383 protein-coding genes, 3 tRNA genes, 10 pseudogenes and 1 CRISPR repeat array (1 of these 397 only partly in view) are annotated in these 461,373 nt (G+C 70.1%); of the genes and pseudogenes, 147 read left to right on the top strand and 249 right to left on the bottom strand.

The genetic code is table 11. The annotated features are described in order from the left end of the window. The first annotated feature begins 55 nt into the window (after positions 1–55). Positions 56–2,341 (top strand): HelD family protein, encoded by a 2,286-nt coding sequence (locus tag HNR07_RS03910; protein ID WP_184362024.1) that lies wholly within the window; start codon positions 56–58, stop codon positions 2,339–2,341. Between the two features lie 88 nt (positions 2,342–2,429). Here the strand turns inward: HNR07_RS03910 and HNR07_RS03905 are convergent, their stop codons facing one another. The 5 genes from HNR07_RS03905 to HNR07_RS03885 all read right to left on the bottom strand — a co-directional run bounded on the left by HNR07_RS03905 (position 2,430) and on the right by HNR07_RS03885 (position 9,664). Beyond that, positions 2,430–3,329, bottom strand: a complete 900-nt coding sequence (locus HNR07_RS03905; protein ID WP_184362021.1) for a transposase — start codon at positions 3,327–3,329, stop codon at positions 2,430–2,432. A gap of 309 nt (positions 3,330–3,638) precedes the next feature. Beyond that, on the bottom strand, positions 3,639–5,006 hold the full coding sequence (locus tag HNR07_RS03900; protein WP_184362018.1) for a DUF6884 domain-containing protein: 1,368 nt from the start codon (positions 5,004–5,006) through the stop codon (positions 3,639–3,641). Between the two features lie 64 nt (positions 5,007–5,070). Next, positions 5,071–6,330, bottom strand: a complete 1,260-nt coding sequence (locus HNR07_RS03895; protein ID WP_184362016.1) for an McrC family protein — start codon at positions 6,328–6,330, stop codon at positions 5,071–5,073. Positions 6,331–6,338: 8 nt separating this feature from the next. Then, entirely contained in the window at positions 6,339–8,603 is a 2,265-nt protein-coding gene (locus HNR07_RS03890) for an AAA family ATPase (RefSeq protein WP_184362013.1), read from the bottom strand. Between the two features lie 227 nt (positions 8,604–8,830). Then, positions 8,831–9,664, bottom strand: a complete 834-nt coding sequence (locus tag HNR07_RS03885) for a hypothetical protein (RefSeq protein WP_184362010.1) — start codon at positions 9,662–9,664, stop codon at positions 8,831–8,833. Positions 9,665–9,945: 281 nt separating this feature from the next. Between HNR07_RS03885 and HNR07_RS03880 the strand changes: the two genes are divergently transcribed. Then, positions 9,946–11,046 (top strand): hypothetical protein, encoded by a 1,101-nt coding sequence (locus HNR07_RS03880; protein ID WP_184362007.1) that lies wholly within the window; start codon positions 9,946–9,948, stop codon positions 11,044–11,046. A gap of 10 nt (positions 11,047–11,056) precedes the next feature. Here HNR07_RS03880 and HNR07_RS36030 read toward each other — a convergent pair. After that, positions 11,057–11,179: pseudogene (locus tag HNR07_RS36030) on the bottom strand (DUF1028 domain-containing protein); the annotation flags it as partial. A gap of 162 nt (positions 11,180–11,341) precedes the next feature. On the opposite strand from HNR07_RS36030, the gene HNR07_RS03875 reads away from it, so the two are divergent. Beyond that, positions 11,342–12,028, top strand: coding sequence for an HNH endonuclease family protein (locus HNR07_RS03875; protein ID WP_184362004.1), 687 nt, complete (start codon positions 11,342–11,344; stop codon positions 12,026–12,028). Positions 12,029–12,094: 66 nt separating this feature from the next. Here the strand turns inward: HNR07_RS03875 and HNR07_RS03870 are convergent, their stop codons facing one another. From HNR07_RS03870 to HNR07_RS34645, 6 genes and pseudogenes are all read right to left on the bottom strand, one after another. Further along, positions 12,095–13,141 (bottom strand): PDDEXK family nuclease, encoded by a 1,047-nt coding sequence (locus HNR07_RS03870; RefSeq protein ID WP_184362001.1) that lies wholly within the window; start codon positions 13,139–13,141, stop codon positions 12,095–12,097. 139 nt (positions 13,142–13,280) lie between these two features. Continuing rightward, the gene (gene idi / locus HNR07_RS03865; protein WP_184361998.1) at positions 13,281–13,883 is read right to left on the bottom strand and encodes an isopentenyl-diphosphate Delta-isomerase; all 603 of its coding nucleotides are present in this window, start codon (positions 13,881–13,883) and stop codon (positions 13,281–13,283) included. A gap of 149 nt (positions 13,884–14,032) precedes the next feature. Continuing rightward, the gene (locus HNR07_RS03860; RefSeq protein ID WP_184361995.1) at positions 14,033–14,905 is read right to left on the bottom strand and encodes a geranyl diphosphate 2-C-methyltransferase; all 873 of its coding nucleotides are present in this window, start codon (positions 14,903–14,905) and stop codon (positions 14,033–14,035) included. Between the two features lie 114 nt (positions 14,906–15,019). Next, entirely contained in the window at positions 15,020–16,411 is a 1,392-nt protein-coding gene (locus HNR07_RS03855) for a family 2 encapsulin nanocompartment cargo protein terpene cyclase (protein ID WP_184361992.1), read from the bottom strand. 35 nt (positions 16,412–16,446) lie between these two features. Continuing rightward, positions 16,447–17,850 carry a family 2B encapsulin nanocompartment shell protein gene (locus tag HNR07_RS03850; RefSeq protein ID WP_184361989.1) on the bottom strand — a complete coding sequence of 468 codons (1,404 nt, stop codon included), beginning with the start codon at positions 17,848–17,850 and terminating at the stop codon, positions 16,447–16,449. 659 nt (positions 17,851–18,509) lie between these two features. Then, a pseudogene (locus HNR07_RS34645) lies at positions 18,510–18,752 on the bottom strand (PLP-dependent cysteine synthase family protein); the annotation flags it as partial. A gap of 201 nt (positions 18,753–18,953) precedes the next feature. On the opposite strand from HNR07_RS34645, the gene HNR07_RS03845 reads away from it, so the two are divergent. Beyond that, positions 18,954–19,772, top strand: a complete 819-nt coding sequence (locus HNR07_RS03845; RefSeq protein WP_184371416.1) for a metallophosphoesterase family protein — start codon at positions 18,954–18,956, stop codon at positions 19,770–19,772. Positions 19,773–19,902: 130 nt separating this feature from the next. Here the strand turns inward: HNR07_RS03845 and HNR07_RS03840 are convergent, their stop codons facing one another. The 3 genes from HNR07_RS03840 to HNR07_RS03830 are packed head-to-tail and all read right to left on the bottom strand — an operon-like array spanning position 19,903 to position 22,806. Further along, the gene (locus HNR07_RS03840) at positions 19,903–21,399 is read right to left on the bottom strand and encodes a cryptochrome/photolyase family protein (RefSeq protein ID WP_184361986.1); all 1,497 of its coding nucleotides are present in this window, start codon (positions 21,397–21,399) and stop codon (positions 19,903–19,905) included. A gap of 7 nt (positions 21,400–21,406) precedes the next feature. Beyond that, positions 21,407–21,877, bottom strand: a complete 471-nt coding sequence (locus HNR07_RS03835) for a hypothetical protein (protein ID WP_184361983.1) — start codon at positions 21,875–21,877, stop codon at positions 21,407–21,409. A 47-nt stretch (positions 21,878–21,924) separates the two neighbouring features. Further along, a complete protein-coding gene (locus HNR07_RS03830; RefSeq protein WP_246420065.1) occupies positions 21,925–22,806 on the bottom strand; it encodes an oxygenase MpaB family protein in 882 nt (293 codons plus the stop codon). Between the two features lie 200 nt (positions 22,807–23,006). Here HNR07_RS03830 and HNR07_RS03825 point away from each other — a divergent pair, with 200 nt between their 5' ends. The 3 genes from HNR07_RS03825 to HNR07_RS03815 all read left to right on the top strand — a co-directional run bounded on the left by HNR07_RS03825 (position 23,007) and on the right by HNR07_RS03815 (position 25,101). Next, positions 23,007–23,708 carry an SDR family NAD(P)-dependent oxidoreductase gene (locus HNR07_RS03825; protein WP_184361980.1) on the top strand — a complete coding sequence of 234 codons (702 nt, stop codon included), beginning with the start codon at positions 23,007–23,009 and terminating at the stop codon, positions 23,706–23,708. Between the two features lie 248 nt (positions 23,709–23,956). Continuing rightward, entirely contained in the window at positions 23,957–24,466 is a 510-nt protein-coding gene (locus HNR07_RS03820; protein WP_184361977.1) for a TspO/MBR family protein, read from the top strand. Between the two features lie 173 nt (positions 24,467–24,639). Continuing rightward, positions 24,640–25,101 carry a hypothetical protein gene (locus HNR07_RS03815; RefSeq protein ID WP_184361974.1) on the top strand — a complete coding sequence of 154 codons (462 nt, stop codon included), beginning with the start codon at positions 24,640–24,642 and terminating at the stop codon, positions 25,099–25,101. 405 nt (positions 25,102–25,506) lie between these two features. Here HNR07_RS03815 and HNR07_RS03810 read toward each other — a convergent pair whose 3' ends face one another. The 3 genes from HNR07_RS03810 to HNR07_RS03800 all read right to left on the bottom strand — a co-directional run bounded on the left by HNR07_RS03810 (position 25,507) and on the right by HNR07_RS03800 (position 28,815). Beyond that, positions 25,507–26,319 (bottom strand): alpha/beta fold hydrolase, encoded by an 813-nt coding sequence (locus HNR07_RS03810; RefSeq protein ID WP_184361971.1) that lies wholly within the window; start codon positions 26,317–26,319, stop codon positions 25,507–25,509. A gap of 173 nt (positions 26,320–26,492) precedes the next feature. Continuing rightward, positions 26,493–28,088, bottom strand: a complete 1,596-nt coding sequence (locus tag HNR07_RS03805; RefSeq protein WP_184361968.1) for an HD domain-containing phosphohydrolase — start codon at positions 28,086–28,088, stop codon at positions 26,493–26,495. 199 nt (positions 28,089–28,287) lie between these two features. Further along, entirely contained in the window at positions 28,288–28,815 is a 528-nt protein-coding gene (locus HNR07_RS03800; protein WP_184361965.1) for a hypothetical protein, read from the bottom strand. A gap of 285 nt (positions 28,816–29,100) precedes the next feature. Between HNR07_RS03800 and HNR07_RS03795 the strand changes: the two genes are divergently transcribed. Together HNR07_RS03795 and HNR07_RS03790 are read left to right on the top strand one after the other, a co-directional pair. Then, positions 29,101–30,372, top strand: a complete 1,272-nt coding sequence (locus HNR07_RS03795) for a cation:proton antiporter domain-containing protein (protein ID WP_184361962.1) — start codon at positions 29,101–29,103, stop codon at positions 30,370–30,372. Between the two features lie 280 nt (positions 30,373–30,652). Next, a complete protein-coding gene (locus HNR07_RS03790; RefSeq protein WP_184361960.1) occupies positions 30,653–31,030 on the top strand; it encodes a DUF1330 domain-containing protein in 378 nt (125 codons plus the stop codon). Positions 31,031–31,098: 68 nt separating this feature from the next. Here the strand turns inward: HNR07_RS03790 and HNR07_RS03785 are convergent, their stop codons facing one another. The 3 genes from HNR07_RS03785 to HNR07_RS03775 form a co-directional block, all read right to left on the bottom strand. Continuing rightward, positions 31,099–32,157 (bottom strand): SEC-C metal-binding domain-containing protein, encoded by a 1,059-nt coding sequence (locus HNR07_RS03785; protein ID WP_246420063.1) that lies wholly within the window; start codon positions 32,155–32,157, stop codon positions 31,099–31,101. An 88-nt stretch (positions 32,158–32,245) separates the two neighbouring features. Next, positions 32,246–32,662 (bottom strand): DUF7168 domain-containing protein, encoded by a 417-nt coding sequence (locus HNR07_RS03780; protein WP_425572578.1) that lies wholly within the window; start codon positions 32,660–32,662, stop codon positions 32,246–32,248. A 24-nt stretch (positions 32,663–32,686) separates the two neighbouring features. Then, complete coding sequence (locus HNR07_RS03775) at positions 32,687–32,869, bottom strand: hypothetical protein (RefSeq protein WP_184361956.1); 183 nt, start codon at positions 32,867–32,869, stop codon at positions 32,687–32,689. A 431-nt stretch (positions 32,870–33,300) separates the two neighbouring features. Between HNR07_RS03775 and HNR07_RS03770 the strand changes: the two genes are divergently transcribed. Continuing rightward, positions 33,301–33,951: a hypothetical protein gene (locus HNR07_RS03770; RefSeq protein WP_184361954.1), complete on the top strand. Its 651-nt coding sequence runs from the start codon at positions 33,301–33,303 to the stop codon at positions 33,949–33,951. Between the two features lie 102 nt (positions 33,952–34,053). Here HNR07_RS03770 and HNR07_RS03765 read toward each other — a convergent pair whose 3' ends face one another. The 3 genes from HNR07_RS03765 to HNR07_RS03755 form a co-directional block, all read right to left on the bottom strand. Further along, positions 34,054–36,789 carry a HelD family protein gene (locus tag HNR07_RS03765; RefSeq protein ID WP_184361952.1) on the bottom strand — a complete coding sequence of 912 codons (2,736 nt, stop codon included), beginning with the start codon at positions 36,787–36,789 and terminating at the stop codon, positions 34,054–34,056. A gap of 757 nt (positions 36,790–37,546) precedes the next feature. Then, on the bottom strand, positions 37,547–38,095 hold the full coding sequence (locus HNR07_RS03760; RefSeq protein WP_184361950.1) for a hypothetical protein: 549 nt from the start codon (positions 38,093–38,095) through the stop codon (positions 37,547–37,549). A 439-nt stretch (positions 38,096–38,534) separates the two neighbouring features. Then, positions 38,535–40,703: a WD40 repeat domain-containing protein gene (locus HNR07_RS03755; RefSeq protein ID WP_184361948.1), complete on the bottom strand. Its 2,169-nt coding sequence runs from the start codon at positions 40,701–40,703 to the stop codon at positions 38,535–38,537. Positions 40,704–41,413: 710 nt separating this feature from the next. On the opposite strand from HNR07_RS03755, the gene HNR07_RS35425 reads away from it, so the two are divergent. Continuing rightward, positions 41,414–41,944: a TauD/TfdA family dioxygenase gene (locus HNR07_RS35425; RefSeq protein WP_184361946.1), complete on the top strand. Its 531-nt coding sequence runs from the start codon at positions 41,414–41,416 to the stop codon at positions 41,942–41,944. A 61-nt stretch (positions 41,945–42,005) separates the two neighbouring features. Here the strand turns inward: HNR07_RS35425 and HNR07_RS03745 are convergent. The 7 genes and pseudogenes from HNR07_RS03745 to HNR07_RS03715 form a co-directional block, all read right to left on the bottom strand. Then, positions 42,006–42,512, bottom strand: a pseudogene (locus tag HNR07_RS03745) (glutamate--tRNA ligase); the annotation flags it as partial. 97 nt (positions 42,513–42,609) lie between these two features. Next, the gene (locus HNR07_RS03740) at positions 42,610–44,442 is read right to left on the bottom strand and encodes a hypothetical protein (protein WP_184361942.1); all 1,833 of its coding nucleotides are present in this window, start codon (positions 44,440–44,442) and stop codon (positions 42,610–42,612) included. A 136-nt stretch (positions 44,443–44,578) separates the two neighbouring features. Beyond that, positions 44,579–45,379 (bottom strand): DISARM system phospholipase D-like protein DrmC, encoded by an 801-nt coding sequence (gene drmC, locus HNR07_RS03735; protein WP_184361938.1) that lies wholly within the window; start codon positions 45,377–45,379, stop codon positions 44,579–44,581. Continuing rightward, positions 45,376–47,250: a DUF1998 domain-containing protein gene (gene drmB, locus HNR07_RS03730; RefSeq protein ID WP_184361935.1), complete on the bottom strand. Its 1,875-nt coding sequence runs from the start codon at positions 47,248–47,250 to the stop codon at positions 45,376–45,378. The genes drmC and drmB (HNR07_RS03730) overlap by 4 nt, the downstream gene beginning before the upstream one ends. Next, a complete protein-coding gene (gene drmA / locus HNR07_RS03725) occupies positions 47,250–50,930 on the bottom strand; it encodes a DISARM system helicase DrmA (RefSeq protein ID WP_184361931.1) in 3,681 nt (1,226 codons plus the stop codon). Before drmA ends, drmB (HNR07_RS03730) begins: the two co-directional genes overlap by 1 nt. A 230-nt stretch (positions 50,931–51,160) precedes the next feature. Further along, entirely contained in the window at positions 51,161–51,511 is a 351-nt protein-coding gene (locus HNR07_RS03720; protein ID WP_184361928.1) for a hypothetical protein, read from the bottom strand. 105 nt (positions 51,512–51,616) lie between these two features. Continuing rightward, the gene (locus HNR07_RS03715) at positions 51,617–52,162 is read right to left on the bottom strand and encodes an ATP-binding protein (RefSeq protein ID WP_184361925.1); all 546 of its coding nucleotides are present in this window, start codon (positions 52,160–52,162) and stop codon (positions 51,617–51,619) included. A gap of 224 nt (positions 52,163–52,386) precedes the next feature. Between HNR07_RS03715 and HNR07_RS03710 the strand changes: the two genes are divergently transcribed. Beyond that, positions 52,387–53,250: a helix-turn-helix domain-containing protein gene (locus tag HNR07_RS03710; protein ID WP_184361922.1), complete on the top strand. Its 864-nt coding sequence runs from the start codon at positions 52,387–52,389 to the stop codon at positions 53,248–53,250. Then, positions 53,247–53,477, top strand: coding sequence for a DUF397 domain-containing protein (locus HNR07_RS03705; protein WP_184361919.1), 231 nt, complete (start codon positions 53,247–53,249; stop codon positions 53,475–53,477). The genes HNR07_RS03710 and HNR07_RS03705 overlap by 4 nt, the downstream gene beginning before the upstream one ends. A 55-nt stretch (positions 53,478–53,532) precedes the next feature. On the opposite strand, the gene HNR07_RS03700 is transcribed toward HNR07_RS03705, so the two are convergent. From HNR07_RS03700 to HNR07_RS03690, 3 genes are all read right to left on the bottom strand, one after another. After that, complete coding sequence (locus tag HNR07_RS03700) at positions 53,533–54,225, bottom strand: type IIL restriction-modification enzyme MmeI (RefSeq protein ID WP_221318699.1); 693 nt, start codon at positions 54,223–54,225, stop codon at positions 53,533–53,535. A 51-nt stretch (positions 54,226–54,276) separates the two neighbouring features. Next, positions 54,277–55,086, bottom strand: coding sequence for a transposase family protein (locus tag HNR07_RS03695; protein WP_184371353.1), 810 nt, complete (start codon positions 55,084–55,086; stop codon positions 54,277–54,279). Positions 55,087–55,238: 152 nt separating this feature from the next. Continuing rightward, positions 55,239–58,604 carry an Eco57I restriction-modification methylase domain-containing protein gene (locus HNR07_RS03690; protein ID WP_246420061.1) on the bottom strand — a complete coding sequence of 1,122 codons (3,366 nt, stop codon included), beginning with the start codon at positions 58,602–58,604 and terminating at the stop codon, positions 55,239–55,241. A gap of 198 nt (positions 58,605–58,802) precedes the next feature. On the opposite strand from HNR07_RS03690, the gene HNR07_RS03685 reads away from it, so the two are divergent. Then, positions 58,803–60,011, top strand: coding sequence for a hypothetical protein (locus HNR07_RS03685; protein ID WP_184361913.1), 1,209 nt, complete (start codon positions 58,803–58,805; stop codon positions 60,009–60,011). 82 nt (positions 60,012–60,093) lie between these two features. On the opposite strand, the gene HNR07_RS03680 is transcribed toward HNR07_RS03685, so the two are convergent. From HNR07_RS03680 to drmD, 3 genes are all read right to left on the bottom strand, one after another. Further along, entirely contained in the window at positions 60,094–60,633 is a 540-nt protein-coding gene (locus tag HNR07_RS03680) for a hypothetical protein (RefSeq protein WP_184361911.1), read from the bottom strand. Between the two features lie 4 nt (positions 60,634–60,637). Then, positions 60,638–61,726 (bottom strand): helix-turn-helix domain-containing protein, encoded by a 1,089-nt coding sequence (locus tag HNR07_RS03675; protein ID WP_246420058.1) that lies wholly within the window; start codon positions 61,724–61,726, stop codon positions 60,638–60,640. 74 nt (positions 61,727–61,800) lie between these two features. Continuing rightward, the gene (gene drmD / locus HNR07_RS03670) at positions 61,801–65,046 is read right to left on the bottom strand and encodes a DISARM system SNF2-like helicase DrmD (protein ID WP_184361905.1); all 3,246 of its coding nucleotides are present in this window, start codon (positions 65,044–65,046) and stop codon (positions 61,801–61,803) included. A gap of 332 nt (positions 65,047–65,378) precedes the next feature. On the opposite strand from drmD, the gene HNR07_RS03665 reads away from it, so the two are divergent. The 7 genes and pseudogenes from HNR07_RS03665 to HNR07_RS03635 form a co-directional block, all read left to right on the top strand. Continuing rightward, positions 65,379–66,494 carry an ISAs1 family transposase gene (locus HNR07_RS03665; protein ID WP_246420055.1) on the top strand — a complete coding sequence of 372 codons (1,116 nt, stop codon included), beginning with the start codon at positions 65,379–65,381 and terminating at the stop codon, positions 66,492–66,494. Positions 66,495–66,559: 65 nt separating this feature from the next. After that, a complete protein-coding gene (locus tag HNR07_RS03660; RefSeq protein ID WP_184361903.1) occupies positions 66,560–67,303 on the top strand; it encodes a hypothetical protein in 744 nt (247 codons plus the stop codon). Between the two features lie 117 nt (positions 67,304–67,420). Then, positions 67,421–67,813, top strand: a pseudogene (locus tag HNR07_RS03655) (UvrD-helicase domain-containing protein); the annotation flags it as partial. Between the two features lie 146 nt (positions 67,814–67,959). After that, positions 67,960–69,063, top strand: coding sequence for an ISAs1 family transposase (locus tag HNR07_RS03650; protein ID WP_184361900.1), 1,104 nt, complete (start codon positions 67,960–67,962; stop codon positions 69,061–69,063). Positions 69,064–69,104: 41 nt separating this feature from the next. After that, positions 69,105–70,853 (top strand): UvrD-helicase domain-containing protein, encoded by a 1,749-nt coding sequence (locus HNR07_RS03645; RefSeq protein ID WP_312893570.1) that lies wholly within the window; start codon positions 69,105–69,107, stop codon positions 70,851–70,853. 61 nt (positions 70,854–70,914) lie between these two features. Continuing rightward, a complete protein-coding gene (locus HNR07_RS03640; protein ID WP_184361897.1) occupies positions 70,915–73,371 on the top strand; it encodes a DUF262 domain-containing protein in 2,457 nt (818 codons plus the stop codon). Between the two features lie 224 nt (positions 73,372–73,595). Further along, a pseudogene (locus tag HNR07_RS03635) lies at positions 73,596–73,895 on the top strand (HIT family protein); the annotation flags it as partial. Positions 73,896–74,165: 270 nt separating this feature from the next. Here HNR07_RS03635 and HNR07_RS35815 read toward each other — a convergent pair. After that, on the bottom strand, positions 74,166–75,503 hold the full coding sequence (locus tag HNR07_RS35815; protein WP_221318698.1) for a sigma-70 family RNA polymerase sigma factor: 1,338 nt from the start codon (positions 75,501–75,503) through the stop codon (positions 74,166–74,168). A 351-nt stretch (positions 75,504–75,854) separates the two neighbouring features. Here HNR07_RS35815 and HNR07_RS03625 point away from each other — a divergent pair, with 351 nt between their 5' ends. The 3 genes from HNR07_RS03625 to HNR07_RS03615 are packed head-to-tail and all read left to right on the top strand — an operon-like array spanning position 75,855 to position 82,029. Then, the gene (locus HNR07_RS03625) at positions 75,855–79,055 is read left to right on the top strand and encodes a helicase-related protein (protein WP_184361891.1); all 3,201 of its coding nucleotides are present in this window, start codon (positions 75,855–75,857) and stop codon (positions 79,053–79,055) included. Next, complete coding sequence (gene drmB / locus HNR07_RS03620) at positions 79,052–80,917, top strand: DUF1998 domain-containing protein (RefSeq protein ID WP_184361888.1); 1,866 nt, start codon at positions 79,052–79,054, stop codon at positions 80,915–80,917. The genes HNR07_RS03625 and drmB (HNR07_RS03620) overlap by 4 nt, the downstream gene beginning before the upstream one ends. Then, on the top strand, positions 80,914–82,029 hold the full coding sequence (locus tag HNR07_RS03615; protein ID WP_184361885.1) for an AAA family ATPase: 1,116 nt from the start codon (positions 80,914–80,916) through the stop codon (positions 82,027–82,029). The genes drmB (HNR07_RS03620) and HNR07_RS03615 overlap by 4 nt, the downstream gene beginning before the upstream one ends. Positions 82,030–82,451: 422 nt before the next feature. Here the strand turns inward: HNR07_RS03615 and HNR07_RS03610 are convergent, their stop codons facing one another. The 5 genes from HNR07_RS03610 to HNR07_RS03590 all read right to left on the bottom strand — a co-directional run bounded on the left by HNR07_RS03610 (position 82,452) and on the right by HNR07_RS03590 (position 86,218). Beyond that, positions 82,452–83,519: a hypothetical protein gene (locus HNR07_RS03610; RefSeq protein ID WP_184361882.1), complete on the bottom strand. Its 1,068-nt coding sequence runs from the start codon at positions 83,517–83,519 to the stop codon at positions 82,452–82,454. Continuing rightward, positions 83,516–84,130, bottom strand: a complete 615-nt coding sequence (locus HNR07_RS03605; protein ID WP_312893569.1) for an ATP-binding cassette domain-containing protein — start codon at positions 84,128–84,130, stop codon at positions 83,516–83,518. The genes HNR07_RS03610 and HNR07_RS03605 overlap by 4 nt, the downstream gene beginning before the upstream one ends. Next, positions 84,127–85,176 (bottom strand): peptidoglycan-binding domain-containing protein, encoded by a 1,050-nt coding sequence (locus HNR07_RS03600; protein WP_184361879.1) that lies wholly within the window; start codon positions 85,174–85,176, stop codon positions 84,127–84,129. The genes HNR07_RS03605 and HNR07_RS03600 overlap by 4 nt, the downstream gene beginning before the upstream one ends. An 11-nt stretch (positions 85,177–85,187) precedes the next feature. After that, a complete protein-coding gene (locus HNR07_RS03595; protein ID WP_184361876.1) occupies positions 85,188–85,823 on the bottom strand; it encodes a hypothetical protein in 636 nt (211 codons plus the stop codon). Positions 85,824–85,888: 65 nt separating this feature from the next. After that, positions 85,889–86,218, bottom strand: coding sequence for a hypothetical protein (locus tag HNR07_RS03590; protein ID WP_184361873.1), 330 nt, complete (start codon positions 86,216–86,218; stop codon positions 85,889–85,891). Positions 86,219–87,448: 1,230 nt separating this feature from the next. On the opposite strand from HNR07_RS03590, the gene HNR07_RS03585 reads away from it, so the two are divergent. Next, on the top strand, positions 87,449–88,867 hold the full coding sequence (locus HNR07_RS03585; protein ID WP_184361870.1) for a GntP family permease: 1,419 nt from the start codon (positions 87,449–87,451) through the stop codon (positions 88,865–88,867). Between the two features lie 146 nt (positions 88,868–89,013). Here the strand turns inward: HNR07_RS03585 and HNR07_RS03580 are convergent, their stop codons facing one another. Next, complete coding sequence (locus HNR07_RS03580) at positions 89,014–89,340, bottom strand: SEC-C metal-binding domain-containing protein (protein ID WP_312894057.1); 327 nt, start codon at positions 89,338–89,340, stop codon at positions 89,014–89,016. 1,271 nt (positions 89,341–90,611) lie between these two features. On the opposite strand from HNR07_RS03580, the gene HNR07_RS03575 reads away from it, so the two are divergent. The 8 genes from HNR07_RS03575 (at position 90,612) to HNR07_RS03540 (ending at position 106,618) form a co-directional block, all read left to right on the top strand. Further along, positions 90,612–92,438 carry a SpoIIE family protein phosphatase gene (locus HNR07_RS03575; RefSeq protein WP_184361867.1) on the top strand — a complete coding sequence of 609 codons (1,827 nt, stop codon included), beginning with the start codon at positions 90,612–90,614 and terminating at the stop codon, positions 92,436–92,438. Positions 92,439–92,538: 100 nt separating this feature from the next. Next, positions 92,539–94,161 (top strand): SWIM zinc finger family protein, encoded by a 1,623-nt coding sequence (locus HNR07_RS03570; RefSeq protein ID WP_184361864.1) that lies wholly within the window; start codon positions 92,539–92,541, stop codon positions 94,159–94,161. A gap of 128 nt (positions 94,162–94,289) precedes the next feature. Then, positions 94,290–96,416 carry a plasmid pRiA4b ORF-3 family protein gene (locus tag HNR07_RS03565; protein ID WP_184361861.1) on the top strand — a complete coding sequence of 709 codons (2,127 nt, stop codon included), beginning with the start codon at positions 94,290–94,292 and terminating at the stop codon, positions 96,414–96,416. Positions 96,417–97,258: 842 nt separating this feature from the next. After that, complete coding sequence (locus HNR07_RS03560; RefSeq protein ID WP_221318697.1) at positions 97,259–98,854, top strand: TIGR02677 family protein; 1,596 nt, start codon at positions 97,259–97,261, stop codon at positions 98,852–98,854. After that, positions 98,851–100,182, top strand: a complete 1,332-nt coding sequence (locus HNR07_RS03555; protein WP_312893568.1) for a TIGR02678 family protein — start codon at positions 98,851–98,853, stop codon at positions 100,180–100,182. Before HNR07_RS03560 ends, HNR07_RS03555 begins: the two co-directional genes overlap by 4 nt. Further along, positions 100,179–104,285 (top strand): TIGR02680 family protein, encoded by a 4,107-nt coding sequence (locus HNR07_RS03550; protein ID WP_184361858.1) that lies wholly within the window; start codon positions 100,179–100,181, stop codon positions 104,283–104,285. Before HNR07_RS03555 ends, HNR07_RS03550 begins: the two co-directional genes overlap by 4 nt. A 6-nt stretch (positions 104,286–104,291) precedes the next feature. After that, positions 104,292–105,533, top strand: coding sequence for a TIGR02679 family protein (locus HNR07_RS03545; RefSeq protein ID WP_312893566.1), 1,242 nt, complete (start codon positions 104,292–104,294; stop codon positions 105,531–105,533). 749 nt (positions 105,534–106,282) lie between these two features. Next, on the top strand, positions 106,283–106,618 hold the full coding sequence (locus HNR07_RS03540) for a hypothetical protein (protein ID WP_184361855.1): 336 nt from the start codon (positions 106,283–106,285) through the stop codon (positions 106,616–106,618). A 25-nt stretch (positions 106,619–106,643) separates the two neighbouring features. Here the strand turns inward: HNR07_RS03540 and HNR07_RS03535 are convergent, their stop codons facing one another. The 9 genes and pseudogenes from HNR07_RS03535 to HNR07_RS03495 form a co-directional block, all read right to left on the bottom strand. Continuing rightward, positions 106,644–107,984: a DUF5685 family protein gene (locus tag HNR07_RS03535; RefSeq protein WP_184361852.1), complete on the bottom strand. Its 1,341-nt coding sequence runs from the start codon at positions 107,982–107,984 to the stop codon at positions 106,644–106,646. Between the two features lie 141 nt (positions 107,985–108,125). Continuing rightward, positions 108,126–108,884, bottom strand: coding sequence for an SEC-C metal-binding domain-containing protein (locus tag HNR07_RS03530; RefSeq protein WP_184361849.1), 759 nt, complete (start codon positions 108,882–108,884; stop codon positions 108,126–108,128). 37 nt (positions 108,885–108,921) lie between these two features. Beyond that, entirely contained in the window at positions 108,922–111,045 is a 2,124-nt protein-coding gene (locus HNR07_RS35420; RefSeq protein ID WP_281386359.1) for a hypothetical protein, read from the bottom strand. 178 nt (positions 111,046–111,223) lie between these two features. Continuing rightward, on the bottom strand, positions 111,224–112,195 hold the full coding sequence (locus HNR07_RS03520) for an aldo/keto reductase (RefSeq protein ID WP_184361847.1): 972 nt from the start codon (positions 112,193–112,195) through the stop codon (positions 111,224–111,226). A 104-nt stretch (positions 112,196–112,299) separates the two neighbouring features. Next, positions 112,300–112,665: pseudogene (locus tag HNR07_RS03515) on the bottom strand (MerR family transcriptional regulator); the annotation flags it as partial. A 66-nt stretch (positions 112,666–112,731) separates the two neighbouring features. After that, complete coding sequence (locus HNR07_RS03510) at positions 112,732–113,406, bottom strand: TetR/AcrR family transcriptional regulator (RefSeq protein ID WP_184361842.1); 675 nt, start codon at positions 113,404–113,406, stop codon at positions 112,732–112,734. Positions 113,407–113,449: 43 nt separating this feature from the next. Further along, positions 113,450–114,256, bottom strand: coding sequence for a hypothetical protein (locus HNR07_RS03505; protein WP_184361840.1), 807 nt, complete (start codon positions 114,254–114,256; stop codon positions 113,450–113,452). Positions 114,257–114,335: 79 nt separating this feature from the next. Continuing rightward, positions 114,336–114,857 (bottom strand): HAD domain-containing protein, encoded by a 522-nt coding sequence (locus HNR07_RS03500; RefSeq protein WP_312893563.1) that lies wholly within the window; start codon positions 114,855–114,857, stop codon positions 114,336–114,338. Positions 114,858–114,920: 63 nt separating this feature from the next. Beyond that, positions 114,921–115,571 (bottom strand): hypothetical protein, encoded by a 651-nt coding sequence (locus HNR07_RS03495; RefSeq protein ID WP_184361836.1) that lies wholly within the window; start codon positions 115,569–115,571, stop codon positions 114,921–114,923. A gap of 73 nt (positions 115,572–115,644) precedes the next feature. On the opposite strand from HNR07_RS03495, the gene HNR07_RS03490 reads away from it, so the two are divergent. The 7 genes from HNR07_RS03490 (at position 115,645) to HNR07_RS35805 (ending at position 123,718) form a co-directional block, all read left to right on the top strand. Continuing rightward, positions 115,645–116,151: a hypothetical protein gene (locus tag HNR07_RS03490; protein ID WP_246420048.1), complete on the top strand. Its 507-nt coding sequence runs from the start codon at positions 115,645–115,647 to the stop codon at positions 116,149–116,151. Then, on the top strand, positions 116,148–116,567 hold the full coding sequence (locus HNR07_RS03485) for a hypothetical protein (RefSeq protein ID WP_184361834.1): 420 nt from the start codon (positions 116,148–116,150) through the stop codon (positions 116,565–116,567). Before HNR07_RS03490 ends, HNR07_RS03485 begins: the two co-directional genes overlap by 4 nt. A 484-nt stretch (positions 116,568–117,051) precedes the next feature. Next, entirely contained in the window at positions 117,052–118,779 is a 1,728-nt protein-coding gene (locus tag HNR07_RS03480; RefSeq protein WP_184361832.1) for an ABC transporter family substrate-binding protein, read from the top strand. A gap of 149 nt (positions 118,780–118,928) precedes the next feature. Then, positions 118,929–120,440 carry an ABC transporter permease gene (locus tag HNR07_RS03475; RefSeq protein ID WP_184361830.1) on the top strand — a complete coding sequence of 504 codons (1,512 nt, stop codon included), beginning with the start codon at positions 118,929–118,931 and terminating at the stop codon, positions 120,438–120,440. A gap of 16 nt (positions 120,441–120,456) precedes the next feature. Beyond that, entirely contained in the window at positions 120,457–121,494 is a 1,038-nt protein-coding gene (locus HNR07_RS03470; protein WP_184361827.1) for an ABC transporter permease, read from the top strand. After that, complete coding sequence (locus HNR07_RS35810; RefSeq protein WP_221318695.1) at positions 121,494–122,708, top strand: ABC transporter ATP-binding protein; 1,215 nt, start codon at positions 121,494–121,496, stop codon at positions 122,706–122,708. The genes HNR07_RS03470 and HNR07_RS35810 overlap by 1 nt, the downstream gene beginning before the upstream one ends. After that, positions 122,705–123,718 (top strand): ABC transporter ATP-binding protein, encoded by a 1,014-nt coding sequence (locus HNR07_RS35805; RefSeq protein WP_184361824.1) that lies wholly within the window; start codon positions 122,705–122,707, stop codon positions 123,716–123,718. The genes HNR07_RS35810 and HNR07_RS35805 overlap by 4 nt, the downstream gene beginning before the upstream one ends. Before the next feature lie 100 nt (positions 123,719–123,818). Here HNR07_RS35805 and HNR07_RS03455 read toward each other — a convergent pair whose 3' ends face one another. Then, a complete protein-coding gene (locus HNR07_RS03455) occupies positions 123,819–124,793 on the bottom strand; it encodes a hypothetical protein (protein WP_184361821.1) in 975 nt (324 codons plus the stop codon). Between the two features lie 265 nt (positions 124,794–125,058). Continuing rightward, the gene (locus tag HNR07_RS03450; protein ID WP_184361818.1) at positions 125,059–126,288 is read right to left on the bottom strand and encodes an acyl-CoA dehydrogenase family protein; all 1,230 of its coding nucleotides are present in this window, start codon (positions 126,286–126,288) and stop codon (positions 125,059–125,061) included. Between the two features lie 187 nt (positions 126,289–126,475). Here HNR07_RS03450 and HNR07_RS03445 point away from each other — a divergent pair, with 187 nt between their 5' ends. The 3 genes from HNR07_RS03445 (at position 126,476) to HNR07_RS03435 (ending at position 128,992) form a co-directional block, all read left to right on the top strand. Beyond that, complete coding sequence (locus tag HNR07_RS03445; protein WP_184361815.1) at positions 126,476–127,117, top strand: TetR/AcrR family transcriptional regulator; 642 nt, start codon at positions 126,476–126,478, stop codon at positions 127,115–127,117. Between the two features lie 61 nt (positions 127,118–127,178). Continuing rightward, positions 127,179–128,339, top strand: a complete 1,161-nt coding sequence (locus HNR07_RS03440; RefSeq protein ID WP_184361812.1) for an alpha-hydroxy-acid oxidizing protein — start codon at positions 127,179–127,181, stop codon at positions 128,337–128,339. Positions 128,340–128,431: 92 nt separating this feature from the next. Then, a complete protein-coding gene (locus HNR07_RS03435; protein ID WP_184361809.1) occupies positions 128,432–128,992 on the top strand; it encodes a hypothetical protein in 561 nt (186 codons plus the stop codon). Between the two features lie 109 nt (positions 128,993–129,101). On the opposite strand, the gene HNR07_RS03430 is transcribed toward HNR07_RS03435, so the two are convergent. Then, on the bottom strand, positions 129,102–130,556 hold the full coding sequence (locus tag HNR07_RS03430; protein WP_184361807.1) for a helix-turn-helix domain-containing protein: 1,455 nt from the start codon (positions 130,554–130,556) through the stop codon (positions 129,102–129,104). Positions 130,557–130,774: 218 nt separating this feature from the next. On the opposite strand from HNR07_RS03430, the gene aceA reads away from it, so the two are divergent. From aceA to HNR07_RS03415, 3 genes are all read left to right on the top strand, one after another. Next, positions 130,775–132,073 (top strand): isocitrate lyase, encoded by a 1,299-nt coding sequence (gene aceA, locus HNR07_RS03425; protein ID WP_184361804.1) that lies wholly within the window; start codon positions 130,775–130,777, stop codon positions 132,071–132,073. Between the two features lie 532 nt (positions 132,074–132,605). Next, positions 132,606–132,815, top strand: coding sequence for a hypothetical protein (locus tag HNR07_RS03420; RefSeq protein WP_184361801.1), 210 nt, complete (start codon positions 132,606–132,608; stop codon positions 132,813–132,815). A gap of 87 nt (positions 132,816–132,902) precedes the next feature. Next, positions 132,903–133,769: a CPBP family intramembrane glutamic endopeptidase gene (locus tag HNR07_RS03415; RefSeq protein WP_184361798.1), complete on the top strand. Its 867-nt coding sequence runs from the start codon at positions 132,903–132,905 to the stop codon at positions 133,767–133,769. Positions 133,770–133,825: 56 nt separating this feature from the next. Here the strand turns inward: HNR07_RS03415 and HNR07_RS03410 are convergent, their stop codons facing one another. Then, positions 133,826–135,094, bottom strand: coding sequence for a CynX/NimT family MFS transporter (locus HNR07_RS03410; RefSeq protein ID WP_246420047.1), 1,269 nt, complete (start codon positions 135,092–135,094; stop codon positions 133,826–133,828). 168 nt (positions 135,095–135,262) lie between these two features. On the opposite strand from HNR07_RS03410, the gene HNR07_RS03405 reads away from it, so the two are divergent. Further along, on the top strand, positions 135,263–135,964 hold the full coding sequence (locus tag HNR07_RS03405) for a FadR/GntR family transcriptional regulator (RefSeq protein ID WP_017582965.1): 702 nt from the start codon (positions 135,263–135,265) through the stop codon (positions 135,962–135,964). A 121-nt stretch (positions 135,965–136,085) separates the two neighbouring features. Here HNR07_RS03405 and HNR07_RS03400 read toward each other — a convergent pair whose 3' ends face one another. The 3 genes from HNR07_RS03400 to HNR07_RS03390 all read right to left on the bottom strand — a co-directional run bounded on the left by HNR07_RS03400 (position 136,086) and on the right by HNR07_RS03390 (position 138,902). Then, positions 136,086–136,829 carry an RraA family protein gene (locus HNR07_RS03400; protein WP_184371377.1) on the bottom strand — a complete coding sequence of 248 codons (744 nt, stop codon included), beginning with the start codon at positions 136,827–136,829 and terminating at the stop codon, positions 136,086–136,088. 174 nt (positions 136,830–137,003) lie between these two features. Next, positions 137,004–137,897 carry a dihydropteroate synthase gene (folP, locus tag HNR07_RS03395; protein ID WP_184361795.1) on the bottom strand — a complete coding sequence of 298 codons (894 nt, stop codon included), beginning with the start codon at positions 137,895–137,897 and terminating at the stop codon, positions 137,004–137,006. A 96-nt stretch (positions 137,898–137,993) separates the two neighbouring features. Next, positions 137,994–138,902 carry an Lrp/AsnC family transcriptional regulator gene (locus tag HNR07_RS03390; protein WP_184361793.1) on the bottom strand — a complete coding sequence of 303 codons (909 nt, stop codon included), beginning with the start codon at positions 138,900–138,902 and terminating at the stop codon, positions 137,994–137,996. 505 nt (positions 138,903–139,407) lie between these two features. Between HNR07_RS03390 and HNR07_RS03385 the strand changes: the two genes are divergently transcribed. From HNR07_RS03385 to HNR07_RS03375, 3 genes are all read left to right on the top strand, one after another. Then, the gene (locus HNR07_RS03385) at positions 139,408–140,976 is read left to right on the top strand and encodes an LCP family protein (protein WP_184361791.1); all 1,569 of its coding nucleotides are present in this window, start codon (positions 139,408–139,410) and stop codon (positions 140,974–140,976) included. A 126-nt stretch (positions 140,977–141,102) separates the two neighbouring features. Then, positions 141,103–141,894 (top strand): cell wall anchor protein, encoded by a 792-nt coding sequence (locus HNR07_RS03380; protein WP_184361789.1) that lies wholly within the window; start codon positions 141,103–141,105, stop codon positions 141,892–141,894. Positions 141,895–142,074: 180 nt separating this feature from the next. Then, positions 142,075–142,869 (top strand): hypothetical protein, encoded by a 795-nt coding sequence (locus HNR07_RS03375; RefSeq protein ID WP_184361787.1) that lies wholly within the window; start codon positions 142,075–142,077, stop codon positions 142,867–142,869. A 125-nt stretch (positions 142,870–142,994) separates the two neighbouring features. On the opposite strand, the gene HNR07_RS03370 is transcribed toward HNR07_RS03375, so the two are convergent. After that, a complete protein-coding gene (locus tag HNR07_RS03370) occupies positions 142,995–143,204 on the bottom strand; it encodes a dodecin (protein WP_017582972.1) in 210 nt (69 codons plus the stop codon). A 463-nt stretch (positions 143,205–143,667) separates the two neighbouring features. Between HNR07_RS03370 and HNR07_RS03365 the strand changes: the two genes are divergently transcribed. Both HNR07_RS03365 and HNR07_RS03360 read left to right on the top strand, forming a co-directional pair. Continuing rightward, entirely contained in the window at positions 143,668–144,477 is an 810-nt protein-coding gene (locus tag HNR07_RS03365; protein ID WP_184371353.1) for a transposase family protein, read from the top strand. Positions 144,478–144,730: 253 nt separating this feature from the next. Next, a complete protein-coding gene (locus HNR07_RS03360) occupies positions 144,731–144,943 on the top strand; it encodes a hypothetical protein (RefSeq protein WP_017582973.1) in 213 nt (70 codons plus the stop codon). Positions 144,944–145,088: 145 nt separating this feature from the next. Here the strand turns inward: HNR07_RS03360 and HNR07_RS03355 are convergent, their stop codons facing one another. The 4 genes from HNR07_RS03355 to moaA form a co-directional block, all read right to left on the bottom strand. After that, the gene (locus HNR07_RS03355; RefSeq protein ID WP_184361785.1) at positions 145,089–145,334 is read right to left on the bottom strand and encodes a hypothetical protein; all 246 of its coding nucleotides are present in this window, start codon (positions 145,332–145,334) and stop codon (positions 145,089–145,091) included. 344 nt (positions 145,335–145,678) lie between these two features. Next, the gene (gene mobA, locus HNR07_RS03350) at positions 145,679–146,269 is read right to left on the bottom strand and encodes a molybdenum cofactor guanylyltransferase (RefSeq protein WP_376769900.1); all 591 of its coding nucleotides are present in this window, start codon (positions 146,267–146,269) and stop codon (positions 145,679–145,681) included. A gap of 40 nt (positions 146,270–146,309) precedes the next feature. After that, positions 146,310–147,497, bottom strand: a complete 1,188-nt coding sequence (locus tag HNR07_RS03345; protein ID WP_184361781.1) for an RtcB family protein — start codon at positions 147,495–147,497, stop codon at positions 146,310–146,312. Between the two features lie 149 nt (positions 147,498–147,646). Beyond that, entirely contained in the window at positions 147,647–148,654 is a 1,008-nt protein-coding gene (moaA, locus tag HNR07_RS03340; RefSeq protein ID WP_184371374.1) for a GTP 3',8-cyclase MoaA, read from the bottom strand. A gap of 310 nt (positions 148,655–148,964) precedes the next feature. Between moaA and HNR07_RS03335 the strand changes: the two genes are divergently transcribed. Further along, positions 148,965–149,786 carry an alpha/beta hydrolase gene (locus HNR07_RS03335; protein ID WP_184361779.1) on the top strand — a complete coding sequence of 274 codons (822 nt, stop codon included), beginning with the start codon at positions 148,965–148,967 and terminating at the stop codon, positions 149,784–149,786. 121 nt (positions 149,787–149,907) lie between these two features. On the opposite strand, the gene yczR is transcribed toward HNR07_RS03335, so the two are convergent. Further along, entirely contained in the window at positions 149,908–151,368 is a 1,461-nt protein-coding gene (gene yczR, locus HNR07_RS03330) for a MocR-like transcription factor YczR (protein ID WP_184361777.1), read from the bottom strand. Between the two features lie 174 nt (positions 151,369–151,542). Here yczR and yczE point away from each other — a divergent pair, with 174 nt between their 5' ends. The 5 genes from yczE to HNR07_RS03305 all read left to right on the top strand — a co-directional run bounded on the left by yczE (position 151,543) and on the right by HNR07_RS03305 (position 158,797). Then, positions 151,543–152,223, top strand: coding sequence for a membrane protein YczE (gene yczE / locus HNR07_RS03325; protein ID WP_184361776.1), 681 nt, complete (start codon positions 151,543–151,545; stop codon positions 152,221–152,223). A gap of 418 nt (positions 152,224–152,641) precedes the next feature. Then, complete coding sequence (locus HNR07_RS03320; protein ID WP_246420693.1) at positions 152,642–154,447, top strand: glycoside hydrolase family 15 protein; 1,806 nt, start codon at positions 152,642–152,644, stop codon at positions 154,445–154,447. A gap of 101 nt (positions 154,448–154,548) precedes the next feature. Continuing rightward, complete coding sequence (locus HNR07_RS03315) at positions 154,549–154,716, top strand: helix-turn-helix domain-containing protein (RefSeq protein ID WP_184361775.1); 168 nt, start codon at positions 154,549–154,551, stop codon at positions 154,714–154,716. Between the two features lie 63 nt (positions 154,717–154,779). Further along, on the top strand, positions 154,780–155,454 hold the full coding sequence (locus tag HNR07_RS03310; RefSeq protein WP_184361774.1) for a uracil-DNA glycosylase: 675 nt from the start codon (positions 154,780–154,782) through the stop codon (positions 155,452–155,454). Between the two features lie 115 nt (positions 155,455–155,569). Then, positions 155,570–158,797 (top strand): NACHT domain-containing protein, encoded by a 3,228-nt coding sequence (locus HNR07_RS03305; RefSeq protein WP_184361773.1) that lies wholly within the window; start codon positions 155,570–155,572, stop codon positions 158,795–158,797. On the opposite strand, the gene HNR07_RS03300 is transcribed toward HNR07_RS03305, so the two are convergent. Then, a complete protein-coding gene (locus tag HNR07_RS03300; RefSeq protein WP_184361772.1) occupies positions 158,783–159,136 on the bottom strand; it encodes a hypothetical protein in 354 nt (117 codons plus the stop codon). The genes HNR07_RS03305 and HNR07_RS03300 overlap by 15 nt on opposite strands. Positions 159,137–159,193: 57 nt before the next feature. Beyond that, positions 159,194–159,991 carry an SIR2 family NAD-dependent protein deacylase gene (locus HNR07_RS03295; protein WP_184361771.1) on the bottom strand — a complete coding sequence of 266 codons (798 nt, stop codon included), beginning with the start codon at positions 159,989–159,991 and terminating at the stop codon, positions 159,194–159,196. A 166-nt stretch (positions 159,992–160,157) separates the two neighbouring features. Between HNR07_RS03295 and HNR07_RS03290 the strand changes: the two genes are divergently transcribed. Beyond that, a complete protein-coding gene (locus HNR07_RS03290) occupies positions 160,158–161,042 on the top strand; it encodes a sulfotransferase family protein (RefSeq protein ID WP_184361770.1) in 885 nt (294 codons plus the stop codon). A 6-nt stretch (positions 161,043–161,048) separates the two neighbouring features. Here the strand turns inward: HNR07_RS03290 and HNR07_RS03285 are convergent, their stop codons facing one another. Beyond that, positions 161,049–161,639: a TetR/AcrR family transcriptional regulator gene (locus HNR07_RS03285; RefSeq protein WP_184361767.1), complete on the bottom strand. Its 591-nt coding sequence runs from the start codon at positions 161,637–161,639 to the stop codon at positions 161,049–161,051. A gap of 92 nt (positions 161,640–161,731) precedes the next feature. Between HNR07_RS03285 and HNR07_RS03280 the strand changes: the two genes are divergently transcribed. Continuing rightward, entirely contained in the window at positions 161,732–162,655 is a 924-nt protein-coding gene (locus HNR07_RS03280) for a DMT family transporter (RefSeq protein ID WP_184361764.1), read from the top strand. A gap of 16 nt (positions 162,656–162,671) precedes the next feature. On the opposite strand, the gene HNR07_RS03275 is transcribed toward HNR07_RS03280, so the two are convergent. Further along, positions 162,672–163,205 (bottom strand): RidA family protein, encoded by a 534-nt coding sequence (locus HNR07_RS03275; protein ID WP_184361761.1) that lies wholly within the window; start codon positions 163,203–163,205, stop codon positions 162,672–162,674. A gap of 82 nt (positions 163,206–163,287) precedes the next feature. On the opposite strand from HNR07_RS03275, the gene HNR07_RS03270 reads away from it, so the two are divergent. Then, positions 163,288–163,443: a hypothetical protein gene (locus HNR07_RS03270; RefSeq protein WP_184361758.1), complete on the top strand. Its 156-nt coding sequence runs from the start codon at positions 163,288–163,290 to the stop codon at positions 163,441–163,443. 38 nt (positions 163,444–163,481) lie between these two features. Here the strand turns inward: HNR07_RS03270 and HNR07_RS03265 are convergent, their stop codons facing one another. Continuing rightward, the gene (locus HNR07_RS03265; RefSeq protein WP_184371368.1) at positions 163,482–164,312 is read right to left on the bottom strand and encodes an aldo/keto reductase; all 831 of its coding nucleotides are present in this window, start codon (positions 164,310–164,312) and stop codon (positions 163,482–163,484) included. 308 nt (positions 164,313–164,620) lie between these two features. Here HNR07_RS03265 and HNR07_RS03260 point away from each other — a divergent pair, with 308 nt between their 5' ends. Continuing rightward, positions 164,621–165,811, top strand: coding sequence for a PucR family transcriptional regulator (locus HNR07_RS03260; protein WP_184361755.1), 1,191 nt, complete (start codon positions 164,621–164,623; stop codon positions 165,809–165,811). A gap of 48 nt (positions 165,812–165,859) precedes the next feature. Here the strand turns inward: HNR07_RS03260 and HNR07_RS03255 are convergent, their stop codons facing one another. Continuing rightward, positions 165,860–166,819: an IS481 family transposase gene (locus HNR07_RS03255; RefSeq protein WP_184361752.1), complete on the bottom strand. Its 960-nt coding sequence runs from the start codon at positions 166,817–166,819 to the stop codon at positions 165,860–165,862. Positions 166,820–166,993: 174 nt separating this feature from the next. Between HNR07_RS03255 and HNR07_RS03250 the strand changes: the two genes are divergently transcribed. From HNR07_RS03250 to HNR07_RS03240, 3 genes are all read left to right on the top strand, one after another. After that, on the top strand, positions 166,994–168,199 hold the full coding sequence (locus HNR07_RS03250; protein ID WP_184361749.1) for a cytochrome P450 family protein: 1,206 nt from the start codon (positions 166,994–166,996) through the stop codon (positions 168,197–168,199). Between the two features lie 144 nt (positions 168,200–168,343). Continuing rightward, positions 168,344–168,940, top strand: a complete 597-nt coding sequence (locus HNR07_RS03245) for a Dps family protein (protein ID WP_184361746.1) — start codon at positions 168,344–168,346, stop codon at positions 168,938–168,940. Positions 168,941–169,203: 263 nt separating this feature from the next. Continuing rightward, the gene (locus HNR07_RS03240; RefSeq protein WP_184361743.1) at positions 169,204–170,364 is read left to right on the top strand and encodes an iron-containing alcohol dehydrogenase; all 1,161 of its coding nucleotides are present in this window, start codon (positions 169,204–169,206) and stop codon (positions 170,362–170,364) included. Positions 170,365–170,528: 164 nt separating this feature from the next. On the opposite strand, the gene HNR07_RS03235 is transcribed toward HNR07_RS03240, so the two are convergent. The 8 genes from HNR07_RS03235 to HNR07_RS03200 form a co-directional block, all read right to left on the bottom strand. After that, positions 170,529–171,401, bottom strand: a complete 873-nt coding sequence (locus HNR07_RS03235; RefSeq protein ID WP_184361740.1) for an ABC transporter permease — start codon at positions 171,399–171,401, stop codon at positions 170,529–170,531. Continuing rightward, a complete protein-coding gene (locus HNR07_RS03230) occupies positions 171,394–172,170 on the bottom strand; it encodes an ABC transporter ATP-binding protein (RefSeq protein ID WP_184361737.1) in 777 nt (258 codons plus the stop codon). The genes HNR07_RS03235 and HNR07_RS03230 overlap by 8 nt, the downstream gene beginning before the upstream one ends. 7 nt (positions 172,171–172,177) lie before the next feature. After that, the gene (locus HNR07_RS03225) at positions 172,178–173,224 is read right to left on the bottom strand and encodes an ABC transporter substrate-binding protein (protein ID WP_184361735.1); all 1,047 of its coding nucleotides are present in this window, start codon (positions 173,222–173,224) and stop codon (positions 172,178–172,180) included. A gap of 295 nt (positions 173,225–173,519) precedes the next feature. Beyond that, positions 173,520–174,578 carry an ABC transporter substrate-binding protein gene (locus tag HNR07_RS03220; protein WP_184361732.1) on the bottom strand — a complete coding sequence of 353 codons (1,059 nt, stop codon included), beginning with the start codon at positions 174,576–174,578 and terminating at the stop codon, positions 173,520–173,522. 214 nt (positions 174,579–174,792) lie between these two features. Beyond that, on the bottom strand, positions 174,793–175,659 hold the full coding sequence (locus HNR07_RS03215; RefSeq protein ID WP_184361729.1) for a MetQ/NlpA family ABC transporter substrate-binding protein: 867 nt from the start codon (positions 175,657–175,659) through the stop codon (positions 174,793–174,795). Positions 175,660–175,894: 235 nt separating this feature from the next. Then, on the bottom strand, positions 175,895–176,281 hold the full coding sequence (locus HNR07_RS03210; RefSeq protein ID WP_184361726.1) for a rhodanese-like domain-containing protein: 387 nt from the start codon (positions 176,279–176,281) through the stop codon (positions 175,895–175,897). Next, positions 176,278–176,820 carry a cysteine dioxygenase gene (locus HNR07_RS03205; RefSeq protein ID WP_184361723.1) on the bottom strand — a complete coding sequence of 181 codons (543 nt, stop codon included), beginning with the start codon at positions 176,818–176,820 and terminating at the stop codon, positions 176,278–176,280. Before HNR07_RS03205 ends, HNR07_RS03210 begins: the two co-directional genes overlap by 4 nt. Positions 176,821–177,162: 342 nt before the next feature. After that, positions 177,163–177,606 (bottom strand): hypothetical protein, encoded by a 444-nt coding sequence (locus HNR07_RS03200; RefSeq protein WP_184361720.1) that lies wholly within the window; start codon positions 177,604–177,606, stop codon positions 177,163–177,165. Positions 177,607–177,763: 157 nt separating this feature from the next. Here HNR07_RS03200 and xylB point away from each other — a divergent pair, with 157 nt between their 5' ends. Then, positions 177,764–179,155: a xylulokinase gene (xylB, locus tag HNR07_RS03195; protein WP_184361717.1), complete on the top strand. Its 1,392-nt coding sequence runs from the start codon at positions 177,764–177,766 to the stop codon at positions 179,153–179,155. A 443-nt stretch (positions 179,156–179,598) separates the two neighbouring features. Here xylB and HNR07_RS03190 read toward each other — a convergent pair whose 3' ends face one another. Continuing rightward, on the bottom strand, positions 179,599–179,742 hold the full coding sequence (locus HNR07_RS03190) for a hypothetical protein (protein ID WP_184361714.1): 144 nt from the start codon (positions 179,740–179,742) through the stop codon (positions 179,599–179,601). A 24-nt stretch (positions 179,743–179,766) separates the two neighbouring features. Further along, positions 179,767–180,174 (bottom strand): DnaJ family domain-containing protein, encoded by a 408-nt coding sequence (locus tag HNR07_RS03185; RefSeq protein WP_184361711.1) that lies wholly within the window; start codon positions 180,172–180,174, stop codon positions 179,767–179,769. A 152-nt stretch (positions 180,175–180,326) separates the two neighbouring features. Here HNR07_RS03185 and HNR07_RS03180 point away from each other — a divergent pair, with 152 nt between their 5' ends. After that, positions 180,327–181,274, top strand: coding sequence for an aldo/keto reductase (locus HNR07_RS03180; protein ID WP_184361708.1), 948 nt, complete (start codon positions 180,327–180,329; stop codon positions 181,272–181,274). Positions 181,275–181,336: 62 nt separating this feature from the next. On the opposite strand, the gene HNR07_RS03175 is transcribed toward HNR07_RS03180, so the two are convergent. Together HNR07_RS03175 and HNR07_RS03170 are read right to left on the bottom strand one after the other, a co-directional pair. After that, complete coding sequence (locus tag HNR07_RS03175; RefSeq protein ID WP_184361705.1) at positions 181,337–182,095, bottom strand: methyltransferase domain-containing protein; 759 nt, start codon at positions 182,093–182,095, stop codon at positions 181,337–181,339. Between the two features lie 31 nt (positions 182,096–182,126). Continuing rightward, entirely contained in the window at positions 182,127–185,486 is a 3,360-nt protein-coding gene (locus HNR07_RS03170) for an AfsR/SARP family transcriptional regulator (protein WP_184361704.1), read from the bottom strand. 106 nt (positions 185,487–185,592) lie between these two features. On the opposite strand from HNR07_RS03170, the gene HNR07_RS03165 reads away from it, so the two are divergent. From HNR07_RS03165 to HNR07_RS03155, 3 genes are all read left to right on the top strand, one after another. Further along, positions 185,593–186,186: an NADPH-dependent FMN reductase gene (locus HNR07_RS03165; protein ID WP_184361701.1), complete on the top strand. Its 594-nt coding sequence runs from the start codon at positions 185,593–185,595 to the stop codon at positions 186,184–186,186. 50 nt (positions 186,187–186,236) lie between these two features. Continuing rightward, on the top strand, positions 186,237–187,847 hold the full coding sequence (locus tag HNR07_RS03160; protein ID WP_246420046.1) for an MFS transporter: 1,611 nt from the start codon (positions 186,237–186,239) through the stop codon (positions 187,845–187,847). A gap of 84 nt (positions 187,848–187,931) precedes the next feature. Then, positions 187,932–190,466, top strand: coding sequence for an ATP-dependent Clp protease ATP-binding subunit (locus HNR07_RS03155; protein ID WP_246420045.1), 2,535 nt, complete (start codon positions 187,932–187,934; stop codon positions 190,464–190,466). A gap of 170 nt (positions 190,467–190,636) precedes the next feature. On the opposite strand, the gene HNR07_RS03150 is transcribed toward HNR07_RS03155, so the two are convergent. Next, a complete protein-coding gene (locus tag HNR07_RS03150) occupies positions 190,637–192,052 on the bottom strand; it encodes an LCP family protein (RefSeq protein WP_184361698.1) in 1,416 nt (471 codons plus the stop codon). Between the two features lie 279 nt (positions 192,053–192,331). After that, positions 192,332–193,033 carry a hypothetical protein gene (locus HNR07_RS03145; protein WP_184361695.1) on the bottom strand — a complete coding sequence of 234 codons (702 nt, stop codon included), beginning with the start codon at positions 193,031–193,033 and terminating at the stop codon, positions 192,332–192,334. Positions 193,034–193,225: 192 nt separating this feature from the next. On the opposite strand from HNR07_RS03145, the gene HNR07_RS03140 reads away from it, so the two are divergent. Both HNR07_RS03140 and HNR07_RS03135 read left to right on the top strand, forming a co-directional pair. Then, positions 193,226–193,891 carry a response regulator transcription factor gene (locus HNR07_RS03140; protein WP_184371362.1) on the top strand — a complete coding sequence of 222 codons (666 nt, stop codon included), beginning with the start codon at positions 193,226–193,228 and terminating at the stop codon, positions 193,889–193,891. An 18-nt stretch (positions 193,892–193,909) separates the two neighbouring features. Then, a complete protein-coding gene (locus HNR07_RS03135) occupies positions 193,910–195,283 on the top strand; it encodes a sensor histidine kinase (RefSeq protein ID WP_184361693.1) in 1,374 nt (457 codons plus the stop codon). An 81-nt stretch (positions 195,284–195,364) separates the two neighbouring features. Here the strand turns inward: HNR07_RS03135 and HNR07_RS03130 are convergent, their stop codons facing one another. From HNR07_RS03130 to HNR07_RS03110, 5 genes are all read right to left on the bottom strand, one after another. Beyond that, positions 195,365–196,492, bottom strand: a complete 1,128-nt coding sequence (locus HNR07_RS03130) for a glycoside hydrolase family 5 protein (RefSeq protein WP_184361690.1) — start codon at positions 196,490–196,492, stop codon at positions 195,365–195,367. A gap of 259 nt (positions 196,493–196,751) precedes the next feature. Next, positions 196,752–196,937, bottom strand: coding sequence for a hypothetical protein (locus tag HNR07_RS03125; RefSeq protein ID WP_184361687.1), 186 nt, complete (start codon positions 196,935–196,937; stop codon positions 196,752–196,754). A 141-nt stretch (positions 196,938–197,078) separates the two neighbouring features. After that, positions 197,079–198,242 carry an SDR family NAD(P)-dependent oxidoreductase gene (locus HNR07_RS03120; protein WP_184361684.1) on the bottom strand — a complete coding sequence of 388 codons (1,164 nt, stop codon included), beginning with the start codon at positions 198,240–198,242 and terminating at the stop codon, positions 197,079–197,081. A gap of 320 nt (positions 198,243–198,562) precedes the next feature. Then, the gene (locus HNR07_RS03115; RefSeq protein WP_184361682.1) at positions 198,563–200,503 is read right to left on the bottom strand and encodes a hypothetical protein; all 1,941 of its coding nucleotides are present in this window, start codon (positions 200,501–200,503) and stop codon (positions 198,563–198,565) included. Between the two features lie 66 nt (positions 200,504–200,569). After that, the gene (locus HNR07_RS03110; protein ID WP_184361679.1) at positions 200,570–202,459 is read right to left on the bottom strand and encodes a hypothetical protein; all 1,890 of its coding nucleotides are present in this window, start codon (positions 202,457–202,459) and stop codon (positions 200,570–200,572) included. Positions 202,460–202,643: 184 nt separating this feature from the next. Between HNR07_RS03110 and HNR07_RS03105 the strand changes: the two genes are divergently transcribed. Then, positions 202,644–202,949, top strand: coding sequence for a DUF6506 family protein (locus HNR07_RS03105; protein ID WP_184361676.1), 306 nt, complete (start codon positions 202,644–202,646; stop codon positions 202,947–202,949). On the opposite strand, the gene HNR07_RS03100 is transcribed toward HNR07_RS03105, so the two are convergent. After that, entirely contained in the window at positions 202,946–203,407 is a 462-nt protein-coding gene (locus HNR07_RS03100; RefSeq protein ID WP_184361673.1) for a PPOX class F420-dependent oxidoreductase, read from the bottom strand. The genes HNR07_RS03105 and HNR07_RS03100 overlap by 4 nt on opposite strands. Positions 203,408–203,503: 96 nt before the next feature. Then, positions 203,504–204,328 carry an endo alpha-1,4 polygalactosaminidase gene (locus tag HNR07_RS03095; RefSeq protein ID WP_376769899.1) on the bottom strand — a complete coding sequence of 275 codons (825 nt, stop codon included), beginning with the start codon at positions 204,326–204,328 and terminating at the stop codon, positions 203,504–203,506. Positions 204,329–204,606: 278 nt separating this feature from the next. Here HNR07_RS03095 and HNR07_RS35410 point away from each other — a divergent pair, with 278 nt between their 5' ends. The 5 genes from HNR07_RS35410 (at position 204,607) to HNR07_RS03060 (ending at position 209,558) form a co-directional block, all read left to right on the top strand. Further along, complete coding sequence (locus HNR07_RS35410) at positions 204,607–205,338, top strand: potassium channel family protein (protein ID WP_281386357.1); 732 nt, start codon at positions 204,607–204,609, stop codon at positions 205,336–205,338. Positions 205,339–205,603: 265 nt separating this feature from the next. After that, a complete protein-coding gene (locus HNR07_RS34620; RefSeq protein WP_246420043.1) occupies positions 205,604–207,409 on the top strand; it encodes an ATP-grasp domain-containing protein in 1,806 nt (601 codons plus the stop codon). Between the two features lie 185 nt (positions 207,410–207,594). Continuing rightward, positions 207,595–207,891 (top strand): hypothetical protein, encoded by a 297-nt coding sequence (locus tag HNR07_RS03070; protein WP_184361661.1) that lies wholly within the window; start codon positions 207,595–207,597, stop codon positions 207,889–207,891. Positions 207,892–207,975: 84 nt separating this feature from the next. Next, a complete protein-coding gene (locus HNR07_RS03065) occupies positions 207,976–209,187 on the top strand; it encodes a D-arabinono-1,4-lactone oxidase (protein ID WP_184361658.1) in 1,212 nt (403 codons plus the stop codon). Continuing rightward, positions 209,184–209,558 (top strand): sensory rhodopsin transducer, encoded by a 375-nt coding sequence (locus HNR07_RS03060; protein ID WP_184361655.1) that lies wholly within the window; start codon positions 209,184–209,186, stop codon positions 209,556–209,558. The genes HNR07_RS03065 and HNR07_RS03060 overlap by 4 nt, the downstream gene beginning before the upstream one ends. Positions 209,559–209,681: 123 nt before the next feature. Here HNR07_RS03060 and HNR07_RS03055 read toward each other — a convergent pair whose 3' ends face one another. The 3 genes from HNR07_RS03055 to HNR07_RS03045 form a co-directional block, all read right to left on the bottom strand. Continuing rightward, positions 209,682–209,849 (bottom strand): hypothetical protein, encoded by a 168-nt coding sequence (locus HNR07_RS03055; RefSeq protein ID WP_184361652.1) that lies wholly within the window; start codon positions 209,847–209,849, stop codon positions 209,682–209,684. 265 nt (positions 209,850–210,114) lie between these two features. Then, on the bottom strand, positions 210,115–210,291 hold the full coding sequence (locus HNR07_RS03050) for a DUF397 domain-containing protein (protein ID WP_184361649.1): 177 nt from the start codon (positions 210,289–210,291) through the stop codon (positions 210,115–210,117). After that, positions 210,288–211,124, bottom strand: a complete 837-nt coding sequence (locus HNR07_RS03045; RefSeq protein WP_246420041.1) for a helix-turn-helix domain-containing protein — start codon at positions 211,122–211,124, stop codon at positions 210,288–210,290. Before HNR07_RS03045 ends, HNR07_RS03050 begins: the two co-directional genes overlap by 4 nt. Before the next feature lie 273 nt (positions 211,125–211,397). Here HNR07_RS03045 and HNR07_RS03040 point away from each other — a divergent pair, with 273 nt between their 5' ends. From HNR07_RS03040 to ltrA (HNR07_RS03020), 5 genes are all read left to right on the top strand, one after another. Then, a complete protein-coding gene (locus tag HNR07_RS03040; protein WP_184361646.1) occupies positions 211,398–211,868 on the top strand; it encodes an ATP-binding protein in 471 nt (156 codons plus the stop codon). A gap of 73 nt (positions 211,869–211,941) precedes the next feature. Next, positions 211,942–212,175 carry a hypothetical protein gene (locus HNR07_RS03035; RefSeq protein ID WP_184361643.1) on the top strand — a complete coding sequence of 78 codons (234 nt, stop codon included), beginning with the start codon at positions 211,942–211,944 and terminating at the stop codon, positions 212,173–212,175. A 107-nt stretch (positions 212,176–212,282) separates the two neighbouring features. Beyond that, on the top strand, positions 212,283–212,597 hold the full coding sequence (locus tag HNR07_RS03030; protein WP_184361640.1) for a hypothetical protein: 315 nt from the start codon (positions 212,283–212,285) through the stop codon (positions 212,595–212,597). Positions 212,598–212,646: 49 nt separating this feature from the next. Then, a CRISPR array of direct repeats spans positions 212,647–212,919; the repeat unit is 29 nt; unit sequence GGGTCCATCCCCGCGTGCGCGGGGAGCAG. A gap of 164 nt (positions 212,920–213,083) precedes the next feature. Further along, on the top strand, positions 213,084–213,893 hold the full coding sequence (locus HNR07_RS03025) for a transposase family protein (protein WP_184371353.1): 810 nt from the start codon (positions 213,084–213,086) through the stop codon (positions 213,891–213,893). 636 nt (positions 213,894–214,529) lie between these two features. After that, complete coding sequence (gene ltrA / locus HNR07_RS03020) at positions 214,530–215,999, top strand: group II intron reverse transcriptase/maturase (protein ID WP_221318691.1); 1,470 nt, start codon at positions 214,530–214,532, stop codon at positions 215,997–215,999. Between the two features lie 432 nt (positions 216,000–216,431). Here the strand turns inward: ltrA (HNR07_RS03020) and cas2e are convergent, their stop codons facing one another. From cas2e to HNR07_RS02970, 10 genes are all read right to left on the bottom strand, one after another. Continuing rightward, positions 216,432–216,776 carry a type I-E CRISPR-associated endoribonuclease Cas2e gene (cas2e, locus tag HNR07_RS03015; protein ID WP_184361637.1) on the bottom strand — a complete coding sequence of 115 codons (345 nt, stop codon included), beginning with the start codon at positions 216,774–216,776 and terminating at the stop codon, positions 216,432–216,434. Beyond that, positions 216,773–217,708 (bottom strand): type I-E CRISPR-associated endonuclease Cas1e, encoded by a 936-nt coding sequence (gene cas1e / locus HNR07_RS03010; protein WP_184361633.1) that lies wholly within the window; start codon positions 217,706–217,708, stop codon positions 216,773–216,775. Before cas1e ends, cas2e begins: the two co-directional genes overlap by 4 nt. Beyond that, positions 217,708–218,502, bottom strand: a complete 795-nt coding sequence (gene cas6e, locus HNR07_RS03005; RefSeq protein ID WP_184361630.1) for a type I-E CRISPR-associated protein Cas6/Cse3/CasE — start codon at positions 218,500–218,502, stop codon at positions 217,708–217,710. Before cas6e ends, cas1e begins: the two co-directional genes overlap by 1 nt. Continuing rightward, on the bottom strand, positions 218,502–219,221 hold the full coding sequence (gene cas5e, locus HNR07_RS03000; protein WP_184371346.1) for a type I-E CRISPR-associated protein Cas5/CasD: 720 nt from the start codon (positions 219,219–219,221) through the stop codon (positions 218,502–218,504). The genes cas6e and cas5e overlap by 1 nt, the downstream gene beginning before the upstream one ends. Before the next feature lie 59 nt (positions 219,222–219,280). Then, complete coding sequence (gene cas7e / locus HNR07_RS02995; protein ID WP_184361627.1) at positions 219,281–220,516, bottom strand: type I-E CRISPR-associated protein Cas7/Cse4/CasC; 1,236 nt, start codon at positions 220,514–220,516, stop codon at positions 219,281–219,283. Positions 220,517–220,633: 117 nt separating this feature from the next. Further along, positions 220,634–221,281, bottom strand: a complete 648-nt coding sequence (casB, locus tag HNR07_RS02990) for a type I-E CRISPR-associated protein Cse2/CasB (protein WP_184361625.1) — start codon at positions 221,279–221,281, stop codon at positions 220,634–220,636. Next, on the bottom strand, positions 221,278–223,059 hold the full coding sequence (gene casA / locus HNR07_RS02985) for a type I-E CRISPR-associated protein Cse1/CasA (RefSeq protein WP_376769898.1): 1,782 nt from the start codon (positions 223,057–223,059) through the stop codon (positions 221,278–221,280). The genes casB and casA overlap by 4 nt, the downstream gene beginning before the upstream one ends. A gap of 13 nt (positions 223,060–223,072) precedes the next feature. Beyond that, the gene (cas3, locus tag HNR07_RS02980; protein ID WP_376769897.1) at positions 223,073–225,982 is read right to left on the bottom strand and encodes a CRISPR-associated helicase Cas3'; all 2,910 of its coding nucleotides are present in this window, start codon (positions 225,980–225,982) and stop codon (positions 223,073–223,075) included. A gap of 560 nt (positions 225,983–226,542) precedes the next feature. Further along, positions 226,543–227,718 carry a UDP-N-acetylglucosamine--N-acetylmuramyl-(pentapeptide) pyrophosphoryl-undecaprenol N-acetylglucosamine transferase gene (locus tag HNR07_RS02975; RefSeq protein WP_184361618.1) on the bottom strand — a complete coding sequence of 392 codons (1,176 nt, stop codon included), beginning with the start codon at positions 227,716–227,718 and terminating at the stop codon, positions 226,543–226,545. 605 nt (positions 227,719–228,323) lie between these two features. Next, positions 228,324–228,974, bottom strand: a complete 651-nt coding sequence (locus HNR07_RS02970) for a TetR/AcrR family transcriptional regulator (protein WP_184361615.1) — start codon at positions 228,972–228,974, stop codon at positions 228,324–228,326. A gap of 165 nt (positions 228,975–229,139) precedes the next feature. Between HNR07_RS02970 and HNR07_RS02965 the strand changes: the two genes are divergently transcribed. Both HNR07_RS02965 and HNR07_RS02960 read left to right on the top strand, forming a co-directional pair. Continuing rightward, on the top strand, positions 229,140–229,508 hold the full coding sequence (locus tag HNR07_RS02965) for a VOC family protein (protein ID WP_184361612.1): 369 nt from the start codon (positions 229,140–229,142) through the stop codon (positions 229,506–229,508). A 5-nt stretch (positions 229,509–229,513) separates the two neighbouring features. After that, positions 229,514–230,422 (top strand): alpha/beta fold hydrolase, encoded by a 909-nt coding sequence (locus tag HNR07_RS02960; protein ID WP_184361610.1) that lies wholly within the window; start codon positions 229,514–229,516, stop codon positions 230,420–230,422. Between the two features lie 44 nt (positions 230,423–230,466). Here HNR07_RS02960 and HNR07_RS02955 read toward each other — a convergent pair whose 3' ends face one another. Continuing rightward, positions 230,467–231,693 carry an FAD-dependent oxidoreductase gene (locus HNR07_RS02955; RefSeq protein WP_184361607.1) on the bottom strand — a complete coding sequence of 409 codons (1,227 nt, stop codon included), beginning with the start codon at positions 231,691–231,693 and terminating at the stop codon, positions 230,467–230,469. A gap of 70 nt (positions 231,694–231,763) precedes the next feature. Between HNR07_RS02955 and HNR07_RS02950 the strand changes: the two genes are divergently transcribed. Further along, entirely contained in the window at positions 231,764–232,435 is a 672-nt protein-coding gene (locus HNR07_RS02950; protein ID WP_184361604.1) for a PadR family transcriptional regulator, read from the top strand. 13 nt (positions 232,436–232,448) lie between these two features. On the opposite strand, the gene HNR07_RS02945 is transcribed toward HNR07_RS02950, so the two are convergent. From HNR07_RS02945 to HNR07_RS02920, 6 genes and pseudogenes are all read right to left on the bottom strand, one after another. Continuing rightward, positions 232,449–234,125, bottom strand: a complete 1,677-nt coding sequence (locus HNR07_RS02945) for an FAD-binding oxidoreductase (RefSeq protein WP_184361601.1) — start codon at positions 234,123–234,125, stop codon at positions 232,449–232,451. 152 nt (positions 234,126–234,277) lie between these two features. Next, positions 234,278–235,285: a sigma-70 family RNA polymerase sigma factor gene (locus tag HNR07_RS02940; RefSeq protein ID WP_184361598.1), complete on the bottom strand. Its 1,008-nt coding sequence runs from the start codon at positions 235,283–235,285 to the stop codon at positions 234,278–234,280. Positions 235,286–235,516: 231 nt separating this feature from the next. Further along, entirely contained in the window at positions 235,517–235,915 is a 399-nt protein-coding gene (locus tag HNR07_RS02935; RefSeq protein ID WP_184361595.1) for a VOC family protein, read from the bottom strand. 197 nt (positions 235,916–236,112) lie between these two features. Continuing rightward, positions 236,113–237,627 (bottom strand): annotated as a pseudogene (locus tag HNR07_RS02930) (MFS transporter); the annotation flags it as partial. A 244-nt stretch (positions 237,628–237,871) separates the two neighbouring features. Further along, the gene (locus tag HNR07_RS02925; protein ID WP_184361589.1) at positions 237,872–239,122 is read right to left on the bottom strand and encodes an MFS transporter; all 1,251 of its coding nucleotides are present in this window, start codon (positions 239,120–239,122) and stop codon (positions 237,872–237,874) included. Positions 239,123–239,168: 46 nt separating this feature from the next. Next, positions 239,169–239,552, bottom strand: coding sequence for a VOC family protein (locus HNR07_RS02920; RefSeq protein ID WP_184361586.1), 384 nt, complete (start codon positions 239,550–239,552; stop codon positions 239,169–239,171). A 267-nt stretch (positions 239,553–239,819) separates the two neighbouring features. Between HNR07_RS02920 and HNR07_RS02915 the strand changes: the two genes are divergently transcribed. Continuing rightward, positions 239,820–240,869, top strand: a complete 1,050-nt coding sequence (locus HNR07_RS02915) for an NAD(P)-dependent alcohol dehydrogenase (protein WP_184361583.1) — start codon at positions 239,820–239,822, stop codon at positions 240,867–240,869. A gap of 67 nt (positions 240,870–240,936) precedes the next feature. Here HNR07_RS02915 and HNR07_RS02910 read toward each other — a convergent pair whose 3' ends face one another. Then, entirely contained in the window at positions 240,937–241,494 is a 558-nt protein-coding gene (locus HNR07_RS02910) for a CGNR zinc finger domain-containing protein (RefSeq protein WP_184361580.1), read from the bottom strand. Between the two features lie 196 nt (positions 241,495–241,690). Here HNR07_RS02910 and HNR07_RS02905 point away from each other — a divergent pair, with 196 nt between their 5' ends. The 3 genes from HNR07_RS02905 (at position 241,691) to HNR07_RS02895 (ending at position 244,009) form a co-directional block, all read left to right on the top strand. Continuing rightward, a complete protein-coding gene (locus HNR07_RS02905) occupies positions 241,691–242,143 on the top strand; it encodes a VOC family protein (RefSeq protein WP_184361577.1) in 453 nt (150 codons plus the stop codon). 47 nt (positions 242,144–242,190) lie between these two features. After that, entirely contained in the window at positions 242,191–243,120 is a 930-nt protein-coding gene (locus HNR07_RS02900) for a pyridoxamine 5'-phosphate oxidase family protein (protein WP_184361574.1), read from the top strand. 103 nt (positions 243,121–243,223) lie between these two features. Further along, positions 243,224–244,009 (top strand): SDR family oxidoreductase, encoded by a 786-nt coding sequence (locus HNR07_RS02895; protein WP_184361571.1) that lies wholly within the window; start codon positions 243,224–243,226, stop codon positions 244,007–244,009. An 89-nt stretch (positions 244,010–244,098) separates the two neighbouring features. Here the strand turns inward: HNR07_RS02895 and HNR07_RS02890 are convergent, their stop codons facing one another. Then, on the bottom strand, positions 244,099–244,995 hold the full coding sequence (locus tag HNR07_RS02890; RefSeq protein WP_184361568.1) for a VOC family protein: 897 nt from the start codon (positions 244,993–244,995) through the stop codon (positions 244,099–244,101). A gap of 50 nt (positions 244,996–245,045) precedes the next feature. After that, positions 245,046–245,705, bottom strand: a complete 660-nt coding sequence (locus tag HNR07_RS02885) for a class II aldolase/adducin family protein (RefSeq protein WP_184361565.1) — start codon at positions 245,703–245,705, stop codon at positions 245,046–245,048. 167 nt (positions 245,706–245,872) lie between these two features. Between HNR07_RS02885 and HNR07_RS02880 the strand changes: the two genes are divergently transcribed. The 5 genes from HNR07_RS02880 (at position 245,873) to HNR07_RS02860 (ending at position 250,424) form a co-directional block, all read left to right on the top strand. Then, the gene (locus HNR07_RS02880) at positions 245,873–246,610 is read left to right on the top strand and encodes a FadR/GntR family transcriptional regulator (RefSeq protein ID WP_184361563.1); all 738 of its coding nucleotides are present in this window, start codon (positions 245,873–245,875) and stop codon (positions 246,608–246,610) included. Positions 246,611–246,815: 205 nt separating this feature from the next. Continuing rightward, positions 246,816–247,613 (top strand): ABC transporter permease, encoded by a 798-nt coding sequence (locus HNR07_RS02875; RefSeq protein ID WP_312893554.1) that lies wholly within the window; start codon positions 246,816–246,818, stop codon positions 247,611–247,613. Then, positions 247,610–248,509, top strand: coding sequence for an ABC transporter permease (locus HNR07_RS02870; protein WP_184361557.1), 900 nt, complete (start codon positions 247,610–247,612; stop codon positions 248,507–248,509). Before HNR07_RS02875 ends, HNR07_RS02870 begins: the two co-directional genes overlap by 4 nt. 10 nt (positions 248,510–248,519) lie before the next feature. Then, positions 248,520–249,326 (top strand): ABC transporter ATP-binding protein, encoded by an 807-nt coding sequence (locus HNR07_RS02865; RefSeq protein ID WP_246420038.1) that lies wholly within the window; start codon positions 248,520–248,522, stop codon positions 249,324–249,326. Positions 249,327–249,440: 114 nt separating this feature from the next. Beyond that, positions 249,441–250,424, top strand: a complete 984-nt coding sequence (locus tag HNR07_RS02860; protein WP_184361554.1) for an ABC transporter substrate-binding protein — start codon at positions 249,441–249,443, stop codon at positions 250,422–250,424. A gap of 132 nt (positions 250,425–250,556) precedes the next feature. Here HNR07_RS02860 and HNR07_RS02855 read toward each other — a convergent pair whose 3' ends face one another. The 11 genes from HNR07_RS02855 to HNR07_RS02805 all read right to left on the bottom strand — a co-directional run bounded on the left by HNR07_RS02855 (position 250,557) and on the right by HNR07_RS02805 (position 264,183). Beyond that, entirely contained in the window at positions 250,557–251,369 is an 813-nt protein-coding gene (locus HNR07_RS02855) for a DUF1295 domain-containing protein (RefSeq protein ID WP_184361551.1), read from the bottom strand. Beyond that, positions 251,366–252,709 (bottom strand): SAM-dependent methyltransferase, encoded by a 1,344-nt coding sequence (locus HNR07_RS02850; protein WP_184361548.1) that lies wholly within the window; start codon positions 252,707–252,709, stop codon positions 251,366–251,368. Before HNR07_RS02850 ends, HNR07_RS02855 begins: the two co-directional genes overlap by 4 nt. Then, positions 252,706–253,965: an SAM-dependent methyltransferase gene (locus HNR07_RS02845; RefSeq protein WP_184361545.1), complete on the bottom strand. Its 1,260-nt coding sequence runs from the start codon at positions 253,963–253,965 to the stop codon at positions 252,706–252,708. The genes HNR07_RS02850 and HNR07_RS02845 overlap by 4 nt, the downstream gene beginning before the upstream one ends. Positions 253,966–253,999: 34 nt before the next feature. Next, on the bottom strand, positions 254,000–254,806 hold the full coding sequence (locus tag HNR07_RS02840; RefSeq protein ID WP_184361542.1) for a DUF1365 domain-containing protein: 807 nt from the start codon (positions 254,804–254,806) through the stop codon (positions 254,000–254,002). Beyond that, complete coding sequence (locus HNR07_RS02835; protein WP_184361539.1) at positions 254,803–256,137, bottom strand: NAD(P)/FAD-dependent oxidoreductase; 1,335 nt, start codon at positions 256,135–256,137, stop codon at positions 254,803–254,805. The genes HNR07_RS02840 and HNR07_RS02835 overlap by 4 nt, the downstream gene beginning before the upstream one ends. Positions 256,138–256,324: 187 nt before the next feature. Continuing rightward, entirely contained in the window at positions 256,325–258,265 is a 1,941-nt protein-coding gene (locus HNR07_RS02830; protein WP_184361536.1) for an outer membrane protein assembly factor BamB family protein, read from the bottom strand. 129 nt (positions 258,266–258,394) lie between these two features. Continuing rightward, on the bottom strand, positions 258,395–260,446 hold the full coding sequence (locus HNR07_RS02825) for a hypothetical protein (RefSeq protein ID WP_184361533.1): 2,052 nt from the start codon (positions 260,444–260,446) through the stop codon (positions 258,395–258,397). A 161-nt stretch (positions 260,447–260,607) separates the two neighbouring features. Next, complete coding sequence (locus HNR07_RS02820; protein WP_184361532.1) at positions 260,608–260,949, bottom strand: hypothetical protein; 342 nt, start codon at positions 260,947–260,949, stop codon at positions 260,608–260,610. A 144-nt stretch (positions 260,950–261,093) separates the two neighbouring features. Continuing rightward, on the bottom strand, positions 261,094–262,701 hold the full coding sequence (locus HNR07_RS02815; protein WP_184361529.1) for an FAD-dependent oxidoreductase: 1,608 nt from the start codon (positions 262,699–262,701) through the stop codon (positions 261,094–261,096). Beyond that, positions 262,698–263,654, bottom strand: coding sequence for an FAD:protein FMN transferase (locus HNR07_RS02810; protein ID WP_312893553.1), 957 nt, complete (start codon positions 263,652–263,654; stop codon positions 262,698–262,700). The genes HNR07_RS02815 and HNR07_RS02810 overlap by 4 nt, the downstream gene beginning before the upstream one ends. Continuing rightward, positions 263,578–264,183 (bottom strand): FMN-binding protein, encoded by a 606-nt coding sequence (locus tag HNR07_RS02805; RefSeq protein ID WP_184361526.1) that lies wholly within the window; start codon positions 264,181–264,183, stop codon positions 263,578–263,580. Before HNR07_RS02805 ends, HNR07_RS02810 begins: the two co-directional genes overlap by 77 nt. Positions 264,184–264,760: 577 nt before the next feature. On the opposite strand from HNR07_RS02805, the gene HNR07_RS02800 reads away from it, so the two are divergent. Next, a complete protein-coding gene (locus tag HNR07_RS02800) occupies positions 264,761–266,233 on the top strand; it encodes a bifunctional phosphatase PAP2/diacylglycerol kinase family protein (protein WP_184361523.1) in 1,473 nt (490 codons plus the stop codon). Positions 266,234–266,301: 68 nt separating this feature from the next. Here HNR07_RS02800 and HNR07_RS02795 read toward each other — a convergent pair whose 3' ends face one another. Continuing rightward, positions 266,302–267,276 carry a phosphotransferase gene (locus tag HNR07_RS02795; RefSeq protein WP_184361520.1) on the bottom strand — a complete coding sequence of 325 codons (975 nt, stop codon included), beginning with the start codon at positions 267,274–267,276 and terminating at the stop codon, positions 266,302–266,304. Between the two features lie 239 nt (positions 267,277–267,515). On the opposite strand from HNR07_RS02795, the gene HNR07_RS02790 reads away from it, so the two are divergent. Further along, positions 267,516–268,358, top strand: coding sequence for an alpha/beta fold hydrolase (locus tag HNR07_RS02790; RefSeq protein ID WP_184361517.1), 843 nt, complete (start codon positions 267,516–267,518; stop codon positions 268,356–268,358). A 152-nt stretch (positions 268,359–268,510) separates the two neighbouring features. Here the strand turns inward: HNR07_RS02790 and HNR07_RS02785 are convergent, their stop codons facing one another. After that, the gene (locus HNR07_RS02785; protein WP_184361514.1) at positions 268,511–269,251 is read right to left on the bottom strand and encodes a maleylpyruvate isomerase family mycothiol-dependent enzyme; all 741 of its coding nucleotides are present in this window, start codon (positions 269,249–269,251) and stop codon (positions 268,511–268,513) included. A 300-nt stretch (positions 269,252–269,551) separates the two neighbouring features. Here HNR07_RS02785 and HNR07_RS02780 point away from each other — a divergent pair, with 300 nt between their 5' ends. Then, complete coding sequence (locus HNR07_RS02780; RefSeq protein WP_184361511.1) at positions 269,552–270,493, top strand: MBL fold metallo-hydrolase; 942 nt, start codon at positions 269,552–269,554, stop codon at positions 270,491–270,493. Between the two features lie 275 nt (positions 270,494–270,768). Beyond that, entirely contained in the window at positions 270,769–272,214 is a 1,446-nt protein-coding gene (locus tag HNR07_RS02775; RefSeq protein WP_184361508.1) for a WGR domain-containing protein, read from the top strand. Positions 272,215–272,282: 68 nt separating this feature from the next. On the opposite strand, the gene HNR07_RS02770 is transcribed toward HNR07_RS02775, so the two are convergent. Next, on the bottom strand, positions 272,283–272,813 hold the full coding sequence (locus tag HNR07_RS02770; RefSeq protein WP_312893551.1) for a stealth conserved region 3 domain-containing protein: 531 nt from the start codon (positions 272,811–272,813) through the stop codon (positions 272,283–272,285). Between the two features lie 174 nt (positions 272,814–272,987). Continuing rightward, positions 272,988–273,773, bottom strand: coding sequence for a class I SAM-dependent methyltransferase (locus HNR07_RS02765; protein WP_184361505.1), 786 nt, complete (start codon positions 273,771–273,773; stop codon positions 272,988–272,990). Between the two features lie 335 nt (positions 273,774–274,108). Between HNR07_RS02765 and HNR07_RS02760 the strand changes: the two genes are divergently transcribed. From HNR07_RS02760 to HNR07_RS02730, 7 genes are all read left to right on the top strand, one after another. Then, positions 274,109–274,720, top strand: coding sequence for a hypothetical protein (locus HNR07_RS02760; protein WP_312893550.1), 612 nt, complete (start codon positions 274,109–274,111; stop codon positions 274,718–274,720). Next, positions 274,717–275,868, top strand: a complete 1,152-nt coding sequence (locus HNR07_RS02755) for a PrsW family intramembrane metalloprotease (protein ID WP_184361502.1) — start codon at positions 274,717–274,719, stop codon at positions 275,866–275,868. Before HNR07_RS02760 ends, HNR07_RS02755 begins: the two co-directional genes overlap by 4 nt. Positions 275,869–276,004: 136 nt before the next feature. Beyond that, a complete protein-coding gene (locus HNR07_RS02750) occupies positions 276,005–276,481 on the top strand; it encodes a GNAT family N-acetyltransferase (RefSeq protein ID WP_184361499.1) in 477 nt (158 codons plus the stop codon). 234 nt (positions 276,482–276,715) lie between these two features. Next, a complete protein-coding gene (locus tag HNR07_RS02745) occupies positions 276,716–277,957 on the top strand; it encodes a helix-turn-helix domain-containing protein (RefSeq protein WP_184361496.1) in 1,242 nt (413 codons plus the stop codon). Positions 277,958–278,120: 163 nt separating this feature from the next. After that, complete coding sequence (locus HNR07_RS02740; RefSeq protein WP_184361493.1) at positions 278,121–278,558, top strand: hypothetical protein; 438 nt, start codon at positions 278,121–278,123, stop codon at positions 278,556–278,558. A gap of 172 nt (positions 278,559–278,730) precedes the next feature. Then, positions 278,731–279,285 (top strand): TOPRIM nucleotidyl transferase/hydrolase domain-containing protein, encoded by a 555-nt coding sequence (locus HNR07_RS02735; RefSeq protein WP_312893549.1) that lies wholly within the window; start codon positions 278,731–278,733, stop codon positions 279,283–279,285. Positions 279,286–279,400: 115 nt separating this feature from the next. Further along, a complete protein-coding gene (locus tag HNR07_RS02730) occupies positions 279,401–280,351 on the top strand; it encodes an FkbM family methyltransferase (RefSeq protein WP_184361490.1) in 951 nt (316 codons plus the stop codon). Between the two features lie 62 nt (positions 280,352–280,413). On the opposite strand, the gene HNR07_RS02725 is transcribed toward HNR07_RS02730, so the two are convergent. Further along, positions 280,414–282,168 carry a PQQ-binding-like beta-propeller repeat protein gene (locus HNR07_RS02725; protein WP_184361487.1) on the bottom strand — a complete coding sequence of 585 codons (1,755 nt, stop codon included), beginning with the start codon at positions 282,166–282,168 and terminating at the stop codon, positions 280,414–280,416. A 227-nt stretch (positions 282,169–282,395) separates the two neighbouring features. Between HNR07_RS02725 and HNR07_RS02720 the strand changes: the two genes are divergently transcribed. Further along, positions 282,396–282,887, top strand: coding sequence for an SRPBCC family protein (locus tag HNR07_RS02720; protein WP_184361484.1), 492 nt, complete (start codon positions 282,396–282,398; stop codon positions 282,885–282,887). Between the two features lie 13 nt (positions 282,888–282,900). On the opposite strand, the gene HNR07_RS02715 is transcribed toward HNR07_RS02720, so the two are convergent. After that, complete coding sequence (locus HNR07_RS02715) at positions 282,901–283,551, bottom strand: TetR/AcrR family transcriptional regulator (RefSeq protein WP_184361481.1); 651 nt, start codon at positions 283,549–283,551, stop codon at positions 282,901–282,903. 85 nt (positions 283,552–283,636) lie between these two features. Here HNR07_RS02715 and HNR07_RS02710 point away from each other — a divergent pair, with 85 nt between their 5' ends. Then, positions 283,637–284,584, top strand: coding sequence for an NAD(P)-dependent alcohol dehydrogenase (locus HNR07_RS02710; RefSeq protein ID WP_184361479.1), 948 nt, complete (start codon positions 283,637–283,639; stop codon positions 284,582–284,584). A gap of 292 nt (positions 284,585–284,876) precedes the next feature. Here HNR07_RS02710 and HNR07_RS02705 read toward each other — a convergent pair. The 8 genes and pseudogenes from HNR07_RS02705 to HNR07_RS02670 all read right to left on the bottom strand — a co-directional run bounded on the left by HNR07_RS02705 (position 284,877) and on the right by HNR07_RS02670 (position 294,019). Beyond that, positions 284,877–284,950: transfer RNA gene (locus HNR07_RS02705), tRNA-Pro, on the bottom strand. 99 nt (positions 284,951–285,049) lie between these two features. Beyond that, positions 285,050–286,834 (bottom strand): PQQ-binding-like beta-propeller repeat protein, encoded by a 1,785-nt coding sequence (locus tag HNR07_RS02700; RefSeq protein ID WP_184361476.1) that lies wholly within the window; start codon positions 286,832–286,834, stop codon positions 285,050–285,052. Then, positions 286,834–288,666 (bottom strand): PQQ-binding-like beta-propeller repeat protein, encoded by a 1,833-nt coding sequence (locus tag HNR07_RS02695; protein WP_184361473.1) that lies wholly within the window; start codon positions 288,664–288,666, stop codon positions 286,834–286,836. Before HNR07_RS02695 ends, HNR07_RS02700 begins: the two co-directional genes overlap by 1 nt. A 320-nt stretch (positions 288,667–288,986) precedes the next feature. Beyond that, on the bottom strand, positions 288,987–289,691 hold the full coding sequence (locus tag HNR07_RS02690) for a gamma-glutamyl-gamma-aminobutyrate hydrolase family protein (RefSeq protein ID WP_184361470.1): 705 nt from the start codon (positions 289,689–289,691) through the stop codon (positions 288,987–288,989). Between the two features lie 56 nt (positions 289,692–289,747). Beyond that, positions 289,748–290,512: a 3-oxoacyl-ACP reductase gene (locus HNR07_RS02685; RefSeq protein ID WP_184361467.1), complete on the bottom strand. Its 765-nt coding sequence runs from the start codon at positions 290,510–290,512 to the stop codon at positions 289,748–289,750. 29 nt (positions 290,513–290,541) lie between these two features. Next, positions 290,542–291,960, bottom strand: a complete 1,419-nt coding sequence (locus HNR07_RS02680) for an aldehyde dehydrogenase family protein (RefSeq protein ID WP_312893548.1) — start codon at positions 291,958–291,960, stop codon at positions 290,542–290,544. A gap of 29 nt (positions 291,961–291,989) precedes the next feature. After that, positions 291,990–292,661 (bottom strand): annotated as a pseudogene (locus tag HNR07_RS02675) (glutamine synthetase family protein); the annotation flags it as partial. 32 nt (positions 292,662–292,693) lie between these two features. Further along, positions 292,694–294,019: an RNA-guided endonuclease InsQ/TnpB family protein gene (locus HNR07_RS02670; protein WP_221318690.1), complete on the bottom strand. Its 1,326-nt coding sequence runs from the start codon at positions 294,017–294,019 to the stop codon at positions 292,694–292,696. 23 nt (positions 294,020–294,042) lie between these two features. Here HNR07_RS02670 and tnpA point away from each other — a divergent pair, with 23 nt between their 5' ends. After that, on the top strand, positions 294,043–294,471 hold the full coding sequence (gene tnpA, locus HNR07_RS02665; RefSeq protein WP_184361461.1) for an IS200/IS605 family transposase: 429 nt from the start codon (positions 294,043–294,045) through the stop codon (positions 294,469–294,471). Positions 294,472–294,539: 68 nt separating this feature from the next. On the opposite strand, the pseudogene HNR07_RS02660 reads toward tnpA, so the two are convergent. Then, positions 294,540–295,001, bottom strand: a pseudogene (locus HNR07_RS02660) (glutamine synthetase); the annotation flags it as partial. Between the two features lie 158 nt (positions 295,002–295,159). Here HNR07_RS02660 and HNR07_RS02655 point away from each other — a divergent pair. Next, positions 295,160–295,954, top strand: a complete 795-nt coding sequence (locus HNR07_RS02655) for a FadR/GntR family transcriptional regulator (RefSeq protein ID WP_246420033.1) — start codon at positions 295,160–295,162, stop codon at positions 295,952–295,954. A 341-nt stretch (positions 295,955–296,295) separates the two neighbouring features. Continuing rightward, positions 296,296–298,059, top strand: a complete 1,764-nt coding sequence (locus HNR07_RS02650) for a TIGR03767 family metallophosphoesterase (RefSeq protein WP_184361458.1) — start codon at positions 296,296–296,298, stop codon at positions 298,057–298,059. 24 nt (positions 298,060–298,083) lie between these two features. On the opposite strand, the gene HNR07_RS02645 is transcribed toward HNR07_RS02650, so the two are convergent. Continuing rightward, entirely contained in the window at positions 298,084–298,989 is a 906-nt protein-coding gene (locus HNR07_RS02645) for an EamA family transporter (protein WP_246420028.1), read from the bottom strand. 114 nt (positions 298,990–299,103) lie between these two features. Here HNR07_RS02645 and HNR07_RS02640 point away from each other — a divergent pair, with 114 nt between their 5' ends. Continuing rightward, positions 299,104–300,003 (top strand): LysR family transcriptional regulator, encoded by a 900-nt coding sequence (locus HNR07_RS02640; RefSeq protein WP_184361451.1) that lies wholly within the window; start codon positions 299,104–299,106, stop codon positions 300,001–300,003. Between the two features lie 25 nt (positions 300,004–300,028). Here HNR07_RS02640 and HNR07_RS02635 read toward each other — a convergent pair whose 3' ends face one another. The 3 genes from HNR07_RS02635 to HNR07_RS02625 form a co-directional block, all read right to left on the bottom strand. Further along, positions 300,029–301,093, bottom strand: a complete 1,065-nt coding sequence (locus tag HNR07_RS02635; protein ID WP_184361448.1) for a glutathione S-transferase family protein — start codon at positions 301,091–301,093, stop codon at positions 300,029–300,031. 216 nt (positions 301,094–301,309) lie between these two features. Beyond that, the gene (locus HNR07_RS02630) at positions 301,310–302,464 is read right to left on the bottom strand and encodes a class I SAM-dependent methyltransferase (protein WP_312893547.1); all 1,155 of its coding nucleotides are present in this window, start codon (positions 302,462–302,464) and stop codon (positions 301,310–301,312) included. A 66-nt stretch (positions 302,465–302,530) separates the two neighbouring features. Then, on the bottom strand, positions 302,531–303,010 hold the full coding sequence (locus tag HNR07_RS02625) for a cupin domain-containing protein (protein ID WP_184361446.1): 480 nt from the start codon (positions 303,008–303,010) through the stop codon (positions 302,531–302,533). A 180-nt stretch (positions 303,011–303,190) separates the two neighbouring features. On the opposite strand from HNR07_RS02625, the gene HNR07_RS02620 reads away from it, so the two are divergent. Beyond that, positions 303,191–304,174, top strand: coding sequence for an ArsR/SmtB family transcription factor (locus HNR07_RS02620; protein ID WP_184361443.1), 984 nt, complete (start codon positions 303,191–303,193; stop codon positions 304,172–304,174). A gap of 13 nt (positions 304,175–304,187) precedes the next feature. Here HNR07_RS02620 and HNR07_RS02615 read toward each other — a convergent pair whose 3' ends face one another. The 3 genes from HNR07_RS02615 to HNR07_RS02605 form a co-directional block, all read right to left on the bottom strand. Beyond that, positions 304,188–305,327 (bottom strand): NAD(P)-binding domain-containing protein, encoded by a 1,140-nt coding sequence (locus HNR07_RS02615; protein WP_184361440.1) that lies wholly within the window; start codon positions 305,325–305,327, stop codon positions 304,188–304,190. A gap of 141 nt (positions 305,328–305,468) precedes the next feature. Beyond that, a complete protein-coding gene (locus HNR07_RS35800) occupies positions 305,469–307,478 on the bottom strand; it encodes a prolyl oligopeptidase family serine peptidase (RefSeq protein ID WP_184361437.1) in 2,010 nt (669 codons plus the stop codon). A gap of 179 nt (positions 307,479–307,657) precedes the next feature. Then, positions 307,658–308,089: a VOC family protein gene (locus HNR07_RS02605; protein ID WP_184361435.1), complete on the bottom strand. Its 432-nt coding sequence runs from the start codon at positions 308,087–308,089 to the stop codon at positions 307,658–307,660. Between the two features lie 79 nt (positions 308,090–308,168). On the opposite strand from HNR07_RS02605, the gene HNR07_RS02600 reads away from it, so the two are divergent. The 3 genes from HNR07_RS02600 to HNR07_RS02590 all read left to right on the top strand — a co-directional run bounded on the left by HNR07_RS02600 (position 308,169) and on the right by HNR07_RS02590 (position 311,716). Continuing rightward, on the top strand, positions 308,169–308,873 hold the full coding sequence (locus HNR07_RS02600; RefSeq protein WP_184361432.1) for a GntR family transcriptional regulator: 705 nt from the start codon (positions 308,169–308,171) through the stop codon (positions 308,871–308,873). Positions 308,874–309,030: 157 nt separating this feature from the next. Further along, positions 309,031–310,230, top strand: coding sequence for a cation:proton antiporter (locus HNR07_RS02595; RefSeq protein WP_184361428.1), 1,200 nt, complete (start codon positions 309,031–309,033; stop codon positions 310,228–310,230). A 418-nt stretch (positions 310,231–310,648) separates the two neighbouring features. Then, positions 310,649–311,716, top strand: coding sequence for a DUF2157 domain-containing protein (locus tag HNR07_RS02590; protein ID WP_184361425.1), 1,068 nt, complete (start codon positions 310,649–310,651; stop codon positions 311,714–311,716). A 106-nt stretch (positions 311,717–311,822) separates the two neighbouring features. On the opposite strand, the gene HNR07_RS02585 is transcribed toward HNR07_RS02590, so the two are convergent. Next, positions 311,823–311,896: transfer RNA gene (locus tag HNR07_RS02585), tRNA-Pro, on the bottom strand. A gap of 188 nt (positions 311,897–312,084) precedes the next feature. Here HNR07_RS02585 and HNR07_RS02580 point away from each other — a divergent pair. Together HNR07_RS02580 and HNR07_RS02575 are read left to right on the top strand one after the other, a co-directional pair. Further along, positions 312,085–313,035 carry a helix-turn-helix domain-containing protein gene (locus HNR07_RS02580; RefSeq protein WP_184361421.1) on the top strand — a complete coding sequence of 317 codons (951 nt, stop codon included), beginning with the start codon at positions 312,085–312,087 and terminating at the stop codon, positions 313,033–313,035. Positions 313,036–313,067: 32 nt separating this feature from the next. Continuing rightward, positions 313,068–313,628 carry a dihydrofolate reductase family protein gene (locus HNR07_RS02575; RefSeq protein ID WP_184361418.1) on the top strand — a complete coding sequence of 187 codons (561 nt, stop codon included), beginning with the start codon at positions 313,068–313,070 and terminating at the stop codon, positions 313,626–313,628. Positions 313,629–313,693: 65 nt separating this feature from the next. Here HNR07_RS02575 and HNR07_RS02570 read toward each other — a convergent pair whose 3' ends face one another. Continuing rightward, positions 313,694–314,191 carry a DUF523 domain-containing protein gene (locus tag HNR07_RS02570; RefSeq protein WP_184361415.1) on the bottom strand — a complete coding sequence of 166 codons (498 nt, stop codon included), beginning with the start codon at positions 314,189–314,191 and terminating at the stop codon, positions 313,694–313,696. 98 nt (positions 314,192–314,289) lie between these two features. On the opposite strand from HNR07_RS02570, the gene HNR07_RS02565 reads away from it, so the two are divergent. After that, a complete protein-coding gene (locus HNR07_RS02565) occupies positions 314,290–315,744 on the top strand; it encodes an MFS transporter (RefSeq protein WP_184361412.1) in 1,455 nt (484 codons plus the stop codon). 82 nt (positions 315,745–315,826) lie between these two features. On the opposite strand, the gene HNR07_RS02560 is transcribed toward HNR07_RS02565, so the two are convergent. Then, on the bottom strand, positions 315,827–316,327 hold the full coding sequence (locus tag HNR07_RS02560) for a MarR family winged helix-turn-helix transcriptional regulator (RefSeq protein ID WP_184361409.1): 501 nt from the start codon (positions 316,325–316,327) through the stop codon (positions 315,827–315,829). Between the two features lie 288 nt (positions 316,328–316,615). Here HNR07_RS02560 and HNR07_RS02555 point away from each other — a divergent pair, with 288 nt between their 5' ends. After that, positions 316,616–316,825 (top strand): hypothetical protein, encoded by a 210-nt coding sequence (locus HNR07_RS02555; RefSeq protein ID WP_184361406.1) that lies wholly within the window; start codon positions 316,616–316,618, stop codon positions 316,823–316,825. 200 nt (positions 316,826–317,025) lie between these two features. Here the strand turns inward: HNR07_RS02555 and der are convergent, their stop codons facing one another. The 16 genes and pseudogenes from der to HNR07_RS35790 all read right to left on the bottom strand — a co-directional run. Next, a complete protein-coding gene (gene der, locus HNR07_RS02550) occupies positions 317,026–318,465 on the bottom strand; it encodes a ribosome biogenesis GTPase Der (protein WP_184371319.1) in 1,440 nt (479 codons plus the stop codon). 270 nt (positions 318,466–318,735) lie between these two features. Further along, complete coding sequence (cmk, locus tag HNR07_RS02545; RefSeq protein ID WP_184361403.1) at positions 318,736–319,434, bottom strand: (d)CMP kinase; 699 nt, start codon at positions 319,432–319,434, stop codon at positions 318,736–318,738. A gap of 158 nt (positions 319,435–319,592) precedes the next feature. Beyond that, positions 319,593–320,765, bottom strand: coding sequence for a prephenate dehydrogenase (locus HNR07_RS02540; RefSeq protein WP_184361400.1), 1,173 nt, complete (start codon positions 320,763–320,765; stop codon positions 319,593–319,595). Positions 320,766–320,864: 99 nt separating this feature from the next. Continuing rightward, on the bottom strand, positions 320,865–321,983 hold the full coding sequence (locus HNR07_RS02535; protein ID WP_184361398.1) for a hypothetical protein: 1,119 nt from the start codon (positions 321,981–321,983) through the stop codon (positions 320,865–320,867). After that, positions 321,980–323,152: a nucleotide disphospho-sugar-binding domain-containing protein gene (locus tag HNR07_RS35795; RefSeq protein ID WP_184361395.1), complete on the bottom strand. Its 1,173-nt coding sequence runs from the start codon at positions 323,150–323,152 to the stop codon at positions 321,980–321,982. Before HNR07_RS35795 ends, HNR07_RS02535 begins: the two co-directional genes overlap by 4 nt. After that, a complete protein-coding gene (locus HNR07_RS02525; protein ID WP_184361392.1) occupies positions 323,149–324,411 on the bottom strand; it encodes an MFS transporter in 1,263 nt (420 codons plus the stop codon). Before HNR07_RS02525 ends, HNR07_RS35795 begins: the two co-directional genes overlap by 4 nt. Beyond that, positions 324,408–325,136 carry a flavodoxin family protein gene (locus tag HNR07_RS02520; protein ID WP_184361389.1) on the bottom strand — a complete coding sequence of 243 codons (729 nt, stop codon included), beginning with the start codon at positions 325,134–325,136 and terminating at the stop codon, positions 324,408–324,410. The genes HNR07_RS02525 and HNR07_RS02520 overlap by 4 nt, the downstream gene beginning before the upstream one ends. Continuing rightward, positions 325,133–325,705, bottom strand: a complete 573-nt coding sequence (locus HNR07_RS02515; RefSeq protein ID WP_184361386.1) for an anthranilate synthase component II — start codon at positions 325,703–325,705, stop codon at positions 325,133–325,135. Before HNR07_RS02515 ends, HNR07_RS02520 begins: the two co-directional genes overlap by 4 nt. Next, entirely contained in the window at positions 325,702–327,228 is a 1,527-nt protein-coding gene (locus HNR07_RS02510) for an anthranilate synthase component I family protein (protein WP_184361383.1), read from the bottom strand. The genes HNR07_RS02515 and HNR07_RS02510 overlap by 4 nt, the downstream gene beginning before the upstream one ends. Before the next feature lie 386 nt (positions 327,229–327,614). Further along, complete coding sequence (aroH, locus tag HNR07_RS02505; RefSeq protein WP_184361380.1) at positions 327,615–327,977, bottom strand: chorismate mutase; 363 nt, start codon at positions 327,975–327,977, stop codon at positions 327,615–327,617. A gap of 120 nt (positions 327,978–328,097) precedes the next feature. After that, positions 328,098–330,005: a pseudouridine synthase gene (locus HNR07_RS02500; RefSeq protein ID WP_184361378.1), complete on the bottom strand. Its 1,908-nt coding sequence runs from the start codon at positions 330,003–330,005 to the stop codon at positions 328,098–328,100. Next, on the bottom strand, positions 329,992–330,582 hold the full coding sequence (gene scpB / locus HNR07_RS02495; RefSeq protein WP_184361375.1) for an SMC-Scp complex subunit ScpB: 591 nt from the start codon (positions 330,580–330,582) through the stop codon (positions 329,992–329,994). The genes HNR07_RS02500 and scpB overlap by 14 nt, the downstream gene beginning before the upstream one ends. Beyond that, a complete protein-coding gene (locus HNR07_RS02490; RefSeq protein WP_017579886.1) occupies positions 330,579–331,433 on the bottom strand; it encodes a segregation and condensation protein A in 855 nt (284 codons plus the stop codon). The genes scpB and HNR07_RS02490 overlap by 4 nt, the downstream gene beginning before the upstream one ends. A gap of 782 nt (positions 331,434–332,215) precedes the next feature. Then, positions 332,216–332,386 (bottom strand): DUF397 domain-containing protein, encoded by a 171-nt coding sequence (locus tag HNR07_RS02485; protein ID WP_184361372.1) that lies wholly within the window; start codon positions 332,384–332,386, stop codon positions 332,216–332,218. Further along, a complete protein-coding gene (locus HNR07_RS35400; RefSeq protein WP_312894055.1) occupies positions 332,376–332,870 on the bottom strand; it encodes a Scr1 family TA system antitoxin-like transcriptional regulator in 495 nt (164 codons plus the stop codon). Before HNR07_RS35400 ends, HNR07_RS02485 begins: the two co-directional genes overlap by 11 nt. Positions 332,871–332,960: 90 nt before the next feature. After that, positions 332,961–333,134 (bottom strand): annotated as a pseudogene (locus HNR07_RS35790) (helix-turn-helix domain-containing protein); the annotation flags it as partial. 255 nt (positions 333,135–333,389) lie between these two features. Here HNR07_RS35790 and HNR07_RS02475 point away from each other — a divergent pair. Further along, the gene (locus tag HNR07_RS02475; RefSeq protein ID WP_184361366.1) at positions 333,390–333,530 is read left to right on the top strand and encodes a hypothetical protein; all 141 of its coding nucleotides are present in this window, start codon (positions 333,390–333,392) and stop codon (positions 333,528–333,530) included. A gap of 309 nt (positions 333,531–333,839) precedes the next feature. On the opposite strand, the gene HNR07_RS02470 is transcribed toward HNR07_RS02475, so the two are convergent. From HNR07_RS02470 to uvrB, 9 genes are all read right to left on the bottom strand, one after another. Continuing rightward, the gene (locus HNR07_RS02470; protein WP_184361364.1) at positions 333,840–334,241 is read right to left on the bottom strand and encodes a hypothetical protein; all 402 of its coding nucleotides are present in this window, start codon (positions 334,239–334,241) and stop codon (positions 333,840–333,842) included. Continuing rightward, positions 334,238–335,197, bottom strand: coding sequence for a ParA family protein (locus HNR07_RS02465; protein WP_184361361.1), 960 nt, complete (start codon positions 335,195–335,197; stop codon positions 334,238–334,240). Before HNR07_RS02465 ends, HNR07_RS02470 begins: the two co-directional genes overlap by 4 nt. 291 nt (positions 335,198–335,488) lie before the next feature. Beyond that, the gene (locus tag HNR07_RS02460; RefSeq protein WP_184371316.1) at positions 335,489–336,505 is read right to left on the bottom strand and encodes a site-specific tyrosine recombinase XerD; all 1,017 of its coding nucleotides are present in this window, start codon (positions 336,503–336,505) and stop codon (positions 335,489–335,491) included. Positions 336,506–336,572: 67 nt separating this feature from the next. Next, positions 336,573–337,241, bottom strand: a complete 669-nt coding sequence (locus tag HNR07_RS02455) for an NUDIX domain-containing protein (protein WP_184361358.1) — start codon at positions 337,239–337,241, stop codon at positions 336,573–336,575. 45 nt (positions 337,242–337,286) lie between these two features. Continuing rightward, the gene (locus HNR07_RS02450; RefSeq protein WP_184361355.1) at positions 337,287–338,942 is read right to left on the bottom strand and encodes a CTP synthase; all 1,656 of its coding nucleotides are present in this window, start codon (positions 338,940–338,942) and stop codon (positions 337,287–337,289) included. Positions 338,943–339,304: 362 nt separating this feature from the next. After that, positions 339,305–340,228, bottom strand: coding sequence for a hydroxymethylglutaryl-CoA lyase (locus HNR07_RS02445; protein WP_184361352.1), 924 nt, complete (start codon positions 340,226–340,228; stop codon positions 339,305–339,307). A 154-nt stretch (positions 340,229–340,382) separates the two neighbouring features. Then, on the bottom strand, positions 340,383–341,378 hold the full coding sequence (locus HNR07_RS02440) for a GNAT family N-acetyltransferase (RefSeq protein WP_017579875.1): 996 nt from the start codon (positions 341,376–341,378) through the stop codon (positions 340,383–340,385). Between the two features lie 342 nt (positions 341,379–341,720). Continuing rightward, on the bottom strand, positions 341,721–342,164 hold the full coding sequence (locus tag HNR07_RS02435; protein WP_376769896.1) for a DUF3060 domain-containing protein: 444 nt from the start codon (positions 342,162–342,164) through the stop codon (positions 341,721–341,723). Positions 342,165–342,358: 194 nt separating this feature from the next. Further along, entirely contained in the window at positions 342,359–344,452 is a 2,094-nt protein-coding gene (uvrB, locus tag HNR07_RS02430; RefSeq protein ID WP_184361349.1) for an excinuclease ABC subunit UvrB, read from the bottom strand. A 139-nt stretch (positions 344,453–344,591) separates the two neighbouring features. Between uvrB and HNR07_RS02425 the strand changes: the two genes are divergently transcribed. Continuing rightward, complete coding sequence (locus HNR07_RS02425) at positions 344,592–345,719, top strand: hypothetical protein (RefSeq protein WP_184361346.1); 1,128 nt, start codon at positions 344,592–344,594, stop codon at positions 345,717–345,719. A gap of 265 nt (positions 345,720–345,984) precedes the next feature. On the opposite strand, the gene coaE is transcribed toward HNR07_RS02425, so the two are convergent. The 6 genes from coaE to polA all read right to left on the bottom strand — a co-directional run bounded on the left by coaE (position 345,985) and on the right by polA (position 354,753). Continuing rightward, positions 345,985–346,587 (bottom strand): dephospho-CoA kinase, encoded by a 603-nt coding sequence (gene coaE / locus HNR07_RS02420; protein WP_184361342.1) that lies wholly within the window; start codon positions 346,585–346,587, stop codon positions 345,985–345,987. 49 nt (positions 346,588–346,636) lie between these two features. Next, positions 346,637–347,134: a GNAT family N-acetyltransferase gene (locus HNR07_RS02415; protein WP_184361339.1), complete on the bottom strand. Its 498-nt coding sequence runs from the start codon at positions 347,132–347,134 to the stop codon at positions 346,637–346,639. A 400-nt stretch (positions 347,135–347,534) separates the two neighbouring features. Beyond that, on the bottom strand, positions 347,535–348,782 hold the full coding sequence (gene ltrA / locus HNR07_RS02410) for a group II intron reverse transcriptase/maturase (protein WP_184361336.1): 1,248 nt from the start codon (positions 348,780–348,782) through the stop codon (positions 347,535–347,537). Positions 348,783–349,454: 672 nt separating this feature from the next. Continuing rightward, complete coding sequence (gene rpsA / locus HNR07_RS02405; RefSeq protein WP_184361332.1) at positions 349,455–350,957, bottom strand: 30S ribosomal protein S1; 1,503 nt, start codon at positions 350,955–350,957, stop codon at positions 349,455–349,457. A 556-nt stretch (positions 350,958–351,513) separates the two neighbouring features. After that, on the bottom strand, positions 351,514–351,957 hold the full coding sequence (gene arfB, locus HNR07_RS02400; protein WP_184361329.1) for an alternative ribosome rescue aminoacyl-tRNA hydrolase ArfB: 444 nt from the start codon (positions 351,955–351,957) through the stop codon (positions 351,514–351,516). A gap of 33 nt (positions 351,958–351,990) precedes the next feature. Then, complete coding sequence (polA, locus tag HNR07_RS02395; protein WP_184361326.1) at positions 351,991–354,753, bottom strand: DNA polymerase I; 2,763 nt, start codon at positions 354,751–354,753, stop codon at positions 351,991–351,993. Positions 354,754–354,904: 151 nt separating this feature from the next. Here polA and HNR07_RS02390 point away from each other — a divergent pair, with 151 nt between their 5' ends. The 4 genes from HNR07_RS02390 (at position 354,905) to HNR07_RS02375 (ending at position 360,133) form a co-directional block, all read left to right on the top strand. Continuing rightward, the gene (locus HNR07_RS02390; protein ID WP_184360963.1) at positions 354,905–356,338 is read left to right on the top strand and encodes an NF041680 family putative transposase; all 1,434 of its coding nucleotides are present in this window, start codon (positions 354,905–354,907) and stop codon (positions 356,336–356,338) included. 116 nt (positions 356,339–356,454) lie between these two features. Beyond that, on the top strand, positions 356,455–356,880 hold the full coding sequence (locus HNR07_RS02385; RefSeq protein WP_184361323.1) for a PaaI family thioesterase: 426 nt from the start codon (positions 356,455–356,457) through the stop codon (positions 356,878–356,880). Between the two features lie 474 nt (positions 356,881–357,354). Beyond that, positions 357,355–358,620 (top strand): ABC transporter substrate-binding protein, encoded by a 1,266-nt coding sequence (locus tag HNR07_RS02380; protein WP_184361320.1) that lies wholly within the window; start codon positions 357,355–357,357, stop codon positions 358,618–358,620. A 280-nt stretch (positions 358,621–358,900) separates the two neighbouring features. Further along, complete coding sequence (locus tag HNR07_RS02375) at positions 358,901–360,133, top strand: ABC transporter substrate-binding protein (RefSeq protein WP_184361317.1); 1,233 nt, start codon at positions 358,901–358,903, stop codon at positions 360,131–360,133. A 114-nt stretch (positions 360,134–360,247) separates the two neighbouring features. Here the strand turns inward: HNR07_RS02375 and HNR07_RS02370 are convergent, their stop codons facing one another. From HNR07_RS02370 to HNR07_RS02350, 5 genes are all read right to left on the bottom strand, one after another. Then, positions 360,248–361,108, bottom strand: coding sequence for an ABC transporter ATP-binding protein (locus HNR07_RS02370; RefSeq protein WP_184361314.1), 861 nt, complete (start codon positions 361,106–361,108; stop codon positions 360,248–360,250). Beyond that, a complete protein-coding gene (locus HNR07_RS02365; RefSeq protein WP_184361312.1) occupies positions 361,101–361,982 on the bottom strand; it encodes an ABC transporter ATP-binding protein in 882 nt (293 codons plus the stop codon). Before HNR07_RS02365 ends, HNR07_RS02370 begins: the two co-directional genes overlap by 8 nt. After that, entirely contained in the window at positions 361,972–362,964 is a 993-nt protein-coding gene (locus tag HNR07_RS02360; protein ID WP_017579860.1) for a branched-chain amino acid ABC transporter permease, read from the bottom strand. Before HNR07_RS02360 ends, HNR07_RS02365 begins: the two co-directional genes overlap by 11 nt. Before the next feature lie 12 nt (positions 362,965–362,976). Continuing rightward, entirely contained in the window at positions 362,977–364,533 is a 1,557-nt protein-coding gene (locus HNR07_RS02355; protein WP_184361310.1) for a branched-chain amino acid ABC transporter permease, read from the bottom strand. 327 nt (positions 364,534–364,860) lie between these two features. Then, on the bottom strand, positions 364,861–365,430 hold the full coding sequence (locus HNR07_RS02350) for an ANTAR domain-containing response regulator (protein WP_017579858.1): 570 nt from the start codon (positions 365,428–365,430) through the stop codon (positions 364,861–364,863). Between the two features lie 153 nt (positions 365,431–365,583). Between HNR07_RS02350 and HNR07_RS02345 the strand changes: the two genes are divergently transcribed. Together HNR07_RS02345 and HNR07_RS02340 are read left to right on the top strand one after the other, a co-directional pair. Then, positions 365,584–365,659: transfer RNA gene (locus HNR07_RS02345), tRNA-Leu, on the top strand. Between the two features lie 83 nt (positions 365,660–365,742). Beyond that, on the top strand, positions 365,743–366,543 hold the full coding sequence (locus HNR07_RS02340; RefSeq protein WP_017579857.1) for an LAGLIDADG family homing endonuclease: 801 nt from the start codon (positions 365,743–365,745) through the stop codon (positions 366,541–366,543). 1 nt (position 366,544) lies between these two features. On the opposite strand, the gene HNR07_RS02335 is transcribed toward HNR07_RS02340, so the two are convergent. Both HNR07_RS02335 and HNR07_RS02330 read right to left on the bottom strand, forming a co-directional pair. Next, entirely contained in the window at positions 366,545–367,432 is an 888-nt protein-coding gene (locus tag HNR07_RS02335; RefSeq protein WP_184361307.1) for a serine hydrolase, read from the bottom strand. Beyond that, on the bottom strand, positions 367,429–368,295 hold the full coding sequence (locus HNR07_RS02330; protein ID WP_184361304.1) for a LysR family transcriptional regulator: 867 nt from the start codon (positions 368,293–368,295) through the stop codon (positions 367,429–367,431). Before HNR07_RS02330 ends, HNR07_RS02335 begins: the two co-directional genes overlap by 4 nt. A 127-nt stretch (positions 368,296–368,422) precedes the next feature. Between HNR07_RS02330 and bla the strand changes: the two genes are divergently transcribed. Both bla and HNR07_RS02320 read left to right on the top strand, forming a co-directional pair. Further along, positions 368,423–369,331 (top strand): class A beta-lactamase, encoded by a 909-nt coding sequence (gene bla, locus HNR07_RS02325; RefSeq protein WP_376769970.1) that lies wholly within the window; start codon positions 368,423–368,425, stop codon positions 369,329–369,331. 257 nt (positions 369,332–369,588) lie between these two features. Then, positions 369,589–370,560 carry a DUF1266 domain-containing protein gene (locus HNR07_RS02320; RefSeq protein ID WP_184361301.1) on the top strand — a complete coding sequence of 324 codons (972 nt, stop codon included), beginning with the start codon at positions 369,589–369,591 and terminating at the stop codon, positions 370,558–370,560. Positions 370,561–370,818: 258 nt separating this feature from the next. On the opposite strand, the gene pyk is transcribed toward HNR07_RS02320, so the two are convergent. Then, the gene (gene pyk / locus HNR07_RS02315; RefSeq protein ID WP_184361298.1) at positions 370,819–372,252 is read right to left on the bottom strand and encodes a pyruvate kinase; all 1,434 of its coding nucleotides are present in this window, start codon (positions 372,250–372,252) and stop codon (positions 370,819–370,821) included. Between the two features lie 156 nt (positions 372,253–372,408). On the opposite strand from pyk, the gene HNR07_RS02310 reads away from it, so the two are divergent. After that, on the top strand, positions 372,409–373,128 hold the full coding sequence (locus HNR07_RS02310; RefSeq protein ID WP_184371310.1) for a maleylpyruvate isomerase N-terminal domain-containing protein: 720 nt from the start codon (positions 372,409–372,411) through the stop codon (positions 373,126–373,128). Positions 373,129–373,156: 28 nt separating this feature from the next. Here the strand turns inward: HNR07_RS02310 and HNR07_RS02305 are convergent, their stop codons facing one another. The 4 genes from HNR07_RS02305 to gltB all read right to left on the bottom strand — a co-directional run bounded on the left by HNR07_RS02305 (position 373,157) and on the right by gltB (position 380,623). Further along, positions 373,157–374,050 carry a prenyltransferase gene (locus HNR07_RS02305; protein WP_184371307.1) on the bottom strand — a complete coding sequence of 298 codons (894 nt, stop codon included), beginning with the start codon at positions 374,048–374,050 and terminating at the stop codon, positions 373,157–373,159. 72 nt (positions 374,051–374,122) lie between these two features. Beyond that, positions 374,123–374,500, bottom strand: a complete 378-nt coding sequence (locus tag HNR07_RS02300) for a DUF2784 domain-containing protein (RefSeq protein ID WP_184361295.1) — start codon at positions 374,498–374,500, stop codon at positions 374,123–374,125. 84 nt (positions 374,501–374,584) lie between these two features. After that, on the bottom strand, positions 374,585–376,039 hold the full coding sequence (locus tag HNR07_RS02295; protein ID WP_184361292.1) for a glutamate synthase subunit beta: 1,455 nt from the start codon (positions 376,037–376,039) through the stop codon (positions 374,585–374,587). A gap of 27 nt (positions 376,040–376,066) precedes the next feature. Beyond that, on the bottom strand, positions 376,067–380,623 hold the full coding sequence (gene gltB / locus HNR07_RS02290) for a glutamate synthase large subunit (RefSeq protein ID WP_184361289.1): 4,557 nt from the start codon (positions 380,621–380,623) through the stop codon (positions 376,067–376,069). A 590-nt stretch (positions 380,624–381,213) separates the two neighbouring features. Between gltB and HNR07_RS02285 the strand changes: the two genes are divergently transcribed. Further along, positions 381,214–383,082, top strand: a complete 1,869-nt coding sequence (locus HNR07_RS02285; protein WP_184361286.1) for a bis-aminopropyl spermidine synthase family protein — start codon at positions 381,214–381,216, stop codon at positions 383,080–383,082. A gap of 146 nt (positions 383,083–383,228) precedes the next feature. Here the strand turns inward: HNR07_RS02285 and HNR07_RS02280 are convergent, their stop codons facing one another. From HNR07_RS02280 to hisI, 15 genes are all read right to left on the bottom strand, one after another. Next, positions 383,229–384,068, bottom strand: coding sequence for a hypothetical protein (locus tag HNR07_RS02280; protein WP_184371304.1), 840 nt, complete (start codon positions 384,066–384,068; stop codon positions 383,229–383,231). Between the two features lie 439 nt (positions 384,069–384,507). Beyond that, a complete protein-coding gene (locus HNR07_RS02275) occupies positions 384,508–385,692 on the bottom strand; it encodes a hypothetical protein (RefSeq protein WP_184361281.1) in 1,185 nt (394 codons plus the stop codon). Between the two features lie 105 nt (positions 385,693–385,797). After that, positions 385,798–386,916, bottom strand: a complete 1,119-nt coding sequence (lgt, locus tag HNR07_RS02270; RefSeq protein WP_184361278.1) for a prolipoprotein diacylglyceryl transferase — start codon at positions 386,914–386,916, stop codon at positions 385,798–385,800. Positions 386,917–386,971: 55 nt separating this feature from the next. Continuing rightward, entirely contained in the window at positions 386,972–387,955 is a 984-nt protein-coding gene (locus tag HNR07_RS02265) for a DsbA family protein (RefSeq protein WP_184361275.1), read from the bottom strand. 77 nt (positions 387,956–388,032) lie between these two features. After that, positions 388,033–388,542 (bottom strand): MauE/DoxX family redox-associated membrane protein, encoded by a 510-nt coding sequence (locus tag HNR07_RS02260; protein ID WP_184361273.1) that lies wholly within the window; start codon positions 388,540–388,542, stop codon positions 388,033–388,035. A 370-nt stretch (positions 388,543–388,912) separates the two neighbouring features. Then, positions 388,913–389,725, bottom strand: coding sequence for a tryptophan synthase subunit alpha (gene trpA / locus HNR07_RS02255; RefSeq protein WP_184361270.1), 813 nt, complete (start codon positions 389,723–389,725; stop codon positions 388,913–388,915). Then, entirely contained in the window at positions 389,725–390,942 is a 1,218-nt protein-coding gene (gene trpB, locus HNR07_RS02250) for a tryptophan synthase subunit beta (RefSeq protein WP_184361267.1), read from the bottom strand. Before trpB ends, trpA begins: the two co-directional genes overlap by 1 nt. 262 nt (positions 390,943–391,204) lie before the next feature. Then, on the bottom strand, positions 391,205–392,011 hold the full coding sequence (trpC, locus tag HNR07_RS02245) for an indole-3-glycerol phosphate synthase TrpC (protein WP_017579839.1): 807 nt from the start codon (positions 392,009–392,011) through the stop codon (positions 391,205–391,207). A 199-nt stretch (positions 392,012–392,210) separates the two neighbouring features. Beyond that, positions 392,211–392,792: a DUF2752 domain-containing protein gene (locus tag HNR07_RS02240; protein WP_184361264.1), complete on the bottom strand. Its 582-nt coding sequence runs from the start codon at positions 392,790–392,792 to the stop codon at positions 392,211–392,213. A gap of 78 nt (positions 392,793–392,870) precedes the next feature. After that, on the bottom strand, positions 392,871–393,395 hold the full coding sequence (locus HNR07_RS02235) for a CD225/dispanin family protein (RefSeq protein ID WP_184361261.1): 525 nt from the start codon (positions 393,393–393,395) through the stop codon (positions 392,871–392,873). Positions 393,396–393,546: 151 nt separating this feature from the next. Then, positions 393,547–394,020, bottom strand: a complete 474-nt coding sequence (locus HNR07_RS02230; protein WP_246420666.1) for a DUF2752 domain-containing protein — start codon at positions 394,018–394,020, stop codon at positions 393,547–393,549. Between the two features lie 156 nt (positions 394,021–394,176). Then, entirely contained in the window at positions 394,177–394,599 is a 423-nt protein-coding gene (locus HNR07_RS02225) for a CD225/dispanin family protein (RefSeq protein WP_184361256.1), read from the bottom strand. A gap of 273 nt (positions 394,600–394,872) precedes the next feature. Next, positions 394,873–395,154 (bottom strand): HGxxPAAW family protein, encoded by a 282-nt coding sequence (locus HNR07_RS02220; RefSeq protein WP_184361253.1) that lies wholly within the window; start codon positions 395,152–395,154, stop codon positions 394,873–394,875. Then, positions 395,154–395,822 carry a Trp biosynthesis-associated membrane protein gene (locus tag HNR07_RS02215; protein ID WP_184371298.1) on the bottom strand — a complete coding sequence of 223 codons (669 nt, stop codon included), beginning with the start codon at positions 395,820–395,822 and terminating at the stop codon, positions 395,154–395,156. The genes HNR07_RS02220 and HNR07_RS02215 overlap by 1 nt, the downstream gene beginning before the upstream one ends. Positions 395,823–395,935: 113 nt before the next feature. Further along, positions 395,936–396,280, bottom strand: coding sequence for a phosphoribosyl-AMP cyclohydrolase (gene hisI / locus HNR07_RS02210; protein WP_184361249.1), 345 nt, complete (start codon positions 396,278–396,280; stop codon positions 395,936–395,938). A gap of 118 nt (positions 396,281–396,398) precedes the next feature. Here hisI and HNR07_RS02205 point away from each other — a divergent pair, with 118 nt between their 5' ends. Further along, complete coding sequence (locus tag HNR07_RS02205) at positions 396,399–397,397, top strand: sugar isomerase (protein ID WP_184361247.1); 999 nt, start codon at positions 396,399–396,401, stop codon at positions 397,395–397,397. Between the two features lie 139 nt (positions 397,398–397,536). On the opposite strand, the gene HNR07_RS02200 is transcribed toward HNR07_RS02205, so the two are convergent. From HNR07_RS02200 to hisD, 10 genes are all read right to left on the bottom strand, one after another. Then, entirely contained in the window at positions 397,537–399,387 is a 1,851-nt protein-coding gene (locus tag HNR07_RS02200) for an ABC transporter ATP-binding protein (protein ID WP_184361244.1), read from the bottom strand. Then, positions 399,384–401,432: an ABC transporter ATP-binding protein gene (locus HNR07_RS02195; protein WP_184361241.1), complete on the bottom strand. Its 2,049-nt coding sequence runs from the start codon at positions 401,430–401,432 to the stop codon at positions 399,384–399,386. Before HNR07_RS02195 ends, HNR07_RS02200 begins: the two co-directional genes overlap by 4 nt. A gap of 403 nt (positions 401,433–401,835) precedes the next feature. Beyond that, positions 401,836–402,609 carry an imidazole glycerol phosphate synthase subunit HisF gene (hisF, locus tag HNR07_RS02190; RefSeq protein WP_184361238.1) on the bottom strand — a complete coding sequence of 258 codons (774 nt, stop codon included), beginning with the start codon at positions 402,607–402,609 and terminating at the stop codon, positions 401,836–401,838. After that, complete coding sequence (gene priA, locus HNR07_RS02185) at positions 402,606–403,364, bottom strand: bifunctional 1-(5-phosphoribosyl)-5-((5-phosphoribosylamino)methylideneamino)imidazole-4-carboxamide isomerase/phosphoribosylanthranilate isomerase PriA (RefSeq protein ID WP_184361235.1); 759 nt, start codon at positions 403,362–403,364, stop codon at positions 402,606–402,608. The genes hisF and priA overlap by 4 nt, the downstream gene beginning before the upstream one ends. Positions 403,365–403,393: 29 nt before the next feature. Then, positions 403,394–404,674, bottom strand: coding sequence for an RNA-guided endonuclease IscB (iscB, locus tag HNR07_RS02180; protein WP_246420025.1), 1,281 nt, complete (start codon positions 404,672–404,674; stop codon positions 403,394–403,396). Positions 404,675–405,123: 449 nt separating this feature from the next. Beyond that, positions 405,124–405,774 (bottom strand): imidazole glycerol phosphate synthase subunit HisH, encoded by a 651-nt coding sequence (hisH, locus tag HNR07_RS02175; RefSeq protein WP_184361232.1) that lies wholly within the window; start codon positions 405,772–405,774, stop codon positions 405,124–405,126. Positions 405,775–405,850: 76 nt separating this feature from the next. Continuing rightward, the gene (locus HNR07_RS02170; RefSeq protein ID WP_184361229.1) at positions 405,851–406,012 is read right to left on the bottom strand and encodes a hypothetical protein; all 162 of its coding nucleotides are present in this window, start codon (positions 406,010–406,012) and stop codon (positions 405,851–405,853) included. Continuing rightward, a complete protein-coding gene (hisB, locus tag HNR07_RS02165; RefSeq protein ID WP_184361226.1) occupies positions 406,013–406,606 on the bottom strand; it encodes an imidazoleglycerol-phosphate dehydratase HisB in 594 nt (197 codons plus the stop codon). It abuts the gene before it with no gap. An 85-nt stretch (positions 406,607–406,691) separates the two neighbouring features. After that, positions 406,692–407,774 (bottom strand): histidinol-phosphate transaminase, encoded by a 1,083-nt coding sequence (locus HNR07_RS02160; protein ID WP_184361223.1) that lies wholly within the window; start codon positions 407,772–407,774, stop codon positions 406,692–406,694. Between the two features lie 124 nt (positions 407,775–407,898). After that, positions 407,899–409,206, bottom strand: coding sequence for a histidinol dehydrogenase (gene hisD / locus HNR07_RS02155; protein ID WP_184361220.1), 1,308 nt, complete (start codon positions 409,204–409,206; stop codon positions 407,899–407,901). A gap of 261 nt (positions 409,207–409,467) precedes the next feature. On the opposite strand from hisD, the gene HNR07_RS02150 reads away from it, so the two are divergent. The 4 genes from HNR07_RS02150 to HNR07_RS02135 all read left to right on the top strand — a co-directional run bounded on the left by HNR07_RS02150 (position 409,468) and on the right by HNR07_RS02135 (position 413,594). After that, a complete protein-coding gene (locus HNR07_RS02150) occupies positions 409,468–410,028 on the top strand; it encodes a ferritin (RefSeq protein WP_184361216.1) in 561 nt (186 codons plus the stop codon). Between the two features lie 140 nt (positions 410,029–410,168). After that, entirely contained in the window at positions 410,169–410,951 is a 783-nt protein-coding gene (locus HNR07_RS02145) for an LON peptidase substrate-binding domain-containing protein (RefSeq protein WP_184361214.1), read from the top strand. Between the two features lie 146 nt (positions 410,952–411,097). After that, entirely contained in the window at positions 411,098–411,580 is a 483-nt protein-coding gene (gene ybaK / locus HNR07_RS02140) for a Cys-tRNA(Pro) deacylase (RefSeq protein WP_221318682.1), read from the top strand. A 145-nt stretch (positions 411,581–411,725) separates the two neighbouring features. After that, complete coding sequence (locus HNR07_RS02135; RefSeq protein ID WP_184361211.1) at positions 411,726–413,594, top strand: AMP-dependent synthetase/ligase; 1,869 nt, start codon at positions 411,726–411,728, stop codon at positions 413,592–413,594. A 9-nt stretch (positions 413,595–413,603) separates the two neighbouring features. Here the strand turns inward: HNR07_RS02135 and HNR07_RS02130 are convergent, their stop codons facing one another. Further along, positions 413,604–414,347, bottom strand: a complete 744-nt coding sequence (locus HNR07_RS02130; RefSeq protein ID WP_184361208.1) for a hypothetical protein — start codon at positions 414,345–414,347, stop codon at positions 413,604–413,606. A gap of 79 nt (positions 414,348–414,426) precedes the next feature. Here HNR07_RS02130 and HNR07_RS02125 point away from each other — a divergent pair, with 79 nt between their 5' ends. Beyond that, positions 414,427–414,960, top strand: a complete 534-nt coding sequence (locus tag HNR07_RS02125) for a DinB family protein (protein ID WP_184361205.1) — start codon at positions 414,427–414,429, stop codon at positions 414,958–414,960. A gap of 148 nt (positions 414,961–415,108) precedes the next feature. Here HNR07_RS02125 and HNR07_RS02120 read toward each other — a convergent pair whose 3' ends face one another. The 3 genes from HNR07_RS02120 to HNR07_RS02110 form a co-directional block, all read right to left on the bottom strand. Beyond that, a complete protein-coding gene (locus HNR07_RS02120) occupies positions 415,109–415,978 on the bottom strand; it encodes a PadR family transcriptional regulator (RefSeq protein WP_184361202.1) in 870 nt (289 codons plus the stop codon). Positions 415,979–416,170: 192 nt separating this feature from the next. Next, positions 416,171–419,731, bottom strand: a complete 3,561-nt coding sequence (dnaE, locus tag HNR07_RS02115; protein WP_184361199.1) for a DNA polymerase III subunit alpha — start codon at positions 419,729–419,731, stop codon at positions 416,171–416,173. 942 nt (positions 419,732–420,673) lie between these two features. Next, a complete protein-coding gene (locus tag HNR07_RS02110; protein ID WP_184361196.1) occupies positions 420,674–421,549 on the bottom strand; it encodes a hypothetical protein in 876 nt (291 codons plus the stop codon). 136 nt (positions 421,550–421,685) lie between these two features. On the opposite strand from HNR07_RS02110, the gene HNR07_RS02105 reads away from it, so the two are divergent. Continuing rightward, complete coding sequence (locus HNR07_RS02105; protein ID WP_312893540.1) at positions 421,686–422,948, top strand: endonuclease/exonuclease/phosphatase family protein; 1,263 nt, start codon at positions 421,686–421,688, stop codon at positions 422,946–422,948. A gap of 5 nt (positions 422,949–422,953) precedes the next feature. Here the strand turns inward: HNR07_RS02105 and HNR07_RS02100 are convergent, their stop codons facing one another. From HNR07_RS02100 to HNR07_RS02090, 3 genes are all read right to left on the bottom strand, one after another. Continuing rightward, positions 422,954–423,295: a chorismate mutase gene (locus tag HNR07_RS02100; RefSeq protein WP_376769895.1), complete on the bottom strand. Its 342-nt coding sequence runs from the start codon at positions 423,293–423,295 to the stop codon at positions 422,954–422,956. 302 nt (positions 423,296–423,597) lie between these two features. After that, complete coding sequence (locus HNR07_RS02095; protein WP_184361193.1) at positions 423,598–424,260, bottom strand: PaaI family thioesterase; 663 nt, start codon at positions 424,258–424,260, stop codon at positions 423,598–423,600. Positions 424,261–424,455: 195 nt separating this feature from the next. Further along, complete coding sequence (locus HNR07_RS02090; RefSeq protein ID WP_184361190.1) at positions 424,456–424,893, bottom strand: GNAT family N-acetyltransferase; 438 nt, start codon at positions 424,891–424,893, stop codon at positions 424,456–424,458. Between the two features lie 66 nt (positions 424,894–424,959). On the opposite strand from HNR07_RS02090, the gene HNR07_RS02085 reads away from it, so the two are divergent. The 4 genes from HNR07_RS02085 to HNR07_RS02070 all read left to right on the top strand — a co-directional run bounded on the left by HNR07_RS02085 (position 424,960) and on the right by HNR07_RS02070 (position 428,308). Continuing rightward, positions 424,960–425,832, top strand: a complete 873-nt coding sequence (locus tag HNR07_RS02085) for an AraC family transcriptional regulator (RefSeq protein ID WP_184361187.1) — start codon at positions 424,960–424,962, stop codon at positions 425,830–425,832. A gap of 81 nt (positions 425,833–425,913) precedes the next feature. Then, positions 425,914–427,158, top strand: a complete 1,245-nt coding sequence (locus tag HNR07_RS02080) for a GNAT family N-acetyltransferase (protein ID WP_184361184.1) — start codon at positions 425,914–425,916, stop codon at positions 427,156–427,158. Between the two features lie 92 nt (positions 427,159–427,250). Then, positions 427,251–427,997: an AzlC family ABC transporter permease gene (locus HNR07_RS02075; RefSeq protein ID WP_312893538.1), complete on the top strand. Its 747-nt coding sequence runs from the start codon at positions 427,251–427,253 to the stop codon at positions 427,995–427,997. Beyond that, positions 427,994–428,308 (top strand): AzlD domain-containing protein, encoded by a 315-nt coding sequence (locus tag HNR07_RS02070; protein WP_184361181.1) that lies wholly within the window; start codon positions 427,994–427,996, stop codon positions 428,306–428,308. The genes HNR07_RS02075 and HNR07_RS02070 overlap by 4 nt, the downstream gene beginning before the upstream one ends. A 63-nt stretch (positions 428,309–428,371) precedes the next feature. Here the strand turns inward: HNR07_RS02070 and HNR07_RS02065 are convergent, their stop codons facing one another. Both HNR07_RS02065 and tdh read right to left on the bottom strand, forming a co-directional pair. After that, a complete protein-coding gene (locus tag HNR07_RS02065) occupies positions 428,372–429,550 on the bottom strand; it encodes a glycine C-acetyltransferase (RefSeq protein ID WP_184371279.1) in 1,179 nt (392 codons plus the stop codon). Positions 429,551–429,619: 69 nt separating this feature from the next. Then, positions 429,620–430,672, bottom strand: a complete 1,053-nt coding sequence (gene tdh, locus HNR07_RS02060) for an L-threonine 3-dehydrogenase (RefSeq protein ID WP_184361177.1) — start codon at positions 430,670–430,672, stop codon at positions 429,620–429,622. A gap of 86 nt (positions 430,673–430,758) precedes the next feature. Here tdh and HNR07_RS02055 point away from each other — a divergent pair, with 86 nt between their 5' ends. Beyond that, entirely contained in the window at positions 430,759–431,727 is a 969-nt protein-coding gene (locus tag HNR07_RS02055; protein WP_184361174.1) for a LysR family transcriptional regulator, read from the top strand. Between the two features lie 159 nt (positions 431,728–431,886). Further along, complete coding sequence (locus tag HNR07_RS02050) at positions 431,887–433,569, top strand: thiamine pyrophosphate-dependent enzyme (protein WP_184361171.1); 1,683 nt, start codon at positions 431,887–431,889, stop codon at positions 433,567–433,569. A gap of 148 nt (positions 433,570–433,717) precedes the next feature. Here the strand turns inward: HNR07_RS02050 and HNR07_RS02045 are convergent, their stop codons facing one another. Continuing rightward, on the bottom strand, positions 433,718–434,623 hold the full coding sequence (locus HNR07_RS02045; protein WP_184361169.1) for a LysR family transcriptional regulator: 906 nt from the start codon (positions 434,621–434,623) through the stop codon (positions 433,718–433,720). 73 nt (positions 434,624–434,696) lie between these two features. On the opposite strand from HNR07_RS02045, the gene HNR07_RS02040 reads away from it, so the two are divergent. Next, positions 434,697–435,716: a DMT family transporter gene (locus tag HNR07_RS02040; protein ID WP_184361166.1), complete on the top strand. Its 1,020-nt coding sequence runs from the start codon at positions 434,697–434,699 to the stop codon at positions 435,714–435,716. A gap of 26 nt (positions 435,717–435,742) precedes the next feature. On the opposite strand, the gene HNR07_RS02035 is transcribed toward HNR07_RS02040, so the two are convergent. The 4 genes from HNR07_RS02035 to HNR07_RS02020 form a co-directional block, all read right to left on the bottom strand. Further along, a complete protein-coding gene (locus tag HNR07_RS02035) occupies positions 435,743–436,669 on the bottom strand; it encodes an RluA family pseudouridine synthase (RefSeq protein WP_184361163.1) in 927 nt (308 codons plus the stop codon). After that, positions 436,666–437,316, bottom strand: a complete 651-nt coding sequence (gene lspA / locus HNR07_RS02030; protein WP_184361160.1) for a signal peptidase II — start codon at positions 437,314–437,316, stop codon at positions 436,666–436,668. The genes HNR07_RS02035 and lspA overlap by 4 nt, the downstream gene beginning before the upstream one ends. Before the next feature lie 29 nt (positions 437,317–437,345). Further along, positions 437,346–437,756, bottom strand: coding sequence for a TraR/DksA family transcriptional regulator (locus tag HNR07_RS02025; protein ID WP_184361157.1), 411 nt, complete (start codon positions 437,754–437,756; stop codon positions 437,346–437,348). A gap of 216 nt (positions 437,757–437,972) precedes the next feature. Beyond that, the gene (locus HNR07_RS02020) at positions 437,973–438,233 is read right to left on the bottom strand and encodes a divalent-cation tolerance protein CutA (RefSeq protein WP_017579795.1); all 261 of its coding nucleotides are present in this window, start codon (positions 438,231–438,233) and stop codon (positions 437,973–437,975) included. Between the two features lie 376 nt (positions 438,234–438,609). Between HNR07_RS02020 and ileS the strand changes: the two genes are divergently transcribed. Continuing rightward, a complete protein-coding gene (gene ileS / locus HNR07_RS02015) occupies positions 438,610–441,810 on the top strand; it encodes an isoleucine--tRNA ligase (protein ID WP_184371275.1) in 3,201 nt (1,066 codons plus the stop codon). A gap of 1,518 nt (positions 441,811–443,328) precedes the next feature. On the opposite strand, the gene HNR07_RS02010 is transcribed toward ileS, so the two are convergent. From HNR07_RS02010 to HNR07_RS01940, 15 genes are all read right to left on the bottom strand, one after another. After that, positions 443,329–444,675 carry a hypothetical protein gene (locus HNR07_RS02010; protein ID WP_184361154.1) on the bottom strand — a complete coding sequence of 449 codons (1,347 nt, stop codon included), beginning with the start codon at positions 444,673–444,675 and terminating at the stop codon, positions 443,329–443,331. A gap of 75 nt (positions 444,676–444,750) precedes the next feature. After that, positions 444,751–445,644, bottom strand: a complete 894-nt coding sequence (locus HNR07_RS02005; RefSeq protein ID WP_184361151.1) for a DivIVA domain-containing protein — start codon at positions 445,642–445,644, stop codon at positions 444,751–444,753. 127 nt (positions 445,645–445,771) lie between these two features. Then, positions 445,772–446,071 (bottom strand): YggT family protein, encoded by a 300-nt coding sequence (locus HNR07_RS02000; RefSeq protein WP_017579792.1) that lies wholly within the window; start codon positions 446,069–446,071, stop codon positions 445,772–445,774. Between the two features lie 39 nt (positions 446,072–446,110). Further along, positions 446,111–446,638: a cell division protein SepF gene (locus HNR07_RS01995; RefSeq protein ID WP_017579791.1), complete on the bottom strand. Its 528-nt coding sequence runs from the start codon at positions 446,636–446,638 to the stop codon at positions 446,111–446,113. 135 nt (positions 446,639–446,773) lie between these two features. Further along, positions 446,774–447,502, bottom strand: a complete 729-nt coding sequence (locus HNR07_RS01990) for a YggS family pyridoxal phosphate-dependent enzyme (protein ID WP_184361147.1) — start codon at positions 447,500–447,502, stop codon at positions 446,774–446,776. Between the two features lie 136 nt (positions 447,503–447,638). Beyond that, entirely contained in the window at positions 447,639–448,358 is a 720-nt protein-coding gene (gene pgeF, locus HNR07_RS01985; protein WP_184361144.1) for a peptidoglycan editing factor PgeF, read from the bottom strand. 134 nt (positions 448,359–448,492) lie between these two features. Further along, a complete protein-coding gene (gene ftsZ, locus HNR07_RS01980; RefSeq protein WP_184361141.1) occupies positions 448,493–449,986 on the bottom strand; it encodes a cell division protein FtsZ in 1,494 nt (497 codons plus the stop codon). Positions 449,987–451,256: 1,270 nt separating this feature from the next. After that, entirely contained in the window at positions 451,257–452,924 is a 1,668-nt protein-coding gene (locus HNR07_RS01975) for an IS4 family transposase (protein WP_184361138.1), read from the bottom strand. Positions 452,925–453,069: 145 nt separating this feature from the next. Continuing rightward, positions 453,070–453,837, bottom strand: coding sequence for a cell division protein FtsQ/DivIB (locus HNR07_RS01970; RefSeq protein ID WP_184361135.1), 768 nt, complete (start codon positions 453,835–453,837; stop codon positions 453,070–453,072). 25 nt (positions 453,838–453,862) lie between these two features. Then, positions 453,863–455,326 (bottom strand): UDP-N-acetylmuramate--L-alanine ligase, encoded by a 1,464-nt coding sequence (murC, locus tag HNR07_RS01965; RefSeq protein WP_184361132.1) that lies wholly within the window; start codon positions 455,324–455,326, stop codon positions 453,863–453,865. Then, complete coding sequence (gene murG / locus HNR07_RS01960) at positions 455,323–456,483, bottom strand: undecaprenyldiphospho-muramoylpentapeptide beta-N-acetylglucosaminyltransferase (RefSeq protein WP_184361129.1); 1,161 nt, start codon at positions 456,481–456,483, stop codon at positions 455,323–455,325. Before murG ends, murC begins: the two co-directional genes overlap by 4 nt. Then, on the bottom strand, positions 456,480–457,922 hold the full coding sequence (gene ftsW / locus HNR07_RS01955) for a putative lipid II flippase FtsW (RefSeq protein ID WP_184361126.1): 1,443 nt from the start codon (positions 457,920–457,922) through the stop codon (positions 456,480–456,482). Before ftsW ends, murG begins: the two co-directional genes overlap by 4 nt. Positions 457,923–458,300: 378 nt before the next feature. Then, positions 458,301–459,767: a UDP-N-acetylmuramoyl-L-alanine--D-glutamate ligase gene (gene murD / locus HNR07_RS01950; protein WP_184361123.1), complete on the bottom strand. Its 1,467-nt coding sequence runs from the start codon at positions 459,765–459,767 to the stop codon at positions 458,301–458,303. Between the two features lie 4 nt (positions 459,768–459,771). Further along, on the bottom strand, positions 459,772–460,845 hold the full coding sequence (gene mraY, locus HNR07_RS01945) for a phospho-N-acetylmuramoyl-pentapeptide-transferase (protein WP_184361120.1): 1,074 nt from the start codon (positions 460,843–460,845) through the stop codon (positions 459,772–459,774). After that, a protein-coding gene (locus tag HNR07_RS01940) for a UDP-N-acetylmuramoyl-tripeptide--D-alanyl-D-alanine ligase (RefSeq protein ID WP_184361117.1) crosses the window boundary here: on the bottom strand, positions 460,842–461,373 show its end. Its footprint extends 917 nt past the window's final position; 532 of the gene's 1,449 nt are visible here — the last part of the coding sequence; its start codon lies off the right edge, out of view; the stop codon is at positions 460,842–460,844. The genes mraY and HNR07_RS01940 overlap by 4 nt, the downstream gene beginning before the upstream one ends.

Genomic DNA, 461,373 nt, shown 5'->3' with positions numbered 1-461,373 from the left:
CCTGCACAAAACAAAAGCTATCAATAAACTTCTCAGCCGCAAGGATAGCAACCAGATGGATTCCTGTCAATCCGACAGCTCGGCCCCCTCGCCCGAGGAGGCCGCGATCGCGGTCGAGCAGGCGCGCGTCAGCGTCATGTACGAGCGCCTGGACACCCTGCGAGCGCAGACCGAACAGCGACTCATCGACGCCCACCTGCAGGAACGCAGCGGTTACGCCGCCATCGTGGAACGCGAGACCCGCTCCTACGAGCACGCCCGGCGCCGGGCCCAGCTCAGCTCGGTCGAGGAGGGCCTGTGCTTCGGCAGGATCGACATCTCCTACGGCCCCGATGACACCGAGGCCCGTTACGTGGGCCGCATCGGACTGCGTGACACCGAACACGACACCATCCTCGTGGACTGGCGCGCCCCGGCCGCCCGCCCCTTCTACGCGGCCACCCCCAGCGACCCGGAGGGGATCACCCGCCGACGCCACCTGAGGGTGCGCAGCAGGCGGGTCTTCGGCCTGGACGACGAGGTCTTCGACGCTGACGGCCTCTCCGAGGGCGACCGCCGCCAGCTGGTCGGCGAGGCCGCGCTGCTGGCCTCCCTGCACCGCGGCCGCACCGGACGCATGGCCGACATCGTCGCCACCATCCAGGCCGAGCAGGACCGGGTCATCCGCGCCCAGCTGGCCGGGGTGCTGGTCGTCCAGGGCGGCCCGGGCACCGGCAAGACCGTCGCCGCCCTGCACCGCGCCGCCTACCTGCTCTACACGCACCGCCGGATCCTGGAGCGCCGCGGCGTCCTGGTCGTGGGCCCCAACCCGGCGTTCCTGCGCTACGTCGGCAACGTGCTGCCCTCCCTCGGCGAGACCGACGTGGTGATGCGCACGGTCGGCGAGCTCTTCCCCGGTGTGGAGGCCACCGCCCGCGATCGGCACGCGACCGCCGTGCTCAAGGGGTCCCCGCGCATGGTCGACTTCGTGGGCGCCGCCGTCCGGGACCGGCAGCGCTCGCCCCTGAGGGCCTTGGGCGAGGCGGACCTGCGCGTGGAGACCGACGCGGGGACGCTGGTCGTGCCCGCCGACGTGTGCGCGCACGTGCTGGAGACCACCCGCAACCTGAAGCTGCCGCACAACACCGCGCGCAAGTACCTGGTGAACACGCTGCTCACCGAACTCGCCCGGGCCGAGTCCCAGCTGCTCGGCCGCCCCGCCACCGAGGAGGACCTCCCGCACACGGGCGCGCGGCTCTGGCACGAGGCCCCCGTGCAGCAGGCCCTCGACGCCCTGTGGCCCGACCTGACCCCGCAGCGGGTGCTGCGCGACCTGTACGCCGACCCCGAGGCCCTGGCCCTGGTCGGTGCCGAGGCCGGAGTCGCGGAGGCCGGATCCATGGCCCGCCACCCGGAAGCGCCCTGGACCGTGGAGGACGTGCCGCTGCTGGACGAGGTGGCCGAGCTCCTCGGCCAGGACGACAGCCTCCTGCGCGCGCGGCAGCGCCAGCTGGACACCGAACGGGAGGAGGAGGTCCGCTACGCCCAGGGCGTGCTGGACTTCACCGGCCTGACCGAGGACCCGGCGGAGGGACTGGACGCGGTCACCCTCGCCGCCCGCCACCGCGACTCGGGGCCGAACCTGACCACCGCCGACCGGGCGGGGGCGGACCGCACCTGGTCCTACGGGCACGTGATCGTGGACGAGGCCCAGGAACTGTCCCCGATGGCCTGGCGCGCCGTGATGCGCCGGGTCCCGACCCGCTCCCTGACCGTCGTCGGCGACGTCGCCCAGACCGGCAGCGCCGCCGGGACCAGCTCCTGGCAGGGGTCGCTGGAGGAGTACGCCCCCGGCAAGGTGCACGTGGAGCACCTGCGGGTGAACTACCGGACCCCGGCGCCGATCATGGCCGTGGCCGCCGACGTCCTACGCGAGGCCGCGCCCGGCCAACAGATTCCCGAATCCGTACGCGAGGAGGGCGAGCCGCCCCGCGCGGTGCGGCTGACCGGCCTGGGCGGCCTGCCCGCGCTGGTCGACGAGGAGCGCGCGGCGGTGGGCGAGGGCCGGATCGCGGTGGTCACCTCTGACGCCTCGCTGTCCGAAACCTCGGCCGCACTCCCCGGGGCGGGCCGCCCCGGAACGGGTACGGACGACGAGCTGGGCGACACCGTCGTAGTGCTGACCGCGACGGAGTCCAAGGGGCTGGAGTTCGACTCGGTGATCGTGGTCCGCCCCGAGGAGCTGCTGGCCCAGCCTCGCGGGGCCAACGACCTGTACGTGGCCCTCACCCGTGCGACCAAACGCCTCACCGTGGCGCACGAGGCCGACCTGCCCGGCCTCCTCAAGCGGTTGGAGGGCTGATCCCGGGTGGGCTGACTCGCTCAGGCGCCTGTCAGCCCGCCCCGTCCGGCCGGTCGCCTAGATCGTTGATGGGGGTTTGGTGTCCTGGTCAGTGGTCGTAGGCGATCAGGGACCGCTTGACCGGGGCACCGATCAACCAGTTGTGCCAGATCGCGGCGTTGAGCGCGCAAATCCTCTGACAGGTGCGCGCCCACAACCCTTCCGTGGTGCGGGCCGCGTGACGCTCCAACCCCAGCTGGTTCTTCAACGTCCAGATCACCGCCTCAACGCGTTGGCGCAGCCAGGAGGGGAACACCTTCACGTCGGGTTCGGGCTCATCCTCGCGGATCGGGCGGATGAGTAGATAACCCAGCTCAGCCGCATCAGCCTCGATCTTGGCTCCGGCGAAGCCCTTGTCACACACGATCGGGGCCGGCCCGGGAGCGCAGGCCTGAACGTGCAGCAGGTGCAGGGCCTGAGCACGCTCGTCCAGCTCTTTGGGATGAGCCAGGCTGAACGCGCACACCGCTCCCTCGGTGGTGGTGATGAGCATGAGCTTGGCGCCCCAGTAGAAGGCGTGGTGGGAGACGTCGCGTCCGTATCCGGCGATCTCGCCCAGCATGGAGCGGTTGACCGTGGTGCGCGAAGCACCGCAGCGCAGTGGGGTTCCGTCCATCAACCGCAGCCGCTCCCACCAGGTAGGCACGGCCCTGGCCAACCACATCGCTGCGGTGAACAGGGCCGGTGCCAGATCGCGCAGGTGGCGGTTGTACTCGGACTGGCCGGGCAGGCGGGGGAAGAGGTGGCCGATCCGGGCCGGTGCGGCGCGCATCCAGTGGCGCTCTGAGTCATGGCGCAGCAGGACTTGGGCGATGGCCACGCACACGAGTTCTGGGTCGGTGAGCAGCCTTTTGGGGCCGCGTTTGCGGGGTTGTTCACGCGAAGGCAGGACGTGGTCGTCCAGATGGACGTAGAGTGCGGTCAGAAGGGCGTCAAGGTTGGTCGTCACACACCGATCCTTGACGCCCTTCGTCATGGGCGCAGGAGTTCCAGAAAACTCCCATCAACGATCTAGAAGGGCGGTAGGCCCCTCGGCCCCGGCCCTCCTCCGCCCCCGCTGCCCCGGCCGGCCACCGGGGACTTCGTCACCAACGCCATGTGGACGGCCTGCCCGGCTGCTACGCGCTGGTCTGGCTCGACGCCGAGCCCACACACGACGGCACGGACTTCGAGTTCGTCGACGCCCTGCCCCCGGCCCAGAGAACGGGACCGGACCTCTCGCGCGCCCAGGGGCAGTGCCGAGGTCCGAACCGGTCCGTCAGCCCGAGCGCCAGGCCTTGCGCAGTTCACCGAGCCGCCGTCGGACAGAGGTACTCTCCACGTGACGCAGGTTCAGCGGCGGGTCCATCGCGGCGACGACCATGCCTTCCAGCTCCGCCAGGCCGTCCCGGTCCGGGGCCGCCACGGCCACCACCGAGAGGTGGCGCTCCATCCACTCGGACAGCGCCGCCTCGTCCCCGCGCGTGGCACCGAGGCGTTCGACGAGCACCGCGGCCAGGCTCAGCCTGAAAGTGGAGAAGTCGGCGCGCCCGCCCAGGTGCATGCCCACCAGGCGCCCGAACAGGGTGTTGTCGGACCGCGCACCGCTGCGCTGACGCGTGGCACCGGCCTGGCCGACGTAGACGACCCCCGGTTCGATCCGCGCCCCGAGCCCGGAGCCGAGGTCCCCGGCACCGGCCGCGTCGACCCACCAGCTGTACATTCCCGGCACGGACAACCCCTGCTTCCGGGTCCGCAGGAGTTCGGGGGTCAGCGCTCCCCTTCGATCGGAGAGCCCCGCGACCATGTCCGCGGTTGCGACGGACACGGGCGAACCGTCAGCCGTGCCGTCAGGTCGGCGGGAGGCGTCGCCCCCGTCGCCCGCCTGCGCGCGGCGCTGCTTGTACCAGGCCAACGTGCGCCCCAGGGGATACGCCGCGAGCGGGACACGGAGCAGGGCCCCGTGCTCCCTGAGCGGCCCTCGCAGGGCCTCGACGTAGTCTCCACCCGCGTGCACCTCCACGACCGCCCCGCCCAGTTCCCGCTCCTCGGCCAGCCGGGCGACGACGAAACTCCCCCAGGCCCTCCGGTAGGAGACCGAGCAGCCGCCCAGGTACAGGTCGTACGGGGCGATCTCCTCCTCGGGGCGGACCAGGCCCCAGCGCGCGCTCAGGACGTACCAGGGCGCACCCGAACGTTCCGCGTAACCACGGCGTCCGTCGAACAAAGCGCCCTGATACAGGTCGCGGGCGGGCAGGGCGGTGCTCCTCTTTCCCTTGACGCAGCCGACGAGCACCAGGTCGGGCCGCCGGGAGGCCCCGTCAACGGCCTCCTCCCCCGGTTCGCGCGGCTCGGCCCGTTCGTCCTGCCCGCTCGGTTCGCCGGGGTCGCTCCGCCTGCTCGGGTCGCCCGGCCCTCCCGGCTCACCGACCGCCAGCCGGTACACACCCGTCCCGACCCGCTCCAGCAGCCGCCGCCCGCGGCCCCGCGCACGGGCGGCCTCGGACAACTGGGTGCGCACGGTCCCTGCGGCCACGTCCGGATAGTGCTCTGCGAACCACTCCACCAGGGTCCCGGCGGTGAAGGGCCCCCTGTTCGCACGCGCGTACTCCGCGATCAGCTCCCGTACCGACGGCCGTTGTCCCATTCGTCCACCCTTCTCTTCCGTTTTCACGTGTTGGCGCCGACAGGAGCCGTCGCCGCGCGGCCCCTCAACCCGCGACGGCGTCGGCCAGGGCACGGAACCGGTTCTCCAGGTCCGCCACGGAGCCCGACGGGTCCAGGACATGGACGTGCACGGAGATCGGAGCCCCGAGCACGGAGTGCGTGTCCGCCTGCCCGGCCTGCCCGGCTCCGCCCGCGTAGACCAGATGTGCGCGCTCCGCACCGAGGGCGGTGCAGTAGGACACCATCTGGTAGAGGTCGGTCGTGGACGGCAGCCCGCCCTTGAGGTCCTTGTACTTGGCATCCACCACACAGCGGATGCCGTCCCGGTCCCGCACCACCAGGTCCGGCCTGATCCGTACCCGGCCCGCCTCGTCCAGACGGTGGTGCGCCTCCTGGGTGGAGCAGCGCAGTCCGTGCGCGGCCAGCCCCGATCCGAGGGCGACGCTCAGGAAGTCCTCGAAGACCCGCGCCATGTCGACCATGAGCCCCGGGAGCTCCCGTGCCTCTGCCCCGGGGGCCCCGTCCCCGTTGCCGTCCCTGTCCCGGTCCCCGGATCCGTGCTCGGCCCCCGACCCGCCGAGCACGGTCTCGGCCAGGCGGAGCGCGGGCGCGTAGCGCTCGTTGAGCCGGTTGCGGGTCCAGGCGGGCAGCGGCCCCGGCCGGAGTTCGGCCACCGCGCCCAACCGGGCCGCCTGGTGGTGCAGGTTGCGTGCCGTCCGCCGCTGGACCCCCGGGAGCGCGATCAGGGCGCGGATCGCGGCGAGCAGGATGCGGTTCTCCGGGACGTCCGGGGTGAAGTCGTCGTAGGCGACCGCGAGCGGGATGGGCGCCCCGAACCCGCGGCGCATCTGCTCACGGACACGGATGCGTCCGCGGACGACGTTGAGTTCGTCCTCCCGCTCCCGGTAGCCGTGCAGTACCCCGGCGCCCAGGACCCGGGAGGCGACCTGCGCGAACACCTCCGCGAAAGCGGGGACGAGGTCGTGGGACACCTCTGCGGGCAGTGCCTCCGCTTGCCAGGGGCGGGGCCCCGAGCCGAACCCGAGGAGGTACATCAGGCGGTCGACCGCGACCTTGGGCCGGATGCGCAGCTCGACCGCGCCCTCGCCGGAGCCCAGCCGGACCGCGCCCACCCGCTGCCGGGCCGAGAGCCGCCACCGGCCCGGGGCACCTCCGGGCTCCACCCGCACCAGATGGGCGGCGCGGGTCAGGGTGGCGACCTGGGGCGGGGTGAGCACCAACGATGCCCCCGGCCCGGTCTCGGCCAGATCGATCCGCCTCGGGTTGATCACTCCGGCGGGCACTCCGCGGATCATTCCGGGTTTTCCGGCCGGGAGGCGGGGGCCGACCCCAGCGCTGATCGCAGCGCCGCCAGGCCGAAGACCTCCTCCACCTCGATCCCGCGGCCATAGTGCTGGTCCTCCAGCAGGGGGAGGATCTCCGTCTGCCAGATCCGCTCCAGCACGGCCGGGTCGGCGACGTCGGGGTTCATCAGGTACGACGGGCCGATGGCCTGGTCGGGGTCGCCGATGAGCCGGTTGAGCTCGCGCAGCAGCAGGTCCGCTTCCACGGGCAGCCCCCGTTCCCGGAGCCAGGACTTCAACAGCTCGTCCACCGGCGGCTGGTCCGGGCTCAGCCGCAGGAAGGCGAACCGGCGGCGCATGGCCGCGTCCACCAGCGCCACCGACCGGTCGACGGTGTTCATCGTGCCGATCACGAACAGGTTCCCGGGCAGCGAGAAGGTCTCGTCCTCCCCCGCGTACTGGAGGGTGATCTCCTCCTGCCGGTACTCCAGGAGGAAGTAGAGCTCACCGAAGACCTTCGGGAGGTTGGCCCGGTTGATCTCGTCGATCACCAGGACGTGCGGCTGGGAGGGGTTCTGCCTGGCCCGGTCCGCCATCCGGGCGATGGGCCCGTCCACGAGGTCGAAGCCCATGGTCCCGTCACGCTTCTGCCGGGGCCGGAACCCCTGCACGAAGTCCTCGTAGGAGTAGGAGGGATGGAACTGCACCAGGGAGACCGCACCGGGGTTGGCGGCGGGATCGGCGACGTGGTCGGCGATGGCCCGGGCGAGGTGGGTCTTGCCCGTGCCCGGCGGGCCGAACAGGATGAGCTGCTTCTTGTTCTGGAGGAGCTCCACGGTCTCCTGGAGCCACTTCTTGGGGAAGTGGAGCCTGTGGACGAGTTCCTCGGTGACCGGGCGGAAGCGCACCTCGCCGGTGGCGTCCACCGCCAGGACGTCCTCCGTCACCTGCTCGCCCAGGCCCGCAGCCTCCGCGAACTCGGCTACGTAGCGGGTGATGTCGCTGACCGTACGCGCGCTTCCCAAGGTGTTCTGCGTCTTCTCCGAGAAGTCGTGGCGGTGCGGGGTCGACGTCGGGCGGGCCCAGGCCACGTCCCGGCGCCGTGCCCGGTCCCGCCCGTCAGCGGCGTCGTAGTAGGGGTCGCTGCTCACGGTCCCGACGTGGACCCCGTGGTCCGGGTCGACGGTGACGACGAGGTCTCCCGGGGACATCCGGTCGAGGAACGCCGTGATCTGTGAGCGCTGCTGGATGTTGGAGTTGGCGGTGGCGTCCGGATACGCCTCGGCCAGCAGCCGGTCGATCTCCTCGTGCGGGGTGCCCGGGGCGATCTCGCCGAGCTCGCGGTAGGACAGGGAGCAGAACCCCCGTTCCAGCCATTCGGGAACGAGATTGGCCCCGCCCACGTTGGCGCCCCGCACCAGCCAGCCGCGCTGGGTGACCTCGGTGTCGGCGGGTCGCCACCGCCCGGCCCAGGGTTCGGCGTAGAAGTCGACCCGTGCGCCGCCGCCCTGCTGGAGTTCGGCCTGCTGGAGTTCGGCGCGGATGGCCGCGAGGTCCCGGTCCTCGTCCGCGCTCCCGCCACCGATCAGGTCGGCGAAGGCCGCAACGATCTGGCGCTTGTGGTCGAGGTTGGCGATCGCTTCGAAGGTCTCGGGGAAGGCCAGCCAGAGCAGGAGGTGGTACTGGGCCCGGGCGCGCTCGCCGCCGCCCCTGTCGGGCATCACCTTCCGGGCGGTCTCCCGGAACGCCCAGGGGTCGGACAGCAGGGCCTCCCGTTCCCGCGGTTCCGTGTCGAGCAGGGCGCCGACCAGCCGGATGAGGAAGGCGAACTGGGCCCAGCGCAGGTTGAGGAAGGCCATACCGCCCAGGACGACGCCCTCCATCGCCGCGTCGAACCGTTCGGGCAGTTCCACGTCCCGGTCTTGCAGGGAGAGCACTTCGGCGATGATCTCCCGTTTGCGGCCGATCCCGATGGTGGAGCCGGCCAGCGGGAGCATGTTCAGGTACAGCAGTTCGGCGGCCAGGACCACCGCCTCGGCGGAGACCCCGCGCAGTTGCTTCCTGAGCTTGGTCAGGAAGTCGTCACTGGAGGTGTCCGGCTGCTCCACGAACCCGCGGACCAGCTCCCCGACCACCTCCGGGGTCCAGGACTCGAGTTCGGGGGCGAAGGCCGAGCGCCCGGTGACCGCCGACCCGCGCAGGATGGCCCCCGCGGCCTCCGCGCAGCGCGTTCCCGCCGCTCCCCCGTGCACACCACTGCCGTCCGCCGCCATCAGCCCGCCTCTCCCGTACCCGTTCCGACCGGCCGAAGGATACGCCGTTCGGGTCCGAGCGAGAAAACGGGACCGGAACCGTGAGGCCCGTCGCCTGCTGGTGGAGAGTCCGCTCCTGCCCGTTTCACCGCAGCGGAGGGCTGCCGCGCCGCCGCCGGGGAAGGCCGGGCGCCGTCCCGGGGGGCGCGGCGCGCCTCGGGCAGGCCCTGGAGTTCGGCGCGAGTCGGTCAGGTGTCCTTGACCGCCCCGCAGCTGTCCGGGGCCTCGGTGTTCTCCATCTCGTAGGGGTCCTCGCGCAGACCTCTGGGCCGTTCCCCCCTGGGCTGCTCGTCCTCGTAGAGGGGGGTGAAGGTGTACTCCTCCAGGCAGTGCACCGGGGCCACGAAGCGCGCCCACATGGGCGCCGCCTCCAGTTCCTGCCCGCCCGCCTCGTAGAAGCCGACCTCGCCGAAGTGCGAGGTGACCAGCCGGGTCGAGACCGGGTGGCCGCCGGGCCGGGCGACGGGGTGGACGATGGTGTACTCGGTGACCACCGAGAGGTAGTCCCAGCCCTGGTCGTCCCGGGCCGCCTCCGCGCGCATCCAGCCGTCCACCCTGACCTCGTCACCGATGGGTTCGGCGGTGCCGGGGGTGAGGTTGAAGGGCAGGTGGCGGCTGTTGAGCTCGAAGTCCTCGTTGCCGAGGTTGTCCAGGTACCACTCCAGGGCCTGGCCGGTGAGCAGTCCGGTGAGCTCGCTGTTGTCCTCGTCGAAGACCGCGTCCTGGTTCAGGTAGACGGCCTCCAGCAACTCCTGGGTGTGCGCGTAGGACCACTCGACCTGTTCCCGGGTGAAGGATCCGACGGCCTCGGCCTCCGGGACGGGGAACCCTTCGCCGTAGTCCTCGGCGGGGCTGCCCGCGAACGGGTCGTCCCGGTCCACCCGGTCCGCGGGGTTCAGCTGGCTGACGGACTCCAGGTCCGGCACGGACCGGTCCAGGAAGTCCTGGACCGGGGCGCATCCGACGAGGATCGGGCAGAGAAGAGCCGCCATCCAGGGGACGGCGGTGAAGCGTGGGGGCATGACGGTAACTTTCGTTCTTTTCGTGACGAATGAGAACTTAATTCGCTCATCCGCATTTCCCGTGCTCAGGAACGCCACACTTGCGTCACGATCCGCCGAGGCGCCCCCTGGTCGGCGTGACGGCGTGCGGGACAGCCGCAGCGGCGGGCACGACACCACCCGCCGAAGGCTCACAGCCCTCCTCCTGTGTCGCGGCACAGAACCGCAATGATCCGGAGAACCCAGCCCTCACCCCGGTGCAAACCTCGCCTCAAAGCCAAAGCGGGATCAAGGTTGGTGCGATGACAGCGAACCCGGAAGACTCTGCCGAGGGCGGAGACGAGGTGTCCGAGAAGACCGTCCTGGCCGGCCCCGTATTCGACCCCGACCTCCCCGAAGAGGTCGTCGAGAAGCTGACAGCCTCCCCCGGGAAGCTGCTGGCACCGGACAAGACCCCCAAACGCACCCGGCCCGCGGAAGCCGACGACCACGTCGCGCTGTTCATCGGCCTCACGGTCGTGTCGGTGGTGATCGCCGGCATCGCACTGCTCCTGGCCCAGTTCGTGCTGCCCCTGGTCATCGGTGTCCTGGCGCTCGCCGCCCTGCTGGTCGTCCTTTCAGCCTTCGCCGTCAGCGGGTGCCTGCTCGGAATCTTCTCTCTCGTAGCGGTCGGCGGTCTGGCCGTGTTCGCCCAGTGGCTGGGGCCGGACGGGACGTCCATCGCGATCATCGTCACGGTCGCCGTGCTCGGGCTCCTCGTCGGCATCACGGGAGTCGCCAGTGACAGCAAACCGTCCCGAGCCGGTGACGCCAGGCCGTCCCACCTGGCCGCCAAGTACCACGGGCACTACGTTCGGCCCGAGGACCTGGACAAGGACAGCCAGCGACTGCTGTTGCGGGTGCAGCGGGCCCGCACCTACGTCGCCGAGTCCTCCGGGGAGCTCGGTGACTCCTTCGACGCGGTCCAGCCCGGCCTCATCCTGCGCGACCAGGAATGGCACCTGGCCCGGATCCTGCGCGAGCAGTCCCGGTTGGAGAAGGACCTGAGGAAACGCGCCGGGAAGGCGATGTCCCAGGCCGTCCTGGATTCGATGCAGCCCCAGTTCGACGCCGTCAACGCCACCCGGTCGGCCGTTCAGCGACGGGTGAGCACCATCGAGGAGTACCGGGACAAGGTCAGCAGGGCGATCAGGGCCCAACGCGAGTGGGAACAGGTGGAGGCCAACGTCGCCCGACACGCGGAGTACGGCGACCTGGTCGCCCAGGCGAGCGCCGGGCTGGGCGACGTCACCCGCCTGACCGCCGCCGTGGACCTGGAGGCGATCAAGCAGGTCCGGGACGCGAGCGTGCGTGAGGCCCTCGACGCCGGACAGTGGCTCTCCGAGGCTTCATCCCTGAACTGAGCCGCCCGGTTCAGGGGCCGTCGGTGTCGAGCAACCGCTCGAAGGACCCCCGCGGGTTCGCGCGGGCGGGCAGTGCCGCCGCGAACGGTGACAGCTCCCGCCGCGCGACCCCGTGGACCCGGCGGAGCTCGGCCCCCGCGTACCCCCCGCCCAGCAGGTGACCGCTCCACGGGCGGGTCCGTCACCGGGGCGCCACCCGAAGACAGCGGGAATTTAACGCAGGGGGACTGGTCGGACGCCTCGAAAACGATCATGGTGTGGATGTCCGACCTGTCACTTCCTCCCCCCAGGAGACATGTTGCCCGCATCCCCCGCTCCCTCCCCCGTCACCGGTGTGCGCCGAACGGTGCTCGGCTCCCTGGCCGTGTTCGCCGCCGCCGTCCTCATCGCCGTCCTAGGGTGGGCCGCCCCGGCCCTGGCCCACCACATCCTTCCCCCCGGCATCCCCTCCACCTCCGTCGCACAGACCCAGCTGAACGGTCTGACGGTCCGCGCCAAGAACAACGGTTCGGGCTACGACCGCAGCCTCTTCCCGCACTGGGTGGTGGTCAGCAGCCCCTGTGACGCCCGCCAGTTCGTCCTGCGCCGCGACGGCCACACCGTCCAGGTCGACGGGAACTGCCGGCCGACGTCGGGCCGCTGGTCCAGCGAGTACGACGGCGTGTGGACCGGCAATGCCTCCGAGTTCGACATCGACCACATGGTGCCGCTGTACGACGCCTGGCGGTCGGGTGCCAACACCTGGTCCACCGACCGGCGCCGCGCCTTCGCCAACGACGTCTCCTCACCCCAGTTGTGGGCGGTGACGGCGAGCAGCAACCGCTCCAAGGGCGACCGAGACCCGTCCGCGTGGATGCCCCCGCGCACCGCGATCCACTGCGACTACGTCAAGGCCTGGGTCAACGTGAAGCACCGATACGACCTTTCGGTGACCAGCACCGAGAAGTCCTCCATCCAGAACACCATCAACACCCGCTGCTGACAGAGCCGGTGACTCCCCGGGCCGTGCGGAGACCCACCCGCGCGGCCCGGCGGGCACTATGACCGCTCACACCGCCCGGAAGGCCGGTCCGCCGTTCCCGGGCGCCAGCGCGGCCAGCGCTCGCAGGACGTCCTCGGTGTCGGTCCCCCACTGGTTGCTGAGCACCCACACCCGGTCACCGTCGGCCAGCGGGTCCTCGTGGAACCACCGGCTGCGCTGCTCCCGGCTGAGCCCGTGCCGCTCGGCGAAGGCCTCCCAGAGCTCCTGACCGGGTTCGGGCACCGCGACGGACCTGAACTTGCCCTCCCCCACCGCGCCGCGGACACGCTCCGGGTCCGCCCCCGCGGCGTGCACGGCCCCGACCATGGCCAGCACCGCTCTGCGTTTGTTCAGCGGGCCTTCGCTCCGCCCCTCGAACTCGATGAGGTAGCGGGTCCGGTCGCGGCCCGAGGCGGTACGCACCGCGTCGCTGTGCTGACGGGCCTGGATCAGGAAGTCCTCGGCCTCGGGCAGCGGGATGATGTGCTGCACGTCCAGGAGCACGCTGTCCCCGTGCCGGTAGGGCGACAGGCGCACGCAGCGGATGTCGGTGCCGTACACCTCGTTGAGCCAGAGCACGGCGGTGGTGACCTCCTGGCCGAAGTCGGCGGAGACGAGGATGACGCGCACGTCGCGTCCGATGACCGGTTCCTCGTCACCCTCGTCCTCCCACCACTCCAGGAGTTCGGCGCGGGCCCGCTCGACCGTGAACTCGCCCCCGTCGACGGCGCGGCGGTGCCGGGCCAGGGCGGCGCACAGGTCGTCGAAGGGCATTCCGGCGACCATCGCCGCGTACCGCAGAGCCTGGAGTTCCATGTGGCCGCCGTCGGCGGTGCGTTTGAGCTCGACGACCACCAGGCACAGTTGACGGTCGACGCACAGCAGGTCGATCCGGCGCCGGGAGCCCTCGAAGCGGTCGAACTCCTCGGCGACGACCTTCAGGTCATCACCCAGCACCCCGATGTGGTCGTGGACAGCGGCCTGCAGGTCCCGGCGCTCCCAGACTCCGGCCTCGGCGAACGTCGTCTCCGGCACCGGAGCCAGGCCGCCGGACAAACCGAGTTCGTACAACATTGTCGCCCCCGAAGGTCACCAGGATCCTGGTATCGCCAAGGATGCCACGGCTGGGCCCGAGGGGCGAGGAAGGGCAGTTCAGAGCCGAACCGAACCGGGCCGGGGCGGGGTCAGGGCCGGGGCCGTGGTTTCGGGTCCGCTACCAGTCGGCTGAGTCGGCCAGTTCGCGCAGGGCGGGGCGGACGGCGTCGAGGACCGTGGGGAACCACACGGAGAACTGGGCCTCTGTCCGCAGTCGCTCCAGCTCGGCGGAGTCGACGAAGGCCGTCTGCGCCACCTCCTCGGGATCGGGTCGGGGCTCGGCCCGAACCACCCCGGCGAACAGGTGGTTGTACTCACGCTCCACCAGCCCGGACACGGGGTCCGTGTGGTGGTAGCGCACCGTTCCGGCCGCGCGCATCAGTTCCGGGGCCAGCCCCAGTTCCTCACCCGTGCGCCGGGCCGCCGCCGCGAAGGGCGGTTCGCCCGGGAGGGGGTGGCCGCAGCAGGTGTTCGACCACAGGCCGGGCGAGTGGTACTTGCTCAGGGCGCGGCGCTGCAGCAGCAGACGCCCCCGGTCGTCGAGCAGGAAGACCGAGAAGGCCCGGTGCAGCCGACCCGGCGCCTGGTGCGCGGACAGCTTCTCGGCGGTTCCGGTCGTCGTTCCGGCCTCGTCGACCAGTTCCAGCAGGATCTGTTCGCGCTCACCCGGCACAGTCTCGTTCACGGGGCCGGGGCCCCCGGTATCGGTGTCGGTGGTCATCGGCACCTTTCGTGTTCGACGGTTTGGCGACTTTCCGACCCGGGACCGGGATGCCCGCCCCGCGCGGAGGCGGGCACCCGCGTGTCTTCCTCGGGAAACCGGCGCCCGGGTCGTGAGGCGGCCGGAGTCCCGGGCCGGGAAAGGCGGGATCAGACCCGGTCGGCGGCGATGAGCAGGTAGTGGAAGCTGCCCTCCTTGTAGGCGGTCAGGAACGGGTCCTCGACCCCGGTCGCCACCTGCGACCGCGCCCGCAGCTCCCAGTACGGGATGGTCGCGGCGGTGAGGTCGACGACGTTGATCGGAACGAGGTTGTTGGCTGCCATCGCCCGGAAGTACTCGCTCCGGGAGTGGATGTTGCAGGTGTAGTGCTCGTCGATCTGGCTGACCGCCTTGGACCGGCCGCCGGTGACGTCGTTGTAGCAACCGGTGATGGTGACGTAGCGGCCTCCGTACTCCAGGAGGCGGGCGTGCTCGCGGAAGAGGTCGAACAGGTCCACGTACATCGTGGACTCGTTGTTCCAGACGGCGCGCATCGAACCCGTCTCGAAGCCGGTGTCCAGCATGTTCCGGAAGTGGAACCGCACCTTGTCGTCCACGCCGCGTTCCCGGGCCTGGTCGTTGGCGAAGTCGACCTGCTTCTGGGAGATGCTCACCCCGTCGACGTGGCAGCCGAACCGGGCGTTGGCCATGAAGCTGGTGCCGCCGCGGCCGGAACCGGTGTCCTGGATCCGGTCGCTGGGCGTGATGTTCCCGAGGTGGTCCAGCAGCACGTCCGCCTGCGCGGTCTCCAGGCGGTGCATCTCCTCGATGATGCGCTGTTCGCGGGTCTCCTCGGGCCCTTCGAGGACGGACGGATCGTAGTCGCCGATCCCGTAGTGGTGGTGGAACAGGCCGTCGACCTCACCGAGGCGGATGTTGACGGGGTCCTGCTCCTCGTTCCAGTAGTCCGCCACCGACCGCTGGTAGTCGGTGCGCAGGACCGGGGCCGGCGCCTGGTTCTGAGAGGGCATGGTCGCGGTCATCGCGTGTGGCTCCTTGTCGTGGTGGTGTATTCGGTCGGTTCGGGGCACGCCGAACCGGGGCGGGGCCGCGTGGGCCCGCGCCGGGGGACCTCGGGTGTACGGACCGGCCTCCGGTCAGCTCGCGCCGGTTCCGGTGCCGTGGTAGCGGCCGCTGCTGGCGTGCCACTCGCGGCTGCCTCCGGTCCACGCCCACACTCCGGCGAGGAAGCGGCGCAGTTCCGGTGAGCCGGTGAGCGCGAGCGCGGCCGCCTCCGCCTCGTAGGTGTGCATCAGTTCGTCGTGCAGGAGCACGGTGCGCTCGATCGCCTCCCGCTCGGAGCAGCCCTCCTCCGTGGCGATCAGCCTGGGCACGCTGAAGTCGGAGGGGTCCTCCTTGGCCATGGAGTAGAGGTCGTTGACGATCACGGTCGCCGACCCCGCCATCGTGAACACCCGGCGGACCCGGGGGTCGGCGAACTCCTCCTGGGGGAGCTCGTATCCGGCCAGCGTGTCGATCAGCGCCATGCACGGGACGAAGCTGTTCTCGTGCCGGTGCATGAGGAACTCCCACATGGGAGGCCGCTGCCCCGTGGCGGCCCAGACAGCCTCCTGGTTGTAGGCCACGAACATGATGCCCAGTTCGTGCCGGAGCCGTCGCACCTGGGCGTGGGAGCCGAATCTGGCCAGGTTGTCCAGGCTGGAGCGCAGGGCGACCATCACCGGGTCCGCGCGCACCACCTCTTCCAACTGGGGTGCGTACTTCAGCGGCAGGTGCGCCTGGTCGATCACCGAGTGGGCGATCGCCAGCCGCTGGCCGAGCAGTTCCGGCCGGGCCTCCTCCACCTCACCGTCCACGTAGTGGTCGTCCACGGACCATTCGGCGAGGGCGCACTTGGCCGCCGCCAACAACCTGTCGGGGTCGCTGGTCTCGGGGTGGGCGAGCATGATGAGGCGGCCGAAGCCCGCTGAGCGGACCCTGTCGAGCTGGCCGGGGTAGACGCCGACCTCGGCGGCCCACTCGACCAACCGGTCGTCGACCTCCTCCCCCAGGGCCGGGTCGTCCCGGACCGCGGGAGGGCAGTACAGGACGGGAACCGGTGAGCCCACGTCCCCCGGTGCCGGGCCGGAGCCGGTGTACCCGGGCCCGGACGGTGCGGTCGGGATCCTCGGCACGGCCCGGGCGCTGCTGGAGGCGCGGGCGGCCGGGGCAGTCCCTGTGACGGCCCCGTTGGCCCGAGGCGCCTCGGGCAGCAGCACCCTCGCCGCGGACGTGCCGATCCCGGTGGGCCCGGGGGGCAGCAGGGGCGCGGCCGCCGGTGGGGCGGGCGGGACCGGCGCGGGCGGGACCGGCGCGGACTGGCCCGAGGCGGTCGGTCCGGGCGCGGCCGGGCTGTGGGGGGACGATCCGTCCGGTGCCGCGAGCAGGTCGGACTTACCGGGACGGTGCGGATCGCGGAGCAGGGCGGCCACCAGTTCCGCCGTCCTGTGCCCCGCGGTGGACGCGGACATCCGGGACATCAGTGACACCGTCTCAGACCTCCTTCCCTGACGGTGCCGGGCCCTCAGGCACGGGGACGGACCTCGACGTTCTCCAGGACGCCGAGCGCGTCCGGTACCAGGACCGCGGCGGAGAAGTAGGTGCTCACCAGGTAGGAGATGAGCGCTTGGCCGTCGATCCCCATGAAGCGGGCGTTGAGTCCGGGCTCGACCTCGTCGGGCAGCCCCGTCTGGTGCAGGCCGATGACGCCCTCGTTGTCCTCTCCGGTGCGCACGGCGATGATGGACGAGGTGTGGTGCTCCGAGACCGGGATCTTGCCGCAGGGCAGGATCGGGATCCCGCGCCAGGCGGGCAGGTGGTGGCCGTTGACGTCCGCGGTGCCGAGGTTCAGTCCGAGCTTGTTGCACTCCTTGCCGAAGGCCGCGATGGCGCGCGGGTGGGCGAACATGAACTGGGTGCCGCGCCGCATGCTGATCAGGTCGTCGAGGTCGTCGGGGGTGGGCGGGCCGGAGTGGGTCTGGATGCGCTGTTTGAAGTCGGCGTTGTGCAGCAGGCCGAACTCGCGGTTGTTGACCAGTTCGTACTCCTGGCGCTCGCGCAGGGCCTCCACGGTCAGCCGCAGCTGCTGCTCGGTCTGGTTCATCGGCTTGTTGTAGAGGTCGGCCACCCGGGTGTGTACGCGCAGCACGGTCTGGGCCACGCTCAGCTCGTACTCGCGGGGCTTGAGCTCGTAGTCCACGAAGGTGCCGGGCAGCTCGACCTCGCCGGAGTGACCCGAGGACAGGGCGATCTCGGCCTCGCCGTGCTTGTTCTGGCGCTGGCCGGGCACGGAAAGGTACCGCTGGACGTGCGCCTGCAGGCTCGGCGAGTCGTCCAGGATCGCGATGAACTCCTGACGCGGCAGCTCCAGCAGGGTGCCCGCGGTGGCCGCCTTGACGGTGAACTCCCAGTCGGGTTCGGTGTCGAGGAGGTAGCGCTCACCGAACTGGTCGCCGTCAGCCAGCGTGCCGAGCCTGTTGGTCTCGCCGTAGGCCCCGTTGCTCGTCTTGTGCACCCGGCCGTGCGCGATCAGGTAGAGGTGGTCCGCGGAGGTCCCCTCCTGCGCCAGGACCTCCCCGGGCTCGAACTCCCGCTGGACGAAGCGTCCGGCCAGGGCCTCCAGGACCTCGATGTCGTCGTAGTCGCGCAGTACGGCCAGCTCACCCAGTTCCCGGGGGATGACGCGCACCTGGGAGCCGGTCTGCACGAAGTCGATCCGGCCGTCGCCGATGGTGTAGGTCAGGCGGCGGTTGACCCGGTAGGCGCCGCCGTCGGTCTGAACCCACGGCAGCGTCTTCAGCAGCCAGCGGGAGCTCTTGCCCTGCATCTGCGGAGCGGACTTGGTGGTGGTGGCCAGGTTCCGAGCGGCCGCGGTCGCCAGGCTCTTCTGCTGGCTGGTGCTTACTTCGGGCGCTGAATCGATCGACATCGGCGGTGTCTCTCCTCGTGCTGTTCGTACCCGTGCTCCGCGGAGGCCGCGGTGAACGGATCGAGAGGGTCAAGGGGATGGAATGCGGGGTAGCCCGACCCGCTCCGACGCCTTCCGGACCGAGCCCCGCAAACCGCGGATCACTCTACGAGAAACAGCAAGACAAGAGAACAGGAACAACCTTTTCAGACAGCAGAAGGACCACCCACGCAAATCCGATAACCGAATCAGACCATCGACACAAATAGCCAGCTCAATTCAGATCAAATCAACAAGAAAACCCTATGAACAGCACGAATGTCGACCATGCACCCCGACAAAACCCCAATACAGCAGCAATGCGACAAATAATCCAACTCATCCCATAGTTCACCAGAAAGCCGACCGGAGACCCGATGATTCGAGGTTCTGAGTCAACCGAACACGCTATGTTTCGGTCACTCCAGTGAATGATTCAAAATGCGCATACCAGCCATTCCACTCCTCGTTTTTCCACGAGGAACCTGATGCCAGAGCCTGAGGCCCCGGTTCCGGATCAGCAGGACAGCACGTCCGTGTCGGCGGCCCCGAGAGCTGGCACCAGGCGCACCCGGAGGAGGGACCGGCCGTCGTCGGCGGGGACCTCCCGGCCCGGCGATCCCCAGGACCCTCGCGAGAGGCGCCCGCGCCATACGGTGCTTCAGGCTGCCGGAAGCGGTGGACGGACTCGTCCACGACGTAGAGGTCGGCGCCCCACTCCTGAGGGGCGGGAACCGGAAGACGTGCGCGTCCACCGAACGCGTGGCGTCGGCGGGCGGCAGTCGGACCGCCTCCTTCACCCATGCCCGCTTGCGGCCGTCGCAGTTGTCGGTGATCCGTGTGGTGACGGTCGCCGTGCCCTGTGGGCTCTGTGCCGCGGTCATGGGGCGGGGCTACCCGGATCCTGTGCCGGGGGACACGTCGGGGAGAGCGAACCACTGACCGGTGCCGGGGTCGCGCCTTCCTTTCGTGGAAAGATCCCTGTCGGCGCGGGCGGTTTCGGCTTCGCCGCCTCACACGATCAGGCGGGACCGCGACCGGATAGTGTGGCCGCGATCCGGCGTCGACACGGAAGGGCGGTGGCCGTGGGCCTGTTCGCCATCAGCGACCTGCACGTCAGGTACGAGGCCAACCGCGCCTTCACCGAGGCGTTGGTGCCGTCCTCGGACGAGGACTGGCTGCTCGTGGCCGGGGACGTGGCCGATACCGCCGACGAGGTGCTCGAAACCATGGGGGCGCTGGCCTCCCGGTTCGCCACCGTGGTGTGGGTTCCGGGCAACCACGACCTGTGGACGCTGCCCGCGGATCCCGTCCGGCTGCGTGGCGAGGAACGGTACCTGTACCTGGTCGAGGGCCTGCGCTCGCTGGGCGTGCACACCCCCGAGGACCCCTACCCCGTGTGGGAGGGCGCCGACGGCCCGGTGACGGTGGTTCCCCTGTTCATCGGCTACGACCACACCTTCCGACCGGAGGGCGCCCGCACCAAGGCCCAGGCCCTGGCCGCGGCGCACGCCAGCGGCGTGGTGTGCACCGACGAGTACCTGCTGCACCCCGACCCGCACCCGGGGCGGGATGCCTGGTGCCGCGCGCGGCTGGCGTACACACGCGCCCGGCTGGACTCGCTGTCCCCGGATATGACCACGGTGCTCGTCAACCACTACCCGCTGGTGCGCGAACCCACCCGGGTGCTGCGCCACCCCGAGTTCGCCCAGTGGTGCGGCACCGAGGAGACCGCCGACTGGCACCTGCGCTACCGGGCCCGCGCGGTCGTCTACGGCCATCTGCACATCCCCCGCACCATCAGCGTCGACGGGGTCCCGCACACCGAGGTCTCACTGGGCTATCCGCGCGAGTGGGAGCCCCGCCCCGAGCCGCCGGGGGGTCCGCGGCTGGTGCTGTCGTAGGAGCGGGGACCGGTCTCGGGAGATCGCGGATGGTGCCGTAGGCACGGCCGGGGTCCGGCTGTCCGGGGTCGACGGAGCACGGCCCCACTGCTTCCCGGTCACTCGCAGGAACCGCCTCCGGGTCGGCGCGCTACCCCTGCCTGTACCGCTCCTGCTCGATGACGGCATCCAGGTCTGGCAACCGGCGCATCCCGGCGAGAGGCTGCCTCATCCGGTGGTTGTCGGCTAGTTCGGCCTCGTTGCGCTTCATCCACGCCCAGTACCCGGCGGTGAAGGGGCAGGCCCGCGGTCCCAGCCGTACCTTCGGGTCGAACGCGCAGGAGCCGCAGTGGTCGCTCATCCGGTTGATGTAGGCGCCGCCCGAGGTGTAGGGCTTGGTGGCGACGATCCCGCCGTCCGCGTACTGGCTCATCCCGATCACGTTGGTGGCCATCACCCAGGGGAAGCCGTCGACGAAGGAGGCTGCGAACCACTCACTGAGCTCGTCGGGGCGAAACCCCCGCTGCAGGGCATGGCTGCCCAGCACCATCAGCCGTTCGATGTGGTGGGCGTAGCCCCGGTCACGGACACCGCCCATGGCCTTCCTCAGGCACTGCGCCCGGATCTGGCCGGGGTCCAGTTCGCGCCACCAGGCGGGAAGCGCTGCGCGAGCCCGGAGCCGGTTGCCGCGCGCGTAGTCCGGGCCCAGGTGCCAGTACAGGTGCCAGGTCCACTCCCGCCAGCCCAGGACCTGGCGGACGAATCCCTCGGTGGCCGCGAGCGGCGCCCTGCCCTGCCGGTAGCGGAGCTCAGCGGCCTCGACGACCGCCAGCGGGTCCAGCAGCCCCAGGTTCAGCGGTACCGACAGCAGGGAGTGCGACATACTCCAGTCGGCTCCCAGCATCGCGTCCTGATGGGTGCCGAACGTCGGGAGCCGTTCGTCGAGGAAACGGCGCAGCGCGCGTTGGGCCTCAGCTTGGCCGACCGCGAACAGGCGCGGGCCGTCGCGCCCCACCACCTTGCTTCCGCTCTCCTGGCAGAGCAGGTCGAGGTCGTGCCTGACCTGGTCGTCGACGCCGTTCTCGCGGGGATGCCAGGGAGGGGGAACGCCGAGTGTGACGGCGCCTCTGGGCGGGCCCTGGCGGTTGTCCTTGTCGAAGTTCCACCGGCCGCCGGTCGGCTCACCGTCCGGTTCCATCAGGATCTGGAACCGGCGGCGCTGGTCCCGGTAGAAGTCCTCCATCCGAAAGCCCGACCGCGCGTCCGCCCACCGGGCGAAGTCGGAGCGCCCGAGCGCGAACCCGGGTGAGGGCAGGACGTCACCGACCATCCCTTCGGCGCGCAGGCGTTCGACCAGGGCCAGGGCGGCGTGTGAGCCGGGCTCGTGCACGTCCACCCGGCGGCCGAACCGGCGCAGGCCCTCTCGGTAGGTCGCGGCCCGGACCAACGTGACCCGGTCGCCCAGATCGTCGGCGAGCCCGCGCATGGCCGCCAGGACCAGGTGCAGCTTCTGCCGGTGGTAGGCGCGCCGGCGCAGGGCCAGTTCGGACTCGATCAGCAGGATCGGCCGGTCGGGGGCACCGCCGGCGCTGTGGAAGTGCCTGCCGAGTTGGTCGCCGAACAGCCACAGTGGCCGCTGTCGGTCCATGAAGAGCTCATTTCCGTCGGTTTCCGGAAGGGTCGGCAGGGTCGGGGCGACGTCGCGCGCCCAGGGCGCTGAGCGCGCACAGCAGGCCGAACCCGCCGGCGACCAGGAGTGCGGCGGTGCGGTCGGCGTCGGTGGGCAGGGCGGTGCCCATGATGAGGGCGTCCCCGAGGTCGGAGGCGACCCGGATCGCGATGGCGGTGAGCAGGGGCCAGCCCGCAGGCACGAACACCATGGCCAGGCCGCAGGCCAGATCCCGCACCAGCATGGTGCGGGTGAGCAGTGCCAGGTCCGGATCGACGCCGTCCTGCGAGAGGCCGATCGCCCCGGTCATCACCGCGGGGTCGATCAGGACGAGGAGGGCGTAGCCGACGGTGACCGCCCCCATGACGCGGGGGAAGGCGCGCAGGAGCGCCCTGCCGGTTCGGGCCGGAGAGACCGCGGAGCCGCCCGATCGGAAGCGCTCGTGTTCGCAGGCCACAGGGGTCCCGTCCGTTCTTCTGGTCGGCGGCGCGTGCCGAAGCGGTCTCAGTGGTCCGGGGTGTCCGGTGCCATGGCCCACCGGATGCCGCGCACCGCGACACCCGCGGCCAGCGGACCGATGAGGGCGCCGGGGCCGGAGGGCTCGGGCAGGCCGAGCTCGCGGCGCGCCCACGGCGGGAGCCCCCGCACCGCCCCGGCGGCGAGCGCCGCGTAGGCCGGTCGGGCGACCGGCGGCAGGGGCGGGTCGCGCAGCAGGAACCGGGCGGTCTCACGGGCCTGCGGAGTCGCCCTCAGCTCGCGCCGGTAGGCGGCCAGGCGTTGGCGGAGTTCAGCGGTGCTCCTCGGCGGTGCGATGACGCCCAGGGCCTCGGCGATCCGGGCGGTGTCGGCGACGTAGGCGTCGCAGCCGGACCGGTCCAGGGGCCGCGCACCGTAGCGCTGGTGGCACGACAGGAAGCTCTCGACCTCGGCGACGTGCACCCAGCCCAGGAGGTGGGGGTCGTCGGCGCGGTACTCACGCCCGTCAGGGGCGGTGCCGCGCACGGTGGCGTGAACGCGGCGGACCCGCTCCACCGCGTTCGAGGCGTCGGTGTCGGTGCCGTAGGTGGTCACGGCCAGGAAGGTGCTGGTGCGCTGCAGCCGGCCCCACGGGTCGCCCCGGTACCCCGAGTGGGCGGCGACCGCGGCCATCGCCAGCGGGTGCAGGGATTGCAGCAGCAGTGCGCGTACACCGCCGACGAACATCGCCGCGTCGCCGTGCACGCGCCGGATCGGGCGTTCGGGCCCGAACCAGCGCGGTCCCGGCGCCCCGTGGATACGGGCGCGGTTGGCGAGTCCCTGGGACCCGGCCACACGGGCGAACAACCACGCGCCCGCGCGCGCCCGCGGCGACCGCGGGGCGGTTCGGGTGACGACGGGATCACTCATGACACCAGTATGGGGCAGGCCCCGCCGCCGCGTCGGGCTGATCGGGCAACGAGGGTCCGGTCCGTTCGGCAGGGGCCACCGGCGGGGTGAGCGGCGAAGGTGACCGGCTACGCGCCGGTGCCCCAGCCCCTGGGGGCGGTCGGTGCCGCCGGGGCGTGTCGGAGGGTGGCCCGGGCACGTGATGCGGAAATACTGGCCGCATGGAGATCGAGGGCTCGCGTGTACTCGTGGCCGGAGCCACGGGTGTACTCGGAGGACACATCAGCCGGGCGCTGAGCGCCGACGGCGCCCGGCTCGTGCTCGCCGGACGCGACGAGGACGCACTGGAGGCCCTGGCGTCCGAGACCGGCGCCGCCACCCTGGTCTTCGACGCCCTGGACAGCGAGAGCTGCGCGGCGGTCGTCGCCCGAGCGGCCGGGGAACTCGGTGGACTCGACGCGCTGATCGTCGCCTTCGGCGTCGTGGCCTTCGGTCCCGAGGCCGACACCGAGGACTGGGTGACGGAGCACGTGTTCCAGGTCAACGCGCTGGCCCCGATGACTATGCTGCGCGCGGCGCTGAAGGAACTGGAGCCGGGCGGATCGGTGGCGGTGATCACGGCCGTGACCGCGGATTACCCGACCGCGGGCATGGCCACCTACTCGGCCAGCAAGTCCGCCCTGTCCGCGTGGTTGCAGGCCTCCCGCGCGGAGTACCGCCGCAAGAAGGTGTCCGTCCTGGACATCCGGGCCCCGCACATGGACACCGGCCTCGCGCACCGGGCCGTGGCCGGTGCGCCGCCGGCGAGGCTGCCGGAGCCGTTCTCCGTGGACGCGTTGGTCGAGGCGCTGATGAGCGCACTGCGGTCCGGTGCAAGGCGGTTGGCGTTCGATCCGCAGGAGCGCGAGCTCCGGGTCAGGTAGTCGGCCGCTCCGGCCCGGGCCCGCTCCCCGCGGGCGCAGCAGGGCGCTGGGCGTGTCGGCCGCGGCCCGGGGCGGACTCGGCAGAGGTGCTCCGAACGCGCCCAGCGATGGTTCGTACCGACTTGGCAGAAATAGCACGTTTTCCAAGAAGCTCGGTTATAGAGTAAAGTTGCCGAACAGCTGGCGCGTCCTCCCACGGGCCCCGGCCCCGCCTGAGAAGTGCCCGCACACCGTCGACAGGAGATGCCATGACCACAAGGACCGCACCCGGCCGCTCCTCGCTCGGGGCCTCACTGATCGCGGCCGCGGTGTTCGCCGCCGCCGTCACCGCGGCCGCGCTCATCGGCGTGCTCTCCAGCCCCGGCACCGCCGGAGACTACGCTGCTCTGCAACAGCCCCCCTGGGCGCCGCCCTCCTGGCTCTTCGGACCCGTGTGGACCGTTCTCTACGCGATGATCGCGCTCTCCGGCTGGCTGGTCTGGCGCGAACGCGGCTGGCGGGGCGCTCGGACCGAACTGTCCCTGTTCGCCGTGCAACTGGTGTTGAACGCGGCGTGGACGCCGCTGTTCTTCGCCGCCGGACTCCGCGGCACCGCGCTGGTCGACATCGTGCTGCTGGTGGTGACGCTGTCGGCGACCATCGTCCTGTTCTCCCGCGTCTCCCGCTGGGCCGCGGCCCTGCTGGTGCCCTACTGGGCCTGGACGGTGTTCGCGACCGCGCTCAACTTCTCCATCTGGCAGCTCAACACCGGCGGCTGAACCGCCCCGGCGCCCGCGCCGGGGAAACCGCAGGACAGGGGAAAGAGCGAAATCCCGCCGTCGCGCACCACCCAACCGCGCCGCCGTGGGAACCTGGTCACCAGTAGCGCGCGGCCCGGCCGCGCTCACCGGCAATCCAGGAAAACGGGGGCACCGGGCAACCGGGGGCGACGATGGCTTCGGAGACACAGGACACGCGATCCACGGCACTGGCGGCGATCGAGGACTTCCTCACCGGCAGGTTGGAGAACACCCAGAACCTCTCACGCGCGGCGCGGGCCGACGGCCGGGCGGCCGACGTTCCCGGCCAGGAACTGGAAGCGCTGCGCGCACGCGAACTGGCGGCCTGGCAGGAAGAGGGTTTCCTCAGCCACCTCAACGCGGCCGCGATCGTCGAGGAGTACTACGGACGCCGGGTCGCACAGGCCCGGCGGGAGCTGCGGCGCGAACGCCCCGCCCGCAAGGAACGCTACGCCAGGGCCCGCGACGCCTACCGCCGGATCACGGCCGAACGCCAGGCCGTCCACCTCTGGCTGCTGGACCAGGGCTGGGACACCAACCTGAACAACGCGGTCACCGAGGAGGCGGACGGTGTCGCGGGCCACTACCTGAACGGGGAGTACCGCCGCCCCTGACGGGCCGGGGCTCGCCGCCTCCCCGTTCCGAAGCCGCCCGCTCCGGCGCCTGCGGGTCAGTGCGGCGCGCTGCCGCCAGGGCCGAGACGGGCAGCGCCAGAGCGCCGCAGGTGTCGGTGAACGGCCCCAGGAGCCTGTCGGGTTCGGCGCGGATCCGTTCGCGCGTGGCCCGCATCCCGGCCCTGGTGCGGGGCCGGGATGCGGGCCGTGCCCGACATGGCGCCCTCCCAGGGGCCGTCCTTGCCCGTCAGCCGCTGGGTGAACTCCACCGCGGTGGCCTCGGCGTCCCGCAGGCCCGCCGAACCGAACAGGACTGCCAGGCGGTCCGAGGCGCTGTGGTGGAAGAAGTCCGGCCCCGGAGGCGCGTTCGGGCCGGGCCGTCGACGGTCATGATTCCCGCACCCCCTACCGCTGGTCGAGGAACGCGGTGACCGCACGGGCGAACAGCTCCGGAGCGGTGTCCATGGCCACGTGCCGCTGTCCGGGCAGGACATGCACACGGGAGCCGCGCAGCGCGCGGGCCAGCATCCGGGCGTCCTCCCGCACCGGCGCGGGGCTGTCCCCGCCCAGTAGGAGGAGGACGGGGCAGGTCACCGCGCGCAGGCGTGCGGGGTCGAAGCGGTAGGCGTCGGCCGCCCGCAGCTCCCGGGCGATGGTGGGCGCCGCCGCGACCCGGTCCCGCCAGGCGGGCAGCGCGCGGAGTAGGTCCAGTTCGCGCTCCGGCATGCCCACGACCGTACGGAAGAAGTAGGCGACCGCCTCGGCGTTGTGTCCCCGGGCGAGCAGGGAGTCGAGTTCGGAGACGACCTCGGCGGGGATCCGCCCCGCGGCGTTGAGCGGCGGCTCGTAGAGGACGACGCGGCGCAGGCACGAAGTCAGCCCCAGGGCGCCCAGGACGCACAGGGCCCCGTAGGAGTGGCCCAGCACGTCGACCCCGCCGCCGCCCTCCCGGGCGAGGGCGTCGACGAGGGCGGCCACGTCCTCGTACTCGCGCTCGATCGTGTAGTGGGCGCCGTCCGTGCTGAGGCCGCGACCGCGCCGGTCGACGGCGTGGACCCGGTGGCCGCGCTCCAGCAGCGGCAGGACCGGAGTCCAGCGGCGGCGGTCGGCGGTGCCGCCGTGCACGAGGACCAGGGGCCGTCCGGAGCCGGTGGACGTGAAGCCGATGACGGTGCCGTCGGGTGAGGCGGCGCTGTGGAGTGTGGTCGGGATCGTCATGGTGATCGCCTCGCCGGTGGTCCGGGGGCGGAGGGTGTCCGCCGCTGTGACTCCAGCGTGCGCCGCGGTGGGGCGATGACACATCGGTAGTTCTACCCAGTGGTCCCGCCGGTGGGCGGACCGCCGTGGGCGCGGTTGCGCGGACCGCGCGCGGGTACGGGAGTTCGTTCACCTCAGGGGGCGGGGGCCAGCACCGGGTGGCGCATGGCGAACATGGCGGCCGAGGCGCGGGTGGAGACGCCGATCTTGGTGTAGACGTCCTGCACGTGGTGTTCGGCGGTGCGCGGTGAGACGTCCAGGCGCCGGGCGATCTGCCGGTTGGTGAGCCCTTCGCACAACAGGCGCAGGACCTGGACCTGGCGGTCGGTGAGACCGGCGGGCCAGGCGGGGGCGGGGCGGGGGTCGGGGCCGCCTCCCCTTCCGGAGCAGGCGAGGACGGCTCGGACGGCCTCGGGGTCCAGGGCACCGGCGCGGGCGTGCTCGAACAGCAGTGCGGCGGCCTGGTCCGGGCCCAGCGCGGGGCGGTGCGGCCGGGCCGACCGCAGCGCCGCGAACTCGTCGGCGGCGGCCAGCACACGCGCCGCCATGGGAAGCCGCTCCGCGCTCAGGCCCCGGTGGTAGCCGCTCGCGTCGCAGCGCTCGTGGTGGGCGCCGGCCAGCGCGGCGATCCCGCTCAACGGCGGACAGCGGCGCAGGACGCGCTCGCTGTAGTAGGCGTGCAGCCGTACCTGTTCGAGCTCGGTCTCCCGCAGCGGCCCGGGCCGGTCCCAGACCCCGGAGGCGATGCCCGCCCGACCGAGGTCGTGGGTGTGCCCGGCGGCGCGCAGCCGCCCGTCCCCGGCCTCGGTCAGGCCCAGACGGGTCCCGGCGCCGTGGGCCAGCTCCGCCACCGCCGCCGAGTGCCCGTGCAGGTAGGGGGTCTTCAGGTCCACCATGTCACCGAAGGCGGCGACCGCCTCCGCCAGCCCCGCCGTGGTCAGCCGACGCACCGGGCGGGGTTCGGCCTCCAGCAGGGCGGGCCCGGGGTCGGCCGCGGCGGCCTCCTCCAACAGGTGGGGCCCGTAGCTGTGGAAGTCCGCGACCAGGTCGGGGTCCAGGAGGCTGCCCGACCGGCGGTCGAGGGCCGCCAAGGCGGCCTCACCGCCGCCCAGGCCGTGGAAGAGCACGGCCGTGGTGGCCACGTGCGTCACCCGGGTGACGATCGAGACGTCCTCCCCGGCGAGCCCGACGGGGCCTCCCCCGCCGTTCCACCACTCGAAGGTCTGGCTGAGGGCGTCGGCGACCCCCGGCCCCAGGCCGAGCCGGTCGGCCATCTGCGCGGCGACCTCGCAGTTGGCGCGGCGGCCCGGCCCTTCCATCACGGGCCCGGCGCGGAGGGTGGCGGCGGCCAGGCGCACACGTCGCGCGAGTCCCTCCCCCTCCCACAGGCCCGGCAGGAACGTGGCGAGGATGTCGCGCGCGTCGGAGAAGTCGGTCCTGGCCCCGGCCGCGTTGACCCGCCGGTCGTCGCCGCCCAGCAGCAGGGCTGCCTCGTGGGCGAAGGCCGTGCAGCCCACATGGCGCAGCAGGGCGGTGTGGTGGATGTCGGCGACGGTAGCGGAACCGAGGTCCAGGTCCCGGGCGAAGGCCGCGGCCACCAGCCCCGAGCGCAGCGACTCCCCGGGGCGGTGGGCCATGCCCAGGTCGATGACCAGGGTGAGCCCGCACAGCAGGTCCGTCAGGCGCACGTCCGATCCGGGTTCACCCTGCCACTGCGCGTCGGCCCCCATCGGACCACCCCCGCTTCCCCTCGCACCGTCGTCCCTACCCGCGGGGCACGTGGTGGACCCGCGGTCACGGTGCTGTAGCCGCTCGAAGGCCCGCACGGCCCGCACCAGCGGGTGGGCAGGAGAGCCGTTCGCCGATCCGGAGGCCGATGCGCGCCCCGGTCGGAACGAACGCGCCCACGTGCAGCCTCCCGGCGCTGGCTCATGCGTTCCGGCCGTGCTCGGTGACGCGCCACAGACCGGCTACGGCATCTCGATCCACCAGTCGTGCGCGGGTCAGGTCGGCCAGTACGGGGATCAGCCGCTCGGCGGGCAGGCCGGTGAGTTCCGTCGCGGCGGAGGTGGTCAGGGCCTGCTCCGGTGCCCCGGCCAGCAGCCGCAGGACACGGCCGTGCTCGGGTGTGGCGGGGGCACGGGCGGGCCTGTCCTGCTCGGTGGGCCCGGAGTAGAAGGGGGCCTGGGTACCCTCCGGATCAGCCTCGTTGTAGAGCACGAAGGGGACGCGCGGGTCCGTCGGCGGCGGCGGAACCCTCGTGAGGGGGTTCCTGGCTACCCGGCGCCACCTGAGCACGGCGAGCGCTCCCATGAGCGTGGTCAGCACGAAGAGGAAGGCGAACCAGCCCAGGCTGGGGGTCGTGGAACCGGCGCCCATCACGTCGAGGCCGGGGAAGAGGACAGCGAGGGAGGTGATCCCGGCGGCGAAGGCGGGGACGGCGTATCGGGCTTTCATCCGCACCATTGTCCGGGAGGGGTTCGCCGTGCGGCAGGGGACCGGCAAGGGAGTTCCCGGGGCCGGGGACGTCAAGAGCCGGGACGCCAGGGGCAGGTCGCCCCGCGCGGCGGTGTTCGCGCTGACCGCCGCCGAACTGCCGCAGAACCGGGAATCCCCTGCCGCGCCTGAGCGTCAGCACCGCTCCCGTGCCCCCGCGTGGCACGATCGGAACCGACACCGCGGGGCGCGGGAGCGTCGTTCCGCCCCGGCCGGGGACACGTACGCGGGGAAAGGCGGAGCACGGTGACCGACCTCCTCGTCCTGGCGGCGCTGTTCCTGGGCTACGCGCTGATCTCCGGACGCACCCAGGGAACCTGGTTGACGGCCCCGATGGTGTTCACCACCGCGGGGCTGGCCCTGGGGGCGGGCGGCCTGGGACTGCTGACCGGCACGGTGACCGGTGAGGCCATGAGACTGCTCACCGAGGCCACACTGGTGCTGGTGCTGTTCACCGACGCGGTCCGCGTCGACCTGGGCGCCCTGCGCCGCGAGTTCCGGCTGCCGTTGCGGCTGTTGGGCGTGGGCATGCCGCTCGGGATCGGTCTCGGAACGGCCCTCGCCTACGGTGTGCTCCCGGGGCTGGGGATCGCGGGGGCGGCCCTGCTCGCCGCCGTACTGGTACCGACCGACGCCGCGCTGGGTTCGGCCATGGTCGCCGACCGTCGCCTGCCCGTGCGTATCCGGCAGACCCTCAACGTGGAGAGCGGCCTCAACGACGGCATCGCCCTGCCCTCGGTCGTCATCCTGTCCGCGCTGGCGGTGGGCTCGGGGGGCATGAGCGATTCCGCCTCATGGGCGGGCTTCGCCGCGCAGCAGATCGGCCTGGGCCTGCTGGTGGGTGTGGCGGCGGGCGGAGCCGGCGGCTGGCTGCTCACCCGCGTGGACGGGGCGGGGTGGGTCAACGCCACCCATAGGCGCCTGTACCCGCTCGCCCTGGCGGTGCTGACCTACACCGGGGCAGAAGCCGTGGCGGGCAACGGCTTCCTCGCGGCCTTCGCCGCCGGGCTCGCGTTCGGTATGTCGGCTGGAGACCACCGGCACTTCGTGCACCAGTTCGCCGAGCGCGAGGGCGAGCTGCTGAGCATGGTCACCTTCACCCTCTTCGGCGCGCTGGTCATCGGCCCAAGGCTGGGAGAGGTCGACTGGCACGTCGTGGCGTACGCGGTGCTCAGCCTCACCGTCGTGCGCCCTTTCGCCGTGGCCCTGGCGAGCCTGGGCGCGGGCCTGCGAACGGAGACGGTGCTCTTCCTGGGCTGGTTCGGCCCGCGCGGGCTCGCCTCCATCCTCTTCGCGCTGATGGTGGCCGAGCAGGGTGGGGGCGGGGTGAGCGAGCAGGTCCTGCTCGTGGCCGGTGTGACCGTGCTGATCAGCGTCTACGCGCACGGGATCACCGCGGCGCCGTGGACGCGCGCCTTCGCCCGCCGCGCGGGCGGCTACCATCCCTCGGCCCCCGAACACCAGGACATGACCGAACACCACCACCGCTGGCACGGTCCGCGCCACCACCCGGAGTGATGAGGGGCAAGAGTGGTCCGGATCCGGGCGCCGGGCCCTCAGGCGACGAAGAGGGCGGTGTCGGCGGAGGACGGAAACAGGGCGGTCGGTCCGGGCGGGCGGTGGTTCGGGCTGGCGGCGGTTCGGAAAACGAGGGGGTTCTCGTGGTTCGGGCAACGCAAACAGCACCCCCGAAAGATACCGACCGGACGGTTTGTCATAATGGGCGCCCACCGGGCTCCCCGGCGCCCCGATGCGGACGGGGTCCGGCCACGCCCTCCCCCACGGCAAGGAGCCACCCATGGCAGTCGACCCCACCGGACCCGACCTCGCGAGAATGCTGAACGAGGGGCCCGACGGACCCTTCGTCATGCTCAACCTGCTGCGCTTCGCCCCCGGCGGCCGCGCCTCGTACCAGGAGTACTCCCGGCGGGCGGGGCGCCTGCTGGGCAAATACGGCGCCGAACTGCTCTACGCGGGCGACGGAGCCACCCCCCTGGTCGCCGAGGAGGGCCAGGACTGGGACGCGGTACTACTCGTGCGCTACCCAAGCCGGGAGGCCTTCAGCCGCATGGTCGCCGACCCCGAGTACCAGGAGATCACCCACCTGCGCTCCCAGGCCCTGAGCGAGGCCGTGCTCCAGCCCACCGACCCCTGGGTCCCGCGCCGCAAGTCCTGAGCAGGCCGGAAGAGGGCGCCGCGGACACGGTGCGCGGCGCCGGGGAGGGCTTCGCACCCGTGCCTGCCTCAGGTGCGGGCCGGGGAACCACAGCACTTCTTGTACTTGCGGCCCGAACCGCACCAGCACGCCTCGTTGCGCCCCGGCGGCCAGGCCAGCAGACGCGGGGAACCGTCGGGGATCTCGGAGTGTGCCCAGGCCCGGTGGGTGTCCGCGTCAGCGGGGTCCAGGTCCCGGGCCGCCGCGAAGTCCGCCATCTCGTCGGCACCGAACAGGACCGTGTGGAAGGACGCCCCGAAGCTCGCCTCGGATGAGTCCCGCAGGACCTGTTCGGCCGCCCTGAAGTAGCGGTCCGGCCCCTGCGCGGCGGTGTCATCGGTGAGCAGGCCCCGCGAGCGCGCCCTGTCGAAGTCGCCGCGCCGGACGAGAACCTGGATCCCCCTGAGGCGGCCGGGCGGTGGGACGGCTCCTCCGCGCCGGCCCGGCAGGTCCTCGCCCGGTTCCTCGAAGTCCTCGCCCCAGTCCAGGTCCGTGTTCTCCCGAAGCAGACGCTTGGCCACCGCCAGGCCCACTTCGTCGTGCTCGTCCATGGCCAGCCCCAGTTTGCCGCGAAGCCGGGCACGGATGACCAGGGGGCGCATCATGCCCGTGTCGGCGTCGACGAGCGCGTCGGCGGGTTCGACCAGCAGCTCACGGGAGGCGATATTGGCGCAGCGCAGCGCCCGCTCCAGGTCTCCCGCCTCCATCAGGCCCTCGGCGAGAAGGTCGGCGGTCCCCGGTTCCAGGCCGCCGGGCCGCAGGAGTTCCCCGAGTATCCGCTCCGACTCCCGCACCGCGTCGGCTCCACCGTCCTCGCGCAGCAGCCACAGGATCTCGATCGAGGCGAGCTGTCCGTCCTCGGGCACGGGAGGGTGCTCCCGGAGTGCTCGCAGGAGTTCCCTCGCCTGGTCCGGCCGCCCGGAACGGTCGAGTTGGTAAGCGGTCTCCAGAAGGATCGTCCCGGCCTCCTCCGGGTCCTCCTCCAGCTCGCGCACGACCCCGCGGGGAAGGTCGAGTCCCTCAAGGGCCTTCGACAACCCGGGCGGGATCGGCTCGGGTAGCGCTGGTCGCGCAGAGATCTCGTCCATGGTGCGAAACTATCCCCTCGCTCCGGGCCACGCCCGGTGTTCACCCGAACTGCCACACCGGACCAGCGCCGAACGGCGCACCACCGGTTCAGGGCTCGATGCGCTGACCGGTGTGCAGTGCGGCGCTGTCCGCCGACGCCCGCCCGGCCCGCCAGCCCCAGACGTTGTTCGAGTGGTTCAGCCGCACCGACCCCAGCTCGGGGAAGGCCTCAGTGACCGCCTCCTCCACCTGGCGCTCCTTCGAGGCCAGCACCGGCAGCAGGTCGGTTCCGTCCCGTGCGTACTCGTGCACGGCCCGGTCCTGTTCGGTGTGCGCCGACTCGTTGAGGCGTTCACCGATCCGGGCGGCGAAGGCGGACAGGAAGGAACTCCGGAACGAGCGCGTCCTGGACCGGGCCCGCGCGTCCCGGGTGGAAACGGCGCGCCGCATCGCCCGCATCGCCTGGACCAGCAACGAGGTGAAGAGCATCTCCACGGCGTCGACGTGCTCGGCCTGGCCCATCACCGTGCACGACCCCAGGTGGTTGTGTCAGGCCGACCGGCACCCGTTGGCTTCGGCGACCACGTTCAACAGGACGGCCTCGTGTTGCCCGTAGGGGGCGTCCAGCGGCCGACGGCGCCCGCCGACCTCGGACTCGGTAGCCGTCTCAACGGCCAGGACGGCCACCAGCTCGGGCTCCGGTTCGTCCGCGCCCTGGTGGAGGCCGCGCACGGCCTGGCCGACCAGGGAGAGGACGAGTTCGTCCCGGCGGGGGCCACGGCCCGGCGAAGGCTCCGCTCGCGGTGTTCGAGGCCAGGTGACGCCGCTGCTCGCGCGTCTTCTTCTGCTTGGCCCGGCGACGCTCCCGGGTGGCCTTAGCCAAAGGCAATCCCTTCGTGGCCGCGGGTTCGGGGGTGCTCGACCTCCATGCTCACAGAATCGGCGCGCTCCCGCAGAGGCCTGTGGAAAACCGGCACTCCTGGCTGGTCCGCGGGTCAGGGCACTCCGGCAGCACGAATGCACCACGAATGCACCAGCGCGCAAAGCTTCCCTCTGAAAACCGTCACGGATGATCCCGAAACCGCTGTTCGGGCTCATCCTGGTGGGGAGGCCCCGGCACCCTGGCCAGCAGGAAGGACCGGGTCGGAGACGGATGTGACACCATGCGCGGCACGACCGAAGACACCCGCCGCGACCGCGGGGCCGCCCTGTGCCTGCCCGCCCTGGCAGCCCTGGTCCTCCCCCTGCTCGGAGCGGCGGCACCCGCCGCACCCGGCTCCGACGAGACCCTGTCCTACGACGGGGTCGGCGACACCGTCCTCCGAGTGGACGTGCACGAGGAACCGCGGGTGGCCACCTTCAGCCACAACGGCTCCTCCAACTTCGCCGTGTGGGCCGTGGGCTCCCAGGGGGAGAACCAGGACCTGCTCGTCAACACCATCGGCCCCTACGAGGGAACGGTTCTGTACAACGACCTGGTCGGCGAGGAACTGGCCGCCCTGGACATCAGCGCGGACGGCGCGTGGGAGGTGGCCCTGGAGCCCCTCGACGAAGCCGACACCTGGCCCGAGGATGACGACGAGGCTTCAGGAGACGGCGACGACGTCCTCGTCCTCGAGTGGGAACCCGACGGGCTCACCATCCTCGACCTCAGCCACAGCGGCGACAGCAACTTCGCCATCTGGGCGTACACGGACGGCGACCGGGACCTGATCGTCAACACCATCGGCCCCTACGAGGGCCAGGCGCGCCTGTCTGCGGGCTCGGCCCTGCTCGCCATCACCTCCGAAGGCGACTGGACGCTGACCCGTTGAGCCCCTTTCCGGATTCGGGCACAGGTGTGCCTGCGGCCTCCGCTCGCAGGCCAAGGACCGGACCGGCACCGCCCACCACGTCCTCCGAGACGGGAGTGCGTTTCAGTGCAGGACCCGAAACACGTCGGGCCCCGCCCAGCGTCGCCCCGCACGCCAGATGACGAGGATCCCGAACATCTCACGCACGGCCTCCACCGCCCCTGCCTGTTCGGGGGCCTTCGGCAGCACCAGGCAGACGGTGTCCGCCTCCGTACCGTGAACGTGGGCGACCTCCTTGGCCCGCAGAGCACCCTGTCTCATGCCCTCATAGGTGTGGCCGTCCTCTCCGAGAACATGGAACAGGCGGTCTCCGTCCGGCCCGGTGCAGAGCGCGTCCACCAGGCCGTCATGTTCCGGGGCGTGTCCGCGTCCGTGGAGTTCGAGCATCAGAGCGCACCACAGGCGTTGTCGGAGCTCGCTGCCACGTTCGTGCTCGACGCCCCGCTCGATGAGCGATCGCAGTCCGTCCAGGCCCGAGGGCGCCCCGAAGCCCTCCCCCTCCCCGGCCCCGCGCCGCTCCGGCTCGCCCCGTTCCGGTTCCCCTGGTCTCGCCACCACCTCGGAGAACTCGGCCGTTGACGCCCTACTGGTCTCCGCGGATGGGCCCCGCTCCGACTCGCCCCCGACCAGTTCGGCCGGCAGCGGCCGGGCGTGGATGACCGACAGCGACTGGGTGGAGCGGGTCAGCGCCACGTAGAGGCTCCCCAGCCCGTTCTGGTCGTCGCCGACGATCGCGGCGGGCTCGACGACCACGACGTGGTCGAACTCCAGTCCGTTGACCTCCGGGACGTTCAGCACCCTCACCAGTCGAGCGTTCCTGCCCCTGGCGGCCACGGCCTCCGCGACCTCCTCGGCCCCCACGAAGATGCCCGCGTCCTCGGGGATGATGACGGCGATGGAGCGCTGATCGCCCGTAACGGCCTCCAGTTCCCACAGGCGCCGTTCCAGCTCTTCCAACAGCAGTTCCGGCGCCGTGTGCCGCAGGGTCAGCGCGTCCGCGCCATGCGCACGGATCGAACGGGGAACCTCGACCCCCGGGGCGTGGCGACGTGCGATGGGGGCGGCGAATTCCATGATCTGGCGGGGTACGCGGTACCCGACCAGGAGTTCGGCGGTGTGCCACTGGCCCGCCCCCAGCGAACGCGCGAAGTCCCCCCAGGTGGCGTACTTGTGCGGGCCCGTCGCCTGGGCGAGGTCACCGAGGACGGTCATGGACCCGTCGGGGCACCGCTGGGCCAGCGAGCGGGCCTGCATGGGGGTGAGGTCCTGGGCCTCGTCCAGAACGATGTGCCGGTAGCGGCGGGGCCGCTCACCCCGGACGAGGAAGCGCAGTTCCTCCAAGCAGACCCGGTCCTCCTGCGACCACACCACCTTGGTACGGGGTTTGTTCAGCAGGTGTCGCTGCTCCTCCTCGCTGAAGAGGTCCCGGGCGGCCTTCGCCAGGACGGCCCGATCGCCGAACAGACGACGCAGGATCCGTTCCTCATCGGTCAGCGGCCACAGCGCCTTCAGCAGGGCATCGACACGGGGGTGCCGCTCAGCCCAGGCGCGGAGGCGGCTGTCGACGACGGTCTCCTCACGGAGTCCCCGGTCCGGTCCTTCGCAATGGGGCCCCTCCTTGCCCCGGTCCTCGCGCTCCTGCTTGCTCAAGGAGCGGATCACGCGGGCGGACAGGCCGGTGACCAGGGATTTGTGGAACTCGTCGCGCTGGTAGCGCAAAGATCCGGGGCGGGCGAGGGCCACCTCCAAGGAGCGTTGGAGGTCGGCCTGCTCGACCCCGGCGCTCATACCGCCTCCGCTGATGGTGAAGGCGCCGTACTCGACGAAGTCCTCCAACCGCTCCGGGCGAACGACGTCCTCGACGGCCCGCCGGAGCAACTCGGCCATCCGCAGGTCGGACTTGACCCTGGCCCGCGGGCCGGTGTCGTGGGGCGCGGCCCCCGTACCCCAGATCCGGGAGAGCTCCATGGTGCGCACGCCCCGGCTGCCCAGCGACGGCAGTACGGTACTGACGAAATCCAGGAAGTCCTGGTGCGGACCGACAACGAGGACGTCCTGGGCCCGCCACCCCCTGTTGTCCAACAACCAGGTGACCCGGTGCAGGCCCACCGCTGTCTTACCGGTTCCCGGGCCGCCCTGCACCATCAGGGCACCGGGGCGGTCGTCGGCGACCAGGTCGAGCTGTTCGCGCTGGATGGTCTCGACGATGTCGCGCATACGCCCGTCACGGGCCAGGTCGAGCTCCCGGGCGAGGAAGGGGTCGAGGGCTTCCGGAGTGTCGGCGGGAACGGACGAGGCCGACGCGTCCAGGGAGCTCCGTCCGGCCAGGGAGACGGAGGGGCGCGCACGATGGATCTCGTCGTGGAAGCCCCGGACGTGCTGCCGTTCACAGTGCAGAACGCGCCGCAGCCGCACGTCACCGGGGTCACTCTGTCTGGCCTGCCTCCACCGGACGGCGGCTTCGGAGGTCCATGAGATGACGACGCGTTCCCTTTCCTCGTCAACCACGTTCCGGCGCCCGACGTAGAAGCTCTCCGCCGCCCCGGCGTCATCGGCCGACACGTCCACGCGCATGAACACCAAGGGCTTGTCAGCGAGGTCGTCGTAGGCTTCCAGCCTCTCCTGGTGCTCGCGGCGCAGTTCGGCGCTGTCCTTGGCGTTGGCGCCGCCCGGGTCGAGGACCATCTTCGCCGTAGCGGCTCTCATGCGCTCCAGGCACGAGTAGGCGTGGTCGACCGCCTCCTGTTCCTCGGCGATGACGGCCTCGCGGGAGTGCTCCCCCTGCGTCGGCGCACTCATGCGATACCCGATTGCACTAGGAACGGCCCCGGATCGGCGGGCCAGGACACGCGCCGGTGGCCTCGGACCTTGGTACGGGCCGCGAGCGGTTCGTGGACGGTGCCGTAGCCCCTCCGGGCGCAGCCCCTCCGGAGGCGCCTCGGACCCCCGGTACCGATGGTGTCGACGGCTTCGTACCTGTCGGCGATCCGCTCCGGTGTGGCGTGCACCGAACCCCTTTCCGCCTCGCGTGCGCAGCCGTCGCCCGTCCCGGTCACGCGGTTTCTGCGCTCTTTGGGGGCGATCCTACGAGGGCGCGGGATCGAGCCAGCGGCTGATAGTCCCTAATCGGACACCCGGTGACCGGTACCGGCCAGGAGGGGCTCCCCTGAGCCTCCCGGCGGTCGGAAAGAGGTGGAACCGACCCGTGCGAACGACTCCTGTCCGGCTAGCTCACTTCGGCCCTAAGGACAACCGGCACGGCTTGGTGGATCTGGTGCGCCACGCCCCATGCGCTCAGGCCGGACCATCGACCGCCCTACCGAAAGTGCCGCAGAAGCAGTTTCCACCTGGGCCGACTTTCCCGCCCGACGCCCCACCTGTTTGATCCGGTGGTGGGGTTCGTGACGGCAGGGTCCTCACCGCTCTCGGCCATACAGAGGGCAGGGCCCTGCCCTGCGCGTGTACACCGGAGTCCTCCCCGTAGCGCCCATCACGCGATGTGGTCGAACGCGAGCGGGGCGGGACCAGGCGCGGCGGTGTGACCGCGGCCATGCCGTCAGGAACGGTCGGCCCAGAGCCACTCGGGGTTGACGTCAACGGTGAGGTGATCGCGCAGGGCTCCTCCCAGCAACGGCCTCAGACAGCTCCGGGCGACGCGGGGGTGGCTTCCCGGGTCGGGGCAGATGAGAACCGCGAGGATGCGCGACTGCAGGACCAGAACTCTCAAGTCAGTCCCCAGGAGCAGCTGTAATCCCTTCCAGAGGAACACCAGCGCCTCCTGGGCGAGCCTTCTGCGCACCGGGCCCCAGTCAGCGACGTCCTCGTGCTCCAACACCGCGTCCGCGACCTCGCGGGGGACCCTGCCCGTCAGCTCGGCGCCCCGATCCAAGGCGTTGACGATCTCAACGAGCAGGTCACACCAGAAGTGCCCCGCCAGCGCGCGACCGTACTCGGTGAAGGCCGGATCCTTCTCGGCCCGCTCCCGTGCGAACTCGCGCAACCTGCCGTGAAACACGTCCTCCTTGACCAGGCGACCGAGTTCGTCGATCCGCTCCACGGCCTGCTTGTCGTCCGCCAGCCAGGCAACGACGGAGGCGACGGCCACGCCGCCGCCGGCCTGCCGCAGGTACGTGGTCGGTGTCCGCCGCCCGTTCTGTTGGAACCGACGCCGTTGCTCCCACCAGACCCGTTCGGCGGGCTCGCGCAGTTCCCTGATCCCTTCTGCGCCCCTACGAGCCCTCTCCAGGTGTCCGGACCATCCGTGATCACTTCCTCCGCAGGTGGAACAGACACACCTGGGCCTGGTGGCCTCCTCACACCTCTTGCTGTGCTCCACACGACCTCCGGGGAAGGGACGGCTCCGGGCTGGAAGGGCCGAAGCCACCTTCTCCCGGGGAGGCCGCCAGCAGGTACCCCGGCGGTGGTCACTCTCCTGTGGCCGCGACGACACGACTCCCTTGCCCGGCGGCGCGCGTTGCCGGGCAGGTCCTCCGCGAGTCGGAGGGGCGGGGACGGGGAAGCCGTCCGGACGCCCCGGGAACCCGCTACCGGCGGGCGACGCCGCCGACCACGTCGAACACCCGGACTCCGGCGTTTCCGGTCACGGCCACGGCGCCCTCATCGGGGGAGAACACCACCTGGCCCAGGGCCCCGGACACCCTCACCCTGCTGAGGGGCTCCAGGGTGTGGGCGTCGTGCAGGGCGACCACGCCGTCGCGGCCGCACCAGACCACGTGGTCCCTGCCGACGGCCAGGTCGTTCGGGTCGTCTGTCCTCTCGCCCCGTCTGAGGTCCGCCGTGGACCTCGAGCACGCACGTTGCTCGCCCGTTACAACGTCCCACAGAGTCAGAACGGACTCCTGCACCCAGTCGCCGTCCCGTTCGAAGGTGACGGTGCGCTGCTGCACGGTGACGAGCCGGTCGCCTCCAGGGTTGAAACGGACCAAGACCCATCGCCCCTCAGGCTTGGAACCGCTGAGCTGACGACTGCCTCCCCTGAGCAGGTCGAAGATCCTGATGGGCGCCAGGCCGCCCGCGAGCGCGTACAGCCCTCTCCCCGGGCTGACCGCGTCCGGGGCGTGGTGGCCGTACATGCTGGTGTACGGGTCGTAGTCCTGCCCCTCGTGGCGGGCGGCCTCGATCAGCTCCCGTGTTTCCTCGGTGCCGTCGTGGGGAAAAGGGCACTCGTCCCCAGCCGCTTCGGCGTTTCGCGGATCTCGCGCGTCGGCCACGTACCACCGACGACCGGACCACAACGCCACGTGCGCGCCATCAGGACTCCAGACGGGAGAGGTGAGACGGGGCAAGAGGCTCCCCGGGCTGTCGTCCTCCCCCGGCCGCGGAACCCACAGGCGTACTCCGGCCGATCCAGCGGTGGCGATCACCTCCCCTCCAGGGGACCAGGACAGTGCCGTGGTCTCCTCCGGAGCGCACTCGATCCGGCCGCGTGGGGTGAGGGTGCCGTCGCCCCCCACGTCCCACAGGACGATCCGGGACCACCCTTGTTCCTGGGACTGGAGTTCAGCGAGAACACCGCCGTCAGGGGACCACTCCACCGCCCTCGTGCGCGGCTCGCCGAGTCCGTGTTCTGAGCGCCACAGGACCTTTCCGGACCCGGGGTCGCACACGGACGTCCCGTTTCTTGAGGTCACACAGGCGAGTTCGCCTTCGGGGTGCCAGCGCACCCCGGACGTGAGATACCACGGTACGCCCCTCGCCCATGAGTGGAACCCGGGGTCGTGAGTGGGGTCGGACCATGTCACCAGGACACTGTCCGGCACAGAAGGGTTGCCCCCTGGAACCGGATCACGCCCCTTGGCCAGCGCGATCAGGCCTGCCGTGCCATGCCAGTGCAGGCCGAGGATCTGCCGAACCGCCGCACCCGGAATGAGCCACGGGAGCTCCTCCCCTCCGTCCACTGACCACAGACGCACCCCGATGTCCTCGCCGACGGCGAGGACCCTGCCGTCCGGTGACCAGGTGATGACCGGGCGGTCGCCGTACCAGAACTGCGGTGCCGTGGGAGTGGCGGCATGCTCCTCCCAGGTCTCGGTGTCGTAGACGAGCAGAGTACGCACGGTTTCGACTCGGTTCTCCCAACCGTGGATGTCGTCGGCACTGTGCTCGCCCACGTCGCGAAATCGGTCGCTCTTACCGAGGACCGCGAGTCGGCGCCCGTCGGGACTCCACAGCACCGCGTCCAACGCGGCGCCCGGGATGCGCAGGCGGCGGTGCTCCTCCCCGGTACGGCTGTCCCAGATCATCACGGTGGCGTCGTAGGAGCCGACCGCGGCCAGGTACGTCCCGTCGGGTGACCAGTCGACCGATACCGCGGGAGCCTTCTGGCCGGTGAGAACACGGAGCAGCCGCCCGTCGACCGGTGCCACGTCGGGTCCCCGGCCGGACAGTCGTACTGGGGGCAGTGACTCCTCCACACCGGTCAGCCATGCCGCCGCTCGCGACTCGAAGGCGAGGATACGGTGCAGGGTGCAGGCGACCTCATCCCGGTTCCGGGAGTGTGTGAGCAGCCGGGCACGTGTGAGCAGGAGCCTGCGCAGTGCTCCGGGCCCGGTCGACGGATCGGCTGAGCCGGGTACGTGCTCGGCCAGCTCCACACCCACCCGCTCCGGACCGCGGGCGTACAGGCGGTCGACCAGATTGGCGCAGTCCCGAATGTGGGTGGAGTAGTCACGAGGGGGTCGAGTTTCGCTCACATCCGGTCACGCTAACGGCGCATGCTACCGATGAGCCAGATGTGACCGCTTCCGGACAGCCACCTGACCGTTTCGGCGCTGTTCTGCGGAACCCAGTCGTCATCCGCACGGACGGGCCGCGCTCAGGACGTTGATCTCCGGCGATCGGCTGAGGTCTCTCCCTTCTCTCTTCGTCTCAGTCAGCCTGTGGCGCCGTATCAACGAGAGAGCGAACCGGCCGTTGTTCGATGCCGGGTGAGGTCGTGCAAGCGTGCCAAGGCATCGGCCAGAACTTCTTCGAGCTCGGGTTTGGCGGTGCTCCGCACCACGCGCTGAATCTGGTGCGGCAATCGAAGACGTGTGGCAAGGCACAACGCCTCGCTGTACAAAGTCTGCGCACTGGTGAGGTCCCCGACCTCGGACAGCGCGTCGGCGAAGGTGACGGCTTCGATAGCCGCCCCGTTGAGGCTCCGTTGCCTCTCCCGCCCCTGGACGTGTCCGGGCCAGTTCCGCTGCCGCAGATGCGCGCCCGGTTCCCAGCAGCCCTCGCACACGCACTTCGCGCAGGGAGAAGGGGGTGAAGAGGATTCCGCTCGGCCCCGCAGCATCCATGAGAAGATCAGCGGTAGCTACGGTAGTGAAGCCAGCAGGCGCGCACCCGGTCCCGGGCAGCTCGCGCCTTGACAGATTGTCACTGGCCTCATCACCCGGCATTCGTGAAGCTGAGCGGTGTGCACAAGACGACACCTCCCCTGCCCATCGACACCGACACTCCCTTCGAACGGCACCGAGTCGACCCGCGCAGAACCGACCTCCACCCACATCTGGTATCCGCCCTACGTGATCGGGATCTGGCAACGTTCAGCGAGATCCCCAGCAACCCCGGCTTCGCCGACTTGGTGCGTGATCTGGCCGTCCTCTACCCGCACCCGGACAGCGGCCCCGACGGCCTGACCCTGCTGCACGCGCGGGACGGGAGCCCCGGGGCCGGCCAACTCGGATTCACCGACTCCGAACTCCTCCCGCACACGGAGCGGTCGTGCCTACCGAGACCACCACACCTCCTCATGCTCATGTGCCTGACTCCAGCGCACCACGGAGGCGAGAGCGTCCTCATCGACGGGCGGGCCGTGGCCGAGGAGTTGTCCCTGGCCTTCCCGGAGACGTGGAGTGCGCTGTCCGCGCCCCGGACCGCTCACCAACACCGAACCGACGGCCATCCCGTTCAGCACCGCCGCACGCAGCCCATGGTCGTTCCTTGAGATCCGTCACCGCTAGAAATCATGCCCGTGCGGTTGACGGCCTCATGGCTGGCTTTGGCCGTCAGGCGTTGATCCGCTCCAGCGTGCGCTCCCTGCCCAGCAACTCCAGCGATTCGGAAAGCGGCAGCCCCGACCGTACGGCCGGTCACCGCGACCTGGACCGGAGCCTTGCCGAGCTTGAGCCCTTGGGCGGCCCCGGCCTGCTCAAGGGCTCCCTTGAGGGCTTCGGCCTCCCAGTCCAGGGACTCATCCGAGTAGGTGGCGATTGCGGCGGTGAGCATCCCCGAACCGATGCCGGGCTTCATAGCCTTGGCCCAGCTCTTCTCATCGAAGACCGGCGAGTCCAGGAACAGGAAGTCCACGTTGGGCAGGATCTCGCTGAGCACCGCCACCCGGCTCTACGCCAGCGGAACGATCTGCGCGAACGCATCCGCGCCGAACTCCTCCGGCCGCTACGGCACCCCTCACCCTCCAGATAGGGGGCGCAGCACTTGACGAACTCGTCCACGTCCAGGGCGTGGACCTAGTCGCCGTTGAAGGCCCGCAGCTTCTTCTCGTCATGAACTGCCCGGCAACAAGATCGAGATCGGCGAGGCCCCGAGGCATACCTGGCCTGGGAGATTCAGGAGGCCCCGCCTGTCAGACTTGAGTGAGGAGGAGCATTGTCACTCAGCGCCGCCCTCAGCTACGGGGCCCTCCTCCGGCCCACGGCGAACGAGGGCTTCCACCAGCAAACCCACGACCACCCTTCCGGAAGGTAGTGCGTTTGGACGGGCTCCGATCAGTTCCCTGTACAGACCGGCTGCGAGCACCATCGCCAGGACGGATTCTCGCTCCTTGAGGTAGGTGCCGAGTTGGAGCAGGTGCATTTCCAGTGCTCCCGCGGCCACTTGAAGGGTGGAGTGGCTGGGGTGGTCCGTATCCCAGACGAGCGAAATGTCCTCGCGCACGGTCTGAAACGCCACGGCGAAATCCTGCGACGACCACGACTCGGGCGCGTCCGCCAACCGACGGGCCTGGAGTTCGACGGAAGGGAATTCCTTCTCCTCCAGTTCCGGATGGACGAGCTCGGGCTCTGGTTCCCTCGCCGGGGATACCGGTCCTGGTTCGGGGACCTCATTCCGAACAGGGACGGTCCGCGCGGGCCGCATCTCCCTGATCTGCGCCAGACCGGTCTCCATCGGGTGCATGTCCAAGACCGTGTGGAACAGGGTCCGAGTCATGGCCGATAGCGGGAACTTGACTTCTTCCCTGAAAACCTTCGCGTATTTGGTGTCGTCCCGGACCATCACCTGGACGATATCCTCGAAGTTCTTGAGCCCGTACTCGGTCATGTTCACCATAGGGGCGCGAGGGGTTCGTCGGGCAGCGGCGGCAGCGTTCCGGGTCGCGGCCCAGCAGGCGAAGTAGAGCTGTCCAAGACATCGAACCCGGGCGAGCTTGTCCGCCGCCTCCCGCAGCCGGGGCCGTTTCTCCTCCGGAATTGCGGGCAGGTTGTGCTCCTTCAACTTGTAGTCGAAGTAGCGCACGGCTTCCTTGGCGATCACCTCGGCGAGAAGCCCTTCCAGGGCGGCGAAGCGCCGATGGTCCTTGAAGACCCGTGCCAGACGGCGCAGGAGTCGCGTACCCGCTGACTCCACCGCCGCCCGAACATCATCACCGTACGGTACGTAGAACCGGGTCGTCAGCGGATAGTAGGAGCCTTTCAGCTCAGGTGTGGGAAGGTCGTCCAGGTCTCCCCCGGCTGCAGCTACGGCATCGCCGAAGGCAGTGATCCTCCACAGCTGTGAGCTCACCGCGGTCGACGGGTGGACGTGAAGCACCCCGTGGCGGCGCAAGGCCTCCATCACGTCCGCGTCTTCACCGCCGGGTGAGAGCACGGACAGCTCCGGATGGTCCCTGATGTTGATGATCCCGCCCTCGGTGGCGTTGCGCACCACGGTGAGCGCGGCGAGCTCCCATCGAACATCGAGCTCCGGGAAGTCCTCTTCTGGGTGATGGTGAAGAGCGAACTCTTTTCCCAGAACTTCCCGATGCGCCTTGATCCAATGCTCCTCTGCGTCGGCGTAGGCCTCGTTCAGCGATTGTTTTTCTCGCCGCCGTTCGGCCCGGCGAAGAGCTGCGGCATCAGGGTTCCGGTATTCTTCCGCTTCCTCGATCAGGGTGGGATGACAGTTCACACAGACCACCCTGGTGTCACCGGAGAGGATCTGGTTCAACGCGGTCCGGTTCGGCAGGGAGAACTCTTCCTCGCACGAGGGGCAAAAATACCCTTTGACCACGGCCCTGCTCGCTGCGGCCGCCAGGAGATGGTGTCGGCCGCCCCAGCCGTTGGTGTCGATCTCTCGCACGGGCGTCCGCCATAGAGGGTAGACGCCCGCTTCGTCCAGGCCACGAAGATCCCAGTACCGGCGAGCGATATCCACCAAGTGCGAAGGAGCACCGTCGAGAAACTGGACATCAAGACCGAAATCCTGACCGGCAGGAGAGTTGCTCATTTGATCCTTAGGGGGTGAAATCTGGATAGCCATAACAGAATGCCCTGTTTGGCCACCCGGCAAGTCCGAGAATCAGGAAAATCTCAGATTCGCCCCTGTCGAGGAATCACGTCCGGGGAGACGGAAGAGGATCGGGTCAGACGCGTTCCAGGGAGCCGTCTGGTGCCATGAGGGACCGGAAGTGACTCACCAGTCGCTTGACCTGGGTCGGGTCGCGGACCAGGACCCCCACTTCGATGTTGTGGTGCAGGGCGTGCCCGGTGAGGTTGGCGCTGCCCACCAACGCCTTGCTGGTGTCAGCGGCGACCAGTTTGGCGTGCATGGACGCCGACCCGTTCGCGCCGCGGCGTTCCTCGGGCCACCGCCACAGCCGGACCCGATCGGTCATGTGCGAGAAGGGGGCTTCGAACGCCTTCAGCGCCCCGGTCTTCTCCTCCAGCAGTACGTCCACCACCACCCCGCGTTCGGCCACCACGGTGAGCTCCTCCACCATGCGGGTCGAGGGGTGGTGGGCGTAGCTCACCACCAGCAGCCGCTTGCGTGCCGAGCGGATCACCTCTTCGAGGGCGGCTCCAGTGGTGCGTGCGGCGCTCTTGTACAGGGCGGAGCCGCCGGAGGGGCCGCTCGCCACGACGCTGGAACGGCGCTGGTCAGCCCTCTCCGCGGCGGCGGCCGCGCCGAGCAGGGCCAAGCCCAGGGCGTCGCCGCTCAAGTGAGGGCGGAGATCCCAGAGCCGGGCCAGTCGGGCGGCGTGGTGACCCATGCCCGCCACCGGATGGGCGTCGAGCAGAACGCGTTCAGCCTGCCCGGGACCAGCGCACTCCACCAGGACGCCGGCCCATCGCCGGACGGCGGTGGGGTTGAGCCGTCCCGCGAGCTCGGCCAGATCCTGGGCCCAGCGTTCACGTTCCGCCGCGTTCCCGGGGTCCGCGCTCATCGGAAGTACCCGAGCCCGGCGGGCAGGTCCTGGGAGATGGTGTCGACCAGCAGGGCGCGGTCCAGGTAGTGGTTGTTGCGCTCGCAGGAGGTCTCGGAGGCGAACAGGCACACGTGGCAGGCGGCCCCGTGCAGGCGGTCGTGGTCGTCGGGGGCGTGTTCGGCGCACAGGGGGTCGGAGCTGCACAGCCGGGCGGCGTCCAGGGCGTGGTCGATGAGCAGCCCCAGCCGGTCCGGGTCGGTACCGAGGGCGACAAGGCCACCGAGGGTGCCCTCGCTGTCGGGGGCGGCGGTGTAGAGCAGGATGCCCGCCATCCGGTCGGATCCGCCGCGCGCGTACACCTTCTCGGCGATCCCGGAAGCGCTGTACCCGGCCTCCAGGGAGAGTTCGCGGATGAGGCAGTGGGCGAGCGAGTGCAACAGCACGTAGCGCATCCCCGGCCAGTCCGCGGGCGGCAGGCTCCGGGCCTGGCGCCAGCGTTCGTGGCCGCCGGCGAGCTGCTTCTCCCGTTCCCTGACGGCCGGGGACGCCTCCCACGCGGCCAGGGGTTCCTCGGCGAAGCGCAGGAAGATGCCCTCGCCCCGCTGCTCGGCGCAGGGCACCCACTCGGGGGGCTTGGCCGACAGCGGGGCGATGCGCTTGTCGTCGGTGGTGACCACGTCGAACTCGGGGGCGTCCACCCGGGTGAAGCCGTACAGGGCGCTGACCACGCGCAGGCGGGGTACCAGCACCACCTCCGCCAGGCGCTCCCGGTGGTTCCTCGCGACCCGGCCCACCCGTTTGGTGGTGAAGTCGGGAAGGTCCATGTCCTTGGGCTGGGTGAAGGCCTCCCACTCGGGTCCGGCCAGGTCCACCTCCTCGTCCTCGCTCGGCGCTGCCGTGTCGCCGGGCTCCGGGTCAGCGGCCTGGGCCTGGATCTCGTCCCATACCGCGTCGAAGCCGAACTCGTCGAGGTCGGCCCAGAAGACCAGCTGCCGGACGGTGTGTTCCGCGATCTCCTTCGGCAGAGTCGCCATCGCCTTCAACGTGTTCATGTGCCCGGCGACCGCGTCCTTGAGCGCGGTGTCGCCCTGCGGCAGGCTGAACACCCGCATCTGCGTGGGGAACCAGCTGTTGGTGGCGCCCAGCACCATGGTGCGGGGCTCCTGGTCGCATGGCTCGAACGCGGCCAGGTGGGGGTGGCGGCCCCGGCAGCGGGGCAGGTTCACGGCGTTCTCGGGGCCGAAGGCCTCACCCATGGAGCGCCCGCCCCTCTGGTTCGGGTCGTCGTCGCAGCCCTCGCAGATCACCAGGACGTTGGCGGCCTCACCCGTGGTGCCCTGCTCGACCAGTTTGAGGGTGTGCTCCCCCGTTTCCGGGACCAGGCCGCGGTGGGCGAAGTACACCCAGGGGAAGTCGTCGAGGTGCCCGGCCTCGCAGGCCATGACGAAGCGGGCGGGGACGGCGGCGGGGCGTTTGTTGCCCTCGCCGCGGCAGCCGTGCACGTACCGGGTCCGGTCCGGGCTGTAGGGGGTGGAGATCAGGTCGAAGGCTCCCGAGTCCGCGGAGGACAGGCGGTGGCATTTGGTGCAGCGCAACCACCGGGGAAAGGCGGACACGGGCACACCGATCTTGGCCCACTCGTCGAACACGTTGGCGGTGGAGGGCACCCAGGGCGGGCTGCACAGCTCCTTGACCTGGGGGCCGAGTTTGCGGCGGACCGCGTCCAGGAGCCGGTCCTCCTGCAGGGGGGCGGCGTGGGCGCTCTTCCAGGCGTCCAGTCCGCGCACCACCACGGACAGGTTCGGCAGGTCGACGAGGGCGCCGATACCGAAGGTGTGCAGGAGCTGGCTGGTGCGCAGCTCACCGACGCGGATGGGATCGCTGTTCATCACCGGGCCCCGTTCTGGTCGTCTCCGGCACCGCTCTGGGCCTGGAATGGGTGCTGGGCGTCCTCGCCCAGGCCGTCCTGGGGATCGAGGACCAGGCGGATCCCCGGTTCCACCTCGCGCAGGGAGGTGGGACAGGTGGTGGCGGTCCAGCGGCCGTCCTCGGGGTGCCGGATCAGCCCTACGTCCTCCTTCTTGCTCCTGGTGTAGCCCAGGGTGAAGCTCTCCAGGGTCTGCAGACCGCGTTTGTCGTTCCACAGGTCGAAGCGGCGATCGACCTCCTCGTCGATCGCGCGGACCGCGGCCTTGTCCCCGGTGACGTCACGGGCCCGCCGTTTGACCTCGGCCGCCAAGTGGTCGGCGGTGCGCCCGGTGCGGTCGAAGTGACCGGCTCCGGCGTTCGGGTTGAGCAGCGGGTCGTAGCCGCGAACCATGGCGATGAGCAGCCCGGTCAGACCCCGGTCGATGGCTCGCGCCGCGAAGGGTGTGACCGACAGCGCCTCCACGTGCCGGTACAGGTTCGCGTGGAAGTGGGAGAACTGTTCGTAGTGCGACAGGTCCCGCGGGCGCGCCCAGTTGTAGACCGTGAAGACGATGCCCGGGTGCCTACGACCGACGCGGCTGGTGGCCTGGATGTACTCGGCGGTGGACTTGGGCTGCCCGTTGACGACCATCGCGCCCAGCCGGGAGACGTCCACGCCCACGGCGATCATGTTGGTGGCCAGCAGCACGTCCAGCGGCTGCGACCCCTTCGCCTCCTGCTTGCCCTTTCCGCCGCCCTTCTTGGCCGCGCTGCTCTGGGCGGCCTGTTCGACGGCGTCGGGGAAGGCCACCCCTAGACGGTCGAGGATGTAGGGGATGTCGTCGGAGTTGCGCCGGGAGGTGAGCTCCTCCGTCCGGTAGGGGTGGAGGTAACGCTTGGCTAGGCCGCGCTGATCGGCGCGGGTCAGCCGAGTGGTGACGTCGTCGTCGACCAGGCGGCGCATCCCCCCGAGGTCACGCAGGCTGTTGAAGTAACCGACCAGGGTCATGTAGGGGTCGGTGATCTCGTTGTCGCCGTACTTCAGGTGCAGCTTCTGGGCCGCGGCGAGGACGGCGACGTAGACCCGGATCTGGGTGGACTTGATCCGCACCCCGTGAGCGCACAGCCCCACGTAACGGCGGCCGTCGGCGGTGTGGTCGGCGCCCTGTCCCGGCGCCAGGGCGTCATGGGCGTCGACGGGGCGCTGCCGGGAGAAGAACGTGTCCGAGGCGTCCAAACCCTGGGGCGGGAAGATCCGGGTCTCGCCGCGGGCGAAGAGCATGCCGATCTGTTCCTTGGCCCGGCGCACCGTCGCCGTGGAGGCGATGACCTTGGGCCGAACCTTGTAGCGGGTCCTGCTCCCCGGCGCCGTGTAGTCCCAGGTGGCGAGCAGGTCCACGGCGGTTTCGTACAGCCCCACCAAAGAGCCGAGCGGGCCGGTGATCAGGTGCAGCTCGTCCTGGACGATCAGGTCGGGCGGCCGGACGGCGGCCGCGGGCCCGACCTTGGCTGGTGGGAGGTTGACCCCCTTGGGCACGGCAGTGTGCGTCAGGGAGCCTTCGCATACCTTGTCGTGCATCTGACCGGCCAGATAACCGTGCCGGGTGCAGTACCGGGAGGCCCGGCCGAACAGGCTCTGGGCCTCCCCCTTCCAGGTGAGCTGGGCGAACTTGTCCACGGTGGCGATGACGAGCGAGGGGACGAGACGGTAGATCTCCTCGTCCACCACCAGCACCGGCAGCCCCTCACCGCCACTGAGGTAGTCACCGAAGGGGCAGTCCAGATCGGGGCAGACGATCCGGGTACGCCGGGCCCTGCTCTCGGTCTCGATGTGCTTGCCGGGCTCGATGGTCGATCCGCACCAGGGGCAGCTGGTGAGCTGGTGCGGGGAGCCCTGGCCGCTACCGCCCCGGTTGGCCCGCTTCTCCCGTACCCACTCCTGGGCGCCGTCGAAGGTGTTGGGGGTGACGCGGCCGCCCACCCACAGGCCCAACCGGAACGGCACCGTGCCCCAGAGGTCCTCGTCCTGGCGGCGTTCCACCTCGCAGGCGCAGATGAGCGCGGCGGCCCGCTGGAACTGCTGGATGGTGAGCAGGCGGAGGGTGTAGCGCATCAGGACGGCCACCCCGGTGTCGGAGTGCGGGGCGCTGCCGCCGTGGGCGGTGCCCACGTGCTGGAGGCGGCGGATGGCCAGGGTGTAGGCGGTCAGGCCTAGGTAGGCCTCGGTCTTGCCGCCACCGGTGGGGAACCACAGCAGGTCCGCGACGCGCCTGCCGCCGGGGCCGTTGCCGGAGCGCTCGGGGTGGGCGGGGTCGGTCAGGGAGGGCAGGTTCAGCAGCAGGAACGCCAACTGGAAGGGGCGCCAGCTCCGGTTCTTCGGGATGTCCGCCTCGTGCACCCGGGTGGCGGTGGAGACCTTGCCGTCCCCCTGGGCGGCGATGCTCTGCACCCGCTGACGGTGCATGGCCCGATTGGCGAACCGGAAGGCGGCACGGGCGTCGGGGTCGGTGTCGAGCAGGTCGATGGCGGCGGCGATCCGGTTCGCGGCGTGTTCGGCCTCGTCCATGTTGGCCTTGGCCTGGCGGCGGAAGTCGGTGCCGTCGTGTCGCAGCCGCGCCTCGGGGGCGTCGATGCGTTCCCGCTGCCGCTTGATCCAGGACCGGTAGCCGTCGACCAGCGGTTCCAGGGCGGTGCGGACATCGACAGCCCTTTCGCCCTCCTCACCCAGGAGCTTCATATCGACCACGAGGTCGGCCAGCTCGGGCAGGTCCTCGTCCTTGTCGGCGCTGGGGACGTCGGTGTGCCGCAGCTCGTAACCGGGGGCGGCGTTGGTGGTGACCCTGACCGCGCGCATCGGGTCGTCCGCCGCGGTCCGAACATCCACCGCGACGCTGTGACCGACCGCGAACTGGGCGTGGAACCGGTGGGTCATCGCCAGGTTGCGCTGCTCGTCGCGGTCCCGCTGGTCACCGCCGGAGAAGTTCTCCGGCCGCGGCACGAACACGGGGGCGGCGCCGTCGGCCGCGGTCAAGGAGAGTTCGGCCTGGAAGAGCCACAGGTGCTGTTCCTTGCTCTTGCCCTGCTGGGCGTTGACGAGGAAGACGGTGACCAGTCGGCGGCCGTCGTAGGTGCGGACCCGCCCGCGCAGGACCGCCCCGGGCTGTTCGGGGTCGAGTTCGATCGGTCCCAAGTGGCCGTCCTTCTCCGGCAGGATGAGGGGCACCTCGGCGGTGTGCGGGAAGCGGCGGTAGAACCGGGCGCGGCCTTCGGGTGCGTTCACCTTCTCGTAGTGCGCCCAGGAGGCGCGGGCGTGCAGCTCGGTGGTGTCGGGCTCGACGCAGACGGTGAAGCCGTGGGCGCTGCAGAACATGCTGGCCGCGGCGGGCACGTCCGCCCCGGGGTCCGCGCTGTCGGCCTCCCCGATCCCCGCGGAGTCCTCGATACCGGATTCGGCGAGGGTGTCCAGCTCACCGGGTTCGATGACCGCGCCGTTGGGGGCGAGTCTGCCCAGGATGTAGCGGTCGGTCACCCGCTCGGAGGTGGGGAACTCCTCGTGTTCGTCACCCCCGATGGGGCCGTGGAGGTCACGGATGACGAGGTCTTCGAGTTCAGCGCGGATCTCGCGCGGTGTGGGGGCGCGCAGCACCGTGTGGTCGGCCATGCACACAGGCTAGAGGAGCCCGGTGACAGGCGAACGGGAGAGTTGGGACTTGGTACCGCCCGGTGGGGTGCTCATATCCCGGATGATCTTGCTACCAGGGGCGAGTTCGGCGCCGAAGTAGCTTCTGGTAGCAAGATCACGCCCACCTCAGGGGCTCCGGTCCCGGCGTGGTTGGCGGAAGCGCTGGGAACGGAGCCCCGGTGTGAGCCTCTGCGGCTCAGACCTGCGGGTCAGAGACGGGGATGGTTGACCTGGGTGTGCGCCCACAGGTGGGCGAGCAGGTCGTCCCAGTCCTTCGCCTCGTACAGGCAGTTGCGGGAGGCCACCCAGAACGACTGCGTGCTCTCCCCGAACCACACGATCTGGTGCGGGTGGCGGGCCTGGAGCCGGGCGGCCTTGTGGTGTTCGAGGGCGAACTCGGCGCGGTGCCCGCCCAGGCGGGGCAGAGTCTGGGCCCGGCAGGAGCGACAGGTGCGGTGGGCGCAGGAGGCACAGGCCGGGCCCGGCACGGCCGGGGGCCGGTAGGGGTTGTTCGGGCGAGAGTCCAGCGGACGGCGGGACTCGGGGATAGGATGCGACATCGATCCTGCTTTCTTACTTCTGCAACGGTGGAATTCAGGGTTTGCGGGGCTCAGGAGACGTTGCCGCGTCTTCCTGAGCCCTCTCTCATGTGCGAAGCATTCGGGTCAGAGCTGCGACCAGGGGTTGTCGTCCAGGTCCCGCGCGAGGAAGAACCAGACGGTGCGGAGCTCGGGCAGCCCGTTGTCGCCCCAGGCGGTCGCGAGGGCATCAATCATCGCGAGCCCGCGCCCGGCCTCGACCTCCGGGTTCAGCCCGTTCGGGTCCGGCGAGAACTGACCAGCGCGGATCGAAGCCGTGCTGCCCTGGTCCCGGCAAGTCAGGTGCATCCCCTGGGCGGAGCGTCGGACCTGGAGGTCGTAGAAGCCCCCGGGCAGCCCCGACCGGGAGTGCCGGATGGCGTTCCCGGCCAGCTCGGACCCCAGGAGGGTGAAGAGGTACCGGTAGTCGTCGGAGCAGTCGGCCACGCAGGTGTCCAGGAAGAGCCGGGTCAGCGGCATCAGCTCCGGGAGGCCAGGGAAGCTGTAGTCACGCTGCCGGAAGTGGGGGCGGTCGGTCCGCCCGGAGAAGTAGTGGGAGTGGTAGGGCTGAATGAAGCTGGTCATCGGCACGGTGACCTCGCTCCGGACCACCTCGGGGGCGGATACGGGCATGACGAACACACTCCTTGGCGCAAGAAGACATAAAAGGTGTGAAAACGGACGCCCGTTGGAAGATTCATGATCCCCGTGACGCACAGAACGGGCCAGGCATAGCCTGACCAGCGAGCACCTTCAGCAACTCACCGGTCACCAACTACAATCATCACAGTAACTAGCAATCGTAGAGTTTTCAAGCAGAATTTTCTACGAATGCTTTCCTCCACTAAGGTGCACGTATGACCGATTCCAGCAGCCCCACGCTCCGCCTGCGGCGCCTCGCAACCATGCTTCGCCGAGCCAGGGAAGAGGCTGGCTACACAGCCACCCAGGTCGGCAATAAGTTCAAATGGAGCGCCGGAAAAGTCACCAAAATGGAGACAACCGAGACCAAACGCATAAAAGCGGACGATCTCGACAAACTCATGGACCTGTACGAGATCACGGGGGCAGAACAGCGGGCATCCATGCATGCCCTTGCCAAGGACGCGCGGCAACGGGGCTGGTGGTCCAAGTACAAGGAAGTCTTCACAGACCGGGCCTTGCCAGACTTCGAGGCGGAGGCATCGATGATCCGAACCTACGAAGCACAGATGGTCCCGGGCCTCCTTCAAACTCCTACCTATGCGGAGGCCTTGCTCCTGGGAGGGCGCTTCGGCAACCCTGAGATCATCAAGAAGAAGGCCGAAGCTCGCATGGTGCGCCGGGAGATCCTGACCCGCATCAACCCCGCCCGTTTCCGAGCCATCATCGACGAAGGCGCACTGCGCAGGGCCATCGGAGGCCCCGAGGTGCTCAAGGAACAACTCGCCTACCTGCACTACATGGCACAGCTACCCAATGTGGACATCCAGGTCCTGACCAGCGACACCGGTTCGCATGCCGGTCTATGCGCGCCGTTCACCATCCTGGACTTCCCCGACCCACTCGACCTTCCGATCGTGTACATCGACACCGCGTCTAACGGGCTCTTCCTGGAGGAACCCGAAGACGTTGAGGCACACAGTGCTATCTTCGGTGACATCCAGGGATCTGCCCTGAGCACCGTGCGATCTGCTGATCTCATCATCGACATCATGAAGTCCCTAGAGAGCCCCTCATGAACAGCGCCCTTGAGTTCCGGAAGAGTAGCTACAGCGGACATGCACAGAACTGCGTGGAGGTCGCTCAGATCCCGACGAGCTTCCGCAGCGGCGCTGGCGAGAGCTGCGTCGAGGCTGGCCCCCTCCTCGGCGGCGCAGCCATCCGGGACTCAAAGCACCCCGGCGCGGGTCACCTTCCCTTCCCTAAGAGCGAGTGGGCATCCTTCCTCACCACCGCGCTCAAGTAACCCAAACCCTCGAAGCCTGGCCCGGGAGGCACACCCCGCGCCAGGCTTCGGCATCTCAGAAGAGAGTGCCCTCCGGAGGGAACAGGCCGTCCTGCATCACCGGTGGAGCTGCCTTCTTCGCCTCGGCCCTTTTTCGGGACTTCCTCTTCGGCGGCCAGATCCCCTTGCGCTCTTCTTCCTTGTGCCGTTCGAAGTTCAGCTGGAGCAGCCGGTCCAAGATCTCAACACGGACCGCTTCACTCACTGTCAGACGCACACCCTTAGGTGTCTCGTGGAAACCAAGCCCCAGTTCAAGGTCTGTCCAACCATAGGCTTCTTTGACAGTCTCATCAATCTGGCCGTTAATTCTCCGAAGTTGGAGGATTTCAGATTCCTCGCAATCAGGATCATGCACCTTTCCATACAAGGGAGTTAGACCCAGCTGGTTTTTCTGCATGACATTCCGACGAAAATCATTAAGCTGCCCCCCAAGTTCCTCCATTCGGCTCGTCACCGAAGGCATCGGAAAGGTCTCAAAACACTTCGACGGCGTATACTGAAGATCCGACGTGCGCGTAGATGAATACTTGCGAGCCCAAACGCCATGGATAACTGAAGACAACAGCGCCAGCCTACTGTTTTCCCCGGTAGCAAATACTACAATTTTCTCATTGAAAACCTGACCAGTCCGCACGAACAACGGAACGCCCGTGTCACTCACACGCGCAATCACCAGGACTCGACCTAGACCAGAAATTGCCTCCATCATCGCAGGCCGCTTTTCTCCGCACTGCCACCAGTGAGGTTTTCTCAGCGAAGATCATTTCCACTGCCTGTTGAGGACAAGAGCCGCACGGGCGATGTCTCCGATCCGGCTCGGGCTAAGCGTGACGTACTTCAGCGTCCGCCAGCGCTCCTTGAGTTCGGCGGCGGTGCGCTCACCGAGCGCACGCACGTGCCGCAACAGCGCGTTATACATCCGTGTGTCCACGTGCAGAGCCCCTTCGCCCTGGCCCGTAGGGCGCTTGATGGGGGTGTGCACGCCGATACCGGCGCCTTGGTAGCCCTTGTCAGCCAGGGTGGGCAGGCCCTCGGCCGCTGCCTTGTACAGGGCGGGCAGGGCGTGGAGGCGGGCGGCGGTGATGTCGGGGGTGGATCCGGGCTCGACTGCGGAGACCCACAGCGGGGTGCCGTCCGGTGCGGATAGGAACTGGATGTTGCCGCCGAAGGCCTTGTGTTTTTGGCTGAACCACAGGTCGTTGCCGTTCTCGCGGACGCCCGCGAGGCGGTCGGAGGCGATCAGCGTGCCGTCCAAGACTACGCGCGCTATCCCTTCGTTGTGGCAATTGGCCAAGACTTCGTGCAGGTCGGGGGCCTGGCCGGCGAGGACGTCGATGCCTTCGTGTAGGTAGCGGTAGCTGGTGGCCTGGGAGATTCCGGCGTCACGGGCCAGGCAGTGCACACAGCCGCGCTCACGGAACCAGCGCAGCACCAGCACCGCTTGGCGGAACGGCCCGAGTGCCCGTGAGCCCTTCGGAGTGGCGATGCTTCGGCGGTGGGCGGCCAGGTGTCGGGCGAGGAACTCGACGATGTGGCGTGGGACGTCGAGGGTGGCAGAATAGGTGACCAACGTGAAGCCTCTGGTGGTTACGGACATGATCTTGTGGTGAGACCTGTCCTACCAGGGGCTTTACGTCTGCTCGCATCCAGGTGCCACTCGTCCGGCCCGGCGGGGATCCGAAAATCACCCTGCTCCGCAGAGATCATTTCGCTGAGAAAACCTCAGTAGTCCCGGTAAATTTTCCGGTTGTTTTGCATTCTGACAGGTTTTACGTCCCGTTCCACAATTTCAAACGGCTCCAAGTACTCCCTGGCCTCTTCCTCGGACATGGCTCCGAAGTTGATGACCCACCGACTCGGTGAACAGTCGGGCCTGGAGTTGAGGTCTTTTCCGATCAGGTACGGGAAAACCACCTCCTGGTTCTTCGGGTTCTTCTGAATCAGCTCCTTAGCCTGATCTGGATCCAGAATAAACCCCTCACCCAGCACATTAGATCCTTGGAATGACTGCCCCGCGTTGGCGACCAAACGCCATGGGTTACCTGTCACCCGCGACTGCGGGTCAAGTGACGGCGTGATCCCCGGAACCCGCGCATCGCTCAGGACAGCCTGCTCCCGCTCTCCGCCGTGGCCTGCCCACACCAACGACACGTGAACGTTCGCGCTGCCCGGCCACTTCTGGCTCTTCACCGCCCGGTAGACCTGCCAGCCCTTCTGGTCCACCACCTGGTCGAGTCCGACCTCACGTGTGTCACCCTGCGCGATGGTGTTGGTCGCGATGATCCCGGTACGCCCCTTGGGTGCAAGGGCCAGATTCCGCAGTAGGAAGTACGAGCACAGGTCCGCGCTCCCGCGCTTCCCGTTGGCGATGTCTACCACCAGGTACTCGCGAACATCCCGCCCAATGTTTCCGGTCAGTCTCTGCCCACCGATGAACGGCGGATTCCCCACCACCGCATCGAACCCGCCATCCCCCATCACCTCGGGGAACTCGATGGCCCAGTGCATCGGTTTGATCGGATGCTCCCTGTCCCCCTGCAACCAGTCACGGATCTTGGAGCGCGTCGCCTCTTCCTTATAGAAGTCGTACGTGCTCTCGTCCAACAACTCCAGGAACTCATCCGACAGGAACGTCAGCAGCCGGTTGTACGCGTCCTGCCAGTTGTACTTCTTGTCCTCCGCGTCCTGGAGTTTCTTCTCGTAATCCTCCAGGTCGAGCTCCGCGTACCGCTCAGCAGCCAACGCCGCCGCGACCACACCGTCACACGCCAGCCGCAATTGCGTGAGACGCGCATTGGCCTCCGCATTCAGCTTCGCCTTCTGACGCACTTCCTCCGGGTCGTTCACCGGGGGCAGGGATTCGATCTCCCGTCTCAGCTCAGTGACCTCGCCCAGCACACGGTCGATGTACTCACCCACGTCACCGGAGAGCCGAGCGTTGATGCTCCGCCCTTCCTCAGGGTCCGTGTGGAAGTACTTCACCTGCCGCTCGTTCACCAACCCGACCAGCGAGTCCCCGCTCTTCAGCGCGTGGTCGAGGAAGCTGAACGGCTTGTCTCTGGCCAGGGTCTCCAACCACATCGACAGCTTGGCCAGCTCCACCGCCATGTCGTCACGGTCCACGCCATAGATGCATGACGCCGCCACCCGACGCTTGGCGTACAGCCGCACGTCTTCGAGTTCAACGGAGCTCTCACCCTCACCAGGATCTTCGCCGTCCCGGCGGAGCTCCTCCGGAAGCCCGTCCCGTTGCCAGGCCTCGACCACCCGCTCCCCCAGGTACCGGGTCGCCGCTACCAGGAACGCCCCGCTTCCCGCCGCGGGGTCAACCACCTTCAGCTTCAGCAGCTCGTCCGCGGGCTTGACCCGCCACTCCCCCTCCGATGCGCCCTCAGCCGGTCCCGGCTGGTACACCAGCGGTTCCAGGGTGTACCGCACCACCTTCTCCGCCAGCTCACGCGGGGTGTAGTGCGTCCCGGTCTTCCTACGCTCCCCCACCCGGGTGAAGACCACCGACCGGTCCGGGAACACCGTCGGGTCTTCTCGCAGGTCGGTCCGGAGGAGCCCCCAGAACGGCAGGGTCCGCTCGGTCAGCTCCGCGTCGCTGTCCCAGGCCGAGTGCAGCCTCGACCGTTCCTCCGGCCCAGGCTCGGCCGCCAGCATTTTCTTGAGCTGGGTCCGCGTCGCCTTGGTCTCCTCCTGCAACCAGTCGAGGAAGGCCTCCTCGCCCTCGGAGTAGGCCTCCTCCACCTTCGCCAGCGGCAGTTCCGGCTCCGCCTTGCCCTGCAGCCCCACGTACGGACCGCTGGTCTTACGTACGGAGAACTCCAGCAGCCCCTCGTACACGTGGCCGATGTCCTCCACCCCCAGACCCTTGTAGGAGATCCGGGTCGGGGTGCCCTTCTTGGTCTTGGGCTTCAACATGACCAGCGCGTCGAGGATCTCGAACACCACCCGGTCAGCGACGGCGAAACCCTCCAGCCACTCATACGTCTGCGGGTCGAAGAGCGACCCCCCGTACGGCGGCAGCCTCAGGTCCGGGTGCTCGGAACCCCGGTGGATCCCGTTGAACAGGGCGAGCAGCCGGGGCCAGGCGGCGGCCCTGCGGTCCACGACCTCCTCACCCAGCTGGTCCCGGTCAGCGGTGAGCTGGTCGTGCAGGCGGCTGACCGAGTAGTGGTCGGCGTACAGGTCGTCGGTCGGCAGCAGCCGCTGTTCCTCCGCGTACAGCAGGAACACCAGCCGCATGAGGACGGTCAAGGCGCCCTTGTAGATCTCCCGCTCGCCCACGTGCTCCAGGAACCGGCCGCTGGACTCCCGGTCCAAGCGGGCGATCTCGGCGACGAGCAGCTCCACGGCCCGCAAGACCTGGTTGCCCAGGTCCTCGGTGAGGTCGCTCTGCTTGTCGAAGGTGCGCTCGAACAGCGCCGCCGCCGCGTTGGTGAGCTCTCCGCCCTTGTCCCGGGCGGGCAGCCGCACCCGCTGGCTCTCCAGCAGTGCCGCGAACGCCTGAAGCAGCAGGGGTTCCTCGCCCCACAGATCGGCGTCGAAGACCCCCACCGAGGTGGGTTTTCCGGGCAGCGCGTGCACCAGCGCCCAGTACTGGCCGTCGGTCACCAGCGCCAACGGCACCCCCGACTCACGGCAGCGGGCCGCGGCGGTCTCCACCGGAGAGGGGCGGCCGCCCTGGGAGCGGGCGGGTTCGGTTCCCAGGGGAAGCCGGTAGAAGTGCAGGCGTTCCTCCCGCCCCTTCGGCCCGGGGCCGAAGAGCGCGAACTCGGGTGCCACCCGCGCACCCTCCACCGCCGACTGCGCGCGTTGCCCCTCGTCCCAGCCGAGGAGTTCACCGAGCACCAGCTCGATCCACGCGGGCACCAGCGCGCCGGTGCGTTCCCGGTCGAGTTCGTGCCACCCCTGCCGCAGGGTCCGGCGCACCTCGGTGGCCACCGCGGGCAGGCCGTCGGGGAAGGCCTCTAGAAGGACCTCCGCGGAGAGGAAGGGCCCGTCGGGTGCGAGGAGTCCCAGCCACTCGGTGTGCTGTTCGGCAGGGTGGATCGAGGGCGCGCGACGTCGGCGAGGTCCAGGCATGCCTTGAGGTTATCGGCCATCGAAGGCCCAGCCACAGCCCTCGCTGTACTGGTGCGGGCCCTCCCGTCACGGCCTCGGTAGCTGGCTGACCAGGTGGCCACCGACCACGCCCGGTATCCAGGAGAGCGAATCGGCCGGACCCGGCCAACCGGACCTCTGCCCCTACCTGGATTCACGGCGTTCTGTTAGTCCTTCTGCATGACGTACGATCACCGGATGGTGCAGACCGCCACTCTGGGCGGTCGCCTCTCCTACGACCCCGTCTTCCTCCCCATGGAGCGGCACCTGGCCCTGGAGTTCAAGGACCGCGACCCGGAGGCCACCTTCTGGTGTGGTGAGCTGCTCGGCGGCTGCGGCGGCCAACTGGGGGTCAAGATCTACTGGGAGAAGGTCGCGCACTTCGCGCACCACTCCAGTACCAACCAGTGCACCCGGCAGTTCGGCGGGATCGACAGCGCGGATCACCTCTTCGCTGGCAAGCACGTCAACCGCTGGCTCAGCGCCAACGGCCTGACTCAGCGAGAACCACGCTTCGAAGGGGACTTCGACACCGGCGGCACCTGCCACCGGCTCACCCTGCCCGCCATCGGTGAAGAGCCGACGATCCTCTTCGAGTTCACCAAACACGTGAACCCCGGTGTTCAACGTCTGCTCTCCCAGGGGCTCGACCGGCCACAGGCCTGGTTCGTGCAGAACAACTCCGAGCTGGTCCAGCGCCTCACCCGCACCGACGGGCACGCCCTCCGATTCCGTATGCGGACCGAAGGGTTCGAGAGAAGGGTCGACGTCGGAACCACCTCCCCTGACGGCCAGACCTGGTGGCGACCGATCGAGGAATGCTCCTTGGAGATAGAGCACAGGTCGTCCCCGCCTCCGATGGCGCTCCCCAAACCCGTGGTTGCCCCTGCCCCGATGCCGAATCCACGAGCTCGTGGTAGGTCGAGAGAGCCCGGGCAGATCCTCCCCCACCCCCGCATCGAGCGCCTGCGCACCGCCCTGAAACAAGGAGACTGGAAGGAAGCACGCCAGTCCAGTGACCGCCTCCTGTGGCTCCTGAAGGGAGCCAAGGACATCGGAATCACTCACTATCGCGGGGAAGCCGAGGAGCTGCTGGAAATCAGCAGGAAGGCCCTGCGACACCTGATGCCCAGGGCCACACTGACCGTGCACTCACAGGAGCGGGTGACCGCACCGAGCACTACTCCGGTGCCCGCCCCCAGGCAGAGCCAGCCGACGCCGAAGACCGCCGGGATCCCGACCCAGCCAAGGCGATCCAAGAACAAGAAGCAGAACCGGCGCAGGGGCTCGACCTCAGCGGTGCCCGCGCAGCGTTCCGAGCTCGCCACCAAGGTGGACGAGAACGCTCTGCTCAAACTCCAGGAGCGGTTCAACAACCAGCGCCAGTGAGGTGGGGGTCACCAGCTTGTTAGGCTCAGCGCTCGCGCTGAGCCTAACAAGCTGGTGAGACACTTTCCTCCTGGATCTCCCCCTACCCCAGGAGGTTCTCCCGCCTGGCCCAGGCTTCGAAACCTCCCCTGGCGAAGGGCAGCCGCATACCGGACTCCAGCAGGGTGTCCGCCAGGGAGGAAGCGCCAGGCAGGGTGAGGTCACCCCGTACGCAGGCATCGGCAATCAATCGCATGGTCCCGCAGACGACCAGCCCATAACGCTTAGCGACCTTGCGAGCGTCCCTGTCATCGATCACCAAGGTGCCGCCCTGGAGATCGGCGTAGGCGCACAGCATGGTCTCACCGATGTTGTGATCGTCCTTGAGTGACATCCGAGTGCTCCAGGTACCGAATCTGCGCAGGAACTCCAGGGAGTCCGTCGGCACCGTGCGGACCCAGGGCGCAAGCACCACCACAGCGTGCGCGTCGGGATCATTGCGCCGCACCTCGTCGAGTACCGACTGCGTGGTCAGGCAGTCGTGGCCTCTGACCAGGTCACCAAGCACGTCCAGGCGATCGGCCTTGGCTGCGTGCAGCAGCGGGGAAGCGTCGAACAGGAAGGGCTCGTCGAAAGGGGTCAACCCGTCAGTCCTCGCTGAGGTCTCGGAGTTCGATCTGTCCGCGCATCATCTCCACCGCGCGCGCGGGTGTGATCGCATACTCTCGCAAGGCTGCGACGACCGCAGACGAATACCTCGGAGAGACTCGGATCGAGGCCAGGTCGGGCTGCGGTTTCCAACCCACCGCTTCCCTGAACTCGATCTCCGTGGGTACGCGCCCCCGGAGCTTACGCAGCTCACCACCGTCCAACGTGCCAGAGCGCCGAAGCTGCGCGATCGCGAGGCTCCACGACACCCGGTACTCAGCGGCCAGTCTCACCAGAGCGTGTCGGCGGCTCTCTTCGTCAGGTGCCGCCAACACCTGGTCCAGCTGACCGCTCGGCAGCAGGAGCTCCGCAGCGAAGACCTCCACCGCACGCTCCCGCTCTTCGCGTGGGGTGTGCACGCCGAGATCGTTGGAGTACTCGTCGCCCAACACCATGTGACCCAGCTCGTGAGCGGCGGTGCTACGCCGCCGACCGGGTTCCTGATCCAGGCGGATAACCGCGACCGCGACATCTCCGTCCACGAGCGAGGCACCGTCCGATGTCAGCGGAGCCACCGCCAGGAACTGGCCAGCGCTCTCACAGACATCAGCCACTGACTCGATGGGAGCGTCTCCCAAACCGAGACGGGTCCGAATCCAGCGGGCCGCATCCCGGGCCGAGTCGAGGTCTGTGACCCTGTGCGGGTAGAGCGCCAAGGGACGCGGGGTCAGCGTGCCCAGGTCAATGAGCTGGCGTACGTCCCTCAGCCACTGGGCGAGTTCGGCTTCGTTCCGGTAGGCGCCACGCGCAGCGGTGCTTTCACTGAGCTCCTCCGCTTCGGTGGTGGCTGCCCGGCGCGACACCACTTCTGGGGTGGGTGAGAGGAAGTGCGTGACCGGGTAGTCGAGCACCCTGGCGATGGCGGTCAACTCCATCGCGTCGACGCGCCGGGCCCCCTTCTCCAACTTGGAGATCATGCTGCGTTCCAGGCCGACCCGGTCAGCCAGATCCTGCTGGGACAGACCCATGGAGGCGCGGCTGTCCCGCACGCGCTCGCCGATGCTCTCCCAACTCAGCTGATCCATCATGTGTGCGATCATCGCACAGCTAGCCTAGATCAAGCTGATATACCCATATGTAAATTTGGCTAAATTTACAGTGCCTACCCCTTCACCGAAGCCGGGACCAGGAAGGTGACCGCCACCGGGAACCAGCGCGCCCGACGGTCGGCGTAGCGGTGGCGCAGGGCCGCCTGCTCCTCAACCTTGCGTTCGGGCAACTCTTCCAGACGGGCCCGCAACGCCTCGCGGTCCTGCCGGAGCTGCTCCTTCTCACGAGGCTCGAAGAGGCTGGTCTGCTCCCAGCGCGGGGTGTCGTCCAGAGCCGCCTTGATCCCCGCCGCCAGCTCGTCCAGCACCAGGCCGATCGCATCGACCTCCTCCTCGCACTTGCGGTCCAGGTCCCGCTGGACCGCCCTGAACCGCTGATTGGCGCGCTGGTGCAGAGCTCCGCCGACCGCCTTGTCCAAGGAAGGCCACAGGTCGACCAACCGCTCCCGGACCGGCTCGGGGGCCAGGCGTTCGGTGGCGACCTCCATCCAGCGGTCGATGTCCTCCTCCTTGGCCCGTACGAACGCGCCCTGCTCGATCCGGCCACCGGCGAGCAGCACCTCCTCGTGCAGCCGGGTGCCCTCCGCGCCGGTGATCACCACTCGGCCGTGCGCCACGACCGCCGGCACCCGCAGCACATCGGATTCCACCACCCGCGCGGTGACCCGGCTCAGCTTCGACCCCTGGGACCACAGCTCCTCCCGAAGCAGGGTCAGGCACAGGTCCACCAGGCGGTGCTTGAGGTGCAGCAGTACCAGGTCGTTGCGGCCCACCACGGCGTCCGGATCAAAGGTCACCAGCCGCTCGGCCCCGGTGACCGGATGCGCCAGACCGCCGTTGCGCGCGCTCGCCCACGCCCCGGCCAGCTCCGGAAGGCGGAAGCACCTGGCGGTGACGCCCTCGGGCGGGTCGGCGTCGATGAGGTCTTTGCGGTGGGCCAGGTCCAGTCCGACGCGGACCACCCGCTCCAGGGTGTCGGGGGTCAGGTCGAGACGGTCACGGCTCCCGACCAGCGCGGCTGCCAGTTCCTCCACCCGGCGGTTCAGCTCCCGCTGAGTGCTGAGCCGGGCCACCCCCGCCCGGGAAGCGATCTCGCTGTCGGTCTCGGCCCACTCCGCCCGCCTGCCCAGCATCTTCTGTTCGACCTGGAGGGCGATGACGTCACCGGCGCTACCAAGGTCCTCACGGATGCGGTCCACCTTCTCCACCGCGATGCGCAGGAAACCGAGTTCGTCCTCCAACGAACCCGGTTCGGCGGCCTCCCACCCCTTGGGCACGAAGTGGGTGACCTCCACCTGGTCCGCCTTCTGGCCGTGCCGGTCCACGCGGCCGTTGCGCTGTTCGAGGCGGTTGGGGTTCCAGGGGATCTCCCAGTGCAGGATCCGGTGGCAGTACCGCTGGAGGTTGATGCCCTCACTGGCGGAGTCGGTGGCCACGAGGATGCGGACCTTGTCGAGGTCGGGGCGGTCGGTGAAGACGTTCTTGACCCGCTCGCGCTCCTCCGGGTCCTGGCCGCCGTACAGCTGGGCCAGCCGCTCCCCGCCCTTGCCGCCGTACCCGGCGGCGATGAGCCGCTCGCGCAACCAGCGCTGGGTGTCGCGGTACTCGGTGAAGATGATGACCCGCTCGTCGGTCCAGTCCGCCTGGTCTCCCGGTCCGAGCGGCTCTCCGTCGACGCCCGGGTGGAAGAGGATCGGATCCAGCCAGGACTTCAGGGCCGCAAAGCGGGAGTCCGAACGGCCCTGGGCCTTCTCCGCCCAGGAGCGCAGGCCGGTGAGCAGTCCGCGTTCGTGTTCGGTGAGTCCGGGGGCGCCACGGCTCACCGTGCCGAACACCTCCGCCTCGGTCTCCTGGTACTCCTCCTCGTGTTCGGAGGTGGCCGCCAGGCGCTCCTGGAGTACCGGCAGGACCTCCTGGGCCGGAGCCTGCTCGGCGGCGCTGGAGGCCTCGTCCGCAGCACCCTTGGCGTCCATGGTGGCCAGGTGGGTGGTGACGGTCCTGGCGAAGGCCTGCGGTGAGGAGAACAGGCGCTTCTTCAGCAGGGTGGTGACGAAGTCGACCGTGTGGCGACCTCCCTTGCCCACCCGGTCGCGGCGGCTGTCGGCGTATTCCACCAGGGTGCGGTGCGCTTCGCGCTCAGCCTCGGAGTAGTCCACTTCTGCGTAGCCGAGCACCCGTGCGGGGAAGCGCGCCGTGCCGTCCCAGCGCTTGGGCAGGTCTCGCTTGAGTCGGCGGACCATGGCACGGTCGAGCTGTTCGTCGGAAGGCTTGACCCCGCGGGCGAAGCGCTGGTCGTCCAGCAGTTCCAGGAGGGCGGAGAACGACTCGGGGTAGCCGTTGTGCGGGGTGGCCGACAGGAACAGCCGGTGTTCGCAGTGCGGCGCCAGCTCCCGGATCGCCTTGGTGCGCAACGAGTCGACCGCGTACCTACCGCTGCCCGCGGGGGCCACGTTGTGCGCCTCGTCCACCACCAGCAGGTCGATGGTGCGCGGGTAGCGGGGGCTGGCGGGCAGGATCTCGCGGAGCATCCGCCGGGGACGCTCACGCTTGAGCCAGTCGATGCTGACGATCAGGCGGGGGTAGTGCGTCCAGGGGTTGGCGTACAGACCGCGTTCGCGGCGCAGTCGGCGAACCAGGTCGGCGTCGACCACCCGGAAGTCCAGGCCGAACTTGTCGCGCATCTCGTCGTGCCACTGGGTGGTCAGCCCGGCCGGACACACGATGAGCATGGTCCGGGCCCGGTGGCGCAGCTGGAGTTCCTGCATGACCAGCCCGGCCTCGATGGTCTTACCGAGGCCGACGTCATCGGCGATGAGCAGGTTGGTCCGGGGCATCGACAGAGCCCGCACGACCGGTTCGAGCTGGTAGTCCTCGATCTCGATCCCCGAGCGGAAGGGGGCCTGGAGAGAGGTGCTGTCCGCCGAGGTGATGGCGCCCCAGCGGACGGCGTGCAGGAAGGCGTCCAAGCGGACGGGGTCGTCGAAGCCCAGCGCGGGAGCGGGCAGGTCTCTGCCCTCGTGGATCCGGGTACCCACCTCCAGCTCCCAGAGGACCTCGATCCGGTCAGTGGAGACATCGTCGCCGATGCTCACCAGGGACACCATGTGCTGGGGCCTGCCGGTGACCCGGGTGGGGTCACTGGAGACGATCCGGGAGGCGCGCACGTCGGATACCACCCACTGGCGGTTGCGGACGGTGACCAGCTGCCCGGTGCTGGGTGCCGGTGTGCCGCTCTCGCCGATCGCTTCCTCGGAATGGGGACCGAGGACCTCGATGTCCGCCGCGCTTTGGGGAGTCATGCGTGCGCCGCCCTTCGTCGTGTGTGCCTCCGTCATACCAGGGGCCGGTGTCAGCGGTGACGCCTACGGTGTCGATGGCCCTCGTGTGCAGGGACGTAGACCATCCGAACAGCGATGACGGAGGATGCTTTGTTGGAGACAGCCAATTCCACGATCACCTTGGCGAAGGAGTGGCGGAAGGGTGGTGACCCAGGGCTGTTTCAAAGTCGGGTTCGTGACCCATCAGCGCTGATCACAGCCTCGTAGCGATCCGGTCGAAGCCCGCACCAACGAGCAACGGAGCCCGCTAGAAGATCAGGGACTTCCACATCTCTGACTTCCAAAGGACTCCGTTGCGCCCCCAGTCTGCCATGCCCGCCACCGGCCCCGTCGACCTTCTCGGCAAGCTCGCCCGCCTCGCCGACCCCCGCTCGCCGCGGGGCCGCCGCCACAGCATGGCCAGCGTCCTGTTCTGCGCCCTGTGCGCGATGCTCGCCGGAGCCCGCCACCTACGGGCGATCGGCCAGTGGGCCGACGCCGCACCGCAACACACCCTGGCCCGCCTGGGGTGCCGGATCTCCTGTCCGGCCTTGGGGGTGCGTACCGCTCCGTCCCCGGCGACCATCCGCCGGGTCCTGCTCGCCTTGGACCCCGAGGCCCTGGCCGCCCTGGCCCGGCCCGATGTCCTTGAGGTGGTGGCGGTGGACGGTAAGACCCTGCGCGGATCGGCCACCCCCGCCGAGGCGGCGGTGCACCTGCTCGCCGCCCTGACCCCGGACCGGCGCCTGGTCGCGCAGGTGCGGGTGCCGGCGGGCACCAGCGAGATCGACGCCCTGGCCGTGTTGCTGGACGGTGTAGACCTGACCGGCGTCGTGGTCACCGCCGATGCCCTGCACACCCAGACCGACACCGCCACTCACCTGGTCGAGAAGCTGCACGCCGACTACGTATTGACCGTCAAACGCAACCAGAAGACGTTGTTCTCCCAGGTCAAAGCACTGCCCTGGGCTCAGGCTCCCACGCTGGCCACCACCCGCGAGCGCGGCCACGGGCGCGCTGAGACCCGCACCGTCAAGGCCATCGACCTCGCTGGAAGGACGGATTTCCCGCACGCGGTCCAGGCGGTGCGCCTTCGCCGCCACGTCAAAGATCTGCGTACCGGGAAGGTGTCGTGGACCTTGGCTTATGCGGTGACCTCGCTGGAGGTGGAGCGGGCGGACGCGGCCCGGATCGGCGCTCTGGTGCGTGGACATTGGGGCATCGAGGCCTGGCACCACGTCAAGGACGTGTCGCTGGGCGAGGACGGCTGCAAGGTCCGCTGCGGGCACGCCCCCGACAACCTGGCCGTGCTGCGAGCTCTCGCCCTGGGGTTCTTGGGCCGGTTGGGGCAGGACACCGTGCCCGACGCGATCCGGTGGGTGTCGTATGAGGCGTTCATCCGCCCGCTGGACGTGATCGGTCTTCGCTGACCAGCACGAACATCACCGCTCACCGAGAATGAAACAGCCCTGGTGGTGACCTGCCTTATCGGGCGATGGCGACAGTGGCCTCAATCTTGGTCCTGGGGTCTCTTTACCACCAGGAACGCCCATCCGACCTGCTGTCAGAGTTCTTCACCTGGCTCGGAATGGAAGCGGTGGGACAGTGGTTCGGACCGGAGGCACCACCGTTCATCGCCAACGGGTCACCTGCGGCTCAGCAAATACTCTCGGGTGCCCTCACTGCCCTGTTGGTGTGGATGGTATTAGCACCGACCAGCCGCGAAATTTATGAGAACGCACCTGCCGGAAGTCATTCCTGGCGTATGCTGACAAGCCGAGCTCCGGCAACCTTCTGGATGATCCTTCTACTAGCAGCTCAACAAGGGGTCGACTCGGAATTCCTCCGGAACGTTCGCGGAGCAATTAGTGAATTTATCCTGGGATCGCTAACTTTTATTTTCGTAATCACCTTGGCGATTTTCGTCTTGCGCTTGGTTCTCCCGAGTGATCCCAGTGGCCGCAACCACCGACCCTCGTTCGCTCTGCCAAAATGCGTTGCTGTCGCGACGATTTCAACGGCATTCACAGTCCCACTAGCCGCTATCGGCGCCCCGATCCTCGCCATCATGTGGCTGTTCGAATGTGAATCCCAGTACTTCAAGGACGCACGTAAGGAGCGGATCCGCCAAGAGGTCGAGAACACCCCCGCACCGACCGGAGCAGTCGGCAACCCCCTCCCCCGAACCCATAACTTTCCGCAGCCGCCGCACCCTGATGGGACGCTCAAGATGCGGTGACAGATCGGTACCGGGTACCGGAAAGCCCGCCCCCTCCAGGGTTTCGGTCCCTATGCTGAGGGGGCAGGCCCCTCCCCTGGACGCCCCTCCTCCGCCCCCTGTCCCGGAAAGGCTCCCGTGCCCCAGCTCGCGATCGCCAAGGACTTCCTCACCACCTACGCGGCACTGGACAAGAAGCTGCGCAAGGCCGTCGACGAGGCCCTGGACAAGTTCGCCGACACCTACTTCGCCGGCGGCCACCTGGAGAAGATCACCGACAGCCGGGACCCCCGTTGGCGAACGCTCCGGATCAACCAGGGCTACCGAGGCGTTGTGCTCGCACCCGATTCCGGAGACGTGTTCCTCCTGGTGACCGTGCTCGCGCACACGGAGGCCTACCGGTACATCCGCAACCGGCGCCCCTCCGTCAACCAGGCGCTCGGGGTCCTGGAGTTCCGGGACGAGACCGCGCTGGACACGATGAGCACCGCACTCGCCCCGGTGGCCGCGGCTTCGGCCGACACCCTGTTCGGGGCAGGGCTGTTGCAAAGTCGGGGATGAGTAGCGTTATCACTGATCACAAGCCTGCAGCGATCCAGTAGAAGACCCCACACACAACAACGGAGCCCTGGTAGAAGGTCAGGAACTCTCACACCCCTGGCCTCACAAGGACTCCGTTGCGCCCCCAGTCTGCCACGCCCTCTCCCGCCCTGTCCGCGCCCACCGGAGAAGAAGCCGATCCTCGCGATCGGCGGGGCCGCCGCCACCGCCTGGGCTGCATCATCTTGATCTGCCTGTGCGCCGTGCTCTGCGGAGCCCGCTCCCTGACCGCGATCGGCCAGTGGGCGCATAACGCACCCCAACACACCCTGGCCCGCTTGGGAGCCCGCATCACCCGCCCCGAACTCGGAGTGCGCACCGCCCCCTCTGCGGCCACGATCCGCAGGGTGCTGACCAGCCTGGACCCCGCCGCGCTGAACCGCATGAGCACCGCCGCCGACCTGGCCGTGCTCATCATCGACGGCAAAAGCGTGCGAGGCTCGCGCACCCGCCGCTCCCAGGCCGTGCACCTACTGGCCGCGATGACCCCCACCGGACAGGTGGCCGCTCAGATCCGGGTGGCGGACAAGACCAGCGAGATCCCCGCTCTCCAGGACGTCCTGGCCGGGATGGACATCGAAGGCACTGTGATCTCCGCTGATGCGCTGCACACCCAGACCGATACCGCCCAGCACCTGGTCAAGGAACGCAAGGCCCACTACCTACTCACCGTCAAACGCAACCAGCCAACCTTGTTCAACCAGGTCAAAGCACTTCCGTGGAGGCAAGCGCCCGCCCTGTTCACCGAAGCCTCGCGTGGGCACGGGCGCCAGGAGAGGCGCACGGTCAAGGTGCTCACCGCTCCCCGGATCGCTTTTCCCTACGCCTGCCAGGTGGTGCGGGTGCACCGGTGGGTCAAGGAGGTGGCCACTGGCCGGGTGCGGCGCACCTACGCCTATGTGATCACGAGTTTGTCCGCAGAGCAGGCCGGTGCTGCCCGGTTGGCGGGCCTGGTGCGGGGTCATTGGCGGATCGAGGCGCTGCATCATGTGCGGGACGTGAGCTTTGGCGAGGACGCCTCCAGGGTGCGGTGCGGGAACGGCCCACAGAACATGGCGATGCTGCGCAACCTGACGATTCCGCTGCTGACGGAGCTGGGGATGACCAGCATCCCCGAAGCGATCCGTTGGGTGTCCTACGAGACCTTCACTCGCCCTCTAGAGCTACTCCAGATCCCCTGAACAGGGGCAACGAATCCCTCACCCGACTTTGCAACAGCCCTGTGTTCGGGGAGGTCCCGGACAAGCACTTCATCCAGCTGGGAATCGACGCGGACACCATCCGAATCGCCCGACTGCTCCCCGACGAGAACCACCTGGACGCGCTGGCGATCATGATGCCCAAGGCCCAGCACGACGCTCTTACCGCGTTGGCCTCGGGAATGTCCCCGGACGAGGTGTGGGCCCTGCTCAGCCGTGAGCTCGTCGAGGAGGTCAGCGCGCAGGATGTCGACCCCGACGACCTGGCCTCGGCGATCAGGCGCAGCCCCGACCAGGCGGTGTTCGTGGAGGGCCCCGAGGAACTGCGGGAACTGCTGGAGCACCCGTTCGACGTGTGGCGGACCTTCCTGCACCCGCGTCAGGAGCGCATCGCCCGCCGGGACTGGTTCGCGGGGCCGGTCATGGTCACCGGTGGCGCGGGTACCGGTAAGACGGTGACCGCTCTGCACCGGGTGGCGCACCTGGCCGAGCGGTATGCCCCGGACGGGCAGCAGCTCGCCCTGGACACCGGTGAGGTCACACCCGCACAGCCCATCCTGCTCACCACGTTCACCACGACTCTGGACGCGGCGCTGCGCGCGCAGCTCGAACTACTGGTGCGCGACGATGACCGTCGGAAACTGGTCGACGTGCGCAACCTGGACAAGGTCGCGCACCAGGTAGTGCGTCAGGTGTACGGCAAGCTCGAATTCCCGAACTCGCGTGAGCTGACCGCGCTGTGGGACCGGCACGCCGGGGGTTCGGACGTGTCCGGCAGGTTCCTGCTGGAGGAGTGGGAACACGTGATCCTCGCGCAGGACCTTCGCACCGAACGTGACTACCTGAAGGCCCGACGGCACGGGCGGGGACGCTCCGGGCGGATGGGCCCCGAGCAGAAGCGTCGGGTGTGGTTGGCGGTTCTGGCCGCTACCGAGGAGATGCGCGCCAACGGGCAGTGGACGTTCACCTGGTTGGCCTCGGAGGCCGCCGACATCCTCAACCGCACCGGGAAACGCCCCTACCGGCATGTCGTGGTGGACGAGTCCCAGGACCTGCACCCGGCCAAGTGGCGATTGGTACGTGCGTTGGCTCCCGAGGGCAGGGATGACCTCTTCGTCGCGGGCGATCCGCACCAGCGCATCTACGACCACCGCGTGTCCATGGCGGCGGTCGGGATCAACGTGCGCGGCCGGAGCCACCGTCTGACCGTGAGCTACCGCAGCACCCAGGAGATTCTCTCCTGGGCGGTCCGGGTCCTTGGCACCGCACCGGTGGAGGGGTTCGACGGAGTGCGTTCCCACCTGACCGACTACACCTCGCCCCTGCACGGACGGACGCCGACCGTGCACGCCCACCCCACGGAGCAGGCGGAACTGGACGCGCTCACCCAGGTGGTCTCCGGGTGGCTCACCTCCGACGTCGAACCCGGCACGATCGCGGTCGCGGCCCGTACCGAGGCCCTGGTCAAGGAGATCAGATCCGCTCTGGCCGCCGAAGGCATCGATACCTGCGGTCTGGCTCAGGATTCCGGGGTCAGGGTGGGCACGATGCACTCGATGAAGGGCCTGGAGTTCCGGTGTGTGGCGGTGGTCGGTGCGGGGGCCGCCTACCTACCCCTGGAGTCCAGGGTCACGGACCTCTCCGAGGACCCGCTCGCCCACGCCCACGACCTGCAACGCGAGCGGAATCTGCTGTTCGTCGCCTGTACCCGGGCCCGGGACACGCTGTACGTGTCGTACTCCGGTGACCCCAGCCCCTTCCTACCGAAGTAGACCCGGTCCTTCCACCCGACTCAGCCACGCTCACTGACCGCCCGTCCGAGATTGCGGAGATATGCAGGCCAACGAAACCACCTTCCGGAACATGGTCGAGGGAACCAAGCAGTTCCAGGTGCCGCTGTACCAACGCCCCTACTCCTGGGGGCGGGACGAGCTCGAACGGCTCTGGAGCGACCTCACCGAACAGGTCGAACGTGACGAGGATCCGCTTACCAGCCGTTCCGCCGGGCACTTCCTGGGTTCGGTGGTGTTGGCGCCCGGGTCGTCCTCGGCGAGCACGCTGACCCGTTGGCTGGTCATCGACGGCCAGCAACGGCTCACCTCGCTCTCCATCGCGCTCGCGGCCATCCGCGACCGGCTGCGCGAGGTGGAGGAACTTGAGGAGGGTGACCCCAGCGGCGCGGACCGGATCAATGACGTCTACCTGGTGAACAAGTACAACAAGGGTCCCGACAAGTACCGGCTCGCGCCTACTCAGGCTGACCGGTCCTCCTTCGCCGCCATCGTCAACGGGCGGCCTGACGCGGGCGGCGACGACAGGGTCGGGTTCGCCTACAACTTCTTCTCCCGCAAGGTCAAGCACTACGGCGAGCGGGAACTCCTCCAGATCGAGGAGATCATCGGGCACCGCCTCAGCCTGGTGGACATCCAGGCGGAGGCGGGCGACAACGTGTTCCGGATCTTCGAGTCCCTGAACAACACCGGCAAGGGCCTCAGCCAGACCGACCTGCTGCGCAACTACGTCTTCATGCTCCTACCGGACACCGGCCAGGAGGTGTACGACGAGGTCTGGCTTCCCATGCAGGAGGAGCTGGGGCCGGAGACCCTGGAGACCCTGGCCTGGCTCGACCTGGTCCTGCGCGGGGACGAGCGGGCAAAACAGAGCGAGGTGTACCACGGGCAGAAGGAGCGCCTGGAGAAGGTGTCCCAGGTCGGCGGTGAAAGTGCCCTGCGCGGCGAGGTGGAACACCTGTGGCGGCTGGGACAACTGTTGCAGCGGGTCCTGGACCCCGTCTTCGAGAGCGACCCGGATCTGGCCGAGGTTCTGGAGCGGCTGGAGTCCTGGGGGAACAAGATCTACCGCCCGCTGGCGCTGCACCTGATGGTGCTCCGCGACCAGGGGCACACCGACACTGACGAACTCATCCGGGCGTTGGGGTACGTGGAGAGCTTCCTGGTCCGTCGCATGATCGCCGGGGTGCCGACTCAGGGCCTCAACAGGATCTTCATGTCCTCTCCCAAGGAGATCCAACCTGGTGGCTCGATCGCGGACTCCGTGCACCGCTACCTGTCCGATCCGCGCCGGCGGTGGCCATCCGATCGGGCGCTGCGCGAAGCCGTGGCCCAGCGCAACTTCTACTGGTCAGGCCAGGCCCTGCAGCGCACCTTCGTGCTGCGCAGGTTGGAGGAGGGCTTCGGTTCCCCCGAGCCGGTGGACTTCGGCAAGGCCAAGGTGAGCATCGAGCACGTCATGCCGCAGAGCATGACCGAGGAATGGTACGAGGTCCTACGCAAGCAGACCGACCCGGACGAGACCGAGATCGAACTGCACGGGCGCCTGCTCCACACTCTGGGCAATCTGACCCTGACCGCGCAGAACTCGAAACTGTCCAACCACATGTTCGAGCGCAAACAGAAGATTTTCCAGTCCAGTGGACTGAGCATGAACCGGCAGATCGCCGATGCTCCCAGTTGGGGAAGGCCGGAGATCGAGGCACGGGCGAATCTGCTCGCCGACCACGCCTGCGCTCTGTGGCCCGCACCGGCAGCCTCCGACGCGCAGACGCCGGAGGAGATCGGTGAGGATCTGGCTCAGCAGCTCGAACACGCGCTGGTGATGCTGGCGGCCGGTCGCTGGACGACGCACCGTGAACTCGCGGTGCTCGTCGGGGCCAAGACCGCGACGGTGTCCCGGCACTTGCACGCCAACCCGGGCATCGGGCACGGGGACCGGGTCTTCCCCGATACCAGAGCCGCGGAGGAGGCGGGGTCAGGACATGAGGGGTTCGTGCCAGCCGCCGCGCTGGCCGAACTGGTCGGGCTCGAGGTGGACGAGTTCGTCGAACGGGAACGACAGTTCCACGCGCTTCTCCTGGAGAACCAGCGGCCCGTGGTCGTGCGAGCGACTCAGGCCCTGATCGACGAGTGGACCGCCGCCGGCGGTGACCTGGTCTGGGGGAGCGGCGCCGACACCAGCTGTTTCCTCCTCACCTGGGACGAGAGCGTGAACGCCGACTGGCGGTGGGCCATCGTGCTCTACCCGGTGTCGGGACGCGCTGAGGTGGTCTTCCAACACATGGCGCGCCGTCCTCCTTTCGACGACGTGGCTCTGCGCAGGGAGCTGCTGCACAAGTTCAACGCGGTTCCCGGAATCGACCTGCCCGAGGACTCACTGAACCGGCGGCCGAGTTTCCCGCTCGATGTCCTCGTTGACGATGGCAGGCAGCGGGTACACCAGGTGCTGTTGTGGTTCCGTGGGCACTGCGAGGACTGGCTGGAGCAACAGATGTGACTCTGGGGCGGGGTTGGTGCGCACGCGCGGGTGCAGCCAACGGGCTCAAGAGCACGTACCCGGAGGGTGCACACTCCCAGCGGAACGCGGGGCAACACAGCACACCCGGCACGAAACGACTCCAAGGAACACGTTGAACACCACCGCACGCGTCTGAGTGTGCCTTCTGCCGAATCGTGCCGGGTGAAGCACCCGCACACCGCATCTGAAAGGACGGAACGCACCTGGCATTCCTGTCGGTCTTCCCAACACCGGGGGCTTCTCCGTCGTCATCCCCATGGCCCACCGCACCAGCTACGTCGTGCTCCTGGTCCCACCGGAGTACACCGCCCTGCACCTGGCCGCTCCCGGGGTCGCCCGCCTGCTGGACGCGGCCTTCCCCGACGTGGCGCGCACCGGGATCATGTACGGGGGGCTACGGTGTCGACCACGCGCACGCCAAACTCTTCCCGATGCACGGAACCGCGGGAAACGCGGGCGAGAACTGGCGCGAGGCCCTGGAAGCCATGGAGGACTTTCCCGACCCCAGAGCCGAACACATACGCGAGCCGCTCACCAGTCGTCTGGACGGCACACACTCCGGCTGACCTCCGGATACCCGCTTCGTCCATGGCTGGTTCTCACACGGTTTCCGGCCCCAGGCCACGAGAGGCTTCCCCAGGGCCGTCCACCGCTTCGCGGTCGTTGCGATACGCCTCCGGTCGGTACTCGCCAGCGGCGCGAGTTCACCTACCAAGGCCTCCAACGGAACCGACAGATAGTACGCCGGGCCCGCCATCACGGGGCAGGCCTGCTCAGTCGGTCATCTCGGTACTGCGGGGCCGCCTCTTCCTCCTTCGCTTCTTCTTTCCCTTGGCGGCCGGGGGCGCGGGGTCCGCGGTGGACACTGTTGCCCGTACATGTGTCTCACGCAGGGTTTCCAGGGCCTTCTTCTCGATCTGCCGGATCCGTTCACGGGTCACCCCGAAGTGCTCCCCGATGGTGTCGAGGGTCTGCCTGTCCCCCGTGGTCCACCCCATGCGCCGTTCGATGACCTCACGTTCCCGGTCAGTTGCCAGACAGGAGAGCATCCCTCTGACCTCCCTACGGTGCTCCTCCTCCAACACCTGGGCCTCCGGTGAGGGCAGAGCGCGGCTCACGTCCTCTCCCACCAGGGTGAGCAGCGTGGTGTCCCCCCGTACCTCGCGGTCCAGGGAGTCGGTTCGGTAGGTGAGGCGGCGAACCTGTTCCACCTCGTCCACCGTCAGGCCGCTGTGCACCGCGACCTCCGCCGCACCGGCACGCCTGCCTCGGATGTTGAGTGCGCGTTCGGCGGCCCCGACCTTGACTACCTTCTCGTGAAAGTGCACCGGAAGTCGGATCAGCGCTCCTTCATCGGCGATCGCTCGGGTGATGGCCTGACGGATCCACCAGATGGCGTAGGTGGAGAACTTGAGACCGCGACCGCCGTCGAACTTGACGGCCGCGTGCATCAGGCCCCTCATACCGTGCTGGAACAGGTCCTCCCTTTCGACCCCACGGCCCTCGAACTTGAGTGCGAGACCGTAGACGAGCCTCTGGTTGTGCAGCACCATCGCGTCGAAGGCCCGACGGCGTTCGTCTGAGGGCTCCAGGGCCGCGAGGTCAGCCTCCGCCAAGGGGGAACCCAGCGGTCGGTCACCCCTCATCAGAGCCGCCAGGCCCACCTCCGCCTGCGCGTCGAGGAGGTCCTTCTCCGGGCGCTTGTTCCAGCGGTCCCGCTCCAGAACCTTCCGGGCCGTATCGACCGCCTTACCCAGGCTCGAATTCTTCGGAGTCGCACTATCCGGAGGGAATTCGACCTGCACCTCGGAAACACCCGAGACCGCCGCTCCCTCCCGCGCAGGCACCTCTTCCGAGGCCAGTTCGGACTCTGGCTCCTCCGCCTCGGAAAAACTCGAACGCCCGATCGATACACCGATTCCTCGCAGACCTTTCGAGAACTCCTCGATTTCGTTCTCTTCGAGCCCGGAGATGCGGACGACGCCGTCGAACGCCACTGGGGAGATCGTTCCCGCATTGGCGTAGCGCCGCGCCATACGCACGATCGCGGACACCCGAGGGCTCAACTCCGACTGCCGCCGCAGCACGGCCGATGCTCGCTCATCAGCCACAGATTCGGGACTTTCGGCCCTGGACGGCTTCGTCTGGCCACCCAGGGTCAGCCCCAGCCCCGGAAGCGCGGCCTCGATCCGACCTCGGGCCACGTCCCCGATTCCCAGATCTCCGCACATGCGTTCGAATTCGTCGAAATCAATCCGTCCGTCGACGGCCCCGGAGCGCATTCTCCTGAGGACAACTTTCGCCAGACCATGCCGACCGGAATCCGACTCTGGTGAAGAGGATAGGTTCGCCATGGTGCAGATAATGTCAGCTGCCGCTGACAAAATGTCTTCACGTACCAGGAAGGAACGGGTCACCGACAGACCACTGCCGCAGTGGTCCCCGATCAGAACAGGTCATGGATGTCCGATCGCTCCACCCCGCAGGATGAGACCGCGGCCCGCCAGCTGCTCGTGTCCGCTCTGCGGCGACAACTCGTCGGTCCCGCGGAGGGTGCGCACGAGGTGCTCTCCGTACCGCCGGATCGCCGCTACCTGATGGGCACGCTGTACCCGCAGGAAGCCGACCTGCACTCACGCCTTCTGGCCGCGGGAGAGGAGGCCGACAGCGACGGAGCCGAGCCCGCCAACGAGGAGAACGTCTTCGCGGACGACCCGACCTCCGATGCCAACGCCTGGCTGCCCTCCTCGCTGGGTTTGTCCCTGTTCACTGACGCGCCCAGCCTGAGCGTCGTCTGCCGCGGCTCCAGATATGTCACCGAACGGGCTGCGGGGACGCGCAACTGGAGCCGCCTTCCCTTGCCGGACGAAACCGTCAGGGCCTTCGAGAGCGCCGACATCCCCGTCCTCGAGGGTCATGCCCTCCTTCGTGTGCGCCGCCGGAACTACGCTGGCGCGTCACTGGTCACGATCGCCCTGGTCAACGCAGCCGTCGCGGAACCGCTGGACTCCGCTGAGGCAACCGGCCGGCCGGCCCGCACCGACTGGGACCGGATGCTCTTCCAGGCATCGTTCAGCGTCGAGCCGCTCGGTGGGACGTTTCTGGAGTATCCGAACGTCCTTCTCACCAGCCGCGACCCAGAGGAAGAGGAACTGCGACTGCAGTACCGGCACGTGCGGACCTTCAGCATCGGCCACGGTTGCGCAGTCGAGGAGCAACGCTCGGACCCCACCGCGGAGAACGGCCCTCCCGACCGGATCAGCACCGAGGTCATGCCGACCGAGGAGGTCCTGAGAGTCCGGCACTCCGGCAGGACTGACACCCGTGCGCTGAAGCTGTCCTTCCTGAGTGACTCCTCCGTTCCCGCTCCGGAACTCGCCAGTGAGCTGTCCGACTTCATCCGCGGCTACCGGAACTGGTACGAGGAACGTGTAAAGGAGGCCGCCGCCCAGGTACCCCCGTGGGGCAGGGAGGCTGCCGCACGCATCCTGGAACGCATCAGCACGGCCATCGACCGGATGGAAGCCGGGACACGCCTGATGTGCGCGGACCCCGTCGCGCTGACGGCCTTCCGATTCGCCAACCAGGCGATGGCCCTACAGATCCGCCACAGCTCCAAGGATCTGGCTGGCGCGCCGCGGACCCGCCACGATCCCCTGCCCCAGGACACCGGCCCCGAGGGCACTTACTCGTGGCGTCCCTTCCAACTCGGATTCTTCCTGCTCTGTGCCAGCGGCCTGGTCGACCCCGCCCACCCCGACCGAGAGGTCGCGGACGTCATCTGGTTTCCCACCGGCGGCGGTAAGACCGAGGCCTACCTCCTGCTCTCCTGCTTCGAGATGATCATGCGGAGGCTGCGACACGGCCCCCGCGGCGGCGGAACCGCAGTGCTCAGCCGCTACACGCTCAGCCTGCTCACGACACAGCAGTTCCAGCGGGCGGCCACCACCGTGTGCGCTCTTGAGTATCTGAGGCAATCCGCTGAGGGACAGCCCGCCCCTGGAGCGAACCTCGGCACCGAACCGTTCTCCATCGGCCTGTGGGTGGGTGAAGCCACCACTCCCAACACCTATGACCGAGCCCACGAGCTCGCCCGACAGCAGCGGGAGGCGGCCCAGCCGACTGACGCCTTCGTCCTGGACCGCTGCCCCTGGTGCGGTACCCGGATCATGCCCGCGAACAAGTCCTCGGACCACGGCGACTACGGTGTGCGGACTTCGCCGAGCTCGTTCTCGTTCTACTGCCCACGCGACGACTGCCGCTTCCACGAGGAACTGCCCGTACGGGTGGTCGACACACACCTGTACGATCGCCCGCCCTCCTTCCTCCTCGGCACCGTGGACAAGTTCGCCCGTCTGGCCTGGGAGCCCAGAGCCGGCCTGTTGTTCGGCAAAGTCGGACAGCTGAGGCCCTCACTGGTGATCCAGGACGAGTTGCACCTGCTCACCGGCCCGCTGGGCACCACGGTCGGGCTGTACGAGTCCGCGATCCTACAGCTGTGCTCCTGGAGCGGGGTGGCACCCAAGGTGGTGGCGTCCACAGCGACGATCCGCCGGTCCGGCGAACAGGTCCGCCGGATGTACGGCCGAGACGTCCAACTGTTCCCTCCCCCCGGGCTGGACGCCCGCCACTCCTACTTCGCCGAACCCGACGAGGACTCCCCGGGGCGCCTCTACGCGGGTGTCATGGCTCAGGGGCACACCGCCGGCCGTGCCACCGTCGCCACCGCGGCCGCTCTCCTGCACGAATCGGCCAGGCTCCCCGAGCAACACCGGGATGACTACTGGACACTGGTCGCCTACCACCACAGCCTCCGCGAACTCGGCCGAACCCTGACCGCGGCCAGGGACGACATCCCCGCCCAGCTCATGGGCATGGGAGGGGACGGCCAGGGGACCCGGGAGCTCACGGAACCGTCGGTCCAGGAGCTCACCAGCAACCTGGACCGGGAGGAGCAGCCGCGTCTGTTGGCGCGCCTGGACGAGGGCTGGCCCTCTGCCTCCGCGGTCTCCTTCCTCGCCTGCACCAACATGCTCTCCGTCGGCGTTGACATCGACCGCCTGGCCCTCATGCTGATGCTCGGCCAACCCAAGGCCGCCGCCGAGTACATCCAGGCGACCAGCCGGGTGGGCCGCGACGTCGTCCCCGGGTTGATCGTGTCGTTCTTCAACACCACCAAGCCGCGGGACCGCTCGCACTACGAAACCTTCGAAGTGTTCCATCGTTCGCTCTACCGACACGTGGAACCCTCGAGTGTCACCCCGTGGTCGATCCCTTCACGCAAGCGCGCCCTGCACGCCGCCCTGGTCATTCTCGTCCGACACGGTCACGGATGGAGCGCCGAGGATGGTGCGTCGCTGATTCTGGACCGCCCGGAGGTCGTGTCCGACGCCGTCGCGAGGATCGTCTCCTGGGTGGAGCGAGCAGATCCCGTTGCGGCCCCCGAAGCCGCCGCGGAGCTGAAGGAGCTCGTTGACGACTGGAACGACGCGGCCGCAGCGGCCCGGCAGGCCAGGGCGAAACTCTACTGGAGCGGTCAAGGCCGCTCGACACGTCACGTCCTGAAGAACTTCGACCGCAGGAACGGCCTGTGGGAGACACTGCACTCGGTTCGTTCCGTGGACCGCGAGTGCCAGATCACCGTGAAGGGGGCCCGCCCATGAACCGGAAACTGCGCGTCCGCCAGGCCCAGACCATCGTGCCGTTCGGAGTCGGGGCGATCGTGGAGACCCGAGGCGAGTCGTTCGTGGCCGCCGACATCTCCCACTGGCCGTCCTCCAGTCCCTGGGTCGACTCCCCCAGGCTCGCGGAACGGCTGAAGGTGACAGGTTTTCGGAGCCTTCCCCCGGCCGCCAATGACTTCTTCGACTCCCCCGACGGCGACGGGGCTCCCTGCGTCCGCTTCCCCTCCTGGCTCTTCTGCGCCTCCTGCCGCCGGATGAAGCGGTGGGCCACCGCTGACGAGCAACCGGGTTCCGCACCGTTGTGCCCGGCCTGCCCCACACCGCAGGTACTCGTACCGATGCGGTTCGTCCAGGTGTGCCCGGCCGGGCACATGGACGATGTCGACTGGTGGTGGTGGGCGCACAGCCGGTCCGGCACTGCCAGCTGCGAGCGCTCCCAGAACCGGCTGTCCTTCCTGGTGGACCGCTCGTCCATCGGTTTGGAGGCCCTGTCCATCGTCTGCCGCGCCTGTGAAACCACACGGGATCTGCTCCAACTCCTGGACCGCGGCCGCGCCCGCTGCACCGGACGCCACCCCTGGCAGGACCGCGGACAGGTGGGCACCTGCACGGAGCAGGCCCGTGTCGTCCAGCGCAACGCGGGCAACGTCTACTACCCGGTCACTATCTCGGCACTGGACATCCCCAGCTCCGGCGGCTCGGAGCCAGACGAAGTGGACCCCCGGACCGCCTCCCTCATCCGAGAGGATCCGCTGTGGCCGGGCCTGTGCCGTCTCCAGGACTCGGCGCGGGCGCAGGCGGTCACCGGGATGATCTGCGAAGCCAACGAAGGCGTCACCCCTGAGGATGTGGCGGCCCTGCTGCGTCTGGAGACGGGCACGGACACCCCCGCGCCGAAGCCCGCTCCGGCCGAGGACACCCCACCGGCCGCAGACCTGAGCTGGGAGGAATGGTCAGCGCTGAACACTTCCACCGCCGTAAGTCAGCGCAACTTCTCGGTGCGGCCCGTCAGCGCGGTTCCTCCAGAGGGAGACTCTGAGGCCGGACAGCTGCTCTGGAAACGCATAGAACGGGTCGTGGTCGCTGACCGGCTGCGCGAGGTGCGTTCCCTCCGCGGCTTCCACCGGGTGCAGCCCTCCCTCCAAGGCATGGTGGGGGCGGACGTGTCAGGGCGCCGCACCTGGCTTCCCGCGATAGAGGTCTTCGGCGAAGGGGTGTTCCTGTCCTTCAACGAGCAGGAGATCGCTCGCTGGGAGTCACACGCCGGGGTACGGGAGCGTGTACGCGATCTGGAACAGGACCTGGACGCCGCATTCCAGAGGGACCGGCTCCATGGAACGGTCGGGGACCGTTTGTTGCCCCGCCTGCCACTCCTGCACACGTTCTCCCACCTCCTCATCCGGCAGCTCTCCTTCGAGAGCGGTTACGGCATCTCCTCCCTGTGCGAGCGAGTGTACGCACGCCCCGGCCAGGACCGGCACCAGGCCGGGCTCCTGGTCTACACGGCCGCCGGTGACGCGGAGGGAACGCTGGGCGGACTCGCCCAGCAGGGCACCTCCGAGCGGTTGGCGGAGACCCTGCTCAGACTCCTGGAATCCGGAGCCTGGTGTTCGGCCGACCCCCTGTGCGCCGAACACGGGGCCCGAGGATTCGCCAACCTCAACCGGGCCGCCTGTCATGCCTGCGCGCTACTCCCCGAAACCAGCTGCGAAACGGGAAACGCCCTCCTGGACCGGATACTGATCACTGGCGGCCCGGGGGTTCCCGGGTTCTTCGAACCGGTCATCGAATCCGCCCGTGACCAGGCGGCGCGCATCGCCCGCGGTAAGGAGTTCCCATGAACGCCGCTGTCAACGGCTCCCTCCGGGTACTGCGGTATCTGGACCTGTCCGAGGAGCAACAGCGGGTACTGGACGCACTTCCCTTCGACGGCAACCACCTGGTGTGCGGCCCAGCGGGATCAGGCAAGAGCGTGCTCGCGGCGCACCGGGCGGTGATGCTCGCCCTCACCGGTACGCCCTCGACCCTGCTCTGCCGATCCAACCTGCTGCGCCAGCACGTAGAACCGGCAGCCACAGAGCTGAGGCCGCAGACCCGGGTGGCGACCGTCCACAGCTGGGTGGGGAGCTGGTACGCGCACGCAGTGGGCGGTCGTCCCCCCACAAGGACTCCCGGCGGGTTCGACATCGACTGGACGGCGTTGCTCACCGAAGCCGTGGGAGCCGCGGAACCCTCCACTCCCGAGGCACTGGTGATCGACGAGGGACAGGATCTTCCTGTGGAGTTCTACCGCTTGTGTCGACTGGCGGGAGCCCGGGTGACCGTGCTGGCCGACGAGCACCAGACCATCACAGAATCCAGGAGTACAACCGCCGAGATCAGGAACATCCTGGCCGCGGAGGAGGTCGGCCTGTCGGAGAACCACCGCACCACACGACCGATCGCTGAATTGGCCGAGCACTTCCGTCTGGGCGGGCCCCCGCCCGTCCTACCGCAGCGCGAGGGGCCGACCCCGCTTGTGGCCAGGTACCGGGCGTTCGCTGAACTCACGACCGAGCTGCGTGCGCATGTCCGTCACCACCCGGAGCGCAGTATCGGCGTGGTCGTCCGGTTCCGTGAACTCCAGATGCGGCTGTTGGAGGCCTTCGAACGGGCCGGTGTTCCCGTCCAGGCCTATGTCGGTAGCGGGCAGGGCCGGTACCGGAACATCGACGCCAGTCGGCCCGGTGTACACCTGGTCACTCGTGCCAGTGTCAAGGGGTTGGAGTTCGACACCGTTTTCGTCCCCGACTGCCATCGCGACACCGCTGACCCAAGCGACCCGGACCAGCGGATGATGTATTACGTCCTGTGCACCAGAGCCCGCCACGAGCTGCGGTTGGGGTTCGCGGGTGACCGCCCTCCCCCGCACCTGGACGGGATCCCCCTCGACCTGTACCAGCCGCAGCCCTGAGGGATCGGTTCGCGGAGTACCTGGATCGGCTGGAACTCGCTCATGAGCAGCTCTCACCGTGGCTCGCGGTCCTTCCCCGCCGCAGGTGTCCGCCCGAACGGTCCGGCAACTGAACGGCCAGGGCAGGGGTGGGTTCGGAGCCCGCCCCGGCAGGCCACTAACCCGGTCCCGTGCCGACGGCGACCGGACAGGGCAGCGGAGCCGTCGAGGGCGACCAGTTCACCGGCGCGCCGTCCGAGCGCCTAGGCGCAGTCGAACAGGTCGTCGTCCAGCGGCACGGAGGATCGCTGTCCATCACCGGGGCGACGATCCCCTGCGGGGACGACGACGCGCCACGAGGCACTGTTCCGTGCGCTACGCCTCGGGTCCCCTGCCCTTGGCTGCGTGTCCGGCTTCAACGCCTCTGGCACTGCCGGAAGCGCTCACCGGTCCTTGAAGTACCGGAACAGATGGTCCTCCCGCACCAGGGCCAGGGCCAGGGCCGCACCGGCCAGGCACCCCGGTACCGTGGCCAGGAGCCCCGGCCCGACCACCACCAGGACCTCACCGGGTTCGCCCGGGTGTCCCAGGTGGGAGGCGAGGACGAGCGCGCATCCGGCCAGCACCAGTCCTGCCGCTGACCACGCGCCGGTCTCCAGGAGGGTCGTCGCCAGCTGGGATCGGCGGGACTGCCCCACGTGCAGGGCGCTCGCGAACTCCAGCCGGCGCAGCCGGACCGCGACGAAGCCCAGAAGCAGCCCCGCAAGGACAGTCGAGGGGGCGGCGAAGCGCGTGATGCGGCCGTCGAATCCGGCGGCGCCGTCGAAGGTCTCGCCGAGGCTCGCGTTGAGCTGGCCGGTCGTGAGTGCCGTGTCCTCCGGGGAGTCGGCCGCCACGGCGAAGAGCAGGAGCTCCTGTGTACTCTCCGAGGTCGGCCATACCCGGGCCCAGCACTCGTCGAAGGGTTCGGTGTCCGCTGAGGGGACCAGGGCCGCGTAACCGGGGCGTACGTCCCGGCCGTCGTCGGGGTAGGGGAAGGTTCCCGCGATTGTGAGCGTCCCCTCCGCTGTGCTGAGGTTCTGGCCGGGGACGGCCTCCAGTGTCCGTGCGGTCTCCTCGGAGAGCCACACGCCCTCCGCCGTCACCGCGTCCACTCCGAGGACGTCCGCGAACCCCGGGGTCACCGTGTAGGCCGGGAGAGGGTTGTCGGGCATCGCGTCCAACCGGAGCGCGGGGTGTTCACGCAACGCGCCCGCGCCGCCCACCCCTTCCACACCGGCGAGTGCGTCGCAGGACGCGCCGGTCACACCCGATTCGGCGCTGAGTACCCGCACGGAGGCCCCCGAGGCCACGAACTCGGCGGCACGCTGTTCCAGTGCGACGATGTTGCGGGCGTCCGCTACCGCCAGCGCCCCGCACACGGCAGCCAGGCCCAGAGCGAACACCGCGGCGCGGCTGGTGCCGGTGGCGAGGTTGCGCCAGGCCTCGGACAGGATCGCGGACGGCCTCACCCGTAGTCTCCCAAGTCGACGATGCGGGTACACGCTCTTCGGGTGCCCGGGTCGTGGGTGGCCACGACCACGATGGCGCCTTGCGCGGCCACCCGGCCGAGTGTGGTGTTAACGCTCCGGGCGGTGCGCAGGTCGAGTTGCGCGGTGGGCTCGTCGACCAGGATCAGGTCCGGATCCGAGCACAGTGCGCGGGCCAGCATCAGCCGTTGGGCCTCACCGCCGGACAGCTCGCGGTAGGGGCGCGAGGCGAGCCCGCCCAGGTGGAAGTCGGTCATGGTGGCCAGGGCCCGTTCCTGCGCGCCCTCGCGGTCGTAGCCGCGGGCCAGGAGCGGCAGGACGACGTGGTCCAGCGCCGTGCGTCCCGGGACGCCATGCGGGTTCTGGAAGATCCAGCCCGTGCGTTCCACTCCCTCGAAGCGCACGGTGCCCTCCACGGGCGGGGTCCATCCGGCGAGGACGGACATCAGGGTGGACTTTCCGCATCCGGAGGGGCCGCACAGCCCGGTGACCTCCCCCGGCCGCAGGTCCAGGTCCAGGCCTGAGTAGAGCCAGGGCGTCCCGGGGAACCGGTGGGCGAGGCCTGTGGCGAGTACCCGGGCTCCACCGGTCACGATCGGGTGCCCTGACAGGTCCCCGCCTGCGCTCCCTTGAGGTCCACGCGGCCGGGCAGTGTCGTCGGGTCCCCGCCTCCGGCCGGGACGACCAGGGCCGAGCCGATGGTGGAGCCGACGATGTCGACCGCGTGGGTTCGTCCTTCGGACACCAGGCATCCGGTGCCTTCACTGCCTCCGGAGACCGCTCCGGGAGGGACTCTGAGGACCTCCACGGGTTCGGCGAGGGCGAGGCTGCCCATGGCCCGGGTGCCTTCTCCGTCACGGGCGGCGCGGGCCTCCGCGGTGTCGGACAGCTCCCGGAGGAAGTCCGGGTCGTCGCCGCGTCCGTCCGCGTCGAACGGGCCGGTGACCCCGCCGACCGTCAGCACGCGTGCGCCGTCCACGCGCGCGGTGGGCGGGGAGGTGACGGTCACCTCCGCCAAGGTGCCGGGGACCGTCGCGAAGGAGGATCCCGGGCCCACTGTCGTGCCGATCGGCGCGTGGCACTCCCCCACGGCGACCTCCGCGGCGGGTATCCACAAGGTGCCCGCCAACGGCATCCGGCCGTCCGGGCGGGGCAGCCCGCCGTCCCGTTGGAAGGCGCGCACGGCGGTGGCGGTTCCTTCGCCGTAGGTTCCGTCCTCGGCCGTGTCGTGGCCGAGCCGGGCGAGCTCGCTCTGTAGCGCGGCCACGTCCGGACCGCGAGCGCCCGGTGCCAGGTCGCGGTAGGGGGGAGCCGAGGTCGCCAGGGCCAGGACCGGTTCGCCGTCGATTTCGGCGACGGCCTCACCGGAGGCCAGTGAGGCTCCTGCGGAGCATTCGGTGGACGTGACCCTGCCGCCGCGGCCCAGCTCCAGGTCGAGGTCGGGGCCTGTCACCAGGTCCACCTCCACGCTGCGCTCGTCGGAAAAGCGTTCCACGGACGAGGGAGCGGAGTCCGCGCTCTGCCCGGGTGAGAGGTTGGCGGGCGGTTCCGCGGGGCGAAGCAGGAAGCCCGTGGTGCCTGCGGCAGCAACCAGCACCAGGACCGTCAACGAAGCGCCTCCGCTCAGGTGGAACCGCATTCTTCCCCTTCTCACTTGTGCGCGGAGATCGCGAAGCCGGAACTGTAGAAGCAGTCGTCCACGGCCTCGTCCGCGAGGTCGAAGGGGGCGCTGCGCATGCCGTCCTCCATGTCGCGGTCGAAGTCGGACGTGGAGTAGTCGGCCTGCGCGTACCCCTGCTCGTAGAGGCACTGGATGACCGCGGCCCTGGGGTCCGCCAGCAGGTGCGGGTTGCCGACCTGCAGGGCGTACATCGACTCGATCCGCATGATGGTCCCGTCGGCGCACTCGGCGTTGGCGTCCATGGCCGCGGCCGTGGAGTCCTCACTGTCACCGGCTCCGGTCTCCACGAGCCGGTAGAGACCGCTGGGCATCTTTCGGTACGTCTCCTGGAGGCCGGCGGCCTCGGCGCATTCCTGGTACCGGTCGAAGGCCTCTTCGTAGTCCTGTCGGGTCAGGCCACCGTTGGCTATGGCGCGGTCGAGGGTTTCGCGCTCGAAGTCGGTGGTGGAACGTTCCCTTGCCTCCTCGAGGAGTTCGGTGCGGGTCTCGTCCATGGTTCCGGCCGCCCGTGCGGCCTCGGTCAGCCCTTCCTGCGGCTCCGTTGCTCCGCAGCCGACCAACACGAAAACCGTGAGTAGGGCGCTGGCTCCGGCTTTCCTGCGCATGGGGTTTCCTTCCGGGGGCCGCGGCTGCCTGAGGGCGGTTCCCCGGGGCAGCCGCGGCGGAGGGGTCAGCGGAACGAGTAGTCCGCGTAGCGGGGGGTCGCTCCGCGGCTGCTGGAGGCGTAGGCGACGGTGCTCGTCCGATGCCAACCGGTGGATTCGGAAGCGCTCCCATGATAGGCCCAGGAACGGCCTTCAGCTGCGCAACCGCCGGTGGACGTACTGGCTCTGGCATAAGAGACGGTGACGTCCCGGGTACCGCGGACGCACGCCTGGGCGGGGTCCGCCGCGGCCAGGTCCACGAGGCCGAAGGAGGCCGCTGCGGTCAGGGCGAACAGCCCGGCCAGGACCGGCCGACGCGACTTTCTCCGTAAGGAGACTTCTTGCGATCCGGTCATTGTCATCACTCTTCCGCTGGGGGGGGTGATTCGGAACCGTTTCTACACGGCTGAGGATCTCGGAGTCAACTCGTTGAAGCAACACCACAACCCGGCCCAGGACTTCCCGGAAGCGCGGCTGCACCCTCCAACTGAAAGCCCGCATGCATACGAATAAAGCCGCAGGTCTTCGTCATGATCGAACGCATTTTTCAACAGCATGAGCACTGCGGCACCTCAGGGCACGACCGAAAAACCCAGCTGGTCAACAGCGTTTTCCGAGGCCGCACAGGAGACCCGGACCTGCCACCATCGGATTTTGACGAACGGGCTGATCATCGAAAAAGGGAAGCCACCGGTTCGACCTGGGGACATAGGAGTTCACCACCCCCAGGTGAGCACGCAGGCCACCGAGCCGGAGGACGGGAACCCCTACTGGCGCGAAGGAAACTGCCCAGCGACCCTCCGTCGACAGAGGCACTTGGAGACCCAGCGGTTGACTCCGCAGCACAGCTCCATTCCATTCACCCGGAGGATGACGCGCCCCGATCGACGAGTCAAGCCAAAGCCCCCGACTCTCTCCTCCTGCGCGAGTGGTCACGATCTTCTCGTATTCATCGAGGGCAAGAATCCGTCGTTCTCACATGAACAACCCCTGATGGACTTGACCTGCGTTTTTGATACGACGCCATGACACCACCCCTCCTCTGCACCGAAACCACCCCGAACACTGGTACACCCATAGCGATACAGAAAAACGATAAGCACAACCGCGCTTATCTGACGGGGGACCTTGGCCTCATCGAAAATGTCCTTCGACTGGAGAAGATCGAATACCGAGGCGACGGGTGTACCCGTGTCGCCGGAGCAGGCCGGGCAGGGTGCTGGGGAAGACAGGAGAACGGGGACAGAACGCACGGGGAAGGTCCACAGTCGCCGGCGCCCCTGGGTACTGGCCGGAGCGGTGCGGCCGGTGATCCCCGCCCCAGCTGAGCCCTTTACCGCAACTGACGTCGCTATTTCAACCCCCAGGCACACCACAGGTTCGTGTGGTTTACCCCACTGTCCACCATTTCCCCTGGTGTCCCCTCGGCGCGAGGATAACCGGTGTGTTCGACCGCCTGACCGGCGGCGACGATCCCACCGACACGGCACACCCCCATGCCGCCGGACGACCGCACCGGGACTCTCAGACAGAGCCGTCCCCCGCCCAGAGCCCGGCAGGCGCTGCCCCGACCCCCGAGGAGTCCCATGGCCCTGGGAATCATAGGCATCATCACGTCCTTGCTCCTGCTCATCACCCTCGCCTACCGCGGTGTCCCCGTCATCCTCGCCGCTCCCCTGGCCTCGGTGGTCGCGGTGGTCTTCTCCGGGGCCCCGATCCTGGCCTCCTACACCGAGATCTTCATGCCGGCGATGGCCGCCTTCGTCGGCAGCTGGTTCCCGGTGTTCCTGTTCGGTGCGATCTTCGGCGTCCTGATGACCGTCACCGGCTACGCGGAGAGCATCGCCCGCACGGTGACGAAGCTGGTGGGCTCGCGGAGCGCGATCGCGGCGACGATCGTCACCTCGGCCCTGATGACCTACGGAGGCATCAGCCTCTTCGTCGTGGCCTTCGTGATGTATCCGCTGGCCCGCGAGCTGTTCCGGGTCGCCGACATCCCCCGCCGGCTTATCCCCGCGACCATCGCGCTGGGCATCTTCACCTTCACGATGACCGCGCTGCCCGGCAGCCCGCAGGTGCAGAACATCATCCCGGGACAGTTCTTCGGCACCGGTTCGTTCGCCGCCCCGGGCATCGGACTGCTGGGCGGCGCCCTCATCTTCGGCCTCGGCCTGCTGTGGCTCGAGTACCGGCGCACCGCGCTGATCCGCAAGGGTGAGAGCTTCGACAGCGCCGAGAGCGCGCGCTCGGCCAACGGGTCCACCGATGCCGGTACCGGGGACCAGCAGGTCAACACGCTCGAACCGGCGAACCGCCTCGTCCCCTTCCTACCGCTGCTCACGGTCTTCGCCGTGAACTTCGCGTGCACCCTGCTCATCTTCCCGGCCCTCGACTGGTCCTACCTCGCGGAGGAGAAGTTCGGCGGGGTCGCCTTCGAGCAGCGCATGGGTCTGTGGGCCGTGCTGTTGGGGATCATCGCGGCGATCCTCGTCCTGGTCGCCCTCAACTTCCGTAACTTCGCCACGTTGTGGGCCGGGTCCGTCGACGGCGCCAAGCGGTCCATGTTCCCGATCTTCAGCACCGCCTCCGAGGTGGGCTACGGCGCGGTCGTCGCCTCGGTCGCCGCCTTCGCCGTCGTGCGCGACTCGGTGTTCGGCCTCGGCCTCGGCGCTCTGTGGACCTCGGTCTTCTCCGTGTCCATCACCGCAGGTCTCACCGGCTCCTCCTCGGGCGGTATGACGATCGCGCTCAACGCCCTCGGCGAGGACCTGCGGGCCATGGCCGAGCAGGAGGGTGTCGCCACGGAGGCGATGCACCGGCTCACTGCCATGGCCGCGGGCGGGCTCGACACGCTGCCGCACTCCGGTGCCGTGGTCACCCTGCTCATCGTCTGCGGGCTCACCCACCGGCAGTCCTACAAGGACCTCGGTGTCGTGACCCTGGCCATCCCGGTCCTCGTGGTCATCGCACTCGTGAGCCTGGTCTCCGTCGTCGGGTCGTTCTGAGCGGCGTGCGGCTGTGGAACCGGCACTGGCACCCGCCGGTGTCCGGGGCGGTGCGGACCTGGTCCGTACCGCCCCTTTCCCGTGCTCACAGCTTCGGTGCGGGCCGCCTCAGCAGGCCGCCCCTCCTCGCGGGTACCCGGTAGGGCTCAGCGCGCGTTCGCAGACCCGCAGCACTTCTTGTACTTGCGGCCCGACGCGCACCAGCACCGCTGGTTGCGTTCGGGCGGCCAGGGGCACAGCCGCGGGTCGTCGGGCGCGAGGGTGTGGCTCCGCTCAGCGCGGAGTTCGCGGTCCGAGGGGTCCCCGCCCCTCTCGCGTGCGAACTCCCGCATCTCCTCGACCGAGAACAGCACCGTGTACCAGTCCAGGTCCGGGTCCTCACGCGAGGACTCGCGCATCACCCGCTCCCCCGCCCGGAAGTACGCGTCCGCGCCCTCGGCCGCCGACTCCCCGTCCAGCAGTCCGCTCTCCACCGCCAAGGCGAAGTCCTCCCTGGAGCAGAGGACCTGACGCCCCTGCTGGCGTGCGGGCTGAACCGGGTGAGGTCCCAGCCCGGCCGTCCGCCTCGGCGCTCCCCTGCTGGAGTAGGGACTTCAGCTTCTCCGAAGCCGCGTACTGGCGGTCATCGATCTCCGGTGCGTGGGCCATCAGCGCGTCGAGAACCCGCACCGCCCGTTCCGGGTGTTCGACGGCCCCGGACGTGCTGGCCTCTTCCAGGAGGATCTCACCCGCCGATTCCGGGTACCGGCCCAGTTCTTCGAGGACGTGCTCCGGCAGCCCGATCGGTGTCACAGCGGCCACCAGGCCCCACCTGTCGGGTCCACCTGGTGGTCGGGGGACAGAGTGTTGTGCGCCATGCCGAAACGGTAGCCAAGGTTCGCCCGTACTCGGGCACGAATCGGCTTACCAGCCCGGTCGTCCGGGAGTTCTTCGGCGGATGCTCGCGTGCCCTTCCCGATCGGACCTTCCCGCGTCCGCCGTCCGGTTCCGGACAGATGCTTGGCGGCGTGATACCCGAAGCTGGTTGAGCCTTGCGCCGCCGTGTGGCCAGACTTGAAGGATCCGGACCCGGTCAGGGGGCGTCATGCGCGGGGTTGTGGTGGGGGCAGCGGCAGCGGCACTCGTGGCGTGCGGCTGCGGGGTGGTGGAGGTCGGGCCCGGCTCCGCCTCTGAGAGGCCCGAAGAAACCGCGCAGGACGACGAAGGGCCGGGGGCAGCCCGACGAGGGGCCGGTGGAGTTCACGGTCAAGCTGACCGCGATGGATCCCTTCGTGCTGGCCTGGGAGTGCGACCGCAGGTACCTCTGAGTCCAAGGCCCCCGCTGGAAGCTGACGGACGGTTCGGACCGGACCCTGGACGCCGGAGAGGTCGACGCCTCACAGCTCTGCCGACCTGGGCTACCCGGCAACCGTCCTGCCTGCTCGCTCTTGTGAAGCGCCCCGGTGCGGCGCCGGCCGCTCCGCCGGTGACATGCCATTGATGGCGCGATACCCCCTTTTGGGCAGTGCCGGGCACCAGACTGTACTCCGTTGACCTGGCCCGTTCGCGGAGGGTGCCGGTGTGTACGCACCCCGTCCGAACGGGTATTGCGAGCCGACACGGCGCGACCGTGAACGGGGCCGGGAACGGCAACGGGATCGAAGTCAGCGTCGGCGGGGGCCGCCCTCGCCTGCCGGGACGACCGGCCGCCGCGTCCGGCCCCGCGCGCCGCGGGCCCCATCGGCGAAAGGACCGGAGGTAAAGGATGAGCGACATCGGCCGACCCTGGGAGACCGACATGCTGCGCGCGGTGTTCGACAGCGTGGGCGCGGGGATGCTCGTGCTCGACTCCTCGGGCCTCATCACCGCCTCCAACCCCTACGCGCGGCAGATCGTCGACCGCCCCGGTGAGCAGTTGCTGGGTGCGGACATGCACGACCTGCTGCACCGCGACGAGGACGGGAACGAGATCGCGCGCCGGGAGTGCCCCATCATGGGCGTGCTCGACAGCGGTGAGCACTCCGAGGGGAGCGAGGAGTTCTACCTCCGGGGGGACGGCACGCTCGTACCCATCATCTGGGCGGCCTCCCCGCTCCAGCACGGGGGCGCCTTCGAGGGCGCCGTCGTGGTCTTCCACGACTTCAAGAAGCACCGGGACGCCAACGAGCAGACCGCCGCGCACCTGGCGGCCCTGGAGGAGCTCACCACCCGGCTGAGCATGGTGGCGGAGGTCTCCACGCTGCTCATCTCCTCCCTGCACATCGGTGAGACGCTGGACGGGCTGGTCCGGCTGCTGGTGCCGGAACTCGGCGACTGGGCGGTGGTCGACCTGCTCCCCGAGGACGGGACGGAGGGGGACCTGAAGCGTGTCGCCGTGCACTCCCGCGGTGACCGCGGCGGCGCGGAGTCGTTGAAGGGTCCGCTGCCGCCGCTGCCGCATGCCTCTCGTGCGGCGCTGGCCCGTGCCCTGTACAACAACGAACCCGTGCTGCTCGACGCGAGCGCCCAGGACGGCGAGCCGGACGAACCGATCGCCCGCGCACACCGGCAACTGTTCGAGCACTTGGGGGAGGGCTCCGCGATGGTGGTGCCGCTGTACACGCGCCGACAGGTGTTCGGCGCGCTGACGGTGGCCCGCCGCGGGCAGCAGACCTCCTACACCGACGCCGAGATCATGGTGCTGACCGACATCGCACGGCGCGCCGGTCTGGTGATCGAGAGCACCCGGCTCTTCGAGCAGCGCCTCGACATGGCCGAGACCCTGCAGCGCCAGCTCCTGACCCCGCTGCCGCAGGTCGACCACCTGTGGTTCGCGGCCCGCTACCAGCCCGCGCAGCAGGCCTCCGAGGTCGGCGGGGACTGGTACGACGCCTTCCTCCTCGCTGACGGCGTCACGACCATGGTCATCGGGGACGTGGTGGGCCACGACCTCCAGGCCGCCGCGCACATGGCCGAGGTCCGCAACATGCTGCGGGCACTGGCCTGGGACCGCCAGGAGCCCCCGAGCGAGATCATGCGGCGGTTGGACGGGGTGATGACCCACACCAGCGACGCTCCGATGGCGACCGTCGTCTTCGCCCGCATCGAGGGCCCCGACGGCGGTCCCTGGCACCTGCACTGGGTCAACGCCGGGCATCCTCCGCCGCTGCTCGTCACGGCCGGCGGCGAGGCCCGCTACCTGGAGGACGGGCACGGCCCCCTGCTCGGTATGAACTCCGCCCTGCACCTGGGCCTGGAGTGGCCCGACGCCCGGGAGGAGCTGCCCGAGCGGTCCACCCTGCTGTTCTACACCGACGGTCTGGTCGAGAGCCGTGACCGGCACCTGGACACGGGGTTGGAGGAGCTGCGCCGCCACGCCGCTGACCTGGTCGAACACGAGTTGGAGGACTTCCTGGACGGGCTCCTGGCCCGTATCGACCCCAAGGGGGACGACGTCGCCCTGCTCGCCCTGCGCATCCCGCCGGCGGGCGCGGGCGCGGACGAGGACCCGGCGGCGCCCCAGCGCGCGCACAGCCCCGCCGTGCCCGAGCGCGGCGCTCCCGGTTCCCGGGTGGAGGGCTCTCCGGTGCGGGACACCTCCGACCCGGTGTAGCGCCCCGGCGGGGCGGCTCCGTCGATCTCTTCAGCCCCTGACGCGTGTGCGGGGGCGGAACCGGCCGCGAGCACAGGGGCGTTCCCGGTTCAATGGACCCATGCCCTCCTACACGCGTGAAGACCTCGTCCACATGGCCGGTGCGAAGTCCTACCACCGGGGCGTCGACTACGTCTCCCAGGTGAGCGGGGTGACCTTCGACGGCAGGACGGTGCGCGGCACCGTCGCCGGTACGCACACCTACTTGGTGGAGCTGACCCCCACTCGCCGGGGGATGGAGTGGGACTGCGACTGCCCGTGGGCCGAGGAGGGCAACTTCTGCAAGCACTGCGTGGCCCTGGGATTGGTGTACCTGTACGACTCCGAGCACGCGGTCGAAGTACCGACGGCCCCGGGCCTGCGCTGCTACCTGAGCTCGCTCGGTACCGATGAGCTCGTGGACCTGGTCCTGGCGGCGGCCGACGACGATCCCGGGTTCCGGCGGCGGCTGGAGACGAGCGCGGAACTGGCGGGCGGACTCCCCGGGGGTGCCGGAGCGCGCGCCCGGGTGGAGCGGGCCCTGCGCATCGACGGCTTCGTGGAGTACCGGCAGGCGCGGGAGTACGCGGGGACGGTCCACCGGGTGGTCGGGGAGCTGGAAGGCCTCCTGGAACGGGGGGAGGCGGCTGCGGCCGAGGAGCTGGCGCGGCACGCGATCACGGCCCTGAGCGGGCAGGCGGGCATGGTCGACGACTCGGCCGGACACGTGGGCGGAGCGGCGGCCGAGCTGGTGGAGGTGCACGTGGAGGCCTGCGCGGCCGCGCGGCCGGACGCCTCGGAACTGACGGGATGGCTGCTCGGACTACAGGTGAAGGGGTCGGGTCTTCCGGAGCTGCTGTTGGATCACTACGCGGAGGCTCTGGGCGAGGCGGGCCTGGAGGCCTACGGTGAGCGACTCTTCGCGGACGGTTTCTCCGCGAGCGAGTGGACGATGCGCTTCCTGAGGTCGGAGTACGCCCGGCTCACCGGCGACACCGACCTCCTAGTGCGGGTGTACGGCCAGGGTGAGCGCGTGTACTACGCGGGGATCGTCGAGGCCCTGCAGGGGGCGGGTCGGGCCGAGGAGGCCCTTGAGTGGGCCTTCAAGGGGCTGCGCGAACCGGGGAGGCCGGATCAGCGGCTCCTCGACCACCTCACACGCGCCCTGAGGGAGCAGGGCCGCGCGGAGGAGCTCCAGGCGGTGCGCTGGGAGGCCTTCGAGCGTTCCCCCGGGCTCACCGCCTACCGGGCCCTGCGCGAGGACACCCCGCAGAGCGGTTGGCCCGCGGTGCGGGAGCAGGCCCTGACGCTGCTGCGCCGCGCCGCGGCTCGGCGGCCCGGCCCCCACTTCCCCTGCCCGCTGGTGGAGGTGCTGCTGGACGAGGGCGACGGGGAGCAGGTGTGGGCGGCGGCCGCCGAGCACGGTTGCGACGCGGGCCAATGGCTGCGGGTGGCCGCCCTGCGGGAGGAGACACACCCCGAGGACGCGATCGGGGTGTACGCGCCGATGGTGCAGACGAAGCTCCGGCCGGCCAGTACCGGCCTGTACCCGAAGGCCGCCGAACTGGCCCGGCGGGTGTACGACCTGTACGGACGTTCGGGCCGAGAAGACCAGGCCCGGTCGTTCCTGGTGGAGTTGCGGACCGAACACCGGCGCAAGCGGCGTTTCCTGGCCGAACTCGACCGGGTGGGGCTGGGCGGGTGAGCTCCGGCGGTCACGGTTTCCCTCACAGGTGCCACTCACGGGTGCCCCTCCTCGGCCGAAGCGCTGCGAGACGGCCTGCAAAGCGGTAGGAGTGGTACCCGTACAAGAACGGGTAACGAGGAACAGTGATGACCCAGAAGTCTCCCGAGAACCGGGTGTACCGGTTGAGGATCGTGTTGGAGGGGACCGAGCCGCCGGTGTGGCGGCTGGTGGAGGTGCCCGCCGATCTCAGGCTGAGCCACCTGCACCTGGTCATCCAGGTCGTGATGGACTGGGAGCATGCGCACCCGCACGCCTTCGAGTTCGGTAAGCGGCGCTACAGCGAGGCAGACGGGTCCGGCACCGGTGACCTGGACGAGTTCGAGGCCAGCATCGGTGAGGTGCTGAGCCGCGAGGGGTCCAGGGGTGTCTACACCTATGACTTCGGGGACGACTGGCGGCACCTGATCGTGGTGGAGGCGACCGGGGAGGCCGAACCCGACACGTTCTATCCGCGGGTGCTGGACGGTCACGGCGGCGGGCCGCCGGAGGACTGCGGCGGCGTGTACGCGTTCGAGCAGCTGCGCCGTTTGCGCGACCACCCCGAGGAGCTCGGGCGCGGCGACCACAGTGTCGCCGAAGAACAGCTCATGTGGGTGGAATCGCTCGAACCCGACGAGCTGGACCTGGAGCTGATCCAGGACGGGCTGCGGGAGATGTTCGGCGGAACGGCTCCGGGCGAGGAGGACGAGGAACCGTCCCCGGCCCGGCCGGTGGCCCTGCCGCCGGAGGAGGAGCTGGCCGCCGCGGCCCTGCAGACCTCTCCCCTGCGCGAACTGCTGGCGCTGGCCCGGTGGGTCTCGCCCGACAACAAGCTGACCGGGACCGGGGTGCCCCGGCCCGACGACGTCCGTGCGGCGGTCGGGGAGCTCGACCTGTGGCCGCACGCCTCCGAGGCGGAGGCCGAGGAGCGTGCTGAGCGGGTGCGGAAGTTGCGTTCCGCCAGGGGTCTACCGGAGTTCCTGGACCTTTGGGACAGTGCCGTGGATCTGGGGCTGGTCGAGGTCAGGTCCGGAAGGGCGTACACCTGCGCCGAGCTCCTGGGGTCGGGGCCGGACCCGGGCAGGGTTCTGGAGTGGTGGACGGAACTGTTCGAACCCACCGTCGAAGGGTCCTTCGGGGTCGGCGGGAGTAGTTCGGGCGGGGCCGACCACCTCTTCAGCGACCTCGAACTGATCTACCTGGCCCTGCGTATGCTCTATGAGGCCCCCGACGAGTTCGAGGCCGACCTGGCCGAACTGGTGCGCACGATGGCGGCAGCTGTCGAAGGGGACTTCGGGGAGCTCGACGTCGCCGGGGCCCCTGCCGCTGCTGAGGATTTCGGGGACACCGGAGCCGCGGCGGACCACGCCGCCGAATACGACAGTGTCCTGGGCGAGTTCACCCTTCCGCCGCTGTACCGGATGATGCACGAGGCCGCGGAGGCCGGCGCTGTGCGGTTGGTCGACGCCACCTCCGCCGAGGTTCGCGAGGCGGTGCTGGAACAGAACCCGTTCGGACTGAGCGGCCAAAGCGACCAGCCGGGCCCGGCCATCGACTGCTTGGCCGTGCTCACCCCGTTGGGCCGCTATGGGGTACGCCAGATCCTGCTCCGTTCCGCTGTCCCCGCTCCGCTCACCGAGGAGGTGGCCGCTGCAGACGCCGCCGAACTCCTCGACCTGCTGAGCACGACTCCTCCGGAACTGCACTCGACCGTGACCGTCCCCTGGCTGGCCGCGCGCACACCGCAGGAGGCGGTGCGGGAGATCGCCGAAGCCGCCGCGGACCCCACCGAATTCGGGCCCCTGCGCCGCGTCCTCGGTTCCGGTGTTCTGGGCTCGGCCGGGGAGGAGGTCGTACCGGAGCTGCGCGCCCTACTGGGTTCGGACCGGCGCACGGTGACCGCTCTGGCCGCCGGTGCGCTGCTTTCGCGTCCGGAACTCCCGGAGGAGGAGGCCGAGGCGCTCAACGACGAGTACGGCCTCTGGCTGGCGGTCGACCGGATGTCGGGACCGCTGGAGCTGGGTGAGGAGGGCTTCGTCGACCTGCTCGGGCTGGCCACCGAGGAGGGGTCGGGGGCGATCGGGCAGTTGCTGGCCGATCGCGCCGATCAGCTGTGGAAGGTCGACCACCCGGCGACCACCGAGGTCCTGGAGGCGCTGGGTCGGCTGCACCCCGACAAGAAGGCGGCGAAGACGGCCCGGCGTGCCGCGCACAAGGCCCGTAGCCAGGGGTGATGACGGGGTTCAGGGGGTTTCCCCGCCCCGGTGAGGTCAGGTGTGCTCCGTGCCGCCGGGACCGCGCCTGAGCCGTTCGTACATCGGGGCCAGGCCGGAGGCGACGGCCGGTGTGGCGCCCTCCCAGCGGGAGAGCGGGTCGAAGGGGCGGGGGCGGGCGAGCGGTGTGAGGTCGCCCGCCCGTCCAGAAGTCGGCGGTGCTCTCGGACAGCGGTGTGACCTCGACGGCCAGTTCGCCTGCGGGGCCGCTGGGCACCGTCGCTTCCAGGGCGTCGAGGACCTCCTCCTCGGTCCGGCCCAGCCAGGCGAACAGCAGGAGGGGGTGCTCGTCGAGCAGGGACGCCCAGGCGAACATGACGGCGGGGCCGGCGGTCGCCTGGCTGTGTCGGGCGCGGCGGAGCAGGACCAGAGCGCCCGGTCCGGCCAGGTCGAGGGTGGGCACCAGCCAGGGACGGACGGTCACCTGGTCGGTCGGGTACCGCGGTGCATCGGCCATGGCGGGGAAGTACGGCGGCGGAACCGGGTGGCGGGGTACTCCGGGAAGGTTCAGGACCTCCTGGTCCGGCTCGGCGGACCCCGGGCCGGGCAGGCCCAACGCCTCGGCCAGGCCTTCCGGTCCCAGTGCGTAGGGGTGGGGGCGGATCCGTTTCCGGGAAGGGGTCGAGGCGGGCAGATCGGAGTCGATCGCCCAGAGCCGGAGACGGTCCGATTCCCAATACGCTTCGATGAAACGCACACGCTCATTGTCCAGGCCGGGCACGGTACAGGTGACGCTTTCGGCTGATTCGGCGGACGGCCTTCCCCACGCCCTGGGTAGTTTGGGGCCCAGGGTCCGACGACGCATGGGAGGCACCGGGGTGCAGGGTTTCGAGCGGCTTCCGGCGCGGGTCTTCGACTTCACCTCCGGCAGCAGGCGCGACCTGTACTTCGCGATCCTGCACGTGTTCAACGACGCCAACGAGCGGTTGGAGACGGCGTTGTTGCTGGAGCAGGTCCACGGCCGACTGCCGGGGACCGGGTACACCGATCCGGTGGACGAGGACGAGGTGGAGGCGGCACTGCGCCACCTGGAATCCCTCGACCTGCTGGAGTCCTCCCAGAGCTACACGGCGTCCTACGCCACCGCCGCCGAGTTCGAGCGCAAGAACGTGCAGTACACGCTGACCGCGCGGGGAGAGGCCGAGTTCGCCGGGGTCCGCGTCGTCCTGGAGCGCCTGAAGGAGAAGGGCGCGCTGCAGACCGCCGTGTTGGACGCCGTCGGCGACCGGTTGGCCGCTCTCGACACGCTGATGAGTGCTGACGACCCGGCTCAGGACAGCCGGGTCTTCACCACCCTCCAGGAGTTGGAGGGGCATCTGGACTCGCTGCGCGACAACACCAAGCGCTTCAACAACGAACTCCAGCGGCTGCTGCGCGCCGACGGCGCCGACCTGGACACCTTCCACGAGGTCAAGAAGGCCACCGTGGGGTACTTGGACGCGTTCGTCGACAACCTGGAGGAACGCGCCCGTACCATCGCCGACGCGTTGGCCAGGGTGGAGGAGCACGGCACGGCCCGCCTGTTGGAGCGTGCCCTGAACGGGGCCAACCTGCCGCCGAGCGCGGACGAACGGGTCCGTGCGGACTGGTTGGACGGTCGGCGCGCGAAGTGGTCGGGGCTGCGGCTGTGGTTCGCGCCCGCGGAGGACGGCCAGGAGGGTGTGCGGCGGTTGCACGAGGTGGCGCGCCGGGCGATCGGCGCTCTGCTGGAGACGTTGGAGCGCATCACCGAATCGAGGCGCCGCGCCTCCAGCACCGCCGAGGACCTGCGGACGGCCGCCCGGTGGTTCGCGGGGGCCGCCTCGGAGGAGGAGCTGCCCCTGCTGTGGTCAGCGCTGACCGGCCTCTCCCCTGCTCGGCACGCGGTGCTGGGGCACGAGGACGGCGAGCTGATCGAGCCGGGCACGGCGTGGGCCGACGCGGACCCGGTACCCGTCTCCCCGAACCTGCGTTCGTCGGGGCGGTCGGGTCGGGTCGCCCGCACGGCCCGGGTGCGCGACGTGCGTGCGACGGAGCGGCGCCGCCGGGAACGGGCCCTGGCCCAGCGGGCGCAGACGGAGCGGGCCCGACAGCTGTTGGCCACGGACGGCCCGATGCGGCTGTCCTCGTTCGGGATGTTGGAACACGACCTGTTCGAGCACCTGCTGTCCCTGCTCGGCCAGGCCCTGGCCGAACCGGTCGCGAGTGACGGTACGCGTCGCGCCCTGACCTTCGACGGGAGGATGGAGATCGTCCTGTACCCGCCGCCGGACGGCCGGGTGGCGACGCTGCGGACACCGCGCGGGGAGTTCACCGGACCCGACCACGTGGTGTCGATCAGTGTGCCGGGCCCGGCCCGCGCCGGGGACGCTCCCCCGCCCCGCGGATCCTTTGGTGTCGCAGAAGGAGGTGCGGCGTGAGCACCCTGCCCCGGGCCCGCACGGCCAACCGCAGGGTGACCGAGACCAGGGACGACATGGCCCAGGGCATCCGGTCGATGCTCGCTTCCCCGCTGCTGACCCGGGACGCCGACGAGGAGGCGTTCACCCTGGTGCGGCGCAAGCGCACGGAGCTGACCAGGTGGTTCGACTTCTTCTGCGGTTGGACGCTCACCGTGGAACCCCGGCACGGGTACGCGCGGTTGGCCAAGGTGCGAGCGGGCGGCTCCTACCTGGCCTCGCCGCGTCCGGCGCTGCGGGTGCGCGGGACGAGGTCGGCCTTCGACCGGCGGCGCTACACGCTCTTCTGTCTGGCCGCGGCGGAGCTGACCGTGCTGAACCGGACGACGGTCGGGCTGCTCGCCCAGCGGGTGGCGCACACGTGCGCGGCGGAGGAGGGCATCGCCGACTTCGACTCCTCGTCCCGGGCGGAACGGTCGGCGCTGGTGGACGCGTTGCTGCTGTTGGAGAGCTACGGGGCCATTACCGCGGTGGACGGCGCCACGGAGTCCTACCTGGCGGGAGCGGACGCCCTGGTCCTCTACCGATCCGACAGCGCGCGGCTGGCCCGGCTGCTCAGCGCACCGGTTCCGCCGTCCCGCCTGGGCGGGGCGCATGCGGACCTGGCCGCCCTCCTGGTCGAGGAGAGGTACGGTGTCACGGCCGAGTCGGGCATCCCCGGTGAGACGGATACGTCCGGTGAGGCCGGGGCTTCCGGGGAAGAGGGGGCGCCCGAACACGCGGGGCCCACCCGCAACCAGCGCACCCTGTGGGCCCGACACTCGCTGATGCGCCGCCTGTTGGACGACCCGGTGGTCTACACGGCGGACCTGAGCACGGCCGAGGCGGAGTACGCGTCGAGCCTGACCGGCCGCAAGATGATCCGGCGTGCCGCCGAGGAAGCGGGTTTCCGTCTGGAGGAGCGGGCCGAGGGCTATCTGCTGGTCGACGCCGACGGGCGGGCCACCGACGACCGGTTCCCCGGTGAGGGGCACGTGAAGCAGACCTCCCTGCTGTTGCTCGACGTGCTCCTGGCCGCCCCCGGTTCGGTGTCCCTGGCCGCGCTGAGCGACGAGGTGGAAGGGCTTTTGGAGCGCAGGCCTTCGTGGGCCAAGTCCTTCCGGGGCGAGGGCGGTGCGGCCCGGCTCGCCCGGGGAGCCCTGGAGGTGCTGGTCGGTCACGGCCTGGTCCGGGCCGATCCCGGCGGGCCCGCCGGGTCCTGCGGCCCGCCCGGCACGGTGGGCTACCGTGCCCTGCCCGCCGCCCACCGCTACGCCGTCGACCGTTCCGACTTCGGAGAGGAAGCATGACCGACACCGGCACGGAGGACCTGATGGAGCGCTCGGGGGAACGCTGGAGGCCCAGCCGTGCGGGCATCCTCAACGTCTGGCGCTACTACCGCGAGGTCCTGACCTTCCACCAGGGACGGCTGTTGCTGCGCGGACGCAACGGAACCGGCAAGTCCAAGGCCCTGGAACTACTGCTGCCCTTCCTGCTGGACGCGAGCCTGCGCCCCAACCGTTTGTCGACGTTCGGCGGCAACGAACGCGTCATGCACTGGAACATGATCGGGCACGGCTACCCGGGCGCCACCCGGGTGGGGTACGTGTGGTTGGAGTTCGAGCGGCCAGGACCCTCCGGGAGCGAGTTCCTCACCCTGGGGGCACGGCTCCAGGCCACCAGGGACGTCTCCTCGGTCAAGGCCACCTACTTCACCGCGGCCGCGCGCGTCGGTGACTCACTGTCCCTGCTCACCCCCGAGGAGCAGCCGCTCACCGTCAAACAGCTCAAGGAGGCGGTCGAGGAGCGGGGGGTCGGAACCGTGTACCCGGGGCCGGAGGAATACCGGTCCGCGGTGCGTTCGCTCCTGTACCCGAAACTGGACCAGGCCCGCTACGACGCCCTCATCACCGCCCTGCTGCAGCTTCGCACGCCCAAGCTCTCCGAACGCCTGGACCCCGGGCTGCTGTCGTCCCTGTTGTCCAGCGCGCTGCCGCCCCTGGGGCGCGGGGAGCTCGCCGATATCGCGGGCGGGTTCGAGCGCCTGGACCGGCACAGGGTGGAACTGCAGGCCCTGACCAAGGAGGTCGAAGCGGCCAAGGCCCTCGCCGACCGGCAGCGCCTCTACGCCTCCCGGGTGCTGCGGGGCGCGGCCGCGGACCTGATCTCCGCCACCACCGACGCGGACCGGTGCGGCCGCGCCGCGGGGGAGGCCGAACGTGCGGCTTCGCGGGCGATGGAGGACCTGGAGCGGCTCGCCCTTCGGGAGTCGGAACTGGAGGAAGGGGAGCGTTCGGACTCCAGCGAACTCCAGGGGCTCCGGGAGAGCGAGGCCTACCGGGCCGGGGCGGGCATCGCGCTCCTGCGTGAGCAGGCCGGGCAGGCCGAAGCGGAGGCGGAGCGGAAGGAGGCCGAGGCCGGTCGGCGCCGTGCGTCGGCGGTCCGGTCACAGAGCCAGGCCCGGGAACTGACCGAACGGACCGCGCGGGCCGACCGCGGTGTGGCGGCCGCTCGTTCCGTGGTGGAACGTGCGGCCGAACGCGCTGATCTGGCGGGGTTGTTCGGTGAGGCGATCGTCTCCTTGGAAGGTGCCGGCGCGGAGGGGGTGGGGTCTGCCCGTCGGCTGCTGCGTGCCACCGCCGAGAACCGGAGAGCGCAGATCGGCGACGTCCTCACGGCCCTGGACGTGTACCACGACCGGCTGCGACGCCGGGAGGAGCTGGAGTCGGACCTGGGTGAGCTGGCGGAGGAACTCGCCGACGCCGAAGCCCTGGGCGACAAGTCCGCGGCCGAACACGAGGCGCGCTTGGCGGACCTGCACGAAGCACTGGCCGTGTGGGCACGCGGTCTGTCCGAACTGTCCCTGGACGACACCGAAGCGCTGGCCGATCAGGTCGATCCGGACAGCGGGGCCGGACCGCACACCGCGGTAGCCGCGGCCCGGCAGAGGGCGGGCGAGACCCTGGCGGCCCTGCGTCAGGGGATTCGTCAGCGCGCACAGGACATCGCCGCCGAGCGCTCCCGAGTGGCGGCGGAGATCACCGAGTGGGAGTCGCAGAAGGAGGTGGCGCCCCCGGCCCCGCGAACCCGAACGGGCGACCGGTCAGAGCTCCGGGGTGCTCCGATGTGGCGTCTGGTGGCCTTCGCCGACAGCATCCCCGATGCGGAACGGGCCGGGGTGGAGGCGGCCCTGGAGGCGTCGGGGCTGCTGGACGCGTGGGTACTGCCCGACGGGTCGGTGCCCGCGGCCGGGGTGGTCGGTGACACCGTCGCGACCGCCGCCGCGCGGCCGGTCCGGGGCCCCAGCCTGTTGGACGTGCTGACGGTGGAGGAGGACGCCGCGGTCCCCGCCGAACACGTCCGTACCCTGCTGGCGGGGATCGCCTACACGGGGTCGGGACAGACCCCTTCCGCGCTCGCGTCCGGCCCGGAGCCGGGCTCCGGGCGGTCCGCTCCGGTGGCGGTCGGAGGGGACGGCCACTGGCGGATGGGCCCCCTGCACGGTCACTGGTCCAAACCCGAACCCGCCTACATCGGTGCCCGCGCACGGGAACGGGCCCGAGCACGGGCCGTCGCCGAACTCAGCGATCGGCTGCGTGCGCTCGACACGGACCTGACCGGGGCCGAGGCCGAGCTGGAAACCCTGGCGGAGAGGCGTCAGCGGCTGGACGCCGAAGCGGAATCCCTGCCCTCCGACACGGTGACGCGCGCCTCGGCGCAGGAAGCACGTTCGGCCCAGGAACGGATCGCCGACCGGCACCGCGGCCTCGAGCGACAGCGTCAACGCCTGAACGCCCACCTCCCGGTCCTGTCCGCGGCCGAACAGGACCTGCGCACGGTGGCGGCGCGGCACCGGCTGCCCGCCGAGAGGGAGGCCCTGGAGAGCGCCCGCGCCGCCCTCGCGACCCTGGGCCAGGCCGTGGAGGACTGGTTGGACGGGCAGGTGGAGCTGTCCGGGCTCGTGGAACGCCGGGACCGGGCCGTGGACCTCGCCCAAGAGGAGGAACAGGAGGCCGCGGAGACCGCCGAAGCGGCCTCCCGAGCCCAGGCCAACGCACGTGACCTGAGGCAGCGACTGGCCGCGATGGACTCCACGGTGGGGGTGGAGCACCGCAGGGTCCAGGAGCGCGTGGCCGCCGTGGAGAGGCGGTTGAGCGCACTCAGCCGTGAACTGTCTTCGCTGCGCGCGGATCGGCTCACGTTGCGGGGGCGTCACGGGGAACTGCTCGGTGAGGTGCGCGGCCTGCGGGAGAGGCATGAGGCGGCGGTCGCCGCGCGCGACGCCGCCGCCGACCGTTTCCGCTCCCTGTTCGGGACCCCTCTTCACGAGGACTCCGGCTTGGACGCGAGCCTGCCCCCGGATCCCACCGTACGGGACACCCTGGAAACGGCGCGTGCGGTGGCGGCCACCTCGGAGCGCGCCGACCACTCTCCCGAGCGGATCAGCGGTGCGCGCGCCAAGGTCGCCGAGGCCGTGCACGCCGTCCGCGACACCCTGGCCGCGCGCACCTACCTGGAGTTGACCAACGAGGGAGAGATTCAGGAGGTCAGCGCACTCCTTGACGGGGTACGTGTGGGTGCGTGCGGGTTGCACGACGCGTTGGTCGGCGAACGCCGGGTGCGGTCCACGGACCTGACCGATGAGGAGCGTGCCCTGTTCGACCGGGTGCTGACCGGTGACACGCGCAGGCACCTGGCCGACCGGCTCCGGCGGGCCAATGGCTTGGTCGAGGGGATGAACGATCGGTTGTCCCGGGTGCGTACCGCCTCCCGGATCTCGGTGCGCCTGCGCTGGGACGTCGCTCCGGACGCACCGGCGGGCACCGAGCGCGCCCGGGGTCTGCTCCAACGCGATCCCCGCAACCTCGGCGACGATGAACGCGAGGCCCTGCACGGGTTCTTCCGGGAACGCATCGACGACGCTCGCGCGGATGACTCCGCGTCCAGTTGGGAGGAGCACCTGAGCCAGGTCCTGGACTACACCGCCTGGCACCGGTTCACCGTCGAGCTGGACAAGGACGACGGTGCGGGCTGGCAGCAGCTGACCCGGCGGGCGCACGGAAGGCTTTCGGGCGGGGAGAAGGCGATCGCGCTGCACCTGCCGCTGTTCGCCGCGGTGGCGGCGCACTACACCACCGACGCTCAGGCTCCGCGGTTCATCCTGCTGGACGAGGTGTTCGTGGGTGTGGACGCCGCCAACCGGGGGCAGATCTTCGCCCTGCTGGTCGACCTCGACCTGGACATGGTGCTGACCAGCGACCACGAGTGGTGTACCTACGCCGAGCTGGACGGGATCGCCGTCCACCAACTCATCCCTGGCGAGGCGGACGAGGCGGATGACGCGGTGACCACGGCCCGGTGGGTGTGGACGGGCAGAGCCCTGGAGGTGGACGAGGCGGACGAGGCGGAGTAGGCGGACGTGAGTTCTGACGTACCGAATCATCTGGCCGAGGAGGCCCTCTCCCCGTTGTGGAACGCGGTGCACGACCGGCTCTCCTCGGGTGCCACCGTACGCTCGGTGACCGTGCGGAACCTGGACGAGGTGTCCCAGGCGGCCCTGGCCGACCTGTTGGGGCTCGCCTCCTACCCGGGCCCGAAGATGAGCGTGCGCCTGGACCGGCTGGACGCGGCACTCGCCCCGCTGGGCGTCGACTCCCGAACCGTGGCCCGTGCGCTGGTCGGGCCGATCGACGACCGGGCGGCGCATCGGGCGCGGGCGGCCGAGGACCGCGAGAGGCTGTGGGCCTGGCTGTCCTCCCACCCGCTCGTCTCGGCGCAGCCCGCGCTGGCGCGGTGGGTGGATCTGGTCCGCGCCGACCGGGTGCCGCGAGGTGACACGGAAGGGCTGCGGCGCCGTTTGGAGCAGGCCCTCGCGGTGCTCGCCGCCCTCCCGCTGGCGGACGGGCGACCGTTGCCGACGCTGGCCGCCGAGGCGACCGGGGACCCGCACGCCCTGGACGGCACCAGGGCGCTGCCCGGTCTGGTCCTGCGGGCGTTGGCCGTCCTGCGCGATGTCGACGCCCCCTCGAACGCACAGGAGCGGCGTGCGCTGTGGGGCGATTTCGGGGTGGACTGCGATTCCCATTCCACCTCCGTCCTGGTCCTGGGGTTGCGCCCGGGTGGCGCGGGTCCGCTTGCCTCGACCCTTCGGATGTGGGCCGACACCGGGCGGGCGGCCGTCGCCACCCTGGACCAGATATCCGCTGTGTCCGACAGCGCTGAGCTGGCACAGCCCTCCCCGGTGGTGTTCGTGGTGGAGAACCCGTCGGTCCTCGCCCGCGCCCAACGGGCTCTGGGACCGGACTGCCCGCCCCTGGTCTGCGTGTCGGGGTGGCCGAACAGCGCGGCGATCGCCCTGCTGCGCACGCTCTCCGAAGGCGGGGCCGAGCTCCGCTACCACGGGGACTTCGACGGGGAGGGGCTGCGGATCGCCGCCCACCTCATGGCCGTGGCTGGTGTGACTCCCTGGCGGATGGGGGCCGACGACTACCTGGCCGCGCTGTCCCGGGTCCAGGAGGCTCCGGCACCCGGGCGGGTCACCCCCGCGCCGTGGGACCCGGACCTGGCCGACACCATCACCGCCGAGGGGGTAGCGGTCCACGAGGAGAGGGTCGCCGACACCCTGGTGGCCGACCTCCGGGCCGCGGCCGCGAAGCCCTGAGCGCGGGGGGCAGCCGTCGTCGGCCGGGACTGACGCGGACGGCCTGGGTAACTCGGCAGGCACGGCTGGCCCGTGAACCGCGAGTGGTCCAGGGAGCAGCGCGGGGAGGGGACCCACGTGGGAAGGCCACGGTGCCGCCCCGCGCCTCGGGGTCCGGGGAGAGGGGACCGGACTGGCTTTCCGACACGCTCCGGTCCTGGCCCGCATCGCGGTGCACGGGTGGTGGTTTCCGGAGGAAGCCGGGTTGTCCACAGGCTCTCCGCGGGGATTTCGGATCTGGTTCAGGATGGGAGCAGCCGCCTCCCTTCTGTCTGAGAGAGTCGCGATGATTGCCGCTACACGCCGCCCGGCTCCCCCCGTGGAAGAGGGAGAGGGGAGCAGACAGGTGTCCCCCGGCAGATAGACCTTCCCTCTTGGAGAGAGCCGGTCTCGACATCACTCCGAGTCGGGACGGGAGCAGGACCGGAGCTGCCCGGGACCCCGATCAGAGGGTCGGCCCCAGGCAGGTGTGGCGAGGACAAGGCCCATCACGTGCGGGGGCAGGATCCCTGAGGCCGCGTGTCGGGTGAGGGGTGTCACCTTCGGTTGGGCTCGGGGACCTCTCATCAGGCGGGATGCGGCTCTGCGCTGGAAAACAGAGGTGTTTTGGAGGCTTGGGTAGTGGGCTCCCGGGGAAGGTTTATTTTTTTCGTGGCGCGTTAGGCACGAAAAGTTGCCCAATCGTCACTGAGTGGGTGCACTGTAGGAGAATGAAGCGCTGCGATTTCTGTGAACTCCCCATCGGCGAGGGCTGTGCCTGTGCGCTGCCCCGTGACTACATCGGTAACTGCGGGACGGGGACTCCGTTCTCGACCGTGCGGCTGCACCCGGCCGGTGACGCGATCCTCATCTCCCTGCGGGGTGTGGCCCACCGGCTCGGCTGCTCGTACCATTCCGACTCGGAGGTCAAGGCCCCCACGTGGGGTTGGGTCAACTATCCGGCCCCGCAGTTGTGGCGGCGGATCAGTGAGAGCTCTCCCCTCAAGGCCACCGGGGGCAACACCAAGCGCGCGGCCACCCGTCGGTGCCGGAGCTGCGACCGCTGACCCCGGGAGGGGTTCGGCGGCCGGATCAGCCGCAGCAACAGCAGTCGCATTCGCAGTCACACTTCTTGCAGACCTTGCAGCAGTTGACCGCGTCGCAGCAGCTGCCGCAGGCCTCACCCACGCACTCGCAGGCGTCACACCAGGAGTCCCGGGGTTCGCCCGACCACGGGCCGGGGTGGGGGTCGCGGCAGCAGAACTGACAGGTGCCGCACATGAACAGGGCCGTGGCGCAGCCCGCGAGGATCCCGCGGCTGTGCGGGGGTTCGGTGAGCTCGGGTGTGCCGCACACGCAGGCGGTGCAGCAGCCCCGCTTACCGGAGGTGTGAGCGGGCCCGGAACCGTCCGAACCGTGGCCGCCTGAACCACGGCCGTCGTGGCCGTGCCCGCTGTGACCGTGCCCCGGGCCGTGGTGCTCGGGGCCGTGGTGCTCGGGGCCGCCGTGGTCGGGGCCGTGCTGGTGGCCGCCGCTGAGCGGGTGTCCGGGACTCAGCGGGTCGCCTCCGGCGGGGTGGCCGCCATGGGCGAAGGCGCGGGCCACGGCGCGGCGCAGTTCCTGGACCAGGAGGACGCGGACCAGGCGGTCGTCGGTGAACGCCACCTCACCCAAAGCCAGTTCGACGCCGAGAACGGCGTCGTCGCAGAGTTCGCGGGCCCGGCTGACGGGCGTGCCGGTGGCGGTGAGCGGGTTCCAGGCGTGGTTGGCCAGGTCCTCCTCACGGTCCTCCACGGCGTCCAGCAGGTGGGCCACCCGGCCGAACAGGCGGCCCGCCTCCTGGAGCGGGGCGGCGTTGGCCGGGACGCCCGCGAGGACGGCGGTGTGCGCGAAGGCCTCGCCGGTGGCCTCCTCGGTCGGGCGGGTCACGGTGAGCACGTCCGTGCCCTCCCCCGCGGCGAGTTCGGCTTCGCGCTGACGGTCGACCACGGCGGTCAGCGCACCTGCCTCGAAGCCGAGACCGCTGCTCGCCTTCCGCGCGCCGCGCTGCCAGCGGGCGGCCACCCGGCCGGCGACGGCACGGACCCCGGGGCGGGCGTAGAGGCCGTCACCGTCCTCGATGTGGTCGGTGATCTTGGCGGAGGCCAGCATCAGGGAGACCGCCGCGGCCAGGTGCGCCCCGGAGCCGTCGGCGGCCTCGGCGCCGCGCATACCGCGCAGAGGGCAGCGTCCGGCCGTGCGTTTGCCCGCCTGGGCCTCGGACTGGGCGGCGGTCAGGACCGACACCACGAGACCGTCGTAGTTGGTGGCGACCCTGGAGGCCTGGCCGTGGTCGTCACGCAGTGCCAGGCACAGCCCGCACATGTGGGACATCCACTCACGGGCCAGGTCCTCGGACAGGCTGTGCCTGCAGGGCCGCAGGATTCCGAACACGAGCCGACACCTCTTCTCCCGGTGCGCCTGTCGCGCACTGACGCGGGATGTGACTCCTTTGCCTCGGGTTTGGTTCCGGCCGATTCCGGCCGGACGGGCGGCGGTCATGCACGGGGCCGTCGGCCACGGCGACGGCTCAGTTCAGCGGGCCAGTGGGGAGCCGCAGCACTTCTTGGACTTGCGGCCCGAACCGCAGGAGCAGGGCTCGTTGCGTCCGGGCGGGGGCGGGGTGGAGCGCTCTCCGGGGCCGGTCCGGGCGGGGATCTCACCGGGGAAGGCCCGCTGCGGGGCGCTGCCGTTGGGGCCGCCGCCCTGGAGGTCGGCGAGGTTCTCCAGCGGGGGCAGGTAGGCGTCGGTGGAGCGGGTCGCCAGGTCGTGTGCGTCCGGGGTCATGCCGAGCAGTTCACGCATGCGGGCGCGGCCCAGCAGCGGCATCAGGCCGAGGCGGTTGAGCTCGGCGACGGTCTCCGGGGGTTCGGCGAGGATGCCCCGGCAGACGACGTTGTAGCAGTGCAGGGCCTTGTCGTAGGCGCCCTGCCCGGCGAGGTCCTCGGCTAGGAGGAGGGCCACGCCCCGTTCGAGCCCGGGGCGCATGAGCTCCTCCAGCAGCGCGTCCGATTCCTCGGTCCGGCCTTCGGCGCGCAGCATCGCGGCGAGCTGGTTGGTGGCGAACTGGCGGTGCCCCGGCTGCGGGGCGTGCTCGCGCAGGGCCTCGGCGAGCGTGCGCGCGGCGCCGACGTCCCGCTCGCGGAGGGCGTCCACCGCGTCCAGGAGGATCTCACCCGCCTCCTCGGGGAAGGAGGTCAGGTCCCTCAGGTGCTGCTTGGGCAGGTCCAGGCCGCGGACGGCGTCCCACAACGGCTGCGGAACCGCAGCGGGGGCCGGGGAAATGTCGGTCATCCTCCCAGGTTAGAACGTGCGTGGTGGGTGCTGCCCGTCACAGGGGCCACCAGCTGGCGGAGGTGAGGGGGCTGGTGAGGAGGGCCAGGAGGCCGAGGGTGTCCAGCCCGGTGCTGGCACCGATCTGCAGGCCGGCGGCGAAGACCACGGCGAGCAGCACCAGGAGCAGGAGGACCCGGGGCCAGCGGCGTCTGTGCTCGGGGGTGTCGGAGGTGGCTTCGGAGTCGATCCAGGACTGGTCCAAGCGAGCGATCTCCCTGCGTAGTTCCTGGACCTCAGTGTGGTAGTGATCGCGCTCGTCGCGGACCCGTTGGAGTTCGGAGCGTTCGGCCCGCACCGCCGCTCGGGCGTCGACGACGTCGGTGTAGGCCCCTTCGGGGCCTCGTTTGTAGTGCCACCGCTCCAGGCGGGAGAGCGGGAGGTCGACGTACTGGGTGGGCCAGTTGTCGTCGGAGTCCTCGGTGAACTGGTCGGTGTCGGGTTCGGTCTCGGCGGCGTAGTCGGGGGGTTCGGTCTCGGCGGCGGCCAGTACCGCGAGGGGCGGGGCGTCGGCGGGGGTGCGGGTCTCGGGGACGGGGGCGTCGGCAGGGGTGCGGGTCTCGGGGACGGGGGCGGGTGCGGGGGGTTCCCCCTCGGGCGCTTCCGGGGGTGTGGAGGCGGAGACGGTCCGGGCCTCACCCGGTTCAGGGGGCGGCGGCGGGTCGAGGGGCTGCCCGGCCCCGGGGTCGGTGACGGGCTCCTCCGGCGGCTCCGCTTCCGGGGACGGGCGTCTGCCCACCCCCAGGAAGGTGTGCGGCCGCCCGCCCAGCGAGCCCGCCCAGGTCTCCTGTTCGGAGGTGTCCTGGGCCCCCTCCTCAGCGAAGGGGTCCGGGGCCTCCGCCAACTCGTACTCGGTCCCGCTCCGGCCCGTCTGGGGCTCGGGGTCCGGGGCGGTGTCACGGCCCGCCCCGGGCCTGGGGGGCTCCGCGGTCTCCGAGGCCTCCTGAGCACCTCCAGGTTCCTTGTACCCAGGACTCTGTGCCTGCCCGGGCGTCTGCGGCTCAGCAGGCTCACGGGAGGAGTGGGGCTCAGGGGTTTCCTGGGGCGGGTGGAGGGCAGGGAGCGCTGCGGCTCCGGGGGGTGCTGTGGGTTCGGCGGTATCCGCGGTTTCGAGGGTTTCCTCTTGGCCGCGGGGTTGGGGGGCGGCTCTGGGGCGGGGGTCGAACCAGTCGCGCAGGAGGGCCCGGCGATCGGTGAAGTCGATGGTTTCCGGGACGCCCCGGGCGCGCAGGTGGTCGCCGAGGGCGCCACCCCCCTCTTCGCGGAGGACGGTGACCAGGCCGTCGGCGATCTTGAGGTGGTCGCTCGGCGCAGGGGTCAGGAAGGGGGAGGCCGGGGTTGCGGTGGGCGGGCCGAAGGCCAGGTGGGGGCCGTCTTCGAGGCCGAGGACGGGGTCGTAGGTGGAGAAGGACCAGTTCCAGCCCTCGGCGGGCAGGGCCGCGCGGGGGGTGAGGATGTCGTGCAGGATCCGGTGCATCCCCCACAGGAACCGCAGCTGGGTGGCCTGCCACAGGTCGGCGCGGTCGGGGTCCAGGGTGATGTGGACGGGTTGGTCGGGGTTTTCGAGGGCCCGCGCCACGGCTCCGATGAGGATCGGTTCGCTGTCGATCCGGGTTTCGGCGGCGCGGCGGTCCCGGGTACGCAGGGCGCCGGGGGCGCAGGTGTGTTCCCAGGGTTCGGGGGCGGGCAGGGTGCGCATGGCGGCCCAGCCGGGGGCCGGCGGCCTGGCCGGGGCAGGGCGGGTATGGGGGTTCTCGTGCAGGGCGAGGATCCGGGAGAAGGTGAGTCCCCGGGTGGGGCCGACGATCGCCCAGGCGTGGGCCTGGCGGACGTCGCCCGGCCAGCGGTAGACGAGGGCGCTCTGGCCGTCCGGGTAGTGGCGGGCCCAGAGGGTCTCGGGGTAGGCGGCCGGGTCGGTGTCGGGCAGTGCCGAGCGGTAGTCCGCGGTGAGGGCGGGGATCAGCCGGTCGCGCCAGGAGCGCAGGACCGGCTCGTCGCGCTGCGGGAGGGAGGTGGCCGCGGGCCCGGGGCCGATGCGGCCGAGGAGGGTGGGCTCGGCCCAGGCGAAGTGGATCTGGTGGAAGGCACCGGAGTCCGCTTCCAACGATGTGCTCTCGGGCAAGTGGCCCCTCCCACTGGTTCACGGATGCGCTGGTGCGCGCGACCTCGGGTGGCCGCGTCTCCCTAGGGAAGGTATCCGCCCGAAGCGACAGGAAACCGCGAAAGCGGGGTTATGCGGGCGTTTGTGAGCTTTGCGAAGTATGGACGCGCCCGGGGGCGAGGGGCGGTGCGGGAAGGGGTCAGTGCGCGGCGGTGAGCCGGGAGTGCTGTTCGGCGGTGAGGGTCAGGTCGGTGGCCTCCAGCGCCTCGTCCAGCTGGGCGAGGCTGCTCACCCCGACCAACGGGACCACCCTGGGCTCGTGGTCCATCAGCCAGGCGAGGACGACCTGGTTGCGGGTGGCGCCGGCCTCGGCGGCCACCTCGTCCAGGGCCGCCAGGCGCGCCGCGGTGCCCGGGTGGTCGTAGGCGTACTCCAGGGGCCGGTCGGGCCGGATGTACGCACCGGTCAGCAGGGGCGTGTAGGCGACCAGTGCGTGCTCGCGGCCCGCGGCCTCCTCGGCGCGGACGAAGTCCAGGAGCTCGGGGGTGACGTGCATGTGGCCCGAGGACTCCAGGGCCGCGTCGTGGCGGGGCTGCAGGTAGCTGTACCGGTACTGGAGCACGCGCGGGCGCGGCCAGCCGTTGGCCTCGGCGGCGGCACGGGCCCGCTCCAACCGCCAGGTGCGGTGGTTGCTCATCCCGAGTTCCCGGACCTCGCCCCGGGCGACCAGTTCGGCGAAGGCCCCGATCGTCTCCTCGATCGGCGTCCGGGGGTCCTCTCGGTGGGCGTAGAGCAGGTCCAGGGTGTCCACGCCCAGGCGTGCGCGGCTGCGTTCGGCGGCGGTGGCCACGGCCTTGGCCGAGAGCCCCTCCTGGGCCTCCAACCCGGCCCCGGGAACGGTGGGCTGGGCGCCGAGCTTGGTGGCGACGACGACCTCGTCGGTGACCCCGCGCTCGCGCCGCCAGCCGCCGAGGAAGGTCTCGCTCTCGTGCCCCTGGCCGCCCTCCACCCAGAACTGGTAGCAGTCGGCGGTGTCGACGAAGGTGCCCCCGGCCTCGACGAAGCGGTCGAGCAGCGCGGCGGAGGTGGCGGCGTCGGTCGTGCTGCCGAACTGCATCGCGCCCAGGCACAGGGCGCTGACGGTGCGGCCCTGGATGGTCGTGTAGCGCATCAGGAGTTTTCCTTCCCGGTGGCCGCGACAGCCGTCACCTCGGGGGCGGAAGCGGTGCCGGAGGTGGTGCCCGTGGGAGCGGACCGCTCGGCGAGGCCGGGGTTGTCGGCGAGTACCCCGAGGTAGTAGTCGATCTTGTGCTGGATCGTGTCCTGGCGCTCGCGCAGCTCGGCGATGCGCGTGTTGAGGTGGTGCTGGTGGCTCTGCAGTACGTCCAGGCGGTCCGGGATGGTGTGGTCGCCGTCGCGGACCAGCTCGGCGAAGTCCCGGAGCCGGGCGATGGGCATGTCGGTGTCGCGCAGGCAGCGGACCAGGTGGAGGAGGTCGACGTCGTCGGTGCGGTAGCGGCGGTGCCCGCTGGGGGCGCGGTCCACCCGCCGGAGCAGGCCCGCCTTCTCGTAGTAGCGCAGGGTGTCCAGGGTGAGGCCGAAGCGTTCGGCGACCTCACCCGGCGTGTAGTAGTCCTTCATGCGCCAAGCATGCGACCTGGAGTGCACTCCAGGTCAAGCCCGAAGTCAGATCGGGCGCTGATCCGGTCAGGTCCCGCTGCCGCGGATGGCGCCGACCACGGCGGAGGTGAGGTCGTCGATGATCTCCGCCTCGCTCACCTCCGGGTGCTCCAGCCACCACTCCCCCGCGGCCTGCACCATGCCCACGATGGCGTGCGCGGCGATCTGCGCGCGCAACCGGCCCCTGATCCGGCGTTCGCTGATCAGCAGGTCGGCGAGTTCCTCCCCCAGGCGGCGCACCATGAGCCCGAGGTCGCTGCGGGTGCGCACGTCCTCGGAGGTGGCCCGGTCCATGAGGAAGCGGTACAGGTTGAGGTTGCGCGAGATGATCGACAGGTACGCGCCGACCGTGGCGCGGGCCCGCACCTCGAATTCGGTGTGCTGGTACAGCTCGGCGCGGATGACCTCGATGAGCGGGTCCACGTGGCGCTTGGCCAGCGCCTGGTAGAGGCCGCTCTTGTCACCGAAGTGCCGGTAGAGGATCGGTTTGCTGATCCCCGCCTCGGTGGCGATGGCGAGCATGGAGGCGTCGGGGCCGTCGCGCTGGATCACCCGGTCGGCGGCGTCCAGGATGGTCCGCCGCCGTTCGGGGTCGCGTCCGCGCCCGCTCCGTCCCCGCCGGGGCGCCGGGGTCTGGGCGGCGGGCTCGGCGGAGGCGCCGTCGTCGTTCGGCGCGGTCTGCTGTGTGTTTTCGAAGGCCACAAGGGTTCACCGTACTGGAGGGGCAGGCAGGTCGGTCCGCTCCTCAGCGGCGGATCGCGATCCAGGTCGCCCGGGCCAGCGCGAGCAGGCGGCCGTCCTGGTCGTAGAGGGCGCTGCCGGTGTGCACCTTGCGGCCGTCGACCGCCTCCAGGTGACCCATGACGACCTGGGTGGAGCCGACCGGCGGGGCAGCGAGGACCTGGGCGGTCATCCGGCCCAGGACGATCGGACGGCCGGAGATGTCACTCGACCAGCCGCCGGGGCAGTCGAGCGCGGCCCAGACCTGGGCGAGGGCGGCCGTGCCGTCGCCGCCGTCCACCGCCGGGAGCACGTCCCAGGCGCAGGCGACGGTGTTGCCGACCCCGTCGGGGCCCTGCCCGGGGCGGACCGATCCCGGGAACAGCAACAGGCCGTCGCCCTCGGCGCGCTCGGGGCCGCAGCTGTAGCAGCGCGGGAAGGGGTGCCGCTCCAGGCCCGCGTAGAGCTTGCGGGCGGCCTCAGCCTCGCCGACGCCGACCGGGCCGCCGGGGATCACCGCGGCACCGGATGCGGCGTCGGTGCCGAGGGAGTCGGTGATCACGGCTTCGGCTACCAGGCGGGCGGAGTCCTCGGCGGCGGGGTCGGTCAGCCGGAAGCCCTCCTCCGGGGTGCCCGCCACCGTCAGCGGCCGGTCCAGTGGCGGCGGGGTGCGCAAAGTGACCTGGACGGCCGGACCGCCCGGGGCGGTGAGCCGCCCGGCGAGCAGTCCCGCGCTGTAGCCGCCGTTGCCGGATCCGTCGGGGCCGTTGAAGGCCCCCGGGATGAGGAGGGTGGTGGCGCCGTTGCCCGACCCCTCAAGTCCTGGTGTCATGGGTCACAGGGTAGTGGGAGTGGCCTGAGTGGTTTCGCCCGCCCCGGCCCGTTGACCCGAGCCGCTCCCCGGCGGAGCGTCAGCGGGGGAAGTCGACGGCGGCCAGGGCCGGGGGCCAGTCGGCGAGCAGGTCGAAGTCCTTCTCCCACAGCCCGACCGCGGGGTCGATCCGGTGCGGGAGGACGTCGGCGATGTGGTTGCGGGCCAGCCACACCCGGTCCCGTTCGGTGATCCCGTCGTCGATCCATGCGAACGGGCGGCCCTGGGCGTACTCGGCGAGGACCGGCGTCTTGAAGAACAGCCCGTGGCGGGCGTCGAGCACCCCGGGGAGCTTGACCACGGGGAGCTCGGGCAGGCCCAGGACCGGACCGATCATCGTGTTGGCCTCGTCCTCCCAGGTGGTGGCCCACACCAGCTCGTAGGGCAGGGCGAGTAGTTCCTCGCCGTGGTCCGGGTTGAGCCACACGTCCAGGGGCCGGGCCGGGGATTCCCAGCCGGTGGGGCGCATGCGGTGGACGGTGTAGCCCTCCAGGTCCGAGGGCCCGGCGCGGAACGGGTTCAGGGGGCCGTCGACGTCGATGAACAACAAGGGGTGGGGCACAGCGGGTCCTCCTCCGGGGGTGGGCCCCACAGACTAGGACGCCCTCGGGCAGCGGTCCACGGACTACCCCCCTCGATGCTTCGTAGCCGGAGCCGGTTCGAGGCGACCCAGCCGCTTGAGGACTCGGGCGAACACGGGCGCGGACAACGGTCCGCCGCGCCGAACCCACTCCTCGCCAAGCGCCCGGAAAGCCCTCTCGCGTGCCCAGTGGCCGCGGTGTGCCCCGACCGCGAGAATGTCCGTCCCCGCCCCGTCCAGGGCCCGGGCGAGCGCGCGCACCAGTTCCGGTTGGCCGGGTTCCGGTCGGACCGAGCGAATCCGCAGCATCGCCCCGATCAGCAACTGGGCTGCGGCCCCGGCTTCAGGGCCCAGCCTGCCCACGACCGGCTTGCCCACGACCGGCTTGCCCTCGACCAGGTCTGCCAGGGTGAACCCTCGTTCCCGCGCACGTTCTGTCATCCACGCGCGGCGGTCCGGCCCGAGGGCGGCCATCCAGGCCAGGGCGGCCCGGGCCCTGCCTTCTCGGGACCTGACGGTGGGGGCCACCGCGGCTCGAAAGAGCGTCAGGGTGTTGTTGTCCCACACGTCCGCGTTCCTGCGCAGGGCGGGGTAGTCGCAGGGGCTTTCGGCTGCCTCGGCGATCTGGGCCACGGAGCCGTCCAGGAGGGAGCCCAGGGCCTGGAGGGCTCCGGAGTGTGCGGGGGATCGGGTCATCCGTCAAAGGGTAGACAACCGGCCCCGCCGGAGGATGGGCTGTCGAGTGCCGCGCCGAACCACACCGGGCACCATGGCATCGGCACAGGTGATGTCCCCCAACCGGAAGGTGTTCATGGATCAGTCCGGGTTCGAGTGGATCGGCCCCGGCGGGCCGATCGCGCGGGCCGTCTGTCGCCCGCAGTTGAAGTGGTTGCTGGAGCTGTTGGGCGAGGATGAGAGCGCGATGGCGGTGGCCTACGAGGAGGGCGAGACCGAAGAGGGCAACTCCTACCTGCACCTGTTGACCGGGGAACGGTTCTTCAGTGCGCTCAACACGCACCCCGGCAACGAGGTGCGTTCGTGGGAGCTGGCGGAGATCGAGTCGGTGGAGGTGACCAGGAAGCGTTTCGCGTTGGCGGCCGAGCTCACCCTTACCGCCCGGGAGACCTCGTGGGCGGGCCGTACCCACACACTGCGGTTCTCTCGGGGCCGCAAGGACGCCGACCGCTTCGCCGGGCTCCTGGAGTCCCTGCGTTCCCCGTCTCCCCTCGATTCCACCGGCGAGATCGCCGACAAGCCCACCGACGGAGCATCGTGACCGCTGATCCCAAGTCCGTGTCCTGGGTGAACCCGCCGTCCCGGTGGGTGGCCGGGCCGCATCACGCGCAGTCGTTGGACTGGTTGGAGCAGGCCGTTCATCCCGGGGAGGAGCGGGTCGCCGGGCTGTTCACCCACCCCAAGGGGACGGGGATGCTCGTGGCGCTGACCGACCGGCGCCTGTTCGTGCTCACCACCCTGGCCACCCCGCCGAACATGACGTGGGTGTGGCGGTGGGAGGAGCTCGTGTCGGTGCGGTTGCGCAAGGGGGTCGTGCAGCGGCCGCAGGTGGTGGTCGAACCGGTCACGCCGAGCCGTCCCCGTCTGCCCTCGTTGACCGTGGCCGCCTCCCGGCAGCAGGTGGAGAGGTTCGTCGGGATCGCTCAGGGGCTGGTGGAGGTCCACCCGGGCGACTGATCCGCGCTTCGGGCAGGGCCACGGAGCATGTCACGGAACCCGCGGCGAAAACCGTCACGGAAAGTAACCGGCCTTCGTGTTTTTAGGGCGCCCTTCATTCTTGCGCTTCTCTTGCCGGATTCTTTCGGCGGAGTTAAGACATGAGCCCCACCTGGCCTCCCACCAGAACAGAAAATGGTAAACGTCGATTACCTCCTAACATCCACTCATGGGATGTTAGGAAGTCGACTCCGGGGAACCGATAGCAGCGGCACCACCTGTCACTCTGCCAGCAACGGGGCCAACCCGAGGCCCCACGACCCCAAGAGTCGATCTGTCACGTTTTCGACCTCTTAGTTCTAATTTTGACTAGGTTTAGGCACCAAATGCGTCTCAGGTGTGCAACACCCCCCAATGACCTATTGCCCAAACATTGAGCAATGCCCAGAATCCGTTCTATTCCGTACCACGGACAAAATCCCCTGACCGGTAGAGGAAACCCTCTGTGACTAAGACCAGAACCATCACCAAGGCCACAGCCGTGGTCGCCGCGGGAGCGCTCGTGCTCTCCGCGTGCTCCAGCAACGGCGGTGACGGCGATGCGGGCAGCGCCGGCGACAGCACCACCATCACCCTGGCCTGGGACCAGGAGTACGACAGCTACAACAACACCACCGCCGGAGCCAACTCCAGCAAGAACGCCATCGTCAACCACGGTGTGACCAGCGGTTTCTGGTACTTCGGCGAAGGCGGGGCGGTCACCGCCAACCCCGAGTTCGGCAGCTACGAGCTGGTCTCCGAGGACCCGCAGATCGTCGAGTACTCGATCAACCCGGACGCCGTCTGGTCCGACGGCGAGCCGATCGAATGCGCCGACATGATGCTGTGGTGGGCGCAGCAGACCGGCAGGTACGACTTCTCCGTCATCGGTTCCGGCGGTATCGAGGACACCGTCATGCCCGACTGCGAACTCGGCGACAAGGACTTCACCCTCGAGTACGAGGTGCCCTACGCCGACTGGGCCAGCAACGGCCCCAGCCACGGCAACACCACCCTGATGCCCGCGCACGTGGTGGCGGAGCAGGGCGGCCTGACCACCGAGGAACTGGTCGAGGCCATCCGCGAGGAGGACACCGACGCGCTCGCCGACGCGGCCGAGTTCTTCAACGAGGGCTGGACCATCAGCGGTGCGCTGCCCGACGAGGAGCTCATCCCCTCCTCCGGCCCCTACAAGCTCGCCAACTACGACGCAGGCCAGTCACTGACCCTGGAGCCGAACGAGAACTGGTGGGGTGAGGAGCCGGCCACCGACAACATCGTCGTGCGCTGGATCGCCTCCGACGAGCAGACCCAGGCGCTGGAGAACCTCGAGATCAACATCATGCGGCCGCAGCCCTCGGTCGACCTGATCAACCAGCTCGACGGCCTCGCCGGGGTCGAGTACGAGGTCTACGACGAGTACATCTACGAGCACCTCGACTTCAACTTCGACTCCAGCCCCTTCGAGGACTACGAGCTGCGCGAGGCCTTCGCGCACTGCGTGCCCCGGCAGCTGATCGTGGACAACCTGATCAAGCCGGTCCAGCCCGACGCCGAGACCATGGACGTGCGCAACATCTCGCCGTTCGACCCGGGCTACGACGAGGCCGTCGCGGCCAGCGGCGGCGACCAGTGGGCCGAGGTGGACCTGGACCGCTCCAGCGAGATCCTCGAAGAGGCCGACGCGGTCGGCCAGGAGGTGCGCCTGGGCTTCATCGGCGGCAACCCCCGCCGCCTGCAGACCGCCGAGCTGATCAAGGACTCCTGTGACGAGGCCGGCTTCGACGTGCAGATCAACGCCGAGGACACCTTCTTCGACACCGACGGCGGCCTGTCGCAGAACACCTACGACGTCGCCATGTTCGCCTGGTCCGGTTCGGCCGAGGTGAGCGGTTGGAACTCCACCTACCGCACGCCTTCCGAGTGCACCGCCGACGGCAAGGGCAACAACAACGGCTGCTACTCCAACGACGAGATGGACGAGCTGCTCAGCGACCTGCTGCAGGAGTTCGACACCGACGCCCAGCTGGAGATCATCAACGAGATCGAGACGATCCTGTGGGACGACCTGGTGACCATCCCGCTCTTCAGCCACCCGGGCACCGCCGCCTGGAGTGACAACCTGGAGAACGTGGTCCCCAACCCCGCGCAGACCGACATCGTCTGGAACATGTGGGAGTGGACGGCCCAGTAGGCCGCACCACCCCGTTCACGTAGAACCGACCGCGCTGACCGGTGGGACCCACCGGTCAGCCAGCTCCGACCAGGGACCGGAGGCGAACACGTCCTCCGGTCCCTTCGTCTGCGCGTGAACGTTCCCCCGAACCTCAGGAGTCAGCGCTCGTGCTCGTCTTCATCGCACGAAGACTGGTCGTCTCCCTCTTCGTGCTCTTCGCAGCAAGCTTCGTGATGTTCGTACTCGCGGCCAACGTCGGCGACCCCCTGGCTGACCTCAGGGAACTCCCGGAGGACGCCCAGGAGTCCGCGATGGCCGAGCGGATCGAACGCATGCACCTCGACCTACCCGTCTACGCCCGCTACTTCCTGTGGCTGGGCGCGGCCCTCACCGGCGACCTGGGCACCAACCGCCAGGGGCAGGACGTCAACATCCTGCTCGCGGACGCGATCTCGGCCACCATGCAGCTCGTGGTGGCGGCGACCGTCCTGGCGATCGTCATCGGTATCGCCATCGGCATCATCTCGGCGCTGCGCCAGTACAGCGGCTTCGACCACACCGTCACCTTCGGCGCGTTCGTCGCCTTCTCCCTGCCCATCTTCTGGGTCGGCGTACTGCTCAAGCAGTACGGCGCGATCGAGTTCAACAACTGGCTGGCACAACCCGTCATCCCGCCCCTGGTCATCGGGGTGGTCGCGCTGCTGGCCGGCTTGGCCTGGAGCTCGCTGATGGTGGGCGACCGGCGAACCCGGCTGATCGCCTTCGCCGGGGCCACCGCCGTCACCGCGGCTCTGCTGGCGTTCATCTCACTCACCCGGTGGTTCGCCGACCCCGGGCTGGGTCCGGTCACGGTCGCGATCAGCGCCCTGGGAGCCGCGGTCGGCTTCTCCGTGCTGATCTCCGGCCCCAAACCGAACCGGCCGATGTACGCGGCGCTGACCGCGGCGGGGGTCGGTACGGTCATGTACTTCGTGCTCTCACCGGTGCTGGACGCACCCGACCTGGCGACCATCGCGGGGCTGGCCCTGACGACGGTGGTCGTGTGCGTGGCGATCGGCTACGGCGTCGGCGGCGTACTGCACCGGCGCAACGCGATCGCGACGGCGGTGTGGACGGGCCTGTTCACCGGCGGCGTGATCTTCGTGGACCGCATGCTCCAGTCGTTCGCCTCCTACAGCAGCTCGGTGCAGGGCCGCCCCATCTCCACCGTCGGGGCGAGCACCCCCAACTACGAGGGCACCTTCTGGGAACTGTCACTGGACTCGGCCGGCCACCTGGCGCTGCCGACCATGGCGCTGATCCTGGTCTCGCTGGCCACCTACACCCGGTACAGCCGCGCCAGCATGCTGGAGGTGATGAACCAGGACTACGTGCGCACGGCGCGCGCCAAGGGGCTGCCCGAACGCACGGTCATGACCCGGCACGCCTTCCGTAACGGGCTCATCCCCATCACCACCCTGGCCGCCTACGACTTCGGCACCGTGATCGGCGGCGCCGTGGTCACCGAGACGGTCTTCGGCTGGCGGGCCATGGGCCACCTGCTGATCACCGGGCTGAACGAGGCGGACCCGACCCCGGTGATGGCGTTCTTCGTGGTCGCGAGCGGCGCGATCGTCATCTTCAACATGATCGCCGACATCACCTACGCCTACCTCGACCCGCGGATCCGGCTGTCGTGACGGAGGGAGAATCACCATGAGCTCAAACGAGAACACTCCGTCCGGGGCGACCGGCCCCGAACACGAGAACGATCCGAACCGGATCGGGACCGCTGATCCCGCGGCCTCCGACGCGGCCCAGGGCATGAACATCGCCGCCCGCACCCAGTGGCAGCTGGTCCGGGCCCGCTTCTTCCGACACCGGGCCGCCCTGGTCGGCATGTTCCTGCTGATCAGCGTCATCCTGCTGGCCTTCACCTCGATCGGCTACGGCCCCGTCCCGGGCTGGTGGGACAAGTCGCCCACCGCGACCGGGCCGCTCAGCGACGGCGGCAACCCCACCCTCAGCCTGGTCCCGCAGTTCCTCGGCGGCTCCGGCCTGGCCCTGGGCGAACACCCCTTCGGCCAGGACAACGTCGGCAAGGACTACTTCGCGCTGACCATGCAGGGCACCCAGGTGTCCCTGATCATCGCCTTCGTGGTGGGGATCGTGGCCACCGTCGTGGGTACGGTGCTCGGCGCCTGCGCGGGGTACTTCCGCGGCTGGACCGAGAGCGTCCTGATGCGGGTCACCGACGTCCTCATCGCGATCCCGCTGCTGGCCATCGCCGCGGCGGCGGCCAAGATCGCCGGTCAGGCGGGCATCCTCTACCTCGGGATAGTCCTGGGCCTGGTCACCTGGACCCAGACGGCCCGCCTGGTGCGCAGCTCCGTGCTCTCGCTGCGCGAGAAGGAGTTCGTCGAGGCCGCCAGATCCGTGGGCACCTCCTCGGCCCGCATCATCTTCAAGCACATCCTGCCGAACACGGTGGGGGTGATCATCGTCAGCGTCACCCTGGCCATCGCGGCGGCGGTGCTGCTGGAGTCCGCGCTGTCCTTCCTGGGGATGGGGGTGCAACCGCCCGACACCTCGCTGGGACGGCTCATCACCGACTACCGGAGCGCGATGAGCACCCGGCCCTGGCTCTTCTACTGGCCCGGGCTGTTCATCATCCTGATCGCGCTCTCGGTGAACTTCATCGGCGACGGCCTGCGTGACGCCTTCGACCCACGACAGAACAGGGTGCGTGACTGATGACGCAATCCCCCAACATCCCACCGCCCTCGGCCGCGGCGCCGGGGCAGGGCCTCGACGGCGCCGCCGCGGTCACCGCAGCCACCGGCGAGGTGCACACCGCCAAGACCCTCGAGGACACCAAGGGCCCCACCGAGAAGGAGATCCTGCGCGTCGAGAACCTGACCGTGGAGTTCCCCACCGACGACGGTGTGGTCAGGGCCGTGCGCGACGTCTCCTACTCCCTGCGCGAGCGCGAGGTGCTCAGCATCGTCGGGGAGTCGGGTTCGGGCAAGTCGGTCTCGTCCATGGCGCTGCTGGGGCTGCTCCCGCGCAGCGCCCGGGTGAGCGGCAAGGTCCTCTACCGGGGCCAGGACCTGCTGGCCATGCGCCAGAAGGACCTGCGGTCCCTGCGCGGACGCAAGATCTCGATGATCTTCCAGGACCCGATGACCGCCCTGAACCCGGTGCACACCGTCGGGGACCAGTTGGCCGAGGCGGTGCTGGCGCACGAGCTGGTCCCGCCCAAGCACGCACTCGAACGCGCCCGGGAGATGCTCGACCTGGTGGGTATCCCCCAGGCGGGGCAGCGGCTGCGCAGCTATCCGCACGAGTTCTCCGGCGGTATGCGCCAGCGGGTCATGATCGCGATGGCGATCATCAACAACCCCGACGTGATCATCGCCGACGAACCCACCACGGCGCTGGACGTCACCGTGCAGGCACAGATCCTGGAGAAGCTGTTGGAGGTCAAGGACGCGGTCAACTCCGCGATCCTGCTGATCACCCACGACCTGGGCGTGGTCGCTGGGCTGGCCCACCGGGTCCTGGTGATGTACGCGGGCCGGCCGGTGGAGATCGGCGCGACCGACGACGTGTTCTACCGGACCCGGATGCCCTACACCGCCGGGCTGCTCGGGTCGATCCCGTCGATGACCTCCGCGCACGGGGAGCGGCTGCGCCCCATCAAGGGGACCCCGCCCTCGCTGATCAACCTGCCCGAGGGGTGTCCGTTCTCGCCGCGGTGTCCGCTGGCCGACGACACCTGCCGCTCCGCCGAGCCGCCGCTGGCCCCGGCCAACGGCGCGTCCCGCGGCGCGGAAGGAACAGAGGTCATCGAGACCGCGGACGGTGTGCGGATCGGCGAGCACCTGGCCGCCTGTCACCACTGGGAGCGGTTGGCCGCGGCCGAGGACCCCACGGCGTTCTTCCGGAACGGAGGGATCACCCCATGACGACGCCACAGCAAGAGCTGGACCGGCAGACCGACCCCGCGGCCCCGCTGTTGGAGGTCGAGGATCTGGAGGTGCGGTTCCCCGTGCACGGCGCCGGTTTCCTGCGCCGGGTGGTGGGGCACGTGCACGCCGTCAGCGGGGTGTCCCTGCGGCTGTCGGAGCGGGAGACCCTGGGCGTGGTCGGGGAGTCGGGCTGCGGAAAGTCCACCACCGGCCGGGCCATCCTGCAGTTGGTCAAGCCCACTGCGGGTTCGGTGCGTTTCCAGGGCCAGGAACTCACCAAGGCGTCCTCGTCGGCGATGCAGAAGGTGCGGCGGGAGGCGGGCATGGTCTTCCAGGACCCGTACGCCTCGCTCAACCCCAAGCTCCCGGTGAACGACATCATCGCCGAGCCCCTCAAGGTCCACAAGCGCTGGCGCGACGGCGGCCCGGAGCGGGTGGCAGAGCTGCTGCGGCTGGTGGGGCTGAGCCCCGAGCACGGCAACCGGTACCCGCACGAGTTCTCCGGCGGGCAGCGCCAGCGGGTGGGTATCGCCCGGGCGCTGGCGCTGGAGCCGCGCATGCTGGTGCTGGACGAGCCGGTCTCGGCGCTGGACGTGTCGGTCCAGGCGGGGGTGGTCAACCTCCTGGCGGAGCTCCAGGAGCGGTTGGGGCTGTCCTACGTCTTCATCGCGCACGACCTGTCGGTGGTGCGGCACATCTCCGACCGGGTGGCCGTCATGTACCTGGGCCGGGTGATGGAGACCGGTACCCGGGAGGACGTCTACGAGCGGGCGTCGCACCCCTACACCCAGGCCCTGCTGTCGGCCGCGCCGTGGGCGGACCCGCGTCAGGAGCGTTCGCGTGAGCGCATCGTCCTGACCGGTGACGTCCCGAGCCCGGTCAACCCGCCCAGCGGCTGCCGGTTCCGGACGCGGTGCTGGAAGGCGCAGGACCTGTGCGCGCAAGAGGCCCCGCAGCTCGTCGACCGCGGCGCCGGGCATCCGGTGGCCTGCCACTTCCCCGGGTAGGTCCGCCCGGCCCCGGAGACGAAGGAGGGCGGGTGCGCGGGGCTCTCCCCCGCGTACCCGCCCTTCGTCCTGCCGTCCGACCGGCCCCGCTGGTCCCGGCCTACCAGCCGAGGACGGTCCGGGCGGCGGCCAGCTCCGCGTCCAACTGTTCCCTGCGTTCCTCGAGTTCGGCGCGGTGCTCCTCCACCATGGCCTCCTGGGCCCGGGTCTCGGCGGCGACGAAGGCGTCCAGGTAGCCGGAGGTGTCCGCGCACTCGGCGCTGAGCACGGCGTCCCCGCCCTCGCCCATCACCTCGGATGCGCCGCCGGGGCCCACGGTGTACCCGGACAGGCCCGCGCACTCCTTCCACGCCTCGTTGGCGGCCTCCACTGCGGGGTCCTCCATTCCAGCGGAGTAGGACTCGCCGAGCAGGTCGTCGACCCGGCTGTGCAGTCCGGGAGTGTCCGGCATGGGTTCGCCCTCCGTTGCCGACCAGTAGCCGTCCTCGCCCGGAGGCGGGGAATCCGGGTTGATGCCCAGGTTGGCCTGGTGCTTGCAGCCGCCTTCTGGCGCAGGGTCCCCGGAGGGGGTCTCGATCTCGCCGCCGGTGTGGGAGAAGCCCGTGTACGCGTCAGCGGCCGCCTCCTCCTGGGAGGCGTCGGCGACCGTCCAGGGGTTGCCGGTGTCGTCGCCCTCCGGGATCCCGAAGCCGTACTCCTCTGCGAGGTCCGTGCTGGCCACGCCGTAGCGGCGGTAGGAGTGGTGCGGGCCGAAGTGGGTCAGCAGCTCCTCGAGGGAGTCCGTCTCCCAGCTGACCGAGGCCTCGAAACCGAGTTCGTCGAGGCAATCCACCGTCAGGACGTCCTGGGCCCGGCGGATGGTCCACTGCTCGTACTCGTCGAGGTTGTAGTCGTACAGCGGGAGGTGCAGCCGCTCGGTGAGTTCGGGGTCGGTGGGCGCGTAGGGGTCCCCGGGCTCCTCGAAGCCCGCGGCCTCCACCTCCGCCGAACCCTGCTCGGTGTCGGGGTCCGCGGCCGGTTCCTCCGCTTGGGCGGTACAGGCGGTGAGGGCGATGGCCAGGGCCGCCGCGTACACGGCTCTTCGGGATCCGGGCAGGGGTGACGAAGGAAGCGGTAACCGCACTGAGCTCTCCATGGGGGGTGGGGGCGGAGGGGCGAGAACACACTGACTGTGCCGGACGAGCGCGGGTGCCGGCGTTCGTGATCCTAGCCCGGCCGGGCCCCGCGATCGCTCCGGCCCCTCGGATCCCGCCCCCTGAAACCCGCGGCCCCACCGGCCCGGGGCGGGCACGTCGGAGCCGTCTTCCCCGTCGTGCCCGCCCCGGGCGTGCTCGTGTGCGTTACCGGATCGGCAGGCCGGTGACGGTGCGGCCGATGATGAGCTTCTGGATCTCGCTGGCGCCCTCGAAGATCGTGAAGATGGTGGCGTCGCGGTGCCAGCGCTCCACGGGGTACTCGCGGGTGTAGCCGTTGCCGCCCAGGATGCGCAGGGCGTTCTGGGTGACGAAGGTGGCGGTCTCGGAGGCGTAGAGCTTGCTCATGGAGCCTTCGGCGTTGTCGAAGTCCTTGCCGTTGCGGGCCATCCAGGCGGCGCGCCAGACCAGCAGGCGGGCGGCGTCGATGCGGGTGGCCATGTCGGCGAGCAGGAAGGCCACGCCCTGGTTGTCGCCGATCGGCTTGCCGAACTGCTCGCGCTGGACCGAGTAGTCGCGGGCGTACTCGTAGGCGGCGCGGGCACAGCCCACGGCCATGACGCCCACGCTCGGGCGGGAGGCCTCGAAGGTCTTCATCGCGGCCTGGCCCTTGGAGCGCTTGCCCTCGCGGGCGCGGGCCAGGCGCTCGTCGAGCTTGTCTTTGCCGCCCAGGAGACAGGAGCCCGGGACGCGCACGTCGTCCAGGACGACCTCGGCGGTGTGCGAGGCGCGGATGCCGTGCTTGAGGAACTTCTGGCCCTGGGACAGGCCGGGGGTGTTCGGCGGGATGATGAAGGACGCCTGGCCCCGGGAGCCGAACTCGGGCTCCACGCTGGCCACCACCACGTGTACGTCGGCGATACCGCCGTTGGTGGCCCAGGTCTTGACGCCGTTGATGACCCACTCGTCCTTGGCCTGGTCGTAGACGGCGCGGGTCTTGATGGCGGAGACGTCGGAACCGGCGCCCGGCTCGGAGGAGCAGAACGCGCCCAGCTTGACGTCGTCGGCGCTGCCGAACATCTGCGGTACCCACTCGAAGAGCTGTTCCTGGGTGCCGTTGGAGGCGACGGAGACGGCGGCCAGGCCGGTGCCGGTGATGGCCAGGGCGATGCCCGGGTCACCCCAGTAGAGCTCCTCGAAGGCGACGGGGATGCCGAGACCGGTGGGCTCCAGCCACTGGTTGGCGAAGAAGTCGAGCGAGTAGAGCCCGATCTTGGCGGCCTCCTGGATGATCGGCCAGGGGGTCTCCTCCCGCTCGTCCCACTCGGCGGCGGCGGGGCGGATGACGTCGGCGGCGAACCCGTGGGCCCAGTCCCGGACGTCGCGAACATCCTCGCTCAGTTCCAGGCTGAAGGCGGGCGCGGTGGCCTCACTCATGCGCTTACATCCTTTGTTGGACCCTCCGGGGGGGAGGGACGATCAATACGTGTTACCAACGGTAACACCCTGGTCCGTCAGGCACAACATTTTCCGGGACAGCCCTTCGCCCCTGCCGTCCGCCCCCTGACGACAAGCACCGGCCAACGGCCCCCGGGACCGCGCTCCACTGCTCTAGCGTGGGCGCATGAGTGAACCACGCGTCGAACTGGTCCGGCCCTGGCGGGGGATGTCGCCGCACGAGCGGCAGGAGGCCCGCAGGCGACGACTGCTCGACGCCGGGCTGGAGGTCTTCGGCACCGACGGGTTCCGAGCCGCGACGGTCGGCCGGATCTGCCGGGAGGCCGGGCTGACCAACCGGTACTTCTACGAGCACTTCGCCGACCGCGAGGCTTGCCTGCGCGCGGTCTACGACGCTTTGGTCACCGAGGCGCAGCGGCGGCTGGCCGAGGCGATCCGCGCCCCCGAGACGGAGCTGGAGGAGCGGGTGAGCGCCGCCGTGGACGCGTATGTGGGCTTCTCGCTGGAGGACCCGCGGCGGCCGCGGGTGATCGCGGTGGAGAGCGTGGGGGTCAGCCCTTCGATGGAGGAGCGGCGCCGCGCGGTGCGGCACGAGATCGCGGCCCTGTTCGCCGCCGAGTACGAGCGGGACGTGCGGGCGGGTTCGGCGGTGGACCGGCCCTTCGGCAAGCAGGCGCTGGCTCTGGTGGGCGCCGCCAACGAGCTGGTCGTCGACTGGGTACTGGGCGACCGCTCGCGAACGCCGCAGGAACTGTCGGCGGACATCGCCGGGGTGTTCGTGCCGGTGCTGCGCTCGCGCAGATCTTGACACGCTCGTGTGTCAACTCAGATGATGCGGGTCACACCCACCCCCTCATCCGGAGGCGTCCATGGCTTCGCGTTACGGCGACTACCAGCTGGAGATCTACCTCAACGGCCTCACCGGCGTCGTCCCCTCCCACCCCATGACCTACGCCGAGCTGGAACGGCGGGCCGCCGAATCCCTGCCGCCGTGGATCTGGTCCTACGTCGCGGGCGGAGCGGGCGACGAGCACACCCAGGACGCCAACGCCACCGCCTTCCGGCGCTGGGGCCTGTACCCCCGCATGTTCGTGGGCGCCGCCGAACGCGACACCGGCGTCGACCTGTGCGGCGTTCGACTGCCCTCGCCGCTGATGATGGCTCCGGTCGGGGTGGTGGGCCTGTGCTCGCAGGACCGGCACGGCGACCTGGCCACGGCCGATGCGGCGGCGCGGACCGGCGTGCCGATGATCGCCTCAACCCTGTCCCAGGACCCCATGGAGGAGGTCGCCGCGCGGTTCGGCGACACCCCCGGTTTCTTCCAGCTGTACACACCCACCGACCGCGAGCTCGCGGCCAGCCTGGTCCGGCGCGCCGAGGCAGCCGGGTTCAAGGGGATCGTGGTCACCCTGGACACCTGGGTCACCGGCTGGCGGCCGCGCGACCTGGCCACCGCGAACTTCCCCCAGCTGCGCGGGCACTGCCTGGCCAACTACACCTGTGACCCCGTCTTCCAGGAACGCGTGGGTAGGGACGCCGCCCCCGAGGCCGTGGTGGCGCACTGGGCCGGGATCTTCGGAAACCCGCTGACCTGGGACGATCTCCCGTGGCTGCGTTCGCTGACGGAGCTGCCGCTGATCGTCAAGGGCGTCTGCCACCCCGACGACGCCCGCCGCGCCGCCGACGGGGGCGTGGACGGCATCTACGTCTCCAACCACGGCGGCCGCCAGGCCAACGGCGGGATCCCGGCACTGGAGTGTCTGCCGGACGTGGCCGCCGCCACCGACCTGCCGATCATCTTCGACTCGGGGGTGCGGTCGGGTTCGGACGCGGTCAAGGCCCTGGCGCTGGGCGCGACGACGGTCGCGATCGGCCGCCCCTACGTCTACGGCCTGGCCCTGGGCGGGGTGGAGGGCCTCGTGCACGTCCTGCGGACGATGCTGGCCGAGGCCGACCTGCTGATGGCGGTGGACGGCTACCCGTCGCTGTCCGACCTCACCCCGGCGGCGCTCAAGGACCTGCGGGCCTGAGCACCGGAGCCTCCGAAGCCGGGATCCGGCCCGCCTCCCGGTCCACCGTGTGTCCCCGGGGCCGGGTCGGCGGGTGGAGCTAGCCTGGGCTGGTGGAAGTACTCACCCTGGTGTTCTCCCTGGTCGCGGCGACCGCGGGCATCGTCCTGTGGCGGTTGGAGTGGCTGAAGACCCCGCAGCAGGTCTGGCGGGTGCGCCGCCACCTGGTCCCCCCGGTGCCGGTCAGCGAGAGCGGACCGGCCCAGCCGGGACGGGTGGACGTGCGAGTGCATCCCGACGGCCGCGACACGGTGTACAGCGTGGTGTGCACGCTGCGGGGCGCGTCGGTGGTCGGCGGACGGCGGCCCAGGACCCGCCGCAACCGGTGCTCCCCGGACTCCGAACCGCTGCACCTGGCGCTCGTCCTGCCCCAGCCCGATCCGGCCGACCTGTGGGTGGAGGTCACCTGGGTGACCTTCCGGCCGAGTCTGCACCACGGGGAGCGGATCAACGTGCACACCGGCGAGTTCCTGCGCTGGCGCTGGTCCTGGTGGTCGCTGCGGTTGGGCCGGCGCCCGGGTGAGGGGTGGAGCAGCGTGCGCCCGTACCGGACCAGGGGCCGCTGGATCCATCACTCCGCGCGGCCGATGGCGCTGATCCCCGACCAGGCGTGAGGGGGTTCGGGCCAGACCCGGTTCAAACGTGACGAAGGGCCGGCGCGCGGGCGCCGGCCCTTCGGCGTCATCGCGGTGCGGGAAACGTCGGGGCACTGCCGTTCGCGGGTCACTCCCCGCCGTGGTTCTCCAGACTGTGCTTCTCCAGGAACGTGTACACGTCGTGCTCGTCCACGCCGGGGAAGGTCCCGGAGGGCAGGGCGGAGAGCACGTGGGAGTGGGCGCGGGCCGAGGGCCACACGTTCCCCTCCCAGCGGGAGGCCAACTCGGCGGGCGGGCGCACGCAGCACTCGCCGTTGGGGCAGTTGGACTTGGTGCGGTTGGTGGTCTCCCGGCCTCGGAACCAGCGGGACTCCTTGTAGGGCACGCCCAGGGTGATCGCGAAGTTGCGCTCCCGGCTGGGGTCCACGTGTGCCACGCACCAGTGGGTGCCGTTGGGCTTGTCCGTGTACTGGTAGTAGATCGAGTACCGGTCCGGTGACTGGAAGACCTGGCGGCCCGACCACTGGCGGCACATCCGCTGGCCCTCGATCGCGCCGGTGTCGTCGGTGGGGAAGACCAGCCCGTCGTTCTCGTAGGCCTTGTAGATGATGCCGGTCTCGTCGTTGCGGATGAAGTGGCAGACCAGGTCCAGGTGGCGGTGGGCCAGGTTGGTGAACCGGTGCGCGGCCATCTCGTAGGAGACGGAGTAGACGTCGCGCAGGTCCTCCACGGACAGGTCGCGGGCCTTCTTGGCCTCCTGGAGGTAGGTGACCGCGGTGCTCTCGGGGATGAGGACGGCCGCCGCGAAGTAGTTGGCCTCCACCCGCTGGCGCAGGAAGTCGCCGAAGTCCTTGGGCTGGTCGTGGCCGAGGATCACGTGGCCCAGGGTCTGGAGCAGGATCGTGCGCGGGCTGTGCATGCCCAGCGTGGTCTCCCGCTTGAGGTAGATGCGCCGGTTGACGTGGTCGGTCAGGGAGCGCACCGAGCGGGGCAGGTCCTGCACGTACTTCAGGGAGAACCCGTGGTGGGTGGCGATCGCGAGGATCTGGCCCTGGGAGAGGGGGCCCGCGGTGTAGTTGACCGCTTCCAGGGTCTCGGTGGCCGCGGACTCGATGTTCTCGAAGTAGTTGCCGCGCTCGCGCATCTGGCGGCGCAGGTCGGCGTTGGCCCGCCGGGCCTCCTCCGGAGTGGCGGTCGGCTTGGCGTGGCGCCGCTTGAGCTCGTCGTACAGGCCCACGATGTGTTCGAGGACGTCGTTGGGCACCCGCTTGCCCACCTTCAGGTGCGGGAGGTTGAGGCCCTGGTAGAGGGAGTCGCGCTGGGCCTCCTCCACCGAGATCTCCAGCTGCGCGCGGCGGCTCGGCGGCTGTTTCGACAGAAGTTCCTCGATGGAGACCCCGAGGGCGGAAGCCAAGGACGTGAGCAAGGAGAGCTTGGGTTCACGTTTTCCGTTCTCCAGCAGGGAGAGCTGCGAGGGCGCCCTCCCCACGCGTTCACCCAGGTCAGACAGGGTCATCCCGCGCGCCTTGCGGAGATGACGGAGCCGCTGACCAAAGGTGACGAGATCCAGGTCACCCGTCAAAGACGGTATTTCTTCAGCACCAAAGTACGCCATGGCTTCATCCTACGGAAAGAAACGACGATCTTCACCCGATTTCGAGTGGAAAACCCTTGGATCTTGCCTAAGAATCATAGTTACCGGCGGGGAACTTACCGCTCAGGGCTCACCCCCCTGGCCCTGGAAGGCCTCCCTCGACCGGTGTGAACACCTTGGGGACTACACGTAAGGCGGGAACGAACATGAGCACCAGCGCTCGACGTCAGGAAGCCAGCGCCGCACTCCAGCGCGACTGGGAGACCAACCCCCGGTGGGCCGGTATCGAGCGGACCTACTCCGCTGACGACGTCGTCAAGCTGCGTGGTTCGGTCACCGAGGAGCACACTCTGGCCCGCCGCGGCGCCGAGCGCCTGTGGGACCTGCTCCACACCGAGGACTACGTCAACAGCCTCGGCGCCCTGACCGGTAACCAGGCGGTGCAGCAGGTCCGCGCCGGCCTCAAGGCCATCTACCTCTCGGGGTGGCAGGTCGCGGCCGACGCCAACCTCTCCGGCAGCACCTACCCGGACCAGAGCCTCTACCCGGCCAACTCGGTCCCGGCCGTCGTCCGCCGCATCAACAACGCGCTCCTGCGCGCCGACCAGATCACCTGGTCCGAGGGTGACGACAGCGCCCCCGAGTGGCTGGCCCCGATCGTGGCCGACGCCGAGGCCGGCTTCGGTGGCGTCCTGAACGCCTACGAGCTCATGAAGGGCATGATCGCCTCGGGCGCCGCGGGCGTCCACTGGGAGGACCAGCTCGCCTCCGAGAAGAAGTGCGGCCACCTGGGCGGCAAGGTCCTCATCCCGACCAGCCAGCACGTCAAGACCCTGAACGCCGCCCGCCTCGCCGCGGACGTCGCCGGTGTCCCCTCCCTGGTCATCGCGCGGACCGACGCTCAGGCCGCGACCCTGATCACCAGCGACATCGACGAGCGCGACCAGGCCTTCACCACCGGTGAGCGCACCGCCGAGGGCTTCTACCGCTTCCGCAACGGCGTCGAGGCCTGCGTGGCCCGCGGCCTGGCCTACGCCCCGCACTCCGACCTGCTCTGGATGGAGACCGCGACGCCGGACCTCGAGGTCGCCCGCGACTTCGCCGAACGCATCAAGGCCGAGTACCCGGACCAGATGCTGGCCTACAACTGCTCGCCCTCCTTCAACTGGAAGCGTCACCTCGACGACGCCACCATCGCGAAGTTCCAGCGCGAGCTGGGCCACATGGGCTACAAGTTCCAGTTCATCACCCTGGCCGGCTTCCACTCGCTCAACCACTCGATGTTCAACCTGGCCAAGGGTTACGCCGAGAACGGCATGACGTCCTACGTCGAGCTCCAGGAGGCCGAGTTCGCGTCCGAGGCCGACGGCTACACCGCCACCCGCCACCAGCGCGAGGTCGGCACCGGCTACTTCGACGCGATCAGCACGACCATCGCCCCCGAGGCCAGCACCACTGCCCTCACCGGCTCCACCGAAGAAGACCAGTTCTCAGCGGCTCACTGACCCTGGTCTTCGTTCCCACAGAGGTCGTCCCACCCCGCTTTCGTGGCTGGGGCGGGGCGGGACGACCTCTCCCCCCTAGCCGTCGGCCATGCGCGGTCCGTGTCACACGCGCATGGCCGACGGCTTCTCCGCTTCTTCTCGGTTCCTTCTCCGCACATGAGGCGGAGCCCGCATGCGATTTGCCCCGTGTGCGGGCTTTTGCATTCGCGTCTCATTACATGGGTTAATACACAGACTCCCCGCTGCCTTAACACGCCGATCTCGCGTTGATAAAAGCCTTCCGGGCAACCAGGCGACCAAGGCTTCCCAGATCACAGGGGTTAAACAGGGTTTACTGGCCAGATTCGGCCAGACACGGACACCCGACCCCCTGTTCACATCAGCAAAACACCAATATGGTGTCTCATGCATGGGTCACAGAACAATAACGCCCGACTCGCTCCATCCTTTACCGGGTGGGTACAGCGAGACGGCCTACAGGCGTCCCGTCGGGCGGACCCGTAGCCAACATCCCCGATCACATGGAGTCACTGTGAAGCTCGAGGACATCAGCAAGGAAGCGCTCTCCACCACCCGTCGCGTCCTCGCCGGAGGAGCGATCGCCGCGGCCGCCGTGTTCGGTGTCGCCGCCTGTGAGGACACGGGCGTCGACCCGGGCGTCGAGGACCCGGCCGAGCCTGGCATGGAGAACGGCATCGACGACGGCCTCGACGACGGCATGGACGGCGAGGGCGACGAGTAACCCGTAGACCCCGAGGCCGGGGCGGTGGCCGCGTACCACCGCCCCGGCCGGCGTGTTTTCGTGTGCGGTTGCGCGTAGATTCGACGGGTGACCGACAGAATCCAGCAGAACCCGCGCGAGTCGGGCCCCTCCCCCGCCGAAAGCCCCGTCAAAGGCACAGCAGAGGGCACGCGCGCGAAAACCACCACCGTCCCGGACCTTCTCCCCGGCCGCACCCTGCTGCGCTGGGAGATCCTGTGCGTGCTCGCCCTCTCCCTGGGCGCCGCCGCGGTGTCGGCGACCATCTCCTTCCTCGGCGTGCTCACCGCGCCCGAGTCCATGGCCGACCAGACCGCCAGCCTCATCCGGTCCCGAGCAGAGGACCGCCCCTGGCTCGACCTGTCCTTCCAGCTGTACGCGGTGGTCTTCGCGCTCGCCCCGGTCGCGCTGGTGGTCTACCTGCTGCATCGGAGCGGGGAGTCCGCGCGGACCATCGGGTTCGACGCGAAGCGGCCCGGTTTCGACGCCTGGACGGGAGCGGGTCTGGCCGCGCTGATCGGCGCGGGCGGGCTGGTCGTGTACGTGGTCTCCTGGCAGCTGGGCCTGACCCGTACCATCGTGCCGAGCACGCTGGACGGCAACTGGTGGGACACTCTGGTCCTGGTGCTCCAGGCGTTGAAGAACGGTCTCCTGGAGGAGGTGATCGTGGTCGGCTACCTGCTGCACCGGTTGGGGCAGCTGGGGTGGTCGCCGTGGAAGGCGGTGCTGGCCAGTTCGGTGCTGCGCGCCTTCTACCACCTGTACCAGGGCGTGGGGATGTTCTTCGGCAACCTGGTCATGGGATTGGTGTTCGGCTGGTTCTACGTGCGCTACGGCCGGGTGATGCCGCTGGTGGTGGCGCACACGGTGATCGACATCGTGGCGTTCGTGGGCGCGGTGTACCTCCTCGGCCGGGTCGACTGGCTGCCCGTCTGAGGCGTCCGGTGAAGGAGCCGGCCGGGCGCCTCGCCGCCCCGGTGCTTCTGAAGCGTTCAGGCGCGGCTGGCGGCCTTCGCCGCTATGGCGTCCTCCAGATAGCGGGGACGGCCGAGCAGGAGCCCCACGACGAGGTTCAGGAGTACCAGCCCCATCACCATGGCCATCGGGGCGTGCCAGCCCTCGCTGAGCTCGTGCAGCAGCCCGAACAGGAACGGTCCGGCCCCGCCGAGCAGGTAGCCCAGGCTCTGGCTGGAGGCGGACATCGCCGCGGTGCCCTCGGCGGTGCGGGTGCGCACCGCGAAGATGGTGAGCGCCATGACGAAGCTGCCCAGGCCGATGCCGACGAGGGTGGTCCACACCCAGGTGCCGTCGAGCGGGGCGATCCACAGGCCGGTGAAGCCGACCAGGTAGGCGGCGACGAAGAGCAGGACGAAGGGCCGCTGGTCGCGCACGCGGACGATGAGCGAGGGCAGGATCAGCGACATCGGGATGCCCAGGGCGGTGAGGTAGGCCAGCATCACCCCGGCGGACTGGGCGTCCAGACCCTGGTCGCGCAGCATCTGCGCGAACCAGCCGAACATGATGTAGGCGATGGAGGACTGGGTGCCGAAGTACAGGACGCCCTGCCAGCCGATCCCGGTGCCCAGCACCTGGCGCGCGCTCAGCGCCTCGCGGGCGTCGCCGGGGGCGGGTTCGTGGCGCAGGGCCAACAGCCACGGCAGGGCGGCGACCAGGCCGAAGAGGGCATAGGAGCCCAGGGCGATCCGCCACTCGCCGGTGGCCTGCTCCAGCGGCACGGTGGCGGCGGCCGCGATCGCGGTCCCCACGGCCAGCCCGGTGGTATAGACCGTGGTCATCAGACCCACGCGGTGGGGGAAGTGCTGCTTCACCAGAGCCGGGAGGATGACATTACCGATCGCGCCACCGGAGAGTGCCACGACGCTCAGAGCAAGGAACAGCCAGGGCTCGGAGGCCAGGGCGCGGGCGATCAGGCCGACGGTGAGGGCGGTCAGCGCGTAGACGAGCAGGTGGTGTGAGCCCAGTCGGCGGCTGAGCGCGGGGGTGAGCCCGCCGAAGACCGCGAAGCACAGGACCGGCAGGGTGGTGAGCATTCCGGCACCCACCGCGGTCATGCCCAACCCCTGGGTGACCTCGCCCAGGACCGGCCCCACGCTGGTGATCGCGGTGCGCAGGTTCAGCGCCGCCAGGGCGATGGCCGCAGCGATGAGGACAAGGGCCCCGCGCGAGGGGACCGCGGCCCGTACGGGCCCGGTCAGGGAGGGGTTCTGCGGGGTTTTCTTTCGCGTGGGGGTTGCGCTCATAGGACTTGACTCACATATTCGTAGGATGACCCTATGTACTTCATGAGGATAACGCATTGCCGTTCAGGGCCTATTCCGGTCCGCAACTGGTCTAAGCTCCGGCCTTAACCGATCCGTACCTGTGCGCTGGCCCTGTCATCCGGCGACCCGCCCCTAGGAGGTATACGCGTGCCCCTCGCCTCGACACGCCGGACCGGTCTCGTCGACCAGGTCATCAGTCAGTTAAGAGCCCAGATCGACTCGGGTGAGTGGGGCGTGGGCGACCGCATCCCCACCGAGTCGGAGCTCTCCGACCAGCTCGAGGTCGGCCGTAACACCGTCCGCGAGGCCGTACGAGCCCTGGCCCACGCGGGCCTGCTGGAGATCCGTCAGGGGGCGGGCACCTTCGTCCGCGCCTCCAGCGAACTCGGCGGGGCCCTGCGCCGCCGCCTGGAGCGCTCCCGCCTACGGGAGAACCTCGAGGTCCGCCGCGCCCTGGAGGTCGAGGCCGCGCGCCTGGCCGCGCTGCGCCACAGCGAGGAGGACATGGCCGACATCGACCGCGCCATGGCCCTGCGCGAGGAGGCCTGGCGGACCAAGGACATGGGCGCGTTCGTGGAGGCCGACTTCACGTTCCACCGCTCGGTGGTCAACGCCACCCACAACACGCTGCTCATCGACCTCTACGACGACATCGCCCAGGTCGTCTACGCCAGCATCGCGCACACCGCGTACGAGCAGAGCGACGAGGCCTCCGAGCAGCCCTCCTCCGCCACCGACGGGATCGACCACAGCGGGCTGACCGAGGCCATCCGGGAGGCGGACCCGGTTCTCGCCGCCCGTGAGGCCACCTGCTACATCGACGAGCTGCTCTCCCTCACCGAGGAGTGAGCGCCCGCGTCAGGCGCCCGCGGTGAGCGCCTGACACCGTGTTCGTCTGAAACACACGGACGGGCCCGGAACCATCCCCTGGTTCCGGGCCCGTCCGCTCTGGTATCCGCCTCCAGAGGGGTCAGTCGCCGCCGTAGACGTCGCCCACGGCGGAGCGCGGACCCAGTCTCGGGCGGGGGTGTCCCTCCGCCGCGCGGCCCTCGCGGCGGGCGTTCAACGAGCGCGGCCGACCGCACCGCCCGGCCTGGTCGGCGCCGCCGTCCCAGCCAGTCACCCTGGAGGGGTCCAGGCCCAGCAGGTCCAAGGTGCTCTCCCCGGCGCAGACCGCGTCGATGATCTCCCGCTCGCGGCTGACGTTCTCCATGGTCTCGGCGATGATCGCGCTCACCTGCCCCCGGGGCAGGCAGACCACGCCGTCGTCGTCGGCCACGATCCAGTCGCCCCGGCGCACCGGCAGCGGGGCGGGACCGCTCGCGTCCATGTTGATCTGCTGGCCCACGGAGCCGCCCGCGTCGTGCCCGGCCTCGCGGACGGCCACCCCGGCGCCGAAGACCGGGAGCTCGCAGTGGGCGATGGCGGCGATGTCGCGTACGCAGCCGTCCAGGATGATCCCGGCCACGCCCTTGGTGCGCGCCGCCACCGCGAGGATCTCGTCCACGTAGCCGTACTCGGGCTCGCCGGAGACGTCCACCACCAGGGCGGACCCCGGCGGGGCCTGGGCCACGGCGACGTGCAGCGCCAGGTTGTCCCCCGGCGAGCAGCGGACGGGGAAGGCGGTCGCGGCGAACGCGGCCCCCGGCCAGACGGAGAAGAGGTGAGTCCCGAACGGACGCCCTCCGCAGCGGGCCAGTGCCACCGTTCCCACAGCCGTCAACGTCTTCGCAAGCGCCACGTCAGCCTCCATTACACCCGCGCCCGGTGCGGCCGGCTCGAACCGGCCCCCTCTATACTCGCCGGTAACTTAAGCGTGACGCAAGCCATATCAGCCCGAAACACGTAAAAACTGCTACCGATGGTTACACAGGAACTCGAAACAGACTCAGCCGACCGCCGCCACCGCGTCAAGGGCGGCTCGGGCAGCGGCGACGTCGTGCACGCGAAAGACCCGGGCCCCCTCACGGGCGGAGACGGCCAGGGTGGCCAGAGTCCCGTCACCGCGCTCGGTGACCCCGGCCCGGAGGGTCTCCCCCACGAAGTCCTTGTTGGAGACCGCCACCAGCACCGGCCAGCCGGTGGCCGACAGCTCGCCGAGGCGGCGCGTGAGTTCGAGTGAGTGGTAGGTGTTCTTGCCGAAGTCGTGGGTGGGGTCGATCATCACCCCGTCCGGGCGCACCCCCACCGACACCGCGCGTTCGGCCAGGGCGCACACACCGGACACGACATCGGCCACCACGTCGTCGTAGCGGACGCGGTGGGGGTCGGTGCGCGGGGCCAGTCCACCGCTGTGGCTGCACACCAGCCCGGTGCCGTACTCCGCGGCCACCCGGGCCAGGTCCGGCTCGGCACCGGCCCAGGTGTCGTTGATCATGTCCGCCCCGGCCACGGCGACGGCGCGGCCCACCTCGGCCCGCCAGGTGTCCACCGAGATCACCACCCCGGGGTAGCGGTCGCGCAGCTCGCGCACGAACGGCACCGTGCGACGGATCTCCTCGGCCTCGTCCACGTGGGCGCCGTAACCGGCCTTGACCCCGCCGACGTCGATGATGTCCACCCCCGCCGCCACGGCGTGGTCGGCCGAGGCCAGCGCGGCCTCCAGGGCGTAGGTGGCACCCCGGTCGTAGAAGGAGTCCGGGGTCCGGTTGATCACCCCCATCACCGCGTATCGGCGGCCCGCGAACGTCTGCCCGCGCAGCCTCAGTGTTCCCGCCGGGGGTCGTGTGTCCGCCAGGGGCCGTTTTCCTGCCTCGTCCGGCACAACCGGTTCCGTCACCATGGCTCCATCCTGGGGCATCACGAAGAGCCCGGGGCAGGGGGCCGGGCGACCGGCCCCCTGCCCCGGGTTCGGACGGGCACCTCAGGTAGGTACCTCTCAGGCGGGCACCCAACCGGCGGAGCGTTCACCGCCCCGGCGCTCCTTGCGCACCTGGAGGTAGTCCCACGTCTCCACGTGGGCCACCCCCGCCGTTCCCCGGATCCGCTCCAGGGCCTCCACCAGCTGGCAGCGATCCGGAGCGGTCAGGGTGCCGATCACGTCGTAACGACCGAAACCGCTGGCCAGGAACGAGATCCGGCCCATGTTGGCCATGGCGGTCCCCAGCGCGTCGGCGTCACCGCGACAGCGCAGGCCGAAGCCCAGCTGCTCGTTGGCGCCCACCGCCGAGGGCTCCACCAGCGCGGTCACGTGGACCACGCCCGAGTTGAGCAGCCGCACCACCCGTGAACGGGCCGCGGCCTGTGAGAGCCCGACCTGGCGGGCCAGGTCGGCGTACGAGGCGCGTCCGTCCTTGAGTAGTTTGCGCACCAGACGCCAGTCCAGCGCGTCCAACTCGATGTCGCGTAGTTCACGCACACTGCTGTGGGCGTCCTTGTACACGGCGTTGGCGCGGAAGACCTCCGCGCCGTCCACGCCCGGCAGTGAGCGCAGCTCGGTGAGCTCCTTGGTGAGAGCCGCGTCGTCGGCCACCCGGACCTGCGCGATGGCCGGGAACCTCCCGGCCGACTGCGCCGCGAAGGTCACGGCCTCGCGTTCCCCCAGCGCTTCCAGCAGCGGACCGACCGGGCCGCTGACGCGGAACGACACGTGGCCGAGGACCTCCATGCCCACCACACCGGCGTGCAACACTCCGACGATTCTGATCGCCCCCGACTGCACGAGCTGGCGCACCCTGGCGCGTACCGCAGTCCGGGACAGGCCCACTCCGTCGGCCAGGGCCTGGAACGTCGCTCTGCCGTCCCCCTGCAACGCCCGCATGAGCGCGGCGTCAACCGCATCGAGCACGATGGTTGCCTTTCGTTCCCATGACGCCGTCCTTACCCCCGGACGACGCCCCCTCCTCCGGGCAGATCATCGCAGTTGTGGCGCCTCTTCACTACCGATCGCGAAAGAAATCGGTTGATTCACCCCTTTGACCGGCCCGGGAGCGTCGTTCAATGCCCCAACCGAACCCTCTCGACCACATAACAGACTTGTATAGAACACCCCTGATGAGGTGACCACTGTGCACACAACCCCCGCAAAGCGCCACACTGATCTCACGGACCCGTGCGAGGCCTGCCGGGGCTACCCCCGGCGCACCGCGAGGGGGCGGCTCCACGCCCCACGGGTGCCGACGCGGGCACCGGGAGATCCGGAACCCCGGGAACCAACGGGTCGTTCCCCTACGTGTACCTGGGAAAGGGCACGACGGCAGGAGAAGTGACCGCCACCCGGCGACCGTGGCGAGTACACAGGAGTACCAGGACGGAGCAGTCGTCATCGCCCCGCGGCTTGAGAGGAATCGCTGGTGGCAGCGGAGGACGAGCGGCCGGAGAAGGCGCCCGCGCGCCCGGGCACGGGAGGGGCGCTGCTGTGGACCGCCGCGTCTCTTCCCCTCCCAGGTGCAGCGCACCTGCGCATGGGGCGCAGGGGTGCCGGGATGGTGATCCTCGGCGCCTACTTGCTGGGTATCGCGGCCCTGGCCCTCTGGCTGGTCCGGCTCGGCGCGCACGAGGCGGGCGCCGCGACGGTACTGACCGGGATGGCCGTGCAGGACCGCTGGTTGCTCGGCGCGATGGGCGCCGTGTTCGTGGTCGCGGTGCTGTGGCTGACCGTGATCGTGCACTCGTGGGCAATCACCCGGCCCGAGGGCGCGAAGTTCGGCCAGCGGCTCCTGGGCGGCGTCGTGGTCCTGCTCCTGTGCGCGACCGTGGGCGCCCCGGCGGCCTGGGCCCTGCACGGCGGGTACACGGCCTACGAGACGCTGGGCTCGGTCTTCGACGCCCCCGAGCGCGACGACCTGCCGCCGCACGACGCCGCCGACCCCTGGAACGGCGCGGACCGGGTCAACGTGATGCTGATCGGCTCGGACGCGGCGGACGAGCGGTACGGGGTGCGCACCGACACCATGATGGTGGCCAGTCTGGACACCGAGACCGGTGACGCGGTGCTGGTGGGCCTGCCCCGCAACCTGGAGAACATCCAGTTCCCCGAGGGCAGCGAGCTCGCCGAGCGCTACCCGGAGCCGTACGGGTTCAACCTGCTGCTCAACGACCTCTACCAGGCGGTCGCCGACGACCCCGACGAGCTGGCGCTCAACCCGCTCTCCTCCGACCCGGCCGCCGACACCCTCAAGAAGGTGGTCGGGTACAACATCGGCCTGGACGTCGAGTACTACGCGATGGTCGACATGATGGGCTTCCGCGACCTGATCGACGCCGTGGGCGGCGTGCGGGTACGCATCGAGGAGCCCATCCCGTACGGGGTGCACGGCGGAGTCCTGGAGCCCGGCTACCAGCTCCTGGACGGCCACGAGGCGCTCTGGTACGGCCGTTCGCGGATCGGCTCGGACGACTACGGGCGGATGGGCCGCCAGGGCTGCCTGGTCAAGTACGTGGCGGAGCAGGTCGACCCGACCACCGTGCTGACCAGCTACCGGCAGTTGGCCGGGGCCACCAAGCGGACGCTGAGCACCGACATCCCGCAGACGAAGGTGCCGGCCTTCATCGAGCTGGCCGACCTGCTGACCGACCACGGCGACATGAGCGCGCTCCAGCTGTCCCCGCCGCAGGTGTCCACCGGCAACCCGGACTGGGACGAGATCAAGGAACTGGTCCGGGAGGCGATCGGAGCCAGCGAGGAACAGGGCGACGACCTGTCCTCGGAGCCCTCCCCCTCGGCTTCCGGTGACGGCGCCGAGGAGGGCGTCGAGGGCCCTGAGCAGATCCAGGACCCGACCCTCGAGGAATGGCAGGAGTGGGAGGATGACGAGCGGACCGAGTGGCAGCGCTACACCGGTCTGGACGAGCCCTCCCCCGCCGACCCGGGCCGCCAGGTCGGCTCGGAGGCCACCGACCTCAACGCCATCTGCCCCTAGCCCCCGCCCCTCCGGAAATGACACCCCCTGGGGGTTCCGGCAAACCCCGGAGCCCCCGGGTGGCCGGTGTCGGTCAGCTGGCCACCGACCGTTGTCACCCCCGATCGGGCGTGTGACGCTGGCGCGGTGACCACAGCACAGCTCTGGACTCTCGTCGCCTTGGGCGCCTTCCACGGGCTACACCCCGGCATGGGGTGGTTGCTCGCCGTCAGCAGGGGGTTGCAGGAGGGCGGTCGCCGCCAGGTCCTGCGGGCCCTGCCCGCGATCGCCGTGGGGCACGCGGCCAGTGTCGCCGTGGCGGCGGTGGTGATCACCGTCACGGGTTCGGCCACGGCCTCGGTCCTGTTCCCGGTGCTCGGCGCAGGCGTGATCGTCCTGGTGGGGCTGGTGATGCTGCTGTCGCGGCGGCACTTCCACTGGCGCGAGGTGCGACTGCCCCTGTGGCAGCTGACCGCCTGGTCCTTCCTGATGTCCTCGGCACACGGCGCCGGGTTGATGCTGATGCCGGTCCTGGCCGGTCAGCTCCACCACACGCACGTGGACGGCGGCGGACACGGGGGGCATGCGACAGAAAGCCGGGGAACGGAGGCCGAGACCGTGGCCGCGGCGGAGGGGCCCTGGGCGGGCGGTGCGGATCCGGGTGAGACAGTCGGCGGGACCGGTGGGGCCGCGCAGGCCGGAGAGGCCGGAGAGGCCGCTTGGAGCCTGTGGGACGCCACGGTGCTCGGGCTCGCCGCCACCGGGGTGCACACCCTGGCCATGCTGGCGGCCGCCGCAGTGGCGGCGCTGATCGCCTACGACTTCCTCGGAGTGCACGCGCTGCGCTGGAAGGGCGTGACCATGGACCGGATCTGGGCGCTGACACTGGTCCTGGGCGGGGTCTTCGTCCTCTGGTCGGTGCTGTGGCCGACCCTGTGACCGGCCCCACCCCGTGTTTCGTTTACGGTTTCCGAGTTGATTCCGGTCACAGTCGGGAATGGGAGCCGTGTCCGATGTGTCCCATAGACGGAGCATCCCGCAGGGAGCCGTGAAGACACTGGCGCCCGGGACGTCGACGGCGGCGCGGCCGCCCGTCCCCGGCGTGGAGGGGCAGAGTCCATGACACACAGATCCACCGGGTCCGCCATGGCGCACCGCCGATGGCACGGGCTCATCCTGTCCGTGGCGATCCTGGCCGTCCTGGCCACGGTCGGCGTGTTGGGCACCCGATGGGTGGTGGAGAACCAGGAGCGGATCTTCCCCGTCTCCGCACCGTGGGGGCCCGAGTGCTCGGTGTGGACCGGCGAGGAACAGATCAAGCTCGACCGCGACCAGGCTCAGCGGGCCAGTACCGCCGCGGCCGTGATCAACCAGGGGGACAGCGCCCCCGTCGAGCAGCCCGATGTCGACGACATCCCCGACGAGGTCATGGACGCCCTCGTCAACGGCCCCGAGGACGACGCGGGACCGTCCATGAGCTGCCGCTACTCGGGTGAGGATGTCGAGTTCGAGGAGGAACTGCCCTCGGGCATGACCCCGCGCACCGAGGCCATGAAGGCGGGCATCGAGGCACACTTCGCCGACACCAGCATCGGCGGGTACGTGCCCGGCGGCTACGACAGCGGCCACGGTGAGGGTTCGGCGCACTACGAGGGCCGCGCGCTCGACATCTTCTACCGGCCGGTCAACGAGGACAACCGCCGTGAGGGATGGCTGCTCGCGCACTGGCTGATCGCGCACGCCCCCGAGTACAAGATCGACGTCATCATCTTCGACGACAAGATCTGGAGCACGCGGTACCCGTCGATGGGCTGGCGCCACTACGACGCCGACCCGGACAACGAGATCCTGCGCCACCTGGACCACGTCCACGTGGACGTGCTGCGCGGAACAGACCCCAGCGCCGACGCCTGAGGGCCCGGCCCCGGGGCCGGGCACCAGGATTCATCCCGGCGGCGACGGGCCCGGACCACCGCTGGAACTCAGGCGGTGGCCCGGGCCCTGCTCGTGTGCCCTGGCGGGCGGCGGTGGGCGGACGGTCAGTCGTCCAGGCGGAAGCCGACCTTGAGCCCCACCTGGAAGTGGGCGACGGCGCCGTCCTCGATGTGCCCGCGGACCTGGGTGACCTCGAACCAGTCGAGCCCGCGCAACGTGGCCGAGGCCCGCTGGATGCCGTTGCGGATGGCCTGGTCGACACCCTCGGTCGAGGTACCGACGATCTCCGTGACGCGGTAGGTGTGGTCGGTCATGGTTGACCCCCTGCTGAGTCGGTGGTGGTGCGGCCGGGCCAAACCCGGTCCCGTACCCTGCCTCCCCGCAATCCCCGCCCGCCACACGGGCACCCTGATTTCCTCCGCGCACCTTTCCGGAGAACGGATCCGAGCACTTTGCCGATTCTTTCCGAGGACTTTGGCCCCGGCTGAGGCTCGCTTGACCCCAGGGGCGGGTGTTGCGGGGATCGAATAATGAGACGAAGGGGAAGCGGGAGTGCCAGATAAGTCCTGACCTGGGACTTAGGGCCCTCTCCCGCGGGACTCTCCCGAGACAACGTCGTAACTGAGGTTTTCTCAGCGAAATGATCTCTGCGGAGCAGGGTGATTTTCGGATCCCCGCCGGGCCGGACGAGTGGCACCTGGATGCGAGCAGACGTAAAGCCCCTGGTAGGACAGGTCTCACCACAAGATCATGTCCGTAACCACCAGAGGCTTCACGTTGGTCACCTATTCTGCCACCCTCGACGTCCCACGCCACATCGTCGAGTTCCTCGCCCGACACCTGGCCGCCCACCGCCGAAGCATCGCCACTCCGAAGGGCTCACGGGCACTCGGGCCGTTCCGCCAAGCGGTGCTGGTGCTGCGCTGGTTCCGTGAGCGCGGCTGTGTGCACTGCCTGGCCCGTGACGCCGGAATCTCCCAGGCCACCAGCTACCGCTACCTACACGAAGGCATCGACGTCCTCGCCGGCCAGGCCCCCGACCTGCACGAAGTCTTGGCCAATTGCCACAACGAAGGGATAGCGCGCGTAGTCTTGGACGGCACGCTGATCGCCTCCGACCGCCTCGCGGGCGTCCGCGAGAACGGCAACGACCTGTGGTTCAGCCAAAAACACAAGGCCTTCGGCGGCAACATCCAGTTCCTATCCGCACCGGACGGCACCCCGCTGTGGGTCTCCGCAGTCGAGCCCGGATCCACCCCCGACATCACCGCCGCCCGCCTCCACGCCCTGCCCGCCCTGTACAAGGCAGCGGCCGAGGGCCTGCCCACCCTGGCTGACAAGGGCTACCAAGGCGCCGGTATCGGCGTGCACACCCCCATCAAGCGCCCTACGGGCCAGGGCGAAGGGGCTCTGCACGTGGACACACGGATGTATAACGCGCTGTTGCGGCACGTGCGTGCGCTCGGTGAGCGCACCGCCGCCGAACTCAAGGAGCGCTGGCGGACGCTGAAGTACGTCACGCTTAGCCCGAGCCGGATCGGAGACATCGCCCGTGCGGCTCTTGTCCTCAACAGGCAGTGGAAATGATCTTCGCTGAGAAAACCTCACTGACTCTTGACGTACCCCGGGGGGCAGCGGTGTACATTAGGTCCTAGCGCTTCGGTCCCCCGTCGAAGCGCGGGACGATGTTTCGAGCCCCCGTCGAAACATCGCTGCGACGCCGGGTGGTTTGCCCCCGTAACCACCCGGCGTCGCCTTTTGTCCGCACCCGGTCGGCGTGAATACCCGTCCGTGGCCGGGGCTTGACCACCGAATCCGCTTTGTCTCCTGGGGATCTGCATTGGGTAATACCGCACCGGACGCACACTGCTCACGCAAGAGCTGCAAGGCGCCCGCCGAGTGGGCCCTGGTATGGAACAATCCCAAGCTGCACACCCCCGACCGCCGCAAGGTATGGGTGGCCTGCGACGAGCACCGCGACTATCTCGCCAACTTCCTGGACCTGCGCGGCTTCCTGCGCGAGACCGTCCCCATGGCCGAGTTCGAGGGCTAGCTCCGGGGCGCTGCCAGCCCGCGCCCGAACCCCTCACCCCGGGGAGACCGCGCGGACCAGTTCACGCACCCGGCCGTGACCGCACTCCCCCGCCGCCACTCCTTCGGGCCCCGGATGCGCCGCGCCCGCTCCAGGAGCAGCCCCGTCAGAGTGGGGCCTCGCCTTCACCGCTCCCGCGCGCCGTGAGCCCGGACACCACCGGACGCACCAGGTTCCGCAGCCAGCCGATCAGGGACAGCGGGTGGCCGGCGAGCTGTTCCAGCACGGTGGCGAGCACGGCCACCAGTTCCTCAGTGCCCGCCCCTTCCCGTGCCCGCGCGTGGAAGAGGGCGTCGGTGAGCCGGGCAGCCTCCGCCAGGTGCTGGGGATCGCGACCTGTTCCGTGATTCATCGACGAACACCTACTTCTGTCATCACAGACCACCCGCGTGCAGGACCGCCAGGCCAGGGCCCGCGGCCTGGGTCCTCCCGCCTGGGGAGAAGCGGCAGAAGAGGCGGGTCGAGCGGGGGTTCGAGCCCGTCCCGGACACGTGGTCCAGGCGTTCGTGTTCGCCCTGGACCCCGGCGGCCGAACCGCACCACAGCCCAGCTCGCACCGCGGGGCCGCTCGGGCGGCCGGCGGACAACTCACAGGAGGCCACAGCACCGGCCTGGCAGGCGCGGCCGCCGCCTTCACGGACCCTACGGGCACAAATGTTCGGGATGCTGATGTTCGGCTACAGAATCAGCAACGGTTCACCCCGGCCGGTCCAGGGCCCGGCGGACGCGTTCCAGGACCTCGGGGGTGTCCACGTCGAAGTCGGCGGGGGCGTCGGCAAGCGGCACGTGGACGGGCTTCAGCGGGCCGAGCAACCGGTAGAGCGAGCGTCCCGTGTAATCGGCCAGCGCGGCGCGCAGGGCCTCGGTGTGCCAGATCCCGGTGAGCCACTGCTCCCGGCCGCCGGCGTCCACGAAGACGGCGCCCGCCGAACCCGCGTCCGCGCCTTCCCCGGCAGCCCCGGCCAGTGCGGCGAGGTGGCCCGGGTTGAGGTGGGGCAGGTCGGCGGCGAGCAGGGCCACCCAGGCGGCGCTCACTTGGGACAACCCAGCGCGCAGGGCCGGGACGGGGCCGTCCCCGGGCGGGTCCTCGCGGACGTAGCGGGCCCGGGGGCTCTCACGTTCGGGGCCGACCACCGTCACGCCCGCGTTCGGGTCGTGAGCGCGAACAGTGGCGACCACGTGTTCCAGCAGGGTGCGTCCGGCGACGGTCAGGCCGGGTTTGTCGGCGCCGCCCATGCGGGTCGCCGCCCCTCCGGCCAGCACCACGGCGTGCAGGTTCTCCATCACCCCAGCATGCACCCGTGTCCCGGCGTGCGCCCACACCGGCTCAGCCCTTGACGCACACCACCTGGCGCAGGTGGGCGACCACCTCGACCAGGTCGGTCTGGGCCTCGATCACCGACTCCAGGTCCTTGTAGGCGGCCGGGATCTCGTCCACCACGCCCCGGTCCTTGCGGCACTCCACACCCTTGGTCTGCTCGATCAGGTCGGCCTCCGTGAAGGTCTTGCGGGCCTTGTTCCGGCTCATCCGGCGTCCGGCGCCGTGCGAGGCGGAGTTGAAGGAGGCCGGGTTGCCCAGGCCCTTCACGATGTAGGTCCCGGTGGCCATGCTGCCCGGAATCACACCGAAGTCCCCTGAACCGGCACGGATCGCCCCCTTGCGGGTGACGAGCACGTCCACGCCGTCGTAGGTCTCCTCCGCCACGTAGTTGTGATGGCAGGAGATGCGCTGTTCGAACGTGGTCCCGGGGATCCGGTTGGCCAGGACCTGGCAGGCCAGGCCCATCATGACGTCACGGTTGCGGCGGGCGTAGTCCTGCGCCCAGAACAAGTCGCGGCGGTAGGCGTCCATCTCCGGGGTCCCGGTCAGGAACACGGCGAGGTCGCGGTCGGGCAGGTCCTGGTTGTGCGGCAGCGCCTGCGCCTGGGAGATGTGGTGGTCGGCCAGCTCCTTGCCGATGTTGCGGGAGCCGGAGTGCAGGACCAGCCAGACGGCTCCGTCGTCATCCAGGCACACCTCCAGGAAGTGGTTGCCGCCGCCCAGGGTGCCCATCTGGCGACGGGCGCGCTCGTGGCGGGGGCGCACGGCGGAGGCGAGGTCGTCGAAACCGCCCCAGAAACCGTCCCAGCCGGTGCCCTTCAGGCCGGGGATCCGGGCGGGGTCGACGGGGGTGTCATGGGAGTTGAAGCCGACCGGGATCGCCGCTTCCAGGGCCGAGCGCAGGGGGCCGAGGTCGTCGGGAAGTCGTTCGGCGCTCAGGCCGGTGCGGACCGCGGTCATCCCGCAACCGATGTCGACGCCCACGGCCGCCGGGCTGACGGCGTCGCGCATGGCGATCACCGAGCCGACCGTGGCGCCCTTGCCGTAGTGGACGTCGGGCATGACGGCCAGCCCGTGCGTCCAGGGCATCCGGGTGACGTTGCGGAGCTGGTCCATGGCGGCGGACTCGACCTGCGCCGGGTCGGCCCACATGCGGATGGGAACGCGCTCGCCGGGTACTTCGGTGTAGGACATGGGGCCACCTCCCGTTTCTGTTCGAGCCCCGGGGCACCGACGTGTTCTGTGCCCCGGAACATCAAGTCAGAGGGGCCCGGGGGGAGGCAACCGGTTTATTGCGGTTCGGCGTGTTCGCGCGCGAGCGCGGCGGGGTCCGGAGCGCGGGGTCAGCCGCCGATCGCGGACATCGGGCGGGCCGGTTGGAGGAAGCTCGGGTCGTTGATGCCGTGGCCGGGGAGCTTGGCCATGACCGCGGCCCGCCAGCGGTCGGCGATCTCGTCGTCGGTGGCACCCTCGCGCAGGGGCGTGCGCAGGTCGGACTCCTCCCGGGCGAAGAGGCAGTTGCGGATCTGGCCGTCGGCGGTGAGCCGGACCCGGTCGCAGGCCCCGCAGAACGGGCGGGTGACCGAGCCGATGACGCCCACGGTGGCGGGCTCGCCGTTGGGGAAGCACTGACCGCGCAGACGGAAGAGCTCCGCGGGCGCGCTGCCGCGGGTTTCGGTGTCGGCGGGGTCGAGGTCGAACTCGGCCTCCAGCCGTGTGAGGATCTCGTCGGCGGTGATCATGGTGTCGCGGCGCCAGCCGTGCTGGGCGTCCAGGGGCATCTGTTCGATGAAGCGGAGCTCGTAGCCGTGCTCCACGCAGAAGCGGAGGAGGTCGGCGGCCTCGTGATCGTTGACGTCGCGCATGAGCACGGCGTTGACCTTGACCGGGGTGAGTCCGGCGCGTGCGGCGGCGGCCATCCCCTCCAGGACGTCGTCGAGTCGGCGGCGCCGGGCGAGCTTCTCGAACACGACGGGGTCGAGGGTGTCCAGGGAGACGTTGACCCGGTCCAGTCCGGCCTCGGCCAGGGCGGGTGCCATCCGGGCGAGCCCGATCCCGTTGGTGGTCAGCGCGGTGTGCGGGCGGGGCGTGAGGGCGGTGCTTCCGGCGACGAGGCCCGGCAGACCCCGACGCAGCAGGGGTTCTCCGCCGGTGAAGCGGATCTCCTCGATGCCGAGCCGCGTGGTCCCGATGCGGATCAGGCGCAGGAGTTCGTCGTCGGTGAGCAGCTCCGCCTTGGGGAGCCACTCCAACCCTTCCGGGGGCATGCAGTAGGTACATCTGAGGTTGCAGCGGTCGGTGAGCGACACGCGCAGGTCTGTTGCCACGCGGCCATAGGAGTCGGCCAGCACGGACGTCACCCTCTCCAGTCTGAGATTGCCGAGCAGGAAGTACACGAAATTGCACCCACCCGAGGGATACCCATCCTTAAGCGTAGAAGATCCAGTTTCACGGTGTGTAGCCCTAATCACACCTTTTGGCATATTTCGTTGGCACACACGAGAGTTGGCTGCCCAGTCTGGCCTTTGACCCAAGGCAGCGGCGTCGATCGTTACACAGGCGATGCCCTCCGGCCCCCGGGCCCGGTGTTCTAGGGTGACCACTCCGGCGGCGACCATCCGATCGTCGCAGACGGAAGCGGCAGCGAGGAGGCAGGACACGGTGATCAGCACACGTGAGTGGGGTCTGGCCGGCGGGCCGGACGGGTCCGGGAGACTGGCGGCACGGGCCTGGGCGCCCGCCGAGGGCGAACCGACCTGGCTGGCCGTGCTCGTGCACGGCTACGGCGAACACCTGGGCCGCTACGAGCAGGTCGCCCGGGACCTGTGCGCCGCCGGAGCGGTGGTCTACGGGGCCGACCACCGCGGCCACGGCGGGTCCTCCGGGGAGCGGGTCCTGATCGACGACTACGCCGGGGTGGTCGAGGACGTGCACCGTGTCCTCACCCAGGCGCGCACCGCCTACCGCAGCCTGCCGCTGGTCCTGATCGGCCATTCCATGGGCGGCATGATCGCCACCCGATACGCCCAGGTGTACCCGGGCTCGGTGCAGGCGCTGGTGCTGTCCGGGCCGGTCCTGGGCCGATGGACCGCGGCCGAACGGCTCGCCGCGGCCGAGGTGATCCCCGACGCCCCCATCGACCCCGCCACCCTCTCCCGGGACCCGGCGGTCGGCGAGGCCTACGAGGCCGACGAGCTGGTCTGGCACGGCCCCTTCAAGCGGACCACGGTCAACGCCCTGCTCACCGAGCTGGAGCGGGGCAACAGCGCGGGCAGTCTGGGCTCCCTCCCCCTGCTGTGGGTACACGGGCACGAGGACCAGCTGGTTCCGGTGTCCGACACGAAGGTCGGCATCGAGGCGGTGGCGGGCGAGGACGTCACCGCGCGGATCTTCCCCGGCGCCCGGCACGAGGTCTTCAACGAGACCAACCGCGACGAGGTGCTCGGCGAGGTGATCCGCTTCGCCCACCGCTTCTCCCTCTGACCCCGGGCCTCCCCCGATTTCGCGTGCTCTTGCTACCAGGAGCGCTGAGCCGCTGAAACCCGAGGCGCCGAACGTGCTCCTGGTAGCAAGAAGCGTCACGGGGGAAGTGGCGGGGTGCCGTTCAGACGTAGAGCTGGCCGCGCGGTTGGGTGGGGTGGGCCAGGGTCTCGGCGTAGGCCGCGGCCAACCGCTCCACCGCGTCGGCCAGCACGTCCGGCGGCCGGGTGTAGGCCAGGCGCAGGTACCGCTCCAGGGTCCCGTCCGCGCCGAACAGCGGTCCGGCCGCGGGGTGCACGCCGTGCCGGATCGCGACCTCGGCCAGTGACGTGGCGACCGGGTACGGCAGGGCCGCCCACAGCACCAGGCCGCCACCGGGCGTACTGGGCCGCCAGTCCGGCAGGCGCTCGCGCAGCGCGACCAGGAGCGCGTCGCGGTTGCGGCGCAGCTGACGGCTGCGTTCGGCGCGGATCCGCAGCACGTCGGCGAGCAGGTGGGTGGCGGTGAGCTGGTCGTGCACCGAACCGGCAAGGTCGAAGCGCTGGCGGATCGCCATGATCCGGGTGACCATCGGCGGGGTGGCGCGCACCCATCCCACCCGCAGCCCGCCCCAGAACAGCTTGGCCACCGAACCCACGGTCAGTACCCGCCCGTCGGTGTCGTGCGCGGCCACCGGGGCGGGCAGGTCACCAGAGTCGATGGCTAGCTCGGCGCCGGACTCGTCGATGATGAGGTGGGTCCCGGCGCGCCGGGCCTCCCGGACCAGGATCCGGCGTTCGTCGTCGTCCATGAGCGCGCCGGTGGGGTTCTGGAAGTCCGGGATCATGTAGGCCGCGGAGGGTCTGCGCTGGCGGAAGGCGTCCACCAGGTACTCCATGTCCCAGCCCTGCGGGGTCACTCCGGTGGTGCGGATGCGGGCGCCGTTGCGGCGGGCCGCGTCCAGGCCGTGCGGGTAGGTGGGCGTCTCCATCAGAACCTCGTCGCCCTCCTGCACCAACAGGTCCATGGCCAGGGTGACGCCCTGCTGGGCGCCGCTGGTGACGAAGATCTGCTCCGGGGTGGTGGGCAGACCCCGCTCGACATAGCGTCGGGCGATGGCGTGGCGGAGTTCGGGCAGGCCGTAGGGGTAGTAGCCGATCCCGCCCACGTGCGCGGCCAGTTGCTCCGAGGCGTGGAAGGAGGCGTCGCGCAGCCCGTCGACGGCCGGGGGCGCGGCCACGCCGAGGTCGATCTGTTCGGCGGCGGGCACGAACGGGGCGGGCCCGCGGGTAGCGGAGTCGGGCAGGACCGTCCAGCTGCCCGCGCCCTGCCGACTGTCCAGGAAACTGTTGTCGCGCAGCCAGGCGTAGGCGGCGGTGACGGTGTTGCGGCTCACCCCCAGGGCGGTGGCCAGATCGCGTTCGGCCGGGAGCCGGGTGTGGGTGGGGACGCGGCCGTCCAGGACCAGCCCGCTGACGGCACGGGCGATCGCCAGGTAGTAGGGGCGTTCGACCGGGGCCTCACCGATCAGCCGGGCGAGCAGCCGACCGTTGATCCGCCGGGTTCCGCCGCCGGTTCCGGGACGGTCGGTGCGCTGTCTCACCATGGATCTTCACCTCGTCGGGGGGCAAATCAGGCCAGTTGGTGGGATTGGCTCTTCAATCCCGGCCCTGTTTGAGCCACGATACCGAGGTGGCCCCCTCGATGGTTGGTCATCCAATCACCCCACCTTTAACTTCACCGGCCTGGGAACCGGTACGCCCGAAAGCAGAGGTCGAACGTGTCCGAACAGCCCCGGAGCCTGGGCTTACGCCTGATCCGCCAGTTGCTGATCACCCCGGTACTACCGCGCCCCCGACTGCGTCGCCTCGCCCAGCTCTACCTCGGCCTGTACATGTTCGGTCTCAGCGGGGCCCTGCTCATCCGCTCCGACCTGGGCGCGATGCCCTGGGACGTGCTGCACCAGGGCCTGTCCCTGCAGACCGGACTGTCGATCGGCACGTGGAGCGTGATCGTCGGCGCCCTGCTGATGCTGCTGTGGATCCCGCTGCGCCAGAAGGCCGGGCTGGGCACGCTGAGCAACGTGGTCATGGTCGGCGTGTCCGTCGACGTGTCCCTGTGGCTGCTGCCCGCGACCGACTCCCTCCCCCTGCGCGTCCTCCTGCTGGTCTCGGGCGTACTGGTCTGCGGGATCGCGAGCGGCTGCTACATCGGGGTCGGGCTGGGCCCGGGGCCGCGGGACGGACTGATGACCGGACTGGCCGCGCGCGGCCTCTCGATCCGGCTGGCCCGCACCCTCATCGAGGTGACCGTGGCGCTGTCCGGCTTCCTCCTCGGCGGGACCGTGGGCGTGGGGACCGTGGTATTCATGGTGGCGATCGGACCGCTGGCACAGGTGTTCCTCCCGATGATGCGGATGCCCGAGGAAACGCCGGCAAACCCTACTCCGTCGGGCCGTTAGCACTTCGGTTCGCCGTCTCGTCATCGTCGGTTGATCACCGCGTCATAACTTCTCCCCGCAGAAAGCCACCCATTCCCTGACATACCTCGCGCACGTCCAGATGCACGTGCATTCGTGGGTAGCCAGGCCAGCTCAGAGCATGGAAGATAGGACCGCGGTAAACGGCACAGGGCCGGGTTCGGACACTTTCCATGACCGTCCTTTACGCCTGCCCTCACCTGGGCACATACCCGGATATGAGGCAGCGGCGGGCGGTCTGGGGGAGACAGGGTCCGAACGGCGCCCCGACCTGGAGGCGGGTCGGGCGACAGACCCCGACGGGGCGCGCACACGGGCGTGCGCGCGGCGGTTCGCGAAGAAGCGAAGCACCCCGTGGCAACGGGGCGACTCGCGCCATCGCAGAAACAATGACGACGTGTTGGGGGTGAGCCGCGTGCCCGGCTGGATTGAAGACTACGCAATGATCGGCGACATGCAGACCGCCGCGCTGGTCGGGCGGGACGGTTCCATCGACTGGGCGTGTCTTCCCGACTTCGACTCCTCTGCCTGTTTCGCCGCCCTCCTCGGCGACGACCAGAACGGCAGCTGGTGCCTGCGCCCCGCTGACGGCGAGCCGCGGGCCGACCGACGCCACTACCGGGGCGAGACCCTCATCCTCGAGCAGGAGTGGGACACCGAGACCGGCTCCGTTCGGGTCATCGACTTCATGCCCCCGCGCGGCGGGGCCCCGCACATCGTGCGGATCGTGGAGGGGCTGCGCGGGACCGTGCGGATGAGCACCTCCATGCGCATCCGCTTCGACTACGGCCACGTGGTGCCGTGGGTGCACCGGTCCGGGACCGAGCTGGTGGCCATCGCCGGACCCGACGCCATCTGGCTGAGCAGCCCCATCTTCCTCCAGGGCCACAACTTCACCCACGACGCCACCTTCGCCGTCACCGAGGGCCAGCGCGTGCCGTTCGTGATGACCTGGCACCCCTCCCAGGTGGAGGAGTCCGACCACCTGGACGCGGAGAAGGCCCTCTCCCGCACCGAACGCTTCTGGGAGAAGTGGGTGGACCAGTGCACCTACGACGGCCCCTACCGCGAAGCGGTGGTGCGCTCCCTCATCACCCTCAAGGGCCTCACCTACCGGCCCACCGGCGGGATCGTGGCCGCGCCGACCACCTCGCTGCCCGAGGAGATCGGCGGGGTCCGCAACTGGGACTACCGCTACTGCTGGCTGCGCGACGCCACCATCACCCTCGAAGCGCTGATCCGCTCCGGGTACACCGACGAGGCCCGGGACTGGCGCGAGTGGCTGGTGCGCTCCGTGGCCGGGGAACCCCAGCTGATGCAGATCATGTACGGCATCCGGGGCGAGCGCCGCCTCACCGAGTGGGAGGCCGAGTGGCTGCCCGGCTACGAGGACTCCAGCCCGGTCCGGATCGGCAACGCCGCGGTGGGCCAGTACCAGCTCGACGTGTACGGCGAGGTCATGGACGTGCTGCACCTGGCCCGGCGCTCGGGCATCCGGGGCGGCGACTACCTGTGGGGTCTCCAGCGCTCACTGGTCAACTACCTCGAGTGGTGCTGGGACGAGCCCGACGAAGGACTGTGGGAGGTGCGCGGCCCCCGACAGCACTTCGTCCACTCCAAGGTCATGGCGTGGGTGGCCGCCGACCGCGCGGTGCGCAGCATCGAGGAGTTCGGCAAGGAGGGCCCCATCGAACGGTGGAAGGCCCTGCGCGACACCATCCACGCCGAGGTGTGCGAGTACGGCTACGACCCCCAGCGCAACACCTTCACCCAGTACTACGGCAGCAAGGAGCTGGACGCGGCCCTGCTGCTCATTCCCGAGGTCGGCTTCCTCCCCTACGACGACCCGCGCGTGGTCGGCACCATCGAGGCGGTCCGCGAGGACCTCATGGTGGACGGCTTCGTCCTGCGTTACCGCACGGACCTGGAGAACTCCGCCGACCAGCTGCCCGGCGACGAGGGCGCCTTCCTGGCGTGCAGCTTCTGGATGGCCAACGCGCTGCTGTCCATCGGCCGCCAGGACGAGGCGAAGGAGCTGTTCGAGCGGCTGCTGGCCCTGCGCAACGACGTCGGGCTGCTCGCCGAGGAGTGGGATCCCGGGGCGGGCCGCCAGGTGGGCAACTTCCCGCAGGCCTTCAGTCACGTCCCGCTGGTGACCACGGCCCTCAACCTCGCCGACCGCCAGGGCGGCTGGCGCGCGGAGTAGCGCGAAGGACACGGAGCGGTCCGAAGGACTGAGAGGGACGCCCCCGTGGCGGTGCGCGGGGGCGTTCGCCGCCACCGTCGGATCAGGTTCGTATCCTGACCGTGGCCGAGGTGGCCGCCATCACGCGGGTCTCGAAGATGACCGCCTACCGCATGGCGCACTCAGGCGTTCTGCCCGCCATGCGGATCGGCCGTTGCCACCGGGTTCCCGAACAGGCCGTCCGTGACTACCTGCGTGAGGCCTTCGCCGAACTTCGGGCATCAAGGTGAGACCGTCGCCTCGATCGTCCGGAGCGGTACTGGTTGTCGCTGTCTGGCACTAGTGTTCTGGCCATGCCGAACAGGGACCTGAACGAGATCATGGACAGCGGCTGGGCGAAGGCGCTGGAGCCGGTCGCCCCGCAGATCGCCGCTATGGGTGACTTCCTCCGCCAGGAGGTCGCCGAGGGACGCACCTACCTGCCCGCCGGGGACAACGTGCTGCGCGCCTTCCAACAGCCCTTCGAGGACGTGCGCGTGCTTATCGTGGGCCAGGACCCCTACCCGACCCCCGGCAACGCGGTGGGCCTGAGCTTCTCGGTGGCTCCGGAGGTGCGGCTGCCCGCGAGCCTGCGCAACATCTACAAGGAGATGGGTGAGGACCTGGGCGTTCCTATGCCCTCCAACGGCGACCTCACTCCGTGGACGGAGCAGGGCGTGCTGCTGCTCAACAGGGTGTTGACGGTGGCCCCCGGCAACCCCGGCTCGCACCGGGGCAAGGGTTGGGAGGTCGTCACCGAACAGGCCATCCGCGCCCTGGCCGAGCGCGGCAAGCCGCTGGTGGCCATCCTCTGGGGGCGCGACGCCCGCAACCTGCGCCCGATGATGCCGGGCATCCCCTGCGTGGAGTCCGCCCACCCGAGCCCCCTCTCCGCCCGCAACGGCTTCTTCGGGTCCAAGCCCTTCAGCCGGACCAACCAGATGCTGACCGAACAGGGCGCCGAACCGGTGAACTGGCAGCTGCCGTAAGAGGACACAACCCCTAGAACCGCTCCTGCCCCGCGGACTCGGCGTCTCCCCTGATGCCGGGTCCGATCGCCTTCCCACCCCCCTGGCACCCCGAACGCGGAAGAGGCCCGAACCGATGGCGAAACGGCTCACCTACAGCGACGCCCTGAAGATCCTCGGCAAGAACGACTCTGAGGTCCTGGACCTCGCGGAGAAGGTCGCCGACGGCGGCCTGGGGTTGGTGGGGGTCCCCGACGTGTTCGGGGTCCGGGGCGCCCTGGTGAGCAGGGGCCGCAAGGCGCTGGAGGGCTTGGGCGGCAAGCTCCGGGGCCAGAGCAGGCTGTCCAGGACGGAGAAGATCGAGGCCGCGTACAAGGTCCTGGTGGTCACGACATTCTTCGAAGCGGTCGAAGAGTCGCTGCGTGTCCAGGAGGCGCCCTTCACCCTGGCGGACTTGGAGGTCACCACCGAGGAGCAGTTCGCGGTCCTCGGTGAACACCTGGACTCGGTCAGCTACATGTCGCCCACTTTCAGGGTGAACCAACCCGAGCCGACCGAGGCAGCAGCCGAGTTCCTCTTCTTCCGCCTGAACGACGCCTTCGTCGAGTTCACCTTGGGGCTGGAGGTGGCGGAGCGGCACGGGCTCACCCCTGAAAAGCACTCACTCCTGGGCAAGCTCTACGATTTCGTCCCTCCGCTCGCCCGCAGGGGTCTCGACGCCGCGCTTGTACGGCTCGGAGCGCAGGTCCCCGAGTTCGGCCTGTGGATGCACGTCCAGGAGCATTCGAGGACACGGCGAGAGATCGGAACCGGCCTGACCGGTCTGCACGAAAGGCTCTCGCAGTTCGCTTCGGGGCGCTCGGTCTCACGCCGCAGGCGGGAGCTCACCGCCGCCTACCAGTCGGTCCTGAACCGACCGATACTGCGCTCGAACGATGCCACCGCCGGGCTCGCCCCGCCGACACTGCGGGAGGCGTACGTTCCCCCGCGCGGCCGGGTCGCCTACGTGGACGGTTCCCACGACTCCCCCTCCCGCGCCGACTGGTGGGAGCCCAGACCGGTCCAGAACGACCTGCAACCTTTCACCGCCGCCCTGCTCACCCATCCCGTCGCCACCCGCAAACCAGTGGTGCTCCTCGGCCACCCCGGTGCGGGCAAGTCCAAGTTCACCGAGATGCTCGCGGCGAGACTGCCTCCTGAGGACTTCCTGCCGATCCGGGTGGAACTGCGGGCGGTCAGCCCGAACGCGCCGCTGCACGCCCAGATCGAGGAGGGTCTGGCAGCCGACCTGCACACCTGTGTGTCCTGGCGGGAACTGTCCGACGACACCGAAGGTGCACTGCCGGTGATCATCCTGGACGGCTTCGACGAACTGCTCCAGGCGACCGGAGTGGACCGCTCCGACTACCTGGAGCGGGTCCAGGAATTCCAGGAAAGACAAGAGGGCATGGGCGAACCGGTAGCGGTGATCGTCACCAGCCGGACCCTCGTAGCTGACCGGACACGGTTCCCCACCGGAACCACCGTCATCCGCTTGGAACCCTTCGATGACGGCCAGATCGAGCAGATGCTCCAGGTGTGGAACCGGGCCAACGCCGGTGCCTTCCGGGCCTCCGGACTGAGCCCGCTCACCCAGGAGGTGGTGCTACGCTACCGCGACCTGGCCGAGCAGCCCCTGTTGCTGATCATGTTGTTGGTCTACGACGCTCACGACAACGCGCTGCTCACGGCCTCGGGCACGCTCTCGCTCGGAGAACTGTACGAGCGGCTGTTGAAGATGTTCGCCCGACGTGAAGTGGAAAAACACCGGCCTTACCTGGGCGGGAGAGATCTGGAGCGAGCGGCCGAGGACGAACTGCGCCGCCTCGAGGTGGCCGCGATGGCGATGTTCGCCCGGGGCCGTCAGAGCGTGCGCGCCGAGGAGCTGGACAAGGACCTGGCCGTCCTGATGCCCGAAGCGGCCCAGGCTCCGGACGACGCCGACCTGCACGGCCAGATCGCCCCCGCCCATCAGGTGCTGGGCCGCTTCTTCTTCGTCCACCAGGCGCGCTCCAGGTCTACCGACGGGACCGACAGCGCCTTCGAGTTCCTGCACGCCACCTTCGGCGAGTACCTGGTGGCCCGCATGGTGGTCGCGGCCCTGGAGGAGCTGGCCGAGGACCGCGCCCGGGCCTCCCGCCGCCGGAGCAGGGCTCTGCAGCTGGACGACGGCGAGCTCTACGCACTGGCTTCCTTCGCCGCCTACGCGGGTCGGGACAAGGTGGTGGCCTTTGTGGAGGAGTTGCTGACCCGGCGTCTGAAGGAGGAGCCGGATCTGCGCGCGGAGTTCCGGGAGCTACTGCTGGAGCTCTTCCGGGAAGCGCCCTTCCCCGCGCCCAATCGTTCCTTCGCCGAGTACGAACCCGAAAGGCTGCCGGTTACCTCGCGCGAGGCCCGGTACACGGCGAACCTGGTCACTCTGCTGGTGCTGGTGAGCGAAGAACCCATCCCCCTGGAAAGCCTGTACCCCGAAGGCGGCGACCCGTGGCACTCCTGGCGGCGGACGGTGTCGTTGTGGCGGGCACTGCCCGCGTCCCAGTGGTTCGGGATCCTCGACTTGGCACGGATGCGCCACATCGGTTACTGGGAGGGTGAGCGGCCCTACAGTGCGCTGAGCCGCGAACGGCAGGAGCCCGTGAACCTCGGTGAGTGCGTCGGCTTCGAGCTCCGTGCGGACTCCCCCGGTGCCCCGGCAACCCTCAACCCCTACACAGTGGAGGTCTCCTACGGGACGGTGGCCTCCCGCCTGCTCCGGTCCACCGCGATGCGCGCCAACGGGACGGCCTCCCGGCTGGCCACGATCCTGACCCCGTACCTGCGCTACGTCTCAGAGGACCTGGGCACCTGGTACGCGGACGAGGACGGCAGCGCCTGGGTGGAGGCTCATGAGGTGCTCCGGCTCCGCCTGGAACCGGTCGGCGAGCTCGACGACGCGCGGGTGGCCGAACGCCTCCAGAGCTACAAGCGCCTGTTGGCCCCCACATCCCTGGGCCGGATCGAACTGCTCATCCTACGCCAGGCGGCGGAGGACCTGCGGCTGTGGCCCGCCCGGCTCGTCGGCAGGACTCTCCTGGAGAAGGAGGTGGTGGGTTTCCTCAACCGCTGCACGGACGTCATCAGTGCTCCGTATGCTTCCGTGCGCGCTCTGCTGGACCAGCTGCGCCCTCACCTCGAGCACGGGGACCAGTCCCTGCTCTTGCGCTGGGAAGAGCGAGGCCTCCTCAAGGCGGACGATCCGTCCGCCTCACTCACGCGGGTCGCCCCCTCGGTGCCCTTCCGCCCGGGCAAACCACCCAAGCCTCCCTCGGGTTCAGCCGGCCCCTGATCCGCGCGTGCAGGGGCTGCCCGCTTGCGCCCCGAACCCAGGCGGTTTCAGTTCCGCTCCGTTGGCGGCGCGCAACCAGCGGCCCAGCCCGAAGAAGCGGATCAGGCCGCCGCTGGAGCCGACCGCGCTCCGGGCGTGCGTCCTGTGCACGCCATGAGCGGCCCCGGCCCGCGCGAGCCGGTCGGGTCCGGGGTGAGCGGCATGCTCGGACCGCCGAGTCAGGAGCTCCATCTCGACCCGCTTCGCTGCGACGGCGGTGAGCGGCCAGCGGGAGGTGTGGGAGGCGTGGTCGGAGCCCGAGCCCAACCACATCGGCCTCGGACCGACGCCCTCCAGCACCGCGACACGCGGCCCGGTCCTCGCCGGGCCTGGCGCCCCGCCCGGAAGAGGGCCCGCCTACCCGGCCAGAGCCCTCTTGACCAGGGCGGGGACCACATCACCGATGGGGTCGTGCAGGACCGCGCTGGCGTAGTCGTCGTAGGGGGTGGGTTCGGCGTTGACGATCAGCAGGGAGGCGCGGGACATCATGGCGACGTCGCACAGGCCCGCGACCGGGTGGACCGTGAGGGACGTGCCGATGGCCACGAAGGCGTCGCACTCGCGGGCGGCCTGGGCGGCGCGTTCGATGACCTCGGGGTCCAGGCGCTGACCGAAGGAGATGGTGTCGGACTTCTGGATGCCCCCGCAGACCACGCAGCGGGGGTCGGACTCCTCGTCCAGGCGGGCGAGGACGGCGGCGCTCGGGGTCCGCAGGCCACAGGACATGCACATGACACGGAGCATGGTGCCGTGGACCTCGACGACCTCGTCCTCGGGGACCCCGGCGCGCTGGTGGAGGCCGTCGATGTTCTGGGTGATGAGCACGTGCAGGCGTCCGGAGGAGGCCAGGTCGGCCAGGGCGCGGTGGGCGGCGTTGGGTTCGGCCTCCCAGACCTGGTGGGCGCGGCGGGCCAGCCAGGTCTGGCGGCGCACGTCGACGTCGCCCATGTAGCTGTCGATGTCCGACATCGCCTGGGCGTTGGGGTTGGTGGTCCACAGTCCGTGGGGGCCACGGAAGTCCGGGATGCCGGAGTCCGTTGACACTCCGGCCCCGGTCAGAACGGTGATGCGTCGCGCGGACGCCAGCAGCTCGGCAGCCTGTTCGAACCCCTCCGGGTCGGCGAACGGCGCGGTGTCGTCGGTCATCGAGGCCATACCCCATTCTTACAGCGCCTTTGCACGACTTTCCCCGGCCTTGGTCCCAGGTGGCCCTTTCTGGAGCGTTGGGGGCCTTAACCTCGGGGAACGCATGGGGCGGGTGGCCGCAAGGCCCGGCCGATGCACACGAGAAGGGCAAAGGGTGCAAAAATACGACACAATCATGAAGCAGCCCTCCTACATCCTCGTGGTCAACGGGACCAAGGTCCAGCGCCCGGTGTTCGTGCTCGGCGCTCCCCATTCCGGGGTTCCGGTGATCGCCCGCGCCCTGTCCCGTGCCCCCGGCTTCCATCTGGGCGCGGGGTCCCAGGGCGTGCTCAACGCCGTCTACGCCGTGGCCAGGCGGCCCTCCTTGGCGTTGGAGAAGGTCTCGGGCACCGCGAGCCTTCTTCGTGAGGCCTACGCCGAGATATGGCACCTCACCCCTCTGACCTGCCCCAAGTGCTCCGCTCAGGGCCTGCGGGTGCCCGCCAGCGCTTCTGCTGAACCATGCGAGCACAGCGCCGACGCGCGCCGCTACGGTGACGCCAGCCCCGACCTGCTGTACTCGGCGAGCGCCCTGCACGCCGCGTTCCCCGACGCGCTGTTCGTCCAGATCATCCGGGACGGCCGTGACGTGGTCGCGGACATGATGGAGGACGAGCGGTCGCTGGCCTGGCTCAAGCCCAGTTTCATGAAGCTGGAGCACGAGTTCCCGAACCACTTCTTCGGCCTGGCGGAGGAGTCGGACCTGGACGACTTCACCGACGGCTCGGTGGCCACCAAGTGCGCGATGCGTTGGCGGGGCGCGGTGCGCATGTCCGCCCGGCTGCGCCAGGAGATCGGCCCGGAGCAGCTGCTGACTCTGCGTTACGAGGACGTGCACGGCCAGGAGGTCGAGACCGCCGAGCGGCTGCTGAAGTTCACCGGCGCCCGGGTTTCGGCCAGTGAGCTGCTGACGGACCGTTCCTGGGGTGTGGGTTCGTGGAAGGAGCGGCTGGGCCGCCAGGACCACGGTGACGTGCACGAGGTCGCCCGCAACGAACTTTCGCGGCTGGGCTACCTGTGACCGTCGCTATCCCGGGACCCCGTGCGCGGCCATCAGCGTCCGGGCGGCCTCGCGGGCGGTGTGAGCGGCGTCGGCCACCCCGCTGACGTTGCGGGCGACCACGGCTCCCTCGTGCAGCATGCTGAGCACGTCGGCCAGCGGCTCGGGTTCGGCGGCACCGGCCTCGCGGGCGAGGCCGGTGTAGAGCTCCCGCAGCCACAGTTTCTGTTCCCGGGCGACGGCCCGGCCGGGGTGTTCGGGGTCGGAGAGTTCCGCGTAGGCGTTGACCATCGCGCAGCCGCGCTCGTTCTCCTGGTCCATCCACTCCCCCAGGGCGTCGAAGGTGGCGAGGAGCCGGTCGCGGGCCGCGGCCCGCGGGTCCAGGCGGTCCCCGAGGAAGTCGCGCCAGCGGGTGTCCCGGGCGCGCAGGTAGGCGACGACGAGCCGCTGCTTGGAGCCGAAGCGGTCGTAGATGGTCTTCTTGGTGACCCCGGCCCGTTCGGCGACCAGTTCCATACCCACGGTGTTGATGCCCCGCGTGTAGAAGAGATCAGTGGCCACGTCCAGGACGCGGCGCGCGGCGGGGGTGAGCGGCTGTCCGGCTGTGGCTCTGCCCATACTGTGCTCCTTCTACCGGGCTCCTACTGCTGAGCTCCTGCGGTCGGCGACTACATTGTGAGTATACCGACCGGTGTGTTTACCTCACTCCCATGGACACTCTGACACCTTCTTCCCGAGCCCTCCACGCCCCCGAACGCTTCTCCCGGGTCCGGCGGGCGGTCCCGTTCCTGCTCGCGGCGGGCCTGGTGGTGATGTGGAGCTCGGGGTTCGTCGGCGCCGAGCTGGGCACCGGGTACGCCCCGGCGACCACCCTGCTGGCCTGGCGGTTCCTGATCGTGGGCGGCCTGCTGGTGGCCTGGTGCCTGTGTCGGGGCATGCGAATGGGCGGGCGCGACCTGGCGCTGCACGCGGGGATCGGGGCGCTGGCCCAGGCCGGGTACCTGTACGGGGTGGTGGCCGCGGCCGAGGCCGGGGTGGCGGCGGGCACGAGCGCCCTGGTGGCCGCCCTTCAGCCCGTGGTGGCCGCGGCGCTGGCCCTCCCCCTGCTGGGTGAACGGGTGCGCGGACGCCAGATCCTCGGACTGGCGGTGGGTTTGGCCGGGGTGGGCCTGGTGGTGGGCTCGGACCTGCTGCGTCCGGCGGCCGCCCCGTGGTGGGCGTACGCGCTGCCGTTCGGCGCGATGCTCTCGCTGGTGGCGGCCACCCTGGTGGAGCGCAGAGCCCGGCCGGGCGGGAGTCTGCTGGAGGCCCTCGCCGTCCAGTGCGGGGTGAGCGCGGTGCTGTTCACCGCCCTGGCCGGAGCGACCGGGACCCTCGCCCCGCCCGCCGATCCCGGGTTCTGGGGCGCGGTGGCGTGGGTGGTCGTGCTGTCCACCCTGGGCGGGTACGGGCTTTACTGGGCCAACCTCGCGCGCACCAGCGTGGCCCGCGTGTCGGCACTGCTCTACCTGACCCCGCCGACCACACTCGTGTGGACCTGGCTGATGTTCGGGGCCCCGGTGAGCGCGGGTGCCCTGGCCGGGATGGGTGTGTGCGTGCTCGCGGTGTGGCTGGTGCGCTCCCCCGCTCGGTGAGGGCTCGGCCCCGGCTTCAGGCCCGGGTCTGCTCGGGGACCTCCCCGGGCTCCCCGGTACCGGAGGCGTCGGCGAAGGCCTCGTCGACCTCCTCCACCAGCTCGCGGGGAGCGCCCTCCTCGAGCTCCGCGCTGTCGCGCACGTCCGGGACCACCGCCGCGCACTCCAATTCCACCAGGGCGGCGGGCTCCAGCAGTTCGGTGACCCCCACGACCGACATCGGCGGATAGTAGCGACCCATGTGACGGCGGTAGACCGAGCCGAGGGTCTTGAGGTTGACCCGGTAGACGCTGACCGACGTGGTGTAGACGCGCATGCTCACCACGTGCACGGGTTCGGCCCCGGCCGCTCGCAGCGCCTCGACCATGTTGGCCAGGGCCTGGTCGAACTGCTGCACCACCGAGTCCCCGGTCAGAACGCCGTCGGAGCGGCGCGCGTTCTGCCCGCCCACGTACACGGCGCGGCCAGGGGTGACCACGAGGGCGTGCGAGTAGCCCACCGGGTCGGAGAGGGTGAGCGGGTTGATGATCTCGTGCGGTGTCCGGTCCATCGGCAGCCCTTCCGTGTCACTCCGCGCGCGCCCGGGCGCTCCCCCGTGAACGCGGTGCCGGGCATGCGGCTACGATGAGCGCATGATCTCTTTCGTGTTGTCCGTCCTGGCCCTGACCGCTGTGGTCGGGCTCTTCATCGCGATGTTCGTCGCCGGTGGCGTCTACGTCGCCCGGGTGCGCCGCAACGGCATCGACGCCACTCTGGCGGGCGCCCGTAGGATCCGCGAACTGCGCTAGTCCCCCGCGGCCCCGGTCCGCCTGTCGGGCCGGGCGGTTCAGTCGCCGTCGAAGCTGTCCGGGTTCGGGCCGAACCGGTGGTCCTCGTTGAGCGCGCTGATCCGGTCGACCTCATCCTCCGAGAGTTTGAAGTCGAAGACCTCGAAGTTGGATCGGATGCGCTCGGGCGTCACCGACTTGGGGATGACCACGTTGCCCAGCTGGATGTGCCAGCGCAGCAGGATCTGCGCTGGGGTGCGTTCGTGTTCCCGGGCCAGCTCGATGATCAGCGGGTGACCGAGCAGTGCGCCTTGGCCCAGAGGGCTCCACGCCTCGGTGGCGATGTTGTGCTCGGAGCCGAAGGTGCGCAGCTCCTCCTGCGTGAGCAGCGGGTGCAGCTCGATCTGGTTGATCATGGGAGCGATCCCACCCTCCTCCATGACCCGCTCCAGGTGCGGGCGCTGGAAGTTGCACACGCCGATGGCGCGCGCCCGGCCCTCCGCGTAGAGGCGTTCCAACGCCTTCCAGGTGGGGACGTAGAGGTCGCGCTGGGGCAGCGGCCAGTGGATGAGGTAGAGGTCCACCATGTCCAGGCCCAGGCGTTCCAGGCTGGCGTCGAAGGCCCGCAGGGCGGCGTCATAACCCTGGTCGGAGTTGGCGAGCTTGGTGGTGACGAAGACTTCCTCACGCTGGAGCCCCGACCGGCGCAGTCCCTCCCCCACCCCTTCCTCGTTGCCGTAGGCGGCGGCGGTGTCGATACTGCGGTATCCCGCCGCCAGGGCGTGCTGGACCGCCTCCACCACGGCGTCGTCGGGCACCTGCCACACACCGAGACCCAGCTGCGGAATCCGCAGCCCGTTGTTCAGCGTGATGCCGGGAACCGTCATCATCCTCATCCCCCGTATTCCCCGTCCGGCCTGACCGGCTGCGCGGCCCGGCCGGTGTGAGCGGCGCGCCCGGCCCGCCGTCGCTCGGTGTTGGGTTCGTGCTCTCCCGGGCCTTTGTGCGCATACTGCCATGTCATCGGGGGTCGGGGCCTGAGGCTGCGCCGCAGTTGTGCGCGCTTTTTACCCGGATGGCCGGTCCCGGACAGGGGGTGGACAGGGAACGCACGGACACGGGGGCGACGGGCGGCCGCGCGCGCAGGCGGCGCGGGACCGGACGATAGGCTGCCCGGCGCCGGAGAGCGGAGGAGCGCATGGGGCACGAGGAGCGGGTTCAGGTCAGCTCCGAGCTGGAGCGGGACCGAACGGGGCTGGTGGACCGGATCGTCGCCGAGGTCTACGCCGAGGTGCCCGCCTACCGGGCGCTGCACGGCTCCCAACTGGCGGAGGTCCGGGCGATCACCGGTTGGCTGGTCACCCGGTCAATGGAGCTGTGGGTGCGCGACACCGCGCGTCTGCCGCCCGGGGACGTGGAACGGCTGCGCGGGATCGGGCGGGCCCGAGCGGCGGACGGACGATCGATCGGCGCCGTGGTCCGGGCGCACCGGGTCGGTTCGGCCGCGGCGGTGCGGATCCTGCGCGAACAGGCGGGGGACCGGCTCGACGCCGCCGACGTGTTCGCTCTGAGCGAACTGTGGCTGGCCTCCATCGACCAGATCTCCGAGAGTCTGACGACCGGTCACGCCGAGGCCGCCGAACAGCTGGACGCGGACCGCGAACGCGCCCGGCGCGCGCTGCTCGACGACCTGCTCATCGGCCGCCAGGCCTCCCAGGGCGCCATCCGGGACCGGGCGCGAACCCTGGGCACCACCCCGCCCGACCCGGCCGTGCTGGTGGTCGCCGAACCGGCGCGCGACCCGGCCGAGCGGGGCCGGACCCTGGCGGAGGGCGTCACGGTCTCGGTCGGGATGGAGCTGCTGGCCGAGGCGGCGACCGCCAGCTCGGACCCGATGGTGACCACGCGCTCGGGGCGGGTGGTGGTGCTCACCGGGGCGGATGACGCCGAGCGCGTCACCGGTGCCGTGGTGGAACGGGGCTGGCACGGCTGTGTCCTGGAACCGCGCGGGCTGACCGACCTGTCCGCCGCCTACCGGCTGGCCGACGGGGCCCTGGAGGCCGCTCCCCCGCACGCCCTCGGGCCCGACGGCCTGCTGCGGGAGGCCGACGCCTGTGTGATAGCTCTGCTCAACGGGGGCGCGGTCGCCCCGGCGACCGTGCGCCGAGCGGTGCTCGGGCCGTTGTTGGCGCGCGACAACCGGCACCTGCTGGAGACCCTGCGCGTCTACTTCCGCGAGGGCGTGGCGACCACGGCGGCGGACTCGCTGCACGTCCACGCCCAGACCCTGCGCTACCGGCTGCGCCGGGTCCGCGAGCTCACCGGCCACGACCCGCACCGCCCCTGGCCCCGGTTCGTCCTGGAGACCGCCTGCGCTATTGCGCCCTGAGCAAGCACAGCGCCACCGCGCCCTGAGCAAGCACAGCGCCACCGTGCCCTAACTGTACTGACCTGAGAGGTTAGGAACACGAGAAGCGGGAGGGCCGCCAACGGCGGTGTGGAACCGGTGGTGATTGTACTCGTGCAACCACCCACCGAACGCCTCCCGCTTCTCGGTCTCTGATCGATAGGGGCGGGCGTAGGCCCATTCGTCGACCAGGGTGCGGTTGAACCGCTCGACCTTGCCGTTGGTCTGAGGCCGGTAAGGGCGGGTGCGTTTGTGCTTGATCCCGGCCTTGACCAGGGCGTCGCGCCACAGGTGGGACTTGTAGCAGGACCCGTTATCGGTCAGTACCCGCTCCACGGTGATCCCGACCGAGGCGAAGTAGGAGTTGGCTCGTTCCCAGAACCCGACAGCGGTCTCCTTTTTCTCGTCGGCCAGGATCTCGGTGTAGGCCAGCCGCGAGTGATCGTCCACGGCGTTGTGGAGGAAGGCATAGCCAACGTTGGCGCGGTTCTTGCGGCCTTGGGGCCGCCCCAGCGTCTTGTGGCCGCCGCCGTCGGGGATGTTGCCGAGCTTCTTGATGTCCACGTGCACGAGTTCACCGGGCCGCTCGCGTTCGTAGCGGCGCACGGTGCGGCCGGTGGCGCGGTCCAGGTGGGACAGGCGGGCGCACTTGTAGCGGGTCAGGACGCGGTGCACGGTCGAGGCGCACATGCCCAGGTGCCCGGCGATGCGGGCTGGTCCCCAGCGTTTGAGGCAGCGCAGTTTGATGACGCGGCGCTCACGGTGGGTGGGGGTACGCCGGGGTGAGTGGTGCGGGCGGCTGGAGGCATCGACCATGCCCGCCTCGCCATGGGCGCGGTAGCGGTCGGCCCAGCGTTTGGTGGTGCTCACGCTGGCCTGGAAGCGTTCCGCGGCCCTACGCAGTGTCCAGCCGTCTTCGACCACGCAGCGGGCCAACTCCAGGCGTCCGGCGGGTGTGAGACGGGCGTTGGCATGGGTAGTGTGGGCCACGGAGGGCCTCCTGACCTACTTCAGGTGTTGATCTAGACAATCCACACCTATGTCGGAGGCCCTCTCTTGCTGTCAAATCACTGCCGGGCCGTACTCAACCTCTGTGGTCAGTACACCTAACGGGTCCAGGCGGGTAGGAAGGGTTCGGACCACCCCCCTTCGGAGAGGCCGAACATGACCGACACCGCGCCCGCCCTGTACGGACCCGAGTTCGAGGCGGACCCGCACCCCGCCTACAGATGGCTCCGCGAACACGACCCCGTCCACCGGGTGGACCTGCCCGGCGGGGCCTGGGCCTGGCTGGTGACCCGTTACGGCGACGCCCGGGAGGTCCTGGCCGACCCGAACATGCTCAAGGACCCGTCCCGGGGCGAGGAGACCTGGTACAAGGCGGGGTTGGGGCTGCCCTTCGACCACCGGCCCACCCTGGTCCGGAGCATGGTGAACGTGGACGCGCCCGACCACAGCCGGTTGCGCAAGGTGGTTTCGGGCGCCTTCACGCCCCGGCGGGTCCGGACGCTCCAGGCCAGCGCGGAGCGGATCACCGACGAGCTCCTGGCGGCGGTGGAGCGGGCCGAGGCCCCGGACCTGGTACGCGATCTGGCCTATCCGCTGCCCATCGCGATCATCTGCGACATCCTCGGGGTGCCCGAGGCGGACCGGCCCGAGTTCCACCGGCAGGCGGCGGTGATCGATTCCGCCTCCCTGGACGAGTTCGAGGCGATCGGCGCGGCCACGGACTGGTTCGACTCCTACCTGGGCGGCCTGGTGGACGCACGGCTGGCGGAGCCCTCGGACGACCTCCTGGGTGACCTGGTGGAGTCCCACCGCTCGGGCGGGCTGTCCCGGGACGAGGTGACCTCGACGGCCTTCCTGCTGTTGGTGGCCGGGCACGAGACGACGGTCGCGCTGATCGGCAACATGCTGCTGACCCTGCTGCGCCACCCCGAGCAGATGGCGCGGATCCGCGCGGACCACGGCCTCCTCGGTCCGGCCATCGAGGAGTCACTGCGGCTGGAGAGCCCCCTGCAGAACGCGACCTGGCGGTTCCCCGCGGAGCCGACCACCGTGGGCGGGGTGCGTCTGGAGGCGGGCGAGCCGGTGCTGGTGTCGCTGCTGGCCGCCGGACGCGACCCGGAGCAGTACCCGGACCCGGACGTCTTCGATCCCGCCCGCAAGGCCTCGCACCTGTCCTTCGGCCACGGAGCGCACTTCTGTGTGGGTGCCCAGCTGGCCCGGGTGGAGGCGCGGGTGGCGATCGCCGCGGTCCTGGACCGGCTGCCGGGGCTGCGCCTGGCGACGGACGAAGCCGAGCTGCGGTGGTGGCCGAGCATGATCATGCACGGGCTGTTCGCTCTGCCGGTCGACTTCGACAGGTAGGAGCGGTCAGGAGAACGGCAGGCCTGCTGAATCCTTGCCCCGGCATGGCGTGCGTTTTCACTTCCGGCAACGGTCGGTGGCCAAGACTGGCGGGCGGGGCGATTTCGCCTCGCGCAGTACACCGACCCGGAGGGGGAACCAGCAGTGACCACCGCCGACCAGCGTTCGAGCCAGACACCCAGACCCCGCAGCAGCCAGCCCTGGCTCCACCAGCGGGGTGAGGAGATCCAGCAGTTCGGGACCGTCCGCCAGATCCCCGTGGGCCTGTCCTACGACGCGCGGATGTACTCGTGTCAGCGGCTCAACCAGGTGTTGTGCGATCTCCGGATCCTGCACGACATGTACAAGAAGCACCACTGGCTGATGCGCGGGCACACCTTCTACCAACTGCACCTGCTCATGGACAAGCACGCCGAGGAGCAGACGGCGCTCATCGACACCGTCGCCGAGCGCATCCAGACCCTGGGCGGTGTGGCGGTCGGCGACCCCAGGCACGTCGCGGAGATCACCAACATCCCGCGGCCGCCGAACGGGGTCGAGGAGGTCCCGGCGATGCTCTCCCGCCTGCTGGAGGCGCACGAGACCATCCTGGAGGACGCCCACGACGCCGCCGCGCGCGTGCAGGAGATGGGCGACGACGGCAGTAACGACGTGCTCGTCTCGGACGTGATCCGCACCAACGAACTCCAGGCCTGGTTCGTGGCCGAACACCTGGTGGACACACCGCTCGTGCGCAGCTGAGCAGCGAAGCGGGTGAGGGCCGGGCCACCCGCCCGGCCCTTCGTCGTGCCCGGAAGCGTCCGGATGCCTCCAGATGCGTCCGGACTCGTGTCCGGATTCGTGACCGCCACGGTTACCGGTCAGTCACGAAAACCCACTTTCCCCTTCTCCTGAGGCTTCGGCGGGCGGAACGGGGTAGGTAGAGCGGCGTTGAGCCGCGGCCCGCCGTTGATCCCGGGCGGGCCGCCGGTGCCCGTACTCCCGTCCCCCTCGGAGGTACCGACGTGACCGCTACCATCGCCCTGCCCCATGTCATTCGCGTGGGTGCGGGGGCCTCGGCCGAACTGGCCGGGACCCTGGACTCCCTCGGCCTGTCCCGACCACTGGTGGTGACCGACCCCTTCATCGCCGGACGGCCCTTCTTCCAGGAACTCCTGCACCGGCTGGAGAAGGCCGGGCTCTCCCCCGGGGTGTTCGCCGAGACCGTCCCCGATCCCACGACCACGGTGGTGGAGGCGGGGCTGCGGGCCCTGCGTGAAGGCGGTTTCGACTCGCTGGTCGCGGTGGGCGGCGGCAGCCCGATCGACACCGCCAAGGCCGTGGCACTGCTGGGCGCGCACGGCGGCCGGATGCGTGATTACAAGGCGCCCGTGGTCACGGACTCCCCCGCCCTGCCGGTGGTGGCGGTGCCGACCACCGCGGGCAGCGGCTCGGAATGCACCCGGTACAGCATCATCACCGACGTCGAGACCGGGGAGAAGATGCTCTGCGCCGGGTTGGCCCTGCTGCCCCGGGCCGCGCTGGTGGACTTCGAGCTCACCCTGGGCATGCCGCGGCGGTTGACCGCGGACACCGGGGTGGACGCCCTCACCCACGCCATCGAGGCCTACGTGAGCGCCAAAGCCAACCCGGTCGCCGACGGGCTGGCCCGCGAGGCGATGCGCACGATCTTCACGCACCTGCGCGCCGTGTACGCCGACCCCGGGGACCGTGCGGCGCGCGAGGCCCTCATGGTGGGCGCGACCCAGGCCGGGATGGCCTTCTCCAATTCCAGTGTCGCCCTGGTACACGGGATGAGCAGACCGGTCGGCGCACATTTCAAAGTCACGCACGGGCTGTCCAACGCCATGCTGCTGCCGACCATCACGGAGTTCTCGGTGCCCTCGGCTCCCGAGCGCTACGCCGAGTGCGCCCGGGCGATGGGGCTGGCCGCCTCCGGCAGTACGGACGGGGAAGCCACCGGGGCGCTGGTGTGGGAGCTGCGCCTGCTCAACCAGGAGCTGGAGGTGCCCACTCCGCGCGAGTACGGGATCGGAGCGGAGCGCTGGTGGGAGCTGGCCCCGCTGATGGCGGAGCAGGCCCTGGCCTCGGGTTCGCCCGCCAACAACCCACGGGTACCCACGGCCGAGGAGATCGTGGAGCTCTACCACGCCGTGTACGGCTGAGGCCCCCGCACACGCCACCTCGACGAACTGCCGCTGCGGTTCCTGCTCGGCGGCCTGGTCGTGCCGACCGGAGTCGCCTACCTGGTGGGCCTGGTGGCCTGAGGAACGGCGGAGGCCGCGCGTCCCCGGGAACACGCGGCCTCTGACACCCGTCCTGGTCGGAACTACTTGGTGATGCCCCAGCGGCGGCGCAGGGAGCGGTCCGCCCAGTTGAAGAAGACGTCGATCATGATGCCGATGACCAGCACGATGATGATGTAGCTGAGCAGGCGCTCGGCGTCGTTGAGCTGGCGCGCCTGGCTCAGCGCCCAACCGATCGAGTTCTGCTGGTTGATGATCACCAGCAGCTCGCCGGCCATCAGGGAACGCCAGGCGAACGCCCAGCCCTGCTTGAGGCCGGTGACGAACATCGGCAGCGCCGCCGGGATGATCAGCAGCGTGTAGCGCTGGACACCGCGCAGGCCCATGACCTGGCCGGCGCGCAGCAGTGACGGCGACACGTAGTCGATGCCCGAGGTCAGGCCGCCCGCGATGGAGGGGGCGGCGCCCAGGATGATCACGAACATGATCGCCGACTCGCTGATGCCGTACAGCAGCATCGCGAACGGGAACCACACGATCGAGGGCATGGTCTGCAGGCCGGTGATCAGCGAACCGATCGCCGCGCGCAGCGGCTTGAACTGCGACACCGCCAGACCGACCACGACACCCACGGCCAGGGCCAGCGCGAAACCGATGAAGGCCCGGCGCATGGTGACCTGGACAGCCGTCCAGAACTCGGGGGTGGTGATCTCGTTGAACAGGGTGGGCAGCACCCGGTCCGGTCCCGGGAACACGAACTCCGTGCGCCAGCCGGACCACACCACGGCCTGCCAGGCGAACAGGACGATGGCCACGGCGACCAGTTTGGGCCAGGTGGCGGCCCAGATACCGCGGGCCACCTCGCCCGCGCTGCGCTCGTCGACGCCCCGCTTGGGTTGGAGTTCGAGGGCGTCGAGCCCCTGGACCTGGCGGTCCCGCACGTCGGACTCAGGCATGACGGGAGACCTCCTCACGCAGTCGGTCGGTGATGGCGGCGGCCTGTTCGGCGATCTGGCCGGAGTCGATCCGGCGGGGGCGCTCGCCCTGCACGGTGAACTCCTTGATGACCCGCCCCGGACGGCTGGACAGCAGAACGACCCGGTCGCCCAAACGCACCGCCTCACGCACGTTGTGGGTGACGAAGACGACGGTCAGCGACTTCTCCCGCCAGATCCGCTCCAGCTCGTCGTGCAGGATGTCGCGGGTCATGGCGTCCAGGGCACCGAAGGGCTCGTCCATGAGCAGGACGTCGGCGTCCTGGGCCAGGGCGCGGGCCAGGGCCACCCGCTGGCGCATGCCACCGGAGAGCTCGTGCGGGCGCTTGCGTTCGAAGCCGGTCAGGCGCACCAGGTCCAGGAGTTCGAGCACGCGCTGCCTGCGCTCGGCCTTGGGCACCTTGTTGACCTTCATGGGCACCTCGATGTTGGCGCCCACGGTCAGCCACGGGAAGAGCGAGGCCTCCTGGAACATCATGGCCACGCGGTGGTCGCCGACGTCCACGGCCCCGGTGGTGGGCTGCTCCAGTCCGGCGATGAGGGAGAGCAGGGTGCTCTTGCCGCACCCGGAGGCGCCGACGATGGCCAGGAACTCACCAGTGCCGACGCTGATCGACATGCCGTCGATGGCGGTCACGGCGCCCCGACCCCGACCGAACACCTTGGAGATGTCATCGATCTCCACGGCCTTCGTGTCGGTGAGGGGCTTGCTCTCGGTGATGGTGGTCATGTGGCTCCTACCCTTCCAACCCGGCGACCGGCTCGTGTCCGGCCTGGGCCAGGACGTCGTTGAGCGGGTCGAGGGCGTAGATTCCATCGAGGTCGACCGGGTCCAGCAACCCGATGGCCTCGGCTTGCTCGGCCTTGATGAGCAGTGACTCCGCCACCGGGTCCACGGTGAACAGCACGTTGTCGAAGGCGGCGGCGGTGAGCTCCGGGTCGAGCCCGCCTCCGGTGATCTCCTCCAGGTGGACCCGGGACGCCTCAGCGGCCTCTTCCGGGTTGTCGTTCATCCAACCGACGGTCTCGACATGGCCGCGGAGCAGGTTCTCGACCACCTCTGGTTCACGTTCCAGGAAGTCGGCGTTGACGATGAGGAGCGTGGTGACGTACTGGCCGCCGGTGCGCTCCCACACCTCCCGCTCGTCGACGAGCAGGTGGGCGTCGTCCTCGGCCAGGAGGCGGCTGAGGTGGGGCTCGGGGAGCCAGGCTCCGTCGATCTCACCGGCTCTGAAGGCGTTGACGATCTCCGGATTCTCCTGCGGGACGATCGACAGGTCCCCTCCGCCGGCGGTGTCGACCTCCCATCCCCGGTCCAGGGCGAACCAGCGCAGCACCACGTCCTGGGTTCCGCCCAGCATCGGCGTGGAGAGCGTCTTTCCGGGAAGGTCGTCGACGGTTCTGATGTCGTCTCGGGCCACGAGGCCCGCGCCCTGGGTCGCCGCCCCGGCGATGACGTGCAGGGCTTCCCCCCTCGACTGCGCCCAACCGTTGATGGCGGGGTTGGGGCCGACGAAGGCCGCGTCGATCTCGCCGGAGAAAACGGCGTTGATGGCGTCGGGGCCCGCGTTGAAGGTCTGGGTGGCCAGCTCGACCTCGCCCAGGGCCTCGTCTAGGGTCCCGTTCTCCACACCCACCAGCGCCGGCGCGTGGGTGATGTTCGGGAAATAGCCCAGGGTCAGGACGGAAGAGTCGTCGGCTCCCGCACCCACGCATCCGGTGGCGGCCAGCCCGAGCGCCATAGCGGCCGCAGCGGCTCGCAGCGGGGTGGCGGAAACACGCATTCAGGGGTCCTTTTCTGGGTCTCTGCGGAGGGACGAGCAAAACTCTACTTAAGAAGTAGGTTTTGTGGAAGCACCGCCCCGGGGTTTCCGGGGCGGTGACCTGCCCGCATCCCCGCGCCCACCACCCGGGGTGAGTCTCAACCCGCGGGAAACCGCAGTTCAGAACGGGATTCCACCCCTGGAGTCGAGGCCGAACGATCACCCTGCGCAGCCACGAATCGGATTCTCCACCTGCGGGAACCCGCCGATGGTGATCCAGATAACACCTGGTGGCGAGTGGTGGGATGCCCCGGGGCTAGAGCCCGGCGACCTCGTCGCGACCCTCCTCGCCGAGCAGCTTGTTGAGAAGGTCGAGGGCGTAGATGCCCTCCAGGTCCACCGGATCGAGCAGCCCGACCGCCTCGGCGTGCTCCGCGCCACCCTGGAGCGAGGGCGCGATCGGGTCGAAGGTGAAGACCGCGTTGCCGAAGGCCGAAGCGACCACTTCGGGGCTCGGGCCGCTGCCGGAGACCGACTCCAGGTGGGAGATGGAGATCTCCTGCGCCTTCTCGGAGTTCTCGTTGATCCAGTCGACGGTCTCGATGTGACCGCGCAGCAGGTCCTCCACCACGTCGGGGTGGTTCTCCAGGAAGTCGGCGTTGACGATGAGGTGCGTGGTGACGAACTCGCCGCCGGTCCGCGGCCACAGGTCGGGCTCGTCGACGAGCAGCTCACCGTCGAGCTCCACCAGCAGACGGCTCAGGTGGGGCTCGGGGACCCACGCGCCGTCGATCTCGCCGAGCTCGAAGGCGTTGATGATGTCGGAGTTCTCCTGCGGGATGATCGACAGGTCGCCGCCGCCCTCGGTGTTGACCTCCCAGCCCTGCTCCCGGGCGAACCAGCGCAGCGCCACGTCCTGGGTGTTGCCCAGCTGCGGTGTGGACAGGGTGGCTCCGGGCAGGTCCTCGATGCCCTCGATCTCGGGCTTGACCACCAGGCCGGCGCCGCGGGAGGTGGATCCGGCGATGATGCGCAGGGCGCTGCCACCGGACTGCGACCAACCGTTGATGGCCGGGCTGGGGCCGATGAAGGTCGCGTCGACCTCACCCGCGAACAGGGCGTTGATGGCGTCGGGACCCGCGTTGAAGGTCTGGGTGGCCAGCTCGACCTCGCCCAGGGCCTCGTCGAAGGTGCCGTTCTCCACGCCGACCAGCGCGGGTGCGTGAGTGATGTTCGGGAAGTAGCCGAGAGTCAGGGTGTCGACGCTGGAGCCGCCTCCACCCCCGTCGCCACCGGACCCTCCGCAGGCGGTCGCGACCAACCCGATCGCCAGTACCGCGGCGGCGGTCGAAAGCACAGGCGCACGCATGCTCATGGGGGTCCTTTTCGTGTGACCAGAGGGCCGGACAGAGTAAATCCTACTTAACAAGTAGGATTTGTGGAAGTCGGTTCGCGCAGGCTTGACGTGACTCAGCACACACAGCAGGCGCGGCCACGAAGAGCCCTGAACGCACGAAAGGGCGGCGGAGCCGGGGGAGGCTCCACCGCCCCGCAGGGGGTGGGAGGGGCGTCTCAGCGCCCGCGGACGGCTATTCCGAGATCTCACCGTCGGCGTCAACCGCCAGGACGACGCCGTCCCAGGTCTGCTGGATGTACTCCAGGACCCGCTCGTCGTGGAGCAGCTCGGCCAGCAGCTGGACGCGCTCGTCGTCGGCGCCCTCGTCCAGGGCGACCAGGCCGTTGGCGTACTTGTGGACGTAGTCCTCGCCCTCGGGCTCCCAGGCCAGGACGTTGGCGTCCTCGGTGACCTGGGCCTCGATGGCGTAGTTGCCGTTGATGACCGCGGCGTCGACGTCGGAGAGCGAACGCGGGAGCTGCGCCGCCTCCAGCGGGGTGACGGTCAGGTCGTTCGGGTTGTCGACGATGTCGCCCTCGGTGGCGGTCTCACCGGCGTCGGGGTCCACGGTGATCAGACCCTCGGCCTCCAGGATGGACAGCGCCCGGTTGAGGTTGGCCGGGTCGTTGGGGACCGCGATCTTGGCACCCGTGGGAAGGTCGCCGGCGCTCTCGTAGGTCTCGGAGTACAGCCCCAGCCGCTCGATGTGCACGTCGGTGACATAGGTCAGTTCCGCGTCGGGACCGTTCTCGACCCACTCGTTCAGGAACGAGCGGTGCTGGAAGTAGTTGGCGTCCAGGTCGCCGTCGACGAGCGCGGCGTTGGGCGTGTTGTAGTCGGCGATCTCCTGGATCTCCAACTCCAGCCCGGCTTCTTCGGCGAGGTTCTCCTCGATGAAGGCGAGGATGTCGCCGTGCGGCACCGGGCTGACACCGACCCGGAGCGGACCTTCGCCCTCCCCCGCGTCGGCGGACCCGGAGGCCTGCTCGCTGGGGGCACCGCAGGCGGCGAGGGCCAGGGTCAGGGCGGCCGCGCCGATGAGGGTCGAGGTCGTGCGCATGGTGCGCCCCTTCGTGATCTTGGGATGGAGGATCGCGGGGGGCGAGCGACGCCGACGCGGACGCCGGAGCCGGGGCCCGGACCTCCTGGTGGGAGGCCGGCGGGCTGGCCAGATCTTATCCCACCTTTTTGGTAGGAAAATGTCCTGGGGGCCCTCATGGGGAGTGGCCTCGGCCACAGCACCGGAAGAGGCACCGGAACCGGCCCAGGCCGACGGGGGCAGGGGCGGTGGCGGGTCAGGAAACCGGCTCGACCACGGGCAGTCCGGCCGCGCGCCAGGCCCTGAAGCCGCCGACCAGGTCGGTGGCGCGGGACAACCCCAGCTCCTGGAGCTGCACGGCGGCCAGGCTGGAGGCATAACCCTCGTTGCAGAACAGCACGATGTGCCGGTTCGCCGAGTCGGCCTCGGGCACCCGGTCCGGACTGGTGGGGTCGAGCCGCCACTCCAGGACGTTGCGGTCGATGACCAGCGCCCCGGGGATCTCCCCTTCGGCGGCGCGGTTGACGATCGGCCGGGTGTCCACCAGCAGCGCGCCCTCGCTCTGGGCGCTCAGGGCCTCGGCCGGGGTGAGGCGCCGCAGGCGGGCTCTCTTGCTGTCGAGCACGCGCTCGATGAAGCTCATCGGGCCGCCCCCTCGGCGGCGGGAACCGACTCCAGCACGGGGACGTCGGGCTCGGGGTCGGTGGTGAGGATACTGCCGGTGCGGCGCAGCGCGCTGTCTCCGGTGACCTCGTAGTAGTGCATGGCCGTCAGCGGCGGCGAGTAGGCGTGCACGCTCACGGCCGGACGGTCCGACGTGTTGATGACGTCGTGCACGTGGCCGAGCGGGAAGCGGCCTCCCTCATGCTCGGCGAGGGTGCGTTCGCGCAGCCCCCCGCCCCAGTAGTGCTCGACCAGCTCACCGGTGACGACGCTCAGGGCGCCGAGGGAGCCCGCGTGATCGTGCAGCCGGGTCGACTGGTCGGGTGTCCAGGAGATGAGCCAGACGTCGGTGCAGTCATCGGCGTGCAGCCGGACGGACCAGCGGTTCTCGGCGTCGAAGCGGATCTCGTGGAGCCCCTGGCGGACTTCCTCGGCGACCTTGGCGGTCAGCTCGGACAGGCGGTCCAGGGTGAGCGGCGTGGGCGCGGCGGCGGGCACGGCGGTGTCGTTGGCGGTCATGGGCTTTCTGGCTTCCCTCCGGGCGGTGTCAGTGTTCGCGCTGGCAAGGGATCACCGACAGCGCTCGTCGAAGGTGGCCCGCCGCCACCAGGACAGGTGTGATGATGCGCCGTCTACCATGCACGCCAGTAAACCATATTCCCTACAGGTTTAGTTGGTAGAGGTGGATTGGCAATCGTCACACCCTCACCCGTGCGCCCCGGGAGCGCTTCCGCTGACCGCCAGGACTCCGGCGGCGCGGTCGCCCGCCTCCAAACCCCGCGGCCGCCGGACCCGACTCCTGACCCCTCACCCGCAGACAAGGATGCCCTGACAGCCTCCAGCGGCTCCCTTCACATGCGATCAGAACGATGTGCCCGCATCCCGGGAGCGGGCGAGCAGAGCCCTGACACGGTCGACGAGGCCCCCGAGCGCGGTGCGCAGCCGACCCGCCCGGGAGACCCGGCGCAGACCGGGGCTGACCGCCACCGGGGCCGGCCCGGCGAGCGGCGCGGTGACAGTGAGGCCGTGCGCGGTGCGGCGCAGGGAGGGTCCTCCGATCGGCTCCGACAAGGCGATCCGGCACAGGACCGCACGGTCGGTGCTCCGCAGCAGCACCAGGGCGTCCGACTCATGGAGGACAAGGACCCGCCGGGGGTCGACCCCCGGGGCGAGCTCGACGTCGACCACCAGGCTTCCCCCGCTGCGGCCGCTGTCCACCCGGACCACGGGGTCGACGGCGAGCTGATCCCACAGGGCCTCCTCGAAACCGGGATGGACACCCTCGAAGACGTCCGTCACGCGCATCGGACCACTCCCCCTTGCCTTGAGTTCAACTGACTCAATTTTATTGACGCCCTCTGGCGAGGGCAAGAGGGATTCGTTGGTGGACAGGGGGCTGTGATCGTCATCACCGGGGGTGCGAGAATGGGCCCCGCCCGACCCCCAGCAATACGGAGCAGACATGGCCCTGGTCGCCGGTATCGACAGTTCCACCCAGTCCTGCAAGATCGTGGTCTGTGACGCCACCACCGGAAAGGTGGTGCGCGAGGGCCGCGCACCGCACCCCGACGGAACCGAGACCGACCCCGCGCACTGGTGGTCGGCCCTGACCACCGCCTCCTCCGGCCTGCTCGACGATGTCTCCGCCGTATCCGTGGCCGGTCAGCAGCACGGCATGGTGGTGATCGACGAGGACGGCGAGGTGGTCCGGCCCGCACTGCTGTGGAACGACGCCCGCTCCGCCGGGGCCGCACACGACCTGGTGCGTGAACTCGGCGGACCCCAGCCCTGGGCCAACGCCGTGGGCAACGTGCCCGTGGCCAGCCTGACCGTCAGCAAGCTCCGCTGGCTCGCCGAGAACGAACCCCACAACGCCGCTCGAGCACGCGGGGTCATGCTCCCGCACGACTGGCTGACCTGGCGGCTGGGCGGTGCCCGCGGCGAACCCACCACCGACCGCGGCGACGCCTCCGGAACCGGCTACTGGTCACCCGCCGACGGCCACTACCGCCCCGACCTGATGATCCAGGCCTTCGGCCGCGAACTCGACGTCCCCCGTGTGGCCGCGCCGGCCGAAGCCGTGGGCCTCACCCCCGAGGGCGCCGTCATCGCCCCCGGCACCGGCGACAACATGGGCGCCGCTCTCGGCCTGGGTCTGCGCCCCGGCGACGCCGTTCTCTCCCTGGGCACCAGCGGCACCGTGTTCGCCGTGCACGACCGGGCCGCACAGGACCCCACCGGCACCATCTCCGGCTTCGCCGACGCCACCGGCGGCTTCCTGCCGCTGGTGTGCACCCTGAACGCCGCGCGCGTGCTCAGCGCCACCGCCGCCATGCTCGGCACCGGCCTGTCCGGGCTGGACACGCTCGCGCTGAGCGCCGAACCCGGAGCGGGCGGACTGGTCCTCCTTCCCTACCTGGACGGGGAGCGCACCCCCGAACTACCGCACGCCTCAGGTTCCCTGCACGGCCTGCGCCGCGACAACATGAGCCCGGAGAACCTCGCCCGCGCCGCCGTGGAGGGCATGCTGTGCGGGCTGGCCGACGGGCTGGCGGCCCTGACCGAAAGCGGGGTGCCGGTCGAACGCGTACTGCTCGTCGGCGGCGGCGCCCGTTCGGCCGCGGTGCGCGCCGTGGCCCCGATCGTGCTGGGCACCCCCACCGTGGTGCCGCCCGCGGCCGAGTACGTGGCCATCGGCGCCGCCCGCCAGGCCGCCTGGACCCTGGCCGAAACCGCTGAACCTCCCGCTTGGACGCTGGGTGCCCCCGAGGAGGAGTCCGCCCCCGCCACCGACGTCGGCGCCGGGGTTCGCGAACGCTACGCCGAGTACCGCCGCACCGCCCACGGCGTGTAGCCGACGGACTGGGGCCCGGACGATGATGGATGCTGTCGGCGAATCCGCAGCGTCGGGGCCCGAAGAAGCGGAGAGCCTGACATCGGAAGGCTGACATGGAGAGGCTTCTCTGTGTCAGGCTCGGGCTCGGGTAGGGCGCGTCCGGGGTGGGGTCTGTGTGGGGTCTGCGGTTTGGGTTGGGGCACCCCCGTCTCCCGATAGCCGCCAACCGCCGTCGCAGCGAAGCGGGTCAAGGTGGAGCGCCGCATGACCCGGCGAAGACCTTGACGCGCGCAGCGGAGACGGCAACCATCAAGCGGCGGGAAACGGGGGAACCCAGCCCGAACCGCAACCAGAACCTCAGGCCCCAGGCCGCCCACAGACCCCACCCAAGCCCCACACCGGAATTAACCAACAGCATCGATGATGAACTGGGCCCCTGCTCGTCGAGCCCGGCTCCCCGACTAGTCCACGGCACCGTTTCCGGTCCGGGCCCGCGCGGAGACCGGGCGGAAGGACAGCAGGGCCGGGGTGAGCCAGCACAGGGCGGCCAGGAGCATCAGCCCCACCGAGGACAGGACCGTGGAGGCGGGCGCGCCCGCCTCCACGCCCGTACCGCGGCCAGCCCGGGTTCAGTCGGAGCTCTCGGGTCCCTGCCATTTCTCACGGACGAACTCGTCCACGTCGTAGGGCATCAGGTTGAGCGGCGGCCCGGGGACGACGCTCGCGTTCATATCCCGAATTTTCTTGTTGAGCCCGTCCAAGAGCTCGCGTACCCGCTTTTCGGTCCTGGCGGTACGCGCCTCGACCAGGGTGTCCTGTGCTTCCCGGCGCAGCTTGAGGGTGGGCGGAAGCAGCGACACGTTCTCGCTCTTCAGCTTCCTCTTGATCCACCAGTCCTCGTCGTAGGGCTTGTCGATGTCGGGGATCGGCTTGCCCGCGCCGGGGAGGTCGTCGAACTCCCCTCGTTCCCGGGCCTCTCTGACCTGGGCGTCGATCCATGACTCGAAGCTCGCGCCGGGTGGTTTGCGCTCTGTCATCGAACAGCCTCCTGGGGTTGGGGACTCTGCTCCCATGATGCGGCACGCCCCCGGAAAACGCGCGTGCCCCCGCACCTGACTGCCCTAGCGTGGAACCCGAACCAACAACCCCGCATCACCCCCACAGCGGCGACACACGGAGAACGGTGAGCATGAACCACGCCCCCACACGCCGGCTCGGTACCTCCGACCTCGAGGTCTCCCCGTTGAACCTGGGCGGCAACGTCTTCGGGTGGACGGCGGACAAGGCCACCTCCTTCGCGATCCTGGACGCCTTCCGCGCCGGCGGCGGCAACTTCGTGGACACCGCGGACTCCTACTCGGCCTGGGCCGAGGGGCACACCGGCGGCGAGTCCGAGCACGTGATCGGCGCCTGGCTGGCCGAACGCGGCCACGACGACATGGTGATCGCCACCAAGGTCAGCCAGCACCCGGACTTCAGGGGGCTGTCCGCCAGCAATATCAAGGCGGCCGCCGAAGCCTCCCTGAAACGGCTCGGGTTGGAGGCCATCGACCTCTACTACGCCCACTTCGACGACCCCGAGACCCCGCTGGCCGAGAGCGCCGAGGCCTTCTCCGCGCTGGTCGACCAGGGCAAGGTCCGGTACGTGGGCCTGTCCAACCACAGCCCGGACCGCATCCGTGCATGGCTGGAGCTGTGCGACCAGAACGGGTGGCATCGCCCGGTGTGCGTGCAGCCGCAGTACAACCTGGTCGAGCGCGGTATCGAGCAGGACCTGGTGCCACTGGCCCAGGCGGAGAACCTCGCGCTCCTGCCCTACTTCGGGCTGGCCCGCGGCTTCCTGACCGGCAAGTACCGCCCGGGCGCCGACAACGACACGAGCCCCCGTTCGGGCAAGGCACGTGCCTATCTGGACGACCCGCGCGGACCTCGGGTGCTGGCGGTCCTGGACGGGATCGCTGCCGAGCGCTCCGCGCAGCTGTCCACGGTCGCCCTGGCCTGGCTGGTCGAGCGCCCCGGGGTGACCTCGGTGCTCTCCAGCGCCCGAAACCTGGACCAGCTGGAGGGGCTCCTGGCCCTGAACGACCTGCGCCTGACCGCCGAGGAGACCGCCCGCCTCGACGAGGCCTCGGCCTGATCCCCGCGATCAGCTGACAGGTCGTGGTGGTGAGCGCAGACCGCCCCTGATCCCCCCCGGGCTCAGGGGCGGTCTGCGCTCACCACCACGAACGGCAACCCGACGAACAACCGCCCCTCGGCCGCGCGCTGCCGCTGTTCGGCCAGCCATCCCCGAACCCGGTCCTCGGCGACCGTCCCCGCCTTGTTCACCCGGGCCGCGAGCTGGACCAGGAAGGGCAGGACCTCGTCACCGGTGAACAAGAACAGCGCGCCCTCCACCTCGACCCCGGTGAACCCGGCCGCGCGCAGCAGTTCGGGCTGGCGGCGCGGGGCACTCGAGTGGGTGATGGCGTCGGCACTGGCGTGCACGATCTCCCGGGTCAGGGGCGGGTCCTCGGACTCGATCATGAAGGCGTCCCAGTCCTGCCCCACGAGAACGATGCGCCCGCCCGGGGCCAGGACTCGGTGCGCCTCCCCCAGCGCGCGCTCCGGGTTCGGGACAGCGTGGAACAACCGCTCCGCCCGGTAGGCGCGGGCGATCCCGTCCGGCAGCGGCAGCGCCTCGGCGTCCGCCAGGACGAACTCCCCCTCGGGGTGGCGCTGGCAGGCGGCGTCAAGCATGCGCTCGTCCAGGTCGAGACCGATCGCGCGCGCCCCGTCCCCGTCGATCTCGGCGACGGACAACCCCGCCCCGCAGCCCACGTCCAGGACCGTGTCACCGGGTTCGTACCGCAGGAGACCGCGCACCCGGTCGCGCAGTTCCCGAGCCCGGGGCCGCTGATCGAAGCCGTCGAGCCGGGCGAGCAGCTCGTTCACGTCATATCGCGCGGGTGTGGTCATAGGGCATCCTCCCGCTTGTCCCGCTCGCCCATCAACCCGTGGAAGATCTGTCCAGGTCGGGGGGCGGGTCCCCGCCCGCGAACAGCGGCTCCGGACCACTGGTGTACCCGGCGGTGAACTGCTTCCCGAAACCGGCCTCGCCCAGCCGCGCGCGAACGCGCTCCGTGATCCGGTCCACGTCGCCGCGTTCGGCCTTCGGCAACGGCACTCCCACCGACTCCCGGGCCGCCGCGGCCGCGCCCAGCAGGCGGGCGGCGGCCTCGTCCTGGCCGCTGAGTGAGCGCGCCCCGGCGATCCCCTCCAGGCCGAGAGCCACCGCTCGGGCGTCCCCGGTCCCCCGGGCCGCGGTGAGCCCTTGGGTGTGCAGTTCGAACGAGAGGTCGGCGTCGCCGCGCAGCTCGGCGACGAAACCGAGTTCGGCCAACGCCAGCGCGGCCCCGGGCAGCCAGTCGACCCGCACCGCCCAGTCCGCCATCTCCCGGATGTAGGCCTCGGCCTCGTGGAGACGGCCCTGGCGGCGCGCGGACAAGCCGAGCCCCATCCGCGCGTACTGCGTGTTGGCGATGTCCCCCTGGCCGCGGAGCATCTCCAGGGCCCTGCCGTGCAAGGCGTCCGCGCGTTCGAAGTCCCCTTCCAGCAGGGCGATCCGGCCGAGCCCGGCCACCGCTCCCGAGGCCTCCACCCACAATTCCAGCCGCTCGGCGGCGGCCAGGGCGGACTCGCGCAGCCGGGTGGCGGCCGGGTAGTCACCCCGGACCTCGGCGAGCACGGCGAGGGTGATCCGGGCGAACATCCTCCCCCAGGCGTCCCCGAGTTCCTCGAACAGGTCGAGTGCCTCCTGCGCCTGCTGCCCCGAGCGTCGCAGTTCGCCGCGCCCCAGGGTGTGCGAGGACTGCGCCACCAGGGACGCGGCCAGCCCCCACGTGTCCGCACGGGTACGGAAGGTCGCCTGTGCCTGGTTCACGAGGTCCTCGCTGAGCTCCTGGTCGCCCCGGCTCTGCAGCACGATCCCGAGCATCAGCGCCGAACGCGCGCGTTCGAGTGGGACGTCCTCCCCTGCCGGGCCCACCACCCTGTCGAAGTTCCCGAGCACAGCGCGGGCCCTGGCCGCGTGGTCGTCCTCGGAGCCGGTGAGGATCGCGAACGCCAGAGCCGCCCCCTCAGTGGCCACCGACAGCAGGGACGGCTCCGCGGGGGCGTCGATCTCCCGGGCCCGGGCCAGGAACCGGTTCCCCTCCCGGTACCGTCCGCGCAGGTACCAGTACCAGCCCTGCGCTCCGGCCAACCGCAGGGCCGGTTCGGCGGCTCCGCGGGCGACGTAGGTGTCCAGTGCGGCGCGCAGGTTGGCCGCCTCAGCGTCCAGGCGCCGCAGGCCCTGCTCCTGTTCGACGCCGAAGAGGGTGTCCCGCGCGCGTTCGGCGAGTCCGGTGTAGTGCAGGGCGTGCCGGTACTCGACATCCTCCGCTTCCCCGGCCTCGTGCAGGCGCTGGCAGGCGTACTCGGCGATGGACTCCAGCAGGTGGAGGCGGCGATCTCCGCGCGGGTCATCGGCGGCGACCACGAGGGAGCGGTCCACGAGCCGGGTGAGCAGGTCCAGGACCTCCTCCGGGGCCAGTTCCTCCTCGGTCCCGCCCGAACACACTTCTTCGGCGGCCTCCGGGGTCCACCCTCCGCTGAACACGGCCAGGCGCCGCAGCAGGATCCGTTCGTCCCGGTCCAGCAAGTCCCAGCTCCAGTCGATGATCGCGCGCAGGGTGCGCTGGCGCAGCGGGAGGTGGCGCTGGGCGGTGGCCAGGAGACGGAAGCGGTCGTCCAGACGGCACAGGACCCCGCTGAGGCCGAGGGTCCGCACGCGGGTCGCGGCGAGTTCGAGGGCGAGGGGGATGCCGTCCAGGCGGCGGGTGAGCAGGGCGATGTCGGCGGCGTTGTCGTCGCTGAGAGCGAAGCCGGGTGCGGAGGCGGCGGCCCGGGCGGCGAAGAGCCGGACGGCGCTCGACCGGCGGATCAGCTCGGGGGCGGCGTCCGCTGGCGGGACCGGCAGCGGGCCGACCGCGTGGAGGGTCTCGCCGGGAACGCCGAGGGGTTCGCGGCTGGTGGCCAGGACCCGGAGTCCGGGCAGCCGGGCCAGGAGAGCACCGACCAGCTCCGCGACCGGATCGATGACGTGCTCGCAGTTGTCGAGCACCAGGAGGACCTCCTGGCCTTCCAGTGCGTCCACCAGGCGTTCGAGGGGCGCGCGGCCGCCGCGGTCACGGACACCGAGAGCGTGGGCGAGGGTCTCGGCGGGGTCGGAGACCGGGGACGAGGCGGGCTCGCCGGGCTGGGTGCGCTGGGCCGCGAACTCCACCATGCGGGCACCGTCGGCAGGGACCGTGTCGAGTTCGTGGGCCAGGGCGGTGGCCAGGCGCGTCTTGCCGACCCCGCCGAAGCCGGTGAGCGTCACCAGGCGCGCGGCCTCCAGCAGCGAGCGGACCCGCCGCATGTCTTCCTCCCTGCCGAGGAGTTCGGTGAGCGGCAGGGGTATCCGTGGCCCTAGCGAGGGGCCGGGATCGGGTCGGTGTAGGGGACCCGATCCCGGACTGGCACCGGAGCGGGGTCCGCGGGCGGCCGGGGAGGCCTTGGCCGGCTCGGAGTGGCGCTCCCGCAGGGGTTCCTGGCGCAGGATCCGGCCGTGGAGTCCGGCGGCCTCGGGGCCGGGGTCGATGCCCAGTTCCCCGCGCAGGCGTTCGGCCAGGGCCGTGTACGCCGCCAGGGCGTCGGCCTGGCGGCCGTCCTCGTACAGGGCGCGCATGTGCGCGGCGACCAGGCGCTCGCGCAGCGGGTGCGCGGTGATGAGTTCGCGCAGCACGTCGGTGACCTGCCGGTATTCGCCGAGGTCGAGCCGGGCGAAGGCGTGTTCCTCCACCGCGGCCAACCGCTCCTCCTCCAGCCGGGTGCGGGCGGGTCGGCTGAACCCCTCGTCGGCGAGGTCGGCGAGTGCGGGACCGCGCCACAGGTCAAGGGCTTCGGCGAGCAGGTCGGCGCGGGTGCGCGTTCGCTCCTCGGTGCGGGCGGACGCCACCAGGTCATGGAAGCGTCCGGCGTCGACGGCCTCGGCGGGGACGTCGAGCAGGTAGCCGGGCGCACGGAACCGCACCAGATCCCGAGCGCCGGGCTCGGCCTCCTCCAGGGCACGGCGCAGCGCCCACACCTTGCGCTGCAGGGCGCGTTCGGGACTGCGCGGGTGTGCGTCGGCGCCCCATACGTCCTCCACCAGGCGGTCCGCGGAGACCGGGTGTCCGCGGTGCAGGACGAGGTCGGCGAGGAGGGCGCGGACCTTGCGCTCGGGGATGGCGACTTCGGCGCCGCCGGTGGTCCAGACGGCGACCGGTCCGAGCACACCGAAACGCATGCCCTCACCGTACCGAGTGCGGACCGAGTGCGATCCGGGGGCGGGCCGAGTGCGGTGGGTCCGAGTGTGGGGTCAGCAAGGAACACCGAGGCCCGAGAGAAGGAGCGTGGCACCCGTGCACAGCGAAGACCCCGTCCGGCTGTCCCTGATCATCGGCAGTACCCGTGAGGGCAGGTTCGGCCCCACCGTAGCCCGTTGGTTCCTCCGGTTGGCCCGTGAGCACCAAGGCGTGGAAGTCGACGTGATCGACCTCGCCGACACCGAACTGCCCGACCGCATCGTCGAGGAGTCTCCACTGCCCGCGCAAGTCGCGGAACTGGCGCCCCGGCTGGCCGAAGCCGACGCCTTCGTGGTCATCACACCCGAGTACAACCGCAGCTTCCCCGCCCCGCTCAAGACCGCGATCGACTGGTTCCACGAGGAGTGGGCCGCCAAGCCGGTCGGGTTCGTGTCCTACGGCGGGGTCTCCGGCGGCATGCACGCCGTCCAGCACCTGCGTTCGGTCTTCGCCGAGCTCCGGGCCACCTCGATCCGGGAGAACGTCTGCTTCCCCAACTACTGGGACGGGTTCGACGCGGACGGCGGCTGGCCCAAGGACGCCAGGGGCAGCGCCGAGGCCGCGGGCGGCCTGCTCGACGAACTCACCTGGTGGGCGCGCGCCCTGCGCACCCACCGCGGTGCCGAGCCCCTGCCCTCCTGAGCAGGCGCCCGACCGGTCCCCGCACCCCCGAGACCTCCGGAAAGGCCACCATGACCACACACGTACCCACCGTCCAGCGCGCGAGCGCGCGCACCTGGGTCGCGTTGGCGATCATGACGCTGCCCGTCTTCATGATGGCCAACGACGTATCCGTCCTCTTCCTGGCGCTCCCCGCGATCAGCGCGGACCTGCAGCCGCAGGCCACGCAGTCCTTGTGGATCCTGCACGTCGGTGAGCTGCTCGGCGCGGGGCTCGTACTGACGATGGGCCGGCTCGGTGACCGGGTGGGGCGGCGGCGCCTGCTGCTCATCGGTCTGGCCGCCTACGCGGTGGCCTCCACGATGGCCGCGTTCTCGCCCAACCCCGAAACCCTCATCGTGGCGCGGGCCCTGATCGGAGTTTCCGTGGCCACCATCTCCCCGTCCACGTTCTCGCTGCTGCGGCAGATGTTCCCCGACCCCAAGCAGTTCTCCCTGGCCGTGGCGATGAACCTCAGCATGTTCTCGGTGGGCATGGCGCTGGGTCCGCCGCTGGGCGGGCTGCTGCTCACCTACTTCTGGTGGGGCTCGCTGTTCCTGGTCAACGTCCCGGTGGCGCTGTTCGCGCTGCTCATCCTGCCGTTCCTGCTGCCCGAGTACCGGGACCCGGGCGCGGGCCGGCTCGATCCGCGCAGCGTGCTGCTCTCCACCGTCGCGCTGGTGCTCGTGGTGTACGGACTCCAGGAACTGGCCGCGCAGGGTGCGCGGCCGTCGCTGCTGGCCGCGGTCGTGGTGGGTGCGCTGCTGCTGTGGTTGTTCGTGCGCAGGCAGCGGCGGTTGGCCGATCCCCTGTTGGACCTGGGGATGTTCGCCCGGCCGGTGTTCGCCGTGGCGGTGTCGCTGAGCTTCTTGATGCTGCTCGCGGCGTCCGGGGCCGACCTCTTCCTGGTGCAGTTCCTCCAGTCCGCGCTGGGCCTGTCCCCGGGTGTGGTGGGGCTGCTGCTGATCCTGCCCGCGGCAGCGTCCTTCGTGAGCACGATGCTCACCCCGGTGCTGATCCGGTTCATGGGTTCGGGGGCGGTGGTCGGGTCCGGGATGCTGCTGGCCGCTGGCGGTCTGATGGTCGTGTTGTTCGCGGCCGGGAGCGGCACCGTGTGGGCGCTGATGCTGGGGAGCACGCTGGTGTCCGTGGGCGGTGGTCCGGTGATGACGCTCGGCAGCCAGCTGGCGCTGTCCAGTGTGCCGATGGAGCGGACCGGGTCGGCTTCGGCCGTGGGCGACGTGAGCAGCGGGCTGGGGCAGACCCTGGGGCTGGCGCTCATCGGCAGTCTGGGATTGGCCGTGTACCGGATCAGCCTGAGCGGTTCCCTCCCCGAGGGCGTGTCCTCGGCTCAGGGGGACGTGGCCGGGGACAGCATCGGTGGGGCGGTCGCGGTCTCCGAGCAGGTGGGCGGTTCGACCGGGGCGGCGCTGCGCGAGGCGGCCGGGTCGGCCTTCGGCCTGGGACTGCAGGTGAGCGCCGGAGCCGGGGCGGTGATGCTGACCGTGGCGGCGGTGGTGGTGCCGGTGTTGTTGCGGGGGCACCGAGCCGACCGGCCGGAGGAGAGCCAGCCGGGGAGGGGTTCGGCAAGCGCCCCTGAAAGCGCTAGCCTGCACGAGCACGGGTCAGGTGATACCGCCTGATTCGGGTGTATTCACTTAGGGTAATTGGATGAATCTGATAGGTCATCACGCCTGTCCAGCCAAATGCACGGGGGACGACACCACATGAGCACCGACTTTCCCGAAGGTCCCGGCGGTCCGGGCGGGCCCGGCGGCCCGAGCGGCCACGGGGGCGAGCCCGGCTCCTTCGACGAGTTCCTGGCGCGGTTCCTCGGCGGGTCCCGCGGCCCCGTCCGCCGCGTCGACCTGTCCAAGCTGATGAGCCCCGAGGCCCGCCAGGTCGCCGACACCGCCGTCCGGCGCACCCTGGAGAGCGGCGGGGCCGACGTCGACTCCGTCCACCTGCTCTGGTCCCTGCTGCGCTATCCGCCCGTCCGCGATCTCCTGGCCCGCACCGACACCGACCTCGCGCCGCTGGAGGACGTGGTCGGCCAGGCCGTCGCCCAGGCCCCGCGATCGGTGCGCGGCGGCGCGGCCCGGCTCACTCCCGCCGCCAAGCGCACCTTCCTCGACGCCCTCCAGATCGCCCGCGCCACCGGCAGCTCCAGCATCACGCCCGAGCACCTGCTGTTCGCGCTGGCGGTCAACCCCGACGCCCCGGTCGGCCAGCTGCTGCGCGACTCCGGGCTCACCCCGCAGGCGCTCCAGAAGGCCGCCGGTCCGGCGCCCGCCGGGGAGCAGGCCGAGGCGGAGCCGTCCGACACCCCTCAGCTGGACGAGTTCGGCACCGACATGACCGCGCTCGCCCGGGAGGGGCGCCTGGACCCGGTGGTCGGCCGCGAGGAGGAGGTCGAGCAGTGCATCGAGGTGCTGGCCCGGCGGCGCAAGAACAACCCGGTGCTCATCGGTGACCCGGGGGTGGGAAAGACCGCGATCGTGGAGGGCATCGCCCAACGCATCTTCGACGACGACGTCCCCGAGACCCTGCGCGGGCGCCGCCTGGTCCAGCTGGACCTGTCCGGGATCGTGGCGGGCACCCGCTACCGGGGCGACTTCGAGGAAAGGCTGAACGCGATCGTGGACGAGATCCGCGCGCAGTCGGACCACCTGCTCATCTTCATCGACGAGATCCACACCCTGGTCGGGGCGGGCGCCGCCGAGGGGTCCACCAGCGCCGGGAACATGCTCAAGCCCGCGCTGGCCCGCGGTGAGCTGCACATCATCGGCGCGACCACCGTGGACGAGTACCGCAAGAACATCGAGAAGGACGCCGCCCTGGAACGCCGGTTCCAGCCGATCCAGGTACCCGAGCCCTCGGTGGCTGACACCGTCGACATCCTGCGCGGCCTGCGGGACCGCTACGAGGCCCACCACCAGGTGCGGTTCAGCGACGAGAGCCTGGTGGCGGCGGCCGAGCTGTCCGACCGCTACGTCACCGACCGCTTCCTGCCGGACAAGGCCATCGACCTCATCGACCAGGCCGGGGCGCGGGTGCGGCTGCGGCTGAAGACCTCCAGCTCGACCCTGCGCGAGCTGGAGAAGAAGTGCAGGGACCTGGAGGAGCGCAAGGAGAAGGCGGTCCAGGAGGAGGACTACGAGAAGGCCTCCGCGCTGCGCGACGAGATCAACGCGGCCAAGGGCAGCATGCACCAGGCGCGCGGCACCGGTTCGGCGGTGCCCGAGGTGGGTCCGGCCGACATCGCCGAGGTGGTCTCGCGCAGCACCGGCATCCCGGTGACCCAGCTGACCCAGGAGGAGCGGGAGCGGCTGGTCAACCTGGAGGAGGTCCTGCACGACCGGGTGATCGGCCAGGACGAGGCGGTCACCGCGGTCTCCGAGGCGATCCGCCGCAACCGCGCGGGGCTGGGCGATCCGGACCGGCCGGTGGGCAGCTTCCTGTTCCTGGGGCCGACCGGTGTGGGCAAGACGGAGCTGGCCCGGGCGCTGGCCGAGGCGCTGTTCGGTTCCGAGGACGCGATGGTCCGGATCGACATGAGCGAGTTCCAGGAACGGCACACCTCCAGCCGCCTGACCGGTGCGCCTCCCGGGTTCGTGGGGTACGAGGAGGCCGGTCAGCTCACCGAGGCCGTGCGGCGGCACCCGTACTCGGTGCTCCTGCTCGACGAGATCGAGAAGGCCCACCCGGACGTGTTCAACATGCTGCTGCAGCTGCTGGACGACGGTCGGCTGACCGACGGTCAGGGCCGGACCGTGGACTTCCGGAACACCGTGGTCATCATGACGAGCAATCTGGGTTCGGAGGCGATCACCGGCGGCGGCCCGATGGGGTTCAGCGCCGACGGGCAGATGGATCCGGACACCGAGCGCCGTGTGATGCGCCGGTTGAAGGAGGAGTTCCGCCCGGAGTTCGTCAACCGCATCGACGAGGTCATCGTCTTCACCCAGCTGGACGAGGCGGAGATCGGTCAGATCACCCGGTTGATGCTGGAGCGGACCGAGCAGCGCCTGCGCGCCCAGGACATCAAGGTGCGGTTCACCGACGAGGCGGTCCAGTGGCTGGCCCAGCACGGCTATCAGCCGGAGTTCGGTGCCCGCCCGCTGGCCCGGACCATCCAGCGCAACGTGGGCAACCGGCTGTCGCGGATGGTCCTGGACCGCCAGGTGGTCTCCGGCGACCACGTGGTGGTGGACGTCAACGGGGAGGACGAACTCACCATCGCCACGGTGCCCTCCTTCTAGGCGGGGATCGCTTCTGGGCAGACGCCGACCGGCCGGGGACCCTCGTTTCGTTCGGGGATCCCCGGCCCGCCGTGGTCAGTTCGCGATCACGGCGACGGGCCAGCGTGGCCGGGCGGCGGGGCGCTCTCTCCCGGCGGACCCGTCCTCGGCACGTGTGCGGTCATCCCGCGTCAGCAGGCGCTCCGCGGACCGGCTTCGGCGGTGACTCCGCCGAGGTCCTCGGTGATGGACAGCTCCCCCTCGGAGGAGGACGGGGAGCCGGTGCCGAAACCGTTCCAGTCGGCCCCGGCGACCAGTTCGAGGGTCTGCTCCAGGCCCTCGACCTCCTCGGTCACGGCGTTGCTCAGCTCACCGGCGAGCAGTTCGGCCGCGGCCTCCCCTCCCGGACCGTGGTAGACCGTGGTCGCCTCGGGAACCCGCAGTTCGGCGTTGCCCGTGCCGGTGACCGTGTAGCCCTCATCGACCAGAACCGCCTGGATCTCCAACGCGAGACCATCGATCCCGGTGTTGTTCAACACCTCGACCGAGACGTCGGCGGGGTCGACAGCCACATCCTCGGGCTCTTGGCCGGTAACGTCGTCCCCCTCTCCCCCCGTGAGGTCCACGCCGTTGTTGATCGCCCCGAACAGCTCCGAGGCCGCGGGTTCGCTCAGGATGATGCGGTTCTCGTTGTCCGGGTGGACGCCGTTGGGGACGGTGACGAACTGGACCCGGTCAAGGTCGACCTCGCGCATGGAGATCGCGATGTCGGCCATGGTGTCGACGGTGAGGTCGTCGTCGGTGGTGATGGAGTCGGTGACCGCGCCGAGGAAGTTGGTGATGGTGATGGGGCTGGTCATCACGTCGCTGCTGAGCACCTCGCGCAGCATCGCGCCCATGAACTCCTGCTGGCGGTCGATCCGGGACAGGTCGCTGCCGTCGCCCTGGGCGTAGCGCGAGCGCACGAACCCCAGCGAGTCCTCACCGTCCAGGGTCTGCAGCCCGGCGTCCAGCTTCAGGTGCGCCTTGACGTCGTCGATCGGCTCGGGGATGCACATCTCCACGCCGCCGATGGCGTCCACCATGTCCTTGAACCCGGCGAAGTCCATCACGACGAAGTGGTCCAGGTGCACCCCGGTGACCTGCTCGACGACCTTCCACTGGCAGCCCACCCCGCCGAAGTTCATCGCGGAGTTGATCATGCCGTGCTGAGCCGACATGCCCTCGTACCCCTCCACCGCCTCGCAGTCGGGCAGGTCGACCATCAGGTCGCGGGGCAGGTTCACCAGGGTGGCGGCGCCGTTGTCCACGTTGATGCTCGCGATGAGCATCGTGTCGGGCCGCTCACCCTCGGCGTCGCCGTAACCCTCGTTCTCCCCCGAGCGCACGTCCGAGCCGATGATCAGGAGGTTCATCACCCCCTCAACGCTCGTGGGCCGGTCCCACTCGTCGGTGTCCACCTGGGCGGTCGTGATGTTACCGATCAAGCCCTGGTACCAGCCGTAACCGCCCAGACTCGCGACGATGACCAGGGCGGTGGCCACACAGGCGGCCCGCTGCCCGATGGACAGCCGGGAGGACGGCCGAAGGGATGGCGAACGTGGCAACGTCGGACTCCGTACTTCTCGTTCCAAGCGGACCCGGTCAGCGTGCCAGGGCTTTCTGAGCCGTTCCTGAAACAAGCTGAAGGGGGCTTTCAGGTTCGGAAAGAGCGGTTCGCGGAGGGTGAGAGCGCACGGAACACAGGACAGCCGCGAAGCGAACCGGGACAGCGGAGCAACCCGGGACAGAGCTGTCCGGGAACGGAGCGGCGGATCCCGGCAAGGGGGCACCGTGTCCCGGGATACGCCGGGAACACCACCTCGTGCCCCCGGGGGCGGACCCCGTCAGTAGTTCGGGCGCACGTCCGCGACCGCGCCGGAGAGGTCGAGGATCACGTGGTACTCCTGCCCGTCCCCGCCGCGTACCCGGACCTCCCACCCCTGCCAGCCGTCCTCGTCGACACGATCGGCGCCGGTGGCCTCAGCCCCTTCACCGACCGCCTCCTCAGCGGCGGTGGCGGCCTCCTCCTGGTCGGCCTCGTACGAGGAACCGGTGCCCTCCCAGGGGGCGGGGCCCCCGTCGGTGTCCCGGAAGGCCAGTCCGTTGACGGTGAACACCCCGGCGGCGTCGCGTGCGGGATCCTCGTCGGGGTCGTGGCGCACGCCCAGCGTGACCTCGGTGCCCTCCAGAGCGCGCAGCTCCACCAAGAGCGCGGCCGCGGTGCCGTCACCGTCGAAGTCCTCCAGTACCGGATCGGTGAGCAGCCACGCCCGGGGGCCGAAGTCGACCCCCACTCCCCCGACGTACCAGTCCTCGGGCCCGTCACCGGAGCGCAGTTCACCGGTCAGCTGTTCGAGGCCGTCCACCGGCCGGGAGGTCCCGTCCCCGACCGGGGAACGGAGCGTGGGCGCGCTCGTGAAACCATCGAGGCGGATCGTGTCCACCGCCAGGTCCGGTTCCCTGAGGAAGAGGTACCCGCTCACGCCCAGAACCGTCAGGGCAGCCGCAACGCAGGTGACGAGGGGCGTCCTGCGGCGTCGCATCATCGGTTCCTTCGGCGGTGGATGGTCGGGCGGGCTTGACGGGCGGGCGGAGTGGGCGGGCGGATCTCATTGTCCATCAGCCTCATGATGGGAACCTGAATCCAACCTGAAGACCGCCTTCAGGTCGTCTTCATCACGGGCTCAGCATTCACCGGCATGCTGGAGCGGAGCAAGGAAACAGGAGGGCACGGCGCGGTGGCGATTCTGGTGGTGGAGGACGAGGAGGGCATCGTCTCCTTCGTCCGGCGTGGTCTGGAGAACGCCGGATACCGGGTAGTGGTCTCCGCGGACGGCGTCGACGGGCTGGTCATGGCCCTGTCCGACGACGTCGACCTGGTAGTCCTGGACCTGGGTCTGCCGGGCCTGTCGGGTGAGGAGGTCCTGCGGCGGCTCCGGCTGCGCCGCCCCTCCGTCCCGGTGATCGTACTCACCGCCAAGGACGCGGTCGACGACCGGATCGCCAACCTCGACGCCGGGGCCGACGACTACATGGTCAAACCGTTCAGTGTGCGCGAGCTCCTGGCCAGGATCAGGGCCCGGCTGCGGACCAGCGGGCATGAGCGCGGCGACACCCTGAGCGCCGGTGGCCTCACCCTGGACCTGAGCGGGCACACCGCTTTCGTGGACGGCGCCACCATCGCCCTGTCCGCGCGGGAGTTCGCCCTGCTGTCGGTCCTGCTGAACCACCCCGGCCAGGTGTTCTCCCAGGCCCAACTGCTCGACCTGGTGTGGGGTTACGACTTCGACGGCGCCTCCAACGTCGTCGAGGTCTACGTCAGCCAGCTGCGCCGCAAACTCGGCGCGGAGCGCATCCAGACCGTGCGCGGGGTCGGCTACCGGCTGAGCGGCAGTGACCAGTGAGGGCCAGGTGAGCGGCAGATGAGTCTCTCCCGGCGTCTGGTCCTGCGGGCACTGGTGGTGATGGTGCTGGTGGTCGGCGGCATCATCGCCCTGACCCACGCGCTGGTCCTGGTTTCCGGACGCAACGACGTCGACAACCTGCTGCGCCAGGAGTCCGCGCTGTTGAGTGAGGCGCTGGGCGACCAGATGCCCGTCGTCGCGGGGCTGGACGGCATGGTCTCGGGTCCCGAGGCCGAGCGCGCCGCACGCCAGGTGCTGGCGATCCGCCCCAGCGGGGCCAGGCACGTGTCGTTGGTGCACGTCAACGGGGTCCGGCTGCAGAGCACCGGCGGTCCCGCCAAGGTCGCGGCGCTGATGCGCGGTGACGACGCGCCCGAGGCGGCCCCCGGGGTCGCGCGCACCGTGGACACCGGTATCGGCAGGGTCCGGGTGCTGGACACCCCCGTCACCGACGCGACCGACGCGAAGATCGCCGTCATCACCGTGGCCGCGCCGTTGGACGCGGTACATGAGACGGCCGCCACGGTCCTGCTGGTCACCGCCCTGGCCGGAGGGCTCGGCGTCGGGGTCGGCGGCGGCGCACTGTGGCTGGTGGTGCGGCGCACCCTGGCACCGGTGCGGGAGGTGTCGGCGGCGGCCAAGGAGATCTCCCCGGCCGACCTGACCACGCGGGTGCCCGTCCCCGGCACCCGCGACGAGATCGCGGAGCTGTCCACCGAGATCAACCGGATGCTCACCCGGATCGAGGCGGCGGACACCGAACGGCGCCGTTATCTGGCGGCGATCTCCCACGAGGTACGCACCCCGCTCGCGGTGGCCGAGGGGCACCTGGAGCTGTTGGGCGGGCCGGAGGCGGAGATCGTACACGCCGAGCTCGAACGGTTGCGGCGGGTTCTGGAGGACCTCATGGCGGTGGCGCGCGGGGGTGACGGGGTCGACGCCGACCGCGGTCCGGTGTTCCTGCCGGACCTGTTCGACGCCGTCCGGGACCGGGTCCGACCGCTGGCCTTCGCCCCGGCCGTGGTTTTTCACGAGGCTTCTCCGCAGGTCGTGCTCGGGGACCAGGCCAGGTTGGAGCAGTGCCTGATGAACCTGATCTCCAACGCGATCGACCACAACCCGCCGCGGGTCCGCGTCGAGGTGCGCGTCGAGGTCCGCAGGGACACGGTGGCCCTGGTCGTCGCGGACGACGGCACCGGGATCGACCCCGAGCTGCTGCCCCGCGTGTTCGAGCCGTTCGTGACCACGCGCTCCGACCAGGCGGGCGGATTGGTCGGACTGGGGCTGTCGATCGTGCGGTCCCTGGTGAGGGCGCAGGGCGGCAGTGTGGACGTCGAGAGCGGGGCCGGGGGGACGGTGGTCCGTGTGGTGCTGCCCGTCGCCAAGGCCTGAGGGGGCGTGCGGCGGGGCCTGGGGATCGGCGGGGCCGGTGAACCGGGGCAGGTGAACACTGCGCGGCCCCGCCGACCGGGATCAGGAGTCGGCGCGGTTGACGCCGCTGGTGCGGATCTGGTCGCGGATCCACTCCCCGGCGGGCTTGAGCGCGTCGGTGCCCGCGAAGGGGCCGCCCGCGGCGCAGGTTCCGGGCTCGAAGACCGCGCCGGAGCGGTGGTCGTCCGAGTAGTTCCAGTTCACCCAGCTGATCTGCTCCTGGGCCATGAAGTCGAGGTAGGCCTGGGCGGAGGCGAAGTCGTTCTCGCCGTCGCCGGTGTGCTCCTGGGTACCGAACTCGGTCACGAACAGGGGCAGTTCCCGGGCGGCCTGCCGGAAGACGTCGAAGTGGGGCCCGTCGTGCGAGGCCGCGTAGAAGTGGTAGACGTACATGATGTTGTCCGCGTCGACCGGGTCGGCGACGATCTCGGAGTGGTCCGAGCCCTCGGACACGCCCAGCGAGGACCAGGCGCGGGTGCCGACCAGCACGACCGCTTCGGGGTCCTGCTCGCGGATCACCGGGATGACCTGCTCGGAGTAGCTCTTGACCGCGTTCCAGGAGACCCCGTTGGGTTCGTTGGCGATCTCGTAGAGGAGGTTGTCCTTGCCTGAGTGCACCTCGGCGATCTCGGCGAAGAAGTCCAGCGCGAGGTCGGTGTTGTGGTTCGGGTCGCCGGGCGTGAGCATGTGCCAGTCCACGATCACGTAGAGGCCGCGCCGGGTGGCCTCCTCGATGAGTTCGTGCACCCGGTCGGTGAAGCCGCGCGGGTCGGTCTCGTAGCCGCCCTCCTGGATGTACAGGGACACCCGGAGGACGTCGGCGTTCCAGTCGTCGGCGAGGGCGTCGAGCGAGGCGTCGGTGAGGCAGTGGTCGAACCACTGGAGTCCGTGCGAGCTCATTCCGGTGAGCTGGACCGGCTGGCCGTTCTCGTCGCAGAGTTTGAGGCCGCACACCTGGAGCTGGCCGTGCGCGTCCACGGCGCTCGGGGCGGCCTCGCCGGAGACGGGGTCGGCCTGGGCGGTCGGGGTCCGCTCGGCCGGGTCCCCGGTGAGCAGTGCGGCCCCGAGTAGGAGCGCTCCCATGCCCGCGAGGCCGAGGGTGCGAAAGGGTCTTCTCCGGGTGGGGCCGTTGGTGGGCGGTGCTTCGGGGGTGGTGCGGTGACGCGCCAAGGAGAACCTCCAGCGGGGTGCGGACCGGGCTGCGCGCGGGGGTTCGCGCGCTCCGGATCCGGAAGGAGTGTTTCCTGACCGAAGCTAGATTCCGGTTGCCCAGACGTCAAGGAGGGTAACCGAAAGTGATCACACTGGCCCGCGTCGCCTCCTGCCGCCCCGTGGGGCACACCAGTATCCGGCGTGCCCCACGAATGGCCGCCTCGGACACTGCTCAGGGCGTGCTGAGCCAGGCGGGCTCGGGCGCGCCCAGGCGGGTTCAGGCGGGCTCGGGCTGGGGTTCGGGCCCCGGCGGTTCCGGGAGCGGTTCGGGAACCGGCTCCGGTACCGGGTCCGGGCTCGGCTCCGGCGGCACCGGTTCGGGCGGCATCGGCGCGGGCGGGAACGGGTCCGGCGGCATGGGATCGGGTTGACGCAGGGTCCGGTCCGGGTTGAGTGCGCTCATGCGGGCTTCCTCCTCTCGGTGCGGTGTTCCTCGGTTATCCCCTGTGGAGACCGGGTGTTCCCGGTCGATCCAAGCTCTGTGTCGGTTCCGGGTCCCCGCCAGTGCCGCACGGCTGGTCGCCGCACCGCTCTTGGGTCCGGGTCACTTCTCCTCGGTTCCCTGTCCCTGTTCGTCCTGCGGCTTGGAATGCTGGTTCATTCGCTTGCCCGCTCGCTCGTTGAGGACGGAGACGGCGTCCACCAGACGGCCCAACCTGCTTTGGCCCGCCTCCGCGCCCAGGCGTTCCTCCACCCGGGCCGGGGCGTCGGGCAGCAACCAGCCGACCAGCCGCATCGCCTCCTGAGTGAGCCCGGGCGCGATCCCCCGGGCGACCAGACCGGCCCGGGCCGCCGGTGTGATCACGAGGAAGCTCTTTCGCCCGGCCGTGGCGTGCACGATGTGGCGGGCGGCGCGTTCGGCGCTCACGCTCAGCAGGGGGAGCCCGGCGAGCAGCGCGAACCACGCGTACTCGCGTTCGGGGTCGCCGCTGAAGGCCACTCCGCGGTGCGAGCCGGTGCGCATCAGCCCGGGCACGACGGTGGTGACGCGCACCCCGGTGCCCGCGGTCTCGGCGGCCATGCCCTCGGAGAGCGCCGCCCAGGCGTGCTTGGCGGTGGAGTAGGGCAGCAGGTGCGGCACCGAGAGGTAGGCGCCGATCGAGGTGATGTTGACGATGACGCCCCGGGTGTCCCGCAACCGGTCCACGGCGGCTCGGGAGAGGTGGAACGGGCCCCAGAACATGATGTCCATGGCCTGCCGGAAGTGGTCGTCGGTGTGGGCCTCCTGCGGACCGACCCGCATGATCCCGGCGGAGTTGACCACCACGTCGAGCCGGCCGAAGTGCTTCTCCGCCTCGTCGAGCAGGGACTCGATCTGTCCGGGGTCGGTGACGTCGCAGACCACCCCGTGGGCGTCCACGCCCCGACCGGTGAGTTCGGCGACCGCCCGGTCCAGGCCCTCCTGCCCGCGAGCGCAGACCACCACGGAGGCCCCGGAGGCGCCGAACTCCCGGGCCAGCTGCAGGCCCAGCCCGCGGGAGCTGCCGGTGATCAGCACGACCTTTCCGGCCATGAGCCCGGAGCGGCGGCGTTCGGACAGCGCGGAGGCACCGACCCCGAGGGCGGCTCCGGCCGCGCCCCAGGCGAGGAGTTCGAGGTTGCGCTTGTACGCGGGGACCGGTTCGGGTGCGGGCGCGTACCTGCGGCGGAGCCGGGACCACGCCCAGCGGGCCCCGACCATCGCGAGGGGCGCCTTCCAGCCGGTCACCGAGGACCCCCCGCGCTTTCGCGGACGGCGGGTGTGTGCTGGGTCTGTGGCATGTGTGCCCCTGTTCGTCGAATACTTGTGCCTGCGGGGGGGATGTGGGTGCTCCGGTACCCGGCACACCGGAGCCGAAAACGACAGCTGGGAAGTCATGGCGAAACCCGGGCGTCCGCGTTGGGGTGCGGGTCGCGGTACGGCAAGTGACACGAACGCCCGAGCTGGGATTCGGTGGAGTCCTGAGGGCTCCGGGGCAAGGCCGGGTCGGGGCACCAGCCTATGGGGGTCGGTATGGAGTTCGGTGACGCCGCCCGCGAGCCTTGGGGTCAGGGCACCAGAGCGAAGGGTTCCGTGGCCTGACCCGGCGTGCTTCCCACGCTCAGTGCTAGCACCAGTGCGCCGGGGACGGGGATCAGAGGGCTACTCACCTCCAGGGAGGGTCTGCTGCCCCGCCCTTCCTCGGGTGGGACCAGCAGATCGGAGCCGAAGTCGATCCGGCGCAGGTCCTCCTCGGTGACGGTCGCCTCCCGCAGGGGAGTGACCACCACGCTGGAGGTGCCTCGCTCCCCCGCTTCAAGACTGCCGGGGCGGGTGATGTCGGTGTGCGTGAGCGCATCGTTCAGTACCGCACCCCGGATCCTGTCCGCGGGAAGCCACGAGTCCGGCAGGACCGTGCTCTCGAGAACGTTCCCCTCCGCGTCAGTACGGTGCACCCGAAGCGGGTCCCCGGATTCGGAATCGGAGTGTTCGGCGATGAGGGCGCCCTCGCTGTCAGCGTGCAGGTAGACACCCTTCCCCGCATGCCCGAACGGATGCAGTCCGACCAGGTCCGCGGGGACCACGTCCAGGTCCTGCCCGGTGCGCACGTCAAAGGCGCGATCAGCTACCAGGAACACGGGGGCGGCACCTGGGCGGGGGGCACCACCGGGCCACAGGACCGGCGGGGTCTCCTCCTCGTGGGTATCCCATTCGCGGCGCCAGTTCTCCTCCCCTGTCGCCGCGTCCAACGCCACCAGGGACACCGTTCCGGATTCCTGGGCGGCATCGACCCGATCCCCCCAGCTCCTGGAGTCCTCGTCTGTGAGGTCCTCGGCGGCGGGCTGATCGGCGCACATCTCACCAAGGATGATCTGATCTTCGTACGGGAGGACAGCGGTATCCCCGCTTACGCAAAGCCGTTCCCGGTTCGCCGCTCCGAACGGGCGCTCCCAACGCTGCTCGTAGTCGGTTCCCACCACGTAGAGCGTTCTCTTGTGTCCGTACACGTAGTTTCCGGCGTCGGTGTGCAGCAGGCGGGCGTCCGACCAGGTGCCGGCGTTCCATGGAACTTCCTCGGGGAAGGGGACGTCCTCAACGATCTGCCCCGTCGCGGTGTCCAGCGTCAGGTGGCTCCACTCCACGTCGTCTCCCCTTCGGAACGTGACCGACGCCAGGCCGCCCTGACCGCTGAGAACACCCCTCGTCCAGTCGAGAGGACTGTACGAGTACCGGGCCCGGTGGGTCCACAACTCATCGCCGGTCCGCCCGTCCAGGGCGATCAGTCCGTCCCTCAACACCACCACGGGGCCATGGCTGCCCGCGTCCACCCGAACGACCTCGGTGTTCTCCGGTGCCGTCCAGGTCCAGCCGACCTCACTGACATCGGTCGGAACCGGTGCGGGCTCGCCAGGTGCCTCGGACAGGAAGGTGTGGGTGACCGGCCGGTACTCGGAGAGGGGCGTAACCAGCCCGGCGACCAGAACCACGACCAGCGCCCCAGCGGGAGCCCCCACCCACCAAAGGCCGCGCGGCTTCCCCCTCGGCCCGAGCAACACGCCCAAGGAGAGGACCGTGCCGAGTGCGACCAGGACCGCGACACCCCACAGGGCGATCGCCTGCTCGGAGGCGGTGAAGTCGCGCGGGGAGGCGAGTGGAGGAAGGGAATCCGTCGGCAGGGCCACGAAGACGAACACCACCGCGGTGACCACCAGGAACACCGGGAACAGAAGGTGCTTCCGCGACCGTGAGCGTGGCTGTGCCGGGTCGGGGTCGGTGCCCTGTCCCCGCAGATGGCGCACCAGCACGATCCCGAAGACGCCCAGGACCATGACCGAAGCACCCCACCTCGGGTTGACCGCGCTGTCGGTCCCCGGCCCCTCACCGCCCAGGCCCCACCACGCCCAGCCGACGAAGACCACCGTGGCGGCCAGTACGCCGCCCCCTGCCCAGCCGAGGGTCCCGGTCAGCCACCGGACGGCCCTCGCGCGATCGGGCTTGGCTTTCGACATCAGGGGGTACCGCTTTCAGCTTCGATCGAGTGCTGGCGCGAGGTCGGGGCAGCCGACGAAACCGGGTCAGGGCACCAGGCCGTGGACGGGAGCGGGGACCTCGGATTCTTCGGGGCCCTCGATGTAGGAGACAACCGCACCCGGGACCGCGAGGAGTCGATGCACTGCCGTTCCGGACAGTTGCCCCGCCTCAGCCGAAAGCCGCTCACCGTCAAAACCGATCCATTCGAGGTCGCCCTCGGTGACCGGTTCCCCAGCGCCGAGCGGAGCAGCCATCAGCGCCCGCATACCCTCGCTGTTCTCCTCTCCGTCAGCATCCAACCGCCAGGTCTGGGTGGAGAGCAGGGCATCAGCCAACGCATGCGCATGGTCTCGCTCCCAGACTTCCGAGATGTCGGATGTCCAGAATGCGCGCTGCACCTGATTGCTGATCTCGACGGTTCGGACGATACTGCCACCAGAGTCCGTGCTCAGCAGCAAGTGGGTCTCCGAGCTTCGGTACCGTCTGAGCACCACGGCCCCTTCGCTGTCTGCGGCGATCAGGTCGTCCGCGCCCCATCCCGGATCGTCCGGCTCTCCCGGAAGGGCGTCCACCGGGTCCCCGGTCTCCAGATCGAACAGGCCGCCCTCAATCGCGGCCACAGGGCGCGCGCCTTCGGTTCGGGCGGGGTGAACCTCGGCGCCGTCAAACCCGTAGACCCTCTCGGGTACATCTTCGTGACGCCACAGTTCCTCACCCGTGGTGGTGTCCAGAACGGTCAGGGTCCGCACCGCGTCATCGGGTACCTCCAGGCCGGAAAGGACATGATGCCTCTCGTCCGCGTCCCCCTCGGGGAGGTGGTCCTCGTCCAGGCACACGTGGGTCAGCAGTAGGCGGTCTCCATGGCCTTGAAGTTCCCTGTCCCGTGGCCCCAGGCACCAACGCCCCGGGCCGTCATCCGCGAACGGGACCTCCCAGAGGGGTTCGTCGGAGTCGATCGTCCGGGCGACCACGAATGGCTGCCCGTCCTTGGAGTCGCGAGCCACCCGTGCCCCCGGGGTCAGGTGACCTTTTCCCCCGAGCCCGTCCTCGCCGGGTTCGGGCATGGACGTTTCCCGCACCACCTCTCCGGTGGCGGTGTTCAGGATCAGCAGTGTCCCAGTCTCGGTTTCGACGCTCTCCTGGTGGTGGAAGTAGGCACGGTCCTCATGCCCGGCGAAGAAACCGGTCTCCACTCGGCGGGCGTAAGGACGGCGGTAGGACCACAGTTCCTCACCGGTGGCCCCGTCCAGAGCCACGAAGCCGTCCCGGTACTGGATGACGGGGCCCAGGGCACCGCGTCCGACCCCGATGACGGTGTGCTCGGGCTGCCAGCTCCATCCCACCTGGCTGACCTCAGCAGGCACAGGCGGGGGCTCACTGCCAGCCGCGGCGGTGGAGTGCTCCACCGTCAACGCGGTGTTGAGAACGGGGGTCAGGACCGCGATCAGCGCAACGACCAGCACACCCGAGCCCAGCCCAGCCAGCGCGCGCTTCCACTGGCGGACCGGCAGGCCCTCGGAGGCTCCGACCAGCAGGGCCAGGCCCAAAGCGATCGAACAGACCCCGACCCACAATTCGACGAACGTGTCCGGGTACAGCGGCACGCGCTCGTTGTCGACAGCGGGAACCAGATGCTGCTCTGGGAAAGCCCAAACCACCAGCGCCACTCCGGCCAGGGCACCCGCGATCCGGGCCAGGGTCTGACCACGAGAGGGCAGTCTCCCGGGATCATGAACAGGGTTCACGGTCGACCGCAAGAGCACGTAGCCACCCGCGACCAGAGCGAGTATCAGGACGAGGAGCAGCGCCCCGCCAAGCTCTTCGGGCATCCGATTGCTCGGCACGTCCCGGAACCCGGCACCAATCAGGTATACGCCCCAGGCCATGACGAAGATCCCGGCCCAGCCGAACACCCCTCCGGGCCGCCCGCCCACACCCGCACCCCTTGTCCTGTTGTGTCGCTGTTGTCACCGTGTGCGAGACGCATCCTAGGACTGCGGTGCGGTGGAGGTGACGGCGGGTGCGGACCCGCGCCGACTCTTCCCGGTACGGCCTGTTGACCTCAACCACGCTCGAGGTCCTACGCTGGCGCCTCCGCAACCCCACCAGGAGGACGACGTGAGCGCGAGTTGGGCCTATTTGTACCTGCACCCCGAGACCGACCCCGACACCGACCGGACCGTCCTCGACCGAGGCAGCATCCGTACCACGCTGGTCGCCGTTCCGAGCGCTGACCGGGCACCCGAGGTGGCCGCCGCGCTCGCCTCGGAGGGGGCCACGCTCATCGAACTGTGCGGCGGCTTCTCCTTGGAGGCCGCAGCCGCGGTCCGGGCGGCCCTGCCCTCGAAGGTGGCGGTCGGCCACGTCACCGTGTCCGTGGATTCGGTACACGCCGCCGCGGCCTTCGGTGACTCGGTCGGCTAGACCCTGTCAGCGGGGAAACCACCCGTAGCCACAGGTCCCCACTTCCGCGGAGTCACCCGGACAAGCGCCTTGCCCTGTCGCCGCATCGCCTCGCGGTACTCGTCCCAGTCCGGGTGTTCTCCCGCGATCACCCGAAAGTACTCCACCAACGGTTCCACGGCGGCCTCTCCGTCCAGGACCTCGGCGGAACCGTCGACCTGCACCCAGGGCCCCTCGAAGTCGTCGGAGAGGACGACCACACTGACCCGCGCGTCCCTACGGGCGTTGCGCGCCTTCGCCCGCTCCGGATAGGTCGAAACCACGATCCGCCCCTGCCCGTCGACCCCACAGGTCACCGGAGAGGCCTGCGGACTCCCGTCAGCGCGCCGGGTCAGGAGCAGGGCCTTGTGCCGGGGCCGCACGAACTCCAGCAACCCGTCAAGGTCGACCTCGGTGTTGGTGGCGATGTTCGGTGCCATGTGCCCGCTTCCCAGGAGACGTTTCGCTGCGGCGACAGGTTATCCGGCCCCGGTCCTCCAGGAAACCCTGTTCACCCGCTGGACGGGCAAGCGGCGTCAGCAGGTGTCGTGGAGGTATCCGGGCTCGTCGGAGGCCACCAGTCCGGGGTCCCGCAAGACCGTTCTGCTCGGCGTGGAGACGTGGGCGCACACCGCGCCGAGGGCGAGACCGGCCTCCTCCAGTTCCGCCGGATACTCCACGGCGAGTACGTTGTCCGGCCCGTAGACGTCGGTGTAGAGCGCACACTCCGCCCACGCCGCGCAGGACTCGGTGACGGCGAAGTCGAATCCGGCCTCCCGCCTGCCGCGTTCGGCCTCCTCCGCCGTGTTCTTCTGGGCGGCGGCGAGCCCGTGCCGGTGGGCGAGGGCGACCAGCCGGGCGGCCAGCGCCAGGTTGTCATCGGCGGTCAGACGCCCGCCGGAGCGCAGGTAGGAGTCGAGGTTGTCGAACTCCACCGCGTCGAAGCCCGCGTCGGCGCAGCGGTCGACGGTGGCGGCGAGGACCTGCGAGATCCTCTCCCGGCCCTCAGCGGTGGAGGTGTCCAGCAGCACCTCGTCCGGCCAGCCGGGGTCCGTGATCGGTTCGCCGTCCTCGTCGCGCAGCAACAGTTCGGGGGTCTCCTCCGACCAGCGGCCGAGGTCCCCGGGCTGGGTCTGGAAGCCGTTGACGTAACACACCGAGTAAAGTCCCGGGGCGGGCTCGGCCGCGGAGTCGCGCACCACGGTCGTGACGCCTGCGGGCGGCGGGTAGGCCCCGCCCAGCTGGTAGTCGAATCCGCCCTCGGGGAGAAGCCCCTCCGGGGTGTCGGTACCGACCGCGCAGCCCGAGAGGAGCGCCGTCAGCAGCGCGCCTGCGGCGGCAATCCCGACCCGAAAACCCACGACGGCCTCCCGTTGCTCAGCGGCAGGGCAGGCCACGCCTGCCCGGAACCCCGTACCCAAGGGAACCAGAGGTTCGGCGCGGACCCTGCGCGGGTGCTCTGTCTCGCGGGCTCCACCAGGCCCCGGGCGACTCGACGCGGTCACCGCCTCCCCTCTGGGCCAGGGCCGCCGCCGGATAAGCTCACAGCGTTCCGTAGAGTGCCTGCGACCTGCAAAGACCTCCAGTAGCGATTCCTCCCCCAGGCCATGCGGCCGCGCCGAGGATGGGAGCTCCCCTCATGACCACCACTGAAGAATCCGAGCACGGCGAGCGCGTCACCCGATGGGAGCGGCGCCTCGAGGTCCCGATGCTGCTCCTCGCGAGCGCGTTCCTGGTCGCCTATGCCTGGCCGGTGATCGAATCGGACCTGGGGCAGACCTGGGAAGCCCGTCTGCAGATCCTGTCCTGGTCCGTGTGGGCCGTGTTCGCGTTCGACTTCCTGGTGCGGCTCTGGTTGGCGGAGAACCGCCTCCTCTACGCGGCACGGCGATGGTACGACGTGGTACTGGTGCTCCTCCCCATGTTCCGCACGCTCCGGCTGCTGCGCCTGCTCGCCCTCATCCGCATGCTGAACCGGTCGATGGCCGGTGCGCTGGCCGGGCGGATCTCCGCGTACGTCGCGGTGACCGCGGCCCTGACGGTGTTCGTGGGAGCCATCACCGTGCTCGACGCCGAACAGCAGGCTCCCGGAGCCAACATCACCGAGTTCGGGGACGCTCTGTGGTGGGCCATGGCGACCGTGACGACCGTGGGTTACGGCGACTACTACCCGGTCACCGGCGAGGTACCCGGTCACCGGCGAGGGCCGACTGGTCGCGGTGGGACTGATGGTCATCGGCATCGCCCTGGTCGGCGTGGTCACCGCGGCGGTGGCGTCCTGGTTCGTCCGAAGCGCTCAGGAGAGCTCAGAAACCGCGAGGAAGGCCGCGAAGTCCGAGGACACGGCGGAGCCGGCCCCAGGTTCCGATGACGGGGGCGCCGGGAGCGGGGAGCTTCAGCGGCCCTGAGGCACCCGGCTCCCAGGCCCCCGGTTCCCCACCGGAGCACCTTCTCCCCCAGCAGGCCGACGGCTGCCTTTCGGGTCCTCCTCAGCCGGAGTGCCCCGGACGCAGACCTGTACCCGTCGCACTCCGGGGCGCCCGATTAGGAACGGCCCTCCCGGGTAGTCGCATGAAATGTAGGCAGTTCCCATCCCCCTTCGCTTAAGGCTCACGAGGGACGGATGGTGCGACACCATGAGAAACGTTTTCGTCGTCGTCCTGGACGAAAGGAACCACGAAGTACTGAAGGCGACCCCGAGCGGACGGACCCGTCGGTTCCACCAGCTACTGGACATCGACGAACTCCAGAGCGGTGAGATCGACGTCGAGGACAAGCTCGCCCAAGCAAGGGCCCTCCTGGACTCCTTCGACGGCAGCATCGACGCCATCGTCGGTTACCGGGACTTCCCGGTCGCCCTCCCCGTGTCGCTCCTGTGCACCGAACGCGGGCTCACCTCAGCGGCCCTGGAAGCCGTGCTCAAATGCGAGCACAAGTTCTGGGGCAGGACCGTCCAGAGCGAGGTCACCGACGCGCATCCGCCCTTCGACCTCGTCGACCTCGACTCCCCCGACCCCTCACACCGGCTCCGGTACCCCCTGTGGATGAAGCCGGTCAAGTCCGCCTCCTCCGAACTCGCCTTCCGCATCGACGACGACCAGGGCTTCCAGGAGGCGGTGGCCAGCCTGCGCGAGGGCGTCGACCGGGTCGGAAGGCCCTTCGAGCAGATCCCGCGACGCCTCGCCCCGCCTCCAGCGATCATCCAGGCGGGGCCGCGCCACTGCCTGGCCGAGGAGGCGCTCCGCGGAGTGCAGGCCGCCGTGGAGGGATACGCCCACCGGGGCCGAGCCGTCGTCTACGCGGTGCTGGACTCGGTCGACTACCCCGGCAGCCCGTCCTCCCTGGGCCACCAGTACCCCTCCGGCCCGCCCGAAGCGGTCCAGAACCGGATCCGGGACATCGCCGTCCGGCTCATCGAACACCACGGGCTCGACAACTCGACCTTCAGCGTCGAGTTCTTCTACGACCCCGTGGAGGACGACGTCGAAAACCCGGAGATCAACCCCCCGGCACTCCCAGACCCACGCCGAGCTTTTCGAACTGGTAGGCGGGTTCGCCAACCACGAGCGCATGCTCAGGCTCGGCCTCGGCGAGAGCCCGCTCGACCCCGGAGGCGCCGCCGGCGAGTTCTCGGTCGCGGCGGAGTGGAACTACCGCAGGTTCGAGGACGGGGCCCTCACCCGCGTCAGACTAAGGCTCAGCGCGAGCAAGGCCGTGGCGATGGTCACCGCCCGGCTTTGCGACGTGTCGCCCGAGTGCAGCGCCACACGCGTGACCTACGTGCTGCTCAACCTGACCCACCGGGGCAGGGGGACGAGAGGCGGAGCGCGCTGGTACCCGGCGAGTCCTACGACGTGGAACTGGCCATGAACCGTGTCGAGCAGATCTTCCCGCGGGGGCATCGGATCCGCCTGCCCCTGTTCACCTCCCACTGGCCGCTGGCCTGGCCGCCTCCCCGCCCCGCCGACGGTGCGGCCCGAGGCCAGCAGCCTGGTCCTGCCGGTCCGCCCGGTACCCGAGGGCGGGCCCCCGGTACCCGGCCCTTCGGCGAACCGGAGGCGACACCGGAGATCGCGACCGCACGCAAGGTCCCGGGCGACCACAGCTGGTCGGCCCACCGGTGCGTGGCGGGCGACCACTCTTCCCTGGAGATCGTGAAGGACGGGGGCATCCTCCACTTCGAGGACATGGACCTCGACGTGGGCCGCAGCGCCTACGAGAGCTACGGGGTCACGGGGGACGACTTCACGTCCGACCGGGGCCGGACCAGCTGGACGATGCGCTTGACCCGGGGCGAGTGGGCCACCCGCACCGAGACTCACACCTCCCTGACCTGTAACGAGACCGGGTTCCGTGCCTACGCGACACTCGACGCCTGCAAGGGACAGGAACGTGTCTGCTCACGGCAATGGACCGAGAGCATCCCCCGTGACCACATGTGAACCACCGGGAGGAGTCCGTATACACCGACGACCGGTAACAGAAGCGCGGCACAGGCCTTTGACGGACGTTGCGGCTCCCGGCTCGACGGGGATCGCCCACCGCCCCTCGGGGGAAGGCCCGTCGGCGGTGACCGGCGAGCCGGCACGGCCGTGCGGCGCCCTCAGGCAAACGAGAGGAGACACCGATGGAATGGCCCACCCTCGGCTGGTTGATCGCGACCCTGACGGCCATCGCCGTCCCGATCATCGTGATCTTCATCGTCCTGTGGATCATCCGCAGGGAGACGATCCGCAAACAGGAGGCCGTGCGCTCGCCGGAGTACTGGAAGGAGCAGCCCGACGGACGCAGGTATCCGACCGGTTGGCACCAGAGTCCCGGAGGCGGAAGCTCCGACTGGAGCCGCCGAGGCTACAACGAACCGCCGCCCAGGGTGGACGGCAAGCCCCAGGCGGAGAACGAGGAGCCCGAGGACGGGCGGTAAGAGGAGTGGAAACGCCCGGGAACGGCGGATGACGCGATCGCCGGGGCCTGCGTGGACAGGACCGCGACGATGAGGGGACGTGTGATGGCAGAGGGTTTTCGCAACTGGTCCGGCAGTATCGAGTTCACGCCACGCAAGCTTGTCGAACCCGAAGACGAGGAGATGGTGCGGCGGCTCGTCGCTGAGACCGCCGAGCGGGGCCAGACCCTGCGGCCCGTGGGGCGGGGGCACTCCTCCATGCCCCTGGCGCAGACGGGACAGGTGCTGATGTCCCTGGACCGGATGAGGGGGGTCGTCTCCCACTCCAGGGAGCGGATGGAGGCCGAAGTGCTCCCCGGAACCCGTATCCGGGAGCTGGGGCAGGAACTGTACGAGCTCGGCCTGGCTACCGAGAACCTCGGCGACGTCGACTTCCAGTCACTCGCCGGAGCGGTGGGCACCGGGACCCACGGCACCGGAAAGAACTTCGGCAACCTGTCCACCCAGGTCACCGGAGTACGCATGGTCACGGCCGACGGAGGAGTCGTCGACTGGCACCAGGACACCGACCCCGACCTCATGCGCTCGGCGCGAGTCTCCCTGGGAGCGCTGGGGGTGTTCACCCGCATCCGGCTCAGGCTGGAACCCGCACACGACCTGCACCGGCTCTCCTGGTGCGCGGGCACCGAAGACGTCCTGGAACACCTGGACGAACTGGTCGAACGCAACAGGATGTTCGACTTCTACTGGTATCCCAGGCGTGATGAGACCCAGGTCCGCACCCTGAACGAGCCCGGCAGGGAACCCGACCTGGACCTGCCCACCCGAGGGCTGTACGAGGAGGACCTCGGGCCCATCCACGAGGTACTACCCAAAGATCAGGAGCAGCGTTACGAGGAGATGGAGTACCTGCTTCCCGCCGAAGCGGGCCCGGCGTGCTTCCGGGAGGTACGGGACCGGATCATGCGCCGCCACCGGCAGCGTGTGGGCTGGCGGGTGCTGTACCGCACGATCGCCGGAGACAGGACCCACCTCAGCCCCAGTTTCGGACGCGACAGCGTCAGTATCGCGTTGCTGCACAACGCGTCCCTGCCCTACGAGGACTACTTCTTCGACATCGAGCAGATCTTCCTCGCCTACGGAGGGCGGCCCCACTGGGGGAAGAAGCACAGTCTCCACGCCGAACGGCTGCGTCCCCTCTACCCGGAGTGGGACCGCTTCGCCCGGGATCGTCGTCTCCTGGACCCGCAGGGCGTTTTCCTCAACGAGCACCTACGGGACCTGTTGGTGACCGAGGAAGAAGAGAGGAACTCATGAGAGAGATCGGAAGCCACGAGTTCGCTCTCGCCGCAGGAGCGGTACCCGAGCGATCCCACGGAGCAGAACCGGAGTTCACCAGCCACGATCTGCTGTGCGTACTCAACGCCGCCGACCAGACGGCGAACCTGGAGTTGACCGTCTACCACACAGACCGCGACCCGGTCGGCCCCTACCCGATCCGGGTGGAGGCCCGCCGGGTGCGCCACGTACGGATGAACGACCTGATCGAACCGGAGGCGGTGCCCCTGGGGGTTCCCTACGGGTGTGTGCTGCGCTCGGACGTGGCGGTGGTGGCGCAGATGCTCCGTCAGGACACGCGGGACAGCGGCCGGGGTGCGCCGGGCATCACCTGCCTGCCGTTCGTCTGAGCTACGGGAGTGGCCCCGGGGCTCCAGTGGTGGCCCAGAGCACCGGAGAGGTCTCGCCTCGGGGCCGCCGGTAGCCGCCACCACCGGTGCCCGGTAGGAGCGGCGGGCCGCCGTGACCGGCGGTCACTCCTGCTGGAAGTCCTCCAGGCGGGCGTGCTCCCGCGCCATCTTGTCCTGCAGCTCGGCTTCGAACCCACCGCAGGTGTCCGGGCCCCGGGGGGGGGCGTCGCTGTGGTCCTTGTTGACGACCTGGTCCGGTTCCATGGTCTTGGGCCTGGATTCCTCTGGCATGGTCGTGTCCGTCCCCCTTCCGGTGGGGTTCCTGGTAGGGCGCCTACTCGACCTTGTCGCAGTCACACACTCCGGCTGCCGAAGGAACCCCACGTCAGCGGGCTCGCGGGAAAGCGAAGGGAGTGGAGAGCGGGAGCCTGGCGCTACGATCCATCCCCGCGTGCGCGGGGAGCAGGAGGATGTTGTTTTCCTCAGCCCACATAAGCAGGGGTCCATCCCCGCGTGCGCGGGGTTCACAGTTAACTACTTACAACAACGCAATCCGTTATCCGCGCGTGACCGTCTTGATCAACGCGCTCCACTCGGTGGCAGGTACATCCAAATGCCCCAGGTTCCTGTTCTGGGTGTCTCGGATGCCAGTCGCGAGACCTTCCGCGACCTCAACACAGCTACCGCTACCACTGCTGTAGCTGGCCTTGTGCCACTGGCGTTCGTCGTTCATGTACTGCCGTCCAATTCCTTCAGCATTCGGAGACTGACCGCTTCGGAATGAGCCTCACCTTGGAGGAGCCCGAAGGAGGTCAGGCACTCCCGATACCGGTCAGGGTCGTTGATCAGTGTTTCCCCGGTCATGTACTCCGCTGAAGCCACGGAAGCCTTGCCAGTGAAGGTGTACAGCCTGAAAGGTCCTCCGCTGCCGTAGTGGCGCCCGGTATCCCGAGGGATGATCTGCACCCGTACCTTAGCGGCCTCAACATCACCGATCAGACGTCGCCACTGGTCACGAAGCAGTCTCATGCCTCGACCGCCCAACTGCTGGTGCAGAACCGCTTCGGCAACCAGAAGGATCACCAATGGGCGCGGATCCCTGTCAAGCACCCGTTGTCGATCCATTCGTGCTTGCACCATGGGTTCGATGCGGCGTGAACTCATGCCAGGGAAGCTGTCCTCGAACACTGAACGGGCATACTCTTCGGTCTGAACCAGCCCAGGGATCAGCAGCGGTTGATACTCGCGAAGCTCCAGAGCGGCAGCCTCCAAGTCAGGAAGCTCCACGAACCTCATCGGGGCTGCAACCTGCCGCTTAGCTTTCTCCCACGCATCGATCACACGGCCGTCTGCATCCACTGCACGGTCAAGGCCTCCCATGAACTTCTCCGGGGGAGGCTTCGCACCTGTCTCCCAGTTCGAGTAGTAGCCAGACGAGATGTCCAGTGCCTTGCAGATTTCGTGCTGCTTCTTGCCAGCAGCTTCGCGGCAGGACCTCAGGGTGCGCCCGAAGGCCAACCACGCAGGGTCTTTCTTCCTGACAGCCATCCACTTCACCCACGCCATGCCAAGAATTTTCTGAGTTCACCAGAAAGTAAATCACGTGGTGAACTTTCTCGCCACCAATCCAGCATGAATGCCGTTTGGCGAACGCTCTTGAACTCGGAAGATTACCCATGAACCCTGGAAGCATGACTCGCCTGGGTGAACACAAGTGAAAACTTCACTCATGCAACATGGTCAGACAAAAAGGAAGAAGAGGGCATAAAAATGCCCCGGAGGCCGAAGTCAGCGACCACCGGGGCTTGCCACACCCCGAACAGACCGAGGTGAAGACGCATGAATGGTACCCAGCAACGCCCACCAGCACCACAGGACCGCTACCCGCGCAGGCTCAGGCTCGAACACCCCACCCAGCACGGCATCCTGCTCGACCACACCCGTGACTACCGCCCCCTGACCAACTGGTGCCGCAGTGCCCTCCCCTCCCACGGAGCGCGCCTGGCCAAGGTCGCCCGCCTACTGATCGAGAACTCACACCAGCACAGCCGCTCCGGACTCCCCGGCGGCACCGTCCGCGTCGTCCTGGACCAGAGCCGCCACCTGCTCCCCCACCTGTTCGTCACCGACCAGGGCCCGCTGGAAGCCAACACCATCGACTACCCGCGACTGAACGCGCGCGACCCCCGATCCGGGCTGGCCGTCGTCGAAAAGCTCTCCGTCTACTGGGACTTCTCCTGGGACTGGGACGGCCACCGCATCAAGAGCACCACCATGCAGGTCGTCTTCGACCTCACCGCGGACCGGTAACGGCCTCCTGCAGGGGCCGGACACAACCGAACCCGGGTCCGGCCCCGACCAACCAACCCACGCAAGGACACCCGTGAACACCGAAGACGACCAGTCCCCACCGCACACCCGCCAAGAGCGAGCCGACACCAAATTCGACACCCTCTCAGAAATCCTGCGCGAGGCCCGAAGCCCCGAGATCGACCCCCGCAGGTCACTGATCGCCGCTGACGAGGCCTTCTCCCGCCTGCACGCCTGGATCTCCCGGGGAGGTCTCCTCCCCCAACCCTGGCACCGGCACGACTGCCCCGGCTCCTCCGACAACTGAACCCGCCCCGGGGGCAGCGGAAAAAGGCCTGAGAAAGCGCTGGCACGCTTCCCAGGCCCCACAACAATCCCGAATTCCAACATTCGCAAAGCGAGAAAGCAGGATTAATGAATCACCCTACGCCCACACCCCGACCCCCGCACAGGCCTTCCCAGAACCCACCAGGTCCGGCCTGCAACTCCTGCGCGCACCGCACCTGCCGCGCCCTGCGCGCCCACAACCTGCCCCTCATCGGCGGCCACCGCACCGAATTCGCAAAGGAACACCTGAACGCCGCCGCCCTGCAGGCCCTCAACCCCCACCTCCTCATCTGGTGGGGCGAACACTCACAGTCCTACTGGGTCGCCGACGCCCAGGGCCTGACCCAGGCCACCAACCCCGGCCACCTGCTCTCCCTCCTGGCCCCCTGCCCAACCCACTAAAACCCAGCAAACAAGGACCGGTCAGAGCGGGGGCTTTCCCCGCTCTGATTACCCCATCCCCGCGTGCGCGGGGAGCAGGGGGACAGGTCATACCCCAGATCCATCAGCTCGGGTCCATCCCCGCGTGCGCGGGGAGCAGTCCTCGGCGACCTCGGCGGGAGCCTGGCCCCGGGGTCCATCCCCGCGTGCGCGGGGAGCAGGAGGACACCGACGACCTGGTGCGGCTGTCCGTGGGTCCATCCCCGCGTGCGCGGGGAGCAGCGGTTCGGAGCGCGGCGAGGTGGTCGTAGGCGGGGTCCATCCCCGCGTGCGCGGGGAGCAGTAGGCCCACTGAGGTTTTCTCAGCGAAATGATCTCTGCGGAGCAGGGTGATTTTCGGATCCCCGCCGGGCCGGACGAGTGGCACCTGGATGCGAGCAGACGTAAAGCCCCTGGTAGGACAGGTCTCACCACAAGATCATGTCCGTAACCACCAGAGGCTTCACGTTGGTCACCTATTCTGCCACCCTCGACGTCCCACGCCACATCGTCGAGTTCCTCGCCCGACACCTGGCCGCCCACCGCCGAAGCATCGCCACTCCGAAGGGCTCACGGGCACTCGGGCCGTTCCGCCAAGCGGTGCTGGTGCTGCGCTGGTTCCGTGAGCGCGGCTGTGTGCACTGCCTGGCCCGTGACGCCGGAATCTCCCAGGCCACCAGCTACCGCTACCTACACGAAGGCATCGACGTCCTCGCCGGCCAGGCCCCCGACCTGCACGAAGTCTTGGCCAATTGCCACAACGAAGGGATAGCGCGCGTAGTCTTGGACGGCACGCTGATCGCCTCCGACCGCCTCGCGGGCGTCCGCGAGAACGGCAACGACCTGTGGTTCAGCCAAAAACACAAGGCCTTCGGCGGCAACATCCAGTTCCTATCCGCACCGGACGGCACCCCGCTGTGGGTCTCCGCAGTCGAGCCCGGATCCACCCCCGACATCACCGCCGCCCGCCTCCACGCCCTGCCCGCCCTGTACAAGGCAGCGGCCGAGGGCCTGCCCACCCTGGCTGACAAGGGCTACCAAGGCGCCGGTATCGGCGTGCACACCCCCATCAAGCGCCCTACGGGCCAGGGCGAAGGGGCTCTGCACGTGGACACACGGATGTATAACGCGCTGTTGCGGCACGTGCGTGCGCTCGGTGAGCGCACCGCCGCCGAACTCAAGGAGCGCTGGCGGACGCTGAAGTACGTCACGCTTAGCCCGAGCCGGATCGGAGACATCGCCCGTGCGGCTCTTGTCCTCAACAGGCAGTGGAAATGATCTTCGCTGAGAAAACCTCACGTGCGCCACGAGGCGCTGTTCAAACACATATCCGAGTGGAGGTGAAAGCAACTCCGCCGCCTTCTCGTCGTAGCGAGAAGGTGAAGCAAGGGGCAGTCTGAAGCGGAGATCGCCGCCAAGGACGGGAAGCAGCCCTGACAATGCCTGGATGGCCCAGTACTACCGGATGGGTCATGCCGCGGTTAGCGAGATGGGACGGTATACGAAAGGAACCGGTGCCATAAAACCCCCTAATTTTTCGCCAGCTCTAACCCGGTGGATCCGGGCTGGAAAGCAGTGCGCATCCACCAACGGAGAGGACCATAGTTCTCTCTCGTGGTGGAAAACTCCCGAGCCGGTATGTGAGATCTGGCAGGGAGGCCCTGGTGAAGGTCTACGGCGTAACCAGGGCGATACTGCGGGGGTAAAGCCGGGTACCTCGCCCGTCGATCGGAGAACAGCGAACGTGGGAACCACCGGTCCTCACTCCCTTCCCTTCTCGATGCCATCGAGAAAGGAAAGGATAGGTGCGATGCTCACCGAAGAAGGCCAGTGGGGCGGAGACGCCGTAGTAGTCCGAGACCGGGAAAGCCGGTCACATGGCGAAGGGCGGCAGCGATTCCAAGGAGAACACAGGTGAATGCAAGATCCGAAGACGCACCGGTGAACACCGGAGCTTCGATCGTATGGCCGGATTCCGATACCGCCTACTTTCGGGTACGGAAGATGCAGACCAAACTCCATCAATGGGCGAAGGAGGATTCTTCACGCAGGTTCGATGACGTATTCAACCTGGTCTATGATCCGGCGTTCCTGGTCGATGCGTTCGAACGCACCGCCCGGAACAAAGGTGCCAGGACAGCAGGAGTCGACGGGGTCACCGTGCACATGGTCCGATCCCGTATCGGAAGGGATGCGTTCCTCCAACAGGTGCGCGACCTGCTCAAAAGCGGGGAATTCCGACCCAGTGAAGTACGTCGGGTGGCGATCCCCAAAGCGGGCGGGAAGCTGCGCAAGCTGGGGATCCCCACCGTGATCGACAGAGTGGTTCAGGCATCACTGAAAGCGGTGCTGGAACCGGTCTTCGAGGCGGACTTCCTTCCCTGCTCCTATGGTTTTCGGCCCAACCGGCGCGCTCAGGACGCGATCGCCGAGATCCACAGCCTCGCCTCACCGGTGAAGAACCACCACTGGGTTCTGGAAGCCGACATCAAAGCGTGCTTCGACGAGATCGATCACACCTCTTTGATGGATAGGGTGAGAGGACGGGTCAAGGACAAGCGGACCAACGCGCTGGTGAAATCGTTCTTGAAATCCGGCGTGATGACACAGTCCGGGAATCGAGAGGAGACCATCACCGGGACGCCGCAAGGCGGAATCCTGTCACCGTTGCTGGCCAACATCGCGTTGTCAGCACTGGACGAATACATCGCAGCGCAATGGGAAACCAGTGCATACCGTAGACGTGTTCGTCGCCAGAAGGGAATCGGTAACTGGAAACTGGTTCGTTACGCTGATGACTTCGTCATCATGGTGCAAGGGAGCCGTGACCGGGCCGAGGTCTTGAAAGAAGAGGTGAGCCAGGTACTGACCCCGTTAGGGCTGCGCTTGGCCGAGGAGAAAACCGGGGTTGTCCATATCGACCAGGGGTTCGATTTCCTCGGGTTTCATATTCGCCGCAGGGTGAAGAGAGGGACCCGACGTCGGTACGTCTACACCATCCCGTCTAAGAAATCCGTTCAGGCGATCAAGGACGGGGTGCGGCGGGCAACGAACAGACCCACCCGGAACACGGCCACCGAACGCAAGATCGCGGAGGTGGACACGATGGTTCGGGGGTGGGCGAACTACTTCCGTCATGGTGTGTCCAAGAAGATGTTCTCCACTGTGGATTCCTTTTCCTGGTGGAGGTTGTCTTCTTGGATCCGCCGCAAGCACTCCAATATTGGTCTGCGTGAGTTGAGGCGGCGGTTCACCGATCGTGGGTGGCGGCTCGCCTATCAGGGATCTGTTTTCCGTGGCGCATCCAACGTCACGGTGTCCCGGTATCGGTTCAGGGGGTATTCGATTCCCACCCCGTGGACCACACGACCTGCAACCTGTTGAGGAACCGTGGAGAGCCCGTTGCGTTGAAAGGCGCACGGCGGGTTCGGAGGGCGGGCCGTGGAAACCTGTCGTGAGTGATCACGGTAAGGCGCCACGGTCCGACCCTACTCGGCCATGTCGAACGGTTCGCCGGGTCCATCCCCGCGTGCGCGGGGAGCAGGGAGGTGACCGGGATGGTCACGGGGCGGACAAGGGTCCATCCCCGCGTGCGCGGGGAGCAGATTCGTCTCCCGTTGCGGGGTCGGTGGTGCCCGGGTCCATCCCCGCGTGCGCGGGGAGCAGTCTCGGCGGGCCATGTGCTCGGGCAGGCGTTCGGGTCCATCCCCGCGTGCGCGGGGAGCAGCTCGTTGACCTGGATCTTTATTCGGTGGAGAGCTTCAAATCTGCAAGTTGTTGCGACTTGGACATTGGGAACACAGCTCGCAAATACTCTCACTTGGCGAAGCGGCGGCGTTTCGAGGCCTTGCTCCAGCCCTTCTTAGTGGGAGCGGCAACCTGCTCCTGGTTCTTGGGGCGTTCGATAAGCGTCATCCCCTCGTGGTCCACCGGCCTCCACTTGTGTTCGAAGGTCTCGAAGGCGAAACCCTGCTCGTTGTTGGTCGTGTGCACGAGAAGCGCCCTGCCGTTGCCCGCGTACTCCTGAACTTCGTCCCACAGCACCTGCCGCACCCGGGCCGAGGGCTTGCCGATGAACACCGTCGGTGCTATCTGTAGCAGCCACCTGGTGAGCAGGCCGCGCAAGCCTGACGGGCAGTTCGTGAGGATGATGACGGTCACCAGATCACCCCCAGGTTCCGCCCGGACTCGATGTCGGGTCCGCGGTCGGTCTGAAGGCCGACCCGGTCCGTCTCTTCCACGTCCACACCTCCGGGCAACAGCAGCTCCTTGATGTCGTCCACACACCGGTCGAGCAGGCCGCGCTCATGGATGCGGTCACGCAGGACCCTTCGGGTTCTGGCTCCCACTTCTTCTTCGCTCTCAGCCGCCACGTCGAAGGCCACCGGGATGGCCACTTCGACCTTGTACAGATCAGCCACGTCCAGTACGAAGGACTGCTCGTGTCCTGAGTGCACGAACCCCAGTCCCGGGGAGCATCCGAGTGCGGCGACCACGGACTGTGCCACCCCGTAGAAGCACTGCGCGGCCGCGGTGACGGCCTGGTTCGGTGGATCACCCGCTTCGAAGTTTCCCGGAACGAACCTCCGGCCCCTCCATTCCACACCGGTTCGGGCAGCGTGCTCCCGATAGCAGGCCTTGACGCGGTCCCCTTCGAGGCCGAGCAGTTCCCTGCGGCTCCGCCCCTCGACAACCTCCCCGGGGAACCGCTTCAGGTACATCGCCCGCGCGACCTCCAGCCTGGTCCGCTTATTCGCCCAAGCCCTGGCCTGCGCTTCCACCAGCGTGGCGGAGCGGGTCAGGGCCCGACCACCGGAGTAGTAACGCACCCCGTGCTCACCGACCCACACCACACCGGCACCGCTGTCACCCAGCAGCGCCATCGCCTGGTGGGTGACCCTGGTACCCGGTCCAAGTAGCAGGGCCCCGATCGTCGCGGACGGGATGTGCCGCACGCCCTCCCCGTCCTCGGCGGTGATGGCGTTGTCCTCCCGGTGGATCACACAGCGTTCGAGATAGACGAACGAACTCCGGTCGCCCACCCTGGTCAACTGGCTCGGACTCAGCGCGCCCCTCTTCCCTGCCGTGGCCATCAGGACACCGGCGCCAGGGTCATCAACCCGCAGCCGTACGCCTTGGCTCGGCCGATACCCGAACTCAGGGCTCGGCGCAGAGCGTCGGGATCAGTGACGGTCAGCCTGCCGTCGAAGGTCGCGGTGACCACCGGCACCCGCATCCGCTTGCCCTTGCGCCCGGGCCGGGGGTCGGGCTTGTCGAAACCCGCGCTATTGCGGTCGTGCACCAGCAGCTCGTAGCCGTCCACCTCGGGCATGGCCGGGTCCGGGTTCCTGCCGCGCAGCACCTCGAAACCGCACTGCTCCTGCTTCTTGAGCAGCCATCTCGCCTGGTGGCGGGGGGTGACGTGGGCGGTCGGCTTGGTTTCCTCGCCGTCCTTGCGCCGGATGCTGTGTACGGGGTTGGCCGTCAGCCGAAACGCCCAGGTCTGCCCGGTCTCAAGGCGGGACAGGAACCCGGCGTAGTCATGGGTCTGCCATCCCGAATCCGCTTCGGCCTGGGGCCAGCCCGCCTGCTCGACCAGGTGGGTGAGTTCGGGGCGGTCCGGGCTCACGACGTACAGGAACACCTCCGCCTTGGCGTTGCGGTCCACCCGCCACAGCACCCGCGGCTTCCCGGGTCCTGCACCACTGGTGCCGTTTTCGGCCCCGTTGACCGCGAGGAGACCGGTCAGGGGGTCATTGGATGGAGAAGTACTGGGCAGCAGGTCGGGGAAGCCGCCCATCACGGCGGCGTGCAGGGCCTGCGATGATGACAGCAGCTTGCGCGCGCCGGGCCGATGAGTGTTGAAACGGAATCGGGTGAGGTGCATCAGCGGTCTCCGAACGCGGAGAAGGGGTCATGGTCAGGCGCCGTGGTGCGGCGGGTCTGCGGGTTCGGGACGTCGACGGAGTCCGAGCTCACGGCCCGCAGTCCGTACCGTCGATGCCGAGGGTCGAAGCTGAGCGGAAGGTCACGCAGGGAGTCGGCCCGTTGGTCCCCGGGCTCCGCGTCCAGCAGCGTGGTGAGCGCGATCTTCGAACCTTCCCGCCAGCCCCGCCGTCGCTGGTACCAGCCGGAAGCCTGCCACGGCTGGTCCCGCAGCACGGTCTCCAGCGGCTCCGCCACCGGTCCGCCCAGGTCAACGGGGCGAGAAGGCGGACAGGAGCGTCGTCCGAGGTAGGGCAGGAAGGCCGGGGCGCGCACCGCGTCGTGCAGTCGCCCGATCAGCTCGGGATCGCCCTCCACCGCCGCCACGAACACCGCGTCGGAGAGGTAGAAACGCTCGGACACCGGCATGGACGCCCCCGTGACCATGTGGTGCGCGGTCTGGTAGTCGCGCACCCGGGTTCCGGGTTGGTCCACGCGCACCCCGAACCGCAACGCGACCAGGTCGGTCAAGTCAGCGGTCCGGTCCCGGCCCAGAGCGGCGGCGAGCAGCCCGATCACCCCGCTCTTGGTGGGGGCGTTCTCCGTACTGCGGCGAGCGAAGCGGGAGGCCGAACCCCATGCCTGCAGCGGGCCGGCCAGGAGCAGTGGCAGGGTGAGCACGTCGGCGGAACCAGGGGCGGTGTCGGCGCCCGAGGCGGCCAGGCCCGGAGCGGCCCCGCTCACTTCGGGTCCTGCCGCTGGGCCACGGCGGCACCGACCTGCTCGACCAGTTCGGGCAGGGTGACGTCAGCGCCCAGACCGGAGAGCTTGGCGGTCCGCTCCCCCACCCGCACCACCCAGGTGTCGACGTCCTCGGCCGCCCCGAACGCCCGCTCCACCTGCGGCACATAGTCCGCCAGCCGGGCACTGGCCTGGGCGACGTGTCCGGCCGCGGCCTCCACCGGGTCCTCGAAGGCACCCACGAAACTGATCGGGCGCGAGTTGCGCAGCTTCACGATCACGGCGTCCGGCAGCGTGTGGTTGCCGAAGGTGTTGATCTTGCCGGTGGGCAGCGACTCCACGAATCCACGGACGAACGCCTCCACCGCTCGGCGCAGCGGTTCGGTGACGGGCTCGTCCTCGCGCAGCCCCTCCCCCAGGTTCTTCCGAAGCAGGTCGACGTCCACGGCGGCATACCGGTAGAGGGTGGCGGAGTTGAACTCGACGGTGCCGATCATGCCCGCCCCGGTCTCCTCCTCCGGGTTCCGGTCGTCGACCGCCGTGTAGTAGTCCGACTCGTTCTCCTCCTCCGGGTTCCGGTCGTCGACCGCCGTGTAGTAGTCCGACTCGTTCTCCACCGCGTGCACGCTGATGGCGTGCGCGACCTGCGCGGCGGCGTCCACGTTGATGTCCGCGCCGTCGGCGACCATCCGGCCGAACAGCACGATGTCGACGGAATGGCGGGTGTCCGCGATGGACTTGGCGCGCGCCTTGTTGTCCTTCTCCTTGAGGAAGGCCTTGATGTCCTCCTTGCCTTCCACGGCCAGTTCGGCGAGCCCGTCGCGCTGGCGGGCGCTGAGGAACATCAGGTAAGCGGACTCGGGGGCGGGCGCCGGGTCCCCGTTCTTCTTGGCGGCGTCGACCTTGCGCTTGGGCGGTTCGATCTTGGAACCGGTCGCCGTCTGCACCGTCTCCGCGGCCAGGGCGAGCGCCTCGGCCTCCTCGATACCGGTGTCCAGCTCCCGGATACGAGCGGCGATGAGCTCGGCCACGCGCTTGGTGCGGGTGCCCAGGTCCTGGGGGTCGACCAGGGCGTCGAAGGCGAGCCGGGTCGCGCGCTTCCAGGCCTGGCTGGAGACCCTGGAGCGGCGCGCACCGCCGTAGACGGCGGTCTTGGGCGCACCCGTGTCGTCCCGGTTGAGGTTGCTGGGCGGCACGGTCTGCAACACGTGCACGTCGAGAATGGTGCGGCTCATGGGGGTGTCCTCGGTTTCGTCGGTTCGTTGCGTGTGCGGCGCCGAAGCGCGGTTGGTGCGGGTTCTCGGGGTCCGGACCCCGAGGTCCGCGGGGTTAGCGAAGTTGCGGGGAGCAGGTCACTCGGCGGGATCCCCCTCAGTTCCGTCTTGGCCTTCCGCCAGCTGCTCCCTGCTCGGTCGGTACGCATGGAAGCCGCGCCCCCAGGAGCGGCGCACCCGTTCGGCGCCGGACCGGGTGCGAGCGTCGTAGAGCTGGTCGGCGAGCAGTCCGTAGTCAAGCTGGACGTCCTTGTCCCGCAGAAGACTGACGATCCCCCTCAACCTGTCGATCCGTGTCTCGGAACTGCCCGCCGTCTGGGCCTGGACGAACCGCTTGCGCAGGGGTTCATCGATGTCCCCGGACGGCATCAGTCGACGCACGGCACCACCCAGGTCCCTCCCACGCTTGTGCATGCCCTTGTCCCGTTTGGACTGCTGATGGAGCGCGTAGAGCGTGAGTGCCTCGTGGACGGCGTCCTCGGCATCCGAGATCCGGGGATCGTCCAGGGGGAACCGCTCGTAGAACTGGTGGCCGATGGTCAACCCGGCCAACTCGGGTGCGGCTTCAACGGTCTTGCCCGCGCCACGACGCAGTTTGGCCAGGGTCGCCACCGCGTCAGAGTGGTCCTGGAGGTAACCGGCCTGGAGTTGGCGAATCCGCTCGTCCACCGCCTCACCGACCTCCTTGAGTTCGTGGACGTAGCCGGTGCGGCTCGCTGTGGTCACTGGTCTTCCTCCGTGCTGTCGTCGGAACCCGAGTCGATGTTGGTCAGGGGCAGGCACCTGCGCAGGGCCCTGCGGAAACGCAGGTCGACGCTGGAGGTGTTGAGCCAGAACGAGCCGCTCTTGGAGTCGAGAACCCGCCCTTCCCAGGAGGCCTCGCTCGCGGAGTCGATGAGCTCGTCGCCGAGGCGGGAAACGGTGTCCCGAACGATCAGCTGCCATCGACGGCGCTGTTCGGTCGGGTCGAGCGGATCGTCCAAGGGGCGGTCAGCACCGGTAGCCGCGTCCTGGGAGGGGGCCAGTTCGCGCAGCCAGGTACGGAAGAGACCGTCCAGGTCCCCGAAACCCCGGTCCCGAGCGGTGGCCCGCGGCCCCTCACCGTCGGCGCCCGCTGCCTGGGCCAGGCCGGTGGCCAGGTCGCCCAGGGCGGTGACCGCGTCCTCGGCGTCGTTGACCGCGCCGACGGCGGCCTGTGCCAGCTCCTGGTTGTCCTGGTGGAGCAGGACCACGGGCATGGCCACCGTGTCGTCGACGATCTCGTCGATGACGGACTGCTGGGTGCCGTAGACCGCTCCGACCAACCGGGCCCGGAGCAGGTAGCCGCGGGGCAGGTATCTGGCGACGGTGAGAGCGGCGATCCAGTCAAGGACGCGGGGGCGTACGTACTCGGCCGCTTCCTCGCGCTGTTCGCGTCCCCGAGTCTCTCCCGTGACCAGGGCTCCCAGGCCTCGCCAGGCCGCGCGGGCCGGGTCGTGCTCCCGAGGCAGGTAGACCATGGCCTCGCGGAGCTTCTTCTCCTGGGCGGGGCTGCGGCGCCAGGTGGACATGGGTTCGCGCAGGTGCATGTTGCGTGGGGGAAGCGGGTCGCCGTAGGCCAACAGCACCCCGTGCACGCCTTCGCCGTCATGGTGCAGACGCAACCGCCGCGTCTGCCAGGTGTACAGGTCGCGCAGCCCGTGTGGGCGGGAGGCAGCCGGTGCCCCTTCCAACGGAGCGGAAGTGGCGGGCGGGTGCACCCAGGCGGGCCGGTCCCGGCCCGGTTCGGTGTCGGTGTGCAGGTTGGGGGTGTCGAAGGCGATCAGGTTGAGCAGGAGTGTCTGCTGAAGGTTGTCGCCCTCCGCGTACACACCGCCCAGGTTGCCCGCCCAGCCGACCCCCTGCGGGTAGCCCTTGCCTCCCTTCACCCGAGGGTCGCCCTCGGCTCCTGACTTGATACCGGAGGGGTCGTAGGCGTGGGTGTGCACCACCCAGCGGGCGGCTTCGGCGTAACCGAGCCGCTCGGCACCGAGCGCACGCATCGTGAAGAAGCGGGCTCCGTTGGGAACATCGGCGACCATCTTGTCCAGCGGCAGGTAGTCGCCCTTCTTGGTGCGCAGGTCCGCGACCTGGAGGAAGGGTGTGAGCGGGTGGAGAAGGTCGAAGCGTTCCCGGTGGGAGTCGAGATAGCCGCGCAGGGTCTCCAGCGGCAGACCGTCGTCCCAGAGTTCGGCCCAGTCCTCGATCTCCTGGGGTCCGTCGATGGCATCGTGCAGGATCGCCAGGAGCAGGCGTAGGAGGGCGAAGTCCTGAGTGGGCACGTCACCGACCAGCCGACGTACCTCCTCGGCCTGTCCGAAGACCTCGATCAGGGACAGTTCCGCCTCGGTGCCATCGGTACGCAGGACCGGGATCCACGGGCTCTGGGTCAGATCGAAACCGAGCGGAGGCTCGGATGCGGTCCCGGATGCGGACGTGGACGTGGACGGGGATACGGACGTGGACGCTGATGCGGGTGTCGCCACCGCTGTAGGCGCCTCATTCGGCACGGGTGACCTCCAGGCCGTCGGATTCGGTGTAGTGCAGCTTGTATCCGGCCAGTTCGGCGCGGTTGTCCTCGTCCAGGAAGAGCACGAGCTCTCCGGCGATCCAGTGGGCGTCCTTGGTCTGCCAGGCCTCGACCAGGTCGGTCTCCAGCTCGGCGATGGTGCGGTCGATCATCAGGCCGGTGACCGTGAACTGGTAGGGCAGACGCAGGCCGCTGGCGGCGAGGGCTCGTGCGGCTGCGGCTGCGGGTGCGGATTCGGTGGGCAGGGACAGGCCGCCGCGCTCTTCTGTCAGCCACGGCACCGTGGTCAGCGAGCCGTCGGCGGTTCGCCTGGCCACCAGGACCTCCAGGCTCTCGCCGGTGTCGCGGACCTGGGCTTTACCGCTCTGGCTGTCATCGGCCTCGCCGACCCCGGCGTCCACCCAACCGATGACCGCACGGCCGTCGCGAGCCGCCGGATCGAGGAGGAAGGTACGGGCTCGGGTGGCCTTGTCGGCCTGCTCGGCCTCCTGCGCGGTGCGCGCCTCGGTGAGGGCCTGTTCCCAGTCGGGCGGCGCGATCCCGGTCATGGTTTCGGCTGTGCGGTAGGCGGCCTGGACCAGTGGGCTGATGTGATCGGGTAGCCGGAGCGTGCGTTCGCTGTCGGTCCGCGCTTCGAGGTGGGGGCGGAGCACGGCGAGCGATCGTAGCAGCGGGTATTCGCCGTAGACGGTCCGCGAGCCGCGTACCGGCCGGGGCGGGGTCTCGGTCCAGTCCACCCCGGTGACCAGACAGTGAGCGGCGCGAAGCCGGGGCGGGCGCTCGCTCTGCTCCGGTCCCCGCGGGTGGCGGTGCAGGCGCCCCATGCGCTGAAGCACCAGATCGACCGGGGCGAGGTCGGTGATCAACAGGTCGAAGTCCACGTCCAGGGACTGTTCCACGACCTGGCTGGCGACCACGATGTGCCGGTCGGGGCGCTTTCCGCCGAGATGAGCGACCTTCGCCGGTGGGCCGTACTCACGCAGGAGTTGCTCGTCCCGGGCGGCCCGGTCCAGGTCCAGGAAGCGCGAGTGAGCGACGGTCACGAGCTCTTCGCCGAAGTGTTCCCTCAGGTGGGCAGCGGTCTCGTGGACGCGTGCGACGGTGTTGCGGATCACCAGGGCGCAGCCGCCATCCGCCAACTCCCGCTCCAGCCTGGTGGTGAGGGCGGCGAGGTCGTCGTCGAGAGGTTCGATGAGGGCGTCGGTGGCCCGACCGGAAGCTTCCGGGGTGTACAGGCGCGGTGCGGCGCCGGGTTCGGCGATGGTGATCAGCGGGTAGGCGCTGGCCTGACCGATCTCCTCGTACGTCTGCTCCGCGGGTCCCCGCCCCCTGGCCCCCGTGTACGCCTGGGCGAGTTCGCGCCGACGCCCCGCGGGCAGGGTGGCGGACAGGATGACGACGGGGACGCCGTACCTTCCGAGCCAGGCCAGGGCACGGTCCAGGTAGGTGTTCATGTAGGTGTCGTAGGCGTGGGCCTCGTCGATGACGACGACCTTGCCCGCCATCGCCAGGTGGCGCAGAGCCAGGTGCCTGCTCTTGAGGCTGGCGAACAGAAGCTGGTCGATGGTCCCGACCGAGAAGGAGGCCAGCATGCCCTTCTTGCGACCGCGCAGCCAGCGGTGCGCGACCAGAGCGGCACCGCCGGGCGCGCCCTCGCAGTCGCGATCGGTGTCCGTGGCCAGGCGAGGGCCGCCGCCGAGGTAGCTGGAAAACTCCTTGTTCAGATGGGCCTTGGAGTGGGCAAGGAAAATGGACGCGGCTTCCCCGGGCATCCCGGGGAGCCGGTCGAGCCAGTGGGTGAACCGAGCGAACATGGCGTTACTGGTGGCCATCGTGGGAAGGGCGACGAAACAACCGCCCGCTCCGGTACGCGCGGCGAGGATCTCGGCCGCCGCCAGGGCGGCCTCGGTCTTCCCCTCGCCCATGGGGGCTTCGATGATCATCAGCCCGGCACCGGCCATGTTCCGCGCCGCTTCGACAGCCTGCTCCTGGACCGGGCGGATGACGGCGCCCGCGGGGAGGTCGAACCGCTCGGCGAAGAGCTCGGCGGGCGTTCCTCCGGGCTCGTGGGGCTCCCACTGCCGAGGCAAGTCCAGCAGCCGCCAGGCCTCCTCGCTCCGCTCGGGATCGTTGCTGCGCTCGCCCGGAAAATAGGGGAAGTAGTCGGCGTTACTGGCGATCCAGTCGGCGGTGATGACCAGGGCCGTGAGCAGGACCTGCGCGGTCTGCGGAAGCTTGATCGCGCGCCACTCCGAGAGGCGCTCGTCAACCCCGGTGGCCCTTGCGGCCATGTCCAGAAGCTCGACCTGAACACGTTTCCAGACGTCCGCGCTGCCCGGAGTGCGCAGGAGCGCGGGACGGTTCTCCGCGTCCACGATGGCGGTATTGCTGGGAGGGAGGCCGTGGTGGCCTCCAGCGATCACCGCGAATTGGTTGGTGTCCCGTTCGCGCCAAGCGTGGCGCTCAACCAACCACTCCCCCAGGATGATCTGCCCCGCGAGCCCGTGCGGGGCGAGCCGCCGATCGGCCATCTGCTTCTGCAGGGGCATGTCGAGGCCGTGCGCGCGCATGTCGTCCGCGAGGTGTTCGACCTGGCAGGCGAAGGCGGGGGTGGCCTTACCGATGTCATGCGTGGCCGCGAGCCAGACCGCAAGCCGCCGAGTATCCGCGCTGCCATCGGGTAGCGCCGCACCGATGACGTCCCGAACCTGCCGGGGAAGCCATTCGTCCCAGAGCCTGCCCGCGACAAATGCGCTGTCAGCCATGTGCCGGTAGAGCGGAAGCCAGCCGTCGGAGTCGTAGTCGTGCTTGGCCCACACAGAGCGAGCCACCTCAGAAAGGGAGTCCTTCCAGGGCCAGGGAGGGGGTCCGGAGTCCATGCTGCCCATCTAAATGGGTCCCACCGACATTCCAGACCAAGAATCGACCTCTCACCAGACCTGATGTGGCCAAAGCGAATTCACCATTTACCCAACTAAAGCAACACCCCTGTGGTACGGAGTCCCCGAGCAGAGACAGGCCATTCGGGTTCGCGTTCGTACCTCTACTTGGGGGTCTATCCCTACGTGCGGCGCGGGGAGCAGCTCATCGAGGACGCCTGGCTTACCGACGGCGGGGGTCCATCCCCGCGTGCGCGGGGAGCAGACCATGTCGCCCTTGGGGCCCTTGCGGGTGAGGGGTCCATCCCCGCGTGCGCGGGGAGCAGCGACCGACCCGCCCGAGTCGACACCCAGGTCGAGGTCCATCCCCGCGTGCGCGGGGAGCAGACTTTTTGACCTGGTGTCTTACCAGTGGCAAGGGTTTATTTTTCCAACTTCCTGAGAGTTGGACACTGGTGATTTCCTTCGCAAAAAGTCTAAATGTGCGATCTTACGTGAAGGGCGATTCTATTTGGAGGGGGCAAGCGGGGCCATCCCTATCGAGGATGGCCCCACTGGGGTCAGCCTGCGGCAGTGAGGAGGACGTCCACCAGGCGTTCGGCGGCGTCAGGGCGGCCGTGGGACTTTGCCTGGGCGGCGATGGCTTCGCGAGTGGCCGGGTCCGACAGCAAGGGCTCGACCGCCGCTTGCAGGTTGGCCGGGCTGACTTCGCCCAGGAGGGCGACCGCGGCACCGGACTCCTGGAGGTGGCGGGCGTTGTGGGCCTGCTCGTTGCCTGCTGAGGAGGCCAGGGGGATGAACACGGCGGCCTTGCCCAGGGCAGTGAGCTCGGCGATGGTGCCGGCGCCGCTGCGGGAGATCACGACGTCCGCGAGCGCGAGCACGTCGGGGAGCTCGGAGCCGACGAAGGCGGTGAGGTGGTAGCGCTCGGCGAGGCCGGGCGGCAGGCTCTGGGCGCTCTCGCGCAGGCTCTCGACGTTGTTGGCACCGCACTGGTGGACCACGTTGGCGCGAGCGAGCAGCCACGGGAGGATGTCGCGGACGTTGGTGTTGATCTGCGCCGAACCCTGCGCGCCGCCGGTCACGTAGACGGTGGGCAACTCCGGATTGTGGCCATCGAAGCCGAGGCCCTTGGCGCCCAGCTCCGCCTGACCGGTGAGGACCTCGGGGCGGACGGGGTTACCGGTCACCACGGCGTCGTCCTGGGAGCCCTCGGGCAGCAGCCCCAGGGAGGACTCGGCGGACACCGCGATCTGCGCTCCTGCGCGGGCGAGCACCTTGTTGGCCAGGCCGAGGCGGACGGTCTGCTCGTGGACCACGAGGGGACGTCGGCACATGCGGGCGGCGAGTCCGACGGGAACAGCGACGTAGCCGCCGGTGGCCAGGACGACGTCCGGCGCGAACTCGGAGACCAGCCTGCGCGCCTGCAGGACCCCGCGGGGGACGTTGGCCATGTCCTTGACGTTGGCCGGGGAGACCAGCTTGATCGGGTTCTTGGAGCGGCGGATCTTGCCGGTGGCGACGTCGGCGAAGTCGATCCCGTTGGCCTCGGAGACACGGGACTCCAGGCTGTCCGCCGCGCCCACCCACAGCACCTCCAGGGTGTTGCCGGTCGACTCCAACCGGGACCGCAGTGCGTTGCCGGCGGTCAGCGCGGGGTAGGTGTGGCCGCCCGTTCCCCCTCCGGTCACGATGAGGCGCAGGTCCCGGGGCGAGCGGTCGTTGGTGCTGTTCACACGTTTCCCATCTGGCTGCCCGCGGGTGCTTTCCGCGGGTGGGAGTAATGGTCAGGACGAGGGCCGTGGAGTGGCGGGGGGATCACGGCCCATGAGCACGGTAGCCGCGTTCGGGAGCCGTTTGTGCCAGTGGAGGGGGCGAATCGGGGCAAAACCGAGCCAGGTCCTGGTCACACGCTGGCCCTTCTACCGGAGTGGCTGGTGGCCGAGGGCCCGCAGGAGTGTGTGGTGTGTCGGGCGCGGGAGGTCTGGGCCTCGCATGCTTCCCGGGTCGGGGAGGGTGTGGCCGATCGCGAGGACCACCGAGGCCAGCCGGGCCGTGGGGAGCGTGCCGTCGAACCCGCCGCTGCTGTCTGCGCGCGATCACCCCTGCGAGCCGTTCGGTGGTCGGCCGGTGCCGGGTGGTGTCCTCGGCTGCGGCCGCAACGTTCTGCCGAAGCAGGTGGGGGTGGCGGCGGGAGCACCCCTGACGGGTATCCGCGTGAGGCCCGTTCGCTGGCTCGGATGGAGAAACCCGCCGAGGACTCCCCGAATTCAGGCGGCGCGGCGGCGGGTGAGCGGGAACCTGAGGTCACCGAGGTCCGCGCGGCGGTCGAGGCGGCTGGTTACGAGCTCGGGCCCCTGAGCGGGGGCCCGCCATAGGCGGCGAGGAAGACCCGCACGCTCTCGACCGTATGCGCGCGGAGCTCCTCCGGCCCGGGGATGCCCTGGTCGCCGAGAAGCATCGCCCGGTTGACGGGTTCGGACATGACCAGCCAGTTGAACCGGGACGCCGCGGCCCGGGTGTCCGCCACGGACAGGCGCCCCTGCGCGGCCAGGCGGTCGAAGATACCCTCCAGGTTGTCGATCGCCCGCTGGGGGCCGTTCCGGTAGAGGGTCTCGGCGAGTTCGGGGAATCGGGCCACCTCACCGATGACCATGCGGCGCAGCCGCATCAGGCGCGGGGTCAGCACCACGGTGAGCTGGCGGTAGGCGTAGTCGCAGAGGTAGTCGGCGAGGTCCCCCTCAGGGGCGGGGTCGGGGTCGTCGACGTGCACGAGGTCACCCGCTGCGCTCGTCATGTGGCTGACGATCTCGACGAACAGGTTCTCCTTGCTGCCGAAGTGCTTGTACACGGTCTGCTTGGACACCTCCGAGCGCGCCGCGATCTCGTCCATGTTGGTGCCCAGGTAGCCACCGTGCAGGAAGACCTCCTCCGCCGCCTCCAGGATCGCGCGCCGTTTGCGCGCCGAACGGCCCTCGACAGGCTGGTTCACGACTCGTCCACCCTCACTGCTGCGTTGTGCCCCGCTGTTGGTTGACCTTTGCGTACTGTACCGTCTAGTTTGATTCCATTAGAGTACTGGACAGTCCAGTTTGATTCTGAACCATGCGGACAGCGTGCCGCGAGCACGAGCCCGCGCGAGTCCCAGGAGCCGGTCATGCACCTCCAGTTCGCCGAACTCCCCGTGTCCGACCAGGACCGGGCGAAGGCCTTCTACACCGGGAAACTCGGCTGCCGTGTGGTCGCCGACGCATCCATGGGCGGGGAGTGGAGGTGGATCGAGCTCGGCTTCGAGGGCTCCGACACCGCCCTGCACTTCGTTCCCCGCGAGAACGACGCCCCCTCCCCCGGCCCCGTCCTGGTGCTGGTCGAGGACGACGTCCGGGGCACCGTCGAGGCCCTGCGCGCCAAGGACGTGGAGATCGTCACCGAACCCGAGGAGGCCTCGTACATGCCGGGGGTCACCGTGGCCGAGTTCCGGGACAGCGAGGGCAACCGCATGGTGCTCAGCGAGAGGCTGGGGTGAGTGCCGTGAACTCGTACCGCGCCGAAGACCGCACCGTCAAAAACCACTCCCCCGACGAACGCTCGCTCCGGGTCCCCGGGGCCCGCATCCACCACGAGGTCCGGGGCTCGGGACCACTGCTACTCCTGATCCCGGGCGGCCCGCAGGACGCCGGTGTCCTCGCCGAACTGGCCCGACGCCTGGCCGACCGGTACACCACCGTCGCCTACGACCCCCGGGGCAACTCGCGCAGCCTTCAGGACGGCACCACCGGGGGCCGGGCGGACGAGGACCAACGGCTCGACGTGCACGCCGACGACGCCGCGCACCTGATCCGCTCACTCGGCGGCGGCCCCGCTGACGTGTTCGGTACCAGCGGCGGCGCCCAGATCGCGCTCGCGCTGGCGGCCCGCAACCCCGAACTGGTGCGCGCGGTCGTGGCCCACGAGCCCCCGTGCGTGATGCTGCTCGACGACCCCTCGGAGGCCCTCGCCCACGACAGGGTGATCCACGAGACCTACCTGAAGGAGGGTGTGGAGGCCGGGATCGCCCTGTTCCTGGGTCTCAACGACCTGGACGGCACCGAACCGGACGGCACCGAACCGGGTGAGGGGGACGGTGCTCCCCCACAGATGAGCGAGGAGGACGCCGCGACCTTCGAGCGGGTCAGCGGGAATTTCGACTACTTCCTCGCGCACGGGATGCTTCCGCTGTCGCTGTACCGACCGGACGTGGACGCCCTGCGCCGGAACGGGACCCGGGTGGCGGTAGGCCTGGGCGAGGGCTCGGGGGGACGGGACATCCACGCCATGGGATCGGCCCTGGCCGGGGAGCTCGGCGTCGAGCCGGTCACCTTCCCGGGTGACCACCTGGGATACGAGACCGAGCCCGAGGCCTTCACCGAAACCCTGCACCGTGCGCTCACCAGCGCCTGAGGGGGTCCCGACGGCGCCCGCGAGTGCATCGATGGCCCCGGATCTCACCTTGGCGACGGTGCTGCGACTCGCTGTTCGAAGTCGATCCGGTGGTCGTTGATCCAGGCGTGGCTGGCGAAGCGGGCGATCAACCGGAACACCACCCGAAGCATCAGATCGCGTAGGAACAGGGCCGCCGGGTTCGTCGAACCCGTCTTCTGGTTGCCGCGTCGGCGGCCTTCGGCGGCGATCCGCTCGACCCGGTCGCGGCGGCGCTGTTCGTAGGCGGTGAAGGCCTCCTCCGGGGTGGGCAGGTCCCGTAGGCAGGCGGCCAGGACCAGGGCGTCCTCCACCGAGAGGGAGGCGCCCTGTCCGCTGGAGCTGGACACGGCGTGGGCCGCGTCGCCCAGCAGTGCCACCCGGCCCCGGCTCCAGTTCGGCAGGGACGCCAGGTCGTAGACGCCCAGGGGACGGAATCGCGCGGGGTCGGTGGCCGCAAGGAGCGCGGTGACGTCCGGGTGGTCGTCGGCGAATAGCTCCAGGACGTACTCCTTCCACGCGTCGTCCCCGAGCGCGGTGATCTGCTCGCGGGGCAGCTCGGCGTGCGCGAAGTTGGCGAACCAGTAGACCTCGCCGGAGGGCGCGGTCTGGTAGCCGAAGAACGCCCGTTTGCCGAAGAGCATCCGCGTGGTCGATCCCCGGGTGGGTGCGACCGTCGCGTCCTCGGCGCGCACGTATCCGCCGATGTTCAGCAGACCCGTGTAGTCGGGGCGCGGGGCGTCGGGGTCCATGAGGCGCCGCACCGGCGAGTGGAGGCCGTCCGCGCCGAGGAGCACGTCCCCCTCGGCAGTGGTGCCGTCGGCGAATTCGGCGGCCACTCCGGTGTCGGTCTCGGTGTAGCCGACGAAGCGCTTGCCGTACTCGATACGTACGCCCTGCTCCTGGGCGGTCTCAGCCAGGGTGCTCTGGAGCGCGCCGCGGTTGATGGTGACGGTGCGCAGTTCGGGCGGCCCCTGGTCGGAGCCGTCCGGCAGCAGCCCCAGGCGGCGGCCCTTCCCGTTCACGAACTCGATGCCGGTCGTGGGGAAGGAGGCCGCGGCCCGCACCGCGTCGAGCATGCCCAGCGTTTGCAGGGCGGCCAGGCCGTTGGGGGCCAGGGTCAGGAACGCGCCGATGCCGTCACCGGGTCCGGAGTGGGCTTCGTAGACGATCGCCTCGATCCCGGCCCGCTGCAGTGCCGCCGCGGCGACGGGCCCGCCGATGCCGCCTCCGATGATCAGTGCCTTGGTCATGACCTCTCCTCTCATCCACAGTGCTTAGTCATAAAATGACTATACATAGAATGACGAAGGCTTGGAAGGCATGAACGGACACGGAGGCGATCGGGTGGCAGCTCGGACACAAAGGCGCTCACCGCTGGCGGTACAACTCCTGCTCCTACTGGCGGAGGAACCGATGCACGCCTACCGGATGCAGCAGCTGATCAGGGCCCGGCACAAGGACCGGATCGTCAACATCGCGCAGCGCAACAGCGTGTACCAGACCTTGGACCGGCTTCTGCGCGCCGAACTCGTCGAGGTGGCGGACCGGGTGCGCACCCCCGGCCGCCCGGAGAGGACGGTCTACCGGCTCACCGATGCCGGACGCGGCACCCTGGACGGGTGGTTGAAGGAGATGCTCTCCACGCCTGCTCGCGAGTTCCCCGAGTTCCCCGTGGCGCTGGCCGCGCTGGCGCATCTGACCCCGGAGCTGGCCGCCGAATACCTTGAGGAGCGGGCGCAGCGGCTCAGGGCCCGCCTGCGGCAGGCGGAATCGGACGCCGAGCAGGCCGAGGGCATGGGCCTGCCCCGGATGTTCGTGCTGGAGGACGAGTACCAGCAGGCACTCACCGAAACCGAGCTGCGCTGGGTGAAGGGGCTCGTTGACGAACTCCGCTCGGGGAGTCTGACCTGGGACCGGCAGTGGCTGGACGCCGTGTCCGCACGCCTGGGCCCTCCCGAGACCGATACGGACGACGACACCGCCACGCCCTAGACCGGCACCCCGACTACTCCCCCGGGGCGACAGCGTCCCCGGCGGGTTCGACGGACAGGGCGTGGCGGAAGACGTTCCGGGGGTCCCACGCCGCCTTGACCCGCCGCAGCGCCGGATAGTTGTCCTTGTAGTACAGGGTCGGCCACGGGATCCCCGAGGTGTTCCAGCGGGGGTCGGCGTAATCGGTGTCGGGGTGGTTGACGAACGTCCCGTCCGCGCCGGTGCGGGGCGCGGGGACACCGCCGGTATCGGCGAACAGCTCCCGGAACAGCGCCCGCGCCCACCCCAGGTGCTGTTCGTCCTCCTCGGGTTCCGGCCACGCGATGACGGCCCACGTCCGCAACGGTGAGTCGCGCTGGGCGGAGGCGGTGGCGTCCTCGGCCACCGCGTTCACCCGGCCGCCGTAGGTGTCCAGGGCGATCGTACTGAAGGGCGCCCCGGTCGAGGAGTCGGTGAGGTATCGGAGGAGCACGGCGATCTGGCGGTCGTCGAATCCCCTGCGCAGGAACGCGTCCTTGATCTTGATCCGGCCCATCTCGCTGTCGAAGGAGGTGAGCGCGAACCCCAGCCAGGACTGGCGCCGGGTCTCCAGGACAGGTGCGGCGCCGACCCCCGCGCCGACCGCGGCCACGAACTCGCGCACCAGCGCCTCGCCGCCGTTCTCCGGGCTCAGGTGCTGGCCGACGATCTGCACCTGCCCGAGGGAGCGCGCGTTCAGGTAGAAGGTGGCGAAGATCCCGGCGTGCGGGGTGTCGGCGTCGCTGTGGCGCTCGCACCAGTCGCCGAAGTTGCGGACGAGCCGTGCGAAGGACGCCGCATCGAGTTCGGACCAGTCCCAGGTCGCGGTGAAGGAGTCGACCGCCCGCGGCGCCGCGGGAAGCAGCCGTGCGGGGTCGGTGCCGGTGGCCTCGGGAGACCGCAGCCAGTAACGGGTGACGACGCCGAAGTTTCCGCCTCCGCCGCCTGTGTGCGCCCACCACAGGTCGCGGTGGGGGTCGTCGGCCGCGCGGGTGGCCACGACCGCCCGTGCCCGCCCCGAGACGTCCACGACGACGACCTCGACCGCGTGCAGGTGGTCGGCGGCGAGTCCGTGCAGGCGGGACAGGAACCCGTAGCCGCCGCCGAGGATGTGTCCGCCCGCGCCGACCTCGGGGCTCTCACCGGCCGGGACGACCACGCCCCAGCCGATGTACAGGGCCCGGTACACGTCGCCGAGCCGGGCGCCCGCCTCGACAGCGAAGGCGCCCATCGCCGGGTCATAGCAGACGTCGTTCATCAGCGCGGTGTCGATGACCACCCTGACCAGCGGGTCGTCGACGAAACCCTCGAAGCAGTGGCCGCCGCTGCGCACCGTGAGCCGGAGGCCGTCGTCCACGGCCCGCTGCACCGCGGCCACCACGTCGTCGGTGGAGCGCACCGGGTGGATCCGGTCCGGTCGTCCGGTGGCGCGCCCGTAGGCGCGGCCGCGGGAGGCGAGATAGTCGTAGCGCGGGTCGGAAGGGAGGACCGCGGCGGGCCCCACCGGGCCCGGGTCGGCCCTGTCAGATCCGACCGGGTCCGGGCCCGCTGAGTCGGGCCGCTCCGGGCCCGGGCCGACTGGCTGCGAGCCGGCCGTGTCAGGCCCAGGCCAACGTCCCGCCTGCCCGGTGGTGTCGTGGGCGAACGTCCGCGCCCCGGTCTGGTCACCCATGTCCCGCTCCCGTGGTTGGGTCCCTCAACCTAAGTTCGGGGCTCCCCGCCCTGTCAACAACGCGGACGCACAGCGGCGGATCGGGAATAAACCCGCCGCCCAGAGCGCTTTTGGGGCCCGCTCGCCCCGCGCCGGACCACCGCGGCGCCCGGCTACCGCAGGGCCGGGTCCAGGCCGAAGAGGCGGAACAGCGTCGTGTCGAAGAAGACGGTGCAGTGGCTGACGCCCCCGGGCGCCAGTTCCAGGACGTGGATGCCGAAGGCCCGGTGCCTGCCGTCCTCCGCGCGCAGGTACATGCCGAAGGCGGGTTGGCCGTTGGCGGCGGTCGGGACCAGGACCAGGTCGCCGGGGCCCTGGGCCGGGCAGTGGCTGGCGATCAACCGCCCGATGTGCTCGGCGCCGCGCACCCAGGTGGCGAACGGGGGCATCTCGAAGGCCGCCTCCTCGGTGAACAGCTCGGTGAGCGCACCGATGTCGTAGGCCTCGAAGGCGGCGACGTAGCGGGCGAGGACCTCGCGCTGGTCGGAGCGGGGTTCGGGGACGCTGTCCTCGTCCGGGGTGGCCCGGTCGAGCTGGGCGCGGGCGCGCTGCAGGAGGCTGTTGACGGCCGGGACGGTGGTGTCCAGGGTCTGGGCGACCTCGGCGGCGCTGAAGCGGAGCACGTCGCGAAGGATCAGCACCGCGCGCTGGCGGGGTTGGAGGTACTGGAAGGCGGCGACCAGGGCGAGCCGGACGCTTTCGCGGGCGGTCACCACAGCTCCGGGATCGTTGGTGTGGTCGTTGCCGGCGCCGAGGCCGACGAGGGTGTCCGGCAGCGGTTCGAGCCAGGGCAGTTCGGGGCGTTCGGCGAGCTCGCCCTCAGGGGTGGACGTGGGGCCGCCGAGCCCGGTGGGCAGGGGGCGTCGGCCGCGCCTGTCCAGGGCGGTGAGGCAGGCCGTGGTGGCGATCCGGTGGAGCCAGGTGCGCAGGCTGGATCGGCCCTCGAAGCGGTCGTAGCCCTTCCAGGCGCGCAGGTAGGTCTCCTGGACGAGGTCCTCGGCGTCGTGCGCGGAGCCGAGCATGCGGTAGCAGTGCGCGTACAGCTCCCCCCGGTAAGGGGCCACGAGCCGCTCGAAGTCCTGGTCGGCCGTCCCGATCACGTGTTCCACCACGGCCGTCACGTTACGCCTCCCCTACGACAGACCACACGGGTTCGCGTCCTTCCTTTGCGAACAGCTCTCCTCGATCCGCTGCTCTCCTCGGTCTCCTCGGTCCGCTTCTGTTCCCGGGCCAGGCCTCCCCGGTACGAGCCCGGCGTCCTTGCGGCCCCGCAGGCACCGCGGACTCCACAGACCCGGCAGGCCCCGCGGCGCTGGCCGTGCGGTCTGCCGGGCCTTCACTCGTGTTCGCCCCTACACGCCCGTCTCGCCGCGTTCCATGGCGGCGAGGTGCTCCTCGCTCATCTGGATGAGCTGCACGTAGTTGCCGTCGGGGTCTTTGGCGGTGGCGAAGCAGCTGCCGTCGCGGTCCTCCAGCGGGGCGACCCACTCGGTGCCCCGCTCGTCCATGCGGGCGGCGACGGCGCGGGCGTCGGCGACGTCGAAGTTGAGGATCACGCGGGTGGGGTCGGCGGCCTTGGGGCCGACGTCGTCGCGCTGGTCGATGAGCAGGTGGAAGGTGCCGAAGCGCAGCACCCGGTAGTGGTCCACGGTGTCGCTGGCGGTGGGATCCAGTACGGCGGCGTACCAGTCGCGCAGGCGGTCGGGGTCGGTGCTGGCGAGCAGCATGCTGTCAAGGGTGGGGCGCTTCATCGGGTCCTCCCGGTGGGATCGGCGTCGGGTCCGGTCACCTGTACTGACTCGGCCGGGCGCACCGACTCATCGGCCTGGTCGGGCTCATCGGCCTGGGCGGGGCTCTCGCCGGCCGCCGCGGAACCTCCGGGTTCCCCGAACCCTCCGGCCGCTTCGTCCGGTCCTTCCGATGCTTTCGGGACGGCCCCCTCCGCTCCGCGCAGCATCCGCAGGGCCACCGCACCGAACACCACCATCGCGACGATCCCGAACCCCGCGGTCACGTTGAGACCCGCGGTGAACGCCTCCCGGGCCGACTCCAGCAGCGCGGCGGCCTGCTGCGGAGGCAGTTCCCCGGCCGCACCGGCGGCCCCGGCCAGGGTCTGCTGCGCGGCCTCCTCCCCGGCCCGGTCGGTGGCCCCCTCGGGGACCTCGACCCGGGTCCGGTAGACCGCGGCCGCCATGCTGCCGAGCAGAGCCACCCCGATCGCGATGCCGAACTCCCCGCTGGTCTCGGACATCGACGCCGCCGACCCCGCCTTCTCCCGGGGCGCCGAACCCACCACGATGTCAGCGATCAGGGCCGCACCCGGCCCCAGACCCACCGAGGTGAGCAGCAGGCCCAGGACCACCATCCCGGTCCCACCCTCCGCCGGGACGAACACCAGCAGCACGAATCCGAGGGCGCTGACGAACATCCCGCCGCCGATCACGTTGGCGCGGCCGATCCGCTGGGCCAGGGGCGGGCCGCACATGGTGCTGACGATCATCGCCAGCGCCGGGGGCACCAGCCACAGCCCGGCGACCAGCGGCGAGTTGCCCGCGACCAGCTGGAGGTACTGGCTGAGCAGGAGGAACGTGCCTCCCATGGCGACCGCTCCGACCATCATGGTGGCCAGGGCCGCGCTGAAGGAGCGCACCCGGAACAGGCGCAGGTCCAGGAGGGGGTCGGGCAGGCGCAGCTGCCGACGGACGAACCAGACGCCCATGGCCGTACCGGCCAGCACCGTTCCCAGGGCCGTGGCGCCCGAACCGCCCTCGGCGGCGGTCTTGAGGCCGTAGACGACCGGCAGGATCGCGGCCAGGGACAACGTGACACTGAACAGGTCCAGGCGGCCCGCGGCGGGGTCGCGGTACTCGGGCAGGAGCAGGGGTGCGCAGACCAGCAGCAGGAGCATCACCGGGACCCCGAGGAGGAACACCGACCCCCACCAGAACCACTGGAGGAGCACGCCGCCGACCACGGGGCCGATGGCGGTGCCGCCCATGAAACAGCTGGTCCACACCGAGATCGCGACCGCGCGCTGGGCGGGGTCGCGGAACATGTTGCTGATCAGCGCGAGGGTGGAGGGCATGAGCGTGGCCCCGGCCACCCCCATGAGGGTTCGGGTGGCGATGAGCATCTCGGCAGTGGTGGAGAAGGCGGCGGCCACCGAGGCCAGCCCGAACGCGGTGGCGCCGATCATCAGGAGCCGGCGTCGGCCGATCCGGTCTCCGAGGGTGCCCATGGTGATGAGGAATCCGGCGATCATGAAGCCGTAGACATCCATGATCCACAGGGTCTGTGCCCCGGTGGGCCGAAGGTCGGCGGCCAGGTGCGGCAGCGCCAGGTAGAGCACGCTCATGTCCAGGGACAGCAGCAGTGTGGGCAGGGCGAGCACCCCGAGCCCGAGCCACTCGCGCCCGGTCGCCCGTGGCGTGCCCGAGCGGGAAAGGGATGGTGTGGTGTTCATCCGGTCCGTTCCTTGTCAGCCGATCTGATTCGTCCATACGTACGGACCGCCCGGGTGAGCGGAATTCATCGGCCGGCGGCGAAGTTCTTCGGATTTCTTCCGCGGAGGGGACTCGGGCTCGGCGGGAGCGTGCCCCCATCACACCGGAGCCGCCTCCGGAGAGCCGGTACGCACACGTGGACACGTGCCAGGATGTCGCCGAGTGACCGTTTTCCCACCACCGTGTTCTCCCGCCAGCCATGACCTACCACCGCTCCGGCGCGCTACGGCTGCGGGGCAGCAGCAGCCCGGCCAGGGACATCACGACCGCGGCGGCCAGCAGCGCCACCCGCGCGTCCGCCAGGGCGGCGACCACCCCGCCGAGCAGGATGAACACCGGCTGAGAGACCGTCGTGGCGAAGGCCCAGAGGGTGGCCACCCGCGACATCAGGCCGTCGGGGGTCTCCAACTGCCGGTAGCCGGACATCGCCGAGTTGGCCGCCGCGGCGAACACCAGGACCAGCCCGAAGCCCACCCCGCACATGAGCAGCCCGACCTTGCCGGGGACCGCGAACGGGATGAGGAAGTACCAGGGACCGCGCAGCAGGGAGGCCCACCAGAGGGTGCGCAGCGCGCCCAGGCGTCTGACCAGGCGGGGCACGAGACGGGCCCCGAGCAGGCCGCCCAGTGACGGTACGCCCATGAGCAGCCCGTACTCGAAGGCGCTGAAACCCAGATCGCGCATGTAGTAGACGGCGGTGAGCGGGGCGGCCATCGAGGAGGCCCCGGCGAACAGGATCCAGCTGATCAGGATCGGTCGGAGGGCGGGGTGGCCCCACACGAATCCGAGCCCGGCGAAGAGCTCCGAGCGTTTGGAGGTGCCTTCCCCGGGCGCCGGGGGCGTGGGCGGGTCGGGTTCGGGTTCGCGGATGGAGCGGACCGCCAGGGCTCCGATGAGGAAACCGACGGTGTTGGCCACCAGCGCGCCGACCGCGGAGAGCGCGGCGATCAGGGCGCCTGCCAGGGAGGGGCCCACGGAGACGCTGAGCCAGCGGGTGGATTCCAGTCGGCTGTTGGCGTCGATCAGCCGGGCCGGGCCGACCAGGGACTTGAGGTGGGCCTGTGAGGCACCGGTGAACGCGATGGCGCAGACGGCGTTGACCGCGGCGACCGCGCACAGGTGGGTGTAGGTCAGCGCGCCGAGGGCATGGGCGGCCGGAAGGCTGGCCAGGGTGGCGGCGCGCAGGAGGTCACTGCCGATCATGACCGGGCGTTTGCGGGTGTACTCGATCCGGCGGCCGATCGGGAAGGCGACCAGAACGGTGGTCAGGGCGGCGACCCCGGCCAGGAGCGAGACCTGCCAGGCCGCCACGTCCAGGACCGCGACGGCGATGACGGGCAGGGCTACCATGCCGATCGCCGAGCCGAACTGGCTGACCACCGAACCGGCCCACAGGCGTTGGAAGTCGCGGTGCCCGCCGACGCTGTCGCTACGGGGGGTACGGGGGGAGGGCATTCGGGCGATGTTACCGACCCGGTCCCTCCCCCACGCGGGGTTCGGGTTACTCCTGGACGAGGCCGATGGTGTTGCCCGCCGGGTCCGCGAACCAGGCGACGTGGGGCCTCTCCCCGCGCACGATGCCCTTCTCGTCCTGCTCGAACCCCTCGTAGCGGAGCATGCCCGCGCCCCGGGCGGTGAGGTGGTCGACGGCGGTGTCGATGTCGTCGACGGGCAGGTTCAGGACGGTGAACACGGCGGGCCGGTGGTCCGGCTTCGGGTAGACGAGGACCCCGTGGCCGTGGCCGAGGACGATCTCCAGCAGGCCGTGCTCCTCCATACCGGGCACGTACCGCACGTCCAGGCCCAGGGTGTCCCGGTAGAAGGCGAGGGCGGCCCCGGTGTCGGGGACCGCGAAGGAGCCGAAGGCCCTGGTGGTGTCCAACATGCTGTTCTCCCTGGAAGCGGTCGTGTCGGTGTGGTCGTCTCGGGTGGTTCCGGGTTGTGTCCGCGGCTCTGTTCTCACCCGTACTGACCCGGGCCGGGGCCGCGACTCATCGCCGCCGGGTCAAACAATGCGGACGAATCCCTGCCCGCCCCTTGGGCGACCTGAGAATTCCTCCGGTGTTAACTTCGCGTGGGCAACGTGACACGGATCGTGTCCCGCTCTCGGTGCCTCGGCCGGGGCACCGCGCCGCACGCGGGGGGAACGCACATGCGCGCAGTCGTGTTCGAGAACTACGGGGAATTTCCGTCGCTCACCGAGGTCCCCAAGCCCGAGCCGGGCCCCGGGGAGGTCCTGCTCCGGGTCGCCGGGGCCGGGGCCTGCCACTCCGACATCAGCGTGTACCGGGTGTTCGAGGAGGGGCAGCCGGGGGCGCAGAAACCGCCGTTCGTCCTGGGGCACGAGAACGCGGGCTGGGTGGAGTCGGTCGGTCCCGGGGTGAGCGAACGGGTCCGGGTGGGCGCCGCCTACATGGTGTACGGGCCGATCGGCTGCCAGCACTGCCGCAAGTGCGCGGCCGGTCTGGAGACCTACTGCGAGAACGCCGCGACCATGCCCTATCTGGCGGTGGGGCTGGGCCGGGACGGTGGTATGGCCGAGTACATGACCGTTCCCGAGCGGCATCTGATCCCGTTGGGTGACGCCGATCCGGTGGCCGCGGCGCCGCTGGCCGACGCCGGGTTGACCCCCTACCACGCGATCAAGCAGGCCCTGCCTCACCTGGACGGCGGCGGCCGGTACGCGCTGGTGATCGGGCTGGGTGGTCTCGGGCAGATCGGGGTGCAGATCCTGCGGGCGCTGAGCGGGGCGACGGTGATCGCCACCGACGTCAAGGAGGAGGCCCGCGCCCGGGCGGAGGCCAACGGGGCGATCACGGTGGGCGCCGGGGAGCGACAGGCCGAGCAGATCCGTGAGCTCACCGGGGGCCGGGGCGCGGACACGGTCTTCGACTTCGTGGGCGCGGGGCCGACGGTGTCGACGGCCGCGGCCAGTGTGGCCCAGGGCGGCCGGGTGAGCGTCGTCGGCATCGCGGGCGGCACCCACGAGTTCTCGTTCTTCACCAACCCGTACGAGTCGTACGTGACCAACACCTACTGGGGTTCGGTGGGCGAGCTGTGGGAGGTGGTGGACATGTACAAGGCGGGGCAGATCCGGCCGGACATCGAGCGGTTCTCCATGGACGACGCCCTGGAGGCGTACCGGAAGCTGGAGGCGGGCGAGGTCAACGGACGTGCGGTCGTGGTACCCAACGAGCGCTGACCCGACGAGCGCTGATCCGCCGCGCCGGAGTCGCCCGGGGCACCTGGACCTCCCGCTCCTCTGTTTCTCAGGCCGTCCGGCCCGCCCGTCCCCGGGCGTGGTGCCGGGCGGCCTTCGCGCGGTTGCCGCAGCCCGACATGGAGCACCAGCGGCGGGTGCCGTTCTTCGAGGTGTCGAAGAAGTGCAGGACGCAGTCGGGGTTGGCGCAGCCGCGGAGGCGGTCCGGGCGTTCCATCAGGTCGAGGAGGTCGGCGGCGGCGAGCCAGGCGGGCCCGCGGGCCGGGTCGTCGAACTCGACGGTGGAGGCGGGGGCGCCGTCGCGTAGGAGGCGGCGCACGCTTCCGTGGCCGAGGACGGCGTTGAGCTGATCCGTGGCCTCGGGGTCCGTGGGGTCCCGGAGGAGCCGGGCGAGGGTGTCGCGGACCGCCAGGAGGTGGGCACGGGTCCGGGTGTCGGCGGTGAAGCGTTCGGCCAGTCCGGCCTCGGTGAGCCACTGCCGGAGTCCGTCCTCGGAGTCGAGCAGGTCGAAGTGGTCGGCGCCGACCACCCAGCGGGTGTTGAGCAGGTCCACGGCCACCGGTTCGCCGGTGAGCGGTCGCCGCCGATTCGTCTCCCTCGCCGTCATCGGCCCTCCCGGTGTCCCGTCCTGGCTGGTCGCCCCCGGTCCGATCGAGATACCGGGTGCCGGGGAGCCTACCAAGAACACAGATTCTAACCCTTCAAATGAACTTGAGTGGTTGACCCTGCTCTCCTATAACCCTTAAAGTCACCTTGAACGGTTACCCGAATCCGGGTGGCCGCCCCGAGAGAAGAGGCATGCCATGGCACAGCCCCGGCTGACCACCGGACACGTCGGACTGAACGTCACCGACCTCGAACGCTCACTCGACTTCTACGCGCGCGTCCTGGGTTTCGAGGTCATGGGTGAGAGCCGCGAGGAAGGCCGTGAGTACGCCTTCCTGGGCCACGACGGAACCCTCCTGATCACCCTGTGGCAGCAGAGCGGCGGGGGCTTTCGTACCGACACCGCCGGACTCCACCACCTGTCCTTCCAGGTGGAGACGGTCGAGGAGGTCCGCCGGGCCGAGGCCGCGCTCCTGGAGATCGCCGTGGAGTTCGCCTACGACGGCGTGGTCCCGCACGGCGAGGGCGCCGCCTCCGGCGGCATCTTCTTCCACGACCCGGACGGCGTGCGGCTGGAGATCTACGCGCCCTCGGGCGCGAAGGAGGGCAAGGCCCCGACCGCGGCCGCCCCCACCTGCGGTTTCTTCTAGAAGCCCGGCCTTCTTCCCAAGACCGCACCGGAACCGAGGAGACGCACGTGAGCGGGTACCACCGGGGTGAGCTGGCGATCCAGCGCAGGGCGGGTCTGGCCGAACGGGCGGCCCACACCGCCAGGGCGGTGCGCACGGAGATCCCAGCCGTGGCCGCCGACTTCCTCGCCGCGCAGCCACTGCTCGTGGTGGGCGCGGCCGACGCGGGGGGCGACCTGTGGTGCTCCCTGCTCACTGGAACGCCCGGGTTCCTCCGCGCCCGCGACGCGCGCACACTCGACGTCGCCGCCCTGCCCCGCGGCGGCGACCCGCTGGCCGAAGTGCTGGCCGGGGTGTCGGACCGAGAGCCGGTACCGGTCGGCGCCCTGGCGATCGAACCGGCCCGGCGGCGCCGGATGCGGGTCAACGGCACCGCGCACCAGGACCCGGAGGGGCCTGGATGGCGGCTGCGGACCGAGCAGGTGTACGCCAACTGCCCCAAGTACATCCAGAAGCGCACCCTGGTGCCAGCCCCTTCGACGACCGCGACAGCCGATACTCCCAGGATCGGAGGGCACTTGACCGACGCCGATCGCGAGTTGCTCGCACGGTCGGACACCTTCTTCGTCACCACCGCCGACGACACCGGAGCGGTCGACACCAACCACCGGGGCGGCGGTCCGGGTTTCGTGAGCGTCCACTCCCCCACCGTGCTCAGCTGGCCCGACTACGCCGGGAACGCCATGTTCGGCACCCTGGGCAACCTGCACGTGAACCCGAGAGCCGGGCTCCTGGTGCCCGACTGGGAGAGCGGCGGGCTGCTCCAGCTCACCGGTACCGCGCGGGTGCTGTGGGGCGCGGGCGCGGGACCGGAGGGCCGGAGCGTGGAGTTCACGGTCGAGCGCGTGCTGGCCATCCCGTCGGGCGGACTACTCGCTCAGGGCCCACCCGAGTACTCCCGGGCCAACCCCCCGGCCCCCGCCGCCTCGATGCCCTGACCGGCCGCGCCTGCGGATCCTCGCCGAGCCCGACCCGGGTGGCCGGGGACTCACGGGGGCTGCCAGGATGCCGGGAGCAGTCCTAGGAAGTCTGAGGAGAACAATGGATCTGGGAATCGCTGGCAAGGTCGCGCTCGTGACCGCCGCCAGCTCCGGGTTGGGCCGGGCGATGGCCGTCGCGCTGGCGGCGGAAGGCGTCCGGGTCGCGGTGACCGGCCGCAACGAAGAACGCCTCGACGCGACCGTCGCGGCCTGCCGCGCCCACGGGGCCGACTCGGTCGGTGTCGCCTGGGACCTGGCCGAACACGGGCGTGCGGGCGAGGTCGTCGCCCGGGTCGTCGACGAGCTGGGCCCGGTGGACATCCTGGTCAACAACACCGGCGGCCCGCCGCCCACCACCGCACTGGGCCAGAACCCGGAGCTGTGGCAGGACATGTACGCGTCCATGGTGCTGCCGGTGATCGGGCTGACCGACGCCGTGGTCGGCGGGATGCGCGAGCGCGGCTGGGGCCGGATTATCACCAGCACCTCGGCCGGGCCGATCGCGCCCATCCCGAACCTGGGCGTGTCCAACACGCTGCGCGCCTCGCTGCACTCCTGGTCCAAGACGATCGCGAACGAGGTGGCCGCCGACGGGGTGACCGCCAACGTCATCGTCCCCGGCCGGATCGCCACCCCGCGTGTGGCCTCCCTGGACGGCGCCCGCGCCGAACGGGAGGGGCTGCCGCTGGAGCGGGTCCAGGAGCAGGGCCGCGCCTCGATCCCCGCCGGCCGTTACGGTGACCCGGAGGAGTACGGCGCGGTGGCCGCGTTCCTGGCCAGCCGCCAGGCCGCCTACGTGAACGGCTCGATCATCCGGGTCGACGGCGGCCAGATCCCCTCGGTCTGAATCCGGTTCGGGCCCCGAGCTCGCGTCCACAGGCCCGGGGAGGGGCAGGACACCGCTGCCCCTCCCCGGGCCGTCCGAGAGCCCCCCGCTCAGTCGGAGAGCGCGATACGACCCGAGGGCAACTGGTACTGGGTGCTCACCCGCTTGTTCTCGCCGAGCCACATGTCGATGGCGCCCGGCTCTTCGAGGTCGAACCAGCGGGGCTGCCAGTCCGAGTCCTCGGGGATGCGCCGCACCCCGAAGGAGTACTCGTAGGTGAGCCCCTCGGGCCCCTTGAAGTAGAGGAAGACCGCGGTGGACTGGGGGTGGCGGCCCGGCCCCTGCTCGATCTCCACACCCTTGCTCTTGAGGAAGTTCCAGGAGCGCATGACGTCGTCGATCGACTCCACCTGGAAGTTGATGTGGCACAGCCCGGGCCGCTCGCCGTGGAAGACCGCGAGCTTGTGGTGCACCGGGTCGATGCGCATCAGGCAGGCGGCGCCGCTCACCCAGTCCGAGACCCTCGCGTTGAACTTCGTGGTCCAGAACCGCCCTGCCTCGTAGATGTCGGGGGCGTCGAAGCAGATGTGGCCGAACTCGGTGATCCCGGCGGGGCGGGAGAAGGCGACCGGGGTGCTCAGGCGGGTCTGGCCGACGACCAGGTCGATGCGGTTGCCGAAGGGGTCCTCGAAGGTCAGGTAGTCGTGGACCTTACGGGAGCGCGCGCCCTCCTTGCCGCCGCGCCGCACGGGCAGTCCCGCGGCCTCGAGCTCGGTCTCCGCGGCGGACAGGGCGTCCAGGTCGGCAACGGTGAAACCGGAGCTGATCACACCCGAGTCGCCCTCGACGAAGGCCAGGCAGTGGTGGCGGTGGTCCACCCTCAGGTAGGCGATCCCCTCCTCCTCACGGACCAGCTCCATGCCGACGATGTCCGTGGCGAAGTCGACCGCCGCCCGCAGGTCGGCGGCGCCGGAGCGTACGTAGGCGATGTCCTTGAGTTCGATCATGGTTCCGTGGGTCTCCAGTCAGGGGGTCAGGGGGTTCAGGAGGCGGGGGCTCAGAGAGTCGGAGCGCTGGTCAGGTACAGCCAGATGCGGCGGCAGAGTTCCGGGGCCACGGCCCGCCAGGAGCGCTGTTCGTCCTCGGACAGCGGGCGCGGGGCCCCGGCCGCGGAGGCGGTGGCGTTCATGGCGGCCGAGCGTTCCAGGACCCACATGAGAGCGACCGCCTCAGCGACCGAGTCCCCGACGGTGATCGCACCGTTTCCGCGCATCAGGACGGCCGGGGCGCTGCCGAGGTCGCGGGCCAGTGCCCGGGCGTGATCGGCGTCGCGGACCAGTCGGGGGTCGTCGTGGACCGGGACCCGCGGCCCCAGGAACGCGCCCTGCCCGTGCAGGGGGACGATGGGCACACCGGCACAGGCCAAGGCGGTAGCGGTGGGTGGTTGGGCCCGGCAGACCGCCCCGACCTCGGGTCGGGCCCGGGCGACCGCGCGGTGGATCCACGCTTCCTTGGGCAAAGGCGGGGTCACTGCGTCGGCGGCGGGGTCGAAGGGGTGGATGTCGGCCGGGGTGAGCGAGCCGAGGGGCACCGCCCCGGTCATGGCCCAGCCGCCTTCCGGGGTGCGTGCGCTGATGTGACCGAAGGCGTCGACCAGTCCCTTGCGGGCCAGTGCGGCTCCGGCCGACGTGAGCGCGCGGGTCATCGTGGGGTCCACGGGGTCTCCTTCTGCTGCGGAGCGGGGGCCGCGACAGAGCTCATGGCAGCGGCCGCGGGACTGCTGGGCCACGTGGGGCTTGCGGAAACCACCGGGAAGCGTTTCGGCCCCGAACGCAGGCCGCTTACCTGGGGCATTCGGTCAAAGGTCTTATAGTCGTGATCATTATGGTGAATCGTTTTCACGGCTGGCCCGGTGCTGGCGGTCCCCTGCCCGAGCGCATGTCCAAGGCTGAGGTCGTGGTGCGCCACATCAGCGACACCATCACGAGCCGCCAGGTCAGCCCCGGTGAACGCCTGGGTACCAAGGAAGAGCTGCGGCAGCGGTTCGGGGTCTCGGTGGGCACGTTCAACGAAGCCGTGCGGTTGCTGGAGACGCGCGGCCTGGTCGAGGCCCGCCCCGGTCCGCGCGGCGGGATCTTCGTCAGCTCGCCCAGCGCCCACATCCGGTTGAGCCACCTGATCCTCGGCCTGGGTGACGACGCGCTGTCGGTCTCCAACAGCCTGGAGGTACGCGAGTCCCTGGAGGCCACGATCGCCGAGCACGCGGCCAAGGAGGCCGGGATGGAGCAGATCCGGCGGTTGCGGGAGATCGTGGCGCTGATGGCGGACCTGCGGCACGACCCGGTCGGCTATCTGGCGCGCAACTGGGAGCTGCACGAGGAGATCGCGCGGATCTCGCCCAACCAGCTGCTGCGCACGCTCTACGTCTCTCTGCTGGACACCGCTCGTGAGTCGGTGCGCGAGATCGCCGCCGACTCCGGGTTCGAGGAGGGGTTCGAGGCCAACCTTCGGCTGCATCGGAACCTGGTGGACGCCATCGCCTCGGGAGACGCCCGGCTGGCGCGCAAGGCCGCCGAGGAGCACACACCGCCGCGGAGCAGTGCCCGCGCGGCGATGTCCTGAGCCCGGCTCGGGAGAGGCCCGCCGGGGCGCTGCGCGGCAGGCCCGGCAGAGCACCCGGCGGCGGGAGGGTTCCGGGAGGGGAAGCGCGGAACTGGGGTTCGGGGGACACACATTGACATATTAACCATAATCAATAGAGTCATTGCGTTCCGTTATGACTCGGGAGCTTTCCGACGTGACCCCCCATCTGCCACTGACACAGCGTGTGCGCACTGACCACGGTGCGCGCTCGTCGCCCCTGGGCACCCTACGCCGGGGGATGGTCGGCGTGGCCACCGCCCTGTGCCTCGCCGAGGCCGTCGCCCGCTGGGGCGTGGACTCCGCTGCCCTGCCGCCGGTCTCGCTCGTCCTGGCCAACACCGCGAATCTGCTGGCGGACCCGGACTTCCTGGCCGAGGTCGGCGCGACCCTGACGGCCGCCCTGACCGGGCTCGGCGTAGCCGCGCTCGCGGGGACCGCCCTGGGGCTGGCCCTGGGCTCCGTGGGCTGGGTCGAACGCGCCTCCTCGGTGGTGGTGGAGTTCCTGCGGCCGATCCCCTCCGTGGCGCTCATCCCGGTGGCAATCCTGGCCTTCGGGCAGGGCGCCGAGATGAAGGTCGCGCTGGTGACCTACGCGGCCCTGTGGCCGATCCTGTTCAACACCCTGTACGGGGTGCGCGCCGTGGAGCCGCTGGCCAAGGAGTCGGCCCGGGTCTTCGGGGTGCCCCGGCTCTCCGTCCTGAACAGGGTCGTCCTGCCCTCCACCGCCCCGTTCATCGCCGCCGGCGTGCGGATCTCTGCGGCGATCGCGCTGATCGTCACGGTCAGCGCCGAGCTGCTCGCCGGGGCCGCCGAAGGGCTGGGCAGCTGGATCCTGCGGATGAGCTCGGGCGGCGCCAACACCGACATGGTCTACGCGGGGACGATCGTGGCGGGGCTGCTGGGCCTGTCCGTGAACGGACTACTGCGTGCGGTTGAGCACCGGCTCTTCCGGTGGAAGCGCCTCGTGGAGGAACGCACGTGAAGACCCTCCCCGAGGCGGATCCGCCACCGGACGGCGACCGGCCCGCGCAAACGCGGGCCCCGGATACCGGCACCGGGCGCTCGGAGCGCGCGGGCCGGGCCCTGGGTTCGTTCCTGCTGCGCTGGGCCGTACTGGCCGGGCTGCTCCTGGTCTGGGAACTGGTCGCGCAGAACGCGCGTTCGCCGTTCTTCCCGCCGCCCTCGGAGTTCCTGGCCCGCGCGGGCCAGCTGTGGCTTCCCTCCGCCGAGGCGTGGCTGACCGAGAGCATGCGCCGGGACGTCCTGCCGAGCCTGGCGCGCATGCTCTCCGGTTTGGCCCTGGCCACCGTCACCGCGGTCGCGCTGGGGGTGGCGATCGCCCTGAACCGGCGGGTCGGCGACTATGTGGACCCGATCATCCAGTTCGCCAGGGCCCTGCCTCCGCCCGCCCTCATCCCGGTCTTCCTGGTGCTGTTCGGCCGCGAGGACCTGATGCGGGTGCTGCTGATCGCCTTCGGCTCAGCCTGGCCGGTCCTGATCAACACCGTTGAGGGCGTGCGCTCCATCGATCCCCTCAAGCACGAGACCGCCCGCGTGTTCGGTGTCCCCCTGCGCACGCGCCTGGCCCGGATCGTCCTGCCCGGCGCCTCGCAGAAGATCCTCGCGGGGGTGCGCACCGCCCTCGCGCTCGGCCTGATCCTGATGGTGATCTCCGAGATGGTCGCCGCCACCAGCGGGATCGGGTTCCACATCGTCCAGGCCCAGCGCGGCTTCCAGATCCTCGACATGTGGGCGGGGATCGTGCTCCTGGGCGTGCTGGGCTACCTGCTCAACCTCGCCCTGACCCTGGTGGAGCACCGACTGCTGGCCTGGCACCGGATCGCCAACAGCTCCACGCCCGAACCCGCGGGCCAGTGAGGCCCCGACCATGAGGACCGCACCCATGCTCGACGTCAGCAGCCTCACCCACACCTACGGCGGGGGCACCACCGCGCACACGGCCCTGGCCGACATCACCTTCTCGGTCGCCGAGGGCGAACTGGTCTCCGTGGTGGGCCCCTCCGGCTGCGGCAAGACCACGCTGCTACGGATCCTGTCCGGGCTCCAGCGCCCCACCGGCGGCGAGGTCTCCTTCCAGGGGCGGCCCGTGACCGGGGTGCCCGAAGGGCTGGCGATGGTCTTCCAGGACTACGCCCGGTCCCTGTACCCGTGGCAGACGGTGGCGGGCAACGTCCGCTTCCCCCTGCGACACCTGCGGCTGGGCCGCGCGGAGACCGACCGCCGCGTGCACGAGTCCCTGTCCGCGGTGGGGTTGGAGGGCCACGCCGGCAAGTACCCGAGCCAGCTCTCCGGCGGTATGCAGCAGCGGGTGGCCATCGCCCGCGCCCTGGCCTACCAACCGGGGGTGCTGCTCATGGACGAGCCCTTCGCCTCCATCGACGCCCAGACCCGTGAGGACCTGGAGGACCTGGTCCTGCACGTCCGGGAACGCTACGCCATGACCATCGTCTTCGTCACCCACGACATCGACGAGAGCGTCTACCTCGCTGACCGCGTGGTGGTGCTCTCGGGTCCGCCCACCAGGGTCATGACCACCATCGACGTGCCGCTCCCGCATCCGAGGGACCAGATCGAGACCAAGGAGCTGCGGGAGTTCGTCGCCCTGCGCGGCGAAGTCGCACGGCTGATCCGGCGTCCTTCCACCGAACGGACGGCGGAACCGATCAGCAGGTAACCGACCACTCACCGATCGAACACACGGTAACCGGCCGTTCGACGACCGAAAGGCGCGGCCGCCCCTCGGCCCCGCCCCCACCCCCCACCTAGGCGCTTATTCATTATGATGATTATGACCGAAAACCCCTCGACCAGCGGGCGCCGGACCATCGCCTGCGCCGCCACCGCCCTGGTCATGGCCGCCACCGCGTGCTCGGGTTCGGGCGACGACAGCGCGGAGGCCGGCACCACCGACGAGGTCACGACCCTGATCGTGGGCATCACCCCCATCGTCGACCACGCCTCGGTGTTCATCGCCACCGAGGAGGGATTCTTCGAGGAGGAGGGCCTGAACGTGTCCGCCCAGCCCGTGCAGGGCGGGGCGGCGGCCGTCCCGGCGATGGTCTCCGACGACCTCCAGGCGGCCTTCGCCAGCTACCCGTCCTTCTTCCTCGCCGAGAGCCAGTACATCGGCGTCACCATCGTGGCCGAGGGCGTCCGCGGCACCGAGGAGACCGCCGGAATCTACGTCACGGACGACTCCCCCATCGAGGGGTCCGCCGACCTCGAGGGGACGACCATCGCGGTCAACACCCTGAACAACATCGGCGACGTGAGCATCACCGCCTCCTTGGAGGAGGAAGGTCTGGACACCGCCGGCATCGAGTTCGTCGAGTACCCCTTCCCCGACATGATGCCCGCCCTCGAACAGGGCGCCGTGGACGCGGTATGGCTGGTCGAGCCGTTCCGCAGCGGCGCGGAGAACAGCGGTGCCCGCAAGGTGCACTCCTCCTACACCTGGGTCGCCGAGGGCATCCCGGTCTCGGGGATCGGGATGTCGGACGAGTTCGTCGAGGCCAACCCCACCACGGTGGAGGGCTTCGCCCGAGCCGTCGAACGCGCGAACGCCCTGCTCGCCCAGGATCCCTCGATCGCGGCGGAGATCGTGCAGACCTACTCCGAGACCACCGAGGAGCAGGCCGAGGCCATGGAGCTCCCGGTGTGGACCGAGGGTTCGGTGGACGTGGACGAACTGGCCCGCTGGAACGACCTGCTGCTGACCACGGGGGTCCTCCACGAGCCCATCGAGATGTCCGAACTGACCCTCCAGGACTGACGCTCTCGCGGTCGCCCGTGTCCGATCCGGCACGGGTCGGCACGGGATGGTGCCCGCCGGGGCGGCACCGTCCCGCGCCGACGACCGCGCGTGCCCTCATCGATGCGCTGTCTTTCCCAGACCGTCCGTGGTCTACGTTCCCGGAACGGCCTTCCTCGGGGGAAGCGGGAAGAACGCGCTGGTCCGGGCCGCGTACTCGGACCAGCCGGGACGGTTCGACATGTGCTCGTCCAGCAGCCGCTGGCCCGAGCCCCGGGTGAGCAGGTAGGTCATCACCAACGGCGCGGGCAGGGTGAGCAGGACCCACCAGGAACCGGCGGCGACCAGGAAGAGGCCCCACCACACGCACGCGTCACCGAAGTAGTTCGGGTGCCGGGTCCAGGCCCACAGCCCCCGGTCCATGATCTTTTCCCTATTGGCGGGGTCGGCCTTGAACCGGGCGAGCTGGGCGTCGCCGACGGTCTCGAAGACCATGCCGACCAGCCAGACCAGCGCGCCGAGGAAGGCCACCCATCCCAGCGGCCCGGCGGTGAAGGCGGCCACCTGGACGGGGAGCGAGATCAACCAGACCAGGGAGCCCTGGAGCAGGTAGACCACCCGCAGGGCGTACAGGTTCGGGTTTCCGGGGGCGTTGGCCAGGAAGCGCTCGTAGCGGGGGTCCTCGCCCTTGCCCCGACCGCGCAGGCCGATGTGGATGGCCAGCCGCAGCCCCCACACCGCGGTGAGCCCGCACAGCAGCCAGTTCCGGACCGGATCGCCGAACCCGGTGGCGGTGGCGACGGCAGCGGTGGCCAGCGCGGCCGCCACGAAGCCCAGCCCCCAGGCGACGTCCACGACACTGTGGCGTCCCAGGCGCACCCCGATGGCGAAGGTGGCGAGCATGAGCGCACCGATCACGGCGGCGGTGACCCCGAGGTTGAGCAGGAGGGCGGTACCGGCGGTCATCCGGTCACCTCCGTGAGCTCGGGCTGTTCGGCTGGCCTCGACGCCCAGCCGTCGGGGTGTGGTCCCGGGCGGCGGGCGAGGATCTGGTCCACGCCCATACGGCCCTCCTCGAAGGCGAGCGCTCCCCCGGCCAGGTAGAGCCGCCACACCCGGGCCGCCTGCGGACCGGCGATGGAGACCATCTCGTCGAAGCGCCGTTCCAGCACGTCCGACCAGGCGCGGGCGGTGCGCACGTAGTGTTCGCGCATCGCCTGGACGCCGCGGACCTCCAGTCCCGCCTCCTCCAGCAGTCCGACGGTCTCGCCGAGCGGGCGCATGTGCATGTCCGGTGCGATGTAGCGTTCGATGAACGGGCCGCCGCCGGGATGGGCGCCGCGCCGGGACATCTGCTGGACCAGGAGGGATCCGCCCGGGCGGATCAGGTCGTGCAGCTGGCGGACGAACGGGGCGTAGGCGTCGCGGCCCACGTGCTCGCCCATCTCCACCGATGCGGCGGCGTCGAAGAGGCCGGGGCCGAAGGTGTCGGGCTCGATGTCGCGGTAGTGCAGCAGCCGCACGTCCACGAGCTGCTCCAGCCCCTCCTCCGCCGCTCGCTTGCGCACGTGGTCGCGCTGTCGGGCGGACAGGGTGACCGCCGAGACCCGCGCCCCGTACCGGCGGGCGGCGTGCAGGGTGAGCGAACCCCAGCCGCAGCCGACGTCCAGCAGCCGGTCGCCCTTGCCCAGGCGGAGCTTCCCGCAGATCAGGTCGAGTTTGGCCCGCTGGGCGTCGGTCAGGCTCTGGTCCGGGTCGCCCTCGTCCCACAGGGCGCAGGAGTAGGCCATGGTCTCGTCGAGCAGTAGCTCGTAGAGGTCGTTGCCCGCGTCGTAGTGGTGGGAGATCGCGGCGGCGTCGCGCTCCTTGGAGTGGAGCCGGCCACCCATCCGGGCCTCGGTGACCGGCGGGGGCGGCGGCGGGCCGACCACGTCCAGGACCAGGGCCGCGTGGGCGGCGCGCGCCCAGGTGCGGGGGCCGGGCAGCGAGGTGCCGTGCTCCTCGACCGAGGCCCACACGTGGCGCAGCGCGTCGGTCAGGTCGCCCTCGACCTCGATCCCGCCGGTGACGTAGGCGCGGGACAGGCCCAGTTCACCGGGGCGGGCCAGGACGTGGCGCAGGGCGTCGCGGTCGCGGACGGTCACCCGCGGGGCGTCCTGCGGGCCGGTCTCGCTGCCGTCCCAGGCGCGCAGCCGCACCGGGAGGACCCCGTTGAGGAAGGCGGCGACCAGCGGGCCGAGCAGGTGGGCCACACCCCGGGGGCGGGAACCGGGGCCGGGGCGGGGACGCGGGTTCGCGGTGGTCATGCGGCACGCTCCATGGTGATCTGTTCGACGTCGATGATCCCGGACCGGAAACCGGCCTCGCAGTAGGCCAGGTAGAAGGTCCACATACGGCGGAAGGTGTCGTCGAAGCCGAGCGAGCGGACCCGCTCCGCGGCCTCGGTGAAGCTGTCCCGCCACAGGCGCAGGGTTTCGGCGTAGTCGTGGCCGAAGGCGAGGCGGTCGGTGATCCGTAGTCCGGTACCGGCGGCGAGCTGCTCGCGGATGGCGGTGACGGACGGGATCAATCCGCCCGGGAAGACGTACTTGTGCATCCAGGTGTAGGAACCACGGGAGGCCCGCATCAGCTGGTGCTCCATGGTGATGCTCTGCAAGGCCACTCTTCCGCCGGGGCGGACGAGTCTGTCCAGGGCGGTGAAGTAGTCGGGCCAGTAGCGTTCGCCGACCGCCTCGATCATCTCGCAGCTGACGACGGAGTCGTAGGAGCCGGTGGCGTCGCGGTAGTCGCACAGGTCGACGGTGACCCGGTCGGACAGGCCCTCGGCGGCCACGCGTTCGCGGGCGAGGTCGCGCTGCTCGGCGGACAGGGTGATGGAGGTGACCTGTGCGCCCCGGCGGGCGGCGCGCACGGCCAGTTCGCCCCAGCCGGTGCCGATCTCCAGCAGGCGGGTGCCCTCGCCGACCCGCGCGGCGTCCAGGAGGCGGTCGACCTTGCGCTCCTGGGCTCGGGCCAGGCCGTAGGCGTCCCGGGGGTCCTCATCGGTGAACAGCGCCGACGAGTAGGTCATGGTGCGGTCGAGGAAGAGCCCGAAGAGGTCGTTGGACAGGTCGTAGTGGTGGCTGATGTGGCGGCGGGCGCCGTCACGGGTGTTGCGGTCCGAGGCGGGACGGCGCGGCAGGGTCAGGTGGCGGAAGGGCTGGAGGGGCTTGGGAACGAGTTCTTCGTAGTGCTCGGCGAAGCGGGTCAGCATGGCGACCGGGTCCGGTGAGTCCCACTCCCCCGCCATGTACGACTCGCCGAACCCGATGAGGCCGTCGTGGGCCAGGCGGGCGTGGAAGGCGTCGGGGTCGCGCAACCACAGGACGGGGGCCTCGCCCTCGGCGAGCTCGGCGGGCGGCGCGTCGGGGCCGGTGTGCAGCCGGATCCCGACCGCCGGGATCGCGCGGGCGGCCAGCAGCCGGGCGACGGCGGTGCGCAGTCTGCCGGAGGGGACCCGGGCCACGTCGGGCCAGCGGTGCGGGTCGACGGCGCCGGGCGGGTGCGGGTTGGTCGTGGTCATGGTCGTGTTCCTCGTGCTCTGATACTGCTGGGGCTCAGGTGGGTGTGACTGGTGCTGCGGGCGGGGTGTGCTTCGCACTCGCCGAAGGGCACCCCCGGGCCTGTGGGCGAGGGGGCTCGGGGCGTTCCTTGACGGGGAGGCCGCGCAGGTAGAGCCAGACGCCGTGGAACCGGATGCGGGCGGCGTTGACCAGCGGCGCCAGCGGCTGGCGCAACGACAGGCGCAGCAGCTCCGGGACGGTGGCCGGGCGGCGCCGGCCGCGTACGGACGCGGTGAAGGGCGGACGCCCCTCGCGGTGGAGGGCGACCGACAGGGCGAGCCGCTCCCCTGGTTCGGGCAGGCTGAGCCGGTACTCGCCGTCGACCTCGTTGAACGGGGAGACGTACAGGGCCTTGGCCACGGCGGCGCGCCCGCGCCCGTCGGGGTGCAGCAGGTAGCGGTGGCGGTCGCCGTAGGTGTTGTGCACCTCGGCGACGACCGCGCGCGGGGATCCGTCGGGGCCGTGGCACCAGTAGACGGTGAGCGGGTTGAACACGTACCCGAACACCCGCGCGTGAGCGAGCATGAGCACCCGGCCACCGGCCAGATCGATTCCGTGTTCGCGCAGGTAGGAGTCGATGTCCGAACGCAGGGTCGCGGCGCGGCCGTCGCCGTGGTCGGCGGGGTGGAACCCGGCCAGGGCGCGCAGCGGCCACGGCAGCCGGGGCGGGGCGTCCAGGTCGATGAGCCAGTAGTGGGTGCGGTGGGCGAAGGCGTGCCGGACGGGTTCGGCCCGGGCGTGGTGCACCGTCGCCTCGTACAGGGCGGGGGCCGTTCCCTCCGTTCCCCGGGCGGGGGTCACCACTGCCTCCCGAGGGCGGCGGCCGCCTCGACTCCGGCGCGGCAGCCGTCCTCGTGGAAGCCCCAGCCGTGGTGGGCCCCGGCGAAGGCCAGCGTGGGGCCGTCCAGGGAGCGCAGCCGCTTTTGCGCGGCGACCGATTCAGGGGTGAAGACGGGGTGGGTGTAGTCCATGGCCGCGATGACCCGCCCGGGGTCCACGCTGTCGTCGGCGTTGAGCGTGACCACGTAGTCGGTGCCCTCGGGCAGCCCCTGGAGGCGGTTCATGTGGTAGCTGACCCGTACCGGCGCGCGATCCGGTGCGGTCGGGGCGTGGTCCGCGTCAGCCTGGGCTCCGCCCGGGGCACAGGAGGCCAGGCGGTGGTTCCAGGAGGCCCAGGTGGCTCGGTCGGCGGGCAGTACCGAGGTGTCGGTGTGCAGCAGGGTGCGGTTGCGGGAGTAGGTGAACGCGCCCAGTACCTCCGCCTCGTCGGAGGTGGGGGCGTCCAGCAGGGCGAGGGCCTGGTCGGCGTGGGTGGCGACCACGGCGGCGTCGAACTCCAGCTCCTCGGAGTCGGTGCGCAGCCGCACCCCGGTCTCGGTGCGGACCAGGCCGCGCACCGGGGTGCCCAGGCGGACCGAGTGCAGGTTCTTGACCACGCGCTCCACGTAGGAGCGCGAGCCGCCCTCCACGGTGCGCCAGCGCGGCGATCCCCAGATCCCGAGCATGCCGTGGTGCTCCAGGAAGGTGAACAGGTGGCGGGCCGGGTAGTCCAGAGCGGTCCCGGCCGGGCAGGACCAGACCGCCGAGACCAGCGGCAGCAGGAAGTGCGCGGTGAAGTACGGGGAGAAACCGTGCCGTGCCACGAAGGACCCGAGAGTGGGGCCGACAGCGGTCGTGCCGGGATCCACGGCACGGGCTGTGGTGATCAGACGGCGCGCGGCCCGGTGGAAGCGGGGGATCTCCACCAGCATGCGCAGGTAGTCGGCGCCGTGCCGGGAGCGTCCCGGCCACAGGGCCCGGAGCCCGCGCGCGCCCGCGTACTCCAGTCCGCAGCCCTCACAGCTCACCGAGAGACTCATCTCGGTGGGCCGGGTGCTCACGCCGAGTTCGTCGAAGAGCCGCAGCAGGTGGGGGTAGGTGCGGCGGTTGTGCACGATGAAGCCGCTGTCCACGCCCAGCTCCGAGCCCTCGCGGCCCGGGAGCCGGTGGGTGTGGGCGTGTCCGCCGGGGCGGTCGTCGGCCTCGAACAGCGTGACGTCGTCATGGCGGTGCAGGACGTGCGCAGCGGTCAGTCCGGAGACGCCGCTGCCGATGACCGCGACCCTGCGACGTCCCGGTTGGTGTGTGTTCATGCTCCCTCTCGCGAAACCGGTGTACGGCTGACACCGGTCATTCGGAGCAGGTCGCGGGGTGGATTGGTGGTATTTGGCGGAAAAGATTCACGGAATGCGAGGGGGCATTCGGAGCGCACGACAGGGGGCGGATCAGGGCAGGGTCAGGGCCGTGTCCGAGTCGTGCCGAGAGCAGGGCCGGGTCGGGTCAGGGCTGCCAGCCGTAGACGCGTTCGCCCACGTGCGTCGTGTATGAGACCACCGCTCCGGGAACCAGGACCGCCGTGGGTCGGGGCTCCTCCTCGAACCCCCGCTCCGGTTCCTCCCAGTGCTCGGCCACCCCGGCCAGCAGGCTCGCGCCGCCGGTGGCCTGGCCGGGACCGGAGTCGGTGTCCTTGAAGGGCGCGGCCAGCAGAGAGGGGGTTCCTCCCGGATCGGGGTCCGCAGCGTCCCGGAACGGCAGGGCCACGCCGCCCGCTAGGACGACGGCGGGCCCGCGGTAGGCCGAGGCCGAGGGGCGCTCACCGGCCCACTCCCCTGCGGGGAGGCGGACGACTCCGCTGACCTCACCGGAGGTGTCGAAGCGGTGGAAGACCTGGTCCCAGTCCTCCCTCTCCTGGTCCACCCAGGCCTCCTCCGAGGCGGAGACGACCGCACCACCGGTGTCCGCGTGCACCACCGACCGCGAAGGGCCCTCCTCTTCCCCTGCCACCGCCATGACGTCGGAGCCGTCGGCGGCGTCCAGGACCACGGTTCCCTGGTCGCTGAGACCCGCCACGGTGATCACCGGGCCAGCGCCCTCGTTCAGGGCCGGGCCGCCATCGTCCAGGTACAGGGCCCGCACAGGACCGTCCCAGGCACGGTGCCAGTTCTGGGCACCGGTGCGCGGATCCAGCGAGAGCAGACGGGCGGAGAACCGTTCGTCCCGCGTGTCCAGCAGTTCCTGCGCCTGCCACTCGTCGTCGAAGTCGTCCGGGTCGGCGCACTTGTAGCCGACCAGGATCTGGTCTACCCGGAGGAGGACGTTCCGTCCGCTGCCGTCGGTGTAGAGTTCGGCTCTCTCGGCCCCGCAGACCATCCCCTCCTCCATGTCGTCCTTACCGGTCGGCACGGAGAACCGCCACAGGCTCTCTTCTCCGTTGACCCCCCGCACTTCCAGGTGGAGGGAGCTGTTCCGTCCGCGAACCCAAGCCGTGTGTTCGGGAAGAACGCGGACGAAGCTGTCTCCGGGATCCTCCAAGGCCCGGTCGAACTCCTCGACCACCTCCCCGGTTGCGGTGTCCAGCACTATCACCCGACCGCTCCGGAGGGAGTCGGCGACCGCGTCCCGGCTCCGCGGTGAGGCGGGTTCGGAGTACAGCACCACGTGCGCGCGGTCGGCGCCTGCCTGGACAGCCGTGGAGACGGAACCGGACGGACGCCGGTAACTCCACAGTTCCTCCCCGGTCCGGCCGTCCAGCCCGACCAGGCCGTCCGTGATCGCGATGACCGGGCCTTGGGGACCGCGTTCGACCCTGAGTACCGTCGTCTCCCCGGGTGCCTGCCACTCCCACCCCGGCTGGGAGACGGAGCCGGGGTAGGGCGCGGACTCGGCCGGGACCCGGACCAGAAAAGCGTGTTCTGTGGGTACGTACTCGGACAGGGCTCGAACGGCCGGATCGGCGAGCAGGGCCAGGGCCGTGCCGACCGCGAACGGGACTGTCCACCACTTCCAGGGGCTGGTACGCGGCCAACGGCGGGAGGCCAGCAGCAGGACGATGCCCACCAGGAGCGGAACCGAGAGCCCCCAGTGGCCGACCTCATCGGGGCTGACGCCGTACGGCTCGTCGAACACCCGGGCCGTGAACGTGAACGAAGCGCGGGGCAGCTCGATCCACATCACGAACAGCAGGATCGCCAGCACGGTCCCGAGAAAAACGAAGAAGGTCGAGTTGACCCGCCCGTCCGGGTCGGGATTCAGCCGGTCCCAGTCCCTGACGAACATAGTGGCGGCCACGATCACCGCCATCACGAGGAGCAACTGCCAGACCCCGCGGCTCGGGGCGAGGGCCAGCAACCCGATCCCGAAGTCGTCCCCTTCCAAGCGCCGCAGGACGAAGACGACCGACAGGACAGTCCCCAACACCAGCCCGGTCCCGAGCCAGGCCACTGCCTCCCAGAGATGGGGAAACGTCGTCTTCGATGTAGGTGCGGTGCTTTCGGCGATCGGTGTCGCGGGAGTCGGTGTCATGCTCAGGGGTTCTTCTCGTTCGGGGTTCGGGGAGGGAGACGGCCAGTCTCAGGGCACCAGGCCGTGGATCTCGGCGATGTCAGCGGGGTTGTAGGAGACCACGGCCCCGGGGACCGCGGTCAGGCGGTGTTCCCGGCGGAAGCCGGACTCCAGGAGCGATCCGACCTCCAGCCACTCCCCACCGAAATCACCGGCGGCCAGTGGGGCGGCGTACACCGACATCAAGCGGGTGTCCTCGTCCATGTAGGGGATCAGCAGCGTGTCCTCAAGAGCGACCGCCTGGTTCAGGTGGCTCTGATCCAGCTCGCTCTCGTCGATCGTCACCCGGGCGGTGACCTTCCCGTCCGGGTCGGTGGTGAGCACCTCGCGGGGGCTGCCACTCCCGTGGTAGTCGCCGCGCATGAGGAGGACCGCTCCCCCGGTGTCCGCGCGAAGGACGCGGTCCACGGCCGGGCCGAAGCGACCGCGGCGGTCCCGTGCCTCCTCGGGGTGGCCCTGGGGTTCCCCGGTCCGGGGGTCGAGCAGGAACAGCTCGTAGTCGGACCAGAGCTCGAGTGCGGGGACCTCGCCTTCGGTAGCGAGAGCACGGCGGCCCGACTTCAGGTCGATGCGGTGCTGGGAGTGGAGGACGGGATCGTCCCGCCGCCAGACCTCCTCCCCGGTGGAGAGGTCGAGGACGGCGACGGTGGCGACCAGAGAGTCCACCGAGCCACCATGGGCGAGAATCCCGTGATAGTCGCCGCGGATCGGCTGGGGTTCGAGGGTCTCCAGGGTCTTCTCCTCGAACTCCCCCGGGTCCACACAGGCGTAGGCCACCACTACCAGGCCGTCACCGGTGTCGGGATCGGTCGTCGGCCGCGCCCTTGGCTGGAACTCGCAGAACAGGTCCGCTTCCTGCGGGACGAAGCTCCATAGGGGGTCGGCGGGGCCGGTCAGCCCCGGTTCGCGCGACCGCGCCTCGATGCCCTCGGTGCCGTCATCGCTCAGGTAATCGTGGAGTGAGGCCGTCGGCGTATACGTCTGGAGACCCTCCAGTTGGGGCCTTTCGCTGGTGATCTCGCCGGTCGCCGGATCCAGGAGCACGCCCGTGGCGGCGCCGTTCCCGGTGCTGCGGGTCAGGAGCGCGGCACCCTCGAAAAGGCGCGTTTCGAGCTCTGTCGCGTGGAGCTCGCGGTAGGTCCACAGTTCCGAGCCGGTGGCCCCGTCCAGGGCGACGAATCCGTCATCGAGCAGCAGGATCGGCCCGCGCGGTCCCGCCGCGACCCTTGAGACGCTCGTCCCGGGCGGGGGCGCCCAGGTCCATCCTGTGGCACTGACACCGGCGGGGACCGGGGGCGGATCACCCGGGTCATCGGCGGCGACCGTGTGGACCACTTTCGGGTGGGTGACCGATCCGAGCGCTGTCGCGGCCACCACCACAGCCAGTGCCGCAGCGGTGAAGGAGGGCAGAGAGGCGAAAGACACGAAGGGGCGCCGGGGCGGGCGCTGAGCCGCGAGCGAGAGGAATCCGCCCAGGAACAGCGCCACGAGGCAGGCCCAGAGCAGGACCTCCGTCTCGGAGGACGCCACGCGGCCCGAGGTGGGACTCAGAGGGTAGCGGGGGAAGAGCCACACGACGAGAAAGACCAGGATCCCGCTGCTGACGGACAGCAGCACCGTGTGCGCCCGGGGAAAGGAGTGCGTTGCGCCCTGAGCTTCCGGGGCGACTGAGGTGGATGGGGTGTCCGGGGCGGATGAGACAGCTGGGGCATCCGTGGCGTCCCCCTGGTCCTGTTCGTCTTCCAGGACGGTCAGGGAGGTGTGCGGGAGGACCAGACCGGCCACCGCGACCAACGCCAGCAGGATCCAGTACGTGAGGGCTGACTCGGGAATATCGCCGACGAGTTCGGTTCCGAAGAGGCCCAGGTGCCGGGCCAGGCCGAACAGGCAGAGCACAAGGGCACCCGCGAAGAGGCCTGCCGCGGCCCAGGCGAGCGCATCACGCCAGAGCTGCCGGGGGTGTGGGGGCGCGGTGTCCGTCTGAACACCGCCCCGTGCCCCGCCTCCGCTCTCCGGATGCCCCGTACGCCCGGGGTCGCCCTCACTCTCCGTACCGCCCACCCAATCCGCTCCTCGATTCGCCTCCGACCCAGGTTCCCGCTTCGACCGCGTGCGGACGCTTTGCGTGCCTGATTGCCGACTGTCCGTTGTGCGATCGACAACCTAGCAGCGGTGGAGCAAGCGGTCAGGAGAGACCTGCGGGCTTGGAGAGGGGCCAAGGTTCAGCGGTTAGCGGGGGTCGCGTGACCTGTGTGGACCGTAGGGTTCGGGGGCAGCCCGAGTCCGGAGCGGAGTTCGGCGCACACGTGCTGGAGGCTCTCGTCCCTGCTCACCACGTCGACCTCCCCGCCCTTGGCCCACCGAGCGAGCTGGTCGGCCCACTCCGAGCGCGGCATGGACACGACGTCGGGAGCTTCGGTCCCCTCGCTGACGGCGTTCGGGACGCCGTCGGTGAGGACGGTGACCCGGCAGTCGGGGTGGAGCTCGGCGAGGTCGACGGTGAGCGGCTGCTCGGAGTGCAGGACCACGACGTGGATCTGGTCGGGTGTCTCGGTGGTGGACATGGGCGCCTTTCCGAAAGGGGGGAACGCCCTGGAACCTACTCTTCCGAGACCCCTCCGAAACGTTGTGCACAGGGCCGGAACCGGCCACCAGCACCGGTCGTCCTGTCCTGGCCACCGGTGTGGCGGGCCCGCTCATCCGTGGACTCAGTAACCGCTGAAGGCGTCGACCCTCACCTTCCGGGCCCCGAGCAGGCGCAGGGTGCGGCGGGTGGCGGTGACCATGGCCGGGGAGCCCGCCACGTAGGCGGTGCGCTCGGCGAGGTCGGGAACGTGTTCGCCGAGGGCAGTGGCCAGGTGCGGCCCGCCGTAGACAGCGTTCTCGGGGAGGCCCTCCAGAAGATTCAAGGCGGCTGAGGCGGTCCGAGTACTCGGGGAGGCCCAGGAGGCCTGTGTACCCGGGGAGGCCGAGGCTGCCGAGGTGGTTGCGGCGGCTGAGGCGGTCTGCCCGGCCCGGGGATCCGGGCAGACGATGACCACCCGGGTTCCGGCCTTGCTGAAGACCTCGGTGTGGGTGAGGTCGGCGGGATCGTTGACGCAGTGCACGAGCACGGCGTCGCGGCCGGGCTGTTCGGCGGCCATCGAGGCGAAGGGGGTGACCCCGATGCCGCCCGCCACCATCAGGACGGGGGCGGCCGGGTCCGAGGGCAGGACGAAGTCGCCGCTGATCCCGGTGGCGTGCAGCTCCTGGCCGGGTTCGAGGGTGGTGACCGCCCGTTTGAAACTGCTCGGGTTCTCCGGCAGACGCATGGCCAGGGAGATCTCGTCGGGGTTGCCGGGCGGCGAGGCGATGCTGAACATCCTGCGGGTGCCCCGGGAGTCGGGGCGGGCGTGCGGCAGGGAGAGCTCGAGGTACTGGCCCGCCTCGAAGCGCAGCGGCCGGGAGGCGGACAGGACCAGCTCGACGGTGCCCGGAGCGGGTTCGTGTCGGCTGAGCAGGCGCAGGCGGACGCCGTGGCGCTGCCCGAACGCGAAGGCCAGCAGGTTGCCCGCGAGCAGGGCCAGCTCCGGCGAGGAGTAGACCGGACCGAAGGTGAAGACGACCCCGTCCAGGACACCCACGGTGGCGGCCACCGCGCCCCGCTGCCACCAGCGGGGCGGGGTGGTGAGCGGTTCGGTGAGCATGAACGCCGCCAGGAACAGCAGCGGCGAGGAAGCCAGTACCGTCCACGCCGCCTCGACCACGGGTATGCCGGAGGCCGCCGTCGTGTACAGGTTGATGCCACCGCTGACCAGCAGGAACACCCCGACGAAGGGGAACACCCCCAGGCGGCGCACCACCAGGTAAGCGGCGACCGCCACCAGCGGAAGCAGGCTCGCCGACCCCACCCACCAGGACGGGGAGGCGATCCCGGCGACGCCGACCACCACGAGCGCGAACGCCGCCGGGTTGAAGACGTGCCTGCCGCGCCAGGTCAGCACGTACTTGGACAGGGTGGCCAGTGCAGCGGCAACCGCGAGCGCCAACAGCCCGGTCAGGCTGCTCTCCGGCCACAGGATGAGGAACAGGATCAAGCCGGTGACGAGTGACGACTCCAGGTGCGGGCGCACACCGAGCGCCTTGGGCACCAGCCATCCGGTGAGCAGGGCCGCACCCACGGACACCGCGAGTGAGAGGGCCACATCAAGCAGGTCGAAGGCGAGGACGCCGAGTGCGGACTGGACCAGTGCGGCCAGGGCTATCGCGCCGAGGGTCACCGACACCAGCCGGTACATCGTCACCTGCCCGGTGAACGGGGCCAGCAGGCGTCTCATCGGAAGATCTCCCAGGTAGGTGTGGGGTGTTCGGGGGTATCGGGCTCCGTGACTGGGGGCCCGGGGGCGTGCTGGAGGGTGCCGTCGGTGAACACGCGGACGTACCCGAACCGGACACCGGTGCGAGCCGCGAGTTCCTCGGGCTCCGTGTGGAACAGGGCCGTTGCCACCCCGTCGGCGACGGCGGCGGTACCGGCGAGCACCCAGGTCGCGGTGGTCCGTTCGACCGGTTCCCCGGTGCGGGCGTCCAGGACGTGGTGCAGGCCCTCACCCCACCGGCGGCGGTTGGTGGCCGAGGCGGCGAGCGCCCGGTCCCGGACCTCGACGATCCCGATCGCCTGAGCGGGGTCCCACGGGTGCTCCAGGGCGACCCGGAGCGGGGCACCGTGGACGCGCAGGTCACCACTGGCGTCGACCACCGCGCCGGTGACCCCGCGCTCGGCCAGCAGGGCGGTGACCTCGTCCACCAGCCAGCCCTTACCGGCAGCCCCGAAGTCCAGCACGACATCGGCCGCTTCGGCGGGTTCAGCCACTGCAGCGGGTTCGGCCGCTTCAATAGCCAGCGTCGTGCCCTCGCGCCGGAGCCGTTCCAGGGCTGGTGCCGGGAGGGGTTCCCCCTGCTGGCGCAGAGTGTGGTCGGCATCATCGCCGAGCCGGGCCAGGGAGGCACCGACCAGCGGGCTCACCGCGCCGCCGGTGGCGTGGAAGAGGGTTTCGTAGAGGTCGAGCAGCCCGACGACGCTGTCGGGAAAGGTCACCGGCCCACCGGTCTCGGCCAACCGGGTGACCAGGGAGTCCGGGCGAAAGCGCGAGTAGGCGCGGTCGAAGTCGGCGACCAGTGCTGCCACCGCGGCGGTGAGTTCGGGTGCGGGCGGTTCAGGGGTGTCGATCCGCCAGTGGGTTCCGATGGCGGTCAGATCCCAACCGTGGGGGCGGGCGGCCAGCGGCTGCACGGGACCGGGCCGGCGGGTGGAGCCGGTTCGCTGTTCGGAGCTTGGCATCGTCCCGGATCTGGTTGAGCGCCTCCATGAAGCCATCACCGGTGAGGGAGGACCCGGAGACCTTGCCCACCTCGATCTCGTCCAAGGGCACACCGACCACGATTTCGGGAATCTTCTCGGCGAACTGCTCCTGGAAGCGCTTGGAGCTGGCGCTCTCCGCGGTGCCGACCACCTCGACCCCGGCGACGGCGTTGTCCTCCAGGGTGACGGTCACGTTGATCTCGTTGGGTGCGCCGTGCGCGATGTAGGGCCCGGTCGCGGTGTACTCGCCGTCTTCGTAATCGCCGTAGAGGACCGGTTCGGGTTCTTCGGAGGGCTCAGTCGAAGGGAAGCGCGTGGGCTCGGGCTCGGGTTCGGCGGCCTCAGCGGGGGCGTCGGCGTTCTGGAGGTGGGCGACGCCCAGGACCAGGCCGACCCCGGCGGCGGCGAGCCCGGCCCGGACGAGGCCGTCACGGACCTGTCTGCCAGAGGTGTTCCGCACGGGAGTCCTTTCGGGGAGGAAGGGGAGAACGGGGCGCTGACCGTGGGGACAGAGTCGGCACTGGAGAGAAAGTGGGGTTGGGTTACGGAAAACCCACCCACCACGATCGATACAAGGGTAGGCTAACCTAAACACCCCAGTGGGCACCCCGGGCCCCTGAATGGTTCCGAGCGGTACCCGCGCAACCAGCGCGGCGGACACGGCACATGCCGCAGACACGGAATTTGCGGCAGGTGAACCTCAGCAGGACCACCCGGGCGACGGCACGCGGGGGCGACGACTCTTCCCCAGCCGTCGCCCCTGAGCCGTCCCCTCCCAAGTCCGGTCGGAGCTCTCCTCCCGTTGGGTCAGCCGTTCGGCACCGGGAAGTCGGCCCCGTGTCATGCTTCGTCCCCGCCGTCCTGACCCCGTTTCCCGTCCTCGCACCATGCGGACCAGCGGCACCGGTACGGAACAGGAGACGGCACCCTCCGCAATGGTTCCGGGGCCGGCAGCGGCCACGGCACGGCCCCGCTCCCCTGCCCGAGCAGAAGCGAGCCTTATGGACAACTCACCCTCCGCCCACCAGGCTGGCCCCATGCGACTGCTCCAGCGGCTCCAACGAATCGACAAGCGCGTCTACGACCGGGTGACCCGGGTCGGCACACCCGTCCTGGACGGGTACACGCCCAAGTTCGTGCAGAGCACCGACAACATGGCGCCGTGGGTCCTGGTCTCGGCCACGCTCGCGGTCACCGGCGGGCCCCGCCTGCGCCGCACCGCGCTACGGGCGATCGCCGCCGCGGGGATCGCCAACGTCGCCGCCACCGGGATCAAGTACCTGGCACGGCGCCCCCGACCGGACAGTTCGGCGGTGCCCGAGGCCCGCTTCCCCTACCGGTCCTACCTCAGCTCCTCCTTCCCCTCCGGGCACACCGCCGCCGCGACCGGCTACGCGGGCGGGATCGCGGCCGACGCCCCGCTACCGCTCTCCGTCCTGGTGTCCGCGATGGCGGGCGCGGTGGGCTTCTCCCGAGTGCACAGCGGCGTCCACTACCCGGGCGACGTGCTCGGCGGGCTGGCCGTGGGCGCCGGGGCGGCCCTGCTGGCCCGCGCGCTCATCCCGCCCCGGCCCGAACTCGTCTTCGGCGCGAACACCATCCCCGCCGGGGAGGCAGCCGTGGACCCCGAGGGCGCGGGGGTGACCGTGGTGGTCAACCCGCGCGGCGGTGACACCGGGGTGCCCACCCTGACCACCGCCGACACCACCACCCGGGTGGCCCGCCAGCTGCCCCGGGCACGAATCGTGCCGCTGTCCGCCGACGACGACCTGCCCGAGGTGATGGACAAGGCGGCGCGCGACTGCGAGGTCCTCGCGGTGGCGGGCGGTGACGGCACCGTCAACGCCGGGGCCGCGGCGGCGCTCGCACACGACCGGCCGCTGCTGGTACTGCCGGACGGCACCCTGAACAACTTCGCCCGCACCCTGGGGCTGACCTCGGTGGAGATCGCGCTGCGCGCCTTCGCCGACCGCCGACTGGCCCGGGTGGACGTGGGCGAGGTGGACGGGAACATCTTCCTGAACACGGCGTCGTTCGGCTCGTACCCGCGCATGGTGGAGCGGCGCGACCGGTGGGCCGGCCGGATCGGCAAGTGGCCCGCGTTCGCGCTGGCGCTCTGGCGGGACCTGCGCGAGGTCAGGCCCACCCCGGCGCTGGTGGACGGCCGCCCGGCCAAGGTGTGGTGGGCGTTCGTGGGCAACTGCCGGTACCGGACACACGCGCGGGTTCCCGGACTGCGGGAGGTCCTGGACGACGGACAACTGGACGTACGGGTGCTGTGCGCGCGGTCGCCGTTCCCCCGGTTGCGGGCCCTGGCGGACGTACTGTTCGGCCGAGCGGTGTCCGGTGGCGGCTACACCGAGCGGCTGACCGAGTCGCTGACCCTGGCCATCGCGGAGGAGCCCCGACTGCTCGCGGTGGACGGCGAGGTCATGGAGGGGTCGCCGACGGTGGCCTTCCGCAAACGCCCGGCGGCGCTGAAGGTGTTCGTCCCTCTCGACAAGGGCTGAGACCGCGCGTTGGGCCGCGACCCGCCGCAGGAGGCTCCCCTCACCAGGTCCGACTCCCTGGTTCCGGTTCAGCGGCCCAGTCGGTGCAGGATCGTGCCCAGATCGCGCCAGGCCTGTTCGGTGTCCGGGCCTCGCCGGTGCGGGGCGGCGAACCAGTCGACGAACTCCACCACGTCCTGCAGGTCCCAGCGCAGCCGGTACAGGGCCAGGAGCGCGGGATCGGGCACGTGTCCGGTGGCCTCGGCGTAGCGGGCGAGTTCGTCGGGGTCGTCGGTGACCAACCACAGGTCTCGCTCGGGAACGGCCAGTCCCACGGTGTCCCAGTCCACGAGCAGCGGCCCGGCCTCGCGCCACAGCAGGTTGCCGGGGTGCGGTTCGCCGTGGGTGGTGACGGCGCGCGAGGTGTCGGCCTCGGCGGCGCGGCGGCCGAACTCCGCCAGGCGCCCCAGCAGTACGGTGCGCTGCCCGGCGAGCAGCTCGGCGGTGAGCGCCGCGAAGGGGCCCTGGTCGCCGACCTTCTCCGGGTCGGCGGTCAGCTCCGCCAGGCGCTCGGCCCCGGCCAGCTCCGGCGGGGTGGCCCTGATGGTGCGGGGCGGGGTGCGCCCGTGCAACCGGGCGAGGGCGTCCAGGACCTGGGCACGCCGCTCAGAACTGAGGGTCTGCCCGAAAGCACCCGGGGTGCCGTTCGTGTAGGGGAAGACGCTCAGCGCGTAGCGTTCGCCGATCCGTTGGACGGTCTCGCCCCCGGCCGAGCGCAACGGGGCCACCACGAACCCGAGCCCGCCCTCGTCGTGCAGGTGCGCGGTGGTGTCCATCGCGGCGCCCAGACGGTGCAGGACGGTGTCCGGGTCCGCGCCGAGGAAGGCCTTGTGTTCCAGGTCGGCCAGGGTGAGGAACCAGCGGCGCCCGGAGGTGTCCGTGGCACTCCAGTGGTGGTCGCCGAAGCCCAGGGGAACGTGGGAGAGGACAGCGGCGTGCACACCCCAGTCCGTCAGCGCGCTCTGGATCTGCTGTTCATCGAGGTCAACCGGCCTGTCCCGCATGCCAGCGACGCTAGCAGCCGCCCTGTCACCACGGCACGGTGTTTTCACGGCCCCGGTTGATACGGACCGGTGTCACCCGGCAGACGGGGTTCATCACCGGATGCGCCCGCGCATGCTGGGCCGCCTACTGATCTGCCCTCTCACCCTCAACCCCGAGGATCCCCCTGCCACCAGTTGTGGCCGAACCAACGTGGACAAACCACTTGCTGTTCCGAACCCTGCGGGGAAAGGATCTCGCCATGCCGACTCTCACCGCCCCGGACGGGACCGAACTCGCCTACCGCCTCGAAGGCCGGGGCGAACCCCTGCTCTGTCTGCCCGGCGGCCCCATGCGCGCCTCCGTCTACCTTGGTGACCTCGGCGGGCTGTCGAACCGGCGCCGACTGGTCCTGCTCGACCTGCGCGGTACCGGTGACTCCGCCGAACCCGCGGACCCGGCCAGCTACCGCTGCGACCGGCAGGTCGGCGATATCGAGGCCCTGCGCGTACACCTGGGTCTGGACCGGGTGGACCTGCTCGCCCACTCCGCCGCCGGCGACCTGGGGCTGCTGTACGCGCTCGCGCACCCGGACCGCGTCCGAACCCTCACCCTGGTGACCGCCCGATCCCGCCCCCTCGGGGTGGAGTTCACCCGCGAGCACCGCGACGAGCGGGCCGCCCTGCGGGTGGGGGAGCCCTGGCATGCGGAGGCGTTCCAGGCGTACCAGAACCTGATGGACGGGTCGGACTCGGACGCGGACTGGGAGGCGATGACGCCGTTCTTCTACGGACGCTGGGACGAGGCCGCCCGCGAGCACGCGGCCGGCGACGCGGCCCAGACCAACAAGGAAGCGGCCAGGCTCTTCTCGCCCTGGGACGCCTTCGATCCGGACGGGGCCCGCGCGATCGCCGAGTCGTGGGATGTCCGTGTACTGGTGGTGGCGGGCGAACTGGACAGCGCTCCGATTCCCAGGGTGGGTGCGCAGATCGCGGAGTTGTTCGCCGACGGCGAGTTGGCGGTGCAGCCGGGCGGCGGCCACTTCCCCTGGCTGGACGACCCGGATTTCTTCGTCCGGACGGTCGCGGACTTCCTCGACCGCTGACCGCCGGGGTTCGCGGGACCTCATGACCGGTGAGCGCCTCTCACCAGCGCTCCTGCCCCAGGTGCTCCCCTCTCCTGGTGCTTGCCTCACCGCGGGCACTCTGTCTTGACCAAACCCGACCAGCCTCTCGCCCCTCCCCCGGGTCGGGCCGGTTACTCGGTTTCGGCGGCTCTGAGGAAGCGCGCGAAGGCCTCCTCATCACCCGTGATACTGAGGCCTTCGCTGCCGGTCCGCCGCCACAGGGCGAGCAGCAAGTCGGAGGCGGTTCCCCCGACCGCGGTACCGGCCCGTGTCTGGCTGCGGCTGACCCGCCAGTGCTGACCGGTGTGGTCCACCGACCAGACCTGTCCGGTGTCGGTCGCGCTCAACAGCACCGTCCCGACCGGTCCGACCGGCTCCCGGGGCAGGCCCAGCATCTCGGCCAGGCCCAGGAAGAAGGAGAGGAACTCGTCCACCCCGTCGGCGGCCACGTCGGCGGGTAACGGCGCACGGCTGCCGATCGCGTTGAGCACGTCCCAGGCGTGCACGGCGGTCTCGTGGGCCATCCGTCTCTGGATGAACGCCACGTCCTTCTGCGGGGCCCACGTCCAGCGGGGCTCCTCGGGATCGAGCTCGGTGAGCACGGTGAGCGTTTCGGCCAGCCCCTCCCGGTACCAGGGCAGGAGGTCCTCGTCCTTGGGCCGCTCTGGCGACACGTAGCCGTCGTCGGGGTCCTTGATCTCTCCGGAGGCGATCGATCTCCAGAAGTGATGGACCTCGCCGACATGCCAGACGAGGTCGGCGACGTTCCACTCGGGGCAGGTGGGCACGTGTGCGTGGGGTCTGTCCTCGGCCGCGTCGGCGAGGAGAGTCCCGCTCTCGCGGAGAACCGTGAGGTATCGGGGGGTGTCCATGTCCGGGACGTTAGCACCCCGGAGTGATCCAAGTCCGGTTTTCCACAGGCCGGTCCTGGTCAGGGCGCCAGCCCGTGGGCGGTCTCCGGGACTGAGCCCCGCAGACGGGGGAAGGCGGAGCCGTGGTTCCCTGTGGCTGCGATCATCCGATCCCTGAGGCCTCCCGAAACCGCAGGGAACAGGTGCATACCTTCCCTGGTGGACCAGTGAAATCGAGTGGAGCGCCCTTCTCGCACGGGACCTCGGGCTAGGCTGCTGCCGCACCGGGCACAGGCGACCACAGGGAGCGAGGAAACCGCCATGGGAGAGGCCGTACCGATCGGGCCACGGGCCGGGGCGTTGAGCGAGATCGTCGACGGGGTGTACGCGTGGGTGCAGCCGGACGGCACCTGGTGGGTGAACAACGCGGGCGCCGTGGCCGGTGAGGACGGTGTGCTGGTGGTGGACACCTGCGCGACCGAGACCCGGACCCGACGCTTTCTGGACGCGCTCGGCACGGCCACGGCAGGCGCGCCGATCCGCTGGGCGGTCAACACCCACCAGCACGGCGACCACACCTACGGCAACAGCCTACTCCCCGACACCACCGTGCTCATCGGCCAGACCGCCATGCGCGAGGCGCTCAGCGCGGACCCCCTGTTCGAGAACCCGCCTGCGGTCTGGGACCCCGTCCCCGACTGGGGCGCGGTCACCCGCAGGCTCCCGTCCCTCACCATGGACCGCGAGCTCACCCTCCACCTGGGCGGGCGCCGGGTGGACCTGCACCATCCGGGGTACACCGCGCACACGCCCGGCGACGTGGTGGCCTGGCTGCCCGGGGAGCGGGTCCTGTTCACCGGTGACCTGCTCTTCCACGGGCTGACCCCGCTGGTGCTCATGGGCTCGCTCGACGGCGCGCTGCGCTCCCTGGAGTGGGTGCGCTCCTTCGCCCCGGACCACGTGGTGCCCGGCCACGGCCCGGTCCTGACCGGCACCGAACTGGACGGGGTCCTGGCCGCCCACGAGCGTTACTACCGGTTCGTGCTCCAGATCGCCGGGAACGCCGTCCGCGAGGGCCGCACCCCTCTGGAGTGCGCGCGCACCACCGGCCTCGGAGAGTTCGCGGGCTGGGCGGACGCCGAACGGATCGTCATGAACCTCCACCGCGCCATGGCGGACCTGTCCGGGGAGCCCCTGGACCTGGCCCGGTCCCTGACGGACACGGTCGAGTGGAACGGCGGCCCGATGCCCACCACGCTGTGAAGGCCGACACGGTGAACGGCGTGGGAACAGGAGCCTGATCTCGGGAGGCGGTTGCGGGATCGGTACCGGAGCGGAGCACGGGGCTGGCTTCGGGATGCGGCCCTGAGCCGCGCAGACGCTGGATTGTCGGTACCGGCCCGTAGGTTGGGAACCAGTCGACAAGGCCTCCATCCGGACTGTGGGTCCTCCCCTGCCGTCCGCCCTCCCCCTGCCCCTCTCCCCCTCGGTGCCCGCCGCTCCTTCGGCGTGCCCGAAACCCAGCCGAAGGGAAGTCCATGACCTCCAGCAGCCTCAGCACCCGCACCTACCTGGAGCTTTCGGAAGAAGGCGGCGGCGCGCACAAGTTCTACGAGGTCATCGTGGACGGCACCGACGTCACCATCCGCTACGGGCGGATCGGCGAGTCCGGCCAGTCGCGCACCGCGGGCCACGCCACGGTCGCCAAGGCCGAGGCCACGGCGGCGAAGAAGATCGCCGAGAAGCGGCGCAAGGGGTACGAGCCCGCGGTGGCCGGGGTCCGCAAGCGACGCGCCGTGACCAGGCGGAGCATCGTCAGCCAGCGGTCGACCGCGCGTCAGGCCCCGGTGCTGTGGCGGTTCCGCTCGGGCAGTCCCGCCTTCGGCATCTTCGTCGACGACGAGCGCTGCTGGGTCGGCAACGAGCGGGGAGACGTGTACACCCTGTCCCACCAGGGCGAGGTCACCGCCCGCTACGGCCTGCCGGACGGCGTCAAGTGCATCGTGGCCGACGACTTCTGGATCTACGCGGGCTGTGACGACGGCAAGGTCTACGACCTGGGCGCGAAGATCCCGCACGTGGCGTACGAGATCGCCGAGGACGTGGACATCTACTGGCTGGATATCCACGACGGCGTGCTGGGAGTCTCCGACGTCGCGGGCCGGATCACCGTGATCGACCACGAGGACGAGTTCCAGTGGGCGCGGCGCAGCACGGGCAACTCCGCGTGGATGGTCCGCCACGACGAGGCCGGTGTCTACCACGGCCACTCCCGGGGCGTGACCATGTACGACGCGCGCACCGGAGACGAGCGCTGGTCAGTGCCGACCAGCGGCGCGGTGCTGTTCGGCTGGCAGGAGGGCGGTGAGGTCTTCGCCGCCACCGCCCGCAACTCCGTGGACCGCATCGGCAAGAACGGGGAACACCGGTCGACCTACCGCTGCGACGGCGCTGTCTTCTCCTGCGCGGCCTCCCCGGACGGCCGCTACGTCTTCGCGGGTGACAATCACTCCTCGGTCTACTGCTTCGCCCGGGACGGCCGCCGCCTGTGGAAGCTGGCGACGGGGTGCGGCTCGGCCTACTCGATGCAGTTCCACCAGGACCGGCTCTACATCGTCACCACCGACGGCTCCCTGGCCTGCATCGACGCGTCTGAGTCCGCCATCATGGCCGCCGAGCGGGGCAGCGTCCCGGAGCCGGTCTGCGTCAAGGCTCCGGCCTGGGACGCGGTCACCCCCGCCACCGAACTGGAAACCGTCCGCGCGGCCGAGATCTCCGACGCCGACGGGATCGTCGTGGAGTGCGTGAACGAGGGCGGCCGACTGCGCGTGCGCGTGGTCTCCGACGGCTACGACCCCTCGCTGAGGGTGCAGTTCCCCAAAGACATCCGGCACCCGGGCGCCCGCTACGTCGTGGGCGAGGTCCTCACCTCCACCAGCGGCGGTTTCTACCGCGTTCGAGGCGACATCCGCCGCCTGCGCTGACCCCGAGACACGATCGGGGCCCGTGCGGGCACGGGTTCCCTACGAGTCACCGGTTCAGGCCGGGCGGGTCAGGCGGCTACGGAGATCCCCGGTTCGGGGCCGCCAACCGGCTCGCTCTCCTTCTCGAAGCGGGAGGGGGAGGGGAAGCGGCGCTCCAGGAAGTCACGGACCATGCGGCTCACCGCCTCCTGGCGTTCGGGCGGGGTGTCGAAGTCGTTGAGGCAGAGGAAGTCGTACTCCCCCTCCGCCGGATCCCCCGCGGCCAGTGCGGCGAGCCGGTCAGCCGCGGTGTTGGTGCCGATGTCCACGTATCTGGTCCGGTACTCACCGCGCACCCCGTAGCCGCTGAGCAGGGCGTAGTACTGGTGCAGCGTGGTGGCCATGGCGATGTCGTCCGGGTGCCGGAACCGGGAGGCGGCGGTGCGTTCCACGTCCTCGCGGTACCGCTCCTCCAGTTCCCGGTGCACTGCGCGGATCTGCGGGAAGGGAGCGTGCCGGATCTTGTGGGTGATGGTCGCGCCGAAGGACTCCAGGAAGAGTTCGCGGGCGTTCTTCCCGGCCCAGTTGGGCGCCACCTCCTCCGGGATGGGCGGACCCACACCGATCTGGGGGGATGGTGCTCGGAGACCACACTGTCCTGACCCGCGATTCACTCGCCCGGATGACACGATCACGCACGAGAAACTGAACAAAGACCCACCTGCGACCGAATCGCGACCGGACAGGCCGCTTGGTGACCTGATGCGTTCACAACCTCCGCTCAGGGTGACGGATCAGTCCGGGGCGGTGACCCGGATCTTGGACTGGCCGTGCGGCCGCTCCTCCCAGTCCTCCATGAAGCGTGCCCGCAGCCCGTGCTCGGCGGCGAGGTCGACCAGGGTCTCGGTGCGGTAGTAGAAGTCCTCCCGCAGCACGTGGTGTTCGGCCCCCTCCGTGCGGTCGAAGGTGAAGTCGAAGAACCCGCCCGGGGCGAGCACCCTGCCCACGTGGGCCAGGCACTCGTCGATCACGTCCAGGGGTGAGTGCGAGAAGACGCTGTGCGCGTGGACGACGTCGAAGGCGCCTTCGGGGAGGAAGTCGAAGGTCAGGTCCTGGGTGAGGGTCAGGTACGGCAGTTTGTGCTGGAGGCCGCGTTCGGCGAGGACCTTCTTGCCCGCGACCAGGATGTCCGGGGAGATGTCGATGCCGTAGTAGCCGCCGGTGTCCAGGTAGTCGATGAAGCGCCAGCCCGCCCGGAGGTTGCCGCAACCGATGTCGAGCATCCGGTGGCTGGGCTTGAGTCCGTGTTCGACGAGGTAGTCGAACTGCATCGCGCCGAGGGCGAGCCAGCGCTCCTCGTTGTGGCTGCCGACCGCCGCCTTGGGGTCGCGGGCGGCGTCGGAGGCCATCACCGCGCGGTAGTAGGAGACGTGGTCGCGGTGGGTGAGGCGGAGTCGCAGGTCGCGCACGGAGCGGAGCACGTAGGGGCCGATCCGCCCGGGGTGGCGCAACGCGTAGCGGATCCGGTGGCTGAGTGAGGAGCGATCCGCGTTGAGAGAATCGGTGGGCTGCTTCGGCATCGGTTTCCCGTGCTCTTCCGTCGGTAGGCCGTCACGCTGGGGTGGCATTCCATCACGGGTGGGCTCCCCTACAAAAGGGGGCAAGCCCACTGACGGCGGCTGACTTCGGCCAACGCGTAGCCGGCGCTTTTCGAGGACCGCCGGGGCTCCACCGACCACCGCGGAGCGGTCCCACCGCGGCTTCGGAGGCAAAGCGCTGGTCGCACCACCCCCTGCCCGGGTGAAATCACCGCAAATATGCGCCAAGCATCCCTTTTTTCGACTGTACGCCCTTCTTCGGGTGTTTCGCTGTTGCACAGACAGGTCGTCCGGACGAACACAGGGATGGGGGCACGATGGCGGAGGAGAGCGCGCAGCCGCGCCATGCCAGACCGCGGGGGCCGCGGAGCAACTGGTTCCCGTTGGGGGTCACCCCGGTAGTGGTCGCGGTACTGACCGGGGGGTGGGCGCTGGTGAACTCGGCTCTGCCCGAGACCGAGGAGATGGCCGAGGGCCAGAGCATGGTGCTCGGGTCCGGCGAAACGCACGAGGCCTCGGTGACCTTCGACGACGGCTGGGAGCTCGATACGGGCTCCAGTTCCCAGGGCCAGCAGTACCTCTTCACCAAGGGGCCGGTGAACCTCATCGTGAGCGTGGTGCAGCCGGTGGAGAGCGCCACCGCCACCGAACTGTGGGAGGGCATGCGCGACATCGTCCGGGTCAGTGACGCCTCGGCGGCTCTGGGCGAACCGCAACCCATCACCTCGGAGAGCGGCGCGGAGGGGCTCACCGGCGACATGCACATCCGGCAGCACACCGGTTCGGCGACCGTCTTCCCCGCCCCGCGCGAGGACTTCGCGGTGGAGGCACAGGTCTTCGGCGCCGAGGCCAGCCAGACCGAACTCGCCGACGCGGAGAAACTGCTCCAGTCGCTCCGGTTCGACCGGTCCTCCGGAGGCACCTCATGAGCCAGGCACACCCCGAACCCCGTGTTCCGTCCACCACTGGCGGCCAGGTGCCCACCCCACGGGAGTCCGGGCAGGGCCACGAGGGCACCGAACGCCTGCCCGGGCAGAGAACGGCCCCGGGACCGCCGCGCACGCAACGTCTGCCGAGCCTGGTCGCCATGGTGCTCTTCGCAGTGCTCTGTCTGGGCGGTTTCGGCTACACCCTGCTGAATTTCACCGGAGCGATCCGGGTCTTCACCGTCGAAGCCGTGGTCTCGATGGTCCTGCTGGCGGGGGTGGGGGTACTCGGGTTCTGGATCCTGCGCCGCATCCGCCCGGTCCGGGCCCCGAGCCTGACGTTCTCGTTGCTGGCCCTGGTCTGGGGCATGACCGGAGCGATCGGGCTGGCCCTGGTCGCCAACCACCAGCTGATGTCCGCGTGGTCCCGGGCTGGCGGCCTGGAGTTCGGCTCCACCTGGGGTGCGGCGCTGACCGCGCCGGTCAACGAGGAGCTGTTCAAGGTCATCGGGGTCGTGCTGATCGCGGTCATCGCCCCGCGCGCGGTGCGCGGACCGGTCGACGGCTTCATCATGGGTGCCCTGGTGGGCCTGGGGTTCCAGTTGGTGGAGGATCTCACCTACGCGCTCAACACGATCACCATGCAGGGGGCCACCGACGGGGTGGCCTCGGTGGTCCAGACGCTCTTCCTGCGGGTAGGCCTCACCGGGCTGGGCTCGCACTGGGCGATGTCGGCCGTGGCGGGTACCGCGATCGGGCTGCTGGCCGCCGCGGCCTGGCGGCCCGGAGCCCGCCGGGGGGCGGGTGCGCTGCTCCTGCTGCTGTTGGCGATGGGCGTGCACTGGTTCTTCGACTCACCGCTGATGGGGAACCTCCTCGGGGTCCTCGTCAAGACCCTGACCGTGTTCCTGGCCGCCGTGGTCGTGTACTTCGTGGCGCGGCACGCCTACCGCGGCCGGGTACGCCAGTCCTTGGCCGAGCAGGGCGAGGAGCTGGGCATCCGCCGTTCGTCGGCGGTGGCCCTGGCCAACCGCCACGGCCGCCGCAGCGAACTGGGCCGGGTGGCGCACCCGGAGCGGCCCGCGGTCCGTGCCCGGCAGGAACAGATGGTGGCGGCGGCCGAGGACCGTGCGTCGGAGTACCGCGGCTGAGAGAACGCTGGAGCCCTGGAGCCCTCGGAGCCCAACGGTCCGGGGGCTCCGCCGTGTCCGGAGCCCCCGCGTCCAGAGCCTTCGGGCACCGGAGAATCCCAGTGACCGTTCCGGGCCGCTGATGCACAATCGGGGCATGACCGATATCGTCATCCGCACCGCCGGCCCCGAGGACCTACACGCCGTCGCCGAACTCCGGTGGCTGTGGGAACAGGAGAACCGCGGCACCCCCGACCTGACGCTCGACGAGTTCGCACCCCGCTTCGTGGACTGGGCGAAACAGCACCAGGGCTCCCACCACTGCTTCGTCGCGGCCCTGGGCGGGTCGGTCGTCGGCATGGCCTGGCTGGCCGTCACCCCGCGCGTGCCGCAGCCGCGATCGTTCGAGCGGGCCTCGGCGGACGTGCAGTGCGTGTACATGCGCCCGGAGCTGCGCGGCGGCGGCCTGGGCGGTCAGCTGGTCGAGGCGGTGCTGGAACTGGCCCGAGAGCTCGGGGTGGAGCGGGTGACCGTCCACTCCAGCGACCGGGCGGTCTCCGCCTACACCCGCCACGGGTTCGCCGTGTCCCCGCTCCTCCTGCAGACCGGGCACGGCACCACTGCCGCTAACTGACCGGGCGCTTGCCGCGCGGCGAGCGGGCCGCACGGACCCCCGCTTCGTCCGCTGGCCGGTCCTCTCACCCACCGGAGGCCTGAAAGAGGTGTCAGCCCAGGCCAGAGGGGGTTCGAAGGAAGGATGGGCGGCGGAAGGGGCCCGACAGGGGGAGGTTCGGCCGTTCCCGCCCCGGGGTCGGAGGCGCCCTCGTACCCTGGACTCCGCGGCCCCCCAGGGAAGGACGGCAACGCGATGCCCGTGGACGGCACCCCGGACCCACACGAGGTCGAGGTCTCCTTCGGTACCCGTCTCAGACTGAACCGCACCAGGCGCGGCCTGACCAGGGAGGTGCTGGGCGGACTGGTGGGCCGCTCGGCCTCGTGGGTCAAGGCCGTGGAGACCGGCCGTCTGGGCACTCCGAAACTCCCGATCCTGCTGCGCCTGGTCGAGGCGCTGCGGATCCGCGACCTCGCCGAGCTCACCGGTGAGCAGTCCGTTCCGGTGGAGCTGTTCACCGGTCCGGGCCACACCCTGCTGCCGAGGGTGCGGGCGGCGGTCAACGCCCTGCCCGGGTCGGACGAGGGGCCCGCCCCGCCGACAGAAGAGTTGCGCGCCCGGCTGGCCGGGGCCTGGCGGGCCCGGCACTCGGCACCCAACCACCGGGAGGTGGTGGGACGGTTGCTGCCCGGGTTGTTCGAGGACGCGCAGCGGGCGGTGCGCCAGGCCGAGGACGGGGCCGCACGGGCCTCGGCGCAGTCGGTGCTGTCGGAGGTGTGCTCGCTCGCGCAGTTCTTCATCGCCTACCAACCCGCGCAGAGTCTGCTGTGGCGGGTGGCCGAGCGCGGCATGGTGGCCGCGCAGGAGGCCGAGGACCCGCACGCGCTGGGGGTGGCCGCCTGGCTGCTGGCCCAGGCGCACCGGGACGCGGGCGACTGGGAGGCCGCCGACACGGTCACCGAGGACGCCAGCCGCCATTTGATCCGGCACCTGCCGGACGGGAACCGGGACGTACTGGCCGTCTGGGGCTCGCTGCGCTTCGAGGCGGGGTACACGGCGGCGCGGCGCGGGGAGGCCGGAACGGCGTGGCGGCACTGGGACAGCGCGCGCCGGGCGGCCGAACGGCTGCCCCCCTCCTACTACCACCCGGTGACCTCGTTCTCCCGACCGGTGCTGGGCGCGCACGCGGTGACCGTGGCGGTGGAGCTGCGCGGCGGTCACGAGGCGGTGCGCCAGGCCGAACGGGCCCCGGCGGAGGCGATCCCGTCGCGGCCGCGCAGGGCCCGGCACCGGATCGAGCAGGCCCGCGCCCATCATCTGGCGGGGCAGCCGGGGGAGGCCATGCGGGTACTGGAGGCGGCGCACGAGGCCGCCCCGGAGACGACCCGGTACAACGGCTTCGCCCGGCGGATGGTATTGGAGGAACTGGAGTCACGCCAGGCACGGCGCCGGGAACGGGCGGGCGGGCTGGCCCTACGGATCGGTTTGCTGTCCTGACCGGACCGGGCATCTACCCCTGGGAGGCACCGGCGGGAACCCAAGGCGCGGGGATACATTCTGTACCCCTCGGATCTTGACAACTACCTAGAGTTACACAACGTCAGAGCCCCGGGCAGGGCAAGGGGGTGCCCGGGGCCCGTTCAACAGCTCAGGGGGCGCCGTGGGCGACGCCGCCACCATCGAGGCCAAGGACCGGTCGACCCTGGAGGCATGGGCGCGGGCCATGCGCGCGCCGGTCGTGCCGGTGGCCGAGAACTGGTGGTCGATCACCTACCAGGCGGAGGCCGGGCTACCCGACGGCAGCCGGGTGCGCTGCCGGTACCGGTACGTGATCCCGCGCCAGGCAGCGCTACGGCGCTGGAAGCGCACGTACGTGGTGGGGCTGGTGCACACCGAGGGGAGCGCGCTGTGCCACCACGTCCGGCAGGTGATCCCGGTGGGTGACACCGAGGCCGAGGAGCGGCACCGGGCCGAACTCATCGCCTCCGCGCTGGTCACCACCGAACGCCATGCCGAGTGCGGGGCGAGCATCAGCAACCTGGAGGTCTACGTGGTGGAACGGGCGACCCTGTGGAAACCGGGGGTGGCGCGGTACTAGGGAGCAGGTATTGGGTGTGCTCCGCTGAAGGCCGGGGGCGGAGCACGCGGGCAGTGCCACCGAAGCGAGGGCGGCAGTCTTGTACGGAACCTCGTCCGGGCACCGCGTCCAGGTCCTCGCACCCGGGAAAACCGGGTGCGCCGTCTCCGAACCCGACCGTAGGGTGGCGCCCGTGAGCGAACTGGAGCGGGCCCGGACGGTGATCCTCGTCGAGGGTGCGAGCGACCGTGCCGCGCTGGAGGCCCTCGCCGCCCGGCTCGGCCTCGACCTGAGCGCGCGGCGCACGGTGGTCGTGTCCATGGGCGGGGCCACCAACATCCACCGCTTCGTGGAGCGCCTCGGCCCCAGGGGCCTCGGGCTCCGGCTCGGCGGTCTGTGCGACGCCGGCGAGGAGCACCACTTCCGTGCGGCCCTCGGACGCTCCGGGCTCGGCACCGAGTTGGAACCCCAGGGTTTCCACGTGTGCGTGGCCGATCTGGAGGACGAACTGATCCGCGCCCTGGGCGTCGCTGAGGTCGAGCGGGTCATCGCCGAACAGGACGAGCTGCGTTCGCTGCGCACGTTCCGGAACCAGCCCGCGCAGCGCGGCCGCCCCGCCGACCAGCAGCTGCGCCGTTTCCTGGGCACCACCAGCGGGCGCAAGATCCGGTACGGCCGGGTGCTCGTGGAGGCGCTGGAGCCGACCCTGGTCCCCGAACCCCTCGTCCGCGCCCTCGACCGCGGGTGAGCCCGCCGAGCCGCTGACCGCCACCACTGCCGCCACCGCCGCCGGGGCCACGGCCGCTGCCTCGACCAGATCGGCGATCTGTTGCCTTCGGCGTGTTCGTGAATACGTTGGGGGCATGGCAACGCTACGGCGACGTCTGCTCGGACTCCTCACCAAGTTCAACGTCAACGTGCACGATCTCGGGCCCGGGGCCGTGGTCCTCGAACGCCGCGGCGACTACCGCGTCTCGCGGAGCGGCAAGCGCTCCTGGGCCGTGACCAGGGGCGCTGCCGGTTCCGCGGGCACCTCGGCGGCCGTCCGCGAACCCGTGCCGCTCGGCCCCGGCGCGACACTGTCCGTGGCACGGGACCTGCCCCCGGCGTCGGAGCTCGCGCTGCACAAGAAGGCCCAGGAGTACCTGGGCGCGCGGCACATCGCCTCGATACTGCGTCACTACCGGGTGAACTGCGTCTTCGACGTGGGGGCCAACATCGGGCAGTACGGTCAGCAGCTACGCGCGCACGGCTACCGGGGCCGTATCGTCTCCTTCGAGCCGGTCGCCGCCGTGGCCGACAAGCTGCGGCGGGTCACCGAGGACGACCCGGACTGGTGGGTGCGCCCGTTCGCCCTGGGCCGGGAGGACCGCACGGACAGCATCAACGTCGTGCACGGCTCCATGAGTTCGATGCTGGGGCCGACCGAGTTCGGCAACACCCGGTACAAGCGGTTCCGCAGGACCCGGACCCAGGAGATCATCCTGCGCCGCCTCGACGGACTCCTCGACGAGGCCCTCGCCGGTATCGCCGACCCGCGCCCCTACCTGAAGCTCGACACCCAGGGCTTCGACCTGGAGGCCTACGCCGGGGCGGGCGAGCGCATCCGGGAATTCGTCGGAATGCAGTCAGAGGTGGCGCTGATGCAGATCTACGAGGGCATGCCGCGTATGGACGAGGCGATCCGGACCTATGAGGCGGACGGTTTCGAGATCACCGGCATGTACCCGGTCACCCGGGAGGAGAGCACCGGGCGGGTGCTGGAGTTCGACTGCGTGATGGTGCGCGCCGATGCTTTGCCCGCCCAGGGCTGAGGAGACCGGCGGACCGACCGGCACAGCCGCGGACACCGGCCCCGCAGCAGGGCGGGCACGGGTCAGGGCAGCAGTCCCCGCAGCCCCGTGGGGCCGTACTGGTCACCGACGACCACCACGGCCGCCCCGGGAACGGCCAGAACGTCGATCAGCGGATAGGTACCCAGATCGGCCTCCTCGGCCTCTTCTCCCCCGCCTCCTCCGGCTCCGGGGAGCGGGACCGCGAGCACCCGGGCGGGTCGGCCCCGTTCGTGTCCGCTCCCGACCGGCAGGAGCACCATGCCGTCGAGCACCGCGGCCCTGCGCGGCACCGTGTCCGCGAAGGGCACCTCGTCGAGCACCGCGGCCGCGACGGTCTCCCCCTCGGGGGTGGACCGCTGGAGACGGGTAGTCTCCTCGTCCGTTTCCACCACGACCACCAGCCCGGAGGTGTCGGCTTGCAGCCGCACCGGCCCGAAGGGGCCGCCCTCCCAGGGGAGGAGGCCCTCGGGGAAGTCCAGGACCTCCTCCCCGGTGGCCGGGTCCAGGCCGACCGGTGCGAGCCCCGGTCCGGGTTCGAGTACGGCGACCGGGTCCCCGCTCCCGGCGAGCGCCTCGAACCACCTGACCCGGCCGCCGTCCCGCGCCGACCACTCCCGGCGCCAGAGTTCCCTCTCGGCCGCGGGGTCGACCGCCACCAGGGCGAAGTCGATCGGCCCGTCCTGCGCCCAGGCCAGCCCGCTGTAGCCGGCGAAGTCCCCGGCCCGCTCGGCGCAGGCCAGCACCCCGATCATCAGGTCGCCGAACGGGCGGCTCGGCGCCTGATGGCAGCCCGGGCCATCCCCCACCACCTGTGACCAGGCCACACTGGCCTCCGCACGCCATTGTTCGGTGTCGGCCCGCACCTGCGCCAAGCCGGGGTGGTCGCCCTCGACCACCGCACCGGTGCGCGCGTCCAGGGCGACCACCCTGGGCCCTTCGGGGGTGATGTCGTCGGGATGCTCGACGTAGACCAGCTCTCCGTCGGCCCAAACCCGCTCACCGTTGTTCCACTGTCGGGCGTATCCAGGACCGACCCCGGGGTGCGGCAGGCGGTAGGTCCACAGCTCCTCCCCGGTCCGGCCGTCCAGGGCGACCGCTCCGTCCGCGAGCAGGACCAGCGGGCCGTGTGTACCGGCCACCACCTCGGTGATCCCGGTGCCCGCCGGGGGAACCCAGGCCCAGCCCTGCCGGGTCACCGCGGCCGGGACCGGAGCGGCCTCCCCCGTCCGCTCCGCCACCGTGTGGCGCTCGTACGGGAAGAGCACCGGCCCGACCAGCGCCCCGGGTAGCAGTACGGCCAGGGCACCGGCGCCCAACCCGGTCAGGGGCAGCGCCCTGGGCCGCGCCCGGGCGGCGCCCGAGGGCAGCAGGAACAGGAAGCCCAGGGTCAGCCCGCAGGTGGTGAGCCACTGGCGCACGGCCGTCTGCGAGGCGCGGAACTCCTCCCCGGGCTTCGTGAGCGCCTCGGCCGCCCCGGTGGGCAGGGTGGACCAGATCAGCACCAGCCCGATCAGGACGAACGGCCCGAGTGAGAGGAGCCGACCCCGGTGAACACCACCCGAGGCGCCGATTCCGCTCATACGTTCGGGGTCCGGGCCCAGGAGTCGGGTCAGTCCGCGGTACAGGACCACGACGGCTGCCGCCACGGGAAAGAGCCACCAAGCCCTGGACTCGTCCCAGAGGGAGCCCCAGCCGGTCCAAGCAGCCATCGCGGCCGTCACGAGGGAGCCGGCCACCAGCCCCGCACCCGCCCAGGAGAGCACCGTTCGCGCGTTCCCGGCCCTCTTCTGCGTCAACTGTCACCGCCTCCCCGTACCGTCGGCCAACAAGCAAGTCAGTAAGCAGGACAGAGGAAAAATAGCAGCGAGCGGGGTTCACCCCCAGGCGGAGTCCCCGGGGTCCGGTGAACCCCGGTGCGCCCGACTCCCCGATGAACCCGGTTCCCGCGCGTCGGCGCTCGGGGCCCCGGCGGACAGAGCATCCTGAGAACCACACCCGAACGCACAGGGGAAAGGCCGGCGCGATGAGCACCGAAGTCAGACTGGGCACCACTCCGCAGGGCGCGCGGGCCCTGTTCTTCAGCCGCCGCTACGCCCACCCCCGCTCCGCGGTGTGGGCCGCCCTGACCACCGACGAGCCCCTCGCCCAGTGGTTCCCCGGCGAGCCGAAGCTGGACGCTGCCGCGGGCACCATCACCTTCTCCTTCCCCGGGGAGGACGACGAACCGGAGGTCGCGCCCGTCTCCGAGTTCGACCCGCCCCGGCTCCTGGCCTTCCACTGGTCCGGTGACGACCTGCGCTGGACCCTGGAGGAGGACGGGGCGGGATGTCTGCTCCGGCTGTCCAACACCATCCCCGATCCCGAGTGGACCGCGAACATCGCCGCTGGTTGGGACACCTGTCTGGGCGACCTCGACACGGTGCTGGACGGGCGCGAGCCCACTTCCGCGCCGGGCCCCGACGAGGAGCTCCTCACGCGCTACCGGACCAGGTTCTCCGCTGACCAGGAGCGCTGACGAGAAGCTCTGGTCAGGGACGCTGATCGGCGAGCCGTTGCTCCAGCTGGTCCAGGACGAGCGCCAGCCCGTAGGAGAACTCGTCGCCGTAGGCGTACTCCCGGCCGACCACCATCTCGGTGATGAACTCGGCCAGGTGGGGGTAGCGGTCCGGGGGCGGTGCGAGTTCCGCGGTGAACTCCTCGGCTCCCTCGCCCGGCGCGAAGGGCAGGTGCAGTTCGGTCAGGACGAACCCGTAGACGTAGGAGTCGAGCGCCGAGTAGGCGTGGGCCGCCAAGCGCACCGGGAATCCGTTGGCCCGCAGGCAGCCCAGCACGGCGTCGTGGTGGTGCAGCAGTGCCGGGCCCGGGGAGGTACGGGACTCCATCAGCCCCAACGCCCACGGGTGCCGGGCGAGCACGGCGCGGGCCGAGGCGCAGCGGTCCTCCATCGCCTGCCGCCAGGGCTGTCCGGTGCCCGGGAGTTCGATGCGGACGAAGATCCAGTCCACCATCGCGTCGAGCAGGGCTTCCTTGCCTGAGACGTGGTGGTAGAGCGACATCGCCTCCACTCCCAGTTCCCGGCCGACACTGCGCATGCTCACCCCGGCCAGCCCGCGGCGATCGGCGACCGCGACCGCCGCCCGGACCACACGCGCACGGTTCAGCGCTGGGCGCTCGACCATTCCCACCTCACGGACCCTTGTGGACTTACACCTGTAAGAGTACCGTTTTCCAGAACAGGTGGCTTACAGGTGTAAGGGAGCTCCCATGAAGGCAGCGGTCGTCAAGAGGTACGGGGCTCCGGACGTGGTCCGCCTCGTGGAGTTACCCGTCCCCGAACCACGGGCCGGGCAGGTGCGCGTGCGGGTGGCCGTCACGGCGGTCACCGCGGGGGACGCCCGGATCCGCGGCGCCCGCTTCCCTAAGGGCTTCGGCCCGCTGGCCCGGCTGATGTTCGGGGTGCGAGGGCCACGGCGGAAGGTTCTGGGCAACGTGTTCTCCGGAACCGTGGACGCCGTCGGCGCGGGGGTCACCGACCTCTCCCCCGGAGACGAGGTGTGCGGCATGACCGGTCCAGGGATGGGCGCGCACGCCGAGTACGTGGTGGTCGCGGCCGCACAGGCCGTGCCCAAGCCCGCCGGGGTGAGCCACGAGGACGCGGCCGGGGTGCTGTTCGGCGGGACCACAGCGCTGTTCTTCCTGCGGGACGAGGCCACACTGAAACCGGGCGCCTCCGTGCTGGTCAACGGGGCGTCGGGGGCAGTGGGCACCAACGCCGTCCAGCTCGCCGGGCATTTCGGCGCGCGGGTCACCGGGGTGGCGAGCACGCCCAACCTGGACCTGGTCACCGAGCTGGGCGCAGAGCACACCGTTGACTACACGAGCACCGGCCTGGCCTCACTGACCGACCGGTTCGACGTCGTCCTGGACACCGTCGGCAACCTCTCCCCCGCCTCCGGACGCAGGCTGCTCAACGACGGCGGCGTGCTACTCCTGGCCGCGGCCGGGCTGTGGGAGCTGATCACAGCCCGCGGGAACGTCCGGGCGGGTGCCGCACCGGAGCGCCCCGAGGACTTCGCGTTCCTGCTGGAGCTGGTGGCCGAGGGCGCTCTGACCTCGGTCACCGACAGGATCGTCCCCATCGAGGAGATCGTCGCGGCCTACCGGCGAGTCGACTCCGGGCGCAAGGTCGGCAACGTGCTGGTCCGCCCCTGAAACCCTTCGGTTCCCGGGCATTGGAGCCCCACGCCCCGAATCGACGGGCTCCGCGCCGAAGATCCGGATCAGAGGCGCGGAGTCTCCAGGTGGCGGACGCTGACGTTGTCTGCCCCTGCTCGGCGATCAGTTCCAGGTGGCCTCGATGACCTCCCTGCGCGAAGGCGAGCGCGCGGCCACCGGATCCGAACGGCGGCCCCGGCTCGTTCCCGGTTCGAGCTCGAACGAACCCCGCCCGGGGAACAGGAAAAGGGCCCACCATCAGGCGGACCCTTTTCCTGCTACTGCTCTGTCGGGACGGCGGGATTTGAACCCACGACCCCTTGACCCCCAGTCAAGTGCGCTGCCAAACTGCGCTACGTCCCGTCCGTTGAGCGACGGCGTTTCCGCCCCCGCCAACAGGTAAAACCCTACCGCATCGGCGGGGCCGTTCAGACCAGGCCGGCTCAGGGGTCAGCGCGGCAATCAGCTCACGGAACCGGAACCCACCCCGATGACCTGGGCACGGTCACCGACGGAGAACCCGGACACCACGATCGCCCGCGGGACCAGCGCCACCCCGAAGGCCGAGCCGTCCGGGGCGAGGCCCCCAGCAGCCGAGTCCAGCGGAACCTCGATGCCGCCGGCACCCCAGGTACCGACGAGCAGGCTGGCCGGGCCGTTCCCGTCGGGTCCCTCCGCGCGGACGGCGGCGAACAGCTCCGCGTTCACCGCGACGCTCTCCGGAGCGGGGGCTGGGGTGGCGAACACGAGGCTGTCTACGGTCTCGGTGTCGGGGACCTCTCCACCCGGTTTGCCGACCACCGGCCGCTCCAGGCGGTACTCGACCTGGTCGGTTTCCTCGTCGGACTCGGTGTACATCAGCAGTTCCCCGTCGACGGGAACCACCCGGCCGGGTTCGGTGGGCAGACCTCGGGCTGTCACACCGGTGACCTGGCTGCGGAGGGTCAGCGCACCCGGTTCGTCACCGCCGTAGTGAACCACCACGGCCCAGCCGTCGGGGGCGGACAGCACCCGCTCCGCGGGCCCGGGGATCGTGCGTCTGCCGTAGGTGTCACCGGTCTCGGTCAGCACCCGCAGCTGGTGGTAATCCTCCCCTGCAGACTCGGCGCCGTCCTCGTCCGAAGGGCACTCCTCAGGGACCAGGATCCTGGAACCCGCGACGACCGGAGCGCCGGTCTGCGTGCACCCTCGGTCCCTCTGGTAGCGGACCGACTCCCCGGATTCATGGTCCCGGACGGTGAAGCGGCCGCTCTCCTCCACTTGCAGGAAAGCGCGGTCGGTCACGAGAAACCGGTCCACCTCGTTCCGGACCCGGTGATAACCGACCAACTGGCCGGTGTCTGCGACCAACACCGCCACGGACCGCTGCTCGCCCTCCGGGCCGCTCTCGTCCCGGTACAGCACCGCCACACGTTCGCCGTCAGGAGTGACCTCGGCCCGCAGAACCTCACCGACCGGTTGGAACCGCCAGAGTTCAGCGCCGTCCCGACTGTCCAGGGCCCACACGCCCCCAGGGCCCTGAACCAGCGCACCGGTATGCGTCGCGGCCACGGAGACCTCACCCGCCGACCCCGCTTCGGGATGCTTCCACACCCAGGTGACCTCGTCACCGTGGGTCGAGGAGGAAGCCTCGACCTCGGTGAGCGGTTCGGCAAGGGTGTGCACGGAGCGGTCCCGCTCCAGGACCGCGGGAGAAGCGAGCACCGCGATCACGACGATCGGTGCGGTTCCGGACAGGATCGCCTGGCGACGGGGCAATCCTCCGGCAGGTCGCAGCGGTTCGGGCCGTCCGGAGGCTGCGAGCATCAGCGCGCCCGCCAGCAGCGTGAGCGCAGCCAGGTACCACAGGTGGGAGATCGCTCCGAAGTCCACCAGGACGTCCGGCAGCGGCTCCCCCTCGCCCGACGCGCGCACCGGGGTACGGGCGGCCGGGACCTCCCGCAGGGCCACCAGCACCGCCAGGCACCCCACGAGGACGGTCGCCGCACGGAGCGGACCCGAACCCTCACCCGGGTGACGGTCCCACCCTGAATCGGGCCGCTGTTCACCGCCGCGCAGAGCCCAGACGACGGCGAGCAGGACGACCGCGCCTCCCAGCCCCCAGTGAAGCAGCGGAGTGACCCCGTCCCACCGCTCCTCGGGGCTCAGTGCGGCGGCCACGACCAGCGCGAGCCCTCCGCCCAGGACCGCCCCGGTGCCCGCCCAGGAGATCAGCCGCCAGACCGTGTCCGCAATGATCCAGCGCATCACGGCACCAGCCCTTCCACCCGCGCGCCCTGGTGGTACGGCTCGGCCACTAGGGCCGCGACGCCACCGGGGACAGCCACGAGCTGTCCCACATTCGCCCGGGTTTCCAGAACGATCCGGTTGCGCAGCCCCTCACCGAAAAGCTCACCGTGCGAGGCGACACTGACCTGGGCACGGTCCCCGGTCTCCGGGGATTCATCAGCGGCGAACACCACCTGCTCCGGCAGTACGGCCCTGTGGCTGTGACGGCTGACGTGGGCACCGCCCGCGCCGATCAGCGAAGTACGGTGACCGTCCGGATCGATGCGGTCGACCTCGGACCCCTCGCCCGACCGGGAGAACAGCATGGTGACGCCGCTGCCGTCGACGTCGATGACCGCCTCCTGGGAAAAGCCCTCCGCCGCCTCGACCATGTCCTCACTCAGGTACATGAGTTCCTCTCCGCTCTCCGGGTCGAGCAGGAGGACGGGGTCGGATCGGTAGTGGCCCAGCACGGCGATGACACTGCCCCGGCCCTCCGCCCCCGGAACCGCCCACGGCCGGTCGGGAACGAAGACCTCCTCCCCCTCCAGCCCGTAGCTCCACAACTCCTCGCCGGTACGCAGATCCACGGCGACCACCCTGAACCGTTTGTCGGGTTCCTCGTCACGGATGAGGGATTCGATCTGCCGTGTACTGTCGGTGAGATCCTCCTCATCGACACAGGCCACGGCGTACACGACCGTCTCGGCGCGTACCCGCGGCGGTCCGCCTGCACAGGCCGCCCCCGGTTCGGGGCCCGGGTCGCGGTACCACAGTTCCTCGCCGGACTCCGCGTCCCAGGCGCTCATCCCCGGCGCCTCGTCCGGCTCGCCGCCATCGCGCCGGTCGGAATGCACACGGACACCGTCCGACCAGCCCACGAGAGTACGGGCACCGCCCCGTGAAGTCTCACCCGTGTCTACGCTGAACTCGGTGACCAGTTCACCGTCCACCATGTCGAACACCCGGGTGAACTGCTCTTCGGGTGCGTTCCCGCCGTGTTCCGCGGCATCCTCGTCCCGCTCCGGAACACGGGTGAAGAGCACCTGTCCGTTTCCTACCCAGACCGCGGCGTCCCTGGCAGCGGGGTCACGGTACGACCAGATCTCCGTGCCGTCGGTCCCGTCCAAAGACACCACGCCGTCGTCGAGGACCACGAGGGGCCCGTGAGCGCCCCGGACGATCCGGTCGATCGTGCCCGACGGTTCGGGTTCCCAGGCCCAGCCGGACCGGTTGACCCGGTCTGGGAGCGCCGCCGACTCCGGCGGGTCCTCGGCGACGACGTGCCGTACGCCGCTCTGGTCCTCGTCGACGAGGACCAGCGGCACGGACGTCCCGGCCAAGGCAACGGCAAACGCACCCGCGGCGAAGGGCGGCAGAGAGCGGCTTCGGGGCGGCAGAAGCGGTCGGCGCACGACGGTCAACATGAGCAGCACGCCCAGGGGGACAGCGCAGACCACGACCGCCATCCTCAGCTCGGTCGGGGAGAGCGCGTCGATCGCAGGAGAGTCCGCACCCAGGAGCGCGCCGTTGCCCGCGATGAGGGCTGTGAGGACCGCGGTACCGGTCAGGCAGAGGGCGTAGTGCCAGCCCCTCTCCGCGTCCGGTGGTTCGCCGGCACGCACGTTCTTCCACCGCACCCCGAGCACCAGGACGAACCCGCCGAGCACGCAGGCCCAGAACCAGGCCAACCCGACTTCCTCGATCACCCCGGTGTCCTGGCCCGCCCGGTGCAGGGCCAGGGTCACCGCCGCCAGGAGCAGCGCCCCCGCGACCGCGCCCGCCCCGACCCAGGACAGGGCGTTCTCCATGCGCCGTTCGCACGCCACCCCACACCGCCCACCACTCCGTGATCTCGCGCCCGAAAGGCCGCATTCCGCCACGAGAAGCTAGCAGCCTCCCGGAAGCCTGCTCCGGCTGGGCCAGAGAACCAGGAGCGTCACCAGCCCGCCCCGGCTTGGCCGGGACGGCCTCACAGCCGTCCGGGCGCCTGCCCCACCACGCACCGCGGTAAGCGACACAGAACCGCCCCTCAAACCCCTGTGGGTGGAGGGAGGCGAACCCCTGCCGCTCCCGAGACTCGTGGTGGAGCTCCAGAACCCGCGGGGCTCCCACTTGGGTTTCAACGGTGTCAGGTGGCTCCTTCGGCGGCGCGTTCGGTGAGCCAGGTGAAGAGGGCGGGATCGGTGCCCATCTCCGGATGCCACTGCACGCCGAGCACGTTGAACACGTCGGTGTACTCGATCGCCTCGATGGTGCCGTCCTCGGCCCAGGCGGTGGCCGCGACGTTCCGGCCCAGGTCGGCGACGGACTGGTGGTGGTAGGTGGGTACGTCGAGCATGGTGCGGCCCAGCACCCGGGCGGTGCGGGAGTGCTCGGCGACGGTGACCGGGTGGGTGTCGAAGATCCCGGTGCGCTGGCGGTGCCCGGTGTGGCCCACCACGTCGGGCAGGTGCTGGTTGAGGGTGCCGCCGCGGCAGACGTTGAGCAGCTGCATCCCCCGGCACACCCCCAGGACCGGCAAGCCGCGGGCGAGCGCTCCGGCCAGCAGATCCACCTCGGCGGTGTCGCGGCCCGCCTGGACCCCGGCGGTGTGCGTTCCGGTCGGGGCGCCGTAGCGGCCGGGGTCGATGTCACCGCCCCCGGCCAGCAGCAGCCCGTCCAGCCGGCCCAGCGCCCCGGTGACCCCGGCGACCGGAGGCAGCAGGAGGGGCACAGCGCCGGTGGCGGCGACCGAGTCCGCGTAGTGCCGGGGCAGCAGGGTGGCGGGCAGGTCCCAGGCCTCGCCCCAGCGGGCCTGCTCCGCGTAGGCGGTGATGCCGACGACCGGTGGCATGTGAACGGCCTCCAACAGGTTCTCGTTCGGGGTCTGGGGGCGGGGCAGGGAGGGACCTAGATCGGGGTGACGTAGGCACCGGAGATTCCGCCGTCCACGAGGAAGTTGGACGCCGTGACGAACGAGGCGTCGTCGCTGGCCAGGAAGGCCACCGCGGCGGCGATCTCGGTGGCCTCGGCGAAACGGCCCAGCGGGACGTGGACCAGGCGGCGGGCGGCTCGTTCGGGGTCCTTGGCGAACAGTTCCCGCAGCAGGGGTGTGTCCACCGGCCCAGGAGAGAGCGCGTTCACCCGGATGCCCTCGCGGGCGAACTGCACGCCCAGTTCGCGGCTGAGCGCGAGTACCCCGCCCTTGCTGGCGGTGTAGGACACCTGGGATGTGGCGGCACCCATGGTGGCGACGAACGACGCGGTGTTGACGATCGCCCCCTTGCCCTGTGCGCGCATGTGCGGCAGGGCGTACTTGCAGCAAAGGTAGACGGAGGTCAGGTTGACCTCCTGGACCCGCCGCCAGGTGTCGAGGCTGGTGGTGAGGATGGAGTCGTCGTCGGGCGGTGAGATCCCGGCGTTGTTGAAAGCCGCGTCCACGCTGCCGTACTCGCCCCTGACCCGGGCGAAGAGGGCTTCGACCGCGGCTTCGTCGGTGACGTCGGCGCGGATGAAGGCGCCGCCGGTGGCCTCGGCCACGCTCCCGCCGCCCTCCTCGTCGAGGTCGACGGCGATGACGGTGGCGCCCTCCTCCGAGAGGCGGAGCGCGGTGGCGCGGCCGATACCGCCCGCCGCCCCGGTGATGACGGCGACGCGGTCCTGGAATCGCTGCATGGTGTTCCTCCAGCTCAGGGGTGGGGCGGTCAGGTGTCGTCGGAGAGGAAGACGGTCCTGGTCTCGGTGAAGGCGTCCAGGGCGTCCGGGCCCAGTTCGCGGCCCAGACCCGACTGGCCCATGCCGCCGAAGGGCGTCCAGTAGCGCACGGCCGAGTGCGAGTTCACCGACAGGTTCCCGGCGCGGACGGCCCGGGAGACCCTCAGGGCCCGACCGACGTCGCGGGTCCACACCGATCCGGCCAGCCCGAACGCGGTGTCGTTGGCGATGCGCACCGCGTCGGCCTCGGTCTCGAAGGGCAGTACGGACAGGACCGGGCCGAAGATCTCCTCGCGGAAGGCGGGTTCGGCCGGGTCGTGGGTGGCGAGCACGGTGGGCGGGAACCAGAAACCGGGCCCCCGGGGCGCACTCCCCTGGAAGAGGACGGTGGCGCCATCCACGTAGGCGGCGACGCGGTCGCGCTGGGCGGCGCTGATCAGCGGACCCATCCCGGTGCCGGGGTCGCGGGGGTCGCCGACGGTGATCCCCTCCACCGCCGGGCGCAGCAGTTCCAGGAAGCGCTCGTACACGTCGGCCTGGACGAGCAGGCGGGAGCGGGCGCAGCAGTCCTGTCCGGCGTTGTCGAAAGCGGCCATCGGCGCGGCGGCCGCGGCCTTGTCCAGGTCGGCGTCGGCGAAGACGATGTTGGCGCTCTTGCCGCCGAGCTCGAGGGTGAGGCGGGTGAGGTCCTCGGCGGCGGCCGCCATGATGCCCTTGCCCACCCGGGTGGAGCCGGTGAAGACGATCTTGGCGACGTCGGGGTGGCGGACCAGGCGTGCTCCGGCCACCGGTCCGGCGCCGGGCAGGATCTGCAGGACACCGTCGGGCAGGCCCGCCTCGCGGGCGAGTTCACCGATGCGCAGGGCGGTGAGCGGGGTGAGTTCGGCGGGTTTGACGATGACGGTGTTGCCCGCGGCCAGGGCTGGCGCGGTGCCCCAGGACAGGACCGGCATCGGGAAGTTCCAGGGGACGATGACGCCGACCACGCCGAGGGGGTCGGCGAAGGTGACGCTCCAGCCGCCGGGAACGGGGATCTGCCGTCCGGTAGCGCGTTCGGGTGCGGCCGAGAAGTAGGTGAACACGTCCCTGGCGTTACCAGCCTCCCAGCGGGCCTGGCCGACGGGGTGTCCGGCGTTGGCGACCTCCAGCTGGGCGAGTTCCTCGGTGTGGGCGTCGATGCGGTCGGCCACGGCGCGCAGCAGGCGGGCGCGTTCGCCCGGCGGGGTGTCCCGCCAGGCGGGGAAGGCCGCGGCGGCGCGGGCGACGGCGGCGTCGGTCTCGGCCTCGGAGGCCAGGGGGACGGTGGCCACCACCTCCCCGCTGGCCGGGTCGACCACCTTCTGTTCGCGCTGCTCGTATGGTTCGGACCGTCGTGACCGTTTGGGCGGTGTGCTCTCGTCAGTGTTCACCGGTTGTCCCCTCCTGTCCTGTGCGTCGATTACATCCGTTCGAAGCCGCGGAACATCTCCCAGTCGGTGACGGCGGCGTCGAAGGCGGCGAGTTCGACGCGGGCGCGGTTGGCGTAGTGGGCGACGACCTCCTCACCGAAGGCCTCACGGGCCAGCGCGCTGCCCTCCCACAGCTGCAGGGCCTCGCGCAGGGTGGTGGGGACGGTGCGCAGACCCGAGGTGTAGGCGTTGCCGGTGAGCGGCTCGCCCGGTTCGATGCCGTGCTCGACCCCGTGCAGTCCGGCCGCGACGATGGCGGCGCTGGCCAGGTAGGGGTTCACGTCGCCGCCGGGGACCCGGTTCTCCACCCGCAGTGAGGACCCGTGGCCGACCACCCGCAGCGCGCAGGTGTGGTTGTCGTGGCCCCAGGCGACGGTGGTGGGAGCGAAGCTGCCCGGGACGAAGCGCTTGTAGGAGCTGATGTTGGGCGCGAGCAGCAGGGTGAACTCGCGCAGCGCGGCCAACTGACCGCCGAGGAAGTGGCGACCGGTCTCCGAAAGCCCCTGCCCCTGCCCCTGGGCCATGACCGGGACGCCGTCGTCGTCGCGCAGTGAGAGGTGGATGTGGCAGGAGTTGCCCTCGCGGTCGTTGGGTTTGGCCATGAAGGTGAGCGACATGCCCTCCTGGGCGGCGATCTCCTTGGCGCCGTTCTTTTGAAGTGCTCTCCCGGTTGAAGCGTTCCGGGAGATTCCCCCTACCTCGCGGTGGCGGGCTTGACGCGACCAGCGCGCCTGCCGACTGCCCTCCCGGCAGCCGGGACGAGCACGTGGCCCGCCCGAAACAGGTGAAGAACGTTGCGCGCGGCGTTGTGGTCGGCGTTACCCGACCAGCCGCACGCGGGGTTCTTGCACACGAACACGGCCTGGGACCCCCGACTCCCAGAGATGGTCTCCAAGCACTCCGAGCACCGCTGCGAGGTGCCCGGCGCCGGGACCTTGTACAGGGTTCCGCCGCGCTGGGCGAGCTTGTAGCCCAGCAGGGTGACGGTGCGCCCCCATGCCTCCTGGCCGATGGCCCGGTTCAACCCCGCCTTCTGAGCCACGTTCTTCCCGGGCTGTTCGATGGTGCCGCGCGCGGAGCGGACCATGTTCGTGATGTCCAGTGCCTCTACCACGACGGTGCCGTACCGGGTGGCGATGTCAGTGGTGGTTTTGTGCTGCCAGTCCAGGTGCCTGCGCGTGGCTTTTGCGCGGAGCGCCTTGATCTGGTCGTAGGTCCGCACCAGACGATGGGAGATCCTCTCCCCGCGTGCACGGAAACTTCTTTGGTGGGCGGCCTGCTTCTCCAAGCTGGCCAGTTTCTGTTTCTCGCTCTGGTTGAGCCACTTGTCGCGGTCCGCGCGGCCACCGTCCTCATTGGTGCGGGGGCGGTGGTGGTCATACGTCGTTCCGTCGGACAGAGCGAGGGGGACCGCGATCCCGGCGTCGATACCCACCTCGGGGCCGGGGTGGGATTCGGGAACCGGTTCCAGGGTCTGGACGCGGAAGCTGATGTGCCACCCGAGGGCGTCCTTGACCAGCCGCGCCCCGGTGACCCGGTTCTCCTTGTTGGCGCGTTTGCCCACCGGCAGGTCCTTGGTCCAGCGGAAGCGGACCCGCCCCAGCTTGGGGATGTTCACCATCCCCCACCGGCGGTGCACCCGCTGTAGGTGCAGGTCCCGGCCCTGGGGGATGTCCACCACCATCTGTGAGCGGAGGCGGGACTTGAACGTCGGCTCTTCCGCCCGTCTGTCCCAGCAGTTGCGCCACGCCTGGAAGTAGGTCTTGAGCACCGCCTGAGCGGCCTGGGCGGGCAGGGCCTTGAGGAAGCCGATCTCCTTGCGGGCCTGCTTGATCGCGGCGTCGGCGTCCTTCAGATCCACCCGCCGGTTCTCGCTGGCCATGGTCCACCAGGCGTGCAAGAGGTTCCACAGGGTGCGGGCGGCGTGTGCCTGGTCATCGAGCACCGACACCTGTTCAGGCGACAGGGCGAGCCGGGCGCGGTGCCCGGTGTGCCGCTTGGGGGTGGCGTTGGTGCTCACACCCATCACCGTAGCATTGGTTTATGTCACCGCGATGGGAACCAAACCCCGATGTGCGCACCGGACGACACGTCGTTTGCCGCCTTCATGTCCATTTGGTGTTCGTCACGAAGTATCGGCGTGGCGCCCTCACTGAGGCCATGCTTGTCCGGTGTGAGGAGATCATGCGGCAGGTGTGCGCGGACTTCGAGGCCGAGCTGGGCGAGTTCGACGGCGAGGACGACCACGTCCACCTGCTGGTGCGCTACCCGCCCAAGGTGCAGCTGTCCAAGCTGGTCAACAGCCTCAAAGGGGTCTCCTCCCGGCTGCTGCGCAAGGAGTACGGCACGCACGTGAACCAGTACCTGTGGGGTGGCCGGTTGTGGTCGGGGTCCTACTTCGCCGGATCGGTCGGAGGCGCGCCGACCAGCGTCCTTCAGCAGTACATCGAGGACCAGAAACACCCGTCCTGACGGGCGGGCGCGGGTTCGGATCCGATTCACCTCCGGCGTGAGCTCCGGAGCACTCTCGGACAAGACAGGTAGACCACGAACTCGAGTTCGGTGCCCGCGTACGCGTGCCAGCCGCGTTCGGCCAGGCGTCGGCGCTGGTGGTCCAGGACCTGGCGGGGAGAGGCGGCGACGGGGCTGCCGTCGTGCCAGGTGAGGTCGGCGGTGACCATGACCGCGCCCCGCGCCCAGGGGGTGCGCCGCAGGGTGGACAGGTCCGGGGCCATGACGAAGTCGCCGTAGCCGGTCTCCCAGGAGGACATGGCGTAGCCGTCGACGGTGTTCATGTCCACGTCCACTGCGAGGAGGTAGTCGCACCCCTCCGTGCCGTGTTCGAGGGTCTCCTCCAGGAAGAAGCGGGCGGAGAGCCGTTTGCCCTGGAGTCGGCCCTCCATGTCGGTGAAGGCGACCAGGACGGTGTCGATCTCGCCGGAGGCGGCCTCGATCCTGAGTGGGTCCAGCGACAGTGGGGGGAGGCTGCCGTTCGTTCGCACCCGGGGCTCCTTGTCAGCGTCGTGACGTCTGGGAGTATGGTTCGATTTCAGACCAATGGTGGAACATGCAACCAGGCATCCTCCGGGACTGTCAATGGGATTCCTGATCGACATCGGCCTGGAGGCCCATCACCGACAGGAAGGGAAAAGGAACGAAAATGCACCTTTCGGACAGCGACCCGGCCGCGGACAGGGGTCCGACCGGAGAGCCCGGTCCAGCCGAGGACGGCGACCTGACCGGGGTCGCGGCCCAGGCCGTGTTCCGGGCCGTGCGCACCGGAAACCCGTTCGAGGAGACGGTGAAGCGACTGCTGTCCGCGATCAGGCTGGGCGTGGTCGGGCACGGGGAGCGCTTTCCAGCCGAGCGCGAACTCGCCGCGCGGCTCGGAGTCAGCCGGGTCATCCTCCGCGACTCCCTGCGCGCCCTCCAGGAGGCCGGGTACGTGGAGTCCAGGCGCGGACGGTTCGGCGGCACCTTCGTCACGTACGTACGGCCCAAACCGAGCCGGAGCGAGGTCCAGCGGGTCCTGCGGGACACCGGCACCGACCTCGACGACCTGTTCACCCACCGCCGGGCGCTGGAGACCGGCGCGGCCGTGGTGCTGGCCGAGAAGGAGCTCACCCCTGAGCAGGACCGACTGCTCACCGAGCGGCTGGCGGCGGTGGAGGCGGCCGAGGTGGCGGACTACCGGCGTCTTGACACGGTCCTGCACCTGACCCTGGCCGAACTCACCGGTTCCGCCTCGCTCACCCGATCCCTCACCGAGGTTCGGATGCGCGTGAACGACCTGCTCGACGCCATGCCCATGCTGGTGCGCAACCTGGAGCACAGCAACATCCAGCACCGGGAGATGGTCCAGGCGGTCCGGGACGCGAATACCGAGGCCGCGGTACGCGCGGTACGCGAACACCTGGAGGGCAGCGAGGCCCTCATCCGGGGGTTCCTCGCCTGAGGCCCGAGTCCCGCCCCGGGGCGGCATTGGCCACATCCGGCCAAACGTGAGAAGCACTCACCTTTATGACGGTTCATCACGGCGCAGGCGAACAGTCCCCCACGGGCCGCCGACGTGCGGGCGGACGCCGGACGATCACTCTTGGTAAGGGGTCGGCGGCGGGCCGGCGGCCGGAACGAGTCGAACCGGTGATCGTACCCACCCGGGCTCGGGCCACCCGGGACCGGGCCCGGCACCGGTGCCCGCTCCCCCGTTGCCCACCGCCCTGACTCCGGCCTTTAATGACGGCGCCCCCGCTCTCCCCACAGGCCCCCGGCAGGGCCGAAAGGACGCCGTCACCCATGGCTTCCCTCAACCGGCGCGGATTCCTCACCGCCTCCGCAGGCCTCGGATTCGCCCTCGGTCTGCCCGCTCTCCCCGTCTCCGCCGCGACCCATGACGAGCTCATCCGGCAGACCCTCGACCGGATCACCGACCCCGAGGGCACCACCTTCGCCCAGGTCGCCTCACCCGTCGGGGACGGCTACAAACTGCTCACCGCCGGTCCCGGCTGGCCGTTGGAGGTCCGCGAGGACCTGGTTCAGGCCCAGTCCGGCCGCGACGAGCGGCGCGAGCCGCTGGGCGCCTTCGTGCAGTTCACCGACCTGCACGTCCTGGACGTGCAGAGCCCGGTGCGCTTCGAGTACACCCACCCGGTCCTCGGCTCCAGCGCGCACCGGCCGCAGGAGGCGCTCGCTATGGTGGGCGCTTCGGCGCTGGTCAAGAGGGTGAACTCGCTCCGGAACGGCCCGGTGACCGGACGCCCCTTCGACTTCATGATGACCACGGGCGACAACACCGACAACCACGAGGAGATCGAGCTCGACTGGCTCATGACGATCCTCAACGGAGGCCCGCTCACCCCGGACACCGGTGACATCGGGCGGTTCGAGGGCGTGCAGAACTGCGGTTCCCAGCTGTACTGGCAGCCCGAGAGCCAGAACCCGGACCGATACAAGGAGCGGGGCGGCTTCCCCCACCTGCCCGGTTACCTGGCCGCCGCCACGGCCGAGTTCCACAGCCCCGGCCTGGACGTGCCCTGGTACTGCACCATCGGCAACCACGACAACACCCCGGCGGGGACCCTGCCCGCGGGCACCCTGAGCGACGTCTATGTCGGCGACCGCAAGCTGATGTTCGCCGACGACGACGTCACCGAGCGGATGGCCGAGGCCATGACCGAGGAGGAGCAGCTCGGCGACGTCCCCGGCGAGGTTGAGAACCCCGACAACGCGGACACGATGTCCACCGCCGCGCTGACCTCCACCGTCACCCCGGACGAGCGGCGCAAGCCCTTCGATACCGCGGGTTTCGTGGCCGCGCACCTGGCCGAGGCCAACACCGGCCCCGGGCCGGTCGGCCACGGCTACACCGAGGCCAACGCGGACGGCGTGGACTGCTTCTACACCTTCCCGATCGCCGAGGGGGTGACCGGGATCAGCATGGACACCACCACGCTCGCCGGGCTGGCCAACGGCTCCATCGGCAAGCGGCAGTACGACTGGTTGGAGAGCACCTTGCGCGCGTCCAGCTCGGTCTACTACGACCTGCTCGGCCGCCGCCGCACCCAGCGGGCGACCGACGAGCTGTTCGTGCTGTTCAGCCACCACACCAGCACCACGATGAACAACCCGCTGCCGGACAAGCGCCGTCCGGCCGAGCCGCGCTACATCGGCGAGATCCTGGTGGCCATGCTCAAGCGCTACCCGAACGTGCTGGCCTGGGTGAACGGCCACACCCACTACAACAAGGTGCGGGCGCACACCTCCAGCACCCCGGAGCGGGGCTTCTGGGAGATCAACACCGCCTCGCACATCGACCACCCGCAGATGGCCCGCAGCATCGAGATCGTGGACAACGCGGACGGCACGATGTCGCTGTTCACCACCCTGTTGGAGGCCGACAGCCGCTACCAGGCCGATCACGGCGACTTCTCCGTGGAGGGTCTGGCCTCGCTCTACCGGGAGCTGTCCGTGAACGACCTGTACGCCGACCCGGCCAACTACGGCGAGTCCCGGGACCGCAACGTCGAACTCCTGGTCGCCGCCCACCACCCGGCCCGCTAGCACCGCCCCGGCGGTCGAGCGGGCTCAGCGCGGGTTCTCCGCCGGTTCCGGGGAACCCGCGTCCACCGTCTTGCCCGATCGCCCGCCCAGGGCCGTGAGCGCCACCCCGCCCACCAGGAGCAGCGCGGCCACCAGGCTCAGCGGGCTGATGGCCTCTCCCAAGAACAGGGCCGCCGAGGCCATCCCGAACACCGGCACCAGCAGCGAGTAGGGGGCCACGGCAGAGGCCTCGTTCTGCCGTAGCAGGTACCCCCACGCGCCGAAGCCGAACACCGTGGCCGCCCAGGCGACGAAGAGGATGGCGCCCGCCCCGGCCAGGCCGAGTCCCCTGATCGCGGCCAACCCCGCCTCGGGGCCCTCCACCAGCAGGGACAGCGCGAACAACGGCAGCGGCGGCACCACGCTGACCCAGACCATCCAGCTCAGCGCGTCCGGCGGGGCCGCCCTGCGGGTGATCACGTTGGACAGTCCCCAGAACGCGGCGGCCGCCACGACCAGCGCGAACGCGGTCAGCGGCCTCGAGCCGCCGTGGTCGTAGGCGGCGACCCCGATCCCGCACAGGGCGACGCCCATCCCGAGGTAGCGGACCGGGCGCAGGCCCTCCCGTAGGAAGAGCACCGCGAAGAAGGCGGTGAACACCGCCTGCACCTGGAGGACCAGCGAGGTCAGCCCGGCTGGCATGCCGAGGTCCATGCCGGTGAAGACCAGTCCGAACTTGGCCACCCCCAGCACCAGCCCCACCAGGAGGATCCAGCCGAACGCCACCCCGGGGCGGCGCACGAAGAAGACCGCGGGCAGGGCGGCCGCCAGGAACCGCAGAGCGGAGAACAGCAACGGCGGGAAGTGGTCGAGGCCGACTTCGATCACGACGAAGTTGACCCCCCACACGGCAGCGACCAGCACGGCGAGAAGGGAGTGACGCAGAGGCATGGAAGCGATCATGGCGCCAACCCGGCTTTAGCACCAGCGAAACCTCCTACTAGGTTGGTTTCAGCACTGCTTAAAGATCTGTGTTCCGTCCAGCCGTTTCGGCAAGGAGTTCCCGTGCTCGACCTCTCCCGGCTCCGGGCCCTGCACGCGGTCCGCGTGCACGGTTCGGTCAGCGCCGCGGCCAAGGCGCTGGGCTACACCCCCTCGGCCATCTCCCAGCAGGTCACCAAGCTCGAACGGGAGACCGGTACCCCGCTCCTGGAACGCCGTGGGCGCGGAGTGGTGCTCACCGACGCCGCGGTCATGCTCGTGGACAAGGCGGCTCGGATGCTCGCCATCATGGAGACCGCCGAGGTGGCGTTGGAGGAACAGCGGGGCAGGCCTTCGGGGCGGCTGACCGTGGCCGCCTTCTCCACCGCCGCCCGTGGGCTTCTCCCCCGCCCCCTGGCCGAGCTCACCCGCGAGCACCCGGACCTGGACCTGAGGGTGGTCGAGGAGGACCCGCACGCCACCCCGCACATGGTCGCGCAGGGCACGGTGGACTTGGCCCTCGTGCACGACTGGGACATCGCGCCGATGACCGTCCCCGACGGGGTTGTGCGCACGGTGCTCGGCGAGGACCGGTGCGACGTCGTCCTGCCCCGCGACCACCCCCTGAACGAACTGCCGGTACTGAGCCGTCAGGACGTGGCAGCGGCACGCTGGATCTGCCAACCGCCCGGGACGGTCTGCCACGACTGGCTGATGCGCACACTGCGTTCGGTCCGCGCCGAACCGGACGTCGCGCACTTCGTGGCCGAGTACCAGACCCAGATCGCCCTGGTCGAGGTGGGTCTGGGCATCGCACTCGTCCCCCGCCTGGGCCGGGGAGCCGTCCCGGACACCCTGGTGGTCAAGCCGCTGGAACCCACCCCGGTGCGTGGGATCTCCGTTCTCTGGCGCGAGGGCACCTCCCGCCGCCCGGCCGTCACCGAGGCCGTCCGCCTCCTACGCGAACACGCCTCCCTCCTCTGACCACCTCCTCTCACGAACCGCTCGCTCAGCTCTTGGGGACGGACCAGTCGTCTCCCGCGGGGCGGTCCTGCTCCTCCAGGGGCGGGACGCGTTCGCCAGTCGGGACCGGGCCGGGCGGGGTGCCCTCGCCGAAGGGCCTGCCACCGAGCGTCTCGCGGCCGTGCTCACTGAGCCAGCCGCGCGGGTCGGGGCCGATCGCGATGACACCGGTCGGGTTGAACGCCGTGTGCACCCGGTAGTAGTGGGCTCTGATGTGCTCGAACTCGGTGGTGTCCCCAAAACCCGGGGTCTGGTACAGGTCGCGCGCGTAGGCCCACAGTGCCGGGTACTCGATGAGCTTGCGGCGGTTGCACTTGAAGTGGCCGTGGTAGACCGCGTCGAACCGCACCAGGGTGGCCCACAGGCGCAGGTCGGCCAGGGTGATGTGCTCGCCCACCAGGTATCGGCGGTCGGTGAGGCGCTCCTCCAGGGCGTCCAGCCGGTTGAAGACCGCGGCCACGGCCCTGTCGTACCGCCGCTGGTCGGGGGCGAACCCGGAGCGGTAGACGCCGTTGTTGAGGTCCTGGTAGACCTCGTCGCTCACGGCGTCGATCTCCTCGCGCAGCGCCGCCGGGTACAGCTCCGGCGCGCCCTCCCGGGCGAGATGCCCCCACTCGGTGGCCAGGTCCACGCTGAGCTGGTCGAAATCGTTGGACACCAGGTGCCCGCTGGGGATGTCGACCAGCCCGGGCACGCTCACGCCGCCGTCGTAACCGGGGTTGCGGGCGAGGTAGGCCTCGCGCAGGGCGTGGATGCCCAGGACCGGGTCCCTGCCGCCGGGGCTGCCGGTGCGTTCGGTGAACACCCAGTGCGGGTCGCCCCCGATGATCTCCTGGACCGGGTCGGTCAAGGCCAGCGACACCGCCTCCTCCAGCCCCATGAGCCGACGGGTCATCACCACCCGGTGCGCCCATGGACAGGCCCGGCTGACGACCAGCCGGTAGCGGCCGGGCTCCGCGGCGAACCCGAAGCGACCGTCCGCGGTGACCCGGTCGGCGAAGGCCGCCGGATCCCGCTCGATCTCCTCGGTGGGAAGCTTGTTGGCCCGCATAACCGCTACCTCCGGCGCTCAGGGAACTGGATCCAGAATCGATCCTAGGTCCCGGGCGAGCGCCGGAGCCGCTTGTCCACAGGGCGTTCCCGAGCCGATTCGGGCCGCTGCCGGGAAGCCCGAGCCGCCGTCGGGAGGGTCGGATCAGCGCCGGAAGACCCGCGGCGGCGTCAGGAGGTGCGGGGAGGCGCCGGGAAGAGGGAACCCGAGTGGGGCTCACGTCTTCTTCGCGACGTAGCAGGAGTCGAGTGGGTCGGTGTCGATCTCCATGACCTGCACGTCCCCGAACCCGGCCTCCGCGAGCAGCTCGCGCGCCTTCTGCTCGCCCCAGGCGGTGCCCAGACCGTCGCCCTCCAGTGCCAGGGACACGGTCATGCAGTGCATCAGGGACACCGTGTACAGGAAGGTGCCCAGCGGCATGTCCATGTTCTCGTGCAGGTGGCTGGAGGCCCTGACGTCCACCATAAGGAAACCGCCGCTGGGACGCAGCGCCTGGTGGATCGCGGCCAGAACCTGGGCGGGGTGGGCCTGGTCGTGGATGCTGTCGAACGCCGTGACCAGGTCGAACTCCTCGGTGACCCCGAGGTCGGCGACGTCGCGCAGCTCGAAGCGCACGTTGGACAACCGCATCGCGTCGGCCTCGCCCCGGGCGAAGGCCAGGGCCTCGTCGTTGAAGTCGTAGCCGACGAAGGTGCTGTCCGGGTAGGTGCGTCCCATGACGTTGACCGCGTGCCCGCGCCCGCAGCCGATGTCGGCCACGTCGATGCCCATGGCCAGTCGCTCGGGCAGGCCGTCCATCATGGGCAGGAGGGTGTTGATCAGGGAGGCGTCCATGACCTCGCCGCTCATCTCGGCCATGACCTCGTGGAAACGCGTGTAGGCGCTGTAGGGCACTCCGCCACCGTGGCGGAAGGCGTGCTCGACCTTCTCGTCCACCGAGGCCAGCAGCGGCACGACCGCCATGAACCGGGCGAGGTTGTCGGGTCCGGCCGCACGGGTGAGGCAGGCGGCGTGTTCGGGCGGCAGCAGGTAGGTGTCGGCCCGCGGGTCGTAGTCGATCAGGCGGGCCATGGTGGCTCCGGCCAGCCACTCGCGCGTGTAGCGCTCGTTCAGCTGGGCGGCCTCGGCCACCTGCGCACAGGTCATGGCGCCGCTCCCCGCCATGGTGTCGAAGATCCCGAGCCGGTGCCCCAGGCTGAGCAGCAGGGAGGTGCTCGCGGTGTCCAGGACCTCGACCATGCGGTTGGCGAACTCCTCCGCCCGTGCCTGGTCCAGGGTTGTTTCGGTGCTGTGCACGGTCATGACGGTCCCCCGCGTGGATGAGGTGCCCGCCTGCGGCGGGCCGTTGGCGGGGGCCGTCACGCGAGCCACGGGCGCACCACCCGTCAACTCAACAACCGGACATTCTACTCTCGCCCCTCACTCGCTCCAAGGGATTCAGCGGCCTCGGAACGACGGTGTCCCAAAGCGGCCACCCGGGCCTGTACGACCTCGCCTGGACTTGCCCGAACAGCTGCGGGCTCGCCCATACTCCCGCCCAACACGCCCCGACGGCTCACAGACCCCGTCCTCGAACTCCTGGACGAGGGTGTCGGAGGCGTGCACGCACATGATGCGCAGCCGCCCGGTGCCCGAGTTGACGAAACGGTGCCACACGCGCGGGCCGACCACCGCGGTGTCCCCGGCGCGGGCCGTCAGGCGGTCCTCGCCGATGGTGATCTCCGCCTCGCCCTCCAGGACGGTCCAGGTCTCGGAGTAGGGGTGCCGGTGTAGACCGGGCCCCTGCCCGGGGTCGTTGTCGACGAGGAAGAAGCTGATGCCGGAGCCGTACTCACGCCCCTCGAAGAACACGGTGCGGCGGGCCTCGCCGATGACGATCTGCTCGAACGCGATGACGCGGGGGACGGTGGTGCCCATGGTGTCCTCACTCCTGTTTCCGGGTGGTTCTCTCCCGACGGGGCCGCCGCACGCTCCGTGACGGGAGTTCCCCGGCAGACTGCCCGGAAGGCGGTCTCGGGGTGGTGGGCCTCGGCGGCGCGCGACCGGCTGACAGGTCCACACTCGCCGCCAGGAACCACCGGGCCCTACTGTTTCGACATGGATCGAAAGAGCGCCCGCTTCCACATCGGCGCGGACGACGTGTCGGCCATCCGGTTCGGGGTCTCACCCGGGCACGAGCTGGCCCACGCCGTACGCGTGCTGTCGACCCCCCAGCGGCACCCGCTCCAGTGGGGATGGCTGCGGTCGGTGCGAGCGTCGGTGCCGAAGGCGGCCCTGGAGCGGCTGGCCGTGGTGATCCGCGCGGAAGGGTACATCCCCGACTTCCTCACCTCGGCGCCGTCCTGGGACATGACACCGCAGGAGGAGTTCGAGCGGCTGCGCGGGGTGCCGCCGGGCTCGGTGCGAGCGGACCTGGGCAAGGTGCTGCTCCGCTCCGAGGGACGCGGCAGGGACCTGGTGGGGGGCATGGTGGAACACCCCGGACGGGCCCGGGACATGATCGCCGACGCCTGGGAGCGGGTGTGGGCGGCGACGATGGCCCCGCACTGGCCGCAGATCCGCCGCCTGTTGGGCGCCGACATCGATCTGCGGACCCGGCGGATGGGCGCGGGCGGGGTCGGCGCGATGGTGGCGACCCTGCACGAGACGGTTCGCTGGCGCCGGAACACCATCGAGGTGTCGCTACGCCTGCACGACGAGGACGTGCGCTGCGAAGGCAGCGGCGTGGTACTCGTTCCGTCGGTGATGGGTACCGCCCGGTGCTCGGTGCTCACCGAACCCCCGGTGCAGCCGACCCTCTTCTACCCGGTGGACGGGCTGGCCGAGACGTGGCCCCGCGGCGCGGCCGCCGAGGAGGCGCTGGCCGAGCTGCTGGGCGCGGGACGGGCCCGGGTGCTGGCCTGCCTGGACGGCCCCCGGACCACGTCCGAGACCGGGCGGGCCTGCGCGATGGCGGTGTCCACGGCCTCCCACCACCTGGCGGTGCTGCGCCGCTCCCGTCTGGTGCACTCGCGCCGCGAGGGTAACCGGGTCCTGCACACCCGTACCCCGCTGGGTGAGGCCCTCCTCGGCCGGGGCTGAACCAGCCGGGGGCTCAACCTGCCGAAGCCGGCCCGGTCGGCGCGGTCGGCGCGGTCCGCTCCCTCCGGCCGGTGGACCGGAGTTCGTCCAGAACCTGGCGGGCGACCGTGCGTCCGGCCCGGTTGGCGCCGATGGTGCTGGCCTGCGGCCCGAACCCGGCGAGGAACAGGCGCGGTTCGCGGACGGACCGCCCGTTCTCCACCCGCACCCCGCCACCGGGTTCGCGCAGCCGCAGCGGTGCCAGGTGGGTGAGCTCGGCCCGGAAGCCGGTGGCCCAGATGATGGCGTCGACCGGTTCGAAGGACCCGTCGGCCCAGCGGACCCCCTCGGGTTCGATCACGGTGAACATGGGCCGGGCCACCAGGAGCCCCCGGTCCCGCGCGGCCAGGTTCTCGGCGGTGGCGGGCAGCCCGGTGCCGTGGATGATACTGGGCAGGGGCAGTCCAGCCCGAGCCGCCTCGTCCGCCTGCCGCACGGCGCGGACCCCGCCCCCGGGGTCGTCGGTGAACTCGACCGGCCGCCGGGTCGCCCAGACCGTACTCGCGGCCACACCCTCCAGTTCGCGCAGGAATCCGACCGCCGAGGTGCCCCCGCCGACCACCAGCACCCGCATCCCGGCGAAGTCCTCGGCGGCCCGGTACTGCGGGGTGGAGACCTGCGCGCCGCGAAAGTCCGCGGCCCCGGCGAAGTAGGGCCGGAACGGCCGTGCCCAGGTGCCGCTGGCGTTGGCCACCACCCGCGCCCGCACGTCGCCCTTGTCGGTCGCGACGAGGAACCCGGGTCCCTCCTCACTGACCGCGGTGACCCGGACCGGCCGCAGCACGTTGAGCCCGAACCACTGTTCGTAGCGTTCGTAGTACTCCCGCACCACGTCCCGGGCGGGCCTGGAGGCGTCAGCGGTGTCGAAGCTCAGCCCCATCTCGCGCATCCCGGGCAGGTCGCTGACCCTGTGCGCCTTGTCCAGGCGCAGCGCCTCCCAGCGGAACTGCCAGGCCCCGCCCGCGTCGGGCCCCCGGTCCAGTACCACGAACCCGGCCCCGGGTTCGAGCCCCAGCCGCCGCAGGTGCCAGGCCACCGAGAGTCCGGCCTGCCCGGCCCCCACCACCACGACGTCCGCCGAACCCGGCAGCGCGCCTTCCCGAACTTCCGCCACGACCGCTCCTCCCGTCGTCCGCCGACAGTCAAGAACAACGGAGGGGCCCGGTTCATGCCGTAGCGTGCCGGTGCCGCTGGCGGTGCGCACCACCGCGGAGGTGTCGTTCAGCCCGCCCGGACAGCGGGGACGTAGCGGTGTTCACCAGGTCAGGGTGTCGGGGACCGGGTCGGCTCCCAGGACGTGCTGGTCGCAGAAGGCCAGCACCGTCTCGTTCCACACCCGGCTGTTGGACGGGGTGAGCACCCAGTGGTTCTCGCCGGTCAGCTGCAGGAACCGGTGCGGCATCGTCTCCGGCGGGCCGTCCCAGGCCGAGACCAGGTCCCACCACATCCGCAGCGCCTCGCTGATCGGCACCCGGTAGTCCCGGTTCCCGTGGGTGATCAGCACCGGTGTGGACACCCGCGCCGCGCTCAGGTGCGGGGAGTTGTTCAGGTACCACTCCGGCTGCTCGTCCTCTCGGCCGTGCACGCGCATCTTGTGCGAGGCCGCGTCGGTGGTGCGGTGCTGCTGGCCCATCGCCCACGACCCGGCGTGGGTGACGACCGCCGAGAAGCGGTCCGTGTGCCCGGCGATCCAGCTGGCCATGAAGCCGCCGAAGGACGCGCCGAGCACCGCCGTGCGGGAACCGTCCAGGTCCGGGCGCTCCAGCGCGGTGTCGAGCAGCGCCTCGCACTCACCGAAGACCACGTCCGGACGGCGGGGCCAGCCGCGGTTCAGCCCGGCGCGGCCGTAGCCGGTCGACATGGCGGGATCGGGCATCAGCACGGCGTAGCCGCGGGCCACCGCCAGCCACGGGCACCAGCGCCAGGACCAGGCGTTGAAGGAGGTGTGCGGACCGCCGTGGATCCACAGCATCGTCGGGGCCGGTTCGGACTCGTCAGCGGTCTCGGGCAGGCACAGCCATCCGCCGACGTGTACGCCGTCGACCTCGGTTCGCACCCGTTCCAGCCGGCCCGGCAGAGCCGACACCGCTCCTGGGGCCGGGAGTTCGCGCACTTCACCGCCGGGGGTGATCCGGACCGGCCGCGGCGGGGTGGTGACATCGGAGCGCAGCGCGTACACGGACCCGTCCGGGGCGGGGGCCAGGCAGGTGAACACGCCGGTCTCCGCCAGGGTCCGCACCTTCGCGGTACGCGGGTCGACGGCCAGCACCGCCCCGGAGGAGTGCAGGTCACCGGCGACCAGCAGGGTGCCGTCGCGGCTCCAGGCGTACTCCCTGAACGTGAGGTCGCCGAGGTCGGCGACCACCGGTTCCCCGCCCGTCAGCGGGTGGATCTCCAGGTAGCCGTAGCTGGTATCGGTGGGTGTGGACACCGTGACCCGCTTCACCGCGAGGTGGGCGCCGTCCGGGGAGAACAGCGGTGATCCGTACTCCCGGTGGTCGTCGGCGGCCAGCAGGCCGGTGCGTTCACGCGTCCCGGTGTCGATGAGGACGACACCGGTACGGGTCTCCCCGCCCCGGACCCGTTCGGTCCAGGTCGTCGCGACGGTACGGCCGTCCGGGGACAGGTCGGCCGAAGCGTTGCCCAGGGCCACGGTGTCGGCGTCTTCGGTGAGATCGCTGACCTCCCCCTCGGGTGAGACGAGCACCAGGCGCGGGCTGACGTCGCCGAGTTCGCGGTCCCAGTGGCGGATCGGTATACCGGTGTGCCAGATGGCGCTCCCCTTGGCGTCCTTGCGGGCCTTGCGGCGCTCGGCGTCGTCGTCCAGGGTGGCCCCGGCCAGCACGCTGGTCGTCGCGAGGACCGAGCCGTCGTCCGCGGTTCCCACGACGCCGAGGCCGCCGGGGGCCGAGGCGACCAGGTGCGCTTCCCCGTGCGCGGGCAGGCGCCAGACGGCGTTGGCCCCCTTCTCCGCCTCGTCCTGCGGTTCCGGACGGCGCGAGGTGAACAGGAGCGAACCGTCGCGGGCGAACCGCGGCGCGCTCTCCCCGTTCTTGCTGAAGGTCAGTCTGCGGGCCGAAAGCAACCCCTGCGGGTCGAGCTCCCACAGGGCCGAGAGGCGCTCGGACCCGTGCTCGTCGGCCTCTGAGACCGAGGCGACCACTTGGCCGCCGCTTCCGGCGGCGACGGCGGTGACCCTGGGGATCCGGGTGAAGGCGTCGATGTCGGTGAAATCGGAGAAGGGGGAATGTCTCGGTGAGGGCACCGGGTCAAGGTACTACCCCGTCGCAGACGTAGGAAGGGGACTGGTTCGGGTGCATCGAGACCCGCGTGCACGGCCGGTCCCCCGCCCGTAGCGGGCTGGAACCCGCCGGAGCCGACGGGGCGCTTCCGTCGCCCGCCGGGCGCCGACAGCACCGCCTGGCCCGGGCGGTTCCGTCCCGGTCAGGTCGCGAAGACCTGGGAGTCGTCGGCGAAGGCCTTGAACTCCAGGGCGTTGCCCGCGGGATCGAGCAGGAACATGGTCCACTGCTCACCGGGCTGGCCCTCGAACCGCACGTAGGGCTCGATCACGAACTCCGTACCGGCCGCACGCAGCCGCTCGGCGAGCTCACGGAAACGCTCCACCGTGAGGATGAGGCCGAAGTGGGGCACCGGGACGTCGTGCCCGTCGACCGGATTGTGGATGCGGCGCTGGCGTTCGGGGGCCAGATGGGTGACGAACTGGTGCCCCTGGAGGTTCCAGTCGGTCCAGGTGTCGGAGCTGCGCCCTCGCTCCAGCCCGAGCACGGTCCCGTAGAACTCGCGGGCGGCCTCCAGGTCGTCGACCGGTACGGCCAGATGGAAACGCGGGACGGGTGAGTCCAGAACCGTCATGAAACATCCTTCCTCGATGCGGCTTGTCGCATTGTTAACATTAGGACTTCGGGTCGAGCGAAGGGAAGGGGTCCAGAGCATGGGAACGCACGGAGGGGTCGCCCCGGCCCGCAGGCGCGGGCTGGCCGACGAGGTGGCCGACCGGGTTCGCGAAGCGATCTTCGACGGCACCTACCCGTCCGGAACCCAGCTGCGCGAATCGGAGCTGTCCGGCGCCCTGGAGGTGAGCCGGGGGCCGGTACGCGAAGCACTCACCCGGCTGGAGGGTGAGGGCCTGGTCCGCAGCGCCTGGCACCGGGGCGCCACCGTCACCGAACTCACCGACGACGACATCGCCGAACTCGACAGTCTGCGCGACGCTCTGGAGCACCTGGCCGTCCAGCGGGTCACCCGGCACGCCGACGAGAGGGACATGGCGGCGATCGAACGCGCGGCTGAACGCATGGAACGCGCCGAGGACGCCTACGACCTGGTCGTCCTCGACCTCGCCTTCCATGACGCGGTCTACGCCGCCGCCCGCCACCGCAGGCTCCGGCAGGCTTGGGACGCGATCCGCCAGCAGGTCCGGCTGTTCCTGGTCAACCGGGTGCGCGCCAGTTCCCTGGACTACCTGGAGCGGGTGCCGGGAGAGCACCGTGAACTCGCCGAGGTGCTGCGCTCCCGCGACACCTCCGCCGCGCTGGCCCTGTTCGCCGCCCACCGGCGCCATGCCCTGGACGTGCTCACCAGGGACCAGGACCCGGTGGCGGGAGGAGGTCCCGCCCCGGGCCGCCCCGGCTGCTGAGCCGAGGGCCCGGCAGCTCCCCGGGTTCCAGCGGCCGCTGCGACGACCCGTCCGACGCGCCGGGCACGGAAAAGGAAAGCAGCTTTCCAGGCAGGTAATCGGTCAAGGACGATTCCGCTTCCGCGCAGGTCAACGCCCTCTTCGTTAGCCTTCGGGCATGGCCGAGACACACATGCTCGTGGACAATCTGGCGTCGATGTGGTGGATCGCGCTGGCGGCGGTGCTCGGTCCGGTCCTGGCGTTGGCCACCCGGCGCAAGGTGCCGGACGTGGTCTGGCTGCTGGTGTTCGGCACGATCATCGGTCCGCACGCCCTGGGGCTGGCAGCCGAGACCGAAGCGGTCCACTTCCTGCGGGAGCTCGGCCTGGGCTTCCTGTTCCTGTTGGCGGGCTTCGAGGTCAACACCACCGACATGCGCGGCAGGCAGGGCAGGCACGCCGCCCTGACGTGGGGTCTGTGCGCCCTGCTGGGCTTCGGAGCGGGGATGCTCCTGCTGGAGGGGGACGTGCACGTCGCGATCGTGCTGGCGATCGCCTCGACCTCGACGGCCCTGGGAACCCTGCTGCCCATCCTCAAGGACTCCGGCGCGATGGGAACGCCGTTGGGGCGGGCCGCCATGGTGCACGGCGCCTACGGTGAGCTCCTGCCGATCGTGGCGATGTCACTGCTGCTGTCCACCCGGGGCACCTGGCAGGCCGCGGCGGTCCTGGTCCTGTTCTCAGCGGCCGCGGTGGCGGTCGTGGTGGTCCCCGGACGTTTCTTCAGCCGTCTCCCCCTGCTGAGGAAGGCCTTCGCGGACGCCTCCAACACGACCATGCAGACCACTGTGCGCGTCACCGTGCTGGTCCTGGTGACGCTCATGCTGCTGACCGCCGTGCTCGAACTCGACGTCGCCCTGGGCGCCTTCGCGGCGGGTCTGCTGCTGAACGCCGCACTCAACGCCACGGCCCCCGAACACGCCGCCGAGATCATGCACAAGGTCGAGATCGTCGGATTCAGTCTGCTGATCCCGGTGTTCTTCGTGACCAGCGGCATGAGCATCGACCTCTCCGCAGTCGCGGCCCACTGGCCCCTGCTGCTCGGCTTCGTCGCCGTGATCCTGATGGTGCGCGGGCTGCCGGTCTTCCTCCGAGAGCGGTGGAGCACGACGCACTCCGGGTTGACGGCCCGGGGCGACCAGGCCGCACTCGGTCTTTACGCGGCGACGGGTCTGCCCATCATCGTGGCCGTGACCCAGGTCGCGGTGTCCTCGGGGGTCATCGACGGCACCGTCGCCTCCGTCATGGTCACTGCCGGAGCCATCACGGTCCTGCTCTTTCCCTTCGCGGCGGCACGCTTGACGTCCTCCCCGGGGTGAGCGCTGGAGCGGCTACGAGATCCGTCTCAGCCAGGTGTGCGAACCCGACCGGGTACACCTGATCACCCGCGTGGCCACCACCGACGCCACGGCCCGGGAAAACGAGGTGATCGGGGCGACCCGCACGAACCCGCCACGGGCTAACCGGGTGCGCGATCAAGGTGAGGAGGGTCGACGCCCGCGTGTCCGGTGTCCCGGGCACGGCACGCGTACCGGGTACACCTACACCATTCCTTGGTCGACCGCCCCTACCTTCCCTGTGCCCGACCAGGCGGCGCTCTGAGTATCCGTGCTCATGACAGCGTGGCTCTCCTACGTTGGAATGGGTGATGCTGGCCCCGGTCTCGACGGCATCCGCACCGCGGGGCCGGGGCGGACGGCAGAGGGCGGTTCGCAGACGAGGGGAAGGCGGCACCTGATGGAGGCACGCGACGGGGCCCGCGCTGAGGCGTTGCGCGGGCTGGTCGAGCAGGGGGTGATCGACCGCGGGCAGGCCGACGCGGTCGCCGCCGCTCTGGAGGCGGCCGAGGGAGGCTCCGAGACGAAGAGCCGCTGGGCGGAGGTACTGGGCTATGTCGGCGGCGGGCTGGTGCTGGCGGCCGTGGCCACGTTCATGGCCACCGCGTGGGACGTCTTGGACGCAGGCGTGCGGATCACACTGCTCGCGGTGGTCGCCGCCGTGCTCGTCGGCGCGGGGGTCGCCATGGCCGGAGGCCGGTCCCTGCTGCTCCGGTCGGCGGACACGGCCCCGGTTCGCCGCCGGATCGGTGGTGCCCTGTTCGCGTTGGCGTCGCTCTCCGCGGCCTTCGCCGTCGCCGAAGCCATGGAGGAAGCGCTGCCTGCCGAGTTCGTACCGAGCGCTTCCACCTGGGCATCCGCTGCCGGGCTGGCAGTCGCCGTGACCGCCTACGCGCTGCTGCGCTCCGCGCCCGGGCTGGTGGCCGTTTGGGGCATGAGCGCGTTCCTGGTCGGTTTCGGAGTGCAGGAGGTGGTCTACGAGCTCGTCGGCTCGGACAGCGGGAGCGGGTTCTCCTCCAGCGGGTGGCAGACCGCGTCCTCGGCAGCCGGCGCGGGCCTGCTCCTCCTCGGCGTGGTGGGGATCGCCCTCGCGGTGGTCGGCGTGCTGCGCGAACCGGGAACCGCGGTCGGGCTCGGCGCGGTGACCTCCTACACGGGTGCGCTGATGCTGGAAACGCCGGTGAACCACGTCGCCGAACTCGCCGTCACGGCGGGCCTGTTCACGCTCTTCGCGCTCTGGCGCTCGACGGCGCGCGGCCCCGCCTCGGCGCTCGTGTTCGGCGTGCTCGCCGCCACGGTCGCGGTTCCACGGCTCGTCTGGGAGCTCACCGGCGGTGAGGTGTCGGCAGCCGGGGTCCTGCTCGTCGCGGGCGCCGTACTACTCGTCACCAGCGCGGTCGGCATCCGTCTGCGCCAGCGGGCCGCCGCGGAACCGGCCAGCCCCCGCGCGGCACCGGACGCCCCGTAGCCTGGGCCACGCTCCCGGCTTTGTCCGGACCCCGGTTCAACCCCGCCCTGCCGGAGACACAGAAAAGGGCTCACCTCGCGGTGAGCCCTGAACTGTTGCCGCTCTGTCGGGACGGCGGGATTTGAACCCACGACCCCTTGACCCCCAGTCAAGTGCGCTGCCAAACTGCGCTACGTCCCGGCCGCTGGGCGAACGCCGTGTCCGGCGCCGCCAACGGGGACGACTCTATCGCATCTTCTGGGGCGTTCGCACCATGGTTTCGGCTCTCCCGGGACCGGCTGACGACATGGTCCGGCGGCCGCTCCGACCGCCGACACTGCGCAAGAACGGTCAAGCGGCGGCGAGGGCCCCGCGAACATACTGTTCACATGACCGAACCCACCACCGAACCCCCTTCCGGGCGGGACCGTCTGCGTGAGCTGCTCGACGCGGTCCTGTCCGAGGAGAACAACCGGCTCAGCGAGATGGCCGGGCAGGCGCACGCCTCACCCTTCCACTTCAGCCGGGTGCTGTCCCGGGACACCGGCGAGTCCCCGGTGGCGCTGCGCCGCCGGGTCCTGCTGGAGCGGGCCGCCTGGCAGATCGGGCAGGGCACCAGCGTCACCGACGCGGCGTTCGCGGCCGGATACGAATCCGTGGAGGGGTTCACTCGGGCGTTCGCGCGCGCCTTCGGTCATCCCCCCAGCGCCACCACGGCGGGCAGCGGCCGCTGGCTGCCCGCGCCCAACGGCGTCCACTTCCACCCGCCGATCCACCTGTGGGTGGAGGAGCACCCGAAAGGCCGCCCCAGCTTGGACGTCACCGGACTACAGGTCCACCACGACGTCGACGACACAGCGCTGCTGATCCGGCTCGCCGCGGACCTGCCCGAGGCGGAGTACCGCAGGGTCCGCGAACCGGGCCGGACCACGCTGACCTGGGACGGCCCGGAGGAGTCCATCGCCGCCACCCTGGACCGCCTGGTGCGGGCCAAGGAGATGTGGCTGGCCTCCATCGAGGGCGCGGACACCCCCGAACACGGGGGCGACGGCCCGGAGTCACTGCGGCTCCGGCACGAGGAGGCCGGGGCGCGCTGGATCGCCACCGTCACCGACATCGGGCGGCGGGACGCCTGGGGCGACCGGCTCATCGACGCCCTGTGCGACCCGCCGGAGAGCTTCCTGCTCGGCGGCGTGGTCGCGCACGTACTCACCTACTCGGCGCACCGCAGGCAGAGCGTTCGGCACATGCTGCGAGCGGCCGGGGTCGAGGTGGACCACGGCGACCCGCTGGAATGGTTGCAGGGGCGGTACGAGCGGGACCGGTACGAGCACAGCTGACACGAGGCACCGAGGAAACGGGGAGAAAGCACATGAGCAGGACCGTCTACGAGACCGCCACCAGCCTGGACGGGTTCATCGCCGACCAGGACAACTCACTGGACTGGCTGTTCGCCGTCGAGGGAGGAAGCCCGGACGACGAGAACACCGAGGCGCTCGACTCGACCGAGGAGTTCATCAAGGGCGCCGGGGCGATCGTGATGGGCGCGACCACCTACGAGTGGATCCACGAGCACGAGGGCGACAAGCCCTGGCCGTACACGGCGCCCACCTGGGTGCTCACCCACCGGGAGCTCCCCCGGCTCGGTGGCGACCTCAGGTTCACCAGCGCCGACAGCGACCGGGAACTGCGGGACCTGCACGCGGAGATGACCAGGGCCGCCGACGGCCGCGACATCTGGGTGGTCGGCGGCGGACGGATCGCCGCGGACCTGGCCCGGCTGGGCCTGCTGGACGAGGTCCGGGTGTCCGTCGCCCCGGTCAGCCTGGGTGGCGGTGCGCCCCTGCTGGACGGGCGGGTCCAGCTGCGCCCGCTGGAGGCCGGGCTCGCGGGGCCCTTCGCCTGCCTGCGATACGAGGTCGTCAAGGACTGATCCGAACCCCGGTCCGTGCCGGGGCCTCGCCCACGGCGGCGCCCCGGCACTCGTCTCCAGAACGCTCAGCCCCGTTCCAGAGTCCTGAGCCGTTCCGCCGCCCGCGCGACCTCGTTCTCGTTGAACACCGCCACCCCGTGCTCGCGGAGCAGGTGCGCGGTCACGCCCTCCCCCGGCACCTTGCGCCCCTCGAAGGTTCCGTCGTAGACCACGTGCAGTCCGCAGGAGGGGCTGGACTCCTTGAGCAGCGCCAGCACCACCCCATGGGTCTGCGCGGTGGCCAGCGCCGAGTGCGCCCCGGACACGAAGTGGTCGGTCACGTCCGCGCCCTCGGGGGTGAGGACGCGGGCCCGGCCCGCGAGCACGTCGGCGGCGTCCGCGCCCGGTTCGATCTCGGCGGGCGGTCGGGGCACCGGCAGCCCGCCGGCGATCTCGGGGCAGTGCACGACCAGGCGCCCCTCCTCCCGCCAGCGGGTGACCGTGTCGTCCCCCACCGGTTTGGCCCGTCCGTCGTAACGGACCCGGCGGCCCATCAGGCAGGCACTGACCAGCACTTTGCGCATACGGCAACGCTACCCGCGGGCGACACGTAGGCCTCCCACGTTTTCGTAGCCGAAAGTGCTTATCTATGTACTTCAGGTGATTCCTCCGAGGGAGAGACGTGAGCGAAGAACCACGTCAGGGCCAGCAGACCCTGAAGACCGACCACAAGACCACCCGCAAGGCTGTCACCGCCGCGGCGATCGGCAACGCGACCGAGTGGTACGACTTCGGTGTCTACAGCTACCTGGCCGTGACGATCGGTCTGGTCTTCTACCCGGCGCAGTCGTCCGGCGTGCAGCTCATCGCCACCTTCACCACGTTCGCCGCGGCCTTCCTCGTGCGCCCGCTCGGCGGCATGTTCTTCGGTCCGCTCGGCGACCGGGTCGGCCGCAAGCACGTGCTGGCGTTCACCATGCTGCTCATGGCGGTCAGCACGTTCTCCATCGGCCTCATCCCCTCGGCCGCCACCATCGGTATCGCCGCGCCGATCCTGCTGCTGGTGGCCCGTATGCTGCAGGGCTTCTCCACCGGTGGCGAGTACGGCGGGGCCACCACGTTCATCGCCGAGTACGCACCGGACAAGCGACGCGGCTTCCTCGCCTCCTGGCTGGAGTTCGGCACGGTCAGCGGTTACGTCGGCGGCGCCGCCATCGTCACCGTGATGACCCTGGTTCTGGGCTCCGACACCATGCAGGACTGGGGTTGGCGCATCCCGTTCCTGTTCGCCCTGCCGCTCGGCGCGGTCGGCCTCTACCTGAGGCTCAAGCTGGACGACACCCCGGTCTTCAACCAGAACACCGACGGTTTCGCCAAGGACTCCCGGGGCGAGCGGCGCAAGGGCCAGCTGCGCGAGACCGTCGTGGGCCAGTGGCGCGCCATGGTGCTGTGCGTCGGGCTGGTCATGGTCTTCAACGTCAACAACTACATGGTGACCGCCTACCTGCCCACCTACCTGGAGGCGGAGCTGGGGTACGGCACGACCCTGGCCCTGGTCGTCACCCTGGGCGCGATGGTGTTCCTGCTGGCCACGGTGACCCTGTTCGGGTTCATGAGCGATCGCGTGGGCCGCAGACCGATCCTGCTCTCGGGCAGCGTCTGCGCGATCGTGCTGTCCCTGCCCGCCTTCTGGATGCTGCAACAGGGCAGCGTGTGGACGGCGGCCCTGGGCGTAGTGGTCCTGGCGATCACCCTGGTGCACTTCTCCGGGGCGGCGCCCGCCGCGCTTCCGGCCTTCTTTCCGACCAAGGTCCGCTACGGCGCGCTGGCGATCAGCTTCAACGTCTCGGTGGCGCTGTTCGGCGGCACCACCCCGCTGATCGCCGAGTCGCTGGTGCAGTCCACCGGCAACCTGTACTCGCCCGCCTGGCTGGTGATGGCCGCCGGTGCCGTCGGTGTGCTGGTGGTCTGGCGGATGAGGGAGAGCGCCGGACAGCCGCTGCCCGGCGCCCCAGCCATCCCGATGCCAGGGCGCGGCCCGGGTGCGTCCGGGAGGCTGCCCTACCCGAGGGAGGGCGGTGAGCCCGGCTTCGGTATCCGCGGCGGCAACGTCCGCCGTCTGCCCTCGGACTCCTGACCGGCCCCAGGACCACGCGGGAAGGGGGACCAGTGCACACGACGGCGGAGCGCCCCTTACCGATGGCCTGTGGACCGCACCCTCAGCCGGAGCCGCCCCCGCTCCTGGAGCCGGACTCCCCCGCCTCGGCGCGGGCCGCTTTGGTGATCACCTGTTGGAGCGCGCTGTTCAGGTCCTGAAGTTGGCTCACGTCAAGACCCAGGCGTTCCATCATCTGGGCGGGGATGGACTCGGCCTGGCTGCGCAGGTCACGGCCTTGTGGGGTGAGCCTGACGGTCAGCCGGCGCTCGTTGTCGGCCGTTCTCTCCCGCACTACCAGTCCTGAGGCCTCGAGTCGCTTGAGCAGCGGCGAGACGGTCGCCGACTCCAACTCCAACATCTGCGCGATCTCACCGACGGACAGCGGCTCGAACTGCCACAACGCCAGCATGACCAGGTACTGGGGATGAGTGAGCCCGAGGGGCGCCAGCACCGGCCGGTACAGGCCGATCACCATGCGCGAGGCCACCGCCAGGGAGAAGCAGACCTGGTGTTCCAGGGCCAACGGATCGTCCAGCTGCTGCTCCTCGGCCAAATAACCCACCTCGATGTGTCTGCTCCAGCACGCGTAAGACGATCATACTCAGGATTAGCCCACTAATACTTAGCCCACGAACACGGGTTCGGATTGAGTCCCCGCAGCTGGATCGTCGGTGCGCCCCCGATCGCACGGAAGGAGAGCCCGTGGCCGCGCAGGCGGCTTCCCCGAAACCCGACTCGTATGTTCGTGGGCTATCATTTAGTGCACTAACAATACGGCTCGGGGGGAGGGGCTCCTCCACGAGACCCGGATGAGCGCCAGCGACTCCACCGAACCGCGAGGGAAACGGCCATGGACAAACCGCACGGGACAGACTCGTTCTCCTTGCTGTACAGGATGGGGTTCCGTATCAACCACGCGCTCCTGCAGGTCATGGGCCCAGCCGCCCTGAGCCCCGAGACCGACCCACGCCTGCGGGCCAAGAGGGAGTACGAACGCCGCCGCGAACTCCACCGGGCTTGGAAGGCGCACCAGCGATCCCAGGCGAGCACCCATGACTGAAGCCATGTGCTTGCGGGAGGCGCCCGCCTGGCTGGTGGGTCCGGCCTCCCGGTTCCAGCACCGCTTCCGGCCTCAGGGCTCGGGGCCGGCTGACGGACGACCCGCAGCCCCTCGACGCGGTGGCCCACGTGCTGTCCGGAAAACGACGAAGCCCGTGACCGGGACGGTGTCCGGTCACGGGCCGAGGGCTGAACGCCGAGCTAGCGTCGGCCGCCGCCGCGCGGCTTGCGGTCCGGACGCACACTGCCCTTGGAGGCGCGGCCCGGGGTCGCGCCCTTCTTCTCGCGGATCCGCATGCTGATGTGCACCGGGGTCCCCTCGAAGCCGAAGTCCTCGCGCAGCCGACGCTCGATGAAGCGACGGTAGTTGTCCTCGAGGAAACCGGTCGTGAACAGGATGAAGTGCGGCGGGCGCGCACCGGCCTGGGTCGCGAACAGGATCTTGGGCTGCTTGCCGCCACGCACCGGCGGCGGGGTGGCCGCCACCAGCTCCTTGAGCCAGTTGTTGAGCTGACCCGTGGAGATGCGCTGGTTGAAACCGGCCAGGCTGGTCTCGATCGCCGGAACGAGCCGCTCCATGTGGCGGCCGGTGGCCGCGGAGATGTTCACCCGGGGCGCCCAGGAGACGCGCGCCAACTGGCGGTCGATCTCCTTCTCCAGGTAGACGCGGCGCTCCTCGTCGAGGATGTCCCACTTGTTGAAGGCCAGGACCAGACCGCGACCGGCCTCCACGACCTGCTCCACGACCCGGATGTCCTGCTCGGCCAGCGGCTCGCTGACGTCCATCAGCACCACGGCCACCTCGGCCCGCTCCAGGGCGGTGCCGGTGCGCATGGTCGCGTAGTAGTCGGCGCCCTGGAGTGCGCGGAACCGGCGGCGGATACCGGCGGTGTCGATGAACTTCCAGGTCTTGCCGCCCAGCTCGATCAGCTCGTCGACCGCGTCACGGGTGGTACCCGCCACGGAGTCCACGACCACGCGGTCCTCACCGGCGAGCCGGTTCAGCAGGCTGGACTTGCCCACGTTGGGGCGGCCCAGCAGAGCGATCCGGGACGGACCGTCCTCGTCGTCGCCCTCCCCCTGGCCCTCGGGGGTCTCGGGGAAGGCCTCCACCACGGCGTCCAGCATGTCGCCGGTACCGCGGCCGTGCAGGGCGCTGATCGCGAAGGGCTGACCCACGCCCAGGTTCCACAGGCCGAGCGCGTCGGCCTCCTGCTGTCCGCCGTCGACCTTGTTCGCGGCCAGCACCACGGGCTTCTTGGTGGCGCGCAGGACGCGGGTGACCGCGGCGTCGGCGTCGGTGATGCCCACGGTCGCGTCGACCACGAAGAGGATCACGTCGGCGGTCTGCGCGGCGTACTCGGCCTGGCGGGCGACCATCGCGGCCAGACCGCTGACGCTGGTCTCCCAACCGCCGGTGTCCACCAGCGTGAAGCGGTGGTTCTGCCACTCGGCGTCGTAGGCCACCCGGTCACGGGTCACGCCCGGGACGTCCTCGACCACTGCCTCACGGCGGCCGATGATGCGATTGACCAGACTGGACTTACCGACGTTGGGGCGGCCGACGACGGCGACGACGGGCAGTGCCGCCTCCTCGCCCTCGGGCGCCACGCCCACGTCGGACACGTCGAACTCACTCATGTACTCGTACTCCCGGTTCCAGGTCCTCACGCGCCCAGGATGCGTGCCGTGAGGATGTGTCAAGGATTCGACGCGATCGCCACGTGAATCACTCACGGGCGCCGCTGCGGGCGCCCGTGTCCTGCCACGGGGGGCAACCCCCGCGGATGATCTTGTGTTCCCCTGACGGGGGTGGTGTGGCCGGTCTCTCCCCGGCCTCCCGCCCGGTGGGGCGGGTCCGCTGCCCGCGCTGTCTCCGGCGTCCGCACCGGGTGCGACGCTCGCGCGCCGCTACGAGGCCTGAGCCTCGCGGACCTCGTCGGCCAGTTTGACGACCAGCGCGATGACCTCGTCGAGGGTCAGGCCGGTGGTGTCGAGTTCGGTGGCGTCGGCGGTCTGCGTCAGCGGAGAGTGCTCGCGGCTGGAGTCCAGCTTGTCACGGCGGGCCAGGTCGGCCTGGGTCGCCGCGACGTCAACGGTACGGACCTCCTTGCTGCGCCGCTGCGCCCGCGCCTCGGCGCTGGCGGTCAGGAACAGCTTGACGGGGGCCTCGGGGGCGACGACGGTCGTGATGTCACGGCCCTCGACCACGATACCCGCGCTCTCGTCACGGGCGGCCTCGATGACCTCGCGCTGGGTCCGCACCAACAGCTCACGCGCCTCTGGCACGGCCGAGACGGCGCTGACGTTGGTGGTGACCTCCCTGCCGCGGATCTCGGCGGCCACGTCACGCCCGTCCACCGTCACGGAGGGCGCGGACGGGTCACTGCCCATCACGATGACGGGACGGCCGACGTTGGCTGCCACCGCGGCGGCGTCGTTGACGTCGATCTTGTTGTCCAGCATCCACCAGGTCAGGGCCCGGTACATGGCCCCGGTGTCGAGGTAGCGCAGGTCCCGCGCCTTGGCGACACCCCTGGCCGTGCTCGACTTGCCCGACCCGGAGGGACCGTCGATGGCGATGACGATGCCCTTGCCCTGCGCGCTCACTGCTTCTGACTCCCGAAATCACTGTGCCTGGGTGGCGGCGTGGACTACCCCGCCGACGCCTCAGCCTACCTGCTCCGCAAGGCGCTCACGGAGCTCCGTGAGTCTACTTGCGGAGCTGCGCGCCGGGACGCACGGCACCACGCGCGCTCGCGAGCGGGTCACACCCCCGGGTGCACCGACCAGCCCTCGGCGGAGAGCGCCTCGGCGAGGGTGTCCACGGCCTCGGGGAGCAGGTAGAGCTCGGCCACACCCAGCGGCAGGCCGGGGGTGTGCTCGATCCGCACGTCCTCGATGTTGACACCGGCGGTGGCGGCCGCCGCGAACAGGCGGCCCAGCGCGCCGGGCTCGTCCGGGATGACCACGGGGATGACCGTGTAGACGGGGCGGCGGACCGCGCCGTGCTTGCCGGGGATCCGGCCGTGGCCCGAGCGGCCCCGGGCCAGCAGGTCGCGGACCGGCTGCATGCCGTCCTCGGACCCGGATTCACTCGCGGGGTCGGCCTCGGAGGCGAAGGTGGCAGCGGTGGCGGACTGTGCGTGCAGGGCCTCGGCGGTGGCGGCCAGGTCCGCGGCCACCTCGCGCAGGACGTCGGCCACCGGCCCGGCGTTGTGGGTGAGGATCTCCTCCCACATGGCCGGGTCTCCCCCGGCGATGCGGGTGACGTCGCGCACGCCCTGACCGGCCAGGGCCAGCGCGGTCTCGCCTGCGGAGACCAGCCTCGCTGCCACCGCGGAGGAGGCCACGTGCGGGGCGTGCGAGACCAGCGCCACCGCGCGGTCGTGCGCCCCCGCCTCCAGCACCAGCGGGTCGGCACCGCACAGGCGGGCCAGCTCGGTGACGGCGGCGACCGAACCGGGGTCCGCCTTGCCGGTGGGGCACAGCGCCCAGGAGCGGCCGAGGAACAGGTCGGCGCGGGCGGCGCCGGGTCCGTGCTTCTCCCGACCGCCCATGGGGTGGCCGGGCACGAAGGTGGCCATGTCACAGCCGAGGCGTTCGGCGCCCTCCAACACGCTCGACTTCACACTGGCCACGTCGGTGTACACCTGGGCCAGACCGCTGTCCTGGGCCTGGCGCAGCACCGCCGGGACGACGGCGGGCGGGGCCGCGATCACCGCGATGTCGGCGGGCGCGGACCCGGGGGTCCGGTCCATTGGACGGCCGGCGCCGAGGTCGCAGGCCAACCGCAGGGAGGCGGGGTCGGGGTCGGAGAGGGTGACGTCCACGTCGCGGGCGCGCAGGGCGAGCGCGATCGAGGTTCCGATCAGGCCCGTGCCCAGCACCGAGACCCGACGCAGTACCGTGCGCCCCGTACCGGCCGTCTCCTCGCCCACAACGCTCCCCCGACTCGCTTCGGCTCGTGTTCGTGCCCACACGTGTCGGGGCACCTTCCCAGCCTACGACCTCGTGACCTGGCCGCCCGCCCGTCGGTCTCAGCCGGTGAGCCACGTCTCCCGGACCCGGGCAGGTTCGGCCGCTCCGTGCCGCATCGCGTCCAACACGAACTCCACCGCGTGCTCCCGGACCGTTTCCAGGGTCTCGACCGGCACGTACCGGCGGAAGACCCCGGGCAGGACGGTTCCCAGCGCCGCCTCCGCCACGGGGTCGAGGCGTCCGCGTTCGAGGTGCTCCGCACGCAGCCCGGAGCCCAGCCCGTTGGCGTACCAGGCCGTCCAGAGCTCGAACAGCACGGTCCGGTGGAGCACCCGGGTGAGCTCGGGCCCGTGTTCGCGCGCGACGCGAGTGATCGTCTCCTCGAAGCGCTCGGTCAACCGGGCGGGTTCGACCTGTTCGGGCAGCGCCTGCGCGACCGGGGTTCCGACGAACGCCGGCGGCGCTTGGGGAGAATCATCGAAGACCTCGGCCGTGGCGCGCATCCAGCCTATGTGCGCCAACCGGGGAGCGCTCCCCGAAGACGCATTCCCCTTGACCCGGGGCGGTGGTCCGAAGCAGACGGATCGGCGCACCCCCTGGAAGGCGTTCCCGGTCAGGCTCGGGGTGGTTCCGTTCGTGTCGTGTTCCACGAGGTTGGGCACCGAGACCAGCTGGCGCACGCCCCGGTCGTTGAGAAAACCCCGCAGCGCGACGTCGTCCGGGGTGGCGGGGTCGAGCCCGCGCGCGTGTTCGGCGAACGCCAGCGCCACCGGGGTCGGCAGGACCAGCGCCAACGAGGGAACGTAGGGGTCGACGACCGGTGCCGTGGCCTCGCCCGCCAGGGCAGCGATCCGGACCCGGGTCGCGGTACGGCACCCCCACTCGGTGAACAGGCTGATCGCGGCGTCGGGCGCCCGGGAGACCAGGTCGACCACGCGTGCGGCCAGGCCCTCGACCGGCAGGGCGTCGTCCTGGAGCACGATGTGGTGGCTCGCGTCCGCGGCCGTCGCCCACGCCGCCGCGGAGGTCACGAGCGTGGAACCCGCCCCGGGGTCCTCGACGACCGTCGGGGCCGGCTCGGAGCAGAGCCCGGCCAGGCGCTCGGCGTGCTCGCGACGACGGGCGTGGGTCATGATCGCCCAGGTCAGGCTGATGCCCCTGTACGTGTCCGTATTCATGCGAGGATCGCGCTCCTCTCCACGGCCGCGACCAGGTCCCCGGCCGCGGCGGTCCCGCGCAGCCTTGCGGCGAAGTGCTCCGAGGCCTCCTGGCGCTCGGCGGACAGGGCGGCCTTGACCGCGACACCGAGACGATCGCTCAGGGCGTCGGCCGGCAGGACCTCCGCCATCCCGAGTTCGGCCACCCGCCGCCCGTTCCGCTCCTGTTCGGCGGTCTCCGGGACGCAGACCATGGGTGTCCCGGCGATCAGCCCGTCCACCAGGGTGCCGTGCCCGCCGTGCACCACCGCCGCGTCCGAGGCGCGCATGAGGTCGACCGCGTCCCGGCGGAACCCCGTGACCCGGACCCGCTCGGGATAGGCGCGCGCCACCTCGCCCTCGGGCTCGCGGGCGAGCACGATCTCCGCCTGAACGTCCGCGGGCAGGGCGGCCACCAGGTCGTCGAGCACGGCGTCCGACCAGGCACCACCGCCCAGCAGTACGGAGACGAGCCGGTCCCGGCCGCTCCGCTGCGGCAGCTCCGCGCGTGGGGTGCCCGCCACGCGCAGCGTGTCCGCGGCCACGATCGGGCCGACGTGCCGGATCTCGGGGACCAGGGAGGCCACGAGCGCCATGGTCTCGGCGGGCACCTCGGTCAGCGGGTCGAGAACCGGCAGGTCGGGGACGAGCATCGTTTCCCCCAGCACCGCGCGGGCGTGTTCCTCACCCACCCCGGCCCCGTCCAGCGTCACCAGCAGCTCGGGCAGGATGACGTGCATGGGGTTCTGGAACAGCCGCAGGTTGTGCAGGCTGCACGCGGGGACCCCCCGCAGGGACGCGGCCACGGGGGCCGTGTTGCGCATGTCCGCCACCACGGCGTCGGGCGCGTAGCCGTCGATGAGCGCGAGCTCGTCCTCCAGGCACATCGACACGTACCCCGGACTGGCCAGGCGGCCGCGGACGAACCCGCGCAGCGCCTCCCGGTCGCGGATCCCGGTCCACGCCGGGGCCGGTTCGATCTCGCGGACCGGCCGCCAGCCGACCCCCCGCGACTCCACGACGCCGCGCACGGACTCATGACAGGCCACGACGGCGTCGTGCCCGGCCGCGACCAGCAGTTCGGCCGCGGTCACGCACCGGACCACGTGGCCGAGGCTACTGCGGCTGTACGCCACGAAAAGGACCTTCACGCGTTCTCCTTCGACACATCAGGCGACTCAGCACGCCGCACGAAAACCACACAAAGCACGAAACCGAACGCGGCCAGCGAGGGCAGAGCCATGATCGTGAGGGCGACCGGGGCCTGACCGGTGAGGTCGATCAGCACACCGCACAGCCCGCCGCCCAGCGGCACCGCGCCCCAGGCGGCCATCCGGCCGACGGCGTTGACCCGGCCCTGGAGGTGGGCGGGGCAGCGCTGCTGGCGCACCGAGATGCTCACGATCATCGCGATGGTGTGGGCCGTGTTCCATCCCGCGAGCAGGAACAGCGCCACCACCCAGCCCGGTGACCACGCGTAGGCGACCAGGAGGACCACGTCGACGGCGAGCGTCACCGCCGACACCAGCACCGGGTCCAGGGACCTGAGCCGGGGCGTCAGCACGGCCGCGATCAGGGCGCCGACGCTGCACCCGGCGATGATCCAGCCGACCCGGATGTCGTCCGTGCTCAGGTCCAGCGACAGGTCGGAGAAGACCACGATGGTGCTGTAGACCGCGCCGCCGGAGATCCCGATCCCCGCCCCGGCCAGGGTGAGCACGCCCACGACCCGGTCGGAGCGGATGAACCGGAGACCTTCGAGGATCTCCGACCAGCCGACCCGGCTCCCCTCCTTCCCCTGTGCCCCGTCGGCGGCGGTACGGCCGGCCCTCAGGAAGGAGGTGAGGACCGCCGAGACCACGTAGGCCCCGGCGATCACCAGGAAGGCCCCGGCCAGACCGATCCGGTCCAGCAGGAAGAACCCGGCCGGCGCGGCGACCGCGTTCACGACCGTCGCGGCCATCCACAGGTGGCCGTTGGCCTGGAAGACGCGCTCGGGGCCCGCCACGGCGGGCACGAGCGCCGAGGACGCCACGTCGAACCAGACGAAGGCGCTCGACGCCAGGAACCCGATCACCAGGAAGACGGCGAACGGCGGTTCCGACAGCAGGACGACGGCCGGTACCAGGAGCAGCACCAACGCGCTGACCACCTCGACCACGACCATCACCGTGCGCGGGCGCAGCCGGTCGACGTAGGCCCCGGCGAACAGCCCGAAGAGCAGGAACGGCACGACGTTCATCGCGCTCATCGAGGCGGCGGCGGTCGCCGAACCGGTGATGTCGTACACGTGCAGCGGCAGGAGCACCCAGGTCACGGCCGTGGCCGCGGTCGAGGCCGCGCGGCCGGACAGCATGAACCGAAAGTCGGACGAGCGCAGGACCGACGGCGCCGCGGCCCCGGTGGTCACGACAGCACCCCCAGCCGGGTCTCCACACCGCGTGGCACGGGGATCGGACGCCCGCGCAGCGCCTCGGCCAGCGCCAGCATCCGGTCGAGCATGGCCAGCATCGCCGACATCCCCTCCGTGTCGCGGGTCACGGTGTCGGGGCCGCCCGCGCGCACCGTGGCCGGAAACCCGCTGCCCGGGATGATGAGCCGGTTCAGGAGCAGGTTGTGCAGCATCTGCGCGTGCACGGCCTCGTGTGCGTAGCGGCGGCCGACCACCACCACTCCCCCGACCTTGTTGGTGAGCGGCCGGTCGAACCGCAGCCGCCCGACCCCGGCGCGCTCGATGAAGGTCTGCATGAGGGAGGAGGCGCCGTAGCCGTACACGGGCACGGTGTAGACGATCCCGTCCGCCCCCGTCATGACGCGGACGATGTCGGCGACGTCGTCGTCGACCGGGCAGGGGGTGGTCCGGGAGTTGCAACCTCCGCAGCGGCAGGCCTCGATCCGGCGCTCGGCCAGGTGGACGACCTCCAGCTGGACGCCGTTCTCGGCGAGGTGCTCCCGGGCGACGGCCAGCGCGGCGGCGCTGGTCCCGTTCGCCCGCGCGGAGCCGTTGACGGCCACGAACGAGAGCCCTGCGTCCGGGATCCCTGCGTCCGGGAGTTCCTTCTTCGGGAGTTTCGTGCTCGGGAGAGCCGCGTCCGGGAGTTCCTGGTCGGGGAATCCTGCGTTCGCCGCCGTCATGAGCGCCCACCCCTGACGAAGTTGGCGATCATCTCGAAGCCGGTGTCGGTCGAGACGCTCTCGGGGTGGAACTGCACTCCCTCGACCGGCAGGGTCCGGTGGCGCAGGCCCATGACCGTGCCGTCGTCGGCCTCGGCGGTGACTGTGAGAGGCCCGGGTTCGGGCACCCGGTTGACGGCCAGCGAGTGGTAGCGGACCACGCTCACCTGCCCGCTCAGCCCCACGAAGAGGCCCTGCCCGTCGTGGCGCACCAGGCTGCTCTTGCCGTGCATCGGCCGGACCGCGTGGTCGACCGTGCCCTCGTAGGCCAGGGCGACGGCCTGGTGCCCGAGGCAGATCCCGAGGACGGGCTTGGCGCCCGCGACGGCCTGAAGGATCTCCACGTGACCCGACTTGGCGGGGTGCCCCGGCCCGGGGCCGAGCACCACGGCGTCCTCCGGGGCGGCTAGGACGTCAGCCGGGCTCAGGTCACCGGAGCGGACGACCCGGGTCTCGGCGCCCGCCATTCTGAGGTACTGGTAGATGATGTGCGAAAAGCTGTCGAACGCGTCGACCAGAAGAACCCTCATGCCAGAATCCCGCCCGTCGTCGCCTCGACCGCGGCGCTGAGTTTGGCTCGCGTCTCGTCCCATTCCGACTGCGGAACAGAATCCGCCACGATTCCCGCCGAGGCACGGGAGGAAACGGTGTTCCCGGAGCAGAAGACGGAGCGGATGGTGAGGGCGAGATTGGCGTATCCGCCGATACCGATCACCCCGAATACGCCCGCGTAGAGACCGCGCGGGCTGGATTCGAGTGACTCGATGACCTCCATCGCCCGCACCTTCGGGGCGCCGGTCATGGTCCCGGCCGGAAAGGTGGCCCTGATGACGTCGAAGACGTCGAACCCCGGCTCCACCGTCGCCGTGACGGTCGAGACCAGGTGGAAGACGTGCGAATAGGGTTCCACCGCCATCATCACCGGAGTGCGCACCGACCCGGGCACCGCGACCCGGCCCAGGTCGTTGCGACACAGGTCCACCAGCATGATGTGCTCGGCGTGCTCCTTCTCGGCGGTCCTCAGGTAGTGGACCGCCGCCTCGTCGGCGCACTCGTCACCGGTGCGGCGGGAGGTCCCGGCGATGGGGCGCATGGTCGCGCCGCCGCCCTGGAGCAGGACGTGCAGTTCGGGACTGGCACTGAGCAGAGTGGTGTCCCGCAGCGGGAGCATGCCCATGAACGGGGACGGGTTGGTGCGGCGCATGCGCGCGTAGATCTCCCACGGCTGGAGCTCGCTGTCCAGCGTGACGTCGTAGCCGAGCTGCACCTGGTAGACGTCGCCGTCCCGGATGTGCTCCAGGGCGACGTCGACCCAGCCCAGGTAGTCGTCCCGGAGCACTTCGGGGGAGGCCTCCGCGTCCGAGCTGGACGGGTGCGGCCGGGCCTCGGTTTCAGGGGCTGCTGCGGCGGCTCCGGGAGCGGCTCTGGCGGTGGCGCGTGCGGCTGCCGCGACCACCCGGTCCGGTTCGACCGCCTCCCACAGGTCGCTGTGCGAGGTGGTCAGGGTTCCCGCACCGGTCCGCAGGTCGACCTCGAGGATCGAGGCGTACAGGGTGAGCGCCAGGTCCGGGACCCGCGCCCGGTCGCGCGGGATGGAGCGCGGCAACGCCTCGATGTACTGGACGGCGTCGTAGGACAGGACGGTCAGGAACCCGAAGTCCGGCCGTGCGTCCGAGGCCTGCGGGACGTCGAAGCAGCCGGTGATCTCCCGCAGAACGTCCCAGAGCCGGGTGGGCTCGTCCAGCACCGCCCCGCCCCCGGCGCGCTCCTGCTGCAGGATCAGGCCCGGAACCGCCTCCCGCAGTGATCCCCACAGCGCCTCTCGGAGCGCGGTATCGCCGGTGATATCGATCCGGCGATCCAGCACCTCGGCGGTGACCAGGGGGCCGATGCCGATGATCGCCCGTTCACGGTCCCGGTCGGGGCCGCCCAGCGACTCCAGTAGGTAGACGGACCGCTCCCCGAACTCCGCTTGGAGTTCCCGGGCGACGTCGAACGTCTCATCGACGAACATGGTGCGGCGTTCGAGCCGAACACCGATGGACTTGCGCACGACTTCTCCGTTCCAGTCCGAACTGTCCACTGGGACAGCCCGAAACAAAGGGTCATTTCGCACGACGAAAACCGGAAGGGTCTTCGAGGTACACAAAGAAAGGCCCTGTGCTGGCGTAAAAGAAGTGCTGTCCGGAACTTGTGGTTCCGATCCAGCGCCCCGCCGCAGGGAATGCGAGGAACTCCCGAGGCGGTACACGGCTCACGGCCGGGCGGGCAACCCAAACCGTAAAGAAACCTTACAACAAGACCCCGGGGGCCTGTTCACTCACCCCGGGGTCTATTCAATCCGATGATCCGATGACCACTGCGGACCAGGCGATATCCGAATTCTCCTGGTCCGCACTGACGTCGTTGATGGTATTTCCTCTTGCCGGAGGGACCTGATTACTGGGCGATGTCCAGGCGCAGCGCCTGAGCGCCCCGCAGGTAGACGTGCTGGACCTCGGAGCGGGGCCGCTCGGTCTCCACGTGCGCCATCAGCCGCACCACACGCGGCAGGGCGTGCGGGACGGCGATCTCGGTCGCGCACATCAGCGGGACGTCGGCGAAACCCACCTTGCGCGCCGCCAGCGCCGGGAACTCGCTGGTCAGGTCAGGGGTCGCGGTGAACACCACGCTGATCACGTCGTCCGTGGTGAGCCCGTTGCGCCGCATCACCTCGGCCACCAGCTCGGCCGTGGCCTCAAGCACCTGCTCGCGTTCGTCCGCGTCGACCTGCACCGCACCGCGGATGGCCCGTACCGCCACGTTCGATCCCGCCTTCAGTCCTCGTCATCCGGGCCGTCCCCCGCAGAGGAAACGAGAGACGGCGGCCGCTCCCCGTGTTCGGGGTGCGACCGCCGTCAACTGTAGCGACAGAACCCGTGGTTAGAGGCCCGCGGCCTTGTACAGCTCGCCGACCTCACGCGAGCTGAGCGCCCGCATGGTGCCCAGACGCAGGTTGTTCAGGTCGATCGGACCGACCTGGGTACGCGCCAGGTCCGCGACCGGGTGGCCCACCGCCTCCATGAGCCGACGCACGATGTGCTTGCGGCCCTCGTGCAGACGGATCTCCACCATGGCCTGGTCGGAGTCGTTGTCCACCACGCGGAAGGAGTCGACCTTGACCGGCCCGTCGTCCAGTTCGACGCCCTTCTGGATCTCGCGCACCACGCGGTGCGGCACCGGGCCGTCCACCTTCGCGACGTAGGTCTTGATGACCTTGTAGCGCGGGTGGGTGAGCCGGTTGGCGAGGTCACCGTCGTTGGTCAGCAGGATGAGACCCTCGGTCTCGGTGTCCAGCCGACCCACGTGGAAGATGCGCTCGGCGGTCTGACCGGCGTAGTCGGCCAGGGTCGGGCGGCCCTCCGGGTCCCACATGGTGCTGACCACGCCGCGCGGCTTGTTCAGCGCGAAGTACAGCTTGTCCGGGGCGGTGACCACGCGCATGTCGTCCACGCGGATCTCGGAGGCCTCGGGGTCGACCCGGGCACCGAAGCGGCGGACGATCTGGCCGTCCACGCTCACCCGGCCGGCCGCGATCATCTCCTCGCTGGCACGACGGCTGGCGACACCGGCCGCGGCCAGCGCCTTCTGCAGCCGGATGCCTCCCGGCACGTCCGTGTAGGTGTCCCGGGGGTCACCGGCGTGCCGGTCCTCGTCACGCGGGTTGTAGTCCGCGCGCAGTGCGTTGAGGCGCTCACGGGCCGCCTTGGAGAGCTGGTTCTCGCTCTTGACGTCCCGGACCGGGGCGTGGTCGCGACGGATCGGACGCTGGTCGGGGTCGCGGCCCTCGTCGCGGCGGGGACGGTCGTGGCGGTTCTGCGGACGTCCGCCACGGTTGTCGTCACGGCGCTGGTAGCCGCCACCGCTCTTGCCGCCGCCCTGCATGCGACGGCCCTGGGCGTCCCGGCGGGGACGGTCCTCACGGTTCTTGAAGTCGCCACCGTGCCGGTCGTCGCGACGGGGGCGGTCGTCACGGCCGCGGTCGTCGCGGCGCGGACGGTCATCGCGGTCGAAACGACCACCACGGCTGTCATCACGGCCCTGCGGACGACGGTCACGGTCGTCACGACGCTCGAAGGAACGGCCACCACGGTCGTCACGACCCTGGTAACCACCACCGCGCTTGTCATCACGGCCCTGGTAACCACCACGGCCCCGGTCGTCGCGACGGTCGCGGTCACCACGGTAGCCGCCGCGGTTGTCGTCACGGCGCTCGAAGGAGCGGCCACCACGGTCGTCGCGGCCCTGATAGCCACCGCGGCCACGGTCGTCACGGCGCGGACGGTCGTCACGGTCGAAACGACCACCACGGCTGTCATCACGGCCCTGGTAACCACCGCGGCCACGGTCGTCACGGCGCGGACGGTCATCGCGGTCGAAACGACCACCACGGCTGTCATCACGGCCCTGCGGACGACGGTCACGGTCATCACGACGCTCGAACGAACGGCCACCACGGTCATCACGACCCTGGTAACCACCACGGCCACGGTCGTCACGGCTCTGGTAGCCGCCACCGCGCTTGTCGTCACGCCTGTCATCGCGGCCCTGGTAACCACCACGGCCTCGGTTGTCGTCCCGGCTCTGGTAGCCGCCACGGCCACGGTCGTCGCGACCGCGGTCATCGCGTCGGGGGCGCTCGTCCCGGTCATAGCGTCCGCCACCACGGCGGTCGTCCCGGTTTCGGTCGTCGCGGGGGCCTCGGCCGCCGCGGTTGTCGTAGTCGCCGCGCTCACCGCGCGGTGCGTCGTCCCGTGCACCACGGGAACGTTCGTTATTAGGTGTGCTCACCGGTGTCGTCAAGACCTTCGATGTCGTCGGGGAGGAACGGCGCCAGATCAGGCAGTTCGTCCAGGCCTCGCAGGCCCAGCCGTTCCAGGAAATAGGAAGTGGTCCGATACAGCAGCGCACCGGACTCGGGATCGTGTCCGGCCTCTTCGATCAGGCCCCTCAGTACGAGGGTACGCATAACCCCGTCGCAGTTGACCCCGCGTACTGCGGAGACCCTGCCACGTGAGACCGGCTGGCGGTAGGCGACGACGGCCATCGTCTCCAGTGCGGCCTGGGTGAGCCGCACTTCCTGCCCTTCCTTGAGGAAGTGCTCGACGATGTCGGCGCACTCGGGCCGCGTGTACACACGCCACCCGTCGGCTACCGCACGTAGGTCGAAACCACGGCCCTGTTCGGTGTATTCCCGGGAGAGCTCCTCCAGGGTGCGGGTGACCAGGTCCAGCGGGACGTCCATGGCACGGGCCAGGTCGTACTCGGAGACCGGCTGGTCCACCACCATCAGCACTGCTTCCAGATCGCGGCGCAGGGTGGGCGGCGCGGAGACATCACCCACACCGGCGGTGTGCTCTGCGGTCATGACTGTTCCCCCGTGGTGCTCTCGGCGGCGGGTCCCGCCTCTTCGTCGTATTCGGACTCCAGCTCGACGTCCGCGTCGCCGCCGGTCCAGGTGACGGTGAGTTCGCCCAGCGGTTCGGGCTGGTCGAAGCCGACGTTCGAGGCGCGGTACAGCTCCAGCAGGGCGAGGAACCGGGCGACGACCTCGAAGGTACCGGTGCACTCGACCGTCAGCTGCGCGAACGTCAGCTGTCCCGCCTCACGTAGTTCGGCAGCCATCAGCTCACCTTGTTCCTTCACCGACGTCTTGGTGAGGTGGATGTGGGTGACCGAGACGCTCGGCGGTTCCTTGGGGGTGAACACCATCCCGGCCAGGGCGGCGAACTCCTGCGGGCCGAGCTTGAAGAACACGTCCGGGCGCATCCCCGCGAACTGTTCTTCCAGGGGGACGGCTCGCGCGTACCGGCGCCCCTGGGCGGCCAGCCGTTCGCGCATGAACGAGGCGACCTCCTTGTAGGCCCGGTACTGGAGTAGCCGGGCGAACAGCAGGTCGCGGGCTTCGAGCAGGGCGAGGTCGGCCTCGTCCTCGACGTCGCCGCGCGGGAGGAGCCGGGCGGCCTTGAGGTCGAGGAGGGTTGCCGCGACCAGCAGGAAGTTACTGGCCTGGTCCAGGTCCCAGTCGTCGCCGAACGTGCGGATGTGCGCGATGAACTCGTCGGTGACCTTCGACAGCGATACCTCGGTGATGTCCAGCTTGTGCTTGGAGATCAGCCCGAGGAGTAGGTCGAAGGGCCCCTCGAAGTTGTCCAGGTGTACCTGGAAACCAACGTCTTCGCTGGTGGAGGTGGCTTCCTCGGAGGACTCGGCACTCATCCACCCAGCTTCCCAGCTTGATGACCCCGATGGGTAATCACGACATGAGGCCCCGACGTGGTCCGGATACTGCTGGCGAATCCAGGTGGAGGCCGGGCTGGGGCCCCGTTCCCCGCCGCTCGATGGTGGCCGTCTCCGCTGCGCGCCTCAAGGCAGTCGCGTCGAGGGCTTCGCCCGGAGGGCGCTCCACCTTGACCCGCTTCGCTACGACGGCAGTGGGCGGCTACCGGGAAACGGGGGAGAAGTGGTCGGGGCGGCAGACGGGCACCAAAGGGGCCCAACGGCAACGGCAACAGCAACGGCCAACTGCGCGGCCTCCGGCCGGAGCCCTCCACACCCCGGAGCCCAACGCCTGGAGGTGTCGCGGCCGGTCAAGGCGGGCGACGGAAAAGCGGCAGCGAAGGCGGCAGTCTCCCCAGCCCCGCGCGGATCGGGCTGCGTGTCGCGGCCGGTCACACGCCCCGACGAACAACGACAGCGACAGCGAAGACACCGCTCCCCCGGACTGGCGAGCACCCCCACCCGGCCCGGTGGACAGACCGATCGAAGCGCCACCCCGGCCGGGTTTCGGCCCCTCCTTTCAGCGTGATCTTGCTACCAGAGGCGAAATCGGCGCCGAACTTGCTCCTGGTAGCAAGATCACCGAGGATCTGACGGTTACGGAAGCAACGGACACGCGTCAGCCCGGGTTTCGGACACCTTCACCCACTCCAAGCCCCCGGACCCCCACCCGGATTCGCCAGCAGCATCTGGTCCGCGTCGGGGACCTCACGTGTCGAGTCTCAGCGCTCCGCGTGGAGAAGGGCGCGCCAATCGCCAGCGGGAAACGACAGCGTCGCCGTGTCCCGGTTTTGGGTGTCTCGGACGTCCGCACCGCTGGTTGTCAGCCTCGCTTCGACACACTCACCGCCGTTGATCGAGTAGGGGGACTTCTTCCAAGCTTCACCAAGCATCTTCAGCAGCTTCCTTCAAGACACGGAGGGACTCGCTCAGCGGACGCGCGTACCCCCGAGCCGCGCGAGCAAGGTCGCGGAACCGCGTCAGGTCAGAGGGTTCACTGAAAACCACGGTACCGCGCACGTGATCGCTGGTCGCGACTTCCTTCTCGTCACGCAGGCGGTACACCTGAAACGGAGATGTCACCCCGACCAGCACTCCGGGAACCAAATGGACCCGCGCACGTCCTTCCTGCGACAACTTCAGCAGGTGCCCTGCTTGATCAGCACGCACCGAATCGGGGGCGCAGGCTAAGGCTGATTCCGGGAAGATCGCCGACACCCTCAACGCATCCCGAAGCAGCGACAACCGCACCCTCACGAGATCATCAATGATGTTCAGCGGATCATTAGGTCGGCCTTCGGCGATAGCGAATCGAGCATACGACTCGCATTGCAGGATCCCCGGCACCAATACCGGGGTGACGATCTCTACCGACACGGCGCGCTTGAGAAGTTCACTGTCAGATCGGAGCCATGCAGGAAGACCGTTCGCTGACGTGTAATCTATCCACAATGTCACGAGGGAGCCCCGAGCGTCGTATAGATTGTCGAGTTCCCGAATTGTGTCGAGCGTCGGAGTTGTCCGACCCGCTTCCCAGTTCGCCACGGACGACTTGCCAAAACCCAACGGAGACGCGACCTCCTGCTGGGTCTTACCAGAGAGGCTTCGGAGTCGCTTCAACTCTGAGGGGAGTTCAGTCATAAATCAAAGCATGATACTGAACTCAGAGCCCCGGACAGTATCGCGTCGGATAGTTCATTGATAATTCCCTTGAGGCTGGGTAGTACCGAACCTGGTCACATGAGCGATCGAACGGTAATGAACGCCAGTGGACCCGCAATCACCCGACAAATCAACCCCATGCAACTCCTCTCCGACGCTTTCGGGTAGCGGCGCATCCTCCGCTACCCCGAAGGCCACAACCTGATCGTCAACGACCCCTACCTCCGGCAGAAGGTGGAAATCTCCTGGAGCGGGCGGGGCTACCGGTGGACCTCTCCCGGCGGCGACCTCTGTTCCGGGGACCCGGGGCACGTGGCGGACGTCGTGCACCGGATCATCCGTCAGTACGCGGGGATCTACCTGGAGGACCGCTGATGGTCATCGACAGCCGCGAGGTCCTCATGCAGACCCACCGGGAGATGTACTTCAGCACCGGAGAGGCCGCCAGGGTCCTCGAACTCAGCACCAGCACCGTCAAGCGGTTGGAGAGCACCGGGCGGCTCCCCTCCCTGAAGAACCACAACGGGTGGCGGTTCCTCAACGCCGGGGATGTCTACGACATACTCGGCAAGCTCGGGGCAGACACAGGACAGAAGGGTGTCACCGGCCCGGATCAGCCGGTGACACCCCCAATCCTTCTTCCCCGTGTTCCGTCCGCTCCCCCAGCGGTCGGGTCCGGGGCTTTCAGTCCTCGCTCAACCGGCGCACCAGCATGCTGCTCTCGCCGTGCTCCTCGAAGTCGGCAAGGAGTACAGCGACGGCCTCCCGAACGAGGCGGCCGCGGTCGGCCGAGAGCCCGTGCTCCGCTCGCAGCGAGAGCCGGGTCTGTTCCAGGGCCAGCAGCTCGGGCCCGGAGACGTAGACGGTGATCTTCTCGTCGTGGCGCTGACGCCCGCTCGGCTTGGGCGCGCGGCGCACCTTGGCCCTGGAGCGGCCGTTCGACTTGCGCGCGGGCCGTTCCGACGAGGTCTCGGCCGTGCTCTTTCGGTCCTGTTCCGGTACCTGGTACTGGCGCTCGGTCTCGACCGGCTCCTCCTCGGAGCCGGAAGGGCGGAAGAACAGCTCGTCCGCCCCGGGTAGCGTCACTCGTCGTGACCGCTGAGAGGCCACCTCGCCAGCACCTCCTTGGCCAGGGACCGGTAGGCGTTGGCCCCGGCCGAGGACGAGTCGAACCTGGTGATCGGCTCACCCGCCACAGTGGCGTCCGGAAAGCGCACGGTGCGGTTGATGACCGTGCCGTACACCTTGTCGCCGAACCCGTCCACGATCGTGGACAGCACCTCGCGGGCGTGCAGGGTGCGCGGGTCGTACATCGTGCCGAGGAACCCGTCGATGACCAGGTCCTCGTTGAGGCGCTCCTGCACCTTCTGGATGGTGTCCATCAGCAGCGCCACACCGCGCAGCGCGAAGAACTCGCACTCCAGCGGCACGATGACCCCGTCCGCGGCGGTCAGCGCGTTGACGGTCAGCAGACCGAGCGAGGGCTGGCAGTCGATGAGGATGACGTCGTAGTCGTTGATGACCGGGCGCAGCGCGCGTCCGAGCATCTGCTCACGGGCCACCTCGCCGACCAGCTGCACCTCGGCGGCTGACAGGTCGATGTTGCTCGGGATCAGGTCCAGACCCTCGATGTCCGTCTTGAGCAGGACGTCCTCCACCGTCACGTCCCGCTGCATGAGCAGGTTGTAGACGGTCAGGTCCAGCTCGCGCGGGTCCAGGCGGCCCAGTCCCACGGACAGCGCGCCCTGCGGGTCGAAGTCGACCAGCAGCACCCGTCTGCCGTACTCGGCGATGGCGGCGCCGAGGTTGATGGTGGTGGTGGTCTTACCGACCCCACCCTTCTGGTTACAGAGTGCTACAATCCGTGCCGGACCGTGTTCGTCGAGCGGCGTCGGCTCCGGATATGTACGCACGGGTCTCTTGGTGTGCAGATCCGCCCCCGTGTTACGTGTCGTCCCCCACGGGTTGTTCACCGGATCGGCGAGGTCCCCCTCGCCAACGGGTGCGGTGTTCGCCGCCTCGTCGTTCTCCGACCAGTTCACAACCCTTGACCTCCCCTACGGACCGGCCACGGCCCGATGGGACTCTTGACGTCTCCCACGACTGGCCGCCGTCGGAAACTCAATATGTCGACAGCAACGTACCTCTGTGCGGCGACTCTAGAACGACGACACGACGCACTTCAACATGATCCGACGAGGATTCCCCCGTCTGCACAACCGGGAGGAACCGCTCGCACGTACCCGTCCTTCTCGTAGGAGAAGGGTACACATGACGCACGTCGGACTCACCCCGAACGCTCCACGGCTTCTCCCACCAGCAGGGCCCTCGCGTCACACCGGAGCGCCTCCGCCACCCGAACGCCGCGCCCTGGGATGGCTGGAGGCGTACACCTCACGCAGCATCTCCACCGTCACCAGCGTGTAGACCTGCGTGGTAGTCACCGAACTGTGCCCCAGCAGCTCCTGCACGATGCGGATGTCCGCCCCGCCGTCGAGCAGGTGGGTGGCGAAGGAGTGCCGCAGGGTGTGCGGGGAGATGCCCTCCACCCCGGCCCGCCCCGCCACCGCCGAAAGCAGCGCCCAACCGCCCTGACGGGTCAGCCGGCCGCCGCGCGCGTTCAGGAACAGCGCCGGTCCGCCGCCCCGTCCGGAAGAGGCCAGTACCGGCCGCACCCGGGTCAGGTAGGCGCCCAGGGCGCGGCGCGCGTAGGAGCCCAGCGGAACCAGGCGCTCCTTGCCTCCCTTGCCGCGGAACCGCACCAGCCCGACCGCACCCTGATCGTCCACGGCGTCCACCGCGTCCGCGACGTCGTCCACGTCCAGACCCACCGCCTCGGACACCCGCGCCCCAGTGCCGTAGAGCACCTCCAGCAGGGCGCGGTCGCGCTGGGCCAGCAGGTCGGCACGGGCGGCCGAGGCCGGAGCCCGCGCCGGGCCCGCCGCCTCCAGCAGCCGCTCCACCGTCTCCAGTGGGATCGCCTTGGGCAGGCGCATCGGCGGCGCCGGAGCGGTCACCGCGGCGGCCGGATCCTCGGTGGTCCACCCCTCGCGCACCGCGAACCGGTGCAGACCGCGCACGGCCGCCAGGGTGCGCCCGGCCGAGGAGGCACTCAGCGGGACGTGGTCCTCGTCCCCGTCGCGCAGGGCGCCCAGGAACGCGCCGACGTGCCCGGAGGTCACTCCGGACAGGTCAGCGACCCCCTGGTCGTCCAGGTAGGAGAGGTAGCGTCCCAGGTCACGGCGGTAGGCCAGCAGGGTGTTGTCGGCCAGGGCGCGCTCGACGCTCAGGTGGTCCAGGAAGGCGGAGCCCACCTGCCCCAACGGCCCGGTGCCCAGGGCGCTCTCCAGCGGTCCCGTCCGCAGCGGGTCCGCGTCCACCGATTCCGTTTCCAGCGGTTCTGCCTCCACCGGCGGCTCAGTCGTCCGAGGCCGCGGGCAGGGAGGCGAAGCCGTCCTGGGACGCCGCGTGCGCGGCCAGGATCCCGATGACCGTCGCCCCGTTGTGCAGGCGCCCCTCCAGGACCGCGCGCACCGCCTCGGGAAGCGGCAGCCACTCCGCCGCCAGGTCGGTCTCCTCGTGCTCGCGCACGAAGTCGATCTCCTCGGCGGGCACCTCGCTCAGGTCCCGGGCCAGGAACACGTGGATGCGTTCGTTGGAGAAACCGGTGCTGGGGAAGAAGTCCGGGAGTTTGTGCCAGGTGGCGGCGCGCAGCGAGGACTCCTCCACCAGCTCGCGCCGGGCGGTGGCCAGCGGCCCCTCGCCCTCACCGTCGATCAGCCCGGCGGGCAGCTCCCACAGCGTGTGCCGGGTGGGGTGGCGGTACTGGCGCTGCACTAGCACCCGCCCCTGGTCGTCCAGGGCAACGATCGCCGCGGCGCCCGGATGGTCCATGTAGTCGCGGGCGGCCACGGTCCGGCCGTCACCGTTGGCACCGGGCATCTCCACCCAGTCCGTGCGCATCCCGCACTTGGCGCCCCGGTAGCGCTCCTCGGAGCGCTCCACGGGCCACGACTCGGGGGCGTCCGCGACCTTCGCGGACGCCCCCGTCGTCTCTTCGATGACCGGGCGGGTGTGGTCGGCCATGCGGCCCCTCTCAGGCTCGGGCCCCACCCGCCGGATCGTTCCCCGTTAGGAGACCTCCCGTGAGGAGGTCTTGTGCTCCAGCGAGGCGGAGATCAGGCCGCGGAAGAGCGGGTTCGCGTTGGTCGGGCGGGAGCGCAGCTCCGGGTGCGCCTGCGTCGCGATGAAGAACGGGTGCACGTCCCGGGGCAGTTCCACGTACTCCACCAGCTTGCCATCAGGGGAGAGTCCGGAGAACACCAGGCCCGCCTCCTCCAGCTTGGGCCGGTAGGCGTTGTTGACCTCGAACCGGTGGCGGTGGCGCTCGGAGACCTGCTCGGCGCCGTCGTACAGCTCACGGGCCAGGGTGCCCTCGCCCAGGTCAGCCGGGTACAGGCCCAGCCGCATGGTGCCGCCCATGTCGCGGTCGCCCGCGACGACGTCCTCCTGGTCGGCCATGGTCGCGATGACCGCGTCCACCGCCTTGTCGTCGAACTCCAGGCTGTTGGCGCCCTCCAGGCCGAGCACGTTGCGCGCGTACTCGATGACCAGGCCCTGAAGGCCGAGGCAGATGCCCAGCAGCGGAACGCCGTTCTCCCGGGCGTAGCGGATCGCGCCGAGCTTGCCCTCGATACCGCGCACACCGAAGCCGCCCGGGATCAGGACGCCGTCGGCGCCGTCCAGCTCGGCCGCCGCACCCGAGGGGCTGGCGCAGTTGTCACTGGCCACCCAGCGGATGTTGACGCGGGTGTTGGTGGCGAAGCCGCCGGCGCGCAGGGCCTCACTGACCGACAGGTAGGCGTCGGGCAGGTCGATGTACTTGCCGACCAAGGCGATGGTGACCTCGTGGTCGGGCTGGTGCACGCGGCGCAGCAGCTCGTCCCACTCGGTCCAGTCCACGTCCCGGAAGGGCATGCCCAGGCGGCGGACGACGTAGGCGTCCAGGCCCTCGCGGTGCAGGACCTTGGGGATGTCGTAGATGGAGGGGGCGTCGGGGGTGGAGACCACGCCCGCCTCGTCCACGTCGCACATGAGGCTGATCTTGGACTTCAGGCTCTGCGTGACGGGACGGTCCGCGCGGCACACGATGGCGTCGGGCTGGATGCCGATGCTGCGCAGGGCGGCGACCGAGTGCTGGGTCGGCTTGGTCTTCATCTCGCCGGACGGGCCCAGGAAGGGGATGAGCGAGACGTGCAGGAAGAAGCAGTTCTCCCGGCCGATCTCGTGCCGGATCTGGCGGACCGCCTCGAGGAAGGGCTGCGACTCGATGTCGCCGACCGTGCCGCCGATCTCGGTGATGACGATGTCGACGTCCATCGCGTCCATCGCGTAGATGCGCGACTTGATCTCGTTGGTGATGTGCGGGATGACCTGCACGGTGTCACCGAGGTAGGCGCCCTGGCGCTCCTTGGCGATCACGCTGGAGTAGACCTGGCCGGTGGTGACGTTGGCCGAGGCGGAGAGCTCGACGTCGAGGAAGCGCTCGTAGTGACCCACGTCCAGGTCGGTCTCGGCGCCGTCGTCGGTCACGAAGACCTCACCGTGCTGGAACGGGTTCATCGTCCCGGGATCCACGTTGAGGTAGGGGTCCAGCTTCTGCATGGTGACCCGCAGGCCGCGCGACTTCAGGAGTCGACCCAGGCTGGAGGCGGTCAGGCCCTTGCCAAGACTGGAGGCGACGCCGCCAGTAACGAAAAGGTGCTTGGTACTCGCGGCGGATGCCAAAGTGTTGCTCCCGTGGGTTGAGTGGCTACGGCGGGCTCGGGCGAGCTGAGCGGCCGTGCGGTGGTCCGGTTCCGAGCGGCGGCGATGCCGCTCCGGTACGCCGGACTCCACGGGGCACCAGGATAACAGGCCCCCCGTTCGCCCACACCAGGGAACGCCCGGCACCCCTGCCGTGTTCCCCACCCCGACCTGCGCGATTGCCGTGAAACGCTGGCGTTACGGCGTTCGCCGCCCCGGGCGCGCCGACCCGGGTGGCGAAGGCAACACCCGTGACGGCACGGCCCCGGGCCGCCCGCGGAGTCGCCCGGAGCCCGCGAGTGTGAGCAACGCCCGCCCCTGGAGCGGTAGGCGCTCCCCCGGCCTCAGGCGGGGAAGGCCCCGGCGCGGCCAAGGTAGGCGGGCGGGGCCTTGGCCAGCCGCTCCCCCATCCAGTCGCCCAGCGCGGCCGCCCCGGACAGGCTCACCCCGGTGCGCAGACCACTGCGGTGCAGCATGTACAGCAGGTCCTCGGTGGCGATGTTGCCGGTGGCGGCCGGGGCGAACGGGCAGCCGCCGAAACCGCCCAGGCTGGAGTCCAGGACCCGAATCCCCTCCTCAACCGCCGCGAGCGCGTTCGCGTAACCGGTGTTGCGGGTGTTGTGGAAGTGACAGCGCAGGGTCCGCCCGCCCGCCACCTCGGCGCTGCGGCGCAACAGGTCCCGCACCTGCGCCGGGACGCCCACCCCGATCGTGTCGGCCAGGGCGATCTCCACCGCTCCGGTGTCCGCGATCCGCCGCACGACCTCCACCACGCGGCCCGGATCGACCTCACCGTCGAACGGACAGCCGAAGGCGGTGGAGACGGTGACGCTCAACGGCACCCCGGTGCCCTCCAGGGCCCGGTCCATGTCGGCCAGGGAGTCCAGCATCTCGTCGACCGTGCAGCCCTGGTTGCGCGTACAGAAGCCGTCGGTGGCCGGTACCGCCACGTTGACCTCGGACACCCCGGCCGCCAGCGCCCGGTCCAGGCCGCGCCGGTTCAGCGCCAGCCCGATGAAGGACACCCCGGGCACGCGCTCGACCCCGGCCATGACCTCCTCGGCCCCGGCCATCTGCGGCACCCGTTTGGGGTTGACGAAACTGACCGCCTCGATCCGCCGCACCCCGGCGGCCACCGCCCGGCCGATCAGCTCGATGCGGTCCTCGACCGACAACACGGTGGCCTCGTTCTGGAGGCCGTCGCGCGGACCCACCTCCACGATCTCCACGTGCTCGGCGCCCTCGGGCCCACGATCGTCCCCGGCCATCGACTCCACCTCTCGCCGCGCTGCGCTTGCGCGCCCAGGCTAACCAGCCGGCAAGGTGATCCCCGTCACCGGGTGGCACTCACCCGGGGGTACACGCCAGCCCCGGTGGCCACCGGGGCACCACGAACACCCCCGGAAGGGGCTCAGACGGACGTCAGCGCAGTGCGAGGGCGGGACGGACCTCCCAGGTCGTCCAGACCGGGCGGTAGCCCATGCGGTGCCAGAACGGCCCCGAGAGGGGGTTCATCGCGGCGTAGTTGAGTACGGACACACCCACCCCGTGACTGTCCAGCGCCTGGTGGGCCTGGCTGACCAGAGCCGTGCCGATGCCGTGGCCGCGTTCGGCCGCGGAGACCACCCCGTAGCCGATGTGCGCGATCGGGCGCGCCTTGACCAGGGACTTCGCCCAGCGGGAGCGTTCGGGCGGGGACACCCACAGCAGGCCCACGGCCCGGCCGCGACGTTCGGCCAGCCAGATCCACGAACGCGAACGGTTGAGCGCGCGGGCGGCGACCTTACGGGTCTGCTCGGCGGTGTCGGGTTGCAGGAAAACCCCGCCGAAGTGCTGTTCGTAGCGGTGCTCCTCCATCAGCAGTCCGACCACCTGGGTCAGATCGCTGATGTCGGCCAGCCGGATGGCGACGTCGCGCGGCGGCAGCGAGGGCGGAACCCCGCGGCGGCGCTGGCGGGCGGCGAGCACGGTGTAGGGCTGCAGGCCGTGGCGTTGCAGCGGGATGATCCCGGCGACGTCGCGGGCGGGCCAGCTCACCAGGGCGGCCGATTCCGAGCCGGTGCCGGTGGGCAGGTCCTCGAGCTGGTCGCGCCAGCTGGTCAGCAGGGAGTCCAGGGCGCGGGCGGGTTCGGGGCCGCCGACGATGGGGGTGAGCCAGTGCTGGTCGGGCACGCCCCAGATCCGGCCGACCTCGCCCGGCTGGTACCAGGTGTAGTGCATGCTGCCCGCGGCGACGGTTCGACCGTCCTCGTCGCTGACGGTCAGCAGCGGGTAGGAGTTGGGCGCGAACCCCACGGGTTCGGGAAGCAGGGGGTCCGACTCCGCCCAGCGCTGGGCGGCGGAACGCACCAACGGGTCGAGTCCGACGTCGCCTCCGGGCGACTCGTCGTGTCGCACCCGCGCGACATAACCGCTCATCCACCCCTCCCCTAGCGGGTCCTTCGTCAAGCGCACGTCCCCGGCCCTGCAGGGCCGTCGCGGACGCGGTCGCGTCGCGGTGCCCCGCCCTGCCGTCGTGCCGTCTTCCGAACGAAACCGGTGCGGCGGGACGGAATCGACCGTACCCCCTCGAAGCGGTACGGGTGACCGAAAAGCTGGAGAAGGGGAGTCCACGGAACCTTCCCCGGCCAACCCGGTGCCGCGCACACCCGGGTGCGGGTGCGAACGGACGCGCACCACGGTAACGGATCGAAGGTCACTCTCGGGTGGCGGGGCGGTCAAACCGCCGCTACGGCCCACCGCCGCGGCAGGGGGCGAACCTCAGTACTGGGCGCTGCCGCCCTCGCTGACCGTGGTATTGCGCCCCTGGTTGACCACCTCGGGGTCGCCGGAGGCGAAGGAGACCTGGTTGTCCACGCCCACCAGCACGATCTTGTCGGCGGCGCCCACCTCCACCACGGAGTTGCGCCCGGTGGCCTTCACCAGTCCGCAAGGACCGTCCAGCACCACGACGGCGTCGTCGGCCGAGACCACCACCTTGCGGTTGGCGCAGTCCTCGTGCACCTGAGTGCCGTTGTCGACCACCAGGATCACCTCGTCGTTGACCACGTTGTCCTCGGCGGCGTCGGCGCCCGACTCCTCGCCTCGCGACCCCTGGCCCAGGTCAGAGCCGGGTTCGACCTCCTCGGGCCGCCTCGGCCCGGATCCGCTCCGCAGCCGGCCACCAAGAGACCCGACAGCACCACAGCACCCACGCTGCCCCACACCCGACCGACCATGGACTCCCCCACGCCAGAAAAAGACAAAAGCGACATACGGCCTACGCAAAGCACAAGAGTATGTCACGCGAAGATAACTTCGCGACCTGGGCGTGTTGTGATCGTTCCTATTTCGATACCAAGGGAGGTGTGGCTCCGGAGGCCGCGAAGCCGCGAACACCGCACCGGCGGGCACTGCGCTCACTGAACCCCAGCGTCGTCCATCCCTCGGAGCTCGCGCTTCAACTCGCCGATCTCGTCCCGCAGCCGGGCCGCCAGCTCGAACTGCAGGTCGGTCGCGGCCTGGTGCATCTGCGCGCTCAACTGCTCGATGAGCCCGGCCAGCTCCGCCCGAGGCATGTTCGCCACGTCCGCGCGCTCACCCAACGCCGGAACCGGGGCCTTCGCCGACTTACCGCCCTGGCGGTACCCCGTCGACATCAGCTCCTCGGTGTCGATGTCCTCCCGGTTCAGGGTGTCCAGGATGTCCGCGATCTGCTTGCGCAACGGCGTCGGGTCGATCCCGTGCTCGGCGTTGTACGCCAGCTGCTTGTCCCGGCGCCGGGTGGTCTCGTCGATGGCCGCCCGCATCGAGTCCGTGACGTTGTCCGCGTACATGTGCACCTGGCCGTCGACGTTACGCGCCGCACGCCCGATCGTCTGGATCAGCGAGGTCTCCGAACGCAGGAAACCCTCCTTGTCCGCGTCCAGGATCGCCACCAACGACACCTCCGGCAGGTCCAGGCCCTCACGCAGCAGGTTGATGCCCACCAGCACGTCGAACTCGCCCACGCGCAGCTCGCGCAGCAGCTCCACCCGGCGCAGCGTGTCCACCTCGCTGTGCAGGTACCGCACCCGGATGCCCAGCTCCGCGAAGTAGTCCGTGAGGTCCTCGGCCATCTTCTTGGTCAGCGTGGTCACCAGCACCCGCTCCGAGCGCTCCGCACGCTCCCGGATCTCGTGCACCAGGTCGTCGATCTGCCCGTCGGTCGGCTTGACCACCACCTGCGGGTCCACCAGTCCGGTCGGCCGGATGACCTGCTCCACCACGTCTCCGCCGCTCTGCCGAAGCTCGTACTTGCCGGGCGTGGCCGACAGGTACACCGACTGCCCGATCCGCTTGGTGAACTCCTCCCACTTCAGCGGCCGGTTGTCCATCGCCGACGGCAACCGGAAGCCGTGGTCCACCAGGGTCCGCTTACGCGCCGCGTCACCCTCGTACATCGCGCCGATCTGCGGCACCGTCACGTGCGACTCGTCCAGGACCAGCAGGAAGTCCTCAGGGAAGTAGTCCAACAGCGTGTTGGGCGCGCTGCCCGGCTCACGGTCGTCGAAGTGCCGCGAGTAGTTCTCGATCCCCGAGCACGTCCCCAGCTGGCGCATCATCTCCAGATCATGGGTCGTGCGCATCCGCAGCCGCTGCGCCTCCAGCAGCTTGCCCTGCCCCTCCAGCTCGGACAGCCGCTCGCCCAGCTCCGCCTCGATCGTGCCGATCGCCCGCTCCGTGCGCTCCTCACCGGCCACGTAGTGCGAGGCCGGGAAGATGAACATCTCCCGGCTCTCCCCCAGCACCTCGCCGGTGAGCGGGTGCAGCGTCAGCAGCCGCTCGACCTCGTCACCGAACATCTCGATGCGGATCGCCAGCTCCTCGTACACCGGGATGATCTCGATCGTGTCCCCGCGCACCCGGAACGTCCCCCGCGTGAACGCCATGTCGTTACGCGTGTACTGCATCTCCACCAGACGGCGCAGCAGATCGTCCCGGTCCACCTCCATGCCCACCGAGAGCTGGGCCATCCGGTCCACGTACTCCTGCGGGGTGCCCAGACCGTAGATGCACGAGACCGACGCCACCACGATCGTGTCCCGCCGCGTCAGCAGCGAGTTGGTCGCCGAGTGCCGCAGCCGCTCGACCTCGTCGTTGATGGACGAGTCCTTCTCGATGTAGGTGTCACTCTGCGGGACGTACGCCTCGGGCTGGTAGTAGTCGTAGTAGGAGACGAAGTACTCGACCGCGTTGTTCGGCAGCATCTGCCGCAGCTCGTTGGCGAACTGCGCCGCCAGGGTCTTGTTCGGCTGCATCACCAGCGTGGGCCGCTGCAACTGCTCCACGGTCCACGCCACCGTCGCCGTCTTGCCGGTACCCGTGGCGCCCAGCAGCACGGTGTGCTCGTCGCCCGCGCGCACCCGATGGGTGATCTCCCTGATCGCACTCGGCTGGTCCCCCGCCGGGGTCATCTCCGAGACGACCTCGAAGGGCGCCTCACTGCGCTTGATGTCACTGACCGGTCGCACTAGTTCTCCCCATCGCCCGCATGTCCCCTCACCCCAACGCTACCGACCGCCTACGACATCCCGGTGCGGACGAACCCTACCGAGTTACCATCGAGGGGAGCGCCCGGAAACCCTGTGCCCCACGAGTGAGGTGCACGCCGTGTCCCACCCCTGCCGTCCCACCTTCGACCCGGTCCTACCCGCACGGACCATCGAACGCCTCAGCGCCCGCCCCGACCGCCTCATACCGCAGGCCAAAGGGCCGCCGGGCCGCCCCACCTGGCGTGAGAGCGCTCTCGCGCTCAGCCTCGGATGCACCACCGCCGCCGCCCTCGCCCTCCTGGTCAACCCGCTCGTCCTGCCACTGAGCATCCTCCTGTGCCTGGGCACGACCGCCTTCGTCCTCGGCCTGGTCGCCTACCGCAACGGCACCACCGACGACTGGGCCGACCTGGTCATGCACAGCTTCTGGGCGCTGCCCCTCTCCGTCGTCGGCGTCCTCGGCGCCCAGGTCGCCCTCGACCAGGTCCTGGGACCGCTCGGAACCGTCCTGCCCGGCGACCCCTCGCTGGCCGCCCTCTACCTCACCTCCGCCGTCGTCGGCGGCGGGGCCATCATGCGCCCGGGCATGGCCGCCCGCCTGTCCGCGGAGAACCACGACAGGTACGTCCTGCCCGAGGACTTCGGCCGCCCCTCCAGCTACGCCACCCGCCGCGAGGAACCCGAAGCGCACCTGTTCGCCCGCCTCCAACAGGCCACCGACCGCGTCGAGGAGGGCCGCCGCGTCCTGGGCGACTCATTCGACGCCACCCACACCCTGCCCCTGCTCAAGGAGGAGGAGTGGCGCTTGGCCAAGGAACTCCTACGTCTGCGCACCCTGCGCCGCGAACTCCTCCAACGCCGCAAGAACGCCGTCTCCGACCAGGTCACCCAGGCCCTGGCGCCCCAGAACGAGGCCGTCACCCGCGCGCACAAGGCCATCTCCGCCCGGGTCGACGCCCTGGCCGCCTACGGTGAGCGCGTCCACGCCGCCGTCACCGCCCACCGCGAGTGGGAACAGTGCCAGGAGATCGCCGACCGCGCCGGAGACTACGCCGACCTCGCCCTGAATTCGGGCCAGGACCCGGTCCGCACCGACGAACTCGACTCCAGCCTGCTGAGCGTCCAGGCCGCGCACACCGTCCGCGAGGAACTCGTCCAGGAGGCAGTGGCCGCGGGCAGCTCCCTGTCCGACGCCCTGCGTTCCGGGCCCCGGGGCCAGCAGCAGGACGAGAGCCCCGACACCTAGGCCCGAACCTTGACCGGTTACCGAACCGTCACCGAACGAAAGCGGAACCAACACCGGGGTTGCGTCGTCCCACCGTACGTCCCCTTCCGCCCGCCGGATCGGTCGTGCGCACCTTGTCCTCCAGTCCCCGGGCGACCTTCAACCCCAAGCTCTCCGCCAGAGTCATCCGACGCCACAGATCAGCACCCTCTGTATCCACCGTGATCTTGCTACCAGAAGCGAAATCGCCGAACTCGCTCCTGGTAGCAGGATCATCCTTGAACTGCTAACCGGCGCGCTCCAGGAGTTCGCGCCACAGCTCGGCGACGCGTTCGGCGAGTTCCTCGCGGGTGCCGGAGTTGTCCACCACAAGGTCGGCCGAGGCCAGTCGGGTCGCACGGTCGGCCTGGGCTTCGATACGGGCCCGCACCTGCTCGCGCGGCATCCCCCGGTCCCGGGAGACGCGTTCCACGCGAACGTCGTCGGGGGTGTCCACCACGACCACGACGTCGTAGAGCGACTCCAGTCCGTTCTCCACCAGCAGCGGCACGTCGTAGACGACTACCTTGGCGTCGGAGGCCAGCGCCTTCTCCATGAGCTGGCCGCTGCGCTCGGCCACGCGGGGGTGGACGATGGCGTTGAGGCTGGCCAGCCGGTTCTCGTCGGCGAAGACGATCTCCCCGAGCCTGGGCCGGTCCAGCCGCCCATCGGCGGTCAGTACCCCCTCGCCGAACTCGGCGACGACCTCCGCCAGCCCCGGGGTGCCGGGCTCGACGACCTCCCGGGCGATGACGTCGGCGTCGATCACCACCGCGCCGTAGGAGGACAGCGCGGAGGACACCGCGCTCTTACCCGAACCGATCCCGCCGGTGAGTCCCACTTTCAGCATGGCCAAACCCTAGAGCCCAGGGCCGGACAGCGTCACGCCGACCCCGCGGTCACCTGCCCGAACTCGCCACCCGCTCCAACTCCTTGCGCATGTGCACCATCACCAGGTGGTCGGCGACCCGCTCCCGGTGGGTCTCGGCATAGCCCAGCGCCCGGTACAGGCGCTGGTTCTCCGGGCTCTGCGCCCCGGTGAACAGGGTCAGCGCGGTCAGGTCGGGCCTGCGTTCGCGCAGATCCCGCTCCACCCGGGTCAGCAGCGCCCGGGCGATCCCGCGCCTGCGCTGGTCCGGGGCGACCACGAGGCGGCCGACCACCCCGGTGGTCTCGGTGGTCCCGGCCCGCACCGCCCCGACCAGGCGGTGCCCGGCCACGACCTTGAGCACCAGGGCCGCCTCGTCGGCGAGCAGTCCCTCGATCCGGGACAGCCCTTCGGTGAGCGGCAGGATGAACGGGTCTCCGTAGGCCTGGGCCTCGTCGACGTAGGCGGCACGCTGCAGGGTGAAGATCTCACCGGCGTCATCCGGGGTGGCCGGGTAGATGTCGAACACGTCGTCTCCTCAAACGGCCCCCGCCCGGGGCCGACCGGAAACCAGCCTAGACGTACTGGGCACTGAGGCTGGGTGCGGTCTGTTCCTGGGTTTCGCTGACGGCCCATCCGTTGCTTGCGCACCTCATCCCCGTTGATCTTGCTACCAGGAGCAAGTTCGGCGCCTTGGGGTCAAGTGGTTGTTGCAATGAGGGTCTGGTTGAGGACTTCGGACGGGGAAGCGAAACCCGGCCTGAGGGTACAGCGGGAGGAGCTCAGTACCGCAGCGCCAGGGTCCGCTCCGCTGGCCCCTTCCCCCTGCTCCAGCCTCCGGGCTCCGGTTCCGGAATCGGGTAGGAGGGCCGGGTCGCCCGGCCCTCCCCCCACACCACCGGACATGCGGGCCCGCATCCGGCGGTTCGTCAAACTGATCTCAACCGCTGCCAGGTCGGCTTGAGCATCCGCAGACCAAAGCCCTCCCAGTAGGAGTTGGGCAGCGCCTGCTGAAGGACGACCGAGCCACCGATCCGCCAGTACCCCTTGCTGCTGATCACCCAGTCCCGGGCCACACGATCCGAGATACCGAGCGAGCGCAACATCCGGCGGCGGGTCCTGGCCCGCTTCCATTCCTTCCAACGGACCTGCCGCATCCTGCGGCGGAGCCATTCATCCAACCCCTGGAACACCCTGGGGGTGTCCGCGAGCCGGAAGTAACCCATCCACCCGACGATGAACCGGTTCAACCGGCCGATGCGATACTCCATCGCAACCGACCACCGGCGCGAGGTCAGCTCCCGGATCCGCACCTTCCAGCGCCTGAGCGCCTTGGGATCGACCCGGATACGCACCCCGGCCCGGGTGAAGTAGAAACCGAACCCCAGCAACGTCGCGACGGATGCCGGAACCACCTTCGACTTCTCCCGGTTCACCTTCAGCTTCAACCGCTGCTCGACCACGACCGTGATCGAGTCGAGCACCCTGTGAGCGGCCCGCCTGCTACGCGTGAAGACACGGATGTCATCGGCGTAGCGCACGAACCGGTGACCGCGACGCCACAGCTCCCGATCCAGGTCGTCGAGCATGATGTTGGACAGGACCGGCGAAAGCGGAGACCCCTGCGGGGTCCCCTGCGCGCTCGGCATCTTGACCCCGTCCGCCATGATCCCGGCTTCCAGAAAGGACCGGATCAGTCGCAGCACCCTGCGGTCGTCAACCCTGCGCGCCACCCGGGCCATCAACACATCGTGCTGGACCCGGTCGAAGAACCGGTCCAGGTCGATGTCCACGACCCATCGGTGGCCGTCCTCAATAGCCCGCCGCGCGACCCGCACCGCCTGATGGGCGGACCGGCCGGGACGGAACCCGAACGAAGACCCGGAGAACTCCGGGTCGAAGATCGGGGTGAGGACCTGCGCGATGGCCTGCTGGATCAAACGGTCCAGCACCGTGGGAACACCCAGCATCCGCTCGCCGCCCCCGGGCTTGGGGATCATCACCCGGCGGACCGGCGAGGGCCGGTATCTCCCCGCGTCGAGTTCTTCCCGAACGCCCTCCCAGTGCTCGCGCAGCCATCCCCGCAGATCAGCGGTAGTGACTCCATCCACACCCGGGGCACCCCGGTTGGTCTCGACCCGTTCGAGCGCCGCGGCCAGGTTCGCGCTGGACAGCATTCGCTGCCACAGATCCCCCTGGCCGTGGTGGACATCGTCTCCAGGCCGCGCCGACAGGTCACTACGCTCTACGGCGGTACTCAACGGAAATGCACCGTCCCCTCCCACCGCAGGCCCGCCTTCGGCGGGGTGGCTGCGATCTGTGTGACCAGCACGAGCGGCACCGGTTCCTCTGTCCCATTTGACGTTCGGCCCTTCCCAGCCCACGAGCGATCCCGGCTGGTACTACGACCTCTGCTGACTTCTGCCCGGTCAGCCGCTCCCTTGCGGTCGCGGCCGTCGGCGCGGCGACATACTCAGCACAACCGACACCCGGACAGACCTCCCCAGGTAAGAACAGCTACTTTCCCCCTACGCCTGCCGCATCTACACCCCGGCCGTCTTGGCAGTGACGGGCTTCGCCATCCATGGCTGGCTCACCCCGACCGGACTGCCTTGTATGCGGTTCGTGTTCCTCAGTGCAGGGTTTCGCCTCGGGCTTCCTCCCGACCCCACCTCGCGGTGACGCCGTTGCCTCCGGCTCAGAGTTAGCACTGCCGCTTCCTCTAGAGGACTTCCACCTCCAAGCAACTGCCCATGCTGGGCACACCACGGCGAAGGGCCGCCCCCACGTGGTGGGGACGGCCCTTCGGCAAACCGTCACTCGGGCCGGAGCCCGGCGATGAGACCTTTTTAGGCCTCGCCGCCCGCGAGCTTCTCGCGGAGGGCGGCCAGCGCCTCGTCAGAGGCGAGCGCGCCGCTGGTGGAGTCGGAGCTGGACGACGAACCGCCGGTGCTCTGCGCGGCACCACCGGTGTAGTCCTCCTCTTCCTCCTCCGGGGCGGGAGCGTTGGCGGCGTCGGCCTCGGCCGCGAGCGCCTCCTCAACCTGCTTGCGGTGAGCCTCGAAGCGAGCCTGCGCCTCGGCGTAGCTGCGCTCCCACTCGTCGCGCTGGGCCTCGAAGCCCTCGAGCCACTCGCCGCTGTCCGCGTCGAAGCCCTCGGGGTACTTGTAGTTGCCCTGCTCGTCGTAGTCCGCGGCCATGCCGTACAGGGTGGGGTCGAAGTCCACCTGGTCGGGCGAGACGCTCTCGTTGGCCTGCTTCAGCGAGAGGCTGATGCGACGGCGGTCGAGGTCGATGTCGATGATCTTGACGAAGATCTCGGTGCCGACCTGGACGACCTGCTCCGGCACCTCGACGTGGCGCTCGGCCAGCTCGGAGATGTGGACCAGACCCTCGATGCCCTCTTCGACGCGCACGAACGCACCGAACGGAACCAGCTTGGTGACCTTGCCGGGAACGACCTGGCCGATCTGGTGGGTCCGGGCGAACTGCTGCCACGGGTCTTCCTGGGTCGCCTTGAGCGACAGGGAGACGCGCTCGCGCTCCATGTCCACGTCGAGAACCTCGACGGTGACCTCCTGGCCGACCTCGACAACCTCGCTCGGGTGGTCGATGTGCTTCCAGGACAGCTCGGAGACGTGCACCAGACCGTCGACGCCACCCAGGTCCACGAAGGCACCGAAGTTGACGATCGAGGAGACGACGCCCTTGCGGATCTGACCCTTCTGGAGGGTGTTGAGGAACGTCTGGCGAACCTCGGACTGGGTCTGCTCCAGCCAGGCGCGACGGGACAGGACCACGTTGTTGCGGTTCTTGTCCAGCTCGATGATCTTCGCTTCGAGCTCGCGGCCGACGTAGGGCTGCAGGTCGCGGACGCGACGCATCTCGACGAGCGACGCGGGCAGGAAGCCGCGCAGGCCGATGTCGAGGATGAGGCCGCCCTTGACGACCTCGATGACGGTGCCGGTGACGACGCCGTCCTCTTCCTTGATCTTCTCGATCGTGCCCCAGGCCCGCTCGTACTGAGCGCGCTTCTTGGACAGGATAAGACGGCCTTCCTTGTCCTCCTTCTGGAGAACGAGGGCTTCGACCTGGTCGCCGACAGCAACGACCTCACCGGGGTCGACGTCGTGCTTGATCGACAGTTCCCGGGAGGGGATCACACCCTCGGTCTTGTAGCCGATGTCGAGCAAGACCTCGTCTCGATCGACCTTCACGATGGTGCCCTCGACAATGTCACCGTCGTTGAAGTACTTGATGGTCTCGTCGATCGCCGCGAGGAAGGCTTCCTCGGACCCGATGTCGTTGACCGCTACCTGGGGTGTCGAGGTGGCCTCGGTGCTGCTCGTCATTTGTGGGTGGACTCCGGATACGGACAGGTTCAGAAAATGGGCACGTTGCAGGTTCGAGCCCGTCGATCCGCCGTCCAGAAGTAAGAAGCGAGGGTCACATTACGGAACGAGCCGTCCGTGACCGCCAGCCGCCGGGTCCAGATTTGGAGACCGAAGCGGTGCAACCCTCCTGCCCCCTACTGAGACAGCGGACGCCCGCACGAACCCACAACACTGACGCCAGAATATGAGACAAGGGCGTCCTGGTCAATCGGAACCCCGGACCGCCAACCCGACGAAGGCCGTATCGAGCGCAATTTACCGGAGCCCGGCGGCGAAGATCAACTGGGTGCCCGCCCATGTCCGACAGGGCAAGCAGCGCCCCGCACCCCGCCCCGGGAGACCGGTCGGACACGTCCGGAAAAAATCACCAAGACGCCCCCCGAACGTCACCTGAGGGCGGCTCCACAGCCATCCGGGAGCCGCCCGAGCGCCACCAGGACACGCCCGGAGCCGACTCGGAGCGCACACAGAGCCCACCGGGACTCGACCGGGGCAGCCCCGGGACCGCCGGCCGTCAGTCCATCGGCGGACGCGAGCGCGCCTTCTTCACGTCGCCGCGGCGGCGCTTGGCCTCCAGCCGACGACGCTTCGCCGACCTGCTCGGCCGCGTCTTGCGGCGCTCCGGCGGCGGGGGCGCGATCGCCTCCGCCAGGATCGCCGCCAGCCGCTCCCGCGCCTCGACCCGGTTGCGGACCTGGGACCGGTGGGTCTGCGCCGACACCGTCAACACCCCGTCCACCAGCCGCCCCTCCAGCCGCTCCAGGGCGCGCGCACGCCGCGTGGCGCCCAGCGCCCGGCACGAGGCCACGTCCAACGACAGCGACACGCGGGTGTCCGACGTGTTCACGTGCTGCCCGCCCGGCCCCGAGGACCGGGAGAACCGCCACGTCAACGCGTCGGCGGGAACGGTCACGGGTCCCACGGCCAGACCTTTCGTGGTCTCTTCCTGCCCCGCCACCGTCCCCACCTCCGAATTCAGCGCCGCCGCGCCCTAGTGCGCGGCGTCATGCCAGTTCTGCCCGCTGCCGACCGAGACCCCCAGCGGGACACGCAGATCATAGGCCGAGCCCATCTCGTGCGTCACGAGGTTTTCGACCGCCTCGCGCTCACCCGGCGCGACCTCCACCACGAGTTCGTCGTGCACCTGCAACAGCACCCGGGAAGCGAACCCGCCCTCAGTCAGCGCCGCGTCCACCTGCAGCATCGCCACCTTGATGATGTCGGCCGCCGAACCCTGGATCGGCGCGTTCAACGCCATCCGCTCGGCCATCTCCCGGCGCTGGCGGTTGTCGCTCGTCAGGTCCGGCAGGTACCGGCGGCGCCCCAGGATCGTCTCGGTGTACCCCACCTTGCGGGCCTGGTCCACGACCTCGTTCAGGTAGTCGCGCACCCCGCCGAAGCTCGCGAAGTAGTCCTCCATCAGTTTCTTCGCCTCTGCCGGCTCGATCCCCAGCTGCTGCGACAGCCCGTACGCGCTCAGCCCGTACGCCAACCCGTAGCTCATCGCCTTGATCTTGGAACGCGCCTCACCGTCGACCTCCTGCACCGCGATACCGAAGACCTGCGAGGCCATCTGCGCGTGGAAGTCGTACCCGCTGTTGAACGCGTCGATCAGCGCCTTCTCACCCGACAGGTGCGCCATGATACGCAGCTCGATCTGGCTGTAGTCCGCCGTGAGCAACTCCTCGAAACCCGCACCGACCACGAACGCCCGCCGGATCCGCCGCCCCACGTCCGTGCGCACCGGAATGTTCTGCAGGTTCGGGTCGGTCGAACTGAGCCGCCCCGTCGCCGCCACCGTCTGGTTGAACGTGGTGTGGATCCGCCCGTCGTCCCCGACCGTCTTCAGCAGACCCTCGACCGTCGTCCGCAGCTTCGTCTGGTCCCGGTGGTGCAGCAGCACCCCCGGCAGCTCACTGTCGGTCTGCGTCGCCAGCCACGCCAACGCGTCCGCGTCCGTCGTGTACCCCGACTTGATCTTCTTGGTCTTGGGCAGCTCCAGGTCCTCGAACAGCACCTGCTGCAACTGCTTGGGCGAACCCAGGTTGAACTCGCGGCCCACGATCTCGTGCGCACGCTCCACCGCACCCCGGGCAGCAGCGGCGAACTCCCCCTGCAACCCCTCCAGGTACTCGCGGTCCGCGGCGATACCCGCACGCTCCAACCGCGCCAGCACGTCCACCAACGGCAGCTCCACCTCGTGCAACAGGTGGGTACCGCCCCGCTTGTCCAGCTCCGCGGCGAGCACACCCGCCAGGTCCCGGGTGGCAGCCGCCCGCACGGCCAGGGCGTGACCGCGCCCGCTGCCGCCCTCCTCGCCCAGGTCCAGGGTCATCTGGGCACCGTCGGTGTCCTCCTCCAGCTCCCGACCCAGGTACTTGCGGCACAGATCCGCCAGGTCGAACCGGCGCTGCCCCGGCTGCGCGAGGTACGCCGCCAACGCGGAGTCACTGACCACCCCGCCGAGCGACCACCCGTGCGCGCCCAGGGCCAGCAGCGCGCCCTTGTACTCGTGCACCACCTTGGGCCGGTCCGCGTCCGCCAAGAACGCCGCCAGAGCCTCGGTGTCGGCCGCGTCCAACAGGGTGGGGTCCACCAGCAGCGAGGCACCGCTCGGCACGGTCACGGCCAGGGCGTCCACCCGGCCGGTCCCCTGCCCCCAGACGCCCTCCACGGCCAGCCCCGCCGGGGCCCGCTCGGTGAGAGCCCCGGCCGCGGCGTGCTCGGCCAGCCAGACCGCCACCTGGCCGGTCCCAGCGGCCGTCACGTCCACCTCGAAGCCCTCGACGGGCTCGCCGTCCCCCGCGCCCTCCGCCTCGTCCCGACCAGAGCGGATCACCGCGTACAGGCGCTCACGCAGGTTGGAGGCGAACTCCAGGTTGTCGAAGAGAGCGTCGATCCCGGCCCGATCGGCCTCGCCCAGCGCCAGCTCCGCCACACCCGCGTCCAACGCCACGTCGGTGACCAGCTTGTTCAGCCGCTGGTTGCGCAGTACGTCGTCCAGATGGTCGCGGAAGTTCTGCCCCGCCTTGCCCGGCACCTCGTCGGCCCGGGTGACCAGCTCCTCCAGCGAACCGAACTTCTGGATCCACTTCGCGGCGGTCTTGGGACCCACCCCCGGCACACCCGGCAGGTTGTCGGCCTTCTCCCCCACCAGCGCCGCCAGGTCCCGGTACCGCTCCGGGCTCACCCCGTACTTGTCCTGGACCGCATCCGGATCCATCCGGCGCAGGTCCGACAGGCTCTTGCCCGGGTAGAGCACCGTGCAGTCCTCGGTCACCAGCTGGAAGGCGTCCCGGTCACCGGAGGCGATCAGCACCTCCATCCCGGCCGCACCGCCCTGGTGCGCGAGCGTGGCGATCACGTCGTCGGCCTCGAACCCCGGCGCCGACAGGTTGGTCACGCCGATCAACCGCATCAGGTCCTGTGTCAGCGGCACCTGGGAGGGGAACTCCGGCGGGGTCTCCGAACGGCCCCCCTTGTAGCCCTCGTACACCTCGTCCCGGAAGGTGGGGCCCGACAGGTCCCACGCCACCGCGACGTGCGTCGGCTCCTCATCGCGCAACAGCTTCACCAGCATGGACGCGAAGCCGTAGACGGCGTTGGTGGACTGTCCGGTACTCGTACCGAACTTCTCCACCGGAAGCGCGAAGAACGCGCGGAAGGCCATCGAATGGCCGTCCAGAAGAAGCAGGCGGGGGCGCCCGCCGTCGGCCGGGGATGTCTGTTCGGGGGTCTCTCGCTTGGTCACCACAGAACAAATCCTAGCTTGGCGTTTAACCTCGAGCCCGTGACCGGATACCGTCCCGGTCACGGGCTTCGTTGTTTCCCGGACAGCACAACGGCCTTCGCGTGATCATGTGCTTCAACCACGAACACACCTGATCACAACGAAGGCCGTCACCATGAGTCTGCTGCACCAGCACACCCCTGTCGAGCCACTGTCGACATTGGCCCGATTCCGCTCCCAGTTCCACGCCTGCCTGACCACACGTGCTGACGCCCTCTTCGAGGTCTGCGAAGCCCTGGTCAGCACCCCGACCCCCGTGCGCCACCTGGCACAACTCTCCCTGGAGCCCGAACACCACCGCGGCCACGGCTCGGCCTACGCCGCCCTGGCCCACGGAAGCATCGACACCACCCAACTGCGATCGATCCTGGCCTCGCTGCCCCTGCCCCGCTTCCACGGGCGCATCGTGTTGGCCTGCGATGTCTCCCCCTGGCTGCGCCCGGACGCCTGGACCAGCCCTGACCGGGCCTGGTGCCACACCTACGGGCGCGGCACCGGCCAGGCCGAGATGGTCCCGGGCTGGCCCTACTCCATGATCGTCGCACTGGAAGAGGGCTCCACCTCCTGGACCGCGCCCCTGGACCTGCGCCGCCTGCACAGTGACGAGGACCCCACCACCGTCACCGCCCACCAAGTCCGCCAGCTGATCGCCCGATTGATCAGGGCTGAACACCACCAGCAGGGCGATCCCGACATTGTGGTGGTGGTTGACGCGGGCTATGACAGTCCTCGTCTGGCCTATCTGCTCGCTGATCTGCCCGTTCAGGTGGTGGGCCGGTTGCCCTCCAACCGGGTGCTCTACGGCCCAGCCGAGCACCGACCGATCTCAGCCAACGGGCGCCCGCCCAAACACGGGGCTGCCCTACGGATGGCCGCCCCCGATACCTGGCCCGAGCCGGAGACGGTGACCACCGCTGCCACCCGCCGCTACGGCAGTGCCACCGCGCGCTCCTGGGATCGGATGCATCCCCGGCTGACCCACCGCTCAGCCTGGGCCGAGCACCCCGGTGAGCTACCGGTGATCGAGGGCACCCTGGTGTTGTTGCAGGTGCAGGCTTTGCCCTCGCGGCGCGATCCCAAACCGTTGTGGTTGTGGTCCTCAGCCACCGGCATGCGCTCAGAGCAGGTCAGTCAGATGTGGTGGGCTTATTTGCGCCGGTTCGACATCGAGCACACCTTCCGCTTCCTCAAACAGTCGTTGGGGTGGAACGCACCCCGGCTACGGGACCCGCGATCGGCGGACCGGTGGTCCTGGCTGGTCGTGGTGGCCTATACCCAGCTACGTCTGGCCCGGTTGTTGGCGCGTCAGGTCAGATTGCCCTGGCATCGGCTGGTGGAAGCGGACCGGATGAGTCCGGCGCGGGTGCGTCGGGGGTTTCGGTACATTCGCGCTGACCTGCCGGTGTGTGTGGGTGCACCGAAATCCTGCGGGCCTGGTCCGGGGCGTCCGGTGGGGAGCCAGAACAAGCGTCCAGCTCCCCGATACGGGGTTCCCAAGAAGAACAAAACGGGCACTACGGGGCACCCCGGAGCCAAGCAAGCAGGTTAAACGCCAAGCTAGGATGCGCAGCAGACATCCCGAGGCCATCGCCGCGGGAACACCACCCCCGCCCCGGTCGGTTCGACCGGATACGGGATCACCTGAGCGGATCGGAAGGCACCACCATGACCACAGACGCCGACACACTGCGCGAACTCATCGACTCCGGCGCACTCATCGGCGGACTGGGCCAGAGCATGGGCATCGAGATCACCGAGGCCTCCACCGAACGCGTCGTGGGCCGCATGCCGGTCGAAGGCAACCGCCAGCCCTTCGGCCTCCTGCACGGCGGCGCCTCCTGCGTCCTCGCCGAGTCCCTCGGATCCATCGGATCCACCATCCACGCCCAGCGGTTCGGCCGCATCGCCGTGGGCATCGAGATCAACGCGACCCACCACCGCTCCGCCACCGAAGGCCACGTCACCGGGGTAGCCACCCCCGTCCACCTGGGCCGCACCCTCGCCACCTGGGACATCACCATCACCGACGACAACGGCAAGAAGGTGTGCACCTCCCGGCTGACCTGCATGCTGCGCGACGCACCCCAGTAACAGCACGCAGCAACAGCACGAACCCTGACGGCAGCACCCCAGCAGGCACGCCAACCCCACGGGCCCCGCACCCCGGACCCCGCGCACCAGCGCGACCGGAGGCGGGGCCCGTCGCCGTAAGCACGGCCGCCACCATGAGTGAAGCCCGACTAACGCCACCAGCCCAGACACCGGCACTGGACAAACCAGCACGCCACGACGCCACACCATGACAACCAGCCACCAAGCACCCCGACACGGTCAGGACACGTCCAACGAGCGGCCACACCACGGCTACAGACTCATAACGAGCAGAAGGCGACTGAGACGCAACACCCCCAGTTGACTTCCGCTGGCACCCGATACCTGATTAAGCTCCGCTAACACTCCTGATTAAGTCATGCCACACAACACGGGCATCCGCGGGCATCAGGACGTACCAGCACCATCGCCACGGCTGCGCAGAACAGCCGGTTGAACGGAGTGACCACGATCATGGCAAGCAAGAAGCTCCTAGGACTCACTGCCGCAACCGCGGCCCTCGTGCTCGGGCTGACCGCATGTGGCAACGGTGACGGAGACAACGGCGCCAACGGCAACGGTGGCGGCAACGGCGAAGCCGGCGAAGAGTTCACCTTCGGCATCCTCTACCCACAGACCGGTGCCCTCGCCTTCCTCGGCCCGCCCCAGATCACCGCCGCCCAGTACGCGATCTCCGAGATCAACGACGCCGGCGGCATCCTCGGCACCGAGGTCCCGGCCATCGTCGAAGGCGACGAGGCCGGCGACGCCGCCCAGGCCAACCAGGCGGCCAACGACCTCGTCTCGGCCGACGTCAACGCCGTCATCGGCGCCGCGGCCTCGAGCATGACCCAGGCCAGCTACGACACCATCACCGCGGCCGAGATCGTCCAGTGCTCGGGCTCCAACACCGCGCCCGACCTCACCGACATCGACGACGGCGGCTACTACTTCCGCACCGCGCCCAGCGACCTGCTCTCCGGCCCGGTCCTGGCCCGCCAGATGATCGAGGACAACCACGTCGACATCGCCATCGTCGCCCGCGCCGACGACTACGGCGACGGCTACCTCCGTGCTGTCGAGGAGGAAATCGAAGCCCAGGGCGCCAACGTGGTCACCACGGAGAGCTACGACCCCGACGCCACCAACTTCGACTCCGTGATCAACTCGGTCACCGGAGAGGACCCCGACGCGATCGCGCTGATCTCCTTCCAGGAGGGCGCCCAGGTCATGGCCGAGCTCATCGAGGCCGGCATCGGAGGCGACCAGCTCTACATCACCGACGGCCTCAACGACCCGGAGCTCGGTGAGACCGTCAACGAGGACGACCCCAGCGTCATCGACGGGGTCACCGGCGTCGCTCCCGGCGCGGACAACCCCGAGTTCAACGAGGGCCTGCGCGCCTTCGACGAGAACCTCGACGTCTTCCAGTTCGCCCCGCAGGTCTTCGACTGCGTCACCGCGATCGCCCTGGCCGCCGAGGCCGCCGGGTCCGTGAACGGCTCCGACTACGTCGAGCACCTGCCGGAGATCAGCCGCCCCGAGGGCACCGAGTGCTTCAGCTTCGCCGAATGCCGTGACCTGCTCGCCGACGGCGAGGACATCGACTTCCAGGGCACCAGCGGCAACATCGACTTCGACGACAACGGCGACCCCACCGCCGCCACCTTCGAGGTCTTCCACTTCGGCGACGACGGCTACGAGACCCTCGGCTTCGAGGAGTACTCGGCGAACGAGTAACCACCGGCCACACCTAGCGCCGCACCCCACCTGAGAACACACGTTCCCCGGTAGGAGCCAACGTCAGCGACGCGCACCGTCCGGGGGTGCGGGGACACCACCCCGCACCCCCGGACTCATCTGTACCCCGAACGCTCCCGCACCGGCACGGCCGCACACCCGCGCGCCGTGCCTAGCCGTATATACCCTCCGCTCCAACGGTGACGGCCACCACACCCCCGCACAACGCCCCGCGGCCCCGGACACCGGCCGCACCCCGCCACCCGAACGGACCACCGCCATGCCGACCCGCACAACCCTGACCCTGTCCGCAGCAGCCCTCAGCCTCACCCTCGCCCTCACCGCCTGCGGCGAGGGACTCGACCTGGGCAACGACGACGACACCGCGTTCACCTACGGTCTCCTCTACCCCCAGACCGGTGCCCTCGCCTTCCTCGCCCCACCCCAGATAGCCGCCGTCGACTACGCCATCGACGAAATCAACAAAGCCGGCGGCATCCTCGGCGCCGAGGTCCCCCCACCCGTCCAAGCCGACGAGGCCGGCGACGCCGCCCAGGCCAACCAGGCAGCCAACAACCTCGTCTCCGACAACGTCAACGCCGTCATCGGCGCCGCCGCCTCAGCCATGACCCAGGCCAGCTACGACACCATCACGGGCGCACAGATCGTCCAGTGCTCGGGCTCCAACACCTCACCCGACCTCAGCGACATCGACGACGGCGGCTACTACTTCCGCACCGCACCCAGCGACCTGCTCGCCGGCCCCGTCCTCGCCCAGAAGATCCTCGACGACAACCACGCCGACGTCGCCCTCATCGCCCGCGCCGACGACTACGGGAACGGCTACCTCAACGCCGTCGAAGCCGAACTCAACGCCCTGGGCGCCAACGTCGTCCTCACCGAGACCTACGACCCCGACGCCACCAACTTCGGCGCCGTCATCACCGCCGCGGTCACCGCGGAAGCCGACGCCGTCGCCCTCATCTCCTTCCAGGAGGGCACACAGCTCATGGCCGCACTCATCGAAAGCGGCATCGAAAGCCAGTTCTACCTCACCGACGGCCTCAACGACCCCGACCTCGGCCAAACCATCGGGGTCGCCTCACCCGACGCCATCACCGGTACCACCGGCATCGCCCCCAGCGCCGACAACCCCGAGTTCAACGAAGGCCTGCGCGAGTTCGACCCCAGCCTGGAGGTCTTCCAGTTCGCGCCGCACATCTTCGACTGCGTCACCACGATCGCCCTGGCCGCCGAATCAGCCGGATCCGCCGACCCCACCGTCTACGTCGAGCACATCGCCGAGGTCAGCCGCCCCGACGGCACCGAATGCACCACCTTCGCCGCCTGCCGCGACCTCATCGACGACGGCCAGGCCATCGACTACCAGGGCACCAGCGGCAACATCGACTTCGACGACAACGGCGACCCCACCGCCGCCACCTTCGAGGTCTTCCACTTCGGCCCCGACGGCTACGAAATCCTCGACTACATCGAGTACGCCAACGGCTGACCAGCGCCAGGCCCGGCGCTGGCACCCCGCACCGGCCCGAGAACCACCGAAGGGGGGCGGGACCCGCAACGGGTCCCGCCCCCCTTCACCGCCTGCTCGCATCAGCCCAGGAGATCAGCCCTTCGCGAGCGTCCCCAGGTACAGCTCGATCACGTTCGGATCGTTCAACAGGTCCCGACCCGAACCCGTGTACGCGTTCCGGCCCTGGTCCAACACGTAACCGCGGTCACAGATCTGCAGACAGCGCCGCGCGTTCTGCTCCACCATGATCACCGAAACACCCGTGGAGTTGACCTCCTTGACCCGCTGGAAGACCTCCTCCTGGTAGATCGGCGACAACCCCGCGGTCGGCTCGTCCAACAGCAGCACCGACGGATCCATCATCAGCGCCCGGCCCATGGCCACCATCTGACGCTCACCGCCCGACAACGAACCCGCCTTCGCCCGACGCCGGTCCGCCAGCAACGGGAACAGACCCGCCACCACACCGAACCGCTCATTGAACGTCCGCGGCCGCAGGAAAGCCCCCATCTGGAGGTTCTCCTCGATCGTCAACGACGGAAACACGTTGCGCGTCTGCGGGACGTAACCCACACCCCGCTCCACCAACGAGTGCGCCGCCAGCCCCGCGATACTCGAACCCCGCAGCGTCAGAGAACCCCCACGAACCGGAAGCAACCCGAAGATCGTCTTGATCAGCGTCGACTTACCGGCACCGTTCGGACCGATGATCGCCACGACCTCACCCTCGGTGAGAGTCAGGGTGCACCCGTTCAGGATGTTCACCCCCGGCACGTAACCGGCCACCACGTCCTTGGCCAGCAGCAGGTAGTCCTCCGGACCACCCACCTCCACGGCCTCCTCCATGGCGTGCTCCAGGATCTCCTCACGGTGTTCCTGGACGACCACGGCCTCCTCCGCCTCAGCCGGAATCTCCTCCGGCTCCGGGCGCAGCTTCCCGTTCTCCTCAGTCATCGCCACTCCCCTGGGCCTCGCCCTCGACGTCCTGGGCACCCAGGTAGGCGTCGATCACCTGCTGGTTGGACCGGATGTCCGAAGGCCGACCCTCCGCGATCACCCGCCCCTGAGCCAACACCACGATCCAGTCGCTGATCCCCATGATCACGTCCATGTCGTGCTCGACGAACAGCACCGTCTTGCCCTCATCACGCAACGACGTGATGTGGTGCAGCAGCGACTGCACCAGAGCCGGGTTCACACCCGCCATCGGCTCGTCCAGCATGATCATGCTCGGATCGGTCATCAGCGCACGAGCCATCTCCAACAGCTTGCGCTGACCACCCGACAACGAACCCGCCATGTCCTGGCGCTTGTCGATCAGCTTGAAGCGCTCCAGCAGCTCCATCGCCTTGACGGTGTTGGCCTTCTCCTGACGGCCCCACACCGGGCGAAGGAACGCACCGGCCATCCGCTCACCCGTCTGGCCCGGAGCACCCAACAACATGTTGTCGAGCACCGTCATCCGCGTCAGCGCCTTGGTCAGCTGGAACGTCCGCACCATTCCGGCCCGCGCCACCTGGTGGCCGCTCTTACCGTTGATCTGCCTGCCCTCGAACGACCAACGACCATTGTCGACCCGGTCGAAACCGGTCAGCAGGTTGAACAGCGTCGACTTACCGGCACCGTTCGGACCGATCAGCGCCGTGATCGTCCCCCGCTGCACCTCCAGGTGCTTCACGTCCACGGCGGTCAGACCACCGAACGAACGCTTCACCCCGTCAGCGATCAGGATCGGATCCGACTTCACCGAACCCGGCTCCGGAACCGCACCGGCCATCCGGTCGAACTCGACACCCGCCCCGGAGGCGTTCACCTCGTCACTTGACATTGATCAACATCTCCTTGCGGTCACCGATCAGACCCTGCGGCCGGAAGACGATCAACAGCACCAGCATCACACCGACGAACGCCAGCTGGATGGCACCGAAGTCCGGACCCGACAGGAACGGCAGGTAACCCTCGGCGCCCAGGCCCCGCAGGAACCTGTCCGTGAAGGTCATCAGGAACCAGAACGCCATCGAACCGACGATCGGACCGAACACACGGCCCGCACCACCCAGCAGCAGGATCACCCACAGGAAGAACGTCACCTGCGGCTTGAACTGGTCCGGCTGGATCGCACCCTGGTGCACCGCCATCAGGCAGCCCGCCAGCGCACCGATCACGCCGCCCAGGACCAGCACCTGCATCTTGTAGGCGAACACGTTCTTACCGAGGCTGCGCACCGCCTCCTCGTCCTCACGGATGCCCTTGACCACACGGCCCCACGGGCTGTGCATCAGCAGCCAGGTCAGCAGCGCCGTCAACGCCACCAGACCCCACGCCACCGCCATCAACCACATGTGGTTGCCGCTGAACGAGAACGCGCCGATCCCGTACCGCTCACCCGGATCGAAGATCAGGTTCCACGTACGGAACTCACCCGACAGGTTCTGCAACCCGTACACACCGTTGGTCAGCGGCTCCGCGAACCCGGCCCGGTACACCAGCCGCAGCACCTCGGCCGCGGCGATCGTCGTGATCGCCAGATAGTCCGCACGCAACCTCAGCGTCGGAATACCCAACAACAGCGCCAACACCACGGCACAGGCCACGCCCAGCGCGAACCCGACCAGCAACGGCAGCTCGAACACCGCGACGCTGATACCCACGCCATAGGCGCCCACCAGCATGAACCCGACCTGACCGAAGTTCAGCAACCCCGTGTAACCGAAGTGCAGGTTCAACCCGATCGCGGCCAGCGCGTAGATCGCGGCCACCGGTCCCACCGCGGATCGGGCGGACTCGGCGAGGATCAAGAAAATATCCATCGTCTACCTCTCCTAGCCGACCCGCTCGCGCCGACCGAGCAGACCCTGGGGCCTGACCAGCAGCATGAGGATCATCAGGGCCAGAGCCCACGCTTGCATGAGCTGTGTGGGGAACCACAGGGTGGACAGCATCGCCACCAGGCCGACCGCGAGACCGCCGACCATCGCACCGTAAGCCGTACCCAGACCGCCCAGGATCACCGCGGCGAACATCAGCAGCAGCAGACGGAAGCCCATCTCGTAGTCCACGACCTGGTTCAGGCCGAAGAGCACACCGCCCAGGGACGCCAGACCGCCGCCGAGGAACCACACGTACAGCGTGACCCGGTCCACGTCGATACCCGACGACTCAGCCAGGTCCCGGTTGTCCGAGACCGCGCGCATCGCCTTGCCGATACGGGTGAACTGCAGCAGGCAGGCCACCAGGACCAGGACCGTGACCGCGACGCCCATGATCACCAGGTCGCGCGGGGGCATCGAGATCGGGCCGATGTGCACCAGTTCCTGCACCTGGAAACCGGAGTAGCGCGTCCGGTTGGCTCCGAAGAGCACCAGGATCACGTGCCGCAGGATCAGCGCCAGACCGATCGAGACGATGAACATCTGGATCAGGGCCACGTTGCGCTTACGCAGCGGACGCCACAGGTAGCGCTCCATCGTGCCGCCCAGGACACCGCCCATGATCACCGCGATACCCGCGGCCACCCACAGCGGCACCCGCCAGCCGAGGTCATCACCCAGCACGCCAAACAGCGTCGCCAGGGCGATACCGCCGAAGACCGCCGACCACTGGACGACGATCAGCGTCGTCCGGTTGAGCTTGCCCTCCATGAAGGCGCCCAGCAGGATCGCGACCCCCAGACCGGCGAAGATCGCCAGCAGGGAGTTGCCCAGCCCCCCGGCACCGGTACTGAACAGCAGCGCCATCATCGCACCGAAGGTGACCATGTCACCGTGCGAGAAGTTGATGACCTGCGTCGTACCGAAGATCAGTGAGAGGCCGATAGCGGAGATCGCGATGACCAGGCCGAACAGCACACCGGCAGCGGCGAGCTGCACGAAGCGCTCACCGAAACCGCCGCTGACGCCCTCGACCGCGACGACGTCCTCCTCGGACGCCTCGTCATCCTCCGTCGCCTCGTCGTCGGGCGAGGGAGAACTCTCGTCCTGCCCGGCTGATGCACCGGGGCTCTCCAACACGATGAGGACGCGCCGCTGTTCGTTGGGGTCGACCTCCACCTCGGCCACACCATCGACGACGAGACTCGTCTCGCGTACGGCGAACTCGCTGGGGACGGACTCCTGGTCCAGTACTACGCGGTAGTCACCCGGTTCGGGCAACTCCACTTCCCAAATTCCATCAGAGTCGGTTTCCACCGCATCGATCTCGTCCTCACCCTGGAAGACCGTGATCAGGATGCCTTCGACACCCTGGTCCCGGTCGTCCGGCTGACCGATCTGACCGTGCAGCGACTCACCGCCCTGTTCGTCTGCCGTCGCCACTGCCCCGGGAATCACCAGGAATGCGGTGATCAGGGCGAGCAACACGGTCACGAGGCGTGTGCGCACGCGCGCTCCTTGCGCATCTGAGGTCGGCGGCACCGAATGCTCGCATTCGGCCGCCGCTGTCCTTTAGCTGTTCGGTGCGGTGAGTTTAGCCCGGTTTAGGCTGGTCATTCAGCATCGCTAAAGCCACGTGACCCAACCGTCACCCCATTGTGCGCAAACGAGACCAAACCGGTACAGGATCCGCGTTGAACCTGAACAACCGTCTAGCTTCCAACGCCGCAACCTGCCGATCTGTAGGTTTCCTCCGCGTGGCGCCCCCGAGAACACAAGCAGGGGCCGCACCCGGTCGGGCACGGCCCCTGCTTCAGTACTTCTCGGTTCGGCCGGTTAGCCCTGCTGTCCGCCGAGCGTCTCGACGACAGTCTCGGCCACCTTGCGCATGGTCAGGCGCCGGTCCATGGAGTTCTTCTGGATCCACCTGAACGCCTCGGGCTCGCTCATCCCGTGGCGGCTCTGCAACAGCCCCTTGGCCTGCTCGACGAGCTTGCGCGTCTCGAGCCGGTCCGTGAGGCTGCTGACCTCCGCCTCCAATGCCGCCAGTTCGGCGTAACGGGAGGTCGCCATCTCGATCGCCGGCACCAGGTCCGACTTGCTGAAGGGCTTGACCAGATAGGCCATGGCCCCGGCCTCCCGAGCCCGCTCGACCAGCTCGCGCTGCGAGAAGGCCGTCAGGATCACGACCGGGGCGATCCGCTCCCCGGCGATCCGCTCAGCGGCGGAAAGGCCGTCCAGCACCGGCATCTTGATGTCGGTGATCACCAGGTCGGGCCTCAGCTCCTGGGCAAGCCGAATAGCGGCCTCACCATCGCCTGCCTCCCCGACGACGGCGTAACCGTCCTCCTCGAGCATCTCCTTGAGATCCAGGCGGATCAGGGCCTCGTCTTCCGCGATCACCACACGGCTCTGCGTCCTCGTCACGTACACGAGGTTACCGAGATCCGCTAGTATGCTGTGCGTCGGCCCCGGCAATGCCGGTCAATCGTGACTTCACCGTTGGCGGACCGCCACCAAAACCGAACACCTGCCAAGATGTCCGACTTGGCACACCTTGCCCCGATATTCCAACGGCAGAGAAGGCGCCCTCAAAAGGCGCACAGTGTGGGTTCGAATCCCACTCGGGGTACCAGAGCCACCCTCACGGGTGGCTTTTTTGCTGCTCAGAGGACCTCTCCCCCGAAAATGTCCGAAGCGTGAGCAACCATGCACCCTATGTACTCACGCACGATCGTTGACGAGACCTTCCAGCTCAAAGCCCAAGGTCTGACTGATAGGGAGATCGCTGCCCGCTGCGGTGTCTCCATATACGCAGTTAGGCACTGGCGCTACGGCCGCCGCCGGAACCCCGAGACCGAGGCCCGCCGCGCGGACCGCACCATGTACTGCCCGAAGTGCTCGGACGGAAAGCTGAATCACGAGGCATACGCCTACCTTCTCGGCGCTTACCTCGGAGATGGGCACATCACCCTCGGCAGGCGCGATGTCTACGTGCTGTGGATCCACTACGACAACAAGTACCCGCAGCTGATCAGCTACTGCACGGCCGCGATGGAGGCCGTCTTCCCGATCAAGTCCTTCAAAGCCAAGCGGCCAGGCAGCGTAGCGATCAAGGGTGCCTCCAAGCACTGGCCGTGCATCTTCCCCCAGCACGGCCCTGGACACAAGCACTCGCGGTCGATCGTTTTGGAGCCCTGGCAGCAGGAGATCGCTGATGAGCAGTCCGAAGCCCTCATACGCGGGTTCATTCACTCTGATGGATGCCGAGCCATCAACCGAATACCCAAGCGGCGACCGGACGGTGGAGCGACCCACTACGAGTACCCGCGCTACCACTTCACCAACACGTCGACGGACATCATCGAAATCTTCACTCGTGCCCTGGATCGGCTGGGCATCGCTTGGAAGATCCACGTCAACAAGCGGGAGCTCCCCCTTCGGAACGCCCAAATCGTGTCCATCTCCCGCAAGGATGCAGTGGCCAAGATGGAACGCATCGTCGGGCCCAAGTACTGATTCAGTTGGCGCGCAGATGGTCCCTGAGGATGCGGGCGGCGCGGCCGATGAGGGCTTCAGCAGCGGGCTGTTGGCGGGCGGGGACCTGGGACGCGGTGAGGGCGGCGATGGCGTAGGCCTCGCCGCTCTTGTGTTCGACGACGCCGACTTCGTGGCGGTGGTTGAGGACGGTGCCGGTCTTGGAGGACCAGGTGCTGGCGTCGGTGTCGAACTCGGGGGCGAGGCGGTGGCGGATGAGGTTGTCGGCCATGAGGGCCCGTAGGCGGGCGGCGGTGTCGGGGTGGATGGTGGTGGGTTTCCAGAGGGCTTGGAGGAGGTCGACGTGGGCCCGGGCGGTGCCGGAGTTGGCCAGGGTGACGTCGAGTTGGGGGATGCGGTGGCCGTGTCCGGCGGTCTGGGCCTGGATGGCGAGGGTGTGGGCGAGGTGGGTTTCGTCGGGGGCGAGGCGTTCGGCGGGGGTCTCGTTGAGGTCGCGGATGCGGTGGCGGACGGTGATGCCGTGGATGTGGTGTTGGTGGAGGGTCTGGGTGACGTGGGCGGGCGGGGTGAGGTCGAAGAGGGCGTCGGCGGCGATGTTGTCGCTGAGGGACATGGCGAGGTGGAGGAGGTCGTCGATGGCGATGGAGGCGGGGTGTCGGAACCGGCCGAGGCCGGTGGGGCCGAGGGTGGGGCCGTCGGGCTTGATGTGGAGAGGGGTGGCGCCGTCGAGTTCGCCTTGGTGGATGCGTTGGAGGGTGGCCAGGGCGAGGGGGATTTTGACGAGGGAGGCGGTGGCGTAGGGGGTGTCGGGGTTGATGCCGATTTCGTGGCCGGTGTTGAGGTCGCGGACGAGGAATGAGGCGTGGAGTCCGGCTTGGTCGAGTTCGGTGTGGAGTCGTTGGGTGATCACGGGGTGGGTGCTCCGAGGCAGTGGGCGACGTGGGTGTGGAGGTGGGTGCGGAGGGTTTCGGATTGTTCTCCGGTGGCGGTGTAGGTGCGGGTGGGTTGGGTTTCTCCGAGGGGGCGCCAGTGGAGGTTGAGGTCTTCGGCTTGGCGGGGTGAGCAGAGGAGGAGGTCGTGGGTGGTGAGGATTTCGGCGGTGGCGGTGGTGAGGGTGGTGGCGTGGGTGATCTGGGTGGGGTGGAGGCCGACGGTGTCGCCGGTGTGGGTGAGGGGGTCGCGGATGTGGGGTGTGTCGTCTTCGGGTTGGATCCAGACGCGGCGGGGCGGGGTGGTGTCGTTTCGGTGGGGTCGGAGTGTTTCGAGGTAGTGGGTGTTGGCGTGGGGTGGGTGGTGGGTGGCCAGGCCGAGGGGGACGGTCCAGTGGGCCTGGTCGGGTGGGACGGCGGTGATGGCGGTGCGGACTTGTCTGGTGTGGAGGAGTTCGTCGCGTTGGGCGGGTGGGGCGGGGTGGGGGTCGAGGTGGAGGTCGTGTCGGCGGGCTCGGGCGGTGAGGTGGGCGAGGTCGTGGGTGGTGCAGGTGGTGGGGACGGCGATGCGTAGGGGGGTGTGGCGGGCTTGGGCGGCGTCGTGTTCGAGGGTGTGGGCGAGGTGGACGAGGCGTCGTGCGGTGGGGAGGACGGCGTGGCCGAACTGGGTGAGGGTGGGGCTTCGTGTGGTGCGGTCGAAGAGGGGGGCGCCGAGGTGTTTTTCGAGGGCGGCGATGCGGCGGCTGGCGACGGGTTGGGGGATGCGGGCGGCTGCGGCGCCGTGGGTGAAGCTGCCGCGGTCGCTGACGTGGATGAAGGCGGTGCAGGCTCCGACGAGGTCCATGTGCTGAGGTTATGTCGAATGTGCATGGGTGTGGCTGTTTGTGTCTTGGACAGCATGGTTGGTGGGTGGTGAGACTGCGGGGGCGGGCTGGTTGTGGCTCGTTCTCTTTTTCTTTGCGGGGGTTGTTGTGCGTAGTTCGGTGTGGCGTGGGTTTGTGGCGTCGGTTGCTTTGGTGCCGTTGGTGGGGTGTGGTGCGGCGGAGGCCGGCGGGGGTGCTTCTTCGGGTGGTGCGCCGTCGGAGGCTCCGGTCGGGGTGGATTATGTGGCGGAGTTCGGGGCTCTTGAGGAGGAGTTCGACGCCCGGTTGGGTGTGTACGCGTTGGACACGGGGTCGGGTGAGGAGGTGGCGTTCCGGGCGGATGAGCGGTTCGCCTTCCTGTCGACGTTCAAGGCTTTGTTGGCGGGGGTGGTGTTGTCGGAGAACTCGTTGGAGGAGATGGAGCGGGTGGTGGAGTACGGGGAGGAGGATCTGGTGGCTCACTCTCCGGTGACGGAGGAGAACGTGGGTTCGGGGATGTCGCTGTTGGAGTTGAGTGACGCGACGGTGCGCTACAGCGACAACGCGGCGGCGAACCTGTTGCTGGCGGAGGTCGGTGGTCCGGAGGGGTTCGGGGAGGCTCTGGTGGAGTTGGCCGGTGACGAGGTGACCAACCCGGTGCGGTGGGAGACCGAGTTGAACGATGTGGGTCCGGGTGAGGAGAGGGACACCAGCACTCCGGAGGCTCTGGCGGGGAGTCTGGAGGCGTTCACGTTGGGGGACGTGTTGCCGGAGGACCGTCGTGAGGTGTTGGTGGACCTGTTGGTGCGGAACACGACGGGGGATGAGCTGATCCGTGCGGGTGTGCCGCGGGGGTGGGTCGTGGGTGACAAGACGGGCGGCGCTGGCGGGATGCGCAACGACATCGGCGTGGTGTGGCCGGAGGGTGGTGACCCGATCGTCGTGGCTGTGTTGACGAGCCGTGACGGGGAGGGGGCTGAGTTCGACAACGCGCTGGTGGCGGAGGCCACCGAGGTGGTGGTGGAGGCGCTGGGTTAGCGGGTTTTCGGCGGGTGTGGCGGGGGTTCTGGTCAGTGTGGGACAGACTGGCCAGAACCTCTGTAACTACCCGACCCTTTCGACCCCAAATAGGTCTTTTGTCACTTTATGTAGGCGCAAGCGGGCTGAACCGGTCACATCACGGCCACAACCTGAGTACAACCCGTCGGTTCGGTCGCCTGTGAGGTGCCGCGTACCTGATCCTTGATGGCACAAAGCCCTGTCAGGAGGGGCTCGGTGCGAGAGAGGGGCGACGGTTGTTGACCGCGGTGGCCGGGGTGATCGGCGCGCTGGTGATCGGGGCCTGGGTCGTGGTGGCCTGGGGGTCCCGGCGGCGGCAGCCGTGGTTGTTGACCCCGGTGGCGCTGACGGCGGTCCTGCTGGTCGCCGTGGATCTTCCTGGCTGGTCGTTCCTGCCGTTGGTGGCGTTGGCGGCCGGTTCCTTCGCCGAATTGGTGGTGGGTGCGCGTGAGTCGCCCGCGATCCGGACCAAGGACCCCGAGGCCCCGTTGAGCACGGAGCGGTGGGCCGCCGCGGTGGCGGCCCCGTTCCGGGTGGCGTTGGCCGAACCGTGGGACGTGGTGGCCCGCCCGAACCTGCGGCGGCGTTACCAGCGGATGCTGGAGCGCCAGTGGTCGGTGGTGGACCGGGAGTCGCTGCTGGCGGCGGTGAACGCGCTGCTGACCGATCTGCACGCGGGGCCGAGCCTGGACCTGGCGGTGGACCTGCGGGCGGGGACGGCGCGTTCGCGGCTGCCTTCGGACCAGGGCGGTGAGGTCACCGGTGAGACGGTGCGGCTGTCCGCGGAGCAGGTGGCCCGGCTGCGTGCCGTCACGGGTGTGTCCGAGGGCGACGAGACGGTGATCATCGGCGCCTACCAGTGGTGGAAGTCGGTGCACGTCATCCGCTTGGTCTGCGGTGGGGCGACGTTGGACTGGCTGAGTCCGGTGGAGACGCAGACGCTGTTGCGCCGGGTGGCGTCGGATCTGCAGCGCCGTTATTCGTCGTGGGGTCAGCTGTCCACGGCCTTCCACGCCGGTTACCTGCTGTGGCCGGACAAGGGTGTGGACGGCGACGAGGTGGCGGATGACCGTCCGGACGCGGACCGGGTGTGGGTGGCGCTGGGTCTGTTGGACGAGGATCCGAAGAGCCCGTGGAACCTGCTGCCGTGGGACATGCCGTTGGAGCGGGTGACGTTCGAGGGCGGGGTCTCCTCCAACCAGGAGTAGAGACCGCTTCTGCTCCCCGACGGGGGAAGTGGGCGGAGGTCCCTCCGGAGGCCGTAGGGGCGTCTGGCGCTCGTAGGGACCCTCCCCTGCTTTCCCGCCCCTTGCGCTCTCGCCCTTCGCGCTCCCTGGAAACGACATCGGCCGCACCGGTCGGCCCGGAGAGGTCGGCGCGGCTCAGTACGCCTACCTCCGGGCCGGACCTGATGCGGCCCGTCATCGGCGCCCCGGCTCAGGGCGCCTGTTCACGCGTCGGCTGGTTCAGCTGTTGCCGAGGGCGACGGCGTCGCCGAGTCGGTGGACGCGCAGGGAGTTGGTGGAACCGGTGGTTCCGGGCGGGCTGCCGGCGACGATGACGACCTTGTCGCCCTTGTGGTAGTCGCCGAGCTGGAGCAGTTCGCTCTCGACCTGGCGGACCATGTCGTCGGTGTTGTCGACCCATGGGACCAGGTTGCTCTCGGTGCCCCAGGTCAGGGAGAGCGTGCCCCGGGTGTTGGCCTCGGTGGTGAAGGCCAGGAGCGGGATGGGTGAGCGGTAGCGGGCCAGGCGCCTGGCGGTCTCACCGGACATGGTGAAGGCGACCAGGGCCTTGGCGCCTACGGTGGCGCCGATCTCGGCCGCGGCGCGGGCGATGGCTCCGCCGGTGGTTTCGGGTACCCGGTTGAGGATGTGCGAGGCGCGCAGGGATTCCTGCTCGGCGGCGCTGACGATGCGTGCCATGGTCTCGACGGTCTCGATGGGGTACTTGCCGACGCTGGTCTCGCCGGAGAGCATGACGGCGTCGGCGCCGTCGAGGACGGCGTTGGCGACGTCGGAGGCCTCGGCGCGGGTGGGCCGGGGCGCGCTGATCATGGATTCGAGCATCTGCGTGGCGACGATGACCGGTTTGGCCTTGTCGCGGCAGCGTTCGACGGCGCGCTTTTGGACCATCGGGACGTTTTCCAGGGGCAGTTCGACGCCGAGGTCGCCGCGGGCGACCATGACGCCGTCGAAGACCTCGATGATGTCCTGGAGGCGCTCGACTGCCTGGGGCTTTTCGATCTTGGCGATGAGGGGGACGGTGACGCCCTCCTCGTCCATGATGCGGTGGCACTCTTCTGCGTCCGCGGGGCTGCGCACGAAGGAGAGGGCGACCATGTCGACGCCTTGGTGCAGGGCCCAGCGCAGGTCGTCCTCGTCCTTTTGGGTGAGGGCGGGGACGCTGACGGCGACTCCGGGGAGGTTGAGTCCCTTGTGGTTGGAGACGGTGCCGCCGAAGATGGTGCGGGTGTGGACGTCGGTGCTGGTGGTCTTGGTGCACTCCAGCACGACGCGGCCGTCGTCGATGAGGACGCGGTCGCCGGGGCGGACGTCGTTGGTGAGCCCCTTGTAGGTGGTGGAGACGCGTGTCTTGGTGCCCGGCACGTCTTCGATGGTGATGGTGAACTCGTCGCCGGCTTCGAGTTCGACGGGTCCGTCGGGGAAGGTTCCCACGCGGATCTTGGGTCCTTGGAGGTCGGCGAGGACCCCCACTGCTCGGTTGGCGCCCTCAGCGGCCTGCCTGAGGTTGGCCAGGCTGGCGCTGTGGTCGTCGTGGGTTCCGTGGCTGAGATTGAGTCGTGCGACGTCCAGGCCGGCGTCCACGAGTTGCCGGAGTGTTTCCAGGCTCGAGGTGGCGGGGCCAAGGGTCGCAACGATTTTTGCTCGACGTGTCACGAGTATCACTTTAGAGCGTCTGGGGGATGGAGTGGTCTAAACCAGGTTGCGAATGCACGTATGTGAGGTGGAGTCGGGGCGAACGTGGTGACCCTGGGTGTTGGATGTGGGGTGTGGCCTGTCGGTGGCGTTTCGTGTTCGTTGAAGGGGTTGCCGGTGTTTGATCGTTCTGTGGTTGTTTCTGCTCTTGAGTCGGAAATCGCGGGTTTGCAGAAGGTTCTGCTGCACTTGTCGGAGTCCGACGCGGTGCTGCCGACGCGGTGCGTGCCGTGGGATGTGGCGGCGCTTTCGGTGCACACGGTGGGTGCGTTGCACAGGGTGATCGTGAGCCTGGACGAGGTTCCGCCCGAATCGGGACCGGATCTGGTGTCGGCGGTTGGCTACTACGCGCCGGATGTGCGCTTCTCCCCCGCGGTGAACGAGGACCGGGTGGACAGCGCCATGGAGCAGGCGGCACGGCGCTCGGACGCTCAGGAGGCGGGCCGGGTCCTGCGGGACACCTGGCGGGCCCTGGAGCCGCGGCTGGAGGCCGAGCCGGTGGACCGGGTGGTGCTGACGCGGCACGGTGACCGGATGCTGCTGACGGACTTCCTGGTGACCCGGGTGGTGGAACTGGTGTTGCACGGGCTCGACCTCGCGGACGCGCTGGGACGGGAGCCGTGGACGGGCCCGGCTGCCCTGGACACGGTTCGCGAGGTGCTGTTCGAGGGGGTGGACCCGGTGGAGCTGGAACGGGTGCTGCCGGGGCGGGCGGCCACCGCCGGGGCACCACTGGCGTCACTCGCGGCGGTGCGCGCGGTGACGGGCCGGGCTGGCTCCGATGTGGACCGGACCGCTCTGGAGGCCGCGGGCGTGCGTTTTCTGGCCCTGGGCTGACCCCGAACCCACGGCGGTCTCCCGGGGTTCAGCTAGCGCGGCGCGGGCTCGGCAGGTCCGGCTGGACACGACTGTAGGTGCGCAGGATGCGCAGGCGCTGGATGGTGCGCATACCCTCGCGTTCGAGGGTGGCGGTGGTGTCCCAGTGGTCCCAGCAGGCTTCCCAGCCGCCGTCTGCGCGTTGCTGGTTCTCGAAGGCCTCGAGGTTGCGTTCGATCTCGGCGTCGCTGAAGAGCGGGCGGGCGATGTGGTCGGGGTGGCAGGCGAGGTCGAGCGGCGTGTGCACGTGTCCGGTGGTTCGCGGGTGGACGTCGAAGACGGCGCGGATCATGTGGGCGATGTGGTTCATCGCGCTGACGGCGCGGGCGCGGTCGGGGACGTACTGCAGGAAGGCGCAGATGCCGATGGCTTCGTGCGGGTCGGTCCAGTTGAGACCGTCGATGTGCTTCCAGCAGTAGGCGGTGGCACGATCGCGCCAGGGGTGGGTGATGTTGCTCTTGTGGAGCAGGCCGGTGATCATCGCGGTGATGTCGAGGCGGCTTCCGAAGTCGTCGGTCTTCTGGTACCAGGGAGCGGCTTCGGTGTAGCGGACGTTGGGCAGGACGGGTGGCAGGCCGCCGTCGTCGTTGCTGATCGAGGCGAGGTAGCGGCAGACGCCTTGGCCGATGTCCTCGGGGATCGGTCCGAGTTCGTCCAGGTACTGCAGGGCGATCTCGACGGCGGCGGGTTGGCTGGCGTGGCCGCGCAGGTCGGGGTCGAGGGCGTTGCCGTAGCCGCCGTCGAGGTTGCGGTGGGCGGCCAGGGCTGCGCGTACGGGCTGGTCCGGTCCGGCTTGGAAGTGGTAGGCGAAGCGGTGCCGGTCCACCAGCCGGGCGCTGCGCATGACGAAGTGGTCGGCCGCGAGGTAAGAGTCCCAGGTCACTACGGTCATATTTCGACGGTAGGTGTCGGTGGGCTGGGCGTGAATAGCGTGGCCGGGATCCATTCGCGATTTTTACGCGCGGTCCCCTGCCGTCTGGCGTTTTCGGTGTAGGTAGAGGGCTCCGGCCCAGGAGGCGGCCACGCTGAGGGCGACGAGGAGCTGGGCTGTGAGCAGGTGTTCGGTGGGGTAGATGACGCCGGTGAGGTAGTGCTCGATGAAGCCCTCGGGTGGGAGTCCGGCCTGTCCGGCCTGTTCGCGGCCCCAGTTCTCGAGGTGGGTGAGTGGGCAGTCCCAGCCGATGACGGTGATGCCGAGGCCGTAGAGGGCGCAGGCGAGGTGGGGCCAGATCATGGGGGGCCAGCGCCAGGTGAGGAAGCCACCGAGTGCGACGTAGACGAGGAAGGCCAGGTGGAGGACCATGGCGCCTTCGCCGATGATTCGGTAGACCATGCGTCGATCGTAGGACGCGTGCCGGGCGCGGGGTAGACCCCCGCGCCCGGCACGTTCGGTATTCGGTTGTGTCTGGCCGTGTGTCTACACGAGCGGGCGCTCGGTGGGCGGGATGGCCACGGGCAGGGTGGTGTCCTGGGTGAGGTAGCGGTCCACGCCGGCGGCGGCGGAGCGGCCCTCGGCGATGGCCCAGACGATGAGCGACTGGCCCCGGCCCATGTCGCCGGCGCAGAAGACGCCGTCGACGGTGGTCTTGTAGTCGTTGTCGCGGACCACGTTGCCGCGGCCGTCGAGTTCGACGCCGAGCTGGTCGAGCATGCCCTCCTTCTCCGGGCCGACGAAGCCCATGGCGAGGGTGACCAGGTCGGCGGGGATCTCGCGTTCGGTTCCCTCGACCGGTTCGAAGCCGTTCGGGCCGCGCTTGACCTCGACGAGCTTGAGGGCGCGGACGTTGCCGTCCTCGTCGCCCAGGAACTCCAGGGTGTTGACGGAGTAGATCCGCTTTCCGCCCTCCTCGTGGGCGCTGGTGACCTTGTACAGCATCGGCATGGTGGGCCAGGGCTGGTGGTCGGGGCGCTTGGCGGGGGGCTTGGGCATGATCTCGAGCTGGGTGACCGAGGCAGCGCCCTGGCGGTGGGCGGTGCCGACGCAGTCGGCGCCGGTGTCGCCGCCGCCGATGACGACGACGTGCTTGCCCTCGGCGTGGATGGGGGCGCGGTCCAGGTCGCCCTCCTGCACCTGGTTGGCCAGGGGCAGGTACTCCATAGCCTGGTGGATGCCCTTGAGTTCACGGCCGGTGGCGGGCAGGTCGCGCCACTTGGTGGCGCCGCCGGTGAGGACGACGGCGTCGTTGTCGGCCTTGAGCTGGTCGACGGTGAGGTCGACGCCGATGTTGACGCCGGTGCGGAAGGTGGTGCCTTCGGCGCTCATCTGGGCGAGGCGGCGGTCGATGTGCCGCTTCTCCATCTTGAACTCGGGGATGCCGTAGCGGAGCAGGCCGCCGATGCGTTCGGCGCGCTCGTAGACGGTGACGTCGTGTCCGGCGCGGGTGAGCTGCTGTGCGGCGGCCAGGCCGGCGGGACCGGAGCCGACGACGGCGACCTTCTTGCCGGTGCGGTGGGTGGGCGGCAGGGGCTTGACCCAGCCTTCCTCCCACGCGCGGTCGATGATGGAGACCTCGACGTTCTTGATGGTGACGGCGGGCTGGTTGATGCCGAGCACGCAGGCCGATTCGCAGGGCGCCGGGCAGAGGCGGCCGGTGAATTCGGGGAAGTTGTTGGTGGCGTGCAGCCGTTCGATCGCCTCGGCCCAGTCGTGGGTGTAGACGAGGTTGTTCCACTCGGGGATGAGGTTGCCGAGGGGGCATCCGTTGTGGCAGAAGGGGATGCCGCAGTCCATGCAGCGTGAGGCCTGCTTGGTGACGGTTCCCCGGTCGAAGTCCTCGTGGACCTCGCGCCAGTCCTGGATGCGGACGTCGACGGGGCGGTGCTTGGGGAGCTCGCGCTCGGTGATCTTCAGGAAACCCTTGGGGTCAGCCATGGTTCTTCCTCCTTTCGTGTGCTGACTTCAGGACTGCGCGGAGGCCATGACGGCCTCGTTGACGTCGCGTCCCTCGCGTTCGGCTTCGGCCTGGGCGAGCAGGACGCGCTTGAAGTCGCGCGGCATGACCTTGGCGATGCGGTCGAGGCCCTTGTCACTCTGGGCCAGGAGGCGCTCGGCGACGGTGGAGCCGGTCAGGGCGTGGTGGCGGTTGAGCGCGTCGGTGAGGAATTCGCGGTCCTCGCCGGTGAGCTCCTCGATGTCGACCATCTCGCCGTTGACTCGTTCGGTGTCCAGGTCCAGGACGTAGGCGATGCCTCCGGACATGCCGGCGGCGAAGTTGCGCCCGGTGCGGCCGAGGATGACGGCGCGCCCGCCGGTCATGTACTCGCAGCCGTGGTCGCCGACGCCTTCGACGACGGCGAGGGCGCCGGAGTTGCGGACGCAGAAGCGTTCGCCGACGATGCCGCGGAGGAAGATCTCTCCGGAGGTGGCGCCGTAGCCGATGACGTTTCCGGCGATGATGTGGTCCTCGGCGACCAGGGTGGAGCTTTCGGCGGGGCGGACGATGACGCGGCCGCCGGAGAGGCCCTTGCCGACGTAGTCGTTGGCGTCGCCGGACAGGCGCAGGGTGATGCCCTTGGGCACGAAGGCGCCGAAGGACTGTCCCGCGGATCCGGTGAAGGACACGTCGATGGTGTCGTCGGGCAGGCCGGTGGCGCCGTAGCGCTTGGTGACCTCGTGGCCGAGCATGGTGCCGACGGTGCGGTTGACGTTGCGGACCGGGAGTTCGAGCTTGACCGGCTGGCCGAAGTCGAGTGCGCCCTCGCTGAGCTGGATGAGGGTGTTGTCCAGGGCCTTTTCGAGGCCGTGGTCCTGACTGCGGCGGTGGGCGCGGTGGTCGCCGGCGATGGGCTCGACCTCGTGCAGGATCGGCGACAGGTCCAGGCCCTGGGCCTTCCAGTGGTCGACGGCGTCGCTGGTGTCGAGCAGGTCGACGGAACCGATGGCCTCGTCGAGGCTGCGGAAGCCGAGCTGGGCGAGGTATTCGCGGACTTCCTGGGCGATGAACTCGAAGAAGTTGACGACGTACTCGGCCTTGCCGGAGAACCGCTCCCGCAGGGCGGGGTTCTGGGTGGCCACGCCCACGGGGCAGGTGTCGAGGTGGCAGACCCGCATCATGACGCATCCGGAGACGACGAGGGGTGCGGTGGCGAAACCGAACTCCTCGGCGCCAAGCAGCGCGGCGACGAGGACGTCGCGGCCGGTCTTCATCTGGCCGTCGGCTTGGACGACGATGCGGTCGCGCAGTCCGTTGAGCAGGAGGGTCTGCTGGGTTTCGGCGAGGCCGAGCTCCCAGGGGGTGCCCGCGTGCTTGAGCGAGTTGAGCGGCGAGGCGCCGGTGCCCCCGTCGTGGCCGGAGATGAGGACGACGTCGGCGTGCGCCTTGGACACACCGGTGGCGACGGTGCCCACGCCCGCTTCGGAGACCAGCTTGACGTGGACCCGTGCGGCGGGGTTCGCGTTCTTGAGGTCGTGGATGAGCTGGGCGAGGTCCTCGATGGAGTAGATGTCGTGGTGGGGCGGCGGCGAGATGAGGCCGACGCCGGGAGTGGAGTGGCGGGTCTGCGCCACCCACGGGTAGACCTTGTGGCCGGGCAGCTGGCCGCCCTCGCCGGGCTTGGCGCCCTGGGCCATCTTGATCTGGATGTCGTCGGCGTTGCTGAGGTAGTGCGAGGTGACGCCGAAGCGGCCGGAGGCCACCTGCTTGATGGCGCTGCGGCGCAGGTCGCCGTTGGCGTCGGGGGTGAAGCGTGCGGGGTCCTCGCCGCCCTCGCCGGTGTTGGACTTGCCGCCCAGGCGGTTCATCGCGATGGCGAGGGTCTCGTGTGCCTCGGCGGAGATGGAGCCGTAGGACATGGCGCCGGTGGAGAAGCGCTTGACGATCTCCGAGACGGGTTCGACCTCGTCGATGGGGACGGGCTCGCGCACGCCCTCCTTGAGGCGGAAGAGCCCGCGCAGGGTCATGAGCTTCTCGGCCTGGTCGTCGACCTTGCTCGTGTACTCCTTGAAGATCTCGTACTTGCGGCTCCGGGTGGAGTGCTGGAGCTTGAAGACCGTCTCGGGGTTGAACAGGTGCGGTTCGCCCTCGCGGCGCCACTGGTACTCGCCGCCGACCTCGAGGCGCCGGTGGGCGGTGGGGTTGGCGGTGTGGGCGCGGCGGTGGCGGATGGCGACCTCTTCGGCGAGGACGTCGAAGCCGACGCCGCCCAGGCGGGAGGTGGTGCCGGTGAAGCAGCGGTCGATGACGTCCTGGCCCAAGCCCAGGGCCTCGAAGATCTGGGCGCCGGTGTAGGAGCTGACGGTGGACACGCCGATCTTGGACATGATCTTCAGGACGCTCTTGCCGAACGCCTTGACGACGTTGGCGACGGCCTGGTCGGCTTCGATGCCGCCGATGACACCGCGCTCGACGAGGTCGCGGACGGTCTCCAGGGCCAGGTACGGGTTGACCGCGGAGGCGCCGTAGCCGACGAGGAGGGCGACGTGGTGGGCTTCGCGCACGTCGCCGGCCTCGACGAGCAGGCCGACTTCGGTGCGGGTCTTCTCGCGGACCAGGTGGTGGTGGACCGACCCGGTGAGCAGCAGTGACGGGACGGGGGCTCGGCCGGAGTCGGCGGCGCGGTCGCTGAGGACGAGGATGTGGGCGCCGTCGGCGATGGCCGCGGAGACCTCGGCGTTGATCTCGTCCAGGCGGTCGGACAGGGCGTCGCCGCCGCCGTCGACGGGGTAGGTGCCGTCGACGGCGAAGGTCTTCAGGGCGGGGTTGGTCCGTCCGGCGGAGACGATCGCGGCGAGCTGGGCCTGGTCGACGACCGGGGTGGGCAGCACGAGCCGCTGGGTGTCGCCGGGAGCCGCGTCCAGGATGTTGTGCTCGGCGCCCAGGAGCGTGGAGAGGCTGGTGACCATCTCCTCGCGGATGGCGTCCAGCGGCGGGTTGGTGACCTGCGCGAAGTTCTGCGAGAAGTAGTCGAAGAGCTGGCGCGAGCGGTCGGACAGGGCGGCCACCGGGGTGTCGGTGCCCATGGAGCCGATCGGCTCGGCGCCGGTGCGGGCCATCGGGGTGAGGAGGATCCGGAGCTCCTCCTCGGTGTAGCCGAAGACCTGCTGGGCGAGGTTGAGTTCGGTGACCGGGGTCGGCTCGGCCTGGGGGAGGTCGTTCAGGCGCAGGACGCCGGAGTCGATCCACTCCTGGTAGGGGTGCTCGGCGGCGAGTTCCGCCTTGATCTCCTCGTCCTCGATGATCCGCCCCTGGGCGGTGTCGACGACGAAGATGCGGCCGGGCTGCAGGCGGCCCTTGCGCACGACGGTGGCGGGGTCGATGTCCAGGACGCCGGCTTCGGAGGCCAGGACGACGAGGCCGTCGTCGGTGACCCAGTAGCGGCCGGGACGCAGGCCGTTGCGGTCCAGGACGGAGCCGACGAGGGTGCCGTCGGTGAAGGACACCGAGGCGGGGCCGTCCCAGGGCTCCATGAGCGTGGAGTGGTACTCGTAGAAGGCCCGCACGGCCGGGTCCATCTCGGTGTGGTTCTCCCAGGGCTCCGGGATCATCATCAGGACCGCGTGCGGCAGGGAGCGGCCGCCGAGGTGGAGGAGCTCCAGGGCGTCGTCGAAGGACGCGGTGTCGGAGTCGTCGGGGTCGACGATGGGGAAGATGCGGTTCAGGTCGCCTGGGATGAGGTCGCTGGCGAGCTTGGCCTCGCGTGAGCGCATCATGTTCCGGTTGCCCTTGACCGTGTTGATCTCGCCGTTGTGCGCCACGAAGCGGAACGGGTGGGCGAGCGGCCAGGACGGGAAGGTGTTGGTGGAGAACCGGGAGTGGACCAGGGCCAGACCGGAGGCGTAGCGGCGGTCGGACAGGTCCGGGAAGAACGGCTCCAGCTGCGGGGTGGTGAGCATGCCCTTGTAGGCGATGGTGCGCGGGGACAGGCTCGGGAAGTAGACGTCGGTCTCGTGCTCGGCGCGCTTGCGGACGCAGTAGGCGTGGCGCTCGAGGTCGATTCCGGCGAGGCCCTCGGTGGGGGTGCCCTCGGTTCCGGCGATGAAGATCTGCCCGAAGTAGGGCATGACCTCGCGGGCGGCGGGGCCGCTGTACTGGGGTTCGAAGGGCACCTCGCGCCAGCCGAGGAGGGTCAGGCCCTCGTCGTTGACGATGGTGTTGATCTTCTCCACGGCGGCGGCGCGCTCGGCGGCGTCGGAGGGGAGGAAGCCGATGCCGGTGGCGTAGGCGCCGGCTTCGGGGAGGGGGAAGTCGCAGACCTCGGTGTAGAGCTCGTGCGGAACCTGGGTGAGGATGCCCGCGCCGTCGCCGTCGTCGGGGTCGGCGCCGGAGGCGCCGCGGTGGTCCAGGTTGCGCAGTACGGTGAGCGCCTTCTGCACGATGTCGTGACTGCGACGTCCAGTGAGGTCGGCCACGAAGCCCACACCGCAGGCGTCGTGCTCGAAGGTGGGGTCGTACAGGCCCTGGGGTGTGGCGGTCGCGTTCGTTCGGACGGACGAACGCCGCACGTTTCCAGCAGGCATCTACCCTCCTGTCGTCTTAGATCGGCTTCGTGAAAAGCGCATCCGGGACGACATTGGCCCTGCTGCGTACGTGATGCTGTTGTGTCCGCCCGGTGGGGCGGGGACCCGGCTGTGCGGGTGCCCGGCCGGTTCACCGTCTCGCGTACACGTCCTCGTGTCGCCGGTGCTGGTCGGGCTGCCCGCTGCGGGCAGGTTCTCTTATACACGCTGGTCCAGCCACGATGCGAATCGTAGGTCTAGACCAGGTGGCGCCGCGGTGCGCCGTCGGTCAGTGCGTGCCCGATCCGTGGAAGGTGACACGTGTCCCTCCCGGATTCGCATCCGGTGAGGGCTGGCCTAGCCGGTTTTTCCACGAGGGAACCCCGCTAAACCTCCCAAAGTGGGTAAAACGCCGACCGGGGGCCGATTCTTCACCCGAGGCACACGAACACAGCGCGCCGCAAGCCCACATTACCTCGGCGTTAACGCCGCGCCCAAGGGGGGAGGAAGCGACCAGGGAAGTGATATCTCCCTCATCCTGCATGAACCACCCCGGGCCGAGTCACCGCCGAGCCACCGGTGGAGCCCGCGTGACATGGGAGGATCGGCAGATGGCAGGACACCCGATTTCCCCCGGCCCGGACGAGACCGGCGCCAGCACCACTGACAAGACCACCCGCGTACCGGGGATCCCGGTTCTGGAAACACCCGCGGCCCCGCGGCCCGACCAGCACCCGCCCCTCCCCGAGGCGGCACAGAACTTCCTGCGCGAGCACGGCACCGACGCCCCCCGACCCAGGATGATCCTGGCGCTGCTCTCCGACGGCCGCTGGTGGAGCGCCAACGACCTCGTGCGCGCCAGCGGTGTCGCCTACGCCGTGGTCTCCTCCCTGCTCAAGTCCCTGGAGGAAGCCGGGGAGCTGGTGCGCGAGCCCGAGCGGGACCGGTGCCGGCTGCGGCGGCCCGCCCACTACAACGGCGCGAACGCCCCGATCCTGGCCGACCCGGTGGCCCACCTGCTCTCGGAGCACCCGCGGGCCGCCGCCGAACTGGTGCGCGCGGTCCATGAGGGCCCCTCCTCCGACCTCGACCTGGACCATGTGTCGGCGACCGCCGAGACCGCCCTGCGACGGGCACTGTTCCTGGCCACCCGGTTCGACCTGAGTCAGCGCACGCTGCTGTGCGTGGGCGACCACGACCTGACCTCCCTGGCGCTGACCCTGGTGCAGCCGGGGGCGCGGGTGTCGGTGGTGGACCTGGACGAGCGGGTGCTGGCGCACATCGACGCGGTGGCCGAGCGGCTGGGGCTGCCGGTGCGCACCTACAGCGCGGACCTGCGGCTGGGGCTGCCCGCGACGCTGCGGGAGAGCGCCGACCTGGTCTTCACCGACCCGCCCTACACCCCCGACGGGGTGGAGCTGTTCGTGCGGCGCGGGGTGGAGGGGCTGTCCGACCCCAAGCGGGGCCGGGTGCTGGTGGCCTACGGGGCCAGTGAGACCACCCCGAAGCTGGCCGCCGCCACCCAGGCGCGCATGGTGCGTTCGGGACTGCTCATGGAGGCGGTGTGGCCGGACTTCAACCGGTACCTGGGTGCGGAGTCGATCGGTGCAGCCAGCGACCTGTACGTGCTGCGGCCGCTCTCGCGCACCCGGCTCTTCGCGGGCGGGGACGCCTCCCGGGTGTACAGCCAGGGGTCCAACGCCAAGGAGGCCAAGGGCGGACTGACCCTGGAACGGGCCACCGCGGTGCTGGAGCGGGTGTCCGAGCTGCTCGGGGGTGAGGGTGCCGAGGCCGCGCAGAGCACGCAGGACCCGGCGAAGTCGGACGGCGCCGAGAAGGCCGGGAGGAGCGACCGGGACGACCTCGCCGCGGGCGCGGCCGTGCCCGCCCTGGTCGGTGACTGGCCCCGGGAGGTCACCAAGGACGTCCGGGTGCGCCTGTCCACCTGGATGGACTCCCCCACCGCCGTCGGGACGTGCTCGGTGGTCAACCTGACCGGCGGGTGGGAGCGGTTGGCTCCCCGGGTGGCGCTGGCCGCGACCACGGACGAGACCTTCGTGCTGGTGCCCTCCTCCTCGCGGTGGGTGCGCGACGAGGCGGGCCAGCGCGAGTTCCGCTCCCTGGTCGAGCCCGGATCGCGGGTGCGGTTCCTGCGGGGGCTGGGCGCTCCGGACCTCACGGCGATCCGGTTGCGGCGCAACCCCGAGCCGGGCGGGAGCACCGGGCGGCTGCTGGCCCACGTGCAGGGGCGCGCACACGGGACGCTGACCACCACGATGCGAACCGGGCTGGTGGAGGTGGCGGCCTGGCGGGGGCGGCCGACCAACAAGCGCACGGCCCGGCACGCGGTGGCCTCGGCTCCGGGCTGGCTGAACGGGCACAGCCTGCTGGACCTGCCCGAGCACCGGTTCTCGGAACTGCGGGTGCTGGCCTCGGAGCTGGTGGCGCGGGTGGAGGAGCTCCAACGGGCCAAGGGCTGAGCGGGAACACGCGGGCAGGCCCGAGCATGCGGGCAGCGCCAGCAGGCGGTCAGCGGTGACATGACGGGGGCGGGGCCCGGTGGAAGGTGACTTCCACCGGGCCCCGCCCCCGTGTGCTTCGGTTGTGCGCCGGTCGCCGCCCGCGGCTACTCGCCGGGGTCGACCGGCTGCTCGACCTGCTCCTCGATCGGGATCTCCTCCTCCAGGGGCGGGTCCTCGACCAGTTCCTCCTCGGTGCCGTCCCCGGCGCCTTCCTCGGTACCGGTCCCCTCACCGCCGCCGACCTCGCCGATGCGCCGGAAGAAGGGGTTGCGGAAGTTGGCCAGGGTGACCAGCGGCGCCACCAGGCTGACGCGCTCCTCCACCGATTCGGAGTCGGCGGGCTGGACCCAGACCACCACGAGGTAGTGACCGGTGATGATCGCGTCGGCGGCGCTGTAGCCGGCGCCGAGGCGGTCGAAGGGGTCGTTGCCCGAGGGCGGCAGGACGAACCCGGGGTCGACCGGCTCCTCGTCCTCCTCGGTCTCGGGCAGTTCCATGGCCTGGGCCACGGCGCGGCTGCCCTCGATGTCAGCCAGGTTGAACACCGTGACCACACCGAAGATGTCGTCATCGGAGACGTAGGTGGCGCGGCCCGCCTGGGTGCAGTCCGCATCGGTCAGGGCCTGCTGGAGCCCGTCGCCCCAGACCGCGGCCGAGCAGTCCTCGGTCAGGTCCGAGTCGCGCAGGGTGAAGTCCAGGCTCTGGCCCGAGATCTCGGAGTTGTGCCGCTCGAACAGCTCGCCCTCGTTGAGCGGGCGGGTGTCGTCCTCGCGCGAGGACAGCACCACGTTCATGTTGCTGTCCCGTGAGTCCTGGATCCGGTACAGGGCCGGGCGGGTCTCCTGGGCGGTCTGCTGTTCGTCGTCGCCGGTCAGGTCGAAGAAGAGCACCGTGCCCAACGCGACGAGCGCCACGACCAGCGCGCCGACCAGCAGGGTCAGCATGCGGCCGAAGCGGCGGGGTTCCTTCTTGCGTCGGCCGCCGCCCTTGCGGCGACCGCCCGCACGGTCCGCACTGTTGTCCGCCCGGCCCGGGGCGGACTGGTCTGCCGCGGCCGGAAGCTCGGCGGGCTCGCTGTTTTTCCTCCGGCGGCCCGGCCTGCCAGGCGTCGGCGGTTCAGAAGGGGACACCCAAAGGACCTTTCCGTGGATGCGGGCCGGTCACGCGAGGTGACCGGCCCGGTTGCGCTCGGGATGTGGAAGGGGACCACTCCCCCTCGTCACGACCCTCGGCCGTGTTCCTCGGCGTCCGTGGAACCGGCGTCCGCGGAACACGTCCTAGCGGGAGTGGGTCGATCTGTCCGAGATCCTATCGGGGCGTCCGACAGGGCCGAACAGTTCTGTCGCCACCACCACCGCGGGGCTCCCCCGCCACCGCCCGCGCCTACTCCCCCTCTTCCGCGGGCCGGTTCGCCACGACCTCGTCGTAGACGAAGCTGAAGGCGCTCTGGGAGACCACGCTCGCGGTGGCGATACCGGGGTCGTCCCCGGGCGGAGAGCCGTCGGTGGCCGCGACCCAGTACACGGCCAGGTAGTGGCCCATGACCTGGGTGCTGGCCTGGCTGTAGCCGTCCCGGAGCCCCTCGACGCCCTCGGCCTCGCGGGTCAGCAGGAACCCCGTGCCGGTCTCGGCGTTGGTCGGGTCCAGTGCGGCGGCCACGTCGGTGGCGCCTTCGCTGTCGGAGAGGTCGAACAGGGTCACCTGGGCGATGTAGTCCCCGTCGCCGTCGGTGTAGACACCGGAGGCCGCGTTGAGGCAGTTGGCGTCCAACAGGCTCTGGCCGAGCTGCTCTCCCCAGACCAGGGAGGTGCAGGAGTCGGTGACCTCGGAGTCGCGCAGCTGAAGGTCCATCCCGGCCATGTCGAGCTCCTCGACCGAGCCGAAGACCGACTCCTGGGTCATGGGCTCGGCGTCTTCGGCCCGGTGTTCGATGGGGCCGAAGACCTCGGGGTTGTCCGGCTCGAACAGGTAGGAATCAGGCGTGATGGTGCTGTGCCCGTCGGGTGGGGCGACGATGCTGTCCTCACCGCGGTCGGTGTTGCCGCCGGCCCCGGTGAGGAGCTGGTAGCTCAGCACGCCGAGGAGGGCGACCAGCGCGATGCTGAAGGCGCCGAGCAGCACGCCGAGCACGGCGGTGCCGCGCTTGCGCTTGCTCTGTTCGGCCAGGGTGTAGACGATCTGGTTGGGTCGCTCCCCCAGGACCGACACCTTCTTGATCGCGGAGGCCGAGAAGGCGGAGACGCGTCCCACGCCCTTCTTGTCCCTGCCCCTGTCCTTGCGCCGGCTCTGGCGGCCTCCGGAACGACCGGACTCCTCGGCCCGGCCCTCCTCCGCGTAGTCGTCCTCGTATCCGGCGTCGGGATCGTCGTCATAGCCGTCGTGCTCGGTACCGGACCTGGACGAGGTGTGGCCGTACTCGGCGGAGAAGTCCTCCTCCGGGTCGTACTGCTCCTCGTATCCGTCCTCGGTGCCGTAGTCCTCGACGTACTCCTCGGTGCGGGCGCTGTCGGCGCGGCGTGATCCGCCGCGCCGACGTCTGCGGCCGGGACCGGACTCGGCTCTGCTCACGGTCTTTCTCAATCGTCAACCCGTGGTCTGCTCGACTGGTGCGGGAAACGCCGTACGGCGCGGTCGGCCACGGGCCTGTGCGCCGGGCTTCGGTGTTCTCCCGCTCTATTCGGGCTTCGACCCGGAGTTTTTCCCGTCGCCGTCCGCGCCGGAGTCGTCCTCCGTCGAGCCCTCGCTACTAGATCGCTCAGGGCTCGGGTGGTATTCCGTTCCGGCTCCCTCGGAAGAGCCCGTGTCCTGGTCGAACACCGAATCATCGGTGTCCACGGCGCTGTAGACGGTGCCTTCGTCAGCTTTCTCACTGTCGGCTGTGTCCCCGAACACCTGGGTTCCGGCGTCGTGACCGTGCGGGACGACGGCGGTGGAGAAGGAGTCGAGGCGGCGGCCGGCCCAGACGAAGTAGGCGAGGGCGCCCAGGAAGACGACGATGGAGGTCCAGTTGTTCAGGCGCATGCCGAAGAAGTCGTTGGCCGGGTCCACGCGCAGGTACTCGATCCAGAACCGGCCGACGCAGTAGCCCATGACGTAGACGGCGAAGAGGCGTCCGCCCTGGAGGGAGTCCTCGAAGCGGCGTCCGAGGTAGGCGAGGAGGACGGCCAGGGCCAGGCACCACAGGGATTCGTAGAGGAAGGTGGGGTGGTAGGTGGTGACGCCGACCTCCATGCCGGCGCGCATGTGGCCTTCGGGGGTGGGGTAGATCTCCAGGGCCCAGGGCAGGTCGGTGGGGCGGCCGAAGAGTTCCTGGTTGAAGTAGTTGCCCCAGCGGCCGATGGCCTGGGCGAGGGGGATCGTGGGGGCGATCGCGAAGGCGAGCTTGGACATCGACAGTCCGCGCTTGCGGGCGACCAGCCAGACGCCGACGGCGCCGAGGGGGACGGCGCCCCAGATGCCGAGGCCGCCCTCCCATACGTAGAGGGCGCGGATGGCTTCGCGGTCCGGGCCGAAGTACAGGTGCGCGTCACTGATGACGTGGTAGAGGCGGCCGCCGATCAGACCGAGGATCACGGCCCACACGGCCATGTCCATGATGGTGCCGGGTTCGCCCCCCATCGCCTTCCAACGGCGTTCGCTCCAGAAGACCGCGACGATGACCCCGGCGAGGATGCACAGGGCGTAGAAGTGGATCTGGAACGGACCGATGGGGATCGAGTTGATCTCCGGGCTGGGAATGGCCGCGAGGGCGCGGCCGAACTCGGCCGCGCCCTCGGAAGCTGTCGACGACAATGTCACTGCTCTGCTCTCGGGTTCGCCCCGCGTGCGGGGGGTCTGTTCAGGGGTTCTACTCCGTGTCGCCCCCGTCGTCCTCGCCCATGGGCCCGGTGTCGACTTCGCCGTCTCCGGCGGAGGCGATCGCCTCTTTCAGGCCCCGGGCTGTCATGGCGGTGTTGTTGTCGAGCAACTCGCCGTTGATGTAGACGGAGGGGGTGCCGCGGAACTCGTTCTCTCCGCTGTAGCGAGTGTAGGCCGTCCCGGTGGCGTCGATGATCTCGCCCGTGTAGGTGCCCTCCAGGAAGGAGGGGTCGTGGCCGTTGTCCGCTCCCCAGCTGATGAGGTCGGTCAGGACCATGGGGCCGATGTTCTCCTCACCGATCTGTTCGGTGGCGTCGACGGTGAGATCGGGCAGGAAGTCCTCGGTGAACTCGGTGACGACGGCGACTTCGGCGTCGATGCGTTCGTCGAACTCCGCGGCCTGCTCCTCGGTGGCGTCGGTCTCGCGGAACCACTCCTTGAGGTTGCTGACCGTGTAGCCCTCGTTCTCGGCGTTGGGCTGGTTCTCGAAGAGGAGGTCGTTGTACTCGACGAAGACGCCGTGGTCGGCGGCGGCCCGGCCCGCGGCTGCGGCGCGGAGTGAGTTGGAGCTGGTGGGCACGGGCTGCTGGGCGAAGATGCTGACCGTGCGGTAGTGCACGATGGCGTTTCCCTCGGCGGCCTGTTGTTTGAGGACGTCACCGTTGAGGAGTTCGAACTGGCGGCAGGCCGGGCACTGGTAGTCGGCGTAGACCTCGACCACCGGGGCGGAGGCGCCTTCCTCACCCATCACGACGCTGCCGTCGTCCTGGAGGGTCTGGGCGGCCAGCGGCCCCTCGTAGCCGTTGGAACGGTCGGCGTTGAGGATGGCGAAGCCGATACCGACGATGAGCACGACGACCGCCACGGCGGCGCCGACGACGATCAGGGTCCGGTTGCGTTGGGCGGCCCGCTTCTCCTTCTCCCGCTGTTCCCTGAGTTTCTCGCGGGAGCGCTTGCGCGCTTCACTCCCCATGGTCTTCCTCTGTTTCTGGTTCTACTTGGGGTGGTCGACCGTCGTCTCGGGTGATCCGGTGGGCACGTGTTCCGGGGTCACCGGAAGAGCCCGAGGACGCGGTCGAGGGCGAAGGGGGAACGGGGCCAGATCGCGATGAACGCGCCCATCGCGAAGAAGGCGATGTCGCGTGCGATGGAGATCCCGTAGGTGGTCTCGCCCGGATCGACCTGCCCGCCACCGCCGAAGCAGCCGCAGTCGATGTTCAGGCCGCGGGCCATCGCGGAGAGGATTCCGGCGATGAAGACGACCATGAGCAGGGCGCTGACGGCGCCGGCGTAGCGGGTGGCCAGGCCGATCAGCAGCAGCAGGGCGAGGGCGAGTTCGAAGAGGGGGAGGGTGTAGCCGATGAGCTGGGCGACCTCGGTGGGGAAGAGGTCGTAGGCCTCGACCGCCTGCACGGACAGGGCGGGCGGGAACTTGGTGACGGCGGCGGTGATGAGGACGGCGGCGAGGCCGATCCGGCAGGCGAGGGTGAGCCAGGGCTGGACGGTCTCCCAGCGGGTGGGCTGCTGGGTGGTGGGGGCGTCGTCGGTGGTGTCCGTCATCTTTCAGGCCTTCGGGAGAGGGGTCGGTCGCACGTGAACCATGGCTTTGGGTGCGCTCTTGGTCGCTCTGTGTATCGAAGTCAAGCCTACTGTGTGTAGTGGCCCCGCGACACGGGGAGGTGGGCTCCGGTGCGGGGCGAGAGGTTCCCGGACGGCGGGGACACTGCCATCACACCACCGAATCGCTTGCCGGGTGGTTGTTTCGTGCGGTTTCGGGGGTCGCTCTCACCCGATTCTCACGCTCTTAACCTTGTGCTTGACCAGGCAGGGCCGCACCTGTCCGGGAAACAGAAAGGGCGGTGGGCCGCCCCGGGAAGGGGCGGCCCACCGCCGGTGTCGAAGGTCCCCGAAGCGGGACCGGGGGGCACTGCTACCGGGACCGGACGCCCCCGGCGAGGTCCTCGGCGAAGGAGCGGACCGCGATGAGTCCGGTCTCCAGGTCCGGGGCGTCCAGGACGCGCTGGCAGAACCCGGCGCCCACGATGACGCCGTCGGCGTAGGCGGCGACCTCGGCGGCCTGGGCGGCCGTGGAGATGCCCAGGCCCACGCAGATCGGCAGGCCGGAGTCCACGGTGACCTCGCGGGTGCGGCGCACCAGGGTTTCGGCGGTGTCGGCGACCTGGGTGCGGGTGCCGGTGACGCCCATCAGCGAGGCCGCGTACACGAACCCGCTGGAGGCTCGGGTGGTGAGTTCCAGGCGCCGGTCCGTGGAGGAGGGCGCGACCAGGAAGATGCGGTCCAGCCCGGCGGCGTCGGAGGCGGCGAACCACTCGTCGGCCTCCTCGGGGATGAGGTCGGGGGTGATGACCCCGGCCCCGCCCGCCTTGGCCAGTTCGGTGGCGAAGCGGTCCACGCCGTAGCGCTCGATCGGGTTCCAGTAGGACATGACCAGGGCCGCGGCCCCGGTGGCGGCGGTGGCCTCCACCACCCGGAAGACGTCGTCGGTGGTGGTGCCCGAGGCCAGCGCCTGGTCGGCGGCGCGCTGGATGGTGGGGCCGTCCATCATCGGGTCGGAGTAGGGCAGGCCGACCTCGATGACGTCGCAGCCGCCCTCGACCATGGCCTGGATGACCCGGATCGAGGAGTCGACGTCGGGGAACCCGGCGGGCAGGTAGCCGACGAGTGCGGCGCGGTCGGCCTCGCGGGCCCGGGCGAGCTTGGTCTGGAGTGTGGTCGCGGCCATTACGCCTGTCCCTCCGAGTCGACGAGGCCGAAGTAGGCGGCCGCTGTGTTGACGTCCTTGTCGCCGCGCCCGGAGAGGTTCACCAGGATGACGGCGTCGGGTCCCAGGCGCCGGCCGAGCTTGAGCGCTCCGGCCAGCGCGTGGGCGCTCTCGATCGCGGGGATGATGCCCTCGGTGCGGCAGAGCAGCTGGAAGGCCTCCATGGCCTCGCTGTCGGTGACGGGCTCGTAGGTCGCCCGGCCGGTGTCGGCCAGGTGGGCGTGCTCGGGACCCACCGCCGGGTAGTCGAGTCCGGCGGAGATGGAGTGGCTGGGCAGGGTCTGGCCGTACTCGTCCTGGAGGACGAAGGTGCGGGCCCCGTGGAAGACGCCGTGGCTGCCCGCGGTGATGGAGGCGGCGGTCTGCTCGGTGTCGGCGCCCGCTCCCCCGGCCTCGAAGCCGTACAGGGCCACGCTCTCGTCGGGGATGAAGGCGGCGAAGATCGCGATGGCGTTGGAGCCGCCGCCGACGCAGGCGGCGACCGCGTCGGGCAGCTTCCCGGTGAGTTCGACGACCTGTTCGCGGGCCTCGGCGCCCACGGTGAAGTGCAGGTCGCGCACGAGCTTGGGGAAGGGGTGCGGTCCGGCCGCGGTCCCGAAGAGGTAGTGGGTGTGGTCGACGTTGGCCACCCAGTCACGGAAGGTCTCGTTGATCGCGTCCTTGAGGGTGCGGCTGCCGATGGTGACCGGGACGACCTCGGCGCCGAGCATGCGCATGCGGGCGACGTTGAGCGCCTGGCGCTGGGTGTCCTCCTCGCCCATGTAGATGCGGCAGTCCAGGCTCATCAGGGCGCAGGCGGTGGCGGTGGCCACGCCGTGCTGGCCGGCACCGGTCTCGGCGATGACGCGGGTCTTGCCCATGCGCTTGGCGAGCAGCGCCTGGCCCAACACGTTGTTGATCTTGTGCGAGCCGGTGTGGTTGAGGTCCTCGCGCTTGAGCAGGATGCGGGCGCCACCGGCGTGCTCGGCGAAGTTGCGGGCCTCGGTGAGCAGGCTCGGGCGGCCCGCGTAGCTCTTGAGGAGCTCGTCGAACTCGGTGTGGAAGGCCGGGTCGTCCTTGGCCTTGGCCCATTCGGCCTCGACCTCGTCGAGGGCGGCGATGAGGGCCTCGGGGGCGAACCGGCCGCCGAAGCGGCCGTAGTGCCCGCGGTCGTCGGGCACCGGTTGGGCGTGGCTCATGGGAAGTTCTCCTGGGAAAGAGGAGGCCGACCGCGGAAGGTCCCCCCGAGGCCTCGCGCCGCGGGGGGCCGCGCGCCGACCAAGGCTGTGCGCCGCCTGGCTCCGGCGGCGCGTGTTGGTTCGGGTCAACGCGGCGACGGGAACCCGCGGGCTGTGCCTACGGGCTCCCTAGAGCCATCGCCATCGGCGCCGGAGCGGGTGCGCGGTGGCTGTCCGCGCCCGCTCCGTGTGCGTCTTCGTCGTTCCCATCGTGCTTTTCCCGTCAGTTCCGGTCGCGCAGTGCGGGGTGGGCGCCTGCGGTCACCAGGTCGGCGACGGCCTCGCGCGGGTTGCGTCCGCGGACGAGGCTCTCGCCCACCAGGACGGCTCCGGCTCCGGCTCCGGCGTAGGCCAGCAGGTCGTGCGGGCCGCGGATGCCGGATTCGGCGATCCTGACGCGGTCGGCCGGGATGAGGGGGGCGAGCCGGGCGAAGGTGTCCCGGTCGACCTCCAGGGTCTTGAGGTTGCGCGCGTTGACGCCGATGACGGTCGCTCCGGCGTCCAGGGCGCGGGCGACCTCCTCCTCGTCGTGGACCTCGACCAGCGGGGTCAGGTCCAGCGACCGGGCGCGCTCGACCAGGGAGACCAGGGCCTCCTGGGTGAGGGCGGCGACGATGAGCAGGATCGCGGAGGCGCCGAAGACGCGGGCTTCCCACAGCTGGTAGGAGCTCACGACGAAGTCCTTGCGCAGCAGCGGGGTCTCCACCGCGGCGTGGACGGCGCGCAGGTCGTCCAGGCTGCCGTTGAACCGGCGCTGCTCGGTGAGCACGCTGATCAGGGTGGCGCCGCCGGCCTCGTAGTCGCGGGCCAGGGCCGCGGGATCGCTGATGGAGGCCAGCGGGCCCTTGGAGGGGCTGGCCCGCTTGACCTCGGCGATGACGTGGACGCCGGGGCGGCGCAGGGCGGCTTCGGCGTCCTTGGGGACGGGCACCGACTCGGCTTGCGCCTTGAGGCGGTCCAGGGGGAGTTCCGCCTGTCGCTGCGCCAGGTCAGCGCGTACTCCGTCGAGGATCTCGTCGAGCACGCTCACCAGTTCTAGCTCCCTCGTCCATGGGTTCGGTTCACGGTGGTCGGTCCGGGTCCGGGTACGGACGCGGCGGTCCGGGCGCGGACGCGGCGGGCTGGGCGGACTCGGGCGCTCAGCTGTCACACCGTGTGCTGGTCATCGTATCCACCCTCGGGGGCCGGGGGGCCGCCGCCCCCATGTCACCACGCCGGGCGGATGCGGATCACCAGGTGGGCAGAAGCGGGGTTCCGGGTGCCAGGAAGGAGAACCAGGGCAGGTTGCGGGCGATCCAGAAGACGACGAAGGACACCAGGATCGTCCAGACGGTCCAGGTGGAGCCGGGTTCGGGCGGCCGTGCGCGCGGGCGCAGGGCGCGGATCAGCCAGCGGAGGTAGGTGTGGGCGAGGAAGGGCAGCAGGAGGACGAGCAGCGGGTTCATGCCGAGCGCGCCGGGGACGTCCAGGTGGGTCAGGAGCGCGACGGCGCGCATGGTTCCGCAGCCGGGGCAGAAGGTTCCGGTGAGCAGCAGCCAGGGGCAGGTGGGGTAGTTTCCGGGCTCGTTGGGGTCAACGAAGTGGAGCAGGGCGGCCCCGGCCAGGGCGACGGCGGCCAGGCTGAGCGGCCAGGTGGCGGGGTGGGCGCGCTCGACGACTCGGTCGATCCGGGCTTCGAGTCGGCTCCGGGGGATCGGGGCGGGCCCGTCCTGAATCGTGCGCGGCCGCCGATGCGGGCTTGGGGACCGCTCGGGCTGTGATCCCGGAGCTGGCCCCGGCTGGGGGTTCGAGGGGTGATCATCCTGCTGCACGCCGTCAGCCTACTTCCGGGCCCCGCCCCGCGTCCGGGGGCGGGGCCGACGGCCGAGCAAAGGTTCGGTGCCGGGGTCCTACACGAAGGCCGCGAACAGGAGCCCGAAGATGATCACGAGCACGTAGAGGGCGACGAGCACGAAGCCGACCATGCTGATGATGCCGAGGACCTTGGCGGTGCTGGCGGCGGACTCGGCGCCCGCGTAGTCGCCGAGCTGCCACTTGCTGTTGACCTGGAGCGAGAAGATCAGGCCGATGATCCCCAGCACGCTGAGGCAGCCGAGGATGCCCAGGATGTTGATCACCATGTAGTTCTTGGGCGGCTCGCCCATGGGCGGCTGCACACCATAGACACCAGGCGGGCCGTACGGCGCGGGGGCCGGCGGCTGGCCGTAGGAACCGGGCATCTGGGCCTGGAGCTCCGGGGGCGGCGGGCCATAGCCCTGGGCGGGCGGACCGTAGCCACCGGTGGGATGGCCGTGTTCCGGGGCGGGCGGGCCGTAACCTCCGGTGGGCTGACCGTAGCCGCCACTGGGCTGGCCGTAGCCCTCGCCGGGCGGCGGGCCTGCGGGGTCGCCGGGGGGCGGAGGGCCGTAACTCATGAGCGTCTGTCTTTCCGGGAGGGAGCGAAGGGGTCGATGCTGGTCGGTCGGCGGCGGTGCCTGCCCGCTCGCCGACGGTGACCGAGGCTTTGAGGTGAACGTACCCTCGGTGGGGGACCCGCGTCCATCGGGTCGCCTTGCGGCGGTCTGGTCACCAGCCGGGGAAGAGCGGGGTGCCCGGGGCCAGGAAGGAGAACCAGGGCAGGTTGCGCACGAGCCAGTATGCGGTGATGACGATGGTCATGGTCCAGAGGAACCACCCGGGTGTGAGTTTGGGTCTGCGCTTGGGCGGCCTGACCGAACGGGCGAGCCAGAGGGCGTAGGTCACCGCGATGTAGGGCACCAGCAGCACCAGGAGGGGGTTCATGCTGATCGCGCCGAGGACGTCACCGTGAGTGGTGAGCGCGATCGCGCGCATGCTGCCGCAGCCGGGGCAGAAGGTTCCGGTGAGCAGCAGCCAGGGGCAGGTGGGGTAGTTGCCCGGCTCGTTGGGATCAACGAAGTGCAGGAGCGTGGCGCCCGCCAGCCCCAGGACGCCGAGCCCCACCGGCCACACGGCGGGATGCAGTGACCGCAGCAGCCGGTCCAGGCGCTCGGTGCCCTTTCGCGGGGGCGTGGCCGTCATGTGGGGGTCGGTCGTCGTCGGACGCGACTGAGCGGCCGAACCGTCGTTGGGATGCACGGAAACAGCATAGGTGCCGCAAGCAAGGAGAACCCCCGCGTACCGACGGGGTACGCGGGGGTGGAAGAGAGCGTGGCCGATCTCTCGGGTGCTGCCTCTTTAGTAACCGCCGCCGCTGACCGAGAGTACCCCGGCGCAGGCGTAGAAGAAGATGTTCAGCACGATCGCGATGGAACCGAGAATGAACGCGATCTTCGTCCACTTCTTGGCCTGGGCCTGGGCCTCGAGGGCACCAGCCTGGTCACCGCGGTTCCACAGGTCGTTCACCTTGGCGGCGTTGATGATCGCGGGGATCGCGAACGGCCAGCAGCAGAAGACGGAGACGATGGCCCAGGTGAGGCCGTTGTCGGGCGGGGTTCCGCCGGGCTGGCCGCCGTAACCGGGCTGACCGCCGGGGGGCGGACCGTAGCCGCCGGGGCCGCCGGGACCGCCGGGGGGAGGACCGTACCCACCCGTGGGCGGACCGTAACCGCCCCCGTGGGGCGGACCGGGGTTACCAGGGGGCGGGGGACCATAGCTCATGGGTGGAGAGTCTTTCCAGAAGAGGACAAGGGGTTTGAGGCGGCGTGGCGGCTGGGCACACGCCAACCCAACATGGGGCAGGGTTGGGTCACCGGAATCGCGGCCCGCAAGCGCGGCAGATGACGCCGAATCGGCGAAAAAAGCGCTGACCTGCTTCTCAAGGCCTAACGGACCGATGGGGTGAATGTACCCGGACCATGGGACCTTCGTCCATTCCCCGTGGCCCGTACGAGTTTTGGACCACGGGGAAGAGCGAGCGTGCGACTCAGTGTGCTATTTGGCGGTGGGGGCCTTGCGGTCCGCTTCCCACTCCTCGCGGGTGGGCGGGATCGGGCGGGGCTCCTTACGGCCCAGGCCGACCTTCTTCATCACACCGGCGACCGCGGCGAGGGCGACGCTGGCGACCAGGGCGATGACGGTCCAGACCACCAGGTCACCACCGAAGATGATGGCGACGGCGGCCACGGTCCAGGCGACAATCCAGGAGAGGGTCAGGAACCAGGCGGAAACGGTGTTGCCGTGGTCGTCGTGTTCTTCGTGGTGCTCGTCGGCCATCAGTGGCTCTCCTTGGGTTGGGCTGGCCCCTCGGCCAGCGGTGCGGGTTCGGTGTCGTCACCGGTTTCGGAACGGGCCGCCGGTGCGGTGGCGGCGGGCGTGCCGTCGTCCGGGGCGCCAAGTGTGGGATCCTCACCGGCGTCCAGCGATTTCCACAGGTCGGCAGGGGTCTGCGCCTGGCGCGGACGCGGTGCGGCGTCCCGATCGTACCGGTTTCCCATGCCGGGCCAGGCAGGGGCACGCACTACCGCGATCAGGCCGGTCAGGATCAGCAGGACGGCACCGGCCGCCCCCATGGCGGGGCCCGGGGCGTGGAGTTCGGGTGCGCCTGCGCCCTGGGCGGCGCCGGCGGTGTCGGTGGCCAGTGCCAGGACCGCGTCGGCGAGGACCCCGGGGCGGGTCGCCGACCACAGCGAGGTGAGCGCGAACACACCGCACACCGCGATCAGCAGGCCGACCACGCGGCGCATCCAGGAGCGGGCCGCGTACAGTCCCGCGATCCCGGCGAGTCCGGCCCAGCCGAGGCCGCTGAGGGCCCCGGTCAGGTCGGTTCCGGTGATGTCCACGGGCACGGCGGCCACCGGCCCGGGCGAGCTGAGCTCGCCGGTGGCCCAGATTCGGCCGGAAGCGGCCAACATGAGCGCGGCGCCCGCGGCCAGGGCGAGCATGCTCACCCCGTACTCGCGGCGGACCCGGGAGGCGGCGGCCTTCTCCGCGGCCTTCTCGACGGTCTCCACGGCGGGCTCGGGGGCGGCCGCGGTGGTCTCTGGCCTTTCCGGGGTCACAGCAGCCGTCCGGCGTCGAAGCACGTGTGGTCGCCGGTGTGGCAGGCGGCGCCGGTCTGGTCGACTCGGACCAGCAGGGTGTCGCCGTCGCAGTCGAGTGCGACGGAAACCACGTTCTGGGTGTGTCCGGAGGTGGCGCCCTTGACCCAGTACTCGCCGCGGCTGCGCGACCAGTAGGTGGCGTCGCGGGTGGTGAGGGTGCGGTGCAGGGCCTCGTCGTCCATCCAGGCCAGCATGAGCACCTCCCCGGTGTCGTGCTGTTGTACGACAGCGGGGACGAGGCCGTCCGCGGTGCGCTTCAGACGTGCGGCGATGGCCGGGTCGAGGTTGGTGACGCTCATGTTCTCCAGGTTATGGCCGATGCGCGGGCGACGCTCACCGGGTTCGGCTTGCGGAGGGTTAGAGTTCGTGCGTCCGTGACGTCGCCGTTCCAACGGTTCTGCCAGCTTGGGAGCTTTCGTGACCGCCGAGTACCTGGCCGCCGACCTGGCGGGGAAACCCGCCGCGTTGACCGAGCTCGCCCAGCGCTTCCCGCGCTGGGATCCCTACGCCGCGCTGCCGGCGCTGCTGGAGGACGAACCCGCGTCGGTGCGCTTCCTCGGTCTGGGGGCGGCCCGGTACGCCTGCGAGGTGGCGGCGGCGCGGCTGCGGCGCGGGGGCGTCGCGGCCCACACCGATTTCTCCACCTCGACCGAGGAGCCGCCCGCCGGTCCGGAGACGCTCGTGGTGGCGGTGAGTCTGGGCGGGGGCCAGCGTGAGCTGCACGCGGTCCTGGACCGGTACGTGGGGCGTTCCCCGGTGATCGTGCTGGCGCCCGACCAGGACGCGGTGGTGGGCCGGTACGCGGACCTGCTGGTGCCGCTGCGGGCCGGTGAGGAGGGCTCTGGCCTGGGCTGTCGGGCCTACCAGCACGCCTTGGCGCTGCTGTTGCTGCTCGGCCACCGGCTGGGCGCGCCCTCCTCGGGGGGCAGCGCCAACTTCCCCGGTCTGGTGCGGCGGGTGGCCAACGCCTCACGGGTCCTGCTGGAGAGCGCCCCGGAGTGGGTGCCCGAGGCGGCGAAGGTGCTGGACTCCCCCGACGGCGTACACCTGGTGGCCCCGGCCGAACGGCTGGCCTCGGCCCGACAGGGGGTTCAGGTGTTGCGCCGGGGGCCGATCCGGGTCGCGCACTCCGCCGAGACGGGCGAGTGGTCGCACACGGACCGCCACCTCGCCGCGGTGACGGACTACCGTGCGCTGCTGTTCGCCGGTTCCACCTACGATCAGCGCTTCGCCGAGCACCTGGGGCAGCTGCGCGGCGCGTTCGTGGCGGTGGGCCCCACCCCCGGACGCGAACGCGTGCCGGGGGTGGGGCTGAGCGTGCGCTACCCGGGTGACGGCGACCCGGACGTCAGCCTGCTGACCGAACCACTCGTGGCGGAGCTGCTGGCCGCCCACTGGTGGCGGAGCTCTGGTTGATCTGGGCCTCCGCCCGCCCCGTCGCCCGCCGCCACCCTCAACGGACGCCTACGGCGTAGTCCACCTCCTGGCTTTGGCGTGTGTTCGGGCGCCAAGAGCAAGGCAGGAACTCTCGGCGCCCGAACCAGCCGTTGAGCGGTCAGGCGGAGGAACGGACCCAGGAGGCGTACAGGTCGGCGTAGACGCCCGGCTGGTCCACGAGTTCGCCGTGGGTGCCGCTCTGCGTGATCCGGCCGTCGTCGAAGACCAGGACGCGGTCGGCGGCCTCGGCGGTGGACAGCCGGTGGGCGATCGCCACCGAGGTGCGGCCGCGGGTCAGCCGGTCCAGGGCCCGCTGGATGCGGACCTCGGTGTGCGGGTCCACGGCCGAGGTCGCCTCGTCCAGGACCAGCAGGTCCGGGTCGGCGATGTAGGCGCGCACGAGCGCCACGAGCTGGCGCTCCCCCGCGGACAGGGACTCGCCGCGCTGGCCGACCGGGGTGTCCAGGCCGTGGGCGAGACTGCCCAGCCAGTCGGAAAGGCCCAGCTCGGTGATGGCGGCCTCGAGTTCGGCGTCGGTGCTCTCCGGGCGGGCGAAGCGGATGTTGTCGCCCAGGGAGCTGTCGAAGAGGAACCCCTCCTGGGGGACCATGACGACCCGGCTGCGCAGCGAGGAGAAGGCGACCTCGCGCAGGTCCACCCCGTCCAGGCGGACGGTTCCGGCGGCGGGGTCCATCAGCCGGGTGAGGAGCTTGACGAAGGTGGTCTTGCCCGACCCGGTCTCGCCGACGACCGCGACCCGGGTGCCCGGGGTGATCTCGACGTTCACGTCGTCCAGGACGACCGGGCCCTCCGGGTAGGAGTAGGTGACCCTGTCGAAGCCGACCCGGACCGGTCCGCGCGGCAGGACGCGCCCGGCCTCGCCGGGGTCGGCGATGTCGGGGACGGTGTCCAGGACCCCGAGCACGCGCCGCCAGCCCGCGATGGCGTTCTGGGCCTCGTTGAAGATCTCGGTCGCCATCATCATCGGCTGGATGAACAGGGTCATCAGGAACAGGAAGGCGATGAGCTGGCCCGCGGTGAGGTCGCCGCCGATGCCCAACCACACGCCGACCAGGACCACGGCGACGTTGCCGAGCGCCGCGACGATCTCGGCGAAGGGTGAGACCGCCATGGACAGGCGCTGGGCGCGCACCTGGGCCTTGCGGGTGGCCAGGACGGTGGTGTCGATCCGTCCGGCGGTGCGCTCCTCGGTGCCGTGGGCGCGGATGACGGCGGCGCCCATGACGGTCTCGCCGATGGCGCCGAGCATGTCGCCGGTGCGCTCGCGGACCTTGAGGTAGGCCTTGGAGAGGAGCTTCTGGAGCCAGCGCACGCCGAAGAGCAGCGGCAGGATGCAGACCCACACCACGATGGTGAGCTGCCAGGAGTAGACCGCCATCAGGGTGGTGGCGACCAGGAGCTGGCCGGTGCTGACCAGCAGGAGCAGGCCGCCCCACTGCATGAAGGTGCTGATCTGGTCGACGTCGCCGGTGACGCGGGAGACCAGGGCGCCCTTGCGTTCGCTGTTCTGGGTGAGCACGGACAGGTCGTGCACGTGCCGGAAGGCCTTGCGGCGCAGGGTCGCCAGGCCGGACTCGGTGGCCCGGTACAGGCGCAGGTTCATCAGGTACGAGCACACCATGGTGACCACGAGCAGCCCGGCGCAGACCGACACCATGCGGGTGACGAAGACCAGGTCCGGGCCACTGGTCCCGGAGAGTCCGTTGTCGATGATCTGCTGGACGGCGATCGGGACGATGACCTTGCCCCCGGTGGCGACCACGGCGAAGAGCAGGGTGACCCAGAGGCCCTTGGCGAACTCCGGGGAGAGTTGGATGCCGCGCCTGATGGTGCCGAGCGCGGAGTCCTCGTTGCGGTGCAGGGAGAGGGCGGGGTCGCGTTCGGTGCGCCGACCGTCGGCCGCCTTTTCCGATCTGTCGTCGGGGCGGGCCTGGGTTGGTGCGCTCATCGGCTGCTCTCCTCGGTGCCGTCGGTTCCGTGTCCCGTTCTGGATCCTCCGGTGCCGTGTCCTCCGGTGCGGCGGTGTGGTTCCGTGGGTCCGGGCTCCTCGGGGATCGGGTCCCGCTCGGCCTCGTTCTCGGCCGAGGCGCGTTCGTAGGCGGTGACGAGCTTGTTGTAGCCGCTGGAGGTTTCCAGGAGCTCGCTGTGGGTGCCGCGGGCCAGGACGCGCCCGCCCTCCATGTAGAGGACCTCGTCGGCGAGTTCGATGGTGGCGCGGCGGTAGGCGACCACGACCACCGTCGCGGCGTCGTCCCGTTCGCGCAGCCCGGCCAGGATCTGCGCCTCGATCTGCGGGTCCACGGCCGAGGTGGCGTCGTCCATGATCAGCAGCCGGGGGCGGCGGACGATGGCGCGGGCCAGGGCCAGGCGCTGGCGTTGGCCGCCGGACAGGGTGGTGCCCTTCTCGCCGAGCCGGGCGTCGAGCCCGCCGTCGAGTTCGGCGATGAACCCGTCGGCTCGGGCCAGGCGCAGGGCGGCCCAGACCTGGTCGTCGTCGATTCCGGCGCTGCCCAGGGTGATGTTGTCGCGGACGGAGTCCTCGAAGACGAAGGTGCCCTGGGGTACGAGTGCCGCGTGGTCGGGGACCTGGTCGCGGGCGAGGTCGCGCAGGTCCACGCCGTCGTAGGAGACGGTGCCGGTGTCGGGGTCGACCAGACGCATCAGGACGGTGGTGAGGGTGGACTTGCCCGATCCGGTGGGACCGACGAGGGCGACGGTGCGGCCCGGTTCGATATCGAGGTCGACGCCGTTGAGCACGGTGGTGCGGGCCTGGTCGGCGCCGGTGTCCATGAGGTCGCGGCCGCCGCCCTCGGCGTCGTAGGAGTCGGCGTAGGTGAAGGTGACGCCGCGGGCGCTCAGGGCGATGCCGCGGGCGGAGCGGTCCAGGGTCCGCTCGCCGTACTCCATGGTGCCGTCCGCGCGCAGGACGGACTGGACCCGGTCCCAGCCGACGACGCTGCGGGGCAGGTCGCCCAGGAGCCAGCCGAAGGAGCGGATGGGCAGGGCCAGCAGGGTGAAGAGGAAGGCGATCTGGACGAGTTCGCCCGGTTCGATGGCCCCGGTGGACAGGCGCCACATACCCAGGAGGAGGACGGCCAGGACACCGAAGTTGGGCAGGGCCTCGGTGAAGGGGTCGAACATGGAGCGCATGCGGCCGACCTGGATGAGGGCGTCGCGCAGGCGGTGGGCGGACTCGGTGAAGCGCTCGGTCTCGGTGTCCTCGCGGCCGAGGGTCTTGACGACCAGGGCGCCGTCGAAGGACTCGTGGGCGACCCCGCTGACCTCGGCGCGCAGGGCCTGCGCGCGGGACGCCATCGGGGAGACGCGGCGCTGGAAGATGACGTTGGCGGCGGCCAGGACCGGGAAGACGACGAAGGCGACCAGGGCCAGGACCGGGTCGGTGACGACCATGGCGACGGCGGCGATGAGCAGCATGAACACGCTGCCCACGACCATGGGCAGCGGGGCCAGGGGCTGCCAGGCGGCCTCGACGTCGGCGTTGGCGTTGGACAGGAGCTGGCCGGTGGGGTGGCGGTGGTGCCAGGACAGGGGGAGTTCGAGGTACTTGCGGGCGACGGCGCGGCGGTAGCGGGCCTGCATGCGGAACTGCATGAGTCCGGCGAGCAGGCGCCGGATGGCCAGGCCGACGGCCTTGCCGATGCCGACGGCCATGAGCAGCGCGGCCGCGGTGATCAGGGCGGCCGCGGTGGTCTCTCCGGCGGCGAAGGCCGGGAGGATGGTGTTGTCGGTGAGGTAGCCGAGGACGAAGGCGGAGCCGACGTTGACAGCGGCGTGCAGCATGGCTCCGGTGACGGCTGCGAGGAAGATCCACGGTTCGGTGCGGGCGGCGACACCCAGGACGCGCATCCCGCGGGTGAAGACTCCCTTGTGCTGGGGGGCCGCGGTCGGTCTGGATGTGCCTTTGGCCGCCGGGCCGCCGGGTGAGGCCTCCTCCCGGCTCTCCTCGTTCGCCGTCGTGGTGCCCTGCGCCATACGCCCCCGCTTCCGTTCTCGACCAGCTCGCTTCGGCCTCAGCAAGCAGCGCCCCGACCGGCCTCTGGCATACCGAGGGCCACGGGGCTCGTGTCGGGCCAACCTATCCAGCGGCGCCGACAGCTTCCACCGGATTGTTTCAGCACAGGACGCATCCGTCCTATTCCGTCCAACTGGAACTTCCCCGGGTTGGCAGGGTGTGCACGCGTCGGGCCCGGGACACCGTGGTCGGTGTCCCGGGCCCGCGATGGGTCGGGGAACGGTGGGGCGGGCGGGGTGAGGAGCCGCGCTGTCCGTCCAGCTCCTCGGCGAACTCCCGCCCCGGACTCCTGATGCGTCCGAGGCCGTTCGGGAGGTGCCTGGGGGCTAAGCCTTCGATCCCGTCCGTTCTCGCCGCCAGCCGCTACCGGACCGGGTATCCGGCCTCGCTCAGGCTCTTCTTGACGTCGGCGATGGTGAACTCACCGAAGTGGAACACGGTCGCGGCCAGTACCGCGTCCGCCCCCGCCTCCACCGCCGGGACGAAGTGCCCCACCGCGCCCGCGCCGCCCGACGCGATCAGCGGGACGTCCACCCGGGCACGCACCGCCCGGATCAGCTCCAGGTCGAACCCGGCCTTGGTGCCGTCGGCGTCCATGGAGTTGAGCAGGATCTCACCGGCACCCAGCTCGGCGGCGCGCTCGCACCACTCCAGGGCGTCGATACCGGTGCTCCGGCGCCCGCCGTGGGTGGTGACCTCGAAACCGCTCGGGGTGGGCTCACCGCCCTCGCGCACCCGGCGCACGTCCGCGGAGAGCACCAGGACCTGGCGGCCGAAGCGTTCGGCGATCTCCGCGATCAGCTCGGGGCGGGCGATCGCGGCGGTGTTCACCCCCACCTTGTCGGCGCCCGCGCGCAGCAGCCGGTCCACGTCCTCGGGGGTGCGGACCCCTCCCCCGACGGTCAGCGGGATGAACACCTGGTCGGCGGTGCGGCGCACCACGTCGTAAGTGGTCTCCCGGTCCCCGCTGGAGGCGGTCACGTCCAGGAAGGTGAGTTCGTCGGCGCCGCCGCCGTCGTAGGTGCCCGCGAGCTCGACGGGGTCACCGGCGTCCCGCAGGTTCTCGAAGTTGACGCCCTTGACGACCCGCCCGGCGTCCACGTCCAGGCAGGGGATGACTCGGATGGCCAGGCTCACCGGTCCGCACCCCGTACCGTGGCCAGGGCGTCCTCCAGGGTGAAGGCGCCCTCGTACAGGGCGGTGCCCATGATGGCGCCCTCCACACCCAGCGGGACCAGGGTGGCGATGGCCTCCAGGTCGGCGAGGCTGGACACGCCGCCGCTGGCGACCACCGGCTTGTCGGTGCGCTCGCACACGGTGCGCAGCAGGTCCAGGTTGGGGCCCTTGAGGGTGCCGTCCTTGTTGACGTCGGTGACGACGTAGCGGGCGCAGCCCTCGGCCTCCAGGCGCTCCAGGGTCTGGAACAGGTCGCCGCCGTCCCGGGTCCAGCCGCGGGCGGCCAGGGTGGTGCCGCGCACGTCCAGGCCGATGGCGATCCTGTCGCCGTGCTCGGCGATGATCTTGGCGCACCACTCCGGGTTCTCCAGGGCGGCGGTGCCGATGTTGACGCGGGTGCAGCCGGTGGCCAGGGCGGCTGCCAGCGACTCGTCGTCGCGGATGCCGCCGGACATCTCGACCTTGACGTCGAGGCGGCCGACGATGCCGCTCAGCAGGTCACGGTTGTGGCCGCGGCCGAAGGCGGCGTCCAGGTCCACCAGGTGGATCCACTCGGCCCCGGCGTTCTGCCAGGCGGTGGCGGCTTCGAAGGGGTCGCCGTACTGCCCGCCGGAGCCCGCCTTGCCCTGGACGAGCTGGACGGCCTGCCCGCCCGCCACGTCCACGGCGGGAAGCAGTTCGAGTGCGGGGGTCGACGGGGTGTGCTCGCCGGTCATCGCTTTGTTGGGCGTGGAAACCCGGTCCCTCAGGGCCGGGAGGAAACGCCCTGCTCCTTCCGAATGGTGTAGGCATAGCCATCGGCCCTCTGAAGCAGCCGGACATGCCGGTGGTTGATGCCCTGGACAGTGCCCTGAGCGGTGGTGATGTTGAATTTCCCGGTAGCGCGTACTGCGACCCTGCCAGTGTGAGTCCCCTTCTTTTTGCCCTGGGACACCACAGCGCGGGCCAGGTCCCCAGTGGCGAAGGAGAAGAACCGCTTGGTGCGGGGCAGCCGCAGCCGGGCGAACCCATACTTGTCGGGACGGGTACGGGCATAAGAACCATGCCCCGCGCACGCGGCCACCAGGATCGTGTCCACGGTGTGGGTGATGGTGTCGACCTTACCCACGGCCAGGGCGTCCAGAGTGTGCGACTTGGGCAGCTGGCTGCGGGAGCGGTTCCATTTAGTGCGCCCACCCGAGCCCACATGGGTGGGCAGGCGCTGGTCCAGAGCGCGCCAGAGCGCCCACCGGGTCGAGTTCACCGCGGCAGCATCCCCCAGCGGAGCCTTGACCTGGGCCAGGACGCTGGCCAGGATTTTCGGCTTGCCTGCCAAGAACTCCTCCACCGGCTGGTTGTCCTTGGCCTGGTTACAGGGGATACAGGCCAGGACCAGGTTGGAGACGCGGTCCGAGCCACCCCGAGAACGCGGGCGAACGTGATCGATGTTGAGCGGAGTGTCGGTCGCCCCGCAATAGACACAGGTGCGGCCGAACTTGGCCAGCAGGTACTCGCGCACCTCGAACCCGTGCAAAGTGCCGTGCTGATACTCCGCCCCCTCCAATAGCTTCCCGGCGGAGAGGGTGTGGGTGTCGAAGGCGACCCGCTCCACATGCACCGCCCGCACCGGAGCCCACAGGGCAAGCCGGTCCACCCACGCAACGGTGGTGTCCACCCGGTGTTGCAGAGACGGAGGCAACCACCCTTGGGGGCGGGTTCGGTTAAGGAACTGGGGCGCCCGGTAGCGCAGGTTGGTGCTCCGACGCCGCCGTCGGTAGGAGGCGCGCTGGCCCATCTTCTTCTTGATCTGCGCGCCGCGGTGGTCGAGTTGGAGGCTGAAACGGCCGCGTCGTTCTCCGGCTCGGGTGGTGAACATGGCGATGCCGGTGTGCTTGGACCCCGGGTCGATGCCGACCTCGACCCCATCGACCTCGGATTCTGTGACGGTGCGGTCTTTGAGCCGGATGGTGAACGGAGTAAGGCGGTGTACAACGGCCCGGCCTTTGGCCAGGAGCTTGCGGGCCCTGGCAGAAGTACAGGGCTGCAAGGGGACATGGTGTTTGTCGAGGACGAACACGGACGGATGGACGGTGTGCACCTCACGGCGCTGCTCCCCAACCCCAGCAGGGTTGGGGGTGACGCCACCGGCACCAGGTGAGGTTCCGGTGGTCTCCCCTCGACCATGTTCCACACCGGGTACCGCCCTTGAGCGGTGTCCGTGCCCCGTTTCGTTCCCGATCCGGGGATTGTCTGCTGGCACGGATTCCCGAGCAAGCTGCTGAGGAAGCACAGCTTGGTGGGTCTTCTGTCCTGTGCGGAACGTAGCCATCAAGGTCACCTCCTTGTGGTGATGGCTGGGTCTGGCAAAGGTGGCTCTCAACCACGCGGTCGAAAGCCCGGCCCCGAAGGGCCAGGATCCCTTTACGGGTGCCTTCTCGTGCTCGGTAGGTACTGGGTTGGGTCTCAGGAGTGGGTCTCGAAGGGCGCCGGGCGCGGCTACAGGGTGTCGACCCAGTTGGCCAGGACGCGGGCCCCGGTGTCCCCGGACTTCTCCGGGTGGAACTGGGTGGCGCTGAGCGGACCGTTCTCCACCGCGGCCACGAACGGCTCCCCGTGCTCGGCCCAGGTCACCTGGGGCGGGCGGACGCGGTCGCTGTGGCTGACGAACTCCCAGCGGCGGACCGCGTAGGAGTGCACGAAGTAGAAGCGGTCCTGCGGGCCGATGCCCTCGAACAGGCGTGAGCCCTCGGGCGGGGCGACGGTGTTCCAGCCCATGTGGGGGACGACGGGCGCCTGGAGGTGTTCGACGGCGCCCGGCCACTCGCCGCAGCCTTCGGTGACCCGGTCCTCGGCCCGGACGTCAGCCTGCTCGACACCATGGTCGAAGAGGACCTGCATCCCCACGCAGATCCCCAGGACCGGACGGCCTCCGGCGATGCGGCGGCCGATGATCCGGTCGCCGCCCGCGGCCCTGAGGCTGGCCATGCAGGCGCTGAAGGCGCCCACGCCGGGGACCACGAGCCCGTCGGCGTCGAGCGCGGCGTGCGGGTCCGAGGTGACGGTGACGTCGGCGCCGGTGCGCTCCATGGCGCGCTGGGCCGAGCGGAGGTTGCCCGACCCGTAGTCAAAGACGACCACACGTGACATTCGAGTGCGTGCCCTTCGGTTGGTGAGGAAAGCGGGCTTTGCGGAGCGGGACTGTGAAGGTGTGAGAGCCACCGGCCTAGAAGTAGCCGAGCCGCAGCACGCCGGAGACCGCGGCGAGGGCGGCGCAGCCGCCCAGGGCGATCGCGAGCACCCGGCTCTTGTCCCACATCGCGTAGACACCGCCCGCGAGGAAGCCGGCCAGGACCAGGAGGAACAGACCCCAGAGGTCGGTGTCCATCTACAGCACGCCCTTGGTGGAGGGCACCCAGGTGACGCGCGGGTCGCTCTCGGTGGCGAAGCGCAGGGCGCGGGCGAACGCCTTGAACTGGGCCTCCACGATGTGGTGGGCGTTGCGGCCGTAGGGCACGTGGATGTGCAGGGCCACGCGCGCCTGGGCCACGAAGGACTCGAAGATGTGCCGGGTCATGGTGGTGTCGTAGTCGCGGCCGATGATCGGAGCCATGCCCTCGGGCTCGCTGTGCACCAGGTAGGGGCGGCCGGAGACATCGACGGTCACCTCGGCCAGGGCCTCGTCCAGGGGCACCTTGGCGTCGGCGAAGCGGCGGATGCCCGCCCGGTCGCCGAGCGCCTCACGGAAGGCGGCGCCCAGGGCCAGGGCGGTGTCCTCCATGGTGTGGTGTGAGTCGATGTGCAGGTCGCCCTCGGTGCGCACGGTGAGATCGAACAGGCCGTGCTTGGCGAGCTGGTCGAGCATGTGGTCGAAGAAGCCGACACCGGTGGAGACGTCGGCGACGCCGGTGCCGTCCAGGTCGACCTCGACCAGGACCTTGGTTTCCTTGGTTGCGCGTTCGACGCGCCCGGTGCGGCTCATGGTGCCAGTCCTTCCCGGTGGTGCGGTGGTGAGGTTCTGTGGTGGGTTGCCTGCGGGCTGCCCGTGGGCTGCCGACCGGGGCGGGTCAGCGGCCGGTCGCCTTCAGCAGGGCCGTACGGAAGGCGGCCATCTCCTCGGCGGTGCCGACGGTGACGCGCAGCCAGCCGGGCGGGCCGGTCTCGCGGATGAGGACCTGCTGGTCGAGCAGGTCCTGCCAGACGCGGGTGCGGTCCTCGAACTCACCGAACAGGACGAAGTTGGCGTCGGAGTCGGCGACGGAGAAGCCCTGGGCGCGCAGCCAACCGACGAGGGTGTCGCGTTCGGTGCGCAGGTCGTCGACGGCCCCGAGGAGTTCGTCGGCGTGGTCCAGGGCGGTGACGGCGACCACCTGGGTGACGGCGGACAGGTGGTAGGGCAGGCGGACCAGCTGAAGGGCGTCGACCACGGCCGGGTGCGCGGCGAGGTAGCCCACGCGGGCCCCGGCCAGGGCGAAGGCCTTGGACATGGTGCGCGAGACGATCAGCCGCGGGTGGTCCGGGAGCAGGGACAGGGCGCTGGGCCTGCCCTCGCGGCGGAACTCGGCGTAGGCCTCGTCCACGACCACCACGCCGGGGGCGGCCCGGGCGATGCGCTCGATGTCGGCGATCTCCAGGGCGGTACCGGTGGGGTTGTTGGGCGAGGTCAGGAAGATGACGCTGGGCCGGTGCTCGGCGATGGCGGCCAGGGCGGCGTCGACGTCGATGCGGAAGTCGGCGTCGCGCGGCACGGCCACCCAGCCCGTCCCGGTACCCCGGGAGATGATCGGGTGCATGGAGTAGGAGGGCTCGAAGCCCATCGCGGTGCGGCCCGGACCACCGAAGGCCTGGAGCAGCTGCTGGAGGATCTCGTTGGAGCCGTTGGCCGCCCAGACGTTGTCGGCGGTCAGGCCGTGGCCGAGATAGGCGGCCAGGCCCTCGCGCAGGTGCACCGCGTCCCGGTCGGGGTAGCGGTTCAGCCCCAGGGCGGTGTCGGCGACCGCCTCGGCCAGCGCCTTGGCAAGGCGCGGGGAGGGAGCGTGCGGGTTCTCGTTGGTGTTGAGGACCACCGGCACGTCCAGCTGCGGAGCGCCGTAGGGCGAGCGGCCGCGCAGGTCGTCGCGGAGCGGCAGGTCGTTCAGGGTGAAGCTCACTGGTTTCACACTCGTGGTCGGTCGTGGGAGGGGCGGGTGGGTCCGGTGTGACCGGCGGTGGTCACACCGTCCCCGGGCCCGCCCGCTCCCGTCGTCGTGGTCGCGTTCGGTCCTGGACTGGTTTCTAGTCCCGGCCGGAGCGATGGCCCGTGCGGGCGGCGACGGCCTCGCCGTGCGCGGGCAGGTCCTCGGCCTCGGCCAGGGTGATGACGTGATGGGCGACGTCGGCCAGCGCGTCACGGTCGTACTCGACGATGTGCACCCCGCGCAGGAAGGTCTGCACGCTCAGGCCACCGGTGTGGCAGGCGCAGCCGCCGGTGGGCAGCACGTGGTTGGACCCGGCGGCGTAGTCGCCGAGGGAGACCGGGGAGTGGTCGCCGACGAAGATCGCTCCGGCGTTGCGCACGCGCGCGGCCCAGGCAGGGGCGTCCGCCGTCATGATCTCCAGGTGTTCGGCCGCGTAGGCGTCGACGACGGCCAGGCCCTGTTCGAGGTCGTCGACCAGGACGATGCCGGACTGCGGGCCGGACAGCGCCTCGCGGACGCGTTCGCTGTGCCTGGTGGCGGCCACGCGCGCGGCGAGGCGTTCGGTGACCGCCTCGGCCAGCGCCTCGTCCGGGGTGACCAGGACGGAGGCGGCGACGACGTCGTGCTCGGCCTGGCTGATGAGGTCGGCGGCGACGTAGTCGGGGTTGGCGGTGGCGTCGGCCAGGACCGCGATCTCGGTGGGTCCGGCCTCGGCGTCGATGCCGATGACGCCCTTGAGCAGGCGCTTGGCGGCGGCGACCCAGATGTTGCCGGGGCCGGTGACCATGTCCGCTCGCTCGCAGTCGGCCGTGCCGTAGGCGAACATCGCCACGGCCTGGGCCCCGCCCACCGCGTACACCTCGTCGACGCCGAGCAGGGCGCAGGCGGCGAGGATGGTCGGGTGGGGCAGTCCGCCGAAGTCCTTCTGGGGCGGTGAGGTGACCGCGAGGGAGGACACGCCCGCCTCCTGGGCGGGGACGACGTTCATGATCACGCTGGAGGGGTAGACGGCGCGGCCGCCCGGCACGTAGAGGCCGACGCGGTTGACCGGGATCCACTTCTCGGTGACGGTTCCGCCGGGCACGACCTGGGTGGTGTGGCCCTGGCGGCGCTGCTCGTGGTGGACCTTGCGGGCGCGGCGGATGGACTCCTCCAGCGCGGCGCGCACGGCGGGGTCGAGTTCGGCGAGCGCGGAGTCGATGGCGTCCTTGGGAACGCGGATGTCGGTGAGCCGCACGCCGTCGAAGCGCTCGGTGAGTTCGACCAGGGCCTCGGTTCCGCGATGGCGCACGTCATCGCAGATGGGTCGGACGCGTTCGGTGGCGTCGGCCACATCGATTTCGGCGCGCGGAAGGGCGTCGCGCGGGTCGCCTGAGGAGCCTCGGAGGTCGATTCGACTGATCACGGCCCCAGTCTAGGGGGCGTGGCCCAATCCATGGGTGGCGGCGTCCGGATGATGGACACCACACCCGCGCGGGACCCTCGCGACCGGCGCGAACCCCGCTTCGGCGGACATGCGCGAACACTCTCCCGTAAATGCGCGAAATTAGCTTCACCTAAGTTTGGGACACCTAACCTAATCCAGCCAAAGAAAGGCTTGCCTAACAAATTCAGATTCCTTTTCTCGGGATTCGCATTACGGTTTTGAATGCGTTATTGTAGTGACATGACTTCGAACAAGACCAGCGATAGCAGCCTTTCCAAGTTCCACCGCCTCCTGGTTGACCAGGTGCGGCACGAGTTCACGGCCTCGCACCAGTACGTGGCGATCGCGGCCTGGTTCGACGACCAGGATCTGCCGCAGCTGGCCCGGGTCTTCTACGAGCAGTCGCTCGAGGAGCGCGACCACGCGATGATGATCGTGCGCTACCTGCTCGACATGGACGTGACGTTCGCTCTTCCGGGCGTGGACGAGATCGAGACCGATTTCGCCGTCGCGCGCGACCTGGTCGCCCTGGCCCTGCGCCAGGAGCGGGAGGTGAGCGACCAGTTCCTGCGCCTGGCCAAGGTCGCCCGTGACGAGGACGACTACACCGGCGAGCAGTTCCTCCAGTGGTTCATCCAGGAGCAGGTGGAGGAGGTCGCCAAGATGTCGACTCTGCTCAACGTCGTGGACCGCTCCAACGGCAACCTGTTCGACGTGGAGACCTTCGTGGCCCGCGACATGCCCAGCGAGGACAACGGCAGCCAGGGCGCGCCCGGCACCGCCGGGCCCTCGGTGTCCTGACGCCTTCGGTGTCTGTCCCGACGCCGCCCGACGCGTCCTGACACCCCGACGGCCTCCCAGCCGGCCGTCCGGAGGCTTCATCCGCCGCGCCCGGGAGCTCCGACGAGCGAGCTCCCGGGCGCGGCGGGCATACTGGAACCATGCCAGAGGCACTGCCGATCTTCCCGCTCAACACCGTGTTGTTCCCCGGCATGACGATCCCTCTCCACGTCTTCGAGCAGAGGTACCGTCGGCTGGTCTCGGAACTGCTCGGGCCGACCCTGGCCGGAGGTGAGGCGGGCGTCCGGGAACACGGCCCCGCCCGGTTCGGCGTCGTGTGGATCGAACTGGGCCACGAGGTGGCCAGTGAGTCCGGGCAGGGCGCGGGCGGCGCGGACACCGGGGTGCCCAACACCGCGGGTTCGAGCACCCGCCCCTCACTACCCCTGGTCAGCGCCGTCGGCTGCACAGCTGTCGTACGTGACGTGCGCACCTACGAGGACGGCCGCTACGACCTGGTGATCGAGGGCGGGACCCGGTTCACCATCACCGACCTGGACGATGTCGACCGCTCCTCCCCCGACGACTACTCCACCGCCTCGGTGGCCCTGCTGCCGGAGCCGCTGGGCCCCGACGCCAAGGAACACGCCGAGCGAGTACGCGATCTCTACGAGGTGTACCAGCAGCGGCTGGCCTCGATCGGGATGGCCTCCGAGGTCTCGGCCGACCTGCCCCGCGACCCGATCGCCCTGTCCTACTCGGTGTCGGTCTCGGTCGTACTGGACTCGGCGGAGAAGCAGCGGCTGCTGGAGGCCGAGAACGCCGCGACCCGGCTTGCGGTGGCCGCGCGCTTCCTGCGCCGGGAGAACCGCATCGTGGCCACCCCCGACCTGCCCAACCTGCCCGCGGGGCCCTTCCTCAACAACGGGGTGTCCTTCAACTAGGGCGCTCGCGCGGACGGCGGGGCCCGGCTCCGGGCGAGGGTTCAGTGGCGGGGGGCGTGTCGCCTCGCTTGGGGGCGTCCGGCCCGGCAGGAGGAGTAGCCTGCCCGGAAGATCGACAGTCCCCGAAGCGGAGAGCCCAGGAATCCATGAGTGGAAAAGCCACCCCCGCGACCGTGGCCGCCGGCCGGACCAAGACCGCCTACACCCTGCACCCCTACGAGGTGGACGGCGGTGACGGCCACTCCTACGGGACCGACGCCGCCGACGCGATCGGGGTCCCCCGCGAGCAGGTGTTCAAGACCCTGGTGGCCGAGGTGGACGGCGTGTTCACCGTCGGGGTGGTCCCGGTCAGCACCTCACTCGACCTCAAGGCGCTGGCGGCGGCGGTCGGCGGCAAGCGCGCGGTCATGGCCGACCCGGCGCGGGCCGAGAAGATCACCGGTTACGTGCGCGGCGGCATCAGTCCGCTGGGGCAGCGCAAGCGACTGCGGACGGTGATCGACTCCTCGGTCTCGGGGCTGCGTTCGGTCTACGTCTCCGCCGGGCGCCGGGGCCTGCAGATGGAGCTGCCCCCCAAGGACCTGATCGCGCTGACCGAGGCGGTCACCGCACCCATCGGCGTGAACTGAGCCGGGTCCGGCCCGCCGGTCCAGCGAAGGATCCGGTCGCCTCCTCCCCCGATCTGGAGTCCTCTGGGCCACAGGTGACGGTGGACCTCCACACATTCGCCCACGGAGTGTTGCCGACCCCCCTACCCAGGGGTAGTTTTGTGACATGGGCAACACTTCATCCCCCTATCGGTCCGTCCCCGACATGTTCGCTTCCCGCGTCGCCGAATCCGGCGAGCGGGAGGCGTTCACCTACCCGGTCCCTTCCTCTACCGGTGGCAGCGAGAAGTGGGAGACCCTCACCTGGAACCAGACCCGTGACCGCGTCCGCGACCTGGCGCTGGGCCTGCACTCCCTGGGCGTGACCTCCCAGGCCCGCTGCGCCATCGCCTCCAGCACCCGCATCGAGTGGGTGCTGGCCGACCTCGCGATCCTGTGCGCGGGCGGTGCCTCCACCACGATCTACCCCACCTCCACCCCGCCGGACTGCGCCTACATCGTCTCCGACTCCGGCAGCATGGTGGCCTTCGCCGAGAACGACGAGCAGGTCGCCAAACTGGTGGACCAGCGCGGCGCCATGCCGGGGCTCTCCAAGGTCATCACCTTCGAGGGCGCGGCCGGGGGCGATGACGACTGGGTCATCGGCCTGGAGGACCTGGCCGCCCTCGGCGCCGAGCTGCACGCCGAGAAGCCGGAGCTGTTCGACGAGCTGGTCGCCTCGGTCAAGTCCGAGCACCTGGCCACGCTCATCTACACCTCCGGCACCACCGGCCGCCCCAAGGGCGTGCGCCTGGACCACGCCAACTGGCTCTACGAGGCCGAGGCGCTCAAGGTCATGGGCGACGAGATGCGCGCCCAGGGCTGGGAGATGCTGGACGCGGACGACGTGCAGTACCTGTGGCTGCCGCTGGCGCACAGTTTCGGCAAGGTCATGCAGGTAACCCAGCTGCGGTTGGGCTTCCTGACCGCCATCGACGGCCGCGTCGACAAGATCGTGGACAACCTGGCCCTCGTGCGGCCGACCTTCATGGCCGCGGCCCCGCGCATCTTCGAGAAGGTGTTCAACAAGGTCGTCATGCAGGCCAAGGAGGGCGGCGGGGCCAAGTACAAGATCTTCAAGTGGGCCGTGGGCGTGGGTGACAAGGTCGCCCGGCTCAAGGAGGACGGCAAGGAGCCCGGCGGTGCTCTGGCCGTTCAGCACAAGCTCGCCGACAAGCTGGTGTTCAGCAAGCTGCGCGCCCGCTTCGGCGGCCGCCTGAAGTTCTTCGTCTCCGGCAGCGCTCCGCTGGCCCCCGACATCGGCCGGTTCTTCTACGGCGCCGGGATCACCATCCTGGAGGGCTACGGCCTGACCGAGACCTCCGCGGGCGCCTTCCTCAACCGGCCCGGCGACGTGCGCTTCGGCAGCGTCGGGCTTCCCCTTCCGGGCACCGAGGTCCGGATCGCCGAGGACGGCGAGGTCCTGCTGCGCGGCGGCAGCATCATGCGCGGCTACCACAACCTGTCCGGCGCCACCGAGGCGGTGCTCACCGAGGACGGCTGGTTCGCCACCGGCGACATCGGGGTCCTGGAGAACGGCCGGCTGCGGATCACCGACCGCAAGAAGGAGCTGATCAAGACCGCCAGCGGCAAGTACGTGGCGCCGCAGAGCATCGAGAGCCGGTTCAAGTCGCTGTGCCCCTACGTCGGCAACCTGGTGGTGCACGGCGACCGCCGGCCGTACTGCGTGGCGCTGGTGACCCTGGACCCCGAGGCGATCGAGGTGTGGGCCGAGGCCAACGGGCTGGGCGCGCTGAACTACGTGGGGCTGACCAAGGAGCCCAAGGTCCGGGCGATGGTCCAGGAGGCCATCGACGAACTCAACAAGGACCTGCCCCGGCACGAGACCGTCAAGGACTTCACCATCCTGCCGAGTGAGCTGACGGTGGAGCAGGGCGAGATCACGCCCAGTCTGAAGATGCGGCGCAGGGCCGTCGAGGAGCGCTACCGCGAGCAGCTCGACGCGATGTACAAGGACTCCATCCAGTCCCTGTGAGGGGCGGGATCAGCTCCGCGGGCCTTCCGGGCCGGAGTTCTCCCCCTCCGCGACGACCGGCGGCTCCTGCCCTTCCGGGGCGGGGGTCGCCGTTGTGTTGCTGGAAGCAGGCGGGTGGAGGGCAGGCGTGGCGGAGTCGAGTGTGTCGGGAGCGGACGTGTGGAGGTCGGCTTTCTCAGGAACTGGCTTCTCGGCGTGGACGGGTTCGGGGACGCCGGGCTGGTCACCACGGAGCAGGCTGAAGGCGTCCAGCAGCCCGTACTGGAGGATGTACACGAAGGGCCAGGCGACCAGGAAGGCGGTGGCCTGGAGTTGCAGGGCCGCGATGACCGTGTCACCGGCCCCGGCCGCCTGGACCGACTCGCGGGCCGGGCCGTCCAGGGCGACGCCGATCTGCCACACCAGCAACGCGGCCACGACCGAACCCAGCGCGCCCGCGACCAGGCCGACCAGGCGCAGATCCTGGAAGCTCCGCCGAGCCAGCGAGAACTGGAGCATGTAGGTGGCGTAACCGGTGACCAGTCCGGCCAGTGCGGTGATCAGCACGAAGTAGCCCTCACCGGCGAAGACGGTCTCCGAGGCCCCGGTGAAGACCCCGCCGTCCGGCAGGACCACCACCTCCGGGCGCGGCGCGAGCCACCACCACAGCGGGCCCAGCAGGGCACCCAGCAGGGCCACACCCCCGAAGAAGGCCGCGCCCACGGCCAGGCCGCGCACCAGCCCCGACGCACCCGTGCCGCTCTGTTCCGCCATCAGCCGCTCCTCCTTCTTCACCGTCCGGACCTGCCGAAAACCAGTGGATACCGGACATGGCCCGAAGGAGAATACCGCCATGAGCGAGAAGAGCACTTCCCTGACCGTGTCCGAGCGTGTCGATCCTCCCATGGCCGCCGACGAGCGGACGATGCTTCTGGCGTGGCTGGACTGGCACCGGGCCACGGTGCACCGCAAATGCGCCGGACTGGCCGCCGAACTGTCCTCGTCCGCGCCGCTGCCGTCGTCACCGATGTCCACCATCGGCGGGATCGTGTCCCATCTGCGCTGGGTGGAGGCGTTCTGGTTCGAGGTCGTGATGCTCAACCAACCCGACGTCGCTCCCTATTCGGTCGAGGACCCTGACGCGGAGTTCAGGATCGGGGCGCGGCGCCCCCTGGACGAGCTCCTCGCCGAGTACGCCGCCCAGTGCGAACGCTCCCGGGAGATCACCTCCCGCCTGGAGCTGGGCAACTCCTCCCGCCGGGTACTGACCGAGCGCGGTCGGGTGACGCTGCGCTGGGTGCTCATGCACATGGTCGAGGAGACCGCGCGGCACAACGGGCACCTGGACGTCCTCCGAGAGCTGGCGGACGGCACCACCGGCGAGTAGTTCGGTCGAAGGCGGGCTCACCGGGGTACGAGGGCCCGGGACGGGGTGTGTACCGTCCCGGGCCCCCGTGCTGTCCGGGCCAGGTCCTGACGCGCCGGTCCTCAGCCCTCTTCGCCGCGGGTCTTCGTCAGCTCTGCCCCCGTCGCCGTCAGTCCTCGTCGTCGGGGTCGTCGGGCGCGCTGTCCCCGGTGCCCTCGTCGGCGAGGATCAGGTAGAGCCCCCGCTTGGTCTCGGCCAGCAGGCGCTTGGCCCGCTCCAGCTGCTCCGGGGTCCCGGCCTGGGCGACCTGGGAGGCGGCGGCCGAGAGCTGGTACGCCAGGGTGCTGATCTCCTCGTAGCGGGACCTGGCGTCGGCGTAGGCGTCCGCGCCCGCCTCCCACGGCGGGGTGAGGTCGGCGCCGTTCTCCTCAAGGTAGGCGATGCCCTCGTCGGTGAGCCGATAGGGACGGCGGCGCCCCTCCCCCTCGATCTGGGCGACCAGTCCCTCGTCCTCCAGTTGTTGGAGCATGGGGTAGACGGAGCCGGGGCTGGGGCGCCAGGCCCCGCCGCTGCGTTCGCGGCCCTCGCGGATGATCTCGTAGCCGCTGCGCGGTTCCTCGGCCAGCAGCATGAGGATTCCGGTGCGCACGTCACCGCGCCGAGCTCGGGTGCCGCGGCGGCCTCCGCCTCGTCCGTGCCCGTGCCCGCCCCCGAAGAGGCCGCCCGGGCCGAAGGGGCCGCCGGGGCCCATCGGCCCGTCGGGGCCGAACAGCCCGCCCGGGCCGAAGGGTCCGTCGCCGCCCTGCCACGGAGGCGGCGGGGGCGGTGATCCGGGAGGCCCCGGCGGGGGCGGCGGGGGGCCGAAGCCGTCACGCCTCGGACCGCGGTGTTCGCCGGGGTCGCTGGATTCGTCGTGCCCGTGTCGCGGACCGTGGTGCGCGTGCGGGGTTTCGGTGGGCCGCCAGGCCCAGGGCAGCTGGGGGCGCCCGGTGCGCCGTCCGCCCCAGGACCAGGGGCCGGGAAGTGCCATCGCGGTCATGTCGTTCTCCTTGGTATCGATCGTTGTCGAGTAACCTCGACCGTTCACGACTGTCATTACGTGAACCGATAGCTCAAAGATATATCGTTAAATCGACCTCGGCAAGGGCGAAGACGGAAAATCCCCGCGTGCGGTGCCGCACACGGGGATTCTCGCTGGCCAGGAGGCCAGAGCGGGGGTCAGAACCCGGGCTTAGTAGTCGACCGAGTACGCCCCCAGCAGGCTCTTCATCTCACCGTTGAACTCCGGCGAGATCCGCACCGAGTAGTCCACCGCGTAGATCCGGGAGCGCACCGGGTTGTCCACCCGGATCCGCACCGGGGTGTCACCCCTGTGCGAGCTCAGCACCTGGCGCAGGTCGTCGACGAGCTCGGGGTTCAGGCGCTCCTCCGCCACCGAGAGCAACACCGGCGGTTCGCCTTCGGTGATGTGCGAGATGTCCAGGATCGACATCTCCGACGTGAACATCGAGTACGTGCCGTCCCGGTCGTTGAGCCGGCCCTTGACCGTGACCGCGGTGTCCTCCAGCAGGGCGTCCACGTACAGCGGATAGGTCTTGGGGAAGAACAGCACCTCCATGGATGCGTCCAGGTCCTCCACCGTGGCGATGGCCCACTGGTTGCCCGCCTTGTTGGTGCGCTTGTCGACCTTGGAGATCAGCCCGGCGATGCGCACCTCTCCGCGCTCGCGGGCCAGGTCACCGGCGACGATCTGCGCGATCGAGGTGTCCCTGGAACGGGCCAGCACCCGCTCGGCTCCGGCCAGCGGGTGACTGGACACGTACAGGCCCAGCATCTCCCTTTCGAAGGCCAGCTTGGTCTTGCGGTCCCATTCCTCGTCACCCCACTGGATGTTCAGCCCGATGGGGGTGGAGTCGCTGTCGTCGTCCCCGCCGCCGAACAGGTCGAACTGGCCGTGGGCCTCCTGCTTCTTCGAGCTGATCATGCCCTCGACCGCGGTCTCGTGGTGGCGGTAGAGCTCCCGCCGGGGCTGGCCCAGTGAGTCGAAACCGCCCGCCTTGATCAGCGACTCGATCACCCGCTTGTTACAGGCGGCCAGCTCGATCTTGGAGAGGAAGTCGGTGAAGGACGTGTAGTTGCCCTTCTCCGTGCGGGTCTTGACGATCGAGTTCACCACGTTGGCGCCGACGTTGCGCACCGCGCCCATGCCGAAGCGGATGTCCTTGCCGACCGGGGTGAAGCGCAGACCGGACTCGTTGACGTCGGGCGGCAACACCTTGATGCCCTGGGTCCGGCACTCAGCGAGGTAGACCGCCATCTTGTCCTTGTCGTCACTGACCGAGGTCAGCAGCGCGGCCATGTAGGCGGCCGGGTAGTTGGCCTTGAGGTAGGCGGTCCAGTAGGAGACCAGCGCGTAGCCAGCGGCGTGCGACTTGTTGAACGCGTAGCCCGCGAACGGGAGCATGACGTCCCACAGGGCCTGGACGGCCTCCTGGGAGAAACCGCGCTCCTTCGCGCCGGGGAAGAACTTGGCCTCCTCCTCTTCCAGGGCCTCCTTCTTCTTCTTGCCCATCGCGCGCCGCATCAGGTCGGCGCCGCCCAGCGTGTAACCGGCCAGCTGCTGGGCGATGGCCATGATCTGCTCCTGGTAGACGAGCAGGTGGAAGGTCTCCCCGAGGATCGGCTCAAGGGCGTCCTTGAGTTCCGGGTGGATCGGGGTCACTTCCTGGCGGCCGTTCGAGCGGTCGGCGTAGTCGTTGTGCGCGTTGGCCGCCATCGGACCGGGGCGGTAGAGCGACAGGACGGCCGCGATGTCACCGAACTTCTTCGGCTCCATCCGCTTGAGCAGGTTGCGCATCGCGCCGCCGTCCAGCTGGAACACGCCCAGGGTGTCGCCCCGGGAGAGCAACTGGTAGGTCTTCTTGTCATCCAGGGGCAGCTTCGCGAGATCGATGTCGATCCCCTCGGCCTCCTTGATGCTCTTGACCGCGTCATCCATGATCGTCAGGTTGCGCAGGCCCAGGAAGTCCATCTTGAGCAGACCCATCTCCTCGCACTGAGGATAGGGAAAGCCGGTGATGATGGCGCCGTCGGAGTCACGCTTGTGCAGTGGGATGACGTCGAGCAGGGGTTCCTTGGACAGGATGACGCCCGCGGCGTGCACACCGGTGCCGCGGGTCAGGCCCTCGATACCGCGCGCGGTCTCCATGACCTTGTTGACCTGGGGGTCGTTGTCGACCAGGTTACGCAGCTCGGTGGTCTCGCCGTAGCGCTCGTTCTCGGTGTTGAACACCGCGTCGAGCGGGATCTCCTTACCGCCGACCGCCGCCGGGAAGGCCTTCGTGATCTGGTCGCCGACCGAGTACGGCATGCCCAGAATCCGCGCCGCGTCCTTCACCGCGGCCTTGGCCTTGATGGTGCCGAAGGTGAGGATCTGCGCCACCCGCTCCTCGCCGTACAGGCGGGTGACGTACTCGATCATCTCGCCGCGCCTACGCTCGTCGAAGTCGAGGTCGACATCGGGCATGGACACACGTTCGGGGTTGAGGAACCGCTCGAACAGCAGACCGTGCTCCAGCGGGTCCAGGTCGGTGATGCCCAGGACGTAGGCGATCATCGACCCCGCCGCCGAGCCACGGCCCGGGCCCAGCGCGATACCCGCCTTGCGCGCGTACTGGCAGATGTCGGCGGTCACGAGGAAGTAGGCGGGAAAGCCCATCTCGTTGATGATGCCGAGCTCGAACTCCACCCGCCGGCGGACCTCGTCACTCGTCCCGTCCGGGTAGCGCGTCGGCAGCAGCCGCTCGACCTCCTTGGCCAGCCAGGAGGCCTGCGTCTCCCCCTCCGGAATGGGGAACTCCGGCATCAGGTCCCGGTGCGCGAAGACCTCGTTGTAGGCATCGGGCGCGATCCGCTCCGCGATCAGCAGGGTGTTCTTGCAGCCCTGCTCCCACTCCTCGAAGTTGAGCAGCCCGCGCATCTCGTCCGCGGTCTTGAGGTAGTAGCCCGAACCGTTGAACCGGAAACGGGTGGGGTCGTCCAGGTTCTTACCGACACCCACGGCCAACAGAGCATCGTGCGCCGCGGCCTGCGACTCGTACACGTAGTGCGAGTCGTTGGTGACCAGCGGCGGAATGCTCAGCTCCCGGCCGACCTTGAGCAGCCCGTCACGGACCTCCTTCTCGATCGGCACACCGTGATCCATCAGCTCCAGGAAGACGTTCTCCTTGCCGAAGATGTCCTGGAGCCCCGCGGCGTACTCGATCGCCTCCTTCTCCTGTCCCAGGCGCAGACGCGTCTGCACGCCGCCGGAGGGGCAACCGGTGGAGACGATGACACCCTCGTTGTACTGCTGCATGAGCTCCAGGTCCATCCGGGGCTTCATGTAGTAGCCCTCGGAAGAAGCCAGGGAAGACATCCGGAAGAGGTTCCGCAGTCCGTGCGCGTTCTCGGCGAGCATCGTCATGTGCAGGTAGCGGCCGCCACCGGAGATGTCCTTGCCGCCCTCGGCCGAGGCGTCGTCCGACGTGTTCGAACGCCCCCAGAAGACCCGCTTCTTGTGGAAGCGCGACTCCGGCGCGACGTACGCCTCGATCCCGATGATGGGCTTCACACCCGAGCCCCTGGACTGCTGGAAGAACTCGTAGGCCCCGAACATGTTGCCGTGGTCGGTCATGGCCACGGCCGGCATCTCCAGCCGTGCCGCCTCCTTGAACAAGGGCTTCAACTTCGCCGCCCCGTCGAGCATCGAGTACTCGGTGTGGACGTGCAGATGAGCGAAGGAGTCGGCCATGACGCAGGTGCCCCCAGGCGGGTAGACGGATGTGTGGTGACTCCTGAGCCTACGACTTCCCCACGACTTTCGCAGACGCCTGTGGGCAACCAACCCCGTCCGAACGGCACGACGATCCCCGATCGTTCCGAAGATCACCCCGGGGACAGAGGGAGCACACGCGAAGGAGGGAGCGCCCCAGGTCTGCGCGCACCCGGCAGCGTGTCGCGGCGGTGGGGCGGAAGCCGCCCGAGCCCCTGTGGCGGAGTCACCCAGGGCAGTGCGAGCGGGCCCAGTGGGGGCACGGCTGCCTGCCCTGCCCGAGAGCGGGCAGGGCAGGCCGTGCGAGTGGGGCCGGTTTTCAGCGTGGAAGCATGGCACCCGGAACCCGCGCCTGAGACTGTCCGCTGCTTCCGAAACCCCTGTATCCCCGATGATCTTGCTACCAGGGGCGAGTTCGGCGCCGAACTCGCCCCTGGTAGCAAGATCATCTTCGAACAGAGGACCGAAACAGGCGCCCGCCCCCAGACACCACCACTGCCCTCGCGAACGCTGACCTCGCCACCGCTTTTCGTTGCCCGCCTTGACCGGCCGCGACACGCGACCCGGTACGCGCAGGCGTGGGGAAGGCACCGGCCGAAGGCCGAGGTAGCTGGCGGTTGCCGTTGGGCCCCCTGGGGCCCGCCTGCCGCCCCGACCGCGCCTCCCCTGTTTCCCGATAGTCGCCCACCGCCGTCGTAGCGAAGCGGGTCAAGGTGGAGCGCTGCTCCAGCGCGAAGCGCTCCGACGGCGACGGCCCTGACGCGCGCAGCGCAGAGGGCCACCATCGAGCGGCGGGAAACGGGGGAATCCCAGGAAACACACGACGCCGGGAACTCGACTGCCGCACCGACAGGCGCGGAGAGCCCAAGCTAGCCTGAGCCGGATTCGGGATACGGACTAGGGAGGTTCTCGCGCCTTGGGTCAGGGTCGGAAGGTTCCGCCGGAGGCGCGGAGGCCGTGGGCGAGGGTGCGGAGCCAGGGGTCGCGGAAGGCGGGTTCGGCGGTCAGGGTCCGGTGGACGAGGGAGCGGACTCGGCGGGTGCGGCCGTGGGCGTGGATGCTCAGGGCCTCGGCGAGCCCCCGGCGGGCCTTCTCGTCGTGGCGCGGGCGGGTGACGGAGGGGTCGGACCAGCGGGAGCGCCGGAAGGAGTGCTCGGTCTTGGGCTGGGAGTTGCCCAGGTGCCCCCAGAGGAATCGGTCGATGGAGACGTTGCGCACGGCGCTGGGCTGCAGGTCGCTCGTCCACTCCGCGTGTTGCTGCCAGCGCCAGGTGTTCGGGCTGGTCTTCTCCCGTACGGTGATGCCGAGGTAGCGGAGCCTGCGGCGGATGAGGTTCCAGGACACCCGTTCGTCGTCGATCCAGTCGCGCAGCTCACGGTGCAGGTTGCCGAAGGTGGAACCGTGCAGGACCAGGTCCGCGAAGACCACGGGGCGTTCGCGGGCGGCCAGGCTCCGGGGGCTGATCCCGGAGGCGGTGAGGTTGGTGCGCAGCTGGGCGCGTTCGTCGGGGGTCACCTCCTCGCCGTCGAAGCCGTAGAGGGACAGCGGCAGGCGGTGCAGCCGCTCCCGGTGGCCTGTGTCGGCGAGCACCCCGCTGAGCAGGTCGTACACGCTGTCGGGGGAACGCCCCACGAAGTACAGGTCGCCGTCGGCGCTGCGGGCCAGGACCTTGGCCGCGCACTCGGCGAGGGCATCGACGTAACCGGGTTCGTAGTCGATTCCATCGGTGAGGGAGCCGGTCCGATCACCGCCGGAGATGTCCCAGCGGAAGGGGAGGTTGGGTTCCTTGTGTGCCATGACAAGCCAGTCAAACAAGGCGGGAGGGGACCGCCAAGGGATTTTCGGTGTTGTTCGGACAGCGGAGGTACACCGTTCGGCCACGCTCGCCTGTTACGCTCCGGCGCGCGAACCACCGCTGAGAGGACCACCTTCCGTGACCAACAGGCCCCGCCGCATCGCCTCCACCGCCACCCTCGTGCTGGCCGCCTCCGCACTGACCGCGCTGCCCTCCTCCGCCGCGGAGTCGCCGTCGGTCCCCGCTCCACCGGGCGCGCACGAGGTGCGCTTCTCGACCTTCAACACCGCCCTGGAACGCCCGGAGCAGGGCGCCCTGGCCGAGGAACTGGCCACCCCCGACAGCGAGCAGGCCCGCAACGTCGCCGAGATCATCCAGCACGTGCGCCCCGACGTCCTGCTGGTCAACGAGTTCGACTACGACGAGACGGGCGCGAGCCCCCGGCTCTTCCAGGACAACTACCTCTCCATCGCGCAGAACGGCGCCGAGCCCATCGAGTACCCGTACGTGTACTCCGCGCCGGTCAACACCGGTGTGGCCTCGGGTGTGGACCTGAACGGCGACGGCGAGGCGGTGACCGAGCCGGGCACCCCCGAGTACGCCGAGGACGCCTTCGGCTACGGGATCTTCCCCGGCCAGTACGGGATGGTCGTCTACTCGCGGTACCCGATCGTCACCGACCAGGTGCGCACCTTCCAGAACTTCCTGTGGGCCGACATGCCCGGCGCGCTGCTGCCCACCGACCCCGGGACCGGCGAGCCGTACTACTCCGAGGAGGCTCTGGAGGTGCTGCGGCTGTCCTCCAAGAGCCACTGGGACATCCCGATCGACACCGGACGCGGCCGGCCAGTACACCTGCTGGCCAGCCACCCGACTCCCCCGGCCTTCGACGGCCCGGAGAAGCGCAACGTGGCGCGCAACCACGACGAGATCCGCTTCTGGGCCGACTACGTCACCCCTCGGGCCGGTTCCTACATCTACGACGACCAGGGGGAGGCCGGCGGCCTCGCCCCCGGCTCTCCGTTCGTGATCGCGGGTGACCTCAACGCCGACCCCAACGACGGGGACGGGCACCCGGAGGCGATGACCCAACTACTCGAACACCGCGACATCGTGGACGTGCGCCCCTCCAGCCAGGGCGGACTCGGTGCGGCCCAGCGCCAGGGCGGCGCCAACGACGAACACGAGGGCGACCCGAGGCTGGACAGCGCCGACTTCGCCGACGAACCCGGCCCGGGCAACCTCCGCGTGGACTACGTCCTACCGTCCCGATCGCTGCCCGCCCGCGGCTCGGGGGTGTTCTGGCCGACCGTGGACGACCCGCTGTTCCGGCTGACCGGGGACTACCCCTTCCCCAGCTCGGACCACCGCCTGGTGTGGGTGGACGTGGTGCGTCCGTAGCCCGGTCAGCTTGCGCTGGCCGCTTCCTCCTGGGCGGCGGCCAGCCCCGCACTGATCACGCTGTCCATGATCTCGGCGAGGCGGTCGGCGCCCAGGCGGGGCGCGTGTTCGGCCATGCGCTCGACCAGTTCACGCTCGCGTCCCAGGTCGCGCCCGGCGAAGTAGCCGACCGGCTTGAGCCGCTGGACCTGGGCGGCGATCAGAGCGCGGCGCTCGAGGAGCTCGGCGAGTTCGGCGTCCATCTGGTCGATCCGGCCGCGCAGCAGGAGGATCTGCTCCTCGGCCTGGGCCTCGACGGAGGGCACGGTTTCGCTGGACGGCGCGGTTTCGGTGTGGCGGTCGTGCACGGTGTTCCCTCTCGGGTCTGGATGCGTACGCGGATGCGGCGCGGCCGTACGTCCCCTCCAGGAACCGTGTGCTGGGGCGTCGGCCGCCCGAAAAGACGAAAGAGCACCGGGCTGCTGCCCAAGTGCTCTGTTGCCGACGTTCCCGTTTCCGCCTACGTGAAAGCGGCCGACGGGTGCGTCGGCTGGCTAAACACGAAATAGCGGTGGGTCACGGTGGTGATGGTACTACACCGCGAGGGTTCGCGCCCCGCCTGGACGGCGCGCGAACCCTCGCAGAGTCTTCGCCCAGCTCGGCGGGCTGGTTACTCGGCGGCCTCGACCTGGATCATAAGCCCGGTGGCCTCGGCGGTGACCTGGCCGTGGGCTCGGATCCGACCGGCGACGAAGACCTTGCGGCCCTCGACCCGCTCCACCCAGGAGGTGATCTCCAGCGGGGTGAACAGCGGGGTGGGCCGGCGGTAGTTGATCTCCAGCTTGGCGGTCAGCCCGGGGCTGGTCTCCACGGCCGAGACGCTGCCGACGGCCTGGTCGAGCATGGCCGCGATCCAGCCGCCGTGCACCAGGCCGGGAGGGCCCTGGTAGATGGTGTTGAGGGTGATCTCGGCGCGCAGGCCCTCGTCGGTGCGGTCGAGGAAGAGCCGCGGGGCGGCCGGGTTGGTCTCGCCCTCGACGATGTTGGTGATGGTGCCGACCATGGTGGTGCCGTCGCCGAGCTCACGGCGGACCATGGTGCCGATCTGGCGGCGGGCGACGTTGAGCCGGCCGGTCAGCTCCTCGACGGTGGCAGCGGTCTCGGCCAGCGTGTCGGTGTCGACCTCGGTGTTGGCGACGGCGTCGACGAGGTCGTGCACGCGGGAGACCAACGTGCGCAGTTCGGCGGGGATCGCGTGAGCGTCGACGAGGGGGAGCCCGAAGGCTCGGGGGTCGTCGGGGCTCTCGGTGACCGGCTGCGTGTTGACCGTCATCTGTTCCTCGTCGGATCGGTGTTCGTTCTCGGCTGGCCGGTGCGCGTGAGGAGCGCACCGGGGGACACCAACGTCAAAACCGAATCGTACTCGGTAGTATTCCGACGGGTCAGGGCACGGGGGTGCGCTCCCCGTCACACTGGACGGGGAGCGGGGGCTTCCAGGTGCCCGAAGCCAGACTTCCGGGGAGCCCGGTCAGCCGAGTTTGTGCTCCATGTGCAGGTGAGGGATGCCCGCGTCCATGAACTCCTCGCCGTGGGCGGTGTAGCCCAGGCGCTCGTAGAAGCCCAGCGCGTGCGTCTGCGCGTGCAGTTCCACCCGGTCGAGCCCCGACTCGCGCGCCAGGTCCTCGGCGGCGCGGACCAGCGCGGCCCCGGTCCCCTTCCCCCGGCCCGCGGGCAGGACGGCCATCCGGCCCAGGAGCCCGGAACCGTCGCCCTGGTCCACCAGCCGGACCGTGCCCACCGGCACCCCGTCCACGAGGGCGAGGAGGAAGGAAGCGGCGGTGTCCCGCTCGTCCCACTCCTCCTCGATGGGGACCTGCTGCTCCGCGACGAACACGGCACCCCGGATGACGAAGACGGCCGCGCGGTCCCGCTCGTCCAGGACCCGGCGAATCTGTGGCTTGCTCATCCGCGCAGACTACTCCGCGCGGGCCCGCCCTCCCGCACCTGGCCCCTCCCGCCATAACCTGGAGGTATGGAACCCGGAGGTCTGGAACTGCCCAGTGAGGTCCACCCCACCGTCGAGGACCCCCGGGTGGAGCGCGCGCGGTACTGGCGCTTCTCCGGGCTGCCCGACACCGAACTCCTCACCGCGCGGTTCGTCACCACGACCTTCACCCGGCACACACACCCCACGTACACCATCGGCATGATCACCGCGGGTGTGGAGGAGTACTCCCACCCGGGCGGACGCTCGCGGGTCGGGCCGGGCGGGCTGGCCGTGGTCGGTCCCGGCGAAGTGCACACCGGGCACGCTGGTATCCCCGAGGGGTGGGGCTACCGGGTCTTCTACCCCGCGCCCGAGGTGGTCGAGGGCATCGGCCGGGAGCTGGGCATGCGCGGCACCCCCGCGTTCACCGACTCCGGGATCGACGCCCCCGAGGTCTCCCGTGTCCTGGTGCGGGCGCACATGGCGGCTGAGCGCGGGGAACGCCTGGCGGCGTCCTCACTGGCCAGGCAGGGCATCGCCATGCTGCTGCGGTCCCACGGCCGCGAGCGCGGAACAGAGGGCGGCGGACACGCGGCACTGCCGGAGGTGCTCCGGGCACGGGAGCTGTTGGCCGAACGCCTGGTGGATCCGCCGACCCTGGAGGAACTGGCGGCACGCACGGGGATCGGCCCCTTCGCCCTGACACGGGCCTTCCGTGCCGCCTACGGGCTGCCCCCGCACGCCTACCTGAACCAGATGCGGGTGGACCGCGCCCGGGCGCTGCTGCTCCAGGGGCGGCGCGCGAGCGAGGTCGCCGTGGAGGTGGGGTTCGCCGACCAGCCCCACCTGACCCGCCACTTCCGCCGCCACCTGGGCGTCCCCCCGGTCGCCTACCAACGCGCCCTACGCGCCTCCTGACCCGTTACCCCGGCCCTCCCAAAGCCCGGCACGCTCGAAACCCGGTGGCACCGGACCCGGTCATCACGATACGAAGACCCCATGAGCGACCCGTACCCCCTGCGCCCGCTGCACGAGCACGAGATCACCGACTGGGCCCGGATGACCTGCGACACCTACGGCACGGACTGGTGGGAAGGGGGTCTGCGCGGGGTCCGGGGCAGCATCGAACCCGAACGCACCGTCGCCGCCTTCGACGGCGACCGGATCATCGGCGGCGGCGCGATCTACTCCCGCGATCTCACCGTCCCGGGCGCGGTGCGGCCGGCCGCGGGAGTCACCCTGATCGCGGTCTCCCCCACCCATCGCCGCCGGGGCGTACTCACCTCCATCATCCGCCGCCAGTTCGAGGACGTCCGGGAGCACGGCGAGTCGGTCGCGGCGCTCAACGCCTCCGAAGGCGGGATCTACGGCCGGTTCGGCTACGGGATGGCCTCGCGTCTGGCCCGGGTGAGCGGGGACAAACGCATGATGCGCCTGCATCCGGGCGTGGACACGGGACAGGGGCGGGTCCAGCTGCTCGACAGCGCACAGGCCCGCCCGCTGCTGGAGAAAGTCCACGACACGGTCCGCACCGGTTCGGTGGGCTGGCTCGACCGGCCCGAACGCTTCTGGGACGCCCTGCTGCGCGACGACCCGCCCGTACGCGGCGGCATGACGGCGATGCGCTTCGCCGTACACACCGAGCTGGGCGGCGAAGCGACGGGCTACGCGATCTACCGCTTCCGCGGCGCGGACGACAGCCGGGGCACCCCCGCCACCGTGCACGTGGTGGAACTGGCCGCGGCCCATCCCCGGGCCCACGCTTGCCTGTGGAACCTACTCATCAGCATCGACGCCCACCCCGGCCTCTACTACGAGGGCCCGGTCGACGACCCTCTGCCGCGCATGCTGACCGACGCCGGGGCCCTGAGCACCGGGGTGTTCGACAACCTGTGGGTGCGCCTGGTGGACGTGGAGCGAGCGCTGGCCGAACGCCGCTACTCCCTACCGCTGGACGTGGTCCTGGATGTGGACGACACCTTCTGCCCGTGGAACACCGGCCGCTACCGGCTGCGCGCCAACGGCGAGGACGTCAGGTGCGAACGCACCAGCGCCACAGCCGACCTGCGACTTTCCGCGGCCGAGCTCGGCGCCGCCTACCTGGGCGGCACGACCCTGGCGTCCCTGGCGTCGGCCGGACGGGTCACGGAGCTGACCCCGGGCTTCCTGTCCCGTTGCTCGGCGGCCTTCCGAGGCGAACGCGAACCCTTCCATCCCTCCGGTCGGGCCTTCCCCGCCTACTGACCCCGCCCTCCTCGGTATTCCCGGATCCACCCCCGCTCCAAGCGCAAGAACGTTCAAGACTCTTCGCCCGAACCCTCCTAACGTGGGCGAACGTGAAGACCTTCTCTCTACTCCGCTCGCCTGCGGTGCGGGACAGCCTGGGGATCGGTATCGCCGTGGGCGCCGCCGGGCTGGCCTTCGGCACCGCGGCCGTGGCCGCCGGGCTCTCCCCCGCCCAGGCTTTGTTCCTCAGTCTGTTCATGTTCACCGGCGCCTCCCAGTTCGCCCTGGTCGGGGTGATCGCAGGAGGCGGAAGCCTGGTCGCCGGGGCGTTGGGCGCCCTGCTTCTGGGCGCCCGCAACACCCTGTACGGACTGCGGTTGGCCGATGTGCTGGGATACCGGGGTGCCCGCCGGGCGCTGGCCGCGCACGGGGTGATCGACGAGACCGCCGCGGTGACGCTGGTCCAGCCGGACCGGGAGTCCGCGCGGACGGCGTTCATGACGACCTATGTGGTCCTGGGCGGTTTCTGGGTGGCCACGACCCTGGTGGGGGCGCTGGCCACGGACCGGGTGAGCGACATCGACGCGTTCGGGCTGGACGCGGTGGGCCCGGCCATCTTCCTGGGGCTGCTGTGGCCCCGACTGCGCGAGGGCGGTCCGCGCACCTGGCTGATCGCCGGACTGGGAGCGGGTCTGGCGCTGGCCGCGACCCCGTTCCTGGCGCCGGGAGTACCGGTGCTGCTGGCCGCATCCGCAGCGCTGATCTCGTTCATCGGTACCGCTGACCGGCCCGCGGAGCCAGCCGCCGGAGCCGACCGCACCGCCGACGACAACGAAGCCGAGGAGGTCCGGTCATGACGCTGTGGATCGCACTGATCGCCACCGCCGCCGGATGCTACCTGCTCAAGTACGCGGGTCTGGCGGCCCCGCGCCGCCTGCTGGACAACCCGTGGCTGCAACGGTTCGCCCTGGCCGTCCCCATCGCCCTGCTGGCCGCGCTGATCGCCGTGCAGGCGCTGGGCGACGGGCAGTCCCTGAACTGGGACACCGCCCGGATGGCCGGGGTGGGCGCGGCCCTACTCGCCCTGGTACTTCGCGCCCCGTTCCTGGTGGTGGTCGTCGCCGCTGCCGGGACCACCGCCGCCCTGCGGGCCTTCGGTATCGCCTAGTACACAAGCGAAAGGCGCCCAGGTCACGCTTCCTGGGCGCCTGCGAGACACTGGGGAGGGCCCCTAGTCGGCGCTTTCGCGGAGCTCGTCCCGGACCTGCGCGAACGCCGCCACCGCCGTGCGGATGTCCTCCTCGCTGTGCGCCGCCGAGAGCTGGACCCGGATGCGGGCCCTGCCCATGGGAACCACGGGGTAGGAGAACGCCGTCACGTACACGCCCTTGTCCAGGAGCGCGGACGCCATCCGTGCGGCCTCGGCGGCGTCACCGATCATCACCGGCACGATCGGGTGCTGCCCATCCAGCACGTCGAAGCCCGCGGCGGTGATCTCCGCCCGGAACAGTTCAGCGTTCCGGTTCAGCTTCGTCCGGAGGTCGTCGGCCTCGGAGAGCATGTCGAGCACGCGCAGGGAGGCTCCGACGATCATCGGGGCGAGCGAGTTCGAGAAGAGGTAGGGCCGCGACCGCTGCCGGAGGATCTCCACGATCTCGGCGTGCGCGGACACGTATCCGCCGCTGGCGCCGCCCAGCGCCTTGCCGAGCGTTCCGGTGATGATGTCCACCCGGTCCTGGACCCCGAACAGCTCGGGGGTTCCCCGCCCGTTCGGCCCGACGAAGCCGACGGCGTGGGAGTCGTCCACCATGACGAGCGCGTCGTGCCGCTCGGCCAGGTCGCAGATCTCGTCGAGCGGAGCGAGGTAGCCGTCCATCGAGAACACGCCGTCGGTGACGATCAGACGGTGACGGGCGTCCGCGGCGGCGACGAGCTGCTTCTCCAGGTCCGCCATGTCGCGGTTCTTGTACCGGAACCTGGCCGCCTTGCTGAGCCGGATCCCGTCGATGATGCTCGCGTGGTTCAGCTCGTCCGAGATCACCGCGTCCTCGGGGCCCAGGAGCGTCTCGAAGACCCCGCCGTTGGCGTCGAAACACGAGCTGTAGAGGATGGTGTCGTCGACCTGGAGGAACTCCGACAGTCGACGCTCCAGCTGAGCGTGCAGGTCCTGCGTTCCGCAGATGAACCGCACCGATGCCATCCCGAAGCCCGCCTCGTCGAGCGTGCGCTTGGCGGCCTCAATCAGGTCGGGGTGGTCGGCCAGGCCCAGGTAGTTGTTCGCGCAGAAGTTGAGGACGCTGTCGTCACCGACACTGATCCGTGCCGACTGCGGGCCGCTGATCAGCCGCTGGTCCTTGAACAGCCCCGCCTCACGGATGCCCTCGAGCTCCCGCGTGAGATGGTCGCGCATCGCTGCGTACACGTCACTCTCCTACTTTTCGCTAATCGTCGTTGAAACGGTCTCGGCCTACCGGATCGCCTAGGGGGTCGCCTGCGGGATCGACGGGGTGGTCCAGTCGAGCACGACCTTCCCGCACCGGCCGGAGGCGGCGACCGCGAAGGCCTCCTCGTGCTGTTCGTAGCCGAACCGGTGGGTGATGATCGGACTGATGTCGAGGCCGTTCTCGAGCAGCACCGACATGGCGTACCAGGTGTCGAACATCTCCCGCCCGTAGATGCCCTTGAGCGTGAGCATGCGGGTCACCACGGTCGCGAGGTCGACCGAGACGTCATCGGCGGGCAGACCGAGGATCGCGATGCGGCCGCCGGGGCTCATCGTCGAGATCGCCGATGCGAGGGCCTTGGCCTGCCCCGACATCTCGAACGCGACGTCGAAGCCCTCCTTCATGTGGTTGGCCGTCATGACGTCGGCCAGGTCCTCCTGCGACACGTCCACGGCGATCGTCGCGCCCATCTTCCGGGCCAGCTCGAGCCGGTACGGGCTCAGGTCGGTCACGACGACGCTGCGCGCCCCCGCGTGCCGCGCGGTCGCCGCGGCCATGACCCCGATGGGGCCGGCCCCGGTGACCAGAACGTCCTCGTTCATGACGGGGAAGGACAGCGCCGTGTGCACGGCGTTGCCGAAGGGGTCGAAGATGGCGGCGACGTCGAGGTCGATCGGGATGCGGTGCACCCAGACGTTCGACTCGGGGAGCACGACGTAGTCGGCGAACGCGCCGTTCGTGTTCACCCCCAGGCCGATCGTCCGGATGCACAGGTGACGGCGGCCAGCCATGCAGTTTCGGCACTTGCCGCAGACCAGGTGGCCCTCGCCGCTCACCAGGTCGCCGGCCTTCACGTCGCTGACGCCCCCGCCGACGTCGACGACCTCACCGACGAACTCGTGCCCGAGGACGAGCGGCGGCTCGATCACGGACTGCGCCCAGTGGTCCCAGGCGCTGATGTGCAGGTCGGTTCCGCAGATGCCGGTGCGCAGGACCTTGATGAGCACCTCGTGGCGGCCCATCACGGGATCCTTGACCTCGCCCAAGGTCAGCCCGGGCTCGCCTCGAAGTTTGGAAAGAGCCTTCATGCCCCCGATCATCACCCACCGGATATCATTAAGTCCATCACGAAGTCCTGTAGAGAAGCATCCAGATTTACTTAAAAGGGGATCGTGTGATCGACCCGCGCCGCCTGCGCGTACTCCAATCCGTCGCGCTCCACGGCACGGTCACCGCCGCGGCCCGGTCGCTCTACCTGTCCCCGTCCGCGGTGTCCCAGCAGCTGTCGGCGCTGGAGCGGGAGGTGGGTCTGGACCTCTTCGAACGCCACGGACGCAACATCCGGCTCACCACCTCGGGGACCGTGCTCGCCGGGTACGCGGTGCAGGTGTCCGCGATCCTGGAGCAGGCGGAGGCCGACCTGGCCGCCTCCGCGATCGGCGAGGTCGGCACCGTGGGTATCGCCGCCTTCCCGTCGGCGATCACCGAGGTCGTGGCACCCGCGCTCCGCACACTGCGGACCTCGGCGCCGCACCTGCGGGCGCACGTCACCGACGCGGAGGGAGCCGCCGCTCAGCGGCTCCTGGCCGAAGGCCAGGTGGACGTCTCGGTGTCCGTGGACTATCCGCAGGCCACGGACTCGACCCCGCAGGTGTTCAGCCACGCCCGCCTGTACTCGGAGCCGCTGGACGTGCTCGTGCCCTCGGACAGTGATCTGGCCGCAAGCGCCCAACTGTCACTGTCCCGGCTGGCCGGGGAGGCGTGGGTCACCCCGCTGCCGGGGAACCCGATCCACGACCTCACGCTCCTCGCGTGCCAGCAGGCGGGCTTCCAGCCCCGCGTGGAGTCGGTCTCGAACGACTTCCGCGCGGTCAGCGCGCTGGTCGGCGCGGGCGTCGGTGTCGCCCTGGCTCCGCGGTCGGCGATCACCGCCATCGACCTCCCGCGCGTCAGTGTCCTTCCGCTGCGGGGGCGCCCGCCGAGGAGGCACGTGTTCGTCTCCGTCCGGCACGGCACCGAGGGGCATCCTTTGGTGAACGCGGTGCTCAGCGCCCTGCACGAGCACGCCAGTGCCCTCGAGCCGCGGCGCAGGCGTCCGACGGCGGCGCAGCACCGCCACCCCGGGGACGAGGGCTCCGACTGACCCGTGCCGGTCGCTCCGGGCGGGGTTGTCCACAGGCGGCCGCGTCCGGCCTTGACCGGCCATGGGACGCCTGCAAGAGTCGGCCGCATGTGTTCCGGGGCACACCCTGGCTCCGGTGCGCACCGAGTGGACCTTGCGACGATGGAAGGACCCGCCTCCATGGCCCCTGCCGCACAACGGCCCCAACCCCCCACCGACACCGCCGCGCACGCGACGGTGTCGGTCCTGGCCGCCGCCGGGATCAGACGGTGCTACACCGTCCCCGGCGAGAGCTTCCTCGAACTGGCGGACGCCATCGACCAGCACCCGGAGATGGCCCTGGTCTCCACCCGGCACGAGGGCGGCGCCGCCTTCATGGCCGAGGCCGAGGCCAAACTCACCGGTGTCCCCGCCGTGGCCGCCGCCACCCGCGGCCCCGGCGCGGCCAACCTGGCGGTGGGTGTGCACACCGCCATGCAGGACTCCACCCCGATGGTCGTGTTCCTCGGCCAGGCGGAGACCGAACGCCTGGGGCGCGAGGCCTTCCAGGAGGTGGACCTGACCGCCTTCTACGCACCCATCACCAAGTGGTCCACCACCGTGCACCGGGCCGACCGGCTGGCGGAGGTCACCGCCAGGGCGATCCGGATCGCCACCACCGGCCGCCCCGGCCCGGTGGCCATCGCGGTGCCGGGCGACCTGTTCGGTGAACGGGTCGGACCGCAGCCCGAACCACACCCCTTCGTTGCGCCCCGGCCCCCGTTGGGCGAGGGCGACCGGGACCGGCTGGCCGCCTGGCTGGCCCGTGCGGTGCGCCCGGTGATCATCGCCGGCGGCGGGGCCAGGTCCGCGCGCGCGGACCTGGTCCGCGTGGCCGAGCAGTACAGCGCCGGGGTGTACGCCGCCTGGCGCCGCCAGGACGTGTTCCCCAACGACCACCCGCTCTACCTCGGGCACCTGGGGCTGGGCGCGCCGAGCGCGGTGCTGGGCGCGCTGGCCGACGCCGACGCGGTGCTGGTGGTGGGCTGCCGGATGAGCGAGACCACCACCCAGGGGTACCGGCTGCCCGAGTCCGACGCGCGCACCCGTATCGCGCAGATCGACATCGACCCCGAGCAGGTGGGCGCCACCAAGGACGTGTGGCTCGGCGCGGTGGCCGATGCCGGGGAAGCCCTGCGCTCGCTGGCCGGGGCTCCGGTCAAGGCGCCCTACCGTGACTGGAGCGCGGCCCGCCGGATCTGGGTGGAGAGCGCGACGGTCCCGGCCGAGTCCGGTCTGCACCGGAGCGGCCGCATGCACCCGTGGTCGGTGATCGCCGGGATGGGCGAGGCCCTGCCCGAAGACACCCTGATCACCAACGACGCGGGCAACTTCGCGTCCTTCCTGCACCGGGGGTGGTGGTTCCGGCACCCGGACACCCAGCTGGCGCCGACCAGCGGGGCCATGGGGTACGCCGTGCCCGCCGCGGTGGCCGCCAAGCTCACCGCGCCCGAGCGGACCGTAGTGGCGGTGGCCGGTGACGGCGGCGCCCTGATGACCGGACAGGAGCTGGAGACGGCGGTCCGGTACGGGGCGGCGATCACCGTCGTGGTGTTCCAGAACGGGCTCTACGGCACGATCGCCATGCACCAGGCCCGTGAACTGGGCCGGATCGCGGGCACGGAGATCAGCGGCCCGCTGGATCTGGCGGGGTACGCCCGCGCGCTGGGCGCCAGAGGTGCCACCGTGCACAACCGTGAGGAGTTGGAGAAGGCGCTGACCGAGGCGGTGGGTTCGGACCTGCCCACCCTGGTGGACGTGCGCACCGACCCGGAGGTGATCAGCCCGACCGCCACCATGACGGACCTGCTCGGCGAGAGCTGAGCGAAGACGAACCGAAGACGGGGCGGCCCACCGGCCGCCCCGTCCCGGAGCTGCGCGGTCACCATCGGCCTCACCCGAGTACGCCCGGCAAGGGCGACGGGGTCCTTCGGTGCGGGCGTCGCCGGACACCATGCGTGGGGCCGTGGGACTACTCCGCGTACGTCGCGGCGGCCTCGCGTAGGGCGCGGACCACTGCCCGGATGGCGGGGCGGCGGGAGGCGTCCGTGCGCCAGAAGACGTAGACCTGGCGGACCAGCGCGGGTTGGACCGGGACCACGCGGACCCCCTCGGGGAGAGGTCCGCGACCCAGGCGGGGCAGGACGGCCGCGCCGATCCCGGCCGCGATGAGGGCCAGTTTGGTCTGGTGCTCCTCCGCGGAGTGGATGATCTCGGGTTCGGCGCCCCGGCCGCGGATGATGGCGTTCAGCCAGTCGTCGCAGATGGAGCCCCTGGTCCAACTGATCCAGGGCAGGTCCAGGATCTCGTCGAGCTCCAGGATCTCCCGGTGGGCCAGAGGGTGGTCGGCGGGCAGGGCGATGTCCCCTATGTCCTCCATGAGCGAGGCGCGCGTCATCCCCTGGGGCAGTTCCAGCGGCGCGCCCATCCAGTCCACGACCAAGGCCAGGTCGGCGTCGCCCCGGACCATCGCGGGGACGCTCTCCTGGGGCTCCTCCTCCTGGAGCTCGACCCGTAGGGCCGGGTGGGCCTCGCGCAGGGCCGGAAGGGCGGTGGGCAGGAGTCCGCGTACCGCCGTGGGAGTGGCGGACAGCCTCAGGTGCCCGGTGACCTCGCCCCGGTGGGCCTCCAGGTCGGCTTCGGCGCGGTGGACCAGGGACAGGATCCGGGAGGTGTGTTCGACGAGGAGTTCGGCGGCGTCGGTCAGGCGCACCCCGCGACCGTTCCGTTCGACCAGGGGTTGGCCGACCTCGCGCTCGAGTTTGGTCAGTTGCTGGGAGACGGCGGAGTTGGTGACGTGCAGGGCCTGGGAGGCGGCGCTGAGGGAGCCGTGGGCGGCGATGGCGTGCAGGACCCGGAGCCGGTCGACACTGAGCATGTAAGCAACTCTAACGCCTTGGTTAAGAAATACGAAGTAGACCTAAGGGATCCGTCAGGGATAGAAACATCCCATGTCCACTGTTCCCACAGCCTCGGCACCGGCTGTCCCGGTTTCCGGTGACCCGGTTCCCACCGGCACCGCTCAGCCCCGAAACCCGCTCCTGGGTTGGCGCGCCAAGTTCGCACTCCTCGCCCTCATCTGGGGCATGAGCTTCGTCCTGATCAAGACCGGGGCCGAGGTCCTCGCCCCGCTCCAGCTCGCCCTGGGCCGCATGGCCACCGGCGCGCTGCCGCTGCTCGCGGTCCTGTTCCTGAGCCGCGGGCGCCTGCCGTCCTCGCCCCGTCTGTGGGGGCACATGTTCGTGGTGGCCCTCCTGCTGAACACCGTCCCGTTCACCCTGTTCGGCTACGCGGGGCAGCTCATCCCCTCCGCGCTGATGGGGATCGTCAACGCCTCGACCCCGCTGTTCGGGGTGGTTTTCGCGATGCTGATCCTGTCCGACGAGCGGCCGGACCGCACCCGCGTCCTCGGCCTCGGCATCGGCTTCCTCGGGGTGCTCACCGTCTTCGGGGTGTGGAACTCGCTGAGCACGGTGAACGTGACCGACGGCGACGCCCTGCTCGGGATGCTGATGGTGGTGGGCGCCACCGCCTGCTACGGGATCGGCACCCCCTACCTGCGCCGCTTCGTCGCGGGCAGTGCGCACACCGCGCTGGAGCTGAGCGCCCTGCAGATGCTGCTCGGCACCCTGCCCCTGTTGGCGCTGGTCCCGCTGCTCACCGAAGCCCCCACCGAACTGACCTGGAAGGCCGCCCTGGCGGTGACCGCGCTGGGCGTGTTCGGCACCGGCTTCGCCTACATCCTGAACTACGCCATCGTGCGGGCCGCAGGAGCGACCGTGGCCACCACGGTCACCTACGTGGCCCCGGTGATCGCGGTCACCGCCGGGGTCGTCCTGCTCGGTGAGACCCTGAGCTGGAACCAGCCGCTGGGAGCACTGGTCATCATCCTGGGCGCGGCCCTGTGCCAGGGCGTACTACGCGTCCGCCGCCCGACCCCGAGCAGGGGCGGACGGCGGAGAGGTCGCTGAGAGCGCGTGCGGTCCAGCGCTCGGAGCTAGTCCTCGCGGAGCTTGGCCACGGCGGCTTCGAGGTCCTCCGGGTAGGGGCTGGAGAACTCCACCGGGCGGTGCTCGGTGGGGTGGTCGAAACCCAGCCGCACCGCGTGCAGCCACTGGCGCTTGACGCCCAGCCGCTCGGCGAGTGTGGGGTCGGCTCCGTAGAGGTGGTCGCCCACGCAGGGGTGGCGCAGCGCGGCCATGTGCACCCGGATCTGGTGGGTGCGGCCCGTCTCCAGCTTGATCTCGAGCAGGCTGGCGGCCCGGAAGGCCTCTTGGGTGTCGTAGTGAGTCACCGAGGGGCGCCCGCCAGCGACCACGGCCCAGCGGCCGTCACCGGCGGGGTGGCGGTCGATCGGGGCGTCGACGGTGCCGCGCAGCGGGTCCGGGTGGCCCTGGACCAGCGTGTGGTAGCGCTTGTCCACGGTGCGCTCCTTGAACGCCCGCTTGAGCACGCTGTAGGCGGTCTCGCTCTTGGCGACCACCATCAGGCCGGTGGTGTTGGCGTCCAGGCGGTGCACGATGCCCTGGCGCTCCGCGGCTCCGCTGGTGGCCAGCCGCACGCCCGAGGCCAGCAGGCCCTCCAGGACGCTGGGGCCGGTCCAGCCGACCGTCGGGTGCGCGACCACGCCGACCGGCTTGTCCACCACGATGATGTCGGTGTCCTCGTGCACGATCCGCATGCCCGGGACCGCCTCGGCCCGCGGGACGGGGGCGGTGGGCGGCGGCGGGAGGGTGACCTCCAGCCAGGACCCGGCCTGCACCCGGTCGGACTTGCCAGCCTCGGCGCCGTCGAGGAGGACGCCGCCGTCGCCGATCAGCTCCGCGGCACGGGTCCGGGAGAGCCCGAACATCCGCGCGATCGCGGAATCCAGCCGGTCGCCCTCCAGGCCGTCAGGGACGGGGAGGCTCCTTGTGTCGCTCATGCGCCCTTCCCCTTGTCGTTCTCTCCGCCGTCGTTCTCGGCGGAGTCCCGCCCAGCGGTGCCACCGCTCGTCCCGGTGTCTCCGCCGTCACCCGCCTCAGCGGGTCCAGCGATCTCGGTGTCCTCGTCCGCCGTCTCGTCCGCGACCATCGTCCCGTCCAGGTTGAGGCCCTTGAAGGTGAGTGCCACCACCAGGCAGGCCCCGACCACCACGCAGGAGTCGGCGATGTTGAAGACCGGGAAGGTCCCGACGCTGATGAAGTCGACGACCGCGCCGGTGCCGGGCGCCTCGCCCCGGAAGTAGCGGTCGACGAGGTTGCCCGCGGCCCCGCCCATCATCAGGCCGAGCGTGACGCCCCACCACACGCTGCGCACACGCCAGCCGATGTAGGCGATCGCGAGGACCACGACGGTGGCGATGGCGGTGAACACCCAGGTGTAGCCGGTGCCGAGCGAGAACGCGGCGCCGGTGTTGTAGACCAGGGTGAACTGGACGAAGCTGCCGATGACATCGAGGCGCTCGCCCTGGGAGAAGGCCGCCAGCACCCATTCCTTGGTCAGGAAGTCGGCGACGATCGCGGCGAGCGCGACCAACAACAGGAGTACGTACCTGCGCGGCCGGGCAACGGTGTTGTCGGTCGTGGTCATGTTGCTGTCCCCGGAGGGCTCTACCTCAGTCAGCGACGCTCCTCGCGCTGTTTGCAGGTGACGCACAGGGTGGCTCGCGGGAAGGCCTGTAGACGTGCCTTCCCGATGGCCTGGCCGCATGACTCACAGACCCCGTAGGTCCCCGCGTCCATCCGTTCGATCGCCCGCTCGTTCTTGGCGAGCAGGTCACGAGTATTGTAGGCCAACGCCAGATCGTGTTCGCGTTGGAAGGTCTTCGCACCGGTGTCCGCGGGATCGTCCCCCGCCCCCGCGACCGGGTCGGTGAGCAGCTCGTGGACCTCGTTCTCGCTCTCGCGGATCTCCTCCCGCTGAGCCACGATCTCGCTCTCCAACTGGTTCCGGAGCTGAGCGAGCTCCTCCGGTGTCCAGGGCCCCTCCCCCGGTCGAACCGGCAGCGCCGCCGCCTCGGTGGCCTTCATCGCACTCCCCCTCCACACGCCGCACAGCCCCCGAACCCCACCTGATCTGCGGGGTCTCCCCTCTTTCGGGAAGGCCGTGAGTGGTGCCGCGAGCCTAGGCAATCGACCGCCCCAAGGCAATGATCCGGGCGGGGGCCTGGCGGAACCATCGATCTCGGGGTGGATCGATCTCGGGGTGATCGGTGGTGGAGCGTCACCGAGGCCGCTTGCCCACTCTCACTCCGCGACTGCGAAGCCGCCGTAGTCCTCGGCCAGCAGCAACAGGTGGGGTTCGTCGAAGGTGGCCGGGCCACCGTGCGGGCCGGTCAGTACCTCGATGACCCAGTCCACGTCCTCGGCGTCGTCCTCGCCGGCGAGCATGTCCCGGTACACCCGGCAGGGCTCGTACCCCTGCTCGAGAAGCTGCTCGGCGAGCTCGTCCGCGTCCTCGCGGTCGGGCAGGGTCACCAGGACCGCGCCCCGCGTCTGCTCCGCCACGGCCGCCCCCTCACTCAATGCGCGGCACGCCTGGCCGCACTGCGTTATCCTGAATGCGTGTCGATGGGGACGAGTAACGCTGGCCCCGACCGGACGGACACAGCCTAGAGGGGCTGGACCGCCCAAGCGACCCGGGGACGGTGCGAGCCCGGGGGCAACGACCAGCGCGAAGATCACCCCGGAGCCGTCGGAAGAACAGGTCGCGCGCAGTGGCGAGCACAGCGCGCACCCCAGTAGAACCGGCACGAACCCAACGAAGTGGGACCCGCCACCGATCCGTCCAGCGGACTCGGGACGCGGCTCCAAGGAGGGTGGTACCGCGGGGCTCCGCCTCGTCCCTCCGTCAGGAACACCCCTGATGGAGAAAGGTACGACGGTGACCGACGACCCCCGGCCCGAATCCCGCGCGCTGCCCCAGCTGCCCGCTCAGATCGACCTGCCCGCGACGGAGCGCGAGATCCTCGGCCGCTGGTCGAAGGAGAACGTCTTCCAGCGGTCGCTCGACCAGACCCGCGGCAATGAGAACTGGGTGTTCTACGAGGGCCCGCCCACCGCGAACGGCCAGCCCGGCGTGCACCACGTCGAGGCCCGCGCCTTCAAGGACGTCTTCCCGCGCTTCCGCACCATGCGCGGCTACCACGTGGACCGCAAGGCCGGCTGGGACTGCCACGGCCTGCCCGTCGAGGTCGCCGTGGAGAAGGAACTCGGCCTGAGCGGAAAGAAGGACATCGAGGCCTTCGGCATCGCCGAGTTCAACGACCGCTGCCGCGAGTCCGTCCTGCGCAACGTGGACGCGTTCACCGCCATGACCGAGCGCATGGGCTACTGGGTGAACATGGACGACGCCTACCGCACCATGGACCCGCAGTACGTGGAGTCCGTGTGGTGGGCTCTCAAGCAGATCTGGGACAAGGGCCTGCTGTCCCGCGACTACCGGATCAGCCCCTACTGCCCGCGCTGCGGCACCACGCTGTCCGACCACGAACTGGCCCAGGGCTACGAAACCGTCACCGACCCGTCGGTGTACGTGCGGTTCCCGGTCACCTCCGGCCCGCTCGCCTCGCCCGAGCACCCCACCGCGCTGCTGGTGTGGACGACCACCCCGTGGACCCTGGTGTCCAACACCGCGGTGGCCGTGCACCCCGACGTCAAGTACGTGGTGGCCACCGACGGCGACGAGCGCCTCGTGGTCGCCGAGCCGCTGTTCGAGAAGGTCCTCGGCGAGGGCTGGGAGCTCACCGGCGAGAGCTACGAGGGCGACGAGATGGAGCGCTGGACCTATCAGCGCCCCTTCGACCTCGTGCCCTTCGACGAGCCCGCGCACTACGTGGTGCTCGCCGACTACGTCACGGTCGAGGACGGTACGGGCCTGGTCCACCAGTCGCCCGCCTTCGGCGCCGACGACATGACGGTCTGCCGCTCCTACGGCCTGCCGGTGGTCAACCCGGTCCGCCCCGACGGCACCTTCGAGGCCGAACTCGCACTGGTCGGCGGGGTCTTCTTCAAGACCGCAGACAAGACGCTGGTCCGCGACCTCAAGGACCGCGGCCTGCTCTTCCGCCACCTGAACTACGAGCACTCCTACCCGCACTGCTGGCGCTGCCACACCGCGCTGCTCTACTACGCGGTCCCGTCCTGGTACATCCGCACCACCGCGGTCAAGGACGAGCTGCTAGCGCAGAACGACGTCACCAACTGGGTGCCGGAGAACGTCAAGGAGGGCCGCTTCGGCGAGTGGCTGCGCGGCAACGTCGACTGGGCGCTGTCCCGCAACCGCTACTGGGGCACCCCGCTGCCGATCTGGGAGTTCCCCGACGGCCGCCAGATCTGCGTCGGGTCCCTGGCGGAGCTGAGCGAGCTCAGCGGGCAGGACCTGTCCAACCTGGACCCGCACCGCCCCTACGTCGACGACGTCGTCATCCCCGACCCCGACGCCGACCCGTCCCTGCCCGAGGACCAGCGGGTCGCCCGCCGCGTGCCCGAGGTCATCGACGCCTGGTTCGACTCCGGTTCCATGCCGTTCGCCCAGTGGGGTGCGCCGCACCAGAACAAGGAGACCTTCGAGGAGAACTTCCCGGCGCAGTACATCTCCGAGGCCATCGACCAGACCCGCGGCTGGTTCTACTCGCTGCTGGCGGTCAGCACCCTGGTGTTCGGCCGCAACTCGTTCGAGAACGTGGTCGTGCTCGGCCACATCCTCGCCGAGGACGGCCGCAAGATGAGCAAGCACCTGGGCAACGTCATGCAGCCCATCCCGGTGATGGACCAGCACGGCGCGGACGCCCTGCGCTGGTTCATGCTGGCCAGCGGCTCACCGTGGACGGCCCGCCGAGTCGGTCACGCCGCCCTGGAGGAGATCGTCCGCAAGGTGCTGCTGACCTACTACAGCACCACGTCGTTCTTCACCCTGTACGCCAACGCCGGCAGCGGCTGGGACCACTCGAAGCTGGCTGACGCGCCTGCCCCGCAGGACCGCCCGCTGCTGGACCGCTGGCTGCTGTCCGAGCTCAACGAGGTCGTGCGCGACGTCACCGAGGCGATGGACAAGTTCGACACGACCGGGGCCGGGCGCCGCCTGACCGCGTTCGTGGACGACGTGTCCAACTGGTACGTGCGCCGTTCCCGCCGCCGGTTCTGGGGCGGGGCGGAGACCCCCGAGGGCGCGGCGGCCTTCGCCACGCTGTTCGAGGCGCTGGAGACCGTCACCCTGCTGATGGCGCCGATCGTGCCGTTCCTGACCGACCACGTGTGGTCCGCGCTGCGCCGCCCGGAGGCAGCGGACTCGGTGCACCTGGCCTCCTGGCCCCAGGTGAACGAGGACCTGATCGACCCCGAGCTGTCCAAGAACATGGCGCTGACCCGCCGTCTGGTGGAGCTGGGCCGCTCCGCCCGGGTGGACTCGGCCATGCGCACCCGGCAGCCGCTGGCCCGCGCCCTGGTGGGCGCTCCGGGCTTCGCCGACCTGCCGGAGCAGCTGCGCGCGCAGGTGGCCGACGAGCTCAACGTGGCCGGGCTGGACGCCCTGTCATCCGTCGGCGGCGACCTCGTGGACTACGTGGTCAAGCCGAACTTCCGCGCCCTGGGCAAGCGGTTCGCCAAGCGTACGCCGCTGGTGGCCAAGGCCATCCAGACCGCCGACCCGGCCGCCCTGGTCGAGCAGGTCCGCGCGACCGGCTGGGCGCAGGTGCGGGTCGAGGACGAGCCGGTGGAGGTCAACGCCGACGAGATGCTGGTGACCGAGCAGCCCCGCGAGGGCTGGGCGGTGGCCTCCGAGGCCGGTGAGACGGTGGCCCTGGACCTGGAGCTGACCCCGGAGCTGCGCCGCGCCGGCCTGGCCCGCGAGATGGTGCGGATGCTCCAGGAGGCCCGTAAGAACAGCGGCCTGGACGTGTCCGACCGGATCCACGTGTGGTGGACCAGTGAGGACGAGGCCGTCCGCCAGGCGCTGTCCGAGCACGGGCAGATGATCGCCGGTGAGGTGCTCGCCGACGCCTTCGTGGCCGGTGCGGGCGAGGACGCCCCGCACTCGGCGGAGTCGGAGGAGTTCGGTGTGGCATTCAGCTTCCGCCGCGCCTGACCTTTGACGCGCTGAGGCCCCGAGGTGCTGAGGCGCTGAGGTACTGAGGTACTGAGGTACTGAGGCGCTGAGGTGCAGAAGGGCCCGCTCGTTCATCGATGCTGTTGGCGAATCCGGAGCGAAGGGTTCGGAGAAAGCGCTGGGACCCGGAGAACGTGGGGACCCGGAGAACGTGGGGACCCGGAGAAGCAGAACGCCTGGCACGGAGAGGCTCTCCGTGCCAGGCTCAAACTCGGGTAAGCCAATCCGGGGTGGGGCCTGTGCGGGGCCTGGGGCTCGGGTCGCGTTTCTGGTTGGGGTTCCCCCGTTTCCCGCCGCGTGATGGTGGCCGTCTACGCTGCGCGCGTCAAGGTCGTACGTCCTCGCTTCGCTCCGGGCGCTCCACCTTGACCCGCTTCGCTACGACGGCGGTGGGCGGCTATCGGGAAACGGGGCAGGAGTGGTCGGGGCGGCAGACGGGCCCCAGAGGGGCCCAACAGCAACTGCGCGGCCTTCGGCCGGTGCCCTCCCCAGACCGGAGCGCAACGCCTGGCCGTGTCGCGGCCGGTCACTGACCGGGACGGACAAGCGGCAGCGAGGGAAGCAGTCTCCCCAGCCCTGCGGGGATCGGTTCGCGTGTCGTGGCCGGTCATGCGTGCCATCGGACCAGCCGGTGGTGAGGGCGGGGTTCAGCGCTGCGGTGTCGGCCCCGGGCAAGCCGAGTGTCCGTAACCCGCACCTGGGGGTCGTCCGCTGCTTCCGAAACCCCCTCACCCCCGATGATCTTGCTACCAGGAGCAAGTTCGGCGCCGAACTTGCCCCTGGTAGCAAGATCATCTTCGAAAAGAGGGCCGAAACCGGGCCCGGGGCCTGGCGGGCCGCTGGTGGTGTTCGCCAGTACGGGCAACCGGCCGCGACACGTGTCCCGGTCCGCGCGGAGGTGAGGAACCTGCTGCCTTCGCCGCCGCTTTTCCGTCCCGGTCAGTGACCGGCCGCGACACGGGCAACCGGTCCGCGCAGGGCTGGGGAGCCTGGCGCCTTCGCTGCCGCTTTTCGTCGCTGACCTTGACCGGCCGCGACACGGCCAGGCGTTGCGCTCCGGTCTGGGGAGGGCACCGGCCGAAGGCCGCGCAGTTGCTGTTGGGCCCCTCTGGGGCCCGTCTGCCGCCCCGACCACTCCTGCCCCGTTTCCCGATAGCCGCCCACCGCCGTCGTAGCGAAGCGGGTCAAGGTGGAGCGCCCGGAGCGAAGCGAGGACGTACGACCTTGACGCGCGCAGCGTAGACGGCCACCATCACGCGGCGGGAAACGGGGGAACCCCAACCAGAAAAGAAACCCGAGCCCCAGGCCCCGCACTGATCCCGCGCCGGACGCCTTACCCGAGCCTGAGGCTGAGCCTGACACAGAGAAGCCTCCCCAGATCAGCCTCTCCGCTTCTCCGGGCCCCAGCGCTTTCTCCGACCCCTTCGCTCCGGATTCGCCAACAGCATCGTTCTTCGAGCGGGGCCTTCGTGGTGTTCTCGGGTGTGGGGAGAGCGGCTAACTGGAGCGGGAGGGGTCCGGCTCCTTGGCGCGGTCCAGCTGACCGTCCTCGTCGCTGTTGCCGGTGTGGTCGGTCTCTTCCGAGCCGGAGTCCTCGGCCGCTCCCGTGGCTTCGGGGGCTTCGGGGGCTTCGTCGGCGGGCCCAGGGACCTCAGCGGCCTCAGCGGCCTCCGTGACCTCAGGGGTCTTGTCAGAGGCTTCTTCGGTCTCCTCGCCGTCGAGGATGGCGGCGTAGGCCAGAGACGGGTCCTCGGCCCCGTCCTCATTGTGCGCAACCTGCTCCTCGGCGGGCTGTTCCTCGGCGGGCTGCTCGTAGGCGACGTCGGCCGAGCGTTCCTCGTCCTCGGGCTCCTCGGGGATCTGCCTCTGCGCCACGGACTCCGCTTCGGGGGTCTCTTCCCCGGATTCCGGGACGTCCTCGGCCACCGGCCCAGCCTCAAGGTCCCCTTCGGAGTCCTCGGGGGTCTCAGCGGCCTCCACAGCCTCTTCGGCGGGGTTCTCCTCCGCCGGAGCCCCCTGGCGGTCCTCGGCGTCCTCGACGTCCGCCACGGGCTCCTCACCCTCCTGGGGCGGCTCCTCGTGGTCGGAGTCCTCGACGGACACCTCCTCGCGATCCTCGCGAGTGGTCCGGGTGGGGATGCGGTAGGTGAACGCCTCGGCGGGCGCTTCTTCCGGCTCGGGCTCCGGGACGGCCTCTGCTTCGGGCTCCGTCTCGGGTTCGGATGTTGTCTCTGCCTCGATCGGCTCCTCGGCCCGTTCCTCGGCCGGTACGGCGTCCCCGACCTCGGAAACCCCAGCCTCGGCGGGCTCGTCCGGTGCTGTTCCAGGTCCGGAGTCCGGTTCGACGGCCGCTTCCGGCCAGTTCCCCAGCGTCGGGGTCTGCCAGCGGGGAACCTCGAACTCCGCTTCCTCTTCGCTGTCCTCAGCGGCCGCCGGACGCGGCTCACTGACGGGAGCGGGGTGCCCCGGGGGCACGGGGTGCTCCGCGATCTGCTCTACGCGCTGCTCCGAGGGGACGGATTCCCGCACCGGCTGAGCAGCCGGTGCGGGTACGCGCCCAGACTCCTCCGGTTCCCACCGCGGGGCCGCTACTGTGCCGGCCGCTGCCGCGGCCACCACGGGGACGGACGACTTCCCCAAACCGTCCGTCCGTTCCGTCCGCTCCGTGTCCGTACCGCTCCCGCTGAACCGTCCCTGAATGATCGCGCCCAACAGGAGGAGGACGCTCAGCCCGCCGAGTCCCAGGGCGATGTACACCAGGTTGGGTTCGGCGAGCACCAGGGCGGCCGCGATGACGGCGATGGCCGCCAGCACCGCCACGGTGGCGAGGAGGCTAAGGATCACGGGTCGACCAGGGCCTTTACACGTGTGGAGCCGGAGTTTTCAGTTGTTCGGAGCCGCACTGCCGCTCGATGAGGTCTAGCGACGCTCGTGCGGGGCCTCACCCGGGTGGAAACCACCGTGCTGGGCGGGCTCGGGCTGGCCGAACGGGTTACCGCCGGGGCCGTGCTGCTGGAGCGCGGGGGTTCCGCCGGTCTGGGGGGCCATCGTCTGGAAGCCACCCGTGGTGTTCGGGTTGGGCTCGACGGACTTGCCCTCCTCGTTGAGCTCGCGCAGCTGACGCTCGAAGTAGTCCTTCAGGCGGCTGCGGTACTCGCGCTCGAAGTCCTTGAGCACGTTGACCTTGTGCTCGAGCTCCTCGCGCTGCTGGACCAGGCTGCCCATGACCTGACGGTGGCGCTCCTGGGCGTCACGGTCGAGGTTCTCGGAACGGGCCCGGGCCTCACCGATGATCTGGTCGGCCTGACGGCGTGCCTTGCCGAGGATGTCCTCGGACTCGTGACGGGCGCGGCCGAGGGTCTCGTCCGCCTCGCGGCGGGCGTCGGAGATCGCCTGGTCGGCGGTCTGCTGGGCGAGCGCCAGGACACGGGCGGCCGTGTCCATGTTCTCCTCGCCACCCATGGCCATGTTGGCGCCGGTCATGCCCATCTGGGGCTGCGGCGCGGGCGGCTGGGGCTGCGGCTCGATGGGCTGCTGCGCCTGCACGGGCTCCGGGCGCATCTGCTCCATCTGCTGCGGAGCCTCGGGGGCCTGCTCCTGCGGCTGCTGGAAGTCCTGCATGCCGGCGTTGGGGACCTTGCCCCGCAGGCACTCGGCAAGCTTGCCGCGCAGTTCCTCGTTCTCCTGGATCAGTCGGTCCAGCTCAGACTCGACCTCGTCGAGAAAGGCGTCGACCTCTTCTTCGTCATACCCGGGTCGGAGCCGGGTAGTGCTGAACTGCTTGTTCCGCACATCGGCGGGTGTCAGCGGCATGTTCGTCTCCTTGGCGCGCTTGGAGTCTGTCCGTAGGGACGCTACCTGATCGTGACCTTACGGCAATCCAGATCATGACTAAGACCACATATCGGAATCAGGGGTTGTCTTTTCTGCCCCGTCCCCCTTACGCGAAGCTCACCATCAGGCCCCTCAGAACGCTCTGAAGGATGATCACACCGAAGAAGAGGACCAGCACACTCAGGTCGAGTGCGATACTCCCCAGCCGGATCGGCTTGATGAACTTGCGCAGGAACTTCAGTGGCGGGTCGGTGATCGTGTACACGATCTCAGCGAGCACGAGCACGAACCCGGTGGGCCGCCAGGACCGGGAGAAGGACTGCACCATCTCCAGGACCACCCTCGCTATCAGCACGAAGACAAACAGCTGAAGCAGACTCAGCAGCACGAACAGGACGATACTCACGGTCGTTCCCCGACCCAATCTCTGGACAAATGTGATGGTCTAGCTCTGATTGAAGAACCCTCGCTCGGCGATCCGCGCCTTGTCTTCGGCGGTCACCTCGACGTTGGCCGGGGACAGCAGGAACACCTTGTTGGTTACGCGTTCGATACTGCCATGGAGACCGAAGATCAGGCCAGCCGCGAAGTCGACCAGACGCTTGGCGTCGCTGTCGACCATCTCGGTCAGGTTCATGATCACCGGTGTACCTTCCCGGAAGTGCTCTCCGATCGTACGCGCCTCGTTGTAGGTGCGCGGGTGGAGCGTGGTGATCCGAGCAAGGTCGGCGGTTGAGGCAGTCGTGGTCGTACCACCGCGTCGCTCACCCGTTCCCAGGTAGTCGCCGGTGTCCGTCACAGCGTCGCCTCGTGCTTCCTCGCCTCGTGGGGTGTCAGCGCCGCGGTCACGCTGCTCGTCCACGACCTCGTCGAAATCGTCGAACTCATCATATTCGTCCGCGTAGCGGTGATCGTAACGGTCGTCCTCCACGAGGCCGAGGTAGACCGCCATCTTGCGCATCGCGCCGGCCATCTCATGTCCTCCGTCGTCCCCGCGGTCTTCACCGCAGCCGACTCCTCCGTCTTCGGCCCCTGTGCCCCGCGTGCGCGGGGTGTTCGCTCATTCGGGCGAACGCCACAGACAGGCCCCAAGGTCTATGTGGGGACATTACCCCACGATCGGTCCCCGAGAGCCGAGCAACGCCGTACCGAGTCGCAGGTGTGTCGCGCCTCGCCCGATCGCGGCTTCGAGGTCCCCGCTCATGCCGGCGGAGATCACCGTCGCCTGAGGGTAGCGATCCCGGATCCGCCCCGCCACCTCGTACAGACGGGCGAAGGCTTCGTCCGGATCTGCGCCCAGCGGAGCTACCGCCATCACACCGCCGAGCGTGAGCGCCTCGTGCTCGGCGATGCGCTCGGCGAGCGCGGGCGCGTCGGCCGGGTCCACGCCGCCGCGCGGACCGATGACCCCCGCCTGGGAACCGGTGTCCAGGTTCACCTGTACCAGACAGGTCAGACGCCGCTCGGCGGCGGCCGCACGGTCCCCCAGCGCCCGGGCCAGCTTGGCCCGGTCCACCGAGTGCACGACGTCGGCGTAGGAGGCCACCGATCGGGCCTTGTTGCTCTGCAGCTGACCGACGAAGTGCCAGGTCAGATCCAGGTCGGCGGTCTCGGCTGCCTTGGGGGCCGCTTCCTGGTCGCGGTTCTCGCCGACGTCGGTGACCCCGAGGGAAGCGAGAACACGCACGTCACTGGCGGGATAGGTCTTGGTCACACCGATCAGCGACACCTCCGAGGGGTCGCGGTCGGCCTTGTGGCAGGCCGCCTCGATCCTGGCCCGCGCGGCCGTGAGGTTGGCGCGGATCTGCTCGGTGCGCGCGGAGTCGGTGTGTGACACGGATGTTCCTTTTCCCTACTGACTGCTGTCGGCTTCGGTGGTGTGTCCTGGGGTGGCCGTGGCCGAAAGTGGCCCCGGAGGTACAAGGAGCCCGGAGTGCCCGGGGAAGGCCCGGGTGGCCCGGATGCTCCGAAGGTCAGGCGCGCCAGAGGAAGGAGGCGAACCTGCCGGTGGGCGCTCCCCCGCGGTGGGAGAAGAGCTCGGGCGTCTCCAGGGTGCAGCGGCCGTCGGCGGTGATGTCGGCGACCCCCGCACGGCGCAACTGGGCGGTGACGGCGGCCACCATGTCCACGCCGGGGGTGCCCCGGCGGGTGGTGGCAGCCGCCTCGGGGGTGTGTTCGGCCGTCTCGGCCTGGAGCTCGGGCGGGACCTCGTAGCAGCCGCCGCAGATCGCCGGGCCGAGGAAGACGGTGATGTGATCCACACGCGCGCCCTGGTCGGCCATCGTCTGGACCAGGTTGACCGCCACCCCGTTCGCGGTGCCCAGGCGCCCGGAGTGGGCCGCCCCCAGCACACCGGCTTCGGTGTCGGCGGCGAGCACGGGCAGGCAGTCGGCGGCCATCGAGGCCAGGACCAGGTCCGGCCGGGTGGTGACCACTCCGTCGCAGGTGCCGACCCCGCCGGGTTCGGTGGCCACGAGCACGTCGGCGCCGTGCACCTGGTTCATCCACACGACACTGTCGACGTCGAAACCCAGTTCCTGGGCCGCGCGTGCGCGGTTGGCCATGACCGCCTCGCGGCTGTCACCGGACCCCAGTCCGATGTTGAGCGAGTCGAACGGAGGCTGGCTCACGCCGCCCTTGCGTTCGGTGACGGCTGCACGGACACCGTGCCCCAGGTCGATCAAGTTGCCCATCGGCGCGACGCGGCCCTTCCCTCTGCCCCGGGGAGGCCTGACGGCTGCTCCTGCGGCTCTCCCGTGGGGCGGCGACGGCCCCGCCGCAAGGGTCGGGGCCGCTGACACGTCGATGGTACCGGGGTGGTGAGGGGCTACTTGAGGAACTCCGGCACGTCCAGGTCGTCGGGGTCGTCGAAGATGACCCGGCGCCGGGGCGTGGGCACCTCGCCCCGGCGCTCCGAGGCGTCCGAGACCGCGTGGATGTGGCTCGGCTGGGCTTCCGGCTCGGCGGCCGGGGCCTGCTGCTCCTCGGCCGGAGCGACCTGCTGGGACTCCGGCGCGACCGGCTCGGACTCGCTGTGGGGGACCGGGTAGCCGTTGCCCTGGGCCTGCTCGGCCTGGGGCTGGGTCGGCTCGGACTCCGAACGGACCGGCTCCGGCTGGACCGGCTCGGGCTGGACCGGCTCCTGCGTCACCGCGGGCTGCACCGGCGGCATGGCGGGAGCTTCCTGGGCGGGCTGGGCCGGGCGCGACGGAGCGATCCACGGCATGCTGGTGGCCGGCGCCCCGCTCGCGTCAGCGGCGGACGGCGTCGCCTTGGCCGACGAACCCTCCCTGCCGGACGTGATGCCTGCCGTGGGGGCGACGGCCTCAGGAGGGTCCACCGGCTGGTGCTCCCGCGCCACGGGTCCGGTGACCTCCGGTTCGTCGAAGCCCGCCGCGATCACGGTGACCCGCACCTCGTCGCCCAGGGCGTCGTCGATGACGGCGCCGAAGATGATGTTGGCCTCGGGCGCCGCGGAGTTGGCGACCAGCTGTGCCGCCTCGTTGATCTCGAAGAGTCCGAGGTCGGAGCCGCCCTGGATGGACAGCAGCACACCGTGTGCCCCGTCGATGCTGGCTTCGAGCAGCGGTGAGGAGATCGCCAGTTCGGCCGCTGCCACGGCCCTGTCGTCCCCTCGTGCCGATCCGATTCCCATCAGCGCCGATCCGGCCCCCGACATGACCGACTTGACGTCGGCGAAGTCCAGGTTGATCAGGCCCGGAGTGGTGATCAGGTCGGTGATGCCCTGGACACCGGAGAGCAGGACCTGGTCGGCCGCCTTGAAGGCGTCCAGCACACTGACCTGGCGGTCCGAGATGGACAGCAGGCGGTCGTTGGGGATGACGATGAGGGTGTCGACCTCCTCGCGGAGCATCGCTATCCCCGACTCGGCCTGGGTCGCCCGCCGCTTGCCCTCGAAACCGAAGGGGCGGGTGACCACACCGATGGTGAGCGCTCCGAGGGAGCGGGCGATGTTGGCGACGACCGGAGCTCCACCGGTGCCGGTCCCGCCGCCCTCGCCAGCCGTGACGAAGACCATGTCGGCCCCCTTGAGGACCTCCTCGATCTCCTCGCGGTGGTCTTCGGCGGCCTTGCGGCCGACATCGGGGTTGGCGCCTGCGCCAAGGCCACGGGTGAGCTCGCGGCCGACGTCGAGCTTGACGTCCGCGTCGCTCATCAGCAGCGCTTGGGCGTCGGTATTGATCGCGATGAACTCGACGCCTTTGAGCCCCTCTTCGATCATTCGGTTGACGGCGTTGACACCGCCGCCGCCGATGCCGACGACTTTGATGACCGCGAGGTAGTTCTGCGGTGCTGCCACGACGAGGGGCCTTTCCGCTCGCATACGCCGTTCCGTCTACGCGTGTGCTGGCTGTGACCAGCAGGTGCGCCGGCGGTCCGGCATCCGGTTCTTCAGTGTGCGTTTCGGTTGCCCCGAACGGCCACCCGGTCGGGCGGCTGTCGGTGGGGGAACCCGGGACCACCGGTACCGCTCCTCCCCTCGCCGGGCCGACCCGTGGGCCGGACCGCGGCCCGCTCCGACGGAGCGGGGAGACGGTTCCTGCGTACCCCTGAAAGCGTGTTTTGCTACGTTCTTGACGTTGGTTGTGCTTCCCGACAGTAAGCGGACCGCCGGGTGCGGGCAACCGATGTTGGCCTCAGCCTAACGGCGTATAACGCAAGGAAGCGAAGTGCGCGCTCGGCGCGTCGCGTCTGGAATGTCCTGGCGGGACGATCCGCTCGGAGAGCTCCGAACGCGCCAGCACCCCCGGCCCGCCCCTAATGCGCCCCCAAGGGGACCTTGCCCGGACTCTTCCGTCTCGTGTGCGTTCCTTGGCGCACGCTTCACCTGCTTGCCGGCGAGGAGACCCGGGCGTGCGCGCCCGGGAGGAATCTCCTTGCCCGCTGGATCGTGAGCGCGGCCGACCGCGGGCAGCGGGTTTCCGGGGAGTTTCGTTGTTCGGCCCCGTGGACGAGGTTGGTGTCGTTAGTGCGTTCGATCATGAAGGTGGTCGTGCGGGTCAGGCCGCTGCCCTCGCCGGAGCGGCGAGGGTGCTCGAGGCGGCCCTGGACGTATGTAACCGGGCGGCGAGCCACGCCTCCCGGGTGGCCCGGGACAGCGGTGCTCGGCACAAGTATGCCCTGCAGGATAAGGTCTACCACCAGCTGAAAGCCGAGTTCGACCGCAAAGCACAGCCGACGCCGCGGGCGATCGGCAAGGTCGCGGACGCGTACACCACCCGCAAAGCCAACCTGGACGCCGGGAACCTGGGCCGCAAGGGATCAGCCAGCGCCAGCGGGTGGCCTCCTCCCCGATCACCTACGGACGCCTCCGGCTCGGTACTCGCCGAGAAACAGCGTTCCGTGTTGCGTTCGCCGAGTTTCGCGCGGCTGCGCGGCTTCACCGCCCGCAAAGCTCGCGGTCCGGGGTCCCGGTCGTGGACCCGGCCCACACCTCTCAGCCCTGCTCGGACTACGACGACCACACTTCAGACGTAACCGGCCCGCACGAAGCCAGACGGGAGGCCGGACCCACCACCCAGCTGGGCGCCTACCCGCAAGCCAGTGGCTTCAGCCACAATGCCGCGTAGTTAGGCGGTGGACTGAGAGGGCAAATCATGGGTTCCTGCTGGTAGGCGCCATTCCGGTGCGAGTCTGTACAGGCCCCGGCCAACTTTGCTAAGAAGACCGTCCTTCGCCCACTGGCCCAGTTGCGCGCAGAAACTGCGGTAGTGATCGATGCTGAGACTGCGCGCGATCTCCTTCGAACTCCAGGTGCGCTGACCGGCTGTTCGTAGGAGCTGCAGGGTGCGGTCTCGACGGCCCTGCCTGCGCCCGCCAGGCGAAGGCGGCGTGGAAGCGCAGGTAAGACCCCTGGGGTCCGCGCCGGTCTGCGCGGTGTGGACCGTGATAGCCAGATGGATGATGTTCCGGCTGCTCAGTGGGCGTTCCTCAGTAGAGTTGCCTCGGTAGCGGGAGGTGTAGGCCTTCACCCGGCGGGCGCTGAGGCGGGCACGACGTCTGGGCAAAAGACCGGTCATGACCGCGTGGGTGATTGTTGCGGTGCCGGGAAGGCAGGACAGGACGCCCTGTGCGGTGATGACCTGGTTGCGGGCGGCCTCAAGGGCGACGGTGAAACTCGCACGGTCTGGATCGATGGAGGCATCGGTGTCAGTGGCCTCGACCATCGCGCGTCGTAGCGCCTGGTAGAGAGCGAGTTGGGCCCAGATCTCCTGCTGCAGACCAAAGGGGTCCTGCGAGCGCAGGACGAGTCCGTCGAGCAGAGTGTGCCGCAAGGCGTAGAAGGCAGACTCCACTTCCCAACGCTCGTGGTACAGGCGGATCAGGGTGGTGGCAGGATCGTGTCGGTGGTCTAGCAACGTGGTGGCCAGCCGGTACCTGCTGGCGATTCGTTGCCCGTCCTGGCAGGTGGCGGTGATGTCCGCTTCGATGACACGCAGGGTCAGACCGTTGATCCGCGTCAGGTAGGAGCCGTCGGGCAGGGGTGTCATCACTGCGGGGGTACGGCGCCCGTTGAGGCGGATCAGTAGTTGGGCCCGGGTACCGGCGACCTGGGTGAGGAAGTCATCGGAGTCGAAGCCGCGATCGGCCAGCAAGAGCATGCTCGCGTCGAGAAGGGGCAGCAGGCGTCTGGCATAGCCGCGTTCACCGCAGCTGGTGGGGCCAAAGACCGCACCCAGCAGGCTGCGGGTACCGGTCTCACACAGGGCCATCAGCCGGAGCATGGGGTAGCCGTCCCAGCCGTTGGGGCGTAGTACCTTGCCCAGCCAGCCTCGCACGCGTAGCTGGTCAGGGGCTTTGATGGATGAACAGCCGTCCAGGGCCACGGTGCGCCAGTGGCGGTAGCTGATCCCGGGTGTGCGTGGTCGGCCGACAGGTCCGGCCAGTGTCTCAAAGAGCAGTTTCAACGGGGCTGGGCTCAGCCGTCGGCGCAGGTCCCGCAGCCCTTTTTCCGAGGGGCGGGCGGTGCCCGCAGACTGTATTCCGGCCACCAGTTTGTCCCAGACCCTGGCGTATCCCAGTGAGGGGAAGAGCGCCAGCGCGAGCAGGAAGTACACGCCAACTCGTGAGGGGAGCTGCCGGAGCCGCTGTTGGAGGTGGTTGGTTCGTGCTAGCACGTCATCGACGAGTTCGAAGGGGATGTGCTGGGTCAACTCGCCCAGATGCCCTGGCGCGAAGATGCCCTCGGCTGTTTCAACGACACGGGTGGACACAGAGATGGCAGACTGGTGTGGCAACGGGACCTCTTGTGTGAGCGGTGATGACCTTGGTCGGTATCACTGCGTCTATCAGGGGGTCCCGTTCCTGGTGTAGAGGGGGTGCTCTGGCGGTGGGTGTCCGAGTTGCTTTGATGGATGATCGCCTAACTACGCGGCATTGGCTTCAGCCATGGGCAGTTGACCTGACGATCGCCAGGTCGGGGGTTCCGACGTCGTAGACCCGCCCCTCCTGGGGCGGGTGCTCGCGCATCAGCACGCGCAGGACGTCGCTCTTGTCGGAGGTACCGTGCGGGTCGCCCCACTCCACCAGTGAGCCGTCGCCGAGCTCGACGGTGATCTGATCGGTGTCGGTGGCGTCGATGAGCTGTATCTGGGCGATGAGGGAGTCCGGGGCCTGTTCCACGATGTCCGCGGCGGCCCGAACCGCCTCGTTGCCCTCGATCTCCCCGGTGACGCGGACCAACGGGTGGGTTCCGGGACGGTTCGGCGAGTCCTCGATCCGCACGCCGTCGCCGTCGACCAGCCGGTACTCCTCCCCCACCCGGATGGCGAGCAGGGGACGCCGCTCGACGACCTCCACCCTGAGGGTGGCGGGCCAGCCGCGGGTCACCGTCGCGGACTCGACCAGGTCCAGGCTCTCGGCGCGGTCACGGCCGCGGTCCAGGTCCACCCGGATCAGCGGGGTCCCGGTGTCCACCGCCACGGCGGCGACGACCTCCTCCTGCGACACCCGGTCCAGACCGCTGACGGCGACCTCGCGCACCACGAGCAGGCGCGAGCCGAGCAGCACCCACGTGACCACGCAGACCAGGGAGACGACGAGCAGTACCGCGAAGGCGACCTTCCAGGGATCCGACCCCGTGCTGTCCCCTGTCGTGGCCCGCGCCTTCTTCGTGGCCTGGGCCTTCGCCCCGTCCCGGTCAGCGCCCACGTGTGCGTGCTCCTCTAACTGGCCTCTAGCTGGTTTCGGTACCCTCGGCGACCCGCGCGAGCTCCTCCACGATCAGCGGCCCCAGCTCGGTGACGTCACCAGCGCCCATGGTGAGGACGATGTCCCCGGGGCGGGCCAGCTCGGCCACCGCGCGTACGGACTCCTGGTGGCCCGGCACGTACCGGACACCGTCGTGGGAGACCTTCGAGGTGATGATCTCGCCGGTGACCCCGGGCTCGGGGTCCTCACGGGCCGCGTAGATCTCCATCACCACGACCTCGTCGGCCAGGCTCAGGGCGGTGGCGAACTCCTCGGCGAAGATCCGGGTCCGGCTGTACAGGTGCGGCTGGAACAGCGCGACGACCCGGCCCTCGGGGATCTCCTCCCCGTTCTCCTCGGCGTCCTCGGCGAAGGAGCGCAGAGCGGCGCGGGTGGCGCGCAGGTCGGCGTCGATCTCGGTGGGGTGGTGGGCGTAGCTGTCGTAGACGCCCACGCCGTTGCCCTCGCCCTTGAGCTCGAAGCGGCGGGCGGCTCCGGCGAAGTCGGCGATGCCCTCGACCGCGACCTCCAGGTCGTGGCCGAGCTCGTCGGCGACGGCGACCGCGGCGGCGGCGTTCTGCACGTTGTGCAGCCCGGGGACGGCCAGGGTGCCGTCGATCGGGTCGCCGTCGGCGGGGGTGAGGGTGAACTCGGTGGTGAAGCCTCGGGGGCGGATCCGGGTGATCCGGTAGTCGGCGTCAGCGGCCTCCCCGTAGGTGAGCACCCTCTTGCCGCGTTCACGGGCCAGCTCGGCGACGGTTCGGGCACCCGGGTCGTCGATTCCGACGATCAGGGTGCGCTCGACCCGGTCGACGAAGTTCGCGAAGTTGGCGTGGATCTCGTCGATGCCGCTGTAGTTGTCCAGGTGGTCGGCCTCGACGTTGGTGACCACGGCGATCTTGGGCGAGAGCATCAGGAAGGACCCGTCGCTCTCGTCGGCCTCCACCGCGATGGCATCGCCGACCCCGGCGTCGGCGCCCAGGCCGGTGGTGACCAGCTTGCCGCCGATCACGTAGCCGGGGTCGACGCCCAGGTGCTGCAGGACCACGGTGACCATGGAGGTCGTGGTGGTCTTGCCGTGGGTGCCGGAGACCGCGATGCCCTCGCGGCCCAGCAGGAGGGCGCCCAGGGCGGCGGCGCGGGGCAGGATGCGGATGCCGCGGGCGCGGGCCTCGGCGAGCTCGGGGTTGTTCTCGCGGATCGCGGAGGAGACCACGAGGGTGTCGGCCTTGCCCAGGTTCTCGGCGGCGTGGCCGACGAAGACCTGCGCGCCCATCTGCTCGAGCTCGCGCAGGGTGTCGCTGTCGCGGGCGTCGCTGCCCGAGACCTCGACCCCGGACTGCAGCAGCACGCGGGCGATGCCGGACATCCCGGCTCCGCCCAGGCCGATGAAGTGGGTGCGGCCGAGCTCGTCGACGGGGACCGGGTCGGTCGGCTTGACCAGGCTCATCGTGTGTCTTTCCCGTCGTCGTAGAAGGCTTCGTCGTCGCCGTCCTCGGGCAACGGCAGTTCGGGGGTGGGTTTGTCGCCGCGGGCGATCGCCAGGACCTCGCGGGCGAGTTCGGTGTCGGCTTCGCGTCGGCCCATCCGGGCGGCCGCCTCGGACATGGCCACGACGCGGTCGGTGTCGGTGAGCAGCGGGATGAGCTGGTTGGCGATCCACTCGACCGAGACGTCGGCGTTGTCGACCATCAAGCCGCCGCCCGCCTGGACGATGGGCTGGGCGTTGAGGGCCTGCTCGCCGTTGCCGATGGCCAGCGGAACGAACGCGCCGGGCAGGCCCACGGCCGTGAGTTCGGCGCAGGTCATCGCACCGGAGCGGCACATCGCCACGTCGGCGGCGGCGTAGGCCATGTCCATGCGGTCCACGTAGGGGACGGCGACGTAGGGGATGCCGTCCTGGGTGAAGTCCTGGGGTTCGTCGGCGTTCTTGGGACCGACCACGTGCAGGACCTGAACGCCCGCCTGGCGGAAGGCCGCGGCGGCGTTGAAGGCGGTCTCGTTGATGCGCTGGGCGCCCTGGGAGCCGCCGAAGATCAGCAGGGTGGGCAGGTCCGGGCGCAGCCCGAAGTAGGCGCGGGCCTTGTCTCCCATGGCCAGCCGGTCCAGCGAGGTGATCTGCTGGCGCAGCGGGATGCCGATGAAGCGGCCGTTGCGGATCTGGGTGTGCGGGTGACCGGTGAACACGTGCGGGGTCAGCCGCGCGCCGAGCCGGTTGGCCAGGCCCGGGAGGGGGTTGGCCTCGTGCACCACGATGGGGAGCTTGCGGCGCCGGGCCGCCAGGTAGCCGGGGGTGGCCACGTAGCCGCCGAAGCCCACGATGACGTCGGCCTGGAGTTTGTCCAGCTGCTCACCCGCGGCACTGAGCGCGCCCGCGAGCTTGCCGGGGACCGTGAGCAGCTGCGGGGTGAGCCGACGCGGCAGGGGGACCGCCGGGATCAGACCGAGTTCGTAGCCGCGCATGGGCACCAGCCGGGTCTCCAGCCCCCGCTCCGTGCCCAGGCAGAGGATCTCCGTGTTGGGTTCGATGCGCCGGAGCGCGTCCGCCAGGGAGAGTGCGGGCTCGATATGCCCGGCCGTGCCGCCTCCGGCTAGGGCTACCCTCATCGTCGCCGATTCCTCCTTGGCCGGTCACCAGCCGGGACCGGTCCGCTGTTGTTCTTGGCCGTGGTCTTGGCACCAGTCCTACTACCGCGCTCCTGCGACTTGCGCGCGGGACGCGGCGCGGTGGTGCGCTTGGAGGACGTCGAGCCGCTCCGTTTCTGGACGGAAGCGACGATGTTCTCCAGGCCAAGCCAGCTTAGAGCCCTTTGAACCCAACTGGGACCCCGGGCCGCCAGGGCCTTCTGTGCCTGGGGCTCCTGGCGGGCGATGGCGAGCAGCACTCCGAGCGCGATCATCGTGGGGATGAGCGCCGAACCGCCGTAGGAGACCAGCGGGAGCGGGATGCCGGTGACCGGGACCAGGCCGATGACGGCGGCGATGTTGATCATGGCCTGGCCGAGGATCCAGGTCACGATGGCGAAGGCGGCCAGCCGTGAGAAGGAGTCCTTGACGCGGTAGGCCACGCGCAGCCCGGCGTAGCCGAGCATGCCGAACAGTCCGAGCACCAGGAGGGTGCCGATGAGACCGAACTCCTCGCCGATGATGGCGAAGATGAAGTCGGACTCGGCGAAGGGGAGGAACCCCCACTTCTCCCGGCTGGCGCCGATGCCGACCCCGAAGATCCCGCCGGTGCCAAGGGCGTAGAGGCCGTGCAGGGACTGGAAGCCGGAGCCGGTCGGGTCCGCGCCGGGGTCGAGGAACGCCGTGATGCGGGTCATCCGGAAGGGTTCGATGGCGATGACGATCGCGGCGAGGCCGAGGACGAGTCCGAACATGCCCAGGAAGAGCCGCCCGGGGGCGCCCACGACCCACAGCAGGCCCAGGAACACGAGCAGCAGGACCAGTGTGGTGGACAGGTCCGAGCCGAGCAGGACCAGCAGCACGAGCAGGCCGCAGCCGGGCAGCAGCGGGATGAGCAGGTGCCGCCACTCGGTCAGCTCCTTGAGCTCCTCCTTGCGGGCCAGGGTGTTGGCGCCCCACAGGGCGAAGGCGATCTTGGCCGGCTCGGAGGGCTGGATGAGCAGGCCGCCGATCTCCAGCCAGCGGATCGCGCCGTTGACCTCGGTGCCCTGGAAGGCGGTGAGCAGCAGCAGCGCCACGGACAGGATCATCGCCGGGTAGCCGACCATGCGAAAGACCCACAGCGGCAGCTGGGAAGCGATCACCATCAGCGGCAGGCCGATCATCGCCGACACCAGCTGGCGCTGGAACACGGAGAAGGCGGAGCCGGTCTCGGTGATGGAGTTGACCATCGTCGAGGACAGCACCATCACCAGTCCCAGGGCGATGAGCATGACCCCGGTACTGAGGATCAGGTAGTAGGAGGTGAGGGGGCGGTCCAGGGACCGGGCCCACTCACGCCAGAGCGCACGTTCGCGCCCGCCGGTCGCCGTTCGCGCCCTGGAACGGGACACCCCGGGCACCGTTGTCGTCGCCGCCATCCACATCCTCCGCCCGATTCGCGCCTCAATCCTTGCGTACCGGCGGGTTCGGAACCGTGGACATTTTCCGCGTGTTGGCCATCTTTGGCCGGGCGCGGGGTGCTAAACGACACACGGAAGGCCACCCGCGCACCTCATGTGACGCAGGGGTGGCCTTCCGCTACCTAGTGCTATCTTTGGGCCTCCGCTTCGCTTTGGCCCGTGTTCGGGCGCCCAAAGCAAGGCAGGAATGGGTTTGGGGAAACACAGCGGCACCTACGGTGTGATGGCTCGCCCACCCGTCGCCCGCCACCACCCTCAACGGACGCCTCCGCGCAGTTCTTCGCTGCAATCCCACCTCCGGCACCTCCAAGACCCTGTCAGCGCCCGAACGAAAAACTAGAGTCGATGGACGGCGTCCGAGAAGAAGCGGCCGCGCTCCGGGTAGTTGGTGAACATGTCCATGGAGGCGGCGGCCGGGGCCAGCAGCACGGTGTCGCCCTCCTCGGCCAGGGCGGCGGCCCGGGCGACCACAGCGTCCATCACCGTGTGGTCGGCCGGGGCTCCCGGCTCGGGGCCCTCCACCTCCACCACCGGCAGGTCCGGTGCGTGCTTGGCCAGGGCCTCGCGGATGCGCTCGCGGTCGGCGCCGATCAGCACCGCCGCGCGCAGGCGGCTCACGGCACCGGAGACCAGGTCGTCGACCTCGGCGCCCTTGAGTAGACCGCCCGCGATCCACACCACGGAGGCGTAGGAGTTCAGGGAGGCCGCGGCGGCGTGCGGGTTCGTGGCCTTGGAGTCGTCCACGTAGTCCACGCCCGCGACCGAGGCCACGTGCGCGATGCGGTGGGGTTCGGGCACGAAGGCGGCCAGACCGGCCTTGACCGAGGCCGGGGCGACCCCCACCGAGCGGGCCAGGGCGGCGGCGGCCAGGGCGTTGGCGACGTTGTGCGGGGCGGCCGGGCGCACGTCCCCCAGGGTCGCCAGCTCCTCGGCGCTGCTGTGCGGTTCGGCAACGAAGGCACGGTCCACCAGCAGGTCCTCGACCACACCGAGCTCACCGGCGCGGGGCGTGTCCAGGCGCAGCCCCACCACGGGGGTGTGCGGGTCGCCGTCCTCCTCGGCCAGGCGGACGGACCAGGCGTCCGCGGTGTTGACCACGCGGATGGTGCCTCGGGCGAACACCCTGCCCTTGGCACGGGCGTAGGGGTCGAGCCCGCCGTGCCAGTCCAGGTGGTCGGGGGCCACGTTGAGGACGGTGGCGGCGTGCGGGCGCAGGCTGTTGGACCAGTGCAGTTGGAAGCTGGACAGCTCCACGGCGAGGATGTCGTGCACGTGGCCGCCGGAGTCGGGCTGCACGGCGTCCACGACGGGGGTGCCCACGTTGCCGACGGCGAGGGCGTCGCGGCCGTCCGCGCGCAGGATGGACTCCAGCATGCGCACGGTGGTGGTCTTGCCGTTGGTGCCGGTGATGGCGAGCCACACCTGGTCGGCGGGCTTGATCCGCCAGGCCAGCTCCACGTCCCCGATGACCTCGATACCGGCCTCGGTGGCGCGGGCCAGGAGCGGGGAGTCGGGGCGCCAGCCGGGCGAGGTGACCACGAGGTCGCAGTCCTCGGGCAGCGGGGTGTCGCCCAGGACGACTTCGGCTCCGGCCTCGGTCAGGGCGGCGGCCACCGGGCGGGTGGTGTCGTCGTCACGGCCGTCGACGACGACCACCCGGGCTCCCCGGGCCAGGAGTGCCCTGGCGACGGGGGGCCCGGAGACACCCAGACCGGCGACGCAGACCCGCGCGCCCGTGAAGGGGTTGTCGTTCCCCGCCGGCGCGGGGGTCTGGGAGCTGTCGGAAGGATGGTGGTGCGGCATGCCTCTAGCTTGGCATCCATTCCAGGTAGAAGAGTCCGATGGCGATCGCCATGAACAGACCCTGGATGATCCAGAACCGGATGACGATGGTGGTCTCGGCCCAGCCCTTGAGCTCGAAGTGGTGCTGGAGCGGCGCCATACGGAACACCCGTTTGCCGGTGAGGCGGAACGAGGTGATCTGGACCATCACGGACATGGTGATGATGACGAACAGACCGCCGATGAGCAGCAGCAGGAGCTGGGTGCGGGTGGTGATGGCCAGACCCACGATGAGGCCGCCCAGGGCCAGCGAGCCGGTGTCGCCCATGAAGATCTTGGCGGGCGGGGCGTTGAACCACAGGAAGCCGATGCACGAGCCGAGCACCGCCGAGGCCACCACGGCCAGGTCCAGGGGGTCGCGGACCGTGTAGCAACTGGAGGTGAGGGCCTCCACGCAGGACTGGCGCAGCTGCCAGTTGCCGATGATGACGTAGGCGGCCAGCGACAGGATGACCGCGCCGGTGGCCAGGCCGTCCAGACCGTCGGTGAGGTTCACCGCGTTGGAGAAGCCGACGATGAGGAACAGCGCCCAGATGATGAACACGCCGAGCATCAGCGGGGGGCCGAAGTCCCGGAGGAAGGACAGCTGGGGGGCTGCCGGGGTGTAGCCGTACCCGTTGGGGAACTGGGTGACGCCGTAGGCGAAGCCGACGCCGACGATGGCCTGGCCGATCATCTTCGCGCCACTGCGCAGACCCAGACTGCGGCGCTTGTAGATCTTGATGAAGTCGTCCAGGAAGCCGACACAGCCCATGCCGACGAACAGGAACATCACCAGCAGACCGGAGGCCGTGGGCCCGGAGGCGGTCGGCTGGACCAGCCACAGCACCAGGTGGGAGCCGAAGTAGCCCACCACCGCGCCGAGGATGATGACGATACCGCCCATGGTGGGCGTGCCCTGCTTGGTCTTGTGGCCCTCGGGGCCGTCGTCGCGGACCTCCTGGCCGAACTTGAACCGGTACAGGAGCTTGATGAGCGGCGGCATCAGCACCATGGAGATGATCAGCGAGAACGCCGCCGCTATGGTGATGCCGATCACTGGACATCACCCTTGGTGATGAGGTCGATGACCCTTTCGAGCGCAGCCACGCGCGATCCCTTCACAATGACAACGTCTCCTGTACGCATCCGGTCGCGCACCGCGTCGGCTGCCGCCTCCGCGTCGGGAACCCGGATGGTCTCACCGTCCCACCGCCCCTGCCGTGCGGCGCGTTCGGCGCCGACGGCGATCCCCTCGGCCGCCGTGCCGACCACGACCAGGTGGGCCACGCCCGTCCGGGCGGCCAGCTCACCCACGCTCTCGTGTTCGGCGTGGCCGTCATCGCCGAGCTCCGCCATGTGGGCGAGCACCGCGATGGACCGGCGGTCCCGGGCGAGCGCGCCCAGGGTGGTCAGCGCCGCCCGCATCGATTCGGGGTTGGCGTTGTAGGCGTCGTTGACGAGGGTGGCACCGCGGTGTTCGGTGACCTCCATCCGCCAACGGCTGACCGGGGTCGCCGCGCCGAGGGCGGCGGCGATGTCTTGGATGTCCATGCCGAGGTCGTCGGCGACGGCCGCGGCGGCCAGC

The organism is Nocardiopsis metallicus (assembly GCF_014201115.1).
Classification (GTDB): Bacteria; Actinomycetota; Actinomycetes; order Streptosporangiales; family Streptosporangiaceae; genus Nocardiopsis; species Nocardiopsis metallicus.
Note: the sequence above shows the minus strand (reverse complement) of the source record. Positions and strands in the feature narration are given on the sequence as shown.

Coding starts and splice junctions, on each gene's coding strand:
- HNR07_RS03065 (WP_184361658.1), top strand. CDS start 207,976: ATGGCAGAGGGTTTTCGCAACTGGTCCGGCAGTATCGAGTTCACGCCA.
- HNR07_RS02260 (WP_184361273.1), bottom strand. CDS start 388,542: ATGACGGACACCACCGACGACGCCCCCACCACCCAGCAGCCCACCCGC.
- HNR07_RS03570 (WP_184361864.1), top strand. CDS start 92,539: ATGCCCTCCTACACGCGTGAAGACCTCGTCCACATGGCCGGTGCGAAG.
- HNR07_RS03215 (WP_184361729.1), bottom strand. CDS start 175,659: ATGCGCACGACCTCGACCCTCATCGGCGCGGCCGCCCTGACCCTGGCC.
- HNR07_RS02515 (WP_184361386.1), bottom strand. CDS start 325,705: ATGAGGGTTCTTCTGGTCGACGCGTTCGACAGCTTTTCGCACATCATC.
- HNR07_RS02385 (WP_184361323.1), top strand. CDS start 356,455: ATGACCACAGACGCCGACACACTGCGCGAACTCATCGACTCCGGCGCA.
- HNR07_RS02905 (WP_184361577.1), top strand. CDS start 241,691: ATGGCACAGCCCCGGCTGACCACCGGACACGTCGGACTGAACGTCACC.
- HNR07_RS03625 (WP_184361891.1), top strand. CDS start 75,855: ATGTCCGATCGCTCCACCCCGCAGGATGAGACCGCGGCCCGCCAGCTG.
- HNR07_RS03875 (WP_184362004.1), top strand. CDS start 11,342: ATGTTGCCCGCATCCCCCGCTCCCTCCCCCGTCACCGGTGTGCGCCGA.
- HNR07_RS03125 (WP_184361687.1), bottom strand. CDS start 196,937: ATGAGCGCACTCAACCCGGACCGGACCCTGCGTCAACCCGATCCCATG.
- HNR07_RS03690 (WP_246420061.1), bottom strand. CDS start 58,604: ATGCCTGGACCTCGCCGACGTCGCGCGCCCTCGATCCACCCTGCCGAA.
- HNR07_RS03575 (WP_184361867.1), top strand. CDS start 90,612: ATGAGCGACATCGGCCGACCCTGGGAGACCGACATGCTGCGCGCGGTG.
- HNR07_RS03790 (WP_184361960.1), top strand. CDS start 30,653: ATGGCAGTCGACCCCACCGGACCCGACCTCGCGAGAATGCTGAACGAG.
- HNR07_RS03505 (WP_184361840.1), bottom strand. CDS start 114,256: ATGACACCAGGACTTGAGGGGTCGGGCAACGGCGCCACCACCCTCCTC.
- HNR07_RS02215 (WP_184371298.1), bottom strand. CDS start 395,822: ATGCTCGCCCTGGCCGCGGGCGCCGCGCTCATGTTGGCCGCTTCCGGC.
- HNR07_RS03225 (WP_184361735.1), bottom strand. CDS start 173,224: ATGCGTGTTTCCGCCACCCCGCTGCGAGCCGCTGCGGCCGCTATGGCG.
- HNR07_RS03720 (WP_184361928.1), bottom strand. CDS start 51,511: ATGTCGCATCCTATCCCCGAGTCCCGCCGTCCGCTGGACTCTCGCCCG.
- HNR07_RS02225 (WP_184361256.1), bottom strand. CDS start 394,599: ATGAGCTATGGTCCCCCGCCCCCTGGTAACCCCGGTCCGCCCCACGGG.
- HNR07_RS02150 (WP_184361216.1), top strand. CDS start 409,468: ATGACTTCGAACAAGACCAGCGATAGCAGCCTTTCCAAGTTCCACCGC.
- HNR07_RS03410 (WP_246420047.1), bottom strand. CDS start 135,094: ATGAGCGCAACCCCCACGCGAAAGAAAACCCCGCAGAACCCCTCCCTG.
- HNR07_RS03850 (WP_184361989.1), bottom strand. CDS start 17,850: ATGTCGATCGATTCAGCGCCCGAAGTAAGCACCAGCCAGCAGAAGAGC.
- HNR07_RS02895 (WP_184361571.1), top strand. CDS start 243,224: ATGGATCTGGGAATCGCTGGCAAGGTCGCGCTCGTGACCGCCGCCAGC.
- HNR07_RS02300 (WP_184361295.1), bottom strand. CDS start 374,500: ATGGTCTACCGAATCATCGGCGAAGGCGCCATGGTCCTCCACCTGGCC.
- HNR07_RS02715 (WP_184361481.1), bottom strand. CDS start 283,551: ATGGTCGAGCGCCCAGCGCTGAACCGTGCGCGTGTGGTCCGGGCGGCG.
- HNR07_RS03355 (WP_184361785.1), bottom strand. CDS start 145,334: ATGAATCACGGAACAGGTCGCGATCCCCAGCACCTGGCGGAGGCTGCC.
- HNR07_RS03885 (WP_184362010.1), bottom strand. CDS start 9,664: ATGCCCCCACGCTTCACCGCCGTCCCCTGGATGGCGGCTCTTCTCTGC.
- HNR07_RS02720 (WP_184361484.1), top strand. CDS start 282,396: ATGAGCACCGAAGTCAGACTGGGCACCACTCCGCAGGGCGCGCGGGCC.
- HNR07_RS03185 (WP_184361711.1), bottom strand. CDS start 180,174: ATGACAGAGCGCAAACCACCCGGCGCGAGCTTCGAGTCATGGATCGAC.
- HNR07_RS03200 (WP_184361720.1), bottom strand. CDS start 177,606: ATGCGCGTGACGGACGTCTTCGAGGGTGTCCATCCCGGTTTCGAGGAG.
- idi (WP_184361998.1), bottom strand. CDS start 13,883: ATGACCACCGACACCGATACCGGGGGCCCCGGCCCCGTGAACGAGACT.
- HNR07_RS02795 (WP_184361520.1), bottom strand. CDS start 267,276: ATGCGGGACAGGCCGGTTGACCTCGATGAACAGCAGATCCAGAGCGCG.
- HNR07_RS03565 (WP_184361861.1), top strand. CDS start 94,290: ATGACCCAGAAGTCTCCCGAGAACCGGGTGTACCGGTTGAGGATCGTG.
- HNR07_RS03270 (WP_184361758.1), top strand. CDS start 163,288: ATGATCTCTTTCGTGTTGTCCGTCCTGGCCCTGACCGCTGTGGTCGGG.
- drmB (WP_184361888.1), top strand. CDS start 79,052: ATGAACCGGAAACTGCGCGTCCGCCAGGCCCAGACCATCGTGCCGTTC.
- HNR07_RS03285 (WP_184361767.1), bottom strand. CDS start 161,639: ATGGGCAGAGCCACAGCCGGACAGCCGCTCACCCCCGCCGCGCGCCGC.
- HNR07_RS03290 (WP_184361770.1), top strand. CDS start 160,158: ATGAAGCAGCCCTCCTACATCCTCGTGGTCAACGGGACCAAGGTCCAG.
- HNR07_RS03810 (WP_184361971.1), bottom strand. CDS start 26,319: ATGACGATCCCGACCACACTCCACAGCGCCGCCTCACCCGACGGCACC.
- HNR07_RS03740 (WP_184361942.1), bottom strand. CDS start 44,442: ATGAGCAACTCTCCTGCCGGTCAGGATTTCGGTCTTGATGTCCAGTTT.
- HNR07_RS02005 (WP_184361151.1), bottom strand. CDS start 445,644: ATGCCGCTGACACCCGCCGATGTGCGGAACAAGCAGTTCAGCACTACC.
- HNR07_RS03450 (WP_184361818.1), bottom strand. CDS start 126,288: ATGAGTGAGGCCACCGCGCCCGCCTTCAGCCTGGAACTGAGCGAGGAT.
- der (WP_184371319.1), bottom strand. CDS start 318,465: ATGAGTGAGTTCGACGTGTCCGACGTGGGCGTGGCGCCCGAGGGCGAG.
- HNR07_RS02865 (WP_246420038.1), top strand. CDS start 248,520: ATGAGGACCGCACCCATGCTCGACGTCAGCAGCCTCACCCACACCTAC.
- HNR07_RS02490 (WP_017579886.1), bottom strand. CDS start 331,433: ATGAGTGCCGAGTCCTCCGAGGAAGCCACCTCCACCAGCGAAGACGTT.
- HNR07_RS02080 (WP_184361184.1), top strand. CDS start 425,914: ATGAGCGACCCGTACCCCCTGCGCCCGCTGCACGAGCACGAGATCACC.
- HNR07_RS02890 (WP_184361568.1), bottom strand. CDS start 244,995: ATGATCGAACTCAAGGACATCGCCTACGTACGCTCCGGCGCCGCCGAC.
- HNR07_RS02125 (WP_184361205.1), top strand. CDS start 414,427: ATGAGCGAGAAGAGCACTTCCCTGACCGTGTCCGAGCGTGTCGATCCT.
- HNR07_RS03805 (WP_184361968.1), bottom strand. CDS start 28,088: ATGGGGGCCGACGCGCAGTGGCAGGGTGAACCCGGATCGGACGTGCGC.
- HNR07_RS02050 (WP_184361171.1), top strand. CDS start 431,887: ATGGCCCCTGCCGCACAACGGCCCCAACCCCCCACCGACACCGCCGCG.
- murG (WP_184361129.1), bottom strand. CDS start 456,483: ATGAGGGTAGCCCTAGCCGGAGGCGGCACGGCCGGGCATATCGAGCCC.
- HNR07_RS02690 (WP_184361470.1), bottom strand. CDS start 289,691: ATGCCACCGGTCGTCGGCATCACCGCCTACGCGGAGCAGGCCCGCTGG.
- folP (WP_184361795.1), bottom strand. CDS start 137,897: ATGGTGACGGAACCGGTTGTGCCGGACGAGGCAGGAAAACGGCCCCTG.
- HNR07_RS02760 (WP_312893550.1), top strand. CDS start 274,109: ATGGCGGAGGAGAGCGCGCAGCCGCGCCATGCCAGACCGCGGGGGCCG.
- drmB (WP_184361935.1), bottom strand. CDS start 47,250: ATGAACAGCGATCCCATCCGCGTCGGTGAGCTGCGCACCAGCCAGCTC.
- HNR07_RS03685 (WP_184361913.1), top strand. CDS start 58,803: ATGACGTACGATCACCGGATGGTGCAGACCGCCACTCTGGGCGGTCGC.
- HNR07_RS03880 (WP_184362007.1), top strand. CDS start 9,946: ATGACAGCGAACCCGGAAGACTCTGCCGAGGGCGGAGACGAGGTGTCC.
- ltrA (WP_184361336.1), bottom strand. CDS start 348,782: ATGCTGTCCAGCGCGAACCTGGCCGCGGCGCTCGAACGGGTCGAGACC.
- HNR07_RS02455 (WP_184361358.1), bottom strand. CDS start 337,241: ATGGCCGACCACACCCGCCCGGTCATCGAAGAGACGACGGGGGCGTCC.
- HNR07_RS02370 (WP_184361314.1), bottom strand. CDS start 361,108: ATGACTGAGGAGAACGGGAAGCTGCGCCCGGAGCCGGAGGAGATTCCG.
- HNR07_RS02145 (WP_184361214.1), top strand. CDS start 410,169: ATGCCAGAGGCACTGCCGATCTTCCCGCTCAACACCGTGTTGTTCCCC.
- tdh (WP_184361177.1), bottom strand. CDS start 430,672: ATGAAGGCTCTTTCCAAACTTCGAGGCGAGCCCGGGCTGACCTTGGGC.
- HNR07_RS02575 (WP_184361418.1), top strand. CDS start 313,068: ATGAGCAGGACCGTCTACGAGACCGCCACCAGCCTGGACGGGTTCATC.
- HNR07_RS02330 (WP_184361304.1), bottom strand. CDS start 368,295: ATGGACCTCGTCGGAGCCTGCACCGCCTTCATCCACGTCAGCGACCGC.
- HNR07_RS02485 (WP_184361372.1), bottom strand. CDS start 332,386: ATGCTTGGTGAAGCTTGGAAGAAGTCCCCCTACTCGATCAACGGCGGT.
- HNR07_RS03345 (WP_184361781.1), bottom strand. CDS start 147,497: ATGTCCTACACCGAAGTACCCGGCGAGCGCGTTCCCATCCGCATGTGG.
- ybaK (WP_221318682.1), top strand. CDS start 411,098: ATGAGTGGAAAAGCCACCCCCGCGACCGTGGCCGCCGGCCGGACCAAG.
- HNR07_RS03520 (WP_184361847.1), bottom strand. CDS start 112,195: ATGCGCTACACGACCATCCAGGGCCGCACCGTCAGCGCCCTGTGCCTG.
- cas3 (WP_376769897.1), bottom strand. CDS start 225,982: ATGGACTCCGGACCCCCTCCCTGGCCCTGGAAGGACTCCCTTTCTGAG.
- coaE (WP_184361342.1), bottom strand. CDS start 346,587: ATGCTGAAAGTGGGACTCACCGGCGGGATCGGTTCGGGTAAGAGCGCG.
- HNR07_RS03265 (WP_184371368.1), bottom strand. CDS start 164,312: ATGATGACGGTTCCCGGCATCACGCTGAACAACGGGCTGCGGATTCCG.
- HNR07_RS03585 (WP_184361870.1), top strand. CDS start 87,449: ATGGCCCTGGGAATCATAGGCATCATCACGTCCTTGCTCCTGCTCATC.
- HNR07_RS02595 (WP_184361428.1), top strand. CDS start 309,031: ATGGCCGAGACACACATGCTCGTGGACAATCTGGCGTCGATGTGGTGG.
- HNR07_RS02780 (WP_184361511.1), top strand. CDS start 269,552: ATGGGAGAGGCCGTACCGATCGGGCCACGGGCCGGGGCGTTGAGCGAG.
- HNR07_RS02955 (WP_184361607.1), bottom strand. CDS start 231,693: ATGACCAAGGCACTGATCATCGGAGGCGGCATCGGCGGGCCCGTCGCC.
- HNR07_RS02775 (WP_184361508.1), top strand. CDS start 270,769: ATGACCTCCAGCAGCCTCAGCACCCGCACCTACCTGGAGCTTTCGGAA.
- yczR (WP_184361777.1), bottom strand. CDS start 151,368: ATGGTGAGACAGCGCACCGACCGTCCCGGAACCGGCGGCGGAACCCGG.
- HNR07_RS02860 (WP_184361554.1), top strand. CDS start 249,441: ATGACCGAAAACCCCTCGACCAGCGGGCGCCGGACCATCGCCTGCGCC.
- ftsW (WP_184361126.1), bottom strand. CDS start 457,922: ATGGCGGCGACGACAACGGTGCCCGGGGTGTCCCGTTCCAGGGCGCGA.
- HNR07_RS02590 (WP_184361425.1), top strand. CDS start 310,649: ATGGAGGCACGCGACGGGGCCCGCGCTGAGGCGTTGCGCGGGCTGGTC.
- HNR07_RS03210 (WP_184361726.1), bottom strand. CDS start 176,281: ATGAGCTTCATCGAGCGCGTGCTCGACAGCAAGAGAGCCCGCCTGCGG.
- HNR07_RS03615 (WP_184361885.1), top strand. CDS start 80,914: ATGAACGCCGCTGTCAACGGCTCCCTCCGGGTACTGCGGTATCTGGAC.
- HNR07_RS02065 (WP_184371279.1), bottom strand. CDS start 429,550: ATGCGCGACCATCTCACGCGGGAGCTCGAGGGCATCCGTGAGGCGGGG.
- HNR07_RS02380 (WP_184361320.1), top strand. CDS start 357,355: ATGGCAAGCAAGAAGCTCCTAGGACTCACTGCCGCAACCGCGGCCCTC.
- HNR07_RS03180 (WP_184361708.1), top strand. CDS start 180,327: ATGAACCACGCCCCCACACGCCGGCTCGGTACCTCCGACCTCGAGGTC.
- HNR07_RS03280 (WP_184361764.1), top strand. CDS start 161,732: ATGGACACTCTGACACCTTCTTCCCGAGCCCTCCACGCCCCCGAACGC.
- HNR07_RS02025 (WP_184361157.1), bottom strand. CDS start 437,756: ATGAAGGCCACCGAGGCGGCGGCGCTGCCGGTTCGACCGGGGGAGGGG.
- HNR07_RS03470 (WP_184361827.1), top strand. CDS start 120,457: ATGAGCTCAAACGAGAACACTCCGTCCGGGGCGACCGGCCCCGAACAC.
- HNR07_RS03840 (WP_184361986.1), bottom strand. CDS start 21,399: ATGGACCGACAGCGGCCACTGTGGCTGTTCGGCGACCAACTCGGCAGG.
- trpB (WP_184361267.1), bottom strand. CDS start 390,942: ATGAGCCACGCCCAACCGGTGCCCGACGACCGCGGGCACTACGGCCGC.
- gltB (WP_184361289.1), bottom strand. CDS start 380,623: ATGCCTGCTGGAAACGTGCGGCGTTCGTCCGTCCGAACGAACGCGACC.
- HNR07_RS02445 (WP_184361352.1), bottom strand. CDS start 340,228: ATGGCCGGGGACGATCGTGGGCCCGAGGGCGCCGAGCACGTGGAGATC.
- HNR07_RS02750 (WP_184361499.1), top strand. CDS start 276,005: ATGACCGATATCGTCATCCGCACCGCCGGCCCCGAGGACCTACACGCC.
- HNR07_RS02910 (WP_184361580.1), bottom strand. CDS start 241,494: ATGACGGCGAGGGAGACGAATCGGCGGCGACCGCTCACCGGCGAACCG.
- HNR07_RS02095 (WP_184361193.1), bottom strand. CDS start 424,260: ATGACGGTCAACACGCAGCCGGTCACCGAGAGCCCCGACGACCCCCGA.
- HNR07_RS02755 (WP_184361502.1), top strand. CDS start 274,717: ATGAGCCAGGCACACCCCGAACCCCGTGTTCCGTCCACCACTGGCGGC.
- HNR07_RS03045 (WP_246420041.1), bottom strand. CDS start 211,124: ATGGCGTGGGTGAAGTGGATGGCTGTCAGGAAGAAAGACCCTGCGTGG.
- HNR07_RS02710 (WP_184361479.1), top strand. CDS start 283,637: ATGAAGGCAGCGGTCGTCAAGAGGTACGGGGCTCCGGACGTGGTCCGC.
- HNR07_RS02850 (WP_184361548.1), bottom strand. CDS start 252,709: ATGACCACCGCGAACCCGCGTCCCCGCCCCGGCCCCGGTTCCCGCCCC.
- hisB (WP_184361226.1), bottom strand. CDS start 406,606: ATGAGCCGCACCGGGCGCGTCGAACGCGCAACCAAGGAAACCAAGGTC.
- HNR07_RS03100 (WP_184361673.1), bottom strand. CDS start 203,407: ATGGCACCGAACATCGCCACCAACACCGAGGTCGACCTTGACGGGTTG.
- HNR07_RS02800 (WP_184361523.1), top strand. CDS start 264,761: ATGCGACTGCTCCAGCGGCTCCAACGAATCGACAAGCGCGTCTACGAC.
- HNR07_RS02340 (WP_017579857.1), top strand. CDS start 365,743: ATGTACTCACGCACGATCGTTGACGAGACCTTCCAGCTCAAAGCCCAA.
- tnpA (WP_184361461.1), top strand. CDS start 294,043: ATGTCACCGCGATGGGAACCAAACCCCGATGTGCGCACCGGACGACAC.
- hisI (WP_184361249.1), bottom strand. CDS start 396,280: ATGAGCGTCACCAACCTCGACCCGGCCATCGCCGCACGTCTGAAGCGC.
- HNR07_RS03860 (WP_184361995.1), bottom strand. CDS start 14,905: ATGACCGCGACCATGCCCTCTCAGAACCAGGCGCCGGCCCCGGTCCTG.
- murD (WP_184361123.1), bottom strand. CDS start 459,767: ATGCCGCACCACCATCCTTCCGACAGCTCCCAGACCCCCGCGCCGGCG.
- HNR07_RS02045 (WP_184361169.1), bottom strand. CDS start 434,623: ATGCTCAGTGTCGACCGGCTCCGGGTCCTGCACGCCATCGCCGCCCAC.
- HNR07_RS03250 (WP_184361749.1), top strand. CDS start 166,994: ATGACCGACACCGCGCCCGCCCTGTACGGACCCGAGTTCGAGGCGGAC.
- aceA (WP_184361804.1), top strand. CDS start 130,775: ATGAGCACCAGCGCTCGACGTCAGGAAGCCAGCGCCGCACTCCAGCGC.
- HNR07_RS02220 (WP_184361253.1), bottom strand. CDS start 395,154: ATGGCCGACGAGCACCACGAAGAACACGACGACCACGGCAACACCGTT.
- cas7e (WP_184361627.1), bottom strand. CDS start 220,516: ATGAGCCGCACCATTCTCGACGTGCACGTGTTGCAGACCGTGCCGCCC.
- HNR07_RS02785 (WP_184361514.1), bottom strand. CDS start 269,251: ATGGACACCCCCCGATACCTCACGGTTCTCCGCGAGAGCGGGACTCTC.
- HNR07_RS03305 (WP_184361773.1), top strand. CDS start 155,570: ATGGCGAAACGGCTCACCTACAGCGACGCCCTGAAGATCCTCGGCAAG.
- HNR07_RS02375 (WP_184361317.1), top strand. CDS start 358,901: ATGCCGACCCGCACAACCCTGACCCTGTCCGCAGCAGCCCTCAGCCTC.
- HNR07_RS03900 (WP_184362018.1), bottom strand. CDS start 5,006: ATGGGACAACGGCCGTCGGTACGGGAGCTGATCGCGGAGTACGCGCGT.
- HNR07_RS03155 (WP_246420045.1), top strand. CDS start 187,932: ATGAGCACCGACTTTCCCGAAGGTCCCGGCGGTCCGGGCGGGCCCGGC.
- HNR07_RS03230 (WP_184361737.1), bottom strand. CDS start 172,170: ATGACCACCATCACCGAGAGCAAGCCCCTCACCGACACGAAGGCCGTG.
- drmC (WP_184361938.1), bottom strand. CDS start 45,379: ATGAGCGCGGACCCCGGGAACGCGGCGGAACGTGAACGCTGGGCCCAG.
- HNR07_RS03220 (WP_184361732.1), bottom strand. CDS start 174,578: ATGAGCATGCGTGCGCCTGTGCTTTCGACCGCCGCCGCGGTACTGGCG.
- HNR07_RS03145 (WP_184361695.1), bottom strand. CDS start 193,033: ATGATGCGACGCCGCAGGACGCCCCTCGTCACCTGCGTTGCGGCTGCC.
- HNR07_RS03820 (WP_184361977.1), top strand. CDS start 23,957: ATGACCACAAGGACCGCACCCGGCCGCTCCTCGCTCGGGGCCTCACTG.
- HNR07_RS02170 (WP_184361229.1), bottom strand. CDS start 406,012: ATGGACACCGACCTCTGGGGTCTGTTCCTCCTGGTCCTGGCCGGCTTC.
- HNR07_RS03275 (WP_184361761.1), bottom strand. CDS start 163,205: ATGGACCGGACACCGCACGAGATCATCAACCCGCTCACCCTCTCCGAC.
- HNR07_RS03660 (WP_184361903.1), top strand. CDS start 66,560: ATGGCGACAGTGGCCTCAATCTTGGTCCTGGGGTCTCTTTACCACCAG.
- HNR07_RS02600 (WP_184361432.1), top strand. CDS start 308,169: ATGGGAACGCACGGAGGGGTCGCCCCGGCCCGCAGGCGCGGGCTGGCC.
- HNR07_RS03765 (WP_184361952.1), bottom strand. CDS start 36,789: ATGAGTGCGCCGACGCAGGGGGAGCACTCCCGCGAGGCCGTCATCGCC.
- HNR07_RS02620 (WP_184361443.1), top strand. CDS start 303,191: ATGGATCGAAAGAGCGCCCGCTTCCACATCGGCGCGGACGACGTGTCG.
- HNR07_RS03530 (WP_184361849.1), bottom strand. CDS start 108,884: ATGACCGACATTTCCCCGGCCCCCGCTGCGGTTCCGCAGCCGTTGTGG.
- HNR07_RS02835 (WP_184361539.1), bottom strand. CDS start 256,137: ATGAACACACACCAACCGGGACGTCGCAGGGTCGCGGTCATCGGCAGC.
- HNR07_RS02085 (WP_184361187.1), top strand. CDS start 424,960: ATGGAACCCGGAGGTCTGGAACTGCCCAGTGAGGTCCACCCCACCGTC.
- HNR07_RS01995 (WP_017579791.1), bottom strand. CDS start 446,638: ATGGCCGGCGCGATGCGCAAGATGGCGGTCTACCTCGGCCTCGTGGAG.
- HNR07_RS02230 (WP_246420666.1), bottom strand. CDS start 394,020: ATGACGGCCACGCCCCCGCGAAAGGGCACCGAGCGCCTGGACCGGCTG.
- HNR07_RS03260 (WP_184361755.1), top strand. CDS start 164,621: ATGGGGCACGAGGAGCGGGTTCAGGTCAGCTCCGAGCTGGAGCGGGAC.
- HNR07_RS02130 (WP_184361208.1), bottom strand. CDS start 414,347: ATGGCGGAACAGAGCGGCACGGGTGCGTCGGGGCTGGTGCGCGGCCTG.
- HNR07_RS02645 (WP_246420028.1), bottom strand. CDS start 298,989: ATGCCTCTGCGTCACTCCCTTCTCGCCGTGCTGGTCGCTGCCGTGTGG.
- HNR07_RS03910 (WP_184362024.1), top strand. CDS start 56: ATGGATTCCTGTCAATCCGACAGCTCGGCCCCCTCGCCCGAGGAGGCC.
- HNR07_RS03175 (WP_184361705.1), bottom strand. CDS start 182,095: ATGACCACACCCGCGCGATATGACGTGAACGAGCTGCTCGCCCGGCTC.
- HNR07_RS02935 (WP_184361595.1), bottom strand. CDS start 235,915: ATGAAGCGCCCCACCCTTGACAGCATGCTGCTCGCCAGCACCGACCCC.
- HNR07_RS03595 (WP_184361876.1), bottom strand. CDS start 85,823: ATGCGCAGGAAAGCCGGAGCCAGCGCCCTACTCACGGTTTTCGTGTTG.
- HNR07_RS02880 (WP_184361563.1), top strand. CDS start 245,873: ATGGTGAATCGTTTTCACGGCTGGCCCGGTGCTGGCGGTCCCCTGCCC.
- HNR07_RS02195 (WP_184361241.1), bottom strand. CDS start 401,432: ATGGCGCAGGGCACCACGACGGCGAACGAGGAGAGCCGGGAGGAGGCC.
- pgeF (WP_184361144.1), bottom strand. CDS start 448,358: ATGGGCAACTTGATCGACCTGGGGCACGGTGTCCGTGCAGCCGTCACC.
- HNR07_RS03030 (WP_184361640.1), top strand. CDS start 212,283: ATGAATCACCCTACGCCCACACCCCGACCCCCGCACAGGCCTTCCCAG.
- HNR07_RS03705 (WP_184361919.1), top strand. CDS start 53,247: ATGAACAGCGCCCTTGAGTTCCGGAAGAGTAGCTACAGCGGACATGCA.
- HNR07_RS02570 (WP_184361415.1), bottom strand. CDS start 314,191: ATGCGCAAAGTGCTGGTCAGTGCCTGCCTGATGGGCCGCCGGGTCCGT.
- HNR07_RS02580 (WP_184361421.1), top strand. CDS start 312,085: ATGACCGAACCCACCACCGAACCCCCTTCCGGGCGGGACCGTCTGCGT.
- HNR07_RS35410 (WP_281386357.1), top strand. CDS start 204,607: ATGACCACCACTGAAGAATCCGAGCACGGCGAGCGCGTCACCCGATGG.
- trpA (WP_184361270.1), bottom strand. CDS start 389,725: ATGGCCGCGACCACACTCCAGACCAAGCTCGCCCGGGCCCGCGAGGCC.
- HNR07_RS03890 (WP_184362013.1), bottom strand. CDS start 8,603: ATGGCGGCGGACGGCAGTGGTGTGCACGGGGGAGCGGCGGGAACGCGC.
- HNR07_RS03055 (WP_184361652.1), bottom strand. CDS start 209,849: ATGCCAGAGGAATCCAGGCCCAAGACCATGGAACCGGACCAGGTCGTC.
- HNR07_RS02730 (WP_184361490.1), top strand. CDS start 279,401: ATGGCAACGCTACGGCGACGTCTGCTCGGACTCCTCACCAAGTTCAAC.
- HNR07_RS03040 (WP_184361646.1), top strand. CDS start 211,398: ATGAATGGTACCCAGCAACGCCCACCAGCACCACAGGACCGCTACCCG.
- HNR07_RS02295 (WP_184361292.1), bottom strand. CDS start 376,039: ATGGCTGACCCCAAGGGTTTCCTGAAGATCACCGAGCGCGAGCTCCCC.
- dnaE (WP_184361199.1), bottom strand. CDS start 419,731: ATGGCCGACTCCTTCGCTCATCTGCACGTCCACACCGAGTACTCGATG.
- HNR07_RS02845 (WP_184361545.1), bottom strand. CDS start 253,965: ATGACCACGACCAACCCGCACCCGCCCGGCGCCGTCGACCCGCACCGC.
- HNR07_RS03115 (WP_184361682.1), bottom strand. CDS start 200,503: ATGTCGAAAGCCAAGCCCGATCGCGCGAGGGCCGTCCGGTGGCTGACC.
- HNR07_RS03825 (WP_184361980.1), top strand. CDS start 23,007: ATGGAGATCGAGGGCTCGCGTGTACTCGTGGCCGGAGCCACGGGTGTA.
- HNR07_RS02390 (WP_184360963.1), top strand. CDS start 354,905: ATGAGTCTGCTGCACCAGCACACCCCTGTCGAGCCACTGTCGACATTG.
- HNR07_RS03560 (WP_221318697.1), top strand. CDS start 97,259: ATGGGAGGCACCGGGGTGCAGGGTTTCGAGCGGCTTCCGGCGCGGGTC.
- HNR07_RS03060 (WP_184361655.1), top strand. CDS start 209,184: ATGAGAGAGATCGGAAGCCACGAGTTCGCTCTCGCCGCAGGAGCGGTA.
- HNR07_RS02040 (WP_184361166.1), top strand. CDS start 434,697: ATGTCCACTGTTCCCACAGCCTCGGCACCGGCTGTCCCGGTTTCCGGT.
- HNR07_RS02285 (WP_184361286.1), top strand. CDS start 381,214: ATGGCAGGACACCCGATTTCCCCCGGCCCGGACGAGACCGGCGCCAGC.
- HNR07_RS02635 (WP_184361448.1), bottom strand. CDS start 301,093: ATGCGGGCCAACAAGCTTCCCACCGAGGAGATCGAGCGGGATCCGGCG.
- HNR07_RS03800 (WP_184361965.1), bottom strand. CDS start 28,815: ATGAAAGCCCGATACGCCGTCCCCGCCTTCGCCGCCGGGATCACCTCC.
- HNR07_RS03440 (WP_184361812.1), top strand. CDS start 127,179: ATGGCTTCGCGTTACGGCGACTACCAGCTGGAGATCTACCTCAACGGC.
- HNR07_RS03600 (WP_184361879.1), bottom strand. CDS start 85,176: ATGCGGTTCCACCTGAGCGGAGGCGCTTCGTTGACGGTCCTGGTGCTG.
- priA (WP_184361235.1), bottom strand. CDS start 403,364: ATGACCGGCGAGCACACCCCGTCGACCCCCGCACTCGAACTGCTTCCC.
- HNR07_RS03815 (WP_184361974.1), top strand. CDS start 24,640: ATGGCTTCGGAGACACAGGACACGCGATCCACGGCACTGGCGGCGATC.
- HNR07_RS34620 (WP_246420043.1), top strand. CDS start 205,604: ATGAGAAACGTTTTCGTCGTCGTCCTGGACGAAAGGAACCACGAAGTA.
- HNR07_RS03590 (WP_184361873.1), bottom strand. CDS start 86,218: ATGACCGGATCGCAAGAAGTCTCCTTACGGAGAAAGTCGCGTCGGCCG.
- HNR07_RS03550 (WP_184361858.1), top strand. CDS start 100,179: ATGACCGACACCGGCACGGAGGACCTGATGGAGCGCTCGGGGGAACGC.
- HNR07_RS03235 (WP_184361740.1), bottom strand. CDS start 171,401: ATGCCTGAGTCCGACGTGCGGGACCGCCAGGTCCAGGGGCTCGACGCC.
- HNR07_RS35810 (WP_221318695.1), top strand. CDS start 121,494: ATGACGCAATCCCCCAACATCCCACCGCCCTCGGCCGCGGCGCCGGGG.
- HNR07_RS02765 (WP_184361505.1), bottom strand. CDS start 273,773: ATGCCGAAGCAGCCCACCGATTCTCTCAACGCGGATCGCTCCTCACTC.
- HNR07_RS03370 (WP_017582972.1), bottom strand. CDS start 143,204: ATGACCGACCACACCTACCGCGTCACGGAGATCGTCGGTACCTCGACC.
- HNR07_RS35805 (WP_184361824.1), top strand. CDS start 122,705: ATGACGACGCCACAGCAAGAGCTGGACCGGCAGACCGACCCCGCGGCC.
- HNR07_RS02035 (WP_184361163.1), bottom strand. CDS start 436,669: ATGAGCGACACAAGGAGCCTCCCCGTCCCTGACGGCCTGGAGGGCGAC.
- HNR07_RS03785 (WP_246420063.1), bottom strand. CDS start 32,157: ATGGACGAGATCTCTGCGCGACCAGCGCTACCCGAGCCGATCCCGCCC.
- HNR07_RS02535 (WP_184361398.1), bottom strand. CDS start 321,983: ATGAATACGGACACGTACAGGGGCATCAGCCTGACCTGGGCGATCATG.
- HNR07_RS03445 (WP_184361815.1), top strand. CDS start 126,476: ATGAGTGAACCACGCGTCGAACTGGTCCGGCCCTGGCGGGGGATGTCG.
- HNR07_RS03700 (WP_221318699.1), bottom strand. CDS start 54,225: ATGATGGAGGCAATTTCTGGTCTAGGTCGAGTCCTGGTGATTGCGCGT.
- HNR07_RS02120 (WP_184361202.1), bottom strand. CDS start 415,978: ATGACCGCGATGGCACTTCCCGGCCCCTGGTCCTGGGGCGGACGGCGC.
- rpsA (WP_184361332.1), bottom strand. CDS start 350,957: ATGACGAGCAGCACCGAGGCCACCTCGACACCCCAGGTAGCGGTCAAC.
- HNR07_RS02200 (WP_184361244.1), bottom strand. CDS start 399,387: ATGAGCGCACCAACCCAGGCCCGCCCCGACGACAGATCGGAAAAGGCG.
- HNR07_RS03310 (WP_184361774.1), top strand. CDS start 154,780: ATGCCGAACAGGGACCTGAACGAGATCATGGACAGCGGCTGGGCGAAG.
- lspA (WP_184361160.1), bottom strand. CDS start 437,316: ATGACCACGACCGACAACACCGTTGCCCGGCCGCGCAGGTACGTACTC.
- HNR07_RS03375 (WP_184361787.1), top strand. CDS start 142,075: ATGACACACAGATCCACCGGGTCCGCCATGGCGCACCGCCGATGGCAC.
- HNR07_RS03710 (WP_184361922.1), top strand. CDS start 52,387: ATGACCGATTCCAGCAGCCCCACGCTCCGCCTGCGGCGCCTCGCAACC.
- HNR07_RS03295 (WP_184361771.1), bottom strand. CDS start 159,991: ATGGCCTCGATGACCGACGACACCGCGCCGTTCGCCGACCCGGAGGGG.
- HNR07_RS02280 (WP_184371304.1), bottom strand. CDS start 384,068: ATGCTGACCCTGCTGGTCGGCGCGCTGGTCGTGGCGCTCGTCGCGTTG.
- xylB (WP_184361717.1), top strand. CDS start 177,764: ATGGCCCTGGTCGCCGGTATCGACAGTTCCACCCAGTCCTGCAAGATC.
- HNR07_RS03675 (WP_246420058.1), bottom strand. CDS start 61,726: ATGATGGATCAGCTGAGTTGGGAGAGCATCGGCGAGCGCGTGCGGGAC.
- HNR07_RS03540 (WP_184361855.1), top strand. CDS start 106,283: ATGAAGCGCTGCGATTTCTGTGAACTCCCCATCGGCGAGGGCTGTGCC.
- HNR07_RS02745 (WP_184361496.1), top strand. CDS start 276,716: ATGCCCGTGGACGGCACCCCGGACCCACACGAGGTCGAGGTCTCCTTC.
- HNR07_RS03070 (WP_184361661.1), top strand. CDS start 207,595: ATGGAATGGCCCACCCTCGGCTGGTTGATCGCGACCCTGACGGCCATC.
- drmA (WP_184361931.1), bottom strand. CDS start 50,930: ATGGCCGACCACACGGTGCTGCGCGCCCCCACACCGCGCGAGATCCGC.
- HNR07_RS02605 (WP_184361435.1), bottom strand. CDS start 308,089: ATGACGGTTCTGGACTCACCCGTCCCGCGTTTCCATCTGGCCGTACCG.
- scpB (WP_184361375.1), bottom strand. CDS start 330,582: ATGACCGCAGAGCACACCGCCGGTGTGGGTGATGTCTCCGCGCCGCCC.
- HNR07_RS02685 (WP_184361467.1), bottom strand. CDS start 290,512: ATGCAGCGATTCCAGGACCGCGTCGCCGTCATCACCGGGGCGGCGGGC.
- murC (WP_184361132.1), bottom strand. CDS start 455,326: ATGAGCCTGGTCAAGCCGACCGACCCGGTCCCCGTCGACGAGCTCGGC.
- HNR07_RS02820 (WP_184361532.1), bottom strand. CDS start 260,949: ATGTCCACCACCGAGACACCCGACCAGATCCACGTCGTGGTCCTGCAC.
- HNR07_RS02790 (WP_184361517.1), top strand. CDS start 267,516: ATGCCGACTCTCACCGCCCCGGACGGGACCGAACTCGCCTACCGCCTC.
- HNR07_RS02070 (WP_184361181.1), top strand. CDS start 427,994: ATGACGCTGTGGATCGCACTGATCGCCACCGCCGCCGGATGCTACCTG.
- HNR07_RS03490 (WP_246420048.1), top strand. CDS start 115,645: ATGGCATCGGCACAGGTGATGTCCCCCAACCGGAAGGTGTTCATGGAT.
- HNR07_RS03170 (WP_184361704.1), bottom strand. CDS start 185,486: ATGCGTTTCGGTGTGCTCGGACCGGTCGCCGTCTGGACCACCGGCGGC.
- HNR07_RS03050 (WP_184361649.1), bottom strand. CDS start 210,291: ATGAACGACGAACGCCAGTGGCACAAGGCCAGCTACAGCAGTGGTAGC.
- HNR07_RS02815 (WP_184361529.1), bottom strand. CDS start 262,701: ATGAGACGCCTGCTGGCCCCGTTCACCGGGCAGGTGACGATGTACCGG.
- HNR07_RS03205 (WP_184361723.1), bottom strand. CDS start 176,820: ATGACCGCCAACGACACCGCCGTGCCCGCCGCCGCGCCCACGCCGCTC.
- HNR07_RS02700 (WP_184361476.1), bottom strand. CDS start 286,834: ATGCGCTGGATCATTGCGGACACGGTCTGGCGGCTGATCTCCTGGGCG.
- HNR07_RS02520 (WP_184361389.1), bottom strand. CDS start 325,136: ATGACGGCGGCGAACGCAGGATTCCCCGACCAGGAACTCCCGGACGCG.
- HNR07_RS02090 (WP_184361190.1), bottom strand. CDS start 424,893: ATGAGCAAGCCACAGATTCGCCGGGTCCTGGACGAGCGGGACCGCGCG.
- HNR07_RS02650 (WP_184361458.1), top strand. CDS start 296,296: ATGGCTTCCCTCAACCGGCGCGGATTCCTCACCGCCTCCGCAGGCCTC.
- HNR07_RS03830 (WP_246420065.1), bottom strand. CDS start 22,806: ATGAGTGATCCCGTCGTCACCCGAACCGCCCCGCGGTCGCCGCGGGCG.
- HNR07_RS02915 (WP_184361583.1), top strand. CDS start 239,820: ATGCGCGCAGTCGTGTTCGAGAACTACGGGGAATTTCCGTCGCTCACC.
- HNR07_RS03870 (WP_184362001.1), bottom strand. CDS start 13,141: ATGTTGTACGAACTCGGTTTGTCCGGCGGCCTGGCTCCGGTGCCGGAG.
- HNR07_RS02695 (WP_184361473.1), bottom strand. CDS start 288,666: ATGGAGAACGCCCTGTCCTGGGTCGGGGCGGGCGCGGTCGCGGGGGCG.
- hisH (WP_184361232.1), bottom strand. CDS start 405,774: ATGTCACGTGTGGTCGTCTTTGACTACGGGTCGGGCAACCTCCGCTCG.
- HNR07_RS03770 (WP_184361954.1), top strand. CDS start 33,301: ATGCGCGGCACGACCGAAGACACCCGCCGCGACCGCGGGGCCGCCCTG.
- HNR07_RS02655 (WP_246420033.1), top strand. CDS start 295,160: ATGCACCTTTCGGACAGCGACCCGGCCGCGGACAGGGGTCCGACCGGA.
- HNR07_RS02360 (WP_017579860.1), bottom strand. CDS start 362,964: ATGGATATTTTCTTGATCCTCGCCGAGTCCGCCCGATCCGCGGTGGGA.
- HNR07_RS03495 (WP_184361836.1), bottom strand. CDS start 115,571: ATGACCCGATCCCCCGCACACTCCGGAGCCCTCCAGGCCCTGGGCTCC.
- HNR07_RS02365 (WP_184361312.1), bottom strand. CDS start 361,982: ATGTCAAGTGACGAGGTGAACGCCTCCGGGGCGGGTGTCGAGTTCGAC.
- HNR07_RS03715 (WP_184361925.1), bottom strand. CDS start 52,162: ATGCCCGTATCCGCCCCCGAGGTGGTCCGGAGCGAGGTCACCGTGCCG.
- drmD (WP_184361905.1), bottom strand. CDS start 65,046: ATGACTCCCCAAAGCGCGGCGGACATCGAGGTCCTCGGTCCCCATTCC.
- HNR07_RS03640 (WP_184361897.1), top strand. CDS start 70,915: ATGCAGGCCAACGAAACCACCTTCCGGAACATGGTCGAGGGAACCAAG.
- HNR07_RS02440 (WP_017579875.1), bottom strand. CDS start 341,378: ATGAGCGGTTATGTCGCGCGGGTGCGACACGACGAGTCGCCCGGAGGC.
- HNR07_RS03135 (WP_184361693.1), top strand. CDS start 193,910: ATGAGTCTCTCCCGGCGTCTGGTCCTGCGGGCACTGGTGGTGATGGTG.
- HNR07_RS02265 (WP_184361275.1), bottom strand. CDS start 387,955: ATGGGGAGTGAAGCGCGCAAGCGCTCCCGCGAGAAACTCAGGGAACAG.
- HNR07_RS02950 (WP_184361604.1), top strand. CDS start 231,764: ATGAACGGACACGGAGGCGATCGGGTGGCAGCTCGGACACAAAGGCGC.
- cas1e (WP_184361633.1), bottom strand. CDS start 217,708: ATGGCCACGGCAGGGAAGAGGGGCGCGCTGAGTCCGAGCCAGTTGACC.
- HNR07_RS02235 (WP_184361261.1), bottom strand. CDS start 393,395: ATGAGTTACGGCCCTCCGCCCCCCGGCGACCCCGCAGGCCCGCCGCCC.
- HNR07_RS02945 (WP_184361601.1), bottom strand. CDS start 234,125: ATGGGTGACCAGACCGGGGCGCGGACGTTCGCCCACGACACCACCGGG.
- HNR07_RS02555 (WP_184361406.1), top strand. CDS start 316,616: ATGGACAAACCGCACGGGACAGACTCGTTCTCCTTGCTGTACAGGATG.
- HNR07_RS02135 (WP_184361211.1), top strand. CDS start 411,726: ATGGGCAACACTTCATCCCCCTATCGGTCCGTCCCCGACATGTTCGCT.
- HNR07_RS03160 (WP_246420046.1), top strand. CDS start 186,237: ATGACCACACACGTACCCACCGTCCAGCGCGCGAGCGCGCGCACCTGG.
- HNR07_RS02855 (WP_184361551.1), bottom strand. CDS start 251,369: ATGACCGCCGGTACCGCCCTCCTGCTCAACCTCGGGGTCACCGCCGCC.
- cas6e (WP_184361630.1), bottom strand. CDS start 218,502: ATGCACCTCACCCGATTCCGTTTCAACACTCATCGGCCCGGCGCGCGC.
- HNR07_RS02625 (WP_184361446.1), bottom strand. CDS start 303,010: ATGGGCACCACCGTCCCCCGCGTCATCGCGTTCGAGCAGATCGTCATC.
- HNR07_RS02920 (WP_184361586.1), bottom strand. CDS start 239,552: ATGTTGGACACCACCAGGGCCTTCGGCTCCTTCGCGGTCCCCGACACC.
- HNR07_RS02110 (WP_184361196.1), bottom strand. CDS start 421,549: ATGGCACACAAGGAACCCAACCTCCCCTTCCGCTGGGACATCTCCGGC.
- HNR07_RS02925 (WP_184361589.1), bottom strand. CDS start 239,122: ATGCCCTCCCCCCGTACCCCCCGTAGCGACAGCGTCGGCGGGCACCGC.
- HNR07_RS02965 (WP_184361612.1), top strand. CDS start 229,140: ATGCACCTCCAGTTCGCCGAACTCCCCGTGTCCGACCAGGACCGGGCG.